Genomic DNA, 461,373 nt, shown 5'->3' with positions numbered 1-461,373 from the left:
TAAATTCTTTAGGAACGTTACCACCTTTAATTTCAGAAACGAATTCTAAACCAACTTTTCCTTCTTCAGCAGGTTCTAATGTAAATACAATATCTGCGAATTTACCACGTCCACCAGATTGTTTTTTGTAAACTTCTCTGTGTTCTGCACGTTGTGTAATTGCTTCTTTGTACTCTACTTGTGGCTGACCTTGATTTACTTCAACCTTAAACTCACGCTTAAGACGATCTACAATAATATCTAAGTGAAGCTCACCCATACCAGATATAATTGTCTGTCCAGAAGCCTCATCTGTTCTTGCTGTGAATGTTGGATCTTCTTCAGATAACTTAGCTAATGCCATACCTAATTTATCAACATCTGCTTTAGTTTTAGGCTCAACAGCAATACCAATTACTGGATCTGGGAAATCCATAGATTCTAAAACTATTGGATGCTTTTCGTCAGACATCGTATCTCCAGTCTTAATATCTTTAAATCCTACTGCTGCTCCAATATCTCCTGCTTCAATAAAATCGATAGCATTTTGCTTATTAGAGTGCATTTGGTAAATACGAGAAATACGCTCTTTTTTACCTGAACGGTTATTTAAGATGTAAGAACCCGCATCTAATCGTCCTGAATACGCTCTAAAAAATGCTAAACGCCCTACAAAAGGATCTGTTGCAATTTTAAATGCTAAAGCAGCAAATGGCTCCTTTACATCAGGCTTACGTAGCTCTTCTTTTTCTGTATCTGGATTAATTCCTCTAATACCTTCTTTATCTGTTGGAGACGGTAAATAACGACATACTGCATCTAACAAGAACTGTACACCTTTATTTTTAAATGCTGAACCACAAATCATTGGAATAATAGCCATATCCATTACAGCAGCTCTAAGTGCAGCGTGCACTTCTTCTTCTGTAATAGAATCTTCATCTTCCATGAATTTTTCTAATAAGTTCTCATCGTAAGTTGCAACTTCTTCAATTAAAAGAGCACGGTACTTACGAGCTTCAGCTTTCATATCCTCAGGAATATCGATAACATCGAAAGTTGCTCCTTGAGTTTCATCGTGCCATACAATAGCACGGTTTTTTACTAAATCTATAATACCTTTAAAATCTGCTTCGTCTCCAATGTTTAAAACGATTGGCACCGCGTTAGATTTTAACATATCTTTTACTTGTTGACAAACACCTAAAAAGTTAGATCCTTGACGGTCCATTTTATTAACGAAACCAATTCTTGGAACTTTATAGTTATCTGCTAATCTCCAGTTAGTTTCAGATTGCGGTTCAACACCATCAACTGCACTAAATAAAAATACTAAACCATCTAATACACGTAAAGATCTATTTACTTCAACTGTAAAATCTACGTGACCAGGAGTATCAATAATATTAAAGTGATACCCTTTTGTTTCTGGAGTAGGCTGTGCGTTTTCTAAAGGAAACTGCCATGTACAAGTTGTAGCCGCAGAGGTAATAGTAATACCACGCTCCTGCTCTTGCTCCATCCAGTCCATTGTTGCAGCACCATCATGTACTTCACCAATTTTATGTGAAACTCCAGTATAATATAGAATACGCTCTGTTGTTGTTGTTTTACCAGCATCAATATGAGCTGCAATTCCTATGTTTCTTGTGAATTTTAAATCTCTTGCCATTTTTTCTTAAAATCTAAAGTGAGAGAATGCTTTATTTGCTTCAGCCATTTTATGAGTATCTACTCTTTTCTTAACCGCTGCACCTTCTTCTTTAGCCGCTGCTAAAACTTCTGCTGCTAAACGTTGTGCCATAGATTTTTCGTTTCTTTTTCTAGAAAAGCTAATAAGCCATTTCATAGCTGTAGAAACCTTACGGTCTGCACGTATTGGGTTAGGAATTTGAAATGTAGCCCCACCAACTCTACGACTACGTACTTCTACGTGAGGCATAACGTTAGATAAAGCATCCTTCCATACTTCTAATGCTGTTTTTTCTTCGTCTGTTTTCTTAGACTCTACAATGTCAATCGCATCGTAAAATACCTTAAAAGCTACTGACTTCTTTCCATCCCACATCATCATGTTAACAAAACGAGTTACTAACTGATCGTTAAAACGCGGATCTGGTAAAAGCGGTCTTTTTTTCGCTGCTCTTTTTCTCATGTCTTCTTCTTAAAGTTTTAAAATTACTTCTTAGGGCGTTTTGCACCATACTTAGATCTACGTTGCGTACGACCATCAACACCTGCGGTATCTAATGCTCCACGTACAATGTGGTATCTAACTCCTGGTAAATCTTTTACCCTTCCACCTCTAACCAATACTATCGAGTGCTCTTGTAGATTATGACCTTCTCCACCGATGTATGCGTTTACTTCGTTACCATTTGTTAAACGAACCCTTGCTACCTTACGCATTGCTGAGTTTGGTTTTTTAGGTGTCGTTGTATACACACGAGTACACACACCACGTCTCTGTGGACAAGAATCTAAAGCAGCCGATTTACTCTTCTTGGTTATTTTGGCTCTTCCTTTTCTTACTAATTGTGAAATTGTTGGCATATATATTTATATATAAATTTAATTGACCTCTTCTAAGAGGGCTGCAAAGGTAGAAATTAATTTTTGAAATTCAAACCTTAAAAGATTAATTTTCAATACTTTTTTAAATTTCCATTTCACTCTATATTATATCCAATGTTTTTCCGTTAGATTTACAACCATATATAATAAATTAATTCTGTGTCAAAACACACCTGCATAATACTAACCTTTTTTTTATTCTCTCTCTCGAATCTACTTGCTCAAGACTTAAGCTTAATTATTTCTGGATCGAACAATCAAGAGAACACCATAATTAATAGTTTAGAGTATAAAAAAAAACATCCCAACTACAACTCTATTATAAATGAAGTAGACACTGTTGCTCAAAAATTGATTAAAACAGGTTATATTGATTACGAACAATCACCAATAAAAAAACTTAATGACACTGTATTTAAAATTAAACTTAAACTAAACACAAAATACAATCTCATAAAAATTAATTACAACAACTCTGTTATAGACAAAAAAATAATAGACGAAATCTCAAAGAATAGTTTCGAACATTATTTTATTATTCCATTTAAAAATATTGAAAAAACATTAGAAACAATAAATAATAAAATTTCAAACAATGGATTTCCTTTTTCAAAAATCAAACTTTCAAACCTAAAAAAAGAGAGTAAAAATTCTCTAACCGCAAATTTAATTATTCTAAAAGGTGGCAATAAAAGAAGTTTAGATAAGATTACAATTAAAGGATATGAAAAATTCCCAAAATCATACCTAAAAAGATTCCTTAAAATTAAAACTCAAAAAAAATTCAATATAGAAGAGATAAACAGAAAAATGACAACATTAAAGAGCTTAGGTTTTGCTGAACAAACGAAAAATCCTGAAGCTTTATTTACAAAAGATTCCACAACGTTATACATATATCTTAAAAAAATACAAAATAATGCTTTTGATGGCTTCTTAGGTTTTAACACTAATGAAGAAACAAATAAAATAGACTTTAACGGATATATTAATTTAAAGCTAAATAACAATCTTAACTATGGAGAGTCTTTTAATTTAATTTACAAAAGTGACGAAAGTCAACAAAAGAATTTTGAAATAAATTTAAATTTACCATATTTATTCTCAACTCCTATTGGCACAGAATTATCTTTACAAATCTTAAAGAGAGATTCCTCTTTTACATCTGTAAGTCAAAAAGCAAATTTATTTTATCAGCTAACACCTAAAAGCAAAATATTTTTAGGTGTTGAAGGTGTAGAGTCTAACAATTTATTAAATAACGAATTAAATTTAGACATAGAGGATTACAATAGCAACAATATTAATCTCAAATATATTTTTGAAAACGCAAACAACACCAGTAATCTTTTTAGATTAAACAGCAAAATAAACCTAGAATTGAGTTTTGGAAAACGAAAAACAGAAAATCTAACTGAAGAACAGGAAAAATATAGTATTGACGCGTTTTATACATTTAAAATTAACAAAAAAAACAGTTTTTACACAAGAATACAAGCTGCTACAAAAAACTCTGAAACTTATTTTGAAAACGAATTATTTAGGTTTGGAGGAATAAATTCCATAAGAGGTTTTCAAGAAAATAGTATTTTAGCAAATAAGTTCTATGTTTTTAACACAGAATACAGATACGAACTAAACAAAAACTTATACAGCTACACAATAATTGACTTTTCAAACTACGAAAATAAAATTTCAAATACGAAAGAAAACCTATATGGTTTTGGACTAGGATTTGGACTTTTAACAAGGGCAGGATTGTTAAAATTTAACTTTGCAAACGGAAAATCTGAAAATCAAAACTTCGTGTTTTCAAATAGTAAGATTCACATAAGTTTAGTCTCATTTTTTTAAACTTCTTTAACTAAAAAAATTTTTTTTTTGAAAAAAAATCAAAAATTTAACCAATAAATATTGTTTTATTAACTTTTTATTATGATTTTTGGCACAGACTAATTCAAATAAAATATAAAATGAAAACAAAGTTTAGTGGAATTTTAACGCTATTGCTAGCGTTTGTTGTGCAACTCACGTTCGCACAGGGAAAAACAATTTCAGGTACCATCTCCGATGGAGATAATTTACCGTTACCTGGAGTAAATGTTCTTGTTAAAGGTACTAGTAATGGTACTACAACAGATTTTGACGGTAAGTATTCAATTTCAGCAAACACAGGAGATGTTCTTGTATTCTCTTATGTTGGTAATACAGTAGAAAAAACTGTAGGAGCAAGTAACGACATAAGTTTTATTATGAATGAAAATGCTTTAGAAGAAGTTGTAATTACTGTTTTAGGTGTTGAAAGAAAGGCGGATGAGCTTACATCTTCTACACAAATAGTAAAAGCTGAAACTTTAACACAAGCATCTAACCCTAACGTAATACAGAGTTTAGCTGGTAAAGTTTCTGGTTTAAAAATTAATACAACTAACAACGGAGTTAATCAATCAACTCGTATTGTATTAAGAGGTAACAGATCTTTAACAGGAAGCAACGAGGCTTTAATAGTTATTGATGGAGCTATTTCATCTGCTAACACTTTAGCAAATTTAGCACCAGAAATTATTGAGTCTACAAATGTAATTAAAGGAGCTGGTGGTAGTGCACTATATGGTTCTCAAGGAGCAAACGGTGTAATTATCGTTACTACAAAAAGAGGTACTGCTGATGAAAAAATTAACATTGCTGTTAATACATCAATCTCTTTTGAAGACATATCTTTTCTTCCACAACGTCAAACTAAGTACGGTCAAGGTTGGAACGGAGGTCATGTAACTTATGAAAATGGTGGATGGGGACCAGAATTTGATGGTTCTATTCAGCCTGTAGGTTTAGCTCAAGCAGATGGTTCATACATTATGGCACCATACTCTCCTATTGAAGATAACATTGAGCAATTTTTCCAAACTGGTACTATTGCACAAACAGGTGTATCTATCTCTGGAGGTGATACAAATTCTTATGCATTATTATCTGTTAACCGCCAAAACACAGAGTTTGTGGTGCAAGATGATAAATTAGGTAGAACAAACGTTTTATTTAAGGCTGGTAAGAAAATTGGAAAATGGGATATCGGTGGAAACATTAACTATGTAAATTCAAAAACAGAAACTACAACTTCTAGTTTATTTACAGAGTTATTACAGACAGCTACAAACGTTCCAGTTGAGCAATTTGCTAATTCTGGAAACGAAGGACACTGGACATCTTATTACAGAAGTCCATATTGGATGAGAGATAATATTAGAAATACTACAGAGTCTGACCGTTTTAACGGTATCATAAACTTAAAATATGAAATAAACGATAATATTAGTTTAAGCTCATTAACAAGTTTAAGAACTTTTAGCAGTAATTTTGTTGGGTATACTAATGAATACACTGATACTTCAGGTGTTGGTGGAGGAGATCACTCTACTGTTTCTCAATTCTCTACTAACAATCAAGAGTCTAAGAATTTTTATAACGATATTTTCGTGAACTTTAACTACATGTTAACTGATGATTTATCATTCAAAGCAACATTAGGAAACAACGTTCAAGATAACTGGTCTTCTTTAACTTCTGTAAATGGTAGTAATGTAACAATTCCTAACTTTTACAACATTAGTAACATAACTGGTATACCAGGTGTTAGCAATAGTTCTTTTAGAAGTAGAAGTTATGCATTATTTGGAAGTTTCGATTTTGGATTTAAAGATTATTTATTTTTAACTTTAACAGGAAGAAACGATTGGACTTCAAGATTAGCTGCAGATAGAAACTCATTCTTCTATCCAAGTGTAGGTGTATCTTTTGTACCAACAACTGCTTTTCCTAGTTTAAAAGATGGTGGTGTTTTAAATTATGCTAAAATATCTGCTAACTTAGCACGTGTAGGTAACGACAGAGTTGGAACTTACGAAACAAATAGTACACTTAATCAAGTTGCTGGATATCCTTATGGAGGTTTAAATTCATTTGCAATAGATGCAACAGTTGCAGATCCTTTATTAGTAAACGAGTTTATTGACTCTAAAGAAGTTTCTTTAAACTTAGCATTTTTCAAAGGAGATAGAATTACTTTAGGAGCGTCTTACTATATTACTAACAACAAAGACTTAGTAACTAATGTAAGTACTTCTACAGCTTCTGGTTTAACAAACTCAACAATTAATATTGGTGAAACAGAAACTAAAGGATATGAAATTGATTTAGGAATTACTCCTATTAGAACTGCAGATTTCAGATGGGATATTAACATGAGTTTATCTTCTGATGAAACAATTGTTAAAAAAGTATCTGATAACACAGACGAAGTTTCATTAGGAAATGGTAATGCAGATGTTGGAATTTTTGCAACAGTAGGTGAGCCATTCCCATTAATTAAAGGTACAGGATACCAAAGAGATCCTCAAGGAAGAGTATTAATTGACCCAAGTACAGGAAACCCATTAAAAACATCAGAGTTTATTAATTTAGGTGTTGCTAACCCTGATTACATTGTTGGTCTTAATACAAGCTTAACATATAAAGGTTTTAGATTAGCTGGTGTTTTTGATTACAGAACTGGTCACCAATTTTGGGCTGGAACTAAAGATTGGTTATCATGGAGTGGACACTTAGTAGAGTCTGCAGAAAACGGTAGACGTGGATTTATTTTCCCTAACTCTGCTATAGAAACTTCTCCAGGTGTATACCAAGCTAACACAAATGTTGTAACAGCTGGTACAACTTATGCTAACTACTTAGATTATTTCTCTAATGAGTATAGAGATGTTTCTGAAAACTTTGTACTTGATGCTACAGCTTTTAAAGTAAGAGAACTTTCTTTAAGCTATGCTTTCAATAAAGATGTACTTAATGCTCTAGGGTTTAGTGATTTTAGAATCGGTATTAACGCAAGAAATCCATTTGTTGTTCTTCCAAAAGAAAACAGAGGTTATGCAGATCCAGAATTTTCAAACACTACAGGTAATGCACAAGGTTTAAGTGTTACAGGACAATATCCTGCAACAAGAACTTACGGTATGACTGTTAATTTAACTTTTTAATTAATAAATATGAAAACGAAATATAAATTTTTACTACTAGTAATTCTCGCAATTACTACATCATGTAGCGACTACTTAGATATCAACGAAAGTCCAAATAGTCCTTCTTCAGAACTTGTTTCTCCAGATTTAATCTTGGCAGGAGCTTTAACTCAAACGTATAGAACTCAATCGAGAACTATGAATATTTTGGGTAATGTTATGATGAATAGATGGGGAGCCAACGTAAATGCTTTTACAGGTGGTTTTTCAGAAGAATTCTCATTAGCAATAGATAACAATTTTTATTCTGGTATTTTTACAGGATTATATTTATCAACAGCAAATTTCCAAGAGATTATTGATAATCCAGGTGATGAATATGCTAACCATAAGGCAATTGCTAAAATCATGAAATCATTCTATTTTCAATATTTAGTTGATTTATATGGAGACATTCCTTATTCTCAAGCACACCAAGGAATAGAGAATTTAACTCCTGCTTATGATGATGATAAAGCAGTTTACAGACAGTTAGTTGCAGAAATCGATGAGGCTATTAGTCTTATTCAAAATCAAGGTACTTCAGCAGTAGCTGTTGGTGCTGAAGATGTTGTTTACAACGGAAGTATGACAAATTGGATTGCATTAGCAAATACAATTAAATTAAGAATCTTATTAAGAGAGTCTACAAAAGCTTACGATTTAAATGATGCTGAATCTGCAACCTATTTAGATGCCCAATTTGCAGCTTTAGATGGTGCTACATTTATCGGATCAGACGCAACAATAAACCCTGGTTATTCTGATGGTGAAGTTGCTCAGCAAAATCCTTTTTACGCAATAATGTTTTCTAATGATGAGTCAACATCTGTTAACTATAACTTTTACAGAGGTTCTGATTACGCAATAGAATACTTAAAAGGTAATGCTTCAGGAGCTGTACCAGATGCAAGATTAACTGCTATTTATGGAGAAGACGATGACGGTGGATATACTGGACACGTTCAAGGTGCTGATGGAGATAACTCTCCAGCAACTTTATCTCCAATAGGTCCTGGTTTAGTAATTAACTCTGCACAAGATGGTTACATTATGTTAGCTGCAGAAAGTTTATTATTACAAGCTGAAGCTCAATTAAGAGGAAAAATCTCAGGAGATCCTCAAGCAAGTTTCCAAGCTGCTATCGATGCTTCATTTAATCTTTACGGATTATCATCTGCATCATACAACCCAACAGCTCCAGGAATTGCATGGGCTGGTAGTGATGATGATAAGTTAGAAGCAATAATGAGACAAAAGTGGACTGCTCTTAACGGTATAAATGGTATTGAATCTTATATTGAGTTTACTAGAACTGGATATCCTACAGGAATTCCATTAGCTTTAACAGCACAGTCTACTACAAGACCTAAGAGATTATTATACCCTTCTTCTGAGCTTACGTCTAATGCATCAAATGTACCAAATGTAACAAGTACAGATGCATTTGCAACAGGTCCATTTTGGGCACAATAAAAAAAAACTATAAAAAGAGAAAATTATGAAAAATTTAAAAATTTATTTTGCAGCTGCAATCTGCTGCTTATTATCTGTTTCTTGTCTAGTTGACGATGAAATAGATCAAAATGATCAAACATACAACGGACCTCTAGTTGTTGGTTTTAAAGGAGCTGAAACTTTAGGTAATTTTGTTGAAGAGCCTGGAGCTGTATTTCCATTCGATATTCCTGTTCACCTAATTGGTGGTGCTTCAGGGCAACCTTCGAATGCTACTATTACTATGTCTTATGAAATCGGTGATTTCTCAGACTTAAAAATAGATAGTGAGGAATTAGCTGAACTTAACACAATGTTAGATGTTAATAATACACCTAATGATCCTTCTGATGATGAAAGAAAATATCCTATCGCAGAAGAAGGAACTCATTTTGATTGGGTAGATACAACTTTAGAAACTACAATTCCTGCAAATTCAACTTTTGATTTAATTCCAATTGCAGTAAACAATGATGCTTTAGATAATGCAAAAACAACTGTATTTGTTGTAAATTTAAAGACGTTAGTAACAGTTGATAATGTTGTTATTTCTGAGCAATTAGAGTCTACATTAGTTAAATTACAATTATGTCGTACTGACTTAGCAGGAACTTACACTTTATCATCAGATGTATTAGGACCTGGAACTTACACAATTTCACACTTAGGTGCAGGAAATTATGAGTTAAGTAGTATGTTTGGATGGTCAACTAGTGGTTACACATCTTACTTCTATGCTTGTGCTGGTCAGTTAATATTTACAGAATGGGTATTCTCTAACGAAATCATTCAAGGTTCTCCTGGTTTTGTTAACGCTTCTGGTCAATTAGTTTTCCCTGAATTTGGAATAGGTGGTTCAGCTGGACCAATATATTCAGGAGCTACAATTACATTAACATTACAATAAAAACTTATAAAAAATGAAATTTAACTATATAAAAAGTATTCTACTTTCTTTTTCACTTGTAGCTTTAAGCTCTTGTGTAGATGATGATGCAAATTATACAACATCTGTAAAGCCAGTAGTTTCAAAAACTAGTCAATCTGCCACTTCTGTTATGGAAGGTGAAACAATAACTGTTTCTTTAGAAACGAATATGACTTATAAAGAAAGAATGGATTTTAAACTAGAGCTTGTATCTGGTGGACAAAATGCAGATTATTTTGTTAGTGATGCCGATGGTGCAGAAGTTGGAGCAACATCTGTAGATGATGGTTTTGGAGCTTTTGGTTATAAAATTGAATTCCCAGCTTACGCTACTACACACTCATTTAACATTACAGCTACAAGAGACGTACTTGCTGAAGCAACTGAGAATTTAGTTTTTAAATTAACAAGTACAGATAATGGTAATGGATTACCTGCTAACGGTGCTATAATGATTAATCTTGAAGTTACTAACCTTGTTAGTGATGAAGTAGTTGTAGTTCTTGATTTTGATAAAACTGTAACTTATAATACTATCGAAAGAAATATTATAGAAACAGATTTAGATGATGAAACTGTAGGTCATACTACTAGCTTATGTAATTTAGCTGATTTTGATTTATATGTTGGAAGTTTCTATTCTTGGGCTAGTTGTCCTGAAGAAGTTAGTGCAGAAAACGCTGCTGCTAACCCTGGAAATACAACTGCTCCTTCTGGTCCTTTAGCTGATGGTGATTATCCAATTGTAGCTGATTTATGGGGATTTGATTTAGGTTTAGATGCTGATACTAACGAAGTATTAGATGGTGACTTTGCTTTACCTTTTACTCTTTATGTTAACCATTTTGGTACATTTAATGCTAGTCTTGATTTCCCATCTACTTATTTTAGTAATAACACACCTTCAGATAGTGGAGGAAATGGTGAAACTTTATTAGGATTCTTAAGAGTTGTTGGTGGAGATTATTCATTATTAAACGCTAATGGAGAAGTTGTTGCTGCTGAGTAATAACTCCTAAATAATTAAATTTATAAAAGAGTCTGATTTATATCAGACTCTTTTTTTATACCTTTACACCAATGAAAGAAAACACTCAAATATTTGGTTTAAGAGCAGTAATAGAAGCTATAAACGCAAATGAAACAATAGATAAAGTATTTTTACAAAAAGGTCTTAAAGGAGAATTATTTGTTGAATTAGAAAGTTTAATAAAACAAAATGGTATAAATTCTTCTTATGTACCTGTGGAAAAGTTAAACCGTCTTACTAAAAATAATCACCAAGGCGCAGTTGCACAAATATCTCCTATCGAGTTTCATGATTTAGATACTTTAGTAGAAAAAACATTAGAAAGTGGTGCTACTCCTCTATTCCTTTTATTAGATCAATTAAGTGATGTTAGAAATTTCGGTGCTATTATAAGAACCGCAGAATGTACAGGTGTTCATGGAATAATAGTACAAAAGAAAGGTGGTGCCCCAGTTAATGGTGATACTATAAAAACAAGTGCTGGAGCTGTATTTAAAGTTCCTATATGTAAAGTAGACCATATTAAAGATGCTATGTTTCATATGCAGGCTTGTGGTATAAAAGTAATAGCAGCTACCGAAAAAACAGAAAACACAATTTTTGATGTTTCTTTTAAAGAACCTTGTGCAATAATAATGGGTAGTGAGGGACGTGGAATAAATCCTTCTGTATTAAAACTAGTAGATGCAAAAGCTAAGTTACCTTTACTTGGTGAAATAGAATCGTTAAATGTTTCTGTTGCTTGTGGTGCCTTTTTATATGAAGCGGTAAGACAACGTTTGTAATTTTACTCTTTATTTTCTTTAAAAATATAATTGATTTTTGATATTTCTGAAGAAATTTCATCTGTTTCAGCGAACCATTCGGTTTCTGGAGGCAATTCTATAAAGTTTCCATTTTCATCAAAATATTTTAAAAATTCATCATCCTCTTCATTGTAATCTGGTTGTTCCCAAACGTAACGTTTTGGTTTTGCTATTTCTTTTCTAAATATTAAAGCGAATATAAAACCGACTAATAAACCTGCACTATGTCCTTCCCAAGAAATTTTCTCATCTATTGGAAAAGCGTACATAAACATACTACCATAAATAAAAACAACCACTAAGGATAATGCAATTAACCTATAGTTTTTGGCAAAAATTCCTTTAAAAAAATTAAAGCTAAATAACACATAAATTAAACCACTAGCTCCTATATGATAGGATGGTCTTCCTATTATCCAAGTAAGCAATCCAGAAAATAATATACCGAAAACAACTACTTTAAATGCAATTGGTCTATAAAAATAGAATAACGCAGAAGACAATACAAATAATGGAATAGTATTAGAATATAAATGTTTTATTCCAGAGTGAATAAATGGACTAAATATTATACCTCGTAAACCTTTTAAAGTTTGTGGATAAACACCATATTTATTAAAACGTAAACCAAAACGAATTTCTACAGCAAAAACTAACCAAATTAATAGCACAAATAGTATTGGATACAAAATGGTATCTATACTAAAAGTAAAAGGCTGTATTTGTTTTTTCATATAAAATTAAATATAGCAATTTGCAATCCAAATTTTAAAAAATGTTACAATGTCAGTCCTACTTAAATAAAACCTTTATTTATTTTTTAAAATACTAAATAGACACTAGCTCGTTTCTTTATTTATGAATTACATAACATTATTTTAAATCAAAAAAGTTTAATTTTACTATATGAATACTCCTCTTGCCGAAAGATTAAGACCAAAAACACTAGCAGATTATGTTAGTCAAGCTCATTTAGTGGGTGAAAATGGAACATTAACTAAGCAAATAAATTTAGGCATGATTGCTTCCATGATTTTTTGGGGACCGCCTGGTATTGGCAAAACAACATTAGCCAATATAATTGCAGAAACTTCAGGAAGGCCTTTTTATACTTTAAGCGCTATTAGCTCTGGAGTAAAAGATGTACGTGACGTTATTGAAAAAGCAAAACAAAGTGGTGGTTTATTTACAACAAAAAATCCTATTTTGTTTATAGATGAAATTCACAGATTTAGTAAGTCTCAACAAGATTCTCTATTACAAGCAGTAGAAAAAGGTTGGGTTACATTAATTGGAGCAACTACTGAAAACCCGAGTTTTGAAGTTATTCCAGCATTATTGTCACGCTGTCAGGTTTATATTCTTAAACCTTTTGAAAAAAAAGATTTAGAGGTGCTTTTAAAGCGGGCAATAGAAACTGATGAGGAAATATCTAAAAAAAAGATAAACCTTAAAGAAACTGAAGCGCTTTTGCGTCTTTCTGGAGGTGATGCTAGAAAATTACTTAACATTTTTGAACTTATTGTAAATTCTGAAGATTCTAATGATATAACAATAACAAATGATTTAGTATTAGAAAAGGTACAAAACAATACAGTGCGATATGATAAAACTGGCGAACAGCATTATGATATTGTTTCGGCTTTTATAAAATCTATACGTGGTAGCGATCCTAATGCTGCAGTATACTATCTAGCTAGAATGGTTGAAGGTGGCGAAGATGTAAAATTTATTGCACGTCGTCTTCTTATTTTAGCTAGCGAAGATATTGGTAACGCAAACCCAACTGCTTTAGTAATAGCAAATACAACTTTTCAAGCTGTATCTACTATAGGTTATCCAGAATCTAGAATTATTTTAAGTCAATGCGCAACATATTTAGCTTGCTCTCCAAAAAGTAACGCCGCTTATATGGCCATAGGTAATGCTCAACAATTAGTTAAACAAACAGGAGATTTATCTGTACCATTAAATATCCGTAATGCACCTACAAAATTAATGAAAGAAATAGGTTATGGTGAAAATTATAAATATTCACATAATTACGAAAACAACTTTGCTTCGCAAGAATTCTTACCAAAAGAAATAGCCAACACTAAACTTTATGAGCCAGGAAATAATAGTAGAGAAAAAGCACAACGCGATTTTTTAAAAGCACGTTGGAAAGAAAAATATGGATACTAAAATTTAATATCTATAGATTTAACTTGTAAATCTTTGCCTTTAGCTTCTGCTATTACCCACTTATTATTTAGCTTATAAATTACGGCATCTCTATTTTTAACTATATACAAATCTTCTTTCCCTGAAAAGAAAATTGTGTATACCTTATCGTTATTACTATTCACAAGATTATAGCCCATAAATCCACCATCAATAGCTTCGGCTTTAAACTTAGTGTTTTCTACTAGCGGCTTTTCTATTAATTCTAATTTTTCTGTTATAGTTTCTTTGGCTTTAGCTTCTTTTAAAACCTTTATTTCTTCTTTTAATTTTACTATTTCATCTTGCTGCTCTCCTACTTCTTCAACAGTATTATTAACTAATGCATTATCTGGGTTATACTTATAGTTTGCCGCTTCAATACTTTTAAAAGCATTTCTTAATGCTTGGTTATGAGCTACATTATATTTTTTCTCTCTAGATTCTCCTTGCGTACTGGTAAATATAATTTGATCTTGACAGTTTTTTAATTGTACTGTTAGTTTAGTTTTAAAAATAGTAGACTCTTTTAAAACATCTGCTTTTAAAGCTAAACAGTTATTTTTCCCATAATCACTTGGAAATGTTTCACCTTCCATTAAAGCATCAAAATTGTACTTTTCAAAAAGAAATTTTGTTAACGAATTAAGCATATACTCATCCGGCTTATTTGCAAAATCATAATGTTTTGGTACAATAACATATTTATAATCGTTTAAACTGGTTTGCGCTGAAACTGAAGTTAGTGCAATAAAAGCAAGTAAAATTAAAATTGTTCTTTTCATAATAATATTTATAAGTATTTTTTTAAATCTAGTAAATGTTTAATTTCTTTTATTTCTTTTTCTAAAATTACATTATGGTAATTGTAACATATAGCATCTAAACCTATGTTTAATGCTCCAAGAATATCGGCTTCATAATTATCACCAATCATTATACCATTTTCTTTTGTAATATTAGCTATTTTTAAAGCGTGATTAAACACTTTAGGATTAGGTTTTTTTACACCAACAGCTTCAGAACTTGTAACTGTGCTAAAATAGTGTGCAATATTAGATTTTTCTAATTTTGTTTGCTGTACTTCTTTAAAACCATTAGTAATTATGTGTAATTTATATTTTGGTTTTAAATATTCTAAAATTTCAATAGTACCTTCAAAAACATAATTGTATTCTGTTAAATAATTTATATAATCTATTGATAACTGATTAATTACACGGTCTTCAACCTTAATTTTTAAAGCATCAAAAGTTTCTTTTAACCTTCCATATCTTAATTTACTTTTAGATACTTTCTCATCTCTATATAATTTCCAGTACTTAAGGTTTATAGGTTTATATATTTCTGAAAAACGTTCTAAATCCAAGTCGACGTTATTCTTTTTAAAAATTATGTCGAAGGTCAAAGCAGAGTTTTTATCAAAATCCCATAGTGTATGATCTAGATCAAAAAATATATCGGTTATTTTATTTTTTATTTGCGGCATCTAAAATAATATTAAAAAGCTCTTTGTAATTTTTCCAAGTTTCTGAAGCACTAAATGTATAGTTATGAAAAACTGAAACAAATTCTCCATTTACATTTTTTACTGCGCTAATAATTTGATTTAGGTGCATTTTTTTATCTAATAACGATTGGTATTTTAATAACGCATAATCTAAAACGTGATAAGTATTAATACGAAGTGGTGTTTGTACTTCGTAATCTAAATCGTAAAAGAAAAAAGGAGTACACGTTCCGGCTCGAAATCCTATATGGTTTATATAGCCCATAGTATAATCTTCGGTTATTTCTAATTCCACAAGATTTCTATAAGATTCTGGTAAATTTAATTTAGAATAAGATTGCCTTGATGCTTTTAAATCTTGATTAATAATAGATTCCATTCTTAGTTTTTCGGTTTTAAGAATTGAAATATTATTTAAAGCAAAAAAAGAGGCTTTCAAACCAATTTTAGAGTAGTCTCCTACTTGCTTTATTAACGATACAAATTTACTTTTTTGTACATTAATATTTTTGTCGTAAGTAGAAAAATCACCTACTAAAAAAAAGAAAATAAATTTAAATTTAACTTGCTTTTGTTTGTTTATAATATACTTAAAAGTATCAAAAGGATCATGTTTTAAACCAAATAGAACAGAGTACCGTTTGTAAACGTTTTTTAACCTTAATCGAAAAAGATCACTTAATGTACCACCAATAGTTCTCATTATTCCATTTAATTTATAACTATAAGCTTTTGGAACATCTATAATAGGTGTTACTTTAAAATCTCTTTCTTCAAATATAAAATCTGGATATTGTTCTTGTAAAGCTTTTTTAAATTTATAAGCCCAAATATCTACAACTGGCTGTCTTAAAAATCCATTGTTAAAAGCTAAACTTTCTTCGGCAGTAAATCGTCCAAATTCATCTTTAACGTGTGGTAAATATTCTTCGTAGCGGCTTAATAAATAAAAAGAAGCTGCAAAAATATCGAAAGGTAAAGCGCTTTGCTCTCCATTAGAAAAAAAACATTTTGTGTCTTCCCAATCGCTTACTTTTGTTTCTATATCGCTTAAGCCTTGTTCGAAAAGTAACTCGTTAGAACGTATAAAAAACTCTTTTCCTAAAGGCTGTCTTGTATAAGACATTTTCAAGCTATCGTGTGCAATAAACTCTTCGATTGTAGTAGTAAAACTAACTGGTATATCTAAAATTCGGGTACAAACCTGCTTAAAGATATAACGCAATCTAGGTGTAATTTTATGTGTATAAACTAATAGCATATTTAATTGCAATATTCTAGAGCGGTTAGCTTTTTTAAAACAATAGTCTCAAAAGTAATAAAAGCATCTTAATTGTTACTTATATTTATAATATAGTCGTAATAACTACACTATATCTTTAAAGAATATTCTCATCGGCAAAACTAAAATATGCGTTTTCTGTAACTATTAAATGGTCTAAAACTTTAATATCTAAACTTTCTGCTGCTGTTTTTAATTTTTGGGTAAGTTGTTTATCGGCTTCACTTGGTTTTAAGTTTCCAGAAGGATGATTATGAGCCAATACAAGACCTACTGCTCCAACCTCTAAAGCTGTTTTTAAAACCAAACGCACATCTACCAAAGTGCCAGTTATACCACCTTTACTTAATTGGTTTTTTTGTATTACTTTATTAGAATTGTTTAAGTAAACAATCCAAAATTCCTCGTGTGGCAACTCACCAATTACCGGTTGTAAGAATTCAAAAACCGATTTACTAGACGTAATTTTTTTACGTTCTAAAGCCTCTACGCCTCTTCTACGTCTACCTAATTCTAATGCTGCGATTATAGAAATGGCTTTCGCTTCACCAATACCTTTAAATTGCGTAAGCTGTTTTATAGATAGCTTACCAAGTTCACTTAAGTTATTTTCTGTACTTGCTAAAATACGTTTGCATAATGCTACTGCACTCTCCTCTCTATTTCCAGAACCTATTAATATAGCAACCAACTCGGCATCGCTTAAACTTGCTTTACCTTTATCTCGAAGTTTTTCTCGAGGCTGATCGTCTTGCGACCAGTTTTTTATAGAAAACGAAGCGTCTTTTTCTGTCATGTAGTAAATATAATTATTGTAAATTTAAGTCCATTAAAATTTTATAATTAATTAAAAGGTAACTGCCTTTACAATAATAAAACTAGTATTGAAATATCCACCGAAACATCATCAAGACAACGATAGAACTCACATAGTAGAAGTGATTAAAACCTATCCTTTAGCAACTATTATTTCGGTAAAAGATAACGAGCCTTTAATCACACATTTACCTTTAATTTTTAAAGACGATAAATTAGTTGGACATATTGATATTTACAATCCACAAACCAAGTTACTAAAAGACAATAATGATATTACAGTGCTCTTTAATGGTCCGCAATGTTATATATCACCAAGTATTTATACTACTACGCAATTACCAACATGGAATTACATAAGAGTACACTTAAAAGGAAAAGTTAATGCTATTGAAAACACTAACGCTTTAAAAGAATCCTTAATTACAATGACAGAGTTTCTTGAAGCTCCCGACCATAAATATGTGTTAGAACCAGAAAACCCAAGATTAGATGCTAACCTAAAATACATACAATTATTCGAAATTGAAATTGAAAACTGGGAAGGTAAATTTAAACTTTCTCAAGATAAACTTCCTAAAGATATAGAAAATGCTAGAGCAGAATTACTTCGTACTAACCAAGAAAGTATTAAGCATTTTTTAGATACAGTATTTTAATAATAGAAACTAGCTTAATCTTGGTATTTGACTTTATTAAATAAAACTGCTAACTTCGATTAACGTTTGATATAAAACATTGAAGAGCTTTTATATCAACTAAAAATTGGCAGTAATACACCCCAAACTACTCTAAGAAATATGAATTGCAAGAAATGTAACGAAGAAATACCTCTTGTCGTAAATTACGAAAATGGATTTGCTAAATTATGGTACTGCTCGAAATGCGACTTTGAAGAACGAGAAATAACTGAATGTGAACATGAATTTGTAACATTAAAATATGAATACAGTTCTACTTTAATTAACGTCATGACAAAATGCACAAAATGTGATAAATTTTTAAAAGCACATAAACATCGAGATGTTGATTTAAGTAATCTGAATTCAAAAAATTTAGAAGAAGGATTTGAATATCAAGACAGATTAAAAGAAATAAGAATCCTATTTGCAAAGAAAATAAATGAATTAAGACTCGAACAAAAAAAACTGACAAACGAATGGTCTATCCAACAATGGTATTATGGATATCTGCAAAGTAATATTTGGAAGAAAAAGCGCGAATGGGTTTTAAAAAATGTCGATTATAAATGTGAGAGATGTGGAAAAAAAGCATTACTCGTTCATCACAAAACTTATGACAGAGTAGGATATGAAAATCCAGAAGATTTAATGGCTGTTTGTAAAAGTTGCCACGGAAAAGAACACAGCGAAAATAGAGATTTAGATATTGTATCTCAATTTAAACTTGACAACAATATATAAAAATAATTGCTTGGTCATTACTTACTCGGAAAATCCTGCGGATTTTCCTCTGGTTCGTTTTCTTTCGCTAACTTAGTTCCAATCAACGCAACTACTCATAGCCGAGACCTTTAAACAAACCTTTCAAAAAACTTACCTAACCAACGCCTTCAAAGCCTCAAAATCTAATCCTCCATAATTACCTGAACTCATTAATAATAATGCTTTCTCATTAAAATTTTGAGAAAATAAAAAGTCTTTAAACTCCTCTGGATTGGTATAAATAATTAAATCGTCGCGCTCGAAAGCACTAGCTATTTGCTCGTGTGTTACCTCTTCTAGCTTTTTTATTTCTACCGCATGCGGTGAGTAGAAAACAACAGCAACATCTGCTGCATCTAGTGCACCTTTATACTCTTTTAAAAATTCGGCATTTAAGCTACTATAAGTATGTAACTCTAAACAAGCTACTAGAGTTCTATTTTGGTATTGCTCTTTAACAGCATTAGTAGTCGCTTGAACCTTACTTGGCGAGTGTGCAAAATCTTTATAAGCTACACTGTTTTTGCTTTCTGCTATTTTTTCTAAACGTTTACTTGCACCTTTAAAGGTTGAAATGGCTTCGTAAAAATCGTCTTCGTCAATGCCCATGTGTTGGCATATCCATTTTGCGCCAGCAAGGTTGTTTAAATTATGTTTTCCAAAAACTTCTATTGGCAAAGGTCCTTCTGGTGTTTCTAATAATGTTTCACCATTTTCAACTGTATATTCTGGTGTTTGGTAAGCTATTTTTCTAATTGGGTTTTCGCTAGCTTCTACTACTCTTTTAACCTCAGCATCTTCTTCGTTATAATTTATACTACCGCCTTGTACAATAGAGTCTACAAAAATACTAAACTGTTCTACGTAGTTTTGGTATGTAGGAAACACATTAATATGGTCCCAAGCAATACCGCTTAGCAATGCAATATTGGGTTTGTAGAGATGGAATTTTGGTCGTCTGTCTATTGGTGAGCTTAAATACTCATCGCCTTCAAGTACAATAAAATCGTTGTCTTCGGTTAATTTTACCATAACATCGAAACCTTCTAATTGTGCACCAACCATGTAATCGACATCGCGATCGTGGTAGTGCATTACATGCAAAATCATAGAGGTTATGGTTGTTTTACCATGACTTCCTCCAATTACTACTCGGGTTTTATGTTTAGATTGCTCGTATAAAAACTCTGGGTAACTGTATATTTTTAAGCCTAATTCTTGTGCTTTTAATAGTTCAGGATTATCTTCTTTTGCATGCATACCTAAAACAATAGCATCTAAAGTAGGTGTTATTTTTTCTGGAAACCAACCAAAAGTTTCTGGTAATAAACCTTTACTTTTTAATCGAGATTTTGATGGTTCGAAAATAGTATCGTCGCTTCCTGTTACTTGGTATCCTTTGTTATGTAATGCTAATGCAAGGTTATGCATAGCACTGCCTCCTATGGCTATAAAATGTACGTTCATAGAGTTTTTTAATGGACTGTAAAGATATGAATTGTAATACTAAATTTTAATAAAGTACAAGGATTTCTGCGTTAGGGATTGAACGGTATGTTTGAGCTCTTTTTTGTTTTTCTCAAAAAAAGCGAGTAGTAAAAGCCCGACCTTTAGGTAACGCCCAAATTTTAAAAATTATTAAATAGAGGCTTTAAATGTTTTAAAAACTTCAATTTTTGGAAGGTCTGTAATTGCTTTATCAATCCATTTAAGTGCTTCGCTTTTATCGTTTTTATGCTTATTAATTTGTGCCAACCTGTAATAAGCCCATGCTTTTGGCACACCGTCTTTAGCAGTATAATTTTCGATATAAACTTTAAGGCAAAATTCTCCTTTTTCTAATTGTACGTTATAATCTGCGCACACTTTGCCTATTTGGTAGTGCATAGCGTTGCGTTTGTGTTTTACATGTGCTGCTTCAAGGTTAGAAATGGCTTCGGTAGATTTGCCTTCCTTTTCGTAGAGTTTTGTTAGCTTATCGTAACAGGTAATAGAACCTCCTTCTTTTATTGCTTTTTTATAGAATTCTTCGGCTAGTTCTGGTTCATTATCATACTCATAAATATAACCTTTGGCTAAATAACCATCGACTTTAGAAAGGTTTTCAAGCTCATTCGCATATTTTAAACTTTTATTTTTACTACCACCAACAATGCCTGGTAATTGCATATACAATTCTACTAAAGCCCAACGTGTGTCTATATGTTGTGAATCTAACTCTGCTGCTTTTAAGAAAGAACTTTTTACATCTCCTATAATACCTAAAGCTCTAATTTTACTAACGCTTAAAGCTTTCATACCTAAAGCGCCTCCATATTTATAATGAAAATTGGCTTCACTAGGTTTAGCTTCAACTAACTGCTTATAATATATTATGGCATCATCCCATTTTTTTTGGTGACCGTAAGCATCTCCTAGTAATTCGGTAGCTTTTAAATTAGTAGGATTCGTGTTTAAATAATTAATTAAAACGGTTTCTGCTTTAGAGAAGTTTTTATCTTTAATAAATGCTTCTGCATCGGTTAAACTTGATTGTCCTATTAACAATAAGGGACTTAATATTAAAATAAATAGTATTTTTTTCATAGTTTATAAATCAAAGCTAAAATAATCATCTATTGGTATTGTTTTTGATTTTTAGAAAGAAAATAAAAGCTTTACTTTTAAAATCGCTTAGTTTACTCATTCAAACGCTTGTGTTACACATTTAGTGTTTTATAAATTTAGCTTTCCAATTATATTGCTTCAAAAATGTATAAAATGAACAAAATAGTTTCCATATTAATGATTATTCTTTTTGCTAATACGTCCTTCTCTCAAGACAACAACTATTCCAAATTATGGAATGATGTTGAAAATTTTGAAATTGAAGGCTTGCCTAAATCGGCATTAAAGGCTTTAGAAGTTATTGAAGACAAAGCGAAAGCCGAAAACAATGCGTCGCAGCTTGTTAAAATTATGTTGTTTAAAAGTAAATTCATGCTTACGCTTGAAGAAGATGCACAACTTAATATTATTGAAGCTTTTAAAGCTGAAATTAAAAAAAGCAATGCGCCAACTAAAAACGTTCTAGAGAATATTTTAGCAACATTATATTGGCAATATTTCCAGCAAAACCGTTGGAAATTTTATAACAGAACAAAAACAAATGACAAAGTCGATTCTAACGATTTTAGAACTTGGGATTTAGAGACACTTTTTGCAGAAGTACACTTGCACTATAAAAACTCGCTTAATAATGGTTTAATTTTACAACAAACCAATTTAGATAATTTTGATGCCATAATATATAAGCAAAAAGATTCCAGAATTTACAGACCAACATTATTCGATTTTTTAGCGCACAATGCACTTATTTTCTATAAACATCAAGAAACACATATTACAAAACCTGCTTATAAATTTATAATAGATAATCCACAATATTTATCTGCTTCAAATGCGTTTGCTGCCTCAAAAATTGAGACTAAAGACACCAGCTCTTTAGAGTTTAATGCACTAAAATTATATCAGGAACTTATAAAATTTCATTTAAAAGATAAAGAGCCTTATGCTTTAGCAACTGTTAATATAGAACGCTTAAATTTTGTAAAACAGTATGCTACATTTAATAATAAAGATGCTATTTATATAAGCGCGCTTAAAGCTGAAATTGAAAAACATAAAACACACGAGGTTTCTGCTTTATATAGTTTTCAATTAGCTTCAATTTATAATGCTCAAGGTTTAGCTTATAATGCCAAAACCAATCCAGATGCACGTTGGAAAATTAAGGAAGCAATTGCCATTTGCGATGCTACTATTTCAAAATTTCCAAAAAGCAAAGGTGCAGAACAGTGTAATGTTTTAAAACAAAACATGCAAAATCCAAGTTTACAAATACTAACAGAAACAATACTTCCTATTCAAACCGAAGCAAAACTTTTAGTCACTTATAAAGCACTGGACGCCATTAACCTTAAAGCTCACAAACTAACAGAAAAACAGTATAACACTTTTTCTAAAATTTATAGAAACGATGAAAAAGAAGAGTTTATAGCTGGACTAAACACTTATAAAACATGGGATGCTTCACTTAAAAATGAAAAAGATTACCTGGTACATTCTACAGAAATTTTAATGCCTAAGTTAGATAATGGCCGCTACCTTATAACTGCTAACACTTCAGCATTAAAAGAAAATTTCTCAGCACATACTTTAGTACAAGTTACTAATATTGCAATGTTAGAGTACGACGATTCTACAAAAAAACACTTGCAATTTATAGATAGAAATAATGGAATTCCTATTGCAAATGCAAAAGTTAAATTAGATTATACTTATGGAAACGAAAAAGTAGAAACTATAAATAAAACTACAGATTCTAATGGAAAATTAAGTATTAGCAAATCGAAAAAAAATCGAAATAACATACAAGTAAAAATTTCGACTTCTAGTGATGTTGCCTATTACTCTAACCTATATATCAACAATTATTACAGAGACAGAAACAGAGACGAAAAACCAAGATATAACACCTTTGTATTTACAGACAGAAGTATTTACAGACCAGGACAAACAGTTTATTTTAAAGGTATTTCTATAAAAACTCATGATAATAAATCTGAAGTTATTACCAATCAAAACATAACAGCAAAGCTATTTAATGTAAATGGTGAAATGGTAAAAGAACTCGATTTAAAAACTAACGATTATGGTTCTGTTACTGGAGAGTTTATTTTACCAGAAGGCGGATTAACTGGTAATTTTTCTATTCGCTTACAAGGTAATAACTACAATAGTGGTTACGCTAATATTTCGGTTGAAGAATATAAACGACCAAAATTCGAAACCAATTTTAAACCTATTACCGAGACTATAAAAGTTAACGACAGTGTAAAAGTTATAGGTGAAGCTTTAGCTTTTGCTGGCTCAACTATTAGCAATGCAAAAGTAGTGTATCGTGTAAAACGAAATGTACAATTTCCACGTTGGTATTATTGGAGAGGACCAAAAAATACTGTAGATCAAGGTCAAGAAATTACACAAGGTGAAACCACGACTGATGCTTCTGGAAATTATGAGATTACTTTTAAAGCCATTCCAGATGAAAGTGTAGACAAAGAAAGCTTACCAATTTTTAATTACGAGATTACCGCTGATGTTACAGATATTAATGGTGAAACAAGAAGCACAACAACTATTGTAAATGTTGGCTACCATGCTTTAACCGCAACTATTTCAATTAATAATACTTTAGACAAAACTAATAAAGACCATAAAGTAGAAATAGATACACGTAACTTAAATGGAGAATTTGTACCTGCAAAAGGAACATTAAAAATTTATAAACTAAAAGCTCCAGAACATGTGCTACGTCCAAGACCTTGGAATGCTCCAGACTATCAAAATTTTACCGAAACCGAATTTAAAAAACATTTTCCTCACGAGGCTTATACAAACGAGCACCAAACTGAAAACTGGAAAAAAGGTGAGTTAGTTTACGAGAAAAAATTTGACACCGAAAAATCTAAAGAATTAGAATTAGGAAACATTAAAAAATGGCAATCTGGAGAATATATTCTTATTCTGGAAACTAAAGATAAATTTGGTCAAGATGTAAAAGATGAAGCTAAAACAAGAGTATTTAGCGAGAAAGATGAACTATTGGCAGATAATCAGTTGTTTCAACTAACAACAGATAAAGAACAATACGCAATTAACGATACTGTAGAATTGTCTTTAGCTACTGCTGCAGAAAATATTTGGATAACAGTTGACATTGAAAAAGACCATGAAATTATTAAAACTGAAATTATAAAATTAAACAGAAACACAAAAACCATAAAAATTCCTGTTACTCCAAAAGATGTTGGTGGCTTTGTTGTGCATTATAGTTTTGCCGCCTTTAATAGTTTTCACAGCAATTCGGTTAAAATAAATGTGCCTTATCCTAAAACCGATTTAGAAATTGAAACATTAACCTTTAGAGACAAACTTCAACCAGGAACTGACGAGACTTGGAAATTTAAAATTAAAGGACCAAAAGGCGATAAAGTTGCAGCCGAGTTATTAGCAAGCATGTACGATGCCTCTCTAGATGAGTTTAAACCACATAACTGGTATTTTAATCGTATCTATCGTTATAACTACTACTCTAGCTTTAGACGTCATGCTTATAAAAGTTTTGGTAATACAAATTTTAATGTACTTAGAAACGCATCCTTTAAAAGCTATGCACAACCTCAACAATATGACCAGTTAAATTGGTATGGTTTTAATTTAAATAATAGATGGCAGTACCAACAATATTTAAAATCACTTCAAAAAACTGTTTCTACTTACGATAAGGATTTAAAAGCAGGAACAGTAACAGGTTTAGTTTTCGATGGTGGAAATCAACCAATTGCTGGAGTTAATGTTATTGTTAATGAAAAAAGAAAAGGAACAACAACAGACAGTAATGGTGCATTCACTATTAATGCAAAAACTGGCGACAAATTAACATTAAGCTACGTTGGCAACCAGAAAACAATAACAATAGGTAAAGAAAATACTTTTAAAATCTATTTTAATGATAATTCTTTAGGTCAAGTGGTTGTTACTTTGGGATTAGAAAAAAAAGAAGCAGAACTAACATCATCAACAAAAAGGATAACTGCTGATGAATTAACACAAGCATCTAATCCATCAGTCATGGAGCAGGAAGAAGATTTTGCTTATTATAGAGGGAACAAAGTAACTCTTCGTGGTAATAGCTCTATTTCAGGAAATGAAAAAGCCTTAGTTGTAATTGACGGAGAAATTTCTACAAATGAAATTCTTCAGTCTTTAAACCCAAAAAATATTGTTTCAATAAATGTATTAAAAGGAGCAGAAGGCACCGCTTTGTATGGATCTGAAGCAGCAAATGGTGTTATTATAGTTACTACAAACGGTAACGATTCTTTAGAAGATTTCAGTCAAGTAAAAATTCGTAAAAATCTTCAAGAAACGGCATTTTTCTTTCCGCAATTACAAACTAACGAAAAAGGCGAAGTGTCTTTCAGTTTTACAACACCAGAAGCATTAACTAAATGGAAATTACAATTATTAGCACACACCAAAACTTTAGAACACGCTACAACATCACTTACAACAGTTACCCAAAAAGAATTAATGGTGTTACCAAATGTACCACGTTTTTTACGAGAAGGCGATCAAATTAGTATATCTACTAAAATATCTAATCTTACTAAAAAGGAATTAAATGGTGTTGCTGTGCTTCAGCTGTTTAATGCTTTAACAGGTGAATCAATAGATAATGATTTATCAAATTCTAACAATAATAAAAGTTTTACTGTAGATGCTAAAGGCAATACAAGTGTGACTTGGAATTTAAATGTATCAGATAATGTACAAGCTATTCAATATAAAATAATAGCAAAATCTGGTAACTATAGCGATGGCGAACAAAATGCATTACCTGTTTTAACAAACAGAATGTTAGTAACAGAGAGTTTACCAATGTGGATTCGTAGTAATCAAACAAAAACATTCACTTTAGATAAATTAAAAAACAATACCTCAACTACACTTAAAAACCATAAGTTAACGTTGGAAATGACAAGTAATCCTGCATGGTACGCAGTGCAAGCTCTACCTTATTTAATGGAATATCCTTATGAGTGTAACGAGCAAACGTTCTCACGTTATTATGCAAATGCGTTGGCTAGCCATATTGCAAACTCGAATCCTAGAATTCAGGAAGTGTTTAACCAATGGAAAAATACAGATGCTTTATTAAGTAACTTAGAGAAAAATCAAGAATTAAAATCAATATTAATTCAGGAAACACCTTGGTTACGCGATGCACAAAGTGAAACCGAACAGAAAAAACGCATCGCGTTGTTATTCGATTTAAATAAAATGAATAACGAACTATCTAAAGCAAAAAACAAATTAAAACAAAACCAAATGTCTTCTGGTGCTTGGTCTTGGTTTGGAGATTATCGCGAAAACAGATATATAACACAACACATTATTACCGGTTTTGGACATCTTGATAAATTAAATGTCATGTCGAGCGCAGGCGACACGTCTCAAATGATTGATAAAGCGCTAAATTATCTTGATTCAGAATTTGTGCAAGAATATAAAGACATTAGAAAATACGATAAAGATGCCGATTTAAATATCGATAGATTAAGCTACACGCAATTACATTACCTATACATGCGAAGCTTCTTTAAAGATAATAAACCAAGTAAAGAAGTTAGTGAGATTATGGAATATTACCATTCTCAAATTAAAAACTATTGGTTAAAAAGACCTTTATATGCAAAAGGTATGATGGCTTTAATCACTTATAGAATGAAAGATGAAGTAACTTCTGCTAAAATTTTAAACTCACTAAAAGAAACAAGTATTACTAGCGAAGAATTAGGTATGTATTGGAAAGAAAACACCAACTCATGGCATTGGTATCAAGCACCTATTGAAACACAAGCGTTAATGATTGAAGCATTCTCTGAAGCAGGAACTATTATTCAGAGCGAAGCTAAGAATCTCGCAACTATAGACGAACTTAAAATTTGGTTACTTAAAAACAAGCAAACCAACCGTTGGAAAACTACCAAAGCCACAACCGAAGCGGTTTATGCTCTATTGCTTCAAGGTAGTGATTGGTTAAGTGTTACAGATATGGTAGAGGTTGTTATTGGTGGACAAAGTATTAATCCTTCAAAATTAGAAGCTGTAAAAATAGAAGCAGGAACTGGTTATTATAAAACGTCTTGGAATGGCGAAGAAATTAAACCAGAAATGGCCGAAGTAAAAATTACTAAAAAAGGAAATGGTATTGCTTGGGGAAGTATGTACTGGCAATATTTCGAAGATTTAGACAAAATTACCTCAGCTGAAACACCTTTAAAACTGAAGAAAAAACTCTTTAAAAAAACGAATACGGATAAAGGTGAAGTAATAACAGATATTACAAAAGACACCAAACTTGAAGTTGGAGATTTAGTTCGTGTTCGTATAGAATTACGTAGCGATCGTGCCATGGAATTTGTACACATGAAAGATATGCGAGCTGCAGGTTTAGAACCTGTAAATGTGTTATCTCAATACAAATACCAAGATGGTTTAGGTTATTATGAAGCTACAAAAGACGCATCAACAAATTTCTTTTTCGATTATTTACCAAAAGGCATTTATGTTTTTGAATACGATTTACGAGTAAGTAATGCTGGAAATATGAGTAATGGTATTACAACCATACAAAGTATGTATGCTCCTGAATTTAGTAGCCATAGTGAAGGCAGTAGAATTACGGTTGAATAATTTCATAAACATTATTATTTTTATAAAAAATAGCCCAATAAAAAAACCTCGCAAATGCGAGGTTTTTTGTGTTAAACTAATATAGATAATTATTATTTTTTATCGTCTGCTACTTCGTTTAGTTTGTTGATTTCCTTATTATATTTTTCTCTAGCATTATCAACATTTTTATTTAGCTTCTCATTAGCCTTACGGTTTATTTTCACGTAAGTATCAAATGTTTCGTTTATTTCTTCTACCAAATCATCATACGCTTCATTAACCTCTTCTAGATCTCTTTTATACTTTTTCTCATTAGTATTATCTGAACTCATAAGAGCTTTATATTCCTTTTGCAAATCTTCAATATCTTCACTTATCTCTTCGGTCATCATCCATTCTGGTCTAGTTGTACTTAAAGACGCAATGGTACTTTCAAAATTTGGTAATGCAGTTTGCATTGTATTTAAATCTGCATCCTCTAATTTCTTCATCTCGATAGATAATTTATTAAATCCGTCCCAACCACTAATTTGTAAAGCCTTTACATCATTATTTATTGAACGTTCTACAATTTCTCCATCTACAGATGTTACTTTATTATAAGCCATCATTTGTTCTGTATCAGAATTAGAAGTATTCTCTTTAAGCATATCTTCTTTCTCAGAATTCATTTCAACCTTATTTTCTTCGTCCATATCTTTCATGTCTTTAGATTTATTTTCGTCCATACAAGACGTAAAAATTAATCCGGACATTGCTAATACCGATATTGATGTTTTTAAATTTTTCATAATATTTAGTTTTTTGGTTCGGTACAAAGTTAAAACCATGACATGCTTTAATAAAGAAAAGAATAATAAAATCGTCTTAAATTTTTGATAATAATTAACAAAATCACAATTTTATTTAACAAATATTAAAATAAAACATAATATTTTATTAAAAAAATAAGATTTACTCAAGAATATAAACAAAAAAAGCCTTTTCAAAATGAAAAGGCTTTAAGGTTTTAATATGTCTGTTCTATTTTAAACTGGCTAAACTTGTATTTAATGTTTCAATTTTAGCTAAAGCATCTGCTTCTTTTTTCTTCTCTGCTGCAACTACTTGTTCTGGTGCGCCTGCAACAAAACGTTCGTTTGATAATTTCTTTTGTACAGATTTAAGGAATCCTTCGGTGTATTTTAATTCTTCCGTTAATTTAATAATTTCTGCTTCAACGTCTATTGCACCTTCCATAGGTATAAAATACTCGTTAGATTTTACTCTAAAGGTTAATGCTCCTTCTACGGCTTCATTAACGTAATCTATACTTTCAAGATTTCCTAATTTAGAAATAACCTCGTCGAAAACAGTATTTGCTTTTTCATTATTTATTACAGAAAAACCAATAGCATCTTTAAAAGCTATATTTTTTTCTTTTCTAACGGTTCTTATTCCTGAAATAACTTCTGAGGCAAAATCGAATTGAGATATAAGTTCTTTATTAATAGGTTTTGCTTCTGGCCATTTTGCAATTATTAAAGCTTCTTCTGGTGTACGTTCTGAAATATATTGCCAAATATCTTCGGTTAAAAATGGCATAAAAGGATGAAGTATTTTTAAGTTGTCCTCAAAAATAGCCATTACATTATCGTAAGTTTTAGCATCTATAGGTTGTTGGTAAGCAGGTTTTACAATCTCTAATAACCAACCACAAAAATCATCGTAAATTAATTTATATGTTGCCATTAAAGCATCGCTTAAACGGTATTTACTAAAATGGTCTTCTATTTCTACTAATGCTGTTTGAAACTTAGCTTCGTACCATTCTAAAGCTATTTCACTAGATTTTGGTTGTGCAATTGCATCACTAACTTCCCATAAGTTTGTTAAATTAAAGGCATTCCATATTTTATTTCCAAACTTTTTACCTTGGTCGCAAAGTGCTTCGTCAAACATTAAATCGTTTCCTGCTGCACTACTTAACAGTAAACCAACACGAACTCCACCAGCTCCATAATCGTCAATTAACTTTAATGCATCTGGAGAATTCCCTAAAGATTTAGACATTTTACGACGTTGTTTATCGCGAACTAAACCTGTTAAATATACATTATTAAAAGGTTTTTGGTCTTTATATTCGTAACCAGCAATTATCATACGTGCTACCCAAAAGAATAAAATATCTGGACCTGTTACTAAATCGTTAGTTGGGTAATAGTATTTTATTTCTTCGTTTTCTGGATTACGAATACCATCGAAAACACTCATTGGCCATAACCAAGAGCTAAACCAAGTGTCTAAGGCATCGGTATCTTGTTTTAAATCTTCCGCTTTTAAATCTGTTTTACCAGTTACTTTTTGCGCTTTTTCAACTGCTTTTTCTATATTCTCTGCAACTACAAAATCTTCTTTTCCTTCACCATAGAAATAGGCAGGAATTTGTTGTCCCCAAAGTAATTGTCTAGAAATATTCCAATCGCGAATGTTCTCCATCCAATGACGGTAGGTGTTTTCGAATTTCTTTGGAAATAATTTAATTTCAGGATCTTCGCCTAAAACGGCTTCTATAGCTGGTTTTACTAGTTCTTCCATTTTTAAGAACCACTGGTCGCTTAATCTTGGCTCGATTACAGCTTTTGTTCTTTCACTAGTTCCAACTTTGTTAATATGTGTTTCGGTTTTAACTAAAGCACCTGTTTCTTCTAATAATTTTGAAACGGCTTTTCTAGCAACAAAACGATCTTGGCCTTCAAATTGTAAGCCAAAACTATTTAATGTAGCATCTTCATTAAAAATATCTATTACTTCTAAATTGTGTTTGTCTCCTAAAACTTTATCGTTTTCATCATGAGCAGGTGTTACTTTTAAACAACCTGTACCAAATTCTAAATCTACGTATTCGTCTTCTATAATAGGAATAACTCTTCCGCAAATAGGAACAATAGCTTTTTTTCCTTTTAAATGAGTAAAACGCTCATCTTCTGGATTTATACAAATAGCAGTGTCTCCAAAAATAGTTTCAGGACGTGTTGTAGCAATGGTTAAAGTATTATCACTTCCTTCAATTTTATAATTGATATAGTATAAGTTACCTTGGCGTTCTTCGTGTATTACCTCTTCATCAGACAAAGTAGTTTTGGCTTCAGGATCCCAGTTTACCATACGGTAACCTCTATAAATAAGACCTTTTTCGTGTAAATCTACAAAGACTTTAATTACAGCTTCAGACATGTCGTCGTCCATTGTAAATTTTGTGCGTTCCCAATCGCAAGAACATCCTAATTTTTTAAGTTGCTCTAAAATAACGCCACCATATTCTTCGGTCCAATCCCAAGCATGTTTTAAAAACTCGTCTCTTGTAAGGTTATTTTTATCTATACCTTGCTCTTTTAAACGTGCTACAACTTTTGCTTCTGTTGCAATAGAGGCATGATCTGTTCCTGGTACCCAACAAGCATTTTTTCCTTGTAATCGTGCGCGACGTATTAAAACATCTTGAATTGTATTATTTAGCATGTGTCCCATATGCAATACACCTGTAACATTAGGAGGCGGAATTACAATGGTGTAAGGTTCTCTCTCGTCTGGTGTAGAATGAAAATAATTATGTTTCATCCAGTAGTTATACCACTTGTTTTCTACGGTTTTTGCATCATATTTAGATGGAATGCTCATACTTTGGAATAGTTTTTGAATATTGATTAGCAAAAATACTTATATTTCTGTTTCTGCGAAATATTAAAGAGTATTAATGTATAGTTAAATAAGTTGAATGTACTTGTGAGATTGCATTACATCTAATATTTTTGCAGATAGAGGAAAAAGGAGTTAAATTTACAAAACCATTATAAATCAAAATAAAATGAAAAATTTAATAACATTATTATTTGTCGGATTAATTACATTTTCAATTAATGCTCAAGAAAAAGTAGCAAAAATTGAATTTAAAGAGACTACAATTGATTACGGAACTATTGAAAAAGGCGCAGATGGCGTAAGAACATTTGAATTTACAAACACTGGAGACGCTCCATTAATTGTATCTAAAGTTAGTTCTAGTTGCGGTTGTACTGTACCTAAAAAACCTAAAGCACCTATTATGCCAGGAAAAACTGGTGAAATTGAAGTTAAATATGACACAAAACGTGTAATGCCAATTAGAAAAACAATTACTGTTTTATCTAATGCAGAAACTCCAACTGTATCTTTAAAAATAAAAGGAGAAGTTATAGATCCTTCTAAAACAAGTGTACTTGAAAAGTCTAGAAGTAAAAGCGTAATGGAAAAGTAAATCTATACTCCATAAAATTTATAAAAGCCGAAATTTTTTTTCGGCTTTTTTATTTTATTAAAGATTCTAATCTAAATATAGCGTTAAATTTAATTCCATAACGCTCTAATTCCATCGTTATTTTTTTTCCTTCTTTACCATAAAAGTGAAATATTAATTCCTGTAAACTGTATTTTAAAGTATCATGGCCGTTAATTTTGGTAATTATATCTCCTTTTCTTATTCCCACCCTAGCGGCTGGAGAATTAGCTCTTACCGAAGAAACAGTATATGCTTTTTTAGCTACATACTTTCCCGTATTTACATATACGGCCTGAACGTTTATAATATCGCCATCCATTGAAAATTCGTTTTTTGAAATAGTATTTTTATCATACTCTGTAATTAATCTAACACCTTCATTTTCTACTTCAATACCACTTTTATTATAACTAAACTCTTTATTAAAATTAAAATTTCGCTTTAACACCATACGTTGCTTACTATAGTCTAAAGTAATATTAAAACGCTTTAAAATTTCTCCGCCAACGCTACCTCTTCGACCTTTTATCTCCCTTAAAACAGAAGTGTAACTTTTATCTGGGAAAGCTACTAATGGATTATATAAAGTATAGGTGTTTAATTTTAAAGCATTAATTTTTGAACGCTTACCATGAACACTACCGCTTAAGCCGTAACCTAAAAAATCGTCGAAATAATTATCTTTAATAGATATACCTAAAGTATCATTCTCAAAAAGCCATAATGCATCACTACTTCCAGAATCTATCAATAATTTTACGGGAATAGTTTTACTCCCTATATCTACAGCAATATTAACATATGGTTTATTATTATAAAACTCTAAATCAAAGCTTTCGCACCTACTACATGATTTGTATTTATACCCATCTAAAGCAGTTAATTTAAGTTGCTTTTTACTATAGTTTATATCTACAACAAAATCTTTTAATAAATCGTAACCAATAATGCCATGTATTGCCACACCTAGTTTAGGTGCAAAATTTATTGAAGAATCATAAATCACATAAAAATCTTGATTATTATTTACTGCATCTCCAATTTTAAAAGTGTTACCAGAAGATTTTAAAGCTTCAATTTCACCGTTATTCCCTAAACCTTTAAGGTAAATTTTTTCGGCATTTAAAATTTCTAAAGAGTCTGATGATTTTAAAAAATTAAATATAATTGGCTTACTAACTCCAGTGTCTAACAAAAAAGAAAGTTTAACTCCATTTACTTCAACAGGAATAATTATAACATTATTAATAATTTCGAAATTAATTTTATCTATTCCTTTTTTATTATTAATTACATAACTTCCTTGTGTAAAGCAAAGTATTGGAAACCATAAGAATATAAAAAGCAATCTCAATTTAATTATCATAGTGATTGAAGTTAAGAAATTTATTAACATAGATTAGACTTTTTTTTTGCAACTTTGTTTTTTAAAATTAATTCTATGCCATCGATTTCTAAAAAAGGGCAATTAATGCCACAATCTCCTATAAGAAAACTTGTTCCATTTGCTGAAAAAGCATACAAACAAGGCAAAACAGTATACCATTTAAATATAGGACAGCCAGATATTAAAACACCTCAAGTAGCTTTAGACGCAGTTAAAATACACTCTTTAGATATTTTAGCCTATACAAGATCTGAAGGTTCTGAACAATACAGACAAAAAATAGCAAAATATTATGCTAACAATGACATTCATGTAAATCACGATGATATTATTGTAACCACAGGAGGAAGTGAAGCGCTTTTATTTGCTTTTGGAAGTATTATGGACGTAGATGATGAAATTATTATTCCAGAACCTTTTTATGCCAATTACAATGGATTTTCAACAGCCTCTGGTGTAAAAGTAGTACCTGTTATTTCTAAAATAGAAAACAATTTTGCACTGCCTCCTATCGAGGAATTTGAAAAATTAATAACACCAAAAACAAAAGGTATATTAATTTGTAACCCAGGAAATCCAACCGGTTACTTATATTCTAAAGAAGAAATAAAAAAATTAGCAGATATAGTAAAAAAACACGACCTATTTTTAATAGCAGATGAGGTTTATAGAGAGTTTGCCTATGATGGAGCAACACACTACTCTATATTACAAGAAGAAAGCCTGAATGATTATGCCATAGTTATAGATTCTGTTTCTAAGCGTTATAGCATGTGTGGTGCAAGAATAGGATGTTTAGTTTCAAAAAACAAACAAGTTATACAAACAGCATTAAAATTTGCTCAGGCGAGATTAAGTCCGCCAACATTAGCACAAATTGCTAGTGAAGCAGCTTTAGAGACACCGCAAAGTTATTTTGACGATGTTATTGAAGAATATGTAGATAGAAGAAACACTTTAATTTCTGAATTAAATAAAGTAGAAGGTCTAAAAGTTGCCAATCCAAAAGGTGCATTTTATTGTATAGCAGAGCTTCCAGTAAAAAATAGTGATGCTTTTGCTCAATGGCTTTTAGAAGATTTCGACGTTAATGGAGAAACAATTATGGTTGCTCCTGCAGCAGGTTTTTATTCTACTCCTGGTGTTGGTTTAAATCAAATTAGAATTGCATATGTTTTAAACAAAGAAAGTTTAATTAAAGCAGTAAACATTCTAAAAGAAGCTTTAAAAGTATATAAAGACTAGTGCAAATACAGCATAACATATCATTAAAAAAATTTAATACTTTTGGAATAGAGGTTAATGCAAGGTATTTTATCTCTGTTAACACATTAGCTGAATTAATTGAAGTTTTAAAAGTTAAAGACTATCCTAAAAAATTAATTCTTGGTGGTGGGAGCAATATGCTTTTAACTAAAGATGTAGAAGCCTTAGTAATCCACATTAACTTAAAAGGTATTACTATTGTTAAAGAAGATACTAATCACGCAATAATTACAGCTAATGCAGGAGAAAATTGGCATGAATTTGTACTTTGGTGTTTAAGTAATAATTTTGGCGGCTTAGAAAACATGTCTTTAATACCAGGAAATGTTGGCACATCTCCTATTCAAAACATTGGTGCTTATGGCATAGAATTAAAAGATAATTTTATATCCTGCGAAGCATTAAACTTAGAAAACTTAAAAATCGAATCTTTTAATAATAAAGATTGTAATTTTGGTTACAGAAACTCAATTTTTAAAAATGAGGTTAAAGGTAAATACATTATTACTAGTGTTACTTTTAAACTTACAAAAACTAACCACCAATTACACACTAATTACGGAGCCATAACTTCTCAATTAGAGAATATGGGTATTACTACGCCAACTATTCAAGATGTTTCTAATGCAGTAATAGCAATTAGACAAAGTAAACTTCCCGATCCAAAAGAAATTGGAAATAGCGGTAGTTTTTTTAAAAACCCAATAATATCCACAAAAGCATTTAACCAATTAAAAACTAATTTTCCAGAAGCTCCTAGCTATCCTATTTCTAAAACAGAGGTTAAAGTTCCTGCAGGTTGGCTTATTGAAACAGCAGGTTTCAAAGGTAAAACTTTTGGAAATTATGGTGTGCACAAAAAACAAGCATTAGTTTTAGTAAATTATGGAGGAGCAAAAGGGCAAGAAATACTTGAACTTTCTAAATTAATACAAAAAACAATTTATCGTATCTTTAATATTTCTATTGAAGCAGAAGTAAATATTTTATAAACAATAAGTTTGCAATCTTAAAGTTAAAATAATAAACAAAAGACACCTACAAAGTTTGAGCACTGTAATTGAACAAGATATAATAATTTTATTAAAAAATGGAGACAAAAAAGCCATTTCACTTCTATATGAAAACTATTCTGGTGCATTGCTAGGTGTAGTAAAAAAAGTTATTTCTGATGATGACATTGCTCACGATGTACTACAAGAAAGTTTTATAAAAGTTTGGAAAAAAGGAAAAACTTACGACCCAGATAAAGCTAAGTTATTTACATGGTTATACCGTATTTTCTATAATTCGGCAATAGATAAAGTACGCTCTTTAAACAATAAGATAAAAAAAGAAGTCCAAATTGAAGATTCTAACGTATATAAGCTGACGACCAAGAGTTTAAATCAAGACACGCTAGATATACAAAAGCATTTAAGCAGTTTAGATTTAAAATATCAGGTAGTGCTAAACGCGCTTTTTTTTGAAGGTATGACACAACAAGAAGCAAGCGAAGAATTAGATATTCCATTAGGAACAATTAAATCCAGATTAAAAATAGGATTAAGAGAATTAAAAAAAATTTACAACCCTTAATTGTAAAAACACTAAAGTGATGACTGTTGATAAAGACGCATTTTTAAAAACAGATTTGTTAGAAAGATACCTAACAGGTTTAACAAACTCTCAAGAAAATCTTGAGGTTGAACGCTATATAAATACTTTTCCAGAAGTAAAAGAAGCATACAATAAACTTGAAAACAAATTAGAACTAGTAGCCTTTGCTAATGCTGAAGAAGCTCCTAATTATTTATTGGATAACATTTTAGAATCTTTAGACGAGAAACCTGTTATTGCATTAAAACAAAAACCTAAAAAATCTTGGTTTAATTTTGGAATTGCAGCCAGTGTTGCTGCTTTAATTTTTGCAGGCAGCTCTGTTTATTTTTACTTTCAAAATCAAGATTTATTAAATGAAAACCAAACTATTGTTGAAGAATTATACGATTTAAGAGGTGACATAAACGAAAATAATTTAAAGTTAAATGCGTTAGCAGAACAATTTTCACAACTTAATAATCCTGAAACCGAAAAATATATTTTAAAAGGAAATCGTCGTGCAAAAAACTTAAAAACTGTTGCGTATATTAATCCTAAAGAAAAAACATCCATGATAGATGTTGTTTCTCTCCCTACATTACCAGAAAACCAAGAATATCAAATTTGGGCAGAGTTACAAGATAAGCAAGTAAATTTAGGTATTTTAAGCGTTAGAGATAGACAATTACAACAAATTCCTTATACTAAAGACGCATTAGGTTTAAGTATTACTATTGAAGAAAAAGGAGTTAAAACAAACAGCAATAATAACGATACTCCTGTTGCAGAAATAGAATTAAAATTAGAAGACTAATACTCTAAAATATTCATAAAACAAAAACGCCTTGCAATTGCAAGGCGTTTTTTGTTTCTACTAATTTTAATACTAGTCTTTATTAAAAAAAGCTTTATGTATAAAACCTGCTACAATTGCTCCTGCTATTGGTGCTAACCAAAACAACCATAATTGAGAAGTAAAATCACCGCCTGCAAATAAAGCTTGACTAGTTGATCTAGCAGGATTTACAGATGTATTTGTAATAGGAATACTTATTAAATGTATTAGTGACAACGCTAAACCTATAGCTATACCGGCAAAACCTTTAGGTGCTTTGGGATAAGTACTACCAAGAATAATTAATAAGAAAAATAAGGTTAATAAAAATTCGGCTACAAGTGCAGAAGTCATAGAGTAACCTCCTGGAGAAAGCGCTCCATATCCATTAGCAGCAAAACTACCAATATCCGTAAAGCCATCTTTACCAGAAACAATTAAATACAAAGCTCCTGCCGCTACTATAGCTCCTACAAGTTGCGCTAAAATATAGCCTAATAATTCTTTTGCGGGAAACTTTCCACCAGCCCATAGCCCTATAGATACAGCTGGATTAAAATGAGCTCCAGACACATGACCTACAGCATAAGCCATAGTTAATACGGTTAAACCAAATGCTAGCGAAACACCTACAAATCCAATTCCTAATTCTGGGTATCCAGCTGCAAAAATTGCACTACCACAACCTCCAAATACAAGCCAAAAAGTTCCAAAAAATTCTGCTAAAAGTTTTTTCATAATGTTGATTAATTTTAAAATTATGATTTTAAATTAGTTACATAAAATAATTTAGTAGAGATTGACAACTACATTTTTTGCCAAATACGTTAAAATGCAAAAAACATGGTTTAAAAAAGCAAATACATAACTTCTTTTAAATCATATAAAACTATTACCTTTGCAGTATTATAATTTCAAACATATATTTACGTGAAACTTTTACTACTTACGTTATCATTATTAGGAATTGCATTTGCAGGAATTGCTATTAAAATTTGGGCAAAAAAAGATGGTAAATTTGCAGGAACTTGTGCTAGCCAAAATCCAATGCTTAATAAAGAAGGTGATGCTTGTGGATTCTGCGGAAAAACTCCAGACCAATTCGAAAATTGTAACGAACCACAACACTCTTAATTTTTAATGAGTTTACTTGACGTTGCTTTCTACAGCTTTGTTGTTGTAGCACTTATTCAAGTAGTATACTATGGTGTTCTTTTTGGTAGTTTTTCATTTAAAAAGAAAGAACCTTCAAAACCGCAAAGCGTTCCAATTTCTATATTAATATGCGCTAAAAATGAAGCTAAAAATTTAAAACAATTTTTGCCTTCTATTATTGAGCAAGACTATTATAATTTTGAAATTGTATTAATAAACGATGCTTCTACAGATAAAACTTTAGAAGTCATGGAGCATTATTCAGAAAAACATAATAATATTAAAATTGTTAATGTTAGAAATAATGAAACCTTTTGGGCTAATAAAAAATATGCTTTAACACTTGGTATAAAAGCTGCTCAACATGACCATCTATTATTTACAGACGCAGATTGCAAACCCATTTCAAAACAATGGATTAGTGAAATGGCGTCTCATTTCACCAATAAAAAAACAATTGTTTTAGGATATGGTGCATATCACAAAATACCAAAATCGTTTCTAAATAAATTAATAAGATACGAAACACTTTTAACTGCTATTCAGTATTTTTCTTTTGCAAAACTAAATATGCCATACATGGGAGTTGGCAGAAATTTAGCATATCATCGTGATGAATTTTATAAAACAAATGGCTTTATAAAACATATAAAAATTCGTTCGGGAGACGATGATTTATTTATAAACGAAGCTGCAAATTCAAAAAACACAACTATTTGCTATACAGATATAAGTTTTACAAGTTCCATTCCTAAAAAATCATTTAAAGAGTGGTTTAGGCAAAAACGCCGCCATGTTTCAACAGCAAATAACTATAAGTTTAAGCACAAAGCATTGCTAGCATTATTTTATATATCTCAAATACTATTTTGGTTATTATTAATAATAACATTTACACTTCAAATTTATTGGGAACTGGCTATTGCTATATTAGTTATTAGATTATTAATTCAATACTTATCAATTGGTTTTTCTGCAAAAAAACTAAACGAAATAGATATTCTTTATTTACTTCCATTACTTGAAATATTCTTAATTGGTTTTCAATTAACTATATTTATCACAAATATTATTTCAAAACCAAAATATTGGAAATAAACGAAGCCATAGCTAAAGCAAAAGAAAATAACCAAAAAGCATTTAATTTTTTATTAGATGAGTTTTGGGACTATGTTTATGGTTACCAATTAAAACGAGTATCTAGCGAGCATGATGCAGAAGATATAACTATACAAACTTTTTCGAAAGCTTTTGATAAAATCGATACTTTTAATGAGAAATATAAGTTTAAAACGTGGCTAATTACTATTTCAAAAAACATTCAAATAGATTTACAACGTAAAGAAAAAAGCTCTATAAACTCTAAAATTACAGATCATGAAAATGATACAGTTTATCGCGTTATGGACGATTCTCCAACTGTTGAAGACAAACTTATTACAGAACAAAATCTAGCCAAATTACTTCGTGATATCAAAAAATTAAAACCTCATTATCAAGAAGTAATAAACCTAAGGTATTTTCAAGAATTAACCTATGCCGAAATAAGCCAACAACTTAATGAGCCAATGAATAATGTAAAAGTAAAATTACTTCGTGCAAAAAAATTATTGGCAGAAATAATTACCAAATAAAGGTTAAACTAAAACAACTGCTAAAGGTTTAATAGAATACTTTGTATCTTTGTAAACCGAAAGAAAAATTCTATGAGTACAGAAACAGCATCAGTAATTCTTCCTAAAGAAAGACAGCCTAAACCAAAATGGTTACGTGTAAAATTACCAACTGGAAAAAAATACACAGAGCTTCGTGGATTAGTAGATAAATACAAATTAAATACTATTTGCGCGTCTGGAAGTTGCCCAAATATGGGAGAATGTTGGGGAGAAGGCACTGCAACTTTTATGATATTAGGAAATGTTTGTACACGATCTTGTGGTTTTTGCGGTGTAAAAACTGGAAGACCAGAAACGGTAGATTGGGATGAACCAGAAAAAGTGGCACGCTCAATAAAAATAATGAAAATTAAACATGCCGTTTTAACTAGTGTAGATAGAGACGATTTAAAAGATATGGGAAGCATAATGTGGGCAGAAACTGTAAAATCTGTACGTAGAATGAATCCAGAAACCACCTTAGAAACTTTAATTCCAGATTTTCAAGGTATAGAAAAACACATCGATAGAATTGTTGATGTTGCACCAGAAGTAGTGTCGCATAATATAGAAACTGTAAAACGTCTTACCAGAGAAGTTAGAATACAAGCAAAATACGAACGTAGTTTAGGTGTTTTAAAATATTTAAAACAACAAGGACAACGCAGAACAAAATCTGGTATTATGTTAGGTTTAGGCGAAACTCGCGAAGAAGTAATTGAAACATTACACGATTTACGAAATAATGATGTAGATGTTGTAACTATTGGGCAATACCTTCAACCAAGTAAAAAACACTTACCTGTTAAGCAATTTATTACACCAGATCAATTTAAAGAATACGAAACTATTGGCTTAGACCTAGGTTTTCGACATGTAGAAAGTAGCGCATTAGTACGTTCATCTTACAAAGCTCAAAAACACATTAACTAAATGGTTACTGTTGCTATAAATGGTTTTGGGCGCATAGGCCGCCGTGTTTTTAGATTACTTGAAGAAAAAAACAATATAAAAGTTGTTGCAATTAACGACTTGGCAGATGCAAAAACATTAAGTCATTTATTAAAATATGATAGTATTCATGGTGTTTTTAATGCCGAAATAGCACATACCAAAGACTCTATTATTGTAAATAAAAATAAAGTTGCGCTTTTAAATGAAGCTCATCCAAAAAATATTAACTGGCATTCATATAGCCCTGATTTTGTTATTGAAGCAACAGGAAAATTTAAAACTAAAAAAGAGTTAGATTTTCATATAAAAAATGGAGGAAAACGTGTAATATTAAGCGTTCCTCCTATTGATGATGAAATAAAAACAATTGTTTTAGGTGTTAATGAAACTATTTTAAATGGTAACGAGAGCATAATTTCTAACGCATCTTGCACAACGAATAATGCTGCTCCAATGATTGATGTTATTAATGAGCTTTGCGGTATTAACCAAGCTTATATTACAACAATTCACTCTTATACAACAGACCAAAGTTTACACGATCAACCTCACCGCGATTTACGTCGTGCACGCGCAGCCGGACAATCTATTGTACCAACTACTACTGGAGCTGCAAAAGCACTTACCAAAATTTTCCCAGAATTAGCTAATGTTATTGGCGGTTGTGGTATACGTGTTCCTGTTGCAAATGGTTCGCTTACAGATATTACTTTTAATGTAAAAAACACAGCATCGATAGAAGCTATTAATAATGCCTTTAAAAAAGCATCAGAAAAAAAATATAAAAATATTTTAGAATATACAGAAGATCCAATAGTTTCTATTGATATTGTTGGCAATTCGCACTCGTGTATCTTCGATTCTCAAATGACATCTGTAATTGGTAATATGGTAAAAATTATTGGTTGGTACGATAATGAAACTGGTTACTCAAATCGTATTATAGACTTGATTACCAATTTATCGCAAAAAAAAAAATGCATTTAACGGTTAAATAAGTATATTTGTTGTTAGTAAATATCCTAAAATGTCCCACTTTTATAAAACCTTTTTTATACTATTCTTACTCTTTGGAGCTCTTGTAAATGCGCAAGAACTTTCTTTAGAGGAGTTAGATATACTTCAGGCAAAAGTAAATACGGATCTTTCTTTTGCTCAAAAAAACATAGAGAACTCTTTTTATTTTCAAGCGAAAACAAACATAGACAGTGCTTTAGAAAATGCTAAAAAACTTGATAATAAAAAAAGCTTAGGTTTAGTTTATTCTAAATTAGGTAAAATTCAACATTTATTAGAAGAAGATAGCGAAGCTACAAATACACTTATTAAAGCTATAGAAATACAACGCTTTGCAAAAGATAATATAAATATTGCCGAAACATACAAAACACTTGCAGATGTTTATATGGCAACAAAAAAATATGAAAAAGCCTTAGATTATTATAAATCTGCAGAAACACTTTTTAATCAAGAAGATTTACCTAATTACGAAGCAGAAACATTATTAAAAAAAGGACAAGCCTACCTTGCTTTAAAGAATTTTAAAAAAGCTGAAAGCACTTTAAGTAAAGCGGTTTCTCTATCTCAACGATATAAGTTAAACAAACTATTAAGTAGTAGTTTAATTTATTTAGGCGAAGCACAAGCAGAATTAGGCAGACTAGGTATCGCGTTAAAAATAGCTCAGGAAGGTTTTACAATTGCTAAAGAAGATAAAAATTTAGATGTTTTAAGTGCTGGCTATTTAACCTTAAGTAACCTATACGAAGCTGATGGTAATTACAAACTAGCCAATAAATATTTAAGATCTCATTTAAAACTATCAGATTCTTTATTAAATATTAAAAGAGCATTAGTTTCTCCAGAAAAAAGAAACGAATACTTAATAGCTAATCAAATTCAGTATCAAAAAAATAGTAAAGCAGATTTAGAAGAGGAAACTAGTGCAAATATCATTACACAATTAATTACAATTTTAAGTATTGCCTTAATTACAATACTTTCTCTGTTAACTTTATCTCTTTACAAAAACAATAATATTAGATTAAAATCTAACAATATATTACATAAAAAAAATAGCGAACTTATTATTAGTAAGGAAAAAGCAGAACTAGCCTCTAAGACTAAAGCTAATTTTTTATCTACCGTAACTCACGAATTACGTACACCTTTATACGCAGTAACAGGCTTAACAAATATGCTTTTGGACGAGAATCCAAAACCAGAACAAATACCACATTTAAAATCTTTAAAATTTTCTGGAGATTACTTACTAACTTTTATAAATGATATTCTTCAAATTAATAAAATTGAGGCTAATAAAGTAGAAATTGAAAAAGAAGTATTTAATTTAAAAAAGAAAATAGCTAATGTAATTTCTGCTTTAAACAACTCTGCAGCAGGAAACAATGTAAATTTACATTTTGAATACGACGAAAATTTACCTCATAATTACAATGCAGACCAACTTAAAATTTCTCAAATTTTAATTAACTTAATTGGTAACTCTATCAAGTTTACAAAAGATGGAGATATTTGGGTTCGCGCCACAAAAATTAATGAGAAAAACGAAATATATAATATTAGGTTTGAAGTTCAAGACAATGGAATTGGGATAAGCAAAGAAAAACAAGAACACATGTTCGAAAGTTTCTCTCAAGGCTCTATACAAATTAATAGAAAGTATGGAGGAACTGGTTTAGGACTTTCTATTGTTAAAGGATTAATAGATATTTTAAATGGTAAAATCTACCTTAAAAGTGTATTAGGTCAAGGCTCTAGCTTTTATTTTGAACTTCCCTTAGAATATGCAGAAGAAGCGGTTAAAAAAGAACAATTAAATTACTTTAAAGATATTAACGAATTAGAATTAAGTAACATTAAGATTTTGGTAGTTGAAGACAACAAAATTAACCAAATGATTACCAAAAAGATCTTAAATAAAATGAAGCTTAATTGCGAAGTTGTTGAAAACGGTGAGCATGCTGTTGAAAAAGTAAAAGAAAACCAATACGATGTTGTGCTAATGGATATTCACATGCCTGGAATAAGTGGTATTGAAGCAACAAAAATTATACGAACATTCAATAAAGACCTTACTATTTTTGCACTTACTGCCGTAACTATAGAAGATAAAATGGCAGAATTTGATGATGCTGGATTTACAGACATTATTAGCAAACCATTTAAGCAAGAAGATTTCGAAAAGAAACTTTTTGAAGCTTTAATTCTTAAAGAAAAAGCCTAACATTTAATAGCAGCCTTAACAAGGTTATTAAAATCGATCTGTCTATCTATAGCAATCTTTATAGGCAAATAAAAAAGTTTATTACTTAAAGTCGGTTCTGCAATTAACCTAACATAATCTTTTTCGGTAGTTATAATTAAATTATTTTTAGCAATAGACTCAATCTCTTTTTTAGAAAAATTATGATGATCGCTAAACTCTAAATGATTAAAATTTAAACCACTATTTTTTAAAAATACAACTAAAGGTTTTGCATTTGCAATTCCAGTAACAAGTGTAAATTCTTTTAAATTATTTAAAGCTACTACACCACTATTTCCTATCACTTCTTTCGCGTAACTAATAGAGCTAAAAAATACATGTTGATAATCTTTAGGTCTCAATTCAGCTATTATACTAACTTTCTTTTCTTCAGATAAATTATCAGGACATTTAGTAACCACAATTATTTGTGCTCGTTTTGCTCCTTCTCTAGGTTCTCGCAAATTACCTGTTGGCAAAACAATGTCTTTAGCATACAAATTAGAGTAAGTAGTTAATAATATATTAAGTTTTGCCTCTACTTTTCTATGCTGATAAGCATCATCCAAAATAATTAACTCTGGTTTATTGTTTAATGCTCTTAAATTTAAAATACCACGTTGTCTATTTTCATCTACTGAAACGCGAATACTATTTTTAAATTTATTGTAAAACTGAAAAGGCTCATCGCCTAAAGTATTAGCTGTAGAATTTTCTGAAGCCAAAACAAAACCCTTTGTTTTTCTTCCGTAGCCGCGACTTAAAGTAGCTAAATTATAATTTTCATTTAATAACTTTATTAAATACTCTACCATAGGAGTTTTTCCTGTTCCACCGGCACTTAAATTTCCAACACATATAATAGGAAAATTATAATTCTTAGATTTTTTCATACCTAAATCGTATAATTTATTTCGGCACCAAGTAACTATAAAATAAATAGGTACAATAGGTAATAATAAAAGTCTAATAAATTTCATCAATCAAGTTTCAACATAACGAAAGTAAAAATTTTATATTTGTTATTCTTAAAAACTGTAAATCAATTCCTGAAACTTATGATAATTCAAGATGTTATTAATCACCTAGAAGACTTTGCACCTTTAGCTTATGCTGAAGATTTTGATAATGTAGGTTTACTTGTAGGCGACAAAAATGCTAATTTAACAGGAGTTTTAGTAACTTTAGACACCTTGGAGGCAGTTGTGGACGAAGCCATAGAAAACAATTGTAATTTAATTGTTAGCTTTCATCCTATTATTTTTAAAGGTCTAAAAAAGCTTACAGGAAAAACTTATGTAGAACGTACAGTGCTTAAAGCTATAAAAAATGATATTGCCATATATGCAATACATACTGCATTAGACAACCACATACACGGTGTAAACGATATTATTTGCGAACAATTAAAACTTGAAAATCGAAAAATTTTAATACCGCAAGCGCAAACTATAAAAAAACTAACCACATATGTTCCCAAAGCAGAAGCCAACAATTTAAGGCAAGCAATATTTAATATTGGTGCAGGAAATATTGGAAATTATAGTAATTGTAGTTTTAATGTAGAAGGCATTGGAACATTTAATGGCAACGAGAACTCTAATCCTGTAATTGGAAAAAAAGGAGAAACTGCTTTTGAAGAAGAAACTAAAATAACTATAACTTTTGCAAAACATTTAGAAGCTAAAGTATTAAAAACACTTTTTGAAACTCATTCTTACGAAGAAGTTGCATACGAAATAACTACTTTAGAAAACACTAATCAAAATATAGGTATGGGAATGGTTGGTACTCTACAAAAACCAATGACAGAAACTGATTTTTTAGTTTATTTAAAAACAAAAATGAATGTTCAAGCCATCCGCCATTCAAAATTTCTAAATAAACCTGTACAAAAAATTGCAGTATTAGGAGGCTCGGGAAGTTTTGCAATTGCAGCCGCAAAGGCAGTAAAAGCTGATGTTTTTATTACTGCAGATTTAAAATACCATGACTTTTTTTCAGCAGAAAATAGTATTCTTCTAGCAGATATTGGACATTATGAAAGTGAACAATACACAAAAAACGGTTTAGTTGCACATCTTACAAAAAAAATTAGTAATTTTGCAATCGTTTTATCGAAGACAAACACCAATCCTGTTAAGTATTTTTAAAATATGGCAAAGAGTAAAGAAATAAGTGTAGAACAACGTTTAAGAGCTTTATACGATTTACAATTAATCGATTCTAGAATCGATGAGATAAGAAACGTTCGTGGAGAACTACCTTTAGAAGTTAGCGACCTTGAAGACGAAGTTACTGGATTAAAAACTAGATTAGAAAAACTTGAAGATAATTTAACATCTATCGATGCACAAATTAGCGACAAGAAAAACCTAATTGAAGAAGCAAAAACTTTAATAAAAAAGTATAGCGAGCAACAACAAAATGTTAGAAATAACAGAGAGTTTAACTCACTTACTAAAGAAGTAGAATATCAAGAACTTGAAATTGAATTAGCTGAAAAACACATTAGAGAATTCAAAGCTCAAATAGAGCAAAAGAAAGAAGTTATTGAAAAAACTAAAGAGCACACAAAAGAACGTGAAACTCACCTTAAACATAAAAAAGGTGAATTAGATGCTATTTTAGCAGAAACTGAAAAAGAAGAAGAAGCATTACTTAAAAAATCTGACGACTACAAAAAGAAGATTGAAGATCGTTTAGTAAAAGCTTACAACCGTATTCGTACTAATGTAAAAAATGGTTTAGCTGTTGTACCAATCGAAAGAGGTGCATCTGGAGGTTCTTACTTTACAATTCCACCACAAGTACAAATGGAAATTGCTTCTCGTAAAAAAATTATTACAGATGAGCATTCAGGACGTATTTTAGTTGATGAAGCTTTAGCTGAAGAACAAAAAGAGAAAATGGAAAAATTGTTTAAAAAACTATAATCCATTTCTAAATAATACAATCAAAGCCTTCATAAATTATGAAGGCTTTTTTTATAGCTTGTATTAAAGTTATAACAATCCTTTTTTATGAAAATTTTAATACAAATGCTATTTAGTATTTATATATTATTACGACTATTTTAAAAAAAATTCTATGAAAAAGACACTTTTATTATTAGCTATTGCAACATTATTTAGTTGTAAAAACACAGCTCAAAGCTCAGAAAACAATAAAACACAAGAATCTATAAAAACGGCAACACCAATAGAAGTTCCTTTAAAAAACGGCATGGCTAAAGCTTATTTTGCAAGCGGTTGTTTTTGGTGCGTAGAAGCTATTTACGAAAGTGTAAAAGGTGTAGAAGAATCTATTTCTGGTTATGCTGGAGGGCATACAAAAAATCCAACATACGAAGCTAGTAATACTGGAAGAACTGGGCATGCAGAAGCTGTAGAAATTATTTATAATCCAGACATTGTAAGTTTTAGTACATTAGTCGATGTTTATTTTGCTTCGCAAAATCCAACTCAAGTAAATGGCCAAGGTCCAGATAGAGGCTCTCAATATCGTTCAATAATTTTTTACCAAAACCAAGAACAAAAACAAATTATTGAAACTAAAAAAGCTGCATTATCAAAAAAATTAGGAACAACAATTGCTGCCGAAGTATATCCGTTTCAAAAATTTTGGATAGCCGAAGATTATCATCAAAATTACGAAAAATTACATCCAAACAATTCTTACATAAAAAATGTTTCTATACCTAGATTAAAACGTTTTCAAGCTAAAATGCCAGAGGTTTTAAAAGCTAATCATTAATACAAAACAGTTAAATATTTACTCTTTATAAAACAGTACTCTTTTAAAACCACCACAATTATATTACATTTACAAAGTAAATCTACCAACGTATAAAAATTACTACAATTGATATCAAAATCAACCATAGACCAAGTATATGAAACCGCTCGATTAGAGGAGGTTATAGGCGATTTTGTTCAATTAAAAAAAGCAGGTAGCAATTTTAAAGGATTAAGTCCTTTTAGCGAGGAACGATCGCCAAGTTTTATGGTATCTCCTGTTAAACAAATTTGGAAAGATTTCTCTAGCGGAAAAGGAGGAAATGTCGTTGCATTTTTAATGGAACACGAACATTTTACCTATCCAGAAGCCATAAAGTATTTGGCCAAAAAATATAATATTGAAATTGAGGAAACAGAACAGTCTAACGAGCAAAAAGAAGCCCAAGACAAACGCGAAAGTTTATATCTAGTAAGCGAATATGCAAACACATATTTTAAACACATTTTGCATAAAACAGATAAAGGCAAATCTATTGGTTTAAGCTATTTTAAAGAGCGTGGTTTTACAGAGGAAACTATAAAAAAATTCGATTTAGGTTATTGTACAGATTCTTGGAGCGCATTTACAGACGAAGCTTTAAAAAAAGGTTATAAACTAGAGTTTTTAGCCGAAACTGGTTTAACTATAGACAAAGGAGACAAACAGTTTGATAGATTTAAAGGACGTGTTATGTTTCCTATACAAAGCATGAGCGGACGTGTTTTAGGCTTTGGAGGACGTATTTTAACTAATGATAAAAAAGCTGCTAAATATTTAAATTCTCCAGAAAGCGATATTTACCATAAAAGTAAAGTTTTATATGGTATTTATCATGCAAAGCAAAGTATTGCAAAAGAAGACAATTGTTATTTAGTAGAAGGCTATACAGATGTTATTCAGTTTCATCAAACCGGAGTTAAAAATGTTGTTTCTTCTTCTGGAACAGCATTAACAAGCGATCAAATTCGTTTAATAAACAGACTAACAAAAAATATTACTGTACTTTTTGATGGTGATGCTGCTGGAATGCGTGCATCATTACGTGGTATCGATCTTATTTTAGAGCAAGGCATGAACGTTAAAGTTTGTACTTTTCCAGAAGGTGAAGATCCAGATAGTTTTGCAAAAACAAATACTTTAGAAGAGTTAGAACACTACTTAAATGAAAACGCTAAAGATTTCATTCAATTTAAGGCTTCAGTTTTGTATGAAGATTCTAAAAACGATCCTATAAAAAAAGCTGAAACTATAAGCGATATAATTAATAGTATTGCTAAAATTCCAGATCGCATTAAACGAGAGGTTTACATTCAAGAATGTTCAAGAATTATGGATATAAGTGAAGGTGTTTTGTTTAGTACCTTAGCTCAGTTAACTCAAAAAGAAAATAAAAACCAAGCCAAACAACAACAAAAACCGCAGCAAGCTTTTGAAGTTATCAAGCAAGAGCCAGTAAAAAAATTAGATGTACAATTTATTTTAGAAAGAAAAATTATAGAAATTCTTTTACTTTATGGCAATAAAACCGAAGATTTTGAAGATTTGGTTTTAAAGGAAAACGATAATGGTGATTTAGTTTTAGAGCCTGTTATTCATCAAGCAAAAGTTTTTGAAAAAGTATTTTTAGACCTGCAAGACGATGAAATGGAATTCTCTAATGAGCAATTTAAAAATTTATATTATAAGATAATTGAAACATTAAATCAGAATCCAGAATTTTCATCAGAAAACTTAATTAATACGGTAGATGCAGAGGTTGGCAATGCTATTACCACTATATTAATGGAAGACGAACGTTATTTCCTGTCTGATTGGGAACGCAAAAATATTTTCCCAAAATCTAAAAACGACACTGTTGCACAATTGGTTAGCGAAACTATTTTATGCTTACGTTGCCATTTAATAGACAGAAAAGTACTTGGTTTTCAACAACAAACTTTAGAAAACAAAAACGAGGTTAACAAAAATATTTTAGAAGAAGTAAAAGATTATTCAGGGCTAAAAATGTTATTATCAAGAAAATTAAACCGAGTATTATAACTCCATGGTTTTAGATTGATTAACTAAATCTACTAAATTATCTACATTTAATTTTTTCATTAATCTTGCTCTATAAGTACTTACCGTTTTCTCATTAATTTTAAGTTCCGAAGCAATATCCTTATTACGTTTTCCAGATGCAAGTAATTTTAACACCTCGACTTCTCTAGTAGAAAGTTTTTTGTAATAAGAACTACCTTTAAAGTCTTTAGAGTTTTTATTTAAGCGCTGCATTAAATTATTGCTCAAATACATGCCATTATTATATACTTTTAATATAGCTTCTCTAAGCGTTATAATACCGGCAGTTTTTGGCACAAATCCATTAGCACCAGCTTTTATAGAGCTTACAGCGTAAACATCTTCAGACTGCGCACTAAACATTATAATTTTCGTGTCTGGAAAATCTTTTTTTATGCGTCTAATAGCTGTTAAACCGTTAAGTTTAGGCAAATCAATTTCTGTTAATATAACATCAACAGGCGTGCTTTTAAGAAATTCGAAGATAGCTTCGCCATTATCAACACTGCCCATGAACTTAATATCACGTGATACATTAAATACAAGCTCCAGACCTTTGCTTACAATAGGATGCTGATCAACCACTAATAGCTTGACCATAGTTTACAAGTTTTACTTTTAATTTAAGTAGTTAACTCAAAAAAAAAATTATATAGATAAATAATAATAGCAAAACAAAGGTAGGAAATATTATTACAAATTTAACAACTACTTGAATTCCTTAGGAATTTCGCAAACAGGAATTTGTACCATCTTGTGTTTGTTGGCATTATTGTATCTTTTATAAATATTAAAAACCTCTTTTTCTCTTCCTTTGAAATCTTTTTCCGTCATCCCATTCTCACATTTTTCCATTGCCCATTCTAATTCTGGATAAGAAGCACCTATTTGTTGCTCATCACTTCTCGCATCGCCAAAAAGACCATCACTTGGTGCTGCAACCATTATGGAGTTAGAAACTTCTAAATATTCTCCAACAGCATAAACTTCGCTTTTTAATAAATCTGCTATAGGACTTAAATCTACACCTCCATCGCCATACTTAGTATAAAAACCAACACCAAAATCCTCTACTTTATTTCCAGTACCGGCTACTAGCAAACCTAATAATCCAGCATGATAATATAAAGTAGTCATCCTTAAACGAGCTCTTGTATTAGCTAAAGCCATATCTACAACCTCCTGTTTACCTTCTAAAGAAACTTCGGTTTTAAACTCCTCAAAAACTGGAGTTAAATCCGTTCTTGTAGCACTTACATTTGGAAATTTAGCTTTTAATTTTTTAATATGCTCTTGCGCACGAGACACATGGCTTTCTGCTTGGTGAATAGGCATTTCAATACACAAAACATCTAATCCTGTTTTTGCACATAATGTTGATGTTACAGCAGAATCTATTCCACCTGAAATTCCAACAACAAAACCATTAACTTTCGCGTTAACAGCATACTCTTTTAACCATTTTACAATATGATTTACAACTTTTTCTGTTTGCATTTTTTGAAGTATTTTAAACAAAGAATAGTACCTTTGCCTAACAAAAATAAAGCAAACACACTAGTTATAAAAATGAAAAGCCTTTTGAAACCTATTTATCTTCTATTAATTTTATTTTTAACTATATTTTCTTGTAAAAAAGATGATAAAATTGAAACTGAAATTTCGAAAATAAATATCGATTTTTCTATCGAAAGATTCGACAAAGCTTTTGCACAAGCTAAAGAAAAAGACCTAACTGCTTTAAAAGAAACTTTTCCTTTTATGTTTCCCAAAAAATATAATGATGCTTTTTGGGTTGAAAAAATGAAAGATACGCTACAAGTTGAATTACAAAATGAAGCCATTAAAAAATTTGAAAACTTAAGCAAAGAAACAAACGAGATAAAATCTTTATTTAAACATTTAAAATATTATTTTCCTCAATTTAATACACCAAGAATAATTACTGTAGCATCTGATGTAGATTATAGAAATAAAGTAATTGTAACAGATTCTATTGTTGTTTTACCGCTAACTAATTACTTAGGTAAAACACATTATTTTTATCAAGGAATTCAAGAATATATTGCGCAGGATTTAGAACCAAATTTTATAATTGTAGATTTAGCAGATAAGTATGCTAAGCACTATACTCCTCTTCAAGAAAGAAAAACTTTTTTAGAAGATTTAATTTACGAAGGAAAGCTGCTATATTTTAAAGACAAAGTCATTCCTTTTAAAACAAATGCAGAAAAATTAAATTACACAAAAGACCAATATAATTGGGCTCAAAATAACGAAGAATATATATGGCGTTATTTTGTAGATAAAGAACTATTATTTAGCACAGACAATAAATTAGCTAGTCGTTTTATTAATCCTGCTCCTTTTTCAAAATTTTATTTAGAACAAATAGACAGTGAATCGCCAGGAGAAATTGGTAAATATATAGGATGGCAAATAGTACGTGCTTATATGGAAAACAATACAATCTCTTTCAAACAAATGCTTACTAAAAGCGCAGAAGAAATATTTGATAACGCAAAATACAAACCTAGAAAATAATGGCAAATTTAAAATCTAAAATCACCTTAAACGTAGAGTTAGACGAAAATAGAGTTCCAGAAAAATTAAATTGGACAGCACAAGATGGAGGTATAACAAATGCTGAAGCAAAAGCAATGATGCTATCTGTATGGGATAGCGCCGCTCAAGAATCTTTAAGAATAGATTTATGGACAAAAGATATGCCTGTAGATGAAATGAAAGTTTTTTTCCATCAAACCTTAGTTGCAATGAGTAATACTTTTAATCGAGCAACACAAGATGAAAAAATGACCGCTACAATGAAAGATTTCTGCGATTATTTTGCAGAAAAATTAGAATTAAAAAAATAACCTATCACAAATAATATAATTAAATTAAGATTTTTTTAATAATTATATTTTTAGCTCTCTTTATATATTTTATATCTTGGTGAGAATTAATTTAAACGTACTATTTATGAAAAAAATTACTTTATTTTTTATTTTACTCACTGCTTCATTTTCTTTCGGACAAGTTGTTCTTTCTGAAGATTTTAACTCTAGTTTAACTATCCCAGCAGGATGGTCTAACAATGATATTGCTGCTGCTGGAGACACTTGGACTATTGAAGATAGTGGAGAGGCTGCTTTAGCTGGAGCAGGAAACACATTAATATTCACTACTGGTGGTGCAGATGGTAATTATGCCGCTTTTGATAGTGATGGTACAAGTGACAACAGTTTACCAGAAAATGTAGCGTTAGAAAGCCCTATATTTAGTTGTGCAGCTTTAACACAAGTAACTTTAGAATATAATCATTTATTTGCTGGTAACTTTGGAGGAGAAGGCCTTGTTGAAGTTTCTGCTGATGGTGGAACAACTTGGAATAATGTAGCTACTTACAATGCCGATAATTATGCTGGAGGCTTAATTACTGCGGATGTAACTACAGAACTTGCTGGAGCTTCTAGTGCGCAAGTTCGTTTTAGATGGACTGGAGATTTCTCTGTTGCTTGGTATGTGGATAACGTTAGCGTTTACCAATGTGCTGAAACTGCTGCACCTAGTTGTGTTACTCCTATTACTCCAATAGACGGAGAAACATCTGCTGGTACTGGAAATGGGACTGATATTGATGTAACTTTTTCTTGGACTACAGATCCAAACGCAAGTAGTTATGAGTTATTTATAAATAATTTTTCTCAAGGTATACGTACATCTGGTGTTACCTTTTCTGGTTTCACACCATCTACAGCTTATACTTGGAGCGTAGTACCATCAAATTGCTTTGGAGAAGCTACAGGATGTGCTACATGGAATTTTACCACAAACAGTGACATATCATTATCTACTGAAGATTTTGAATTAAATAATTCTATTTCTCACTTCTATAATACAGATACAAACAATTTAACATTAACATCATCAACGTTACCTTTTTCAAGCGTAGAACTTTACAGCATATTAGGTCAACAAGTGTTAAGTAAAAAATTATCTCAAACTAATGAGTCTCTAAATTTATCTCATTTAAATGATGGTATTTACATTGCTAAAGTTAGTATTGAAGGTAAAACTGAAACTATAAAATTTGTAAAGAAATAAATACTAAGTATTTATTTTAATAATTAAAAAAAGCCTCATTTTATAACTAAAATGAGGCTTTTTTATGTTAATTAAGCTAATACAGTTTTATGTTTTGTTCGCTAACTGTCCGCAAGCAGCATCAATATCTTTCCCTCTACTCCTACGCACGTTTACAACTATTCTATTACGCTCTAATTCTTGTATATAATTATCTATAGCCTTACTAGATGCCTGCTGAAATTCACCATCATCTATAGGATTGTATTCAATAATGTTAACCTTGCAAGGCACATATTTACAAAATTTAATTAAAGCTTGAATATCTTCCATTCTATCATTAATGCCATCCCAAACCACATATTCGTACGTTATTTTTCGTTCTGTTTTTTTATACCAATACTCTAAAGCTTCTTTTAAATCTTTAAGCGGAAATGTTTTATTAAACGGCATAATTTTAGTTCTCACCTCGTCTATTGCAGAATGAAGTGATACCGCTAAATTAAATTTAACCTCATCATCTGCCATTTTTTTTATAATCTTAGGCACACCAGAAGTAGAAACTACAATTCTTTTTGGAGACATCCCTAATCCTTCTGGAGAAGTAATTTTTTCTATAGACTTAATTACATTATTATAATTCATGAGTGGCTCTCCCATTCCCATAAACACAATATTACTTAAAGGTCTATTAAAATATAATTTACTTTCCCTATCTATAGCTACTACTTGATCATAAATTTCATCTGGATTAAGATTACGCATACGTTTTAAACGTGAAGTCGCACAAAATTTACAATCTAAACTACAACCTACCTGACTAGAAACACAGGCAGTAGTTCGTGTTTCTGTTGGAATAAGAACAGATTCCACAATTAACCCATCGTGCAACTTTACAGCATTTTTTACTGTACCATCGCTACTACGCTGCATAGTATCTACTTCTATATGGTTTATAACAAAATTATCCTCAAGCATTTGGCGAGTTTCTTTAGAGATATTTGTCATATCCTCAAAAGTATGAGCACTTTTATTCCACAACCATTCGTAAACTTGGTTCCCACGAAAGGCTTTATCTCCTTCTTTTACAAAAAAATCTCGAAGTTGCTCTTTTGTTAATGCACGTATGTCTTTTTTCTTATCTGTCATTTGTTTTGCAAAAATAGAATATTTTAAAATACTATCTCTTTAGTATAACAAAACTATAAGACAAAAACTTATAATTAATACATATCCTTTGTAATACTGCATAAAAAAAGCAACTTTTTTCAAAGTTGCTTTTTTTATTTAACATTATTAAGGTTTATTTATCGTCTACTTTAATCTTTGTTTCTCCGTCTTCAGATTTAATTTTAACTTCTTTTTCTTCAGATTCCATCTTGATTTTAGTTTCATCACCATCAACCTTTTTTTCAATTTCTGCTCCATCAGCTTCCATCTCCTCAATTAGTTCTTCAGCTTTTGTTTGGTTTTCTTCTCTACAAGACGTAAATGATATAGTCATTAGCGCTAATGCTATTAGTGGTAAAAATATTCTTTTCATTTTTATTGTTTTAATAATTAGTTATATCTAAATGTAAAAATATATTTAATATTATCAAACCAAATGTTAAATAATAGCATTTAATTTAACAAAAATGTTAATAATCAAGTAACCTTTCAATTTTAGTCTTCACTTTTTCTGTTGAAGGAATCATAGTTTGCTCTAAAGTTGAATTTAAAGGTATAGCTGGCATATTCTCACTACCAATAGTCATTACTGGTGCATCTAAATATTTAAAGCATTCTTCTTGAATTTTACCAGATAATGCTCTAGCAAAACTATTATTTGAAGGCTCTTCGGTCACCACTAAACATTTTCCTGTTTTCTTGACCGATTTCATAATCGTGTCTTCATCTAAAGGAAATAACGTACGTAAATCAATCACTTCAATTTGGTCTTGCATGCCTAATTGTTCTGATGCGTTCATTGCCCAATGCACTCCCATTCCGTAAGTAACAATAGTTAACGTTTCTACATTTTCTTGTTTCCAGATTTCTTGTAAAACCCAAGCTTTACCGAAAGGTAAAACATAATCTTCACTTGGCTCTACAGATGTTGCACCTTGTGTTCCTGGTACTTTAGACCAATACAAACCTTTGTGTTCTAAAATAACCACTGGATTTGGATCGTAGTAAGCCGCTTTCATCAACCCTTTTAAATCTGCTCCATTACTTGGATAGGCTATTTTTATACCACGAATATTTGTTATTACAGATTCTACCGAAGATGAATGATAAGGTCCACCACTTCCATAAGCTCCAATTGGTACACGTAGAATCATACTAACCGGCCATTTTCCGTTAGATAAATAACAACTTCTACTAACTTCTGTAAATAATTGGTTTAAACCTGGCCAAATATAATCGGCAAACTGAACCTCAACAATAGGTTTTAATCCAACTGCGCTCATACCAACGGTTGAACCTACAATAAACGCTTCTTGTATTGGTGTATTAAACACGCGGTCGTCTCCAAATTTTTGAGCTAATGTTGCTGCTTCTCTAAAAACACCACCTAATCGCCCACCAACATCTTGACCGTAAAGCAAGCATTCTTTATGCTTTTTCATTAGTTCTTCTACGGCAAAAAGTGCACAATCTACCATAACCACTTTATCTGCGCCTTCTGGTGAACGCGTTCCTTTTTCTTCAGTAATTGGTGTTGGTACAAAATCGTTTGTAAATAAATCTTCCGGTTTTGGATCTTTGGCTTGTAACGCCTTTTCAAAGTCTGATTGTACTTTCGCTTTCGCGGAATTTTCTATCTCTTCGACTTCTTTTTCTGAAAAACCGGCATCTAATAATTGTTGTTTGATTACTGGATAAGGATCACGAGAACGTGCCTCGTCTAAATCGTCGCGATACCATTCCATTCTTACACCAGATGTGTGGTGATTTAGTAACGGCACTTTTGCATGTACTAAAAATGGTCTGCGTTCTGTACGAATGGTTTCTATTACTTTTTCTAATGCTTCGTAGCTTTCTGTAAAGTTTGCACCATCTATTGAAATGGCTTCTAATCCTTTAAAACCTTGAGCATATTCAAAAGCATTTTGCGCTCTAGTTTCTGCTGCATTTGCAGAAATATCCCAACCATTATCTTGTACTAAATATAAAATTGGCATTTGTTTTAGCGCTGCCATTTGAAAGGCTTCGGCTATTTCACCTTCAGTTACAGAGGCATCGCCTAAACTACAAACGGTGATTGGTTTTAAAGCCGTATCTACTGTGTTTGAATTAACAGGATCTGATTCTAAACTATAATCAGCCAAACCTTGTAATTCTTTATACTGCATTCCCATAGCAACGCCTGTTGCTGGTATGGTTTGCATTCCTGTTGCAGAAGATTGATGTGGAATTTTTGGCTTATCGTCATCTTTTAAACTTGGATGTGAGTAGTATGTTCTTCCGCCAGAAAATGGATCGTCTTTTTTTGCTAATAATTGCAACATTAAATCGTAAGGTTCTAAACCAAATGATAATAACATAGCATCATCTCTATAGTATGGAAATGCATAATCTTGCGGTAATAGTTGCATACCTAAAGCTATCTGGATAGCTTCGTGACCACGAGATGTAGCATGCACATATTTAGAGACTTGTTTAAAATTAGCTTCGTATAATTCTGCCATAGCTTTTGCTGTGCAGAGTTTTGAAAATCCTTTTTTTAGTGTTTCTTTTTTCATATTTATGCCTGCGAAAGCAGTATCTATTTTGTTATAATCTCAAAATCAATCTTTTTTTATTAGTCTAAAAGATTTTTTTGTTAGCGTTAGTTTGCGTTAGCGATTGATGTGGCATCCTTTTTTGCCATTAAAAGCAAAAAAGATATAACGGAAAGCGCGACCCTTGTGGTAAAGCCCAAATTATTTTAAGCTAATTGCTTTTCTACTTTAAACATCCAACCAAATTTGTCTTCTACACGTCCTGTTTTTATATCATTTAATGTATTATTTACTTCTAAACCAACTGGACTTTCGTTAGATACGTGTATAAGCTCATCGCCTACGCCAATGTCTTGAATGTAAGCAATACCAACGGCTGTACCTGTACCGAAAGCTTCTTCTAAACTCTTGTTTTTTGCTGCTTCTTGAATTTCGTCTATGGTGATTGCACGTTCTGTAACCTCGTAACCTTTATCGCGAAGCACATCTATTACACTCATACGCGTGATGCCATCTAAAATAGAACCGTCGCGTTTTGGTGTGATGAATTTTCCGTCGATTTTAAAGAAAATATTCATGGTTCCAACTTCTTGAATGTATTTGTGCTCGATTGCATCTAGCCATAAAACTTGATCGAAACCTTTAGCTTTTGCCAACTCTGTTGGACGAATAGCTGCGGCGTAATTTCCGGCTGCTTTTGCTTCTCCTGTTCCACCATTTACGGCACGTATGTAATGTTTTTCGGCCCAAAGTTTAATTCGCTTACTAAAAAATGGTCCTGCTGGCGAAGCCATGATTATAAATTTATAATGTGTTGCTGCACGCATACCAATAAAGGCTTCGTCTGCATACATAAATGGTCTTAAATAAAGTGCGCTACCATCGGTTGGTGGAATCCAGTTACGCTCTAAATCGACTAATTGTTTTAATCCTTCTACAAATAAATCTTCTGGAAAATGTGGCATTCCCATACGGTCTGCACTGGTGTTTAATCGTGCTGCATTTCTATCTGCTCTAAATAACATTGGGTTTCCATCTGCATCTACTGTTGCTTTCATGCCTTCAAAAATAGCTTGACCGTAATGTAATGCCATTGCTGCTGGATGTGTAGGAATCATTCCCATTGGCTCTATTCTTGGGTTTTCCCAAACGCCGTTATTATAATCACAAATAAACATGTGATCTGTGAATGTTGTACCTAATGGAATGTTGTTAAAATCTATGCCTTTGACTTTAGATTCGGTTACCTTATTTATAGAAATGTTGTGTTTCATAATTTTATGCCCACGATAGTGGGTATCTCATTAATTAAACTTTATTTTTTTTTGGATTCCGCATCAAGTGCGGAATGACAATATTATTTATATACTTTTCCTTTTATTAAGGAATTACTGTCTACATAGGAATTAGTTAAATTTTTCGGTTAACATCAAACTGCTCGAAATAATCGGCTACGCGACGTACGAAGCTTCCGCCAAGGAAACCATCGACAACTCTATGATCGAATGATAATGATAGATACATCATGCTTCGAATAGCGATTTCATCTCCGTTTTCGGTTTCGATAACTTCTGGTCTTTTCTTTATGATTCCTAAGGCTAAAATGGCTACTTCTGGTTGGTTTATTATTGGTGTTCCCATAACGCTACCAAAAGTTCCTACGTTAGAAATGGTGAATGTGCTGCCTTTAATATCGTCTCCTGCTAGTTTGTTTTCTCTTGCTTTTCCTGCAAGTTCGTTTACGTTAGTTGCGAGTTCTTTTAAATCTTTTGTATCTGCATTTTTTACCACAGGAACTATTAAATTTCCACTTGGTAATGCGGTTGCCATACCAATGTTTATATCTTCTTTTACGATGATATTATTACCATCTACTGAAGCGTTAATGTTTGGAAAATCTTTCACAGCTTTGGCTACTGCTTCTACAAATAATGGTGTGAATGTTAAACGCTCACCATACTTTTCTTGAAACGCGACTTTATTTGCATTTCGCCAGTTTACCATATTGGTTAAATCGGCCTCAACATAAGCTGTAACGTGTGGCGACGTGTGTTTTGAATACACCATATGATCTGCAATCATTTGGCGCATGCGATCCATTTCAATCACTTTTCCTTTGCCTTTATCGAATTGCAATTGTGGAATACGATATGCTGTTGGATCTTTTTCGGCTACTGGTTGTGCAAATTTGTATGGTCTGCCATCTTCTATGTATTGAAATACATCACTTTTACGCAATCTGCCTTCGTGACCAGTTGCTGGAATTCTGGCTAATTCTTCAAAACTGATATGCTGTTTTTTTGCTATTTCTAATACTAATGGTGAAAAGAATGTATTTGTATTTGAAACCGAAAAAGCATTTGAAGTTGAAGCTGATGCTTGCTGAACTGGTTTTGGTCTTTTTGGTGCCTTTTCTTTCTTTTGAGGCGTCTCGACAGCACTCGACGATGCTTTTGTTTTATTAGAAGATTTTACTTCTTCTGAAACTTCTAGAATAGCTATTACTTCTCCAACTGGCACAACGTCTTTGGCTTGAAATAAAGTTTTAACCAATGTTCCTGATGCTGGTGCAGGCACTTCGTTATCAACTTTATCTGTAGCAACTTCGAGTATAATTTCTCCTTCATCAAAACTATCTCCTTCAGAAATTAACCAATTAATTATGGTGCCTTCTGTTATACTTTCGCCCATTTTGGGCATTTTTAATTCAAAATTTTTCAACATTTTCAATTTAAATATCAGAAATAAAAATAAGTATATTCAATATTTTATTTAGTTAAAATCTTGCTTTAAAAACTATAACAGAATATAATTCTATAATTTTAAATTATAAAAGAATAAAAAACTTTTTATTAATATATTTGCCTTATCTAATGAAATAAAATTCTATGGCTTTTACAATGGATAAAATAGATGCAGAAATTCTTTCTCTTCTTCAAAAAAACAGCAATCGAACAACAAAAAGTATTGCTAACGAATTAGGCATGACAACCACTCCTATTTTTGAACGTATTAAAAAATTAGAAAAAGAAGGTTATATAAAAAAATATGTTGCTATTTTAAACAATAAGAAAATAGGTTTAAAACAGACTGTTTTTATAGGAATTACTCTACAAGGACACACTAGAAGTTATCTTGAAAAATTTGTAACTCAAATAAATAGTTTTCCTGAAGTTATTGAATGTCACAGAGTGAGTGGGAATTTTGACTATCTTTTAAAACTTGTTGTTGAAGATATTGAAGCTTATGAAACTTTTATTATTTCGAAATTAACGTTATTACCTTATTTAGGAAATGTACAGAGTTTAATTACACTCTCAACTGGCAAGGAGACTAACGAGATTGATTTGAGTGCTATTTTATAGCTTAAAAAACTAATCTATTTAAATCTATTTTTTGAAGGTTTCACGAAGCGTTTTATAAACATCTTCTTGCTTTTTCATGTTTTCTGGCACTTTTCTTAAAGGCTCAACAGCTTTTAAACTTTCATGACAATCTGCTGGTAATTGTTGATATAATTGCGTGCCTTTTGTTTTCCATGCTATCATTTCATCACTTACTTGCTTAATTACTTTTGCTGGATTACCAACAACTAAGCTACGTTTTGGAATTATAGTTTCCGCCTTTACAAATGCCATTGCTCCAACTATAGATTCATCACCAATTTCGGCATCGTCCATAATTACAGTATTCATTCCAATTAAACAATTACGCCCTAAATTTGCACCATGAATAATTGCGCCATGTCCAACGTGAGCGCTTTCTTTTAACGTAATAGATTTACCTGGAAACATGTGTACTGTACAATTTTCTTGTACGTTTACTCCATCTTCTAAAATAATTTGTCCCCAATCACCACGAATTGCAGCTCCAGGACCAATGTAACAGTTTTTACCAATAATAACATTTCCTGTTACTGCAGCCAATGGATGCACAAAACTTGACTCGTGAACAACTGGAACAAACCCATTAAAACTATAAACCATAGCAATATAAAATTTTTAAAAAATGTTAAATACTTATAAAAATGACAATAAAATGTAAGGTTTTGTATATTTAAACATACTATTTAATAACAAATAATTTAAATATATGAATCACACATCATCATCATTCGATATAAAAAAAGAAGATATACCTCAACTTAAGTTTTCTAAAAATGAAACGTTATTAAGCTTAAAGAAAAGAAAATTAAGAGCACATTATTTAGAACGTGCTACCCAATTAGGTAATTTACTAAAAACAAAAGTTAAAATTTATTTTATAGATAACTCTAATAAGCTAATGAGCGTAAATACTACTATTTGGGCAGTTACTTCTAATTTTGTTGTGTTAAAGCAAGGTATAACCATACCTAAACACAGTATAATTTATGTTGAATAATTAAAAGCTTATTTAAAACCTTTTAGTTTTTCCTTTGTAAATTCTGAAAGCACAAGTTTTCCGCTAGTTGCAGCACGTTCTGCCAACAACTCATCCCAATGATCTGTACCTTGCCAGAATACTTTTTTCATTTCGCGCATAGCATCTGTATTGTAAGTGCATAAATGTTCTGCTGTTGTTTTAACAGCCTCATCTAGTTCTTCGTTACTTTCAAAGACATGCGTGAATAATCCTTTTTGTTTAGCCCATTCTGCAGAATAAAACGTATTCGCGTCTATTGCTATTTGCGACATACCGCTTAAACCAATTTTGCGCTCTATTGCTGGTCCAACTACAAATGGTCCAATACCAATATTCAACTCACTTAATTTTATAGCTGCATATTTTGAAGCCATACAATAATCGGTTGAAGCTGCTAGTCCAACACCTCCACCAACGGTTTTACCTTGTATGCGACCAATGATAAATTTTGGACATTTACGCATAGCGTTAATTACATTTGCAAATCCAGAAAAGAATACTTTTCCAGTTGCTGCATCGTCGATGTTTATGAGTTCGGTAAAACTTGCTCCCGCGCAAAAGGTTCTGTTTCCTCCACTTTTAAGCACAATTACTTTTATAGCATCGTTAGTTCCTGCATCTGTGATGGTTTGCGCTAATTCCGCTAAAACATCTCCAGGAAGAGAGTTATGTGCTGGGTGGAAGAATTCTATGTATCCTACTTCGTTTTCTATGGTTTGTTTAACGTATGGTTTTGTCATGATTTTTCTAAAATTAACTTCTCAATTTTATTAATATATTTTTTAGCGTTTTCGTTTTCAGGGTCTAAAACTAAAGATTTTTTATAGCTATTTAATGCATTATTATAATCTTCAGTTATAAAATAGGCTTCAGCTAAACTATCATAAAAATTAGCATTTTCAGGATACTCTTTTGTAAGATGAATAAAAAAATCAACCGCTTTTTTTTGTTTATTTTCATTCAGTAATTGATATCCAAAATTATTCAAGCTTCTTAAATTTATGAAATACTTTGCAGTATCTGTTTTCAACTCTCTAAATTCTTTAAAAGTATTTTCAGAATTTCTTAAAAAAGAATGTTTCAATTTTGAAGCTAAATTAAGTTTGGGATATTTTATTAAATCTGCTTCAATTTCGGTAAAAAACAAATTTGCCCAATCATTAAAAGCAGATTCTGATACATTGTTTATAATTACTACAATTCCATAATCGGAATCAGGACAAATTAACAATCCACTTTGTATTCCTTTACTTGTACCAGTTTTTGAATAATAGTAACCTTCTTCTTCGCCAACGCCAATATTTTGCCACAAGTAACCAATATTTTCATCGTCTTCTTTGTCTTCAAATAATGAACGTGACGCTTCCTTTACCCAAGGTTTATTTTTACTTTCAATAAGATATTGCATGTATTTTGCCATATCTGGCAAAGTTGAAATTGCACCACCAGCTGCACCATATATTGGACAATAATCAGTCATTGCTGGTTTACCATCTCGATTTCCTTTAACTAAATTAGCTTTAAATTTTTCTGATTCGTTTAAAAATGTGTTGTTCATTCCAATCTCAGAAAACAATTCTTTTATTTGAGTCTTAAAAGACTTTTTATTTACCTTTTCTAAAATAGAAGCCAAAATCTCAGGCCCAATATTATTATACATAAACTTAGTTCCTGGCTTGTTTACGACCTCAACATTTTTTAAATCTTCTAATAAATCTTGAATCGTATATTCCGCATTTTCATCACCGTTTTTTAATCGGTTGTAATAAGTTTGCAAACCTTTTGTTGTTTTACTTTTTAGACCTAAACTGTGAGTTAGTAAATGCTTGATTGTTATTGGTTGACCTTCAAATTCTAAATTTTTATAGTCGTCACCCAAATACTTGCGAATGTCATCGTCTAAACTAATTACACCAGACAGCACAGCTTTAGAAATTAATGCACCAGTGAAAGTTTTGGTAATAGATGCTATTTCATAAAGCGAACTATCATTAGGTGTATTTTTTTTTCCATTTTCTATTTCGCCATAATAATTCTGATATGTTTTACCATCTTTATAAACCGCTAATGCAATTGAATTTATGTTACCTTTTTGCAACGTGTTTTTAGCGTATCCATCTATTAAAAAAGTTAATTCGCCAAAAGTTTTATCTTCGGAAATTTCAATCTTTTCTGCTGTTTCTTTTAAATTGTTACAGCGGAAAACTAAAACACAAATGATAATGAATTGAATTAGTTTCATGTTTCTGAATGATTGTTTTTTATATTAATCCGAATTGCTCGAAATGATGGTTAAGGTGTTTTCTTTCTAATAAATACGCTTCGTATTTATTCAACTCACCAAAAACCAAATTTTTCAATTTTGCCTCAGGATTTTCTTTAAAAAACTCTATATATTTTTCTCTTTGCGCTTTAAATTTTTCAATAGCAGTTTCTAAATCTGGATGTTTTAAATCGTCGAGCGTTTCTTTTTCTAAATGTGGAAATTGAGAGTTTTTAGGAAACTTTCTGTAATCATATAAACTATGGTGCACTTTTTCTAATATCTTTTCTGGTGTTGCAATTTCGAAATCTTGAATTTCTCCAGAAGCAATTTTGTAAGTATATTCTAAATGCTCAATCATGTGTTGTGGTGTCATGATTCCCCATTTAGGTTTCGCATCTGCTTTTAAATTAGAAAGACATTCGTCAATTTTTTCCAAAGTCATTTCAACAAATGTTTCTTGCTTTTTTTCTACCATTGTTAAAATGGTTGCAACAGCAACTAACGGACTATCTTTTTCGGTTTTCTGACTTTCTGGACGGTTTTCAAAATTAGCATCAAAAACCTCAACGTGCCATTTTACGATTCCGCTTGGATGTTCAGCAGAAGCAACATCTCTATCTACTTTTTCTTTACAAGTTAAACGTACATAAATAGTATCGTTATGATATAGTGGTCGTAAAAAACGAATACTATCTAAACCATAATTAGCTGCTACAGGCCCTTTATTTGGGTACACAAACAATCCTGCAGCTGCAGAAATAATAAAATATCCATGCGCTGTTCTCTTTTCAAAAATACTTCCATCTAACGACGTAATATCGGTATGCGCATAAAAATGATCCCAAGTTAAATTGGCAAAATTCTGAATGTCATTATCGGTTAAAGTTCGCTTGTGCGTTTTTAAGGACATTCCTGGTTGAATATCTTCCCAATGGTATTGAAATGGATGCTGCTCTGCTTCCTTGTATTTTGCATTTTGCTGGTAAATTCCAGTAATTTCTGTAATGGTTGTTGGCGAACCTTGAATGGCTGTACGCTGTAAATAGTGTTTAATACCACGCATTCCTCCCATTTCCTCACCTCCACCAGCACGTCCTGGACCACCATGAACTAAATATGGTAATGGTGAACCATGACCTGTACTTTGCTTCGCGCTTTCTCTGTTTAAAACTAAAATTCTTCCATGATGACTTGCTGCATTTACCACATAATCTTTTGCAATTTTATCATCGTTGGTTGCAATGGAAGACACTAGAGATCCTTTTCCCATTTGCGCTAAAGTAATAGCTTCGTCTAAATTTTTATAAGGCATTATGGTACTTACAGGACCAAAAGCCTCACGTTCGTGAATAACTGTATTTTGAAATGGATGGTCTGCTCGTAATACAATCGGACTAATAAATGCGCCTTTTTTGGCATCTGCTCCAATGGTACTAATTTCGTCTAAATCACCATACACAATTTGTGCTTCTTTGGCTAAATCGTTAACCGAATCTCGAACAGCTTGTACTTGTTGACGACTAACTAAAGAACCCATTCTAACTTCTTTTAATCTTGGGTCTCCAATAGTTACTTTGTCTAATTGTTTTGCTAATGCAGTTTGCACATCGTCTACTAATTTCTCAGGAACAATGATGCGTCTAATTGCTGTACATTTTTGTCCAGCTTTTACGGTCATTTCTTTTCTAACTTCTTTTATAAACAAGTCAAATTCTGGCGTCCCAGGAACTGCATCTTCTCCTAAAATAGACGCATTTAAAGAATCGGCTTCCATAGTAAAAGGTACCGATTCTTGAATTAATCTTGGATGCGCTTTTAGTAATCGTCCGGTTTGTGCAGAACCTGTAAAGGTTACTACATCTTGAGATTCGACTGTGTCTAGAATATTTTTAACCGTTCCGTTTATAATTTGCAAAGCGCCTTCTGGTAAAATTCCAGAATCTATAATGGTTCTTGCAACTGCTTCTGCTAAATACGATGACGAAGGCGCAGGCAACACCACAGCAGGAACTCCTGCCATCCAGTTTACTGCGCATTTTTCTAACATTCCCCAAACTGGGAAGTTGAATGCATTTATATGTACTGCAACGCCTTTTTTAGGCACCATAATATGATGTGCCATAAAGCGTCCGCCACGAGACAAATCGATAGCATCGCCTTCTACATGATACGGTTGATTAGGAAATAATTTTCGTAATGATGCGTTGGCGAATAGGTTACCAAAACCTCCTTCAATATCTATCCAACTGTCTACTTTGGTTGCTCCAGTTCTGTAACTTAAATCGTAAAACGCATCTTTTCTTTTGGTAAGATACAATGCTAGTTTTTTAAGCATGTTTCCACGCTCTTGGAAGGTCATTTTTCTAAGTACTTCACCTCCTTTTGTTCGTCCATAATTAAGAATTTCAGGAACGTCTAATCCTTCTATGGCAACACTTGTAAAGGCTTCGCCTGTTACTGCATCTAAGATTGGTGTTCCTTCTTCTTTTCCTGTTGTCCAAGAACCTTGAACGTAGTGTTGTATTTTTTTCATATCAAATGCCTGCGAAGGCAGGTATCTTTTATTTATTAATTCTATTTTGGCGTTACCTAAAGGTCGGGCTTTCCGTTATATCTTTTTCTCATACTTCAAAAAAGGATGCCACTACAATCCCTAACGCACTTATTTGCTATGTTTTTTTCTTAACCAAATTTTATTATCCATTTGCTAAGAGATTCCTACCTAGGCAAGAATGGTAAATCTTTAATTAATCACTAACCTTAGTTGATATGTGCGTTAGTGATTGAGGCTTTGTTGAAACTCTTTTTTGTTTTTCTCAAAAAAAGCGACTGCCGAAAGCGCGACCCTTGTGGTAACGCCCAAATTATTGTTATATTAAGCGAGAATCCTTAAAATTCTGCCTGTAATTTTTCCTTCGATAGATTTTACATAACCATCTACAATTTTGTCCATAGACACTGGTGTATTTCCCGGAAAATAATCTTTGTATTTTTCGTAAGCATCTTCAACCAAATCTGAAGAAACTGCATTTATTCTTATACCGTTTTCTAACTCTAAAGCGACTGCTTTTACAAAACTGTGAATTCCTCCATTTACCATTGCAGCACTAGTTGTCATATCAACTGGATCATCTGCCAAAATTCCTGTTGATAATGTAATTGAACCATTATGATTTAAAAATTCTTTACCAATACGAACGACATTAACTTGTCCCATTAGTTTACTTTTTATACCAATATAAAAATCTTCTTCTGATAAATTATTGAACTTATCCCACTTTGCATCACCAGCAATGGCAACAATAGCATCAAGTTTACCAATAGTTTCAAACATAGATTTAATAGATTTAGATTCTGAAAAATCTACATTTACATCACCTGAATTTCGTCCAGCAACTATAACTTCATGTTTTACTGATACTCTTTCAGTTACTTTTTTACCTATGGTTCCGTTTCCTCCTATAATTAGTATTTTCATATTAAACGCGTTCTATAATTGCTGCATAACCTTGTCCAACACCAATACACATGGTTACCAATGCATATTTTTTATTTTGTTCGTGTAATTCTAAAGCTGCTGAATATGCAACTCTAGCACCTGTTACGCCAAGTGGATGACCAATTGCTATTGCACCTCCGTTTGGGTTAATTCTTGGGTCGTTATCTTTTAATCCCCAAGCACGAATGCACGCTAAAGCTTGTGCTGCAAAGGCTTCGTTAAGCTCGATAATGTCTATATCATCCATGGTTAAACCTGCTTTTTCTAACGCTTTATTTGAGGCTTGTACAGGTCCAATTCCCATGATTCTTGGTTCGACACCAACCACTGCAGAACTTACAATTCTTGCTAATGGTTTTAAATTGTACTTTTTTACTGCATCTTCACTTGCAATAATAGTTGCTGCAGCACCATCGTTTAATCCAGAAGAATTTCCTGCGGTTACGCTTCCACCTTCTTTTTTGAATGCTGCTCTTAGTTTTCCCAAAACCTCTAAGGATGTTGTTGGTTTTATAAACTCATCTTTTGAAAATTGAATAGGATCTTTTTTACGTTGCGGAATATGGACTGTTACAATTTCTTTTGCTAGCCTTCCGTTTTCTTGTGCTTTGCTCGCCTTTTGCTGACTCCAAAGCGCGAATTTATCTTGGTCTTCGCGAGAGATATTATATTTTTCGACTAGGTTTTCTGCAGTCATTCCCATACCATCAGTACCATACATTTCGTGCATTTTCGGATTTACAAATCGCCATCCGAAAGTAGAGTCGTACATTTTAGAATCGCCTCCAAATGCTGATGATGGTTTTGCCATGACGTATGGTCCACGTGTCATATTTTCTACTCCTCCGGAAATAAACACATCGCCATCTCCAGCTTTTATAGCTCTGTTTGCGTGAATGATTGCGGATAGACCAGAACTACATAATCGGTTTACAGTTTCGCCAGGAACTGTAAATGGCAATCCCGCTAAAAGTGAAGACATACGCGCTACATTACGGTTGTCTTCTCCTGCTTGGTTTGCACAACCCATTATCACATCGTCATATGATTCTTTTGGAATGTTTGGGTTACGTTTTACAATTTCTTGAATTACTAATGCGCCTAAATCGTCTGTACGAACAGCAGATAAAGTTCCTTTGTAGTTTCCTATTGGTGTTCTTATTCCGTCTATTATGTATGCTTCTTTCATAATTATTATTTTATGGATTCCGCATCAAGTGCGGAATGACAAACCGTTTCTATTTTATTCTTCCCAAGATTTACTTGTTCTATAAACTACACCTTTAAAAAGTGCGACTAATTCTTCTCCTCTTTTGACTTCAATGATATTAAAGCCTAATTTATTTTTTACGTTTTCTATTACAGATTCAGCTGTTAAATAATCACCTTCTTCTAAAGCCTCAATGTGATTAATACTTGTTTCTATAGAAACTGCATATTTACCATGTGTGTTTGCTGCAAATCCAAATGCTGTATCTGCTAAGGAATAACTGATACCTCCATGCGCTTTACCCATACTGTTTAGCATTTCTTTTCTTACAGTCATTGCTACTTTGCAGCGACCAATTTCGCATTCTAGGATTTCTATTCCTAGCCAGGTGCTATATGCATCTTGAGATAGCATTTTATGTGGAATGGCTTCGCCTTTCATTTAAAAAAAAGTTTTATTTCCTCTGTTCATTTTTCGTAATAACGGACTACAACGGTATCTATCTTCATGGTATTCGTTATATAATTCATCTAATTTAGACACACACCAATCGATACCTTTTTCGTCTGCCCAAGCCAATAATCCTTTAGGATAATTTACTCCTTTGGTCATGGCATTATCTATATCTTCAGCTGAAGCAATATTTAAGAATAGTGCATCTGCTGCTTCGTTGATTAGCATGACTAAAACTCTGTTGAAAATAGCTTCAGATAATACTGCATCTTTTGTTGGTTCTGGTTTTACTGCTCCTTCAGAATAATCGTAATAACCTTTTCCAGATTTTCGTCCTAAATATCCTGCTTCAGCAAAGCGTTTTTGTGTGAATGCTGGCTTATATCTTGGGTCGAAATAAAATGCTGTAAATACGGTTTCGGTTACTGTGTAATTGACATCGTTTCCTATAAAGTCCATCAACTCAAATGGTCCCATTCTGAAACCACCTAAACTTTTCAAACTGTAATCTATGGTTGCGAAATCTGCTAATCCTTCTTCGTAAATTCTTAGTGATTCGCCATAAAAAGGTCTTGCTACTCTGTTTACTATAAATCCTGGAGTGTCTTTAGCTACTGCTACTACTTTTTTCCAATCGGAAATCGTTTGTATTGACTTATTAAGAACCTCATTAGACGTTTGAATAGCAGGAATGACCTCAACCAATTTCATTAAAGGTGCTGGATTAAAAAAATGAATTCCAACACATCGCTCCGGCTTCTCTAACGAAGCTGCAATAGAAGCTATGGATAAACTTGATGTGTTTGATGCGATAATACAATCTTCAGAAACATAGCTTTCTAGCTCTGAAAACACTTTTTTCTTGATGTCAAGGTTTTCAATAATTGCTTCGATAGTTAGATTAGAATCTGCTAAATCTTTTAGGCTATCTACATAAGAAATGTTAGATTGAATTCTATTTTTTTCTTCAGTATCTATTCGACCTTTTTCAATTAAACGATTTAATATTTTCTCCAAACTCGCTTTTGCTTTATCTAAAGCTGCTTGGTTAGTATCGTATAATTTAACTGTACAACCAGAAGTTGCTGCGACTTGCGCAATACCACTTCCCATAGTTCCTGAACCTATAATTCCTACGTTCATTTAGTTTCCTTTAAAATTTGGTTTTCTTTTTTCTATAAAGGCTGCAACTCCTTCCGCATAATCGTTAGTACTTGCTGCTTCTATCTGTAATTTAGACTCTAAAGCCAATTGCGCTTCTAAATCGTTTGTCATGGACTTGTTATATAACTCTTTTATTAACCCTAATGCTTTGGTTGGCATATTTGCTAATTTCACAGCTAGCTTATTAATTGTTTCTTCGAATTCTTCCGTAGAAACACATTTATAAATCATTCCCATTTTTTCAGCTTCCTCAGCACCAATTTTATCACCTAACATTGCTAAAGCTAAAGCCTTTTGAAAACCAATTAATCTTGGTAAAAAGAACGTTCCTGCACTATCTGGGACTAAACCAATTAAACTAAATGCCTGAATAAAACTTACTTTTTCGTGAGCTACAACAATATCACAAGCTAAAGCAATATTGGCTCCTGCTCCTGCTGCTACACCATTTACTGCTGCAATAATTGGTTTTTTAATAGCGCGAATTCTTGTAATAATTGGGTTGTAGTGCTCATCTAATATTTTTTTAAATCCTGGATTTAAATCTGGATCTGTAACTTCTTTTAAATCTTGGCCAGCACAAAATGCTTTACCGTTTCCTGTAAGTACAATCGCTCTTACATTTTCGTTTTTTTCGCACGCATCTAAAGTGTCGTGGAGACTAAATGCCATTTCACGGTTGAAGCTGTTGAATACTTCTGGTCTGTTTAGCGTGATATATGCTACTTTATTTTCAATTTTAAGCTCAATACTTTTGCTCATATTTATTTTTTATTATGGATTCCGCATCAAGTGCGGAATGACAAATCGTTTTATTTAATAATCTATCATTTGAGACATTTAAAATAATCAAATGGTTCTTGGCAATCGTCACACTGAAATTGTGCTTTGCATGCTGTAGACCCAAACTGACTTATTAATCTTGTATTAGTGGAACCACAATTGGTACATTTTACCAATCGTTTTCTATTTAATAATACATCTTTATCTGCTTCGGCGTTTAAAGGTGCTGCTATACCGTAATCCTCTAATGCTTTTCGACCTCTTGGTGTAATCCAATCGGTTGTCCAAGCTGGAGCAAGAATTAATTCGATTTCGGAATCGTATCCTGCAATTTTTAATGCTGCTTTTATATCGTCTCCAATTACATCCATTGCTGGACAACCACTATAGGTTGGTGTAATTTCAACTTTTACGATGTTATTTTCGATAACGGCAGAACGTACAACTCCCATATCCATAATGGATAATACTGGAATTTCGGGATCTGAAACCTTTTCCAGAATTGGAATTAAAATTTCGTCTATGTTTTGTTCTGTTGTTGTCATGTTCACTTCCCATGAAAATGGGAATCTTTTATTTTGCTTCTCGATACAATTTGTTCCTTCTTCACAAATCACTCGAAGTGACTTTTATTTTATGAGATTCCTGCCTTCGCAGGAATTTTACCATTCCATATTTGGATAGGTACGTTGCATATATTGTAAATCGCTTAATAAATATCCTAAATGCTCTGTATGAATACCTTGTTTACCTCCTTTTTGAAACCATTTAGATTCTGGTGTTTCTAAGGTTGCTTCGCTTAAAACAGCATCTACTTTCTCGTAGTATGCTTCTTTTAAGGCGGTAACATCTACTCCAATTCCTTCTGCAACCATTGCTTTATCTGCTTTTGTTTGATGAAATAATTCATCTGTGTACGTCCACAAATCATTTATAGCTTCCTGCATTTTGGCTTTACTTTCTTCTGTACCATCTCCAAGACGCTTTAACCAATCGGTAGAAAAGCGTTGATGATAGCTTACTTCTTTAATTGATTTTGTTGCAATTGCTGACAGTGTTAAATCTTTACTTTTTTCTAATTGAGTTAAAAACAGAAAGTGATACACATCAAATAAAAACTGACGTGCGATTGTATATGCAAAATTGGTATTTGGTTGTTCAACCAATAATACGTTTACATATTCTCTTTCTTTACGAAGCATTGCAATATCATCTTCCGTTCGCTTATCTCCTGCAATTTTTGCTGCATATTGATAATAGCTTCTTACTTGACCGAATAAATCTAGAGAAATATTAGTACAGGCAATATCTGTTTCAAGACTTGGTCCGTGACCTGTAAGTTCTCCTAGTCTTTGACCGAGGATAAGACTGTTGTCTGCTATGCCTAATATATAATTGTATAAATTCTGATTCATAGTTTCCTAAATGAGATTCCTGCCTACGCAGGAATTTGTTACATATGTTTTACTTCGTCTGGTAAATCGTAAAATGTTGGATGTCGATATACTTTATCGTGAGCTGGTTCGAACATTTCTCCATTGTTTTCTGGATTGGATGCTGTAATGTGTTTAGATTCTACAACCCAAATACTAACACCTTCGCTTCTTCTTGTGTATACATCGCGTGCATTTTCTAAAGCCATATCTTCGTCTGCTGCGTGTAAACTTCCGCAGTGTCTGTGTTCTAATCCGTTTTTACTTCTTACGAAGACTTCCCATAAGGGCCAATTTTTTTTATCAGACATAATTTATATGTATTAATTTAAAATTGAATTCGAAATAGATAAATCTATAATTTCAATTTCAAGTTTTTTTATCCTACTTGTTTTTGTTTTCTCTCTTGTTTCTTTTCGGCATGCGCCATTGCTGCATCTCTAACCCATGCTCCATTTTCCCATGCATCAACTCTTGCTTTCATACGTACTTTATTCATTGGTCCATGCCCTTTTACAACTTGCCAAAACTCATCCCAATCGATTTCACCAAAGTCGTAACTACCACGCTCTTCGTTCCATTTTAAATCTGGATCTGGAATTTTTAGTCCGATTAAATCTGCTTGCGGTACGGTTTGATCTATAAATTGCTGACGTAAATCGTCGTTAGACTTACGTTTTAGTTTCCATTTCATAGATTGTTCTGTATGAATTGACTCTGCATCTGTTGGACCTAACATCATTAAACTTGGCCACCACCAACGGTTTAATGCATCTTGTGCCATTTCTTTTTGCTCTGGTGTTCCGTTTGCTAGCTTTATCATGATTTCGTAACCTTGACGTTGGTGGAAACTTTCTTCTTTACAAACACGAATCATTGCTCTTGCATATGGTCCATAAGAAGTATTACACAATGGCACTTGATTGATTATTGCTGCACCATCTACTAACCAACCTATGGCTCCCATATCTGCCCATGTTACTGTTGGGTAGTTAAAAATAGACGAATATTTTGCTTTACCTGTATGTAACTGTTCGTACATTTCTTCTCTAGAGATACCTAAAGTTTCGGTTGCTGAATAAAGGTATAAACCATGTCCGGCTTCGTCTTGTACCTTTGCTAATAGAGCCACTTTTCTTCTTAATGAAGGTGCTCTTGTGATCCAGTTTCCTTCTGGAAGCATACCAACAATTTCGGAATGTGCGTGTTGCGACATTTGCCTAATATGTGTTTTACGGTATTTTTCTGGCATCCAGTCTTTTGGTTCGATTTTCTCGTCTCTTGCGATACGTGCTTCGAATTGTTCTTCTAAACTTTTTATTTGTTCTTCACTCATCTTTCTAAGCTTTTAACTATTAGCTTTTGGCTTTTAGCTTGTTGAACTTCTTTTTTATTAGCTGTTGGCTGTTGGCCTTTTGCTGTTGGCGCGTTAAGGATGGAGCAATTGTTGGAGCTCATCTTTGATAGCGACTTGCGAGAGCCTGACCCTTTGGGTAACGCCAAAATTATTATTTGAGATTCCTGCTTTCGCAGGAATTTGTTAGACGTCGAAATCGACGACTACTTTATCTGTTGTTGGTACTGCTTGACAGCTTAGCACCAGGTTTTGCGCGACTTCTTTATCGTCTAGCGCGTAATTTATTTTCATTTCTACTGTTCCTTCTACGACTTCGCATTTACAGGTGCTGCAAACGCCACCTTTGCAGGCGAATGGCAAATCGGCTCCTGCGCCTAAGGCTGCATCGAGAATGTTATCGTACTCTTTGGTCATAGTGAAAGCGAATTCTTTTCCGCCATCGACTATGGTTACTTGTGTTCCTTCTACGTTTTGTTGTGCTAGACGCTCGGCTCTTTTAATATCTTCGTCTGAAAGACCTGTTACGAATAGCTCGAAATGCACGAGTTCTTTTGGTAAACCTGCGTTTATTAAATAGTCGCTTACGTAGTGTACCATTTTTTCTGGTCCGCAAAGGAAAACTTCGCTGGTGTCTGGAATATCGATGAATGTTTTGGTAAGGATTTGCATTTTTTCATCATCAAATCTACCATTAAACAACTCGATATCGCGACGCTCTTTAGTTAAGAAATAATAGATTTCTAGTCTGCCAAAGTATTTGTTACGAAGTTGCTCTAAGGCTTCTTTAAAGATAATTGATTTTGCAGTTTTATTTACATAAAACAATTTACATGTTGCATTAGGCTCTGCTTGCAAATGTGCTTTTAACATGGAAAGCACTGGTGTTATACCACTTCCTGCTGCAAAAAACAGATAGTTTTTTGAGGCTTCCGGCTGTACTTCTACTCCAAATGTACCGCTTGGCACCATAACTTCAAGCTCGTCTCCTGCTTTCAAATTTTCGTTTACATATGTTGAAAATTTACCTCCCGAAATTAGCTTTACTGCAACTTGCCACTGGTTATCGTTTGGTGAAGAGCATAACGAATAGGAACGACGAACATCTTCGCCATTTATGTCTGCTTTTAGTGTTAAATGCTGACCTTGACGGAATTTAAATTCGCTTTTTAAATCATCTGGAACAGCGAAAGAAACAACCGAAGTATCGTCTGTTTCCTTATATATATCTTGTATTTTAAGTGTATAGAATTGTGCCATTATTATTTTTTAACCCTCAAACTAACACTTGTTAGTTAGCGTTACAAAGTTAAGAAATAATTTGATACCTAAATGTTAATTCCGTGAATGAGTACTTTATTTAAATTATTTGCTAAATCGTTTGCGTTAAGTTCTTCTTTTTTAGGAATCCAAATGTAAAGTGATCGTAATGTGGTAAGCATTGAAAACATTATTATTTCTGGATTTACTTCTTTAAGCTCTGACGATTCTATGCCTTGCTGTATAATAGAAAGAAAATCTTTTTCGTAATTGTTTCTTAAGCTTAAATAATAATTTAATTGGGTTTCTAAGTGCATCCAATCGTTATTTAAGGATGCCATACCATAAATGTTTTCGCTCGCGATTTTAACGTGTAAAGCGACTATTTGCTTTAGCTTCTCTATACATGATAGTTTAGAATCTTGTACTAACTTCATGCCTTGCGTAAACTCTTCGGCAATTGATATTATAATAGTATTTAAAATATCTTGTTTAGAATTAATATGATTGTAAAGACTTGCCGCTTTTATTCCCATAGCTGTTGCCAAATCCCTCATAGTAACCGCACTGTATCCTTTTTCTTTAAACAGTTTTGCTGCTACCCTAATAATTTCTTCTTTACGCGTTTCTTGTTTCAAGTCTTTATTGTATTTAATTATTGTAAATTTATACAAAAAGAAAGACTATGGGATTTTTAGATTTTATTTTTGGAGCAAAAAAACGACAAGTTGAAACATATTTAAATAATGGCGCAGTAATTTTAGATGTAAGAACACAACGCGAATGGAATAAAGGCCATATCGAAAATGCTGTACACATACCAATAGACGAGTTAAACAATCGTGTTGATGAAGTTAAAGCTTTAAACAAACCAGTTATTACTTGTTGTGAAAGTGGAGTTCGCTCTGCTAAAGCCGCTAAATTTCTAAACTTAAATAATATTAGTGCTATAAATGGTGGTGGCTGGATTGGCTTAAAAAAGAAACTATAATTTTAAACCTTGAAGCTCTTCAACTGCTTCTATTGTATTTTGATTATACTGTAATGTCCAACCTAAAGAATTGGTAAGAATATAAAATTTAGCCAACTCACTTATTAATCTATTTTTGGCGTTAGATTTTAAATCTGAAGCTTCAATTTTTTGCATTAATTGTTGGTTTACCGTTTTTTTAATAGCATTATAATCTTTGGCTTCAAACGGATTTAAAAAATCGGCCTGAATATCATAATATTCAAAATCTGGACTAATTTTTATTTCTTCTTCTGGAATATTTAAAATAGTTAGTGTCTTTGTGCTTTCATCTATTTTATATTCAATTTTACTTAAATCGTAAGCTATAGTTACATCTGCATTAACCACAACTAGTGCTTTTTTATCTACAGAAATTAAATTCCCAAATAAATTTTTTGAATTATTATAATTAAAAACCTGACTAAAATGACCTTCGGTCACTACAAGTTTACCTACATTTTTAAGCGACTCTTGAATTAAAGCAGAATGCTCTTGAAGTATAATTTTATCATCTTTTTTATCACTACAGTACTTAAAACTAAAAAGTATTATTAAGGTTATAACTACTCCAAAAAGTATTTTTCTCATATATCTAATTTAGTAAAAAATTAATTTACAAGTAATAAATCGATATTAAAAAAAACATCAGTACACAAGTTTTTAATACTTGAATACTGATGCTTGGGAATAGAGTTGATTAATAGCAAAACCAATTTAAGCTTAATTATTCTAAGTTCTTTTTTTATTCGATAAAATTAACAAAAAACTGTTTAAATGTATATTTGACAGAAAATTCATCAAAAAAATACTAACATCACAAAGAATGAAGCTCAAAGTTGAATTCTGTTTAAAATAAAATATGAGAGAATCGAGTTGTTAAAGATTCTTTTTTAATATCTAAGTTTAATAAAAACTCTTTATGAGCTTGAGAATTACTATTAAATGGTTTATGCTGAAGTCCTTTTTGCACAACATCAACTTCCTTCATGATTTGAAGTGCATCCAAATTTAACCAAACTTCTATAAATTTTTGCCATATATATTTAATAGCAGTAGTATTAGGATGCAACATATCGTCTTTATAAAAACGGTAATCGCGAAGCTCATCCATCATAATTTCATAAGATGGAAAATATAAAGTTTCTGTATTTAAAACTTGATGTATAGCAGAAATTAAGTGCGATTTACTTTGCATATTTTCTACAAAACCATCCTTTATATGCCTAACAGGAGAAACCGTAAAAATTACTTTTGCTGTTTTATTAACCGCTCTAATTTTAGTTATGCAATTTTGAAGACTTTTCTTTATACTCTCAATCGATAATAAGTTTTTTTTGAATGCTTTTTGAGGTACTTTATGGCAATTAGCAACAATTTTATTTTCTTCTACTAAATTATAAACCCAAGCTGTACCTAAGGTAATTATGATATGTGTTGACTCTAAAATACTTTTTTGAAGAAATTGAAGTTGTGTATTTAAATCTTTAAGCAAATCTTCTTTTGAAGCATTACTTAATACCGAATGTGCATCGAAACAATGCCATTGTTCGTTGTGATAAAAAACGTCGCTATCTAAATATTTTTTTTGCTGAAGCGCTCTTGATATTACTGTTTCTATAGCTTTAGGATGAAACAAAATACCAAAAGGATTTGAAATACTTTGAAATTTAAAATACTCTAATTTATTACCTATATTTTCTGAAAAACAAGAACCCAAAAGCAAGAGTTTTGAATTATAATCTATAAGATTATGCTCTTGCTTTTTTAGTTTTATGTTTGTTTGTAATTTCATTTATAAGCTAATTCTCAAATACAAAATGTATTATTGAATATATTTTTTCGCTTCATTTAAAGCGTCTGGAATACCAGCAGGATTTTTTCCGCCAGCGGTTGCAAAAAATGGTTGTCCGCCGCCGCCGCCATGAATTAGTTTTCCTAATTCTCTAACTACAGTTCCTGCGTTTAAACCTTTTTCGGCTACTAATTCTTTAGAAATATAACATGTTAACATAGCTTTTCCGCCAGCATCAGAACCAAATAATAAAAATAAATTCTTATGTTTTTGTCCCAACTCGAAAGCAACATCTTTAATACCTGAGGCATCTAAATCTACCTTTTCAGCTAAAAATTGAACTCCATTAATTTCAGTTAAATTGTTTGCTAATTCGCCTTTTAAATTTTTGGCTTTATCTTTTAGTAAACTTTCAATTTGCTTTTTTAAATCGCTATTTTCAGTTTGTAGTTTTACTAAAGCTTCTTTAGGATCTTTTGCATTGTTTAATAGAGATTTCATTTCTGAAAACACCTTACTATTTTCTGCATAAAAATCTTTAACAGCATCACTAGTAATAGCTTCAATTCTTCTAATTCCTGAAGCAACTGCACCTTCTGAAACTATTTTAAAATGCCAAATGTCACCTGTGTTTTTTACGTGAGTTCCACCACATAATTCTATAGACTGGCCAAAACGAATTGTTCTTACAGTATCGCCATACTTCTCACCAAATAATGCCATTGCTCCATCTTCAATCGCTTGATCCATTGGCACATTTCTATTTTCTTCTAAGGCTAGTTTTCCGTCAATTCTTCGGTTTACAAAATCTTCAACCTCTTGTAATTGTTCGTTTGTAACTTTAGAAAAATGAGAAAAATCGAAACGTAAGTATTTTGAGTGTACCGCACTACCTTTTTGCTCTACGTGAGTTCCTAAAATCTCACGCAATCCTTGGTGCAATAAGTGTGTTGCTGTATGGTTACATTCTGTTCTATAACGCTGTTTAGCATCTACAACAGCTTTAAACGTTTCGTTAATGTGCTTTGGTAGATTTTTAGTAAAGTGAATGATTACGTTATTTTCCTTTTTAGTATCTAAAATATAAACGACATCGCCATGAGCATCTTCTAAATACCCTTTATCACCTACTTGTCCGCCACCTTCTGCATAAAAAGGTGTTAAGTTGAATACTAGCTGATACATTTCACCATCTTTTTTAGAGGTTACTTTTCTATATCTTGTTAATTTTACATTAGCCTCTAAAGCATCGTAACCAATAAATTCTTGTTCAACATCATCAATTAAAGTTGTCCAATCATCAGATTTTAAAGAAGACGATTCACGACCGCGACTTTTTTGTTTTTCAAGTTCTGCGTTAAATTCTTCTACATTATAAGTGTAACCTTTTTCACGTAAAATTAAATCGGTTAAATCTTCAGGAAACCCATAAGTATCTTTTAACTCAAAAACTTTAGCGCCTAAAACTTCTTCTCCTTTTGTAGTTTCTATAATACGGTCTAGTAATAACAAACCTTGATCTAATGTTCTTAAAAACGACGTTTCTTCTTCTTTAATTACATTTTCAATAAGTTGTTTTTGTATTTTTAATTCTGGGAATGCTTCACCCATTTTATCACTTAAAACATCTACTAAACGGTAAATAAATGGTTCTTTTTTATCTAAAAATGTAAAACCATAACGTACTGCACGACGTAAAATGCGACGTATTACATATCCCGCACCTGTATTACTTGGTAATTGTCCATCTGCAATAGAGAATGCTACTGCACGCACGTGATCTGATATTACACGAATGGCAATATCGGTTTTTTCATCTTTATTATATTCTTTATCTGTAATGGTTTCTATTTCACGTATAATTGGTGTAAAAACATCTGTATCGTAGTTAGATTGTACGTTTTGCAGAACCATACATAAACGCTCAAATCCCATTCCTGTATCTATGTGTTTGTTTGGCAAACCTTCAAGCGATCCATTTGCTTTACGGTTGTATTGCATAAATACCAAGTTCCAAATCTCGACTACTTGCGGATGGTCCATATTCACTAAAGACTTACCGTCTACTTTTGCTTTTTCTTCGGCAGAACGAATATCTACATGTATCTCACTACAAGGTCCGCAAGGTCCTTGCTCACCCATTTCCCAAAAGTTATCTTTTTTATTTCCTTTTAAAATACGGTCTTCGCTAATGTATTGTTTCCAGATATCGAAAGCTTCGGTATCCATTTCAAGTTTATCGGTATCTTCGCTACCTTCAAAAACAGTTACATATAAAATGTCTTTATCTATTTTATAAACTTCGGTCAACAACTCCCAAGCCCAAGCTATTGCTTCTTTTTTAAAGTAATCTCCAAAGGACCAATTTCCTAACATTTCGAATAAAGTATGGTGGTACGTATCGTAACCAACTTCTTCTAAATCGTTATGTTTACCAGAAACACGCAAACATTTTTGAGAATCTGCTATACGTGTGTTTTTAGGCTCAGAGTTTCCTAAAAAATATTCTTTAAAAGGCACCATTCCTGCATTTACAAACATTAACGTTGGATCATCCTTTAAAACCATAGGAGCAGAAGGCACAATACCGTGTTTCTTTTTTTCGAAAAAATTTAAAAATGTAGAGCGAATATCTTGAGATTTCATCTGTTTACTTGTTGCTTTTATATTAATAAATGAAACTCACTTTACAATTTAGATTCTGTTAAACCTAATATTTATAGCTTATTTCAAATAGTATTGTTAATAATCTTGCTTTAACTAATCGCGAACGTTAGAAAACAATTTATATATTTGTTTTGCGTTTTTTAATAGTGTAACTTGATTTTGAGTTACATTTAACTGCAAAAATAGTATAATTTACACAATGAGTAAGGTAAAATATTATTATGATTCTGATACACTATCGTATCGTAAAATTGAACGTAAAAAACGTCGTACTTTAAAGTACTTTTTGGCCTTTTTATTTTCTTCTGCTTTATTTGGATTACTTTTTGTTTTTTTAGCAAGTCAGTTTTTTAAATCTCCTAATGAAAAAGCACTTGAAAGAGAATTAAGTAATATGCAGTTACAATTTGAGTTATTAAACAAAAAAATGACTGAAGCTGAAGCTGTACTTGCCAACGTAGAAGAAAGAGATAATAATATTTATAGATTGTATTTTGAATCTAATCCTATTCCAGAAGAACAACGAAAAGCAGGATTTGGAGGCGTAAACAGATACAAAGCTTTTGAAGGTTTTGATAATTCTAAACTAATTAAAGAAAGTAATAAACGTTTAGACATACTACAAAAACGAATTGTTGTACAGTCTAAATCTTTAGACGAAATTGCCATTTTAGCTGCAGAAAAAGAAAAGCTTTTAGCATCCATTCCAGCAATTCAACCTGTAAACAATGAAGATTTAACACGAATGGCTTCTGGCTATGGTATGCGTACAGATCCTTTTAATAAGACAAGGAAAATGCATTGGGGAATGGACTTTACTGCTCCTCGAGGCACGCCTATTTATGCTGCTGGAGATGGCGTTGTAGAACGAGCAGACAGTAACAGTTCTGGCTATGGTAAACACATACGTATAGATCATGGTTATGGTTATGTATCGCTATATGCACATTTATACAAATACAATGTTGGTAAAAACCAAAAAGTAAAACGTGGTGATTTAATTGGTTTTGTTGGAAGTACAGGCAGAAGTGAAGCTCCACATTTACATTACGAAATATTTAAAGATGGAGAACGTATTAACCCTATTAATTTCTATTACGGTAGTTTAACAGCAGAAGAATATAGTAAACTACTCGATCGTTCTTCTATAGAAAACCAATCTTTAGATTAATGCAAATAAACCTTCCAGAAAAAAGATATTATGCCATTGGCGAAGTAGCTAATGCCTTTAACGTAAACACGTCTTTAATTAGATTTTGGGAGAAAGAATTTGATGTTTTAAAACCTAAAAAAAACGCAAAAGGCAACCGTAAATTTACACCCGAAGATATTAAAAACCTTCAATTTATTTACCACTTAGTAAAAGAGCGTGGCTTCACATTAGAAGGTGCAAAAATTCATATTAAAGAAGAAAAGCAGAAAAGCCTTACTAATTTTGAAATAATTAGTAAATTAGAAGGCATTAAAGCACAATTAATAAAATTAAAAAATGAATTATAAAGAACTACCTGAACACTCAACTAAAAAACCAAACACCATGAAAAAATTTCTTATACCACTTGTAGTTATTGGAGTTATTATTTTTGCTATCTACTCTTGGGGAGTTGGCATTAACAATACAGCTGTAGAACTTGAAGCTAATGCAAAAACAGCTTGGTCTAATGTAGAAAGTAGCTACCAAAGAAGAAGCGACCTTTATAATTCTATTATAAAAACTGTACAAGGATCTGCAGATTTTGAAAGAAAAACTTTAAATGAAGTTATTGAAGCAAGATCTAAAGCCACTTCTGTTAATATAGACGCTAATAATTTATCACCAGAAAATGTAGCAAAATTTCAACAAGCACAAAGCCAATTAAGTGGTTCTTTTAGTAGACTTATTGCATCGTTTGAGCGTTACCCAGAATTAAGAACTACGGAGCAGTTTAAAGAATTTCAGTCTCAACAAGAAGGAACAGAAAACCGTATTAATGTTGCAAGAGATAGATATAATGATGCCGTAAACAAATACGATATTTATACTACAAAATTCCCAAACAAAATACTTGCAGGTATGTTTGGCTTTAAAGAAATGGCAAGATATAAAGCAGACCCAGGTTCTGAAAAAGTTCCAGATGTAGAATTTAAATTCGATTAATTTATTTAAATACATGCAAAATCCTGTTGAAGCATTTTTAACCACTATTGAAGAACAAGAGATTGTTGCTGCCATTCGTGAGGCAGAACAACAAACTTCTGGTGAAATTAGAGTACACATCGAAAACACTTGCAAAGGCAATATAGAAGATCGCGCTTTGGAGGTGTTTTCTATTTTAAAAATGCAAAATACAGAGTTACATAATGCTGTTTTAATTTATTTAGCAGTAAATGATAAAGCATTTGCTATCTATGGAGATAGAGGAATAAACGCTGTAGTCGCCGATAATTTTTGGGATGACACAAAAAATGTAATTCAAAATCACCTTAAAAAAGGCAATAGAAAGCAAGCTTTAGTTGATGGTATTTTACTTGCTGGAAAGCAACTAAAAGAATTCTTTCCTATTTCTAAAAATGATAGAAATGAATTAAGTAACACTATTTCTAAAGGATGAGTTTTTACAAACAATTTTCTGTGAGCAACTATCAGCCATTTGTAAGCCTATACAAAAACAATTTTGTACTTTTTTTAGGTCTTTTACTTTTAAGTAATTTATCTTTTGCTCAATACGATATTCCAGATACTCCAAAATTTCAAACTAGTGTTTACGATTATTATGGTTTGCTTCAATCTGGACAAAAAACAGCTTTAGAAAACAAACTTGTAAAATATTCTGATACAACCTCAACTCAAATTGTGATAGCAATTATATCTTCAACCAATGGAGAATACATAAATTATCTTGGTACGCAATGGGCACAAAAATGGGGCATTGGAGATCAAGAAAAAGACAATGGTATTTTTATATTATTAGCACGAGATGATAGAAAAATAAGTATTAGCACTGGTTACGGTACAGAACATTTAATGACAGATGCCATATCACGACGTATTATAGAACGAGATATTATCCCTTATTTTAAACGTAACGATTACTATGGCGGTTTAAATCGTGGTGCAGATGCTATTTTTGAAGTAATGCAAGGCGAATACCAAGGAACAAGACAAACCAGTAGCGAAGCCTTTCCTTTTGCTGTAGTATTTTTTATGTTTATTGTTTTTGTAATTATACTTATATCTATTTCTAAAAACCGACGTGGTGGCGGGAATGGAGGCGATAGGTTTGACGGCAGAAATACCACACGAGACATCCTTGAAGCTATAATATTAAGCAACTCTGGGCGCGGAGGTTACAGAAGTGGATCTGGAGGTTTTGGAGGTGGTTTTGGCAGTGGAGGATCTTCAGGTGGTTTTGGAGGTGGCTTTGGCGGCGGCGGTTTCGGCGGAGGTGGAGCTTCTGGCGGATGGTAATTTACGTTTTTAACACTTACCATCTAAACATATTAACACTGCTAATATATTTCAATTTTAAAAATGAAAAAACTTGCCATTATTTCAATAATTTTATTGCTTATATCTTGCAAACAAAATAATCCCAAGACAATTGTTGCAATTGATGTTGTGCAAGATTATAGCCAATTATTTTCAGCTGAAGAAAAACAAACACTTTCAGAAAAAATAATTAATTACGAAAAGAAAACAACCAATCAAATTTGTGTTTACACTATCGATTCTCTTCCACAAAACACAAATTCACTTTATTATGCTACAAATCTAGCTATGGAACTTGGTGTAGGTACTAAGGATAAAAATAATGGTCTTTTGCTTTTAATATCGAAATATGATAGAAAAATAGCCATTGCTACAGGTACCGAAACAGAAAAAACAATTACAGATCTTATAGCAAATGAGATAATTACCACTACTATTGTTCCAAAATTTAAAGAAAATCTTTATTTTAAGGGAGTGAGCAATAGTTTAGACTCTATTATAAAAAAATGGAATTAATCGAAAAAATAAATATCATTATCCTTACTTTCTCCTTTAGAACCTAAGCTATTAAATTTCCAACTAAAACTTAACATAAAGTATTGCTGTAATACTGTACTCTGTGAATCTTGAATATAATCCTGTGTTGCAATACGTCTAGCGTTTGTATTTTGATTTAACAAATCGTAAACTTTAAGAGTTAAAGCTCCTTGATCTTTTAAAACAGAATAAGCTAAAGTTGAGTTCCAAAACCATGCTGTTTTTTGAAATCCGTCTGCAATATTAGGATTATAATTAAAACTTACATCGTTTCTCCATTCAAAGTTTTTTGGTAGAAAAGTTGCTGTTCTAACTCCGGCATCATGACTAGTAAAGTTTCTATCTTCAAAAGCCTCTATATCATAAGTATTTTTAGTGTATGTAATTCTATAGTAAGGCTTAAACTCCAGAACCTTATCCCAAATAAAATCGACTCCTATATTTGGCGTTAATGAATTTACTTTACTGTCGTATTGCACATCGTTATTAAAATTTACATTTTTTGTAAAGTTAGTCCAGGCTCCTAATCTAAATTTTATTTTTCTAATAGAATCTAACTTAAAATCTTTACTATACCTTCCATAAATACCCATATTATAATTACCATCTACGTTTTCGTAAGTTGTTACTCTTTTTAAAGTTTCAGGATCTACTGTGGTTTTAGATATAACTTGATTATTAGAAATTTCTGCATTAGCATTTAAATACAAACCTGTTTTTTTCTGCCAATCGAAACCATTATAACCAATATAAACACGATGACTTTTTTCTGGTTCTAAATTTGGGTTACCTACAACAGTGTTTAATGGATTTGAAACATCAGTAAATGCTTGTAACTGTCTTAAAGCTGGCGGATTATTACTTAGTCTATAATTTGCGTAAATTGATGCTTTTGGACTAAAGCGATAATTAAGATAAGAGTTTATTTCTGCATTATTAAAATCGCGCTCTACGTTAAATTGAGGCCTTAAAAGATCATTATTTTTAAGTGTTCTCATATTATAACTAATATTAAAACGTCCTGACAATTTCTCTCCTCGGTAACTTAAAGCAACTCCAGGAATACTTCTAGAATCTACATACTCGAAATCTGTACTTAACTCTGTATTAAAATCTGCATAATCTTGTAATACCTCATTAAAATCGAAAGTACTCTCTCTATTTTCATCTTTATCCCTTGCGTATTGATATTCAAAATTTAAAAATAATTTTTTAGCTACCAAAGGCAATCTATACGTTAATTCTGCACTTATACCGTTACTGTTTTTTTCTCCATCGGTAAATTGATTTCTATTAATAGTTTCTGGATCGGTACCAAAAACTTCGGTATTCGAGTTTATAAAGTCGTCGTTTTCAGTTTCATTTATTCTATTTTCTAATTCAAAACGCAAAAATGAACCTTTGCTACCAAAGCGTTTAGTTAAACTTAACTCATTAGAGAAATCTTTTCCAAAACTTTCGACATTAGAATTTACGGTAGATTGATTTGTTAATACACGATCTTCGTCTAAAGTCTCATCGTTACTACTATAAAGTGTTCTACTTTTAGAGTAGTTAAATGATGGTGCTATATTAATTTGAAATGTTGAATCTGTTTCAATTTCAAATTCTAGGTTTGCTGTATGGCTATCTGTATCGTTTTCGGATTTAGAATTAGTATTATTAAAAAATCTAGAGTCTGACAATATAGTTTCTCGTTGAGAAGACGACTCGTTTTCCGAACTACTTGAAGAGAAAAAATAATCTCCAGAAGCCTCTGTTTTTTCGCCAATTTTATCGGCATAATTTACTCCTGCATTTTGAGAAGTTGTAATACCTACTCCGCCTCCAAAAGAACGACCACCAATAGAAAAAGACCCATTACTACTCCACGATGTGCTTCCTCCACGCCCAAACATTTTAGAAATTTCACCAAAACTAAATCCTGGAGAATTTGTATTATTTCCTCCCGCTAAAACACTTACTCTTTGATCGTTATCAAAATAATTAAGCATTCCTGCAAACTCATAACGCTCATCGGTTCCTCCACCTGCAGAAACGCGTCCAAAAACACCTTTATTATTTTCTTCTTTAATTGTAAGATTTATGGTTTTGTTTTCTTTATCTCCAGCTTCTCCAGAAAATGCTTCTGCTTTAGTTTTTGTATCAACAATCTGGATTTTTTCAATAATATCTTTGGTTAAATTTTTAGTAGTTATAGACGGATCGTTTCCAAAAAAAGGCTTCCCATTTACTAAAATTTTATTTACTTCTTTTCCATTTACTTTAATTTTTCCTTCTTCATCTATTTCTACACCTGGCAATTCTTTAAGCAAATCTTCTACATTAGCATCTTTTTTTGTCTTAAAAGAACTAACATTAAACTCTAAAGTATCTTTTTTAATGGTTACTGGAGCTGTAGATTTAAGTACAACTTCGTCTAAGGCATTAGACATTTCAAGTGGAATTATACCAATATCTTGAACATCTTTATCCATTTTTATTTTTTTATGATAGGTTTTAAAACCTACATAAGAAACATAAAAATTCAAGTACTCATCTGAGGTTGAGTTTTCTAAAGAAAATAACCCATCTTTATCTGAAATTGTATAAGTAACTAAAGCACTGTCTTTAACACGCTGTAGAAAAACAGTAGCTGCTTCCATAGGATATTGATCCTCGGCATCGACTAGCTTACCTGTTACTTTAAAATCTTTAGATTGAGAAAACGAAAATGACACACATAATAGTGCTGCGAAAAAAAATAATTTGCGCATGGTTTGGTTGGTTTTTTAGTGATTGATGATAGAGTTTAGCGTAAAATAAAAACGAAAATACTATAGATAAAGTATGAAACTCTTAAAAAAAATATAAAAAACCAGCCTAATATGTTATTTTTTACGCATATACACACTTACTGGAACACCAGTAAAATCGAACAATTCACGTAGTTTATTTTCTAAAAAACGCTTATATGGTTCTCGAACATATTGTGGTAAATTACAGAAAAAAGCAAATTGCGGTTGTGGTGTTGGCAATTGCATAACATATTTAATTTTTACAAATTTACCTTTGTATGCTGGTGGTGGATAATTTTCAATAATTGGTAAAAATGTATCGTTTAAAACACTTGTTTTTATTTTTTTAGTTCGGTTTTTATAAACCTCAACAGCAGTTTCTATAGCTTTATAGATACGTTGTTTTGTTAAAGCTGACATAAATACAATAGGCACATCTGTAAATGGCTCGCATTGTTGACGTATGTGCTTCTCGAATGCAATTGTTGTTTTATGGTCTTTTTCTACTAAATCCCATTTATTAACTAAAATTACAATTCCTTTTCTATTTCTTTGTGCTAACCAAAAGATGTTTTGCACTTGTCCGTCAAAGCCTCTATTAGCATCTACAACTATTAGACATACATCTGCATGCTCAATAGCACGAACAGATCGCATAACAGAATAAAACTCTAAGTCTTCTTTTACTTTGGATTTTTTTCTAATTCCTGCAGTATCTACTAAGTTAAAATCGAAACCAAAACGATTATATTTGGTATCTATTGCATCTCTTGTTGTGCCTGCAATATCTGTTACTATATATCTATCTTCTCCTATTAAAGCATTAATAAATGAAGATTTTCCAGCGTTAGGACGACCTACAACTGCAAATCTTGGGAGCTCGTCTTTTTCAACATTCTGCTCTTTTTCTGGAAGCGCTTCAACCAAAGCATCTAACAAATCTCCTGTTCCACTTCCATTGATACTAGCTATGGTAAAATAATTTCCTAAACCTAAACTATAGAATTCTACGGCATCTTCTGCACGCTTATTGTTATCTACTTTATTTACAACTAAAAATACAGGTTTAGTAACTCTACGTAATAATTTAGCAACATCTTCATCCATTCCTGTAACACCATCTTCTACATCTACCATAAATATAATAGCATCTGCTTCATCGATAGCTAACTCTACTTGCTTATCTATTTCAGCTTCAAAAATATCATCACTTCCTTTTACATAACCTCCTGTGTCTATTAATGAAAATTCTTTACCATTCCAATCGCTTTTTCCATAATGGCGATCTCTTGTAACACCACTTACGGCATCTACAATGGCCTCGCGACGCTGAATTAAACGATTAAAGAATGTTGATTTTCCAACATTTGGTCTTCCTACAATAGCTACTATATTACTCATAATTTACGTTTTAGTCTGCATTACATATCCTGTAAGCGGCTGCAAAGGTAATGTTTAGTTTAAGATAAAATACACATTTTTTAATTCTTTATAAGTATTTAAAGCAAAAAATGCTTTGTCTAAACATTTAAGACAAAGCATTTTATTATTTTAATTAGTTATTTTATTGTTGGTTTTCGTAGAATGTAACTGTTCCACTATCTTCATTAGATACTATTAATAAATCTCTTCCGTTAGGACTATCTTCTGCAGAAACTACTAATAAACCTTCTGGCGCCTCATCTCCTGTATGAGATAATATTGTTAAGAATGTTGGTGCTGTTGGATTTGTAATATCATAAACCATAATTTGATCTGTTCTTTCTAACCCTACAAAAAGTAAGTAACGCTGGTTACTCATATTTAAAACAGCAACACTTTCTGGCTCTGCTCCTTTATCATCACTTCTCCCATCTTCATCATTAAATTGGTTTGGTGTTAAAGCAAGTGTTTGTGCTGCAATGCTATTACCACTATCGTAAGCTAGTGTTCCGTTTGCATTCCACACACTAAAAGAACGCGCTCCATAACTGTAAATCTCATCTAAATCGCCATCATTATCAATGTCACCTAGAGTTGTTGTTGTTTTTAATCTTCCTAAATTCTCGTCGTTTAAATACTCTAAGGAAGCTGGAAAAACAGTTTCATCTAAAGTTAAGTCTTTAAGTCTTTCTTCTTCACTAAATCCATCATAATCTCTAGCATCACCTTCGTTTGCAGAAATTACATATTCTGTTCCTGCGATATTTACATATACTATTGCGTCTGGCTGGTAGATACCTTTAATTGGCCAATTTTTTAATTCTGTTACAGAATCATCGTCACTAGCATCTAATGAATTTTGTGGTAAACTATGATCTTTAAAACCTAATGGATAAATAGCCTCTATAGTCTTAGATGTTAAATTAACTTTTGCTATACCATTATTCTCTTGTAACGAAACCCACGCGTATTGAGAATCGTCTGAAATAGCAATATATTCTGGTTCAACATCTGTTGCTAAATTAGCATTTGGTCCAAAAACTCTAAATCCTTGTGTTTTTAATGAAGCTTCTTGACTGTTAAATGCTGAAAAATCTAAAGTCGTTACAGAATCGTCGTTTAAGTCTATAATACTAACTGTTCCTAATGGATCTACAGTATAATCATCGTTTGGCTCTCCTTCGTTTGCAGAAACTATTACGTTTCCACTATTTGTAAAAGTTACCATATCTGGTAATGCTCCAACCGTGTACTGGTTAATTAGTGTAGCATCTGCCGTATTGTATACTAATATTTTACCAGGATTTTGCTTAACATCTGCTTCTACTGCAATAGCTAATTTTCCATTTGAAACTGCCACACTATTTGGCGCTCCAAAGGCATTTAAATTTATTGAAGTTTCTTGTACAGGAGCATTTAAATCTGAAATGTTATAAATAGAAATCTCGTTAGATTCTGCATTAGTAATAAATATTTTTTTTGTAATTGCATCGTAGGCAGAGATTTCTGCAGATGCTGCTCCTCCAACATTTATTGTTGCCTTATGTTGAAAATTAACATCGGTATTAACAATTTCTTCTGGAATATTTGTATTGTCATCATCATTTTGACATGCAAATGTTAAAAGCGCTAAACACGCTATCGTACTCTTGTTTAAAAATTTCATTTTTTTGGTTTTTTGTTGACATCAAAAATGAAATTTTACCATTAACTAAACATTAATGCTAATTGAAGAAATAATTAGCATTTATTTAAAAAAACGACTAAAATTTAAGTAAACGTTACCTAAACTTTAATTATTGGTTATAACCAAAACGTTTTAATTGACGTTGATCGCTTCTCCAATTCTTATTTACTTTTACATAAAGTTCTAAATGAATTTGCTTGCCAAAGAATTTTTCTAAATCTTTTCTTGCCTCTACTCCTACACGTTTTAAAGCAGAACCTTTGTGACCTATAATAATTCCTTTTTGTGTTTCGCGTTCCACCATAATTACAGAACGAATTCTAATAATATTTTCTTCTTCAAAAAACTCTTCGGTATCAATTTCTACAGCATAAGGTATTTCCTTTTTGTAGTGCATTAATATTTTTTCGCGAATAGTTTCGTTTATAAAAAAGCGTTCTGGTTTATCTGTTAATTGATCTTTTGGGTAGTATGGTGGAGATTCTGGAAGTAACTCTATAATTTTATCGAAAACCTCTTTTACATTAAAACCTTCTAATGCAGAAATGGCAATAATTTCGGCATTTGGGACTTTTTTTGCCCAAAGTTGTACTTGCTCTTCAAGTTGCTCTTGATTAGATTTATCTATTTTATTTAATAATAATAAAACAGGAATTTTAGCATTGGTAATTTTATTAAAAAAAGCTTCGTCTTTTAATTCCTTTTCACCAATTTCTACCATGTAAATAAGCAAATCTGCATCATCAAATGCCGATTTTACAAAATCCATCATAGAGGCTTGCAACTCGTAAGCCGGTTTTATAATTCCTGGTGTATCACTTAATACAACCTGAAAATTTTCACCATTTACAATACCTAATATTCTATGTCTTGTTGTTTGCGCCTTAGACGTGATAATAGATAATTTTTCACCTACAAAGGCATTCATTAATGTTGATTTGCCAACGTTTGGATTACCTATAATATTTACAAAACCTGCTTTATGACTCATAATAATCTTATTTAGTACACTGCAAAGTTACGACCTTGGTTTATTTATTCCTCTATCGTAAAGCACAATACTTCCTGCAACCGATACATTTAAACTTAATTCACTCTTAAATTTAACTAAATGGTGTGATTTCTCTATAGCTTGTTTAGATAAACCATGATCTTCTGCTCCCAATAAATATACACAACGCCTTGGATGATTAAAAATTTCTAAATCTACAGCTTCATCTGTTAATTCCACACCTACTAATCTTGCGCCTTTTGGTAAGTGGCTATAAAACTCATCAAAATTTTCGTAATGAAAGTAAGGCATAGATTTTACTGCATTATGCGTATCGCAAGCTTGTTTTGCATAACGATTTCCAATAGTAAATATAAAACTTGCTCCTAAATTTTGAGCTGATCTCCATAATACACCAAGATTTTCTGGTGTTTTACCGTTTTGTATTCCAATACCAAAAAACTCATTTTTGAAGTTATCTATCATATTGCAAAAATAATAAAGTTAGATAATGTAAATTATAATTCCTTTAGTTTTGTTAAAATACCCTCATAGTTTATTGGTTCAATTTATCTTTACTTTTTTATAAAATAATTGAAAGCTATTTATTTTAAGTTCGACCAAGATTAGAAGTTTTCAATTAAAAAAACAAAAACTATAATGTCATCACTTAAAATTGTTTTAATCTCTTGCTGTATATTACTATTTTTTTCTTGTAAGCAAAACAAATCAAATGCTATAAAAGACAACAATAATAGTACTGATACTGTAAGCACTGTTACTCTTTCAAAATCTCAAAAAATATTAAATAAAACAATTGCCGCTCATGGTGGTGATTTATACACCACAGCACACTATTCTTTCATTTTTAGAGGCAATACTTATAGTTTTAAAAACACTGTTAATGGTTATGAGTATTGGAAAGAAACTAAAACTGATAGTAATTTAATTCAAGATTACTTAAAAAATGATAAATTTTCTAGAACTACATTTAACGAGAGTAATAAAGGAGAATGGGTAGATTTATCTGAAAAGGAAATTAAAAGCGCCAAAGGTGCAATAAATTCGGTTATTTATTTTGCAACATTACCACATAAATTAAATGACGAAGCTGTAAATTCTAAATACGTTGAAAGCACATCTATTAAAAATAAAAATTACGATGTTATTGAAATAACATTTAACAAAGAAGGTGGTGGCGAAGACCATGATGATGAGTTTTATTACTGGATAAATAAAGACACAAATAAAATTGATTATTTAGCTTATAACTATACGGTAAACAAAGGCGGCGTTCGTTTTAGAAGCGCATACAACCGTAGCGTTGTAGACGGTATAACTTTTCAAGATTACATAAATTATAAAGCAGAAACAGGAACACCATTAAAAGATTTACCAACACTTTATGAAGCTGAAGAATTAAAAGAACTTTCAAAAATTAAAACTGAAAATATTATTAACTTAAACAAAAACTAAAATGAAAAAATTACTATTTATTATTGCAATTGCACTTATAGGAACAACTGCAAACGCACAAAAATTCTCGAAAATGGACAAGAGCCCAATGGATCGTGCTTATTTTCCAGCTGGCGCTCCACATAGAACTTTTGAAAAAGATGTTGCTAAACAAAAAGCTTTAACACCACAAATTAGAGTAACTTATTCTCGTCCTGAAAAAAAAGGAAGAGATATTTTTGGAGGCCTATTAAAATATGGTGAAGCATGGAGAGTTGGTGCAAACGAATCTACCGAAATATTATTTGAAAATGATGTTGTTTTTGGAGGAAAAGATATTAAAGCTGGGCGTTACACTATAATTATTATTCCTACAGAAAAAGAATGGACATTAAATTTAAATACAGATTTAGATGGTTGGGGAAATTATGGTTATGATGCTACAAAAAACATTGCAAGCGTTACAGCACCTGTAAGTAAAAGCGACAAAGAGATTGAAAATTTATCTATTGCGTTATACGAGGCAGCACCTAAAACTGTACATTTAAAAATTGGTTGGGATAACACAGTTGCCGAATTTCCAATTACATTAAAATAAATAATAAACTTTTTATAAAAAAGGCTTCCTAAACAGGAAGCCTTTTTTTTTATTTTATATCTGGAGGATAACCTTCCAAAACTTTATTAACTATAGCTTTAAATCGTGCCTCACGTTTTTCTGGACTTTGGTTTTGTTTAAAAGAACTCTCACTTGTAGCTTGCCAAAATAAACCAGTTTTATTTTCATCTACAAACTCAATTGTAATTTGCCTGTTAATACTAGATTGACCTACAGGAATACCAACCGAAATACCTCCACCAAAACCACGATTACCTCCACCAACTCCTACTCCAACATTATTTCTCGATGCTTCTTGAAACTCATTACTTTTAATATCTATATAAAAACTTGCGTTTTGCGTTTTAACCAATCCCATTTCGTTTAATTTATAATCTAACGCAGCTATTAATCTTTTTTCATCTAATTCATTTAAACCAGATTCTATATTACTAAAAAAATTATACGTTTTATATTCATTAAAATTTGTAGTTTTCTCGTAATCGTAATTAACGTAAATTGGCGCACAAGAAGCTAAACAAAGTATTAATGCAAAATATTTAAATATCTTCATAATTATTTTTTTTGTTTAAAGTTAATTAAAAAAAGACCATTTTTTAAATCTTGAAATCAATTCTTATTTTGATAATTAAAATAATATTTAGATATTTGTCTAAATACCTAAATAATGAATCTTTTATTTAAAGCTTTAAACGATGATACCAGAAGACAAATTTTGGAATTATTAAAAGAAAAAGACAGAACTGCTGGCGAAATTGCAGATGCCTTTAACATCTCTAAACCTAGTATTTCGCATCATTTAGATATTTTAAAAAGAGCCGATTTAGTAAGCAGCGAAAAAAAAGGGCAATTTGTTGAATACTCTATTAACACAAGTATTTTAGAAGATGTTTTGCAATGGATAATTACTTTAAAAAAATAAAATTATGTCTCTAAAAAAAGAACTACCAATAATATTAATTATTTTAATTCCTTTTATCTATTTAGCATTTATATGGAATGTTTTACCAGAACAAGTTCCAATACACTGGAATGCAAATGGAGAAATTGATGGTTGGGGAAGCAAAGCTACTTTACTCATTATTCCTTTTATACTACCTGTTTTAATTTATGTAATATTAAGCCTTGTTCCTAAAATAGATCCAAAGCAAAAAATAGAAGCAACTAGTAAAAAATTCTATAACATTAAACTTCTTCTTACGCTTTTCATGTCGGTACTTGCGCTATTTATTTTATACAGTTCCAAAAGCCAATCTTTTACAAACCCAAACATTATAATAATGTTAATAGGTTTACTTTACGTTATTTTAGGAAATTACATGAAAACTATTAAGACCAATTACTTTATTGGTATACGCACACCATGGACTTTAGAAAACGATATTGTTTGGAAAAAGACACATAAACTAGCTGGTAAATATTGGTTTATTGGCGGCCTATTAGTTATACTTCTTGGTTTTATTTTAGAACCAAAACCAAACATGGTAAGCTTTATAATTATAACAACAATTATAACCATAATACCTGTTGTATATTCTTATGTTATTTTTAAACAGTTAAAACAAACTAGTTATTAAGTGCTTGCCAAAGCAAATCTTTAAGTTCCATTAATCCTTGTTGTGCTACACTAGAAATAAACACATAAGGAATTGGTAAATTGTTATCTAATTCTACTTTTAATTCGGCTTGCAATTCATCATCTAGCATATCAGACTTCGAGATAGCAATAAACCTATCTTTATCTAACATTTCTGGATTATAACGACGTAACTCATCTAATAAAATATCATATTGCTTTTTAATATCTGGCGCATCTGCAGGAATTAAAAATAATAAAATAGAGTTACGCTCTATATGGCGTAAAAAGTAATAACCAAGACCTTTTCCTTCGGCTGCACCTTCAATAATACCAGGAATATCTGCCATTATAAAACTTTGGAAATCACGATGTTTTACAATACCTAAATTAGGTTTTAATGTAGTAAACTCGTAATCTGCAATTTTAGGTTTAGCAGAAGTTATTACAGATAGTAATGTAGATTTTCCTGCATTTGGAAACCCAACTAGTCCAACATCTGCAAGCAACTTAAGTTCTAAAGTAATATCCTTTTGCTCCATAGGAATCCCAGGTTGCGCGTAACGTGGTGTTTGGTTTGTAGAACTTTTAAAATGCCAATTTCCACGGCCTCCTTTTCCTCCTTGAGCTACAATTTTCTCTTCTCCATCTTTTGTAATTTCAAAAAGAACTTCATTTGTTTCGGTATCACGAACAACTGTTCCAAGAGGCACTTCTACATACATATCTTCTCCATCGGCTCCTGTACTTCTTCCACTACTTCCATTACCTCCGTGTCCAGCACGAATGTGCCTTTTAAATTTTAAATGTATTAATGTCCAAAGATTAGAGTTTCCTCTTAAAATTACGTGTCCTCCACGTCCTCCATCTCCACCATCTGGTCCGCCTTTTGCTAAATATTTTTCGCGATGCAAGTGCGTAGAACCTTGACCTCCCTTTCCAGAGGTAACATGCATTTTAACGTAGTCTACAAAATTTCCTTCAGTCATTTTTTCTTTTCGCTAAAGCGAAAATATTTTTTAATTAAAATATATTTTTTTTAAAGAATTAAAGTGCATCAATTGTATTACATAAACGTTTAGTAATATCTTTAATATCACCAAAACCATCTACTCCAAAATATTTATCTTGAGCTGTGTAATAATCTTTTAAGATGGCTGTTTTTTTATAATATTCTTTAATTCTATTTCTAATTACAGTTTCGTTAGCATCATCTTTTCTTCCGCTAGATTTTCCGCGTTCAAGAAGTCTTTCTACTAATACCTCATCTTCAACTTCTAAAGCAATCATGGCATTAATTTGCGAGTCTTTGCTTTCCATTAATTTATCTAAAGCTTCGGCTTGTGCATTAGTTCTAGGAAAACCATCAAAAATAAATCCATTAGCTCCGGCATTTTTTTCTACCTCAGCATTTAACATATCTATAGTTACTTGATCTGGCACTAATTCTCCTTTATCCATAAAAGATTTTGCTAAAGTACCTAAAGCTGTTTCGTTTTTAATATTAAATCTAAATACATCTCCTGTAGAAATGTGTACTAAATTATATTTCTCTTTTAAAAAATTAGCTTGTGTGCCTTTACCTGCTCCAGGAGGACCAAATAATACTAAATTAGTCATGTGTTGTGTTATTTTTAATTGATATACTTCTGGTAAATCTCTTCCTAATCCATCATAATCTAAGCCATAGCCAACAATAAATTTATTAGGAATTTCTATACCAACGTAATGTAGTTTAAAGTCTTTTTTATAAGCTTCTGGTTTATAGAACAGTGTCGCAATTAATAACTGCTTTACATTTTCATTCTTAAAAATACGATGTATCTCGTGTAGCGTTTTACCTGAATCTATTATATCTTCAAGTATTACTACGGTTCTATTTGTTAAATCTTGAGTTAAACCAATAAGACGTTGGATATCGTCTGAAGATTTTACTCCCTCATAAGAAGCCAATTTAATAAAAGTGACTTCACAAGCTTTTGGATATTTTTTCACAAAATCGCTAACTAACATAAAAGAACCGTTTAAAACTCCAACAAAAACAGGAATCTCATCACCTAAATCTTTCGCAAGTTCACTAGCCATTTTAGCAACAGCCGCATCTATCTGCTTAGCAGAAATAAAAGGCTTAAAATATTTATCGTGTAACTTAATCATTATATTAGTTTTGTAAAAGTGGCAAAGATACGTATTTGTTACATGAAATACGATTATTGCTCCAAAATATTAGAGGTCTTTTGCATTATAAAATGTATTTTTGTGATATTATTTTTAACTAAAAAGATTACCACTTTTGTAACAACACAATGAACTATTTTTCTTCAGAATTTAAATTAGGCATCCTTGGCGGTGGACAGCTAGGGAAAATGATGCTTTATAATACCAGAAAATTTGATATTCAAACCTATGTTTTAGACCCAAGTGATGAAGCGCCTTCTAAAATGGCATGTAATGCTTTTTCTAAAGGAGATTTAATGGATTTTGATACTGTTTATAACTTTGGAAAACAAGTAGATGTTTTAACTTTTGAGATTGAAAACGTTAATGTAGATGCGCTAGAAAAACTTGAAAGTGAAGGTGTTAAAGTATATCCTAGCTCTAAAAATTTAAGAACTATTCAAAATAAGGCAAAACAAAAATTATTTTATTTAGACCGTAATTTACCAACTTCAGAATTTTCTAGGTTTGCTTATGCTTCAGAAATTGAAGATGCTATTTTAAATGGCGGAATAAAATTTCCTTTTGTATGGAAAAGTGCACAATTTGGCTACGATGGTACTGGCGTAAAAGTTGTACGCAGTATGGACGATTTAAAAGGCCTACCTAAAGGTGAGTGTATTGCAGAAGAACTTATAGATTTTAAAAACGAATTAGCGGTAATTGTTGCAAGAAATCCAGACGGAGAAATTAAAACCTATCCTGTTGTAGAAATGGAATTTCATCCAGAAGCAAATCAAGTTGAATATGTAATTTGCCCAGCCAGAATTCCTGAAGATATTGCAAAGAAAGCTCAAGAAGTTGCTTTAAAAGTCTCTAAAGCATTTAATCATGTTGGTTTATTAGCTGTTGAAATGTTTCAAACTCAAGATGATGAAATTTTAATAAACGAAGTTGCACCAAGACCTCACAACTCTGGACACCAAACTATTGAAGCTAGCTATACCTCTCAATTTGAGCAACATATTCGTGCTATTTTAAATCTTCCATTAGGAAAAACAGATAGTAAAGTTGGTGGTATAATGGTAAACTTAGTTGGAGCCGAAAATTATACTGGCGATGTTGTATATAAAAATATTGCCAAAATTATGAAAATGGAAGGCGTTACACCACATATCTATGGGAAGAAACAAACAAGACCGTTTCGTAAAATGGGACATGTAACCATTGTAAATAAAGACTTAAATGTTGCAAGACAAATTGCTGAAAAAGTAAAAAACACAATTAAAGTAATAAGTAAATAATTATGAGTAAAGTAGGCGTAATTATGGGAAGTGATAGTGATCTTCCAATAATGCAAGAAGCAATAGACATATTAAAAGATTTTAATATTGAAGTAGAAGTTGATATTGTTTCTGCACATAGAACACCAGAAAAATTATTCGACTATAGTAAAAATGCACATACACGTGGCATTAAAGCTATTGTAGCTGGAGCTGGAGGAGCAGCACATTTACCAGGAATGGTCGCTTCATTATCTCCATTACCAGTTATTGGAGTTCCTGTAAAGAGTAGAAACTCTATAGATGGTTGGGATTCAATTCTATCAATACTACAAATGCCTGGTGGCGTTCCTGTTGCAACAGTAGCTTTAAATGGAGCAAAAAATGCTGGAATATTAGCAGCTCAAATTATTGGAGCTAGTGACCAAAGCATATTAAATAAAATTATAGCCTATAAAGAAGAATTAAAACTTAAGGTAGAAATTGCCAGTAAAAAAGTAAGAAAATAAAAAAGCCCAGTCTCCTGGGCTTTTATCGCTATTAATCTTTCTATATGCTGAGTATAAGTACTCACATCAAAAAAACTTATAGCAAAACTCCTAATTTTGTATATTATTCAATTATATAAGATTAGAAACATTTGTAAATTCGATTAAAAGCAAAAATATCCGACAAAAAGCATTGCGATCTAATCTATTTTGTAGGCATAAAAAAAAGCCTCAAAATAATTTGAGGCTTTTCATCGCTATTAATCAATAATTTTAATGAGAGTAACCAGCTCTCTAGAAAAAATATGGTGCAAATTTATAACTAATTTCGATTTTTTACATGTTTTTTTTACAAAAAAAATAACAGATTTAAACTATTACATTACAAATGAACACATTAACAACATATTTTTCGACAAAATACAACTCTGCTCCATTCACAAAAATTAAAAATGAAGACTACAAACCTTCAATTTTAAAGCTTATTAAAGACACTCAAAAAGAAATCGAGGCTATAGTAAGTAATACCGAAGCTCCAACTTTTAAAAACACAATAGAAGCTCTAGAGTTTTCAGGACAGCAATTAGATCGTGTTACTAGCATTTTTTTTAATTTAAATTCTGCCGAAACAAATGATGAAATTCAAAAAATAGCACAAGAAATTTCTCCAATACTTACAGAGTTTGGAAATGATATAACTTTAAATGAAGATTTATTTAAACGCGTAAAAGCTGTTTATGAGCAAAAAGAAAGTTTAAACCTAACAACAGAACAACTCACGCTATTAGATAAAAAATACAAAAGCTTCTCTAGAAATGGTGCCAATTTAAACGAAGACGATAAAATTAAACTTCGAGATATAGACAAAAAATTAGCACAATTAAAACTTAAGTTTGGAGAAAATGTACTTGCCGAAACCAACAAATACGAGCTTCATTTAACTAACGAGAGCGATGTTTCTGGGCTACCAGATGGCGCTAAAGAAGCTGCAAAACAACTTGCAGAAAGCAAAAACAAAGAAGGCTATATTATTACACTAGATTACCCAAGTTATATACCTTTTATGACCTATGCAGACAATCGTGAACTTAGAGAAAAGCTATCTAAAGCAGCTGGAAGCAAAGCATTTAAAGGCGATGATTTAGATAACCAAAATATTGTTTTAGAAATTGCAAACCTACGCTATAAACGCGCAAACATTTTGGGTTATAAAACGCATGCCAATTTTGTTCTAGAAGAGCGCATGGCACAAACACCAGAAAAAGTACTTGCTTTTTTAAACGATTTACTTTCTAAAGCTAAACCTGCTGCAGAAAACGAATTTAAGAGTTTAGAAAATTTTGCAAAAGAAATAGACAATATAGAGCAGTTACAAAAATGGGATGCTGCTTATTATGCCGAAAAACTAAAACAAAAACTATTTAATTTAGATGACGAGCAACTTAAACCATATTTTAAATTAGAAAATGTTATTGATGGTGCATTTACAGTTGCCAAAAAATTATTCGGACTTCATTTTCAAATTATAAATGATGTAGACAAATACCATGAAGATGTATTAACATACAAAGTAACAAATGCTAATGGCGAATTAGTGTCTCTATTTTATGCCGATTTCTTTCCAAGAAAAGGAAAAAGAAATGGTGCCTGGATGACAAGTTACAAACCACAATTTGTTAAAGATGGTAATGAAGAAAGGCCTCATGTATCTATAGTTTGTAATTTTACTAAACCAACAAAAAGCAAACCTTCATTACTAACTTTTAACGAAGTCACTACTCTATTTCATGAATTTGGTCACGCGCTACATGGCATGTTAGCCAATACAGTTTACCCAAGTTTATCTGGAACTAGTGTCTATTGGGATTTTGTAGAGTTACCAAGCCAAGTTATGGAAAATTGGTGTTACGAAAAAGAAGCTTTAGAGTTGTTTGCTAAACATTATGAAACTGGAGAAGTTATACCAATGGATTTAGTAAACAAAATTAAAGAGTCAGCGACTTTCCATGAAGGCATGCAAACACTAAGACAAATTAGTTTTGGATTATTAGACATGGCATGGCATGGTAGCGAATCTTTAGAAAAAGTTAAAAATGTAAAAACTTTTGAAAACAAAGCTTTTGAAGACACAAAATTATATCCAGATGTAGCAGAAAACTGTATGAGTACAGCTTTTGCCCACATTTTTCAAGGAGGTTATAGCTCAGGTTATTACAGTTATAAATGGGCAGAAGTATTAGACGCAGACGCTTTCGACTATTTTAAACAAAACGGTATTTTTAACAAAGACATTGCAACCAAATTTAAAGACAACGTATTATCTCAAGGCGGAACAGAAAACCCAATGACTTTATACAAACGCTTTAGAGGCCAAGAACCAAAGCCAGAAGCTTTATTAAAAAGAGCTGGTTTAATTAAATAATTTAAAATAAAAAAAGACCAACTACTCTAGCTGGTCTTTTTTTTAAAAGATAAACTTTCAAAAATTATTGAAAGTTTAAAAATTATTATATATTTGTGCTATGCAATATCAAGAAGCAAAAGACAAATTTATTAGCACTTGGGGAAGTTTAGGCTCTCTTTGGGGAATTAACAAAGCCATGGCACAAATTCAAGCCTTGTTGTTTATCTCTACCAAACCATTATCTATGGAAGAGATTATGGACGAACTTAAAATTTCTCGTGGAAATACATCTATGAACTTACGCCAATTAATTGATTGGGGAATTGTAAGTAAAACAATTGTTGCAGGAGAACGCAAAGAGTTTTTTACTACCGAAAAAGATGTACAAGAATTAGCCAGAATTGTTGCTAAAGAAAGAAGCAGACGCGAAATACAACCAGTCATTAAAATTTTAGACGAAGTTTCCTCTATTAAAGATGATGGAAATGAAAAAACCAAAGAACTTATTAAACAAACAAAAGCATTACATGAGCTAACAGAAACTATGGATGCCGTAATAAACAAGCTAGTAAACCAAAAGCAAAACTGGATTACTAAGTCGGTTATAAAATTCTTTAAATAAAAAAATTTAAATATAACTTTCAATTTTTTCTGAAAGTTTAATATGTATGAAAAACAAAAAACTAAATAATACAATTACATTTTTTATAGCATTAGTTTGGCTCGTTAACGGTTTGTACTGCAAAATTTTAAATCAAGTACCAAGACATGAAGCTATAGTTGCAAAGGTTTTAAACACTGCACACTCTAGAGCATTAATTATAATCATTGGAGTTTTAGAAGTTTTTATGGCAGTTTGGATTTTAAGTCGCTACAAGCAAAAGTGTAATGCAATAACTCAAATTGTAATAATATTAACCATGAATAGCCTAGAACTACTTAAAGCTTCAAATTTACTTTTATGGCACAATTTTAATATTGTATTTGCCTTACTATTTTGCTCATTAATCTATTACAATAGCTTTCATTTTAATTTAATAAAAGACAATGTTTAAATCACTAAAAAATCATCCATTTGCTGTAGAAGCATTTTTTGAAAGCTCAACAGTATTAACTTTTGCTGTACCAAAAGAGCAATTAGAAAATTTAATCCCAAAATGTTTATCATTAGATACTTTTAATAACAAATGGGCTTTTGTTGCTGCTGCAATGGTGCAAACTAAAGATTTAAGACCAAAAGGATTTCCTAAATCTTTAGGTAACGATTTTTTCTTAATCGGTTATCGCATATTTGTTCGTTACACCAATAAAAAAGGAAAACGCTTACGTGGTTTATACATTTTAAAATCTGAAACAGACAAAACTAAAATGGCTTTTATGGGTAATATTTTTACACATTATAACTATACTACTACAGATATAAAACAAATTATTTCAAAAAATAAAACTGAAATAAAATCGAATAAGTCAAAATTCAACATCTCTATAAATAAAACTGTTGAAACTGTTTCACTTCCAAACAATTCACCTTTTCTAAACTGGAAAGAAGCCAGACGTTTTGCCGGACCATTACCGTTTACTTTCACTTATAACAAACAAACAAAAGAAGTATTAATTATTGAAGGCGTAAGACAAAACTGGAAGCCTAAACCAATTAAAATAGACCATTATAATATAGACTTTTTAAAAAGTTTAAACTTAAAAAATCATGTATTAGCAAATGCTTTTATTATAGAAAACATACCATATTACTGGAAAAAAGGAAAAATAGAATTATGGAACTAAAAAGAAAAAAATTTCAAGGCGTATTAAACATTTTAAGCTTTAATAGACATTTCTACATTTATGGCTTATTAGCTTTAACTTTAATAACCACATTATTTTTATACTTTAACTGGCCGTTGCTAATTTTAAAAATTATAATGCTAGCATTTTTATATGGTTTATTAATGCCACTTATAATATCGGCTTACGTTTACGACTATTCTGGATATTATAATTTTAATTGGTTAAAAAAATATAATTTAAAAGACAGTAAAAATCAATTGATATTAAATATTAATGCTGGTTTTGACGAAACAAGTTTTTCAATAAAAGAAAAATTTCCACTTTCAAAGCTTCAGGTTTATGATTTTTATAATTCTAACAATCACACAGAACCTGCTATCGTAAGAGCCCGAAAAGTTACAAACCAATACCCAAACACAAAACAAATAAGCACTACTAAAATTCCACTAAAAGATAATTGTGTAGATGTTATATTTTTACTTTCTGCCGCTCATGAAATTAGAAGTAATCTAGAAAAAATTCAATTTTTAAAAGAATGTGATCGTGTTTGCAAAACAAACGGAAAAATTATAATTGTCGAGCATTTAAGAGACATACCTAACTTTTTTGCATTCTCTATTGGCTTTACCCATTTCTTCTCAAAAAAAACATGGATTAACGTAATTAAAAAAGCCGGTTTTAATACTATTTTAGAACATAAGTTTACACCATTTATGTCTGTTTTTTCTTTTAATAATTAATTTTATGGTACTTCATTTAAAAATAATAGGTTTAATTTTAATTGCACTAGCGCTAGTTCATATCATATTTCCAAGATATTTTAATTGGAAAGTAGAACTAAAACCACTAAGTCTAATAAATAGACAAATGGTAACAGTCCATACATTTTTTATAGCACTAACCGTTTTTTTAATGGGATTACTATGCTTCACATCTGGAGTAGAAATAATTGAAACAAAACTAGGCAACAAGCTTGCTTTAGGTTTTGGAGTTTTTTGGAGCATTAGAGCTTTTATTCAATTTTTTGTGTATTCTGTTAAATTATGGAAAAGCAAAACGTTCGAAACCATAGTACATATAATATTCTCTATTCTTTGGCTTTATTTTAGTACAATATTTTTAATGATATTTTTTAAATAGTTAATTAAAATTATTTTTATTTACTTTTGAAAAAAATTCTAACTAATGCCAAATCACAAAATAGATCCAAATCAATGGATTACTTTATATAGTGATTACTTATTTAACTATACAGTTTCTCGAGTAAGCGATAGAGATATGGCTCAAGATTTAGTATCCGAAACATTTTTGGCCGGATTAAAATCTATGAAAAATTTTAAAGGCGAAGCAAGTGAGCGTACTTGGCTAATTTCAATTTTAAAAAGAAAAATTATAGATTACTATCGTAAAATAAATTCTAATAAAGGCAAAGCCGAAGTTAGAATGACCTACAATAACGATACAGAGACTGAAGGTGATTGGTTACAAGAACGCGTAGCAGATCCTTTTGATAAAACAGCCGAAGACTCTATCGAAAATACAGAATTAGGTGTTGCTATAAATAACTGTTTAGAAAAATTACCAACAAAACAAGCTCAAGTTTTCGAAATGAAAACGATATTAAATTATGATACCGAAGCTATTTGTAATGAATTAAATATTACTGCGTCTAATCTATGGGTAATCATCCATAGAGCAAGAACTGCAATGGCTGGTTGTCTTGAAAAAAATTGGTTTTAAAATGAGTAATAAATTATTTTTAAGTTGTGAAGAAGCAAACCATACTTGCGATAAGTCGCAGTATAAAGAAGCTACTTTTTTAGAAAAAATAAAATTAAATCTTCACTTAATTTTTTGTGCAGCTTGTAGAAAATATTCAAGAAATAACGCCAAACTAACAAAACTTGTGCGTCAAAAACCTGTAAAATTAAACACAAACGAAAAATCTAAACTACAATCTACTTTTGAAAAAGAGTTAATGAAGCATAATAATTAGTAACCATATAATTGGAATACTTTCAACCCAAAAAGAGCTATAATAATAGCTCTTTTTTTTATTTGTTAATATTAAAAAAAACGCAGTTATAACTGCTACTAATAGAGTAGAAATAATTTCATTTTGAGACAATTCATCTTTAAAAAATTCAGTAAAAAAAAATATTATCAACAATACTAAACCTATTATTTTTGTTTGCTTGACTCCTATTTTTTGAGGGATTGTAGCTAACTTTAAGCTGTCAAATTTTAAATCCCTAATCTCAAAAGGTAACATTAAAACAATTACAAAAATAAAATGCTGAAATGCTAAAAAATAAACATCTGCATTAAAACTAATATTAGCTTCAATCAATGGCAAAAACACTGTTACTCCAGCCCAAACCAAAGCTATAACATAAACTTTTAAACCACTTACATCTCTTAAATTTTGCTGGTGATCTAAATACATTTTTTTTGGTATAAACGGAATGGCGTATAAAAAAGTTATAATCCCAAAAACAACAATAAAAATTAATGTTTTTATCTGCAATTGCAAAGCATAATAACACAATAACAGAAAGCAAAAAAATGAGAATATTTGAATAACTTTTAAAGCATTAGTTAAACTACGATGGTGAAATTTTGCAATACCAAAATACTTTACAAAGTTATAACCTGTAATGGTTGCAAAAAATGTAAAAAGCAAGACCTTTTCGTTATAGAAAACATCATGCTTTATTAACACAATCCAGCTTAACGAACACACAGCTAAAGCAACGTGAATGCTACTATTTAAGTAAAAATCGAAAAACTGTTTTAGTATTCGCATTATACAAAGTTAATCAAACTGTTCATAACCATAGAATTTGGTTAAAAACTTTCAATTTTTAGAGAAAAATTACTTTAAGTTTTCAGTATTTTTGCAAAACAAAATTTACACACAACTACATGAACACACATTCTTTCGCATTGCGCCACATTGGACCAAGAGAAGACGATCAAAAACTAATGCTTGATGCCATTGGTGTTGATAGTTTAGAGCAGCTTATTTACGAAACTATTCCAGACGATATTCGTTTAAAAGAAGATTTAGATTTAGATGCTGCAATGGGCGAATTTGATTATTCATCACATATAAATGAACTTTCTAAACTTAATAAAATTTACAAAACTTATATTGGTTTAGGTTATCATCCAACTATTTTACCTGCTGTAATACAGCGTAACATTTTAGAAAATCCAGGTTGGTATACAGCTTATACACCTTATCAAGCAGAGATTGCTCAAGGTCGTTTAGAGGCCTTATTAAATTTCCAAACCATGGTTATTGATTTAACAGGTATGGAAATTGCTAACGCATCACTTTTAGACGAAAGTACAGCCGCAGCAGAAGCAATGAGCATGCTATTTGCAGTTAGAGACCGTTCTCAAAAAAAGAATAAGGTTAATAAGTTTTTTGTATCAGACCTAGTATTACCTCAAACCATAGATTTACTAGAAACTAGAGCAAAACCTATAGGTATAGAATTAATTATAGGTAACGAGGCAGAATATAATTTATCTAATGAATATTTTGGTGCATTATTACAATACCCAGGTAAAAACGGACAAATAACAGATATAAAATCTTTTATTGAAAAAGCTAATGCCGAAAATATAAAAGTTGCAGTAGCGGCAGATATTTTAAGTCTTGTAAAACTAGAAGCTCCAGGAAAATTTGGCGCAGATGTTGTAGTTGGTACAACACAACGTTTTGGAATCCCTATGGGTTACGGCGGGCCTCACGCAGCATATTTTGCAACAAAAGAAGCGTACAAACGTGATGTTCCTGGTCGTATTATTGGTGTAACAAAAGATGTTAACAACAATAGAGCCTTACGTATGGCTTTACAAACTCGCGAGCAACACATAAAACGCGACAAAGCAACTTCTAATATTTGTACAGCACAAGTACTTTTAGCCGTTATGGCAGGAATGTATGCTGTTTATCATGGACCAAAAGGACTAACTTTTATAGCAGATAATATTAAAAACTCTGCTTCTACTTTAGTTAATGCTTTAGAAAAATTAGAATTAGAACAAGTAAATTCTCATTATTTCGATACTATCCAGATAAAAGCAGACGCGGTTAAAACAAAGTATGAAGCCGAAAAAAGAGAAGTAAATTTTCATTATCCAGATACCAATACAGTTACAATTTCTATAAACGAAACAACCTCTATTTCAGATTTAAATGAAATTATTGAGATTTTTGAAAGCGTTACAGAAAACACAACAGATAGAATAGAAACTATCTCAACTAACACAACAATACCTAAGCATTTAAAGCGTCAATCAGAATTTTTAACAGCAGAAGTGTTTAACACTTACCATTCTGAAACCGAAATAATGCGCTACATAAAAACTTTAGAACGTAAAGATTTAGCATTAAATCACTCTATGATTTCTTTAGGATCTTGTACAATGAAATTAAATGCAGCTGCAGAAATGCTACCTTTAAGTTCTACAAATTGGGGAAGCATACATCCATTTGTACCTGTAAACCAACCAATTGGTTACAAATTAGTATTAAATGCTTTAGAAAACCAATTAACTGAAATTACTGGTTTTGCCGCTACATCTTTACAACCAAACTCTGGTGCTCAAGGTGAATTTGCTGGTTTAATGGTTATTAAAGCATATCACGAATCTCGTGGAGATCATCATAGAAATATTTGCTTAATTCCATCATCTGCACACGGAACAAATCCTGCTAGTGCTGTTATGGCAGGAATGAAAGTGGTTGTTACAAAATCTACAGAAGAAGGTAATATTGATGTTGACGATTTACGTGAAAAAGCAGAATTACATAAAGATAATTTATCTGCATTAATGGTAACTTATCCTTCAACACATGGTGTTTACGAATCTGCAATAAAAGATATCACTAAAATTATTCACGATAATGGTGGACAAGTTTATATGGATGGTGCCAATATGAATGCTCAAGTTGGTTTAACAAATCCTGGAAATATTGGTGCAGATGTTTGTCATTTAAATTTACACAAAACATTCGCCATTCCTCATGGAGGTGGTGGACCTGGAGTTGGACCAATTTGTGTTGCAGAGCAATTAGTACCATTTTTACCAGGAAATCCAATTATAAAAACTGGTGGACACCAATCTATTTCTGCTATTTCTGCAGCGCCTTACGGTTCTGCTTTAGCTTGTTTAATTTCTTATGGCTACATTAAAATGTTAGGCTATAGAGGTCTTAAAAAAGCTACTGAAATAGCAATTTTAAATGCTAACTACATAAAGGAACGATTAAAAGACCACTACCCAACATTATATTCTGGTGAAAAAGGTAGAGCTGCGCATGAGATGATTATTGATTGTCGTGATTTTAAAGCTAAAGGCATTGAAGTTGTAGACATAGCAAAACGTTTGATGGATTATGGATTTCATGCACCAACAGTTTCTTTTCCTGTAGCAGGAACCATGATGATTGAGCCTACAGAAAGTGAAAGTAAAGCAGAAATGGATCGTTTTTGCGACGCGATGATTTCTATTAGAAAAGAAATTGATGAAGCAAATAAAGATGACCATAATAATCCATTAAAAAATGCACCACACACTATGGCAATGGTAACTAGCGACGAATGGACTTTACCTTATTCTCGTGAAAAAGCTGCTTTTCCTCTAGACTACGTTAAAGACACAAAGTTTTGGCCAAGTGTTCGTAGAGTAGATGACGCCTTTGGAGACAGAAATTTAATATGCTCTTGTGCACCTATTGAGGATTATATGGATTCATAATATCGATCTGAACATCGTAAAATATTATAACAAATAAATTGCCTTTAGTTTTCGTTGCTTATATTAGCAAAGTAACTTAACTAAAGGCAATTTCCTTTTTATATGAATATTAAAATTACTGGAACTGGCAGTTTTATTCCTAGCACTGTTGAAAAAAACGAAGATTTTTACAATCATGAATTTTTAAATGCAGATGGCTCTAAAATAAATAGCTCTAATGAAATTATTGTAGACAAGTTTAAAGCCATAACAGGAATACAAGAAAGACGATATATAAAAAACGAATTATTAAATTCTGATATTGCTTTTTATGCTGCCGAACTTGCTATTGCCGATGCAAAAATCGACAAAGAAACTTTAGATTATATTATTGTAGCTCATAATTATGGTGATGTAAAATATAATACAGAACAAAGCGACACCGTACCAAGTATAGCTTCTCGAGTTAAACATTTACTTCAAATTAAAAACCCAAAATGCGTTGGATACGATTTGCTTTTTGGTTGTCCCGGTTGGATTGAAGGTGTTATTCAAGCTAATGCTTTTATAAAAGCAGGAATTGCAAAAAGATGTCTAGTAATTGGAGCCGAAACACTATCTCGTGTTGTAGATAAACACGATAGAGATTCTATGATATATAGTGATGGTGCAGGTGCAGTAATTGTTGAAGAAACAAATGAAGATGGTGGCATTGTAACACATGAAACCGCAACTTTTGCTTTAGACGAAGCTCATTTTATATATTTTGGAGAAACTAACAATCCAGAAAACACAAGCCAAAGACGATATATTAAAATGTATGGTCGAAAAATTTATGAGTTTGCACTAACAAACGTACCTTTAGCTTTAAAAGCATGTTTAGACAAAAGTGGGTATTCAATAAGCGATGTAAAAAAAATATTAATACATCAAGCCAACGAAAAAATGGACGAAGCCATTGTTAAACGTTTTTATAAGCTTTATAAAACCGAAATGCCCGAAGGTATCATGCCAATGATTATTAATACTCTTGGAAATTCTAGCGTTGCAACTGTACCTACTTTGTATGATTTAATTTTAAAAGGTGAATTAGAAAACCAAGAAATTAATAAAGGTGATATTATTTTATTTGCTAGTGTTGGAGCTGGAATGAATATTAACGCTATAGTATACAAGTATTAAATAAAACTCTCATTTTTAGAAAGCAATAATGTACGAAGGTAAATTTCCACACAAAAGATATAAACTCACCTATAAATTTTTAGAAAAACATATTTCTAAAAATGAAAGTATATTAGATTTAGGCGTTGAAAATCCATTTACTAAAGTCATGAAAAACGGCGGTTTTTCAGTAAAAAATACTTCTGGCGAAGATTTAGACGAAAACACAGAAGCTATAGAAAACTCTGAAGCTACAGTTGTAACAGCTTTTGAAATTTTTGAACATTTATTATCGCCTTATACTATTTTAAAATCTATTAAAGCAGATAAATTAGTGGCAAGTATTCCTATGCGCTTATGGTTTTCTTCAGCATACAGAAGTAAAACCGATAAATGGGACAGACATTACCACGAGTTTGAAGATTGGCAATTTGATTGGCTTTTAGAAAAAACAGGTTGGAAAATTGTAGATAGTCAAAAATGGACTAACCCAACCAAAAAAATAGGTTTTAGACCTTTATTACGCTACTTTACTAATCGCTATTATATTGTTTATGCAGAAAAGGTAAAGCATTAACTATTATTGCTATAAACAACAATCCTATAAATTCGTTTTACACAAAATTTATTGTATTAAAATATGCAAAATTGAGTAGTCTCATTAAATTTTCGCAAATTTGAATTTAGAATAATTTAATTATACTTAAAGTTGAATATTTACATTGTTATTCCTGCACATAATGAAGGAGACTATATTTCCTTAATGCTTAACTCTTTAACACAGCAAACACTTTTACCCAAAAAAGTAGTTGTTGTGAACGACAATTCTACAGACAATACTCAACAAGAAATTAATAAATTTTCGAAAAACTATAATTGGATAGAAAGCCTATCTATTCTATCTTCAAAAGCACATATTCCTGGCAGTAAAGTGGTGCAAGCTTTTTATAAAGGTTATAATACTTTAGATGAGGATTATGATATTATTTGCAAATTTGATGCAGATATTATTCTTCCTAAAAACTATTTAGAAACTATAGTTAAAATATTTAAAAAAAATCCCAAAGTAGGTATTGCTGGAGGTTTAGCATATATTAAAAACAATAAAGAATGGGTTTACGAAAATATTGCTTCAAAGCATCATGTTCGTGGTCCATTTAAAGCTTATAGAAAAAAATGCTTTAAGGATATTGGCGGTTTAAAATCAAGTATCGGCTGGGATACAGTAGATATTTTATTAGCTAAATATTATGGATGGGATATTAAAACAGACCAAACTTTACATGTAAAACATTTAAAACCAACTGGACAATCTTATTCTAAAAAAAGCGCATTACTACAAGGTGAAGCCTTTTACAAAATGAGATATGGTATTGTAATTACAGTTATTGCTTCCTTAAAGAAAAGCATAAAACAAAGTAATATTTTGATATTGCAAAATGATTTAAAAGGCTATTTTAAAGCTAAAAAAGAAAAAAAAGAACCTTTAGTTACAATTGAAGAAGGTCGATTTATTAGAAAATTACGCTGGAAAGGTATTAAACACGCTATTTTTAATTAATTTCATTTTTTAAATACTTAATTTGAATTTCTACATCGTCATACCTGCTCACAATGAAGCCAATTTTATTGCTAAAACTTTACAATCTATAGCATCACAAACCTTAGCACCTAAAGCAGTAGTTGTAGTAAATGACAACTCTTTAGACAACACTCAAACTATTGTTGAGGCCTTTACTAAACAATATCATTTTATAAAATTAGTAAACATTAAATCTGCCAATACACATTTACCTGGCACTAAGATTATTAATGCTTTTTATAAAGGTTTTGAAACTTTAGATAAAGATTATGATGTGATTTGTAAATTTGATGCCGACTTAATTTTTCCTGAAAATTATCTCGAAACATTAGCTCATCACTTTAAATCTAACAAAAACCTTGGTATGGTTTCTGGACACTGTTACGTTAAACAAAAAAACACTTGGCAGAGAGAGCAAATAACAGGAAAAAAACATATTAGAGGAGCTTTAAAAGCTTACAAAAAACAATGCTTTCTAGATATTGGAATGTTGAAAAAAGACATGGGTTGGGATACTATAGACGAAATTTTAGCTAAATATTATAAATGGAACATCTTATTAGACGATAACTTAAAAGTAAAACATTTAAAACCAACAGGAGCAAACTACAGTAAACAAGCAAATTTACTACAAGGGCAAGCTATGTACAAAATGCGCTATGGTTTTATATTAACTTTTATCTTAGGTACTTATAATGCTATTAAAAGAAATGATTTTGCCACATTTAACAATTACATTTTAGGGTATTTAAAAGCCCAAAGAGAAAACGCAAAACCTTTTATTACAAAAGAGCAAGGCAAATTTGTGAGGCAACAACGCTGGATTGATTTTAAAAATAAAATAAGTATTTAAAGTATCTCAATTGTTACTACTTTTCCTTCGTTACCGCGAATATTACAAACAGTATCATCTTCAAAAATTAAATACTGTCCTTTTATACCTTTTAAAACACCTTCATAGGTACCAGTTTTTTCTATATTTAAACTTTTAGGTTTTGTTGGGTATTGTAATACTGGAAAATCTATCTGGGTTTCACTATTGTTTTTAATATAATATTCCATAGCTTCTGCAGGAATATACTGTTTTAATTTTTCTCTCCACTCTACAAGATTCTCATCTTTAACTTCGTTTTTTAGCATGGTACGCCAATTTGTTTTATCTGCTACAAAATCTTTTAAAGCAACTTCTGTTATACCTGCAAGATATCTATTAGGAACCTCAACAATTTCTATTGCCTCATGCGCTCCTTGGTCTATCCATCTTGTGGGTACTTGTGTTTTTCTAGTAACACCAACCTTAACATTACTAGAGTTAGCTAAATAAACAATATGCGATTGTAATTGCACTTTCTTTTCGTATTCTAAATCTCTATCTTCTTTTCCTAAATGCGCAGTACTTAATTCTGGACGCATAATCCAATCTGCTGCTTGTGGTATATCAAAAAAACAACTTTTACAAAATCCTTGTCTATAAATAGATTTGTTTAATCCGCAGTTTAAACACTGGTGCTTAACAAATTGAAATTTCAATGTTTTATTTAGTAATTGATTCATATTAATAAAATCGTTTTCAAAAACTAAATAGTATTGAATTGGGCTAGAATATTCTGTTGCCATTTTTGTTAGCACGCCTTGGTAAATCATAAAAAAAAGTATTATTTTTAGTGTCTAAATATACTATAAATATATGCCAATTCCTTTAGTAAATTCCATCGCTTCATGGTTTTTAAAGAAAAGATTTCATCAAATCGATTTGTTTTTAAAATACCCAAACGAAGTACAACAAGAATTACTATTTAACTTAATAGATACAGCTAGAGGTACCGAAATTGGAAAACAATATGAGTTTTCTTCTATAAAAACTTATAAAGAATTTGCCAATAGAGTTCCAATTAAAAATTATGAAGGTTATCAAGATTTATTTGAACGCTCTAGGTTAGGCGAACATAATATTTTTTGGCCTTCACCTATAAAATGGTTTGCAAAATCTAGTGGTACTACAAGTGCTAAAAGTAAATTTATTCCTGTAAGTCAAGACTCACTAGAAAATTGCCATTATGCTGCAAGTAAAGATTTATTATGTATGTATTTAAATAATAATGAAGACTCACAACTCTTTACAGGAAAAGGCTTAAGGCTTGGCGGCAGCAAAGAACTTTATAAAGAAAATGGCACTGTTTATGGAGATTTAAGTGCTATTTTAATTGACAACATGCCTTTTTGGGCAGAGTTTAGTAGCACACCAAGTAACAAAGTGTCTTTAATGAGCGATTGGGAAACTAAAATGGCTGCTATTGTAAACGAAACTATAAATGAAAATGTTACTAGTTTAGCCGGTGTTCCTTCTTGGATGCTTGTTTTACTTAATAACGTTTTAGATAAAAGTGAAAAGGACTCGTTATTTGATATTTGGCCAAATTTAGAAGTTTACTTTCATGGTGGTGTAAGTTTTAATCCATATAAACAACAATACAAAAACATTTTACCTAAAAAAGATTTTAAGTATTATGAAATTTATAATGCATCTGAAGGTTTTTTTGCTATCCAAGATTTAAATTATTCTAGTGAATTGTTATTAATGTTAGATTATGGAATTTTCTACGAATTTATCCCAATGGAAACTCATGGTACGGCTAACGAACGTGTTATACCTTTAAGCGAGGTTGAAAAAGGTAAAAATTATGCTGTAATTATTACTACTAATGCTGGATTATGGCGTTATAAAATTGGAGATACTGTTAGATTCACTTCGGTTTCTCCTTATAGAATTAAAGTTTCTGGAAGAACAAAACACCATATTAATGTTTTTGGAGAAGAGCTTATAATTGAAAATGCTGAAGATGCACTAAAAAAAGTTTGCAAAAAAACAAGTTGCGAAATTGTAGATTATACTGCTGCTCCAATATTTATGGAAGGTAAAGAAAAAGGAGCACATGAATGGTTAATTGAATTTAAAACACCTCCTAAAGACATTAATTATTTTAACGAATTATTTGACAATGCTTTAAAATCTCTAAATTCTGATTACGAAGCAAAGCGTTATAATAACATGACTTTAAATAAGCCTAAAATTAATATTGCTAGAGAGAAACTATTCTACGATTGGCTAAAAGAAAACAACAAACTTGGCGGACAACACAAAGTCCCAAGATTATCGAATACAAGAAATTACATGGAAGAATTATTAAAATTAAACTTTTAATCTTGCTTTGTTTTAATATTAAAGATAACGTTTAAAAAAAATAAAACAAGTTAATAATTTGAAAATCAAATTATTATCATTAAATTTATCAAGCTATTAATCAACTAATTCCTTATTGAAGATAATTTAATTAGTTAATCCATATTCAAAAAAAACCACTCATACTTCTTAATGAGTGGTTTTTTATTTCTTTAAGGTAAAAATAATATTTTTAGGAAAATCTAGATCTTTTCGCTTAGAATCTTGAGTAAAACCATTTGCTAATAGTAATTTTTTTGAAGCTTTGTTTTTGGTATGTGTAAAGGCTTCTATAGCATTTAAACGAAGCTTATTAAAACCAAAAGATATAACTTCTTGAAGCGCTTCCGACATGTATCCTTTTTTAAAATACTCTGGAAGCAAATCGTAACCAACCTCAGCTGTTTTTCTATCTTCAGATAAATTCCACAAACAAATACTACCTAGTTTTTGATTTGTTTTTTTGTTTATTATAGTCCAACTTATCGATTTATTTTCTTTTAAATAAGTTAGCAAGTTTTTTATATGTATTGCTGCTTCCTCTTGTGTTTTATACAATGGTTGCATTATATACTTTCTTACAATAGCATTAGAGCGTAAAGCATAAACAAGCTCAACATCATCCATGTTCGTACTTCTTAAAATAAGTCTTTTGCTTTCTAGGTTTTTAGAATTTATTAGTTTCATATTAAATAAAAAAAAGTCTACTTTCTTTACAAAAGTAGACTTAAATTTAAGTTATTATTTTCTTTTTAAGAAACTGCTTTTAACTGCTTTAACTTAGTTTTTGATAGCTTTTGTTCTGCATATGTTTTAGTAACACTAATCTTTTTAGTATCGCTTCCTGGTAATTCAAACATAGCATCTGTTAAAATTTCTTCGCATAACGAGCGTAATCCTCTTGCTCCTAATTTATACTCTATCGCTTTACCCACAATAAACTCTAACGCGCCATCTGTTATACTAAATTCAATTTCGTCCATAGCAAACAGTTTTTTATATTGTTTGATAATGGCATTTTTAGGTTCTGTTAAAATAGCTCTAAGTGTATTAGCATCTAAAGGATCCATATGTGTTAAAACTGGAAGACGCCCGATAATTTCTGGTATTAATCCAAAATCTTTTAAGTCTTTTGGAATAATATATTGTAATAAATTATCGTTATCTACAATTTCATCGCTCATAGAAGCGCTATAACCAACGGCTTGCATGTTTAATCTTTTTGAGATTACACGATTAATACCATCGAATGCTCCACCTGCAATAAATAAAATATTTTCTGTATTAACTTCTATAAATTTCTGGTCTGGATGTTTTCTTCCTCCTTTTGGCGGAACATTTACAACTGTTCCTTCTAATAGCTTTAAAAGCGCTTGTTGTACTCCTTCTCCAGAAACATCTCTAGTTATTGATGGATTATCACTCTTACGTGCAATTTTATCTATCTCATCTATAAAAACAATTCCTTTTTCTGCTTTTTCTAAACTATAATCTGCAGCCTGCAATAAACGTGTTAAAATACTTTCTACATCTTCTCCCACATAACCGGCTTCTGTTAAAACTGTTGCGTCTACAATTGCCAAAGGTACGTTAAGCATTTTCGCTACGGTTTTTGCCATTAACGTTTTTCCTGTTCCAGTTTCTCCAACCATAATAATATTAGATTTTTGAATCTCTATATCATCGTTGGTAGGTGGCTGTAATAAACGTTTGTAGTGATTATATACAGCTACAGACATTACTTTTTTTGTATACTCTTGACCTATAATGTATTCGTCTAAAAAAGATTTTATTTGTTGAGGCTTACGTAACATAAGCTCTGCAGATAGCTCTGTATTGTCGCTTTGTTTAGACTCTTCTACTACAATACCATGTGCTTGTTCTATACAACGGTCACATATATGCGCATCTAAACCAGCTATTAATAAACTTGTTTCTGGCTTTTTCCTACCACAAAACGAACATTCTAATTCTTCCTTTGCCATTCTCTTTAAGTTAAAAGTTATTAGTTAAAAGTTAAAAGTTTTCACTCTTATATTTCTAACTTAACTTAATTCTTATATAGTATTAATTACGAGCTAAAATCTCGTCTATCATTCCGTATTCTTTAGCTTTATCTGCTTTCATCCAATAGTCACGATCACTGTCTTCATAAACCTTTTCGTAATCTTGTCCTGAGTGCTTACTTATTATTTTATAAAGCTCTTCTTTTAAAATTAAAATTTCGCGTGCAGTAATTTCTATATCACTTGCTTGACCTTGCGCACCTCCTAAAGGTTGGTGAATCATAACTCGAGAGTGTGTTAAACCACTACGTTTTCCTTTTTCTCCCGCACATAATAAAACAGCTCCCATTGATGCTGCCATACCTGTACAAATTGTTGCTACATCTGGTTTAATAAATTGCATTGTATCATAAATTCCTAATCCTGCATAAACACTTCCTCCTGGAGAGTTTATGTACATTTGGATATCTTTATTAGCATCTACGCTTTCTAAAAATAATAGCTGTGCTTGTATAATGTTTGCAATATTATCGTTAATTCCTGTTCCTAAAAAAAGGATACGATCCATCATTAATCTTGAAAAAACATCTAATTGAGAAATGTTTAATTGACGTTCTTCTATAATATAAGGTGTCATACTTTGTGGCATCATACTACTTACAATTTTGTTATAGTATGTACTGCTTATTCCTTGATCTTTTATAGCAAATTTTTCGAATTCTTTTCCGTAATCCATATCTGTTTGTTGAATTTGATAATTTAGTTTAGCCTCTAAATTTCTTTAAAAGGGCCATAAATGTATTGTTAAATCAGCAGTTTTCAAACTTTTTAAGTTGAATTTAACGCTAATAAAATAGGCATTGAATTACAAATAATTCAATGCCTAAATATAATGATTTTATAATTAAATTATTTGTCTCCGTAAACCTCCTTAACAAACTTATCGTAAGTTAATTCTTTTGTTTTTACGTTTGCCTTTTCTTTATAAAGTGCTAATAATTTTTGGCTAACTACTTGCTCGCTTATACGCTTAACTTCTTCTTGATTAGATAGTACTCTTGCTGCAATGTCATCTAACTCTTTATCGCTAGGATTTGTTTGACCAAATTGTGCCATTTGTACTTTAATCATCGCTTTTGCGCTTTCTTTAACGTCTTCGAAATCAACTTTTATTCCGTTTGCTTCCATTAACTTTGCCTCAATAAGTTGGTAACGTAAACTCTTTTCAGACTTTTCGTATTCTTCTTTTGCTGTTGCATCGTCCATTGGATTTTCGCCTGCAGTTTGCATCCATTTTGTTAAAAATTCTGCTGGTAAATCAAACTTTGTATTTGCTACTAAATGCTCTGTAACATCATTTAAGAATTTTTGATCCGATTGTTGTACAAATTGCTTTTCGGCATCTTCTTTAATCTTTTCTTTTAATTCTGAAACCGATTTTACATTATCTTTTCCAAATAACTTATCAAACAATTCTTGATCTAAATCTGCAAGTTCACGTTTGTTTACTTCTGTAATCTCAAAAGTTACTTCTATATCTAAACCATGAGCCTTATCATGATCTACTTTTAATGCATGCATTAATTCGTGATCATCTTCGTAAAGACCTTTTGTTTTAAGTGTAATTACATCGCCAACTTTAGCTCCTACAAATTTCTTTTCGGTAGCTTTTCCTTTAAATTTATCTAAAGTTAGTGTTACTGTGTTTTCTATTTCTTCAGCTTCATTTTTATAAACTCCAGTTATTTCACTGTCTTTAGCTACTTCTTGTAATGCAACTAATTTACCGTATTGCTTCTGGATATTTACTACTTGATCATCAATTAATTTATCGTCTGCAACAATATTGTAATGCGTGATTCCTTTTTTTCCTTCTAAATCTACTTCGAATTCTGGTGCTAAACCTAATTCGAACTCAAAAGAAAAATTATCTGAATCCCAATCGATATCGTCTTGTGGTTTTGGTAATGGCTGACCTAAAACATCTAATTTTTCTTCAGTTAAATATTTATTTAGTCCTTCTTGAATTAATTTATTAACCTCATCGATTAATACAGCTTTACCGTATTGCTTTTTTACCATTCCCATTGGTACATGACCTTTTCTAAATCCAGGAATGTTTGCTGTTTTTCTATAATCTGTTAAGATTTTTTCAACTTTAGTTGCGTAATCATCTTTTTCGATTGCTACTGTTACTACAGCATTTAATGCATCTTTATTTTCTCTTGTAATATTCATTTTGAATAAAATTTTTAATGTAACCAAAAACGGAGTGCAAAAATACTACTTTTTTTACACTCCATCAAAGTTTTTAATTAGTTGTGTTTCAATCTATCTTTTAAATTTTATAGGAATCGAATTTATAGAAATTAAAGGCTTTGAATAAAATACATAATTGTTAGATTCAAAAGTAGCTTTCTGAGTATCAGTTAAATAATTTGTAACGCTATCAATACTTGAATAAAACTCAAGTTTAGCACTGTAATTTTTATTGTATTCAATATTAACTTCTTCTTCACCACGACCTATTTGATTAGAATTCTTAGGAAGGATTATATATGAAGTGAAGAAAAGTGTTTCATTTGGATGAATAACAATCATTTTATTTGTTAACGCTACATTTATAGTTTGCCATCTTCCCGATTTATTTTTTTCTCCAATCTTTCTGTAAAAATCATAATTCAAACTATCTTTTACAAAATTATATATATCATTTTCATTCGAAACAGGTTGAAAAAGAGGATATGTTACTTCGACAGCGTTATTTGAATCATCATAAACTATTAAGTTTTTAAATTCTAAAGACTCATTTTTACTAGGAAAAGCATTACCTGATGAGCAATTAACGTCTTTATAATCATCGCAAACAGAAGCAACAACATAGATGTTACTTGAGTAATTTGTCATTTTAAATTTAACTACATTAAATCCTATTTTTTTTGCTTTTTCAGAATGCACAAATGTTTTAGAACAATCTCCATCTTTGCAGTAAGCGGTTAAATATTCTGTTAGAATCTCCAATTCCAACTCTCCTTTTTGAGAACAACTAAATAGAAAAACACATAAGAATAGAAAAAAAATAAAATCATATTTCATTACTTAATTCTTTTTATCTTTTTTTACAAATGAATGCAGCAGCGATTGTAATATTGATAAAAGCACGCTAAATAAAATTGCCCACCAAATATTATTTACTGCAAAACCATCTATTAATTTATCTGCTAACAAAATAATTAATGCATTAACTACAAGCATGAATAAGCCTAAGGTTACTATGGTAATTGGTAATGTTAGGATAACTAATAAAGGTTTTACCAATAGATTTAAAATTGATAATACTACTGCAACAATAATTGCAGAAACATAACCATCAAGTTGTACGCCATTTAAAATATTTGCAAGCGCAAATACTGCTAAAGCATTTAAAAGAAGTCTTATAATTAAGTTCATATTTTTAGGTTTTAGAATTTCAATTTACAAAATTAATAACTGCGTTATAGAAATCTTTAGGGTTTTCGGCATGTAACCAATGTCCAGCATTTGAAATAGTTTGTATGTTTGCTTTACTAAAATGAGATTTTATTAAAGCTTCATCTTGATTGGCTATATATTCGCTCTTGTCTCCTTTTAAAAACAAAGTATTACCATCGAAATTAGAACCAAGAGGTAAGGCTTCGCCAACTTCGCTTACATTTTCTGTTAAAGACTCTAAATTTATTCTAAGACCCAAAACTCCTTTTTCTACCCAATATAAGTTTTTTAACAAAAATAGTCTAGTACCATAATCGCTAACATAATTTGCTAACTCTTCCTCTGCTTCTCCTCTACTTTTTATAGATGAAAAGTCTAAACTTGCCAATCCTTGCAAGATAGCATCATGATGAATAGGATAAAAACGTGGCGAAATATCTGCTACAATTAATTTATTTACATAATCTGGATACTGAGACGCAAAAAGCATTGCTGTTTTTCCTCCCATAGAATGCCCTAATAAAACGACGTCTTTTAAATTATAATTGTCACAATATAATTTTAAATCTTGAGATAGAACATCGTAATTAAAATCTTCGCTATGGAAACTTCTTCCATGGTTTCTTTGGTCTATTAAATGTACTTGAAATCCTGCTTCGGCAAATTGTTTACCTAATGTTTTCCAATTATCACTCATACCTAAAAAACCATGTAAAATTATAAATGGTTTTCCTTCTCCTATTATATTTGAATTTAGTTGCATTATTTTAATTTATTTAAGTACATATTTACTACATTTTCTATACCTAAATACAAGCTTTCAGATATTAAAGCATGCCCAATTGAAACTTCTAATAGACCTGGAATATTATCTTTAAAAAACTTTATATTTTCTAAAGACAAATCGTGACCTGCATTAACTCCTAAACCTATTTTGTTTGCTAGTTCAGCACAAGTTGCATAAGGTTTTATAGCCTCGTTATTACCTAAACTATATTGGTGTGCAAAACCTTCAGTATACAACTCTATTCTATCTGTTCCTGTTAATTTTGCTCCTTCAATTTGTTTTGTGTCTGGATCTACAAATATGGATGTACGAATGTTATTACGTTTAAATTCTGAAATCACTTCGGTTAAAAAATCTTTATTTTTTATTGCATCCCATCCTGCATTACTTGTTAAAGCATTAATACCATCTGGCACTAGTGTAACTTGAGTTGGTTTAATTTCAAGTACCATATCCATAAATTTTGTAATAGGATTACCCTCAATATTATACTCTGTATGTACAACTGGTTTTAAATCGTAAGCATCTTGATAGCGAATATGCCTTTCGTCTGGCCTTGGATGTATAGTTACACCTTCTGCTCCAAAACGCTGTACATCTTTTGCAAACTGAATTACATTTGGCACATCTCCTCCTCTAGAGTTTCTTAAAGTTGCTATTTTATTTATGTTTACGCTAAGTTTTGTCATTTCTTAATATGTGTTAATTAGTACAAAAATACAAAGTAGATGCACGAGATTGTTCTTATTTTTAATTAATTTGCATAAAATTGAAATGCAGCATGAATCTTTTAGATTACATAATAAACGATATAAAACCATTACTTAATACCGATAAGGTTAAAGAGATTCAATTACTTTTTAACCAATTAACCTATTCTCATATTCCTATTAAAAATGCAGAAGGTGTTTATTTAGGTTGTATTTCAGAAAACGATGCACATTGTTTTGATAGCGAAAAACCTATTCAAGATTACAGATATTCTGGCGAAGGTTTTTTTGTTAGGGAAGACACAAACTGGTTAGATATACTTGAAGCTTTTGCACAAAACTCGGCTAATATTATGCCTGTTTTGAGCAAGAAAAATGTATATTTAGGGTACTACGAGTTAAATGACATTATTAGTCTATTTAATGAAACGCCTTTCTTTTCTGAGGCAGGAGCTGTATTAATAATAGAAAAAGGTAGCGCAGATTATTCTTTTAGTGAAATTAGCCAAATTGTAGAATCTAATAATGGAAAATTATTAGGCTCGTTTATTTCAAAATTTGAAAATGATGTTACTCAAATAACATTAAAAATAGGGAATGCAAACCTTAATGAGATTATGCAAACCTTTAGGCGTTATAGCTATAATGTATTATCTGGACATGAAGATGATAATTATTTAATTGGACTTAAGGAACGTTCTGATTATTTAAACAAATACCTAAACATATAAATTATGAAGGTTGCTATTTACAGTCAGTATCCAAAAAAACAGTCTAAAGATTCTTTAAAAGCACTTACAAAAGAGCTATTAAAACTAAACGCCACATTATTTCTTGAACAAGATTTTTTTAATGATATAAAAACAGAACTTTCAAACCCATCAAATTACAAAACCTTTACAGTTTTAGATAAAAGTTTCGATTTATTTGTTAGTATTGGAGGAGACGGAACAATTTTAAGAGCCATAACTTTTGTTAAAGATTTAAATATCCCAATAATTGGAATTAATACCGGAAGACTAGGTTTTTTAGCAACAATACAACCTGAAGGCATTAAAGAAGCAATTCAGCAAATACAAAATAAAGAATATACTTTAAGTAAACGCACCTTATTATCTATTGAAACTTCTCCAGAGAATAACGATATAAAAGATTTAAATTTTGCTTTAAATGAAATAGCAATTAGTAGAAAAAATACAACTTCTATGATTACTGTTGAAACAAAATTAAATAACGAGTTTTTAACTTCTTATTGGAGCGACGGTTTAATAATTTCAACACCTACAGGCTCTACAGGCTACTCTTTAAGTTGTGCAGGACCAGTAATTACACCAGACACAACTAGTTTTGTATTAACACCTATTGCACCTCACAACTTAAGTGCAAGACCTTTAGTTATTGAAGACTCCACAACTATACAATTAAAAGTTAGTGGTAGGGAAGATAATTATTTAGTTTCTTTAGATTCTAGAATAGCGACTTTATCTAACGACACTATTATAACTATAAAAAAATCTCCTTTTACTATTAATATGATAGAATTAAACTCTGAAAGCTTCCTTACAACCTTAAGAAAAAAGTTGCTTTGGGGAGAAGACAAGAGAAATTAATCGCTTTTTTTAATAAAAAAACTATTCGAACTTTCAATTTTACAATAAATTCATGCTAATACTGTTTTAAACTGTAACTATTTGGCTTAAATTATTATAGGCTAATCTTATTTATTATATTTGCAAACTTTGAAGATTTATGAGGTATTTAACGCTTTTATTAATTACATTTTTAAGCTTACAACTTAGTAATGCTCAAATTAACGAATTTGGTATTTTTGTTGGTGGCAGTAACTTTATTGGAGATGTAGGCGCAACAAATTATATAGCACCAAAACAATTAGCTTTTGGAGCATTATATAAATGGAATAGAAGCAAAAGACACTCTTATAGAATCTCTTTAACCTTTACAGAACTTGAAGGTATCGATTTAGACTCTGATGACCCAAGTAGACAAATTAGAGGTTTAGAGTTCAACAATAATATTCTTGAACTTTCTGCAGGAATGGAATTCACTTTTTTTGATTTCGATTTACACAATGGTGGCAAAGTTTCTACTCCTTATTTATATTCAGGAATTAGTGTTGCTAAACATGATAATTTCTATTACAATTCAGACGGTAGTATTTACGACGAAGACACTTCTAGTTTAGCATTTGGAATACCAATGGTATTAGGTTATAAAGCTGCAATTTCTTCAGAATTTATTTTAGCTTTAGAAATTGGTGCGCGTTATACCTTTAGTGATGAGTTAGATGGTAGTATGCCAGACTCAGAATTAGCAGCTAGTAGAGCCTTTGGAAATTTAAATAATAACGATTGGTACACCTTTACCGGTATTACTTTAACATATACATTTGGTAGAAACCCATGTTTTTGCCCAGGACAATAATTTGGATACAAGTAAAATAAATAAAGATAAGTTACCTAATCATCTTGCCATAATTATGGATGGTAATGGTCGTTGGGCTAAACAAAAAGGACTTATTCGTGCTGTAGGTCATGAAAACGGAACAAAATCTGTTAGAGAAACTGTAGAAGCCTCTGCTAAACTAGGCATAAAAAACCTAACACTATATGCTTTTTCTACAGAAAACTGGAATAGACCAAAGCTAGAAGTAGATACTTTAATGAGGTTATTAGTTGCATCCTTAAAAAAGGAAATAAAAACACTTCAAAAAAATAACATTAAACTTAATGCTATTGGAAACCTAAATAACTTACCAAAAAAGGTTCTAAAAGAACTTAATGAGGTAATAGAATGCACTAAAAACAACACACACATGACCTTGACCTTAGCATTAAGCTACGGTTCTAGAGACGAACTGTTAAATGCCGTTAAGGAAATTAGCCATAAAGTTAAAAATAATATAATTTCTTCAGAAAATATTGACGAATCAATTATTAATGAGCATCTTTACACGCAAAATTTACCAGATGTGGACTTACTTATAAGAACAAGTGGAGAACAACGTATTAGTAATTTTTTACTATGGCAAATAGCGTATGCCGAATTATATTTTACATCAGTATTATGGCCAGATTTTACACAGCAACACTTATGTGATGCTATTATAGAATATCAAAATAGAGAAAGACGCTTTGGAAAAACAAGTGAACAAATTAGTTAAAAACAGACCTTTGAAAACAATTTTACAATACGCATTAATAATAGTATTCGCACTATTTAGTTTTTTTACACAAGCACAAGAACTTTCTTACGAGAATAGTAAAGAATATACTATCGCCGACATAAAAGTAGTTGGTAACACAAGTTTTAGCGAACAAACCATTATTACATTTTCTAAATTAAAAAAGGGAGATGAAATATTAATTCCTGGAGAAGAGATTAGTAATGCCATAAAAAAATTATGGAAAACAAATCTATTTAGTGATATTGAAGTTTACATTTCTAAAACTGAAGGAGATGCTGCTTACCTTGAAATTAGACTATCAGATTTACCTACACTAAACGAATTAAAAATTGTTGGTGTAAAAAAAGGAAAACAAGAAGCATTAATTAAAGAAAACAAGCTTCAAGAAGGTGTTAAAATCACAGAAAACCTAATTACTACAACAAAAAATTACATTCAAAATAAAAATAGAAAAGCTGGTTTTTTAAATACGAAAGTTAATATCAATACCATTCCTGTTGTAGATTCTTTAGACAATGCTAAAGTAAACATGGTGCTTACTGTAGATAGAGGTGAAAAAGTAAAAATTGACGAAATTAATTTTGAAGGCAACACTGTTTTAAGCGACAAAAAGCTTAGAAAAGCCATGAAAAATACGAAACAAAAAAATATTATTCGTATTCTAAAACGATCTAAATACATCGAAGCCAACTTTAAAGAAGATTTAGTTAGCGTTATAGACAAATATAAAGAAAACGGATATAGAGATGCTCGTATTATTTCAGACACTTTAATTAAAAAAAATGCAAAAACAATAAGCCTAAACATTAAAGTTGAAGAAGGAGATAAATACACCTTTGGCGATATTGAATTTATTGGAAATACTGTATACACAGACGATTATTTAAGACGTAAGTTACGTATAGAAAAAGGAGACACTTACAACGGTGTTTTATTAGAAAAACGCATAGCAGACAATACAAGTCCAGATGCAGACGATATTACAAACCTTTACCAAGATCACGGTTATTTATTCTCTACAATAAATCCAGTTGAAGTAAGTGCAGACGAAAATGTAATTGATATGGAAATTAGAATTTCGGAAGGTAAACCTACATATTTCAACAAAATTAGTGTTGTAGGAAACGAAAAAACTAACGACCATGTTATTTACAGAGAAATAAGAACAAGACCAGGAGAATTATATAGTAAATCTAACGTGGTACGTACAGTTCGAGAGTTAAGCCAATTAGGTTTCTTTGATGCAGAACAAATTGACCCACAATTTAAAAACGCAAATCCAGACGAAGGAACTATAGACATAGAATATGGTGTAGTAGAATCTGGATCAAGCCAAATAGAACTACAAGGTGGTTATGGTGGCGGTGGCTTTATTGGTACACTTGGTTTATCATTTAACAATTTCTCTTTAAAAGACATCTTTAAAAAAGATGCTTACAGACCAATACCAACTGGAGACGGGCAAAAACTTGCATTACGTTTACAAGCAAGTCGTTTCTACCAAACGTATAGTTTTCAATTTACAGAACCTTGGATGGGAGGTAAAAAACCAGTACAATTTTCTACATCTCTATCTCATACAAAACAATTTTTGTATGATGCAACAACTGGAAATGCAGACAAAGATAGAAGGTTTAACATTACAGGTTTAACATTAGGTTTAGCAAAACGTTTATCTGTACCAGACGATTATTTTACATTATCTCAAGCATTAAGTTTCCAACACTACGATTTAAAAAATTATAACACAGGACTTTTTACATTTGGAGATGGATCATCTAATAACTTAGCCTATACTATTGGTTTAAGTAGAAACAATACTTTTAACGATCCAGTATTCCCAACAGGAGGATCAAACTTCTCTATTACAGCAAAATTATCTCTACCATACTCTTTATTTAATGGAACAGATTACGAAGCGTTAGCAGAAGAAAGAGATGCAAACGAAGCTCTTTATGCCGACACAACAAACGATTCTGACGTTAGAGCTGCTGCTTCAAACAGAATTTCAGAAATAGATCAAGAACGTTTTAAGTGGTTAGAATTTTATAAAATAAAATTTAAAGGAGATTGGTACACAAAATTAGTAGATAAATTCGTTTTTAAATCTAGTTTAGAATTAGGTTACTTAGGTGCCTATAACCAAGATAGAGGTGTTATTCCTTTCGAGCGTTTCTTTTTAGGAGGAGATGGTTTAGGAACTTACAGTTTAGATGGTAGAGAAGCTATTGCCTTAAGAGGTTATCCAAATCAAGCCTTATCAGATAACGATGGTGGAACTATATTTAATAAGTTTTCATTAGAGCTTCGTTACCCAATTACCTTAAAACAATCTGCAAAAATTTATGCTTTAGGGTTTTTAGAAGGAGGAGCATCGTACAATAGTTTTAAAGATTATAACCCATTTAATTTAAAAAGATCTGCAGGTTTAGGTGTTAGAATATTTATGCCAGCCTTTGGTTTATTAGGTATAGACTTTGGACATGGTTTCGACCCATTACCAGGAGGTACCGTAAAGAACGGTTGGGAAACACACTTTATAATAGGTCAACAATTTTAATTCATAAAAGGTCTTTTTTAGTTAAAAAAAAGACCTTTACTTAACTATTAACTTTAGCAATTTTTTATTTTTGGCACGATATTTTCAATAACCACTTTGAGGATTTGATTAAAGAAATAAAATTTTTACAATTAAAATTCGTTATTTTGAAAACTAAGTGATTCAAAATAAGACAAAATCAAAAACTAGACTCTCTGTTTTTTTTGAATTTATGTTATTAAATATAAAAATATAACCAGATGAAATTTAAAGTTCTTTTTTTATTGACCATAGTATCAATACTATCTTTTCAAGCAAACGCGCAGCGCGGTGTAAGAATTGGATATATAGATACAGAATATATATTACAAAATGTTCCAGAATATTCTGCAGCAACAACGCAGTTAGAATCTAAAGTACAAAAATGGAAAAGTGAAATAGATCAAAAATTAAAAACTGTAGAACAGAAGCGTACCGATTTAAATAACGAAAAAGCGCTTTTAACTAAAGAGTTAATTGAAGAACGTGAAGAAGATATTGCTTTTGAAGAAAAAGAAATTTTAGATTATCAGCAAAAACGTTTTGGACCAAATGGAGATTTAATGATCCAAAAGAGACAATTAATGCAACCAGTTCAAGACCAAATTTTTCAAGCAGTACAAGATATTGCTAAAAATAAAAAGTATGATTTTGTTTTTGATAAATCTGCAGATGTAGTAATGTTGTATTCTGCTGAACGTTTTGATATAAGCGAACAAGTATTAAGAACCATTACACGCTCATCTAAAAGACAGCAATTAAAGTCTAAAAAAGACAAAAAAGCTGCAGAAGAAGAAGATGTAACTGTTGAAATAGACCATAGTAAAGACGCAAGACAAGAAGCTTTAGATAAGAAAAAAGCAGAAAGAGAAGCTTTAGTTGAAGCTAGAAAAAAACAAATTGCAGAAAAAAGAGCCGCTGCAATAGCTGCTAGAGAAAAAGCAAAACAAGAAAAATTAGACGCTAGAAACAAAGCGAAACAAGATAATGAAGGTGAAGAAGAAGAAGAAGGTGCTATAGAAAACAATGTTGAAGAAAAACAAGAAAACAGTGCTAGTGCGCCTAAAACTAGAGAAGAAATTTTAGAAGAACGCAGACAAAAAAAATTAGCAGATAGAGCTGCTAGAAAAAAATTACTTGAGGAAAAAAGACAAAAAATCTTAGAGGATCGTAGAAAAGCAAAAGAAGAAAAAGAAAGTGCTAAAGAAGACGAAAATCAAGACGATTAATATTAATAATTATAACACACACAAATACTAATTTAAAAATGAAACAATTTAAAACATTACTAATTGCAGCAGCATTATTTATTGGAGCAACAAGTTTAACAAATGCACAATCTAAAATCGCTCACATTAATACACAAGAGTTAATACAGTCTATGCCTGCAACAAAAGCTGCTCAAGCAGATATTGAAAGCGTTAGAGCAACTTATCAAGCAGATATTAAAGCAATGAAGCAAGAATTAGACACCAAAACAAAACGTTTTGATGCTGAAGCTTCAACAAAAACTCAAGAAGAGAACGAAAAGCGTTATTTCGAACTTCAGTCTGATACTCAAGCTATGCAAGAATATGCAGCAGACGCTCAGCAAAAATTACAAAAAAAGGAATTCGATTTATTAAAACCTATTACAGAAAAAGCTGAGGCTGCAATATTAAAAGTTGCAAAGGCTCAAGGTTTTAACTACGTAGTAGATTCTACTCCAGGAAGAGGTATTATTATGGCTGAAGGAAAAGATTTACTTGCAGATGTAAAAAAAGAATTAGGTTTCTAAGAAAATCTAAAACAAATAATATTTAAAGCCGACTTATTTAGTCGGCTTTTGTATTTTTATAAGCGAATACTTAAACAACTATGAGTAAACAGCCTATTGGCATATTCGATTCTGGTGTTGGTGGCACTTCTATTTTTAAGGAAATACATACATTATTACCTTATGAAAATTCTATTTATTTAGCCGATAGTATTAATGCGCCTTATGGACCAAAAGGAAAAGATAAAATTTTAGAGCTTAGCATTAAAAACACAGAGTTTCTTTTAGAAAAAAATTGTAAACTTATTGTAGTTGCTTGCAATACTGCTACCACAAATGCTATTAGTGTTTTAAGAGAAAAATATAGTGTTCCATTTATTGGTATTGAGCCTGCTATAAAACCTGCGGCTTTAAACACTAAAACAAAAGCTATTGGTATTTTGGCTACAAAAGGTACATTGTCTAGTGCTTTGTTTCATAATACATCTAACTTATACTCTAACGGGATTACTATTGTTGAGCAAAATGGAGAAGGTATTGTGCAGCTTATTGAAAATGGCAATCTAACATCTATTGAGATGGAAACATTGCTAAAAACCTATTTAAAACCAATGTTAGAGGCTAATATAGATTATCTTGTTTTAGGTTGCACGCATTATCCTTATTTAATACCTATACTTACTAAACTGCTTCCTAAGCATATTAAAATTATAGATTCTGGTTTGGCAGTTGCTAAACAAACTAAAGCTGTTTTAGAATTAAATAAATTATTAAATACTGAGATTCTAAATTCTAAAAATGAATTTTATATTAATTTGAAAAACACAGAAGTGATGCAAGCTTTATTAGGCAATAAATTTAAGGTTGATTTTTTAGCGTTTTAATGACACAGTGTCTTTAGACTTTACAATAACTTTTATTTAAAAACTATAGTTTGATTTAAAACCGCATTAGCGATTGCAGCATTGTTGGAGCTCCTCGATAGAGAGCGACTGCGGAAAGCGCGACCTGAAAGGTAATGCCCAAAATTTATTGTTTATACCAACTTGAATATTTTACATAATTATCTGCAATTCTATTTATTTCGTCATTAATTAGGTCTGGACTAATAGCTTTTACTTTTTTTGCAGGTACTCCTGCATAAATACTTCCGGATTCTACAACGGTGTTTTGTGTAACAACTGCTCCTGCTGCAACAATACTATTACTTTCTATTACGCAATTATCCATTACAATACTTCCCATACCTATTAATACGTTGTCATGAATGGTGCAACCGTGAACTATTGCATTGTGCCCAATAGATACGTTGTTGCCTATATTTGTTGGGTGTTTTTGATAGGTACAGTGTACTACTGCTCCATCTTGTACATTTACTTTATTACCAAGTTTTATGTAATGTACATCGCCTCGCAAAACGGCATTAAACCATATACTGCATTGGTTTCCTACTTGTACATTGCCAATTATGGTTGCATTTTCTGCTATGTAACAATCTTTTGGTAGTTGTGGCGATTTGTCTTGTATTGCTTTTATTATTGGCATAATTAGTTTTTTAATGTTTTTAATTAAGGTTGGTGTTTTATTTAAAATAAGATAGCAATTCTGATTTTTTTGATGGTGATACCATAACTTCTTGTCCGTTACTTAAAACAACGCTTCCTCCTTTTCCTTTTACATATTTTACTACTTCGTTTACGTTTACTAAATAACTTTTGTGCACACGTGCAAAATTGGAGTCTTTTAAGGCTTCTTGAAAATATTTAAGTGTTTTGCTTACTACTTTCTTTTTGTTTGTGTTTAGGTATATTTCGGTGTAGTTATCATCGGCTTTACAAAAAAGGATATCTGTTGTGCTTATTACTTCAAATCCGTCTTGTTGTGGTATGGTTATTTTACCGTTTACATTATTAGTGGTTTTTGGTACTAAAACTTGATCTTGAAGTGCGTTTTCTTTTGTTTTGATTTCTACTACGTAATCTACAGCTTTTATTAAATCGTCTATTGCTATAGGTTTCATTAAATAATAACTTGCATGTGCGTTTAAGGCTTCTATTGCATAATTGTTATAGGCTGTTACAAAAATGGTTTCGAAGTCTCTATCTCCTACTTTGTCTAACAAATCGAAGGCATTACCATAAGGCATTTCTACATCTAAAAACACCAAGTCCAGTGTGTTGTTTCTTATTAACTCTAAACCTTCGTTTATGTTTGATGCTTCTCCAACAACATTTACATTTGGGCAGTATTTTTTGAGATAGTTTTTAAGAATCTCTCTGCTTGCTTGCTCGTCTTCTACTATAATTGAGTTTAGTTTCATATTAATCTCTTTTTAAAGTTACAATAACTTTAGTTCCTCTATCTCCTTCTTCTTGGTAATTATCTATAAAAACATCTACTTTATCTTTATACATTTCGTTTAAAATGGCTACTCGTTTTTTAATATTACCCATACCTTTTGAGTTTTGCTTTTGCTGATTTTCGGTTTTTAATGCTTTAGATTTTTCACGACCTATACCGTTATCTGTAATGGTAATTGCTATTTCATTGTCGCTTTTTTTAGAAATTGAAATATCTAGTTTTCCTTTTTCTTTTTTATAACGCAAGCCATGCCAAACGGCATTTTCTATATATGGTTGTAAAAGCATTGGCGGTATTTGGTAACTGGCAACGTCTATTTTTTTATCTACAGTTATATTATAATCGAACTTATCTTGAAACCTAAAATGCTCGAGTTTGGTATATAACTCTAGTAATTCTATTTCTTTTTCTAAAGGAATAAAATCTTGTTCGCTGTTTTCTAAAACGGCTCGCATTAGTTTTGAAAAATCGCTTAAATATTTGTTTGCTGTGCGCTCATCGTTTGTTGCTATAAAACTATTTACAGAGTTTAATGCATTAAATATAAAATGAGGATTCATTTGGCTACGTAAAGACTTTAAAGCTAATAGATTATTTGCTAAACGTTGCTGCTTTATGTATTTATACATTAAATATGCAACAATAAGTAATAGTAATAAGCCTCCAATTAAAGAGTATATTATTATTTTTTGGTTTTTATTTTGTACTTGGTTTAGGTTGTATCTACTTTCTGATAATTCTCGATCATTCTCTAATGATGTTATACGGTTTTGCTGCTCTGCTATATTTTTATTAAAACGTGCTGCCTGTGCTATTTGCTGTTCTTTTTTAATGTATAATGCTTCTACAGATTTAGTATATTCTTCGTAAGTTTTTAAAGCTTTTTCGTAATCTCCAGATTCTTTATAAACTTCGGATAGTTTTCTAGTTGCATCTTTTTCTACAACTAAATCTTCACGTTCACTGGCTTTTGCTCTACTTTTTTCTAAATATGAAATGGCTTCATCGTAATTTTTTTGCATAAATAAAGCATTACCAATTTTATAGTTTTGCTTTTGTGTTGTAAAATCACTTTCGTTTTCTATTACAGAATCTGTTTCTATATCTTCAATATCTAAAATGGCTTCTTCTCTTAAGCGAATTTCATCATCAAAATTACGATTGGCATTATTAAAGTCTGCTACTTTTACTTTTTCCTTTACTGCTCTTTTTTTATTTTCTTGAGATGCAAGGTTAAGAGAGTTGGTATAATATTTTTCTGCTTTATCTATACTTCCGCTAGCATCAAAAGTTTGGGCTATTTTGGAATTTAAATCGGTAATTTTTGGTGTTATAAAATACTTTTTCGCAGTACTTAGTGCTTTTTCAAAAGAGGCTATAGATTTTGTGTAGTCTTTCATTTTATAGAAAACATCGCCAAGTCCTTCATTTAACTCTACTAATTGATAATTGGATAGTTGGCTTTGATTTAATGACTTTAAAATAGAAACACTTTCTTGATAATTATTATTCATCATATAAGCCTTAGCTAATTTTAGTCTAACATCATTAGAACTATAACTATTTAAGCTTATTCTATAATTAGAAACAGCCAAATCGTACTGTTTCCAATACATGTAAATATCTGCAAGAACTTCAAAAGCTTCAGAATTTTGTTTTGCCGAATTACTTTTTTTTAAGCTTTCGGTTACAAATTGTATACTTTTCTCGGCAGATTTCTTCTTATAAACTAATGCAGAATCTATTAAGTTGTTAAAAGAATTGTCTTGCGTTCTTTTGTGTAATTTATTATTCGAGTAGCCTTCTTTTGCTAAAACATTTATAGTAATACGCTCATCACTTTTTATAGTATAATAAATAGTTTCAAAATCTTTATGACTAATAACAAGCTCGTCTCCTATTTTTGCGCGTACTCTAAACTCTCCTGCTCCGTTAGACGAAGTGTAATCGCCACCATTTACCTGCACATTAACATTTTTAATGGCTTTACTAGTTTCTTCATCCTTAACCCAACCTCTTACATAAAAAAAAGCATCACTAGCTTTTTTGGCATCTGTCTCAATAGTATTGTTTTGTTGACTATATGCTGCAAAAGAGAAAAAAATAAGAAGATTTAAACAAATATATATTTTGATATGTTTCATTTTTATAAATACTAAAACATAAACTTACACACTTTAATTTGTATAATAAAATGGCAAAAGTTTAAAGTGAGTAGATTTTTTTTCAAAATTACCTTGTTTACTCATTTAAATAATTCATTCACTCATTATAAAACACCACTTACTCATTATAGTTTTTATTTCATTAATGCTAAACATAAGTTTACAATGTTATTTAAGAGCATTAAAATTTAAAACATAAAATTATGACCACAACAATTAAAATTAGTTTATTAACATTAACAACGTTATGTTTCTTAGCATGCAATGCCAAGAACAATAAACACACAGAAAATTTAGCATTTAACAACTCTAATAAAGTTACCAATACTATTACAGCATCAAAACCAGAAAAAAGATATATAAAAGTGGCTTTGTTATTAGATACTAGTAATAGTATGGATGGTCTTATAGACCAAGCAAAAGCACAACTATGGGAAATTGTAAACGAATTATCTTATGCTAAATGTAAAGACGACAAACCAAATTTAGAAATAGCTCTTTACGAATATGGTAATGATAATTTAAATGCCGAAGAAGGTTATATTAGGCAAGTTTTAGCTTTTAGTGATGACTTAGACGAAATCTCTAAAGAACTATTTTCTTTAACAACTAAAGGAGGTAACGAATATTGTGGTTATGTTATAGATACAGCATTAAACCAGCTAGAATGGAATGATAGTAAAGATGATTTAAAATTTATTTTTATAGCAGGAAACGAGCCTTTTACACAAGGTAAAGTTAACTATAAAGATGCTTCAAAGCGAGCACATAATAAAGACATAACTGTAAACACCATTTTTTGTGGTGACTATAATCAAGGTATTTCTGGCTCTTGGAAAGATGGTGCAGATTTGGCACATGGAGATTATATGTCTATTAACCATAATAAGGAAACTGTTTATATAGCCACTCCTTATGATGATGCTATATTAAAACAAAATAGTAAGTTAAATAAAACTTATATAGCTTATGGTAATCAAGGCAGACAAAAAATTCAATTACAAGCAGAGCAAGATGATAATGCACAAGGCTACAGCAATGCTAATGCTGTAAGTAGAACTGTAAGTAAAAGTTCGCATTTGTACAAAAATTCATCTTGGGATTTGGTAGATGCCTCAAAAGATAAAGAGTTTAAATATGAAAAATTAAACAAAAACGAATTACCTCAAGAACTTAAACATAAAACCACGTTAGAGATTAAAACTTACGTTGCAAATAAAAAAGCAGAACGAGAAGCTATTCAGAATGAAATTCAAGAATTAAACAATAAAAGAAAAGAGTATATTTTAAAAGCTAATAAAGAAAATAGTAATGGACTAGAAAACGCTATGATTAAAGCTATAAAATCTCAAGCAAAAGCAAAAAACTATACATGGAAATAGTTTTTCTATAATAACATAAAAAAAGCCTCGTGATTTTACGAGGCTTTTTTTATATTATTTTTTATTGTGCTTAGTTAATTGCTGGACAATTACAACTGTAACGTTCCTTAGAGCAACCAAAATTATATCCTAAAGTAATTTGGTGAAAGCCACCATTATTAAATACTACCGAATTTGCTTGATAGCTATATGTGTAAGCAAACACAAAATTATTTAAATCAACACCTAAAAGTGGTGTTATGTATTGTAATTTTTGGTTACTTACTCCAGAACCATCAACAAATTCTGCACCATCTAAACTTCTTCTATAAGATATTCCTCCCCAAACTTTACCAAAATCCATTGTTTTGTATGCTTTAAGGTTAACATCAAAAGAAGCTTCTTCTGTTGCATCTCTATACATAAACATAACTGAAGGTTCAAAACTCCAATCGTTATTATAACTACTAAAAGTATTACCTACAGAAAATAAATAAGTTCTTAAGTTTTCATAACTTAAACCTTGTTCATTAAAGTTTATTCCATCATTTTCTAATAAATTCTTAACCGTTGCATGCGCATAAAAGTTATACAAATGGTAAGAAAAACCAAAATCAACATTAAAATTTGTAGCCGATTGTTCTATTCCTGCTATAATTGGATCTGGACCATCAAATAAAAACGATGTTTCATCTAATTTGTATTGAATAGCACCAACACTTAAACCAAAAGATAACATGTTTAAATCTATTTCATTTCTCGAAAACATTATGTGATGAGCATATGTAAAATAAGCACCTGTTTGAGAGTGAAAACCATTTTTATCAGAATATAATATTCCTCCAATTCCAGAAGGAGAATCACCAATTCTACCGTTAATACTTGCTGTTAATAAAGCAGGAGCGTTATCATCTCCAAACCATTGTTGACGACCAGTTAATCTAATTTTAGAACAATTAGCAACTCCAGCCATAGATGGGTGAATAAGGTAATAGTTATCTGTTAAGTAATCTGAATATACAGGAAGTCCTTCTTGTGCCTTTGCAATTTGGCTAGTAAAAAAAACTATTACTGCTAATGTTAATAACCTTTGTAATCTCATAATCTCTGTTTTCAAGGTAGATGTTGGTATTAAATCTAAAGCTAATGCTATTATAACTCTTAATTTGCGATAAAATTATATCGTTGCCAAATATATAAATTTACTTTGAATATTTAGACTATCAAAAGTTAAAGCCTCCAATATAAAAAGGATTTAACAAAAAAGCTAAATTTTTAGATATATTGAACTTATTTTTAAATATCAAATATATCGATATCTGTACATACTTTTAGTATTTTTGCAAAAAAAAATTGTAAAATGGACTCTTTTAAAGTTACTACACAAGAAACTTCAAATCCGGCAATACTAAAATTTGAAGTCAATAAATTTATTACTCAACATCAAAGTTTTGAATTTAACAATATAGACGAAGCTAAAGCCTCACCTTTAGCACAACAATTATTCTATTTACCTTTTGTAAAAAAAGTATATATAACAAGTAGTTTTGTTGCTATTGAGCGTTTTAATATTGTTGAATGGAAAGATGTTCAAAACGAAGTGTCTGAGCAAGTTGAAAATTATTTAAACGAAGGCAAACCAGTAATAAATCAAGACATTGCACCTAAAAAAACACCTGTTACTGTATATGCAGAAAGCACTCCAAATCCTAGTGTAATTAAATTTGTTGCTAATAAAAAAATTGCTAATGCTGCTTTTGAATTTACTTCTATTGATACAGCAAAATCATCTCCTTTAGCTACAGAACTATTTCATTTTCCTTTTGTGAAAAGTGTTTTTATTGATGAAAATTATGTCTCAATAACAAAATACGATATTGCCGATTGGAATGATATTACAAATCAACTTCGTGAATTTATTAGAGGCTATATAGAAAATGGAAAGGAAATTATTTCATCATCTGCTCCAGAAGCAATAGAAAAAAGTACAGAGAAAATTGAAGCTCATTTTGAAACATTAGACGACACCTCTAAAGAAATTGTAAATATTTTAGAAGAGTACGTAAAACCTGCTGTTGCTAGCGACGGTGGTAACATACAGTTTGAATCTTACGATGAGAACACAAAAACAGTAAAAGTAATTTTACAAGGAGCTTGTAGTGGCTGTCCATCTTCAACATTCACTCTAAAAAATGGTATTGAGAATATGCTAAAAGAAATGCTAAAAGGTAAGGTAAACACTGTTGAAGCTATAAACGGATAAATTTTAATGCCTAGGTTTAAAACATTAACATTCATTTAGTTCCACTTATTTTACATTTTTAATGAAAATATGTATTTTTAGATTAATATTAATTTAAAAACTAAAACTTATGGCAGTATTAAAAGTTATCGAAGTATTATCAAATTCTGATAAAAGCTGGGAAGATGCAACAAAAAAAGCGGTAAAACACGCCTCTAAAAGTGTTAAAAACATACGTTCTGTATACATAAAAGATCAAAGTGCAAGTGTTAAAGATGGAGAAGTATCAGATTTTAGAGTAAACTTAAAAATTACTTTTGAAGTAGATTAAACAATCACTTTTATAAAAAATAAATCAAACGCCTAAACATAAGTTTAGGCGTTTATTTTTTTAACGAACTAACACTATTAAATATGAGCTAAGTTATTTTATTTAATGCATCCAAAAAAATAGCGCTGCTATCCTCAACATAAGCGCACTCATACATTTCATTCAATATTGCAATACCTAATATAACATATAATAAAAAACGCCCAAACTTATGTTTGGGCGTTTTAGTTTTTAATAGTTTATACGTTTATCGTTTTAAAGTAAAGTGTGCTTTAAACTGTTTCTTAACCGTAGGATTATTAGGTTCTCTATATTCTACAGTAAACCAGTAATCGCTAGTTGGCATTGGGTTACCATTGTAAGTGCCATCCCAACCTTCGCCTAATGGACTTAACTGTTTTAAGAGTTTACCATAACGATCAAAAATATAGATTACAGCATCTGCTTGACGGCCTATATCGTAAATATTCCACGTGTCATGGTAACCATCGTCATTTGGTGTAAAGTATAATGGATAGTCCATAACTGTTATTGTTGTTGTGCTTTCTCCACAACCTTGTGTGTCTCTTACCGTTATAGTATGTTCTCCTGCTGCAACATCAGAGAAGGTGTACACATAAGCACCCGCAGTGTTTTGTGTGCCTAATTCCCAATCTCCTCCATCTAAACTAAATTCGTATTCAGCTATAGATGTGCTAGTGGTACCTGTTGCTGTTACTAAAATATCATGCTGCTCTGCAAAGGCTAATGTTGTTACCTCTGCTTCTAATACTGGTGGCTCGCTTACGGTAACTAAAGTGGTTACTTCGTCGTTTGAGCATCCTGTAGCATTATCTGTCGCCACTACACCATAAGTTCCGCCTTGTGTTGGTTCTATAAATTCTGAGGTCTCGTTTGGTAATACTGCACCATCTAAAGTCCACTCAAAAGTATATTGTGAAGGATCTAAACCGGTATCTATTACTGGTGAGTTTATAACCTCGCTGCCATTAGTGTTAATACATAATAAGTATGCACTGTCTAACATAAACGATGGCATTGGATTAACCTGTAAGGTAATTTCTGCAGTCTCATAACATGATGAGCTGTCTATCATCGTTCCTGGATTAGCAGGATCGTTTATCATTAAATCATTATCTACTCTTACAATAATAACTTGTGGATTAACCGTGTTAGTGTAAGTAAATGGTAATGGATTGATACCTGCATCTGCATCGGCTTGTGTTTCGTAATACGTTACAGTATAATCTGCTGGATCTTGACCGTCTAATACATCTGCATTTTGAGTGGTTAAATCGAAAACAGTCGTGTCGTTTGTCGTGTCTCCATCAAACTCCATTGTGTCATCACAGGCTTCGTATACAATTGGACCTCCAACTGGATTGGCTTGTGCGGCTTCGTCTACTACTAAATTAAAGGTAAGTGCTGTGGTATCGCATCCGGTTACGGTATTGGTAATATTAACGTAAATGGTTTGTGGATCACTAGTGTTAGTATAATCGCCACTTATTGCTAAATCATTAATACCTGCATCGGCTTCAGCTTGTGTTTCATGGTAGGTTACCGTGAAGATGGCTGGATCTTGACCGTTTAATATGGCTGCTGTCATTGTTGTTAAATCAAAGTCTGCAACGTTATCTGTATTTAATTCACAAATCACATAGTCTTCTACTGGTGTTACTACTGGTAATGGGTTTACAATAATATCGAAACTCACTAAACTGTAACATCCTGTACCGCCTAATCCTGTTGGGTCTGTACCGTTGGTTAAACGCACATAAATGGTTTGTGGTGTAACAGCAACTCCTGGATTTGCTGGATCTTCGTTAATATGCATGCTTGGGTCTGCTATAGCATTGTTACCCATAATAGCATCGTCTTGTGATAGGTAATAACTTGCTGTTACTCCTAATTCTCCATTAATAATAGTGGCTTCGTTTTGTGTTAAATCGAAAGTCTCTAGCATATCGTTTGGCCCTACAATATCAACATCGTCACACAGTTCTAAATCTTCTGGATCTGGTGTTGGTGATGGATTGTTTAAGACACGGATGGTTACGGTTGTAAAACTGAAACAACCGGTATCATTATCGGTCACTCTTACGTATAAGGTTTGTGGACCTGTCATGGTATTCTCGTACGCTGTTGGATCTGGAATGGCATTCGTATCGGCTTGCGCATCGGCCATGGTTTCGTAATAGGTAACTATCCAACTTACATTCATTGGTCCGGTGATTTCTATATCTTCTACCGTTAAATCGAAGAAAGTGAAACCATCATTAGCTTCCATATAATCGGCATCTAAATCATCACATTGTGATAATAAATTGTCATAATTAGCATCGATTACTGGTGGGAATTCCACGCGAATAACAAAACTTCTTGTGGTAACACAGCCATTAGCATTGCTTACTAAGCGAATGTAAATGGTTTGTGGATTAGTAACATTGGTATAGTTACTCGTGTTTACTATTGGGTTGTTACCACTATCGGCTCCTGCTTGTGTGGTGTGGTATGTTAAGGTGAAATCTGCTGGTGTTTGTCCGTTTGCAAAAATTTGTGGATTGATAACGGCATCAAAATCAAATTGAGCAGTACCATCATTATCGGCATCACAAATTACATAATCTTCAATTGCTATTGGTACTACTGGAGATGGTATTACCGATAATGGTAATTCTACTATAGTGTAACAGCTGGTTAAATCGTTTTGTACAAAGGCATAAACCGTTTGGTTAAACTGTACAATATTGGCATACGGGCTACTTAATGGATTGATTCCATTCATAGCATCGTCTTGCGTTTCGTAATAGGTTGTGGTAACGTCTGGTTCTCCGTTTTCTATTATTACTGTTTGTGCGTCTAAATCGAACAGTGCAAATCCATCGTTATCATCATCACATTCTTCTACTACCGCTGGCATTGCTACTGGCGATGGTAGTGGGTTTACTCTAATATCAAAAGTAGTGATGCTACTACAGCCTGTTACATTATTTGTTCCTAATACATAAATGGTTTGTGCATTTGCAGTGTTTGTATATGGACTAAATATTTGGTCGGCTGGATCGTTGGTTTCTGCGCCTATTTGTGTGCTAAAATAGGTTAAGGTAATACCGGTTTGTCCTGCTAAAATATCGGCATTAGCATCTTCTAATGTAAAGGCTTCTACCTCGTCTCCTGGATTATTAACGTCACATAAATTTAATGATGCGGCTTGTGCTAATACTGGTAATGGATTAACGATAAGTTCTAGCTCTATAGTTTTATAGCAACCTGTAGCATTGTCTTCTACACGTATCCATACACTGTCCATATCGGCAGTGGTGTTTACATAAGCGTTTGGTGTAGCTATGGCATTGTTTGGTGCCTCGGCATTGGCTTGTGTTTGGTAGTAAGTAATGGTGTATAATGTTGGGTCTAAATCGTTAGTGGCATCACCATCTAAAAGATTTAGTACTTCTGGCTCTTTAACAGTTAAATCGAAACTTGCAAATCCATCGGCATCATCATCACAAACTTCTAATGGTGTTAAATTTGCTGGTGTAATGATTTGTGGTTCTGGGTTAACGATTAATACTAGTTCTACAAAGGTAGCACAGTCGGTTGCTATTGTTGCGCTTTCTACACGTACATATATGGTTTGTGTGTTGGCTACAATATTATTATAATCGCCTGTTATTGGGTTTACACTATTGTCTGCATCGGCCATGGTTTCATGGTAAGTTACATCTAATCCTGTAGCGCCTCCTGTAATTTCTGCTTCGGCATCGGTTAGTGTAAAGACTCCAAACCCATCACTATCTGGATCGCAATGCTCTAGAGGTGTTGGTGTAAAGGCTACTGGTGCTTGTTCTACTGCTAACTCTAAAGTTGTGGTTGTGTAACAGTTGGTGTTTACATTTAAAACACCGGCTACAATGGTTTGTGGGTTACTAATGTTTGTGTATTGGCTTGGTAACGGATTGCTTTGTGCATCGGCATCGGCTTGATCAAAATAATAGGTTACGGCATAGGCTGGATTGCCTCCGGTAATTTCATTATTTTTTATGGTTAAATCAATCTCTGTTAAACCGTCTGGTGTACCATCGTCACAAACTTCTAAAGTGGTTGGTGCTATGGCTGTTGGTAGTGGATACGCTGTTACAGATTCTGTACTTGAATCTGGACATATTCCATTTGTTAAATAATCTACTACATAAGTATTTCCTGGAGTTCCTCCTGTTATTTCTCCTGTTGTAGCATCTAAAATTGCTAAATCTCCTGGTGGCGTATTAAAACTAAAAATTCCTCCTGGTGTAGCTACTGTATCTATTACTGCTCCATCACAAGTTGGTGTATAAGTAAAAGATGGGTTATCTGTTGTTAAAGTTGTTAATGTAAATATTGTAGATGATGGACATGTACCTCCAATCGTGTACTCTACAAAATAAGTAGTTGCTGAGGCTCCTCCTGTAACAGTTCCCGTAGCTACATCCACAGATGCTCCATCTGTTGGCATAGGATTGAAGCTAAATAAACCTCCTAATGTAGTTTGTGTATCTACTATTCCTCCATCACAAGTAGGAGTCATTGTAAATGAGGCATCAAATGTTTCGTCTACTGTTACGGTAAAAGAACTTGTTGTAGGACAATCACCGTTAGTTGTATAATCTACATTATAACTTGCTGTAGAAACACCGTTTGTAATTGTTCCTGTATTTGTATCTATTATTGCTCCATCAGTTGGCACTGGATTGAAAGCATAAGTTCCTCCTGGTGTAACCACAGAATCTACAATTGCTCCATCACATGTTGGTTGCATTGTAAACGTAGAATCTTCGTTAAGATTTACAGTAATAGTAAAACTTGTTTCACCATAGCATGTTGGATTAGCATTATCATCTACTCTAACATAAATAGTTTGTGGACTAGGCATATTAGTATATGTTGCTGGATTAGGTATAGCATTTGTAGAAGTTGCTATATCTGTTTGATTCTCATAAAAACTAACAGTAAAATTAGCAGGATCCTGACCGTTTAAAATATCGGATTCCAGAGCTGTTAAATCAAAAACTTCTACTCCATCATTACTTGGATCATCGCAAACTACAATGTCTGCTGGCGCAGTTGCATTTGCATTAGGATTAACAATTAAATTAAACACTTCTGTTGGAGATGCAATGTAACAAGCACTATCTTGTACACTTTCAATTCTCACATAAATAGGTTGCGGACTCGATGTATTTGTATACGGACTCGTTAATGCATTAGTACCAGCATCTGCATTTGCAAAATCTAAATGGTAAGTTACGTTAAAATCTGCTGCTGCTTGTGTTCCTAAAATTGAAGCATCCTGAGTTGTTAAATCGAAAGACTCTACTCCATCATTTGTAATATCATCACAAACTTCCATGTCTAAAGTAGGGTTTAAAACGATATTAAGATATTCTAGCAAAAATTCTTCAGTATCATAACACAATCCAGATTGCGTATCATCTATTCTAATATATACTGTTTCTCCATCTGTTCCTGCATAAGCTGCTGGATTTGCTATAGGATTTATATCTGCCTCTGCATCCGCAAGAGAATTATGGAATGTGGTAGTTATTGTTGTTGGGTCTTGAGTTCCAATTGCAGAAGTTTCGTTTGAAGTTAAATCGAATAAAACTGTTCCTCCATTATCACATTCTGTAATATCTGAAACGGATTGTATAGTTGGACCAGGAATAAATTCTACAAAAATGGAATCTGAAGTTTGACACGTTGCCGAAAAAACAATATCTACAGAATAATTACCTTCTTGAGTTGCATTAAGAATTGAACCTGTTTCTCCAGGAATTACATTCCCATCTAGGTACCACGTATGTATAGCCGTAGGTAAATCTGTATCTAATTGTACAGATGTACCTTGACATTCTGCTGTACCGGCAGAAATAGTAATATCATCTCCTAAATCTCCTCCTAAACTAAAAGAACCTGCTCCTAAAAATACGGCTGCATCGTAAGCTGTATCTAAAGCATCTGCTATCACCAATTTAATGGTGTATGGGTTATTAGGTATTACATTAGAAAAAGCTGTCATTGGCACAGTATAACCTAGAAAGTTTATTGGACTGTTTGCACCAGGCTCTCCACCTGCTCCATAATAAGAATCGAAAAATTGAGGATTAGAAGATGGACAACTACCATTCCACATATTATCTCTTACTGAAAAAACAGTAACAACATCTGTAGTTCCTGGCACTAAAGCTAAGTTTGTTGTAACTCCTGTAACTTGATCTGTTAATAAGAATGCAAAAGCATCTGTATAACTACATTGAAATGTTCCATATTCTTCAGACGCAAATATAAAATCGAAACTAATTGAACTTGCAATTGGCACGAAATCGAACTGCAAATAAGATGCATTATTAGTGTTTGTTCCTCCAATTTCAGCCTCTAAATCTGCATCTCCTGGCCATCCGCCACCACCTGCACTTTGGTTTCCATCTTCCGGACCTTCTGCTGCAATAGCACTTCCTGAGGATAATATAATTCCTGCTTCAAAACCAAATGCTCCTGGCAGAGCTGTAAAAGAACCTATACCATCAACAGTACCAAAATCAACTCCTGAACTAGAAATAATATTAGATACTGAAGCACATGGACTATCTATAAGAACATCTTCTACTAATTGCTGGGCATTATAAGTTGTTACATCTACATCTATATATGGAGTTAAAACCTCTACCGTTACTGTAGCTGTTTCTGAACACCCAGTAGGATTAGTATCTGTTACAGTAAATGTTGTTGTAAAAGTTCCTATATTATTAAATTCATGAGTTACAACTTGACCATTTACAGGAATAGAACCATCACCAAAATTCCATGAATAAGTTGCTCCTGTTCCATCATCTGCAAACACAGCACTACCTTCGAAATCTACAGTTGCACCAACAGGTATTTGTATAACACCTGCTCCATTTGCTACAGGATTTGTACTATCTATTGTTGGTGTAATAATTTGGCATGCTTGTAAACACGAAATATCTGCTGCCCAACCTGTAGTATTACCACCTCCATCACTAGTAAAAGCTAATGTAAGACAACCCGTAGGACTAGTAGGTGACGCTGTTATTGTTTGAGGATTATTTGCTGCACCTGCTCCTGAAAAAACACCTATTACAGCTGCTGTTGTATCATCTCCATCATAAATAGTTAATTCGTCTATACCTATTTGAGTTCCAAAAAAAGTAAAATCAAGCTCTATAAATTGATCTGGACCGTCTGGACATAGTGTTAACACAAAATTTTCATCGTTTGAATAATTTGATGATGCTCCACCAGAATCATAAAGTGTTCCTGAACATTGATTAAAGGTTCCATTTTGCATTAAAAGATCTTGAGCAAAAAGAGCCGAGGAACAAAAAAGCAAAACTAAAATTAGCGTAAAATTCTTCATTATGAATGGTTTTTATTTTTGATATAGGAATATGTACAATTATACTAATAAATACTTAAAATACATTGCATTTAATGAGTAATACAACCCAAAAAATGGACTTTCATCTATATGTGTTACTATTACAGTAACTTGATTGTTATATGCATATAACAATCATATTTAATAAACTCCTACCTTTTTTAGAATTATAGCTTAATATTTTTTTTAAATTAAATAAGCTTGATTTTAATTATAAATAAAATTAGGCCTTACATTTTAACGCATTTATTATACTATATAAAGATTTTAAGATTTTTTAAACATAATTAGGGATAACGAATAGATGAATTCTAATTAATTTAGTAATTATTAATAAAAACAAAATAATGGATTTACAAAATTGGATTGACAAAGGTTACGAACTTATGCTAGAGTATACTCCTAAAGTACTATTGGCGATAGTTATATGGATTATTGGAGCATACGTTATTAAATATCTTAAGAAAGGTATTTCTAAAACAATGGATAAAGCTAATTATGATATTAGTCTTAAAAAATTCTTATCAGATTTAATTAGTTGGGTATTAAAAATTATTTTAATAGTAATTATTTTAGGCACATTAGGTATTGAAACAGCTTCTTTTGCTGCCATAATTGCTGCTGCTGGTTTAGCTGTAGGTTTAGCTCTACAAGGGTCTTTAGGTAATTTTGCCGGTGGTGTTTTAATAATGATTTTTAAACCTTTTAAAATTGGCGACTTTATAGAAGCCCAAGGTGAAAGTGGAACTGTAAAAGAAATTGAAATTTTTACTACTAAACTTACAACTCCAGATAATAAAGAAATTATTTTACCAAATGGAAGTTTAAGTAATGGCAATATAACCAATTATTCTACTGAAGATACTCGTCGTGTAGATGTAACATTTGGTGTAGGTTACGATTCTGATATAAAAACTACAAAAGAAGTTATCATGAGTGTAATTAACGCTAATGAACTTATTTTAAAAGATCCGGCTCCAGCAATTAATGTTAACGAACTAGCAGATAGTTCTATTAACTTTTTTACTAGAGTTTGGGTTAAAAAAGAAGATTACTGGACAATTAATTTTTACCTAATTGAACAAACAAAAGAAGCCTTAGACGCTGCCGGAATTGATATTCCTTACCCACATAGTGTAGAAATACAGAAAAACGAGTAATTACTTTTTAGGTTTTGGCTTTAATGCTATAAAATCTTTTAAGTAATAAGGTTCAAAATAAGCGACATCTTCGGTGTCGCTTTTTTTGTATTTTGAAAAAGCTAAAGCACTCATTTCTTTTGCAGATGGTAACTTACCTTCAACAAAAATAGCATTTTCATTATTAATTATTTCTTTTGTTTTCTCTACACCGTTACCAATAAAAGAAACTTTACCTTTTAACAATTCAGCTTTAAAAGATGTTTCATCTAAAATTTGCGCTTCAATCTTTCTTATTTCTTTTAATTCTGAAGAAAAAATAGCAGAATATACTTCCATACGTCTTGCATCAAGCATAGGTATAATTAAACCACTTTCTGCTTTTACCTGATGTGCTAAAGCCTCTAAGGTAGAAACTGAAATTAATGGAATATCTAAGGCATAACATAATCCTTTTGCTGCCGATACTCCAATACGTAATCCAGTGTATGAGCCTGGACCTTTGCTAACTGCAATTGCATCTAATTGATGACGCTCTATATTAGCTTCGCGAAGCGTTTCATCTATAAAAACATGCAAACGCTCTGCATGAGAATAATTACTACTATAATCTTCTTTTAAAAGCAAAGTCTCACCATTTTTAGATAGTGAGACAGAGCAATTAGTTGTTGCTGTTTCTATGCTTAATATTATTGCCAAAATTTATTTATTGTGTTATTGGTTTTCCAAGGTAGAAATCTAACACTTTTGTTTTAAATACAAAATCGTATTTAGCATTAATTAATGAAGATTCTGCATTTACCAATCTTAATCTAGACTGTTCTAAATCGAAAGCATTCATTACTCCAATGTTATATCTCTCTTCTGCATTACCAAAAGCTAATTGTTGAGACTCTAAAGAAACTTTTGCTGCTTCGTATGCTCTTAATGCTGATTTAGCATCTGTAAAGGCACGCTGTATATTAGCTTCTAAATTTAGTTTTGCTTGTTCTAAATTTAACAGTGCGTTTTCTTCTTGTATTTGTGACTTTGCAACTGCAGTTTTATTTTGGTATTGAGAAAAAATTGGTACATTAACATTTAACCTAAAACTGTGTCCTTTGTTTATATCTAATTCGCTAAAAAACGATTGCTTAAAAAACTCGCTATCACGCTCACTCCAAACAGAACTTAAACCATAACTAGCAGTAACACTTGGATAGTAACCACTTTTAGAAATTTCTGTACCTAATTTAGAATTTTCTATGTTTTTTTCTGCTACTTTAATTTCATTTCTATTTGCTAATGCATAATCTAAAATTGGTTCTACATCTGCATACAATAATTCGGCAGAAGGATTTTCTACATCTATAACCTCTACTTGAAATCCTTTGAATGGGACTTGTAAAATTTGAGATAATGTTAATATTGAAAGTTCGTAGTTATTTTCGGCAACGGTAACACTCTGTAAGTCTCTACTTAATGTTGCTTCTGCATCGTAAATATTAGCTTTAGGTTGTACTCCAGCATTAACCAATTCTTTTACTTGGTTTAATTGTTTTTTAGAAAATTCGTATTGCGCTTTAGCTGTTTCTAAGTTTTCCTTATTAAACAAAATATTTAAATAAGAGTTTACAACATTTAAAGAAATGTCATCTTGAATTCTTGCTAATTCCAGCTCATTAGTTTCTAGGTTAAGTTGAGACTGTTTGTATAAATTTGTTCTTCTAAATCCATTAAAAACAGTATAACTAGCACCAATACTATAATTTGCAGAATAAGTTACTTCATTATTAATACGCTGGTTTGATACTGGATCGAAACCAGAACCAATACTTACTCCTGTTCCTATTCCTGCATTTGCTGATGGTAAAAACTGGCCTTTGGCTGCTATAATATCTTGCTCGTTTGTAAGTAATGTGTTTTTAATTTGTAGTATAGAAATATTATTTTCTAATGCATGATTTACACATTCTTGTAACGACCATATTTTTTCTTGAGCATTAATCGATACACTAAATAATAGTGTAATTAAAAAAACTATTCCTTTATAATTAATCTTCATCATTATCTTCTTTAGAGGCTTTGTTCCAAACTTTAATTTTATCTCCTTCTTTAACTCCTTCTGTTATTTCTACATTTATTCCATCAGAAAGTCCTAACTCTACATTCTTTTTCTCAAATTTTCCTTCACCTACTTCTATTTCTACAAAAGGTTTTTCGGTAATTCTATTAAATTGAAGTAAAGATTCTTTAATAACCATTACACTGTCTTTACTTTCCATTTCAATTTCTGCATTAGCACTGTAACCTGCTCTAATTTTAGTAGAACGTTCTACTTCTACATCTGCTTTAATTGTAAACTGTACTGCTCCATTTTCTTCACTTCCTTTTGGTGCTACAAAAGTTAGTTTTGCTGGAAATTCTTTTTCACCAATGGCGCCTAAAATAACTTTAATATCTTTTCCTTCTTCTAGTTTTCCAACTTCGGCTTCATCAACTTTTCCTTCAAAAATCATTTTGCTCATATCTGCAATAAAAGCAATTGTTGTTCCTGCATTAAAGTTATTACTTTCAATAACTTGATCTCCTTCTCGAACAGGAATTTCTAATATTGTTCCGGCAATAAGCGCTGTAATGTTTGTGTTTGCAGATCCTCCTCCAGATATAGAACCTCTTTTTATAATTTGATAATTGTTTTGAGCTTGACGTAAGGTTTCGCTTGCTTGATTTAATGCTAACTCACTATTTTCAAAATCTTGTCTTGAAATAACGCCTTTATCGAATAGAGCTTTATTTCTATCGTAAACAGTTTTAGAGTTATTGTATGCTAATTTTGCAGATGCTATTTGTCCATTTGCTCCAACTAAACTTTGCTCGTTTGGCACTACTCTAATTTTTGCAATTACATCTCCTTTTTCAACTATATCTCCTTCTTCCACCATTATTTTATCTATAATCCCAGTGATTTGTGGTTTAAGTTCAATTTCTTCTTCAGGATTTAATTTACCTGTTGCTACCGTTTTTGTATTAATTGAGGTATAAAATGGTTGTGCTGTTTTAAAATCTTCTACAGATTTTGAGTTAGAATCCTTAAAGTACTTAAGTACCCATAGTAACGCTACAACTAGTGCAAAAATTACGATGACTTTTAATGCTTTTTTCATTTTTAATTTAATTTTTGTACTGAAAAAAAATTCAGTGTACATTGGTTTTAAGCTACGCTTTTATTATTTATTTTGATTGATTATTCTTCTCTTAACGCTTCAATTGGCTTTATACTTGTGGCTTTAAATGCTGGTATTAATCCTATTAAAGTACCTAATATTATTAGTATTATTAATGCTACAAAAACTACAGATATGGATACAGATGCGTTTACAATAACAGCTTCATCACCATGACCAAATGCAGCATCTAAAGCAATTAAAATCCAGCCTCCACTTATTATTCCAAATAAGCCTGCTAAAATTGTTATAAATACTGCTTCAACAACTATTTGTCTTTTTATCTCGAAAGGTGTTGCACCAAGTGCACGGCGCACTCCTATTTCTTTTGTTCTTTCTTTTACTGTAATTAATAAAATATTTCCAATTGCAAATACTCCGGCTATTAATGTTGCAATACCCACAAACCAAGTTAAAAACTGCATACCTGTTAAAAATCCAGTTACTTTAGCAAATTCTTTTCCTAGGTTAAAGCTACCAAAGGCACGATTATCTTCAGGATGTACTTTATTTAAGTTTCTTAATATTAGTTTAGCATCGGCTTCAATTTGAGAGATATCGTATTCTGGTTTTCCTGTAATCATCATCCAACCAATATTTTCTCCCATATTATAGATTTGCTGAAAGGTAGTAAATGGAATGTGCATATCGCTTGTTGGTCCCATATTCTGGTTTCCATTTTCAAACATACCAACGACTTTAAAATTCATTCCGTTTAACTGAATGTATTCTCCAATCATTTCTGCATCTTTATCGAATAGTTGTTTATATATTTCTTCGGATATAACTACAACTTTTCGTTTTTCATCAATATCGGTTTGATTAATAAATCGACCTTGAATCATCTTCTTTTTCTGAACTTTATCTAATAACGGATAGTCTCCATTAACACCAAAAGTTCCTGACAAAAACTTGTGTACAACCAAAGCTTGACTTTGATTTCTTGGCACAACAAATTCTATTCCATCAACATTTTCTTCAATTTTTTTAGCGTCGCTAATTTTAAGTTGTACAAGTCTTCCTTCTTGAAAACCTTTAAATGGTTTACTTGTACTTTGCGCCCAAACAAATACACTGTTTGTTGCAAAACTTCCAAATAATCTATTAAATGAGTTTTCTAAACCACGAGCAGAACCTAACAATCCTATAAGTAATAAAATTCCCCACCAAACACCAACCATTGTTAATGCCGAACGTAGTTTGTTTTTGGTTAAACTATCGTAGACTTCTTGCCATGTATCTCTTTCAAATAAAAATCGCATAATTAATCGTCTCTTAGTGCTACAATAGGTTTAATTCTTGAGGCTTTTTTTGCAGGTAAATAGCCTGCAATTGCTCCTGCTATTATTAAAACAATAGTTGCTCCAATAATTATAGATGTTTCAACACCTGCTTCTTTTATAAAATAGGTTTCTAAAGAAGGAGCTGCTAATTCAACTACTCCCATTCCAATTACCAAACCTACAAAACCTGCTATTACAGTTATTAAAACAGATTCTAATAAAATAATAGATACTATAGATTTTGGAGATGCACCTAAGGCTTTACGTATACCTATTTCTTTTGTGCGTTCTTTTACTATAAATATCATCATGTTACTAATACCTACAACTCCGGCTATAAGTGTTCCAAAACCAATAACTAAAATCATTATATTAATACCAAGCGTCATTTGTCCAATTGCTTTAGAATCGTTTGCTAAGTTTCTTACCCTAATAGCGCGTTGGTCGTTTTGCGAAACTAAAAAACGATCTTTAAGTTTTCTTGTAAGCATATTGCTAAAACTTATTGCCGCATCGAAGTTTAAGTCTGGATTGTAGGTTAAATTTATTTGGTCTATATGTTGATTGTTACCATAAATTTGTTGTGCTGTAGTTACTGGCATATAAATTAGTCTTTCTTCTCTATCTCCACCATCGTCACTAAAAACACCAACTACTTTATATTGAATGCCATTTAAATTTATGTATTTGCCAATAGCTGTAGTTTTTAGAAACAAATCCTCTTCTACTAAGCGACCTATAACAACAACTTTAGTTTTATTTTTTATATCAGATTCATTAATATAACGCCCATAATTAACTTTTGTATTTTCAAGGTATTGATGATCTGGGTTAACAGCTCTAACGCTATAACTACTTTTTTCGTTTCTAAAGGTAGCTGTTACATTTAAATATATTCTAGAGGTTATATACTGTACTTTATCTCCAAATTCCTCTTCAATCCATTCTTGGTCCTTGTTTTCGAATTGTATTTGTCTTCCTGCTTGTAAACCGTTACTAGCTTTAGAAGTTTGACCAGAGTTTATAAAAATAGAATTTGCTGCGTCATCTACAAATGCAGTGTCGAAAGTATTTAACAAACCATTTCCTAAGCCAAAAAGAATAGTAAATAAAAGAATAGCAAAAGCTACAGTAAAGCCAGAAAGTAGACTTCTGGTTTTATTCATATTTATACTTTGGAAGATTTCTCTCCAGAGATCTCTATCAAACATATTGCGACGCTCTTACTTGTTCTACAAATACGTCTTCTATAATTACACCATCTTTTAAACGTACAATACGTTTACACATTTGTGCAATGTCTTCTTCGTGAGTTACCATTAAAATGGTTTTTCCTTCATCGTTAAGAGATTGAATAAAATCCATAATCTCATGAGATGTTTTAGTATCTAAAGCTCCTGTTGGCTCATCTGCCAATAATAATTTTGGATTTGCAGCTAGTGCCCTTGCAATGGCTACACGTTGTTTTTGGCCTCCAGATAACTCATTAGGTAAATGGTGCGCCCAATTTTTTAAACCTACTTTTTCTAAATGATACAATCCTTTTTCTATACGTTCTTTACGTTTTAAACCTTGGTAGTATAGTGGCAATGCAACATTATCTAATGCATTTTTGTAGTTTATAAGATTGAAAGACTGAAAAATAAATCCTAAAAATTTATTTCTATAAATGGCTGCTTTTTTTTCGGTAAGATTTTTAATAGGAACATTATCTAAAATGTAATCGCCTTCATCTGCTTCGTCTAGCATTCCTATAATATTTAGCAAAGTAGATTTTCCTGATCCTGAAGAACCCATAATTGCTACCATTTCTCCTGCTTCCACAGAAAGGTCGATACCTTTTAATACATGTAAACTAGAATCTCCAATAGGATAAGATTTATGTATCTTATTAATTTTGAGCATAATGGTTGGTTTTTTGATTGATGTATTACTACATTATATCCATTAGACTACAAAGAACTTTATTTGTTACAGGAATAATTTAAAAAAAATGTTAAAACTCTATTATGCAAAAAAATGCTTATGTGATTTTTAAAGAAATTAAATATATATTTTACTTTTTTATTTCTGAAATATATCCAGACATAGACAGTACAGCAACTCCTTTCTCAATGTTACATTCAATTAACATTAAATTATTTATACTTCCAATTTTATCTTTAGTTGCAATAAATTTTGTTGAAATATCTAAAATTTGATTTTTTTGAAGTGACTGTTTATCAAAGTTGATTTCTATACAATCACAATTTGAAATAATTCTAGTAATCTTTAATGGTTCTTCTGAAATATTTTTAATGTGATAAGTATATAAGACAGTATCATTAACAGATATTAATCCAAAATCATAATCTTGGTTTTCAATAGATAGTTCCGAATATATTTGTTCTTTAAATTCTTCTTCAATTTCTTTTGTTTCTTTTTTACATGAATGAATAGTGCTAAAAATAATTACCAAAAATGTAACCTTAAAAATTAACTTTGCCATCCTTTTATTCTTTTGGCATTAAAACATCTACTCCTATCATAACATTACCTTTTTTACTTCTGTCACCAAAGTTTCCTCTTTTAAATTCAACAAAACCTAGTCTCCAAGATTTTCCTCTATATTTAGACCAAGTTAATACTTCTTCATTAGAAAATTTAAATCCGTATGCTGGACCTATTCTATCATACTTCTTAGATTCATTTTTAGGGTCAATAAATTCAACACCAATACACATACCTTCTTCTGGTAAATAAATATCGAAGTCCTCTACTTTAATGTTAAGAGTGTAATTTTTGTTTTTTGTTTTAACAACTATATTTTTAGTGTACAATTCGTAACCCGGTTTTTTATTTGCAGCATCATAACTATAAAATTTAATATTTAATGATGCAACAAAATTTACGTCTTTTCTTTTTTTAAGTTTTATGTATACCTTTTTTAATTTACCTTCTTTTCTAAATGGATTCTCTATCAATACACCTGTTTCATAACCAATTAAAGAACTTACCGAAGTAATGCCATTTCTTTTTTCTCCTAATGTGTGTTTTTCTTTATATTCTATCTTTTTTGAATTAATTACAACTTCGTTTAATTCTGTGATTTTTTCTTTTAATAAAACATCTACTTTAACATCTTTTTTGGTTCTAAAACCATCAAGTACAATAGATTTAGAATGATAACCAATCGAGCTAATTCTTAAAGTATCATAAAGATGTTTTGTTATATCAAAATTAAAAACACCTTTACTATCAGTATAAACACCTTTGTTTTTTGTCATTAAAGTAACGTTAGCATACTCTAAAGGTTTTTTAGTAAGTGAATCTATAACTTTTCCTGTTATGTTTTGGGAAAAAGAAAAATTAAAGATTAATAATAAAAGTATTTTAATAAGTAAATTCATAGTATTGAATGTAATAAAAAACTCCAAGCAAAAATATTACTTGGAGCTTAAAAATGACAATTATTTTCAAGGACATTCGAAAACTTCATAGTCATGATCAATAACTTCTCCCGAACTTGAATATGTTACTGTATGTGTACCTACACAACCATTTGTAAATATATGTGCAAATGTTACTTTTCTTTTTTTAGGAAGCGCATCTACAGTTGGTGAATACAACATTGAACCTTCAAAAACTGCTAATAAAGCTAAACTTTTTAATTTTTATAAATTGATATTGGTTAATAATGCTCTTAATTTCGTAAAAAAAATAAAATAAAAAGGCGATTTTTTTATAAAAACTTAAAACTCTATGTTTTGTTTTTCTTCTTTCTAAAATACTTCCAATAAATAGCAAAACCAACCATAAACACAAGAATGTACGGTATCGACATTAAGTAAATAATACCATCGTTAATGCCTTTTGCTGCACCTTGTCCTTCTTCATTTTCCAATACTGCACGACACATAGCGCATTGCGCATTAGTCTCAAAAAATGCGAGAATAGAAAAAATAAAAAATAAGACTTTAGTTTTCATAAATATTAGAGTATTAGTCTTGTTTTAGCTGAAGTTAGATAGCACTATACATAATAAGGTGCAATCATTAAATACACAATAACACCAGTTACTGCAACGTATAACCATAAAGGATATGTAATACGCGCTATTTTTTTATGTCTTTGAAAATTATTAGAAATTGCTCTTACATAAGTTATTAAAACAAAAGGAATAACTGCAATAGACAAAATTATGTGTGTAATTAAAATAAAATAATATACATAAGATATTACACCTTCTCCACCAAACTTAGTAGAATCGCTAGTCATGTGATACGCGATATATAATAATAAGAATAAAACTGATAATGTAATTGCAAATTTCATTAATTTCTCGTGCAGAGCTCTATTCCCTTTTTTAATTTGTATTACCGCAACAATTAAAACTATTGCTGTAATACCATTTATAAAGGCATAAATTGGAGGTAAAAAAGTTAATGGTTCTATATTTAAACCAAAATCTTTTAATTTAATACCAAATAATGCTGCTACTGCTAACGGTATTACAATGGATAGAATTACAATCCATTTATTATATTTTTTTTCGTTTTGTAGGTTCTCTTGAGAATTCATATTTTTAAAGTAATGTGATTTTGAAACAGGATCTAAATAATTTTATAGTGTATTAATAAATTATTCGTTTAAAAGCTTTTTAATATCTTCTTTTAGCATAGTAATTTCCTGCTCATTACCATCTTCGTCCATTTTTTCTTGTTCGCTAATTACACCTTTATAGAAAATTTTAGGGTTTCCAAAACCATCTAATCGAGAGCGAATAAAACCGTTTTTATCTATTAATGCAAAATCTCCAGAGTGCTCAAATCCAATTTCATCGTCTTCAACTTTACCAACAAATATATTAAAACCAACGTTTGCTAATTTGTAAATCTCTGTTTCATCACCAGTCATTAAATTCCAATTAGGATTGGTAATTCCATATCTTTCTGCGTAAGATTTTAAAACTTCTGGTGTATCTAATTCTGGTGTTATTGAAAAAGATGCTACTCCAAAATTATTTTCATTTTTAAATACATTTTGAATATCTACCAAGTTTCTATTCATTCTTGGACAAATTGTAGGACATGTTGTAAAAAAGAATTCTACTACGTATACTTTTCCTTTATAATCATCTTGAGTAATTATTTCTCCGTCTTGATTTATAAAGCTAAAATTTGGTACTTTTTTTGGTTTACCGTTAATTTCTATAAAAGCTAATTCTTCTTTATTTTCAAAATTATTGTCCTGTCCAACACTCATTCTGTTGTTTCGGGTAATATCTTTATCTTTTATGCGATTTATAATTTTTGGAATAAAAATAATTCCGAATAGTAAAATTATAAAAGCAATACCTATGTATGAGTAGTTATTCTTTTTCATCTGTTTTGTTATCTGGATTTAGGTCTTTAGCTCTCCTGTTTGATGAATCTATCTTGTTTCTACCAGATTTTCTATATTCTTCTAATAGCACACGCATATCTTCGGCAGCTAATTTATTTTTAATTATTGACACTTTAGAACAATCGTAAGCTGTAAGTGGATATACTTGTGTTTCCTTTTCCTTCTCTTTCTTTGTTCTATCGTCTAAACGACCACGTTGGTTTAATTCTTTATCTATAACAAAAACACTATTTGTTGCTAAAGTATTATCTAACTGTAAACTTGTTCTTAAACTATTAAACAGCTTATTAATATCACTATCTGTTGCTGCTACAAAGTGCCAATATTTATGTTCACTATATTTATTAAGTTCTTGAATTAATCTGCTAGTACGATCGTGAGAATCTAATGTCACCATCATTACAATTTGAAAATTTTTAAACCCTTTAAATTTATTATAAATAAGTTCCTTTAGGTTTGAAGCTTCTATAATTTTAGATTCTGGATCGCTTCCTAAAAAACCTAAAACGGTAATGTGGTCTTTTAATACAACATCTGAATTAGCAACTGATGATAAATTAGATATGTCTAACACATCTTCCTTTACTACATCAAGCACATTGTAATTATTTGTAGATGGATAAAGCAAGAGTAAAAATGCTACAGGTAGAAAAAACAATATGCCTAAAATTAGGTATTTTACTACTGGTTTATTACTCATAATTAGATCTTGTTATTTTTTTACAAAAATAAAAAAGGTGGTTTAAAAAAACCACCTTTTACTATCTTTTAACTTATATAAGTTTATTAAAAATCACGTTTAATAAATCCGTTTCTATAAACACTTTCTACATAACCTCCTTCTTGTAATAGAATAAATACTAAGTAGCAAATTAAAAATACTGCAGTCCATACAACAGCACGTCTTAATCCTTTAGTTTCATCTCTCATGTGCATAAAGTCCCAAGTAATATAATATGCTTTTACAATGGTTAATATTATGAAAATCCAGTTTAAACCTTTCATTCCTAATACATTTCCCATTAAAACTTCAGGTTTATAGATACCCAATACTACTTCTATTGCTGTTACAAATGTTAAGAAAGCTAGTACTCCCCAAATTTTTTGAGTGTTAGACTTAAACTTCCATAATCCTCTAAATATTTCTAATTTATGTTCGTGTGCCATTTTATATGTTTTTAGATTTCCTTTAACTTTTTTTTACCAAGCTTAGAAAATGAAAAATAAATTTATTTATTAAACTAAGTAGAAGAATGTGAAAACAAATACCCAAACTAAATCTACAAAGTGCCAGTATAATCCTACCTTCTCTACCATTTCATAGTTTTTACGTCTTTCGTAAGTACCTATAACAACGTTAAAGAAAATAATAATATTAATTACAACTCCTGATAATACGTGGAAACCGTGGAATCCAGTAATAAAGAAAAAGAAATCTGCAAATAACGGAGAGCCATATTCATTAACTTTTAAATTAGCACCATGTACTACAAGTTTTCCGTTTGCTTTTAACTGCTTTAAAGACTCTTCTCTAGATAGTACAGTTTTATGTCCTTCCTCATTAATAATTTGATTTCTAATTAAAATATTCTCATTAGAAACTAAACCATTGTATACTTCATCTACAGTATATTCTGGAAGCGCACCTTCATCTACAAACCATAACCCAGATTTTCTTTCGTGTTGCGTTCTTTCTCCATGTGTTGCTTTTGCAAAATCTGCTATAGCTACACGTTCAAATTTTTGCTCTCCATCTACAGTTTTATATTCTCCAAATTGCAAAATATTACCACCTTTAGTTTGTACAGCTCCAAATTCTCCTTTAATAAAAGTATTCCACTCCCATGCTTGAGAACCTACGAATATAATACCACCAATAATGGTTAAGAACATATACCATGTTACTTTTTTCTGGTTCATGTGGTGTCCAGCATCTACTGCTAATACCATTGTAACTGAAGACATGATTAATATAAACGTCATAAACGCCACATAAATCATTGGATAATTACCATGAAAAAAAGGTATGTGAGTAAAAACTTCATCTGCTATTGGCCAAGAGTCAATAAATTTGAATCTTGAAAAACCATAAGCAGCTAAAAATCCTGAAAATGTTAAGGCATCTGATACGATAAAAAACCACATCATCATTTTTCCATAACTGGCCTTTAGAGGATTGCTTCCTCCGCCCCAAGTTTTACCTTCTGTTCCAGTAGTTGCAACTGTAGTATTCATATAGTTGAGTTCGTTAATTTTAAATATTGCACAAAAATAATCATTTTCTTCTACTAAAGAAATGTTAAACTGTAATTTTTGAGCCTTGTTTTATTTGATTAGTAAATTCTCTTTTTCTTCCTTGATATTATTATAAAAATCTAGCCTACAAAATACATGAGTAAATATAAGAATACCCACAGTATATCAATAAAATGCCAAAATGTTCCTGCTAATTCCATACCTAGCATATTATTAGCTGTGTACTTTTGTTTAAAATGATTATAAATTACAACCAACAAACAAATTAATCCGACGGCGACGTGTAATAAATGAAAAAATGCAATTAAAAATATAAAAGACGCTTTAGGATCGCTTGTTTGCCCAGTAAAATAGTATCCAGAATCTATTAATGCTTTAAAACCTTGAAATTGAAGGAAAATAAATATTACACCTAATATAAAGCTAAGTAATAAAAAAGAAGTTGTTAACTTTCTATTATTATTTTTTAAAGCACGTTGTGCTAAAATATACGCAACACTACTTGCTAATATTACAAAAACACTAATTAAAAATACTTGTGGCAACTCTAATTCTTGAGACCAGTCTGGACGTTTTCTACTAATAATAACTGCACTTGTTAAACCAGCAAACGACATAAATAATGCAATTAGTCCAAACCAAAGCATCATTTTTTTAGCTCTGCTATTTTTTTCTTTTAAAGTACCTTGTGTTAAATCCATGATTATCTAATAAATTTATCTACTACGTAAATAATTTGTATTAATGTGATGTAAGATACGCTAGCTAACATAAGTTGTTTAGCTGCTTTTTCTGTCATTTTTTTAAATAACTGAAATGCATAATACAGCATAAATAAACCTAAACCAAAAACAATAGTTGCAGCTATATAAGACAACTCTAACTTTCCTGTTACACCAAAAACTGGTACAATTGAAACTAGAATAGTCCATATGGTATACATAATTGTTTGTACAGCTGTACCTTTATCTTGTTTACCTGTTGGCAGCATAAAAAAGCCTCCCTTTTTATAGTCGTTATATAAAAACCAACCTATAGCCCAAAAGTGAGGAAATTGCCAAAAAAATTGTAAGGCAAATAGTGTTCCTGGCTCTATACCAAAATCATTAGTAGCCGCTACCCAACCTAACATAAATGGTATGGCTCCGGGAATAGCACCAACAAACACTGCCAAAGGTGTTTTTGTTTTTAATGGTGTGTATGCGCAAGTGTATAAAAAAATAGAAATTGCACCAAACATTGCTGTTTGCGGATTTATATAATATAAAATAGCAATACCAAGAATAGTAAAAATAGTAGCGATAACAAAAGCAGTACGCACAGTCATACGGCCAGAAGGAATAGGACGATTTTTAGTTCTGTCCATTAAAGCATCTAAATCTTTTTCTATAATTTGATTATACGCGTTAGATGCGCCAACCATAAAATAGCCTCCTAAAGCCAATAGTAAAAGTGTAGTAAAATCTACAGTATCTGCACCTAATAAATAACCTGCAACGGATGAGAATACCACACTTAATGCTAATCGCATTTTTGTGATTTCTTTAAAATCTGAAATCAAGGAATGTTTTACAACTGTAGTGCTCAAAGTATTTCTTTATTTAAAGCTTTTATAAGCTTTTAAAAATTTGATGCAAAGATACGTTGTAAAGTCTATTCTACAAATCAAAATACCAATTAAATAAGTCTGTTCTAATTCCAAAATTAAACCAAACCGTACTATTGTTTAGTACCGACATTGTTTCTGCTTCAGGATTAAAATTACGGTAACTTACATTTGCAAACACCTTTAAATTTGATGCTGGATTTATTAAGTAACCGCCTTGAATACTAGCATTAATTGTATTAGTTTTAATGCCTTGCCCAATTTCTACTCCAGAATCGAAAGGTCTATTTACTTCACTTTCAAATATATTACCTCCGTAATTAAAATTATCGGCACTATTATTAACATCAAAACCGCGAATACCTGCAATTAATTTTGCCTCTCCAAAAACTCTTCCTTTTCTATAACGCCCAATTAATACCAACTCTCTAAAGTTTGCTCCCCAAAGGTGCGCCATTGGTTGATTGTTATGTGCATAATTTAAAGTTATAGTATTATGTGAATAAGTATAAGGTCTCACCGCATTATATTCGGCTTGAAGTATTAAATCTCTAATTTTAAATGCATTGTAATATTTAGCACCTAATTGTAAACCGAATTTATTTTTCCAACTCTTATTTCCACCTGTAACATCATCAAGAGAAAATTCATCTAAAACAAATTGAGAATACATATTAAAATTATCTGTAAACTTATATTTTGCTGATGCTCCAACAATTGCATTTCCTGCATCTTGTCCTGTTTCAAACTCTATTGCCCGGTAGAAGATTATAGGATTTAAATAATTAATATCGAAACCTCTATTGTTGGTGTTTGCCCAGATTACAGATTCAAACAGCCCTAAATTTAGTCTTTTATTTACATTCCAACTTAAATAATGGTTGGCAATATATTTTGTTAAAAAGGCTCCATCTTCTGTAACTTCTGGTCTAACATCTTTTAACCAAGTATATGTATTTGTATACTTTATTTTCCAAAACTTAGTATTTAGTTTTAAATAAGGATAAGGGCTTGCGACGTCGCTTTGTAGTAAAGAACGGTAACCATCACCTATAAAATTTTTACCATGCCCAAATTGAACATTTATAAATTTTGAAGGCGTGTAAGAAAGATATGCTTCGGCCACCGGATAATCGTATGCATCATCCTTAAATCGCTTTGCAATACCACGACCAGGAATTATTGCTGGATCTCCACCTTCTGGTCTAATACTTTCGGCATAGTTGTTAAAATATTGTGCAAATCGTCCTTGGTTTTCGTAAACTGAAGCAGAGAAATTAAATTTCTTTCCTAATCCTCCTTGTATATATACACCTCTTGTATTATTATAAGTATAACTAAAATCGGCATCTGTATCTTTTCCTAATTGCAAATCAAAAATAGGATCTACCGTAAACCAATAATCTTTTCCTTGTAATTGAACTAAATGCTCATTCCAAAGCTTTTTACCTGCCCAAGTTTTTTTATCTTTTAATAATGCATCATTTTCTGCCTTAAAATCGTGATAAGTAGCTACATCTTCGTAAATAAATGGTTTAGAAGCCGTATGGCTATTGGTACCAATTAAATTTGTAGCACGATCGAACTTAGCATAATTTTCATGTGAAAATGGAATGTTTAATTGGCTACTATATTCACTATAATCGTACTTTTTATAATTAGCATTTATTTTATCGATTTCATTTTTTGCAGCAATTTCTAAAGCATTTAACTCCAAAACTTCGGTTTCTTTATTTTGAAGTGCTAAATCCTCAGTTACAACTGTTTGGTTTTCTAAAGGTATTTTTAAAGTAATTGAATACTGCTTATAGGTTGCATTACCATTATATTTTGCTGGTTCCACTTTTGGAAATTCGCTTATTACACGAGTAGCTTCAGTTTTTAATTCTGGATAAACAGCATCTATATACATTACTCTAAAACCGCCTTCTTTATCTACTTCAAACAAAATAACAACTTCACCTTTATAATTAGAATCACTTATGCTTTTTGGTACTTTAAAGTTTGCAAACAACAAATTAAAGACTTGATTATCAAAACATTTTTGTAAACTAGTTAAAGGCTCATCTTTACAAGAATCAAAAACTGGTGGTATTTCGTTAAAATCTTGAGCGTAAGAAAAAGATTGAAAACATAGTATTAAAATGAAAGTGTAAAACCTCATAGTATATTTTGCATTTAATTTTGCCGAAAGATAACATTTTTAAAATTTTCAAATCTGAAGTTTTAAGTTTTACTTAAAAACAAAAAACCGTTATTACTAAAGATAATAACGGTTTATAATAATTTGTGATTGTATGCTATTGAATATTAAATTGTATTGGCAGCATGTAAGAAACCTCTACTGGGTTATTATTATTTTTTCCTGGCTGCATAGTTGGTATTTTACCAACTACTCTATTGGCTTCTTTTTCTAAATCTTTATGATTGGCTTTAGTTTTAATAATTTCTACTTCACCTAATTTGTTTATTTTAAATGAAACATAAATTCTCTGCTTTCCTGTTATACCCAAATTTGAAGCAACATCTATATCAAACTTACGTTGCACTAATTTTGATAATTTTTCTGATAAACATTGTCTTCTACCATCATTAGTTGTTTCTCCTTCACAACCAGGAAAAATTGGAACTTTTTGTACAGCCATAATATTTACTGGTTCTTCATCTGGTTGCTCAATATTTAAACTAGAGTCATCTGGTGTTAAAATAACTTTTTTATCATCTGGGACAACTACATCAATAATTTTATCTTCTGCTTCTTCAATTTCTTTTTTATCGTCTACAATTTCAAAATCAGGATTTTTACTTTTTGGTTTTGCTACTTCTTTTTTCTTTTCTAAATTTTCTTTTTTTACAATTTTATAAATTTCAGGATCTACTTCATAAATAGTGTTATCTTCTTCTGGAATAACATAAGCAAAATCCTTACTTGTTTTAAAAGACATTTCTAAAGCTGCGTAAGTTGCCAAGAGGCATAGAATTAATCCTACTTGAAAGTAAAGCGTTGAGTTTTTTTGTAAATTCGCATCATGCTTTTGTGATTTTTTCACGTTTTTCTCGTTTTGCAGAACGGAATCGTGATTTTTGTTTAAATTGTTCATAATAATTAAAGTTTACATGTTAATATTATGATAAAATCACAATAAGCATACCAAAAACAAAAAACCCGATACAATTTGTATCGGGTTTTTAATTTTATATAGTAAAAACTAAATTATTAGTCTTGTACGTTAAATGTTATTGGCAAATCGAAAGTTACTTTTACAGGCTTTCCTCTTTGTTTACCAGGCTTCATTTTAGGTATTAAACCTACAACTCTTCTAGCTTCTTTCTCTAATCCAGGATGTGGACCACGAGTTTTAACGTTAACAATGTTTCCAGTTTTGTCAATTGTAAATCTTGCATAGATACGTTGCTTACCACTTAATCCTAATTCTTGTCCTAAATCTAAGTCAAATTTTCTACCAACTAATTTGTTGATTTTATCTGACATACATTTACGCTTAGCATCGTTATTTCCTTTCTCACAACCAGGATATTCCGGTACACTTTCAATTACTGCAAAAGATACTTCTACATCTTCTTCGATTTCTTCTACAACAATTTCTTCAACCTCTACAATCTCTTCTTCTTGATTAGTTTCTGTAGATTCGATAACCGTTTCCTCTATCTCCGCTTCATCTTCAACAACATCAATAACTTCTGGTGCTGGTGGTGGTGGCGGTGGTGGCGGTGGTGGCGGTGGTGGTGCTTGATTTGTAATTGGAATTTCTTCGTCCAATTCATCATCAACATCAATAGACCTATCTTCTACAACACGATCATCGTAGGTTTTATAGTTGATTGCTGTATATGTTAAACCTAACATTAACAACATACCAACTGCAAAGTAAAGAGAGCTATTTCTGCCTACGTTTGCTTTAGGATTTTTCTTTGTTTCCATTAATTAAATTATTTATGCTTTGCTAAAATAACTATTTATTTATCAAAAAAGCAAGCTATTATTATTTTTTAACAAGTGTTTCTTTATTGTTATTAAAAGTATAGATGCAAATACCATACCTAAAACATTAGCAAACACATCGTTATAGTCACTTTGCCTACTTACAGTTATCCAACTTTGAAAACATTCTATTAATATTCCATACACTACAGAAGATAATGCTGCTAATAAAATAGCTTTATTGTAGTGTTTATTTAGTGTATAACGAAATACAATAAACCAAAGAATTACAAAAATAAAATGAACTAAAGCGTGTAATACTTTATCGTTAAATGATGGTATATTTTTTACAACATCATTTATGTTTATTAAGCTTAAAGCTGTTAAAGATATAGTATAAAGAACACTTGCTAAAAGGCTAATTTTTTTAAGCACTTATTAATGCTTTGTAATCTTCGGCTGATAAAAGTAAATCTAATTCTGATGCATTAGCAACCTTTACTTTAACCATCCAACCTTCTCCATAAGGATCTGTGTTTACCTTTTCTGGTTCATCTTCTAGAGACTCATTAAACTCTATAATCTCTCCCGATACTGGCAAAAATAAATCTGAAACAGTTTTTACAGCTTCAACAGTACCAAATACATCTTCGGCATCTAAAGTTTCGTCTACAGTTTCTACTTCTACATAAACAATATCTCCTAATTCACTTTGGGCGAAATCTGTAATTCCTATAGTAATAGTATCACCATCAACTTTTACCCACTCATGGTCTTTTGTGTATTTTAATTCTGCTGGTATATTCATTATATATTTTTTAAAATTTTTACAAATGTATTTAATTGCTTTGGCTTTTCAAACAGAAAAATGGTATGTTATTTAGTTACCAAAATTATACCTTAAGGTTATCCCTGAGCGTATAGTTGTTTGTGGAAAAGCAGTAGATATTGCATATTCTGAAAAAGTATAATCGAAGTAAAAAATACCTGTTAGGTTTTTACTAAAAGAGTAATTGGCATTATACTTTAAACCATAAATTGTTTGTCCGTTTGTTATTTGATTATTTTCTAAATCTAAATATCTTACAATTGTTTTGTTATCTCTTACTGAAAGGTTTGCTTCCATTATAAGATCACTTACAATAGACTTTTTAGGCCCAGCTAATTTAGTTTTAATTCTTACATCTTTAAATCTATATCCTAATTTAATAGCATATTCATTACCTTGAATTTCTGTCATTAAATTATTATCGAAACTTAAAGATAATAGTCTATCTTTTCTAATTTCTGTTCCAACAATTACAGAGTTTTTCATTTCCATGTCTATTTTAATTAATGGACTAAATAATTCTGTTAAATTAATATTGCTGTATAGTTCTGCATTTTTAAAATTACCTGCCTGATCAATATCATCTGCTGGTTGTGATGCATAAGGTAAACTATAATCTACACCGTTAAAATCTAGGTTTGTTCTAAATTGATTAATTGTATAACTTGAGCGATAACCATGAGATAATGATAAACGTTTAAATCGTTTTTTAAACCAATTAAACTTCATTAATCCTGTGTATTTTATATCCCAATTTGGAATTGGAATATTTCTAAAAGCACCTAATTTAGTTTTCTCGGCATTTTGTCCTGTGTAGGCACTTAAAAAAGCTGGCAACAATACCGCTTGACTAGTTTTCCCGTAACCTAATGGAAAACCATCTGCATCAACATCGTTAACATTAGCTCCATTTTGCGCTGCTAACCTTCTAGCTATTGTTAATCTATTTTCTCTAAAAGCATCAAAAGCCTCCGAACTAATATCGTCGCTCTTTCCAAAAGCTGTAGGTAATGTAAATGTTGAAATATTAAAGTTCCCGAATACATTTGGTGTTAAAGAAATGTATTGATTGTCTTCTATTCTATAATTTTCGGTATAATTTTCAGCATAAGTTCTTGAAGCTACTAAATCAATTTTTAAGTCGTTAATAGGTTCTAAATTTGCTGATAAATCAAGTTGCTTGGTATGATTTTTTGTGTATTGCTGATTAAAGTCTGGGAATACTGTTAACCAACCATTTCTTGCTGCTATATCTCTAATATCGCTTTGGCTTCCTAATGTGTAACCAAATGTTGGCTTAGAAGTACTTATGAAACCTGGCGTATCTAAGAAACCTGGTAAAAAGGTTCCATTGTTTTCAGAGTAATTTGCTTGAATTCGTTTTATAGATGTTAAAAGACCTATTCCAAAATTTGCTATTTCTGTTCCTACACCACTGCTCTTTTTAGCCTCTGGTTTTTTAGCTTCTTCTTTTTTAACTGTTCCTGGAGGTGTAGCACCAGAAACTCTACTAACTTTGTTACTGTTTTTTACTACTCTTTTCTTTTTAATACCTAGATATTTATAAAATTTACGCATATCTAATGTTGAATTTATATTATGCGTGTTACCATTAGATATTGAATTTCCTAAATCGTAGGTTAAACCATCATCTGCTACTAAATCTCCAAATAAATCTGATCCTTTTTGCCATTGATAAAGACCTTGGTAAGAATAGGTTGCGCTAACAAAGTCTAGTGCTGGAAATTTATTAAAAGGAATTTCGTAATTTATTCCTAATGTTTGCGAACGTCTATTGGCGTCTCCAACATCAAAATAGCCATCCCAAACATCTCTACTTGGATCCTGCTCTCCATTAATAATATTATCTTTAAAATAGTTTCTTACAATATTATTATTGGCTACTGCAAAATTAAGAGACAGTGATTTAGTTAAATTCCAATTAACTGTAGATTGAAAATCGAAATTATAATTACGTCTCACCAACTCTTCCAATCCAATATTATTGCCTCCTAATTCTACGTCTCTAAAGCGTTGTCTATTAAATTGCCTATTAATATCTGTATTTACAGTAAAGCTTGCTGGTAATAAATTAAGGTTAAAGTCTTTTAACAATTTCCAGTATTTATTGGTAAAAATAGAGTCGTTCTTTTTAAAAGGCTCGAATATTTTAGGCTCAAAGTTATATGCATAACTAGCTCCTGTTCTTGCTTGCTTATCTATAGAACGTTCAATTTCAAAATCACGATGTTCTACTTTGTTATAAGAATGGTTAAATGTTAGGTTTTCTACATCATAAAATCGAGGTTTTGACTCTCCAGTTCGAACCTTTCTAACACCTATAAAATTAATACTTCTTCTTTTAGTATATTCTTCTGATTGTTCTCTTATTGCATCTTTTTCCTCTGTAGTTTCGGCAGCGTCAATTCTATTTTGAAGTTTTAAATCCTTGTATTGTTGGTCGTATTCTGGTGTAATTAATTCTACACCTTGCCCATAATTAAATGGCAACTGAATTCCCCATTTTTTAGGCAGAAGCTGTCCTATGTTTACATTAGTAACTACATCATATTGTTTAACTTCTTCTCTACTTCTTTCTTGTGGACCTTGATCTACAGAACCAAATCCAGCTGTACTCATCCTACCTGTTGCACTAACATTTGCAAAGTCTGCAAAATTTGAATCTACACTCATTATTGCTGCCCAACCACCTTCGTTGTCCATATCAGACAAACGTAACTCGTTAAACCAAACTTCTCCACATTGCTCTATAGTAGAACCGTTTTTTACACCAACCATTAAAGTTCTTACATCTCCAAAATTAGGATTTCCTTTTATTGCTAATCTTGTTTGACCTAACTCATAACCATCGAATTGTGATGAAAATGGTATTTCTACTGGCGCTCCATTAATAACGTCGTAAAATGTAGGATTATCGTTTGCTAGTGTTCCATTTGCAATTCCTAAAGATTTTATTTGCTCTAAAAGTTCTAATGGTAGATTTATTTCGTTTTCTGTTGGCCATAAAGCAGCACTAGTGGTTCCTGTTGATACTTTTAATGGAACTTCTATTTGGTAATAGTTTTGTGTTAAATCATTACCCATTCTTATAAAACCAATAAGATCTTTATCTCCTAATAATCCTGGAATTTCACCTTCTTCTGCATGCATAAACATTCTTAAACGTTTATACTGCCTCATGTCTACACTTATATTTTTATATACAGCTCTTGCATCTTTAGGTTTTAATTCGCAAACATTTACAACTAAAGATTGCTCATTTTGATCTATAATAGTATTATTATTATTTAAACGTTCTGGTACAATACCTGGTGGAGACTCATAACTTCCTTCATTTTCTTGAGTACTTACTACTCCTACTGTAAATTCTGTATCGTCAAAATCTGAAGGTGTTGCTCCTCCATCTAATGCTAATTGATAGCGTCTCCAATCGCTACGAACTAAATCTAAAGTTCCAAAACGAAATGTTGTTTGTTCTGAAAAACCATTTAAATATATACGAGCAAAACGTATAGAACGTAAATCTGTTATACCATTTCTAGCTACTACATGCTCTCCTTCGACTGGTACTCTAAATTGATACCACCTTACCTGTTCTGTTTCTCCATTTGGTAATGATCTATTTCTAATTTTTACATCTTTAATAAATTCTCCTATTGGATTTGCTGCAGTAATTTCGTTAGTGCTATTTAAAGGTAAGTTTTGACGAGTTATTTCTAATTCGTATTCAAAATAACTATCAATGGTATTCATTGTGTTATCTCTATTTATATCTTCTACATCAGGTTGTGTTGTAGAACCTCTATTAGTATCACTAAATGTATCTGGAGAGTTTCCTTGTACATTATTATATTTTTTATAGCGTTGTAAAATATCTCCTTCTGCACTTAAGTAGTATTGGTAATTATCCGCAGATGGATCTGGTAACGCCGAAATATTTGATGGAATTGGTGTTGGGTTATTAGGGTTTATTGTTGGGTCTGTAATGTTTTTTTCTTCTAAATCATCATAACCATCATAACCAACATCTTGATTAGTACGTTCTCCTCCTGTAGAATCGAATGCATATATTAAAGCTTGATTTTGTGGTATTGCCCATGGTGTTATATCACTTTGAAGTAAACTAACATTGCCATCTGTTGGTAATCCATTTTCATATTGCTTTTTACCATCTTTTAAAACATCTTCTGAAATACTCCCCAAATTAAAAAATAGTTTTCCTCCAGGATTTGTTGGGTTATCTTGAAATGGATCTTGCATCCAAAATTCAATATATTCTACATTAGATTGTTCGAAATCTGTAGAAGTTAATTGTCTTGTAATTCCAGCCCAAGCATTTGTTGGTGTAGATATAGTATTACCATCTGGTTCTATATTTGTATCACTAAAATTATATGGTCCTCTTTCGGTTGGATAATATGTTAAATCTAAAGTATTTAAAACAGTTGTTTGTCCTTGTGCAATATCTTGTTGAGGAAATAATTCTTGAACAAAAACACGCGAAGTATATAAATTAGAAATATCGTCGTCGTCTATACCTGAAGGTCTTTGACCACTGTAAAATATAGGATCGATAGTGTACCAGTTTAATAATGCTCTATCATAACCATTTCTAATACCACTAAATGCATCGGCTGCGGTTGTTCCGTTTATTTCTAAAGGACGACTTGATAAAAACCAAGATTGAGCAGATTTTAAATCGATACCGTTTTGACTTCCTTCAAAATCATCAATGTAAGCAGTTGCTTCTCCATTAAGATCTGTACCTTTTGGCGCTCCAGGTAATAAATAAGCAAATTCTCCACGAACAGATAAATTAGATGGAGCATCTGTATCGACATTTGGTAACTTGTTTACTAATCTAGTAAAAAAAGGAACTTCTGTAGAATAGTTACCATTAAAGCCTAATATTGTATTATTAATTGGTTCGCTATTGTAGTTTGCTTTTTGAGTTATTGGTCTTTCGTTTAAATTAATATATGTAGCACCAATTAAAAAATTCTCATTAAACTGATGTTCTACATTTAAACCTGTATAACGTTTTGTTTGCTGGCCAAATATTGAATTGTTTTCGGTAGTAACTTGTATAGGTGTGTTTGATGCTTTTAAAGCTTCGTCTAAAATTTGTACACGCCCTAATTGATAATTTACAGTATAATCTACACCTTCCACAAGCACTCGGCCACCAGCTGTTACTTTAACAGATCCTCTTGGCACATTAAAACCTCCTATTGCTATTCCATCTCCTCCAGAGGATTTATAACGTCCTTTAAGTTGAAATTTATTTTTCTCAACTTCGTCTAAAGCAGCTGTTTTTGTTCCTTTATATAATAAATCGTAAACGTATTTTTCTTGATTTAAGTTAGTATAAGTATCTGCTTCGTAATCTGTAACATTGTTGCCTGGATTACCATCATTATCTAAAACATCGAATAAATAGCGTCCAAAAGGCTCTACTTTAGTAAAAACAATTTTTCCGTTTTCTGGTATTACCGTAATTCCAGAAACAAAGTCAAAAAAACCATCTCCATTAGTTTGTGGATCGTTGTTATAATTTAATCTGTCTAAATTAAATAAGCGTAATAATGTTGTTTGATCTATTGGTTCGCCTTCAAAATCTGTTCCAAATCCACCACTTCCTTCTGCAGCCGTAATAAAGTTTAATGGTGCAGATTCGTTATAAAAAATGTTTAATTTAAAATCTTCTTGACTTAATTGGTAAGCTCCAGTATCGTAAATATTTTTCATCATTAAATCCCAAATAGGCTGAGATACAGATGTAATACTACTTTTAAGAAGTTTTAGTATTAAATTGTTATTTGTAACACTTGTTACGTCTCCATTACTGTTAGTTTCTACATCGGTTGCACCTATTCCATCGTTTGCAAATTCACCAACTTGGTAAACCTGACCTCCAACTGTATATTGGAACGCTACAGCTAAAACTTCGTCATTATTTAAACGCTGATTTAAAGAAATGTAACCTAACTGTGTATTTATAGTATATTCTTGACCCTCTACAAGTTTTCTTGTATTTTCTAATTTAGCATAATCAAAACCTTCATTGAAACCCGGTATTAAAATACCAGCTTGTACTGTTGCAATATCTCTAATTGCATTTGTTATTTGGGAACCTGGTCCACCAATATTTGTTGGATCTAAACGGTTATTTGCATTATCTGGAAAAGCTCCTGGACCTGCTGTTACAACAACTCCTGCATTTCCTATTATTTCTGACTCCCCAATATCTTGAAGTGCTACAATATTTCTTACGTTTTCTGTACGATTACTTCTATTAGTTATCCAAACTTCTGCTCTTGTAATTTGAACATTTGTATTTATAAATGGATAATTTGCTAAAGCTTTATCGTAATTATTTCTAAAGTACTGAGCTAAGAAAAAGTGCCTATTCTCATCGTAATCGCGAATAAAAAAATCGAATTCATCTAGAGTTCCTCCACCTTGGGCAACTACTGACCTTGTATCTGATTTTTGTTCTGAAAAAACAGCAGTAACAGATGTTTTCCCGAATTGTAATTTTGTTTTTACACCAAATAAGCTTTGTGCTCCAGAGATAAGAGAACTATTTAATGGCATACTAACATTTCCTATTTCTAATTTTTGAAGAATAGAATCTTCACCACCTCCAAAAGTTGGATCATATTCTAATTTCACTAATTGCTGGAAATCGAAACTTGCTTCGGTATCGTAATTTGCCGTAACCTGAAGCCTTTCTCCCACTTTACCTAATAAACTTAAGCTTATACGTTGGTCGAAATCAAAAGTAAAATTACTCCTATTTCTTGGAGAAAACGAAGGATTATCTTGCTTAGTAAACAACACCCCTAAATCCATTTCTAAAGAACCTTGTGGTACGACTTCTATAGTATTACCTCCAAAAATTGTTTCAAAAAAGCCTGAGTTTACATAAAATTCTGGTAGTAAATTCTTTTTTGCTTCTTCGGATGTATCTTTTTTACCATCTGTTGCATCAATTTTTTCCTGATAGTAATTTTTTAAATTCTCTTTAAATATTAAATCTTGATATTCTTTAGGCGTTAGAATAATTGGATAGTTTATATTAAAATTCCCAACTGATTCTGTATACACGTAACGATCTGTTTCTGGATCGTATGTATACATTGAAGTTATACTATTAGGATTAGGCATTTCTATATTTGAGAAACTAAATCCTGTTTTTACACTATCATTTTCTACTGTTGGGTCTGGAGTAATTTGTGCAAAAACACTAAAAGATAGTAATAAGGTTATTACTAAAAGTAAATTGTGCTTAATTGATTTATGAAAGTATAGGTTAGTTGTATTCAAAATCTACTATAAATTTTTTAAAGCTTGTTTAATTATGGCTTCTACTGTAGCGTCTGGCTGGGCAGCAACTATTTTATCTACCACACGTTCGGCTTGTTTTTTTGCAAAACCAAGAACTTCTAAAGCAGATAACGCTTCTTCTTTACTTGTATTGTTTTTATTAACAGAAACTTCGTCTATATCGTAAATTTTAATAATCTTATCTTTTAAATCTATAATAACACGTTGTGCTGTTTTTGCTCCTATACCTTTAATTGATTGAATAAGTGCAACATCTTCGGTTGCAATGCCTTCGCGAATTTGCTTTGGTGTTAAAGAAGATAACATTGTTCTTGCTGTATTGGCACCAATACCACTTACCGAAATAAGTAATCTAAACACTTCACGTTCTCCTTTTGTATAAAAACCATAAAGACTATGAGAATCTTCTTTTACTTGAAGATGAGTAAATAATTGTACATTTTCTTGATTTGGGATTTGAGAAAATGTATTCATAGAAATATTGAGTAAATAACCAACACCATTGCAATCTATAACAACATCAGTTGGATTTTTTTCCACTAATTTCCCCTTAATATGTGTAATCATTTACAATTATTTGTTAAGCCCTCAAATGTAATAAAATTCTACGACTATAAACTATTGGTTTTTTTGGCTCATTAATGCTTGTTTTCCTTTTTGTTGCGCATCTATAACTGCAATAGCTGTCATGTTCACAATCTCATCTACACTAGCATCTAATTGAAGAATATGTACTGGCTTACGTAATCCCATCATAATAGGTCCTATAGATTCTGCTTTATTTAATTCTTTTAATAATTTATAAGTAATGTTTGCAGATTCTAAATTTGGGAAAATAAGTGTATTTACTTTATGTCCAGATAGTTTTGAAAATGGAAATATATCTTGAAGCATTTTACTATTTAGAGCAAAATCTGTTTGCAATTCACCATCGACTAACAAATCTGGATGTCTTCTATGTAAATAAGATACTGCTTCGCGAACTTTTGTTGCTGTTTGGTCTTTTGAAGATCCAAAATTTGAAAAACTCGTCATGGCCATTACTGGCGTTAAGCCAAACATTTTTACTACACCAGATGTCATTTGCGCAATCTTAATTAAATCTTTAGCTGTTGGATTTATGTTTATAGATGTATCACTTAAAAACATTGGTCCACGCTCTGTCATCATAACATTAGTTGTTGCAATTCTAGTAGAACCAGGTGCTAAACCTATAAGTTCTAACATAGGTTTTACAACTTGTGGATAACTACGAGAATATCCAGAAATTAAAGCATCTGCATCTCCTTCATTAACCATCATTGCAGCATAATAATTACGTTCACGCATTAACTTTTGAGCTTCTAACAACGTGACTCCTCTACGTTTACGTTGCTTCCAGTATACTTCGGCATATTTATTTTTCTGCTCTACTTGTTCATCTGTTTTTGGATCGATAATTAAAACATCGGCATCAAATTCAATTTCTTCTTTAAGCCTTTCTATTTCTTCTTTTCTTCCTAATAAAATAGGTACTGCAATTCCTTCATCATGAACTATTTGAGCTGCTTTTAAAACATCTATATGATCTGCTTCTGCATATACAACACGTTTAGGCTGAGATTTTGCTCTACTTAAGAGTAATCTAATTATTTTGTTATCGTTACCTAAACGTTCTAATAATGTATCTTTATACTTTTCCCAATCTAAAATTGGCTCTAAAGCAACACCACTATCTATTGCTGCTTTGGCAACAGCTGGTGGAACTTCTCCAATTAATCTTGGATCAAATGGCTTAGGTATTATATATTCTCTTCCAAAAGTTAATCTGGTTTCATTATATGCAATATTAACTTGTTCTGGAACTGGCTCTTTAGCTAAGTTTGCTAATGCTTTAACTGCTGCCATTTTCATGGCTTCGTTAATTTTTGTTGCACGAACATCTAAAGCTCCTCTAAAAATAAATGGAAAACCAAGTACATTATTTACTTGATTAGGATGGTCGCTACGGCCTGTAGCCATAATTATATCGTCTCTAGTATCTATTGCTAATTGGTAGTTTATTTCTGGATCTGGATTAGCCATCGCAAAAACAATAGGATTTTTAGCCATAGATAATAACATTTCTGGAGATACTATATCTGAAGTTGAAAGACCAATAAACACATCGGCATCTTTCATGGCTTCATCAAGCGTGTCTATTTTTCTATGTGTTGCAAATTCTTCTTTTTGTGCTGTTAAATTATCTCTATCATTTCTAATTACTCCTTTACTATCTAACATTACAACATTTTCACGCTTTGCACCAAAGGCTAAATATAAACGTGTACATGAAATAGCTGCTGCTCCTGCTCCACTAACTACAATTTTTACATCTCCAATGTTTTTGTCTGCAAGTTCTAATGCATTTAATAATGCTGCTGCAGATATTATTGCAGTACCATGTTGATCGTCATGCATTACAGGAATGTCTAATTCTTCCTTTAAACGTCTTTCTATTTCAAAAGCTTCTGGAGCTTTAATATCTTCAAGATTTATTCCTCCAAAAGTTGGTGCTATATTTTTAACTGTGGCTATAAAGGCTTCAACATCCTCAGTATCAACTTCAATATCAAAAACATCTATATCTGCAAAAATTTTAAACAGCAAGCCTTTTCCTTCCATTACTGGTTTTGAGGCTTCAGGACCAATATTTCCTAAGCCTAATACTGCTGTTCCATTTGAGATTACAGCTACTAAATTACCTTTAGCTGTATATTTATATGCGTTGTTTACATCTTTTTCAATTTCTAAACATGGTTCTGCTACACCTGGAGAATAGGCTAACGCCAAATCTCTTTGCGATGCATATTTTTTAGTTGGAACAACTTTTATCTTTCCTGGAGTTGGTTTAGCATGGTATACTAAGGCTTCTCTTCTTTTGCTTTGTTTGCTCATATTTTAGCTTTTACTCTGACTTACAAATGTAATCTTTTTGAAAGAAAAGGAATGATGAAAAAAAATATCTTTATAGCAATTAAACTTTTTATATTAAAAATTACTTTTCTTATTAAAAAACAAATAGGCTTAACAATTTTATTGTTAAGCCTATTCTAATTATAATTTATTTGATATGAATTTAATCTAAACTTACTGCTCCGTCTGGTTTAGAAAAAAACCCTTCTTCTACAGTAGGAGAAAAACTTATATCACTAACATCTATTTTTGTTATATACTCTCCTAACTCATTTTGTTTTTCTGTAGACCAATATGTTTTAAAGCCTGTTGCAAAAACAATTCCATCTACCTCTGTTCTTCCCTGAATAACTGTGGTTTTTTCTGGTGCATGACCTCCTTCTGGAAAATATTTTGGATAGGAAACAATATATTTTATGGCGTCAACTTGATTTGTCTTCGCATTTATAAATAGAATATAATAGTCGTCTGGTGCAGAACCAGTACCTGCATTATATGTTGCTTTTATTACTTTTTGTTTTTCTTCTTGAAACACTGTTTCTGGTAATAATTCGAGATTTACACCTTCTCCATCTAAAACAAAAGGATGACCTGAGAAATACAATGGTGTTAATGCCCAAAATGCTGTATCATATGCAAAAGAAGTACTGTCTTTTGCTTTAATCCACGATTCTTTTCCATCCCAACCAAAAATAGATGTAGGATCTGTTATACTATTATGCCTTGCTTTATTACTCCAAGTATCTATAGTTTGATAAGAATCTCTAATACCTTTTCCATTTACAGGTTGATAATTAAAACGTAAAGAAAAATAACCATTTCCATACCATTTATCTAAACCTCCGTGAGCTTCCATTGCGTCCCATAAAACTTTACCCGCTTCTGTTGCGTTTAATCTTTTATTAGCATTAGCAACTCTTGTCTCAATCCAAGATTTTGGTATTTTATATTCATTTTCTACACTTTGTGCTGTTTCTGTTTCCTCGTTAATATTTAATTCTTTTTTGCTTGTTTGTTTACAAGCAGAAATGTTTAACACAAAAAGTAGGCTTAATAGTTTAATTGATGTTTTCATTTAAAGTTTATCTTTTTTAATTAATTTTATTTAGTCGAAAAAAAATGTAAATCATATCAATAATATATAAATTTATTTTAAAAAATTTATATTTCGCTGTAAACCAGAATACTTAGTTCTTTTTACTGCCGACTTTTGAAACACTTTTTTAAATACATCCTCGGTAATTTCTTCCCAATCTTTTTTAGACATACCTAAAAGTTCTGGATGCGGATTAAATAATGGTTCATTATGCGCTTTTGAAAATCTATTCCATGGACACACATCTTGGCAAACATCGCAACCAAACATCCAATTATCAAACTTACCTTTCATCTCGTTTGGCAATTCATTTTTGAGTTCTATTGTAAAATAACTTATGCATTTGCTTCCATCTACCACATAAGGTTCTACAATTGCTTGGGTTGGACAAGCGTCTATACATGCTGTACAAGTACCACAATGGTCTGAAACTATTGTGTCATACTCTAAATCTAAGTCGATAATTAATTCTGCAATAAAATAAAATGATCCTACTTGCTGTGTTAGTAAATTACTATGTTTACCTATCCAGCCTAATCCAGATTTTGCCGCCCAAGCTTTATCTAAAACTGGTGCAGAATCAACAAAAGCTCTTCCGCTTACTTCTCCAATTGTATCTTGTATAAAGTGCGTAAGCGTTTTTAGTTTTGATTTTATTACATGATGATAGTCATTACCATAAGCATACTTCGAAAGTTTTGGTGCTTTATTATCTTTTTGAGTTTCTTCTGGGTAATAATTAAGCAATAGAGAAATAACACTTTTAGAATCTTCAACTAGTTTTGTTGGGTCTAAACGCTTATCGAAATGGTTTTCCATATACCGCATTTCACCATTCATGTTTTTATTAAGCCAATTTTCTAATCGTGGTGCTTCATCTTCTAAAAACTCTGCTTTGCTTATACCACAAGATAAAAAACCGAGGCGTTTGGCTTCGGTTTTAATAAGACTTGTGTATTTAGCTTTGTTATTTATCATTAAAACAAACCTCCTTGTGTTGGTCCTTTAATTTTTCCTAAATGTTTATAAGCTAATTCTGTAACTTCTCTTCCTCGTGGTGTCCTCATAATAAAGCCTTGTTGAATTAAAAAAGGCTCGTAAACTTCTTCAATTGTTTCAGAACTTTCACTTACTGCTGTTGCAATAGTAGAAACACCAACTGGTCCTCCTTTAAACTTATCTATTATAGTTGAAAGAATTTTATTATCCATTTCATCTAGACCATATGCATCTACATTTAATGCTTCTAGACTAAATTTTGCTATCTTAATATCTATATTTCCGTTTCCTTTTATTTGCGCAAAATCTCTAACACGTCTTAACAATGCATTTGCTATTCTTGGTGTCCCTCTACTTCTACCTGCTATTTCTATAGCTGCTTCCATAGATATTGGTACATTTAATATTTGTGCGCTTCGTTGTATAATAGTACTCAATAATTCGGTAGAGTAATATTGTAAACGACTTTGTATACCAAAACGCGCTCTCATAGGTGCTGTTAGCAATCCTGATCGAGTTGTCGCGCCAACAAGTGTAAATGGGTTTAAATTTATTTGAACAGTTCTTGCATTTGGCCCAGATTCTATCATTATATCTATCTTATAATCTTCCATAGCGGAATAAAGATATTCTTCTACAATTGGACTTAATCTATGAATTTCGTCTATAAATAATACATCTCTATCATCAAGGTTTGTTAATAATCCAGCTAAATCTCCTGGCTTATCTAAAACAGGACCCGATGTTACTTTAATGCCTACATTAAGTTCGTTTGCTAATATATTTGCTAACGTAGTTTTACCTAAACCTGGAGGACCATGAAATAAAGTATGATCTAAAGCTTCGTTTCTTTGATTTGCTGCTTCTACAAAAACTTTTAAGTTTTCCAACACTTGATCTTGACCAGAAAAATCTTGGAAGGATAATGGTCTTAACGTTTTTTCAATATCAAATTCCTCAGGTGAAAAGTTATCGTTTGTTGGATTTAAGTTTTCGTTCATATTTATATTCGGCAAAAGCGGTAAAATTTTTAATATAATTCTGAAATACAGAGGCTGTTAAATTTACTTGCTTGTAATTTGTATAAACAAATATAAAGAAAAAGCCTATCGATTAACGATAGGCTATTATATAAAATTTATAAGACTTCTTATTTTTAAAGGAATTTAATGTTGTAATTCCTCTTCACCTTCTTTAAGTGGTACAATTTGAGATACCCAATCTTCATCTTGACCAGGCTTACTATAATCGTATGCCCAACGGTGTACACTTGGTATTTCTCCAGGCCAATTACCATGAACGTGTTCCACTGGTGTAGTCCATTCCATTGTGTTAGATTTCCATGGGTTTTGAGTTGCTTTCTTTCCAAAGAAAATACTACTAAATAAGTTGTATAAAAATACTAATTGAAAAACACCTCCTACTAAAGCAAACACAGTAATTACAACGTTTACATCTTGTAAATCATCAAATAAAGGGAAGTTACTGTTTGTATAATAACGTCTTGGTAAACCTGCCATTCCGATAAAGTGCATTGGGAAAAATACTCCGTAAGCACATATTGCTGTTACCCAAAAGTGAATATATCCTAAGTTTTTATTTAACATACGGCCATACATTTTTGGGAACCAGTGGTATATACCTGCAAACATTCCATAAAGAGCTGATATTCCCATTACTAGATGGAAGTGAGCTACTACAAAATATGTATCGTGAACATTAATATCTAAAGCACTATCTCCAAGAATTATTCCTGTTAAACCACCTGTAATGAAAGTAGAAACTAAACCAATTGAAAACAACATAGCTGGATTCATTTGAAGATTACCTTTCCAAAGTGTTGTAATATAGTTAAATGCTTTTACAGCCGATGGAATAGCAATTAATAGAGTTGTAAATGTAAATACAGAACCTAAGAATGGATTCATACCTGAAATAAACATATGGTGACCCCAAACAATTGTTGATAAGAAAGCAATTGCTAAAATTGAGGCAATCATAGCACGGTAACCAAAAATAGGTTTACGAGAATTAGTTGCAATAATTTCAGATGTAATACCTAATGCCGGTAATAATACAATGTATACTTCAGGGTGACCTAAGAACCAAAATAAGTGTTCAAATAATACTGGAGATCCACCTTGATAGTGTAAAACTTCACCTTGTATAAAAATATCTGATAAGAAGAAAGAAGTTCCAAAACTTCTATCCATTATTAAAAGTAAAGCTGCAGATAATAAAACAGGGAAAGATATTATACCTATTATAGCCGTAACAAAGAATGCCCATATAGTTAATGGTAACCTCGTCATTGACATACCTTTAGTACGTAAATTAATTACTGTAACAACATAATTTAGTGATCCTAATAATGAAGATGCAATAAATATAGCCATAGCAACTAACCACATCGTCATACCCGCTCCAGAACCTCCTTGAGCCATTGGTAAAGCACTTAACGGTGGATAAATTGTCCAACCTGCTGCTGCTGGACCGGCTTCCACAAAGAAAGATAATACCATGATTACACTAGAAATAAAGAATAACCAATAAGAAACCATATTAAGGAATCCAGAAGCCATATCTCGCGCTCCAATTTGTAATGGGATTAATAAATTACTAAAAGTACCACTTAATCCTGCTGTTAGTACAAAAAATACCATTATTGTACCATGAATTGTTACCAATGCTAGGTAAATATCTGCATCCATAACACCTTCTGGTGCCCATTTTCCTAATAATGTTTGAAAAATTACATTAGGCTCTTCTGGCCATGCAATTTGCATACGCATCATTAATGACATTATTACACCTATAACTCCCATAATAGTACCAGTAATTAGGTACTGCTTGGCAATCATCTTGTGATCTTGACTAAATATATATTTAGTTATAAATGTTTCTTTATGATGGTGATCGTCGTGAGCGTCGTGAGTATCTGCGTGTGCTGACATAATCTATATATCTTTATAATCTTTAAATTAATTATTTACTAGAGAATTTTTAAATGCTTTTTGTGTTTTAATCCAAGCATCATATTCTTCTTGAGTTTCTACAATTATTTTCATTTGCATATTGTAGTGAGATGTACCACAAATTTTATTACATAATAATAAATAATCGAATGTGTAAGGTTCTAAAGCTTCTTCACCATTGGCTACTAATTCTTTAGATTTTTCAACTCTAATATTATTAATGTTAGCTACTTTGTCTTTCATCTCTGGTGTATCACGCATTTCTGCAGTAGTTACAGTTGGAGTGAAACCAAATTGAGTAATCATACCTGGAACACAGTTCATTTGAGCTCTAAAATGTGGCATATAAGCAGAGTGTAATACATCTTGAGAACGCATTTTAAATAAGACTGGACGTCCAACTGGTAAGTGCAACTCTGTAGTAATAATATCATCTTGTGCATTTGGATCTGATTCATCAACACCTAATATATTAGCGCGATCAATATCAATTAATCTAACATTTGCCTTACCTAAAGTATTATCTTCACCTCCATAACGTGCTTTCCAGTTAAACTGTTGTGCATATAATTCAATAATTAATGGATCTTCTTCTTCATTAACATTCATTATTGTTGTCCATGTAAATAAACCTTGAATAATTAATATTGCTAAAACTATTACAGGTATTATTGTCCAAATAGCTTCTAATTTATTATTATCAGCATAAAATAATGCCTTTTTACCTTTTTCACCTCTATATTTAAAAGCAAAGTAGTGTAATAAAAATTGAGTTAATGTTTGTACTATGAAAATAATAATCATAGAAATAATCATTAAACTATCTATATCTGGGCCATGCTCTGAAGCAGAATTAGACATTAATGGTAAGTCTCCCCATTTAACAAAACATACAATAGTTATTACGTAGATAAAGATTAAAAATCCTATCATTAAGTAACCATTAATCTTGTTATCCTTATCGTTTGCGACCTGATCATTAGGTGCTGTTGAACTAAGTTGGGTTAAATCGAAAATTTTAACCATTTGCCAAATGGCAACTAAAATAAATACTAATACTAAAATTGATAATAAAGCCGTCATTGTTGTCGTTCTTCTTTATTGAATTTATTAATAATGAAAATGTTCACTTTCTTTAACAAATGGATTTCTTGATGGTGTTAATGGTGCTTTTGTAAGCGCTGTAAACACAATAAAGATAAATAATCCTGCAAAGAATAACATTGATGCAATTTCTGGAACTCCTATGTACCATTGGTCTCCAACTGTTGCTGGCATAATCATGTTGAATACATCAATATAGTGACCTGCTAATATTACAACACCTGCCATAACAATAAACCAAGGAACACGTTTGTAATCGCTATTCATTAATAATAATAATGGAAAGATAAAGTTCATAGCTAACATACCAAAGAATGGTAATTTATAGTCTTCGATTCTTGTTACAAAATATGTTACCTCTTCTGGGATATTTGAATACCAAATTAACATAAATTGAGAGAACCATAAATAAGTCCAAAAGATACTAAAAGCAAACATAAATTTTGCTAAATCATGCAAATGACTGTCGTTTACGTGTGGTAGTAAACCTTTTCCTTTTAAGTACATTGTAATAAAAGCAATTACAGTTACACCACAAACCATCATACCTGCAAATACATACCACCCGAATAATGTTGAGAACCAGTGTGGATCAACACTCATTATCCAGTCCCAAGACATCATAGATTCTGTATAGATAAAAAATACTAAAAAGGCTGCCGATATACGAAATGTCTTTTTAAAGTTTTTATTATCATCTGCTTTATCTTGTGCTATAGAGAACTTTCTAGAAAAATGTCTGTATAATGCCCATCCAGCAATAAAAACTAAACCTCTAATAATAAAGCCCCAGACATTTAACCAACCTGTTTTACCTTGTATTAACTTATCATGAGCTACTACATCTGGATCCATCCAAACAAATATACTGTTATGCCCAATAAAGTGAGATAATGCAGCAATTAATAATACAATTAAAGCTCCTGGTAATAAGTAAGCTGTTATTCCTTCCATTACTCTAAGTAATAATGGAGACCAACCAGCTTGAGATGCATATTGAATAGCATAAAAAGCTAATACTCCTAAAGAAATCATCATGAAAAAGAATGCTGCTACATAAAATGCAGACCATGGTCTATTATGCATTGCATGCATTACATGATTTACATGTTTAGTATGTTCATCTACTACTTCATGTCCACTATCATGTGAGTTATCTTGTTTAGTAGCGTGATCTGCTTTACTTGCTCCATGCGCAGTTGCTTCAACATGATGTACACCGTGTTCTTGAGTTGCTGCTTCTCCATGCCCACCTCCATGGTGAGATTCATTAGCTAACATTGTTTCTACTTCTTCAAATGATTTATTTGAATTTATAAAACCAAAGCCAACACCTAATGCTCCAACGACCATTAAAATGATTGCAGTTAATCTTAGTCTATTTGAAATTTTGTATTCCATTATATAATCTTTAACTAAATCTTATTTTTCTAAATCTGATTTCAATTTCATAACATATGAAACTACTTGCCAACGCTCTTCATTATTTAATTGATTTGCGTAAGAACCCATTGCATTTTTACCATAATATATTGTATGATAAACACTACCTTCGGTAATGGCTCTACCAGCATCATCGTAGCTTGGTATTCCAAGAATTTTTTCTCTTTTTACAAGATTACCTTGTCCATCTCCTTTTGTTCCATGACAAATACCACAATATATGTCGTATAAAACCTTTCCTCTAGCATGGTCTACTTGAGTAGAATCTAAAATACTTTTAAAGTTTGCTTTAGCTTCTTCGTATCCTTCTGTTGAATTTTCAATATCAAAAGGAGTATAACCTCTAGAAATTGTTCCTTCTGGTGGTAACTGTGCTTCTACTCCATTAGCAAAAGCATCAGATTCTTGATATGTATCGTATGGAACTGATTCGTACATGTTAGGCATGTATTCGTAATTAGGTCTCGAATCTTTTTTACAAGCCACAGTAGATATTAATATCAGCGCTAATAATGTTATGTTAAAAATACTCTTCATTGTTTAAAATTAATGCGTATTATTTACTACGTTTATTTCAACTGCACCTGTTTTAGATAATAAATCGTGCAATTCTCTTTCATTTCCATGATTAACTGGAATTTCCATTAAGAAATGGTCATCTGTAGTTCTTGGATCTGGGTTTTCAGCTTTTTTAAATGGCCACATTCTACTACGTAAGTAAAAAGTAATTACCATTAAATGCGCTGCAAAAAATACCGTTAATTCGAACATAATTGGTACAAATGCTGGCATGTTTTCTAAATAGCTAAAACTTGGTTTTCCACCAATATTTTGTGGCCAATCTTCTATCATAATGAAATTCATCATAATAGTAGCTACTGTTAATCCTACACAACCATACATAAATGCTGCGATTGCAATTCTCGTTGGCGCTAATCCCATTGCCTTGTCCAGTCCGTGAACAGGAAATGGTGTATATATTTCTTCAATGTGAAATCTTTTAGCTTTTACCGTTTTAACAGCTGCCATTAAGACATCATCGTCGTTATAAATAGCGTGAATTACTTTGTCTGAAGTTTCCATATGCTACTTTTAGTTTATTAATTTTTTAGCTTGTCCAGACCAATCATCACGTTCTGCTCTTCCTGGAAAAGAACCTGTAATTTCGTCTAACAATGTATATTCTCTATTTGTCATTTTACTAACCTGTGCGAAAGTAAATATTCCAATACTATTTAATGTTTGCTCCATTTTTGGACCAATTCCATTAATTACTTTTAAATCATCAGCAGTTTGTGTTGCTGGATCAAAGCTTCCTACGCCATCTAATAGGTTACTAACTTTAACATCATCTTTTGCAAAAGTTGGTGTTAACGTTGTTTCTTCTTTTAAAGAATAAACAGAAGTTCTTTCGTCTGCTCCTGTTCCCATTAAGCTTTGACCTGAATCTCTAAGATTTTTATATTTATCTCCAGAAGATTTTAATATTGTTTTTACTTCGGCTTGAGCTATTACTGGGAATGTTCTTGAGTACAATAAGAATAATACAAAGAAGAATCCAATTGTTCCAATAAAAATCCCAATATCAACAAAGGTTGGAGAGAACATTGTCCAAGATGATGGTAAATAATCTCTGTGTAATGATGTTACAATAATTACAAAACGTTCAAACCACATTCCAATATTTACAACAATTGAAATTACGAAAGAGAACATAATACTTGTACGTAACTTTTTAAACCACATAAACTGAGGAGAAAATACATTACAAGACATCATTGCCCAATATGCCCAAGCATATGGTCCAGTTGCTCTATTTAAAAACGCATATTGTTCGTATTCTACACCAGAATACCAAGCTACAAATAACTCTGTAATATAAGCTACACCAACTATAGAACCAGTAAGCATAATTACAATATTCATTAATTCAATATGCTGAACAGTAATATAATCTTCAAGGTTACACACTTTTCTCATAATGATAAGAAGTGTATTTACCATTGCAAATCCAGAGAAAATTGCACCTGCAACGAAGTATGGTGGGAATATAGTTGTATGCCAACCTGGTATTACAGATGTTGCGAAATCAAACGATACAATAGTGTGTACAGAAAGTACTAATGGTGTTGCTAAACCTGCAAGTACTAAAGATACTTCTTCAAAACGTTGCCAATCTTTAGCTCTTCCTGTCCATCCAAAGCTTAATAAGCTATATATTTTCTTTTGAAAGGGTTTAATTGCTCTATCTCTTAACATTGCAAAATCTGGAAGTAAACCTGTCCACCAGAATACTAATGATACAGATAAGTACGTTGAAATTGCAAATACATCCCAAAGTAAAGGAGAATTAAAGTTTACCCAAAGAGAACCAAATTGGTTTGGTATTGGTAATACCCAGTAAGCTAACCATGGACGTCCCATGTGAATAACTGGAAATAATCCTGCTTGGACAACAGAGAAAATTGTCATTGCTTCTGCAGAACGGTTAATTGCCATTCTCCATTTTTGACGGAAAAGTAATAGTACTGCAGAAATTAATGTTCCTGCGTGACCAATACCTACCCACCAAACAAAGTTAGTAATATCCCAAGCCCAACCAACGGTCTTGTTTAATCCCCAAGTTCCAATTCCTGTAGATATTGTGTAAACCATACAGCCAACTCCCCAAAGGAAAGCTACTAATGCAATTGAAAATACAATCCACCAGTGTTTATTGGCTTTTCCTTCTACAGGTGCCGCAATATCTACGGTAACATCGTGATACGATTTATTGCCTGTAACTAAAGGTCTTCTAATAGGTGCTTCGTAATGAGACGCCATAATCCTTTTATAATTGTTCGTTAATTAATTTTTTTTATCCTTTCGTATTTCTCACTTTAGTATGATACTGAACATTAGGTTTAGTACCAACACTTTCTAATAAGTGATACATACGATCGTCTTTTAAAAGTTTTGCAACTTTACTTTCTTTATCGTTTATATCTCCAAATACCATTGCTCCGCTTCCACAAGCTGCAGAACATGCTGTTTGGAATTCACCATCCTTAATAACACGTCCATCACGTTTTGCGTCAAGAATTGTTTTTTGTGTTTTTTGAATACACATAGAACATTTTTCCATTACACCACGAGAACGTACTGTTACATCTGGATTAAGAACCATACGCCCTAAATCATCATTCATATGATAATCAAACTCATCGTTACCAGCATATAAGAACCAGTTGAAACGACGTACCTTATAAGGACAGTTGTTTGCACAATATCTTGTACCTACACAACGGTTATACGCCATATGGTTTTGACCTTGACGGCCATGTGATGTTGCTGCTACTGGACAAACAGTCTCACAAGGAGCATGATTACAGTGCTGACACATTACTGGTTGAAAGGCTACCTGCGGATTATCTGCAGCAACTTCTAATTCACCAAATCCACCTAAAGAACCATTATCTCCAAATAAACCACTAAATCCTTCTTTTTTAGCATCATCTGCTTCAAAAGATTCTTCAGAAGAATAATATCTATCAATACGTAACCAATGCATATCACGACTACGGCGAATTTCTTCTTTACCTACAACAGGAACGTTGTTTTCTGCATGACAAGCAATAACACAAGCTCCACAACCTGTACAGGCATTTAAATCTATAGATAAATTAAAGTGATGTCCTATTGAACGATCAAATTCATCCCATAAATCTACGTCAGGAGAAGTAACTGGAGTTTCTTCATGATTTAAAGAAACCATAGGAACTGCATTCCAATGCGATTTATCTTTAGTATTAAAAATCTCTAATGTAGTTTCTTTAACAATGTCTCCACGACCCATTAAAGTATTTTGTAATTGAACACAAGCGAACTCATGTAGTCCAGCTGCTTTTGTTACAGTTACATTTTGTATATTATTGAAACCGTTATATAATGCATAAGCATTTACTCCAGTTTGCATTTCTTCTTTTAAACCAGCTTTTTTACCATAACCTAATGCTAAACCAACTGAACCTTTAGCTTGACCTGGTTGAATAATTACAGGAACAGTAATGGTCTTTCCATTTACAGTAATATCTGCATAACTACCATTTAATGCACCTGTAGCTTCGTGTTCGTTTATTAATTCTAACGCTTTTGCATCTGCTGCAGATACTGTTAAATAATTATCCCAAGAGGTTCTAGTAATTGGATCCGGAAATTCTTGTAACCAAGGATTGTTAGCCTGCTGTCCATCTCCCATTCCTACTTTAGTATATAAAGTAAGTTCCATTCCTTTTGAAGTAGCACTAGCGGCTAAAGCTCTAGCAGCATTTCCAGAAGGTGATACCATTTCATCTTCAGAAACTTCTGTTGTATCTTCAATTAGATCTCCAGAACTTTTAGATATAAATGAACCATCATGCAATGCTTGATTAAACGATGCTCCTCCTAAAATTGAAGTATTCCAAACGTTTTTAACGTAATCGCTATATTTAACATCACTACCTATCCAAAGTAGTAGAGCTTCTTGAAACTGCTTAGTATCAAATAGAGGACGAATAGTTGGTTGAATTAAACCATAATGACCTTTTTTAAACTCTACATCTCCCCAACTTTCTAAATAATGAGGAGCAGCAGCAACGTATTGTGTTGCAGAAGCTGTTTCATCTACCTTCATTGAAAAAGTAATAGATAAATCAGTGTTTTTTAATCCTTCAGCAAATTCTGAAGCATTTGGTAATGTATATAATGGATTTACTCCACTCATAATAATAGCACCAACTCTACCTGCTTTCATATCTGCAACTAAAGCTGTAACTGCTTTATCATTTCCTTGTCTTGTTCTAATTGGTTTTTTAGGATTGAATGCTTTACTACTTAAAGCTTCATTAATTTCTAAAACAACCGTTTGTGCATTTACATCTTGAATACCTGTAACTACAACTCCTGCACTTCCAGCTTTTCTTAACTCTGAAGCTGCATCTTGAACTGCCTTTTCTATTGCTGGCGATAGGCTTCCTGAAAAAGCTCCACCAACTATTAAACTGTGTAATTTCGCTAAAGCTAATTTTTGCTGAGTTGGTGTTAAAGGCACACGCTTATCTGCATTTGCTCCAGCAAGAGACATATTAGATTCGAACTGAATATGACGAGACATTTTTCCATTTGTTGGAACACGTCCTTGAGAATACCCAGAATCGAAACCTCCTCCTTGCCAATCACCTAAAAAATCTGCACCAAAACCAACAATAGTTGCTGCCAATGAAAAATCATAATCTGCTAAACCTCTCTCGTTGTATTTTGCTTGAAAGGCATCTAATGCAGCAGACTCTGAAACAGCATCATAAATCACATGGTTTACATTGCCATATTTTTCTTTAAATTCTGAAATTAGCTTAGATGTAGATGGACTTGCAAAAGTTTGTGTTAATAAAACAATTTGCTTTCCACTACCTTTTAATGCATTTAATTTTTGAGTGGTTTCTGAAGTTAAAGTTGACCATGAAATAGCGCTTTCACCTTTCATTGGACTTTGCACCCTTAAACTATCATATAATCCTAAAACAGAAGCATTAACTCTTGCATTTGCACCACCATCGGTAGCTGCAAGATTATTGTTTTCAATTTTAATTGGACGACCTTCTCTAGTTTTCACTAAAACACTTGCAAAATCAAAACCATCTGCAATTGAAGTTGCATAATAATTTGCAACACCAGGAATAATAGAATCTGGCTGAACTACGTAAGGAATTGATTTAATTACTGGCCCTTCACAAGCAGCTAGAGAAGCTGCAGCTGTACTAAAGCCGACGTATTTTAAGAAATCACGACGCGTTGTAGAAGAACCTTCTAATGTCTCCTTGTTACCAAGAAACTCATCTGTAGGAATTTCATTTACAAACTCGTTTTGTTTTAGCGTCTCAACAATAGAGCTATCTTTTAGCTCCTCAACACTTTTCCAGTATTTCTTGTTTGATGACATATTATATAATTGAATTACTTCTTAATTTATTTTTTATTAACCTCTTTAAGAGATTCTTTTTTTAGATCTTATTAAAATTATTATTTTTAATAATGACACTTACCACACTCTAAACCTCCCATTTGAGCTGCTGTCAACTTCTCAACACCATACTTCTTAGATAGTTCTTCGTGTATTTTAGTATAGTAATTGTTATCTTTTACGTTAACATTTGTCTCTCTATGACAGTTAATACACCAACCCATAGTTAAAGGAGCATATTGATACATAACTTCCATTTCTTCAACTGGACCATGACAAGTTTGACATGCTACTCCTGCAACTGAAACGTGCTGAGAGTGGTTAAAATATGCAAAATCTGGCAGGTTATGGATTCTTGTCCATTTTACTGGACTAGTTTCTCCTGTATACTTCTGTTCTGCATCACTCCAACCAACTGCTTTATAAAGTTTTTGAATTTCAGCATTATAATCTACACCATATTCAGCCATTCCTTCAGATTGTGTTTCTGGAGCAACTTCATAAATTGACTTATGACAATTCATACAAACATTTAAAGAAGGAATACCAGATGTTTTACTAACTCTTGCTGAAGAGTGACAATATTTACAATCGATACCATTATCTCCTGCATGAATTCTATGAGAATAGTGAATTTCTTGAACCGGCTCATAACCTTGGTTTACGCCAACTTGCATAAAGTAACCGTAAACAAAATAACCTGATGCTAATAAAAACAATATAGCCGTTACTAATACTAAAAATTGATTATCAACAAACGCTTTCCATAATGGCTTAGATTTTTCTTTTGCCGAAACCTCAATTCCTTTTGCTTCTGCAAAATTACGCAGCGTTCTGTTTACTAAAAATAAAGCTCCTGCTAATATTGCAAACAATAAAGCTAACGCTCCTAAAATTAATCCGTTTGAGTTAGTATCATTTTGAGGATTAGCATTTACTCCTTGACCATCAACTGGAACTTCAGGAGCCGGTGGCGCAGCAGCTGTATAAGCTAAAATATTATCTATCTCAGCATTTGTTAATTGTGGAAAAGCCGTCATCGCAGTACCATTGTACTCTTCAAATATCTTATTCGCATAAGCATCTCCAGACTTAACCATGCCTGCACTATTTTTTATCCAAGAGTACAACCATTCTCTATCAAGACCCTCATCATCAGCTAAACGCGTTTCAACGTTTGCTAAAGCTGGACCTGTCATTTTTTTATTTAATTTATGACAAGAAGCACAATTAGCATTAAACAATGCTTTACCTGCTACTGCATCTCCATTTTGAGCGGAAAGACTAGTAGAAAAGGCTAGTAAAAAAATTAAGCAGAAATGAAGAATATTAAAACCTAATTTGCGGTGAATCACCTGTTTCATATTATTGATTGAATTTACTTCTAAACTTTGGTATGATTTTTTCATCTATATCTAAAAATACAGTTATAAAAAACTTTAGCAAAAGTAATATATAAAGTCCATTTTAGAAATCTTAAAGAACTCTTAATTTCTAATTTAGAGAAATTCTAAATAAGAAAAAGAGCTTTTCTTTCGTTTAATACTTTTACATTTGCATTAAATTTATTTTAAATATGAATACTAAATCTCTAAAAATCCTATGTTTATCTTTAGGATTAACACTTTCAAGTAGTATTATTTTTGCTCAACAAGGAACTGTTACAATAAATCAAAATCCAGAAATTTCTACTTTATTAGAGTTAAAAAAACAAATAAATGCAGAAGATGAAGACAGCAATCGTTACAAAATTCAGATATATTCTGGTTCTAGAACTCGTGCAGAAAGCATAGAAAATAGTTTTGATAGCTCTTTTAATTCTTGGTCTTCAAAATTAGTTTACGAAACACCAAACTATAAGATTTGGGTGGGTAGTTTTAGAACACGATTGGAAGCAGATAAAGCATTAATGAAAATAAAGAAAAAGTTTCCTAGTGCATTTATTTTTAAACCTAAGAAAAAAGATTAAACATCTTACTTATTAAATTAAGATAAAAGTAAAAGCCGTTTTCAATTATTGAAAACGGCTTTTTTAATTTATAGAGTTAAACACTCTTATTTATGGGTTTTAAAAGAAATTATTTTAATTTCTTCTTAACTTCAACTTCGTGGAATGCTTCAATTACATCGCCTTCTTTAATATCGTTGTAATTTTTAATTTGCATACCACAGTCGTAACCTTTACCAACTTCTTTAACATCATCTTTAAAACGTTTTAACGATGCTAATTCACCTGTATAAACTACAACTCCATCACGTATTAAACGTATTTGTGAATTTCTATATATTTTACCATTCATCACCATACATCCTGCAATAGTTCCAACTTTAGAAACTTTAAACATTTCTCTAATCTCTGCTGTACCAGTAACTTCTTCTTTTACTTCTGGAGATAACATACCTTCCATAGCATCTTTAAGATCGTTAATAGCATCGTAGATAATAGAATATGTTCTGATATCGATTTCTTCAGTATCTGCTACTTGTCTTGCATTACCTACTGGACGTACATTAAATCCAATAATAATCGCATCTGATGCGGTTGCTAACAACACATCACTCTCTGTAATTGCTCCTACTCCTTTATGAATGATATTTACATGAATTTCTTCAGTAGATAGTTTCTGGAAAGAATCTGTTAAAGCCTCTACAGAACCATCAACATCACCTTTAAGTATAATATTAAGCTCTTGGAAATCTCCTAACGCTATACGACGACCAATCTCGTCTAATGTAATATGACGTTGTGTTCTAACCGATTGCTCACGTTGCAGTTGCGCACGCTTTGTTGCAATTTGTTTTGCTTCACGCTCATCTGCAAAGACATTAAACTTATCACCTGCTTGAGGTGCTCCATCTAATCCTAATATTGAGACAGGTGTTGATGGTCCGGCTTCGGCAACATCATTTCCACGCTCATCGTGCATTGCTTTAATTTTACCACTATTTTTTCCAGCTAAAACGTAGTCACCTATTCTTAAGGTACCTGCTTGTACTAATATTGTTGACACATATCCACGACCTTTATCAAGGAAAGCTTCTACAACTGTACCAACTGCTGGTTTATTTGGGTTTGCTTTAAGCTCTAATAATTCTGCTTCTAGCAATACTTTTTCTAATAATTCTTGAACTCCCGTTCCTACTTTTGCTGAAATATCATGAGATTGAATTTTACCTCCCCAATCTTCTACTAATAAATTCATTTGTGCTAATCCACTTTTAATATTTTCTGGATTTGCATCTGGCTTATCTATTTTATTTATAGCAAATACTATTGGAACTCCCGCAGCTTGTGCATGAGATATAGCTTCTTTTGTTTGCGGCATGATATCATCGTCTGCAGCGGCTACAATAATAGCAATATCTGTTACTTGAGCACCACGTGCACGCATGGCAGTAAAGGCTTCGTGACCCGGTGTATCTAAAAATGCTATTTTTTGACCATTTTCTAATTGTACTCCATAAGCTCCAATGTGCTGAGTAATTCCACCTGATTCTCCTGCAATTACATTTTCTTTACGAATATAATCTAGAAGTGATGTTTTACCATGATCTACGTGACCCATTACAGTTACAATTGGCGCACGTTCTATTAAGTCTTCTGGCTTATCTTCTACTTCAACAATAGATTCTTCTATGTCTGCAGTTACAAATTCTACTTTATATCCAAATTCTTCTGCTACGATTGATAATGTTTCTGCATCTAAACGCTGATTCATTGTAACCATCATACCTAAAGACATACAAGCTGAGATAATTTGTGTTACACTAACATCCATCATAGTTGCAACCTCACTTGCTGTAACAAACTCTGTTACTTTAAGGATTTTGCTTTCTGCTGCTTCGATTTGCTCATCGATTTCAGTCTGTTCTCTATGCTGATCTCTTTTATCTCTTCTATATTTAGCGCCTTTTCCTTTACTAGATTTTCCTTGAAGTTTTTCAAGAGTTTCTCTAATTTGTTTTTTTACATCTTCTTCGCTAGGCTCTGCTTTTACAATATTTCTACGGCCTTGTCCTTTTTTACCTTTAAATCTATCATTTCCGCCACGATTATTTCCTCCTGATCCAGGTTTATTGTCTCCTGGTTTTGATATACGACGGCGTTTTTTCTTATTAGAATCGTCAGATTTTTTTACAGGTTCTTTCTTTTTCTTTGGTTTATTAAATTGAGATAAATCTATTTTTTTACCTGCAATTTTAGGACCTGTAAGTTTTTTATACTGAGTTTCAACAGTTTCTGGCTCTGGAGTTGTAGTTTCTGTAGAGGTTGTCTCTTTTGGAGTGACTTTTTCCACTGTTTTAGGCTCTACAACTTTTGGCTCTGATTTTTTAGGCTCAACCTTTTTAGGTTCTTCCTTCTTAGAAATTGTTTCTTTTTTAGCTTCTACTTTAGCTGAAGGTTTAGTTTCTGCTTTTTCTTCTTTTTTAGAAGTTTCTGCTTTTACTTCAGGTTTTTCAACTTTAATTTCCTTCTTTTTAGAATCTAAATCGATTTTACCAACCTTTTTAGGGCCAGAAAGCGTTTTTGTTGCTTTTACAACTTCTTCCTCTTTGGCTTTGGCAGCTGCTTTTGCTTCTTCTTCTTTTTGCTTCGCTTCTATGGCTTTTTCACGTTTAATACGTAAATCTTCCTTTTCTTTCTGCTTAGCTTCACTAACCGCTTGAGATTTCATCTTTTTACTTGCGTCTGTCTCGAATTCGTCTGAAAGAATTTTATATGTTTCTTCAGAAATTTTCGTGGTTGGACGCTTCTCTACTTCGACACCTTTGGAATCTAAAAATTCCACAGCACGATCTAAAGAGATGTTAAGCTCACGTAGTACTTTATTTAATCTAATCGTTTCAGCCATAAATTGCCTTTACCTTAATTTTACTCAAATATATGTTAATCTTCGAATTCTTCCTTAAGAATTCTTATAACATCTAATATTGTTTCTTCTTCTAAGTCTGTTCTTTTTACTAAATCTGCAACATCTTGCTCTAATACACTTTTTGCTGTATCTAAACCTGCTTTGCTAAATTCTTTTATAACCCATGCTTCAATCTCATCAGAGAATTCTCTTAATTCCACATCTTCTTCTGCTCCTTCTCTAAACACATCTATCTCATAACCTGTTAGTTGTCCTGCTAAGCGAATATTATGTCCTCCACGACCAATTGCTTTACTAACTTCTTCTGGTTTTAATATAGCTTCTGCACGTTTATTTTCTTCATCTATTTTAATTGATGTAACACGTGCTGGACTTAATGCTCTTGTTATATATAGTTGTAAATTATTAGTATAGTTTATAACGTCTATATTTTCGTTTCCTAATTCACGTACAATACCGTGTATTCTAGAACCTTTCATACCTACACAAGCTCCAACAGGATCTATTCTATCATCATAAGAATCTACAGCTACTTTTGCTTTTTCTCCAGGTATTCTTACAACGTTTTTAATTGTAATTAAACCATCGAATACTTCTGGTATTTCAGATTCAAATAATTTCTCTAAGAATTTAGGAGATGTACGCGACATAATAATTGCCGGCTTATTTCCTTTTAACTCTACACTATCAATAATTCCTCTTACATTATCTCCTTTTCGGAAAAAATCTGAAGGTATTTGTTTGTCTTTTGGTAAAATAATTTCGTTACCTTCATCATCTAACAAGATTACAGCTCTGTGACGAATATGGTGCACTTCTGCAGTATATAAATCGCCTTCTAATTCTTTAAATTGCTTAAAGATATTTGTATTATCGTGTTCGTGAATTTTAGAAATTAAATTTTGGCGTAATGCTAAAATAGCACGACGTCCAAGATCTATTAGCTTAACTTCTTGAGATACATCTTCACCTACTTCAAAATCTGGTTCAATTTTTCTAGCTGCTGATAAAGAAATTTCTTGATTAGGTTCTTCTACTTCTCCATCTGCTACTACAACTCTATTTCTCCAAATTTCTAAATCTCCTTTATCAGGATTTATAATAATATCAAAATTATCATCATCTCCAAACTTCTTCTTTAAGGCATTTCTAAATACATCTTCTAAAATCGCCATAAGCGTAACACGATCGATTAATTTATCGTCTTTAAACTCTGAAAATGATTCAATTAACGCTATATTTTCCATTATTCTACTAAATTAAAATTTTATCATAACTTTTGCCTCTACAATATCACTGTAAGCTATTGTTTTTTCTTTTTGAACGGTTACTTTACCTTTTCCTACTGGTTTTGGCTCTCTAGCTTTCCATTTCAAATCTATACTATCTTCTGAAGCACTAATTAGTTCTGCTTCAATATTTTCTGTTTTTGTTTTAACCTCTAGTGTTCTACCTACATTTTTTTTAAATTGTCTTGGTAAAGTTAAAGGCGCTGCTGCTCCTGCCGAAGCAACATCTAAAGAAAAATCATGCTCTTCTCTATCAATATTATTTTCTATGGCTCTACTTATAAAGATACAATCTTCTACTCTTACTCCGTTATCTCCATCAATTATAATATTAATTGATTGATCGTTAGAAATAGTAAAATCGATTAAAAATAAATCGGTTCTTTCTGCTAAAGCTTCTTGCAATAAATCTTTTACTGTAGTGTTAAACATTTTTAAGTATAAAAAGAGCGGACTTTTCGTCCGCTCACATTCATTTTTCTTACAACGATGCAAATATACATAGTTTTTATTTATTTTCATAACAATATAAAGCAGACTTTGACTTTTATTTATTAAAAGGCAACAAATTATGCTTTTTTTATACATAGAAAAAAGCTAGATAAACAAAAAACGTATTTACTTACAACCTAAAAGATTAGCTTTTTAGTCATTTTAAACAACTATTATGCGATTGATTTTTTAAAGTCCGTTTTTATTATTAAATTTAAATACCACATAAATAATAAACACTACTAATTATGAAAAAAATTCTTGTACCAACAGATTTCTCTATAGAAGCAGAAAATGCAATAAAAGTAGCTGCACAACTCTCGAAAAAACATAATTGCGAGCTTATTTTATTACATGTACTAGACCTACCTTTGTCTAGTATTGGCGAAGGTGTTCCAACAGATTTACCTGAAGCTGTTTATTTTATGAAACTAGCACACAAACAATTTGAAGATGTTATGTCTAAAGAATACCTAAGAGATGTTGCTGTTACAGAAATGGTAGATTTTCATGATATTTCTACGGGTATTTTAGAAACATGTAAAACTCATGATATAGACTTAATAGTTATGGGTTCTCATGGTGCAAGTGGACTTAAAGAAATGTTTATTGGATCGAATGCCGAAAAAATTGTTCGCACATCGGAAAGACCTGTTTTAGTAATTAAAAATGAGCATAAAGATTTTAATATTGAAGAATTTGTTTTTGCTTCTGATTTTGAAAATGACAATAGAGAAACTTTTAAACAAGCTGTTAAATTAGCTGAAGCTTTTGATGCTAAAATTCATTTATTGATGGTTAACACTGCCTCAAATTTTAAAACAACTGCTCGTGCAAAAGTTAAAATTCAAGAATTTATTGCTGGTACAACATTTACAAATTACACAACAAATATTTATAATGATGAAACTGTAGAAAAAGGTATTTTAAACTTTTCTCACATAATAAATGCAGATCTTATAGGTATAAGCACACACGGAAGACAAGGTATTGCTCATTTTTTAAACGGTAGTTTGAGTGAAGATTTAGTTAACCATGCAAAAAGACCAGTTATCACTTTTAAAATATAACCAATAAAACTTTTTTTTTAATAGGCTTTCAACACTAAATAATTAAAAGCAAAAAATCCTAATACAATACGTATTAGGATTTTTTTTGTTGGCCCACTAGGTTTCGAACCTAGACTCTTCGGTACCAAAAACCGATGTGTTAGCCAGTTACACCATGGGCCAATCTCGTTAAGAGGTTGCAAATTTAAAACAAAGTTTTATTTGCGCAAACATTTTTCTATAAAAAATATATTTTTTTTTAAATTTTTATAAAAATTAAGGATATCACTATAAAAAAGAGCTATTTAACTTAAAGGCTGTTATGAAAATTTTATCATTTCTATTTAATAATTATTAGTAAATTCGCCATTAAATAAACAATTTACGTGTATGACGTCTTCAAACTTTAAAAAATGGAACAATATTTTAGGATGGTTCGCTTTTTTAATTGCTTTAATAACTTATAGTCTAACGGTAGAACCAACAGTAAGCTACTGGGATGCTGGTGAATATATACTAACCTCAGCAAAACTTCAAGTTGGTCATCCACCTGGAGCTCCATTATTTCAAATGTTAGGTGCCTTTTTCTCTACCTTTGCCATGTCTCCAGAAAATATTGGGCTTATGCTTAATATGTTAAGCGCTGTTTCTAGTGCATTTACTATTCTATTTATGTTTTGGAGTATTTCATTATTGCTACAAAAAATAACAAAGTCTGAAGAGCTTACAAACGCTAAAGCTTATGCCATTTTAGGAAGTGCATTAGTAGGTAGTTTAACTTTTACCTTTACAGATTCTTTTTGGTTTAATGCTGTAGAAACCGAAGTTTATGCTATGGCCACATTATTAATGGCTATTTTATTTTACTGTGCTTTGCGTTGGGATTTTGATATGCATAATCCAAGAGGAAACCGATGGTTAATTCTTATTGCTTTTATTATTGGTTTATCTTTTGGAGTTCACTTTATGGGACTACTAACTATTCCTGCAATTGCACTTATTTACTATTTTAAAAACTACAAAACAGTTACTATTAAAAATTTTATAGTTGCAAATATTGTTGCCGTTGCAATTCTATTATTCATTTTTAAATTATTAGCTCCTAACATATTAAGATTCTTTAGTGTTTTAGAAATTTTCTTTGTAAACACAGTTGGTTTACCTTTTAATTCTGGATCTATAATAGCTGGTATTTTATTAATAGCTGCTATTTACTTTAGTTTAAAATACACTAGAGACAAAGGTTACAAACATATTAATACAGGTATTTTATGCGTTACATTTGTTGTTATTGGTTTTTCATCATGGCTAATGTTACCTATAAGAGCCAATGCTAATGTTGTAATTAATGAAAACAATCCTTCTAGTGCAAGAGAGCTTTTAGCATATTATAACTTAGAACAATACCCAAAAACACATTTGTTTTATGGACCTCTTTTTACAGACCAATACGCACCTTTAAATGCGAATAAAGAAGATGCCTATAAAGACGACAAACCTAAATATGAAAAAGATTTAGAACAAGGAAAATATGTAATTGTTAACGATTATAAAGATGCCTTGCAAAATTACAATTATGATCATGCAGCTATTTTACCAAGAATGTGGAGTGGTGAAAATGCTGAAAACTACATGCTTTTTTCAGGTTTTTTAGATTTTAGAATAAAGGATGATTTTAATATAGATTTATTTACCCAGAAAAAAATAGCAGCTTTTATTGAAAAATATCAGCAAGACCAACTTACAGAACGAGAATACGATGAATTTATGGAACTCTATGGTGATAAGTTAAATATTGCTATGAGTCCAAGAATTCAAAAAGATGTTGCTTTTATTAACCAATTTAAAAGCGAAGTTGCAAAAGGTAATGTAGATTACGAAGGCTACCATAGGTTTTTAAAACAATATGGTGCAGAATATTTAGATATTGAAAAACCTTCGTTTATTGATAATACAATCTATTTAATACAATATCAATTAGGCTATATGTATTGGCGTTATTTTATGTGGAATTTTACTGGACGTCAAGATGATATACAAGGCGAATATAACAACCACGGAAATTGGATTAGCGGTATAGATTTTATAGACGAAATACATTTAGGACAATCTCAAGACAACCTACCTAGTGACGTTAAAAACAACAAAGCAAGAAACACTTACTTTTTCTTACCACTAATTTTAGGTATTATTGGTCTATTCTTCCTATTTAATAAAGACAAGAAAACCTTTTGGGTATTGCTTGTGTTTTTCCTTTTTACAGGTATTGCCATACAAGTTTATACTAACGTTAGACCTTTTGAGCCTCGTGAACGTGATTACTCTGTAGTGGGATCCTTTTACGTATTTGCAATATGGATAGGCTTTAGTGTATATGCTATTTTTGATTTTCTTAAAAACAAAATAAAAACATCCGCTTTTCCATTAGCTATTACTGGCGTTTGCTTATTAATTGCGCCTCTTATATTAGCCGTTAACAATTGGGACGACCATGACCGATCTGGAAAATACACCGCATTATCCATGGCAAAAAAATATCTAGATTCTTGTGGTGAAAATGCTATTTTATTTTCTATTGGAGATAATGATACATTCGCATTATGGTATGCTCAAGAAATTGAAAATTATAGAACCGATGTTCGTGTAGTTAATACAAGCTTATTTCAAACCGATTGGTATATAGACCAAATGAAACGTAAAGCTTATGAAAGTGATCCAATACCATCTCAATTAACACACGACCAATACAAATTTGGTACAAGAGATTACATAAGAAAAGCAATTTATTATAGAGATCCTAAAACAGACGAAGTAAAACCAACCTTTAGTCGAGATACTTTAATGATTAAAGAGTTTATGGAGTTTATCTCTAGTGACAACCCGAAAACAAAATTTAAACGCATTTTACAATTACAAGACGAAGATCTATCTCAATATCCAACACAAGTATTAAGCACAAACTACTTTCCTGTTGAAAATGTACGAGTTCCTGTAAATAAAGAAAACGCTATAAAATATGGAATTGTAAAACCAAAAGATGCAGATGAAATTGTAGATTTTATAGATATTAAAATTGAAGACGGTGCCATTTATAGAAACCGTTTATTAATGTTAGACATTGTTGCTAATAACGATTGGAAGCGTCCAATCTATTTTACCGGTGGTGCTTTTGGAGAAGACGATTATATTTGGATGAAAGATTACTTGCAGCTAGATGGTATGGTTTACAAGCTTGTTCCTATAAAAACACCTACAGATCGTGCCAATCCTTTTGATATGGGACGTGTAGATAGCGAGTTTATGTACAATAAAGTGAAAGCTTGGGATTGGGGAAATAGTGGTAGCGACGACATATACCATGACCCAGAAACACGTAAAAACTCTATTACATATAGAGGAAATCTTGCACGTTTAATAGAAAAACTAATACAAGAAGAAAAACTTGATAAAGCAGAAAACATTGCAGATATAGCAATGCAAAATATGCCTGTAGATAAATTTGGTTATTACACCTTATTAGAACCTTACATTAGTGCATACTATGAAGTTGGAGCAAAAGATAAAGCCAGACAATTATTTCAAGACGTAGCTGTTAAATATCAAGAAAATTTAACTTATTATAGTGAACTTACATTAGAAAACCAGATAAAAAATGGTCAAGAAATTATAACAGACTTAGAGCGTTATAGAGCATTGGTTATTGTACTATTAGAATACGACGAAGATTTTGCTAAAAAAGAATTTATGAATTTTAGTAATTACGAAAAACTTTTTAGTAGACTTTTTCCTGATGACAGACCAGAACCAGAACCAAGAGAAGAAACTGATATAATAAGAGATAGTAGCATTCCAAATATTGAGCCTATAGATATAGAAACTCAAGAATAATTATGAGATTTGTTCCTGCTAAAATACCTTATTTAATAAAACGAATTTTCCCAAACTATGTTTGGGATTTTTCTTCTAATAAGAAAATTCTTTATCTTACTTTTGATGATGGTCCAACACCAGAGATAACGCAATGGACATTAAATACATTAAAAAAACACAATGCGAAAGCTACTTTTTTTTGCATAGGAAATAATGTTACAAAGTATCCAGACATTATAAAAAATATTTTAGAAGAAGGACATAGTATTGGAAATCATACTCAAGACCATGTAAAGGGATGGAAAACATCAACTAAAAATTATTTAGAAAATGTTTTAAAAGCCGAAACCATAATAAAAAATGAGCTTAAAGAGAAACAACAACTTAAGCTTTATAGGCCTCCTTTTGGACAATTAAAAAACAGTCAAGGCAAGGCTATAATACAACTAGGATATAAAATAATAATGTGGAGTGTTATATCTTTTGATTGGGAACATAAAATTAGCAAAGCGCAATGTTTAGAAAATGTAATAAGTAAAGCTTCTAAAAAAAATAATATTATTGTATTTCACGATAGTGTAAAAGCTTCACGAAATATGATGTATGCGCTTCCAAAAGTATTAGAACATTTTAGTAAAGAAGGCTATGTTTTTAAAGCAATTCCTTCTTATTAAATAAAGTCTTTTAATATAGTGATTAAAGTATTTGCATCTTGCTTTCCGCTTTGTCTCCATTTCATTTCTCCATCTTTATAAACAATTAAAGTTGGTAAATTTTTAACTCGCAAAGCCTCAGATAACTCTTTATTTTTATCAACATCAATCTTAATTACTTTTACTTTATCTCCAAGCGCAGCTGCAACTTCACGCAAAACCGAATGCATAGCTGTAGATTGTTCATTCCACTCTGTAAAAAAATCTAGTAAAACTGGAATGTTTACATCGATTAACTCTCCAAATTTTGACATTTTAAATGTATTTGATATATCTGTTATTGTAAATCTACAATATTTTAATTACTTAAAGTTTTTCTAATATAGAATTTAGGCAGTTTTAGAGCCTTTTCTAAGTTCTATAACGGTTATTTCTGGCCAAATCCCAATTCTACCAGGAAATGCTAAGTATCCAAAACCTCTATTTACGTTTAAAAATTTTCCTGCAACTTCATACATTCCTGCCCATTTTGGGTATCTATATTTTACTGGACTCCATTTTATACCTAACGATGGAACCTCGATACCAAATTGCATACCATGTGTGTGCCCAGATAGAGTTAAATGAATATGTTTATTAAAATTAACTACATTGGTTTCATCTGTAACAATATCGTGGTTATTTAAATCTGTTTTATTTAACTCCATTTCTTCAAAATCAAAATGAGAAGGATCGTGAGACATTAAAATATTAAATTCATTTTCACCTATAGATTTTGATGCTTCTTTTAAACTTCCACGCTTTGGAAAATGTCTTGAAGCTCCCCAATTTTCCACACCAAGAATATTAATTTTTTGTCCATTTTTTTCAATTTGCCTATTATCATTCAACAACAAATCAAAACCAATACTTTTATGCACAGCTTCAATTTGACGTTGATTTTCTGCATTTAAATCTACATCTCCACCATAAGCGTAGTAACCATAATCATGATTACCTAAAACAGAATATTTACCATCTTTAGCTTTAAGCTTCCCAAAGACGTCTATCCATTTATTCATCTCTTCGGCCTTTGTATTAACAATATCACCTGTAAATAATATTGCATCACTGTTTTGCTCATTAATTAAATCTATACCATAAGATATTTTTTCTTTACTTTCTAAACTACCCGAATGAATATCACTAATTTGTGTTATTGTGTAGCCATTAAAAGCTTCTGGTAAATCTTCAAAATGTAACACATGCTTAATAACTTTGTAGTTATATTTACCTTGATAAATACCATATAAAATAGATGCCAAAGGAATTGCAGCAATACCTAACGCTATTTTTGAAACAAAGCCACGTCTACTTGTAGAATAAGCTACATTATTAGGATTAGACTTAGACATTTTATTTATAAGGCTTAGTACACCTCTAACTATATCCTCTCCAAACATAAATAGAATTAAAATTAGTTTTGGAACAAAAAGAGCAAATAAAAATGCTATAGCATATCCATGACCCGATGTAAAACTTTCACCACGAACAAAATTAGAATAGTAATAAATAAAATTACCAATAACTAAAGCACTTGCTAACCAATAAACACCATATATTATATAATTTTTAGTAAGTGTTCTAATGGCTTGAAAGGCATAATAATCTATTACTAAAATAATTATAATAAGAATAATCCAACGCAACATAAAATCAATTTTTTAATGCAAATATATTAATTGTAAATGCTAGTTATCTTAGTTATTTGTTAAACGTTAACATTTAAAAAAATAGAGTAAAAGTAATTTGCATTAAAATATTTAGGTTTTACATTTATTAAATATTAATTATATTATCATTCTAACATAAACACACTATTTTGGATCGAAGAAAGTTTTTAAAGAATGCTACATTATCTACTGCTGGCTTTGCTGTTACAAACACATTAATTAGTTGTAATGACGAAACAAAAAATACAAAACCTATTTCTTCTACACAAAAACCTATTCCTGTTTTGCCATTAGTTATTGCCACCTGGAATGTACCAAATGCAACAAAAGCAGCATACAAAATTCTTGAAAATAATGGAAATGCATTAGATGCAGTTGAAGCTGGTTGTAAAGTTGAAGAAGCAGATATTACAAATCAATCTGTTGGAAAAGGAGGTTTACCAGACCGTGATGGTAACGTAACTTTAGATGCCTGTATTATGGATAAAAATGGAAACTGTGGAGCTGTTGTTTACCTAAAAAACATAACTCACGCAGTTTCTGTTGCAAGACACGTTATGGAAAATACACCACATGTCATGCTTGCTGGAAAAGGTGCAGAAGAATATGCTTATAAAATTGGACTTAAAAAGGAAAATTTATTAACAGAAAGTTCTAAAAAAGCTTGGAAAAAATGGAAAGTTGAATCTAAATACAAACCCATAATTAATATAGAAAATCACGATACTATTGGTATGCTTGCCATAGATAAAAATGGTGATATTTCTGGTGCTTGTACTACAAGTGGATTGGCTTATAAAATGGGAGGTCGTGTTGGAGATTCTCCTATTATTGGCGCTGGTCTTTTTATAGATAATGAAATTGGTGGTTGCGTAGCAACTGGATTAGGAGAAGAAGTTGTAAAAACTGTAGGTAGCTTTTTAGTTGTCGAGCTAATGAGGCAAGGCAAAACACCACAAGAGGCTTGCGAAGAAGCTATTAAAAGAATTATTAAAAAACCTAATAGCGATTATAAAAATTTTCAAGTTGGATATATAGCTGTTAATAAAGCCGGAGAAACTGGAAGTTTTGCAATACACCAATGGTTTAGCTCTACTAAATATCAAGATGGTAAAAATGAAAATATTCAAGCAGATTTTATTGTTAAGGCTAAATAAACTATAATTTTATAACCCTAAACTAATACGTGCTTTTTTAGATAATCCATTTACAACCATAGCATAAGAATGATCTATTAACTCCATAATTAAATTAGCATCTAATTCTCCTTTATACAAATAAATAGAATTCCAATGTTTTTTATTCATATGGAAACCAGGCTCAATACTTTTATAAATTGCCCTTAGTTTAATAGAATATTCTGGATTTGCTTTTAAATTTATAGATGCTTCACCTTTATCCCATTTATCTAACGGTGTTAAAGCAAACATTTTTCCTGCAACTTTAAACACTAATGTATTTTCATCAAAAGGAAAATGCTCTGTAGTATGTGGTTTACTTAAACAATAGTTCCTAACTTGATCGATATTCATTAAAAAATATAATAAAGATTATTTCTTTTCTAAATATTTTTCTTTAGAAGTATTTTTAAAAGGTCTTTTAGTATTTTCAACCTTTACATTTGACTTTTTACTAATATGTATGTCTAAACTTTCTAATACATCATTTATATAAAATAAAAATTTGCCCATAGTTTTAGTTTTTAAAGTAATCTATAATATAAACAATCAAAGATTAGTTTTTCATACTTCTAATTCCAAAAAACCGACAAAATGCAAATAATAACGACAAAATGCTTATTTGCTATCAATATAATTTAATCGTTTTTTAGCTCTTTTACAGAATTTTCCTCTATTTCTAAAGCAGAATAATCAAGCTTCCAGCCAATAGTTTCTACAATACCTTCGATTAACAATATAGAGTCCAGTGCTTCTTTTTGGGCTATTTGAAACAATCCACTTTGTGGTACTTTTTCTCTTATATGCAACTTAGCTTCGTTATGTAATGTTGTTAAATCGTTTGCTTGAAATTTGTTAAACATACCATCTCGTTTATCGTAGTATTTAAGATTAGTTTCTATAGATAATATTTCTGGTTGTGGAAAATGCTTTAAAGTTACCAATTTTGTTTCGGCATTGGCATTAATTTGGATTTTAGATAAATCGAATCCAACGTGTGCTTTAGCGTCAATAATAACCAAAGCTTTTTTTCGACTTGAAACCAATTTTAAAAATCTTTCTTTTACATTTTCGTAATGATAGATTTCTGCAAAGTCACCTTCTACACTAATAATTTTACATACTTTTTTAATTTTATCTAATAGTACAACAGATTGTGTTTGTGCTAATTTTTTGCTTTGTATATGCTTAACATAGGTAGAAACACCTAAAGCAGATAAAACTCCAAATATAATTGCAAATACTATTTCCATATTATTCTATCTTGTATAAAACTGGTTTACTAGGTGTGGCATCATTATCGAAAGGTGCAATTTGTAAATTTAATATGTAGCTTCCATCTTCTACTTTATTTGGTACATAAATAAACTCAGTAATAGTGGCATCTTTTCTAATTTCTCCATTAACATTCCAAAAGGCTTTATGTGCTAATAATTGACCATCGTCTTTTTCTTTATCTACACTTGGCAAATCTATTAATAAATGTTTTATACCTTTTTCACGAATAAATACTGCGGCTTCTTCTGTTAAATATGGCCAATTTGTATGCGAGTATTGTTTCGATTTTTTATCTTTTGTATTTGGCATAGTTCTAATAACTAATGCTTCAGGATTTTTTCGTTTTAATAAATATTGTATTTGTGTTTTAGATATTATTTTATCTTCTCCAGCAACTTCGGCAGCCACAGTAATTACTTGAGCTGTAAACATAAAACGCTTTAAACATTTATTAATGCTATAAGTTTTTTCGGTAATATGGCCTACACACTCTGTGTGTGTTCCATGTGCATGCGGATTAAACTGTATATTATTAAAGTTAATTGCTGCTCCTTGTTTTACACTCGCTACCCAACCATCTAATTCTACAGCAGTTATTTTTGGCTCATCTATATACCATGCATTTACATTACTTTTTAAAGCGCGTAATGGCATTGAAATATCTAATGGTTTAGATAAATCTATCTTTATTCTTTTACTTTTAATTTGTATTGTTGTAAGCATATTTTAGTTTAACATAAACAAGTCACTAGCGATCCCATCGCTTAAAAACTTGCCTTTTTGGGTTATTTTTAGTTTTCCATTATCAATATACAATAAATGTTCCTTAATGTGTTTTTGTGCTTGTTCTAACATATAATTTTCAAAAGTAACGCCAAAATCTTGCTGTACTTTTTTTATTGAAACTCCCCAAACAGTGCGCAAACCAGTCATAACATATTCGTTATATTGATCTGTTTTGGTTAAGGTTTCTATTTCAATTGGCAAATCTCCTATTTGTAACGATTTAATGTATTTAGTATTATTTCTAACGTTCCAACCACGCTGCTTTCCTTTAAAAGAATGTGCCGATGGACCTATACCAATATAAGGTTTACCTTGCCAATATGCTGAATTATTTCTGCTAAAGAAACCTTCTTTTCCAAAATTAGACAACTCATAATGCACAAAATTATTAGTTTCTAATTTATCTATTAATATGTTAAATTGTTCTTGAGCTAAAGCATCATCTACATTATCTATAATTCCTTTTTCTATAAATGAAGCTAAAGCTGTTTTAGGTTCTACAGTTAGTGCATAACTTGAAATGTGTTTTACACCAAAATTTAAAGCTATATTTATATTTTCTTCCCATTCTTGGTTTGTAGTGTTTGGTATACCATATATTAGATCGAGAGAAATATTATTAAAATGTTTAGTAGCTTCTTCTAAACATTGTTTTGCTTCTTGAGTATTATGTGCACGATTCATGAGTTTTAAATCTTTTTCATGAAACGATTGTATACCAATAGACAGTCTATTAATTGGACTCTTAGAAATCTCTAATATTCGATTATTACTTAAATCATCTGGATTCGCTTCTAAGGTTATTTCTGGATTATTAGAGACTTTATAATTTTTATAAATAGAGTCTATTATTCTTTTTATTTCCAAAGAAGATAATAATGAAGGTGTTCCGCCTCCAAAATAAATGGTTTCTACAGTAATCTCTTTAAACTCTTTTTTTCTGAGTTCAATTTCAAGAATTAATGCATCAATTAAATCGTCTTTCTTTTTTAATGAAGTCGAAAAATGAAAATCGCAATAATGGCAAGCTTGCTTGCAAAATGGTATGTGAATGTATATTCCGCTCAAATTAGTTTTCAGTTTTCAGTAGCTATTTTTAAGTTAAAACTTGACTTAAATTTATTTTTTTTTATTTCTAATAGAATCTTGTAAAGGTTTGAACTCTTCTTCATTTATCAAAACATTTACATTGCTCCAATCAGTACTTTCTAACATTATCAATCCATATTCACTTGTAAAATAATAATCTGATTCTTCATCTTCTTGTCCAACTATTTTATAATGATATTTATTAACTTTAATCAGTTTATTATTAAATTGAATATTTTGAAAATCAATAAATTTTAAATCAATACCATATAAATTTAAAGTTCTGTCATTGTTGTTTTTTTGTTCAAATCGAAAAAAATAAGAACTATCTCCATCAATGGATCTATACTCATATACTTTTTTATCATTTTCAATGAAAGTATAATAACACATAGTATCAATTGTTCTGTAATTTAAAGGCCCTGATTTTTTTGGACATAATTTGATAGTCTTTTTCTTTTTTACATCCCAAAAAGAATAGTACTATTAATAAATATGTAAGTGATTTCATTTTTTCATAAAAACTTATTCAATTGCAAACTGAGACATCTCATTTCTTTACCCGTTTCTCATTCTGCTTCACAAAACTTGCCCAACCAGAATAACTTTTACCTATTTCTACTCGACCTTGATTATAGAAATGGCAAACTGCTGCTCCTAAACCATCCATAGCATCTAAGTTTTTAGGCAATGTTTTAATACCCAACATACCTTGCAACATTTTTGCTACTTGTTCTTTACTTGCATTTCCATTTCCAGTAATAGCCATTTTAATTTTTTTTGGAGCATATTCTGTAATTGGAACTTCTCGAGATAAACCTGCCGCCATAGCAACACCTTGAGCACGCCCAAGTTTAAGCATACTCTGAACATTTTTACCAAAAAAAGGAGCCTCTATAGCTATTTCATCTGGATGATGTGTATCTATAAGCTCTATAGTACGCTCGAAAATAAGTTTTAGCTTTAGGTAATGATCATCGTACTTTTTTAAATCCAGTTCATTAAGTTGTAAAAACTGCATCTTTTTGTTAACCACTTTTATAAGTCCAAAACCCATAATTGTAGTTCCAGGATCGATACCTAAAATTATTTTTTCTTCTGCCATTTAATTACAGGTTCTACAATTTATTAATGAAACCGAAGCTCCAAAAGTTATAGTAAGCATGTCGCCATTAAAACTTCCTAAACCATCTGTAACCGGATTAAAATTCTTTGCAAATCCTTTAATATAAGAGGCGTCAATAAATAAAGAAACTGTTCTAGAAATATTATAATTAAACTCTATTCCTGCCATTGCATTTAAATATGAATTTTCATTTTCTCTATAAATACCTAAAGGTTTTATCATGGTGAAACCAGGTCCAGCGTGCAACATCATGCCCATTTCTGGCGATAAAGAAGACACAAGTCTTGAAGCATTGTACACAAACTGAGCATTTATTCTAGAGTAATTAGTTTTAAATTCTGTTGTATTATCTTCATTAGAAAAACGATTATAACCAAAATCTAACCGTGCTCCAAATTGAGGTTTAAACATATGCTGGAGGCCTATATTTATGGTTGGAAAATTAATGCTTTTTGCTTGAAAAGGTGATATTAATCCATCTTGAGAAGGGCTATTTACACCAACAGAAAATAAAGCTCTCCATGTATCGGTTTCTTTTTGTGAGAATCCTAAAGTACTCACTAAAAAAAGGACGAAAAAACAATAGTAATTAAATTTAGACATGATTGTATAATATTTGGTTATTTTGCAAGCACTATTCTATAAAACTTTGCACAACGGTTTATCATACAAAACTAAACAATTCTTTTTTGTACTTATTAAATTAAGCATTGTAGTTGGTGCTTTTTATTTTATTTACAACAAATTAGTAAATAATAACAAATTAGATTTTTATGAATTTGCTACATATTTAAATAGTAATAACGTTTTAACAGCTAAAAATGTTATTTTATTAATGTTTTTAAGTTTTTTAAATTGGTATTTAGAAATTTTAAAATGGCAATCACTTGTTTCCTTTATAAAAAAAATATCTTTCTTTGAAGCCTTAAAGCAAAGTCTTGGTGCTCTTACTGCTTCCCTTTTTACACCAAATAGAATTGGAGAATATGGAGCAAAAGCTATCTATTTTGCAAAGCAATACAGAAAAAAAATTTTACTTTTAAACTTAACAGGAAATACAATACAAATGGTTATTACCGTTATTTTTGGAGGTATTGGTTTCTACTTATTTTCACTACGCTATCCAATAGAGATAGATAGTTATCGTGTTCTACGATTTGCCATATTGCTTTTAGTTATTTTTAGTTTATCAATTTTTGGATTACAACAAAAAAAATATAAATCAAACTTTTTTTCAATAAGTAAGTTAAAGCATTTTTTTAGAAAAATACCTTTTAGAATTAGTGTCAACACCTTTTTACTTTCGCTATTTCGTTATTTCGTATTCTCTTATCAGTTTTATTTCCTATTATCTCTCTTTGGTGTAGGATTAAGCTATTTTGAAGCGATGATTATTATAACAAGTATGTATCTCTTGTCCTCGATAATTCCATCGGTTTTTATATTTGATGTGGTTATAAAAGGTAGTGTTGCTGTATATTTATTTTCGTTTGCTGGTATAGATGAATTTACTGTATTATGTGCTATTACACTAATGTGGATATTAAATTTTGTGTTTCCGAGTATTTTTGGGAGTTATTTTGTTTTAAATTTTAATTTTAATAAACAAAACAAATCAGCATGATTACAGTTTTTACATGTATAACCATTTTATATTTAGCATTAATTTTATGGTTAGTTTATGGTTTTAAAAAAGTAAAACATTTTAATGCTGAAAACCTGAAACCTGAAACTAAATTTTCAGTAATTATTCCATTTAGAAACGAAGCCAAAAACTTACCAAAATTGCTAGCTTCTATTAAAACTTTAAATTATTCAAAAAAACATTATGAATTTATTTTTGTAGATGATGATTCTAATGATAATTCTAGCCAAATAATTTTAAACACGCTTAGTTTAAAAGACACCCAAATAAAAGAAAGCAATATAAAGGTTATACAAAACGTAAGAATTTCAAATTCACCAAAAAAAGATGCTATTGTCTCTGCTATAAAAGTAGCTAAACACAATTGGATAGTTACTACAGATGCAGATTGTGTATTACCCAAATTCTGGCTCGACACTTTAAATAGTTTTATCAATAAAAAACCATGTAAAATGATTGTTGCTCCTGTTACATACCATTATACAAACTCATTTTTAAAACGTTTTCAGTTATTAGATTTTTTAAGCTTAATTGGAGCTACAATAGGTGGTTTTGGTATTGGTAAACCGTTTTTATGTAATGGTGCAAACTTAGCTTATAAAAAAGATTTGTTTTTAGAACTTAATGGTTTTAATGGTAATAGTAATATTGCTAGTGGCGATGATATTTTTCTGCTTCAAAAGGCAATTAAACATAATAAAAACGATGTTCAGTTTTTAAAATCTACAACTGCCATTGTAAAAACTAAAGCCCAACCAACACTTAAATCCTTAATATCCCAACGTAAAAGATGGGCTGCAAAGACTTCGAGTTACAATTCTATATTTGGAAAATTAGTAGGTTTAATTGTTTTTTTAATGAATGCTATTTTAGTTTGTTATTTTTTATTATTTCTATTTGGGTGGCTTCAATTTAGTCCATTACTTTATGTCTTTATAATAAAGAGTCTTACCGATTTTCTTCTTATTTTTAAAACAGCTCATTTTTTTAAACAAGAAAACGAGTTATCAAGTTTTATCTTTTCGGCATTTATATATCCTTTTTTTAGCGTCTATATTGCGTGTATTTCGATGTTTACTAAATACAAATGGAAAGGTAGAACTTTTAGTAAATAAACCATAATTGACTTAAAATATTTACTTTTACAATTAAAACCAAATCTATTTCTATTATGAAAAAATTTATTTTATTATTCAGTTTACTAGCATATAGCAGTTATACTTTTGCACAACAAACCTACACTATTGGTAATGAAACCTTAGAATTAAAAACTGAAACTGAAGGTTCTTTAGATTTGCTTTGGAATGTTATTAATGAGCAATATCGCTATTTTATAAGAACAGAAGATGGTAAAATTACAGAGCTTAAAAACACAAAAAACTCGGAGAATAAATATCAAGAAGAATATAAAACGGTATTAACAGATTTAACATCTATAGATGCCTCGAAGGTAAATTTAACTACGTATAGTCTTAAATCTTTTATTGATGAGTTTAATAATACTAAAGATTCTAATTACGTTATAACAGATTCTAGTTCTAAATTAAAATTTAGACTAGGTCTTTTTGGAGGTTTAACCAACAGTCCATTTAACCAAAATATTAATAATGAAAAAACAGCTTTTTTTGGAACAGAAATAGAGGCTGTTTCAGACAATTTAGATTCTAGACATTCAGGTTTTTTAAACGTGAGACATACTACAGATAATGATGACTTTCAATATTCTGCAACACAAATTGCTTTAGGATATAGATTTAGATTTATAAATAAGAATAATATAAATATTTACGCTCAAACCAAATTTGCAACCTATACAAGTGCAACAATAAAAACTACAATCACAAATCCCGAAGATGCAGCTTCTTTAATTACAATAGAAAATACTTCTTCTGGTTTTGATGCTCCTTTTATTTTTGGTTTAGGCGCAGATTTAAGAATTGGAAATGGTTACTTAACTCTTATTTACGATTCGCTTTTTGCTGTTTTTATAGATAACCAAGATAATTTTCCTGTAGATTTTGCTATTGGTTATAAATTTAATTTATAATGTCTTTTTTAAAAACTAATAATCCTGCATTTGCGCCATATTTTTGGGAACAAAAAAATGTTTCTCAAAAAAAAATGACAGTTTCTGGCATTATAACAAAAACCTTTTTAATGCTATTTATTACAACAGGAATTACAGTTTTTGTGTGGAAATTATATAGTAATGGTGTAAATATAAAATGGTTTGCTACAGGTGGTGTACTTGCTGCTATAGTTATTAGTATTGTATTATCTGTTAGGCAAAATTGGGCACACATTTTAGTACCTTTATATGCTATTGCTAAAGGTTTTTTTCTTGGTGGCTTTACAAGCTATATTAAAGCTCAATATCCAGAAATGCCTTATCAAGCTGTAGGTGTAACATTAGTTACTTTTTTTACTATTTTAATGCTTTATCAAACTCGAATTATTGTTGTAACTAAAAAACTTAGAAGTGTAATAATTACAGTATGTTCTACAATATTTCTTGTCTATTTAATTTCTTGGATTTTAAGTTTTTTTGGCATTCGTTCTTTTATATGGGGAACGAGCTGGCTTGCTATATCTTTTAATATAGTTGCTGCTACGTTTGCTGCCTTATCTTTTTTATTAGATTTCGATTTTATAGAACGTTACAAAAACAAAGCGCCTAAATACAAAGAATGGATGGCTTGTTACGGTCTTTTAGTAACAATAATCTGGTTATATGTAGAGGTTTTAAGACTAATGAAAAAGTTAGCAATTAAATTCTAGTTTTAAGTAAAAAATTAATCTACTTTAATAATAATTGGTAATTTAAACTCTGCTTTAACAGGCTGATCTCTTTTAAGTGCTGGATAAATTTGCGGCAAACTATTTAGACTATTACTTATCATGTTTTTAATTTCTGGTATTTCTACCTCTATAGTTTCGCTTAAATTAATGTGTTTTATAGATATTTTACCTGTTTTAGAAACTTGAAATTCTAAAAGAATTGTATCCTCAATATCTTGAGAAACAATTATGGTTTCATTTTGAAGACTATTAGTTATATGTTGCGATAATGTATTTTCAAAACAGCTTTTCCTATCTGTTTTTACTTGTAAAGAATCGCAGGAAGAAAACGTTGGATAATTATCAACATCATTCCAATTAATAGCACTTATTTCTTCTTTAAAAATATCTTCTGAAGCTATTTTTTTTGCATTAAAATACTCGCAAGATGATGCGCATATAATTAACAATAAAACAAATACTCTTTGCATAGTGTAAATTGAAACTGAAAAGTACAATATATTATCTTAAAAATAAAAAAACCGAAGACTTTGCTTCGGTTTTAAAACTTATACATCTTTTAAAAGTATAATTATTCTTCAATTTTAAAAGCTATAGGTAAATCGAAAGTAACTTTAACAGCTTTACCATCTTGTTTCCCTGGTACAAGTTGTGGTATTAAAGAAACAACTCTTTTTGCTTCTTTTTCTAATTCTGGATGCGGTGCTCTAGTTTTTATATTTATAATATTACCTTCTTTATCTATTGTAAAACGAGTATAAATTTTTTGTAAACCTACTAGTCCAAGAGATTTACCTAACTTAACATTCCAATTCTGGCCAACTAATTTATTTATATTTTGGCTAAAACATTTTTTTTGAGCCTCGTTAGAAACTGAAGTGTCGCATCCTGGAAACACAGGAACTTGATCTATTTCAGCGAAAAGAACATTTTCTTCATCCTCAGAAAAATTTGGATATTGTGCACTTACAACATTCATTGATTTTAAGTTTTCCGTAATCATTTTTTCTCTTGAAGAATTGTAAGAAGGATATTGCATAAATGAAGTATAAGATGTACCATCGTTAAACTCAAATTCTATCTCTCTAAATTTCTTTGGTGGTGTTTCATTTAATTTATGTATTGAATATACCATAACATCTTTTTGTTCATCGTAGATTTCCCAGCTAACAAAATTTTTATTTTCTTTTAAAAAGTTCACGTATTTATTATGAATCTCTTTTTTCTCTTCAGACATTTCTTCTGTTTTACCAAGAGTGTAAGAATATTCTTTTAAGTCTAACTCTTCTACATTTTGGGTGTCTGTTTGCTTTTCATTAGAACAGGATGTGTAAAACAACATGCCTATTACCATTGGAATTAAAAGTAAATACTTTACTAAATTAATTTGTTTTGATTTTGATTTGCTTAACATAATGATTCGTTTTTTGATTAATGATTGTTTAAAAAATGGATTGATGAATGATACCTTTTGGGTATCGAATACTTGCGATAACAAGTTTTGATAATAGTTTGTTTTACTACTAGATTTTACGGCTTTAGCATCTGCCACAAATTCATGTAAGTCTGCAATTCTATTTTGGTATAAATAAATTAAAGGATTGAACCAGAATACAATTTTTAAAATCTCGAAGAACAATAAATCTATACTGTGCCTCTCTTTTACATGTTCTAATTCGTGTGCTAAAATGGTTTGTTTATCTTCTGTATTTATGTCTTTCCCAATAAATATGTAATTGAAAAATGAAAAAGCGTGTTTGCTATTAGACAATTCTATTAATAAAGCTTTTTCAAATTTTACTTTTGGATTTTTATAAGCAATTATGGCTATTTTATATAACTTTATTAAAAATAATATTATTGCAATACAGGATCCTAAATACAAAATATAACTCCAATTAAAACTAAAATATAAAGTTGCTTTTTGGGTATTTAAAAACACTTCATTTAACGTTATTACATTACTAGTATTATTACCTATAATAACTTCTGGCAAACTAAAAATGTACTTTTGAGGTATAATGGTTTTAAAACCTTCTATTTTTACAAATGGTAATATAACAGATAATAATGCTGAAGTTAATAAGTAAAACCTATTCCAATTAAAAAAGGTTTCGTTTTTTAAAAACACATCGTAAACCATTAAAAATAGTAATTGAAAAATGATAGTTTGCAATATATAGTGTAACATAATTTTACTTTTTTGTATCCTTTTCTATTTCTTTTAAAACAGATTCTAGGTCGTTTAAATTAACATCGTTTTTTTTAACAAAAAAAGAGACCATACTTTTAAAAGAACCTTGAAAATAATTATCTACAAGCTTATTTATTGATTGGTTACTGTAGTCTTGCTTTTTTAATAACGGAAAATAAATGTGTCCTTTTCCTTTCTTTTTATAATCTACAAAGCCTTTACTTTCTAAAATTCTAACTATTGTAGAAACTGTATTATATGCTGGTTTTGGTTCTGGCAACTCATCGATTATTTGTTTTACATTGGCCATTTTTAAAAGCCAAAGTACTTGCATAATATCTTCTTCTGCTTTTGTAAGTTGTTTCATTTTTTAACTCTTATTTTTAGTAGATTGTTTTTTTAAACTAAATTATTAGTTCAAATATAACTATTTTTTTAGTTAAAACTAATTATTTAGTTACAAATGTAACTTTTAATGGTTTTAAACGTCTTATAAAAAAATACTTTATGGATATATTTTTAGTTTTTGTAGGATTATTATTTATAATTCTTGGACTTATAGGTAGCTTTTTACCTATTTTACCTGGCCCTCCATTAAGTTGGATTGGCTTATTATTACTTTATTTAACAAATGCAGTTCCAAATAACTGGATGTTTTTAAGCATTACATTAATTATTGCCTTATTAGTTTTTACTTTAGATTATATTATTCCGGCGATGGGAGCTAAAAAATTTGGAGGCACAAAAGCTGGTATGATTGGCACAACTATTGGCCTTTTTGTTGGTATTCTTGCTCCAATTCCTGGAGGCATAATCATTGGTCCTTTTTTAGGAGCTTTTTTGGGAGAATTAAGTAATAAAACAGATTCTCAAACCGCATTAAAAGCAGCGTTTGGATCTTTTATAGGTTTTATTACTGGAACATTTATAAAATTTATAGTTTCTGTAGTTTACCTTGGTTTCTTTATTAAAATATTTTGGGATTATAAAGAGATACTATTTTAAAAAAAACCTTGTAATTTCAGAAGAGAAATTACAAGGTTCGTGTAAATTTGCTATTACCAACTAAATTCTAAATCCTACCTAAAATTTAGTGTGTGATTGTTGATAGGACAAATTTAATACATTTAATAATAGCCAATTACGGTTTTTACCGTAATGAAAATTTTAAAATTCTTGAAAGTGCTTAAATAATGGGTATGTTTGGCTAATTTAAAAAAAATGTGTTTTTTGTAAATTTTAACATTTCAGAGAAAAATCCTACTAATTATTTAAAAAACCATAGCCTTTAGCTTTTTCAATTAATGTTTTTTCATCTCCTTCTTCAACCTTAAATATTTCCTTTAATAATTTCTTTTTCTTTTCTATACTGCTTAATGAAAGATTTAATTCTTTAGCAATATCTTTATTCTTCATGCTTTTAGATATTAGATAAAGAATATGATGGTTTACTTCATCTACTTCTAAATTACTAAATCGTGTCCTTTTTATTATTTGATTTACTGTACCACTATAAAATGGAGGATTATGTAAAACTGCTTGAAAAGCACTTGCTAATTCTCTGGATGTAATGTCGCTTTTTATTAAAAAACCTTCTGGATCTATATTATTTATTATGCTGTGTATACGGTAAGATTCGTCGAACATTGTTAGCATTACAATTTTAGTTCGTCTTGTTTTTTTTCTAACATATAAAGCTAAATCTTCACCAGATTTAAATTCTCCATCACTTGAAGGCGGCATGCTAATATCAAAAAAACACACAGTGTAATGCTCGCCAAGAGATATAGATTTATTAATAAGTTCTAAAGATTCGTCACAGTTTGTAGCTATATCTATAATTAATTTTTGAGATTCTTTTTTTGTTGCTAATAAAGTGTTTTGATAACCTTCAATAATCATTGGGTGATCGTCTGTCATCAATATTTTAATAATTTCTTGTGCCATTTTAATTTGGTTCATTATTAATCGGTAACTCTATAAAAATAGTTGTACCAATATTAATTTTAGTCTTTATGTTTAATTTTCCTCCAATAGCTTCAACTCTAGATTTTATATTTTTTAAACCAATTCCATCTTTTTGTTTCGATTTATCGTAACCCACACCATCATCAATTATCAATAAAGATATTAAATTTTCTTGTTGGTGTATTTTCACATTAATAATTTTTGCTTGGGCGTGCTTGTATATATTTTGAAGAGATTCTTGTATTATTCTATAAATATGAATTTTAGTTTTATTTACTAAATCTTCCCATTTTATATCATTATCTATAGAAATATTATAGTCTAATTTGTATGCTAAACATTGTGTTTCTACTAAGGTGCTTACTAAATCTGGGAATCTTGTATTAGAAATAAAGTCTGTATTTAAATCGTGAGAAATTTTACGAATATCTTTTTCTATTTCCATTAAGTCCTTAATATAATTTTCTCGACTAATAATTGCCTCTTGAGAGTTATCCATATTAAGACTATCTAAACTTAATCGCGTACCAAATAATCTTCCTAAAATACCATCGTGCATTTCTTGAGATATTCGTTTTTTTTCAACAGCTCTAGCTTCGTCCATTTTCTCTTGCTGAGAAAGCATTAGGTTATAAATTTCTTCGTTAGCTTCTTGTTGTTGTTTAGCAAGTTGTAGTTCTTTATTTTTTTCTCGTTGCGTTTTAATAATGTATAGAAGTAGTATAGAAAACAAAAGACCTATAGAAATAATAATTAACCATAAATTTTGTTTAGAAATTGCTTCTTTCTCTTGTATAATTACATCTGTTTCGTAATCTATTCTTGCAAATTTATTGCGCCTTGAACGCTCGGCAGTAACCAAACTATCGCTTAGCTTAATGTATTCTCCTAAAAAGATATTAGAAGAATCTTTTTCTAATTGAGATTTTGTTTTTAAAGTTCTAAAAACAAAACTATTAGACTTCGTGTTTTTAGCAATTTTATATGCTAAATCCACATATTTTTTAGCTGAATCTTTTTCTCCTATTTCGCTTAAAAATTCTGAGTAATAAGCACTAGTACCCATAATACTAATTTCATCTTCTAATGCTTTAGAAATTTTAATAGATTCCTTAAATAGAGAATTAACCTCTTGTGTTTCAAAATCTTTATTTAAATATTTTGAATAAGCTAAATTGGCTTTAACAGCAGCATAAGATAAAGAGTCGTTATCTAATAAGGTTTTGTCTTCGAGTATTTCGTTAAAAATTTCAATAGCTTTTTTATAATCTCCTTTTCTTCTATAAATGGATCCTATATTATTATTTGAAAACACATTATAATAATAAGCTTGCGAGTAATTTTTTACTGTTTTTTTTGTTAGGTTATAATATTCAAGAGCTTTATCAAAATTTTTAAGTTCACCGGAAATAATGCCTAAAACATTATATCTTTCCCATTTAACAATAATATTATCTTCGGTTTCGGGTAAGGTTTCTAAAATTTTTAATGCTCTAATTATATTAATTTCTGCTCCTACATAGTCACGTTCATAATATTGTATATCACTCATATTAGAGAGAACATTTATGTAATCCTTTTTATCTCCTATTACATCGTATTGTTTTACAGCTCTTGAGTAATAAAAATAAGCACTATCTGGTTTCGACTCTACATCGTAAGTATAACCTAGTATATAGTTTGCATTTGCTAATGCCGCTGTATCTTTTGCTTTATTAGCTAAATCGACAATTTTAAAATTTACAGATTTTAGTTTTGAAGTATTTAATTGATTTAAATAAATTGAAGATAAAGCTTTATAGCTTTTAATTAATGTAGAATCTTCACTATAACTGGAGGATAAAGTTATTGCTCTATTTGCGTATAATATGCGTTGCTTAAATGTTAGATTACTATTTTTAGAATATTCTCTATATAGTATAATTGAATCTAAAGTAGAGTTAATTCTCTCTTTTTGTGCAAAAGAAAAAAAGACAAAAAAACTACAAAATAATAATAAAAAAGCCCTCAATATAAATTTTGAATTTTATCAAATTTAAACTAAATAAAATAAAAATTTAGTTGAATAAAAACTCAAATTTTTATCTATCCTTGAGTTGGTACTTTTCTTTTATTTTTCAGCTCTATAAATGCAGTTAAGTCTAAATCTGGTTTAGAAAGGTCTTGGTTAGTAGTTTTAACTGTTGCTTCTACTTCGTTTGATGGTAAAACGGCTGTTAATAATCCTATTGAAAAAAGTGCTACTAAAGTTAATTTAAGGGATTTCATAAGTGTATTTTTTATTGTTGCTATTACTATTTATATGTATTCTTTTAAAAAGTCTATCCTTCTGTTGGTACTTTTCTTTTATTCTTCAGCTCTATAAATGCAGTTAAATCTAAATTTGGTTTAGAAATATCTTGCTTAGTGGTTTTAACTGTTACCTCTATTTCGTTTGAAGGTAAGACGGCTGTTAATAATCCTATTGAAAAAAGTGCTACTAAAGTTAATTTAAGGGATTTCATAAGTGTATTTTTTATTGTTGCTATTACTATTTATATGTATTCTTTTAAAAGTCTATCCTTCTGTTGGTACTTTTCTTTTATTCTTAAGCTCTATAAATGCAGTTAAATCTAAATTTGGTTTAGAAAGGTCTTGCTTAGTGGTTTTAACTGTTACTTCTACTTCGTTTGATGGTAAAACGGCTGTTAATAATCCTATTGAAAAAAGTGCTATTAAAGTTAATTTAAGGGATTTCATAAGTGTATTTTTTATTGTTGCTATTACTAGTTATATGTGTTTTTTAAAAAGTCTATCCTTCTGTTGGTACTTTTCTTTTATTCTTAAGCTCTATAAATGCAGTTAAGTCTAAATTTGGTTTAGAAAGGTCTTGGTTAGTGGTTTTAACAGTTACCTCTACTTCGTTTGATGGTAAAACGGCTGTTAATAATCCTATTGAAAAAAGTGCTACTAAAGTTAATTTAAGGGATTTCATAAGTGTATTTTTTATTGTTGCTATTACTAGTTATATGTGTTCTTTTAAAAAGTCTATCCTTCTGTTGGTACTTTTCTTTTATTCTTAAGCTCTATAAATGCAGTTAAATCTAAATTTGGTTTAGAAAGGTCTTGCTTAGTGGTTTTAACTGTTACTTCTACTTCATTTGATGGTAAAACGGCTGTTAATAATCCTATTGAAAAAAGTGCTACTAAAGTTAATTTAAGGGATTTCATAAGTGTATTTTTTATTGTTATTATTTGTATTGAAAATTGTTTTATTAGAAAAGTCTATCCTTGAGTTGGTACTTTTCTTTTATTCTTAAGCTCTATAAATGCAGTTAAGTCTAAATCTGGCTTAGAAAGGTCATGGTTAGTGGTTTCAACTGTTGGTTCTACTTTGTTTGAAGGTAAAACAGCTGTTAATAATCCTATTGAAAAAAGTGCTACTAAAGTTAATTTAAGGGATTTCATAAGTGTATTTTTTATTGTTATTATTTGTATTGAAAATTGTTTTATTAGAAAAGTCTATCCTTGAGTTGGTACTTTTCTTTTATTCTTAAGCTCTATAAATGCAGTTAAGTCTAAATCTGGCTTAGAAAGGTCATGGTTAGTGGTTTTAACTGTTGGTTCTACTTTGTTTGAAGGTAAAACAGCTGTTAATAATCCAATTGAAAAAAGTGCTACTAAAGTTAATTTAAGGAATTTCATAATTATTTATTTATTTAATGTTGCTATTAATTTAATATTAATGTAGAGGTATTGCTACCACTTTGAATAGTACTTAAAAACAAATAAATAGTAAACTATAGACAGAAAGTCTATACAATGGAGTCATTATTGAAGCATGTTAATGCTAAGGGAATCAATAATGTACGGCTAATATAAAAAATATATAATGTTAATTTTTAAAAAAATCGATAAAGAGATCCAAATTACTGCTCAAACGTGAATTGTAGCTGTTTTTTTATTAAAAAAACGTTAAAGAGCAATAAAAATTCTATAAAAACAAAAAAGCTTCACAATTTTCAATAAAGAAAAAAGGAAAGCTTCTCATTGGTTTAAGCTATTTAACTAGCTTTCTACCAGTTTGATGGACTACTACACCCATCAAAACAACACAACTAAATTTTTTGCCAAAAAAAGCTTCAACAAAGTTGAAGCTTTTAGCAATTTTGCGGTCTGGACGGGACTCGAACCCGCGACCTTCGCCGTGACAGGGCGACATTCTAACCAACTGAACTACCAGACCGTTGCATATTGCGAGGGCAAATATACACCGCTATTTTAATACTGCAAACATTTTTTCGATTTTTTTTAAAAAAAAGTTTAAATAAATTTCTGACGCTCTAACATATAGCTAGTTAGGATAGCATCAAAATTTTTATTTATATCTGCTTCAACGTACTTTATTCGGTTTTGACCACATTTTACACGCAAATCTTTAAAATAATCACCTACCAATTTTTCGTAATTATCTTTTACTTGATCACTATATAAATTAATATGTTCTCCAGTTTCTACATCAATAAACCGTTTTGGCTTATTATCAAAATTAAAAATAAGCTCTTTACTTCTATCGAATACATGAAACAATACTACTTCATGCTTATTATGTTTTAAGTGACGTAGTGCTTCAAAAAGCTTAACCTCATCTGTAGAAGTTTGAAACATATCTGTAAATACAAATATTAGTGAACGTCTATGAATTTTCTCTGCTATTTGATGCAAATATTGGTATGTTTCGGTTTGCTTATTTTTAGGTTTACTTAAAACCGCATTACTTAATTGCGCTAAAAGCATTTGATGATGGCGCTCACTTCCTTTTTCGTTAGCGTAAAAATCGTAAGCATCACTATAAATACTTAATCCTACCGCATCACGTTGCTTTTTAAGAATATGCATTAATGATGCTGATGCTAATGCCGAAAATGCAATTTTATTTAGATTATCTATGTCAAAATTTGTTTTTTCAGGATAATGCATAGAACTACTATTGTCTAAAATAATATGACAACGTAAATTAGTTTCATCATCGTAACGTTTTGTATAAAGCTTATCGGTTTTCGCAAAAAGCTTCCAATCTATATGACGTGTACTTTCTCCTTGATTATAAATTTTATGCTCTGCAAATTCTGCAGAGAAACCATGAAACGGACTTTTATGCATACCGGAAATAAAACCTTCAACTACTTGTTTTGCCAAGTGTTCTAAGTTTTTAAATCCGCCTGCTTTATTTAATTCGTCTTGTAAATTCATTTTGTTTCTGTAAAAGCAGAACTCTATTTAAATTATTTAATAAAAAAAAAGAGAATAGAATTAAAACTCTATTCTCTTTTTATAATCTATATTTTATTCTAAAATTCCGTCAACAATTCCATAATCTTTAGACTCTTCAGCTCCCATCCAATGGTCACGATTAAAGTCTTTCATTACCTTTTCGAAATCCTGTCCACAGTTTTCTGCTAATATTTTAGCACTTAACTCTTTAGTTTTTAAAATTTCTTGTGCTGTAATTTCTATATCACTTGCTTGCCCACGAGCACCACCACTAGGTTGATGAATCATTACACGTGCGTGAGGTTGTATAAAACGTTTTCCTTTTGCACCTACAGATAATAAAATAGATCCCATAGAAGCTGCTAAACCAGTACATACTGTAGACACATCACTTTTTAAAGATTTAATCGTGTCGTACATTGCAAAACCAGAAGTAACATAACCTCCTGGACTATTTATATACAATGTAATATCCTTAGTTTCTAAGCTATCTAAATAAAGAAGCCTATCGATAACATGCTTTGCGCTTTTATCGTCTACCATTCCCCAAAGAAACACCTTTCTTTCGTCTAATAATTTACTATCTATTGCGTCTTGCGCTTTTGTTATTTTGCTCATTATAATTTACTTTTTTACTAAAATAAAAAAAGGTTTGCCATTATAGCAAACCTTTATCAATTCTTTATGAAATATATTTCTATAATAAAGCGTCGATAGCTTCAGCATATGCTGTTTTAGGAGCTACTCCAACTTGTCTTCCTACTACTTCTCCATTTTGAAAAACTAAAACTGTAGGTATGTTTCTTACTCCGTATTTTGCTGCAAATTCTTGATTTGCATCTACGTCTAATTTACCAACAACAGCTTTCCCATCATATTCCTCACTAATTTGGTCTATAATTGGTCCAACCATTCTACAAGGTCCACACCAAGCAGCCCAAAAATCTACCATTACTGGCTTATCGCTGTTTAATACTGTTTCTTCAAAATTTGCATCTGTGATTTCTAATGCCATGATATTTATTTTTTAAAATTGAATTTTACTTCTTGTTAATATACAAACTTAGTCAAAATTTTCTCTAAAGCTTACAAACTTATAATTTGTTTAACTTATAGCTGCATTGATTAGGCTTATTTATTTAACAATACACTTAAATTTATATTATATTTTTACTAAGAGTTTAATTTATAATAAATTTGATCTTCATCTAGCGCACTCAATAGCTCTTGTGTTACTTTTACTTTTTGTCTACGACTAGGCATTTCTAATTTAATTTGCTCTCTATTATCGTAAATTACAAAATCGAGCAAATGGCTACCAGGATGCATAGCAATTAATGATTTTAAATTATTAATCCTATCCGGCTCTAATTCTTTAATATTTAATTGAATGGATAATTTTCTAACATATTTATCCATAACATCATGTAACAATTGAAAGCTATTAAACTGTAATCTTGGATCACTCTTTTTACCTGTATCTCTATTTACCCAACCTTCTCGAACAAAGGTCTTTACATGTACAAACGTATTTTTTAATAAAAATGGTCGATGTTTTAAGTAATCTTCTCCAAAAATTCTAAACTCAAAAGAATCTGTATAATCTTCAATTGTAAATAATGCCCAACCTTTCCCTTGCTTACTTACACGATGTTGCACATCTGTAACAACACCTCCAAAAGTAATTTCTTTATTAACGTGTGGTGCCAAATCATTAAAATAAGCTATGGTTCCTGTACAGAAATTTTTCATTTCGGTTCTAAAATCATCTAATGGATGACCCGAAATATAAACACCAACTACTTCACGCTCTTGTGCTAATTTCTCCATAGTTCCCCAAGTTTCACATGGTGGTACTTGTGGCTCGGCTATTTGAACTTCGCTTCCTCCTCCAAATAAACTTACTTGAGCAGAGTTTTCATTTTCTTGATGTTTTGCACCATATTTAATTGCCTTTTCTAAAAAAGTTAAATCACCACCTTCTTTATGGAAATACTGCGCTCGATGCGTATCTGTAAAACAATCAAAACCGCCTGCAAGAGCTAAATTTTCAAAGGCTTTTTTATTAGCTGCACGCAAATCTATTCGTTTAGCAATATCGAATATAGATTTGTACGGACCGTCTTTTTTACGGTTATCTACAATAGTCATTACTGCTCCATGACCAACTCCTTTAATGGCTCCCATTCCAAATCGTACCGCATTATCTTTATTTACAGAGAATTTATAATAACTTTCGTTAACATCTGGGCCAAGTACAGGTAATTTCATACGTTTACATTCTTCCATAAAAAATGTAACCTGCTTGATATCATTCATGTTATTAGACAAAACCGCTGCCATATATTCTGCAGGATAATGTGCTTTTAAATAAGCAGTTTGGTAGGCAATCCAAGCATAACACGTTGAGTGCGATTTATTAAAGGCGTAACTTGCAAAGGCTTCCCAATCTTTCCAAATTTTCTCAAGCTTTTTAGCATCGTGACCTTTTGCACTTGCTTGCTCGATAAATTTTGGTTTCATTTTATCTAGTACCGCAATTTGTTTTTTACCCATTGCTTTACGTAAAACATCGGCTTCACCTTTAGTAAAATCTGCCAGTTTTTGCGATAGTAGCATTACTTGCTCTTGGTATACTGTAATACCGTATGTTTCTTTTAAGTACTCTTCCATTGCTGGCAAATCGTACTCAATATCTTCATCACCATGTTTTCTTCTAACAAAACTTGGTATGTATTCCATTGGTCCTGGACGATAGAGTGCGTTCATGGCAATTAAATCGTCAAAAACCGTAGGTTTTAAATCTTTAAGGTGTTTTTGCATTCCAGGAGATTCGTATTGGAATACACCAACCGTTTCACCTCGCTGGAATAAAGCATAGGTTTCTTCATCATCTAAAGGAAAGTTTTCTGGATCTAACGTAATACCATGCTTTGCCTTTACAATTTTAACCGTATCTTTTATTAAGGTTAAGGTTTTTAACCCTAAAAAATCCATTTTTAATAAACCTGCATCTTCTACAACAGAGTTATCAAATTGGGTTACATATAAATCTGAATCTTTAGCTACTGAAACAGGAACGAATTTAGTAATATCATCTGGTGTAATAATTACTCCACAGGCGTGAATACCTGTGTTTCTTACAGAACCTTCAAGTGATCTTGCAATGTTTACGGTTTCGGCTTGCAAATCTTCACCTTCAGAAATATTTAAAAGTTCGTTTATTTTTTCTAAATCTTCAGCTCTAAATTTACTTCCTAATTCTTTTTCCGATAGTCCAAATATCTTACCTAATTTAGACATTGTTGGTATTAGCTTCGCAATTCTATCGGCATCAAAAAGTGGTAAATCTAAAACTCTGGCAGTATCTCTAATTGATGACTTTGCTGCCATTGTACCATAGGTAATAATTTGTGCTACTTGATTACTACCATATTTTTCTATTACGTAATCCATGACGCGACTTCGACCCTCGTCATCAAAATCGATATCAATATCCGGCATACTTACACGGTCTGGATTCAAAAAACGCTCAAAAAGTAAGTTATACTTCATTGGGTCTATGTTGGTAATCCAAAGACAGTAAGCTACTACAGATCCTGCAGCAGAACCACGTCCTGGACCAACAGAAACATCCATTTTTCTAGCTTCGCGAATAAAATCTTCTACAATTAAGAAATAACCAGGATATCCTGTTTTTTCAATAACGCTTAGCTCGAAATCTAAACGTTCTATTACTTCTTCTGATAGTTCTTCGCCGTATCTTTTTTTAGCGCCTTCGTAAGTTAAATGTCTTAAAAATGCATTTTCACCACGTTTACCGCCATCTTCTAAATCTTCTTTATGCTGAAATTCCTCTGGTATATCAAAAGCTGGTAACAATACATCACGAGCTAATTGAAAACCTTCTATTTTATCTACAACTTCTTGTATGTTAGTAATAGCATCTGGTACATCTTTAAAGATGTTTTTCATGGCTTCTGCCGACTTGAAGTAGTATTCTTGGTTAGGTAAACCGTATCGATAGCCACGACCACGACCTATTGGCGTTGCTTGTTTTTCACCATCTTTTACACACAGTAAAATATCGTGCGCGTTAGCATCTTCTTGCTTTGCATAATAAGTGTTATTTGTAGCAACAACTTTTACATCATGCTTTTTTGCTAAACTTATTAAAGTGGGATTTACACGATTTTCATCTTCTTGATTGTGACGCATAAGCTCCACATACAAGTCATCTTGAAACGTTTCTTTCCACCAAATTAATGATTCTTCGGCTTGATTTTCTCCTACATTTAAAACTTTACTTGGCACCTCGCCATACAAGTTTCCTGTTAAACAAATTAAATCTTCTTTATATTGCTCAATAAGTTTTTTATCTATTCTTGGCACATAATAAAAACCATCTGTAAAAGCATGAGATGAAAGCTTCGCAAGATTATGGTAACCATTTTTATTTTTAGCAATTAATACAATTTGATAACCGTTATCTTTTCTGGATTTATCTAAATGGTTTTCGCACACAAAAAACTCGCAACCTACAATTGGTTTTATTTTTTTTATCTGTGTTGTTTTACCTTCCGCCTCTGCCTCTTTTATTTTATCTTCTGCAAACTTGTTATGCTTATTTACTGCATTTACAAAGTGAAATGCGCCCATCATGTTAGCATGATCGGTTAATGCAACTGCCGGCATATTATGTTCTGCTGCGACAGCTACAATATCTGCCACACTCATGGTTGATTGTAATACCGAAAACTGAGAGTGATTATGTAAATGCACAAAATCTACAGCTTGTAAATCGGCAATATTTTCTTTTATTTCTTCGGAAGAAATACCGCTTGATTGTTCCTTTTGTAGCCTTGCATTAATTTTAGCACTTTCCTTTTTTAAGTTGATGTGCTTTAAACCAATTAATTGTATTGGCTGCGGATTAGCTTCTGAAAACCTCTCGAAATAATCTGGTTGAACATCAAGTTCTTCTTTGGTATATTGTTGTCTTCTTATTAACTCTAAAAAACAACGTGTTGTAGCTTCAACATCGGCAGTGGCATTGTGAGCTTCTGCAAATGGTTGATTAAATAGATATTGATGTAACTCTGTTAAGGTTGGTAATTTAAATTTACCTCCACGACCACCAGGAATTTGGCACAAACTTGCTGTATGCTCTGTACAGGTATCTAAAACAGGTAATTCTTGTAATTGGTTTGCAATGTCTTCACGTACAAACTCTGCTCCCATTATGTTAAGGTCGAACTTTACGTTTTGACCAACAACAAACTTTGTTTTATTTAAAGCTATATTAAATTTCTCTAAAACCTCTAATAACTCAACACCTTGTTCTTGGGCTAATTCTGTAGAAATGCCGTGAATTTTTTCAGCATCATAAGGTATATTAAAACCTTCTGGTTTTACTAAATAATCTTCACTCTCAATACAGTTTCCCATAGCGTCATGCAATTGCCATGCAATCTGGATACATCTTGGCCAATTATCTGTATCTGTAATTGGTGCATCCCAACGTTTTGGTAAACCGGTTGTTTCTGTATCGAAAATTAAATACATAAATAGCTATTATTAAGGTGTTTTGCTAAAAAAGCTGTGAGAAAATATAGGCCTATAAAAATACATAAAAAAGATAGTTTAAAAAGTTAAAGTTATTAAGAGTTATAAAGACTCTATTTTTTAAAATACTTACACCTTTTTAGAACAAAAAAAATCAGCCTTTTAGGCTGATTTTTTTTATAGCAATTTTTTGTTTTTGTTTATGAAACCAATTCTAATTTGGCTTTTTCTGTATTAATTGCAGATTGTATTGCATCTCTATGCTTAGCTATTAATTTATCTATTGTTGGCGGTAAATTTTTTTCGGTAATCATTGTATTATATTCTTCAAGACTTGATTCCTCACCTCTAATAGCTTCTTCTAAAATAGCTTCTTCATTGTTAGATGAAAATGTGTTTTTTAAATTCATCCAGTTTCTGTGCATTGCGCCTTTAAATGTTCCAGAATCTTCAGGTATTTGACCATATTGTAAGATTTCTGTTCTTAACTCTTTTGCAAACGCACTTCTTTCTGAAGCTCTGCGCTTAAAGAACATTTTTAAGTCGTTACTTTCAACGTTTTGATAAGCATCTATATACCCTTTTTCGGCATCATAGTTTTTTACCAATAATTCATTTAATTTGTTTGAAATTTCTTCTGTATACTTCATAATATCTTTTATCATTTTAAATTCCAATACTTTTTTTAATGATGCGTATTGTTTCACATCAACATTCTCAATATAATAGAAACGTAAGGCGATGTCAAGCGATTTAACAGACTTTGTGAGTGTTATAGGGCTTTTTTAAGAGTAATTAACAAAAAAAGAGCGCAGTCTTACGACTGCGCTCTTTTTTAATATTTTTTATCTTGTATTATATACAACTTAAACCATCTATAATATCTTGTATTAATCCATCATCATCACCACAAGCAACTTGCTGTGTTGTTAATGCAGTTTTATAAGCATTACAAACATTAGCATAGTTTGCATCTCCAGGTGATGCAGCATTAAAATTAATTAATGTTGCTGCTACTACTGCAGAAGCTGTAGCACAATTTACATCTGCTCCTCCAGTACTTCCTACTGCAACACTTAATAAAGGTACTTTAAAAAAGAATCCTTTATTAACATTTATAGATGTTAATCCAGAATCGTTAAAAGCATTAAAGTAAAACTCTCCCGACACATAACCTTCTAAAACATTAACTTCTTTTAAATCTATTTGACCCGAAGCAGGATACACTTGCACACTAGGATCTGGTGCATTATTTGAAGAATATAAAACATCCTCAATATCTCTTAAAGAACCAAATGAAGTAGTTTCCACCACATCATGAATTCCTAATTCTGTAGAGTTAACCTCCAAAGTAATTGTTTCAAAGTTGTCCGAACCAACAATAGTTAATACTCCAGAATTACTAATATTAGCTCGATATGATGTAGCTTCCCATAAATTACCATCTTTTTCTCCTAAAAAAGCTGGTGTATTAAATTCTAATTCTTCTCCACATCCAAATAATGTAAAGATTGACAAGAATAAAACAATAATTTTTTTCATAATTTTTATATTTCGAAGACTCAAAAATAAAATAAAAAATAACAATGTGATACAATTACATTAAAAACTTGGTATTTAAATAAATATTGTATCTTTGCACACTTATTAATAATCGAGGTCGCGTACCTCACAAATTAATTTTTATGCCTGTAAAAATCAGATTACAAAGACACGGTAAAAAAGGAAAACCTTATTACTGGATCGTAGCAGCAGATGCTCGCGCGAAAAGAGATGGTAAATACCTAGAAAAAATAGGTTCTTACAATCCAAACACTAATCCTGCAACTATTGACTTAGATGTTGATGGAGCAGTAAAATGGCTACAGAATGGTGCACAACCAACTGATACTGCCAAAGCATTATTATCTTACAAAGGAGCTTTATTGAAAAATCACCTTGCTGGTGGAGTTCGTAAAGGTGCTTTAACTGAAGAGCAAGCTGAGAAGAAATTCGCTGCTTGGTTAGAAGAAAAAGCTGGTAAAGTTGATGCTAAAAAAGAAGGCTTATCTAAAGCGGAAGCTGAAGCTAAAGCTAAAGCGTTTGAAGCTGAAAAAGCAGCTAATGAAGCAAGAATTGCAGCTAATGCTCCAGTTGTTGAAGAAGAAGCTCCTGCTGAAGAAGCAGAAGCAACAAACGAAGAAGAATAGAAAATTAATTTTTTATACTTTTAAACTCCGATAAATTTTTTATCGGAGTTTTTTATTACAAAAAACTAAAAACTATTTTTGGTTAAGCGCAAACAGCACTTATGTAATTATTAATATATTTTCGCAATTGCGAAAACGAAACATAAATTATTAGATGACTAAAGACGAATGCTTTTTTCTTGGGAAAATTGTAAAAAAATACAGTTTTAAAGGTGAATTACTAATAAAGTTAGATACAGACGAACCAGATTTATACGAAAATCTAGATGCCGTATTTATAGATGTTCGTGGTAATTTAATACCTTTTTTTACAGAAAGCTCTCAATTACACAAAAGCGAATTACTTCGTGTAAAATTTGAAGATGTAGATACAGAAGCAGATGCCGATGCTTTAATTAAAAGCGCATGTTATTTACCACTTACTGCATTACCAGAATTAGACGATGATAAGTTTTACTTTCATGAAATTATAGGCTTTACAGTAGAAGACAAAAACTTTGGAACTGTTGGTACAATTAAAGGTGTTAATGATAGTACAGCTCAATCTTTATTTGAAATAGATAGAAATGGTATTGAAATACTAATACCAATGAATGATGAATTTATTGCTAAAGTAGATAAACAAAACAAAACCATTTTTGTTAATACTCCCGAAGGTTTAATTGATTTGTATCTTGAAGAATAATGAGCAAGCCTTTTAATTTTAAACAATTTACAGTAAAACAAGACCAATGCGCCATGAAAATTGGAACCGATAGTGTTATACTTGGTGCTTGGGCAAACCTTACAAAACAACCTTTTGCAACGTTAGATATAGGTGCAGGCACAGGAATTTTATCTTTAATGTTAGCACAACGTAGTCATGCCGAAGTTATTGACGCATTAGAAATTGATGAAAATGCATACGAACAATGTGTTGAAAATTTTGAAGCCTCACCATGGCGTGACAGACTGTTTTGTTACCATGCAGACTTAGCTGAGTTTACCGAGGAGATTGAAGATAAATACGATTTAATTATTTGTAATCCTCCTTTTTATAGTGAAGATTATAAAACTGAAAACAGACAACGCGACTTAGCACGCTTTCAAGACGCCATGCCATTTGAGCACTTAGTAGATAGTGTATCAAAATTACTTATAGAAGACGGCACATTTTGTACCATTATTCCTTTTAAAGAGGAAGATAAATTTATTGCATTAGCTTCGGCTGTAAACTTAAAGCCTAACAAAGTTACTCGTGTTCGAGGCACATTAAATTCTGAAATCAAACGTTCATTAATAGAAATGTCTTTCCGCGAAAGCGATATAAAAATTAACGAACTAATTATAGAAAATGCTCGACATGACTACACTAAAGCGTATATAGATTTAACAAAAGAATTTTATCTTAAAATGTGAAATTTAAATTGGGCAATGTAAGCTTTTTAGTTATTTTTGATAAACTAATAAAATAACGCCTTCTATTTTGAGAATTCCTCACATTTAGAGCAATAAAACTTATATATGAAACCAGATTTATTTGAAGCTCCAGATTATTACAATCTTGATGAACTTTTAACAGATGAACATAAATTAGTACGTGATGCTGCCAGAGAATGGGTTAAGCGTGATGTTTCGCCTATTATTGAAGAAGCTGCGCAAAAAGCAGAATTTCCAAAATCTATTATTAATGGATTAGCAGAAATTGGTGCCTTTGGACCTTACATTCCAGAAGAATATGGCGGTGCTGGTTTAGACCAGATTTCTTACGGTTTAATTATGCAAGAAATTGAGCGCGGCGACTCTGGTGTGCGTAGTACTGCTTCTGTACAAAGTTCGTTAGTTATGTATCCTATTTGGAAATATGGTAATGAGGAGCAACGTAATAAATACTTACCAAAATTAGCTAGTGGCGAATGGATTGGTAGTTTTGGTTTAACAGAGCCAGATCACGGTTCTAATCCTGGTGCCATGGTTACTAATTTTAAAGATATGGGAGATCATTATCTTTTAAATGGTGCAAAAATGTGGATTAGTAATGCACCATTTTGTAACGTAGCCGTTGTTTGGGCAAAAAATGAAGAAGGTAGAATTCATGGTCTTATTGTAGAGCGTGGTATGGAAGGTTTTACAACTCCCGAAACACACAACAAATGGTCGTTAAGAGCAAGTGCTACTGGTGAGCTTATTTTTGACAATGTAAAAGTTCCTAAAGAAAACTTATTACCAAACAAGTCTGGCTTAGGCGCACCATTAGGTTGTTTAGACTCTGCTCGTTTTGGTATTGCTTGGGGAGCAATAGGTGCCGCAATGGATTGTTACGATACTGCTTTACGTTACAGTAAAGAGCGTATGCAATTTGGAAAACCTATTGGCCAATTCCAACTACAACAAAAAAAGTTGGCCGAGATGATTACAGAAATCACTAAAGCACAATTGTTAGCATGGCGCTTAGGTGTTATGCGCGAAAACGGTACGGCAACCTCTGCCCAAATTTCTATGGCAAAACGTAATAATGTAGAAATGGCTATAAATATTGCTAGAGAAGCTAGGCAAATGCTTGGTGGTATGGGAATTAGTGGCGAATACTCAATTATGCGTCACTCTATGAACCTTGAAAGTGTAATTACTTATGAAGGTACACACGATATACATTTACTAATTACTGGTTTAGATGTTACAGGTCTTAATGCCTTTAAATAATATTAAATGACATATACCATTGTAAATAGATATTTGTAATAGTAAAAAAACCAAAAAGTATTAAAATGCGTTTCTATATAGAAACGCATTTTTTAATTTTGTTAAAAAGAAATTAATGAACATAGATCAAGTAAACAAAGAACTCTCTACACTTAGACAGCAATTAATTAACCATAGTTTATATAAAAACATTGAAACGACTGAAGATTTGTCGGTGTTTTTAAAATCTCATGTCTTTGCCGTTTGGGATTTTATGTCGTTATTAAAAGCTTTACAGCAAAAACTAACCTGTACTACAACACCTTGGATGCCAACTGGGAATCCAGAAACTCGTTATTTAATAAATGAAATTGTGTTAGCCGAAGAGACTGATATTACTTTAAAAGCCGAACGCAAAAGTCATTTTGAAATGTACTTAGACGCCATGAAAGAAAGTAATACATCTACAAATGATATAGATACTTTTTTGTTAGATGTAATAGAATCTAAAAATGTAATTATTGCAATAAAAAATAGTAATTTAAATACTGCTTTAAAGAGCTTTTTAGAGTTTACATTTAAAACTATAAACCAAAAAGAAGCTCATGAAATTGCTGCTGCTTTTACCTTTGGAAGAGAAGAATTAATACCAAATATGTTTACTGAGATTTTAAGCAAGTTGCAAGCTAATTTTCCTGAAACAAATTTAGAAGAACTTATTTACTATTTTAAAAGACATATTGAATTAGATGAAGATGAGCACGGACCAATGGCTATGAAAATGATAGAAGAGCTTTGCGGTGAAGATGCTAAAAAATGGGAGGAAGTTATTGCAACAGCTAAAGAAGCTTTAACCGTAAGAATTAATTTATGGAATAGTATTGAGACGGAAATAGCCTCAACAAAGGTTACAGCATAAACACTATAAGTAAAGAATTTTATTTATTTTCGTTTAAACTACCTATTTTATGTTTTCAGCTAAAAAGAGATTAGACCGTGCTTACAAAGGTGCCAAAATTGTGGACTTTGATAACTCTAGTAAAATTGTACTTTTTAGCGATTGCCATCGTGGTGACAATAGTTTTGCAGATGATTTTGCAAACAACAGAAACATTTATTTTCATGCCTTAAAACATTATTACGCAGAAGGTTTCACCTATTGCGAATTAGGTGATGGAGATGAACTTTGGGAAAACCTCTCTTTCGAATCTATATTACATGCTCATAAAAATGTTTTTCTTTTATTAAAAGAATTCCATAAGCGCAATCGTTTACATATGATTTGGGGAAACCACGATATGGTTTATAGAGATCCTAAATATGTTAAAAAACATTTATCTTCTTATTTTGATAAGGTAACAGGACAAGATGTTGAGTTATTTGGAGACATTAAATACGAAGAAGGTATTGTTTTAAAACACTGCCAAACCGGGCAAGAATTATTTTTAACACATGGTCATCAAGCCGATTGGTGGAATTTTCTTTTTTGGAAATGGAGTCGCTTTATGGTTAGAGTTCTTTGGAAACCTTTAAATGTTATGGGCATTGCAGACCCAACGAGTCCTGCAAAAAATTATACAGAGCTTATAAAAATTGAAAAGCGAACAAAGAGATGGATAATAGAAAATAATAACTTAATTACTATTGTTGGCCATACACACAGACCGCGCTTTCCAGAACCTGGAGACATTGCTTATTTTAACGATGGTAGTTGTGTACACCCAAGAAGTATTACTGGTTTAGAAATTGAAAATGGCGCTATCTCTTTAATTAAATGGCAAATTTCTACTAGTGATAATGGAAATTTACAAATTGTTAGAGTACTTTTAGAAGGACCAATTGCTTTAGATAAATATAAAACTAATTAATAGCCAACGCTTCACTTTTTAACTTTGCCTTGGGTGCTAAAGCTTTCATTTCTAAAATGTTTTTTGAGACAATAGATTCTTCTAAATAAGTAGAACTTCGTCCTAAGCTTGTTTTATTATATGGTTCTAAAAGCTCAAAACACCAACTTCCACATTCTAATCTAATTTTTCTATAAGAAGACAAACAGTTACTATAATTTATAAGATCTCTTATAGCCTGGAGACTTTGTACTTTAGAAGCGTATGCTTGACTTACAAATATAATTTCATTATTAATTTTTAGTAATACTCTAAACTCTCCACGTTTAGGTATATAAATTTCATAAACTGCCATAAATAACTAAATCTCTTACGAGAGTATTTACGTACAAAAAAGTGTTTTGGTTTTTTAGTTTTTAACTTTCTGGAGCTAATTCTACTTCTAGTCCTTCTAATTCTGGAGTAATATGAATTTGACAACCTAGTCGAGAATTATCTTTAACATAAAATGCTTCAGATAGCATCGCTTCTTCATCGTCTTGCATTTCTGGAAGTTGGGTATCACTTAACACGTAACATTGGCATGATGCACACATAGCCATACCTCCGCACACACCAATGGTACCTTCTTCGGCAAGCTCGAAAGAACGTACAACTTCCATTAAATTCATTGCCATATCTGTTGGCGCTTGAATGTTATGGGTATTGCCTTCTCGGTCTGTAATTTTTATGTTTATATCTTGTTCCAACCTTATTTTTTTATCTGGCTAATTACTCTATTTTTTTTACAACCGCCTTTGGTGCTTCTTTTCTAGTACCATCAAAACCATCTACTCCTGCTACTGTTGTATATTTCATTACGTAGCGCTTTCCTGGATTTATAATTTTATAAGCAGATTGACACATTAATGTTGCTTCGTGAAAACCACAAAGTATTAATTTTAGTTTTCCTGGATATGTATTTACATCTCCAATAGCAAATACTCCTGGAATATTGGTTTGGTAATCTAAACTATTATTTACTTTAATTGCATTTTTTTCTATTTCTAATCCCCAATTAGCTATTGGACCTAGTTTTGGAGATAAACCAAATAGCGGTATAAAGTAATCGCACTCTATTTCAAATTCTTTTTCTATATGTTCGGCTTGTTTTACAACAACTCCAGAAACTTCTTTATCACCAAGTATACCAACAACTTCGGCTGGTGTTACTAAGTTTATTTTACCTGCATTTTTAAGTTCTTGAACTTTTTCTACAGAATCTAAATGACCTCTAAATTCGTTACGTCTGTGAATTAAAGTTACTTCTTTTGCAACATCACTTAAAAATATACTCCAGTCTAGAGCAGAGTCTCCTCCACCGGCAATTACTACTTTTTTGTCTCTATATACTTCTGGGTCTTTTATAATGTATTCTACGCCTTTATCTTCAAAACTTGCAATGTTATGAATTAATGGTTTTCTAGGTTCAAAGCTTCCTAAACCTCCTGCTATTGCTACAACTGGTGCTTGGTGTTTTGTGCCTTTGTTTGTTGTTACTATAAAGCTACCGTCTTCTTGTTTTTCTATAGTATCTGCTCGTTCTCCTAAGGTAAAACCTGGTTCGAACTGCTTACATTGCTCCATTAACTTGTGCGTTAAATCGCCAGCAAGAATTTCGGGATAAGCAGGAATATCGTAAATAGGTTTTTTTGGGTATATTTCTGAACATTGTCCACCTGCTTGAGGTAATGCATCTATTAAATGGCATTTTAATTTTAATAAACCTGCTTCGAAAACTGTAAATAATCCAGTTGGACCTGCTCCAATAATTAGGATATCTGTTTTAATCATGAATTGTAAATTTCAGGTAACTAAGTTATAGCTTCTTCTATTAAATTAATGTGACAAAAGTCACACTATACTTCAATGTTAATAACTTGTTCTATTTGAGGCGCGTATTTTTTTATAGTCATTTCTACACCAGATTTTAAAGTCATCTGGTTAACACTACAGCCAACACAAGCACCTAGTAATTGTACTTTTACTAACTTATTATCTTCAATAGATAATAAAGAAATATCGCCACCATCGCTCTGTAAGAAAGGACGAATTTCATCAAGCGCTTTTTCTACATTTAATCTTAGTTCTTCTGTAGTCATTTATTATTTTTTTACTGCTGAACAACCTGCCATAGTTGTTATTTTTATTGCTTCAGTTTCAGGTAAATTTTCGTTTCTATTTACCACTTCTTGCACAACATTTTGTGTTAAAAACTCGAACGCTTTTTCTAAAGGCGTCGCTGTTTGTAAAGCTGCCGGTCTACCAACATCTCCTGCTTCACGAATACTTTGCACTAAAGGTATTTCGCCTAAAAGTGGAACCTTTAAATCTTCAGCTAAATGTTTAGCTCCTTCTTTTCCAAAGATATAGTATTTATTATCTGGCAACTCTTCTGGTGTAAAATATGCCATATTTTCAATAATTCCTAAAACAGGAACGTTTATACTATCTTGCTGAAACATTGCTACACCTTTTTTAGCATCTGCTAATGCAACATTTTGTGGTGTACTTACTACAACTGCTCCAGTAATTGGAAGCGATTGCATAATACTTAAATGAATATCTCCTGTTCCTGGTGGTAAATCGATTAAAAGAAAATCTAGTTCTCCCCAAGCAGCATCAAAAATCATTTGGTTTAATGCTTTTGCTGCCATTGGTCCTCGCCATACTACGGCTTGATCTGGCTTTGTAAAGAAACCTATTGATAATATTTTTACACCGTAATTTTCTACAGGTTTCATTTTAGATTTACCATCTACAGTAACTGAGAGTGGTCTTTCGGCCTCAACATCAAACATAATTGGCATTGATGGCCCGTAAATATCGGCATCTAAAACTCCTACTTTAAAACCCATTTTTGCTAATGTTACCGCTAAATTTGCTGTAACTGTAGATTTCCCTACTCCTCCTTTTCCTGAAGCTACGGCAACTATATTTTGAATTCCTGGTATGTTTTTACCTTTAATCTCGTTTGAGCTTGCCTTAGTTGGCGCCTCTACTTTGATATTTACTTTTACTTGTGCCTTATTGTAAACTTGCTCGTGGATTGCCTTAAGTATTTCTACTTCGGTTTTTTTACGTGCTTGTAATGCAGGATTTGCAATTGTTATATCTACAATAACCTCATCTGCAAAAGTGACTACGTTTTTAACTGCTCCACTATCTACCATGTTTTGTCCCTCTCCAGGTACAGTTATGGTTTTAAGCGCATTTAATATATCTTGTTTTGTAATTTTCATAAATCTAATTCAGAATCATTCTAAGCACAAATATACTATTTAAAGCTTGAAGAATAAAGCAGTTAGTTTGAAGATTTTCTATTACTGCATCTATAAATTTTATAGTTCCTTTGTAGGGTCCCAATAAACCTTATCTAAATCTTGAATTTGATTATCTATAACTGTAATACCTTCACTTTCTAGCAATTGCTGCATTAAGTTTGTACCTTTAAAATGCTGTTTTCCTGTTAAAAGACCTTTTTTATTAACTACACGGTGAGCCGGAACGTTTTTAGAAACCGATCCGTTCATGGCATAACCAACCATTCTTGCACTTCTTGGTGCTCCCAAATAATTACCAATAGCTCCATAACTTGTAACTCTTCCATAAGGAATTTGTTTTGCCACTTGATACACTTTTTCAAAAAAATTAAGTGTTTCTGGTTTCATTATATTACCATTCTTTAACAATATTAATAAAAGTGATTATTGAAATTATTCCTGTTATAATTCCAATAATAAAATTCATCCCTTTTTGTGATTTTATTTTTTTACTGTTTATTCTTTCAAAAAAGAAAACGTATATATAAAGCATAACAAAAGTCCCAGTAGCAGCTCCTGCAACATAGGCTGCTATTCCAGTTGGATTTAATTTTATCCATTTAAAAGATGTAAAAGTTATAGCCATATATGCCTGATATGGTATTGGAAAAACATTTAATGCAGACAATAATAAACCTTGAAAAAAACGGCTCTTTTTACTTGTTACATTAGAGTCTACGTTAGGTTTATCTGTCTTTTTAGCAATTACTAAAAAATAAATTGTTATTAAAACAAACAATACAAAAGCTACACGTTGTAAAATATCTACAACATTTGGATGACTACTTAAATATCTTGCAAACACTAAAGCTATTAAAGTTTGTACAATAACAACAATACAAACACCAACAGAGAAAACTAAACCTCTTGTGTGTCCATCTTTAATACTTATTTTAGCTGCAGTCATGTTTAATAATCCTGGAGGAATTACACCTACCAAAGCTACTATTAACGCAATACCAAATGTTAGTGTTATTTCCAAGTATTATTTAATTTTGAACCTAATATACGTAATTGGTTTGTTTTGCTCCAAATATATATTTTCGTAGTGTGTTTGTATACTTGTAACCTCTTCAGGGCTTCCTTCTTGCTTATAAACATTATGGTTAGCATAAAGAACTTCGTGCCCTTCTCCATGGAGTAAGCCTAAAGTATAACCATGCATGAATTCGCTATCCGTTTTCAAATTCATTATACCATCTGGTTTTAATACTTTCTTGTAACGTTTTAAAAACTCAGAATTTGTCATTCTATGTTTAGTTCTCTTATATTTTATTTGTGGATCTGGGAAAGTAATCCATATTTCATCCACTTCATTTTCTGCAAAAGCTTTATCTAAAAGCTCTATTTGGGTTCTTAAAAAAGCTACATTAGGTATATTTTCTTCAATCCCAGTTTTTGCTCCTCTCCAAAAACGAGCTCCTTTAATATCAATACCTATAAAATTTTTATTCGGGTATTTTTTTGCAAGATTTACAGAGTATTCTCCTTTTCCGCATCCTAATTCTAAGACTAAAGGATTATTATTTTTAAAATGCTTTGCATTCCAATGGCCTTTCATTTCGTAATCTGAATCTACCAAATCTTCTCGTTTTGGCTGATATACGTTAGCAAACGTTTCGTTTTCGTTAAATCTTTTAAGCTTATTCTTACTTCCCACTACTTTAATTTAAATTTTTGGTAAAATTAAGGAAATATAAGCGAGTGTGATAATGATTATCTTTGTTATTTATTATGAAGAAAAAAATTCTTGTTGCACCATTAAATTGGGGAATTGGCCATGCCACTAGATGCATCCCTATTATACATTGGCTTTTAGACTGCCATTTTGAACCAATTATAGCAAGTGATGGTGATGCTTTACAACTTTTAAAAAAAGAGTTTAAAGATTTAACTTTTGAAACACTTCCTTCTTACAATATTGAATATTCAAAAAAAAGAAAAGATCTTAAATGGAAGTTAATAGCACAAACACCAAAAATGCTTAAGGCTAAAAAAGCCGAAAAAAAAATTACAGATATTTTAGTTGACAAATATAATTTATCAGGAATAATTTCGGATAATAGATTAGGAGTTAGAAGTGCTAAAATTCCTTCTGTGTTTATTACCCATCAACTTAATGTTTTAAGTGGCAACACTTCTAAAATTAGTACTAAAATTCATGAAATAATCATGAATAAATTTGATGCCATTTGGGTTCCAGACTTTAAAGACGAACCTAGTTTAAGTGGCAAACTTGGACACTTAACAAATAAAAACAATTTAAAAGTTAATTATTTAGGGCCTTTAAGCAGACTTAACAAAATTAAAACTGAAGTTTTATACGATGTTATGGTTTTATTATCTGGACCAGAACCACAACGAAGTATTTTAGAAAAAAAACTTATTGAAGATTTAACAAACTTTACTGGTAAAATACTTTTTGTAAAAGGAAAGATAAAAGGTAAACAAACATGTACACAAATTAAACAATTTACTATATACAACTACATGACTTCTCAAGAGCTTGAAAAAGCTATTAATGGTAGTAAAATTGTAATTTGCCGTTCTGGTTATACTACAGTTATGGATTTAGCTAAATTGAGTAAAAATGCTTTTTTTATTCCAACTCCTGGGCAGTTTGAGCAAGAATATCTTGCAGAGCGTTTTAATACTTTAAAAATTGTTCCATCATGTAGTCAAGAAAATTTTAATATTGATGAATTAAAAAGAGTTATGAATTATAAGGGTTTAAATATGGAATATAAAACACCTAATACATCAAATTTATTTAGACTTTTCTAAGGTAAAAGAAAACTCACTACCAACTCCAAATTCGCTTTCAACATAAATATTTTCGTCGTGTGCTTCAATTATATGTTTAACTATAGACAAACCTAAACCAGATCCTCCAACTTTTCTAGATCCTGTTTTATCTACTCTATAAAAACGTTCAAACAATCTTGGTATATTTTCTTTTTCAATACCTTCTCCATTATCTGTCACTCTTACAATAACTTTATTTTTTATAAGGTTTTCTACGCTAATTTCTGTTGTTCCTTTTTCTGTTCCATATTTAATTGAGTTTACAACTAAATTGGTAAGTACTTGCTGTATTTTTTCTTTTTCAGCTTTTACTAAAATAGGCTGAGAATATCTTTTATCTAATGTAAGTGTTATCCTTTTTTTAGCAGCCTTCATTTCTAGCAAATCGAACACACTTTCTATAAGCTCTAAAATATTAAAGGTTTCTATTTCTATTCTAACATCTCCAGCTTCTAATTTTGTAATCATATCTAGATCTCTTACAATATAAATAAGCCTTTCTACTCCTTTATTTGCACGATCTAAATATTTTTCTCGTATTTTCTTATCGTTTGCTGCTCCATCTATTAACGTTTCTATATAGCCTTGAACAGTAAATAAAGGTGTTTTTAATTCGTGAGAAACATTACCTAAAAATTCTTTTCTATATTCTTCTCGAACTTTCAAGGTTTCTATTTCTATTTTTTTATCTCTAGCATACTTATCTATTTCTTGAGTTAAAGTAGCCATATCTGTAGTAATTCTTTTTTTTCTAAAAGTTGTAGACTCTAAAAGAGTAAGGTCTGCATATATTTTTTTAACACGTTTATATATAAAATTTTGTACACGATATTGAATAACTCCAAAAGACAAAGCATAACAAAACAAAGTAAACAAAAGCATATTTACCCAACTAATAGTATAAAAAACGTATAAAAAAACGCTCATTGCGAGCGTTAATACGATAGTTATATATAGTGCTGTTTTAAAAGCAAACTTATAAGTTTTCCTAATCTCCATATATTTTATCTAATGGTTACTCTACAAATTTATAACCAACACCTTTTACAGTTTTAAAAGATTTATTTCCAATTTTCTCTCTCAGTTTTCTAATATGAACATCTATTGTTCTACCTCCAACAACAACTTCATTTCCCCAAACTTCATCAAGAATATCTTCTCTTTTAAAAACTTTACCTGGTTTTGATGCCAATAAAGATAATAATTCAAATTCTTTTCTAGGCAAAATTACCTCTTTTCCTTTTACAGAAATTTTATACTCTTCTCTATTAATTACAATATCTCCAATGGTAACAACAGGCGCACTTTCTTCTTCAGTTTTTAAACGTCTAAGTAATGCTTTTACTTTACTTACTAGCACTTTTGGCTTAATAGGTTTTGTAATATAATCGTCTGCACCAGCATCGAAACCGGCTACTTGAGAATAATCTTCTCCTCTAGCTGTTAAAAAAGTAATTAATGAATTTTTTAATTCTGGCAACTTCCTTATTTGCTCGCAAGTTTCAATCCCATCCATTTTTGGCATCATTACATCTAGAATAATAAGTTGTGGTTTTTCGCTTTTTGCTAAAGCTACACCTTCTATTCCATTACTTGCCGTAGTTACCTGATAACCTTCTTGAGATAAATTATAACCAACAATTTCTAAAATATCTGGCTCATCGTCTACTAGAAGTATTTTAATGTCTTTTTTATTCATTTTAATTTTACATTTCTATGTGGTAAAGATAAGATTAATCAAATAAGTTAACTTTAAAACAAAAATAATAACGATAAGTTAATATTAAAAATTTAAACACTTGTTACCCAAACAAAACAACACCATATAATAAGTTAAAATGTTATCTTATAGTTAAATAACCTTTTAAAGCTAAATAGAAATTAGAAATGGATGCTTTAAAATTAGTATATTTGTTTTCTAAATTTAATAAAACAATTATGAAAAAAATTTACTTTTTATTATTAACTATTTTAATGACTTCTGTTTCTTTTGGACAAGGAACTGAAACATTTGACAACTTTGCCGAAACAGGAAGTTCTTATGCAAATGGAACTTTTACTGGAAACGATGGCTCTACATGGACTTACGTACAATCAAGAGGAGACCAAAGTATTACAGGAAAATCTTTAATGTTAGGTAGAAACAGAACACCTCAAGCAGAACTTACTTCTGGAGTAATCACTGGTGGTATTGGAACAATTAGCTTTAACTATCAAAGAGCATTTAGTACAGCAGTAAACCTTAATATTCTTGTTAATGATGTTGTTGTCGGGAATGTAACTTCTTCAGATGCAAACGTATATAACTCTGGAAGTATTACAGTAAACGAGCCTAATAATGCTGTTATAAAATTTATTAGTGTAAATAATAGTGATGGTCAAGTTACTATTGATGATATTACTTGGACTGGATTCTCTACAGCATGTGGAGTAGCATTAAATGCTGCAACATACACTTGTAATACTAATACTGGTGGCGATAATAACGACTCTGTAACTATTGAAATTCCTTATACAGGATCTGATGCAGCAATAACTAGTGTAACTACAACCTCTACAGGAACTATTGGAGGAGATAATCCTGCAACTGTTGCTAATGGAATTATTACAATAACTGGTTTATCTGAAGGTGATGCTTGGGATGTTGCTTTAGTTGGAGGTGATTGTGGTGCAATTTCTACATCTGGAACTGTTGACGCTGCATTATGTGACCCAGTACCAACTACTTGTTTTGATATAAGCAATGGTGCTGAAACTTTTGAAATTGTTACTGTTGTACCAAATACAGCTGGAGACCAATGGGAACTTAACGCTGGAACTTACAGTTTAAATGCATATTGCGGTAGCGGATGTGCAGAAGCTATTGAAGCTTGGATGGTATTTGGTCCTTTAGACATGACTGGTGTTACAGACCTAGCTTTAGCATTTGATGCTACTGAAGCTTTTGGAGTTACAGATTTAAATATTAAATATACAAGCAATTACACTGGATGTCCTTCTTCTACAACATGGACAACTGCACAAACTATTACAGATGCAGGAACTTATAGTATAGACTTATCTGCTGCCACTGGTACAGATGTGTTTGTAAGTATAGAATATAATGACGATGGAGCAGACGGTTACTCTGGATGGGATTTAAGCAATGTAGCTTTAAATGCTTTTGGAGCATGCCCAACATTAGGAACTAGACCAACATCTAACTGTGCAGTTTGCGATGTTATTTTACAAACTGAAACTTATACATGTGCAACTAACACTGCTGGAGATAATAACGATGGTGTTACTGTTGAAATTCCTTATACTGGAACAGATGCTACAATTACCTCTTTATCTACAACATCTACAGGAACTATAGCTGGAGATGATCCTGCTACTGTTGCAGATGGTGTTATTACAATTACTGGATTAAATGAAGGTGATGCTTGGGACTTAACCATTAACGGTGGCGATTGCGATGCTACAACTGTTTCTGGTACAATTGCTGCTTCAAACTGTGATCCAGTATTTTTAGTAATTAACGAAATAAATGCAGATCCAGACGCTACAGCAGGAGATGCAAATGGAGACGGTGTAGTAGACACATCTGATGATGAATTTATTGAAATTTACAATACAGGAGTAACACCTATAGATTTAAGCGATTATACTATTGCCGATGGAGCATCAGACAGACACGTATTCCCTACAGGTACAATTTTAGCACCAAACAGCTTTATAGTTGTATTTGGAGGTGGAATACCAACAGGAATCCAATCTACTGCTCAAGTAGCTTCTACAGGTGGTTTAGGACTTAACAATGGTGGCGATACTATTACAATTACTAATAATAACGGTGTTGATGTATTAGTAGAAGTTTATACTGCAGCAGGAAACAACCAATCTATTGGTAGAAGTCCAGACTTTACTGGTGCTTTTGTAGACCATAGTACAATTTCTGCTAATCCTGTTTTATTTTCACCTGGTGTAAATAACGACGGTACTTTATCTGTAGATACTTTTAATAATGCTAACTTCTCAATCTATCCAAATCCTACAAACACAGGATTTGTAAACATTACAACAACTTCTAACGAAGCTATTACTGTAACTGTTTTCGATATTTTAGGTAAACAAGTATTATCTCAAAACGTAAACAACAATACTTTAAACGTTTCTAGTTTAAACACTGGAGTTTACATTTTAAAATTAAACCAAAACGGTGCAACAATGACTAAAAAATTAGTTGTTAAATAACACCCAATATTAACTTATTGTTAAAAGGCTGATAATTATTTATCGGCCTTTTTTTTTTATTTAAATTCGCTGCCTAACTTAAAATAACAATTATGAAAAAAATTTACTTTTTAGCTTTAACACTAATCCCTTTCTTTGGCATTAGCCAAAGTATCGTTGTAAACGGCGATTTTGAATCTTTTACTGGAAGTACTCCTGATAGCTGGACTCTAATAGATTCTGGAATTACAACAGAAGAAGAAACAGTTATTATTAATGAAGGTACAAAGTCTTTAAAAATAACAGTAAACACTGCAGCTCAAGCTAATACTGATTTCAGACAAAGTATAAATGTAACAGGAGGTGTTGAATACACATATTCTGTAGACATTTACCATCCATCTGGTGATAATGATGCTAGAGCAAGATTATACATTGATGACTACGAAAACTATTCTGACCCAACAATAACAGATTCTTGGCAAACTATAACTACAATGATAACTCCTTCTTCAGATGGAGTTATAGAAGTTGGTTTGCGTTTTTATGATGTTTCAGGTTTTGATGGATCATCAGTAATATACATAGACAACTTACAAGTTACAGATCCTACTCTTTCAACTCAAGACGTTGAAAAAGCAACTTTTTCTATGTTTCCAAACCCAACAACTAATGGTTTTGTAAACATTAAAACAAGTAATAACGAAACAACACAAGTTGCTGTTTACGATATTTTAGGAAAGCAAGTTATTAATACTACTTTAACTGCAGAGCGTTTAAACGTATCTTCTCTTAAAGCTGGTGTTTATGCTGTAAGATTATCTCAAGGTAATACAGTAACAACAAAAAAATTAGTAATTAAATAATTACAGTTTTTATACTTTTTAAAAGAGCGTTACCAATGGTAACGCTCTTTTTATTTACTTTTGTTTTTCAATTTGAATAATGATAGACACAAACCAAATTTTTAATATTAAAACCGAAGCACAGTTTAACACTTTAGCTTTGCAAGTGTTTAAATTTCAGTTTGAAAACAATCCTGTTTATCGTTCGTTTTGTGATTTATTGTACAAAAACCCAAGCGATATAAAAACAGTTGAAGAGATCCCGTTTCTTCCTATTCAATTTTTTAAATCGCATCAAGTAATAAGTTCCCAAAAAACTATAAAAAAAACATTTAGCAGTAGCGGAACCACTGGAAGCGTAACTAGTAAGCATTACATTACAGATTTAAAGGTTTACGAGGATAGTTTTAACAAAGCATTTGAAACCTTTTATGGTCCTATAGAAAACTATGTTGTACTAGCATTACTACCTAGTTATTTAGAGCGCGAAGGTTCTTCTTTAATTTACATGGTAGACAGCTTAATTAAAGACTCTAAACATACCGAAAGTGGTTTTTACTTAGATAATCTTTCTGCTTTAAGTACAACCTTAAAACGCTTAGATGCAGCAGGCAAAAAGGTACTACTTATTGGCGTATCGTTTGCTTTATTAGATTTAATTGAAAGCAATACATTTAACCTCAACAATACCATTATTATGGAAACCGGAGGTATGAAGGGCAGAAGAAAAGAACTTATTAGAGAGGAGTTACATAGCATTTTAAAACAAGGCTTTGGTGTAAACGCAATACATAGTGAATATGGTATGACCGAGCTTTTAAGCCAAGCTTATTCTAAAGGGCATGGTGTTTTTAATTGCCCTAATTGGATGCGAATTATTACTCGCGACACAGAAGATGCATTAACCATACAAAACACTGGAAAGACAGGAGGTATTAATGTTATAGATTTAGCAAATATTAATTCTTGTTCTTTTATTGCTACTCAAGATTTAGGACGTGTAAATAATAATGGTAGTTTTGAAATTATTGGACGATTTGATTCTAGCGATATTAGAGGTTGTAATCTTATGGTCTTGTAATAGATAACTTTAACAAAACCACACTTGTAAAGTTTTCGTATATATTTCGACAAACAGATTATGAAATATATGCTTTATCTTTTTTTATTTGGAATAATAACAGCACAGGCTCAAACCGATTACAATACTAAAAACGGTTTTGTTGCTGAAGGTTACGACGTTGTTTCTTATTTTAATAACAATCCAAAAGAAGGTAATAATAGTTTTACTACTAACTACGACGGCGCACAATTTAAATTTGAATCTCAAGCCCATTTAGACACTTTTAAAGCAAACCCAGATAAATACATTCCGCAATATGGTGGTTATTGTGCTTATGCTATTGCAGAAAAAGGAGAGAAAGTATCAATAGATCCAGAAACCTTTGAAATTAGGGATGGTAAACTTTATTTATTCTACAATTCGGTCTTTGTAAACACCTTAAAAAAGTGGCAAAAAAAAGATGTGAAAGGTTTAATAAAAAAAGCCGACCAAAGTTGGAGAACTATTGGTTATAAAAAAGATTAATAGTTATGAAAAAGAGAAATTAGTTTTAGTTGGTTGACTAATTTTTAGGAGTCCGTTTGCAGCTTTGCAATCGGGCTTCTTTTATTTTAAGTGTTATAAAAAAACCTCATTACTAGATAGATAATGAGGTTTTAACTTTTTAATTAAATAAATACAACTATACTACTTTAATAATATAAGTGTTTTTCTTTCCTTTATTTAACACTACATACTTACCATTAATTAAATCTTTATTGGTAATTAAATAAGTATCGTTTACTTTTTCTTTATTTACAGAAATAGAGTTCTCTTTTAATGCGCGTCTTGCTTCACCATTACTTGCTAAAAAATTAGTTTTTGCAGCTAATGCAGCAATCATATCTAATCCTTCTTCTAAATCTGCTTTAGATACTTCGGCTTGAGAGACACCTTCAAAAACATCTAAAAACAAGCTTTCGTCCAGCGTTCTAATATCTTCGTTAAAAGTTTTACTAAATAATATTCCAGAAGCTTTTTCAGCATTTAAAAAATCGTTTTCAGAGTGTACAAATATAGTTACCTCTTTTGCTAAACGTTTTTGCAATAAACGTAAGTGTGGTGTTTCTTTATGTTCTTTTATTAAATCTTCAATTTCATTTTTTGATAAAAAAGTAAAGATTTTTATATACTTTTCGGCATCAACATCTGTAGTGTTTAACCAAAATTGGTAAAATTTATAAACCGATGTTTTGTCTTTATCTAACCAAATGTTTCCACCTTCACTTTTTCCAAATTTAGAGCCATCTGCTTTAGTTATTAATGGACACGTCATTGCATATGCTTTTGCTTGGTCTTCACCTTCATGCATACGTCTTACAAGTTCTGTTCCCGTAGTAATGTTTCCCCATTGGTCGCTACCTCCCATTTGTAATTTACAATCCATGGTTTTGTATAAATGGTGAAAATCATAACCTTGAATTAACTGGTATGTAAACTCTGTAAAGCTCATACCAACACTTCCTTCTTCTCCAGAAAAACGTTTTTTAACTGAGTCTTTAGCCATCATATAATTTACTGTAATACGTTTTCCAACATCACGTGCAAAATCTATAAAACTAAAGTCTTTCATCCAGTCGTAGTTATTAACTAAAACCGGTGCATTTTTATTAGAAGATTCAAAGTCTAAAAAACGAGATAAAACACTTTTTATTCCTGCAACATTGTGAGCTAATGCGACTTCATCTAATAAGTTACGTTCGTCACTTTTTCCAGAAGGATCTCCAATCATTCCAGTTGCACCTCCTACTAAAGCCACAGGCTTATGTCCTGCTTTTTCTAAGTGAACTAATAAAATAATTGGCACTAAACTACCAATATGTAGAGAGTCGCTTGTAGGATCGAAACCAATATATGCAGTGGTCATTTCCTTATTTAATTGCTCTTCTGTTCCTGGCATGATGTCGTGCAACATACCTCTCCAACGTAATTCTTCTACAAATGTATTAGCCATTTTTTAATTAATTATAAATATTAAGTCGCAAAGATAAAAATAGCTATATAATTAACTTACAATATTGAATATTTATTACCTTCGAAGTATGATTTTAGTTACTGGAGGAACTGGTTTTGTAGGCGCACATTTGCTTTTTAAATTGTTAAATGAAAAGCATAGTGTTCGTGCTATTTATAGAAATGAAAAAAAGTTTGAAACTGTAAAACGTATTTTTTCTTATTATTCTAATAATGTTGAAGCTCTTTTTAATAGTATAGATTGGGTAAAGGCAGATTTAAACGACATTCCTTTATTAACCGATGCGTTTAAAGATATTACACATGTTTACCATTGTGCTGCATTTGTATCGTTTGAACCCGATAAATTTAATTTACTTAAAAAAACAAATATTGAAGGCACTGCTAATATTGTTAATTTTTGCATTGCAAATAACATAACTAAACTATGTTATATAAGTTCTATTGCTGCTATTGGTGAAGCTAAACCTAATGAGATTATTAACGAAGATACAGAATGGAATCCAGAAGCAGACAATAGTGTTTATGCTATAACAAAATATGGCGCAGAACTAGAAGTTTGGCGTGGTACACAAGAAGGTATAGATGCTGTAATTGTAAATCCTGGTGTTATTATTGGTCCTGGAATTTGGAAATATGGCAGTGGCTCTATTATTAAAACTATACATAAAGGTTTAAAATATTACACAAAAGGTAGTGTAGGTTATGTTGCTGTAAACGATGTGGTAAATGCTATTTTTTTATTAATGCAAAGCAAAGTTAAAAACGAACGTTTTATTTTAGTCTCTAACAACTGGAGTTATAAAAAATTCTTGACTATTTGTGCTAATACTTTAAATGTTAAACCTCCTAAAAAGGAAGCTAAAAAGTGGCTGCTACAAATAGGTTGGAGATTAGATTGGTTAAAACATAAAATTACTGGCAAACGCAGAATACTCACTAAACAACTAGTAGATTCTTTACTTTCAGATTCCCAATTTAGTGGTAATAAAATTAAAGAGTTTGTAGATTTTGAATATTCTAATTTGGAAGATGAAATAGAAAGGACTTGTGAGTTGTATTTGGAAGATAAAAGCCTCAAAAACTTAAATTAAGGTTTGAGACTAAATTGGTTATCAAATTTCTAATCTTTTGGGCTTAAAGTATCAGATTTAACTTTAATTATATTTTCTCCACTAAACCCATTATCAATTTTCTTTAAAACCATTTCTAATTCATCATAAGAATCAATTTTTAAAAGTTTACTTTCACTTGCATTACGATCAAGTTCAAAAACCCAGCCATTACCTACCCTATCCAGTTTTAACATATGTAAAAACTCTTTTTTACTATAACTATTTAATAGAAAAGAATCTAAACGTCTTTCTATTAATTTTGGATCTATTTCTTTTTCTATAGATAAGGACATTTCATAGAGAATAGAGTCGTTGTTTTTGATACTATTAAATTCATTCTTATTAAAATGAATATAATCCTTAATGTTTTTAATAGACTCTCTTTTACTTTTTGCACTAGAAAAGGGCAGATGTGTTACGCAAGAAAATGCAAACCAAAAAGTTATAAATATAAAAAGAGATTTAATTTTCATTTAATTTGTGTTTAATTTACATATTGACAACACCTATAATTAGATAGAAAAAACATGTGAAGTTTATTTAAATAGAAATTAATCTGTAATTTTTTTAGGTATTAATTTAGTAGCGTTTAAAGACTTTAATTGCTTATTATTTAAGTTCTTTCCTTTTTCTATTTTAGCTTTAGCATTTTTAATAGAATCTTTAATCTTTTTTTCTGCTTTTTCTTTTTCAAGAATTTCTTTATAGCCTTCCCTTATTGCTGTTAAACTATCTTTTACACGATTATAAATAATATCGTATTTCTTTATATCGTATGCATAATAGGCATTGCTCTCTGCAAATGTTAGACTATCGGTATTATTTTTATCGTAAATGTATTGGTCTGGAACAATGCCATTTTTTTCAATTTTACTCTTATTTACTCCTTTTGCCGAAGACATAATTGCCATATCTACCAAGATATTTACCATATTATCTTCTGTGATAAGGTTTTTTGGCTTTTCGGGTTTTTCAACATTAAAACAAGAGCTCAACGTTAAAAATACTAGCAAAAATAACAAGTGATTTATTTTCATAACCGTTATTTTACCTATTAAAAGTTAGTTGTTTTGCATATTTAGCATCGTAAAACTTAAAGTTTTTGTATGCTAAACCTCCATTTACAAAGGTATGTGTTATACGAGATTTAAATGTTGTACCTTCAAAAGGAGACCAACCACATTTATATAAAATATTGTCTTTTTTAACTGTCCAAGGATTGTTTAAATCTACTACTACTAAATCTGCATAATAGCCTTCTTTTACATAGCCACGTTTTTCAACTTCAAATAAAATAGCAGGATTATGAGCCGTTTTTTCTACAATCTTTTCTATAGAAATTTGGCCACGATGGTGCATTTCTAACAAAGCAGGTAAAGCGTGTTGTACTAATGGTCCTCCAGAAGGTGCTTTTGTATACACATTATTTTTTTCTTCAATAGTGTGTGGTGCATGGTCTGTTGCTATTACATCTATTCTGTCGTCTAACAATGCTTTTAATAATTGTTCTTTATCTTTTTCTGTTTTTACCGCTGGATTCCACTTTATTAAAGTGCCTTTTTCATCGTAATCTTTATCGCTAAACCATAAATGATGGATACAAACTTCGGCAGTAATTTTTTTATCTTTTAAAGGTATTTTATTTGTAAAAAGAGCCGTTTCTTTTCCTGTTGAAAGATGAAAAACGTGTAATCTTGCTCCTGTTTTTTTAGCCAGTTCAATAGCTTTAGAAGATGATAAATAACAAGCTTCTTCGCTCCTAATAATTGGATGTAAATTTACTGGTATATCGTCACCGTAACGTTCTTTATAAATCTCGGTATTAGCTTTAATTGTTGCTTCGTCTTCACAGTGTACAGAGATTAACAAATTTGTGCTAGAAAATATTTTTTCTATCACTTCTGGATTATCTACTAACATATTTCCTGTAGAAGAACCTAAAAATAATTTTAGTCCTGCAACTTGCTTAGGATCTACTTTTAAAATTTCGTCTAAATTATCGTTTGTGCCACCAAACATAAAAGAATAGTTAGCATAAGCTGTTTCTTTTGCAATAGCGAATTTATCGTTAAGTTTCTCTATAGTTGTGGTTTGCGGATTGGTATTTGGCATTTCTATAAACGAAGTAATACCACCTGCAATGGCTGCACGAGACTCTGTTTCTATATTTGCTTTATGTGTTAAACCTGGTTCTCTAAAATGAACTTGATCGTCTATCATTCCTGGAAGTACATATTTGCCTTCTGCATCAAACACATTTACATCTGCCGACTTAGCACTTATAGAGGTATCTATTTGGGTAATAAACTCACCTTCTATTAGTATATCTCCATTAAAAATGGTGCCTTCGTTTACAATCTTGGCGTTTTTAATAAGTGTTATTTTATTGCTCATTTTATTATTTATTGAATAAACTTTTTAACTTCATTGATATTACTCCAAATATGGCCTCTGAAATAATACCGGTACTTAATTTAGACTGCCCTTTTGTTCTATCTGTAAAAATAACTGGTACTTCAACAATTTTAAAATGTTTTAAATAGGCTTTAAATTTCATTTCAATTTGAAATGCATAACCTATAAATTTAATATCGTCTAAATTTATATTTTCTAACACTTCTCTTTGGTAACATATAAATCCAGCGGTGCTATCTTTAATTCGCATTCCTGTAATTAGTCTAACATACATTGATGCTCCATAAGATAAGATAATTCTACTTAAAGGCCAGTTTACAACATTAACTCCTTTTACATATCGTGAACCAATGCTTATATCTGCTCCGTTAGTATAACAAGCGTTGTACAACCTTATTAAATCCTTTGGGTTATGAGAGAAATCGGCATCCATTTCAAAAATGTATTGATAGTCTCTTTGTAAACACCATTTAAAACCATGAATATATGCAGTACCTAAACCAGATTTTTTATTTCTAACCTCTAAGAATAAAGAATTAGAATATTTTTGCTGGAGTTCCTTTACTTTTTTAGCTGTGCCATCTGGAGAATTATCGTCTACAACCAAAACATGAAATGCTTTTTCTTGCTTAAACACAGCCTCTATAATAGATTCTATATTTTCAATTTCATTATAAGTTGGTATAATTACAACAGCGTCTTGCATTTCCTGCTTTTAATTTGAGACAAATGTACATATTTGGGAGTTAGTTTTTTATAAATATTTCTTAATAAATGATGTGACTCCTTAAGAATTTTATAATAATTTTACAGCATGTTAAGAGAAGTCCTTTCTACTGAATTATATACAATACTATTAGTAATTTGCTTAATTATAGTTGCTATAGCTAAATTTTTGTTTCCTAAAAGATTTTACGATTTTTTATCGTTATTAGTAAACTTTCGCTATTTAAAAGTGTATTCTAGAGAACAAAAGTTTTTTGATTTGTTTGAAGGACTCCTTTTTATTAATCTTATACTTGGCCTGTCTATATTTTGTTTACTATGTTTTAACTTAAACGTAAACATAGTAGAATCTAATTATTTATTACCTCCAAAATTAGCTTTTGGTATTGGCGCTTTATTACTTATTAAAATTTTATTAGAGCGTTTAATAGGCAGTATTCTTAGTATAGATACTATAATAGAAAGCTATATTTTTCAAAAAGTAAGTTATAAAAATTTTATAGGATTACTATTAATTGCTATAAATGCTATTTTAATTTATTCGTGGCAACCAACGTATTTTAACACCACTTTATTTGTTATAATTTTATTAATAATAAACAGCTATGGCATATTATTATTTATAAAAAATAATCTAAAAAAAATAAAAAGGAATTGGTTCTATTTTATTTTGTACCTTTGCGCACTCGAAATTTCACCTTATCTAGTTTTGTATAAGTTATATACGCTACAATAAGGCCTAAAAAAGCTATTAAAAATATGAAAGTGAAAACCATTTTAGTATCGCAACCGGAACCTAAAATTGAAAATTCGCCATATTTCGACTTGTCTGAAAGACAGAAAGTTAAAATAGATTTTCGTCCGTTTATTCATGTTGAAGGTGTCCCATCTAAAGAAATAAGACAACAAAAAATTGATCTTAGTAAGTTTACTGCTATTATTTTAACAAGTAGAAATGCCGTGGATCACTTTTTTAGAGTGGCCGAAGAAATGCGTTTTAAAGTTCCAGACAGCATGAAATACTTTTGTCAATCTGAAGCTGTCGCATACTATCTACAAAAATATGTGGTATATAGAAAGCGTAAAATATATGTTGGTAAACGTACATTTACAGAGCTTTCGCCATTAATTAAAAAGTATAAAGACGAATCATTTTTATTACCTGCAGCAGATAAATTAAAAGCAGAAGTACCTGAAGTTTTAAACAAGCTAGGTGTAAACTGGAAAGAAGCTGTATTTTATAGAACGGTAATTAGTGACTTATCTGATTTAGAAAATGTAACTTATGATATATTAGTGTTTTTTAGCCCAAGTGGTATAGATTCATTATTTCATAACTTCCCAGATTTTAAACAAAACGACACACGTATAGCAGTATTTGGTAACACAACAATTAAAGCTGTAGAAGCAAAAGGATTAAGAGTAGATATTGCTGCTCCAACTCCAGAAACACCTTCTATGACAATGGCTTTAAAAAAATATATAACTGCTGCTAATAAAAAATAATATTCTATAATTATAAATAGATTAAAAAAAAGGCTTCTCTATTAATAGAGAAGCCTTTTTTAGTTTAGCAGATAATTATTTATTTTAGTAACCGTAGCGTTGCGGTCCACCACGTCTTATTTCTTCGCTTGCATTATCTTCAAACTGTTTAAAGTTTTTTCTAAATGCATTGGCTAATTTAAATGCTGTATCATAATAAGCTTTATCGTCATTCCAAGTTGCTCTCGGGCTCAATACTTCGGTTGGTACTCCAGGACATGTTCTAGGTTGTGCCACACCAAATACAGAATGAATGTGATAATCATCGTAATTATACAAGCCTAAATCACCATTTAAAACAGCATTAATCATGGCACGAGTGTATTTTAATTTCATACGTTTTCCAACACCATATGCACCACCAGACCATCCTGTATTAACTAACCAAACATTTACATTTGCCTCAAGCATTTTTTTACTTAACATCTCGGCATATTTAGTTGGATGTAATGGCATAAACGGCGCTCCAAAACAAGCAGAAAAAGAAGGTTGTGGTTCTTTTACTCCTGCTTCTGTTCCTGCTACTTTTGCAGTATATCCAGAAATAAAATGGTATGCTGCTTGAGCTGGTGTTAATTTAGATATTGGAGGCAATACACCAAAAGCATCTGCTGTTAAAAAGAAAATGTTTTTTGGGTTTTTACCTATAGATGGTTTTTTTATGTTTTCGATATGATATATTGGGTAACTTACACGGGTATTTTGTGTAATAGAAGTATCTTCAAAATCTACTTCTCCTTCTGCATTCATTTTTACATTTTCAAGAATAGCACCTTCTTTTATTGCTGCAAATATTTCTGGTTCTTGTTCTTGAGAAAGGTTAATTACTTTAGCATAACAACCGCCTTCAAAGTTAAACACAGTGTTTTCTGCTGTCCAACCATGCTCATCATCACCTATTAAGCTTCTTTCTGGATCTGTAGATAATGTAGTTTTTCCTGTACCCGATAATCCAAAGAAAATTGCTGTATCTCCATCTTTACCTACATTAGCACTACAGTGCATTGGTAAAGTGTTTTTAAATACTGGAAGTATAAAATTTAAAGCAGAAAATATTCCTTTTTTAATCTCTCCTGTATAACCAGTACCACCAATTAAAGCTATTTTCTTTTCAAAATTTAAAATTGCAAAATTATGTTGTCTAGTACCATCTTCTTCTGCAACTGCCATAAATCCTGGAGCATTTACTATGGTCCACTCTGGACTAAAGTTTTCTAACTCTGCTTCTGTAGGACGTAAAAACATATTATACGCAAACATGTTGCTCCAAGGATACTCGTTTATAACACGAATATTTAGTTTATAATCTTCGTCTGCACAAGCATAACTATCTCTTACAAACACCTCTTTTTCAGATAAATAATCTACAACCTTGTTATAGAGTTTATCAAACTTATCAGCATCAAAAGGGATATTAATATCTCCCCACCAAACGCGGTCTTTTGTAATATTGTCTTTTACAATAAAACGATCCATTGGAGATCGCCCAGTAAATTCACCTGTATTTACAGCAAGTGTTCCATTGGCTGTTTCTACACCTTGATCTTTCTCGATTGTAATTCCTTGTAATTCTTTAGGACTTAATTGATATCGAACAGTAGCATTCTTAATACCGTACTTTTCTAACGAAATCGTTTTCATAGATTGTGTATGCGTTACCATAGTTTATATTATAATTTATATGCAAAATTACACATAAATATGAGATTTTGATAAAATTATATATTATTTATCAGTCTTTTTTACAAATTCAATAAATAAAAGCAGCCAAGACAAGATAAGTAATAACCCGCCAATTGGCGTAATAAAACCTATTGAGCTAAAATTAATTGCAGTTAATCCATTTGTTGCTAAACAATAAATTGATCCAGAAAAAAATAAAACACCAAAGCCTATTAAGTAAAAAATATATTTTTTTGTTTTTTCTGAAATACTATTAAATCCTCCTATAAATAACAAAAAAAGAGCATGATACATTTGATAACGCACTCCAGTTTCAAAAGATTGAAAGGATGAAGGCGATATTTTAGGTTTTAAACCATGAGCTGCAAAAGCTCCAATTATAACTGCTAAAAGACCAAAAACAGAACCAAGAATTAACACCTTTTTATTCATATATATTTATATTTTAAGATTAAATAACACTTCAATTTATTACATTCGCATTAAAACTCAAAAATACTTAACAATCCATAATATGAGAAATATTTTAGTTATTGGTTCTGGAAAATCTGCTTCCTATTTAATAAAATACCTTTTAGATAAATCTGAAACCGAGAATCTTTATATTACAGTTGGAGATTTAAATATTGGAAATGCTTCCAAACTTATAAGAAATCATAAAAATGCAACTGCTATTGCCTTGGATGTTTTTAATCAAAAATCTAGAGTAGAAGCCGTTAAAGCTGCAGATATTGTTATTTCTATGCTACCAGCTCGTTACCACATTGAAGTAGCTAAAGATTGTATTACTTATAATAAAAATATGGTTACTGCATCTTATGTTAGCGATGAGATGCAAGCATTAAATACACAAGCAATAAATAAAGGCTTGATATTTATGAACGAAATTGGAGTAGATCCTGGTATTGACCACATGAGCGCTATGCATGTTATAGACCGTATAGAAGAGCAAGGCGGAAAATTAATTTTATTTGAATCTTTTACAGGTGGATTAGTTGCTCCAGAAAGTGATAATAATTTATGGAATTACAAATTTACTTGGAATCCAAGAAATGTGGTACTTGCAGGACAAGGAAGTGCTGCTAAATTTTTACAAGAAGGAACTTACAAATATATTCCTTACAATAGATTGTTTAGAAGAACAGAGTTTTTAGATGTTGATGGTTTTGGTCGTTTTGAAGCTTATGCAAATAGAGACTCTTTAAAGTATCAAGATATTTATGGTCTTGAAGATGTTAAAACATTATATAGAGGAACAATAAGACGAGTAGGCTTTAGTCGTGCTTGGAATGTATTTGCTGCTTTAGGCATGACTGATGATAGTTATACTATAGATGATAGTAAGAATATGACTTACCGAGATTTTGTAAATTCGTTTTTACCTTATAGCCCAACAGACTCTGTAGAGTTAAAATTTAGACATGCATTAAAAATTGATCAAGACGATATTATATGGGATAAATTTGTTGAGTTGGATATTTTCAGCGCAAAAAAAATGGTTGAACTAGATAAGGCTACTCCTGCTCAAATTTTACAAAAAATACTAATGGATAGTTGGACACTTGAGCCTACAGATAAAGATATGATTGTAATGTACCATAAATTCGGGTACGAATTAAACGGTAAAAAACACCAAATTGATGCAACAATGGTAGCTCTTGGCGAAGACCAAACCTATACGGCTATGTCTAAAACAGTTGGCTTACCAGTTGCCATTGCAACATTGGCAATACTAAATAATAAAATAACTACTCCTGGAGTTTTAAGACCAATAAACAAAGAAGTTTACGAACCTATCTTAAAAGAACTTGAAGAATACGGCATAATTTTTAATGAAAAAGAAGTGCCATATTTAGGATATAATCCTTTACATGTTTAATAAATTAATTCACACCTAAAAAAAGCTCTATTATATATATTTACATAAAATTAAATAACAATTTTAGTTTAGTACTATTTTAGTACTTTTATGTTTTAATTTGAAAACACAAACAAGCCTTGAAAGTTATAAATCAAAACATACACATAGATGGTATCGATAAGAAGATACTTCGTGCTTTAATGACAGATGCAAGAACTTCTGTTTTAGAAATTGCTAGACAGGTTGGTATTTCTGGTGCGGCAATACATCAACGCTTAAGAAAACTTGAAAAATCTGGCTTAATAGCTGGATCAAAATTTATAATAAACCCTAAAGTTTTAGGTTACACTACAATGGCTTTTGTTGGCGTATACTTAGATAAAGCTGTTAGCAATCCAGATGCTGTTAAACAATTAAAAAAAATACCAGAAGTTTTAGAATGCCATTACACTACAGGAAATTGGAGTATTTTTATTAAAATACTTTGTAAAGATAATGAGCATTTAATGCATCTATTAAATAGCGATATTCAATCTATCTCTGGTGTTTCGAGAACAGAAACATTTATCTCATTAGACCAGCAAATTGAAAGACAAATTAAAATATAAAAAAAGCTCCTTTAAAAGGAGCTTTTTTTATATTCATTATACTACTGAATAATAAGTTTTTTTACTATTGACGCACTTTCTGTAGAAATATTAATTAAATATAAACCAGAAGATAGCTTAGAACTTAAATCTAAATTTTTACCTGTAGTTATTCCATTTAAATTTTGAGAAGTAATAATACGACCGTTAATATCTGTAACAGTTACATTTTTTAAAGATATACTAGAGTTTTTAATTGTAATATTTCCGTTAGATGGATTTGGAAAAATAGAAATGGCATTTTCTAACATTGCAAACGCTTCTATATTTAAAGTTTCTCCAATTGTTACATTAATATTATGAAAACCAAAATCGGTATTATCACTTATATCTGGTTGTATAATTTTAAATTCAGAAATATTCATTGCATTGGTTGTGTTAGTTATATTAATTGCTCCACTACCAAATAAATACTCTTGATTTGCTGAAATTTCTGCATCATCTTGATTAACAATAGATATAAAACCATCCTCTAAAGTATCGTAATCAATACCATTTAATGTAAAAGCTACTGGGCTACCGTTTTTAGTAATTGTTATAAAAAAAGTATTAATAGATGCGCCACTACCAAAGTAAAATATTAAATCATTTCCACCCAAATTATCTAAAGTTTCAGCACCAGAACCAGGAACATCGGCTGTTAATATATAAGTGTCTGTACCATCTGTTAATGTTTCGGTAATAGAAGTATTATTATCAACAGCATTATCGATAGTGAAATTTAAAGTTTGAGCATTACCATTAAAATAAAACAATAGCAAAAAGCAACTAAATGTTAATAAGGTTTTTGTTGTAAAAGAGTAATTTTTCATCATATATATTTATTTAAAATTAAATTGAAATTCAGGAAAAATAAAGGCAAGAAAATACATTACTTGCCCTTAATTAATATTAATTTCGAGGTGGAAAAATACCCACCAAAGCAATAATATAGTTTACAGATTGATAAGGCTGGATATTATTTACAGGTAGGTTTCCTCCAGTTTTTCCAATTGTAACACTATCTGCAGCCATTGTTGCATTTTTTCCCATAGCAAATACACCACCTTCAGCTATATATGCATTTTCTGGATTAGGTCCAGTATTCTCTCCTCTAGGAATTGGGCTTACAGCTTGCACTGCTCCTGTATGATTATGTTCTGGTAATTGATTTACTGATAGTTGATTTGTTTCAGAACCACCTTTTTGACCCAATCTAACAGTAGTTAAACCTGGACCAGTACCTGCGTGAATAGGCACTCTACCTCTAAGATCTGGCAATCCAAAAGTTGTCCTACCATCACCTCCATATGTTGTACCTAAAAGAGAAAATAGTGCTTGGTTTTGTGCTATTGATAATAATTGGCCGTCACATAATGCCCAACCTCGTGGTGCAAAATTACCTGCAAACATAATAATTTGTGCGATGTACTGTTCCATAATATTAAGTTTTTGTTGATTAATAACATCCTCAAATATACTGACTATCAACACTTTAAAATAGAGAGAAAACACTCGAAGCATAAAGCAAGTATAAATACCTGATTTTTATATCGATCTATTTATTTAAACTTAATTTCAGTAACTTTAAATTCTATTAATCGAAAAAAACCTAATATTATGAGTACAAGACCAGTTGATATTGATAAAGCAATAATATATGCTAGGAAATGGCAACACGAAAATACAACGCATGCCAAAGCCTTTTTAATTCCAGCAGGCGATCTTATTGCTTGTTTAGAAGAAATGGAAGTATTAGTAAACGATGGAGATGGAAATTATACACTTAATAATGTAGAGAATTCTGGAGTACGCACTTATATGGCTATTAAAAGACCAGAAGGAACACCAGCAAGTCCAGAAACTGAAAAATTACTAATTGTAGGCACAAAGGTAGATTGCACTGGTAAGCACAGAGATATAATAGAAGGCGAAAGGCCATCAGGATGTAAAGATAAGGCTGTAGAAACAGCTGTTTCTGCACTAAAAGGAAGCGGTGTTTACGATTTTACTGCTCCATGTCCAAGTGAGTGTGACCCTAATAGTCCTTTATACAACCCATAAAAATTTGAAAAAAATATTTGATGACGTATTTGAAAATTTAGGTGTTATTCTGCTATTTATAAATGCATTACTTTACTCCTATAGTTATTTTAAAAATAAAAAAGATAAAGCTCTTAGATATTTTTCAATATACTTAAACCTTACTTTTTTAGTGTTAAGTTTAAGTATAGTAATAATTGAATATTTCAATAAGACTAATAATTTATTTTTATCTCATTTTTATTTTATTTTTCAGTTTATCTTTTTATCCCTTTTTTACAAAAAGTTTTTTACTAAAACACAAAAAAATTGGGTTAACATTAATTTTGTTATAATAACCGTAATTTTAGTTATTCAATATTACTCTAACGTATCATTATTTTATAAGTTTAACTTATTAGAAATTTTAATAACGTCATTACCTTTAGTAATTTATTCAATCATTCATTTATATAATTCTTTAGGAAAACCTGGAAAATACATGTATATAAATTCAGCAATATTAATTTACTTATCTGTAAGCACACTTATATTTATCTTAGGAAATTTAATTAATTCTATAGATAGGTCTTTAGCAAATAATGTATGGGTTTTAAACAAGGTATTTTATATTGGTTATCTTTTATTAATATTATTTGAGTGGAGAATTAGTTTATGGAAAACGAAAAATTAATTATACAGGCGCTAGTGTATAGCATTATATTTTTAGTTTTAATAACTACTGGACTAATTTTATTTTTTCATTACTCAAGACGAAAAATTTTACAAAAAGAGCTAGAAAAAGTAGACTTAAAACTTGAAAACCAACAAAAAATATTACAAACATCTATTGCTATTCAAGAAACAGAACGTAAAAGAATTTCGCAAGATCTACATGATGCAATAAGCTCTAAACTTAATATTGTTAGCCTCTCTACCAATATGCTTTTAGACGATTCTTCTATTACCGATAAGCAAAGAGCATCGTTAAATCAAATACTAGAAATCACCTCAACAACATTAGAAAGTTCACGTAAAATTGCACACGATTTAATGCCTCCAATTTTAGATAAATTTGGACTTAAAGTAGCTTTAGAAGAACTTTTTGAGAATGTTTCGACACATACTACTATTGATATTGAACATAATATAGATGAGTTAACAAGGCTTTCAGAAACAAATCATCTTCATGTATTTAGAATTGTTCAAGAACTTATTAATAATTCTATTAGACACGGTAAGGCTAATGAGCTTGCTATTTTTATAGAAGATAACCAAAAAGGTTTTATAATTCATTTTCAAGATAATGGTATTGGTTTTAACGTTAAAAATATTTGCAAAAAAAATGGTATTGGCTTGCAAAATATAAATAGCCGAGTTAAAATTTTAAACGGAACACTTAAAATTGAAAGCACAAAAAACAAGGGAAGTCTTTTTAAAATACAATGTAAATATCATGAGCAAAATTAACATAGCATTAGCAGATGATGAATTGCTATTTCTGCAAGGCTTAAAAGCTATTATTGCAAACGAAGAAGATATAAATATTTTGTTTGATGCAGAAAGTGGAGACCAATTAATCGAAAAGTTAAGAGCATCTAAAACACATCCAGAAATAATAGTTACAGACTTGAAAATGCCAGGAATTAATGGCATTGAGGTTACAAAAATTATTAAAAAGGAATTTCCTGAAATAAAAGTAATAGCGCTAACAAGCTATTTCAGCAAGCCTTTTATTTTAAACATGATTTCTATTGGAGCTGTTGCTTATTTAGCCAAAAATAGTACTCCTAAATTAATGATTAAAACAATTAAAGAAGTTTACAAAAAAGGCTTTTATTACGATGAACAAGTTCTAAAATACATTCATGAAAGCATTACAAATCCAAAAGACCAAAAGATAAAATCTACATTTGATTCTAATTATTTTACTAAGCGAGAAATTGAAGTTTTAGAGTTAATTTGTAAACAATACACAACTAATGATATTTCTGAAAAACTTTTTATAAGCCCAAGAACTGTTGAAGGACATCGCAATAATTTACTTGCAAAAACAGAAGTAAAAAATGTTGCCGGATTGGTTATATATGCACTGAAAAACAAAATAATTTCTTTAGAAAATGATTTATTTTAAAAAACAAAAAAGCTCCTTAATTAAGGAGCTTTTTATATTATATTAACTTGTTATTAAAGCTCTAATGCTTTTTTAACATCATTATTCATTAATATTTCTACTGGGTTCTCTAAAGCCTCTTTAACAGCGACTAAGAAACCTACACTCTCTTTACCATCAATAATTCTATGGTCGTAAGATAATGCAACATACATCATTGGATGAATAACCACCTGACCATCTACTGCAATTGGTCGCTCGATAATGTTATGCATTCCTAAAATTCCACTTTGTGGTGGATTAATAATAGGTGTAGATAACATACTTCCAAATACACCTCCATTAGTAATGGTAAATGTACCTCCTGTCATTTCATCTACAGTAATTTGTCCATCTCGAGCTCTTAAAGCCAAACGTTTTACTTCAGATTCTATACCTCTAAAAGTTAAGTTTTCTGCATTTCTAATTACAGGAACCATTAATCCTTTAGGTCCAGAAACGGCGATACTAATATCTACAAAATCAAAACTTTTCATTTCTTTTCCATCAATCATAGAATTAACTGCTGGATACATTTGTAAAGCACGTACAACTGCTAAAGAAAAGAACGACATAAAACCTAAGCTAACACCATGTTTAGCCTTAAAGCTTTCTTTATATTCTTTTCTAAGTGCAAAAATTGGAGCCATATCTACTTCGTTAAAAGTAGTTAACATCGCTGTAGTATTTTTAGCCTCAACTAAACGCTCTGCTACTTTACGACGTAACATAGACATTTTAGTGTTTGATGAGCCACGGTTTCCACCGGTTGGTGTTCCCATAGATGGCACTGCTTTTACAGCATCGTCTTTAGTTACACGTCCATCCTTTCCTGTACCCGAAATTGTTTTAGCATCCATACCTTTTTCGGCTAAAATCTTTTTTGCAGCAGGACTTGCAACTCCTGATGCATAGGTTTCTTTAGCTGGATTTGGTGCTTTATTGTGGTTCTCTTTATTTGGTTCGGCCTTTTGATCTTTTGCAACATCTTTTTCGGCATTAGAGTTGCCTCCTTCATCACCACCTTCATAAGTTGAAGATTCTGGTGCTTTTGCTTCAGTATCAATTAAACATACCACTTGCCCAACAGCAACGGCGTCTCCTTCCTCGGCTTTTAAAGTAATAGTTCCACTTGCTTCGGCAGGAAGCTCTAAAGTGGCTTTGTCACTATCTACTTCTGCGATAGCTTGATCTTTTTCTACATAATCACCATCTTCTACTAACCATTCTGCTATTTCAACTTCTGTAATAGATTCGCCTGGCGAAGGTACTTTCATTTCTAAAATCATTGTACTGTATTTTGTTTTAGTGTCTTGTTTTGACTTTTGTTATGTTATTCTTGTATTGGATACATTTGTAATCCACTTATTTTATTATTATCGTCTAAAAGAAAATAAGCTTCTCCTGCTCCATTTTCGAAAGTGAATTTATAATTATGTCCTGTTCTTATAATCTCTTTTAAATCTACTGCAGTTATATTACCTAAAGCTTCTGCTTTAACATTAGTTTTAAAAAATGATTTTGTTTTTTCTAAAGTTAATGTTTTCTGAAGGTTAGCATTAAACATATTATAAATTTCTTGGTAATTACCTTCATTATAATTGGTTTGGAATTCTGAAACTACAGTTTTATAGTTTGCTTTTTCTGTTTGAGCAAAACCTAAAGAAAAGGTTAGTATTGCCACTATTAATAATAGCTTTTTCATAATTATTTAGTTTATGCGCTTAGCGCTGATTATTTTTTGTTTTATCAAATACGTAATCTATTACTTCTTGATGACGCTTTTTTGATCTTGTGCTACTTCCAGCTGCTGGTGCTCCATATGCTCTTCTTGATGCTAACCTAAATGTTTTTGCTTCATCTAAATGCATTAACATATGGCTGTAAGCTCCCATATTTCTTGGTTCTTCTTGCGCCCAAACAATTTCGTCTACGCCATTGTATTTTTCTATTACCTTTTTAATATCTTCAACTGGTAGAGGGAATAGTTGCTCTATTCTAACAAAGGCAATATCATCTCTTCCTAGTTTTTCACGTTCTTCGTCTAAATCGTAATAAAATTTTCCTGTTAAAAATACTAAAGATTTTACTTTATTTACGTTTACCGCTTCATCATCAATTACCATTTTAAAGCTTCCATTTGCAAAAGAATCTACTGTAGATACACATTTTGGATGACGTAATAAACTTTTTGGTGTGAAAACTATCAATGGTTTTCTAAAATTAGATTTCATTTGCCTTCTCAACAAGTGAAACATGTTTTCTGGAGTTGTACAATCTGCTACATACATATTGTCTTTAGCACAAAGTTGTAAATAACGTTCCATTCTTGCAGAAGAATGCTCTGCTCCTTGCCCTTCGTAACCGTGCGGCAGCAACATTACTAAACCGTTTTGTGTTTTCCATTTATCTTCTCCAGCCGAAATATACTGGTCTAACATTATTTGTGCACCATTACTAAAGTCTCCAAACTGTGCTTCCCAAATGGTTAATGTTTTTGGGCTTGCCATGGCATAACCATAATCGAAACCTACTACACCATATTCTGATAATAATGAGTTATATATGTAAAAATTACCTTGTTTGTCGCTTATATTATTATGTAAAATAATTTCTTCTTCGCTATCTTCTACCTTAACAACAGCGTGTCTATGTGAAAACGTTCCACGTTCTACATCTTGCCCAGAAATTCTAACACTATAACCTTCTGTTAATAATGATCCATATGCTAAATGCTCTGCCATTGCCCAATCTAATTGATTGTCGTCAAACATTTTTTGGCGTGATTGCACTAGTCTTTCAATTTTACGAATGAACTTTTTATCTTCTGGTAAGTTAGATAAAACTTTAGTTATTTTAGCTAATTCATCTTTAGACACTTTTGTATCTACAGGTTTCATCATTTCCACCTCATCTACCGATGCAAATTGCTCCCAAGTAGATGCCATGAATTCTGTAATAATTGTTTTATCTTCTTTTCTTGATGCGTCTAGTTTTTCTTCTAAACTATCTTTATATGCTTTTTCTAATTCTTTTACATGATCTTTATTAATAACACCTTCTGCTATTAATTTGTCTGCATATATATTTCTTGGATTGGCGTGTTTTGCAATCGCTTTATATAATTTTGGTTGTGTAAAACGAGGTTCATCTCCTTCGTTATGACCATATTTTCTATAACCCAACATATCTATAAATACATCACGCTTAAATTGCATTCTAAAATCTAATGCAAATAAAGCGGCGTGTACTACAGCTTCGGCATCATCGGCATTAACATGTAATACTGGTGATAAAGTAACTTTACCAACATCTGTACAATACGTACTTGATCTAGCATCTAAATAGTTTGTTGTAAAACCAACTTGGTTGTTTACAACTATGTGTATTGTACCGTTGGTTTTATAACCATCTAATTGTGCCATTTGCACAACCTCGTACACTAAACCTTGTCCTGCTATTGCGGCATCTCCATGAACTACTATTGGCAATACTTTACTAAGGTTGTCTTTATAAAAACGATCTTGTTTTGCTCTTACAATTCCTTCTACAACCGCACCAACAGTTTCTAAATGTGATGGGTTTGGAGCAATACTTAATCTTATTTCCTTTCCTGAATCGGATTGTCTTTTACTAGTCCAACCTAGGTGGTATTTTACATCTCCATCAAAAACCTCTTCTTCATAATCTTTACCATCAAACTCGCTAAAAATGTCTTTTGCACTTTTACCAAAAATATTTGTTAATGTACTTAAACGACCTCTATGTGCCATTCCCATAACAAATTCTTCTACACCTAAGTCTGATGCTTTTTCAATCATAGCATCTAAAGCCGGAATTAAAGCTTCTCCTCCTTCTAGAGAAAAACGCTTTTGCCCTACATATTTTGTATGTAAAAAACTCTCGAAAGACACTGCTTCATTAAGTTTTTTTAATATGTGCTTTTTTTGATCTGAAGAAAATTTTGGCTGATTATCATTAATATTCAGCTTATTTTGAATCCATTGAATTTCTTCAGGTTTTCTAATATACATATATTCAACACCTATAGAATCGCAATAAATACTTTCTAAGTGTTTAATAATTTCTTGTAATGTTTGAGAGCCAATACCTAAAATTTCTCCTGCATTAAAAACTGTAGATAAATCATTTTGAGTTAATCCAAAATTTTCAATTTCTAAAGTAGGCGCGTATTTTCTACGCTCTCTTACAGGATTGGTTTTTGTAAATAAGTGACCTCTATTACGGTAACCATCTATAAGTTTAACAACCTGAAATTCTTTTTGAACATGTTCTGGAATTTGTGTAGAAACGCCTTCGGCAATTTCTCCATCCATACCATAATTTTCAGTACCAAAGTCGTAACCTTGAAAAAAGGCTCTCCAACTTGGCTCTACAGAATCAGGGTTTAATTGGTATTGTTCATATAAATCAGCAAAATATGCTGTGTGTGCTGCGTTTAAAAAGGAATATTTATCCATATTAAGTATAAGACGTGTTCGCTTTAACAAATTTAATCAAAAATACAACTTTCTATAAAAATAGAGATGCTTTTATTATATTTATAACATTCTAATTTAACTAAATCAATTTTTATGAAAATTTCTAAGAATAATTCTCTTAAAATTATTGTATTTACATTACTAAGCATTTTTTTTACAACATCTGTAATTGCGCAAAGCAACAATGCAAAAAATAATTTTTGGGAGCATGTTCGTTTTGGAGGAGGCTTAGGATTAAGTACAGGTAATAATATTTTTAGTGCTACGGTAGCTCCAAGCGCTATTTATGATTTTGATTCTCAATTTTCTTTAGGTGTTGGACTAAACTACACTTATTTTAGTAGAAAAAATATTGCAAAATCTACTATTTTGGGAGGTAGTATTATTGGATTATTTAATCCAATTCAAGAAATACAACTTTCTGGTGAATTTGAACAAAATCACGTGAGTAGAAATTTTGATAATCCTGCCATTGTTGATGATGAATATTGGGTTTCTTCATTCTTTATTGGTGCTGGATATCGAACAAACAATATCACTATAGGTGTAAGATACGATGTTCTTTACGATGAAGATAAAAGTATTTATGCAAACGCTTGGGCTCCTTTTGTTAGAGTATATTTTTAATTACTGTTGCTACACTTAAACGCTTATTATACTTTTGTTTGGAATTGAAAAAAGTTTAGATAAAAATGAAATTTAAAATTACTATAGTTTTACTTTTAACTCTTTTAGTAAGTTGTGGAGGAGATAAAAACGATAAGAAAAAAGAAAAATTTTCTTATCAAAAAAATTCGACTACAGAACAAACATCTAAAACAAAAACAGAAAAAATTCCTGCTTCAAAAAAAATAGATTTAACAAACAAAGGTGTTGGCCCGATACAATCTATAACTTTAACAGAAAATATAAATAAAAAAATGGCAGCTAGTGGCGCAGAAGTATATAAAAAAATGTGCACTGCTTGCCATAGGGTTGATAAAAAATTTATTGGACCTGCTCCAAAAGGAATTTTAAAACGTCGAACTCCAGAGTGGATTATGAATATGATTTTAGATCCTGAAAAAATGGTAAAAGAAGATGCTTTAGCAAAAGAATTATTATGGGAATTTAATGGCTCACCAATGATAAATCAAGGCGTAACAGAAAAAGAAGCCAGAGCTATTTTAGAATATTTTAGAACTTTAGAATAAAACTATTTAGAATATTTATTTTTAAACCAAACCTTTTGCCATTCTCTTTTTAAAATTAAAAAAGACACTTGCGCAGCCAACTCAATTGTATCGTCTCCACTTAAAGCTTTTATGTTTTTTTCTGGTACATCTATTATATAAAGCAAATTTAAGTACTCAGCAAATTTTTCTTGAATAAGCTTATAAACTGTTTCGTGAAGTAATAGTTTTAAACTTGACGGTAAAATTTCTTCATCAAAATCTAAATCTATATTAGCAAATAAAAAGTCTTTATTTAGTTGGTGAATTAACTTACTATATAAGTCTAATTGTTTAGCTTCCTCTATTAAGTCTTGAAATGTTGCTGGTAGTTGCATAAGTGTTTTAGCAAGGCTAAATTAATTAAACTTTACGGGTCATTAAATTAGTACCAAAACTTTTTAAAAGTAATTTTTTATCATCAGAAATATTTAATGTTTCTAAAACTAAAAAAGCTTTTTTGGTATAATTTTCAATTTCTTGCTGTGTAGCTTCTGCAGATCCACTTTCAATAAAAAATTGTTTTACAGTTTCTATTTTTTCAAAATTATCTTCTAAATTAACTGTAAATAATTGTTCTAATTGATTTTTTTTCGAACCATCTAAAAACTGTAAAGCCTTTAAATATAGAAACGTCTTTTTATTTTCAATTATATCTCCCCCTACTTGTTTTCCAAAAGTTTCTGGATTTCCAAAAGCATCTAAATAATCATCTTGTAATTGAAACGCAATACCTAACAATCTTCCAAATTCATAAATACCATTTTGATCTTGTTCTGAGGCTTTTGCTATTATAGCTCCCATTTGCATAGCAGCACCTACTAGAACTGCTGTTTTGTACTCAATCATTTTTAAATACTCTGGTATAGTAACATCGTCTCTAGTTTCAAAATCAACATCATACTGTTGTCCTTCACAAACTTCTAAAGCTGTTTTACTAAATAATTTTGCTAATGCTTGAAAAACTTGTGGATCGTAATTCTCAAACAATTGATACGCCATAATTAGCATTGCATCTCCAGATAATATTCCTGTATTTACATCCCATTTTTCATGAACTGTAAGTTGCCCTCTTCTTAAAGGAGCCGCATCCATAATATCGTCGTGCACTAAAGAAAAATTATGAAATATCTCTATACTTAAAGCAGCGTCTAATGCTTTTTTGTAATCGCAATTAAAAATATCTGCGCTCATTAAAGTTAAAACAGGACGTAAACGTTTACCTCCTAATTTAAGGATATAATTAATAGGCTGGTATAAATTTTTAGGCTCTCTGTTTTTAGAAAAATTTTCTAAATAACTTAAAAATTCACTTTGGTAGTCTTGAGTATTTTGCATCGTACAAAAATAATGTAATTGAGTTTATTTAAAGAAATAAATCTGTCAATGTTAAAAAAAGATTAAAACTCTAGAAACTTTTTGGGTTTTTAAAGTTTCCATAACTATATTTGCACAAAAATAAATATGACATCTACCTATTTGGATTAGGAACTTATGAAAGAGAAAATTATATTAAAATCTTCACATCTATTTTTAAACTTAGGTTTTAAAAGTGTGACTATGGATGATATTGCTAATGAAATGGGTATTAGCAAAAAAACCATATATCAGCATTTTAAAAACAAAACAAAATTAGTAGAAGCTACTGCCATGAGTGTTTTTGAACAGATTTCGTGTGGCATTGATAGTATTTGTGAATTAAACAAAAATCCTATTGAGGAAGTATATGAAATTAAACAATTTATTATGCATCATTTAAAAGATGAAAAATCTTCTCCTCAATTTCAACTTCAAAAATACTACCCTAAAATTTATGCAAATTTAAAAAACAAGCAATTCGAGAAAATGCTAAGCTGTGTTACTCAAAATTTAGAACGTGGTGTAGCTCAAGGTATTTATAGAGATACAATTAATACAGATTTTGTTGCAAGACTTTACTTTAACAACATGATATCTTTAAAAGACCAAACACTTTTTCCTGCAGAAAAATTCTCGATATCTATGTTAATGGATAATTATTTAGAATATCACCTAGGTGGTATTTGCTCTATAAAAGGATTAGAAAAATTAAATCAAATAAAAATAAATCAAAATAAATAATGAAAAATACACTAACATTATTAATCGTATTCTTTATTTACCAAATAGGTTTTTCTCAAGAACAACCTAAAAGTCTCTCGCTGCAAGAAGCAATTGACTTTGCTTTAGAAAATAATAGAACAGCAATTAATGCGACTAAAGATATTGAAGCCGCAAAACAACAAAAATGGGAAACAACAGCATCAGGTTTACCACAAATAAGCGCAGGAATAAATTATCAAAATGCTATTAAGCAACAGGTTACTCCTGTAGATTTAAATGGAGATGGAATTGACGAAGATTTTGTTTTGGGAGACCCTCAAAATATTACTGCAACTGCCACATTAAATCAGAAAATTTTTGACGGCTCATACCTAGTGGGATTACAGTCTGCAAAAGTTTTTTTAGAAATTTCTAAAAATGCAAAAACAAAAACAGATTTAGAGGTTAGAAAATCTGTAATTGATGCTTATGGCAATGTATTACTAGCCGAAGAAAGTATTGAAATTTTAAACAGAAACATTGAAGTTTTAGAAAAAAACTTGTTTGAAACCAATAAAATTTACGAAAACGGTCTTGAAGAAGAAGAAAGTGTAGAACAACTTAAAATTACATTATCAAGTGTCGAGAGTCAATTAAACAACACAAATAGATTAAAAACTTTAGCATATCAAATGTTAAATATTACCATTGGTCTAGATCTTAATTCACCAATAGTATTAACTGATGATTTAGAAAACTTAACAACTCAAAATGTAAACTTAAACCTGCTAACAGTAGAAGAAAATGTTGAAAACACTATCGACTTTTTAATTGCAGAAAACGATAAAGTATCAAAAGAGTTATTAGTAAAGTTAGAAAAAAGTAAAGCCTTACCTACTTTAAACGCATTTATAAATGGAGGTTACGCTGCATATAGCGACACATTTAGTTTTGCTAACAGTTCTCAAAGATGGATTGGATCTTCGGTATTTGGAGTAAGTTTAGACATTCCAATTTTTAGCTCTGGTATGAGAAATGCAGCAACACAACGTGCTAAAATTAATTTAGAAAAAGCAGAAACAGAGCTTACAGAAACCGAACAACGTATAAAACTCCAAATAGCATCTGCTAAAAGTGACTATCAATTTGCTATTGAAGATTATCAAAACAAAAAAGAAAATTTAGCCTTAGCAGAACGTATTGAAACAAAAAACCAAACTAAATTTTTTGAAGGAATTGGTTCTAGTTTTGAGCTTAGACAAGCACAAACTCAACTTTACTCTGCACAACAAGAATTGCTTCAAGCAATGTTAGATGTTATTAATACCAAAGCAACTTTAGAAACAGCATTAAATACAATTATACTAAACTAATCAATCATGAAAAATATATATTCAATATTAATTATCACTATACTTTTAGCCTCTTGCGGGAAAGGACAAAAAAACTCTACTGAAAAAGTTTTAGAAAGCAACAATCTAGAAACTATACGCACAAAAAGAGGAGAGTTAGTAAACCAGCAACAAGCTATTAACGATGAAATTAAACTTTTAGACAATAAAATTAAAGAATTAGACACAACTAAACACGTTCCATTAATAACAACTTTTTCTGCACAAACAGAAAAATTTGAACACGTATTAGAACTTCAAGGAAATGTTACTACAAAAAATCTTCTTACTATAACACCAGAATACAATGGTATTTTAACAAATGTATACGTAAAAGAAGGACAACAAGTAAGTAAAGGTCAAGTTTTAGCAAAAATTGATGATGGTGGATTAAGCCAACAATTAGCTCAATTAAATATTCAAACAGATTTAGCAAAAACCACTTACGAACGTCAAAAGCGACTATGGAACCAAAACATAGGAAGTGAAATTCAATATCTACAAGCAAAATCTAGTTACGAATCTCAACAAGAAGCAATAAACCAATTAAAACAACAAATTTCTAAAACTACTGTAAGAGCACCTTTTTCTGGAACCATAGACGATGTTATTACAGAACAAGGTAGTGTTGTTGCCGCAGGACAAACACCTATATTACGCATTGTAAATCTTAACAATATGTATATTGAAACTGAGGTTCCAGAACGTTACGTTTCAGATGTTGTAAAAGGTAAAAATGTAACGGTTAACATTCCTGTATTAAACAAAACAATAGAAACAAAAGTTAGACAAGCAGGAGACTTTATAAATCCTGCAAACCGAACATTTAAAGTTGAAGTAGAAATCCCTAATAAAGATAAATCTATTAAACCAAACTTAACTGCACGATTAAAAATTAATGATTATACTAATGAAAACGCCATACTAATTCCACAAAGTGTAATTTCTGAAAACGCAGATGGAGAGCAATATGTTTACGTCGTAGAAAGTAAAAATGAAAAAGGAATTGGTACTGCAAAAAGAGTAATTATTGAAACAGGAAAAACCCAAGGCGATGTTATTGAAGTCTTAAAAAATCTTGAAAAAGGTACAGAGATTATTAAAGAAGGTGCTCGTAGTGTAAAAGATGGGCAATCTGTAGAAGTAATTAACTATAAAGAAGAAAACAATGACTAATAATAATAAAAAAAATACTGAAAAAGAGTTTAGTTGGTCATCGTGGGCAATAAACAACAAAACCACAATGTATGTGCTTATTGCTGTTTTTTTCTACCTAGGGATATCTGCCTTTTTTAGTATGCCAAGAGAAAATTTTCCTGAAGTAAATGAAACAAAAATTTACGTAAGCACAGTTTACCCAGGAAATACAGCCGAGGATATAGAAAAACTAATTATAGATCCTCTAGAAGACAAACTAAAAACAGTAAGTAATGTTGTAGAAACAACCTCAACATCTCAAGAAGACTATGGGATGTTAATTGTAGAGTTTGATGAAAACATTACAGTAGAAAGAGCCTTACAAAAAGTAAAAGACGAGATAGACACAGAAACATCTAACGAAGATTGGCCAACATTTAACGGCGCAAAAGTAGAACCAGATGTTTTTGAATTAAGTCTATCTGAAGAAATGCCAATTCTTAACATTAACATTTCTGGAGATTACACCATCGAAAAGTTAAAAGATTTTGCCGAGTATCTTCAAGATGAAATTGAAAATTTACAAGAAATAAAGAAAGCAGACATTAGAGGTGCTCAAGAAAAAGAAGTAGAAGTTGCCGTTGATATTTATAAAATGATGGCAGCAAAAGTAACTTTTAGCGATATCCTTGGAGCTATTGGTAATGGTAATGTAACACAATCTGCCGGAAACTTAAAAACAAGTGGCCAGAGAAGAACTATTAGAATAATTGGAGAAATTGAAAAACCTTCAGAATTAGAAAATTTTGTTGTAAAATCTGAAAACGGAGATGCCATTTACCTAAAAGACGTTGCTACTGTTTCTTTTAAAGAAGAAGACAAAACAACTTATGCAAGAAAGTCTGGAAAGCCAGTTGTAATGCTAGATGTTAAAAAACGAGCTGGAAAAAACATGGTGGCAGCTGCAGAGCAAATTCAAGTTATTGTAAAAGAAGCTAAAGAAAATGTATTCCCTCAAGATTTAGAAGTATCTATTACTAATGATCAATCTCCTGTAACAATAGGTCAGGTTGATGATTTAGTTAATAATATTATTTTTGGTGTTATACTTGTTGTAACCGTTTTAATGTTCTTTTTAGGATTTAAAAATGCACTTTTTGTTGGTTTTGCTATACCAATGTCTATGTTCATGTCTCTAATGATATTAGGCCTTATTGGTTACAGTTTAAATACAATGGTACTTTTTGGACTAATTATGGGACTCGGTATGCTTGTAGACAACGGTATTGTTGTTGTTGAAAATGTCTACAGATTGATGGAAGAAGAAGGCATGAGTAGAATTGAAGCTGCCAAAAAAGGAATTGGAGAAATTGCTTTTCCTATTATAATTTCTACAGCAACAACCGTAGCTGCCTTTGTACCATTAGGACTTTGGCCTGGTATAATGGGAGAATTTATGAAAATTTTACCTATAACACTTTCCATTGTTTTAGGTTCCTCTTTATTTGTTGCTATATTCTTCAATTCGGTTTTAGTATCTCGATATATGACTATTGAAGATAAAGATATGCCACTAAGTCAAATTATTAAAATAACAATTATTATTGGCGTTACAGGCATACTTATTCTACTATTTGGAGGTACTTACAGAGGTTTAGGAACAATAATGGTATTTACCGCTATAATGCTTTGGGTGTACCGCTTCTTTATTAGAAAATGGGCAAATAACTTTCAAAATAAATCTTTAGTAAAACTTGAGTCTTGGTACGAAAGACAGTTGCGTTGGGCTCTATCAAAAAGAAAACCTTATTTTTTAAGTGTGGGTACCTTTTTGTTACTTATTGCAGCGTTTATAGCTTTCGGCATTTCATTAGCTACACAACGTACTAATGTAGAATTCTTTCCAGACAATAAGCCTAATCAAATTATTGTATACATAGAATATCCTGAAGGAACAGCTATTGAAAAAACAAATGCTATTACCAAGCAAATAGAAAAACGTGTTTATAACGTAATTAACCAAAACCAATATATGGATGGCAACAGAAACTTTATGGTAGAAAGTGCTGTATCTCAAGTTGGTGAAGGAGCAGGAAATCCTAATACAGATTCGGGTTCTTCAGCAGAAATGCCACACAAAGCAAAAATTACTGCTTCTATGCGTGAATACAAATATCGTCGTGGTGAAGATAGTGAGTTGTTACGTCAAAAAGTACAAGAAGCATTAGTTGGTATATATCCAGGTGTATTAATTTCTGTAGAGAAAGATGTAAATGGGCCACCTGCTGGTTCTCCAATTAATATTGAGATTGAAGGTGACGATTATGTTGAACTTATATCTACAGCAGAAAAAATGCGTGAGTTTATAAATTCTAAAAATGTTGCTGGTATTGATGAGTTAAAGATAGATGTTAATAAAGATAAGCCAACAATGCTTGTTGAAATAGACAGACAAAAAGCAGGTGAATTAGGAGTTACCGCTAACCAAATTGGTAGTCAACTTAGAAATTCGATATTTGGATCTAAAGCTGGTATTTATAAAGAAGACGGTGATGATTTCGATATTTACGTTCGTTTTAACGAAGAAAATAGATACAATACAAGCGCTTTATTCAATCAGAACATAACATTTAGAGACAACACAGGACAGTTAAAAGAAATACCATTATCTGCAGTTGCAAAACAAAAAAACAACTCTGGATTTAATGCCATTAAACACAAAGATGGTAAACGTGTAGTTACTGTATATTCTGCATTAGCTCCAGGTTTTACAGATGCTGGTGCTATTGTTACTCAAATTCAAAATGAAATGAAAAGTTTTGAAGGTTTACCTGAAGATATTCATATTGATTACACAGGACAAATTGAAGAACAAAATAAACAAATGGCGTTCTTAATGGGTGCATTTTTTACTGGTCTTGGTTTAATTTTCTTCATCTTAATATTTCAATTTAACTCAGTTTCTAAACCTACTATTATTATGATAGCTATTTTCTTGAGTTTTATTGGTGTATTTGGAGGAATAGTAATTTCTGGTAGCGCATTCGTTATCATGATGACTATGGTAGGAATTATATCGTTAGCAGGAATTGTAGTAAACAATGGTGTGGTACTCTTAGATTATGCACAATTATTAATAGATAGAAAGAAAAATAAACTAAACCTAGAGGAAACAGATTATCTTAAAAACGAAGACCTTTTTAATAGTATTGTTAAAGCTGGAAAAGCACGTTTAAGACCCGTATTACTTACAGCTATTACAACAATCTTAGGATTAATTCCATTAGCTATAGGTTTAAACATTAATTTCTTTACACTGTTTGCAGACTTTAATCCTAACATTTATATGGGAGGAGATAACGTAGTATTTTGGGGACCACTAGCATGGACCGTTATTTACGGATTAATTGTAGCCACGTTTTTAACCCTAATAGTTGTACCAATTTTATTCTTTTTAAGTATAAAACTTAAAATGTGGATGCGCATTAAATTTACCTCTCAACCTTTAAGAGCCAACGAAGGTGAAGCTTTTAAAGAAATTGAAATAGCTGCACAACCTAAAATTGAGAATTAATTATAATATATAAATAAAAAAAATCCGAAGTAAATGCTTCGGATTTTTTATTTTTGCACCTTATAAAAACACACTATGTACAGAAGTCATAATTGCGGTGAATTAACTGCAAAACATATAAATACAGAAGTTACCTTATCTGGTTGGGTGCAAAAGTCAAGAGATAAAGGTTTTATTGTTTGGGTAGACTTACGCGACCGTTACGGTATTACTCAACTTGTTTTTGATGAAGAACGCACAAGTAAAGACTTACTTAAAAAAGCTCAAGAACTTGGGCGTGAGTTTGTAATACAAGTAAAAGGAAAAGTAATAGAACGTGCTTCTAAAAACCCAAATATTCCAACAGGAGAAATAGAGATTTTAGTTTCAGAATTAAATATCTTAAACGAAGCTCTTTTACCACCTTTTACAATTGAAGACAAAACCGATGGTGGTGAAGATATTAGAATGAAATATCGTTACCTAGATATTAGACGTAATCCTGTAAAAAACAGTTTAATATTTAGAGCTAAAGTAACACAAGCTGTTAGAAACTATCTTTCTAACGATGGTTTTATAGAAGTAGAAACACCTTACTTAATTAAATCTACACCAGAAGGCGCACGTGATTTTGTGGTACCTTCTCGTATGAATGAAGGTGAGTTTTACGCACTTCCACAATCGCCTCAAACATTTAAGCAATTGCTTATGGTTGGTGGTATGGATAAATATTTTCAAATTGTTAAATGCTTTAGAGACGAAGATTTACGTGCAGACAGACAACCAGAATTCACACAAATTGATTGTGAAATGGCATTTGTAGAGCAAGAAGATATTTTAAATGTTTTTGAAGGTTTAACAAGACATTTACTAAAAGAAGTAAACGGTGTTGAAATCGACAAATTTCCACGCATGCTTTATGATGATGCAATGCGTTTATATGGTAACGACAAACCAGACATTAGATTTGGAATGGAGTTTGGCGAGCTTAATGCAGTAGCACAACACAAAGATTTTGGTGTTTTTAATAATGCTGAATTAGTAGTTGGTATTGCCGTTCCTGGAGGAAATAGTTATACACGTAAAGAAATAGATAAATTAATAGATTGGGTAAAACGTCCACAAGTTGGTGCTTTAGGTATGGTTTATTCTCGTTGTAATGAAGATGGAACATTTAAATCTTCTGTAGATAAATTTTACGATCAAGACGATTTAGCTAAATGGGCAGAAGTTACAGGTGCTAAAGCAGGTGATTTAGTTTGTATACTTTCTGGAGAGACAAATAAAGTACGAGCACAACTTAGTGCCTTACGTATGGAATTAGCAGAACGTTTAGGTTTAAGAGACCCAAAAGTATTTGCTCCACTTTGGGTAATAGATTTCCCATTATTAGAGTTAGATGAAGAAACTGGGCATTACCACGCTATGCACCATCCATTTACATCTCCAAAACCAGGTCAAATAGAATTATTAGACACTAAACCAGGAGAAGTAAAAGCCAATGCTTACGATTTAGTTTTAAATGGTAACGAAATAGGTGGTGGTTCTATTAGAATACATGACAAAGCAACACAAGCCATTATGCTTAAACATTTAGGCTTTAGTGAAGAAGAAGCCAGAGCTCAATTTGGTTTCTTAATGGATGCTTTTGAATATGGAGCACCGCCACATGGAGGTTTAGCTTTTGGTTTAGATAGATTGGTGGCTATTTTAGGCGGACAAGAAACCATTAGAGATTTTATTGCATTCCCTAAAAACAATTCTGGTCGCGATGTCATGATTGATGCTCCTGCTCCTATTGACGAAGAGCAACTTAAAGAATTAAATTTAAAACTAGACTTACAATCATAAAAATAAAAAATCCTGCAAATTGCAGGATTTTTTATTACATTTAATTGATGCCTAAAAAAACACTTTTAAAACGTTTTCTTATTTGGAGATATAAAAATATTTCCGAGAAAAACTTTACTTTTATTTTAAGTGCTTTAGTTGGTTTATTAGCTGGATTAGCAGCAGTAACTCTTAAAAACATAACATTTACAATTGAAGCACTTTTAGCAAAAGGTATTGTATTTTCTCAAAATCAGTTGTATTTTATTTTACCTGTTATAGGCTTATTATTAGTGTATTTATTTGTAAAATATATTAGTAAAAAACCTATTGAACATGCTATACCTTCGGTATTATTTTCACTTACACGTAAAAGCGGATTTTTAAAACGTTCCAAAATATATTTTCCATTAATTGCTGCTCCTTTAACGGTTGGTTTTGGTGGATCTGTAGGATTACTTGGTCCAGCAGTTTCTTCAGGATCTGCAATAAGTTCTAATTTAGGCAGGTTATTTCATATTAATAGGAAAACTAGAACTTTATTAATTGGTTGCGCCGCGGCAGGAGCAATATCTTCTATTTTTAAATCGCCAATTGCAGCCATAATTTTTGCTGTAGAAGTTTTTGCTTTAGATTTAACTTTTGCTTCTTTACTACCATTACTAATAGCATCAGTTTCTTCTGTAATTACATCATACTTTTTTTTAGGAGACGATTTACTTTTTAATTTTAATTTTTCAGATAAATTCCAAATAAATGATATCCTTTTTTATGCCGTTTTAGGAATTGGAACTGGCTTTGCATCTGTATATTTTACAAAAATGTATTTTGCAATTTTAAAATTTTTCGAACGCTTTAAAACAGCATTTCAAAAATTAATTATTGGCGGTTTAGCCATTGGTATTATGTTGTATTTCATTCCGCCTTTATACGGTGAAGGTTTTGGATTTATAAACAATTTACTTGCAGGAAACCACATTCTAGCTTTAGGAAAAACACCTTTTGATGCTTTTAATCAAAATATATGGGTAGTAATAGCACTACTTATTGGTATTACTATTTTTAAAGCGGTTGCCATGACTACAACATTTGCTGCTGGTGGTGTTGGTGGTATATTTATTCCAACAATGGTTATGGGTAGTGCTCTTGGTAATGCTGTTGCAAAAGTGATAAACAATATTGGTTTAGGTTTTAATGTTAGCGAAACAAATTTTACATTAATTGGTATGGCTGGTTTAATTGCAGGTGTTTTACACGCACCTTTAACTGCTATATTTTTAATTGCTGAAATTACTGGTGGATATGAGTTATTTATACCCTTAATGATTGCAGTTGGCATATCTTTTAGCATAAAAAAAAGCACTATAGATTATACTATTTACACAAGAGAACTTGCCGAAAAAGGACAGCTTTTAACACATAATAAAGATCAAAATGTATTAACATTAATGACTTTAGACTCTATAATTGAGAGTGACTTTGCTCTATTAAATCCTAAAATGACTTTAGGAGAAATGCTGCACGAAGGTGTTGCAAAATCAACACGAAATTTATTTCCTGTTGTTTCGGAAAACGGAAACTTATCTGGTATAATTTTACTGGATGACGTTCGCGATATAATGTTTGACCAATCTTTATACGAATGTACTTTAGTTGAATCTTTAATGCATAATCCGCCAGATAAAATAGATTATGGTAAAGATTCTATGCAGGCTGTTATGCAAAAATTTCAAGACTCTGGCGCATGGAATTTACCAGTTATTAAAGATGAAAAATATATAGGTTTTGTATCAAAATCTAAATTATTAACTGCCTACAGAAGACAATTAATTAATGTTTCTTCTTAATATTAAATTGTAATTTTGCATTTATGAAATATATAATTTGGTTTTTCTTTATTATCACTCTTATTAGTGTAATTTGTGGTTTTGCTTTTAATTTAGCGTACTCTAAAAAACTTATAGGTTATGGTGTTTTAGGCTTCTTTTTTATTGTTATACCACTATTTTCTTGGTATAGGTGGAAAGATAAAAATCCTAAAGATTATATGCTTAACAAAGAGAATTTAGACAAAATGCGTAAGCGTGAAGGCGACAAACGACGTTAATTTAAATTTCGTTTTTCTATAAAAAAGCGTTTCATTAAGCTAGATGCTTCTTCGGCTAATATTCCACCTTCTAACTTTGTTTTAGGATGCAGCTTAGTTTGTAAATTTATACAACCTCTTTCTTCATCTCTTGCGCCATAAACTATTTTAGATATTTGACTCCAATATAAAGCTCCTGCACACATTTGGCAAGGCTCTAAAGTAACATACAATGTACAATTTTGTAAATATTTACCTCCTAAAAAATTAGCCGCCGCAGTTATTGCTTGCATTTCGGCATGAGCAGTTACGTCGTTTAAAAGCTCGGTTAAATTATGCGCTCTGGCAATTATTTTATCATCTATAACTATTACAGCACCAACAGGAATTTCGCCTTTTGCATAAGCTTCCTCGGCTTCTTGTAATGCTTTTTGCATAAAATACTTATCGTCGTATGGTTTTATCATATTATAAAAATAAAAAAGGCAACCGTAAAACGATTGCCTTTTGAGTATTTATTTAAAAATTATTTCTAATTTTTAAGAATCTTATCATTCGTATTAATACCTTCTCCTTTAATAGTTAAAATATACATTCCAGATTGTAATGAACTAATATTTAACTGAGATTCGCTAGATAAATTAGTGTTTTTAGTTAACACCACTCTTCCATTAATATCTGTTAATGTCATTGTTACCTCTCCAAAATTCTTTTTAACCTTAATATTAACTACATTATTTGCAGGATTTGGGTATATAGAATATTGACTACTCACATTAAACTCATCAACACTTAAGCTTGTACAGTTCTGTAAAGATGGATCTGTAGAAGGTGGCATAGTAAAATCTTCTACTTGATCTTCCATATTACTTGAAGTACCTTGCGATGCATTAAACCCTAATCCTCTTGCTGCAAAAACCTCCCAAATTAAACATTGGTCTTCTCCTCCTGTTAAAGCCATATCTGCGGCAAGTAATGCATCTCTTCCATCTACCATTCCTGGATTACAAGTTTGTAATTTTAATCCGTCTATAACTAGTTGCATAACTTTATTATTACCTCCAGTACCATTATAAAAATCTGCATCAAAACCATATTTATTTTGGTAAGCCCAATTTAAATCCCATAAAACTGTTCCCCAAACAAAACCAATATTATGGACAACTCTATTCCAATAAACTGGATTTCCATTTTGATCGTTACCTAAAAAAGTATTATCGTTTGTAGCATTATACGTATAATTATTTACTGCAAAATCTGTACTATATTGTGCTGGTCTAATACCATTACCATCAACCGCTTGACCAACTGCATAAGTTGCAATACCTCTACCAGTTTCTGGCAAGTCTGTAGCTTTCATTGTTAACATTAAAGCAAACCAATCTGACCAACCTTCTCCCATTTGTTCTGGATTAGTTAAACAACTAGAATTAGAAGGTCCGCCAGATAATCTTGTTGAAATCCCATGACCATATTCATGAGCAACAATACCATTATCTAAACTACCATCTTTTTGGTATGGACCAACTGAAACTAAAGATGCGTTAATTGTTTCTCCATTTAAAAGTGCTGCAATAATTGCTTCTCCTTCTGCTTGACTAACCAAAACCGAAGGAATAGTTACTTGGTTTCCTACTGCTCCGTCTGCCATATTAGTTAATAAAGGATCTGAAACATTATTTACTACTATAACACCTACTGCTCCTTCGTTTTCTGCTGCTAAAACTTTACTTGCAAACTCACACACTCCTCTTCTTACAATAGCAATTTTTCCATTAATTGCTGCTCCATTAATAATTGTGTTACAAGCATCATTAACATCTGTTGAAGCTGGTTGCCCAAAATTATTATCTACTACTAAAGCTACATCTGCTGTAAGTGGTGCTGGAGGCAAAGGTGCTCCAAAACTAGCTGTACCACAATTATAACCTCCTGCTAATGTTCCATTATTAACTGTTAATGGGAATCCTGTAGCTGCTCCAGATGCAGACCATAAAAACATAGTCATGCTTGGGTTAGAACCATCTGGTGGAGTACCAAAAGTGGCATTATTTATACCACTTCCGTCATGTGCATCTGCATTTACACTATCTCCATCAAAACCACCATTTCCATAGTTGTTTTCTTGAAAATTACCTGAAACTTCGTTAAAACCATATTGGTACCACACATCATGCATATAATTATTCATATAGAATAAATTAGTAATAGATGTATCTATATATCCACTCGGGTCTTGATTACTATTAAAAGGAAAATTAAACGTTAAAGTAGCTGTACCATTTGGTGAAGCGCCTAAATTATTATTGTTCCCAGAAATATCTTCTTGCGCCCAAACATTATTACCTCTTGTTGTAGTAAACTCTGCTCCAGAAGCGCCATCTGTATCATGCCACCCAAAAGGAGAAGCTACATCATCTGCAGGATCTGTAATTAATTGAATTGATCCATGATTTGGACTCTCAACAGGTATAGGAAAAACATTATAACTAGAACCATCTGCCATTATCGTAGCCGAAGATTTAAATAAATTTAAAGCATGGTTATTATTAGTTGTATGTAAATGGTTTTTGTGATTTTCATCTTCAAAATTACATTTTACAATCCAATCGTTAGTATCTAAAACTTCACCTGTTACAGCATCTACCCTTACACTATACCAGTTATTACCGTTTAATGCATGAATACTTAAATCCCAAGCAAGTTTTATAGAATTATCATTAGTTTTTTGGAAAACCAATGATACTGGAATATCTGTTTGAGAAATATTACCATTATTAAAAACATAATTATTATCTCTATTACTAATTAAAGTTAAATTAGAAACAGTCCCTAAATTATAAAAATCGACAACTATATTTATTGCTGATTCTGCATTTACAACTGGAACTAGAGTATTAACTTTAGAAGAAATATTATTAATTAATCCATTAGTATAATGAAAAACATAATTATCTTTTATTGCAACATTTGAAATTGCATTATGAATTTTTACACCTTGATATGCCTGATTTATATAAATGTGATTAATTTTAGTTTTTTCTGAAAAATAACTATCATTTACTATCAGACTTGACAAATCACTTTCAACTAAATTATATTTTTCTTTATTTTGGTTTAACCAATTTTGAATAAGTGATCCAAACTGGTTATTATTTAAAGTGTTTTGTGCCTGTACTAATTGAATTGTAAATAAAAATACAATTGTTAGTATTCCTGCAATGTAATTTTTCTTCATAATATTGTATAATTTATAGATATCTTATAGGGAGGTCGCAAATATAGCAAGTAGCTTACAATTATTACATTAATACTAGTGTTTTATTGTTAATTTATACAGTTTTAATAGGTCTTTTTAATAATTTTACACTCTTTTTACACAACAAATGCAAAATCAACTTTTAAATACTATTAATTCTATAGCTTCTTTAAAGAAGTTAAACCAAAAAGAACTAAGTATTTTAACTTTAGAACTTCGGGAATTCATTATCGAAGCAGTTGCTGCTAAAGCTGGCCACTTAGGTGCTAGTTTAGGTGTTGTAGAGTTAACTATTGCCTTGCATTATGTATTTAACACTCCTAAAGATGAATTAATTTGGGATGTAGGGCACCAAGCATATGGACATAAAATTTTAACTGGCAGAAAAAACGAGTTTCATACTAATAGACAAAAAAATGGCATTAGTGGTTTTCCTAAGCGTACCGAAAGTATGTTTGATAGTTTTGGCGTAGGCCACTCTTCTACTTCTATTTCTGCAGCTTTAGGTATGGCTATTGCCTCTAAACTAAAAGGCGATTTAAAGAAGCAACATATTGCTATTATTGGAGATGCATCTATTGCTAGCGGCATGGCTTTTGAAGGCTTAAATCATGCTGGTGTTACAGATTGTAATTTATTAGTTATACTAAATGATAATGCCATAGGTATTGACCCAAGTGTTGGAGCACTTAAGCAATATTTAACAAATGTTAAAAAAGGCACTCAAAAACAAGATAACATTTTTGAAGCTTTAAATTTTAATTATTCTGGTCCCATTGATGGGCATAACTTACCTCTTTTAATTTCTGAACTCGAACGTCTAAAAACTATAAAAGGCCCAAAATTTTTACATGTTATAACAACTAAAGGTAAAGGTTTAAGGCAAGCTGAAGAAAATCAAGTTGTATATCATGCTCCCGGAAGATTTGATGCTAAAACAGGTGATTTATATAGCAAAGAAATAACTGTACAACCTCCTAAATTTCAAGACGTTTTTGGGCATACTATTGTAGAATTAGCTAAGCAAAATAATAAAATTGTAGGTATAACACCTGCAATGCCCACTGGTAGTTCTTTAAAATTTATGATGGATGAAATTCCAGAGCGTGCTTTTGATGTTGGTATTGCAGAACAACATGCTGTTACACTTGCTGCAGGAATGGCTACACAAAATTTGATTCCTTTTTGTAATGTATATTCTACTTTTTTACAACGCGCTTACGATCAAGTTATTCATGATGTTGCTATTCAAAATTTACCTGTAGTTTTTTGTTTAGATCGGGCTGGTTTAGTTGGCGAGGATGGAGCAACACATCATGGTGTTTTTGATTTAGCTTATTTAAGGTGTATTCCAAATCTTCACATTTTTGCGCCTAGAAATGAAATAGAATTACGAAACATTATGTACACGGCACAGTTAGGGTTACAGCATCCTATTGCTATTCGTTATCCTAGAGGTCGCGGCAGTATTATTGATTGGAAACAACCATTTACTAAAATTAATATTGGTAAAGGCACCTGTATTAAATTAGGAACTAAAACAGCTATCCTTTCTATTGGAAGTATTGCTAATAATATAACTAATGCACTAGAATTATTAGAAAACAGCTCTTCTTTTTCTCACTACGATATGCGTTTTGTTAAGCCTTTAGATAAAAATTTACTTCATTCTATATTTAAAAAATATAATACTATTATTACCATTGAAGACGGCTGTATAAAAGGAGGATTTGGAAGTTCTATTTTAGAATTCGCTTCAGATGAAAATTACGATAATAAGGTACATGTTAAAGGAATTCCAGATAATTTTATAGAACATGGTACAATTTTAGAGTTACAAAAATCTATAGAATTAGATCCTAAAAGCTTAAGTCTTTTTTTAAAAAAAATGGCAGACTAAAAATTATAGCCTGCCAAATATTTTTAGTTTATATAGTCTTTTAATTTGTACTAAAAGACCATTCTTGACCTATTGTTTTTACACCATTTCCATCTTTAGTATCTACTCTCCAAAAGTAAGTAGTAGCCGCTACGGTTGTAACATTAAATGTAGAAGTTGACACATCTGTTTGTGTTATAGATGGATTTGTTGTTTCTCCAAAATATAAATCGTACGTTAACGTATCGGTAGTATCAACATCACTTCCAGTCCAATCTAAAGTAACGGTTCCAGCGTCTATAGAGGCTTCCAACTCTGGAGCATTTAAAGAAGCTGCAAATGGAGCGTAATTAGACTGCCCTTCACTTTCTGTATAAAAAGCATAAGTAGGAGATGCTGTAGCTTCATCTTGACTATCAAAAGCTATTACATTCCAATAATAAGCAATACCTGGCTGTAATGATACAGTTTGATTTGTACTAGTCGTTGTTAGTTGCTCTACAATATTTGTTTGATTTCTATCTAATGCTATAGTTAATCTATAATTTATAGTATCTCCGTCGGCATCTGTTGCTGCAGCCCATTGAAAATTAACATTGCTGTCTATACAAAGTAAATCTGCCGTAGGATAATTTAGAGTATTTACTGCTGTAGGAGCTGTATTAGGAATTGGTGTTGGCAATACAGCACCAGCGCCATCATCGCTACTACTACAAGATGTAATTATAACAAAAAGTACAATAGGTAATAATTTTATTTTCTTAATCATATCCTTTATTTTTTAATTATTTTAATAACTTCTTTAGTTTCTAAATTCAGATTAATAAAATACATTCCTGAATTTAAGTTAGCAAAAGGAATCTCTATGAAATTAGATTTATTAATTTTATAGCTATTATTTAAAACTAACTTACCGTTTACATTAAAAACCTGAACATTAATTTCTGATTGATTTATAGTATTTGGTAATGTTATTTTAAGATCATTAATTACAGGATTTGGGCTTGCAATAATATCTAAAACATGCTCTATTTTTGTTTTAAATGTCCCTTCACAAGCTTTAGCTGTTTTAATTTCTAAGTCTCCAGTTCCTAATACCTCGATATCGAATATTGGATTACTTGTTATTTTAATAACTTCGTTTTTAAACAATACTGTGTATGGTGCTGTACCTCTACTTACATCTACATTTATAACATTAGAATCTAACGTATTATTTACTATTTCTAATTCAATAACCTCTGCTGCTTCAATATTAATTTCAAAACACTGTTCGTAATCAACACCTACCTCATCTACAGAAACACAAACAGAATAAGTTCCTACTGGAAGCTCTGAAAAAGTATAACTATTATCAGTAAAAGATTGTGTTAGACTTAAGCCATTACCAACTAAAGTTGCAATATAACTAACATAAGTTTCGTTTACATTAACTACAACTTTACCATTGTTTTCACCAACACATGTTTCTGATATTATTTCTAAAGAAATATTATCTGCGTTTGTGTAACTAGTATCACATACATCTCCTATTCCGTTACCATTTGTATCGGTTTGATTTGTATTAGGAATGTTTACGCAATTATCAACATCGTCAAAAATAGTATCGTTATCTGTGTCTTGACATGCATCACCAACACCATCTCCATCTGTGTCTGCTTGGTCTGGATTAGCAATTGTTGGACAATTATCGTTAATATCTATAATTCCATCTTGATCTGTATCTTGACATGCATCACCAATTCCATTTCCATCTGTATCTAACTGATCTGCATTTGCTGTATTTAAACAATTATCTACACCATTTAACACACCATCACCATCCTCGTCTCCATTAGCATCTAATGTAAATTGCCCAGAAAAAACTCCTCTACCATAAGTTGCCGCAAATACCATATTGTCATCTCTTAAATCTAAATCTAAAACTTTTACATTAGACATGCCATTAAAAGCCTGATTCCATGTTGGATTAGCATCAGAAAAATTATTTGTAAACCAAACGCCTAATTCTGTTCCAATAATTACTTCGTTTAAACTTAATGGATTTTGAAGTATTGTTTTAACCGGCATATCTGGCAAATCTCCTTCTTTTGCTTGCCATGAAGCTCCTCCATTATTTGTATACCAAATACTTTGCACACCATAATTATGCACAGTTACAAAAATTTCGTTTTCAGATTGACCAAATTCTATGTCTGAAATACTACCCACTATTACATTGTTTAATTCTATTTCGGTGAAAACTGGGTTAGATTCATTTGCATTTTCTATCTTAAATACATCGCCTAAAATTGTTCCAACTAAAAGTGTTGAAGAATCTGTTGTATAAGGAGAAACTGTTAAAGCTGTTGGCGCAGAATCCATTTCTGCATTTGTTAAGTTTGTTGCCGAAACTGTTGATTGAGATTTTATACCAGAATAGCGTCTTATTATACTATTACCATTTGCAGAATAATTAGAATATAAAATATCTAAATTGGAATCTAAAGCTTGTGGGTTTACAAAAGACCCATTACTTTCATTTTCACTATTAATGGTTATGCTAGCATTTGTATCTAAATTATAAAGATTAATACCAATATTATATACAAAGTTTCTTATTACGTATCTATCTGTTCCATCTTGATCGAAAAACGTATGTGCTCCATCTCCTCCATAAATTTCGGTTGCTGCATCTGGTTGATTTGGGTTTGCATTTGCAAATAATTGCGTTCCATTATCCTGCAATCCTCCTGCAAAATAATCTCCAGTAAAGGCTGTAGTTGGTCCAACTCCTACGGTATAGAATTGCGCTGTATTAAATTCGTTATTTCTAGAACTGGATGTTGTACCAGCATCTGAAGAAAAATACACACCTCCATCATTACCAAAAGCTACTATAGATGATGAGCCATTTGCAAAAGACATTGCGTGTTGATCGGCATGAACAAGAGGTATATTTAATGCCGAAAGATTATTATTATTAGACCATTTAGATATTTGCGCCCAGCTTATTCCTGCGTTTGCCGATTTAAACAAATCTATTCCTCCAGTAAATATAACATTATCATTATTAGGATCTACTTCTAACATTAAGTTATAAAAGGCTTGACTTCTAGTAAAGTCGTTAGCATCTATTCCTGTATCTGCATCATTAGGCAATGTTAAATTTGAGCTTGTAGAAAAACCGTTTTCTGTTTTTTCCATAATTACAGGACTTGCATCAGTGCTTCCTTGAGCTAAAACAAAAACTTTTTCTGAGTTAGTAGAAGATACTGCTATTTGAGTTCTAATAGCATTTGGTACTGTTCTCTCTAATGTAAAACTTGAGCCATCTGCCGAACGAAATATTTTTCCTCCACCATTATTAAAAACAGTACTATTTGTTGTTGAAACCCATACATTATTATCTGCTCCTATTTCTATATCGTTAGGACAATGTTTATTCCCTTCTGTAGTTAAAGGCAAAGCTATTTCTGTCCAGTTTATTCCATTATCTACAGATTTATATAAGCCAAATTCTGTACCTGTTAAATAATTTGGAACGTTAGCTTCTCCATAAAAACTATCTCCAGCAGCAACATAAACTTCTGAAACACCAGCATTATCTCTAACTTTAACATCATTTATAAATTGTATTCCAGGAACCAAGAGACCGTTAAACTCTCCCATTTGTGGATTTAAAGAACCTGTAACAACACCAGCATTAACTGCAGCTTCAATAATATCTCCGTCTGTTTGAGAGATTATAACCGCAGGAATTGTTATAGTATTATCATCTCCAGACATGTTTATTAATGGTTCGTCAACATTATTCATTATAATTACTCCTATAGCTCCAGCATTTTGTGCTGCTTTTACTTTTTCTATAAATGTACAAGTACCTCTACGTATTAAAGCTATTTTTCCTGTCATGTCAATGGTTGAAGGTCCACAACCTTCTAAAGCATTTGTAGAAGTTTCTCCATTAGTACCTGTAAAAGGAACTGTTCCATTAGCTAAAATTAACTCTGCAGAAATAACAGAAGTAATTTCTGGGCCAAAAAAACTTGTAGGATTAGACAAATAATCGCCTGCTATTCCACTTGGTGAATTAATAGTTATATTATTAACAATTGCCTCTTGTGTACTCGGTCCAGAAATACCACCTAGAACTTTTGCCCAAGTATCGCCTCCATCTATAGACTTCCAAAGACCATCACCATTAACATCTCCTCCAACATAAGACTCTCCAGTTCCAACATAAAAAATATTTGTATTGTTAGGATCGTAAGTAATACAGCTTACTGCTAAATTTTCTGGAATATCGACTCTTGTCCAAGCTGTATTTGGATCGGATATTTTAGTATTTTTCCATAAACCACCGCTTACACCTCCCGCAAAAAGTGTTTCATTAGTTGTATCATTAGGATCAAACATAATAGCTCTTGTTCTTCCTCCAACGTTATTTGGACCTCTTTCTATCCAACTATTATCTATTGCATCACCAGGAACTCTAGCAGAAGCTAAAAAGGCTTCTCTTTTTGCAATTTGGTTTTCTTTTATTTGTTTTAAGTTTTCAAAGGTTGGCCTTCCTAAAACAGGATTCATTGTTAGCTCCCATTCTTGCTCATAAAATTTATTTGGCGGTAATCCTGCTGCCTTTCTTTGAGGTTTTGTAAGTTTCATTACCTCTTTAAAAGGACTGTTATCTAGATTTTTTTTGTGAGTTTTTTTAACAAGATTGTTTTCTTTATAATCTTGATTTTTAACATTATTTAATGTAAAAAACGCAACTAAAACTAAAACGCAAGATGTTAAAATAATAATTTTCTTTTTCATAGTATATTTCTTAATTTCTAAAAACTAAATCCTTTTATTTTTTTATATTGAATAATTGCCTGACTATCACTTAGTAAAGATATATAATGACAAACACTTAATAATCTCTCGTATAAATTTTTATGATCTGTTTTTATAGTCTTTGGTAATCCTTTTAAAATAAGTTTATCGTAGTTTGAAGCTGTGTTATTAAAACAATTATTTACTGCAACAGTATAAGTTTCTAACAATGTATTTAGCACACCATAACCAGCAACTTCTTTATCTACAACCTCTGTAGATTGGTATATTTTTTCGACACTTAGTTTTATTATATCATTAATTTGTGCTTCGTATTTACTTTTATCTAATAATGCCTCGCTAAAAGTTCCTGCTAATATTGCCTCTTCGTTTTTCATGAACATTTCAATAGCTTCATCTATTAAAGCTCCAATTGCTAATGCTCTTAAATAGCTTATACGGTCTTCAGTATTAGATAGAGAATGGTATTTTTCTGTTTTAATTTTATCTCTAACTAAATTAATTAAATACTCTAACGCAAATGCTTCTGGAATCAAACCTAAATTAATACCATCTTCAAAATCTATTATTGTATAGCAAATATCATCGGCAGCTTCTACTAAAAAAGCAAGAGGATGACGCGCAAAACTAATATTTGTATCGCTTCTTTTTTCTAAACCTAACTCTTTTGCAACGTCTAAAAAAGCTTCTTTTTCATTTTGAAAAAAACCATATTTTTTATCTGCAATATGTTTGCTTGGTTTTTTAGGAAGTGATTCTTTTGGATATTTAGTAAAAGCACCCAAAGTTGCATAACTTAATCTTAAACCTCCTTCTCTACCAACTCTACTTTGTGTAACAATTTTAAAACCATTTGCATTTCCTTCAAAATCACACAAGTCTTGATATTCTTTTTCGTTTAAATTTTCTTTATGAATCTTTCCTTTTCCAGATCTAAAAAATTCTCCAATAGCTTTTTCTCCAGAGTGACCAAATGGTGGATTTCCTATGTCATGTGCTAAAGCTGCCGCTGCAACAATAGCTCCAAAATCATGTGCTTGGTAACCATGAATATTTTGCAAATGTGGATGTTTTTCTAAAAGTTTTTGTCCAACACGTCTTCCTAAAGAACGTCCAACAACACTAACCTCTAAGCTATGGGTTAAACGTGTGTGGACAAAATCGGTTTTAGATAGTGGTATAACTTGAGTTTTATCTTGAAGGCTTCTAAATTCTGACGAAAAGATAATACGATCATAATCTACTTCGAAACCTAAGCGTGTCTCATCTTGTTCTTTTCGCAACCTTTTATTAGTATCTCCAAAACGTTTTAACGAAAGTAATTGCTCCCAATTCATAATATATTATTAAGTGTCTGCAAGATATATAAACTCATGTTAATTTAATGTTTCCTCTTTAAAAAATTAGTAACCTTTATATAACATTAATCTAACCTTTTAATTATGTACCTGTAACCTTTTCTTAACCTAAACTTTTGAAGTTGTTTGTTTCTTTGCATCGAAAATCAAAAACTAAAACTATAAACAAACAATACAATGAAAAATCTATTATTATCTGCTTTAGCAATTAGCGCATTAGCCTTAACAGGATGTATTCAAGATGACGACACGCCTATTATTGTAGAAGAAACAACTATAATAAATAATAACAACTCTGGATCTGAAGGTAATGCAGATTGTATTACAAAAACAGGAGGAATTGCCTTAGACGAAACTTGGACAGCAGACAATTGCTATATATTAGATAGAAAGGTTGTTGTACAAGAAGGAGTAACTTTAACTATAGAGCCTGGAACAATAATTAAAGGAACAGCTGGTACAGGATCTTTATCTTCTGCTTTAATTGTTGCTAGAGGAGGAAAACTTATTGCAGAAGGTACTGCTACACAACCAATTATTTTCACTTCAGTATCAGATAATATTGAAATTGGTTCTACTTCTGGAACTAATTTAAATGAAAATAACATTGGTCTTTGGGGAGGTGTTATTGTATTAGGTAGAGCTTCTGGTTCTTTTGCTGGTAACGTTACAGAAAGACAAATAGAAGGAATTCCTGCAAGTGATTCTTTTGGATTATATGGTCCTGGAGATAGTCCTGCAGTTGATGATGATAACTCTGGAATTTTAAAATATGTTTCTATCCGTCATGGAGGTTCTTTATTAGGAGCAGAAAACGAAATCAACGGTTTAACTCTTGGTTCTGTAGGATCTGGAACAACTATTGACAATGTAGAAGTTATTGGAAATAAAGATGATGGAATCGAATTTTTTGGAGGAACAGTAAACGCTTCTAACTTATTAGTTTGGGCTGTTGGAGATGATGCTCTTGATGTTGATGAAGCTTACTCTGGAACTATTGACAACGCAGTTGTTGTATTAGGTGCTAACTCTGATCATGGATTAGAAATTGATGGACCTGAAGGAACATTAAATGGAGCTTGTACAATAAACAACTTAACAATGATTGGTAACGGTGATGTAGGATCTGAATATGCTGATTATAGAAGTAATGCTCAAGCAGCAACAAACAATGTTTATGCTTATGGTTTTGGACCATCTGCAGATGTTGAATTAGATAACGATGGTGTAGCAACTAACTACAACAATGGTTTAGTATCATTTAGCAACTGGCAAGTGGTATTACCAACAGGTGTTAATGCTGCTGGAGATATATTTGTAAATAATGGATCTGTAGCTACTCCTGGATATGGAACTGAAGCTACAGCTGTTGCTCAAGGTTCTCAAACTACCGGAGCTAACACAGCTAACCTTAGCTGGACTTATGCTAATACAGCAGGTGGATTAGGATTCTAATAAAAACCTATAATCAAAAATACTGCTCATAACCTACTAAGTATGGGTATGAGCAGTATTTTTTTAAAATATATTTCAAAAATGAAAAATATAAAAAACATACTTTCTCTTTTTTTATTTCTTATAACAGCTGTCGCTTTTTCTCAATCTGGACAAGTAGCTGGAAAAGTAATGGATGGAGAATTTAATGATGTTTTGCCTTTTGCAAATATTTTGGTAAAAGGAACTGCTAATGGAACCACTTCAGATTTTGATGGTAAATACAATCTAGATCTTGAAGTTGGAACCTACACTATAGTTTTTTCTTTTGTTGGTTATCAAACCCAAGAAATTACTGATGTAAAAGTTACTAGTAACAACGTTACAGATTTAGAAGTAACATTAAATCCTTCTGAAAACGCATTAGAAGAAGTTGTATTAACTGCATCTTCAAAACGTAATACAGAAGCGGCTGTTTTAAGTCTTCAAAAAAAATCTGTTGTTATGTTAGACGGTCTTTCGTCTCAAGGCATTAAAAAAACTGGAGCTGGAGATATAGCAGCTGCTGTTAAAAGTGTACCTGGAGTTTCTGTACAAGGAGGAAAATATGTCTATGTTCGTGGATTAGGAGACCGTTATACAAAATCTATATTAAACGGTGTTGATATTCCTGGTTTAGATCCAGATAGAAATACAATACCAATGGATATTTTTCCAACAAATATTATAGATAATGTTATTGTATTAAAATCTGCTTCTGCAGAATATCCAGCAGATTTTACTGGTGGTATTGTAAATATAGTTACTAAAGATTTTCCTACTAAAGCAGAATATTCTGTTTCTGTTGGAACTGCATATAATCCAGATATGCACCTAAAAGACAATTATCTAACTTACGAAGGAAGTAAAACAGATTTTTTAGGTTTTGATAACGGAAAAAGAAACCGTAAAATAAATAGATACCAACCTATTCCTGGTACTTTTGATAACAAAATCTTGTTAACATCACTTACAAAACGTTTCGACTCTCAATTAGGAGCAGACACAGAAACAAGTAATCCAAATTATAATTTTGGTTTTACATTAGGTAACCAATACGAGGTTAGCGACACTAATAAACTAGGATACCAAGCCTCTTTTTCTTACAAAAACAACACTACGTTTTACGAAGATAGAGAAGACGGTACTTACATTAAAAACCGTTTCGATCCTTCTGTAAACGAGTTAGGTTTAGATAGATCTGTTAAAGGATCTTCTGGGCATAACGAAGTTACAATGAATGGACTTTTAGGTTTAACTTTTAAAACACAAAACTCTAAGTTTAAGTTAACAGGTTTACATATTCAAAATGGAGAATCTTCTGCTGGTGTTTACGATTTAAAAGTTAGTGAGGATAATGCAGGTGGAGCATTTATTACAGGTACTGGAGATGAGCTATTATATACACAACGCTCTATTACTAATTTCTCTTTTGTTGGAGACCATATATTAGATGCTAATTCTGGATGGAATATGGACTGGGTATTTTCTCCTTCATTTACCTCTGTACAAGATAAAGACCATAGAGTAACACCATTAAGAATTGTTGATATTGGTGCAGACATTCAATATCAAATAGATCCTAGTGCTATTGGTAACCCTACACGTATTTGGAGAAACCTTTCTGAAGAAAGTTGGGTAGCAAATGCTAAAGCCGAGAAAAAATACGAACTGTTTAGTAAACCAGCTAAATTAAAATTTGGTGGTGGTTACACATTTAAATATCGTGATTTTAACTCAGATCAATATATATTTGAAACAACATCTCCTATTGTAGAAAATGGAGACGTAAATACTTTATTAACCGAAGAGAACATTTGGACTCCATCTACTGGAGAAGGAACATACTTAGATGTTAATAATATTTTTCAACCTAAAAACTCTTATGAAGGAGAATATAACGTAGCCTCTATGTTTATTTCTAATGAGTTTAATGCTACAGAAGCTCTTAAAGTAATTTTAGGATTAAGAACTGAGCAATTTAATTTATATTATACTGGAATTGTAGATGAGGAAGCTGTAACTGGTTTAAAAACTATAGATGAATTTGATTTTTTCCCTTCTGCAAATTTAATTTATGCACTTTCAGAGCAATCTAATTTAAGAACATCTTACTCACGTACAACTGCAAGACCTTCTTTTAAAGAAGCATCTACTGCAGAAATTTTTGATCCTATTACTAATAGATTTTTTATTGGTGGTTTAGATAACAAAACTTTCGATCCAATTGTTCCAACTTACATTAACAACTTTGATGTTAGGTATGAGTTATTTAGAGAAAAAGGTCAAATGTTTGCGATTAGTGGTTTTTACAAAAGCTTTACAGATCCTATAGAATTAACTTTCTTTCCACAAGATCCAAGCCAACTTACTGTTGCTAATTTAGGTGATGCAGAAGTTATTGGTGGTGAAATTGAATTTAGACAGAATTTAGGATTCATTTCTAATGGTTTCGAAAATTTTAAATTTAATGCAAATGTTTCGGTAATTAGTTCTAAATCACAAATGACTGAGCAAGAATATAACCGTAGACTTGGTAATGCTAGAACTGGAGAAACTATAGACGATACTCGTGATTTACAAGGTCAATCTCCATACCTTATTAACGCTGGATTAGATTATAACAATAGCGACAAAGGTTTTAGAGCTGGTTTATTTTACAATGTTCAAGGAAGCACTTTAGAGGTTGTTGGTACAGGAGACATACCAGATGTTTACACAAAACCTTTTAACAGCTTTAACTTTACATTAAACAAAACGTTTGGTAAAGATGGAAGGTCTGCAATAGATTTTAAAGTAAATAATATTTTAGGAGACGAAAGAGAAAGCCTTTACGAATCTTTTGGTGCAGAAGATCAGATTTTTTCTTTAAGAAATCCTGGAAGAGAATTATCTTTAAGTTATAGTTATAAGTTTTAAACACTTATAGATTTTATAATAAAAAAGCTCCAAGAATATTCTTGGAGCTTTTTTAATTGTATAAGTTATAACTTAATCACGTATAGCAACTGTAGATTTATTTTCCCACTCGCTTACACTTGCAATATTATTATTTAAATAATCTACTTCTTTTAATGTTTCTTTATTCCAAAAAAACCATTTTCCAACTTTAATGCCATTATCATATTTTCCAACTGCTACTTTGTTACCTTCGGCATCAAAACTTGTCCAAGTTCCTTCAAGTTTATTGTCTTTATTAAAAAAACCTGTTTGTGCAACTTCTCCATTATCATGGTAAAAAGTAGCTTCAGTTTGATTTCCTTTTTTTTCAAATTTTGGTTTAACATCTTGCGCAAAAGTAAAACTTACGGCAAACATTAATATAAGTGCTAATATATTTTTCATTTGTTTAAATTTTAAAGTATTAATTAATAATTACTTAACAAATATACATTTAATTTTACATTTAAGCAACATTTACATAACATTAAATTAACATTGGATCGTATTTTATTGATTGTCAGTGTTTTAAATTTGGTCGCTTTAATTAAATAGAGTTATTCATCAGTTAATATCATATTTATAAAGGCTATATAGCACTATTTATTTCTATAAAAAAGGAATAGAACATAACATTAAATTAACATAGCATTCAATTTAAAATGTGAAATTTGTTTAAAAAATTGAAGACAATTAATGGATAATTTATACTTATTTATAGTTATAGCTTTGGCCCTTTTAGCTATTGCAGATTTAGTAGTTGGAGTTAGTAATGACGCTGTTAATTTCTTAAATTCGGCTATAGGTTCTAAAGCTGTTTCCTTTAAAACAATAATGATAGTTGCTAGTGTTGGTGTTGCTGTAGGAGCAATATTTTCTAGCGGATTAATGGAGGTTGCCCGAAAAGGTATATTTAATCCTGGGCAGTTTATGTTTGATGAAATCATGATTATATTTCTAGCAGTCATGATTACAGACATTCTATTGTTAGACTTCTTTAACTCTGTAGGAATGCCTACCTCAACAACTGTTTCTATAGTTTTCGAATTACTTGGTGCATCTGTAGCAATGGCATTACTAAAAGTATATAGTGAAAATGGAGAGTTTTTTGATATTGTTAACTATATAAACACTTCTAAAGCCACAGAAATTATAATTGGTATCCTACTTTCTGTAGTAGTTGCATTTTCAATAGGAGCTTTAATACAATGGGTTTCAAGATTATTACTTTCTTACAATTTTGAACAAAAAGCACATTGGATTGGTGCTGTATTTGGAGGCATAGCTTTAACTTCTATAACTTATTTCATTTTTATAAAAGGAATTAAAGGTACTCCTTTTGCAGATGAAACATACTCTTTCACTGAAGGCTTAACTATAAAAGATTATTTAGAGTCGCATGTTTTAAATATTGTTGTAATAAGTTTACTTTTTTGGTCTATTGTTTCTTATATTTTTACTGCTTTATTAAAAATAAACATCTATAAATTAATTATACTAGTTGGTACATTTGCACTTGCATTAGCCTTTGCAGGAAACGATTTAGTAAACTTTATTGGAGTACCAATTACTGCTTTAAAATCTTACGAAGTTTGGTCTGCTTCTGGTATTGCAGCAGATGCTTTTAGTATGGAGTTTTTACGTGGAAAAGTTGAAACACCATGGTATTTATTACTAATTGCAGGAATGATTATGGTAGGTACATTATGGTTTTCTAGTAAAGCAAAGGATGTTGTTAAAACATCTATAGATTTATCTAGCCAGTCTAGTACTAAAGAGCGTTTTCAACCAAATTTTTTATCTCGATATTTTGTAAGATTTGCAGTTTTAACCTCTCAAGCAACATCTTATATTCTACCAAATTCTTGGCAAAAGGTTATAGAAAAACAATTTACTCAGCCAGAGATACCACTATCTACAAAGGAAGAAGATCGTCCTGCATTCGATTTGGTTCGTGCTGCAGTTAACTTAATGGTTGCTGCTGTACTTATATCTATAGCAACTTCTATGAAATTGCCATTATCAACTACTTATGTAACCTTTATGGTTGCCATGGGAACATCTCTTGCAGATCGTGCTTGGGGAGCAGAAAGTGCTGTGTATCGTGTTGCTGGTGTAATAAATGTAATTGGAGGTTGGTTTTTTACTGCTTTTATAGCTTTTTCTGCCGCTGCAATTATTGCTTTTTTATTGAATTTAAATATTAAAGTAATGTTTCCTATCTTACTATTAACAGCAATTGCGCTATTAGTAAGAAACTATTTTGCACATAACAAAAAAGCTAAAATGTCTAAAGCTGAAGACCAATTGGTTAAAGCCGAAAGCAGCTCTGTTCAAGGTGTTATACATGAAAGTGCAAACAATATCGCTAATGTTGTAAAAAGAGGTAATCGTATTTATACAAATGCTATTGATGGTTTAGCTAAGCAAAATTTAGCGATGCTAAAAAAGAATAAAAAGCAAGTTTCAAAACTTTCTGACGAAGTGGACGATTTGCGCGACAATATATTCTATTTCATTAAAAACTTAGACGATAACAGTGTTATAGCAAGTAATTTTTACATTAATATTCTTGGTCATTTACAAGACATTACGCAATCTCTAGAATACATTTCTAGAGTAAGCCATAAGCATATTAACAACAACCATAAAAAGCTTAAATTTAGCCAAGTAAAAGAGCTAAAGGAAATAGACAAAACTTTAGAATCGCTTTTTACCGATACTAAAAAGGCGTTCAACTCTCGTTCGTTTGAAGAAATTGGAAGTATTATAGACCGTAAGAATGAATTTTTTGGTTTAGTTAAAGACAAAATCTCGATGCAAGTTTCTAGAACTAGAACAGAAGAATCTAGTCCAAAAAACACTACATTATACTTTAGTTTATTATTGGAGACTAAAGATCTATTAACTGCAACAATGAATCTTTTAGAAGAGTATCACGATGCACACGATAGTTCTGTTCCTCCAGCAAGATTAAGCGAAGAAGAATAGAACAAACATAAATAACTATACAAAAACCTCGAATATTCGAGGTTTTTGCATTTAAACGTTAAAATAATTATAAAACACTAAAGTGTAAAGTCCATATAAATTGTTTCCTCGTATTTGTTATTAGTTAAACTTAAAACTTAAATATGAAAAACATTGCAATTACACTAATCACTTTTATTACATTATCAAGTTGTGTTTCTAAAAAGAAATACGTTGCCTTGGAACAAGAAAAAGGTGAGGTTGTAAACCAACTAACTAAAACACAAGTAGAGAAAGAAGAACTTGAAGCTAAATTTGCTAAAATTGAAGCACGAGTTAGCGAGTATAATTCTAAGATTAACACTCTTACAGACGAAGTAGGAAGCTTAACAGAAGAAAATTACACAAAATTTGATGCCGTAGGTAATAAAGCTGTTGTTTCTGAAGAAGCAAAAGTTGGCATGCGCAAAACCTTAAGTAAAGTTAGCCCAGATGTACTTAAATATTATAATACACTGGAAGACTCTATGAACCTTGCTTTATCATTAAATTTAAAACGTTTTGTTGACACTACAGATTTAGATGAAAGTGACGATATAGCTATAAGCATAGACCAAACTGTTGTTATGATTTCAATTTCTGATAAAATGTTATTTAATAGCGGAAGTTACCGCATTAGCAATAAAGCAGATAAAATTTTACAAAAACTTGCCGATGTTATAAACTCTGAGCCTAGCTTAGATGTAATGATTGAAGGTCATACAGACTCTAGATCTATTAATACTGCTAAGGTTACAGACAATTGGGATTTAAGTGTTTTAAGAGCCACTTCTGTAGTTAGAAAATTACAAAACGACTTTGGTGTAGCTCCAGAAAAACTTATTGCTTCTGGTAGAAGTAGCTACCAACCATTAACCGATAATGATACTAGAGAAGGACGTTCAAGAAACCGTAGAACAAGAATTGTTTTACTTCCTAATATCGATAAGTTTTTTGCTATGATGGCATCGAATTAATTGATGTATTAAGTAAATAAAAAAAGCCTAAAATTAAATTTTAGGCTTTTTTTTATTTATAGAAATTACTAATTAACCTTCGCAACTAGTACATTCTTTCTTTTGCTTAAATTTTTGTGCAGCATTCATACTGTGTTGGTAGTATAAAGATTTTACACCTAATTTCCACGCATTAATATAAAGCTTATTAATGTCTTTCACTGGCATATCTGGGTGTACCATAATATTTAAAGACTGTGCTTGATCTATATGGTTTTGTCTATTTGCTGCTTGATAAATAATACTCATCTGGTCTATTTCAGAATACGTTTTAAAGACATCTTTTTCGTGGTCTGTAAGTTCTTCTAAATGTTGTACCGAACCATCGTAATCACGAATACTTTTCCAGATTTCTGTTGTATTTAATCCTTTCTCTTCTAATAAATCTACTAAAAATGGATTTTTAATAGTTGTTTTAATTTTAGCAATATCTTTTACATAACTGTTAGACCAAATTGGTTCGATACCTTGCGATACTTGTCCTAAAATAAATGCAGAAGATGTTGTTGGTGCTACAGCATTTAAGGTAGTATTACGTCTACCATAACCTTTTAATACTTCTGGCTCACCAAATAATTTTGCTAACTCTTGGGATGCTTTTTTAGATTTATCTTCAATAGTTTTAAATATTTCGCTATTTAAATTAAATGCTTCTTGACTATCGAAAGCAACCATTTTAGATTGTAATAATGAGTGCCATCCTAAAGCTCCCATTCCTAAAGCTCTATTTTCTTTTGCAAAATTATAAGCTTTTTCCATAAACAAGAATGTTTGCTGGTCGTCTCTGCTTGAAGAATCTCTATATACTTCTAATTTTGTAATAAACTCTTCTAAAACAGCATCTAAGAAGTACACCATTGTTTCTACAGCATCTGTATCTTTCCACTTATCGTAGTGTAATAAGTTAATAGAAGATAATACGCAAACAAACGACCATCTATCGTTAGTTGGCAACATAATCTCAGAACATAAATTACTTGCGTAAATTTCATGGTTCTTATCTTTATACACATCTGGTGCAGCATTATTAGCATTATCTTTAAAGAAAATATAAGGGTAACCTATTTCTCCTCTACGTTGTAATACTTTTGCCCAAATAGCTCTTTTCTCTTGGTCACCATCAATCATCTCTTCCATCCATTTATTACCAACAGTTACACCGTGTGTTAATTCTTGGATTGGGTTTCCTTCTGTTCCTATTTCTAAAAACTCGTCAATATCACCATGTTCTATAGGTAAGTAAGGAGAAAAACGACCTCTTCTTACAGAACCTTGACTTACAACATCTACCATTTTTTCGAACAACTGCATAATATGTACTGCTCCAGAAGATTCTCCATTGTTTTTAACAGGAGCTCCTCTATGGCGTAACTTACCAAAGTAACCAGAAGTACCACCTCCTAGTTTAGACATCATTCCAACTTCAGATTGGGTGTATAAAATGTCTCCCATATCGTCTGATATATGCGAACCAAAACAACTAATTGGCAAACCTCTTCTTTTACCAAAGTTAGACCATACTGGTGATGCTAATGAATAATAGCCTTCTGCCATATACCCATAAAATTTATCTGCAAAACCATCAATTTTTAAAATTGCTTCTGCTCTTTCTGCTATTTCTCTAATACGCTCTTCTGGTGTTGTACCTTCTGTTAGGTAACCTGAAGACAAGAACTTACGACTATTTTCTGTTAACCATTTTATTTCTGGTTGTTTACCAGCTTCTTTAATGGTTTCTTTTCTAGCGTTAATTAATTCTTCGTAATTTGAAGCTTTTGCTTCCTGGCTTACGTTTGCCTCGATGTTTTGTTGTGTTTCGTTTTTCATTTTAAAATAAATCGTCGCTAGTTATACTTTTTGTTCTTTTGCTGTAGTTTATAGATCGTTTCACAAAGAAATCTCCGTGTTTTGTTCCTATAATTTCGTCGTCAAACCATTCGGTTTGTTCAACTAATTTTTCGTCTATTTCGAATACTTTTTCAATACCTATACTTTGTAAAGAATTATTAAAACGGTTTTTAATAAATTCATTTATAACAGCTTTAGGTAAGAAATCTAATTCTCCTGCTTCAAAAATCCAGTCTATAATTTTACTTTCAGATTCGAAAGCTTCTTTACATAATTCTTGAACTTGAGCAGCATGAGTCTCATCGAACCAAGTTGGATTTTCGTTTTTAATTATTCTAATAATATCGATTCCAAAATCTCCATGAATTTGCTCTTCTTTAGAAGTCGCTTCTACTACATTTGACACTCCTTTAAGCATATTTTTATGCTTATTAAACGCCATTATTATTAAAAACTGAGAGAATAAAGACACATGTTCTATAAATAATGAGAATAATAAAACAGCTTCTGCGTATTCTTTATTATCATCACTTTTAGAGTTTTTTAAAGCCGTTTCTAAATAATGCACACGGCGCATAATTACAGGCTTTTTCTTTATATTTTTAAACTCGTTATTAAGTCCTAATATTTCTAACAAATGAGAATATGCATCTTGATGGCGCACTTCACTTTCGGCAAAAGTAGCACCTACAGAACCTATTTCTGGTTTTGGCATTTTATTGTAAATCTCTCCCCAAAAATTCTTTACTGCAACTTCTATTTGAGAAATTGCAAGCATTGTATTTTTAATTGCGTTTTGCTCTACAATGGTTAACCTTGTTTTAAAATCTTGAATATCACTAGTGAAGTTAAACTCTGAATGAATCCAGTAGGAATGCCTAATAGCATCTACATATTCGTTAAGTTCTGGATACTCATAAGGTTTAAGATTAATACGTTTTTCAAAAATATTTGTTTTTCTATTTCTTGCTTGCTCGTCTCTATATAAAATATAGGCTTTTGCAACATCATGAAACGCACTTTCCATTAGTTTTTCTTCTACAAGATCTTGCACTTGCTCTACCGTTGGAATGTATTTATAATCTTTTTCCTTTCTTTCTAAAAGTGTTTGTAAAACATTTACTGAAATAGTGTTTGCATCTTCTTTCCCTCCGCTTCCTACAGACAGCATTGCTTTTTCAATAGCATTAGAAATTTTATTTAAAACAAATGGGCTTGTTTCGTAATCTCTTTTAATAATTTGTGTAATCTCCATATTCTTTGATATTAATAGCTAAAGTGACACAAGAATGATTGGCATCATTCAATCTTTAATGGTTAATCCGTAAATTGTTTTAAAATTTCCTTTTTAAAAAAAAGGAGTATAATGGTGCGTTATCTTAAAAAAAGTGCATTTTCTATTTCTATATCAACAATAAGATTTGTAGAAATTATACTCTTTTTTTCCTTCAACAAAGATTGAGAATTGTACCATAAAAAGAAAGGGCATTCGGTAAACGTTTTCAACAAGTTTTTAACAAAACGGCACAGCCCTTTGTTTTAGGGTGTTTTTAAGATTTTTTGTTAAAACACTGATTATTAGTGTTTTAAAATTATAATATTTTGTTAACAGCAGTAAAATAAGCATTCTTACTTTTTTTAAAAAAAAGGGATTTACTCTTAAAAAAAGTAATAAAAAACTAATTGAAATAAAATTGAAGACTAAGATTTTTAGTTTTTAATATTAATAGCTTCCAATTTTAAATCTTTAAATAGAAAAAGACAATTATTAAATTCTAGTTTAAGAATGTTTTTAAAATAAAAAAACCAGGATAAACCTGGTTTTCTATAAGAACTAATAGCATAATTTATTAAAGTGAATCCCTTAACTTTCACTTATATTTAGTTAAATAATTAAAACTAATATTTTATAAAGATAATTTCTAAGCACAACAAAATACATGATAATGTATAATTGGCTTAATATTTTGTATAATTGGTTTGTAACACTATAATTACAATAAAAACAATCGCCTAAAAAGCATTAAATTACACTATTTACACATCTATATTTACCACTTACACATTAAATAAAGACCATGTCTATTTTATGTTTTATATTTATAATATAATTTTTTTTAAATGCTTACAGCTGTTATTGTAGATGATGAACCAAAAGCCATACAAGGTTTAAGTTGGGAACTCAAGAATTTTAGAGATGAAATAGAAATTGTTAAAACTTTTTCTATACCAGAAGATGCCTTACTTTATTTAAGTAAACACACTCCCGATTGTCTTTTTCTAGATATACAAATGCCAACCATGGATGGTTTTCAGTTTTTAGAACAGCTTAATCAAAAAAATATTGCTGTTGTTTTTACTACAGCTTATGATGAGTATGCTATAAAAGCTCTTAAAAACGAAGCACTAGATTATTTATTAAAACCTATAGATTTTGACGATTTAAAAGAAACCATCTCTAAAATTAAAAAGTTTAGATCCAGGATTGTAAATTCTAATAAAATTGAAGACATACTAATTAATTTTACCAATACAAAAAACAAGAAAAAAATAACCATTAACACAGATGGTAAACTTCTATTTTTAAATATTGAAGATATTCTTTTTGCAGAGTCCGATGGAAACTACAGCACCATATTTTTAAATGATGGGCAAAAGGTTTTAGTAACAAAAAAATTAAAAGAAGTTAATGCACTATTACCTGAAGGAGATTTTTTTAGAATCCACAATTCATACGTAATTAACCTTTCAAAAATTAAAGAATTCCTAAAAACTGACGGTTATGTTATTATGGAATCTAACCATAAAATACCTGTTGCTAGACAAAGGAAATCTAGCTTTTTAGAAAAACTATAATATTAATGATGGTTAAAATTTTTCTTCATAAAAAAAACTACATAACACTACTTCTACTGTTGTGTTTTATTACATTTTCTCATGCACAAAAAGACAAAGTAGATTTTAAAATATTTGCAGATAGTATTATTAAAGTAAACCATAAAAACTATGGAGATTTAGAATATGCTATCTATAAAAACAAATACGACACCACTAAAATGAAAACACTTTTGCAAAAAAGTGTTACCGCAAATTATAAACAAGGTGAAGCATTTGCCAATATTGCTTTAGGTATACAATTCCGAAATAAATCGTTATTTGAAAAAGCAAATCAAGTTTTAAATAACGCTTTAACTACTTCTAGACAAAACAACTTAATAGAATTTGAAATTGTAAGTTTAAATATGCTAGGAGTTGTTGCAAGAAGACAAGACAAAATTAGGCCAGCTCTAGACTACCATCAAGAAGCTTTATCTATTGCAGAGTCTCAAAAAAACAAATCTAAAAGCATACAAAAGAGCATAGCAGTTAGCCACAACAGCATGGGAAACATTTACTTAAGTATTAGACAATACGACCATGCTTTACAAGAATTTAATAAATCTCTTGCTATAGAAATTGCAAATAAAAACAATCTTGGTTTAGCCATAAACCATCATAATATTGGTGCTGTTTACGAAGCTCACAACAAACTTGATTATGCCTTAAATAGTTATTTTAAATCTTTAAAATATAACGAAAAAATAGATTCAGACATTGGTAGAATAATTTGCAATAACAGTATTGGCGCTATCTATGTGAAGCAAAATAAGCCAGAAGCAGCCCTAGCAATAATAGAACCTACAATTGCTTTAGCCGAAGAAAAAGGAGATAAATTCTATATCGCTTCTGCTTACACAACACTTGGTTGGGCACAAAGTCAATTAGGTAAAAACACTTTAGCGAAAAAAAACTTAGAAAAAGGATTAGCCGTTGCAGAAGCATATAATTTAACTTCGGCTATTGCAAATGCCAATAAAGAATTATCCTCTTTAAATGAAAAACTTGGAAACACAGCTTTAGCTTTAAAACAATATAGAACAGCCGTTAAAGTAGAACAAAGCATTATTAATAAAGAAAATGCACAATACGTTAGCAGTGTTCGTTCGGAATACGAAACCGAAAAGAAAAACGACCAAATAAAGTTTTTAGCAAAACAAAACGAAGTTGCAAATTTAAAATTAGAAGAAAATAGAAACATGGCTATTGCTGCTTTTATTGTAATATTACTATTATCTTTAGGAGCATTTTTTTTAAACAGACACAAGCGTCTAAAACATGAAAAGAAAATTCTTACCTTAGAGCAAGACATGTTAAGAAACCAAATGAATCCTCATTTTATTTTTAACTCTTTAAACTCTATTAAATTATATATTATTAACAACGAAAAGGAAAACGCTGTTTATTACCTTAATAAATTTTCTAAGCTTATTCGTAAAATTTTAATTGCCTCTACCGAAAAAGAAATCTCTTTGTATGAAGAATTAGAAACTATGGATTTGTATATGAATATTGAAAATATTCGATTTTCAAACACAATAAATTACAGCCGCTCTGTAGAAGAAGGTATTGATACAAAAAATATAAAAGTACCTTCTTTAGTATTACAACCTTTTTTAGAAAATGCTTTATGGCACGGTTTATCGTCTAAAAAAGAAGATAAAACTATGACTATTTACATATCAAAAGAGTCTTTAGATTACATTACTATAACTATTACAGATAATGGTATTGGAAGAAAAGCTGCCGCAGAAATTAAAAAGAATAAATTATTAAAAAGAAAATCTGTAGGTATAGAGTTAACCAAGCAACGTTTAGAAAATTTTTCTAAAAACTACACTAATTCATATAAACTATATATAGAAGACTTGCACGAAAATAACATTCCTTCTGGAACTAAAGTTGTTATAAAAATACCAACTAGAGAAATTCATGGTTTAAAAACAGCATAATAACTATTTCATATTATCTGCAACTTTTTCAAGTTCAGCATACCAATCTTCTCCAAATTTTCTAATCAAAGCCTCTTTAACAAACTTATAAACAGGAACCTGTAATTCTTTCCCTAAACTACAAGCATCATCACAAATTTCCCATTTATCATAATTAACAGCAGAAAACTCTGTATAATCTTTTATTCTAATTGGATATAAATGACAAGAAACAGGCTTTTTCCAAGATACTTCTCCTTGATTATAAGCTTCCTCTATAGCACATAATGCTGTGTTTTTTTCATCAAAAATAACGTAAGCACAATCTGCTCCATCTATTAATGGTGTTTCAAGCTCTCCAAAGTCTGCTATAATAGAAGTGCCTTGAGCCTCAATAGCATCTATACCTTCCTGCCTTAAAAAAGGCTTTACTTTTGGATATATATCATCCAAAATCTTAGCTTCTTCTTCTGTTAAAGGAGCTCCGGCATCACCATCTATACAACAAGCGCCTTTGCATGCCGATAAGTTACACACAAAATCGTTATCTATAATAGATTCAGACACTATTGTTTTACCTAATTGGAACATAATTATTATAATCTAGAATAATAGCACAAAGATAATGCGAAATTATTCAACTTTTAAACAATAAACTTTAGCAATAAATTAATGTTAATTTAATATTGGAAATCTCCTTTTAAGAAGTACTTTTGCCGAAAATTTGAGAATAACAGTTTTTAACTGTTAATAAAGCATTTACGAAAAAATTTGAAGAATATATAAAACGTTTCGAGTCTTCAAAAAGAAAAAAACAAATTATGAATTTTAATTTTGACCTTAAAGAAATATTTACCGTTTTTATGGTACTATTTGCAGTAATAGATATTATTGGTAACATTCCAATTATTATAGACTTACGCAAAAAAGCAGGACATATACAAAGTGAAAAAGCATCAATTATTGCTGGAATAATTTTAATTGCCTTTTTATTTTTAGGAAAAAGTATCTTAAATCTTATTGGTATAGATGTAAGTTCTTTTGCGGTTGCTGGTTCTTTTATCTTATTTTTTATTGCTTTAGAAATGATTTTAGGAATAACACTATATAAAGAGGAAGATACAAACCCAATGACTGCGTCTGTATTTCCATTAGCGTTTCCATTAATTGCTGGTCCAGGTAGTTTAACAACTTTATTATCGCTTAGAGCAGAATTTGAAACTGGTAATATTATTATTGCCGTTCTTCTTAACGTACTTTTAATTTTTATTGTTTTAAAAACATCTAGCAGAATAGAACGTCTTATAGGACAAAATGGAATTAGTATTATTAGAAAAGTTTTTGGCGTTATACTTTTAGCCATTGCAATTAAACTGTTTGCAACGAACGTTAAAATTCTTTTTACGTAACTTTACATTATATAACGGGCCCATAAAAATTATAAATACTTTTTAATAGCGCCCTGCTCATAATAATTTAAAAACAAAAAATATAAATATGAAAATATTTACATTAATACTTAACATTATAGCTATTGCCTTAATAGTTTACAATGCAACAAAATTAGATTTTAATGCTCTTTTTAAAGGAGAAAGTATGATAGCTTTAATTACAATTATTGCTGCGCTTTGTGCTATTTTATTACTTCAAATTTTAAGAATTTCTAAAAAAATTGAAACTAAAAGCAGAGGATAAATGTTAGATACTTTAATTATTGGTGGTGGCGCTGCAGGCTTATCTTGCGCCTTAATTTTAGGTTCAGGTTTAAAAAAACCATTTGCAGAAGGCAAAGAAGTAGCCATTATTACTCACCAAAAAACATCTCATTTACAAAATGCTTTATTTAATAATGTTTTAGGCTTAAAACCTGGCACCTTAGGAAAAGATATTTTAACTGAAGGAACTCAGCATTTAAAAAATTTGTATCCTGAAGTTTCACAAATTGACAATGAAAAAGTAACGGAAATTTCTAAAACATCTAGAGGTTTTGTAGTAACCACAAACAAAAACAACTATAACACAAAACGAGTTGTTGTAGCTGTTGGGTATACTAGCTTAATCTCTATAAAAGGCCTAGAAGATTTTATTGAACCGCATCCAAAAGCTGCTATAGAAAAAGATAGAGTTTGGCTTAAAAATACCGATCATTTAATTGAAGAAAATCTATATGTTGCTGGAACTTTAGCTGGATGGCGCAGTCAATTTGCAATAGCATCTGGAAGTGGAGCTCATGTTGCAACAGATATTTTAACACTTTGGAACAATGGAAAGCAAACTAAAATACACGATAAAATTTAATTTAACGAATCTTTATTTAAGCTTAAATTAATTACTTCGTTTACCATATTATCTCCCAAGTTTAAGACTTCTTCAAAAGCACCATTACCGTATAATTGGTCTGCAATTGCAGCCTTAATATAAAGCTTTGCTTCTTCTTTATAAGCAACAAAAACAATATTAGTTTTTCGTTTTACGTTTAAAAAGTCTTGAAATTCTTCAATCACCTCATCTGTTATTTCGTAATTTACTAAATAATCTTCTTTTGTTATATCTTTAAAAGCATCTCTGTCTTTTTCTAATAATTCAAAAGCGAAGTTATTTATAAAACCTCGACGATATAAAAAGGTTATAGTCTCATTTTGCATACCTTCATCTAAAGGCACAAAAACATCTGGAATTATACCACCTCCACCATAAACCACCTTTCCTTTAGGCGTTGTGAACTTTAGCGAATCTGCAATTTCTATTTTTTCTTCATCTAACAATTCTCCGCTAACTTTTCTGGAGTAATAATCATCAAAATAGCTGCTATTTCCATTTTCGTAAGAGCGTTGTATCGAGCGACCTGTTGGTGTATAATATCTTGAAACGGTTAATCTTACAGCACTACCATCTCCCAACTGCATTTCTCGTTGCACCAAACCTTTACCGTAAGATCGACGTCCTACAATAGTACCTTTATCATTATCTTGTAAAGCGCCAGCAACTATTTCGCTTGCAGAAGCAGAGTTCTCATCTATTAAAACAAAAATTTTACCATCCTCAAAAGAGCCTTTACTTGTAGCAAAACTTTTTTCAACTTTACCTCTTTTATTTTTTGTGAATAAAATAAGTTTATCGTCTTCCAAAAACTCATCTACTATTTTTTCTGCAACTCCTAAAAAACCACCTGGATTATCTCTTAAGTCTAAAGCAATCTCTGTAGCACCAGCTTTTTCTAACTTTGTTAATGCCGCTTTAAACTCTTTATAAGTAGATTCTGCAAAACGATTAATTTTTATATAACCTAAATTATTGGTTAACATGTATGCAGCATCAACACTCACAATAGGAATAACTCCACGTTTAACTTTAAATTTTAGTGGTTTATCAAAACCTTTTCTAACTACTTCTAAAGTAACGTCTGTTCCTTTTAAACCTTTAAGTTTTTTAACTAAATCTCCATTACTTAAGTCTCTGCCAAAAAGGGAGTCGCCATCTGCAGTAATTATTCTATCTCCGCCTTTAAGTCCTGCACGTTCGCTTGGTCCATTTTCTATAGTTCTAATTACTGTAATAGTATCTTTAAATGTATAAAAACTAATACCAATACCTACAAAGTCGCCTTTCATGTTTTCTGCTACGCTTTGCATATCTTCTTTAGGAATATATACAGAATGAGGATCTAAATTCTCTAAAATTCCATTAACAGTAACATCTACAATACTATCTGTATTTACGTCTTCTACATAATCATGATCTATATAATCTATAAGTCTATTAAGCTTATCTTTTTTACTATTAGAAGTAAATAAACTATCGGATTTATCGTTAAAATCTAATGAACCACCAATAAAAATACCTATTGCAATTGCTGCACCTAAAAGTAAAGGCAGGTATTTTCTTTTTAAATTCATACTATTTAAATGTTATTTTATTAAGCAGTTAAATCTTCAATTTTAACAATTTCAATACCTGCTTTTTCTAAAAATTGTAATCCAGAGTCGTCTTTATAACCTTCTTTATAAACTACACGAACTATGCCAGCTTGATGAATTAATTTACTACATTCCTTACAAGGTGATAATGTAATATATAAAGTTGCGCCTTTACAAGATTGTGTAGACGATGCAACTTTTAATATAGCATTAGCTTCTGCATGTAATACGTACCATTTTGTATAACCTTCGTCATCTTCACAATAATTTTCAAAACCTGTAGGTGTTCCATTAAACCCATCACTAATTATCATACGTCCTTTAACAATTAATGCACCTACTTGTTTTCGTTTACAGTGCGATAGCTTTCCCCACTCTTTAGCGATTCTTAAATAAGCTTTATCGTATTTGTGTTGTTTAATTTTAGACATATATTTAGCTAGGTATTTTATTTAAAACGGTTAAAATAGATTTTAAATTTGCAAAAATATAAAATATCTACCGTGTTAATTATACTACCCGACACGAATATAGTGTGTTAGTATTTTAATTACAATGCTATTAATAAGATTTAAGAAAAATTTATCGTATCTATTGTAAAAGAGGGCTGTTTAATAACATAGGGATAACTAATCCTACAACTATTGCAGAAACTACCATAACCCAATCTCGTTTAGAGAATCTAAACACTGTTTGCGTTATGTAACCTAAAAATAAAATTATAAATACAATAATTACTTGTGCTATTTCTATACCTAAAGCAAACTCTAAAAGAGTTATTAATTTATTATCTTCTCCTCCTACAAGAAGTTTAAATTCTCTAGCAAAACCTAAACCATGTACTAAACCTAAAAATAATGTTGAAATAAAAAGCACTCCTACTTTTTCTTTTTGCGCTCCTTTTCCAGAAGTAAAAACATTAAAAAGCGCTACTATTAAAATAGTAATTGGTATTAAAAACTCAACTAAATTTCCAGATACTTTTACAGCTCCATAAGTTGATAATATAAGTGATAAAGTATGACCTATGGTAAACATAGTAACTAGTAAAAAAACACGTTTCCAATCTTTAAACAAGTATGGAACTGTTAAAACAATTAAAAATAATACGTGATCGTAAGCATTAATGTCTAATACGTGATTAATACCATACTGTACGTTAAACCAAAGTTCTTGTAGCATTTTATTTTATTTTGGGAGTTGTAAATATATAATAAAAAAGAGAAAATTATCAAGTTAAATTAATTGACTTTATAATAAGAAAACAAAAATTAGGATTTAAATCACTCTATTAATCTAAAGCTCAAAATATTTAGATTTTTATAGCTCAAAACAAACACTCTTAAATTTAAATAAAAACAACTCAAAAACTTATACCAGAAAAAATGTATTAGATTTTTTAGGCAATACCTATATTTGTTTTAAAGCTTAAATATAATTAATGAAAAGTATAAATTTCCTTACCTACATTTTACCAACTCTAATAATATTAGTACTCACCTCATGTAGAGAAGAGAAAAAGCAAGACAAAATATTACAATCGCCTTTTGAAACAGCAATAAAACAAAAAGCACTAATTATTGATAAGCCAGAAAATATTAACACACCCAAAGGTATGGTTTGGGTAAAAGGAAAAACATTTACACAAGGCGCAAAAGCAGGAGATAAATTTGCAATGATGAGAGAAAAACCAGCACATCAAGTTTCTGTTGATGGTTTTTTTATTGATATAACCGAAGTCACTAACAAGCAATTTACTGCTTTTGTAAACGCAACAAAATACATAACTGTTGCAGAAAGACCAATAGATTGGGAAGTAATGAAAGTTGAACTTCCGGAAGACACACCTAAACCTCATGATTCTATTCTTAAACCCGGCAGTTTGGTATTTAATAAAAATGTAAAAACAGTTGCAAACATGGAAAATTATGGCCAATGGTGGACATGGAAAATTGGTGCAAATTGGAAACATCCTGAAGGTCCTAATAGCTCAATTGAAGGTAAAGATGACTATCCAGTTGTTCATATTGCTTTAGAAGATGCTCAAGCCTATTGTAAATGGGCAAACAAAAGACTACCTACTGAAGCCGAATGGGAATCTGCCGCTCAAGGCAATAATAAAAATGCCATTTACACTTGGGGAAACGACAGCTCTATTGTAAATAAAAATGCAAATACCTGGCAAGGGCAATTTCCTATTAAAAATGAAAATAAAGATGGTTTTAAATCTATAGCACCTGTAAAATCTTATCCTGCAAATAGTATTGGCATTCACGACATGCTAGGTAATGTATGGGAATGGACTAACGATTTATACAACAGTAATTATTATAACAAACTAAAAACACTAAAATCTAATATAAATCCTCAGGGAGCAGATAGTTATTATAATTCACAAAATCCATATCAAGTAGAGATGATTATTAAAGGAGGCTCTTACCTATGTCATGAGTCCTATTGTGCAAGTTTTAGAATTTCAGCAAGAATGTCTACAAGTAAAGATTCTGGTTCAGACCATTTAGGTTTTAGAACAGTTAAAAGTTTACCTCTACTTAAAAAAGAATAATTTATTATCGAATAAGAAATATTTGTTAGCTTTTAGCAAAACAATCAACAAAAAAACCGTAAAAACACTAATTATTAGTTATTTACGGTTTCACAAAGTACTCAAGGTGGGAATCGAACCCACACTCCCGAAAGAACTGGATTTTGAATCCAGCGCGTCTACCAATTCCGCCACTTGAGCAATTACACTTTCACAAAAATATATCTTTTTTTAAATAAACACCTTAAAAATAGTAGTGATTATGCTCTAGACAAGAAAAAAAATTATAAATTTGCACCTCATTAAAAATAACGTGGTGTTTATCACCACTTTAATACATTTTTACGATGCCAAATACTAAGCCAGACGCAAAAATTTTTTCAATTACGCAAAGTAGAACTTTAGCTGAAAAAATAGCTACTGCTTATGGTGCTAAATTAGGTAATGTAATCACATCTACTTATAGTGATGGTGAATTTCAACCATCTTATGAAGAGTCTATTCGTGGTACAAGAATTTTTATTATTGGATCTACAAATCCAAGTTCTGAAAATTTAATGGAAATGTTATTAATGATAGATGCTGCAAAACGTGCCTCGGCAAGACACATTACTGCAGTATTACCATATTTTGGTTGGGCAAGACAAGACCGTAAAGATAAACCTAGAGTACCAATTGCTGCAAAATTAGTAGCAAAAATGTTGGAAACAGCAGGTGCAACAAGAATTATCACTATGGATTTGCATGCAGATCAGATACAAGGATTTTTTGAAAAACCAGTAGATCACCTATTTGCTTCAACTGTGTTTTTACCATATTTAAAAGAGTTAAATCTAGACAATTTAACTATTGCCTCTCCAGACATGGGAGGAAGCAAAAGAGCTTATGCTTATTCTAAAGCGCTTGAGAGCGACGTAGTAATTTGTTATAAGCAACGCGCAAAAGCCAATGTGATTTCACACATGGAACTTATTGGAGATGTAACTGGTAAAAATGTAGTATTAGTAGATGATATGGTAGATACTGCCGGGACATTAACAAAAGCCGCAGATTTAATGATGGAACGTGGCGCTTTAAGTGTAAGAGCCATTTGTACTCATCCTATTTTATCTGGAAGTGCTTATGAAAGATTAGAAAATTCAAAATTAGAAGAATTAATTGTAACAGATTCTATTCCTCTAAAGCAAGAAAGTAAAAAAATTAGAGTGATTAGTTGTGCAGATTTATTTGCAGGAGTTATGCATAATGTACACTATAATAAATCTATTAGCTCTAAATTTTTAATGTAAAACTATTGAGCTAGTTTTAAACAAGTTAATTAATAATTAAATATAAATAAAAAATGAAATCAATTACAATCAACGGATCTCAAAGAGAAAGCGTGGGCAAAAAGTCAACAAAAGCCTTACGTAATGCTGGTCAGGTTCCTTGCGTATTATACGGAGGAGACAAAGCAGTTCATTTCTCAGCAGCTGAATTAGCATTCTCTAAATTGGTGTACACACCTAATGCGCATACAGTTGTAATCGAATTAGAAGGTGGAGAAACTTTTAACGCAATTTTACAAGATATCCAATTTCATCCAGTAACAGATAGAATTTTACACGTAGATTTCTATCAAGTATTCGAAGACAAAGAAATTACTATGGATATTCCAGTAAACTACATTGGTAACCCAAGAGGTGTTAGAAGTGGTGGTGTTTTACGTAAAAACAAACGTAGCTTAAGAGTTAAGGCTTTACCAGGAAATTTACCAGATTTCATAGATGCTGATATTGAAAACCTTAAAATTGGAAACAAACTTTACATAACTGCTTTAGAGAACGAAGCTTATACTTTCATGCACCCAGACAACACTGTTGTATGTTTAGTAAGACGTTCTAGAGCTGCTGTCGTAGAAGATGATGACGATGAAGATGCAGATGACGTACCAGCAACTGAAACTGATGATGTAGCTGCAGTAAAAGAATAAATTACTTATTCTAAAAAATAAAAAAAGCATTCTGAAATATTCAGGATGCTTTTTTATTTTTACAAAAAAAGTAACTTCAATATGTTTGATTGGTTATACAAAATATTAAAAGCTAAAAACAATTCAAATACAATTGAAAAAACAAATCCTATGAAAAAATTCTTAATTGTTGGTTTAGGAAATATTGGTGAAAAGTATGAAAACACACGCCATAATATTGGTTTTAAAATTCTTGACCACTTTGCAAAAGAAGAATCTCTAACTTTTGAAACACAAAAACTTGGAGACGTTTCCACTTACAAACTAAAGGGAAGAACTTTTATTTTTCTTAAACCTAATACCTATATGAATTTGAGCGGAAAAGCTATTTTATACTGGTTAACAAAAGAAAAAATACCATTAGAAAACTTGCTAGTTATAACAGATGATTTAAATCTTCCTTTTGGAAGTATTCGTGTAAAAACCAAAGGAAGCGATGGAGGTCACAACGGCTTAAAAGACACTCAAGATAAACTAAACACTTCAAAATATAACCGTTTTAGATTTGGAATAAGTGATGCCTTTAGCAAAGGCAAACAAGTTGATTACGTTTTAGGCGAATGGACAGAAGAAGAAAACACTAAATTAAACGAGCGCTTAAAAAAAAGTGTTGAACTTATTAAATCTTTTGGTTTAGCCGGAATAAATAATACCATGAATACTTTTAATGGTAAATAAAAAAGGAAGCTTTTTAGCTTCCTTTTTTATTTATAATATTTAATTAATAATTACTTTTCTAGCTTCCAAGTTTACACCATCACTAACTTGCAACATATACATTCCAGATTGAACATTATCCAAATTAATAACTTCGTTAAATTCTGTACTCGCTTTATAATTATTAGAAAAAACTTGCCTTCCACTAATATCAAACACCGAAATTAGAACATTTCTATTAGCAACACTATTTAACTTGACATTAAACGAACCATTATTAGGGTTTGGATATATATTAAAATTAGTTAAAAACGGATTAACCTCATCAACAGATAGACTTCCTTGAACACAAAACTCTAAAGTAAACTCTAAAATAGTTCCTCCATCTGCTGGGCCAAAATCATCATCTACAGAAAGTGTCCAATCTCCAACTGTTGTTTCTCCATATAATGTAGACAAATCTCCTTCTGGAATAAATGAACCTGTAAATGGAGATGTTCCTGCTACTATAGAGGTAGTGGCTTCTTGATCAAAAACAGTATTTATATAATCATCGTCACCTGAAACACCATTATCTGTAGATAGTTCTATTATTGTACCACTTGGACTAATTAAAAAGATATCTAAATCATTATTCCAATCGTGTTCTATATTAATTTTAACATTAACATCTGTTATAGGAAGATCTTCTGCAATCGTAATTACAGAAAGGTAATTAGCATTTGAACCTGAAGCAGCAATAGTTATTGGCGTATCTGTAGCTGTAAAAACATTATTACAAGAAATATTAGCTGTTGTAAAATTAAATACAGAAGAAGGACTCGATATACCACATTGATTAGAAGCTGTTACCCTCCAAAAATATTGTGTATTGGTGTTTAAATTTGTTGCTGTATAAGATGCAGATTGTACTGAAGCAGTTTCTACAATTGTTGCAAATCCAGCGTCTGTAGCTATTTCTACTAAATAATCCTCTGTATTTACATCTATATCCCACGTTAATAAAGCATCTGAAGCAACATCCACTGCTCCATCTACAGGAGACACTAAAGTTACATTATTTACAGTACTATTAAAAACATTAAGTGTTACATCTGTACTTTTAATAATTGTACCAGATTGACCTTGAATAGTAAATACATAAGAACCTGTAGCTAAACTTCCAGTATTAGAAACTGTAACTGTACCTGTAGCACCATCGCTTGTTACCGTAGTAGGATTTACCACTGCTATTGCTCCTGTAGGTAAATTTACTACTGATATAATTGTTGGATCACTAAATCCTAAAAAGGTATTATAAGTAAAGTTATAAACAGCATCACTTGGTTGACAAACATCAACGTTAGAATTAGAAACCGATATAACAAATTCAGATTCTTGAATTGAGAAATCCGTAGAATTAACTGCATAGAAAATATTATTATTCCCTTCTACAATAACTCTTGCCATTGTAGTATCACCTCCAGTAATTGGCACAGTAACATCATGAGTACCATCATTTGGCACATTACTAGCCATAGTAAAAGGAAATGTTAAACCTCCATCTATTGATAATAAAATATTTACAGTTGGAGTATTAACTGCGCCTACATCTGTTCCTGCTACATCCCAAGTTATGGTTTGCGTAGAACCAGCATCCCAAGTTACATTTGTACTTTGAGAGGTTACAGCAAAAGGACCACTTGTTCCATCTACCGTTACTTGCATAGTATCAAAAGAGCTTTGTGGCATTTGCCCAACTCCATTTGCTGCTGCTCGATCCCTTACAGTAAGTGCAAAATTTAAACTTCTACTAATATTAGAAACTGTTTCCCACGAGGAATTATCTGTTGTAATACTAGGATTTGTTTCTGTTAATTCTCCATTCAAAACTCTACTTAAAATAGGCATATATCTGTTAGGAGAATCATTTGGAGGTCTAGATCTCCATACCGGTCCTGTATGTGTTGGCCCAAATTGAGCACTTGTAGTTTGTTGACTATCTATTTGTTCCCAACTATATGATAATGTGTCACCACCATCTGCATCTGTTGCAGCTCCTTTAAGAATAAAAGCTGTTCCCATTGGTATAACATAATCTATTCCTGCATTTGCAACTGGAGGATTATTTGTTATTGAGGTTGTTACAGCACAATCATTAGGAGAAGTATCTACATTATTTAATATTTGATTTATACTATGATAATGGAAATAGGCATCACTATGTTGTTGCACATTATTAGCTCCTGTAATACCAGCATAACCCATGATAGTTGTTCCACTTCCTGGTTCTGAATTTACACCTGTTCCTTCTGTGTTATGAGAAAAAGTATGATTTGCACCCATTTGGTGACCTATTTCATGAGCCACATAATCGATATCAAAATTATCTCCTTGTGGAATACCATCTGCGGGCGATGTTTTTCCACTTCCTTTACTTCCGTCTTCACAAACACAACCTATACATCCAGCACTTCCTCCTCCTCCAGAAGCTCCAAACATATGTCCAATATCATAGTTAGCTTCACCAAGATTAGCTGTTAATTCAGCTTGCAACTCTGCATTCCAGTTTCCTAAATTATTAGAATAAGGATCTGTAGCAGGATCTGTAAAAATAAGTTGATTAGCACTAACTATTTGAAAATTAATAGCCATGTCAACCTCAAAAACTGCATTCACTCTAGTAATTGTAGCGTTAATAGCTGCTAAAGCATCTGCCACACTACCTCCATGGTATTGGGTATATTCGCCATTTACAGAAACTGCAAGTCTATAAGTACGTAAAAGTTGATCGTCTGCATCTCTATTTAAATTACTACTGGAAAGTATTCTATTCCCTGCATCAAAATCTTCTACAGTAGAACACACAAAATCACTTACATAATCTCCACGAGAACTTTTGGTATATAGAATATACTCATTAGAGCCATGAGATTCTGGCATCATAAAATTTGCTTCTTGATTTTTATAAGTTATCATTGTTTGTACACCTTGGTGACTAACACTCATTCTTAACTGTGTACTATTATCATTATTAGCATAACCTACATAAGATTTTATATTTGGATAAAGGACTGAAAGTTCTGGAGAAAAAACAGGTGCTTCGTAAATAGTAAACATTTTTATTTCACCATTTTTAGCAGGCAAAGCAACCTGTGTGTTATTTAACAATGAGTTACTACCTCTTAAGGGAGCATTTAAAATATTTTGTTTAAAAGTATTAAAATCTAGTTCAAAAAAATGAACTTTATCCATTTCCAAATGTTGCTTAATAATACCTTCTGTTTTATTAAGGCTAGTTTTCTTTTGCCAAACATTTTGAGATGAAACTGTAAACGAATACAGAAACCCTATAAGGAAGAAGTAAAGTAATTTTGTTTTCATTGTTTTAAGTTTTTTGTTGTTCTATTCTCAAATTTAACTAAAAACAAATTAACAACAAGCACGCAAACAATTAAATATCAGAATATTAAAATAATACTATCTAAAAAATAAAAACGAAAAAAACATTGACAATTAACTGTTAACATTTTCTTAATATTATGTATTTTTTACTATTTTTGAGGAAATTTTACATTAAAATAATATAATCCATAGTTGAAATGAAAAAAATTACTTTAAAACTATTGCTTTTTGCATTGTTTTGTATTCCCACTTTAGTATTGGCTCAAAACAAAATACAGGCGCCAATAGAAAAATGTTATACCGATGCTTATAATGCTAAGTTATTAGAAACAAACCCAAATATGATGGGTAGCGAATCTTTTCGTTTAGCGCTTGCAGAACGTATTGAAAACGCAAGAAACAATGGTAATATGGTTGTTATAGATATTCCTCTTGTTGTACATGTATTACACAATGGAGAACCTATAGGAACTGGACCAAATATTACAGATGCTCAAGTGCTTTCTCAAGTTACTGTAATGAATCAAGATTTTAGAATGATGATGGGCACACCTGGCCAAAGTACAGCTGGTGGTGTTGATGTCGAGGTAAATTTTGTAATGGCACAACAAACTCCAGATGGTTGTCCTACTAATGGTATTAATCGTGTTAATATTTGTCAAGATGGAACCGATCAAGCAGCTGTAAATAGCTGGAAAGCTCAAACTATTTGGGATCGTGATTTATATATGAACATGTGGTCTTCTAAGTATGTAGGAGATTTAGCAGGTATATTAGGTTTTGCTCAATTTCCTGGAGGACCAGCAAATACAGATGGTGTTAGTGCTGGACACACTTATTTTGGAAGTTCGGATTACGATGATGGAACTTTTAACACAAGTCCTCCTTATGATAAAGGTCGTACTATGACTCACGAAGTTGGACACTATTTAGGTTTATACCACACTTTTCAAGGTGGTTGTGGAGGTACTGGTGATGGTATTGCTGATACTCCAGAAGTAGATGCACCAAACTATGGTTGCCCAACAGGACACACTTCTTGTGGTACTGTAGATATGATTGAAAATTATATGGATTACACCGATGATACTTGTATGAACACATTTACTGCTGGTCAAAAAGCAGTAGTTCAAGCTGTTTTAGCAAGTACAAGAAGTGGCTTAACAACATCTAATGGAGCAACGCCTCCTGCAGCTGTAGCTACAGATGTTGAAATTGCTTTCGAAAGTGCAAATGTTGCATGTGGTACAGATTTAATTGCTACTGTATTAATTACAAATTGGGGAACTGCACCATTAACTACAGCTAACATAACTTATGATATAGATAACGGTACACCTGCAAGTTACACTTGGACAGGAGTATTAGCTTATGGAGAATCTGAAGCTGTTACATTACCAACACTTACATCTACTGCAGGTGATCATGATCTTAATATAGCAGCATCTGCTACTGGTGACGGTCGTGCTTGTAATGATACAGACTCTACATGTTTTACTATAACTACAACTGCTGGAGCTTGTACTTCTGTTGCAAATACATCTTATGCAACAAGTACTACAGATGTTATTATTAATGATGGGACAATAGATATTTTAAGTAACTTGAATACAGGAAAACCTTCTGGTTATACAAATTATTCTGGAACAGTAGCTGCTCCAGACTTAGAGCAAAATGGACTTTACTCTATAAGCACTAGTATGAATACGGATGGAAATTACACATGTGTAACTACTGCTTGGATAGATTGGAACCAAAACTGTACTTTTGAAAGTAACGAATTATTAGATTTAGGAGCTGCTACAAATGTAGCAGATGGATTAAGTGCTAATTCTCCTTTATCTTTCACTGTACCTTCTGATGCTGTAATTGGTAATACTACATTAAGAGTTGTAACAAAATTCAATATCGCTTCAGGTCCTTGTGAAAATAACCATGATGCAGAAGTTGAAGATTACGATATTAATGTTGTAGCTTCATTAAGTGTAGATGAGTTTGGTTTATCTTCAATCTCTATTTTCCCTAATCCAACAAATAGTATTTTAAATATTAAAGGAGTAGAAATCGCTTTAGAAAACGCTGAAATTTATAGCATTACTGGTCAAAAGGTTATGACTGTAAATACAAATTTAGAAACAATAAACGTTAGTACAATTGCTAACGGTGTTTACTTTTTAAAGTTAAATACAGCTACTGCTTCTAAAACATATAAGTTTATTAAAAACTAATTTTATATAAATAAATATTTAAAAGCGGATTGAAGTCATTTCAATCCGCTTTTTCTATTTTTGCATTTAAAATGTTAAGCGTTGGAAGTAGATAGAATAAATAACAAGGATACTGTAATAACAATTGGTACGTTTGATGGTGTACATATTGGACATCAAAAAATTATTCAACGACTTATAGAAGTTGGTAAGACAAAAGATCTTACTCCAACTATACTTAGCTTTTTTCCACATCCAAGAATGGTTTTACAAAAAGATGCCAATATTAAACTGTTAAATACTTTAGAAGAAAAGAAAAACATTTTAAAGCAATTTGGGTTAGATAATTTAATTATAAAAAAATTTACACAAGAGTTTTCAAGACTAACCGCAGAAGAATTTGTAGAAACAGTATTAGTAAAACAGTTAAATGCTAAATACATAATTATAGGTTACGACCACCAATTTGGGAGAAACCGAACAGCCAACATAAACGATTTAAAAAACTTTGGTAACCAATATGGTTTTGAAGTTGAAGAAATAACAGCTCAGGATATCGACGATGTTTCAGTTAGCTCTACAAAAATTAGAAAAGCACTTACAGAAGGAGATATAACTACAGCAAACAATTTTTTAGGTTATCCTTTTATAATTTCTGGAACAGTAGAAAAAGGTAAAGGATTAGGTAGAACAATAAATTTTCCAACTGCTAATATTGCAGTTAGTGAGGACTACAAACTTATACCAAAACAAGGCGTTTATATTGTTAAAACTAATATTAATAATGAAATTATATACGGTATGATGAATATAGGAACAAATCCAACCGTTAATGGTAAGACACAAACCATAGAAGTTCATTTTTTTAATTTTAAAAACAATATTTACAACCAAGAAATTAAAATAGAATTATTACAAAGACTTCGCGATGAGCAAAAATTTGAATCTATTAATGCGTTAACAGAACAATTAGTTAGAGATAAAAACAACGCATTACGTTATATAAACACGAATGATTAACAAATTTTTATTTAAACATATTGACAATAGCGCCTTAGTAGTTTTCAGAATTATTTTTGGGCTACTATGCTTTTTAGAATCTGTTGGAGCAATCTTCACAGGATGGATAAAAAGAACGCTTATAGAGCCAGAATTTACATTTACATTTATAGGCTTTGAGTGGTTACAACCATTACCAGGAAACTGGATGTATGTTTACTATGCTGTAATGGGAGGTTTTGGTATATTAATTATGCTAGGCTATAGATATCGCATTAGTGCTTTTATGTTCTTTATTATGTGGTGTGGCGTTTATTTTATGCAAAAAACGTCTTATAATAATCACTATTACTTATTAGTCCTGCTTAGTGGCATTATGGTAATTTTACCTTCTCACAAATATGCTTCTTTAGATGTTAAAAGGCATCCAAAACTTAAAAGTATTTCTATGCCTGCTTGGTGTAAATGGATTTTTGTTATTCAATTATTAATACTTTACACTTACGCCTCTAAAGCAAAATTATACCCTGATTGGTTAGATTTAACAATGCCTACATTACTTATGAAAGGTAAAATTAACTACCCTATTATTGGAGAATTTTTGCAAAACAGTGCTATGCCATATCTTGTAGGATATGGAGGAATTTTATTTGATGGATTAATAATTCCTTTATTACTAATTAAGGCTACTAGAAAATATGCTTTTTTCGCTTCTATTTTCTTTCATTTATTTAACTCTATTGTTTTTCAAGTTGGTGTTTTCCCATATTTATCGTTAGCTTTTTCACTATTCTTTTTTAATCCTGAAACTATTAAAAATATATTTTTAAAAAGGAAAGAATACTATAACAAAGCTGAGGTTATTATCCCAAATTATAAACCAGTATTACTTACTTTAGGAAGCATTTATTTTATAATACAAATTATATTACCAATTCGCCATCATTTTATTCAAGACAATGTTTTATGGACCGAGGAAGGCCATAGACTATCTTGGCGAATGATGCTTAGATCTAAGTCCGGACAAACAAACTACAAGATAGTAAACATTAAAACCAAGAAAAGCTCTATTGTTAATATGAGCGAATTTCTTACTAAAAAGCAAACACGTTTAGCAAGTTCTAAACCAGATATTATATGGCAATTTTCTAGACATTTAAAAAAAGTGTACAAAGAGAAAGGTGAAGATATTCAGGTTTTTGTAGATGCCAAAGTTAGTGTAAATGGAAGACCTTACAAGAGACTTATTGACCCTAAAGTAGATATTGCAAATGCTAAATGGAACTACTTTACACATAACAATTGGATTTTACCATCAAAATAGCATTATAAACTATTTTTTAGCACATAAAATCTTACTACTTTTACCACATTAAAATTGAGTTCCAATTTCGCGTTAGGGATTAAAAGGTATGTTTGAGCTCCTCGCAGAGAGCGAGCCTTGAAAGCCCGACCTTTAGGTAACGCCAAAAACAAAAAATATGTTACAAGTACCATTTATTAGAGACAACAAAGAAGCTGTAATTACAGGTTTAGCCAAGAGAAATTTTGATGCCAAAGAACTTGTAGAGGAGGTAATTAATTTAGATGAAGAACGACGTGCTTTACAAACTAAATTAGACAATACTTTAGCTGAATCTAATTCCATTTCAAAAGAAATTGGTAACTTGTACAAAACTGGTAAAGCTGCTGAAGCAAACGTTTTAAAAGAAAAAACTACTGCTTTAAAAGAAGATTCTAAAGCAGTTACGGAGCAGTTAAATTCTGTTGAAGAAAACTTAAAAACATTATTATACAAACTACCAAACGTACCTCATGCATCTGTTTCGGCTGGAAAATCTGAAGAGGATAACGAAGAGATTTTTAACGAAGGTAACATACCTAAATTACACGACAATGCCCAACCACATTGGGAATTAGCTAAAAAATACGATATTATAGATTTTGAATTAGGTAATAAAATATCTGGTGCTGGATTTCCTGTTTACAAAGGTAAAGGCGCAAGATTACAACGTGCTTTAATAGCTTATTTTTTAGATAAAAATACCGCTGCTGGTTATACAGAATATCAATTACCGCACTTAGTTAACGAAGCGTCTTGTTATGGCACAGGTCAATTACCTGATAAAGAAGGACAAATGTACCATGACTCTAGAGACGATTTGTATTTAATACCTACCGCAGAAGTACCAGGTACAAATGTATTTAGAGATGTATTATTAAACGAAAACGAGTTACCTATTGGTATAACTGGTTATACACCTTGTTTTAGACGTGAAGCTGGTAGTTATGGTGCGCATGTGCGTGGTTTAAATAGATTACACCAATTTGACAAAGTAGAAATTATTAGAGTTGAGCATCCAGACAATTCGTATAAAGCTTTCGAAGGGATGATAGAACATGTAAAAGATATTTTACGCGAATTAAAATTACCATTTAGAATTTTAAGATTATGCGGTGGTGATACAGGATTTCCTGCTGCAATGACTTACGATTTTGAAGTTTTCTCTACAGCTCAAGACCGTTGGTTAGAAATTTCTAGTGTCTCTAATTTTGAAACATATCAAGCTAACCGTTTAAAACTAAGGTTTAAAAACAGTGATGGTAAAAATGAATTAGCACATACTTTAAACGGAAGTGCTTTAGCTTTACCAAGGGTTTTAGCGGGTATTTTAGAAAATTACCAAACAGAAAAAGGAATTATTATTCCAGATGTTTTAATACCTTATACTGGTTTTTCTATTATCGACTAACGATTTAAATCGTTAAAGTGTTAAAAAAACACGTTGTTTAACGAATAATGAGGCAATTATTTCTTTTTTAGATATAATTGCCTCATTTTTATTACTCCCAAATCAACAACAACAAAAAATGAAAAATATTAAGCGCTTGTTTTTACTTGTAGCATTAATTATTTTAACTGTAAAAGTGTTTTCATCGGAATTTAGTAAAATTACTAAACATAAAACCAGCACACTTTTAGTATTAAACAATTAATAATTTAAAAATATAAAGATCCCCAGTCCAGTATTTGAATCATTTTAAATTATAATGGTTAATAGCACATTTATTAAGATTGGTTAATGCCTGATTAATTTCAGGCATTTTTTTATACTGTTTTTTACCAAGTATCCATTAACTTTAGGCATAACATTTGCTATATTTACACAAATAGTTTTTATGCGCTTAATTTATATTTTATGCTTTTTAATTAGCTTCAATGCGTTTTCTCAAGACGATATTGTAGCTCAGGAATATTTTAAAAACGGTGAATTTGAAAAAGCTTTAATTTCTTACAAAAAGCTATACTCCAAAAACACAAAAAATAGACGCTATTTAATTGCTTTAGTAAAAACTCACCAACAGTTAGAGCAATATAAGGATGCAGAAAAATTATTAACAAACTATTTAAGTCTTGTAAACTATCCTCCAGCATTTGTAGAATTAGGTTATAATTACAAATTACAAAACGATACTATAAATGCTAATTACAACTTTAAAAAAGCTATTGACGAAGTAGACTTAAAGCCTAATTACGCCGGCATAATCGGCCGTACTTTTCAAGACCTTTCTCTTTTAGAACAAGCAATTGAAACGTATGAAAAAGCTATGGCTTTAAAGCCAGAATTAAATTTTAATATGCAATTGGCACGTATTTATGGCGAGCAAGGTAATATTGAGAAAATGTTTAATAGCTATATTAATTTTTCAGAAATTAATGACACTTACATTAATACCATTAAAAGAGAGTTTAGCACCTTTATAAGTGAAAACAAAGACAATGAAAATAATATTATTTTAAGAAAAATTCTTTTAAAAAAAATACAAAACGCGCCTAACTTAATGTGGAACGACATGTTAAGTTGGCTTTTTATACAGCAAAAAGATTATAATAAAGCCTTTACCCAAGAAAAAGCAATTTATAAAAGGCAAATGGAATCTTTAGATCGAATTAAAGATTTAGCAAAGATTGCATATACTCAAAATCAACCAGAGGCTGCTAAAAATATATTTCAATTTATTGTAGATAATACACAAGATATTGATATTAAAATAGAAGCACATTACAATTTACTTAAAATTAAAACTGAACAGGCAACAAAAAAAGATTATAAAATTATAAATCAAAACTATTTAAACCTATTAGAAACATTTGGTATATCTGGTAGAACTATAGATTTACAAATTGCTTATGGACACTTTTTGGCTTTTTATCTTAACAAACCAAACGATGCCATTAATTTTTTAAAAGATAGTTTAAAACTTGGTGTTAGTAATTATTATTTATCGCGAATAAAAATGGAGTTAGCCGATATTCTTGTATTAGAAGAAAAATTTAACGAAGCTTTAATTTATTATACCCAAATACAACGTGCTTTAAAAAATAGCCCACTTTCTCAAGAAGCTCGATTTAAAGTTGCAAAAACAAGTTATTATAAAGGAGATTTTAAATGGGCAGAATCTCAGCTAAAAATTTTAAAGGCATCAACATCTCAATTAACCGCAAACGATGCTTTAGATTTAAAATTACTAATTAGCGACAACAAAGGCGAAGATTCTTTACAAACAGCTTTAAAGCATTATGCAAAAGCAGATTTATTAGCTTTTCAAAATAAAAAGGAACAATCAATTTCACTTTTAAATACTATTTTACAAGAACACAAAACCGAAACTATAATTCCACAAACGCTTTTAAAGCAAGCTCAATTATTCGAAGAAAAATCGCAATTTGAAAAAGCAAAAGCCAACTACGAGCAAATAATTTCAGGATATAGAGAAGGCATATTAATTGACGATGCTATTTATGCTCTGGCAGAGATTTATGCAAATAAACTAGCTCAACCAGAAAAAGCAAAAGCGCTTTACGAGAGAATAATTTTTGAACATGCCGATAGTATATATTTTGTTCAAGCACGAAAAAAATATAGAGCCTTAAGAGGAGATGCTATAAATTAAGTAATAGTAATCTAAACAATATTTTTATAACATTTCAACAATAAAAACAACTTTGATTGTAGCCAAAACCAACAGACTTATAATTTCTAAATTTACTATTGAAGACGCTCCTTTTTTCATGAACCTAGTTAATACTCCAAATTGGATAAAATACATAGGAGATAGAAATATTAAAACCATCAAGCAAGCAGAAGAAAGCATAAAAAATGGGCATTTAAAAAGCTATAAAACACATGGTTTTGGGTTTTATATTTTGCGTTTAAAAGAAAATTTAAAACCAATAGGCACATGTGGTTTAATAAAAAGAGAGACCTTAGAAGATATTGATTTTGGCTTTGCTATGTTGCCGCAATACGAAAAATTAGGCTTTGGGTTTGAATCATCTCAAGCCATTTTAGACTTAGCAAGAAATAAATTTAAATTAAACAGAATTACAGCAATAACTTTAGAAACTAATAAAAACTCTATAAAACTGTTACAAAAATTAGGTTTCTTATATGAAAAACAAGTAAAACCTTTTGACGATGACAAAGAACTTCTGTTATTTGCAAAAAATCTATTATAATGATTATATATAACGTTACAGTAAACATAGACGATAGTGCTCACGACCAATGGCTAAAATGGATAAAAAATCATATCCCACAGGTATTAGCAACAGGAAAATTTAAAGAAGCAAAACTCACTAAAGTTTTAGTGGAAGAAGAAATGGGAGGTCAAACCTACTCTATTCAATACAGAGCACATTCTAGAGAAGCTTTAGATGCGTATTACAAAGAAGATGCAGATCGTTTACGTGTAGATGGCACAAAACTATTTGCAGATAAAATGTTATCCTTTAGAACCGAATTACAAGTTGTAGATGAGTATTCTGTAGATATTAAATAGAAAAATATTTACTAAAAAACTCGAAATCTATCTAGAAACAATATAAAACTATGACAAAAAAACAAAAAAATCCACACCAAGTAAAAGCTAAAAAGTTTTTAGGTCAGCATTTTCTAGAAGACGAGTCTATTGCAGAAAAAATTGCAGATGCACTATCATTAGAAGGCTATAATAAAGTTTTAGAAATAGGTCCTGGAATGGGCGTTTTAACTAAATACTTATTAAAAAAGCCAATTACAACCTTTGTAATTGAAATTGATACCGAAAGTGTAGAATATCTTAAAAACAACTATTTAAATCTTGCACCAAGAATTATAGAAAAAGATTTTTTAAAATACGATGTTGCCGAAACTTTTGGAGAAGAACCTTTTGCTATTAGCGGAAACTTTCCTTACAATATATCTACACAAATTGTATTTAAAACATTAGAGTTAAGACATCAAATTCCAGAATTTTCTGGAATGTTTCAAAAAGAAGTAGCCCAACGTATTTGCTCTAAAGAAGGCAGTAAAATTTATGGCATTTTATCTGTACTAACTCAAGCTTTTTATGATGCCGAATATCTATTTACAGTACCACCAAACGTTTTTAACCCACCTCCAAAAGTAGACTCTGGAGTGTTAAAACTAACTCGAAAAAAAAATCACAGCTTACCATGCGATGAAAAATTATTTTTTAGAGTTGTAAAACAAGCATTTCAACAACGTAGAAAAACATTACGTAACAGTTTAAAAACATTCGAATTGAGTGATAATTTAAAAGCAAATGTTATATTTGGCAAACGTCCAGAGCAACTAGATGTTCAAGCATTTATTGAGTTAACAACTTTAATTCAAAACGATAGTAAAGACTAAGATTTTGGTAGAAGAACAAGATGAAAATATAAAATTTACAATAAGTAACGAACTTATTGAGAAGGTAGAGCAATTAGTACAGTCTAAAAACGATGAAGCCATTTTAGATTTATTAAATGAGTACCATCATGCAGATATTGCAGAAATTCTTGAAGATCTAAATACAGAACAAGCATCTTATATTATAAAACTTTTAGATAGTGAGAAAACATCCGAAATCCTTATGGAGATGGATGAGGGCGATAGAGAGAAAATTTTAGCCACACTATCTACTAAAGAAATTGCCGAAGAAATAGAAGAACTCGACACAGATGACGCAGCAGATATGATTGCCGAACTTTCTGAAGAGAGACAAATTGAGGTTATTGCGCAAATTGAAGACGAAGAGCACAAAGCTGAAATTAGAGAATTACTTACCTACGATGAGGATACTGCCGGTGGATTAATGGCAAAAGAATTAGTACGAGTAAATGAAAATTGGACAGTTACAGAGTGCGTTAGAGAAATGCGTGCACAAGCAGAAAATGTTACAAGAGTTCACTCTATATATGTAGTTGATGGAAACGAAAAACTAATCGGGCGTCTATCTTTAAAAGATTTATTAATGGCTTCTCCACGAGCTCACATCTCTACTGTTTATATTCCAAAAGTAGATTTTGTAGATGTTAATGAGGATGCTGAAGAAGTGGCTAGAATAATGCAAAAATACGACTTAGAAGCCATTCCTGTTGTTGACGAAAATAAAGTACTACTTGGTAGAATTACTATTGATGACATTGTAGATGTTATAAAAGAAGAAGCCGAAAAAGATTACCAAATGGCTGCAGGTATCACACAAGACGTAGAAGCAGACGATAGTATATTACAGCTTACCAGAGCCCGTTTACCATGGCTTTTTCTTGGTTTAGTTGGCGGCATTGGAGCCTTTTTAATTATGGAAGGTTTTAAAGGTACCTTCGAAAAATACGCTGTTTTATTCTTTTTTACGCCATTAATTGCAGCCATGGCAGGAAATGTGGGCGTACAGTCAAGCGCTATTATAGTTCAAGGTTTAGCTAACGACGATGTAAAAGGTAGTATTAATAAACGTTTAATTAAAGAAATGTTTTTAGCCGCTTTAAACGGTTTTATATTAGCACTATTTTTATTTGCCTTTGTATGGATAACTAAAGGAAGTTTTCTTACCGCACTTGCAATTTCTGTTTCACTTGTAGCTGTTATAATTATAGCTGGTTTAATTGGGACCTTTGTACCATTATTTTTAGATAAAAAAGGTATTGATCCAGCAATTGCAACGGGCCCATTTATTACTACAAGTAATGATATTTTTGGAATATTAATATATTTTTGGATTGCTAAACTTATATTAGGTATCTAAAATATTTCATCTTTTATAATATGAAAATACTTCATTTAGACACTAATCACTCACTTTTAATTAATCAACTAACCAATTTAGGCTTTACAAACCATGAAAATTATATAGACTCTAAAGAAGTCATTCAAAAAATTATTCATGAATACGATGGATTTATTATAAGAAGTCGTTTTAGTATAGATAAAACATTTATAGATGCAGCTAAAAATTTAAAATTTATTGGTCGCGTTGGTGCAGGATTAGAAAACATAGATTGCAATTATGCAGAAAAAAAAGGAATTACCTTAATTGCTGCTCCAGAAGGAAACCGCAATGCAGTAGGCGAACATACTTTAGCTATGCTACTCTCTTTATTTAATAAATTAAACAAAGCAGATAAAGAGGTTAGAGATGGCAAATGGCTTCGAGAAAACAACCGAGGTTTAGAGTTAGATGGTAAAACCGTAGGTTTAATAGGTTACGGTAATATGGGAAAAGCCTTTGCAAAAAAACTACGTGGTTTCGATGTTAAAGTTCTCTTTTACGATATAAAACCAAATATTGAAGATGAAAATGCAACACAAGTTTCTTTAAAAACACTACAACAAGAGGCAGATGTTTTAAGCTTGCACACTCCAGAAAATGCTTCAACTATTGCAATGGTAGACCAATCGTTTATTAATTCATTTAAAAAATCATTTTGGTTAATAAATACTGCTCGTGGCAAAAGTGTAGTAACTAAAGATTTGGTTTCAGCATTAAAAAACAATAAAATTTTGGGTGCCGGATTAGATGTTTTGGAATACGAAAAATCGTCTTTCGAAAATTTATTTAATGAAAACAATATGCCTGAACCTTTTCAATATTTAATAGAAGCAGAAAACGTTTTACTATCACCTCACGTTGCTGGTTGGACTATAGAAAGTAAAGAAAAATTAGCACAAACAATAGTAAATAAAATTAAAGCAAATTTTTGCTAACTTTAAACCTTAACTAACTCAAGGAAAATGACATACAAAGCAGAAACATCTGAAGAATATATAGCACAATTACCAGAAGACAGAAAAGAACCTATTACAAAACTAGATGAGCTTATTAAAAAAAATATGCCTAAAGGCTTAGAAGCCGGAATAGGTTATGGCATGTTAGCTTATTATGTACCAAAATCTATATATCCAGATGGTTACCATTGTAAACCATTTCCTCCTTTACCATTTATTAATTTAGCCTCTCAGAAAAATTTTATTGCATTATATCATTCTGGTTTATATGCAAAAAAAGAATTGTATGATTGGTTTGTAAATGAATATCCTAAACATTGTAAATACAAATTAGATATGGGAAAAAGTTGCATTCGTTTTAAAAAAATGGACGATATTCCATATGCATTAATTGAAGAGCTTTTAGGAAAAATGTCTGTGGAAGAATGGATAAAGATATATGAAAGCTCAATAAAAAAGTAATTTACAAAGTAAATGTTTAAGGTTTTATTTAATGAGATTATAAAATAAATTCAGAATAAAATGAAAAAAAGAGTTACAGGAATTGGAGGTGTATTTTTTAAAACAAAAGATCCAAAAGCATCAAAAGATTGGTATAAAAAACATTTAGGTTTTAATACCGATGATTACGGTTCTACTTTTTGGTGGAAAGATAAAGAAGGAAAAGATTGTTCTACACAATGGTCTCCTTTTAAAGAGGATACAAAATACTTTGAGCCATCGAAAAAAGATTTTATGTTCAACTACCGTGTAGAGAATTTAAGCGAATTATTAAAAACATTAAAGGATGAAGGCGTTACAATTGTAGGAGAAATGCAAGAGTACGAATACGGTAAATTTGGCTGGATTTTGGATAACGAAGGCAATAAAATTGAACTTTGGGAACCTATAGATAAAGCATTTTTGTAGGTAAATGTTTTTTTAGTAAATTTAAAAAATTATTCAACTAATAAATATTATAATGTCTGACGAAAAAAATTTAAAAAGCGACCTTGACGATATGTTAGGAGACGCAAAAGAAGGAGCAAAAAAAGCTTCTGATAAAGCAAATGAATTTGCTGAAGATGCTAAAGAAACAATAAACGAATTTTCTAATAATGCAAAAGAAGCATTTGGAGGAGATACTGAAAACAAAAAAATGATTGCTGGAATTTTAGCTATTGTTATAGGTTCTTTAGGAGTACATAAATTTATTTTAGGTTATAATAAAGAAGGAATCATTCAAATAATTGCAACTATTGTTACCTGTGGAATCGCAGGAATAATTCCTTTTATTGAAGGTATTATTTATTTAACAAAAACAGACGAAGAATTCTACAACACTTACCAAGTTGGTAAAAAAGGTTGGTTCTAAAAAACTTTTAAAAAACCAAATACTAATTGTATTTGGTTTTTTTAATTAAATAATAATCGTGATATTGCAATATCACATTTTTATATTATGGGATTTACAAAAAAACATATTTTCGACGAGCAACAAAACAAAATTGCCAATTACACAAAAATGATTGCTCATCCTGCTAGAGTATCTATTATACAATATATAAGTAAAAACGAAGACTGTAATTGTAATAGTCTTGTACAAGCTATTGGTTTAGCACAACCAACCATCTCTCAGCATTTATCAGAAATACGTAAGGTTGGTTTATTAAAACAAACTGTTAAAGGTAAAAACCTATTTTATAGTATTAACCAAGATAAGTTAAACGAGTGTAGACGTGTTTTAAATGATTTTTTTGTAAAAACGCAGGTTAACTGCTCTAAAAAATAAAAAGACTATTCTTCAGGGTTTGCTCCTGAAAATTTACTTTCCAACTCTGCTTGAAATTCTTCCATTACTGGTCTAACTGTACTTTCTGGAAGATCTGCAATTTTAATATACATTAAACCATCTACAGCATTATTAAATAATGGGTCGACATTAAAGGCTACAAGCCTTGCATTTTGTTTAATATACTTTTTTAATAACACAGGTAACCTTAATGCTCCTGGTTCTATTTCATCTATTATTTTATCAAACTTATTCAAATCTGCCTCTGTAGCATCGAAAACAAAGTCTTTATCGGCATCTTTTAATTTCACCTTAAACTCTTTTTTAGGATGGACGTATTGTGCCACATATGGATCGTAATAATGAGATTTCATGAACTCAATCATTAAAGATTTAGAGAAGTTTGAAAATTGATTACTTATACTTACACCTCCAATTAAAAATTGATGCTCTGGGAAACGTAACGTTGTATGCACAATACCTTTCCAAAGCAAAAATAAAGGCATAGGTTTTTGCTGATATTCTTTAATTATAAATGCACGACCTAACTCTATAGATTCACTCATCATTTTGTGTAGCTCTGGCTCAAAACGAAATAAATCTTGAAGATAAAAACCGTCAATACCATGTGCCTTATATATTTTAGAACCCAATCCCATTCTATAGGCTCCAACTAAAACGTTAGCTTCATTATCCCATAAAAACATGTGGTGGTAATAGGTGTCGAAATGGTCTAAATCTATAGCTTCGTTAGTTCCTTCTCCTACTTCTCTAAAAGTAATTTCTCTTAGTCTACCAATTTCTCTTAAAATATTTGGAATGTCTTTAGCTGGAGCTAAATAAACTTCGTAATTTTTACTAACAAGTAAACGCTTATCACTTTTTTTAAGTTTTTCAACCTCCTTAATCATGATTTCCGAGGCTATGGGAGTAACTATTTTTTTAGGAATTTTATATCCTTTTAAACTTGAAGAAATTGTATTTATTATCTTCTCCTTTGGTTCGAAGGTATTAGATAACATATACGTTTTACGTCTTATAAAATCTGTAAATTCCTTTAAAGTTTTATGCTCCTCTTGAGATGTTACAGAAATAGGTTTACCAACACGAACTTTAATTATTCTATTTTTTTGTGTTAGTAATTCTGAAGGGAGTTTTGCTGTTCTAAAAATGTCACTTATTTTAGATAGCTTATAAAATAACTTACTATTTTTTGCATGAAAATATATAGGAACAATAGGCACATTAGCTTTCTGGGCTAATTTCATAGCTGCTTCTTCCCAAGGTTTATCTACCATTAACTTTCCATCTTTGTAGGTAGAAACTTCTCCTGCAGGAAATAGACCAAGTGGATGCCCATCTCTTAAATGTTTAATTGCATTTTTAAAACCTGCAAGACTTGACTTTATGTCTTTACGATCTTCAAAAGGATTAACAGGCATTATATATGGCTTCATTGGCTCAATACGATGCAAAAGAAAGTTAGCAATTATTTTAAAATCTTCGCGTTCTTCAAGCATTAATTTTAATAATAAAATACCATCTATACCTCCTAATGGATGATTAGAAACTGTTATATAAGCACCATCTTTAGGAAGCCTCTTTAAATCTTCTTCAGGTATTTCAAATTTAATTTGAAATTCATTTAAAATAGCATCTAAAAACTTTATTTCGCTTAAATGCTTATTTCGGTTGTAAATTTTATTAAGTGTAGAAATTTTTAAAACTTTCATTAATATCCAGCCTATAAACGTGCCAAATACACCGTACTTGTCGAGATTTATAGCTTTTGAAACTTCTTTTGCAGATACTAAAGACATTGTTGGTTTTAATAGTTTTAAGCTTACAAATGTAAGCAATAGATTATTGAGTTACAATTTGAACAGTTTTTTGAAATAACTGCTTCAATAACACTGTTTTATCTTTTTCTAAATTTTTAATTGATGTTTCATCGTAATGTCTAATTGTATATAATGAAACGTTTTCAAAGCATTCTACTTTAAATTTAGCTTTTAAATGTAATAACAATTTTTCTAAATTATTATATGTGTTTTCAAAACAAACCGAAAAACTAATTGCGGAATTCTGGATAACATCTACTTTCATTTTATATAAAGCTAAGAGGTTAAAAATTTCACTAATATTTTCTTCGACTATGTAAGAAAAATCTAAAGTTGAGAGCGAAAGTAAAACCTGCTTCTGTTTTAATATAAAACAAGGTATATTAGGTTCTATTCCTTGAGATTTATTAACTGTAGTACCTTTATTTTCTGGTTTTAAAAACGATTTTACGTGTAAAGGTATTTCTTTTCTTTGTAATGGTTGTAATGTTTTTGGATGTATAACAGAAGCACCATAAAACGCAAGCTCTATAGCCTCTGTATAAGAAATGGTATTTAGTAGTTGTGTATTTTTAAAATGTCTTGGATCTCCATTAAGTACTCCTGGAACATCTTTCCATATTGTTACACTTTCTGCGTTTAAACAATATCCAAATATTGCTGCTGTATAGTCACTACCTTCTCGCCCTAAAGTTGTTGTAAAATTATTATTATCGCTACCTAAAAAACCTTGAGTAATATATAATGTTTCTTTATCTATTTTATTAATAATATTATTTTGTGTTATATCCCAATTTACATTTGCTCGTCTATAATAACTATCTGTTTTAATACAATTTCTAACATCAAGCCACGTATTTTTAAGGTGCAATTCATTTAAATAAAAACTAATAATTGTTGTAGAAACTAACTCGCCATAACCAATTACTTGATCGTATATAAAATTATAATTTGGTGATTTATTACTTTTAAAAAATTGTATTAATTCATTAAAAAGATCATGTATTACATTAAAAACTTGATGTTGTTTATTTAAAAATAAATCTATCATAATCTCTTCATGATAGTTTATTACATGGTCTAACTCTGTCTTATAATTGTTATTATCTTGTAAATATTTCTCTATTACAACCTCTAAAGCATTTGTAGTTTTTCCCATTGCAGAAACTACAATAAGAGTGTTTTTATATCCTACTTTTTCTAATACTTTAACAACGTTTTTTACGCCGTTGGCATCTTTTACAGAGGCTCCACCAAATTTAAATACTTGCACTATATATTATTTAAATAATTTTCAATTCCGTTTTCGTCTAAGTGTACAACATCCCAATCTCTCATTACATTGGCACCTTTTTTCTGGTAGAATTTAATTGCAGGTTCATTCCAGTCTAAAACTTCCCAACTTATGCGTTTTACACCTATGGTTCTTCCATGTTTAACAACTTCATCTAATAAGGCAGAACCTAAGCCACTACCTCTCATACTTTCTTTTACAATTAAATCTTCAAGATGAAGTACTTCTCCTTTCCAAGTAGAATATCGTTTATAAACTAACGCAGCACCTACAATTTCATTATTTTTTTCGGCAACAAAACATGTAAATTTAGGCTGTTTGCCATAACCATCTTCTTCAAGATCTTTTACTGTTACTTCTACGGCATTGGGCTCTTTTTCAAATATAGCAAGTTCTAAAATTAAATCATGGACACTTTTCATGTCGTTTTTAGTTGCTAGTCTTATAGCATGCTTCATAATAAAGGAATTGAAAACCAAATATAGTTTAAAGTTAAACAACCTTATTAAATTACTTTTACTATAACGTTGTAGTTTCTTAAAAAAACCGATATTTGCAAAAGCCAAAATTATAAAGCATGTCAAGAAAAAACCAAACGTTAGGAGAATTTATTATTGAAAATCAGTCGTCTTTTAAATATACTTCTGGAGAATTATCAAGATTAATAAATTCTATAAGGCTTGCTGCAAAAGTAGTAAACCATGAAGTAAATAAAGCCGGTTTAGTAGATATAATTGGAGCTGCTGGCGATACTAATATTCAAGGTGAAGACCAACAAAAATTAGACGTTTATGCAAACGAAAAATTTATACAAACATTAACAAATAGAAATATTGTTTGTGGTATTGCTAGTGAAGAAGAGGACGATTTTATTTCAATAAATAGCCAAGACGAAAACAACCAAAATAAATATGTTGTTTTAATAGACCCATTAGATGGTTCTAGTAATATAGACGTCAATGTTTCTGTTGGTACTATTTTTTCAATTTATAGGCGTGTTACACCTGTTGGTACTCCTGTAACTTTAGAAGATTTTCTTCAAAAAGGGAGTCAACAAGTTGCTGCTGGCTATGTAGTTTACGGTACTTCGACCATGTTAGTTTATACTACCGGAGATGGTGTAAATGGCTTTACACTAAATCCAGCATTAGGTACTTTGTATTTATCTCACCCAAACATGCAATTTCCGTTAGATGGCAATATCTACTCTGTAAACGAAGGTAACTATACACATTTTCCACAAGGAGTAAAAGATTATATAAAATATTGCCAAAAAGAAGAAGGAGATAGACCTTACACCTCTAGGTACATTGGTTCTTTAGTTTCAGATTTTCATAGAAACATGATAAAAGGCGGTATATATTTATACCCTAAAAGCGACAAAAACTCTGCTGGAAAACTACGTTTATTGTACGAGTGTAACCCAATGGCTTTTTTAGCAGAACAAGCTAATGGTAAAGCTAGTGATGGTTTTAATAGAATATTAGATATTGAACCAACAGAACTGCACCAACGAGTTCCGTTTATTTGCGGAAGTAAAAATATGGTAGAAAAAGCAGAAGAGTTTATGCAAAAAGCAAAATAAAGATTATGTTTTAATTAATTTTGCTATTTTTACCATAGTTTATTAAACTAAATAATATGGCAAAAAACGATAATAGCGCAATTAATGCTAATGATCCTACTTCAAAAATAGATGCAATTAAACAGCTTATTTTTGGTGAAAATATGGTTGAATACAACCATGAATTTGAAGCTGTTAAAAAAGATATCCTTAAAAAGAAAAAAGAGCTCGAAAACTTAGTAGATGAAGTTAAGACAGAGTTACTTCAAAATATTGATAATTTAAGTACTGATATTAATATTAGAATAACAGAATTAGAAAATTCGCTAGAAGACAAGGCAGATGCTTTAGAAGAAAAAAAATTAGATCGCAAACTCTTAGGCGACTTATTAATTAAACTTGGCGAGAAAATAAGTAACTAATTTGATTCTCACGCCATGAATCAAGACGAAAGACTTAGTATTTTAAAAGACATCTTACTTACAGATGAGCGTGAGTATGCAAAAAAAGTAGAGGAAAAGCTTAAGATTGTTGAAGACATTGTAAACAAACAAAATGAACTTTCTGAGCGTGTAAATCCTATTATAGACGAAAAACTAAATGATTTTGTAGTAGAAATCCCTAAAACATTAGGGCCAACAATTACAGAAACTTTAAAGTCTGAAATTAGAAACTCTCAAGATGCTGTTGTAGAAGCATTGTTTCCTATTATTGGAAAAATGATAAAAAAATACATACAACAGGAAATGCAAATACTATCAGAACAAATTAACTCTAAAGTAAATAGCACATTCTCTTTTGAAAGTTTAAAACGTAAATTTAAGTCTAAAAGAAGCGGTGTTAGCGAAGCAGACTTAATTTTACAAGAATTAGCACAACCTATTTTAGAACAAATAATGGTAATAGAGAAAGGTTCTGGAATAATAATTTCAGAATATTCTAAAACACAATCCATAGACCAAGATATGGTTTCTGGAATGTTAACTGCTATTAAAAGTTTTGCCGAAGATGCTTTCGAAAAAGAAAACCAAGAATTAAGCTATATAGAATACGATAATTTTCATATTCATTTACAAAATTTTTCTTCCTACTACATCGCTGTAATTATTTCTGGACCGTATAATGTAGTGTACAAGAGCAAGTTAGAAGATAAATTGTTAGATTTTGCTAAAAACTATATTAATGAATATGATATAAAAGACACAAAGTCCTTTACTAAAAAATTAGAACAGTACTTTAAAAACAATGTTTTATAAAAGATTATTATAGAACATACAATTTGCTTACATTCGCATATATAATAGTTATTATTCTTTTTCAATAAAAATCAAGATTTTAGTTTATAAATGAAAATCTCAAAAAAAATAGTTTTATTAGGTCATTTTGGTGTTGGTAAATCTTCATTAATTCGACGATTTGTAGAAAACACATTTTCCGAAGATTATAAAGTAACCATTGGTGTACACATATTTAAAAAAAATGTATCTATTCCAGAAAAAGGCACAGATGTGTCTTTAGTCTTGTGGGATTTAGAAGGAAATGATGACATTAGCAACACTAGGCTATCTTACCTTATAGGAACACACGCATTTATTTATGTTTACGATGTTAGTAGACCTGCTACTTATAAAAATTTAGAAAGCGAATTAGAATTCCTTAAAGAGAAACAAAAAAACACACCAATTACTGTTGTTGGAAATAAAGAAGATCTTGTTACAAAAACATATTTAAAACAAAACGTCGATGATTTTGGCAGTTTAACAGATTTATATGTTAGTGCCAAAACAGGACATAAAGTTGATTTTCTTTTTTCTAAATTAGCTGAAGCGCTTATTTAAAAAAGCTAAAAAGCTAAATAATGTTAGAAGATTACAAGAAAAAATATACCAAACCTGTTTTACAACATGCCATTTTAGACTTTAATGGAAATGTTGTTGAATCTGATAATACACTCTTTCAAGATTTAAAAGACAAATATATTGGAGATATCCATCCTTTTTTCGAAACTTTTAGTGCACTTTTAATAAGTGAAGATAATGAGACTGTATTTTCATGTGTCCATCTTGAAATAGAAAATAGAAATATTACAGCCGATATTATTTTACAAACTTTTAAAGATGGTAAAAATCCTTTATTAATAATTCATGATTTAACTTCGCATTACCTAAACTATCAATCTACTGCGCAAGTAAGAAATGAATCTGTAATTAATTCTCAAATTTTAGAGCTTAAAAATATATATTTAAAAGAAAAAGAAGTTTTCAAAAATAGATTTATTGCAAATTTTAGTCATGAACTTCGCGATCCTTTAACTGGAATATTAACGTTTACAGATATTTTAAGCAAAACAAACTTAGACTTACAACAAAAGGATTATATTAAAATATTACACTCATCGTCGAATTTTTTAAAAAAAATGATAGATGATATTCTTGACATATCTAAAATTGAATCTGGAAATTTAGAGTTGTCCATAGAACCTTTTAACCTTCTTGATTTACTTAATGAAATTAAATTTAATTATAAACTTAAAGCAGAACATAAAGGTTTAAAATTTCTCCATAGTTTTGATGAAAAATTACCTGAAATTATTGGAGGTGATGCTAAAAGACTAAGACAAGTTTTAACAAACTTATTAGACAACGCAATAAAATTTACATCCAATGGTAGTGTTACTTTTAATGTTTCTTTAAATCAAATTAGAGCTCAAAAAGCAAGTATTCATTTTGAAATAATAGACACAGGAATTGGTATAGAAGAAGAAAAATTAGAAGAAATTTTTACGAGTTTCTCGCAAGTAAGTGGAGACGATTCTATTAAAGGAACTGGTTTAGGTCTTGCTATTGTAAAACATTTAGTAGAGCATACAAAAAGTAAAATAAGTGTTTCTTCAACACCAGGAAAAGGATCTACATTTTCAACAAATATTAATTTTGTTTCAAAGCCTTCTTTAAAAATTAAAAAGGATAAGAAAAAACAATCACAACTAACTACTTCTAAAAAATATAATATTTTATTAGTAGAAGACTCTGAAATTACACAACTTTCTGTATTAAAAATTCTGGCTTCTCAAGGTCAATTCTTTTTAGATATTGCAACTAAACCAGATGAAGTTCTTGCAAGAATTTCTAACATCGACAATGAGGTTGATTTAGTATTAATGGATATAAAACTAAAAGAGTTTAGAGGAGATGAAATTGCAAAAAAAATTAGAAAACTTCCAGAACGTCATCAAAAAAAGGTACCTATTGTTGCTATGACAGCTAAAGTGTTTAAAGAAGATTTAAGTCTTTATAAAAAAGCGGGAATAAACGATGTTTTAACAAAACCTTTTAATGAATCGCAATTATTAGATATAATTTCTAAAAATTTGAAATAAACAAAACATAACTTTTTAAGTGGTATTGAAAAAAAATGTATCTTTAAGTCTATTAAAATTTGCCTCTATGTAAAATGCTTGAAAACTACCAACTTCCACTTAAAGAAACTACTAACCAACTCCTTCTAATAAGTAAAGATGGTATTATTTTAGACGCGAAAACTAATATGTTTAAAAATTGTATTGGAAAATCAATTATAGACTTACATCCTTTTTTTTATAGTTTAATAGACTTATTAACTCTAAAAGAAAACACATTTAATTTTGATTGTATTAATCTAGAAATAGAAGGCAAAAATTATACTTTAGATGCTATTTTACATACAAATATAGAAAAAGAACACTCTATCTTCGTATTTCAAGACCTTACAAAGCAGTATACTTTATATCAAAAAATGGCACAAAGAAAAAATGTGTCGGAAATTAAAAAGCAACTACTAGACTATAACAATACAATTCTTCAAGAAAAAGAAACTTTTAAAAATACATTTATAGCAAATTTTAGTCATGAAATTAAAATGCCTATTAGCACTATAAATGGTTTTACAAGACTTTTAGAGAACACAAATCTAGAACAAAGTCAACGCTATAATTTAAAAGTTATAAAAAATACAAACGATAAATTAAACACAATGATTAGCGATATTATTGATATCTCTAAAATTGAAACCAATCGTTTTTCTATATTACCAATACGCTATAATTTAATAGAAGAATTAAACACTATAGCAACAATTTATACCGCTAAGTCTAAAGAAAAAGGCCTAGAATTACATTACACACTCGATCCAAATTGTCCTAAATATGTTGTGGGAGACAAATATAGATTAGTACAAATATTAAATAATCTTGTAGGTAATGCAATAAAATTTACACAAGCAGGAACTGTTGCACTAAAAATAAATTGTGTTAGCACCAATAACAACACAGCACAAATAGAATTTAGTATTGAAGACACAGGAATAGGTATAGAGAAAAACCAAATAGAATCTATTTTTAATGGGTTTTACCAAATAAACAACAACTTAATAAATAATAATGGTGCCGGATTAGGACTCTCCATCACAAAAAAATTAATCCATCAATTAGGAGGAAAAATACAAGTAAATAGTGAAATTGATAAAGGTTCAATATTTAAGGTGTTTTTAGATTTTGAAATATCTCAAAATCAAAAAGAAGATGAAGAAATTACTAAAATAGTTAAAGCCACATCAAAAAATGATTTTAAAATTTTACTTGCAGAGCCCTTACCTATCAATCAGAAAAAATTATTAAAAATTATAAGTCAAATAAAAAATTGCGATATTGTAATTGTAGATAATGGCGATAAAGTAATTGAAGAGCTATATAAATCTAATTTTAGCCTAGTTATATTAAATCTTAAACTACCTACAATGGATGGCCTTGACACTGCTCGATTTATTAGACACTCAGATTATAAAGAAATTAGCAAAACACCTATAATTATACTAAGCGAAAAACCATCTAAAAAAGAAGAAGCTTACTGTAAAGAAAGACGAGTTAACAGCTATATTGGAAAACCTTTTGACAAGTCTGAAATCATTAGAAAAATAAAATATATACTAAAGAAAAAGCAAGCTAAATAGCTTGCTTTTTCTTTAGTATATTATTAAGAATAACTTATTTATTCATCATTTTAATTTCCTCAATAAAAGTATCAAGATCAACACCATCACTAACTAAAGTAAGTGCTTTATCTACAACGTATTTTACATTCTCTGGATTAAAACCTAAACCAACAGCAATTTTACGTAATAAAATTTCTTCATGATCTCCTTTAATATGATCTACATAAACCATACGAGCTAAATCGTATAAACGCTCTAAACGTCTATCGTAAGATGTTGGAGGATTAATTGGGTGAGACTGGTAGTCTTTTAAAATAGTTTTATAATCGCTTTCTCCAATATCTAAATTGCGTGCCAAACGATCTAAAAATGTTTTTTCTTCATCAGAAATAATCCCATCATCCATCGCTACTCTTACAATTGCTGCAAAATGGTCTTCGTTACGTTTTTTAAATCCGCTATCAAATAAATCTGAAAATGACATATATTTTATTGTTTTAGAGCGGCAAAGATAGTTAATAATAAAATCTTTTTAAAGACTCATTTAATCTTTTTTTTAGACATTTATTTATCATTTTAAATCAATATAAAACATCTCTGTTTAACCATTAGTTAATAGAAAATAATAAAATCTAACTTTCCAATTCTTCAATCTATCCCTTATATTTGCAACTCAATACTAAGTAAGTGAGCAAAACATTAATCTCGCAAACCTATTTAAAGTCTTTGCAACTGCAAAAACTTCAGGATTCTATTACCCAAAAACAACAATTTGACAAAGCGCAACACAACACAAAAACTCATATAAAAGGTTTAGTTGGCTCTGCATTATCATTTGTTATTAGTGAAAGTTTTAAAAACGCTCAAAAACCTTTTTTATTAATTTTTAACGATAAAGAAGAAGCAGCATTTTATCTTAACGATTTTGAACAAATGCTAAATGGCAAAGATGTTCTTTTTTATCCTGGAAGTTATCGTAGACCATATCAAATAGAAGAAACAGACAATGCAAACATATTACTTCGTGCCGAAGTTTTAAACCGCATAAACTCTCAAAAAAAACCAGCTTTAATAGTTACCTATCCAGATGCTTTATTCGAAAAAGTAGTTACCAGAAAAGAACTAGAACGTAATACTCTTAAAATAAATGTTGGAGACGATTTAAATATAGATTTTGTAAACGAAGTTCTTTTTGAATACAAGTTTAAACGCGTAGATTTTGTTACCGAACCTGGAGAGTTTTCTGTAAGAGGTGGTATTGTAGATGTGTTTTCTTTTTCTCACGACGAACCTTATAGAATAGAATTTTTTGGAGATGAAGTCGATAGTATTAGAACATTTGATGTAGAAACTCAACTTTCTAGCGAACAAATAAAAAAGATAGGCATTATACCAAATGTCGAAAATAAATTTTTAGAAGAGTCTCGTGCAAGTTTTCTAAAATACATTGCACAAAAAACTGTTGTTTATACTAAAAATATAGATTTTTTATTTTCTAGAATCGATGAGTTTTTTGGGAAAGCAGAAGATGCTTTTAAAAATTTATCTTCAGACTTAAAACACGCAGAGCCTGAAGAGTTATTTTGCAATTCGGCCTTATTAAAACGCCAATTACTAGATTTTAACGTTGTAGAATTTGGTAGCGAATCCTGGTTAAAAACAGAACAAGCAATCACATTTAACACAACACCACAACCTACTTTTAACAAACAATTTAACCTATTAATAGATAATTTAAACAGTAACCACAATAACGGTTACAAAAATTATATTGCTTGTATTAGCGAACAACAAGCCAAACGTTTTCATGATATTTTTGATGATGTCGAGAGAGATGTACATTACGAAACTATAATAGTTTCATTATATCAAGGTTTTGTAGACCACGATAATAAAATAGTCTGTTACACAGATCATCAAATTTTTGAACGATACCATAAGTTTCATCTTAAAAATGGTTACGCAAAAAAGCAAGCTATTACCCTAAAAGAACTTACAAATCTTGATATTGGAGATTACGTTACACATATAGATCATGGAATTGGTAAATTTGGTGGACTTAAAAAAATTGACGTAGAAGGTAAAAAACAAGAAGCCATTAAATTAGTTTATGGTGAACGCGATATTTTATATTTAAGCATTCATTCGTTACACAAAATCACAAAATTTAATGGTAAAGATGGCAAGCCACCAAAAGTATATAAATTAGGTAGCAAAGCATGGAAAGTACTTAAAGAGAAAACTAAATCTAGGGTTAAACATGTTGCTTTTAATTTAATAAAACTATATGCTAAACGTAAACTAGAAAAAGGTTACCAATACAAACCAGACAGTTATTTACAACACGAATTAGAAGCCTCTTTTATTTACGAAGACACGCCAGATCAAATTACAGCAACTGCAGATATTAAAGCAGATATGGAAAGTGAAAGACCAATGGATCGCTTAATTTGTGGAGATGTTGGTTTTGGAAAAACCGAAGTTGCCATTCGTGCAGCTTTTAAAGCAGTAGATAACGGAAAACAAGTTGCCGTTTTAGTACCAACAACTATATTAGCTTTTCAGCACCATAAAACATTTAGCGAACGTTTAAAAGAATTTCCAGTAACAGTAGATTATGTTAATCGTTTTCGTACAGCAAAGCAAAAGCGAGAAACTTTAGAAAAACTAGAAAAAGGTCACGTAGACATTATTGTAGGCACACATCAACTGGTAAATAAAAATGTAAAATTTAAAAACTTAGGATTACTAATTGTAGACGAAGAACAAAAATTTGGTGTTGCCGTAAAAGAGAAATTAAAAACTCTAAAAGACAATGTAGATGTACTTACCCTAACTGCTACACCTATACCAAGAACACTTCAGTTTAGTTTAATGGCTGCAAGAGATTTATCAGTTATAACCACTCCTCCACCAAACCGATATCCTATTGAGAGTAATGTTATTCGTTTTAACGAAGAAGCTATTAGAGATGCCGTAAGTTATGAGATTCAACGTGGCGGACAGATTTTCTTTATTCATAATCGTATAGAAAACATAAAAGAAGTCGCAGGCATGATACAACGCTTAGTACCAGACGCTAAAATAGGTATTGGTCATGGCCAAATGGATGGTAAAAAATTAGAAGAATTAATGCTCTCTTTTATGGAAGGTGCTTTTGATGTTTTAGTAAGTACTACCATTATAGAAAGTGGTCTCGATGTACCAAATGCAAATACCATTTTTATTAATAACGCCAATAATTTTGGATTAAGCGACTTGCACCAAATGCGTGGTCGTGTGGGACGAAGTAATAAAAAAGCATTTTGCTATTTTATAACTCCAGGTTACGATGCCATGACTCCAGATGCTAGAAAACGTATTCAAGCATTAGAACAATTTACAGCATTAGGTAGTGGTTTTAATATTGCAATGAAAGATTTAGAAATTCGTGGAGCTGGAGATTTACTTGGTGGCGAGCAAAGTGGTTTTATAAACGAAATAGGCTTTGATACATACCAAAAAATATTAAATGAAGCTATTGAAGAATTAAAAGAAAATGAATTTAAAGATTTATATGATGAAGATCTTGAAAACAAAGAATATGTAAAAGATATAACCATAGATAGTGATTTAGAATTACTATTCCCAGACGATTATGTTAATAATATTACCGAAAGACTAAATCTATATACACAACTAAACAACTTTAAAACAGAAGAAGAATTAAATAAATTTGAAACAGAACTAATAGATAGATTTGGTGAGTTACCAACACAAGTTGTAGATTTATTAAATAGCGTTAGGCTAAAATGGATTGCAATAAAATTAGGAATTGAAAAAGTAATAATGAAAAAAGGAAAACTAATTGGTTATTTTATAAACGACCAACAAAGTAATTTCTACCAAAGCCCTAATTTTACAAAACTTTTAAAGTATGTACAACACAATCCACATGCTGGTAAAATGAAAGAAAAACAAACCAGAAACGGTTTACGATTATTACTTACCTTTGATAATATTAAAACTGTAGAACAAGCATTATCCGTACTTAAACCTATTTTAAAATAAAATTCTTTTTGGCAAAGTTTTTGCCTTATTTGATATAAAACAATTAAAAATGATTAGAAAATTACTTTTTTTATTCGCATTACTACCTTCAATGCTATTTGCACAGCATACAATAAAAGGAACTTTTACTCCAGCTGAAAAGTTTAAATTTGCATTTTTATACCGTGTTACTGCAGAAACATCTTTATTTGTCGCTAATGCAGATGTAGCAGAAGATGGTACTTTTGAAATCCCTTTAGATTCTAATACCATTCCAGGAACTTATCGTTTGGTATACGCACAACCGCAGGATCAATTTAATTTTGACTTTTTTGTAAATAATAAAGAAGATATTGTATTAAACTTTGACATAGAAAAAGGTTTAACTTTCGACAAATCTTCAGAAAACAAACTATATACTTCTTATAACAGAAGTATGGCTTTAGTAAACAAAAGCATTCGTAATTATTATAGTTCTGGCAAAGAAGACAAAGCTGGATACACCAAAATTTTTACCATTTTAAAAAATACGCAAGATGAATTTGAAAAAGCTTCGGAAGGCATGATTGCAAACAACTTTATAAAAGCTTGCAAACCATATATTCCAAGTAGTTTAGAAGATGTTTCTACTTTTTCTAAAAATATAAAATCTAATTATTTTTCGAATATAGATTTTGGAAACAAAACATTACAAAACTCTAACTTTTTAATAAAAACAACAATAGATTATGTTATAGGTTTTATAGACCGAAATAATCCTGATGCTTCTTACATGGAAAATATAGATACTGTTGTAAAAGCCATTGGTGATAACCCAAAAATTAAAGCCATTCTATTAGAAATTTTATGGAATCAATTCTCGGTAGAAAATAATGAAGTAGTTGCCAATTATATTGGGTCTAAATATTTATTAAACATTGCAAAAGCTAACAACAATAAAGAATTAGCCAACTCAATTACGCTTTTTAAAAATGCATCTATTGGTAATATTGGACCAGATTTTAATATCGAGGTAAAAGATGAAAACGATAAAATAAAAGTTTCTAAATTAAGTAAATTAGAAGGCTCTAATAACTATTTATTGTTCTTTTGGAGCACGACATGTTCTCATTGTTTAGACGAAATACCACAATTAAAAGAATATATTAAAACAAAGAAAAAGGAAAATATACAAGTTGTTGCTATTGCTTTAGATAACGATTTATACCGTTGGAAAGACATGACTTACGACTATCCAGATTTTCTACATGTTTTTGGAGAAGGTAAATGGGACAACCCAATTGGAGATCAATACAATGTAACAGGAACACCAAGTTATTTTGTGCTAGATAAAGACAAAAAAATTATTGGAAAACCAGAAAACATTAATGAGTTTAAAGCATATTATGAAGCTTTAGAAAAAGCTAACATTAATGCCTCTACAGAAGAAACTAAAAACTAGGTTTTAAAACAAAAGAGCGAAGTATAACACTTCGCTCTTTTATTTTACTATATAAAAATTCATTATTAAATAAGAATTAAAACTTTAATTCTTCCACTCTAAACTCTCCATAATTCTTCTAATATCTTTTTGCAGGTAATTTGCAGCTGGTAAAATAGAATCGTAATTAGGTTTTGCATAAAAATAAAGTGAACCTGTTATAAAATGGTTAATACTATCGGTTACATAAAACTGAGATTGAGATGCTGCATTACCACCAACATCGTAAAACATGCCATAAACTCTTCGTTCTGGATTTTCGTAAACAAATTCTTCAATAACATCTGCTTTTAAAGTATGCTCTTGCGTAAAGTTTTGAGCGTTTTTTAAATAAAGCCTTAATAAATCTTCATTATTTTCTATCGCTTTATACGTAATATAAATAGTTCCTTTAAGTTTTGGGTATTCTATATTAATACCATAACTAGTAGTTTCTCCTTTAAGTGTTTTTGTTTTTAAATTTTGGCCTAAAGCATTTCTATCAAAAGTAAAAGGCATTTTAGTTATATCTTCTGTCTTGTAAATAGCCTCAGGATATTCTAAAGCTAAAAAAGCTTTAGGTTTAGGAGTAGGATCATCTGCGCAGCTTACAAAAAATCCTATAGTTACTATTAGTATAACAATAAATTTATTTATTTCTTTCATATAGTATATAATTGTAGACGTAACACTTTGCGTACTTACAGTCTCAATTTTTGTTAATTAGGGCAATGTAATTTTTACTCGCTTAATTCTTTTTTTATCTAAAGCTTCTATTGTAAAAACGTAATTTTCAAAATTTATTTTACTAGCTTGCCTTGGAAAGCTACCAGAAATTTCAAGAATAAAACCAGCTAATGTTTCGGCTTCTCCCTTATTATCTTCAAAAACAGTTTCCTCTTCAAGTTTTAAAATTTTGTAAAAATCTTTTAAAGCGGTTTTACCTTCAAAAACGTAATTATTATCATCTAATTTAGAATAATGAACATCTTCATCGTCAAACTCATCGCTTAAATCTCCAACTATTTCTTCAATAATATCTTCTAAAGAAACTAAACCAGAAGTACCACCATACTCATCTACAACAACTGCTAAGTGTACTTTCTTTTCTTGAAATTCAGACATTAAATCATCTAATTTCTTATTCTCTGGCACAAAAAATGGATCTCTAAGTAATGTAGTCCAATCAAAATTTTTATTATCTATATGTGGAAGTAAATCTTTTACATATAAAATGCCTTCAATTTTATCTACATTATCTTTATAAACTGGTATTCTAGAATAGCCATTTGCTGTAATTTCGGCTATAACCTCACTATAATCTTGTTCTATATTTAAAGCAAAAATATCTAGTCTTGGTCGCATTACTTGCTTGGTATCTGTATTACCAAAAGATACAATACCTTTTAATATTTTATGTTCTTCTTGCGTAGTATCTTCTTCGCTAGTAAGTTCTAATGCTTGAGATAATTGATCTACACTTAAATTAGATTTTTGTTTTCCAAGTTTGTTATGAATACCAAGCGTTATCGCTCGCATTGGCAAACTTATAGGTGAAAAAATAAAATCTAAAACTTTTAGCGGGTAAGCCATAAAAGTGGCAAACTTTAAATTATTTCTACTTGCATAAACCTTAGGTAAAATTTCTCCAAAGAGTAATATTAAAAATGTTACAACTACAACTTCTAGTATAAATTTTACAATAGGATTGTTAATGCCTTGAAACATAAAATTGCCAAGAAATGCAAAGAGAATTACAATAGCTATATTTATAAAATTATTGGCTACCAAAATGGTTGCTAATAATTTTTTTGGTCGTTCTAAAAGCCTATTTATTATCTGTATGGCTTTACTAGACTGTAACTCTTCTTGATCTAAATCTGTTCTAGTTAAAGAGAATAGAGCAACTTCGGCTCCAGAAATTAATGCCGAGCAAAAAAGCAGTACAAATAGCAATATAAAGCCCGATATGGCAGAAAAATCTATTTCTAAAAAGAGTATTAATAAACGCGTGGGTTCAGGATCCAATGTTATAGGTTTAGTTTAAAATGGTAAATCGTCATCACTAGCAGCTTTTCCAGTTGATTCTATATTATTTTCTACTTGCTGTGTCGGTTGAGCCTGAGCTGTGTTTTGACTATCTTTTTTAGTGCTTAAAAAAGTAAATTCGTTAGCTTGAATTTCTGTACTATATCGATCATTACCTGTATCATCTTGCCATTTTCTAGTCTTTATTCTGCCTTCGATATAAACTTTATCTCCTTTAGTGAGATATTTTTCACAAATTTCGGCCGCTTTATTTCTTACAACAATATTATGCCACTCTACATTTGTTACGCGTTCGTTTGTGCTTTTATTGGTATACGTTTCGTTTGTAGCCAATGGAAAACGACCAACACAACCTCCACCTTCAAAATAGTGCATTTTTACTTCATCTCCCAAATGCCCAATTAGCATAACCTTATTTAACGTTCCCGACATACTTTTTTAATTTATAATGCAAAATTACATATTTACTAAATGATAAAGTTAAATTTAAAAAAAAAGAAAGACTATTAAAACTTAAAATGCTAAAAATTAAATCTTTCTATAAAGTTACCTATTAATATAGGTACTGGAAATTCTATTAGTTTATTTATTGATATTCCTGTAGGCAACACATCGTCTAAAGTTACAACCCAAAACTTAGTATGTAAGTGTTGGTGTGAAAGCTTGTGTACAATTTCTACATCGTTATATAATGACAAGCTAAAACTTTTATCTTTTAAAACTGAAAAATCTTTAAGCCTTTCTTCTATCTCTAAAAAATTAGCGGTCTTTTTTGTTTCAACTAAAGGAAACTGATATAAGTTTTGCCAAATCCCTTTACCTTCACGTTTTTCTAAAACTGTTTTTTTATCTGAAGATAAAATTACAATAAAATTGAAATACTTTTTTTTAACCTTCAAACTTTTTAGCTTGACTGGAAATTCTAATATTTTATTTTTTTGAAGCGCAACACATTTAGTATTAAAAGGACAAATATTACAATCTGGATTTTTTGGTTTGCATTGCCTAGCACCAAACTCCATTATAGCTTGATTAAAAGTTGCAGGCTCTCTTTTATCAATTAGCGTTTCGGCTAAAGCTTTAAACTCTTTAAATCCCTTACTTGTATTAATAGGAGTACTAATGCCATAAATTCTAGACAATGCTCTAAACACATTCCCATCGACTACTGGTGTAATTTCATTAAAACATATAGAAGCTATTGCACTTGCTGTATAATCACCAACTCCTTTTAGTTTTATAATCTCATTATATGTATTAGGAAACTCTCCATTTAATTCATTTACTATATATTTTGCAGATGCATGTAAATTACGTGCTCTAGAATAATAACCTAAACCTTGCCAAAGTTTTAAAACTTGAGATTCTCTTGCTTTAGCTAAATCAAAAACTGTTGGAAATTTAGAGGTAAATTTGACGTAATAAGGAAGACCTTGAGCAACTTGTGTTTGTTGTAAAATAATTTCTGAGAGCCAAATAAAATATGGATTAACAGTATTTCTCCAAGGTAAATCTCTCTTATTTACTGAGTACCAGTTAATTAAATTTTTTGTTATATTCATTTATAGTGCTAGATTCGCAAACAAAAGTAATTCTTTATACCATTAAATTTTAATGAATTAGGTTTGAAATATTGAATATTTAATTCCTATATTTGCCAACCCTTAAGAATTTTAATAACACAAACAAGAAAAGAAAATGACTAAAGCTGATTTAGTAGCAAAAATTTCTGAGAAATTAGGAATAGAGAAAGGAGACGTTCAGGCAACAGTAGAAACATTTATGGAAGAAGTCAAAACATCTTTAGAAGGTGGAGACAATGTTTACTTACGTGGTTTTGGAAGTTTTATCATAAAAACAAGAGCTGAGAAAACAGGTAGAAATATTTCAAAAAATACGACTATTAAAATTCCAGCACATAATATACCAGCATTTAAACCTGCAAAAGTTTTTGTAGAAGGTGTAAAAACTAATGTTGACGTAAAGTAATTTACAACATAAAACGAATTATTAATTTAAAACCAGACATCTTATGCCAAGTGGTAAAAAAAGAAAGAGACACAAGGTTGCAACGCATAAGCGTAAAAAAAGAAGACGCGCTAACCGTCACAAGAAGAAAAAATAATTCAAAAAAGTAGTTTTTATAGCTACTTTTTTGGTTTGTTAAAAACAATGTTCTTTGAAAACGAACTTAACTTAAAACACGTAAAACCTTGCGTGTAGTATAAGTTCTTCGGATTTTTATTAAAATCCTGTGTATGTTTTATTAATTTAAAACATGCTGTTTAGTAAATTTTACTAAACAAAATAATGTATAATCCATCTGTTATGCACCAAGTGTATAATGGATTAAAATTAACAGAATGAATAAAGAATTGATTATCAGATCTAATTCTGACGGTGTTGATTTTGCCTTATTAAAAGATGGAAAACTTATTGAATTACATAAGGAAGAGGATAGTAACAACTTTGCTGTTGGCGATGTGTTTATCGCCAAAATTCGCAAAGCTGTTCCTGGACTAAATGCTGCATTTGTAAATGTAGGTTACGAGAAAGATGCTTTTTTGCATTATCACGATTTAGGCCCAAAAATATCTTCTCTCTTAAAATTCACAAAACGTGTAAGCACAGGTAAATTAAATGACTTTTCATTAAAAGATTTCCCATTTGAAAAAGATATTGACAAAGACGGCAAAATAAACAATGTCATCAAGTCAAATCAATCAATGTTAGTACAAATAGTAAAAGAACCTATATCTACAAAAGGTCCAAGAATAAGCTCAGAGCTTTCTATTGCCGGTAGATATATTGTTTTAGTACCTTTTAGCGATCGTATTTCTATTTCTCAAAAAATAGAAGATAAAGCAGAAAAGGACAGATTAAAACGTTTGGTAAAAAGTATTACACCAAAAGGTTTTGGAGTTATTGTACGAACAGTAGCCGAAGGCAAAAAAGTAGCCGAATTAGACAAAGATTTACAAAACTTGTTAGGTCGTTGGACCGCAATGTGTAAAAAGCTACATAAAGCAAATCATCCTTCTAAAGTACATGGTGAGTTAAATAAAGCCTCTTCAATATTAAGAGATATTTTTAACGACTCCTTTACAGGTATTCAAGTAGACGATGAAGCGCTTTACATTCAAATTAAAGATTATGTGCAAGAAATTGCACCAAAAAAAGAATCAATAGTCAAGTTACATCAATCTAATATTCCAATTTTTGAAAAATTTGGAGTAGATAGACAAATAAAAACCGCATTTGGAAAAACGGTTTCTATGGCTAAAGGTGCCTATTTAGTTATAGAGCATACAGAAGCATTACATGTTATTGATGTAAACAGTGGAAATAGGTCTAACAAAGCCAATTCCCAAGAGGAAACAGCCTTAGAGGTTAATTTAATTTCTGCCACAGAAGTTGCAAGACAACTTCGCCTTCGAGATATGGGAGGCATAATAGTAGTAGATTTTATAGACCAAAACAAAGCTGAAAACAGAAAAAAACTCTACAATCATCTTCGTGATGAAATGAAAGACGACAGAGCCAAACACAAAATATTACCTCCAAGTAAGTTTGGTTTGATTCAAATTACAAGACAAAGAGTTCGACCAGAAATGAACATTAAAACCAGAGAAGAAAACCCTAATGGTAATAATGGTGAAGAAGTTGAAGCACCAATAGTATTGGTACAAAAAATTTCTCAAGATGTAGAACGCTTATTCAAAAAAGACTATAAAAAGTTAACTTTAAACACACATCCTTTTATAGCAGCCTTTTTAACAAAAGGCTTTCCATCTATTCGTTCAAAATGGTTTTTTGAACACAAAAAATGGGTAAAAATACAACCTAGAGATGCTTACACATATTTAGAATATCATTTTTTAGATAAAAATGGTAAAGAAATTAAATAAAAAAAAGCCACAACGTTTGTTGTGGCTTTTTTAGTTTAAAACAATTCTTTAAAAAAATATTAAAACATCATATTTTGAGTCTTAAAATATAAACAACTAACTTTATAGCCTCTAAACAAAGTTTATATTTATTAAAACTTCTTAATCTATTTTAGTAAAATTTAAGAATGGTTATTACAGATACACACACACATTTATATAGCGAAGCATTTGATGAAGACAGAGCAGAAATGATGCAACGCACATTAGAAGCAAACATCTCTAGGTTATTTATTCCTGCAATAGACTCTACTTACACTGCGTCTATGCTAAAATTGGAAAAAGACTATCCAGAAAATATTTTTTTAATGATGGGTTTACACCCAACACATGTAAAAGAAAATTATAAAGAAGAATTAGAGCATGTAGAACAAATGCTAAAACAACATAAATTTTATGCTGTAGGTGAAATTGGGATAGATTTATATTGGGATAAAAGCACTCTGCCCATTCAACAAGAAGCCTTTAGACACCAAATAAAATTAGCAAAAAAACATAAATTACCAATTGTTATTCATTGTCGTGAAGCTTTCGATGAAATTTTTGAAATTTTAGAAGATGAAAAAAGCGATGATCTTTTTGGAATTTTCCATTGTTTTACCGGTACAATAGAGCAGGCACAACAAGCAATATCTTACAACATGAAATTGGGAATTGGTGGTGTTGCAACCTTTAAGAACGGGAAAATAGATAAATTTTTAAATAAAATAGATTTAAAACATATTGTTTTAGAAACCGATTCTCCATATTTAGCACCAAAACCTTTTCGTGGAAAACGCAATGAAAGCAGCTACATTATTAAAATAATAGAAAAGCTATCTGAAATCTATAACATTTCGGAAGAGAAAATCGCCGAAATTACAACAGAAAACTCTAAAGCTATTTTTGGTATTTAGCAAAAACAACAATCCTAAAAATAAAACAATTGACAAAATCAATTCCAAACATACTCCTTATATATACTGGTGGAACAATTGGTATGATAAAAGATCCAGAAACTGGAGCTTTACGAGCTTTTGATTTCGACAATTTATTAATTCGTATTCCAGAATTAAAACTTTTAGACTGTAATATTGAAACATTTTCTTTTAAAACTCCAATAGATTCTAGCAATATGGAGCCAAAGTATTGGATAGAAATTGCAGAAATAATTGAAAATAATTATGATAATTTTGATGGATTTGTTGTCCTACACGGAAGCGATACCATGAGTTATACAGCATCTGCGCTAAGTTTTATGCTAGAGCATTTAGCAAAACCAGTAGTCTTTACGGGATCTCAACTGCCAATTGGAGACTTACGCACCGATGCAAAAGAAAACCTAATCACCTCTATACAAGTAGCCTCTTTACAGCATTACAATAAACCAATAATTAAAGAGGTATGTTTATATTTTGAATACAAATTATATAGAGCTAATAGAACAACTAAAATAAACGCAGAGCATTTTGAGGCTTTTGCAAGTTTAAACTATCCAGATTTAGCAGAGTCAGGAGTACATTTAAAAGTAAATAACGAAGCATTATTTAAACCTAATCCTAGAAAAAAACTAGTTGTCCATAAAAATTTAGATAAAAATATCGCTTTAATAAAATTATTTCCAGGCATATCAGAGCAACTATTAAATTGTATTTTCAATACACCTAACCTTAAAGGTGTAATTTTAGAAACATACGGAGCTGGAAATTGCACTACAGAAGATTGGTTTATTTCCCTAATAAAGGAAACTGTAAAAAAAGGAATTCATATTATTAACATAACCCAATGCTCTGGTGGAAGTGTTATGATGGGACAATATGAAACAAGCGAAAAATTAAAAAGAATAGGGATAATTTCTGGAAAAGACATTACAACAGAAGCCGCAGTAAGTAAATTAATGTATTTATTAGGACAAGATATTTCTCATAACTTGTTTAAAACCATATACGAAACTGCTTTAAGAGGAGAAATGGCTTAAAATTAACGGTCAAAATTTGAGTCTTAATTTTTTTTTCTTTTAATTTGAAACCAGGAAATTAAAATAAAGTAGATGTGCGCTAGGAATAAAATTCTAAAAGCACTGTAAATATTTTAGTTTTTAATTCCTTTTTTTTTATATCTTTAACACTTTAACTAATTAATAAAATTAAGATCAAAAACATGAAAAGATTATTTTCTATCCTAGCCATAGTATTTTTAATGGCATTTGGCACAGCTAATGCAACTACAAACGCAGCTACAGTTGCTGCAGCAGTTGCAACTACTCAAGATGCAGCACAAGACGATGCGGCAGAACCAGAATTAACATTCCACCAAGAGCTTAAAAAGCGTTTTATTGAAGGTGGTCCAGGTTTCATGGGTATTGTATTATTATGTTTAATTCTAGGTTTAGCAATAGCTATCGAGAGAATTATCTTTTTAAACTTATCGTCTACAAATACTAAAAAACTAACTCAAAATGTTGAAGACGCACTACAATCTGGTGGTATTGAAGCAGCAAAAGAAGTTTGTAGAAATACAAAAGGTCCTGTAGCATCTATTTTCTATCAAGGTTTAGATAGAGCAGATGACAGCTTAGAATCTGCTGAAAAAGCTGTTGTAGCTTACGGTGGAGTACAAATGGGACAATTAGAGAAAAACGTATCATGGATATCTTTATTCATCGCATTAGCACCAATGCTTGGATTCATGGGAACAGTAATCGGGATGATTCAAGCCTTTGATAAAATTCAATCTGCAGGTGGAATGGATGCAACGTTAGTAGCAGGTGGTATTAAAGTAGCCTTATTAACAACTGTATTTGGTCTTATTGTAGCAATTATATTACAGATTTTTTACAATTATATCGTAGCAAAAATTGATAGTATTGTTAATGACATGGAAGATTCTTCTATCACTTTAATGGATATGTTATCGAGATACAAGAAATAGAGTATTAACTAATTTTAAAACTAAAACAGATTATGCACAAGATTTTAAAAATAGTTGTAGCCGTATTAAGTTTAATTGGTATTATATCATTATTCAGAATTATTGCTAAAGGTGAAGAAGAAGTAAAAGGCCTAGCTGCGGCAGGAGATACTTCTTTACTTGAGCCAATGGCATGGATTGCTTATATTATACTAGCATTAACATTAGCATTAGTAATTTTCTTTGTTATCACAAATTTATTTGGTGGTGGTAGCAACATTAAAAACACTTTAATAGGTGTTGGTGCTTTTGCTCTTGTATTAATTATAGGATACGCAGTTTCTGGAGGAGATCCTTTAGTAGGCGAAGTATACGCTTATGATGGTGTTATGGCTACAGAAACCGAATCAAGATTTGTAGGAGCTGGCTTAATGGCTTTTTATATATTAAGTATTGTTGCTATTTTAGCAATGATATTCTCAGGAGTTAAAAAAATAACTAAATAATTATGGCAAAAAGATCAGCACCAGAAGTTAATGCAGGCTCTATGGCTGACATTGCCTTCTTATTACTTATATTCTTTCTAGTAACAACAGACATCGCAACAGATTCTGGTTTAAGTAGAAAGTTACCACCTTGGGAAGAAGACACTCAAGAACCTGTTATTATTAAGGAAAAAAATATTTTTGCTTTAACATTAAACAGTAATAATGAAATTTTACTAACCTCTGGAGGAGATTCAGAAGTTGTTGCACTTAAAGATTTAAGAGCTGCTACAGTAAAATTTTTAGATAATGGTGGAGGTGAAGGAAAAGATGCTTGTAAAAGATGTAAAGGAGCTGGTGACCCAGCATCTTCAGATAATTTACAAAAAGCAGTAATTTCTTTAGCTAACGATAGATTAACAGATTATAAAACTTATATAGCTGTACAAAATGAAATTTTAGCAGCTTATAACGAAATAAGAAATCGTGAGTTTAAAAGAGATTATCCTAATTTAGAAATGAATTTTGTTGAAGCTACAGCAATGTACCAAGATCCAGTTACTGAGCCTAAAGTAAGAGAGAATTTAAAAGAGAAATTAGAAGCAATTAAATTAATTGTTCCTCAAAAATTCTCTGAGGCTGAAGCAAAACGAGATTAACAAAATAACATAAACACTATGTCTAAATTTAAAAAGAAAAAAGATGGAGGTTTACCTCCAATTTCAACAGCATCTTTACCAGATATTGTATTTATGCTTCTGTTTTTCTTTATGGTTGCTACAGTAATTAAAGAGGATAATTTAAAAATCCAGAATCAATTACCAAAGGCTAATCAAATTGAAAAATTAGATAAAAAGAAACCTATAAGTTATATATATATTGGAAAACCAAGTCCTAATTATGTAGATACTTATGGAACTGAAGATAGAATACAATTAAACGATAAACTGCAAAGCGTTAAGGAAGTTCAAGCATTTATTGCTGCTGAACGAGCTGCCTTAGCAGAAGAATTAGTGCCTACACTTACTGTATCTCTAAAAGTAGATAAAGATGCAAAAATGGGAGTGTTAACAGATGTTAAGCAAGAATTACGTAAAACTAATGCGCTTAAAATAAATTATACTACCAAAAAAGGTGATGCACTTACTAATTAGTAAAAATTATTCTTAATTTTATAAAAAGGCGTTTTGAAATTTTCAAAACGCCTTTTATTTGTCTTAAACCTTCCTATTTTATTATCTTGTAAATATGAAACCATTATTACTATTCTTATGTTTATGTTTTGCTTCTTCCTATGCACAAGAAGAGTTAAGCGATAATACAGAAATAATAGATTCTCTATATAAAGAAGATCAGTTTTATTTTGGATTAACATATAACTTAATTGGAAAAATACCATCAGGATTATCTCAAAGTGGTTTTTCTGGAGGATTTCACTTTGGTTATACTAAAGACATGCCAATTAATAAAAGACGAAACAAAGCTTTTGGTATTGGTTTAGGTTTATCTATTAACTCGTTTAATCAAAACCTTCAAATATTGGAAGACAATAAAGGAGACAATACATTTACAATTATTAATAAAGATGAAATTTCCTTTACAAAAAATAAGTTTTCAACCTATATGGTTGAAATGCCAATAGAATATAGATGGAGAACATCTACCGCTACAGAATATAAATTTTGGCGTATCTACACAGGTTTTAAATTAGGATATGTACTTATTAATAGCAGTAAATATGAAGGTGCACCTAATGATATTAAATTAAATAACATAGATGCTATAAACGACTTACAGTATGGTTTAACTTTAGCTGCAGGATATAATACATGGAACTTTTATTTATATTATGCATTAAATCCTATTTTTAATGATAAAGCTAAAATAGATGGTAATGTTATTGATGCTAATGCCATAAAAATTGGCTTAATGTTTTACATATTATAACCAATATTGAAAAACCATTAACTGTGGAACTAAACCAATAAAAAAACCAAAAATTAGTTCTGTATTACTATGTGCTTTTAAATGTAATCTAGAAGTTGCTATAGCTCCAGCAATTAAACAAAATAAAGCTAAAGAACCATTTAAATTTTTGCCAAAATGTACAGAAATACCAATGGCGAACATTATAACTCCTGCAATAGCAATCATGTGAATACTTGCTTTAAATTTTAATATAGCTAATACCAAACAAATAATATTAGAAATTAAAATACCAATAAAGAAAAAGTATAACTCAATTATTTGATTGGAAGGTAAAACACGCAATAATATCAAAATACATATAATTACATTCAATATTAAAGGAATTATTCGCTCCTTAGTTGTTTCAAGATAAATAGACTTAGTTTTTCCTATTGTTTTAAGTAAAAAATAAAGTAAAATTGGTAATATTATAGTAAGTATGCTAAGAGAAATAAGTTTTGCTTCTATAATATCTCTTGGCAAAAACCTAGGAGATTTAGAAAAATAGAAAACAACACCTAAAACAGGCATTATAATAGGATGAAAGATAAAAGATATACTTTTTATAAGCCAATTCATTAAACTTGTTGCTTTTTAATCAAAGATAAAAAATATAGTAGCTCTTTTATAATAGCCAACTCAATATCTTTAAATTATAAAAAAGCAACTAAATCTTCTATAACATTTTGACCTTTATCTTTATTATACCAATGTTGTAATTCTTCTTTAAATTCTGGTGTTAATGTACCATGCTCTTTTTTATAATCATTAACTAACTTAGTAGCTTTACTAGGTCTAGGACCAAAAGAACTTATTACTTTATTTGTTAAGTTATCAATCATAACTAATTTTGGGATAGATTGTCCGCCATTAGTTAAAAACTGATTCATTAAAGCCTTATTTTCATCTCTTAACACTACTTTATAATCAATATTATCGTTTAATTCTGCAACCTTATTTATTACAGGCATAATATGGGCAGCATCTCCACACCAACTCTCGGTTAAAACTAACCATGTTTGATTTAATGTTGAATTAGATATTTTTTCTTTATCAGCTTCAGAAACTTTTACGGTTTTATCCCAACGTTTCATACGCTTATTATTTAACATAGTATAGTTTACCAAATTATCTGCTTGGTTGAGACCTGTAGTGGCATTATTTTCTACAAGGTTTTTAACTAAATCTCTATATTCTTGATAGGTTATAGATTTTTCTAAACTATCTTTTATTATCGCTTTTAAATCTGTATTTTGTAGTGTTTCCATAGTGTAAAATTACTATTACATTTGTAATTATTTAGTAACAGTTGTTACATTAGTGGTGTAAATTTAAAATCCTTACAATGTCAGAGCATAAATGTGGTTGGTGTATTGGAGATAAGTTATATGAATCTTATCATGATAATGAATGGGGAGTCCCGGTTTATAATGACCATCAATTATTCGAGTTTTTAATTCTTGAAACTTTTCAAGCTGGATTAAGCTGGATTACTATTTTACGCAAACGTGAAAATTTTCGTGAAGCTTTCGATTTTTTCGATTATAAAAAAATAGCCAATTATAACGAAGATAAAAAAGCAAGTTTATTACAAAACGCTGGTATAATTAGAAACAAATTAAAAATAAATGCAACCATTACAAATGCTCAATTATATATAGAAATTCAAAAAGAGTTTGGAAGTTTTAGCAAATATATATGGGCTTTTGTAGATGGAAAACCAATAAAAGGTAAAGTAATAAATTACAAAAAAGCTCCTGCCAATACACCTTTAAGCGACGCCATAAGTAAAGACCTAAAAAAAAGAGGTTTTAAGTTTGTTGGCAGTACTGTTGTATATGCTTTTATGCAAGCCATAGGAATGGTTAATGATCATGAAATTAACTGTTTTAGATATGATGAAGTCTAAAAACATACTTGTATTGCTTTTATTGCTTTCCTCTTTTTGTTTTTCTCAAACAAAAAATGAAAAAGAAGAAAGAATACTGCAAAAAAACTTTCCAGAAAAAACAAGTTTAAGTGTTGCTCTTATTAAACTTAAATCCAAGCGCATTTTATTTTATAAAGAAACCAACAACACAAAAATAAGTTTCGAAACAAAATTCAAATTTAATAAACACCATTATAGTATAGAGTTTTCTGAAAACGGGACTTTAGAAGATGTAGAAAAAACATTAAAAAAGAAAGAGATAAAAAAATTATTAAAAAATGATTTAAACAAAATTGAAACATTTTTCAATAAAAATTATGATAAATGGAGTTTAAAAAAAGTCCAAAAACAATACATTTTTTATGCCAAAACAAAGCAACATATATTTATTAATAACATACTAAAAAACGAAGAAGATAGTGCGTTTAATTTTGAAATTATTGCCGAAGTAAAAGAAAAAAAATCCTATAGCTTAAAGGAGTTTTTATTTGATAATAAAGGAAATCATTTATCAACAAAAAATATTGCAACCTCTTCTTATGGGCATGTATTATATTAAATTAAATATAACTATTGTACTTTTTCTTTTGGGCTGTACAACTACTAAAGCTCAAAATTATTTTTCTTCTTTAGGAGAACATGAAATTAGTGTTAACCATAAAGTTTCAGGTTTATATAATTATAATTTTAGTATTTCCACACGACATTATATTTATAATGATGCACAGTTTATAAATAATGTCAGACAACTTGATTTTAAACATTTCTCTACTTACAATTTAAGCTTAAATAATAGTATTAGTTTTGGTTTTCAATACCGAAATAGAGACTGGTTTGAAACTTCTGAAAATGAAATAAGATTAACACAACAATTTAATACTAAAAGAAAAATACGGGCTTTAAGATTGGGCCACAGAATTAGAGCAGAACAACGCATTCAAAAATCTAAAACAGTTCATAGATTTAGGTACCGTTGTGCTTTAGATTTCCCTTTAAACGGAGAAAAAATAGATATAGGCGAAACGTATATTGTTGCTTCAAACGAAGCACTGTACAGCATATCTAAAAGTACAAAACCTGAATTAGATTATAGAATAACATCACAAATTGGCTGGTTATTTTCTGCAAAACTAAAATTGCAATTTGGTTTAGAATATAGGTTTGAAGCGTTAAATGTAAAAAAAGATCAAAAGTTACATGTTTTAACTTCGGCTGTTTTCAAGATTTAAAATAGATAAAAATTCTTGTCTAGAGATGTCCTTAGCACCCAAACTTTCTAAATGGCTTGTATAAACCTGGCAGTCTATTAAATTATAATCTGTGTTTTTAATAAATGTTATAAATGCTGCTTTACTAGCATTACTCTCTTTTGCAAACATACTTTCTCCGCAAAAAACTCCATTGTTTAAATCTACACCATAAAAACCTCCTACAAGTTTATTATCTCTCCAAACCTCAACAGACTTTGCAAATCCATGTTCATGCAAATTACAATAAGCTTCTAGCATATTATTAGTAATCCAAGTTCCAGCTTGCCCACTACGCTTGGCATTTGCACATTCTGTAATAACAGATCTAAAATCTTTATTTATAGTAATTTCAAAATCACAATTTCTAAGAAATTGCTTCATACTTTTTGAAACTTTTAACTCTTTTGGAAAAAGTACAAATCTAGGATTTGGCGACCACCATAAAATAACTTCATCTTTATTAAACCAAGGAAAAATACCGCTTCTATATGCTAATAATAATCGTTCTAAAGACAAATCACCACCAATTGCAAGCAAACCTTCTTCGTCTGCTTTTTGTACATCTGGGAATAATATATTTTGGTTTAAAACGTGCATATGATGCTAAAATAAAAAAACCTCAATGAAATTAAACATTGAGGTTAAATTGATAAGATTTCTGCATGTGCAGGAATATATTAAAAAGGTAAATCGTCGTGATCTTCTTCTTTTAAATCTGTAGCTGGCTCAAAAGCTGCAGCTGGAGGAGTTTCTGGCATTCCAGCAGGTGCTCCCGATTGTACTCCTTCTATTCTCCATCCTTGAATTGAGTTAAAATATTTAACTTCTCCTTGAGGATTTGTCCATTCTCTTCCACGTAAATTAATGTTTACTTTCACATCTTGCCCAACATTGTAGTTGTTTAATAAGTCTGTTTTATCTTGAACAAACTCAATCATTATGTGTTGTGGGTATTGCTCTTCTGTTGTAACAACTAATTCTCTTTTTCTAAAACCGTTGCTTCCAAAAGTTTGTGTTTCTCCAATTAATTTTACTTTACCTTGTACTTCCATTGTCTATATAATTATTAAATATTCGTCTAATTTAATCGTGTTATTACGATAACAGCACTTTCCAAGCGCTTTCTACATCTCCAAAACTAAGCAAATTCTGTGCCTTTTTATGTTTTTCGATTTCATTTAATGTAATATTGTCATGCATATTTACATATGCTTTAATCTCTGCTTTAGTTGGTAGTGTTTCAACATTACCTAATAAACCTAAATCGTTTCCTGTTAAAATATTACTATTTCTAATATTTTCTGGTAATGCATCTACTCCAATTCCTAAAGTTGAAAGTGGTTTTGGAATTTCAAAAAAACCAGCTTTTGCTCTACTGTAATAACTTCCGCCAGCACGAGAGACTAAATCTAATTTTTCTTGATCTATACTACCATTTTCATTTAAAACTTCATCATTAATATGAAGCTTTACAACTTCACAAATAATTAAATTACCTGCTCCACCTTCTGTTCCTAACTTTACAATATTATTAACCTTGCACTCAAATTGAACAGGTGACTCCGCAACACGAAATGGTTTTACAATATCACTTTTTAACATTGTTAAACCTGCTTTTTCAAACTCGTTTACACCTGCAGCATATTCTGTACTACTTAGTGACATTTGTTGTACTATATCGTAATTCACAACATTTATTACCACTTCTTTTGTGTTTTCTGCATTTTCCAATGTATGTTTTGTTGTATTATCTCTAACACGACGTGCTGGAGAAAAAATCATTATTGGTGGATTTGCACTAAACACGTTAAAAAAACTAAATGGCGACAAATTTGGGTTCCCATTAGCGTCTATAGTACTAGCAAACGCTATTGGTCTAGGCGCTACAGCACTTAATAAATAACCATGTAGTTTTGCTGTAGATATGTCTTTAGGTTTAAAAGATGTCATTAACACTTAAATTTTTAACAAATGTAGACATAATGTGTTTTAACTAAAAACACATTTGTACTCTTATTATACAATATTATTAACAACTTTGCATTATATACTTTTTAAGTATCTTTCGCTTCTAATAAGTAATATACTTATTTTTAAAACTTTTAAAATATTATATGTTTCTCGAAAAAAACAGACAACTTGTTCGTTGGATAATGATTATAGCTTCGTTTGCTATTATCTCTCTAATTCTATGGAATACTTATACTTTTTTTCAAAAGTTTAAAAATGAAGAACGTGCTAAAATGGCTATTTGGAGTGCAGCACAGGTTGAGTTTCAAAGAAGTCTTTTAACAGATGATGTTAATCCATTGGTTGATAAAATCATTTTATCGGATAGTTTAACACCAAAAATTGTAATTAATAATGATGGCGATATAAATACCGTAAATATTAATGAAAGAAAATTAAAAGATTCAATTTATATTAAAAATTTAATTCTTCAGTTTGAAAAACAAAACAAACCAATTGAGCTTACTTATATAGATCCACAAACAAACAAAAAAATTAATGTTGGTAATTTGTATTATGGAGATTCTGAAATTTTAAACAAATTAAAATACTATCCATTAGCTTTATTATTAATTATTTTTTTATTTGGAGCTGTTGTTTATTTCTTTTACCGTAGTTCTAAAATTGCAACACAGAACAAATTGTGGTCTGGTATGGCTAAGGAAACAGCACACCAAATAGGTACACCGTTATCTTCTTTAATTGGTTGGACTGAAATTTTAAAAACCGAAAACACTAATCCGGACTATATTAAAGAAATTGAAAAAGACATAGATAGACTCCAAACAATAACAGAACGTTTTAGTAAAATTGGATCAATTCCAACTTTGGAGAAGGTTGATATTGTTAAAGAAACATTAGAGACTTATAATTATTTAAAATCTAGATCTTCTAAACTTATAAACTTTACTTTAAAGTTGCCAAAAGATCCAATTTACGTAAATTTGAATCCGCAATTATACAGTTGGACCATCGAAAATTTAGTTAAAAATGCTATAGATGCCATGAAAGGTAAAGGCGATTTAACCATTGTTATGACTCAGTTAGAAAATAAGGTAAAAATTAATATTATAGACACAGGTAAAGGATTAACTAAAAGCCAGTTTAAAACTGTTTTCGAGCCTGGATATACTACAAAAAAACGTGGTTGGGGATTAGGCTTATCTCTAGCAAGACGTATTGTTGAAGACTTTCATGATGGAAAAATTAAAGTTGCACAATCTCAAATTGGTAAAGGAACAATAATGCAAATTGCGTTTAAAACCATTTAATTATGAGTGAAAAGTTAATAACCGTTAAATCTGTTTCTTTAAACAATAATTGTCCAGAATGTTTTAATAAAGAAGGTTTAGAGCTTACTTTTAAACAACGTTTTATTGAAACTAAGCTTTACAAATCTATCACTCAAGATATTTCTACCCAAATGTTTTGTAATACTTGTAATACAGAAATTTATCCTGTACGTTGGACCGAGGATATTGAGCGTGTTTATAATTACCAAATGAAAGCTTTTAAACCCAAAAAAGCATCTAAAAAGTATAAGTCCTTATTTTGGATTATCTTAGGAATAGTAGCCGTATTGTTACTAGCTGCAGGAGTTTTAGCTTTTATAAATTTGCCTGAATAGCTTTTGCTAAAGCTTCAAATTCTTGTTTTTCTAAAGCTACTTTTTTAGTAAAACGAGCATCGTCCATAGAGTTTAAAGGTATTAAATGTACATGAACATGTGGCACTTCTAAACCAATTACAGACATACCAACACGTAAACAAGGTACTGTTTTTTCTAAAGCGATAGCAACTTGCCTAGAAAATTCCATTAATTTACCATATTCTATTTTTTCTAAATCGAAAATCTTATTTGTTTCCTTTTTAGGGATACATAAAGTATGTCCAATAGCATTTGGATTTATATCTAAAAAAGCTAAAAACTCTTCGGTTTCTGCTACTTTATAACATGGTATTTCTCCGTTTACAATTTTTGTGAATAATGTTGGCATAACTTTATATTTAAGAATTAAAGATAAAAAAAGATTCCTGCTAAACTGAAATTTATTTCAGAATAAACAGGAATATTATGTATTACAGATTTTTTTCGCGAAAGCGAAATAATTATTATCTGCTTATTTCTACAATATCAAATTTTATAATACCACTTGGCACACTAATTTCTGCAACATCTCCAACCGATTTTCCAAGTAATCCTTGACCAATAGGTGAATTTACGGAAATTTTACCAGCAGCTAAATCTGCTTCTCCATCTGCAACTAAAGTATAATTCATTTCTATACCATTGTTTTGGTTTTTAATTTTTACTTTAGATAATACTAATATTTTAGAGGTATCCATTTGGCTTTCGTCTATAACACGAGCACCAGCAAGTTGGTCTTCTAATTTACTAATACGCATTTCTAGCATACCTTGGGCTTCTTTTGCTGCATCGTATTCGGCATTTTCACTTAAATCACCTTTATCTCGTGCTTCTGCAATAGCATTACTAGCCTTTACACGCTCGACATCTTTTAACTGTTTTAGCTCTTCTCTTAACTTTTTTAAGCCTTCGGCTGTATAATATGATACTTTACTCATAACTTTTTCGTTTAAAACATACATTCGTTAATTACTAAACTCAAAATATCCCGAAACAATTTCGGGATTTAACGAAAAAATCTCGCTTACACGAGATTACATTACAAATATACAAAATATTTAATTCGCAAATTACTTTTGTTGTAAATTGCAAAGCCTTAAAAAAATTAAAAAATGAAATTAAAATCCTTAACATTATTACTCGTATTTGGTGTTTTACTTAACTCTTGTAATAAAGATGATGATAATAACCAAAATACAAATCCATATATTCCAAATGCAGTGTTTGACACTGGAAACCTAATAAATACTAGTTTACCACAATATAACCAAATGCAGTTTCCAGGAAACCATATTGTTTTAAACAGTAATTATGGTATTAAAGGTGTGGTGGTTTACTTCTCTGGTAGTGCTTATAGCGCTTTCGAACTAAGCGACCCTAATCATGCAATAAGTTCTTGTTCAAATTTAACTGTCGATGGCATTATTGCTACTTGTGGTTGTGAAGATGAAAATGCTTACGAAATTTTAAATGGCACAAAACAAGATGGAGGACAATATGCAATGGTTCGCTATCAAGTAGAAGTTATTGGAGACGTTATCCGGGTGTATAACAATTAGGGCAAATCTCGATAATAATCGAGACCAGGCTCTCACTACTCGCTCTCTTTGAGGAGCTCAAACATACCGTTCCATCCTTTTTGCAATAAAAAAAAGCGGCATCGAGCCGCTTTTTTTTATATAAGTATTTTCCTGTTTAGAATTTTAAAGTTGCACCAACAAGAAAGTTTGTAGTTGCTTGCGGGTAATAACCTACACCTTCAATAGTTGTTGTCTCTCCAGCAACAGACCATGTATCATCGTAAGTGTAATAAAAACCGTTAGAAATATATTCTTCACCAAAAATATTATTAACTAAACCAGATAAAAGGATAGACTTGAATATTTTATTGGTTTTAATCTCGTAAGTTACATTAAAATCATTTACAAAGTAGCTTTCTAATTTAGATAATTCGGCTTCTGTATTACTCATAAATTGCTCTCCAACATATTTACTTAAAAACGATAATTGTAAATTTTCCATTGGTTTAAATACTAAAGCGTTAGAAGCCACAACATCTGGAGAAAAAGAAATATCTGTTCTACCTAAATTTACTAAAGCACCGTCTATAGAAGCAATAGTTTCATCATTTTTATTAGAGCTTAAAGTTACATTAGGCTGTATAGAAAATTGATCTGTAATTTTAACAACAGCTTCTAATTCTAAACCTAAGCGAGAACTTTTACCAGAGTTATCTCTTAGTGGTGAAGCTACATCGTCTAATTCACCAGTTAATACTAATTGCTCGTTATATAACATATAATAAACATTTGCATTAAAAATTAAGTTTGAGTTTTTAAATCTCCATCCCAATTCAAAATCATTTAACTGTTCTGGTTTAACGTCTTCATTATTTTTGAAATCGTCTCTATTTGGTTCTCTATTTGCTCTAGCATAAGAGAAATAAAAATTATTTTTGTTGTTTAAGTTGTAAGATAATCCTGCTTTTGGATTAAAGAAACTAAAACTTTTATCAATTTCAAAAAGCTCTAAATCTGAATTTATACCACTAGTATCGTAGTTTACGCTTCTATATTGTAAATCTCCAAAAAGACTTAATTTATTGTTTAATTGGTATGTTGCTTTTGCAAATACACTAAAATCATATTTATCGCCATTACCATCGTAATAACGATCTCTAATTTCACTATTACTAGCAAATTGAGACCATATTACCTCTCCAAAATGCTCACCATGGTAAGAGCTATAAAATACACCTGTATTCATATTTAATTTTTCATCCTTATAATTTACACTAGCATTTAATGCATAAAAATCGTTATCTAACCAGCGTCTTCTAATAACATCGGTTTCGTTTATTGTTTCTCCTCCAATAGTTATTTCATCAAAACCATAAGTTTCAAAATCTTCATCTTCTTTATATTGCTCAAAATAACCGCGTCCATAAGTGTAGTTTAAACCTAAATTTGTAGACCAATTATTATTAAACTTTTGGTTCCAATGTAATTGGTAATGGTCTTGCTTGTAATTATCAACTTCATTATCGTAAAATTGAAGTTCTCCATTTTCATTAAAATAAGCACCAGATACATTAAAAGTTCTATTTTCATCAATATTTGGATTTTCTCCAAGAGATTCTATTTGATCTGGATCAAAACCATTCCAAGCTTGGTATGTTACTTCGTGCCCACCAAAAGTAATGGCTTTAATAAGTGTATTATCATCTATATAAGATCCTTGTAAATAATAAGATTTTAAATCGGATTCTGCTCTATCAATATAACCATCGGAATTTATTTGAGATAAACGACCAGAAATTTCAATATGGTTATCTATTAATCCTGTGCTGTATTTTACGGTATGTTTTCTTGTATTATAGCTACCAAAACTGTTAGCTATTTCACCATTAGCTTCTTTTGAAGCTGCATCTGTTAATACATTAATACTTGCACCAAAAGCACCAGAACCGTTTGTAGATGTACCGACACCACGTTGTAACTGTAAGCTTTCTACAGAAGAAGAAAAATCTCCTAAATTTACCCAAAAGGTTCCTAAACTTTCAGAATCGTTATATGGTATTCCATTAATAGTAATATTTGTAGATTGTGCACTTACACCACGCACTCTAATTCCAGTATAACCAACTCCTGCACCAGCATCACTAGTGGTTACTACAGATGGTAAATAATTAAGTAGAATTGGAATATCTTGACCTAGGTTTCGTTTTTCTAATTCTTCTTTTGTAACGTTAGAATGTGTAATTGGTGAGTTTGCATCTACTCTAAGAGATTTAATTAAAACTTCATCTAAAGTTTCAATTTTTGTAGAGTCTTGCTTAATTTCTTGAGCAAAAGCATTAAAAGTTAGTCCTGCAAAGGCTAAAAATAAAGTTGTGTTTTTTACAATTGATTTCATTCGAAATACATTTAAATCACGAATAAAAAGAGGTAATTATTCTATTATAATAATTAGTTTTTTTTGAAATACATTAATTATCATTTTGTAAACCTACTCACCTGCAGATAAGTAAACACACAATAATTAAAATATTTCTTCAAATTCCTAAACAGCATTACCTGTTCTAGGTTCAATGGGTATGATCTCAGCCGATATTTAGGCACCCCTTTTTTGAGAACGCTGCAAAGGTAGGTCTCTTTTTTTAATTTCCTAAAATATAATTACTAATTTTTTAATCTAAGTTAGGTTTCTGCCTATTTGCTTTACGCTCTTTATTAGCACGTTTATTTTTTAACCTTTTAATAATTACGGCTTTAGGAATTTTTGTTGGAATACGTTTTTTTTCTTTATACAGAGCTAATTTAAGTAGTTCTATAGCTCTTATTGTAGCAATGTTTTTATTTCTATGTTGACTACGGATTTCGCCACATTGTAATATTAAGAGGCCTTCTTTTGTTATTCGGTTTGATAATTTATATTGAATACTCTGCTTTTGTATATTGGTTAATACTAAAGAGTCTTTAACATTAAAAGACAGTTCTATTTTAGAGGATACTTTATTTACATGCTGTCCTCCAGCTCCAGAACTTCTAACACCTTTAAAATTAAATTCTTTAATTATTGCCTCTTCATTAAACATTATACTTGGTGTCTAGGTTTTAATAAATCTGTTACTGTTTTTACTGGATTAAAAGTGACTAAAGGCACTTCTACAAAAATTGTATTCCAATTTGCCATACTACCGTTCCAAAGTCCAGGAGACTCAAGTGCTTTAATGTTTTTTCCTGTTTTAGTTTTCATTGTAACAAATGCTGTTTTTGGGTCTACAAATTTAGAGAGATCAAAAGTTTTTCCTTTATAGTCTTTTATACCACACACTAAATCTACAGGATTAAAATGTGTTGCATTTTTTAAAATATTTTTTTGCTGCTTATTTTTTTTATCTACTTGAGCAGATTCTACAATTTGTAATGAAACAGTGCCACTTTCGCTTTTAACCCAAAATGGTCCTCCACCAGGTTCGCCTTCGTTTTTAACCATTCCGCAAACACGAAAAGGTCTATTAAGCTTATTTTTTAAGTATTCTATTTGATATTTAGTTGAAAATTTTTCGAATTCTAAAGAGATAATAACATTTAAGTTCTTTCTTAAAAAACGTGCTATTTCTAATAGTTTACTTTCTGATATTTCATTATTTTCTAATTGTTTTAAAAACTTAAATGCCTGTTTTTGTTCTTTTAATAAAATACCAGCTAACACTTTTTTATAGTATGCAACTTCAGCCTCATATTTATAAACCACCACATTATCTATATTTTTTATAAAAAGAATATCTCCTTCAAAATCATTTAAATTAGATAATAATGCGCCATGACCAGATGGTCTAAAATGCAGTGTTCCATCTGTGTTTACTATTGGTTCATTTTTAGTTGACACAGCAATGGTATCTGTTTCTTCCTTTTGATAAGAATATGTTATATTAAATGTTGTTTTGGTTTTTTTCTCTACGATAGCTTGTATACGCTTAAATTCATTTTTAAATACATCCTTATAAATTTCTGAAATGGTAAAGTGAATACTAGTTTTATTTTGTGTACACACATATATTGCTGCCTCAAATAAATGCTCTTCAAAAGCAGTTGCAATATGATCTTTATACTTATGAAATGGCAATAGTCCTTTTGGTGAAAAGCTATAATTTAAACGGTCTTCATTTAACATTGTTTTTATAAACTCAACAGCTTTTAAATCTGACGAAAGTGTATCAAAATTGGGAACAAATTTTTTAGTTTCTGTAATAACTATTTCGTAAAAAGGTAATTTTTCTAAACCTACTCCAAAAGCAAATAATTCATTTGCTTTATGTTTGTTAATATAACGGTTTATAGTCTCTTTTTTAGGGTTGAAATTGTCAAGAAATTCAAATAAGAATTTAAACATTCTTGTTGCTGCACCAGAAGCTGGCACAAATTTTACAATATTTAAATCTTCTTTCTGCTCATCGTAATATGCAGCATATTCATTTTTTTCTTCTTCCGAAAAACGAAAAATACCATCACCTACTATAGCTGCAGATTCTAAATTAATATTAGGTAATCCTGTTTTAAAAACTTCAATTTGTTGTAGAACTTTATCAACAGTTAAACCTTTATCTTCAATTTGTTTTATTTGTTTTGAGGTAAAATTCATTTTCTGTTTTTAATCAAATTATCTATATGTTTTATTGCAATTTCAAGACGTTCTTTTTTGTCTCCTTTTAACAAAACATATGGTCTATTATATTTTTTTAAAGCTTTCTCAAAAAAGTTAAACATTGTTTGTCTTTCTTCTGGCTTATCTCTTAAATCGTCGGCCTCCCAAGGCGTATCAATATACGCTAAAAAGTATAAATCGTAAGTGTTTTGTAGTGCATATTTTTCTAATACTGGATCACAAGTTCCAGAATAATATGCTTCGGAATATACTTTGGTTTCGAGTAAATCTGTATCACAAATAAGTACAGAATCTGTTAATTGAGCTAATTCATTTTCTAATGCCATTTGTCCTTCAGCAATTGGCAATAAATCTTTTGGTTCACAAATTTTTTGTTCCTCATCCCATTTACGTTGAAGGTATTCGCGAGCATATTCGCGAACCCAAACCGTATTATAGTGTTTAGCTAATTGCTTAGACAATGTTGTCTTACCAGTAGATTCTGGCCCAAATAAAACTACTTTTAGGCAATTTGCTCTTTCTTGTTTAAACTTTTCTTCCATTGTTTATAAGCTTGTATTGCTAAAATGGTAAATATTAAATATTGTAAAGACAACATGCCTAATCCTCTATAAGCGTAGAGCGGTATTGTAATAAGGTCTCCAATAATCCACAAGGTCCAATTTTCTATTTTCTTTGTCGCCATATACCACATTGCTGTAAAGAAAATACCCGAGGTAATAATATCTATATAATTAGGGATTTCTAATTTGTAACCATAAACATTATATACTAAATACGTTACATACATGGTAATAAAAAACAAAGCAATACCAATTATTTTTTCTTGAGTATTCGTTCTAGAAATTGGTACAATGTACTCATTCTCTTTTTTTCTAGCCCAATTCCACCAACCGTAAATACTCATTACAGAATAATAAAAATTCATCATCATATCTCCAAAATATTCTGCTTTATATAAAAGATAAACTGTAATTATTGTAGCTATTAATCCTGTTGGATAAACAAGTATATTTTCGCGTTTAGCATAAATTACACTTACAATACCAAAAACAAAAGCAATAGCTTCTAGAATAACATCTAAGGTGGATGCATTTTTATAGGCATCAAGAAAAAAATCAAAAATCTGGTTCATAATCGTGCCTATCGGTTTTTACCACTTTCATTGTTAATACTGAAATATCTACATTCTCAAAAGATCGTTTTATTTCTTGGTTAAGAAAAGGCATAAGCGTATCAAAATCACCATAGATTTGAGTACTTAATGGGTTTTCTAAAACTGTAAATTCTGAGTCACGGAGTGCTTTTATAAATTCTATTACATGCTTTTCATAATCATCTTGTAAAGGTGATAATGTTAAATCTACTGATATATTCATAATTATTTTTTTAATTCTTCAAAAAAAGTTTCATCCTCTTCAAAAGCTGTACCTATAACAACCATATTTGCTCCAGATTTAAATGCATTCTCAATAGCTAATTTACTTCTTATACCTCCACCAACTATTAATGGTATATTAATATTATTTTTTACTGCTTCTATAATTTTAGTCGAAACTTCTTTCTTTGCTCCACTTCCAGCTTCCAAATAAACCAATTGCATTCCTAATAATTCCGAAGCTTTTGCAGTATCTACAATTTCTAAAACATTAGTTAATGGTTTAGTATTTGTTACTTTTTGAGTTGAAGTTTCCTTACCTCCATCAATTAAAATATAAGCTGTAGGAATCACCTCTAATTTAGAATCTCTTAATTTTGAAACAGCTTTTACTTGTTGACCAATTAAGTATTCTGGGTTTCTACCAGAAACTAAAGACAAAAACAATATTGCATCTGCCTCTTCCGATACCTGCAAAATGTCTCCTGGAAATAAAACAATTGGCAATGTGGTTAAAGGCTTTATAATTTTTAGCAATTTTTCTGTTGCATAATCTTTAACTGTACTACCTCCAACAAATATATGAGTGGCTATAGATTTATTTACTTTATCTATAAATTGCGATGTATTATTTAAGTTGAATTTATCTGGATCTATTAAAACTGCAAGGTTTTGTTTTTGGGAAACTTTTATGTGATGTAAAATAGATTCCATAATTAAACTAATACATAAGCACATGTAAATCCTTCAAACTCTAGAAAATATGAATTGTACTTATATTTCTTCATTTTATAATCTATCCAAGATACTGTTTCATAATCTTCTAACATAAATGGAATCACCAAAAAGTGCTCTCTAAACAACATACCTGGAGTTGCAAATAATTTGTAGAGCGATTCTTTTATTCCCCAAATAACCGTTAGTTTTCTAATATATTCTAAGTCGTCTTTATTTAAATACTCAAACTCATAATCCACAAACTTGTGAGCTATAATTCCTATCTTTTCGCGCTGTTTTTCAATATCAATACCAACTTTAGTATCACTAATAATCACTCCTGAAAAAGTAAAACTATGCGTTATAGAAATATGTTTACCATCTTTTAAATGCGGCTTGCCATTAGCATCATAATATAAATCTTGATCTGTGTAACCAAACTCCCTAAGTAAATGTCTTACACTTAAAAATCCACGTTGATGTAATTCGCTTTTCATACCTAAAACACGCTCTAAACTTTCAGGTCTTAGGTTTAATGGTGATAACAAAGCATTATAAGATTCTTCAATCTTCCAGATTTTAACAGTAGTTTGTGAGTTTACACTAATGGATTTATAAAGAGGCATTTAATATTTTAAATGTTATTGATTATCTTTGCAGCGCCTAAGGTAGGTATGCCATTTTATTAAGCGAATTTAACTAATAATGTGCGAATCCCAAAGGCGTTTCATTTTAAAAAACAAAGAGAAAAAAGATATGAGTACAAAAACAGTTGCTTACGTACCTAATAAGGTAAAAGATATGTCGCTTGCGGCTTGGGGAAGAAAAGAAATTAATTTAGCCGAAGCAGAAATGCCAGGTTTAATGAGTTTACGTGAAGAATATAAAGACGAGCAACCTTTAAAAGGTGCCCGTATTGCAGGATGTTTACACATGACGATTCAAACAGCCGTTTTAATTGAAACTTTACAAGCTTTAGGAGCAGAAGTTACTTGGAGTTCTTGTAACATTTTCTCTACACAAGATCAAGCTGCTGCTGCTATTGCAGATGCAGGAACTGCTGTATACGCATGGAAAGACATGACAGAAGAAGAATTTGACTGGTGTATAGAACAAACACTTTTCTTTGGAGAGGAAAGAAAACCATTAAACATGATTTTAGATGATGGTGGAGATTTAACTAATATGGTTTTAGATAAATACCCAGAATTAGCAGATGGTATTAACGGTTTATCAGAAGAAACTACAACTGGTGTTCACAGACTTTACGAGCGTGTAAAAAATGGAACACTACCAATGCCAGCAATTAATGTAAACGACTCTGTTACGAAATCGAAATTCGACAACAAATATGGTTGTAAAGAATCTGCAGTAGACGCTATTCGTCGTGCAACAGATATTATGTTAGCTGGTAAACGTGTTACTGTTTGTGGTTATGGTGATGTTGGTAAAGGAACAGCAGCTTCTTTTAAAGGTGCAGGTTCTATTGTAACAGTTACTGAAATTGACCCAATTTGTGCTTTACAAGCTGCAATGGATGGTTTTGAGGTGAAGAAATTAGAAACTGTAGTTGGAAATAGCGACATCGTTATTACAACAACAGGAAATAAAGACATTGTTAGAGCAGAGCATTTTAAAGCAATGAAAGACAAAACTATTGTTTGTAACATTGGGCACTTTGATAATGAAATTCAAATGGCTTGGTTAAATGAAAACTTTGGTGATACTAAAGATACTATTAAGCCACAAGTAGATAAATATACAGTTAACGGAAAAGAAATTATTATTCTTGCTGAAGGTCGTTTAGTAAACTTAGGTTGTGCAACTGGTCACCCAAGTTTTGTAATGAGTAACTCATTTACAAACCAAACTTTAGCACAAATAGAACTTTGGAACAACAAAGAAGCTTATGGAAACGATGTGTACATGTTACCAAAACACTTAGATGAAAAAGTTGCTAAATTACACCTAGAAAAAATAGGTGTTGAGTTAACAGAACTTAAAGATTACCAGGCAGATTATATTGGTGTTAAAGTAGAAGGTCCTTACAAGCCAGAACACTACAGATACTAAATAATTGTAGATATAAAATAAAAAAATCCAAACATTAATGTTTGGATTTTTTTGTGTTTTTATTTAAATAAACTCAAAAAGAGTTTTAAAAAATAAAAATTGTTAATTAGTTAATTTATAAATCCAGTCTCTAAATTTTCTATTAACTTTAATGCTATGAAAAAGCCTCAAGCACATTTAATAGAAAAATCTAAAAAAAATTATCGCGTTCAGCGACCTGTACAAACAGGTTTTTCGAGTCCTGCGACACATTACCATGAACCAAGAATAGACTTAAACAATGTGCTAGTAAAAAACAGTTCATCTACTTTTTATATAAGAGTTGTAGACGATAGTTTTAAAGATTTTAAGGTTAACAAAAACGATGTACTAATAATAGATAAATCTTTAACACCTAAAAACAACCAACTCGTTGTAGCTATACAAGAAGATGCTTTTAGTATTATTAGAATTAACAAAAATATAGATAAACAAATTCAAATTTGGGGAGTTATTACCTATATTATAAAATCGGTTTTATAAATGATTGCGCTTATAGATTGTAATAGTTTTTATGCTTCTTGTGAACAAGTCTTTAGACCCGATTTACAAAACAAACCTGTTGTTGTTTTAAGTAATAATGACGGATGTATAATTGCTGCAAATAAACAAGCTAAAGCATTAACAAACATTCCAATGTTTCAGCCAATATTTAAAATAAAAAAAATATTGGATGCCAATAATGTAGTTTGTTTTTCTTCTAACTACACACTGTACAGCGATATGTCTCGCAGAGTTATGGATACCTTAAAAAATTTCTCGCACATTGTAGAAGAATATAGTATAGATGAAAGCTTTATAGATTTATCACTCTATAACGAAAAAGATTTAGAAACCGTTGCCATAAATATAAAAGAGACAGTTTATAAAAACACTGGAATTCCTGTTGGTGTTGGTATAGCAAAAACAAAATCACTTGCTAAAATGGCTAATAAATTTGCCAAAAAGCATATAGAAAATGACAATGTTTATGTTGTTAATACAGAAGAAAAACGAAAACACCTTTTACAAAACTCTAAAGTAAAAGATATTTGGGGTGTTGGGAAAAAACACGCCGTTCGTATTGAAAATACAGGATGTAAAACAGCATTAGACTTTGCAAACATGGAAGTTGCTTGGGTTAGAAAACAAATGACCGTTATAGGCGAACGACTTTGGAGAGAGCTTAACGGTCTGCCATGTTTAGAGATGATTACCATACCAAAACCTAAAAAAGCAATAGGTACAGCCAAATCATTTGGTTATAAATTAACAGACTATAGACTAATAGAAGAAGCATGTAGTTATTATGTTGCCGAAGTTGCCGATTTATTAAGACAGCAAAAAAGCGTCGCTACTCAAATTCAAGTATTTTTAACCACAAATTACCATAGTGAATACGATAAGCAATATCAGCAAAGTATAACTATTACTTTAAGCAGTCCAACTAATAGTACTATTAAATTAACACAACAAGCATTAACCGGACTAAAGAAAATTTACAAAACTGGTTTTAGATACAAAAAAGTAGGTGTTAATTTGCTTCATTTAGTTTCCGAAGATCAAGTTCAACTTAATTTATTTAATGTAGACCATAAGATTACAAGTAAAAAAATTACAGACACAATAGATATTTTAAATAGTAAATTTGGAAAAAACAAAGTAAAACTAGCAACCGTTGGCAATCGAGAAAAACAATGGGCTTTAATTAAAGAACAGCGAAGCCCTCGATTTACAACACAATGGGACGAATTAATGACCATTGGTAAAAAATAAAAATGAATTACAAAAAAGTAAAAAAAACTTTAGATAAGCTAAACAGTAACATTAACAACCATACTATTTCTAATCCACAGGTTTCAAAAAGCAGCATAGGTTGGCATATAGATCACAGTTTAAAAGTTATAAATAATGTTATTATTGCTCTTCATAAATCTAATCCAGAGCTCTATAAGAAAAATTTTAGCTTTTTAGGAAAAGTGTTTTTTATGCTTGGTTTTTTTCCAAGAGGAAAAGCAAAAGCTCCAAAGCAAGTAAAACCGCCTGAAATTATTTTAAAAGAAGATATAATCTCGCAAATGCAACTTGCCAAGACTAATGTTGAAACTATTTCTAAATTGCACAAAAATGCATTTTTTAAACACCCTTTTTTTGGAGATATAAATAGTAAGAGAATTTATAGATTTTTAGAACTTCACACAAATCATCATTTAAAAATTATTGATGATATTTTAAAAAAATAAAAAAACGCCTTTCAAAAATGAAAGGCGTTTTTTAATATCTAAAAAGAAATTATTTCTAAGCTTCAAAAGGCTCTATAGAAACGTAAGATTTGTTATCTTTTTTCTTCGTAAATTTTACTAAACCATCTACTTTAGCGTGTAAAGTGTGATCTTTTCCTTGGTATACGTTTTCACCTGGGTGATGCGTATTCCCTCTTTGTCTTATGATAATGTTACCAGCAATAGCAGCTTGACCACCAAATATCTTAACGCCTAAACGTTTTGATTCTGATTCTCTACCATTCTTCGAACTACCAACTCCTTTTTTGTGAGCCATGATCTTAAGGTTTTATATTGTTAATAATAAAGTGGTCGCAATTAAGCTTTTCCACCATCTAATTCGTCTTGCCATTTCTTTAATTCATCCCACTTACCTTCAGCAGCTAATTTAGCTTGTGCTGGCCAAGTATCTGTTACGTGGTTTCCACGAACATCTGCGATAATTTCAGAAATTTTTGCTGCATCTGTTTTTGCTAACTCAGCAAAAGTTGAGATTCCTGCTTCCACTAATGTTGAAGCAATTTTAGGTCCAATACCTTCAACTTTCTTTAAATCGTCTGCTTTTCCTGTTGCTTTTTTTGCAGCAGTCTTTTTTGGTGCAGCAGCTTTTGCTTCTTCTTTTTTAGTTTCTTTTTTTGGAGCAGCTTTTTCAGCTTTTTTAGCTGGCTTAGCTCCAGAAGCTACGATGCTTTCAATTACGATTTCAGATAAAGCTTGTCTGTGTCCATTTTTTACACGGTAACCTTTTCTTCTTTTCTTTTTGAAAACAATAACTTTTTCACCTTGAAGGTGTCTTAAGACTTTTGCACTTACTTGTGCTCCGCCTATAGCTGGGGCGCCTAAAGTAACATTGTCACCATCACCAATTAAAAGAACGTTATCGAAATCTACTTTCTTACCTTCTTCTGTTGTTAAACGGTTAACAAAAACTTTTTGGTCTTTTTCAACTTTAAATTGATGCCCTGCTATCTCTACAATTGCGTACATAGCGTAACGTTTTTATTAATTTGTTATTAAAATAATCTGCCTTCTTCTGAGAAAGCGGATGCAAATATACTTCTAATAAATTAATTTGCAAACGTTTTTATTACTTACATGTATTATTTTTAAGCATTTACTTAACTTTAAAATATATTTTTTAGAGAAAAACAACTACGAAACTTTCTTCATTGTTATCTCTCCGTCTTTTTCATTATTTCTGTTTGGTATATTTCTGCTATCTTTAAATAATTGCATACATGTTAAAGTTAGCACTACTGTTGTAGAGAATCCCATAATAGCGACAACAAAACAAACAACTCCAATACCAACACTATAATCACCACTAAAGACCTCTAATAAATTAGATAAAAAAGCAGGATTAATTTCTGTTGCGTAAAGTAAAAAGAATGCTGTAAATATTATAGTTGCAACAAATCCAGCAACTATACCGGAGGTAAAACCACTTGAATAACTAAAGTTTTTGCCAACTTTTAATTTATGGTATTTTATTACTTCGTAAATACCAAATCCTGTAATTAATCCATTACCTAAACTAAACATTGGGTTTGTATGCAAGTTAAATAACGCTAAAAATAAAAAGAATGCAATTAATGTTGCACTTATAATAAAACCGAAACGGATTGGAAGTGTGAATTTTTTCATATTTAACTGATTTTAAAAATATTATAATTTTAAAGTTCGAAAAAAAAACATCAAAAAAAGAGTAGTTCGTGTTAATTTTTATCTAAAAAATTAATTATTGGTTTTATCAATCCTTATTTTTGTTACTTAATTATGTAACATATTTTGTATGTTATAGACTTATATCACAATTAACCTTAAATATCTCACAATGAAAAAAAATTTATTCTCATTAGCTGCACTGCTTTTGGCTGGATTTGCAGCTAATGCGCAAGAAGTTAAATTTGAAGAGTACGATTTAAGTAACGGTATGCACGTTATTTTACATCAAGACAGAACTGCTCCAGTTATTACAACAGCTGTAATGTACCACGTTGGTGCAAAGGACGAGCAACCAGACCGAACAGGTATGGCTCACTTTTTTGAGCACTTATTATTTGAAGGAACAGAAAACATAGAACGTGGTGACTGGTTTAAAATTGTAGCTGCAAATGGAGGTAGTAACAATGCCAATACTACAGATGATAGAACTTATTATTATGAGGTTTTCCCATCTAATAATTTAGAATTAGGATTATGGATGGAATCTGAGCGTTTAATGCACCCGATAATTAATCAAATTGGTGTAGACACTCAAAATGAAGTAGTAAAAGAGGAAAAACGTTTACGTGTAGATAATGCGCCTTACGGTAAATTTATTGAGAACATAAAATTACATATTTTTAAAAAACACCCTTACAAAGGAACTACAATTGGTAAAATGGAGCATTTAGACGCTGCTTCATTAGAGGAGTTTCAAGAATTTAATAAAAAATTCTACGTGCCAAATAATGCCGTTTTAGTTGTAGCTGGTGATTTTGATGTGCCTTCAACAAAAAAAATGATTGAAGATTATTTTGGACCTATACCAAGAGGTGAAGATATTGTAAGAAACTTTCCAAAAGAAGATCCTATTACAGAAACTATTAAAGCTAAAGCTTACGATTCTAACATACAAATACCTGCAATTATGGCTGCTTATAGAACTCCAGCCATGACAGAGAGAGATGCGTATGTTTTAGATATGTTGTCTACATATTTAAGTTCTGGAAAGACTTCAAAATTATACAAGAAACTTGTTGATGATGAAAAGAAAGCTTTACAAGTTGGAGCATTTAATCAAAGTCAAGAAGATTATGGTACTTATATTTTATTTGGATTACCATTAGGAGACAATACTTTAGAAAGCATATTAGCAGGTATTGATGAAGAGTTAGTAAAAGTTCAAAGCGAATTAATTTCTGAAAGAGACTACCAAAAACTTCAAAATAAATTTGAAAACGATTTTGTAAATTCAAACTCTAGTATTTCTGGTATAGCAAATTCTTTAGCGCGTTATTACATGTTATACGATGATGTTAATTTAATTAATAACGAAATTGATATTTACAGATCAATTACAAGAGAAGAAATTCAAGCAGTAGCTAAAAAATACTTAAATCCAAACCAAAGAGTAGTTTTAGAGTATTTACCAGAAGCTAAAGACGAAAACTAATAAATTTAAAAAGACACAAATAGCCTTTAAAATGTTTTTAAAACTATAAAGAACTATTTGACAACTTTTAAAAAATAAATACAAATGAAAACAAAAATAACAGCATTTATAGCACTATTTTTATTATCAATTTCGGTTACCGCTCAAATTGATAGGTCTGTGCAGCCAAAACCAGCAGCTGCTCCAGCAATAACTTTAGAAGTTCCTGGAGAGTTTGAATTAAAAAACGGACTTAAAGTCTTAGTTGTAGAAAACCACAAATTACCTAGAGTATCTTACACTTTAACCATAGACAATCAACCTCGTGTAGAAGGTGAAATTGCTGGAGTTTCAGGTATATTAGGTGCAATGATGGGAAATGGAACAACATCTATTTCTAAAGATGAGTTTAATGAAGAAATAGATTTTCTTGGAGCAAGATTAAGCTTTGGATCTAGTAACGCCTACGGAGGTTCTTTAACAAAATACTCTGAAAGAATTTTAGAATTAATGGCAGATGCTACTATTAACCCATTATTTACAGAAGAAGAATTTCAAAAAGAAAAAGAAAAAGCAATTGAAGGTATTAAATCTAGTTCAAAAAGTGTAAGTGCAATTGCAAGTCGTGTAGGTGGCGCTTTATCTTTTGGAAAAGGTCATCCTTACGGTGAGTTTGTTACAGAAGAAAGCTTAAACAACATCACTTTAGATAATGTTCGTGCTTACTACCAAAAAAACTTCAACCCTAATAACGCTTATTTAGTAGTTGTAGGTGATGTAGATTTTAAAACTGTAGAAAAGCAAGTAAAAAAATACTTTAAAAAATGGGAAAAAGGTTTAGATGTAACCTCATCTGTACCTGCTCCATATAAAAATGTTGGGCAAACAGAAATTAACTTTGTCGATATGCCAAATGCAGTACAATCTAACATTGTTGTTACAAACAATGTAGATTTAAAAATGAATCATCCAGATTATTTTGCTGCTAAATTAGCCAACTACATTTTAGGTGGTGGTGGAGAAGGTTATTTATTTTTAAACCTTCGTGAAGACAAAGCTTACACATATGGTTCTTATTCTAATATTGGAACAGATAAATATGGAGCTGCTAGATTTAGCGCTAGTGCAGAAGTAAGAAATATGGTTACAGATAGTTCTATTGTAGAAATACTTAAAGAAATTGATAGAATTAAAACCGAACCAATTTCTGCAGAGGCACTTAAAAATGCAAAAGCAAAATACGTTGGTAGCTTTGTAATGGCTTTAGAGCAGCCTCAAACTATTGCTAGATATGCTTTAAACATTAAATTAAACGATTTACCTAAAGACTTCTACAAAACATACCTTAAAAAGGTAAATGCTGTAACAGTTGAAGATATACAAGCTGCAGCAAACAAGTATTTTTCAAGTAAAAATGCAAGAGTTGTAGTAGTAGGAAAAGGAAGCGAAGTTATTTCTAATTTAGAAAAAACAAAATTCCCAATTAAATACTACGATACTTATGCAAATGCTATAGAAAAACCAGTGTTTTCTAAGCCTGTTCCTGCTGGAGTTACAGCACAAACTGTACTAGAAGATTACTTAAAAGCAATTGGAGGTAAAACAGCTGTGCAAAACATAACTACTCTAGTTCAAGAAATGAGTGCTTCTTTTCAAGGACAAAATATGGTTATGACTATTAAACAAAAAAATCCAAACTTATTTGCTAACGATGTAAGTATTGTAGGAATGGGATCTGTATTTAAACAAGCTTTTAATGGAGAAACTGGCTACATGGCACAAATGGGAAATAAACAACCTATGTCAGAAGAAATGGTTTCTAAAATGAAAGATAAGACAGGTTTAATTGACGAGTTAAACTTATTAAACGATAGCTCTAAAAAAATATCAGTTTCTGGTATTGAAGCAGTAGATGGTAATGATGCATACGTTATTGCTATTGAAGATAGTAAAGGAGAAACATCTAAAAATTATTACGATGTTACTACAGGTCTTAAAATTAAGTCTGTTTCAACTGCTAAAACTCCTACTGGACAAGAAGTTTCTCAAGAGTCTACTTTTGGTGATTACAAAGTAGTAGATGGCATTAAGTTTCCACATACTACATCTTTACCTATGGCAGGACAAAAAGTAGAACTTAAAACAACATCTATAAAAGTTAACTCACCATTAACAGATGCTGATTTTAATTAATTAGTAAAACTATATAATTTATTAAAACCTGAAGTCGAAAGGCTTCAGGTTTTTTGTTTTTTATTAGCTAAATATACGCCAAGTAAAATAATTAAGGATGCTAAAATTTGTAAAACACTAAAAGTTTCGCCGTCTAGCAATCCCCACATTAATGCTACAATTGGCATAATATAAGTTACTGAAGAAGCAAAGACCGGTGTAGATATTTGAACCAATTTAAAAAACAAAACCTTAGCCATTGCTGTACCAAATAAAGATAAAATAGCAATATATAAAACCGACAATCCTAAATCTGGATTATTAAAGTTTTCTACAGTAAAGAAATTAGTAAAAAATAAAACTAAAACAGCAGGAATAAAAATAGTTACATAGTTCCCAACGGCAATTGCAAGCGGTTTTACATTTTGTAAATAACGCTTAATTATATTCACGTTTGCAGCATACATTAATGTTGATGCAATTATAAAACCAGCAAATAAGTAATTTTGGTCAGGATTAAGTTCTGCTCCTTTTAAAATTAATAATGCTGTACCAATAAAGCCAATAATAACACCTAAAATTTGTCTTTTAGTAGATGTTATTTTAAAAACAGCTAATCCCATTAAAACTGTATTTAAAGGTACTAAAGAATTTAAAACAGAGACTACAGCGCTATCTATTTCGGTTTCTGCAATTGCAAAAAAGAAAGCTGGAATAAACGAACCTAAAAAACCAGAAATAGCAATCCATTTCCACTCTTTTTTTTCTATTGTTTTTATAGTTTTAAAACCTGCTAAAAACAAAAAGAAACCGGTAATAACGGTTCTTAAAGCTCCCAATTGATACGGCGTTAAACCTACCAATCCTTTTTTTATAAGTATAAAACTAGTTCCCCAAATAATAGACAATATAATCAGGTAAGCCCATTTGGATAATTTCATGTAAATAATGCATTTGTTAGATAGTGCAAAAATGAAAATTTTAACGCAATAAATAGATATAATTCTTAATTTTGTAATCTATTATTAAATAATAAAAATTGATACTCATGAAAAATTTAAAAAACATACTAGTAATAGTTATTTTAACTATTACGGCCTTTAATTGCAAAAATGAAACGCAACCAGAAATTAAAACTGTAGAAACAGCAACAGAGGTTAAAAAAGTAGAATTAGATCCTAATGCAACATACGCAAAAGCCGAATTTAAAATTGAAGGAATGACTTGTGCTATGGGATGTGCAAAAACTATAGAGAAAAAAATGGCAAAAATGGAAGGTGTTAAATCTGCAACTGTAGATTTTGAACGTGAATTAGCTATGGTAGAATATGACGAAGCTAAAGTAACACACGAAAGTTTAAAAAACACAGTTACTGGTGTTTCGGACACTTACAGTGTAAAAAACATGAACACCGTTGAACACTTCTCTAAAGCAGAAAAACAATAGAGTATTATAATTTAAATTGTTATAATTAAACTATTTAAGTAGATATTAAACCAGGACTTTTGTTCTGGTTTTTTTTAATTAAAAAAACCAACTCAGATGAGTTGGTTTTTTTCGCTATTAATCAATTATAACAAATAATACCTAAAAATTATTTGCTATGGGAAACTTTTAATGATTTCAAAAATTATAATCATTAAAGTATACTTTTTTTATTTGAACTAATCTATAAAATAAAGGGATAAATAGTAGATTGCTGTCAAATTCTAAATCAAAATTAGAACAAAGAAACAATGCTTACAAAACTATTTTTTTACATTTTGTGCATTTCATCGAAAAAATGAGTATTTCTTAGTTTTGCTTTACGGTAAAAACCGTAATTTTTTCGTTTTGTGAGAATTAACTTTCAATTTGTGCGACTTTTTAACCTAACCATTTATTTAAAGTAGCAAATAACTCGTCTTTAATAATTGGTTTAGACAAGAAATCTACGCATCCCATTTTATAACATCTTTCTTTTTCGTCTGGCATGGTATAAGCTGTTTGCATAATAATTTTAGCCTCAGGATTAATTTTTAATATTCTCTCTAAAACTTCAATTCCACTCATTTCTGGCATTCTAATATCTAATAAAACAACATCTATATCTTTAGTTTTTTTGTACGTTTTAATGGCTTCCTTTCCTGTTTTAGCAAAAAGAATGGTTGCTCCACTATCTCCAAGGACTATTTTAAATAATAAACGAATTAAAGAATCGTCTTCTGCAATTAATATTGTTTTATTTTTTAAAAATGCTTTATTTATAGTTGTTACTATTTTTTCGTTTGCAGTATTATGGTTTAATTCCTTTAAAGGAATTGTAAACTCGAATAATGTACCTTTACCTTCTTCAGATTTTACAAATATTTCTCCGCCTAAAAGCGTTACAATACCTTTACAAATAGACAATCCTAAACCAGTTCCTCCATATTTTGCATTACTCTCGTAATTAAGTTGTTTAAAACGCTCGAAAATTTCAATTTGTTTACTTTTTTTAATTCCCATTCCTTGATCTTTTACAAAGAATTTTAAAAAATTATTTTCTACAGTAAAACCAAATGATATTTCTCCTTTTTCTGAAAACTTTAAAGCATTGTTTAATAAGTTTGAAAGCACTTGTTCTAACCTTTGACTATCGGTTATAATTTCAAGATTATTGTATTTTTTAGGAATATGTGTTTTAAACACAATATCTTTTTTAAGCTTTATTGTTTTTAATTGCTTGTAAGTAATATCTAAGTTTTTTATAAGCTTAGGTACATTACACACTTTTGAAGTTATTTTTAACTCATTGGCTTCTATTTTTGCAACGTCTATTATATCGTCTATTAAATTTAATAATTGTTTCGAGTTGCTATCTATTATATCAAGATATTTTAATCTATCGGTTTTAGATAGGCTATCGTTTTTTAGTAATTCTGAGAAGCCTAAAACACCATTCATAGGTGTTCTAATTTCATGGCTCATATTTGCTAAGAAATAGTTTTTATGAAGGTTTGCAGACTCTGCAGCTTTTTTAGCTCTAATTATTTCTTCTTCAATTAGTTTTTGCTTAGTAATATCCTGTGCTGCACCTCTTAAACCTATAATTTCTCCATCTGCATTTTTTACTGCTTCTCCTTGTGCACGCAACCAACCTTTTTCTCCGTTAGTTTTTATAAGGTTTAATTCTATTACATAAGGGATTCCCAATGTTCTTGTTCTTTCTACAGCTTTATTTAACTTTAGCCAGCTTTCTTTTGTAAACAATTTCTTTTGCTTAGAATAATCTGGAGGTGATGATTTTGGGTCTAACCCATACATTAAATAAAGTTGCTCAGTCCAATATACTTTGTCGGTTTTTAAATTTAAATACCAACCACCAACTAGTGTTAAAGCTTGAATTCTATTAAGCTCTGCTTGGTTTCGTTTTAGCGCCCTTTCTTTATTTTTAAGCTCTGTAAAATCTGTAATTATACCTGCAAATTCTCCCTTTTTAGGAGAAAAACTATTTATTAAAAAGTGTTGTTTTAAAGATTCTATATGGCTTTCTATTGTAAAATCTTTTCCTGTTAAAGCTGTTTCTCCAAATTTTTGAAGCAATTTATTAGGTTTCTCTAATAAGCCAGGTGAAATTTCTGATACTTTTTTACCAATAATATCCTCTGCTTTTAAATTAAATAACTTTTCATAAGTTGGGTTTACATCTATAAATTCCCAATCGATTGGATTATTAGATTTATCTACAATAATTCTAGCATGAATAAAGGCTTCGTTTAAACTTTCAAATAACTTTTTATATTTTAAATCGGTTATTTCAAGTTCATTTTCTATCTCCTTGAGTTTATTAATATTATTTAAAGTAATTACTACTCCATTTATAACTTTATCTGCTGTTATAAATGGACTTATTCGTTTTAAATAAAAATTATTGTCTTTATCCTTTACTTGTTTTTCTACTACTACTAATTTTTCTAAAACTGTTTTAGAATCTTTAAGTATCATCTTTCTTACATCCTCATCAAAATTAGATGTAAATATTGATAGCGGCCTACCAAGATCTATTTCATTTAAATTAAAAACTTCTTTAAGTGCAGGTGTAAATTTTCTAATTCTTAAATCTGTATCTAAAAATAATGTAGCAATATCTGTATTGTCTAATAGGTTTGTTATATCATTATTTAGGTTGGTAAGCTCTTTATTTTTTTCCTGCATTTCTGTGTTTACAGTATAAAGCTCTTCGTTTACAGATTGTAATTCTTCGTTTGTACTTTGTAATTCTTCATTAGAAGCCATTAATTCTTCATTAGAAGATTGCAACTCCTCGTTACTTGTTTCTAGCTCTTCAATTACATTTTGTAATTCTGTTTTAGCAATTTTTAAGTCGTTTTCTAAATCTTCTAATCTTTGATTTGAAGCTTCATCTACATCTATATTATCTACAACTAATGGCGTATCGTATTGTATTACTTTATCATTACTAAATTCAATTAAGTAGCAATCACTTAAATTTTCGAAATCTTTTGGTTTATGAAAATTTAAGTCGAACAAAAAGTTTTGTCCTTCTGTTTTATTTAATATTCCTTTAATTACTACATCTTGCTTATTTGCTTCAAGCCTTCTAATACCGCTTCTAATTACAACAGCAATATCTGCACTAACCATTTTTAACAAGTTAGTTTGAAAAATTCCAGAGTTATGAGAGAGTCTTTTACCTGCATCTCCATTAATAAATAAAATATTAAAATCTTTATCTATAAAAATAGAGGCTGGACTAAATTTTAAGTTTAAATATTTATGAAATAATAATTCTGGTGTTTCTTTAATTTTATATTGCGGAACATGTTTTATTTCTTTAGGATAATTATAAGCTAATGTTGCCACTCTTTCCATACTAGAGTTAGCTATTGGAGTTTGTTTAGAAGATGATATATTTTGGAAAATTTTCCACTTAACATCTAATGTTTTAAAATTCTTAGATACCTCTCCTAAAGACTCACTATTACCTAAAAACAAGTAAGAGTATTGGTTTAATGCAAAATGAAAATTATACATTACCTTTTTTTGAATTTTATTATCAAAATAAATAAGTAAATTTCTGCATGAAATTAGATCCATTTTTATAAATGGCGGATCTTTTATTAAGTTGTGATAAGAGAAAACAATCTTCTCCCTAATACGTTTTATTATTTGAATTTGGTCTCCTATTTTAACAAAATACTGATCTAAATAAACCTTTTCAATTTCGTTAATTATATTAATATGATAAGCTCCTGCTCCTGCAATAGCTAATGCACTTGGATCTATATCTGTTGCAAATATTTTAAAATCAAGGTTTAATTGATGTGTTTTTATATAATTATCTATTAATATTGCTAGCGAATACACCTCTTCTCCAGTAGAACAACCTGCTATCCAAACACGTATAACCTCAGAACTTTTTTTATTTTGGCATATTTGCGGAATAACCTTTTCTTTTAAACTTTTAAAAGCTTCGGTGTCACGAAAAAAACGTGTTACTCCTATTAAAAAATCTTCTTGTAATGTTTGTTTTTCTTCAAGGTTGCTTGATACAAAGGTTGCATAATCGTATAAATGCTGTATGTTGGTAACATTCATACGTTTTTCTATACGCCTTAAAAGTGTGTTTTTTTTATACTCCCTAAAGTCGATACCAGAGTGTTTGTAAACTACTGTTAGTATATCGTTAATCAAGCTTTCATTGGATGGGTTTTTATCAAAGTCGTTTAAAAGTAAAGGTCCACTTACAGGATTTTTATGCAAAATTTCTGCTATTTTACTTGGTTCTAATATGTAATCTGCCGTATTGGTTGATATTGCAGAATTTGGCATACCATCAAATTGTGCCGATAGTGGATCTTGAACAATTATAGTTCCTCCTCCTTCTTTTATGGTTTTTATTCCTCTAGAACCATCGGGTCCTGTTCCAGATAAAATAACGCCTATAGATTTCTCTTTATACTCTTCGCCTAACGTGTGAAAAAAGATATCTATTGGTAAATTAAGATTATGTTTAGGTCCTTTATCAAGTAAATATAATTCTGAGCCTTTTACATGTAAATTTTTACTTCTTTGGTTTAAGTAAATACAATTAGGCTTTATTGTTTGCTTATCTTCTGCAGTAAAAATTTGCATTTTTGTATGCTTACTAAGAAGCTCTGGCATTAAACTTTTAAAATCAGGAGAAAGATGTTGAATAATAATAAATGCCATTCCTGTATCGTTAGGAATATGGTCAAACAAAGTTTGTATAGCATCTAAACCTCCTGCAGAGGCTCCAATGCCAACTACATAAGTTTTTGCTTTTTTACTTTTCATTTTAATTATTTAAAAATTAATATCCTGTTTTAAATTTGTAAAACTTTAGATTCTAACTTAAAATAATTGATTTATAGCGTAAATAATTAGATTTCTATATTGGTTAAGTATAGGGATAGCAATTTATTTATAAAAATTCATTTCATCTACATATTCCCAAACTTTTTTAGGTAATAATGGCTTTACATTTTTACCATTTTTTATAGCATTTCTAATCATGGTTGAAGAAATTTCCATAATTGGAGCCTTAACTCTATGTATTTTTTCGTGATTTGTAAATTGAGTTTCTACAATACCTTCTGAAATTCTAGGATACACGTAAATGTTATGGTTTTCTAAGATAACTTCATAATTTTTCCATTTATGGAAACTCTTTAAATTATCTTCTCCCATAATTAAAGCAAAATCATGTATTGGGTACTTTTCCTGTAAATAGGTAAGTGTATTTATAGTATAGTTTGGTTGTGGTAAATTAAATTCTATATTACTCTCTTTTAATTTATCGTAATCTTTAGTGGCGAGATACACCATTTCTAAACGCTGGTGATTATCCAGTAAAGTACTTTTCTTTTTAAAAGGATTGTGTGGTGTTACTACAAACCAAATTTGGTCTAAATCACTATTCTCCACTAATTGGTTTGCGATAATTAAATGCCCAATATGAATTGGGTTAAATGAACCAAAATATAGGCCAATTTTCATTTTTAAACTTTTGTTTCGGTTATTAAAAAATGTCCCACAATATTTTCTGCTTGCTGTAATGCTTTATCTAAATTATCGTTTTCAATAATTACATCAAAAAGCGGTGCTGTTGCTAATTCTGCACTTGCTTTTGCTACACGCATATTTATTTTATCGTCACTTTCTGTTTTTCTTTTTTTAAGCCTAATTTTAAGCTCGTCTATACTTGGTGGTTTTACAAAAACGGCTAAGGTTTGCTCTGGGAATTTACGCTTTATACGTAGTCCTCCAGAGACATCTATATCGAAAATTACATTTTTACCCAAAGCCCATAAACGTTCTACTTCTGTTTTTAAAGTACCGTAAAAATTATCTCTATAAACTTCTTCCCATTCAAGAAAATCGTCGTTTTTTATGTGTTGTTTAAATTCGCTTGCAGATAAAAAGTAGTAATCTTCAGCATGCACTTCGGCACCACGTTTTTCACGAGAGGTTGCTGAAATAGAAAATGCTAAATTAAGTGCTTCTTTTTTTAATAAATGCCTAACAATAGTTGTTTTTCCAGAGCCTGATGGTGCAGAGAATACTATTAATTTTCCTTGCTTCATTTTTATAAAACGTTAAGTAGTTGTTCCTTAATTTTCTCTAGCTCGTCTTTCATTTGTACAACCAATTGCTGCATTGGCGCATAATTACTTTTAGATCCAATAGTATTGATTTCTCTACCCATTTCTTGACCTATAAATCCTAATTTTTTTCCGTTAGAATCTTTAGAATTTAAGGTTTCTATAAAATATTCTAAATGGTTTTTTAAACGCACTTTTTCTTCGGTGATATCAAATTTTTCAATATAATATACTAATTCCTGCTCAAAACGGTTTTCATCGTATTTCTCCTTTAACTCTTCTACACCTTTCTTTAAACGTTCACGTACGCCTTCTACACGCTCAGGATCCATAGTAATTACTTGCTCTAGCAAATTTGCTATAATAGCAACACGGTCTTTAAAATCTGCTTCTAAAACTTTACCTTCATTTAAACGATACTCGTTAATAGCTGCAATAGCTACTTTAATTTCACTTTCTATTTGTTCCCACTCGTTATTATCTATCTCTTCGCGCTCTGTATTTAAAGCATCTGGAAAACGAACAGCCATTTTTAACAAATCTAATTCATTACCATCTACAACATTTTTAAGTTGTTGTATATATTGTTTAACAACTGGAGTATTAATTTTTGTTGAAGTATCTTCTGCAGTTGCTTCTACGTAAATCGAGAAATCTATTTTTCCTCGAGTTAACTCTTTTGCCATTAATTTACGTAAGTGTAATTCTTTTTCTCTATAAATTGAAGGCATTCTAGCATTCAAGTCTAAGTTCTTGCTATTAAGCGATTTTAGCTCAATTGTTATTTTTTTTGTTGGTAATTGTAAAACAGATTTACCATAACCTGTCATTGAATGTATCATAAAATAATTTGTAAAGTTGAGCAAAGATAAGCAAAACAGAATCCTTAAAAAACTGTAACTTTGCTTATTAAAAACCAAAATATGTACAAAAAACAGTTCGAAATACGTTGGAGTGACGTTGACGCCAACAGACATTTAGCCAATTCTGCCTACACTAATTTTATGAGCCATACCAGAATGGCATTTTTAATAGAACATGGTTTCACCATGAAAGAATTAGCTATGCACAATATTGGACCTGTTGTTTTTTATGAGCATATGCACTATTTTAAAGAGGCTTTTATGGGACAACCAATAACGGTATCTTTAGAGGTTTCTGGACTAAGTGAAGATGGAACTTTTTTTAAATTCGACCATAACTTTTACAACCATAAAGGTGAAAATATAGCATTTTGCGAAATGCTTGGTGCCTGGATAGATTTAAAAGCAAGGAAAATGACTAATTTACCACAGCAACTTATGGACTTAGCAGATTCTTTTCCAAAATCTGAAGACTTTAAAATACTTACTAAAGAAGATACTCGTGCTAATGGTCGTACACCTAAAAATTTAAACCTCTAGTTTAACTTTAGGTTTTTTAGTTACTAAATATACTCCTGAAAATATTAAAGCTGAAGCTATTAGTTTTACAGATGTAACACTATCGCTACCCATAATTATTGCAAAAATTCCAGCTATTACTGGCTGCAAATATATAAAGGTTGTTACTGTAGATGCTCTTAAATATTTTAATGCAAGTGGATTTAGTAAATATGTTCCAAAAGTGGCACCTATAACCACAAATCCTATAGAAAAGAAAATATATGGTGTAAATGTAGAAAGCTGAGCAGATATTAATTCTTTATAACCAAATGGAATAACTAAAATTAACCCAAACAAAAACAACCATCTTATAAAAGTAAATGGATGGTATTTATTAGTTAGTTTTTTAATAATTATAATGTATATACTGTAAGACACAGCGTTTATTAGCACAAACAAATTGCCAAGTAAAACATTATCTCCTTCTAAATTAGATTTACCGTATAGACTTAGTACCAAAGCTCCAGCAAAACCTAAAATTACACCTAAAACCTTATAATTTGTAATACGCTCTTTTAAAAAAATGGATGATAGTACTAACACAATTATAGGTGTAGTAATCATAATTACAGAAGCATGAATTGGTGTTGTAAACTCTAAACCTTTAAAAAAGGTTAGCATATTTAAAGCTACTCCAAAAATAGCAGCATAAAATATAATTAAATAATCTTTTTTATCTATTTTTTCTTTAGGTCCTAAAAAACTAAATATCCAAAATAATAAAGTTGCTCCTGCAACTCTAACTAATATAAAACCAAACGGTTTCATAAAACCACCAGACATAACATCTTTAGCAAATGTAAAATTTAAACCGTAAAGCAATTGCACTATAAAGGCAGCTATTAATGCCCAATATCTAGTTTTCATTCAATTCATTTTTAACAGCCTCAACATTAGCCTTAGAGTTACCTATAAATATTTTATTGTTTAAAATAAAAACTGGTCGGCTTAAAAAAGTATAATGCTCTAATATTAAGTTTTTATAATCGGTTTCTGTTAAATTTTTATTTTTTAAATCGCGTTGTTTGTAAAGTGTTGCTCTTTTACTAAAAAGAGCTTCATAACTACCTGCAAGATCTTTCATTTGTCTAATTTGCTCTTCGGTTATAGCTTCAGTTTTAATATTTTGAAGCTCTACATTTTCTGGCAGATTTAACTCTTTTAAAATACGAATACACGTACTACAAGATTTCAAATAATATACTTTATCAATCATCATAATAGTTTTAACACTACAAATTAAATTCATTTAAATGAGATTCTACTATATTTATAAAAAATTTGAATTATGGATTTTACATTTGATGTTTTTGCAAAAACAAGAGGCTTTTTTAAAGCGTATTTAGAAGAATTGTCTTTAGCTCAGCTTAATGCTATTCCTAATGGATTTAACAATAACATTATCTGGAATATTGGGCACAGTATAGTTACAGAACAAATATTAGTTTATAAACTTTCTGGATTAAAACCAAATGTTAGCGATGCACTTATTGCTAAATACAAAAAAGGAACAAAACCAGACGGAAAAGCTACTCAAGAAGAAGTAGACGAATTAAAAGCTTTGGCGTTTTCAACAATAGAACATACAGAGGCAGACTTTGGTTCGAAAGTATTTAAAACATTTAATGAATATACTTTATCTACCACAGGAAATACGCTTACAAACGTAAACCAGGCAATACAATTTGCTTTAATACATGAAGGAATGCATGCTGGTTATATTTTAGCATTGTTACGTGCTTTAAAAGTTTAAGTAATCGTTTACTACTGTATATGGGATGGTAAATTCTATGACATTATTTACCGCAGAGTTGTAAGTATCATAAAATACTATTACACCATCCTCGCTAAACCCAAGGTTTTCAGGTAATTTAAATGTATCGTTTTTAAAAGCTTCTATACGATTGTTATTTGCAGACAATAGTTCTTTATTATAATATTTTTGAGCTATAGCTGTAAAAGACGGAATATCGTTTATTAAGTCTTTTGTTTCTAATTTTAAACCTGTTTTAACATCAAAATTAAAAAACCTAAAAATTAAGTTACCATGAGCACCACCAGTATTAATACTAGAATTCATTGCAATAGAAGCTAACGTTTCATTTGTATAAATAACTTCTCCATCAATTAAAACCTCCCAAGTTGGTAAATTTGTATATAACGTTTTACCTATTTGAGTTTTAAAGTCTTTATAAGATTTTTTAAAATTAATAATACTCTCTTCTGTGCTCTCTTTTGTTTCAGAAACCGAATCAATATTTAATGCATTGTTTACAAAATAATTAAGTGTTGTGTTAATTTGTTTTGCTGCTTCTGTTTGTCCTTTAGCTACAGGAATATTTATCTCAATAATTACTTCATCTTCATCTATAATTGAAATCTCATCAAAAACAACTACCGTATCTTCTTTACAAGAAAAAACAAAAGTTATAATAATAATGACGCTAAAAAATTTTATTAATTTTAAATAATAACTGTTAAACATTAACTAAAGGTTTTATTACAATTTACATACAACGAATTAAAGGCTATTTTTGTTGTAATCAAAAAAAACTAAAAATTGTTTTTAGCTTTAAAATATTAATAAAAATAAGCATATGAAATTCAATACAAAAACCATTCATGGTAAACAACATCCTGATGTAGCTTATGGAGCTGTAATGCCTCCTATTTACCAAACCTCAACATATGCTCAAACTACTCCTGGAGGAAATAAAGGTTACGAATATTCTAGAACCCACAATCCTACTAGACATGCTTTAGAAAATGCCTTTGCTAGTATAGAAAATGGAACGTTTGGTTTAGCGTTTGGTTCTGGACTAGCTGCTATTGATGCTGTTTTAAAGCTTTTAAAACCTGGTGACGAGGTAATTTCTACTAACGATTTGTATGGCGGAACCTATAGATTATTCACATCTATTTTTGAAGACTTTGGTATTAAATTTCACTTTGTAGGCATGAGTAATGCCTCTAATATCGAAAATTATATAAATAATAATACAAAACTTATTTGGGTAGAAACACCTACAAACCCAATGCTAAATATAATAGATATAAAAGCAACAGCAAGTATTGCAAAAAAACACAATATATTGCTTGCAGTAGACAACACATTTGCCACGCCTTATTTACAACAACCTCTAGATTTAGGCGCAGATATTATTATGCACTCTGCAACTAAGTATATTGGTGGACATAGTGATTTAGTAATGGGAGCTTTAGTTGTAAATGACAAAGAACTTGCAGATAAGCTTTATTTTATACAGAACGCGAGTGGTGCCATTTGCGGCCCACAAGATTCTTTTTTAGCACTACGCGGCATAAAAACTTTACATGTTAGAATGCAACGTCATTGTGAAAATGGCAAAGCAATTGCCAAATATCTTGCAACGCATCCAAAAGTAGAAAACGTATATTGGCCAGGTTTTAAAAACCATCCAAATCATGATATAGCAAAATCTCAAATGAAAGATTTTGGAGGCATGTTGTCTTTTACTACTAAAGGAAATAATTACGAAGAAGCTATAAAACTTGTAGAAAATTTAAAAATTTTCACTTTAGCAGAATCACTTGGTGGTGTAGAATCTTTAGCTGGGCATCCTGCTAGTATGACACATGCAAGCATCCCAAAAGAAGAGCGAGAAAAAACAGGTGTAGTAGATTCTTTAATTAGACTAAGTGTTGGTATTGAAGATGAAGAAGATTTAATAAACGATTTAAAACAAGCCTTAGGATAAGTTAAAGACTTTTATAAAACAAAAATGCTCAAGTATAAACTTGAGCATTTTTGTTTTATATTAAAAGTTTAATCTAAATAATAAATGTATCCAAAATTTAGCCAAACCATCCAATCGTTATATTTATTATATTTTAATTCATGATTTAAACCATCTATATAGTCGTTAAAATAATACTGACCTCTTAAATCAATCATTAAATCGGCAGATGTACTTAATTTATAACGTGCACCAATACTAGATACAACAGACCAAGTACTGCCTCCACTAACATCTATAGGTGTAGAATCTGGAGTTACATACCACGGATCGTAATAAGTATTTCCTGGACCAGTAAAAGTAGAACTCACTTCTGGATTATAAGAAACATAATGCGCACCTAAACTTACAAATGGTGCAAATTTATAAGCAAAAGCTTGAAAAGAACGAATACTTAGTGGAAAATATTCAATTTGCATTCCTATGTCAAAATTATTAGCCTCTCCTTTTTGACCTCTTAATTGTTGAGCACCTCTTCCTGTTCTATCTGGCTCCACATATTCTCCAAAATGCTCAAGTTTTGTTGTATTATAAGATATTTCTGTTCTTAATTTAAAGTGATCGTTAAAATAATTGTCGGTAGTATAACAATTACAATCTGCTTGATAAGCAAAATTAATATAGTGTACTAAACCAATGCCAAATCCACTATTTCCTGCATTTGTTTCAAATTCATTTCTTAAACCATAATCAGATTTAAAAGCAACAGGTCCAGTAATTATTCCTATTTCGTGAGAAAAACCTAATTGCGCAAAAGAGACTTGAATAGTAAGCAGTATAATTACAAACTTGGTTAGAATTTTTAAATTAAGCATGGTTATTTCTATAATTTAGAGGCATTAAACAGACAAATATATATAAAAAGCCGATAAACAAACAAAATATATAGGCAAAACGCAACATAATATTTTTTTATTGATATTAAAATAAAAAATAATGATTGCGAAATAGAAAAAAAAGAAGCGTTTTTTTTAAAGATAATGTATCTTTGCTCCACAAAACAAGTAATTCAATTATTAAAAACATAAAATCGTCTGTTAAATGGAAGATAAAATTCAAGCATTTTTAGATTTAGTAAAGGAAAAAAATAGTCATGAACCAGAGTTTTTACAAGCTGTTCATGAAGTTGCAGAAACTGTAATTCCATTTATTGAAGAAAATCCTCAGTACCAAAATAAAATGTTATTAGAACGTATGGTCGAGCCAGAACGCACAATAATTTTTAGAGTACCTTGGATAGATGATAAAGGAAATACACAAGTAAATAGAGCATTTAGAGTAGAATTTAATTCTGCTATAGGACCATATAAAGGAGGTTTACGTTTTCATCCATCTGTAAACTTAAGTATTTTAAAATTTTTAGGTTTCGAACAAGTATTTAAAAACTCTTTAACAACATTACCTATGGGTGGTGGTAAAGGAGGAAGTGACTTTAATCCAAAAGGAAAAAGCGATAACGAAGTTATGCGTTTTTGCCAATCTTTTATGACAGAACTTTATAGACACATTGGTGCTAATACAGATGTTCCTGCAGGAGATATAGGTGTTGGTGGACGTGAAATTGGTTATATGTTTGGTCAATACAAGAGACTTGCTAACGAATTTACAGGAGTCTTAACTGGAAAAGGAATTAGCTATGGTGGTTCTTTAATAAGACCAGAAGCAACAGGTTATGGTTGTGTATATTTTGCAAAAAATATGTTAGCAACAAAAAACGACTCTTTAGAAGGTAAAACTGTGGTTATATCTGGTTCTGGAAATGTAGCTCAATTTGCATGTGAAAAAGTAACTCAACTTGGAGGAAAAGTAGTTACATTATCAGACTCTTCTGGATACATTTATGATGAAGATGGTATAGATGCTGAAAAATTAGCATTTGTTATGGAAATTAAAAATGTTAACCGTGGAAGAATTAGTGAATATGTAGATAAATATACTTCGGCTAAATTCTTTAAAGGAGAAAGACCATGGAGTGTTAATTGTGATGTAGCTATGCCATGTGCAACACAAAACGAATTAAACAAAGAAGAAGCAGAAGTTTTAGTTAAAAACAATGTTATGGCAGTTGCAGAAGGTGCAAACATGCCAACAACACCAGAAGCCATAGAGGTTTTACAAAAAGCAAAAGTTTTATTCTCTCCTGGAAAAGCTTCTAATGCTGGAGGTGTAGCAACATCTGGATTAGAAATGAGCCAAAACTCTTTAAGATACAACTGGACAAGAGAAGAGGTTGATACTAAACTTAAACAGATTATGAATGACATTCATGAATCTTGCGTAAAATACGGAACACAAAAAGATGGCAGTATCGATTACGTAAAAGGAGCAAATATTGCTGGCTTTGTTAAAGTAGCAGACGCTATGTTAGCACAAGGTGTTGTGTAACAAAGAGATAATTTATTTAAAAAAGCTTCCTAAATGGAAGCTTTTTTAGTTTTTGTATATATTTTTGCAATATTATACGTTATCTAAACGTAATTATATGCTATGAAAATAAAAAATATACTTCTAATATTATTTTTCCCTTTAACAATATACTCTCAAGATTACTCAAGAGATTGGAAAGGCTATTTTTCTTATTTAGATATAAACGATATTTCTCAAGGTAATTCTAAAGTTTTTGGTGCCGCAGAAAATGCTGTTTTTATTTTCGACACCCAAACAAACGAAATAAAAGAACTTACCACAATTAATGGACTCTCGGGAGAAACAATTTCAAGTATTCAATATGTTGAAGAAAATGGATTACTACTAATTGGTTTTGAAAACGGATTAATGCAGGTTTATCTAGAATCTAGCCAAGACATAAGAACTGTTGTAGATATTTTAAACAAACCCACAATACCACCAATAGACAAAAGGATTAATAATTTTACAGTATATAATGGCTTAGCATATATATCTACAGACTATGGTATTTCAGTTTACGATATTAACGCTTTAGAGTTTGGCGATACTTTTTTTATAGGACCTAACGGCTCTCAATTAACTGTTAACGATATTGCTGTTTTTCAAGAAGAAATTTTTGTTGCTACAGAAAATGGTCTTTTTAAAGCAGATGTAAACAACTCTAATTTAATAGATTTCCAGCAATGGCAACAATTAGATAATGCTAACTGGTTAGAAATTGAATTTGTAGGAGATAAACTTTTTATTGCTAGAGATAACACAATTTTATATGAACTTGTTGGGAATTCTTTTGTTCAAAGAGTAGATTATACCGGCCAGATAAATCACTTAAGTAAAAACAACAATCAGCTTATAGTAACATTGTTAAATGCTGTATATGTATATAATACAGAGCCATTTACCGAAAACTCTGTTATAAATACATTAGAAGATTATCCAACAAATTTTACCTCTGCAATAATTAATGAAGAAAATGATGTTTTTATAGGCACACAAGGTGTTTTTGTAACTAATAAAACTGGTTTTGGTATTCTAAAAATTAATCTTTCAGATTTAGAACAAATAGACGAAATTCATCCAGATTGTCCTCTTTCAAATAATGCCTTTTCAATACAGGCAACAGATAATAATTTATGGGCAACATATGGAGATTATACTGTTTCTTATAACGCGTTTCCTTTAAGAGAAAGAGGTTACAGCCATTTAATTGGAGAAAATTGGAAAAACATTCCTTACGATAGTTTATTAGGAGCAAGAAATCTAACAAAAATAAATGTAAATCCTCTAAAGCCTTCGCAAGTATTTATTTGCTCTTTTTACGATGGCTTATTAGAGGTTAATAACGATGTTCCTACTAATATTTTTAATGCAACAAATAGTACATTCGAGTCTTCGTCAACTAATCCAAACGTTTCAGATATAAGAAACGAAGGTTCTAAAATAGATAAAAACGGTATTTTATGGTGTACAAATGCCAAGCTATTAGACCCACTTAAATCTTATAATATTACTACTGGAGAATGGAAAACTTATGATTTTAGCGAAATTATAATTGATAGAAACACAGAAATAGGATATAGTAGTATAGATATAGATCAAAATGAAGTACTTTGGATTGGTGGCCACAGAAAAGGAATTTTTGGATACAAACCAAACACCGGAGAATTAAAAAACATAGAATCTGAAGAAGAAAACCTACCTTCACCTTCAGTTAAAACTTTAAAAGTTGATAAACAAAACCAAGTATGGCTTGGTACTGACAAAGGTTTAAGAGTTATTTATAATACAGAAGCCTTTTTTAGCGATCCAAATTTCGAGCCTTCAGAAATTATTATTTTAGATGATGGCGTAGCTAGCGAACTATTATTTCAGCAATATGTAAAAGATATAGAAGTAGATGGTGCAAATAACAAATGGATAGGAACATTAGATACTGGTGTTTATTACTTGTCTTCAGATGGTCAAGAAACCATATACCATTTTACAAAGGACAATTCTCCTTTACCAACAAATCAAGTTATAGATATAAGTTTAGACGAGACAAATGGAATTGTTTACATAGCCACAAGTAAAGGATTAGTATCTTTTAATAGTGAAACCTCGGCACCAGATATTACACTCCAAGAAGCTTATGTATACCCAAATCCTGTAAGACCAAACTTTAATATTAACGACGAAAAAATTAAAATAAAAGGCATTACCGAAAACGTTAATATAAAAATATTAGATATTGAAGGAAACCTTGTTACCGAAGCAGAATCAAGAACAAATACTAAGTTTAGTGGGTATAATTTAGAAATAGACGGAGGAACAGCACTTTGGAATGGTAAAAACATGTCTGGTAAAACTGTAGCAAGTGGTGTTTATATGGTAATGATAGCAGATTTAGATTCTTTTGAAACAAAAGTTCTTAAACTAATGGTAGTTAGATAATGTTACTAACCACAAATGCAATTGTTCTTTCTAAACTAAAATATCGTGACAACGATTTAATTATTAAATGCTATACACAAAAAGAAGGAATAGTTAGTTACCTCTTAAAAGGTATTTTAAAATCTAAAAAAGGTTCAAAAGTTGCCTATTATCAATTACTAACACAACTTCAAATTGTAACAGATTTTAAACCATCAAGATCACTTCAATATATAAAAGAAGTAAAAATTAATCACCTCTACTCTAGTCTTCATACCAGTGTACTAAAAAGTGCAATAGTTATGTTTTTAGCCGAAGTTTTGTCAAGTTCACTTCAAGAAGAAGAGCAAAATGACACTTTATTTAATTACTTAGAAGCAACTTTACAATGGTTAGATACCCAAGATAGTTATGCCAATTTTCATTTATTATTTCTATTAAACTTAACTAAACATTTAGGGTTTTATCCAGACACTTCTAAAATAGAATTACCTTATTTTAATTTAGAAGCTGGTGAATTTCAAGATAAAAAATACAGTAAGTATTCCATATCAAACGAAAATTTAACACTCCTTAAAAAGCTATTAGGCACAACATTTGATGCTTTAGATTTAGTTAAAATTAACGCCAAACAAAGACAATCTTTTTTAGGTCTCATTTTAGTTTATTTTGAACTACATTTGGGAACCTTTAAAAAACCAAAATCACTACAAATATTTAATGAAGTATTTAATTAAAAATAAAAAATACACTTTAATTTCTCTGTTTTTTCTCTGCCTAAGTTTACACACCAAAGCTCAAGATGTTTTAGTTTTAAATAATAGCACGCAAGAGCCAATTGCTGGTACTGCCATATATAATAAAAACAAGTCTAAAAGTGTTGTTACAGATTTTTATGGTAAAGCTAATCTAAATATATTCGACACAGAAGAAAACATCTATTTTAAGCATATTTCATTTAAACTATATATTATTAAAAAAGCACTAATTGAAAATAATAAAGTACTACTTATCTCCAAATCACAAGGTTTAGACGAAATTGTAATATCAGCTTCAAAATTTAAAGAAAATAAAAGAGAGGTTCCTAAAAAAATAGCGAGTGTAAGTGCTTCAGAAATTGCTTTTGAAAACCCACAAACAAGTGCAGATCTCTTAAAATCTACAGGTCAAGTTTATATTCAAAAAAGCCAATTAGGTGGCGGAAGCCCAATGATTAGAGGTTTTTCTACCAATAGATTATTAATAACTGTAGATGGCGTAAGGATGAACAATGCTATTTTTAGAGGCGGAAATATTCAAAACGTTATCTCTATAGATCCTTTTTCTATACAATCTACAGAAGTTTCTTTAGGAGCAGGAAATGTAATTTATGGTAGTGATGCTATTGGAGGCGTTATGAGTTTTTATACAAAAACACCAAAAGTATCTTTTACAGATTCTACTTTTATTAAAACTAATGCCGTATTAAGGTACGCTACTGCAAATCAAGAAAAAACAGCACATTTAGATATTAATTATGGTTTTAAAAAATGGGCTTTTATCACCAATGCAAGTTATACCGATTTTGGAGACTTAAGAATGGGCAATAATGGTCCAGAAGATTACACTAGACCAGAATTTGTAATCACTAATAATAATGAAGACATAATTGTAGAAAATAACAATCCAAATATTCAAAAAACTTCTGGTTACAACCAGTTTAATATCATGCAAAAAGCACGATATGAAGCTAAAAATAATTTAAGTTTCGATTTAGGTCTATTTTATACAGCAACATCTAATACTCCAAGATACGATAGATTAATACGTTATAGAGGTGAAAATTTACGCTCTGCAGAATGGTATTATGGGCCACAAAAATGGTTTATGTCTAATTTAAATGTTACAAAATTAAGTAGTAAAGCTAATCTTTACGATAAAATTAAAGCAACAGTAGCCTACCAAAATTTCCAAGAAAGTAGAATTGATCGCGATTTTCAGTCAGAATTTAAAAATATTAGAGAAGAAGCTGTAGATGCTATTTCATTTAATTTAGACTTAGAAAAAAAAATAACAAATAAAACAGAACTATTTTATGGTATAGAATATGTTCATAATACTATAAATTCTGTAGGTTCTCAAGAAAATATTATAACAAACATAAGCGAACCAACTGTTACACGCTATCCTAATGGATCCACTTGGCAATCTGCAGCAGTATACACAAGCTTAAAATACAAGCCAAATACAACTTTGGTTTTTCAAACTGGATTGCGTTATAACAATGTAACCTCTAAAGCAGATTTTACAGAAAACAACACCTACCTTAATTTACCTTTTACAACAGCAAATAATAACTCGAGCGCTTTAACTGGCACAGCAGGTATAAGCTGGAATCCTAACGATTTATTACAATGGAAACTTAATTTCTCTTCTGCTTTTAGAGCTCCAAATATAGATGATATTGGTAAAGTATTCGACTCCGAACCTGGTTCGGTTGTTGTACCAAACAATAATTTAAATCCGGAATATGCATATGGTGGAGAATTAGGTTTAGCTTTAAATTTTAATAACACTTTTATTTTAGATACAGCAACTTATTACACCTATTTAGATAATGCTTTAGTTCGAAGAGATGGTGAATTAAATGGTGAAAACGAAATATTTTACGACGGCGAATTAAGCAATGTACAATCCATACAAAACGCATCTAAATCTTGGATATATGGTTTTGAGGTTGGAGCAAAAATTAATTTTAGTGAGAAATTAAAACTAACATCGCAATATAATATTATTGGTGGAACCGAGGAGACCGATGGTATAGAAGTGCCTGTTAGGCATGTATCACCAAGTTTTGGAAACACACATTTTGTATGGCAAAATAAAACACTAAAAGCCGATATATTTTTAAATTATAACGACCAATTATCTTTTAATCAAATTGCTCCTTCAGAACAAGAAAAAGATTATTTATACGCATTAGATAAGAATGGAAACCCATATTCTCCATCATGGTACACTTTAAATTTTAGAACCCAATATCAGCTTAATAAAGAAACTTCAATTACTGCAAGTTTAGAGAATATTACAGACCAACGCTACAGACCATACTCATCAGGAATTTCGGCAGCAGGAAGAAATTTAATTGTTGCTTTAAAATATACACTATAAAAAAAGCTCCTTTTTAAGGAGCTTTTTTGTTTTTAACACTTATTTTTTAATTGCTTTTTTAACAATTAACTTTCCGTTAGACAATTCAATTTTAGCAATATAAACCGAACTGTTTAGGTTTGATAAATTATAAACCTCTTTATTTTCGCTTCCGCGGAATTGATAAATACTACGACCTAAAAGGTCTAATATTTCAATATTTTTAATTGTTAACTCTTTAGAATTAATTGAAAACTGTACGTTGTTATCTTGAAGTTCAACAATTGATAGGTTTTGAGAACTAGCATCAAAATCTTCGGTTGATAATGTATTTGCCTGAAATACAATTTTAAAACGATTGTTAAATTCACCAACTTGAGATGTAAAACTATAATCGCTACTAGATAAATCATGAATTCCATTTGTTAAAGCATCTTCCAAATAAATGGTATTATTATTTAAAAAATCGCCTTCCATTTGAGCAATTGAAATAGTATAAATAGTAGGCACATCTACATTAGTATTTATACCAAGAGGAATTTCCTCGTTAATATTTAAATCGTTAGTAGCTTTACCTTGAATAGAGAATTTTTTATCATTACCAGGAATAATTGAATATAAAATAGCGTGCAAACCTACCGGCGTTATTTTTGATGAATCGTAAAAAGAACCATCATAACCTGCAGTAGCAGTATCTAAATAACCAATAGCAATTTGATTTCTTACACCATTATCTGATGTTAAATTAAGCCACAGTGTGTTTTGAACAGCATTATCTTGGTTATTTGATGCTCTAAAAAACTGATCGTTATTTCCTGTAACTCGCATACTGTTATTAAAAATAACATCTCCAGATGTGCTTCCATAACTATCTGAATAATTTACAAAAAAGCCTTGCCCAGATGGAATAAATAAACTTGGTATAACTCCATCTCCACCAGCAATTCCGGTTGTTCCATTAATTACTGCATAATCTGAAGTATCAAAATTTAAATCAGAATTTCCATTAATGTTTGAAGCTGGAGCAGTGTTTTGTGACCACAAATATATTTCACCATCTAAAATACCAGAAGATGTTACATTTTCTGCAAAGAAAGCGTTTACAGATATTGCAGAAGGATATGGATTACCAATAAAGTTATAATTCATATCAGCCGTCGAAGCATCATTTCTAACAACTGGGACATTAATTGTTCCATTATTAAAAGGGCCTTCAAAAATATGCGCATAACTATTTGGAAAAGTAGCTAGTTGAGAAAGCGTAGTTGCATAACCAACACCTGGTAAAAGCACATCTGTTCCTGCTGTAAGTTGCCAGTCGTCTCCATTATCATCTACATTATCTTGCCCAGGAACAGCCGAACCGTCGTTAGCTGTTTCCATTGTTAAGTCTGCATAATTAGCAGCATTATACCAAAATCTTCTATCGGTAGGAGATTGAAAAAACACATCTTGTACTTGTTCTCCAATTACAGGAGAACTCCAGTAAGTATATTCATACCAATTATTTGCTATTGCAGTTTCTTTTGTTACAGTAATTACTCCATTTGCAGGATCTAAAATAGCAGCTTTAGCTTTTGAAATATTTTGTACAACAGAACCATTTTTTTGCACATTAATTACTCCATTTCCATTTACTACAATATTACTTTCAATATCAATAAAAGAATTATCTGCTACAGTTAAAATTATTCCATTATTAACTGTTAATGAGCAAGCTGTAATATTTCCATCTGTTAATGTATTGTAAGGTGCATTAATTATAACTGCAGTTGAAGCAGTTGGAGTTATTGGATTCCAACCTGTTGTTTCCCAAGTTGTGCTCGATGTACATAAACATTCATTATTATGCCAACCTAATGTAGCAGTGTTGTTATTGCTAGTAGCTGTTGATGTAGATGTCCATTGCGATGCATTATATACTACAGTTGGTATTTTAACATCCGAGTTTCTTTTTAAATTTACATTTTGTGCAAAATTAGAATTATCTCCTATTAAACCAATAACATCAATATTTTCTCCATTAATAGTTTGTAAAGCCATAACATCATTACCACTAAAATTCATAGAGGCATTAGTTACACAACGATCTGCAACACCACTTGCACATAATGTAGAGCCAGATCTTGAGATTAAGTATGTTGAATAAGCATTTACAATACCTGTTAAATTAGCAACATTATTTGGACTTATACTTCCATTTGTATAATTAGCAATCCTATAATTTGATAAATCTATATCAACATTCGTAGGATTATACAATTCTATGTATTTTTCGTCAGCAGCACTAGTTGGCTCAAAGTATTCAGATATAATTATTTCAGAGCAATCTGCAATTGGTGTTGTAACCTCTCCTTCTGCATCAACAAATCTATCTGTAGCTCCTAAACTAGTCGCACTAATAGATCCATTATATGTGTTAGCTGTTAAGCCAGCTACTAATCTTATGTATATTGTAGTTAAACCAACTTCATTTGAAGCATTTGGTGTTAATGAAATTGTATTACCAAAACCAGTTCCAGAAGTTGTAGAAATTTCAAAATTGGTGGATGTGGCATCAATAAGAATATCTGTTGTTAAATTATAACCTTGAACAGTAAAACTATCTTCTACAACAGAAGCTTCTCCTTCTACATAACCCATACCTGTAACAACGCTTGGGTTTGCAGTTATTGTTGGCACAACTGGATTTGTACCTATAACTTGAACATCGTCAAACTCCATACGTTCTGTATTACGGTTATTATTCATTATAACCTGTATTTGCAAAGTACTACCTGTTAATCCTGTTTGCGATACTGTTGCAATATTAAACGTGTTAAATAAAAGCCCATTCATTTCGGTTACTGTTATCCAAGCTCCACCATCGATACTATATAAGGTTTCTAAAGTATCATTATCTGCATTGTTATTATATTCACGTGCATTTAATGATAAACTAACATTTGTAAAGCCATTAATATCTATTACAGGAGAAAACCAACTTGCAAAACCATCTAAATCACGACCTTGAAAACGTCCATTGGCATTAGATCCTTGAACACGAAATCTATCGTTAGTTTGAAAAGTAGTTGCAGAAACATCAATACTCCAATCTACTCCAGAAAGGTCTATATCTGTAGTATTTGTTGTATTATTAAATACAGCTCCTTTATGAATTTGATTATTAAAATTTTCGGAATAAAGTACAGTAGTCTGACTAATTCCAATACTACAGACAAATAGAAGTATTAAAAGAATTGTATTTTTTTTCATAACTGAGGGAGTTTTAGGTTAATTAATTAATAGCTTATTTTTGGTGCATGCATCAAAAACAAAAATCTTACACAGTAGAAGAAGCTAAAAAAAAGCTAGAACATTACTGTGCTTATCAAGAACGTTGTCATAAAGAAGTTAAACAAAAATTAAGAGACTTAAATATTATACCTGAAGCAGCAGATATAATAATAGTACACCTTATACAGCATAACTTTTTAAATGAAGAACGTTTTGCCAAAATCTTTGTTCGAGGAAAGTTTAACATTAAAAAATGGGGACGCTTTCGTATAACTCAAGAACTTAAGAAAAAGGACATTTCCAAAATTAATATAAATGCTGCGCTTAGAGAAATTTCCGACGATGAGTATATCGAGGTTTTTAATGCTTTAGCCGAAAAAAAAGCCAATACCATATTGGAAACCAATATACTGAAGAAAAAAAAGAAACTTACCGCGTATTTATTGTATAGAGGTTGGGAATCGCATTTAGTGTATAGTAAAGTAAATGAACTTATTAACTAGAACATAAAAAAGCCTTTCAACTTTATAAAGTTGAAAGGCTTTTTTATTTAAGATTGCTTTTATTTTACAAATTAAACACAGCTCCTACACTTGCTGTAAATTGATTATGTATATAATCTGCTCCAAAATTATTTTCTTTATATTTTGCTAAAGGTGTATTAAATTCTGAATATAAACCAAATCCATTTGTAAAGAAATAACGCATTCCTAAATGGCCTCCAAAGTTTTTTGTACTTAAACTTAAACCTGGATATACATCAAAATTATCGTCTATATTAATAACGTTTCCTAAATTAGCATTAAAACGTGCTTTAATATCGAAGCGATCTCCAAAATCTGCATTTAAGATGTTGTTGTTTTTAACATTTAGAGCATAGGTTGAAGAAACACCTATAGAAATGTTTTCTCCAATTCCATAATCGTAACTAACATTTAGCCCTGAAGCTAAATCTTGAAAATTTCCTCCAATTTGAAATTTTTCATCACCTTTTCCTTCAAAAGCTTGCGCATTTATTAGCGATACACTTAATATTGCTAATACAAAAAATACTTTTTTCATTATTTAATTTATTTAGTGTTTTTAATTGCTTGTTCGTTTTTCCAGTCTATCCAATCTTGACCTTTTAAACGTCGCATTAAGTTGTCAAAATTACGCATTACAATTATATTATAAATAGCTTTTCCTAAGTTTTTTGGATGTCTTGCTATTGCTCGCAAACTCATTGAAAAACCAGGCGTAATATAACGCATATAATGCCAATAACCTTCTGGCATATATAATACTTCTCCGTGATTAAGCTCACACTCCCAACCTTTTGCCTTTTGCAAAGCTGGCCATTTTTTAAAGTCTGGATTGGAAAAATCGATATCTTCTCTAACAATTAAAGAATGTGGTATTTTATACAAATGCTTATTTTGCTTTTGGTCGAATAAAATAACTTGTTTTTTACCTTCAAAATGAAAATGAAATATATTAGCTAAGTCAATGTCATAATGCATAAAGGTATGCGAGTTTGTTCCTCCAAAAAACAGCATTGGCAAACCCTTCATTAAACGTAGCCCAAAGTCTGGATATTTAAAATCGTTTTGAAGTTGTGGTACTTCTTTTAAAATATTCCAAAGAAAAATTCTAAACTTTGTTGGCTCTCGCTTTAACAAATTAACATACTCACTCATCTTCATTTTAGCGTGTGGCTCGTTAAAACCATCTTTATAATCCACTGGTCTATCGTCATAAAGAGGTACAGTTTTATCTCCTGCAATCTCTTTAATATAATCAAGATTCCATTTTTTATAAGCTGGCCAATCTGTTATAAACTGCTCAATAACCACAGGTTTTTGTGGTTTAAAATAATGCTTAATAAAATCCTCTTTTGTAATTGTTTTTACTCGAGGTATTTGTTTTAGATTTAGTTCCAATAATATTAATTTAAAGGCATAAAGTTAATAAAACGTTATGACTCTGTAAATATTGGACTATTTAAAATTATATTTTAAGCCAAATAATAAGTTTCCTTTTGGCATTGGCACAAAATTAGTCTCGCTATATTCTGCATTAAAAATATTGTTTGCAACCATAGAAAGCTCTACTGTTTTTAATTTTAAATTTACACTAGCATCTAAAACTATATAATGCTCTCCAGAGGTTCTTTCGGCATATTTATAAATAATATTTTGAGATAGATTTTTAAAAAATTGTGTCTCTAAATTAGCTGTTATTTGGTGCCTTAAAGAGTTTATTGAGTACCTTGAGAAATTACTTGGCACAGCTTTTAAATCGTCTTCTAAAAAAGTATAACCTGTTTTAATAAACTGATTAAAACCTGCAAAATTTAAACCATAAGATGCGTTTAACTCTATACCTTTTGTATTTAAATCTCTTATATTAGTTGCTTGCCACAAATCTGTTTCATTTTCTTTTACAAAGTCAATTAATTTTTTAGAATCTCTATTAAAAGCTGCTACAGAAGCATTAAAGTTTCCTTTTTTAAATTTTAAACCTAATTCTTGAGCAATAGCTTCTTCTGGTTCTAAATTCTCATCTCCTAATGTTGTTGGATCGTTATAAAACAAATCTGTATAAGTAGGTATTCTATATGTATAACCAACGTTTCCGTAAATTTTAAAATTATTATTTATTTTATAACCAAGATCTATTCCTGGAAATGCATGGTATTTAAAATCTGTAAAATAATTAACAGCTACACCTGGAGTAATATCCAATTTATTATTTAATAATTTAAATCTGTGCTCTAAAAATGCTGTAGTCATGTATCTATCTCTTTCTCCTAAATTATTACTAGATAAAAATACTTTTGCTACATCTACTCCAAAACCAGTAACACCAATTTTTGAGGTATAAGAGGCGTCTATTGAAGCTCCTACCTTATTAGTTTGATGGAAGTTTCTATAAACTTCTGGATTTTTTCTTACAAAAACATATAGATCTTGATTTCGTTTCCAATACAATTTTGGTTTTAGAGTAAGTTTTCCTTTTTTAATATTGGTTGTTATTCCTACCAAGCTTGCCTGAGTTTCTTCGTATTGGTTTTTTGCTGTAGGACTTGCATAAAATCCATTTGCTCCAAATTTTCTTTCTTGAAAGGAAGCTATAAGATTTATTGGTGTTTTATTGGTATTAAACGCTGCTTTTAAAAAGTAATTTTGGTTATTATAATCTGTATTAAATCTATAACCATCTGATGAATTTACAGATGCATGTGCAATAACAGAAGTATTTTTAAAATTCTGCCCTAATGTTGCAGCTACATTTTGCTGATTGTAAGAACCTAATTGATAACCTACAGAACCTATTTTTTCTGCATTTTTTTTAGTTACAATATTAATTGCTCCTGTAAATGCATTTTGTCCAAATACTCTAGCTGCAGGACCTTTTATAATTTCTACACGTTCTATTACTTCTAATGGTAAAGCCATATTCATGGTATGGTGTCCCGTTTGAGCATCTTCAACCTTTATTCCATCTATAAGTAATAATGTTTGGTCAAAACCACCACCACGAATGTATAAATCTGCTTGCATTCCAGAGGTTCCACGACGCCTTACATCTACTCCTGCCACTTGTTGTAATAAATCTGCAACATTAGTTGTTGCACTTTTTTTAATATCTTCTTGAGAAATTACAGATATGGTTCTTGAGTTTTCAGAAAATGGTAAATCTATTCTTGTAGAAGAGATTAAAATAGTGTCTAATTGTTGCTGCTTAAATTCTTGAGCTTGTATTGTTATGGAAATTGCAACAAGTAAAATTGAAAATATTATACGTTTCATAATAAAATTTATAGGTGTTTTTTAACGCCGCAAAATTCGTAACTTTCCGGATCACTAAAGTAGTCCAGTTTTAAAACAATGAGTAGTCCGGATAATAATATATTAAAATCTTTAATTCATTTTGATAAATCAACAAGTACTGCAATTTATATTCAAATTGCACAACAGATTATTAATGCAATACAACGTGGCTACTTAGCCGAAGGTGTAAAGTTACCTGGAACAAGAAAATTTAGCGAGCTATTTGCTATAAATAGAAATACTGCAGTTGCTGTTTTCGATGAGTTAGCCTCACAAGGTTGGGTAGACATAGTCGCTAACAAAGGAACTTTTGTTTTAAAACCCGAAAAAAAAACAGCCGCTATTAAAGGAAAATTACAAGGTTTTGAAAAGTTAAATGCGCACCCAGAAGCAGCAAGTTTTTCTTTTCAGTCATCTTTTAATTTAGCTTCAACCGAAGAATTTTTAATAACTAAATATGTAATTAACGACGGACAACCAGATTTAAGACTGCATCCCACACATCAATTTTCGAGATGGTACAGTGCTTCTATGAAACGTGCTTCGTTAATTTCGAAATGGAATCAAACTCAAGACCAATCTTACACCACATTTAGCAAACAACTTTGTAATTATTTAAATGCTACAAGAGGTTTTCATATAAAACCACAAAATATTGTAAGTACACGAAGTACAGAAATGAGTTTATACATTGTATCTCAACTTTTAATAGAAAAAAATGATATTGTATTAGTTGGTAATTTAAGCCATTATAAATCTAATATGATTTTTCAGCAAGCAGGAGCCAATATAAAAACCATTCCTGTAGATGCACATGGTATTGATGTAGATTTTATTGAAAAGAATTTTACTAAAAAAAGTATTCGTTGCGTTTATGTTTGCGCTCATCGCCAATATCCTACAACTGTAAAGCTAACAGCAGAGCGAAGATTAAAATTATTGCAATTAGCAAAAGTGTATAAATTTGCAATAATTGAAGACGATTTTGACTACGATTTTCAATTTAATGGTTCTGCTATGCTACCAATGGCAAGTGCAGATAGCGAAGGTTTTGTTATTTATTTAGGCCGCTTGGGTCAATCGTTTTTTCCAAGTTTTCAAATAGGATTTGTTGTTGCTCCAGAAAATATAATTAATGAAGCTAAAAACTATTTGCAAATTCTAGATAAACAAGGCGATTTAATACAAAAGCAAATACTTACAGAGCTTATTGAGGAAGGAGAAATACATAGACTAATTAAAAAAAATATTACTGTTTATAAACAAAGACGCGATTTTTTATGCGAATGTTTAAATGTTTACTTTAAAAACCATGCTACTTGGCATGTGCCTACTGGAGGTTTAGCTATTTGGTTAAATTTCAAACCTATGATATCTCTTGTTCAATTAGCTCAAAAAACTAAAAAAAACAATTTACTTTTACCTAAAACAATACTTTACCAAAATAAAGATATATGTGCCATACGGTTAGGTTTTGGGCATTTAAATAATGAAGAAATAGAAAATGTTATTAAAATTTTAAAACAATCTTTTGATGAATTATAGAAATGTTCTCTTTCTTTATTCTATAAACGAACTAAAAATAGTATAAAATTTATCTGGCTCTTCAAGATAAGGGTTATGCCCACTATTCTCAAACATTTCAAATTGTGCTTGCGGCATAAATGTTTTATATTGTACTGCAAATTCTGGTGTAGAAACACCGTCATAACGTCCTGCGATAATAAGTGTCTTTGCTTTTATATTTTTTAAATCTTTTCTGTAGTCTTGATTTATCATGCTACCAGAAACATCAAAATCTCCATCTTTACCTATTATAGAAACATAGACATCGTTTGCCCAACCTCTATACTTTTCTTTAGGCGAATTTTGCTTTAATTTAGTATTGTGGTAATAAATATATTTTGTTGGAAAACTAGCATAAACATCTGCCAATTCTTTGTCGCTAGACACGTAGCCTAATGCACGTAAAGAATCTACTCTTTTCCATTTTTCTGGAAAATGTGTTTTAGCATAATGGTTGTAACTATCGCAATTAGCTTGCCACATGGCTCCGCTATGAAAACCATTAATTAACACCATTTTATCTACATTATCCATATATTTTATAGCATAAGCTTGTGCTGGTACAGTTCCATACGAATGACCAACCAGCGAAATTTTATTAAATTTTAAAAGAATGCGTAGTTTTTCAATTAATTCCACATCATGCTCTACACTATATTCTTTTGGATCTTTAGCATCATCACTTTTTCCACGTCCTAACCAATCGAAAAATACAACAGTATTGGTTTTATAATACTGCCCAAAATTTCCTTGCATGTAATCATGAGAATTTCCTGGTCCACCTGGTAAAAAGAATATAGGATCGCCAGAACCTTTTTTTTCTACATTAATTTTATAACCATCTATTTCGTAGAATTTAGACTCAAATTTATTGAATATATCGGCATCTTGTTGTGCACAACTGCCTACTGAAATTAAAAAAAGAGAACAACAAAATAACTTAAGAAATGGTTTCATAAAATTGACTGATTTACTGTAAATATAATATTTTAACTCAAAAAAAGCTTTTACTTAATATGTTTAAGTGTAATGTATTATTTAAATTAGATACTTATATTAATAATTATATTTATAATAATTAATTAGAATAGTAAATATGGAAAACGTAAAACAAAAAAGTTGGTTTAGCAGAAATTGGGGATGGCTACTTGGCGGTGGTTGTTTATCTTTAATTGTTATAGTTATTTTAGTAGGTGTTGGTTTATTTTATAAAGTTTCCGATTCTATTTCTGGATCAGAACCTTATATATATGCGCTTTCTAAAGCATCCGAAAATGAAAAAGTTATAGATTTTTTAGGCGAACCAATAACAAGTAATGGTTTTGGTAACACAAGCTACAAATCTAAAAACGGTTCTAGTACCGCTACTTTAAATATTCCTATTAAAGGCCCAAAAGATGAAGCTATTATTTTTGTGTCTGCCGAAAAAATAAATGATGAATGGACTTACAATTCGCTTTACGTTAAAGTAGATGGTGAAAATGAAATTATTTACTTAAACGATAATACAAATAGTGAAACTGAAGAATCTTTTGACGATTTTTAAAAAACTATTGTATTTCAAATTCTGTTTTACAAATTTCGCATTTATATTTGTGCTTCGCAGTTATTGGTAAAGTTCCAAATAACACTCCAAAAATAAAACCGAAAAAGGATTTAAAGTCTTTAATAGTAGAAAATAAGTCTATTTTTTCGCTATTACAGTTAGGACAATGTATTGCATTACCATTATCATCTATAGAATATTTATGGATAGAATTTAAAATATGCTGTGCCTTCATTGCATCTTTACTAAGTACTTTCATTTTTATTCCTCCAATTGCATTACTTACCAAAGGATCTGTTTCTATAGTAAAATTGTCGCTTAAAAATACTTGAACTCCTTCTGCTTCCAGACGGCCTTTAATAATTTGAGCTTCGGTAGAATACTGGAATCTTGCTATAGTTTTAAAAGTATCGCTCATAGTAATTTGTTTTTGCTAATCTACGTAAACTATTTCTCCAGTAGAGATATAATGATCTCTATCCATCCATTTAAAATTTTTATTTTCTGTAGCGTCTAGTAAATGTGCATTTAAAGCAAAAGCAACATGAGCACCGGTTTTAAACGCACGGTCTTTAGAATAAAGATTACAAACCTCAATTTTTTTATTGGTGTTATAAAAAATATTAATTATGTAAACAGCATCTTTAACATTCATTGTTGCCGAGCTTGCCCACACTGTAGTACTTTCGGTTGTAGCAAATATAGAAACATATTCTACTTCTGGTAAAGGTTGCCACTTTCCAAAGTTTAAACCTAAAATAGAGTAGATTTTTCTGTATGTTTTATTTTCTAGGTTAATTTCTGTGCCATTGGTTTGCAAAAGCAAAACACTAAATGCTATTGGAACAATGTATTTAATAGAACCAAAAATCACTAAATACAAACATAAAACAGCTATTATTATACCAAGTATTGTTTTCCAAACAGGTACATTTTTTACATATTTTAGTGTTGATTTCATGCAATAAATATAACTAAAAAACTGACAGCCCTTATAAAGCTACTTAACTTAAAAGTTGATTTTTAACTGCACACTAACGCTTTTCTGCTCCACCTTTTTAGTCTTTTTCTCGGTATTTAAATTTGATAAAGAAATACCTAAAAGACGTACAGAATTACTTAGCTTTTCTTGATAGAGGAGTTCTTTAGCTGTCTCTAAAACTACACTTTTATCGCTTATAAAGTAAGGCAATGTTTTACTTCGTGTTTGGAGTGTAAAATCGCTATACTTAATTTTTAAAGTTACAGTTTTTCCTGCCACTTTACTTCGGTTTAATCGCTTAGAAACCTCTTCGGAAATATGCTTTAGTTTTTCGAGCATAAATACTTCTGACGATAAATTTTTACTAAAAGTACGCTCTGCGGCTAGACTCTTTCTTATTCTATTTGGTTTTACTTCGCTATTGTGTATCCCTCTAACTATGTAATAGTAGTATTTACCAGATTTTCCGAAATTTTGCTCTAAAAACTCTAAAGATTTAGACTTTAAATCGTGTCCTGTATAAATACCTTTTTGGTACATTTTTTCTGCAGTTACCTTGCCAATACCATAAAATTTTCTAATATCAAGCGCTTCTAAAAACTCTAAAACCTCTTCTGGATTTACTGTTTTTTGTCCGTTAGGTTTGTTGTAATCGCTAGCAATTTTTGCAACAAATTTATTTACAGAAATTCCTGCAGATGCAGTTAAACCAACCTCATTAAAAATACGAGTTCTTATCTCTTCAGCAATAAGCGATGCACTAGGATTTCCTTTTTTGTTTTCTGTAACATCTAAATAAGCTTCATCTAAAGACAATGGCTCTACCAAATCTGTATAGTCTAAAAAAATTGCTCTAATTTTTTGAGAAATTTCTTTGTAACGGTCAAAACGAGGTTTAACAAATATTAAATCGGGACATAAACGTCTTGCTTTTACACCACTAATAGCACTGCGTACTCCAAACTTACGTGCCTCGTAACTTGCTGCACTTACAACACCTCTATCTCCACCTCCACCAACTGCTAAAGGTTTACCAATAAGTTCTGGATTATCCATTTGCTCTACAGAAGCATAAAATGCATCCATATCTACATGAATAATTTTTCTTATTGGTAAATTGTTTAACATGCTGTAAATTTACTAATTATTGAGTACGCAATAATCTATAATAAATTTTAAAATGATTGAAATAGAACGCAAATTTTTAGTAAAAAATAATGCTTTTAAAAGTGATGCTTTTAAGCAAACTAGAATTGTTCAAGGTTTTTTAAGCACAAATAAAAAGCGTACTGTTCGTGTTAGACTAAAAGGTAATACTGGGTTTCTAACAGTAAAAGGAGCGTCTTCTAAAAATGGATTATCGCGTTTTGAATGGGAAAAAGAAATTACTAAAAATGAAGCTGAATCGCTCTTAAAACTTTGCAAAAAAGGTATAATTGATAAAATTCGTTATGAAATAAAAGTTGACAACCATATTTTTGAAGTCGATGAGTTTTTTGAAGATAATGCAGGCCTAATTGTTGCAGAGGTAGAATTATCAACAGAAAAAGAAAGCTTCACAAAACCAAATTGGTTAGGTAAAGAAGTTACAGGAGAGACTAAATATTATAACTCACAGTTAAGTAAAACACCATACTGTAAATGGTGATTAACAATAAAAAAGCATCAACCTTATAATAAAATTGATGCTTTTTTTAGTAACTATTTAAATATTAAGATGCTTTTTTTAAATCCATATTAATATTACTATTAATTAACTTATGCCACTTTTTAATTCTTTGTAATTCGTAATTTTCCATAAAGGCTTCTTGATTATTAAAAAATGACAAGACTTTATCTTCATCTTGCATAGAAAAAAATGTTATTCTCAATTCTAAATACTGTAATCTTGTTACTTTATCTTTTCCTTTTTTATAGTCTGAAATCAATGCGCAAGATTTAACTTTAGAAAGATTTATATTAAATATCTTATCGTCTTCTTTATTAAATTGAATATAAGTTAACATATTGTTTTCTTCTGCTAAACCAATATATTTATTATTCCAAACTTCTTTTAATTTATAATTAAAGCCATTGGCTTTAGTTATTTTTTCGGCTTTATTTTTTGTTTTTGATGTGCTATTGAGTCCTTTATAGATAAATATAAAAAAAGGTACAAAAACACAAGATACTACTAGTATCTCTAATACTGTAAGTGATAATTTCATTGTTTATTTAGATTTAATGTATAGTAAATCAACACTAAACTCATTAAAAAGTATAGTGATGCAATAGTTTTTAAGTAACTAATGCTTTTATGTAAACCAATGAAATGGAAAAATAATTTTTTTTGTAGTTAGAGCAACGTTAATAAGATTACTTGTTTTTTGATAAAACAAATAATTTTCTTGTTCCTCTTTAAAAACTACATTTATTAAACCTAATAGTTTAAAAAATGTAATATTTTCTTCTTGAGACAGATTAATTGAAAAATCTATTTGAGAGTTTTCAATTACACCTTGATTATTAAATAAAGAACTTGATTGTATTGTACTTTTTGGCGTACTATTTTTTTTTACAATAGCAGTATCACTTTCTGTAAAAAAGAAAGAAGATATAGCTAATAAAAGCGTTATAACTATATAGTTAAACTTTGCCATTGTAACACAACATTTAAAGCACAAAGGTATGCGATTATTTGTTAAGTATATACTAATTTTTTATAAGTATAAATATATATGTTTTAAATAAACCTAAGATGGTAATTTATATGGATTGTAGTAATAGTAAGCCCATAGCAATACATATAAAAGGAAGTGCTATAAGTAAAGAAAAATTATATTTTGGGGACTTTTTTTTATTGAATTTAGCATTCATTACTTTTCTAGTATTACCATTATAAGTTATCCAGTTCTTAAAATGAATACCTATGGATAACATTACAAACAATATCCAAGCTTTATCACTAGACATTGCATCTACATGCATGTTACTAAAAAAAGCTGCAAAAAAACAGCCTAATAAAAAGGCTATTGTTATTTGTAAAAGAGAAGTATAATATAAGGCTATATTATTTGCTTTTTGTTTGTATTGTTTTTTATACTTAGAAAATACGAAGTAAAAAATTTGATCGAAAATAGTCATGCTATAAAAGTAAAAAACCTGATAGAATGTTCTATCAGGTTTTTTTATTAATTTAAAATATATTTTAATTACTTAATACTCTTACGTTATCAATATGGTATCTAGTTGTTGCACTTGGGTCTGAACCTTCATAAAAGAAACCAATATGTACGTCTCCACTGTAAGCAGAAATATCAATAGCACTAATTGGCTCTAAACCACCAAATGTATTAGTTACTCCATAAGGAATTGCAGCATTTAATGGTTCCCATGTTGCTGTTTCTGGATCTCCTGTAAAATCTTCTGAGATGTATGCAGATAATATAATACCGTTTGAATATGCAATTTCAAGGTCGAAAGTTAATATAGCGTCTGAATCTGCATCTAAAGTAATTGCTGGTGTAACTAACCACACATTAGCCTCTGAATTGTTTGAAGAGAAAGCAGAAATTCTAGCATAATCATTGTTATCGAAACCACTAATAAACCAATCTGTACTTGTTCCACTAATGTTTACATTTGTCCAACCTTCGTTTGTTAATCCTCCAAAATTCTCGAAATCTTCTTCAAAAGTTACTGTAAAATCATCGATATTAAATAATGAACAACGTGCATTATCTAACATTACATCGTCAGTAGTGTTTAATGCTAATACATGTGTACTACCATCGAAAGTTTTACTTACTACTGCTCTTAAAGAACCATTTCCTGTTGGTAAAAGTTCTTCTTTAAAAGTAGAAAAACTACTTGTTTCTAAACTAATTTCTGAGTAGTCAAAACCTCCACAAGCTTGTAATGTACGTTGTGTATCAAAAACCTCAACAGCATCAAAATAACGTTCACCATTTAAATCGTCTGCAAATTCTACATTATCTACCTGTACAAAAACACCTACTATAGCATCTGTAATATCAGCAAAAGCAACTGTTAAAGGTGTAAGCTCTACTGTTGTTTCTGAACGTAAAATATTAGTTTTAATTTGATTTTGATTTACTCTATCTACTGTACCACCAAAACTATCAAATTCTGTAGTACCACCAATAGTAATAACTCCACTTCCTGTTCTTTCTTCTCCAATATAAAGTCCTTTTAAGTTTATATAAACTTCACGTCCTTTATTAAATTGGTTGTAAGTATCTGTTTGGTCGATAGCTACTTTAAAAGCGCTTGTAGGATTTTCAGCTTTATTTTGAATGTAAAATTCTTTAAAGAAGTTTCCTGTAGCATCAGAAGAACTAATGTATCCTTTTATATAAATATCATTTTCTACTTCAAAAGGAATTGCATCATCATTATCTCCATCGTTATTAGGATCTGAATTATACAAGTTTTTTGCATATTCAAAATCAACCTCTGTAGAAGTTGCTAACATATTAGCTAAGGCTTTATTTTCTTCAGTTCCAAGAATATTTGGTACTGCGTAATCATCGTCTTCTACACAAGAAGTTATAGCTATTAAAGCCATAAAACTTAATGCTAATGTTATTAATTTATTCGTTTTCATAATCGTAATGTTAATAATTATTAATTTTTCTTTTTTTTTAAAATCTAAGATACACATTTACAAAGTAATTAGCACCTCTACCGTACCAATATTTAGCTCCAAAGACTCTTTTCTCTAAATTAACATCGTCTCTTAATGCTCTATAATCTGCACGTCTACCTTGCTCGTAACCACCTGTTTTATATTCCTTATCTAATAGGTTTCCTACACTTGCAAAGAACCCAATATATTTGTCTCCAATTTTCCATGATTTTCCTCCTACAAGATTAACAACCATATAGTTATCAAATTTTTCTTGTTTTAATAGCTCTTTTGCTACTTCTGGATCATAATCGTTATACGGTAATCCATCTGCATCTGTATAAAATGCATTAGATCTTGCTAATGGACTAATGTCTACATATGCATTATCAAAAAAGTTTGCTGTTGCTCCAAACCACCAGTAATCTGGGTCTCTATATTCAAAACCTACAGAGTATGCTGTTTGTGGTCCACCAGCTACTTTATAATCTTTTAAGTTTGATGTAGTAACATCTGTTACAAGGTTAACATCTTCTCCATTTTGTGTATCTACAAAATCTTCTGATGTTGAGTTAATATATAAATTAGGGTTGTTATCGTAAGTATATTGTCCTACAGAAGCAGCACCTTTTAACTTAATAGTTGGTGTTATTTGTGCTTCTATACCTAATTCTCCTCCAATATGCTTTTTTTCTACTCCAGTTAATACTTCTTGAATAAATCCTGTATTACTTCCTTGAGTAAAGAAAAATGAGATTTCGTTAGCATCTTCTATTTTAGTATAAAAACCTGTTAATTTTGCTTTTATTATAGGAGATCTAAAAATATAACTTGCATCAAAAGATGTTACTTTTTCTTCAGTAATATCGATTCCTTCTTCTTTTTCACCAAATCTTACACCAACATAATCGTGGCTTTCTCTTGAGTTTGTATAAGTGTTTCTAATAGATGGTGCTTTTGTAATATAACCTCCATTAAAATCTAATAAATGCTTACCAGTAATTTTATATGTAAATCCTGCTTTTGCTCCAACTCCAGTAAATTCTAATTTATCTCCTTTTCCAAAAGAGTTACCAACGTTATTTCCGTTTTCAAATAAACCTTCTCTTTGGTAATCTGTTTTTGTTAAACTTCCAGCTAAGTAAAAATCTACTTTATTGTATTTAAACTGTGCTTGTGCAAAACCAGATAATTCGTTTACATAAATATTATAGTTGTATCTAAACTTATCTCCTTCGTAAGCCACATAACCTGGATTGTTTTCATCAAAGTTATTCTGGCTAAAGTTATCTACATTAGAAACTCCTGTTGTACTTCCTAATAAATCAATTATTTCTGCGAAATTTTCAGAATCTAATTTTCTATAGTTTGCACCAGCATGAAATAAGATGTTTTCATTTAATTCTGTATTAAAAATAGTGTTAACTGTTAATTGCTTATCGTCATTTCTATCTTCATACAAAGTGTATGCTGCATTTGTTCCAGATATATTGTTTGTTAAATTGGCATCAATAATTCTTTCCCAATCAATTTGTCCATCATTTAAAAACTCTTGTTCTGCTAAATAAGCTCCAGCTAAATCTCCGTCTTCTAAATAATCACTTGGTAAATCTTGGTAATAAGCTGGACTTGGATTTGCACCACCAGCATAATCTAAACGGCTGTTACCAACTTTTCCAAATTGGTATCCAATGTTTGTATTTAATGCTGTTTTAGATGACATATCCCAAGTATGATTTAACATTATAATTGGCTCTTCTACCTCTTTAATACGTGAGTTCTTTTTCTCTCCGTCTAGGTATCCCCAATATTCGTTATACTTAATACCTTTTAAATCGTAAACTTCTTGTGTATTTGCTGAAGATTTTCCTCTTCTATTAGGTGCATAAATTGAAGTAAAGTTTATACTATGCTTATCGTTAATTACTTTCTCTACAGATGCAAAAAACGAGTTAGAGTCGTAAAGTGAAGCATCTTGGTAACCTTCGTCTCCCCAACGGCGTCCAAGCATAATTGTATATGCCCATCCATCTTCCATTAAACCAGAAGAGTAGCTAGCCATTAAACGGTTTGTATAACTTCTGTTAGAAGATGAGTATGTTACACGTCCACCTTCTCTATAAGAAGATGCTTTAGTGTTTATATTTGTAGCTCCTAAAACACCACCAAATGTATATGCTGAAGGCGATAGACCTTGAGAAAACTCTTGGTTTCTTACAACATCGTTTAGTCCTCCCCAATTACTCCATTGTGGTCTTCCAGTATCAAATTTATTCATTTTAATACCGTTAATTAAAACAGTACCATTATCTGAATCTAATCCTCTTACTCTAAAGAAAGATGAGCTAAATTCGAAAGCCGCTGTACGTTGAAAAATGTCTAAAGAAGATGATAATAATCCTGAAATATTATCAGAACCGCTTGTATCATCATTTAATTCATCATCAGAAAGTGTAATTGTAAATAAATCTACTTGACTGCCTTTGTCTACCTCAAGAGTCATGTCTTGAATATCAACAGTTTGACCTTCATTTACAATAATAGGATATCTTTTTGGCAGAAATCCTGGTTTAGTAATTTTTAGCATTTGCTCTCCAAAAGGAATTGGCTGGCTAAATTGAAACTGACCAAGACCATCTGTCTTTTCAGCTTGTCCTGTTTCCTCAACAGTAATTGTTACATCTGGAAGTGGTTCATCTGTAACAGCGTCCTTAACGCTACCTTTTACAATAGTGTCTTGAGCGAAAGCTGTTAGGACAGAAAACATTCCGAATAAAAAAATAAAAATAATTTTTTTCATGTTAGAAATAGATAGTTAAAAATAATTTACACATTAAATAATAGTTATTTAAGGCGTGCAAAGTTACATTATTTATTAGAAACATTTACCTTTGGCAGGAAATTTGAACGTACGCATAACATAAACATAACATTATAACTAATGAAGAATTTAAATCTATGGCTTACAATCGCGCTTATTACTGCTTTTATAAGCGTTAATGCTCAAGAAGAAAAGAAGTATAAAATTCACACTGTGGCTTTTTATAATCTTGAGAACTTGTTTGATACCGTAAATGATCCTGAAAAAAACGATGAAGCAAGTCCTATGATGGAAATTAAAGCAAATCGTGAAGAAATTTACAAAAAGAAAGTACATAACATGGCTCGCGTTATTTCTGATATTGGAGCAGAAACAACAGGAAATGCTCCTGCCATTATTGGAATTTGTGAGGTTGAAAACGTTAATGTAGTTGAAGATGTTGCTAATGATCCATTATTATTAGCCAAAGACTACGGTATTGTACATTTTGAATCTCCAGATAGACGTGGAATTGATGTGGGTTTAATGTACCAAAAAGAATTATTCCAGCCAGTATCTAAAAGCTCTCATACGTTAAAAATATACGATGATAACACAAAAAAACGTGTTTACACTAGAGATCAATTATTAGTTTCTGGAAAACTTGATGGAGACCTTATACATGTTATAGTAAACCACTGGCCATCTAGAAGTGGAGGTGAAGCAAGAAGTCGCCCTAAGCGTATTGCTGCTGCAAAATTAAACAAACACATTATAGACTCTTTACAAGCAATAGATCCTTACGCTAAAATAATTACAATGGGAGATTTAAACGATGATCCTACAAATGAAAGTGTAAAAGGAATACTTAAAGCTCAAGCAAAGAAAAAAAATGTAAAAATTAAAGGTATCTACAACCCATACATTAATATGTTTAAAAAGCAAGGTTTAGGAACAACTGCCTATAGAGATGCATGGAGTTTATTTGATCAAATAATGGTTACAAAGCCTTTAATAGAAACAGACTATTCTTCTTTTAGATATTACAAAGCTGGTATTTATAATAAAAACTATTTAAGTAATAAAAAAGGACGTTACAAAGGCTACCCATTAAGAAGTTTTGCTGATGGAGGATTTACAGATGGCTTTAGTGACCACTTTCCTGTATACATGTATTTAATTAAGGAAACAAAATAATATTTACAATTAACCTATATACAAGCGCCAACTTTATGTTGGCGTTTTTTTATACATTAGTTAAACGTGAAAAATTACATCTCTATAATATTAATATTTACATTTTTTTGGTTAAACGCACAAAAGACCGAAGAAAAAACAATAACAAACAATGCAATACAATATATTACTATTGAAGGTGATGCTTTTTTTAAAATTGATGTTAAAACAACAACAAATAAAACTATAAAAATAAATTCTAGAACAGAAGGAGAAGATGCATTAGATACTATTATTTTAAAAGAAATAAAAAATGACTCTTTAATAATATCAAGTATTTACAAACCATTAGTTAAAAATTATAACGATAAATTAAGCGTACATAAAGTAACTTCAATTGAGCTTCTATTAGAAATTCCAGAGAATTTAAATCTATATTTTAAAAGCAAAATTGGTTCTGCAAAAATATATGGGCGCTACAAATCATTGTTTTTAGAATTACATCAAGGCAATGCGAATATTTTTAATTTTTTAGGAAATGCAATAATCAACACTTTTAATGGAGATATTAATTTAGAAACTGCTAATGCAACAGTAAAAGCTAAAAGCAAAACAGGAAGTATTAACTATAACAAAATAACTTCCGGAAAAAACCAAGTACAAATTAACACTATTAATGGAAATATTAATATCTATAAAACTAAAAAATAGTCTTATTTTAGCTTTAAATCATATAAACACCTTTGAAAAAAGCTTCCATTTTAATTATTATAATTTTACTCATCGACCAGATTAGTAAAATATACATAAAAACACATTTTCAGTTACACGAATCTGAAACAGTTTTTAGCTGGTTTAAAATATATTTTGTTGAAAATGATGGTATGGCTTGGGGAACCAAATTAAGCGACATTTTACCTTTTATTGGAGATAGAACTGCAAAATTATGTTTAACTACTTTTAGAATCTTTGCCATTTTAGGCATTGGTTATTGGTTAGTTAACGCCATTAAAAAGAAGCACTCTAAAACCTTAATTTTTGCTCTAATATTTATTTTTTCTGGAGCTTTAGGAAATATTATAGACTCTGTTTTTTATGGTGTAATTTTTAATGATAGCTTTGGACAGGTAGCTACTTTTTTACCAATAGATGGAGGTTACGACAAAGCTCTATTTGGCAATGTAGTAGATATGCTATATTTCCCAATGTGGCAAGGTAATTTACCTGAATGGATACCATATTTGGGAGGAGAAAATTTTATATTTTTTGAGCCTGTATTTAATATAGCAGATGTTGCTATTGCAATTGGTTTTGGTATCTTATTATTTTTCAATAACAAGGCGTTTCCTAAAAAAATATTATAATTTAAATGTATATATTTTTTCTGGTGTTACACAATAATCAATAGCAATATCCGAATCTAAAACAGGAAAATCTTCTTCTTCTACATTAAAAAAAGACAAACCTATTTTAATAGTTTCTGGTTTACAACTTGCTAAAAAATTATCATAAAAACCTTTACCATAACCAATACGATTCCCTTTTTTATCAAAAGCCAAAAGAGGTAAAAACACCACGTCAATTTTAGAATTATTAATCTCTATTCCGTTAACTGGTTCTGGTATGTTATAATTATTTATTTTTATTTTAGTAGCGTCTGTAAGCAAGAAGTTTTTAAGTGTTCTTGTTTTAAAATCACTTTTTGAGATAACAATATTCTTATCTTTACCAGATAGAATATTAAGAATAAAATCTGTATTAACTTCTTTTAAACTTTCTATAGTTAGAAAAACATGGTAGAATTCATGATCCCAAATATTTAAAGTTAAAAGTTTATTTGCAATCTCAATACTTAAATCATCAATAGTTTCTTGAGATAACTTACTTCTAATGGCTTTATATTTTTTTCTAAGTTCTTGTTTAGAAACCATGTTTAGTTTTATACTAATTTTGTTGAAATATGAAAAAGTGCATCTCCTTGATAAACAATTGGAGATTCGTTTACATTAATAATGTAACCTCCGTTAGAGGTTTTTACAAAATGATTAAACTTACCATAAGGATCTGTAATATTTCCAATAACATCTCCTTTTTTTACTTTAGCTCCAATAGCTATTGAAGCTTTAAACATACCCGAATAACTAGCACGTATCCAACGGCTTTCTTTAATAAAAACACAATCTTTTTTAGGTGTTGAAACTTTAAACTTTTTATGAAGCATTCCATAATGACTCATAATACGTTTAGCGCCATTAACTCCAGTGTTTGTTACTGTATTATCTATATGAAAAGACTTTCCTCCTTCAAAAAGTAAAATTGGCTTTTTTAAACGTTTACAGGTATTTCTAAAAGATTTATTTAAATTTTTAGAATATAAAACAAACGGTGCTCCAAATATTTCTGCGGCTATATCAATATCTTTATTTCCCTCAGCTATTCTTATTTGAGGCGCATTAAACCTCATTGCTCCACCGGTATGAAAATCCATAATAAAATCTGCGTGCGGTACAATTTCAGAAACTAAAGAATATGCTACTCTACTTGCTAAAGATCCAGACTTACTTCCTGGAAAGACACGATTTAAATCGCGTCCATCTGGAAATTCACGCTCCATATTAATAAAGCCAAAAATATTAAGAACTGGAATACAAATTGTAGTTCCTATTCTAGGTTTATTTATACCTTTTGCAATAATTTGCCTTACTATTTCTACGCCATTAATTTCATCACCATGAATACCTGCTGTAAATAAAATAACAGGTCCAGGTTTTTTAGAACGTTCAATTATAATAGGAACATCTACAGGAGTTCTAGTATGAAGTTTTGCTAGATTAAAAGCAACTTCTTTACTTTCTCCTAATCCAATTTTTTCACCTAATATTTCTAAAATGTCGTTTGTTTTATTAATCATTTATTTAAACACTTTTTTCAATAAATGCAATAATATTTTTTGCAATATTTCTTCCTGTTGCAGATTCTATACCTTCTAATCCTGGAGTTGAGTTCACCTCAAGCAACAATGGTCCACGAGCAGACTGCAACATATCTACACCACAAACTGGTAGTTTTAATGCTTTAGCAGCATTTATTGCTACTTTTAATTCGTCGTGACTAAGTTTTATAATGTTAGCACTACCACCTCTATGCAAATTAGACCTAAACTCTCCTTCTTTTCCTTGGCGCTTCATTGCTCCAACCACTTGCCCATCTACAATAAGCGCACGTAGGTCTGCTCCTTTTGCTTCTTTTATAAATTCTTGCACTATAACTCTTGCTTGTAACCCATTAAATGCTTCAAGAACAGATTCTGCTGCACTTTTAGTTTCAGCCAAAACAACTCCTAAACCTTGAGTTCCTTCTAATAATTTAATAATTACAGGTGCTCCACCTACATGCTCGATAACTTCTCTAGCATCACGAGAATAGTTTGTAAATACTGTTTTTGGCATTCCAATACCTGCTTTACTAAGACGTTGCAGACTTTTTAATTTATCTCGAGAACGTAAAATAGCATCACTAGTTACAGTTGTAAACACATTCATCATTTCAAATTGTCTTACTACAGCACAACCATAAAATGTAACGGATGCTCCAATTCTTGGAATAACAGCATCTACGTAATCTAAATAACGATCTTTATAGTAAATTGAAGGTTTTTCTTTTTCAATAATAATATCACATTTTAAAGGATCTATAACCTCTACTTTATGACCTCTTTTTTCACCTTCTTCTACTATTCTTTCTGTAGAATATAGATATGCATTTCTAGATAATATAACTATGTTCATTCTTTTATTTTACTTAGTGTTAAAAGATAGATTAAATACATCTACATCTACCATAAATTTATTTTTTAAAAATTGTCTTCCAATTAAAACAGGAAACTTCATTTCTGCTCTTGTGCTTAGCGTTAGGTTTATTTTATATGTTTTACCAAAAAAAACAACATCTGTTTTAACTTTATACCTATTTTCTACAAAACCATTACTGCTTTTTACATCTGTAAAGGTATAATTTTCAAAAACAACTTCTTTTCCATTAAAATTTGGATGCCCTTTACTGTAAAAAGTACAACGCAAAGTGTTGTTTTCTTCTACTATTTTAGAACAATGGATTGCAGAAGTATAAGCTCCTGTATCTATTTTAGCATCAATTTCAAATAAATTAAGTTTTGGAAAATCGATTTTATCTGTTCTTCCTATAATTTTTTTATTCATTTTTTTCTTTAAAAAGTGGCGCAATGTACTGAATTAGTTTTTTAAAAAAATATAAATTTTAAATGATAAAATTAAGCGTTGTTTTTTAATACAACTTATAAATAATTACCTTTGGGATATGGCAAATCCTTCGTTAGATATTCAATTAAAAACACTTCCAAATGCTCCGGGAGTTTATCAATATTTTGATGCTGAAGGTACTATTATCTACGTTGGTAAAGCAAAAAATTTAAAAAAACGTGTTTCTTCATATTTTACCAAAACACATGACAGTGGTAAAACTAGAGTGTTAGTTAGAAAAATTGCAAACATTAAACATATTGTTGTTGAAACAGAAAATGATGCACTTTTACTAGAAAACAATCTAATTAAAAAACACAAACCAAGATACAACGTTTTATTAAAAGACGACAAATCTTATCCTTGGATTTGTATTAAAAAAGAACGATTTCCAAGAATTTTTCCAACTAGACGCGTTATAAAAGACGGTAGCGAGTATTTTGGACCTTACACAAGTATGAAAACAGTAAAAACTTTACTGGATTTAATTAAAGGTTTATACAAACTTAGAACGTGCAACTATAAACTATCTCAAGACAACATAGCATCTGGAAAATTTAAAGTGTGCCTAGAATACCACTTAGGAAATTGCAAAGGTCCATGCGAAGCTCTTGAAACAGAAGCAAGTTACCAAGAAAACATTACTGCAATTCGAGAAATTTTAAAAGGAAATTTTAAAGATTCTTTAGACCAATTTAAAGAGCAAATGCTAATTTTTGCAGAGAATATGCATTTTGAAGAAGCTCAAAAAATTAAAGAAAAAATCGAAGTTTTAGAAAACTATCAAGCAAAATCTACCATAATAAATCCTAAAATTAGTAATGTAGATGTGTTTTCTATTGTAAGCGACGAGAGTTATGGTTATATAAATTTTCTTCAAATCTCCTATGGTTCTATTATAAGGTCTCACACATTAGAAATTAAAAAGAAACTAGATGAGTCTGATAAAGAATTACTAGAACTTTCAATAGTAGAACTTCGGGCTCGTTTTAATTCGAACTCAAAAGAAATTTATGTTCCTTTTAAAGTAAATGTTGGAGAAAATATTAAGGTATCTTTACCACAACTTGGCGATAAACGTAAAATTTTAGACCTCTCTATTCGTAACGCTAAATATTATAGAATGGAACGTTTTAAACAAGTTAAAATAACAGATCCAGATCGCCATGTTAAAAGAATAATGGCACAGATGCAAAAAGATTTACGTTTAAGTGAAGAACCTAGACATATAGAATGTTTTGATAACTCAAACATACAAGGTACAAATCCTGTAGCTGCTTGTGTTGTTTTTAAAAATGGAAAACCAAGTAAAAAAGATTATAGGCATTTTAATATAAAAACGGTTGTTGGTCCAGATGATTTTGCTTCTATGGAAGAGGTAGTTTACAGACGCTACAAACGATTATTAGATGAAAACGAACCATTACCACAATTAATAATTATAGATGGTGGAAAAGGACAACTATCTTCTGCATTAAAAAGTTTAGATGCTTTAAACTTACGTGGTACAATTGCCATTATAGGAATTGCCAAACGTTTAGAAGAATTATTTTATCCAAATGATCCAATTCCCTTATATTTAGATAAAAAAAGTGAAACATTAAAAATTATTCAACAACTTAGAAATGAAGCACACCGTTTTGGCATAGAACACCATAGAAATAAAAGAAGTAAACAAGCGCTAAATACTGAAATGGAAACAATTCCTGGGATTGGAGAAAAAACTATTGTAGATTTATTAAAGAAGTTTAAATCTGCAAAACGAATTGCTAATGCTAAACTAGACGAACTTGAGGATGTCATTGGAGTCTCAAGAGCAGAAAAAATTTACAGTTACTACCATAAAACCGAAAAAGAATAAATGAAAACATTTATCATCGCTATTTTACTATTAACAATTGCAAATACTAACCTATTTGCTCAAGAAAAAACTGAAAAAGAACCTAAAGTAGGATTAGTTTTAAGTGGTGGTGGTGCAAAAGGTTTGGCACACATTGGTGCCTTAAAAGTAATAGACAGTCTTGGCCTAAGAGTAGATTACATTGCAGGAACAAGTATGGGAGCAATTGTAGGTGCGCTTTATGCTTCTGGATATTCTGGAAACCAATTAGATTCCATATTTAGAAGTGTAGATTTCGATAAAATATTAAACGACGAAGTACCAAGAGCAGCAAAAACTTTTTACGAACGCGAAAATCAAGAAAAATATGCTGTTATATTACCTTTTGATAATTTTAAAGCACAATTGCCTTCTGCTTTATCTCGCGGCCAAAATACATTTAACCTATTATCTAAATTAACTTTACATGTTAATAATGTTACAGATTTTAGCAAACTCCCAATTCCCTTCTTTTGTATCGCTACAGATATTGAAACTGGACAACCTGTAATGTTAGAAAAAGGAAATTTAGCACAATCTGTAAAAGCCAGCGGAGCATTTCCGTCACTTTTTCAACCTGTAAAAATAGGCGAACAACTATTAATAGATGGAGGTGTAACAAATAACTATCCAATAGATGAGTTAAGAGCTAAAGGAGCCAACATTATTATAGGTGTAGACGTACAAGATGGTCTTGCCAATAGAGCCGATTTATCTTCCGCTCCTGCTATTTTATTTCAGATAAATAATTTTCGTACCATAAATGATATGAAAATTAAAGCGCCAAAAACAGACATCTACATTAAACCAGACATAACAAAATTTACTGTAGTTTCTTTTGATGATGGTCCACAAATTATTGAAAATGGAGAAATTGCAGCAAAACTAAAAGCTAATGAATTAAAGGAACTTGCAAAAAAACAATTAAAAAAAAGAGACAGTTTTTTTAAACCTAAAAAATCTGATAGCATTTATATAAACCACATCGTTATTAATGGCTTAGAAAACTACACAAAATCTTATGTGGTTGGTAAATTAAAATTAAAATCTAAAGAAAAAATTAGTTACAATAAATTTATTAGCGGTTCAAACAATCTTGTTAGCACCAATAATTTCGATAGTTTTACTTATAAATTAGTTCCATCTGTAGAGAATAATATTTCTGGATATAATTTACATGCAGACCTCGATGAAACAGATAAAACCATGTTTTTAAAGTTTGGTTTACATTACGATGGTTTATATAAAAGTGCATTTTTATCTAACGTAACAAAAAACCAAGTATTATTTAAAAGCGACGCATTATCGTTAGATTTAATTGTAGGCGATAACGTTAGATATAACTTTAATTATTATATAGATAAAGGTTTTTATTGGAGCTTTGGTATAAGTTCTAATTATAACGAATTTGAAAAAGGTGTTGCGGCAGGAGCAATATTAGCTGAAGAAGATATAACATTTAATAGACTCAATAAACTAAACGTTAAAATTACAGATTTAACAAATAAAATATTTGTTCAAACACAATATCAAAACGATTTAAAACTAACACTTGGCGCAGAGCTTAAACATTTAAAAATTAAATCTGAAACGTTAAGATCAGATATAAACCAAAGAGAAACTGTATTTGACAATAGTGACTATTTTAATGCTTTTGGAAATTTACGTTTTGACTCATACGACAACAAATACTTCCCAAATGAAGGCTTGTATTTTAATGCAGATTTTAAATATTTTTTATTTTCGTCAGACTACACCAATAGCTTCAGCCCTTTTTCATTAATCAATGCTAAAATAGGTTACGCCTATTCCTTATCTCCCAAATTAAGTGCCACTATTTCTAGTGAAGCAGGAGCTAAAATTAACGGCAAAAACACTAGCTATTTTGATTATGTTCTTGGTGGTTATGCAAATAATTTTATTAATGGTTTTAGATCGTTTTATGGTTACGATTACTTATCACTACCTGGCGGTAGCTTTATTAAAGGAACTATAAATTTAGATTATGAAATTTTTGACAAAAACCATATAACAGCAGCTGCAAACTATGCTAATATAGAGGACGATTTATTTAGTTCTGAAGATATTAATTGGTTTTCGCTTCCAGATTATTCTGGTTATGCTTTAGGTTATGGATTAGAAACATTTTTAGGCCCAATAGAAGCTAAATACACTTTCTCTCCAGAAACAAAAGAAAGTTATTGGTTTTTTAATTTAGGTTTTTGGTTTTAGAGCTTATATTTTTTAAACTCCAAAAAAATCACGATATTTGTTATAAATGAAGTATCGCTGGCAGGACATATTAACCTTTTTAAAATTTCTTATAAAAAGAAATCCAGAGTGATTTTACACTTTCCTTATTTCGCATTTAGTATAAGTTGAAAACACAACTTTAATCTTTAACAAAAAAACTAAAAAATGCCATTCTATCATAAATTAGGAAACATCCCACATAAAAGACACACACAATTTAGAAAAAAAGATGGGTCTTTATATTACGAGCAACTTTTTGGAACCATAGGTTTCGATGGTATGAGTACAAATTCGTATCACGAACAAAGACCAACACAAGTAAAAGAAATAAAAGGACAATACAGTGTTGCGCCAAAAATTGCTAAAAAAAATCACATACAATCGTATCGATTTAGAGGGTTTCAAGTAAAACCAGAAAACGATTATTTAAAAAGTCGTAAAGCCGTTTTAACCAATAGCGATTGTACAATAATTCTATCTGCACCAAAACAATCTACAACAGATTATTTTTATAAAAATGCTGATGCAGACGAGATGATTTTTATCCACAAAGGCTCTGGAAAACTACGCACACACCTTGGTAATCTAGATTTTAAATACGGAGACTATTTAATTATACCTCGAGGTATAATTTATAAAATAGACTTCGATACAGAAGATAACAGACTATTTATAGTGGAGTCTCGCAGGCCAATTTACACGCCAAAACGCTATAGAAATTGGTTTGGGCAACTGCTAGAACATTCACCATATTGCGAACGCGATTTACGCAGGCCATACGAACTAGAAACCAATAACGAATCTGGAGATTTTTTAATGAAAGTTAAAAAACAAGACGAAATTTTCGATATGGTTTACGCGTCACACCCATTCGATGTTGTAGGTTACGATGGCTACAATTATCCATACGCATTTTCAATACACGATTTCGAGCCTATTACAGGTCGCGTGCATCAACCGCCACCAGTACATCAAACATTCGAAACAGATGCCTTTGTAATATGTAGCTTCGTACCACGTTTATACGATTATCATCCACAAAGCATACCAGCACCATACAACCATAGTAACATAGACAGTGACGAAGTGTTGTATTACGTAGATGGCGATTTTATGAGCCGTAACGATATAGACCAAGGTCACATTTCACTGCATCCAGCAGGAATACCACATGGTCCGCATCCAGGAACAACCGAAAAAAGCATAGGTAAAACCAAAACCGAAGAACTTGCGGTTATGGTGGACACCTTTAAACCACTAATGGTAACAGAAGAAGCTATGAAAATAGCAGACGAAGATTATTACAAATCTTGGTTAGAACATTAAAATAATTATCATTCCTGCGAAGACAGGAATCTATATAAAAAACATCATGAGTAAAAAAGAAATAAAATCAGTAAACTACGGTTTAGAAAAAATATTTGAAGGCGCACAAGATTTCCTTCCACTTTTAGGAACAGACTACGTAGAATTTTACGTAGGTAATGCCAAGCAAGCAGCGCACTTTTATAAAACAGCATTTGGTTTTCAATCGCACGCATACAAAGGTTTAGAAACAGGCTCAACAGATTCTGTAAGTTATGTATTAACACAAGACAAAATTAAGTTAATGCTAACAACGCCATTAAACAGTAAGTCACCAATAAACGACCATATTGTAAAACATGGCGATGGCGTAAAAATAGTAGCACTTTGGGTAGAAGACGCTAGAAAAGCTTATGAAGAAACAACGTCAAGAGGCGCAAAATCTTACATGGAACCAACAGTTGAAAAAGACGAGCATGGCGAAGTAGTAAGAGCAGGAATTTACACATATGGAGAAACAGTACATATGTTTGTAGAGCGTAAAAACTATAATGGCGCATTTTTACCAGGATTTGTAAAATGGGAGTCAGATTATAATCCGCCAACAGCAGGATTAAAATACATAGATCACATGGTTGGTAATGTAGGTTGGAACCAAATGGATGTTTGGGTAAAATGGTATGAAGATGTAATGGGCTTTGAAAACTTTTTATCTTTCGACGACAAGCAAATACATACAGAATACTCAGCATTAATGAGTAAAGTAATGTCTAATGGTAACGGACGCATAAAATTTCCAATCAACGAGCCAGCCGAAGGTAAAAAACGTTCTCAAATAGAAGAATATTTAGACTTTTATGAAGGTGCAGGTGTACAACATATAGCCGTAGCAACAGACGATATTTTAAAAACAGTATCGCAATTACGCGCAAATGGTGTAGAATTTTTATCAACACCACCAGACGAATATTACAAATCTGTACCAGGAAGATTAGAAGAATTTAGTCACGAATTAAAAGAAGATATCGAAAAGCTGAAAGCATTAGGTATTATGATAGATGCAGACGAAGAAGGCTACTTACTTCAAATTTTTACAAAACCAGTAGAAGACAGACCAACACTCTTTTTCGAAATTATACAACGTATGGGAGCAAAAGGTTTTGGAGCAGGAAACTTTAAAGCTTTGTTCGAGTCTATAGAACGTGAGCAAGAAAAACGCGGCACACTATAATTAATGCTTCTTGTTAATAATTCATTAAAAATGCCATCAAATTATTAGATGGCATTTTTTTGTTTTATATTTTTGGAATAGTAATTGTAATCTAACTTAATAAGGCAATATATGCTTTATAATTTTGTTGAATACATTATATAACATTATGAAAAAATTACTACTTATACTAATCGCAATAGCCTCTATAAACCTAACATCTGCTCAAGAAACTGCTTTTCAAGACGGTGAATGGTTTAAATTTAAAATGAGCTATAGCAACTTTCTTAAAGCAGGAAATGCTACACTATCTGTTAATAAAACAAAATTAGATGGAAAACCTGTGTTTCATGTTGTTGGAAAAGGCTGGACTACCGGAATGATTAAATGGTTTTTTAAAGTTACAGACCGTTATGAAAGTTATTTTGACACAGAAAAATTAATTCCATATAGATTTATAAGAAATATTGATGAAGGAGGACACAAAAAAAATATTGAAATAAATTTCGACCATAATGCAAATACAGCCTTAGTTCACAATAAAAAACATAACACTAAAAAAACAATAACTACAAAACCAAATGTTCAAGACATGGTTTCCATGTACTATTATTTAAGAAATAATATTGATGCTTCTACATTAAAAATAGGAGACGAAATAAAAACCGATATGTTTTTCGACGAAGAAAATTATGGCTTTAAGTTAAAATATTTAGGCGAAGAAATAATTAAAACAGAATTTGGTAAAGTAGCAACTCTAAAATTTAGGCCTTACGTTATGGCTGGTCGAGTATTTAAAGAAGAAGAAAGTTTAACACTATGGGTTTCAAAAGATAAAAATAAAGTACCTTTACGAATCAAAGCAGATTTAGCAGTTGGCTCTTTAAGAGCTGATCTTGAAGCTTTTAAAGGATTAAAACATCCATTTAAAATTATTTTTGATAATTAAAATGAATTTAGACAACAAAATAACCGACCAACTAAACGATAAATACAGAGCATTAGACCAAAATGTAAACACACATTTAGAAGGCTTACTACATAGCAAACCAATAGATTATTGGGATTACATTCAAACCGATGCACTTTTAAACCTTCAAGTACAACGTACAACGTTGCCAGATGAAATGGTATTTTTAATGTACCATCAAGTCAACGAATTGTTGTTTAAAATGATTCTTTGGGAAATTGACCAAGTTGCTAAAAAAGAAGATATTACAGCTGCTTTTTTCGAAACTAAAATTATGCGTATTAGTCGTTATTTCGATGTACTTACTTCATCATTCACCGTGATGAAGGACGGTATGGATGTAGAACAATACAATAAGTTTAGAAACACGTTAACTCCTGCAAGTGGTTTTCAAAGTGCACAATATCGAAAAATCGAATTTGCCTCTACCGAACTAATAAATTTAATAGACAATCGCTTTAGAGAAACAATAGACCGTAACACATCTTTCGAGCACGCATTCGAACATTTATATTGGCAAGCAGCAGGAAAAGACTACAAAACAGGAAAAAAATCCTATACATTAACAGTTTTCGAAGAGAAATACAAAGACGAATTTATTAGATTTGCAGAGTTCTATAACACGCATAATTTGTGGACCATCTTTAAAAGATTACCACAAGAGGTTAGAGAGGATCAAGATTTAATTAAAGCAATGCGTCATTACGACTATACTGTAAATATTACATGGGTAATGGCACATTATAACACAGCTAACCATTATCTTAATATTGGTGGTAAAACAGCAGAAGCGACAGGAGGAAGCGAATGGGTAAAATATATGCATCCAAAATATCAAAGAAGAATATTCTTTCCAGATTTATGGAGCCAAAAGGAATTAGAAGATTGGGGAAAAAATATTTAATAATATTAATATGTTTAATATCTTTTTTTGGTTGTAAAGAAGATACTGAAAATAACGAATCTTTAGATACTGTATTAGTTGAACAACCCGAAGAAATTTATGAATTTGGGTTTAACTTAAACGAATATATTGTAAAAAAAGACACCATAAGAAAAGGAGATACTTTTGGTGATATTCTTCAAAAAAACAATTTAAGCTACTCTAAAATATATCAAATAGCAGAGCAAACTAAAGATAGTTTTGATATTACAAAACTTCATTTAGGTAAACCTTATACTTTACTGTGTGATAATGATTCATTACAAACACCAAAATGTTTCATTTATCAACCCACAAAAGAACGCTATGTAGTTGTAGATTTTCAAGATTCTATTAAAGCATATACAAGCTACAAACCTATTAAATACGTTGAAAAAACAGCTTCAGGAATAATAACATCAAACATATCACAATCTATGGACGATGAAGGTAAACCATTTGTTTTAGCCCTAAAAATGAGTGATATTTATGCCTGGACCATAGACTTTTCTAGACTTCAAAAAAACGATAAGTTTAAAGTTATTTATACCGAAAAATATATAGACGATTCTATTTACGCTGGTATTCACGAAGTAAAAGCTGCCTATTTCGAACACAACAAAGAACCATTTTATGCTTTTGAATTTGAAACAGATTCTGTTTTAGGCATTAGAGATTATTTTAGTGATGAAGCAAAAAATTTACGTCGTGCCTTTTTAAAATCGCCTGTTAGCTTTAGTCGTATATCATCTCGATATAATTTAAAAAGACGAATAGCCTTATACGGAAACAGAGTAAGACCACATAAAGGAACAGATTTTGCTGCCAAAGTAGGAACTCCAATTATGTCTACAGCAAATGGTACAGTTATAGAATCTGCAAGACGTGGTGGTAATGGTAATTATGTAAAAGTTAAACATAATGCTACCTATACTACACAGTACCTACATATGTCTAAACGTAAAGCTAAAGTTGGAGATTTTGTAAAACAAGGTGAAGTTATAGGTTATGTTGGCATGACTGGTAATACCTCTGGTCCTCATGTATGTTATCGTTTCTGGAAAAATGGAAAACAAGTCGATCCTTTTAAAGAAAAACTACCTGAAGCAAAACCAATTTCAGACAGCTTAAAAGTAAAGTTTTTAGAATATATAAAACCTTTAAAAAAACAATTAGAATTACTCGATTACCCACAAAAATCTAATAAATCTGATAGTTTAAAAAACAACCTCCAAGAACAAAAATTAATCACTTAGAGAAAACAAATATGGCACTACCTTCTATAAATCCAACAACTACAGACGCATGGAAAGCGCTTCAAAATCATTTTGAAAAAGTAAAAGAAATAGAAATTAAAGACCTATTCTCTAAAAACAAAGATAGAGCAAACAACTTCACAATTAATTGGGAAGACTTTTATGTAGATTTTTCTAAAAATCGAATTACAGAAGAGACGTTTAAACTACTTTTAGACCTCGTAGACCAAGTAAAATTAAAAGAAGCTATTGCATCATATTATTCTGGAGATAGTATTAACAAAACAGAAAATAGAGCTGTTTTACATACTGCTTTAAGAGGCAAAGAAACAGATACTGTTTTGGTAGATGGCAAAAATGTAATGCCGGAAATTTTTAAAGTAAAAACTAAAATTGAAGCATTTACTAACGAAATTGTAAACGGAAACAAAAAAGGATACACCAATAAGCCATTTACAGATATTGTAAACATAGGTATTGGCGGTAGTGATTTAGGACCAGCAATGGTTGTAGATTCTCTTCAATTTTATAAAAATCATTTAACCACTCATTTTGTAAGTAACGTAGATGGAGATCACGTAAACGAAGTGTTAAAAAAACTTGATCCAGAAACTACTTTATTTGTAATTGTATCTAAAACATTTACAACACAAGAAACATTATCTAATGCCACAACAATACGACAATGGTTTCTTGAACATGCAACACAAAATGATGTTGCTAAACATTTTGTAGCGGTTTCTACAAATATTGAAAAAGTAAAAGATTTTGGCATAGACGAAAACAATATATTTCCAATGTGGAATTGGGTTGGTGGACGTTTTTCTTTATGGAGTGCCGTAGGTTTAACAATAAGCTTAGCTGTTGGTTTCGATAATTTTAATAAATTATTAAAAGGAGCTAACGCAATGGATATTCATTTTAAAAACGAAGAATTCAGCAATAATATTCCAGTTGTTTTAGCTTTAATAAGCGTTTGGTATAATAACTTTTTTAAAGCAGAGAGCGAAGCAGTAATTGCTTATTCTCAATACTTAAATCAGTTTGCAACTTATTTGCAGCAAGGCATTATGGAAAGTAATGGAAAATCTATAGACAGAAATGGAAATAGAGTAAATTACGAAACAGGAACATTAATTTGGGGAGAACCAGGTACAAATTCACAACATGCCTTTTTTCAACTTATACACCAAGGCACAAAGTTAATTCCTGCAGATTTTATTGGTTTTGCTCAAAGTCTTCATGGCAACAAAGACCATAACGATAAGTTAATTTCAAACTACATTGCTCAAACCGAAGCTCTTTTAAACGGTAAAACAAAAGAAGAGGTGTTAGAAGAACTTAAAGAAAAAAACTTATCAGAAGCTGAAATTAATGAGCTATTACCTTTTAAAGTATTTGAAGGAAACAAACCTACAAATACAATTTTTATAAAGAAATTAACTCCGGAGAGTTTAGGAAAACTAATAGCAATGTACGAACATAAAATATTTGTACAAGGTATAATTTGGAATATATATAGCTATGACCAATTTGGTGTAGAATTAGGCAAGCAACTTGCTAGCACCATTTTAAAAGACATTAAGTTTAACACTTCTGTTAATCATGACGCTTCTACTCAAAATATTTTAGAATATTTTAAAAATTTTAGATAAATATTGTTGAATATTTGTTAAAAAAACAACTTCTTAATATTTAATTTTCAGTGAATTATATAATATTTTAGCTGTAAACCAAATATGTTAACATTAAGTTAATATAAAAGCTATAATTATGCCTAATTTTGCAAAAAAATTATACAATATAACTTTAATCCCACACAATGAAAAACACAATTAAAATTTTGTTTTTTGCAGTCGCTATTTTAAGCTCTGCTTTTACTATGGCTCAAAGTACAGTTACAGGTACTGTATTAGAACCAGAAAATAACATGCCTTTACCAGGTGTAAATATCCTTGAAGCTGGAACTTCTAATGGGATTTCTACAGATTTCGATGGTAATTTTAGTATTGTAACTCAATCTACAGATACTAAAATAATTATATCTTATGTAGGTTACCTATCTCAAGAATTTACAATTACAGGTAATAAAGACCTTGGGCAAATTAAATTAACACCTAGCGAATTTGGATTACAAGAAGTTAACATTATAGCTTCTGTAGCAGTAGACAGAAAAACACCTGTTGCTGTATCTACTATTAGAGCTAGTGAAATTTCTTTAAAATTAGGAACACAAGAATTTCCAGAAATTTTAAAGTCTACTCCAGGAGTTTACGCTACTAAAAGTGGTGGTGGTTATGGAGATGGACGTATTAACTTACGTGGTTTCGATTCTGAAAACGTAGCCGTTATGATTAATGGTGTACCAGTAAACGACATGGAAAATGGTAGAGTATACTGGTCTAACTGGGCTGGTTTAGGAGATGTTACAAGCTCTATGCAAGTACAAAGAGGTTTAGGAGCATCTAAAGTAGCTGTACCTTCTGTTGGTGGTACTATTAACATTATCTCTAAAACTACAGATGTTGAAACTGGAGGAAATGTGTACACAACTTTAGGTAATGACGGTTTTGAAAAATATGGATTAACATATTCTACAGGACTTATGGACAATGGTTTTGCTGCAACTATTTCTGCTGCAAAAACAGATGGAGATGGTTACGTGGATGGTACAGAGTTTAATGCTGTATCTTACTTTATAAACTTATCTAAAGAAATTAACGATAAGCATAAAATATCTTTTACTGCTTTTGGTGCTAAACAACGTCACGGTCAAAGACAAAGTAGCCATTCTATAGACACTTATAGAGCTAGCGAAAGAGGTATTAAATATAACTCAGATTGGGGATACAAAAATGGTCAAGTAACTCACTCAGAAGATAACTTTTACCACAAACCTCAAATATCTTTAAACCACTATTGGGATATTTCTGAAAAAACATCATTATCTACAGCGGCATACGTATCGTTTGGTTCTGGTGGTGGAGGTGGAACCGGAGGAGATGGTAGTAAATTCTCTTTTGATAATGCCGATTACAGAATTGGAAATTTAGGAACTATCAATTTTGATAAAATTGTAGCAGAAAACCAAGCAGCTGGTGTTAATGGATCAGAATCTTTTTTAAGAGCGTCTAGAAACGATCACAAATGGTATGGAGTATTAACTACTTTAAAAACAGATTTATCAGATAATATCGTTCTTTTAAGTGGTTTAGATTACAGAAACTATAAAGGTATTCACTTTACAGAAGTTACAGACTTACTTGGAGGTCAATATGCATTAGATGATAGTGACGTAAACAACCCAAATAACCAAGCACAAGTTGGAGATAAAATATTTTATGATAACGATGGTAAAGTAAACTGGATAGGTGCTTTTACTCAAGCAGAATACTCTAAAGATAAATTATCTGCATTCGTATCATTATCAGCTTCTAATACTGGATATAAAAGAATTGACCGTTTTCAATACTTAGATAGTGACCCATTAAGAGAAACAGATGTTTACAACTTCTTTGGTTATGGAGCTAAAGGTGGTGCTAACTATAATATCGATGAAAACCACAATGTTTTTGCAAACCTTGGTTATTTTGAAAAAGCACCATATTTCAATGCAGTTTTTGCTAGTAACAACAATGTTGATATTAATGACAATGCAGAAAACCAAAAAATTACAAGTTTTGAATTAGGATATGGTTTTAGAGGAGAAAAATTATCAGCTAATATTAACCTTTACCACACAACTTGGAAAGACAGAACAGAGGTTGCTAGATTCCAATTACAAGACGGTTCTAACGCCTTTGCAAACATCTTAGGAGTAAATGCATTACACAAAGGTATTGAAGTAGATGTAAGATATAAAGCAACAGATAACTTAACACTTACAGGTATGGCATCTATTGGAGATTGGAGATGGCAAAACAATATTGAAGGTGTTGAAATTCGTGACGAAGCAAATGAATTAGTGGACACTGTAGATATTATTATTGAAGACCTTCACGTAGGTGATGCAGCACAAACAACTTTAGCTCTTGGAGGAAACTATAAGTTAACACCAAAAACAACATTTACATTAGATTACAATTATTTCGCTAACTTATATGCTCAATTCGACCCTAGTGATAGAGGAGAAGTTGGACCAGACGCTTGGGAAGTACCAGCATACGGTATCTTTGATACAGCTATAAGACACAGCTTTAGTTTTGGAAGTTTTGATGCTACTTTAACAGGAAGAATTAACAATATATTTGATACAGAATATATTGCAGATGCACAAGATGGTTCTGAACAAGGATCTATTGGAGATGCAGACTATATCGCACCTTCTTCTGCAAGAGCAGCAAATGTATATTACGGTTTTGGAAGAACATTTAGTGTTGGGATGAAACTTAATTTTTAAAAAAAAGAAAAATGAAAAAAGCAATTTATTTATTAGCATTAGTTGGAGCAGTCCTTACAGGTTGTGATCCACTAGACGACATCAATAACGAGATTGATGCCTTACCAGCAGCAGCAAATGTTGGTGAATTTGAATACACATTAACAGATGAAGATTACGAAAACTTTAATTTAGGTTTTGGAAATTTTGATTCTGAAGAGCAAGCAAAAGATTCTATTCCAAGTTTATTATCAGAATTATATCCATTATACGGACAAAATTCTTCAGTTTTAGTAAACTACAATCTTTATATTGGTAATGCAGAAGGTGTAAGCGATTATACAAATTCAGATATTTATGAGCTTACTAATTCAGATTATGCTTCTACAGGGAGTGATGCTTTTGGATTTTATCCAAATGTAAATGCTACATCTGAAATCCCAGATGTTTTAGCAACACAAATTTCTGCTCCAACAGAAGGACAAATTGTATTAGCAAAATACGACCAATACACAGAAACACCTACAGTAGGTTTAGCAAGTATAGTAGAATATAATTTTGTTGGAAGTTTTGAAGGTTGGACTTCAGTTGAAGAGTCTGGAGCAGATGCTGTTTGGACTTCAGAAAGTGGTTATGTTCAAGGTAACGGTTTTTTTAATGGAACTCAAAACTCTAACGTAGAGTGGTTAGTTTCTCCTACAGTAGATTTAGCTGGAGAAGATAACTTAAAGTTTCAAATAACTCAAGAATTAGACTTCGCTGGAGATACATCTTTAATTAAAATCTTAGTATCTACAGATTATTCTGGAGACGTTTTAACTGCAACTTGGGATGAGATTACACTTGCTAATCCAGCAACTGGAGATATGGCTTCATCTGAAGATTATGATTTTTCAGCTTACGATGGACAACAAATCAATATTGCTTTTAAATACACTTCTATAGCTGATGATCCTCTTACTCCTACTGAAGATGAAGGAGACGCAGCACGTTGGAGAATTCAAGACTTAGCAATTAAAACACTTGGTGCTACAGGAGAAACAAACTCTAAAGGAGAATACTTTATCTATACATCAGGTAGTTGGGAAGCAGTAGAAAATATATACTACTTAAGCTCTGCAGATTTCGATTCAATGGGAACAGGTTCTGGACAGCCAGGTCAATATGATAACTTTAGTAGCTCTGTGTCACCAGACAACTATTTACCAACGTTCTTAGAGTTAAACTTCCCTTACGGTCAAGAAGAAGAAGAACTTTTTGTAATTTATGATTACTACTCTAGTTCTACTGGAGCTCAAATAAGAGGTAATTTATACACGTTTACAAATGGCATGTGGAACGCACACGAATCTACAATCGAAACTTCTTTAAAATTTGGATTCGATAACGGAGCATGGGTTCCAGATAATACAATTAGAGTTACATTAACTGGTACAGAGTTTTCATATATTATTAGTGAATATGGAACTACGCCTGGATTTGAAGAGCCAGTTGCAAGTTTAAACCAATATTCTAATTTCGATAGACGTTCATCAGATCCTGCTTACTGGAGTGAAGATATGTTAAAGACTGTTTTTATCGATTTATTAGAAAACGTATTAGCTCCTGGAGCTGAAGATGAACAAAAATACGTTTTAAGCTATGCTATCTACGACGGTTCAAGCGGTGTAGAACAAATGGCATTTATTAAACTCAATGGAGAATGGGACATTAATCCTGAAGGTTAATAAAATATAACATAAAAATTAAAAACCGCTTCCTTTAAAGAAGCGGTTTTTTTATGCCTTTATTATTACTACATTTGTTTAAACAACTAAAAACACACTAACTATGATTAAAATGTTGCATTCGTACTGGGCATATCTGGTTTTTATAATGATGATAATTGCTACAGCAAACGCACTAATTAAGTATTTTGGAAAAAAAGAATATGAGGCTAAAGATTTTAGAATTGCTTTATTTACATTAATTGTATCCCATATTCAATTATTAATTGGAATAATATTATGGTTTACACAGGACTATTTTAGTGAAATGTCAATGAAAGATATTATGGGTAATTCAGTTTTAAGATCTAATGTTGTTGAGCATCCTGTTGCAATGATTTTAGCAGTTGCATTTATTACAATAGGTTACTCTAAACATAAAAAGAAATTAACCTCAGCCGGTAAATTAAAACCACTAGCTATATTTTATACTTTAGCTTTAATTTTAGTTCTAGCAAAAATTCCATGGAGCGTTTGGTTCTAAACAAAATAAAAAAACGCCAACTTTATTAGTTGGCGTTTTTCTATATAAATAAATATTTTAAATATTATTTCTGTATGTTTTTAGCTTCAATACTAAGTGTAGCATGAGGCACTAATTCTAAACGCTTAGGATTAATTAATTTACCTGTTACACGGCAAACACCATAAGTTTTATTTTCTATTCTAATAAGAGCGTTTTTAAGATCACGTATAAATTTCTCTTGTCTAATTGCTAAAGCAGAATTAGATTCCTTACTCATTACAGCACTACCCTCATCAAACGCTTTAAATTGCGGAGAAGTATCATCTGTACCATTGTTATGATCATTCATATAAGCACTTTTAATAAGTTCTAAATCATGTTTTGCATGATCTATTTTTTCAAGAATAAGTGCTCTAAACCTTTCTAATTCTTTATCAGAATATCTTACTGTATGTTCTTCTGTTGCCATAATATTAATTTTTTGTGATAAATAACTTTGTATTTATATTATCGAAAGCAATATCTATACCATTATCCATCTGTTCTACAACATCAAGGTTATCTGTTAATGTTTCTGCCTTGATATATTCTAAATTTGTTTTTACAGCTTGAGCAATTTGTTTATCGTCTTGCAATTGTACAGAAATTCTATCTGTTACTTCAAATCCTGAATCTTTACGTAAATTTTGAATACGGTTTACGAGCTCACGTGCAATACCTTCTTCGCGTAATTCATCAGTAATTGTAACGTCTAGAGCTACTGTTATTGCTCCTTCATTTGCTACAAGCCATCCTTCTATATCTTGCGATGTAATCTCTACATCACTTAGTTCCAAATTAATGATTTTTCCATTACAATCGACATCAAGACTACCATTTTGTTCTATTTTTTTTATGTCTTCTGATGTCATTTTGCTTATCTCACTGGCAATCAACTTCATATCTTTACCAAAACGTGGTCCTAATGCTTTAAAATTAGGCTTAATTTGTTTTACCAAGATATCTGATGCATCTTCTAAAAGCTCAACTTCTTTAATATTTACTTCACTTTTTATTAAATCTGCCACTGCTAAAATCTCTTCCTTTTGTTCTTGAGAATCTATAGGAATCATTATTTTTTGTAATGGTTGTCTTACTTTTATTTTCTCTTTAGCACGTAATGATAACACTAAAGATGAAATTGTTTGCGCAGCTTCCATTTTACGTTCTAAGGCTTTATCTATAAAGCTACTATCGCTCTCTGGAAACTTTGCCAAATGTATACTTTCAAATGATTCTGTATGTGTCGCTTTTGTTAAATCTAAGTAAAGTTTATCCATAAAAAATGGTGCAATTGGTGCGCCAAGTTTAGCTATGGTTAACATACAAGTGTATAATGTTTGGTAAGCAGAAATTTTATCTTGCTGGTAATCACCTTTCCAAAAACGTCTTCTACTTAAACGTACATACCAATTACTTAAATAATCTTGTGTAAAGTTTGAAATGGCACGCGCTGCTTTTGTAGGTTCATACTCTGCATAATACTCATCTACTTTTTGAATTAATGTGTGTAATTCTGATAGAATCCAACGGTCTAATTCTGGTCTTTCGTTTAAAGCGATGTCATCTTCAGCATAAGAAAACTTATCTAAGTTTGTATATAAACTAAAGAAAGAATAAGTGTTATACAGTGTACCAAAAAACTTACGTTTTACTTCTTCTATACCATCTAAATCGAATTTTAAATTATCCCACGGATTTGCGTTTGCAATCATGTACCAACGTGTGGCATCTGCTCCATAAGTATCTAAAGTTTCAAAAGGATCTGTAGCATTACCTAAACGCTTAGACATTTTCTGTCCGTTTTTATCTAAAACCAATCCGTTAGATACTACATTTTTATAGGCTACAGAATCGAAAACCATAGTTCCAATAGCATGAAGCGTATAGAACCAACCACGTGTTTGGTCTACACCTTCGGCAATAAAATCTGCTGGAAACGATTTGTTTTCGTCTATTTTCTCCTTATTTTCAAAAGGATAATGCCACTGTGCATAAGGCATAGAACCAGAGTCGAACCAAACATCTATTAAGTCTGCCTCACGTTTCATTGGTTGCCCACTTTTTGAAACTAATACAATATCATCAACTATATTTTTATGAAGATCTAACTTAGCGTAGTTTTCTTCAGAATTGTTTCCAACTTCAAAATCTTCAAAAATATCAGCTTTCATAATGCCAGCTTCAACGGCACGTTGCATTTCGGCTTTTAATTCTTCAACAGAACCAATACAAATTTCTTCTTTACCATCTTCTGTTCTCCATATTGGTAATGGAATTCCCCAATAACGCGATCGCGATAAATTCCAATCGTTTGCGTTTGCTATCCAGTTACCAAAACGGCCTTCTCCAGTAGATTTTGGCTTCCAGTTGATACCTGTATTAAGTTCGTGCATACGACCTTTTACGTCTGTAATTTTAATAAACCAAGAGTCTAATGGATAGTACAATATTGGTTTATCTGTACGCCAGCAATGTGGATAGTTGTGCTTGTATTTTTCTACCTTAAAGGCTTTGTTTTCTTCTTTTAATTTAATGGCTAGCTCAACATCTATAGAACGTTCTGGCGCTTCTCCATCTTTATAATATTCGTTTTTAACGTACTTACCACCAAACTCTGCCATTTCTGGTCTAAATTTACCTTGCAAATCTACAAGTGGTACTAAGTTATCGTTTTCATCTTTTACCAACATTGGTGGCACTTCTGGAGTTGCTTGTTTTGCAACTAAGGCATCATCTGCTCCAAAAGTTGGTGCTGTGTGTACAATACCTGTACCATCTTCGGTAGTAACAAAATCTCCAGAAATTACTCTAAATGCATTTTCTGGATTGTCGTTTGGTAAGGCATATGGTAAAAGCTGTTCGTATTTAATACCAACAAGGTCTTTTCCTTTAAACTCTTTTACTACAAAATATGGAATTTTTTTATCGCCATCTTTATATTCTAAAAGTGCTGCTTTTTCTTCAACTCTTTTAAATTTCCCATCAAACTGTTTATTAACTAAAGGTTTTGCCAAAATAACATTCATAGGTTTGAATGTGTATTGATTATAAGTTTCTACTAAAACATAATCAATTTTTGGTCCTACCGTTAATGCTGTATTACTTGGCAATGTCCAAGGTGTTGTTGTCCAAGCTATAAAATGAATATCGCCTTCGTTTTGTAAAAAATCTGGAAGCGTATTTTCTATGGCTTTAAATTGAGCAACTACTGTAGTGTCTGTAACATCTTGGTAAGCTCCAGGTTGGTTAACCTCATGCGAGCTTAAACCAGTTCCTGCTTTTGGTGAATAAGGCTGTATTGTATAGCCTTTATACATTAAGTTTTTAGAGTAAATTTCTTTTAACAACCACCAAACAGACTCCATATATTTTGGTTCGTAGGTAATGTATGGATCATCCATATCTACCCAATAACCCATTTTTTGAGTTAAGTTATTCCAAACGTCTGTGTAGCGCATTACGGCTTTACGGCAAGCTGCATTATAATCTTCTACAGAAATGGTTTTACCAATATCTTCTTTTGTAATACCTAATTCTTTTTCTACACCAAGTTCTATTGGTAATCCATGTGTATCCCAACCAGCTTTACGCTTTACTTGGTAACCTTTCATGGTTTTATATCGTGGGAAAATATCTTTTATAGCACGCGCCAATACGTGGTGTACTCCTGGTAAACCGTTTGCACTTGGTGGACCTTCGAAAAACACATAAGGTTCTGCGTTTTCTCTAGTTGTTATACTTTTTTCGAAGATATTATTTTCTTGCCAATACGTTAAAATTTCTTTTGCTACGTTTGGTAAGTTAAGTCCTTTATATTCAGGAAATCCTGTGCTCATTTCTTATAATTTCAATATGAAAAGCGAAATTAAGAAATTCTGTTTAAAAGAGTGGTTTTATGTATAAAAAAAGCTTCAGTATAAAATTACACTGAAGCTTTTATTTAAAAAGAATTTAAGTTATCTACATCTTGATAATCTTTTTTGTTACAATTGTTTTAGAATCACTATTAATATTTACAAAGTAAACTCCATTATTTAGTTTAGATAAACCTGAAAACTCTATTTGGCTGTTACCATTTTCTACATCAATAGTTTTAATAACTCTACCTTGTAAGTCTAAAAGTGTTATTGAAAGATTACTAGATTTATAGTTGTTTGGTAGTTTTATAGTAAAAATACTTGTTGTTGGATTTGGGTAAATTTTTACTTGATTTGCCACAAAATTAGTAGTTGATAAAGTAGGACTTGTAATATTTACAGTATAGTCTTCAAATTCACCTCCATTGTTCGAATCGAAATCCAAGTGGCAAGGATCACTTCCTGTATAATACGTTCTAGATGAAATACGCATTCTAGTATTACCTATTAATGCTGAACTTGGTACAACAAAGCTACCTTGAGCAACAGCATTATGAGGAAACAAATCGTCTCCTGCTGTAGTTCCCCAAACACGCTCTGTATTATCAAACGTACCGTCTTGATTATAATCTATCCAAACAGAGTGTCCTGTAGTTTTATTCCATGGATGCGTATTGGTTAGAGTTATGTCTATATCAAAATTCTCATCTGTCTCTAAATTAGGCACTGTAACATTTAATGTATGGTTTGAATAACCTTCTACATCATCGTTTTGATTTGATGAATGGTTTAATATTGTTACAGATGATCCATTTCTAATTTGAACATTGTTAATATAAAAATCATCGGCATAATAATCTACAATTGGTGTACAGTAGGTTACATTTGTAGTTGTAAAATTAACTGTTGCACTGTAAGATGATTGCGCATTTCCACAATCTGAATTGACTTGCACATCATAATTTGTTGATAGGTTTAAACCTGATAAAATAATTGAATTTGTATTAGTTGTTGTGTTGCTCCAAGTTGAAGTACCTGTTTCTCTATATCTTACTTGATATGCCGTAACACCTAATACTTCATCCCAAGTAATGTCCGCACTAGTACTTCCAGGAGTGACAACAATATTAGTAGGTGAGTTTAACGTGTTAACTGTAACATTTTGATTTGCTGTTACTATTGTACCATTATCATTAAAAGACCAAACAATAGTACCACTTTGACCTGCTGTGTAAGTAGTTTGGTCTGTTGTCGTGGCAGTTAAATCTACGCATCCATTTGTAGTAACTATTGGCGCATCTATAGTGATTTGACAATCACTTACAATGTCTTCTAATGTAGGTGCTGTTATTGGATTTGGATTTGAATTAGGCTGAACAGTTACTGTTGAAGTACATCTATCTTCATTACCATCATTATCTGTTACGGTTAACCAAACGGTTTGCGGACTTTCTGTATGTGAGCAATCAAAAGTATCTACATCTATAGTTAAAGAGGCAATACCAGCAGAACCGCCTGTAGATCCATTATCAACATCTGCTGCAACAATGGTTGCGTTTCCATCTGGATCTAAAGTTACAGTAATGTCTTGACAGTTTGCAACAGGAGGATTTGCAACTTGTGGTCCTACGTATTCTATTTTAACAATTGTTCCACCATTTTCAATAGAAACTCCTGATCCAGAAGAAGGTCCAGAAGTACCTCCACTGTTATCTGTAATAGCATATATTGTTAAACCATCTGGTGAAATAGCGATATCTCTATATCTATCATTAGAAGAGTGAAATTCTTCATAACCGCTAATAGAACCTTGGTCATCATCACCAACAATATCATTTCCTTCAGGCGTTAGTTTTGCTCTATATATTGTTCCTTTTTTTAAGGTAGATACTAAAAGTGAGCGTCCCCATCCAGGAATATTATTAGTTTCATGAATATCAATACTTGACGGTGCTACAGTTGGCCATGTAAACCATCCTCCTGGCGGATCTGTAGATACGGTGCCACCATAGGTTCCAATTGGTGGTTGAAAGTTAGCTGGCACATCTGCAGCTGTAGGATAAGATTCATACTCTGTAGCTGTATCTGCTCCAGATGGGCAGTTATGATCACTAAAATCTCCTGAATTACAAGCGCCTTCTAAAGAAGACCAATTACAATATGTATAGGCCATATTATCATAATATCCTGCAATTTGTGGCCAACCGTAATTACCTCCAGCAACAACAATATTTATTTCATCATCAACTTTTGCACCATGCTCTGAATTGTATAATGTGCCATCTTGAGCGAAAATAATTCCTTGAGCATTTCTATGTCCATAAGTATAAACATGACTTTGAACTCCTTCTAAAATTGGATTATCTGTTGGTATAGAACCATCAAGATTTATTCTTAATGTTTTACCTGGATAATTACTATAATCTGTAGAAGATGTTGGTAGTACTTGAGATAAGATTGGATTACAAGCATAGTCGAATTGATTGGCTCCTTGATCTCCAATAGTATAATATAATTTAAAATCTGGACCAATAATTAAACGTCCTGAATTATGATCTGCACTTCCAGGAAGTCCTTCTAATATTGTACCATTTGCATCTAAAGAAGTATCTTCTGTTAATGTTCCGGTTGCGTTATTATATACTAATCTAACGATTCTTAATTTTAAACCTCCATTTGTATACGTATATGCTGCATACACATAATTATTAGTAGTTGTTGCAATATTAGTATATAGCGCTGGATGAATAGCCATACCCATTAATCCACCTTGCTTTGAATTTGTAATTTTAGCATCCAAATCAATCATGGTTGTAATAGCTCCTCCAGAGGTACTAATTCTTACAATTTTTTCTCCTACACGCTCTGTAAGCCATAAATTATCATCTGGTCCATAAGTAATTTCCCATGGAAAATCAAAAGCAAAATCTGCAGTAAGATTAGTTGTATTCCAATCTGGTCCACTAGTAACTGAACTAGAAAGAGGAGTCATTGGTCCTTGTGCGCGAACTATATTAACACAAGATAGCAATAAAGCGATAAGTAGTATTTTTTTCATAAGTTTGGGTGTAGTAATTTATTATATATGGCTAACTGATTTGTTTTTTTGATATATTTTTTTAGAAAATAAATTATCGATAAAACGGCGCAAATATCGGCTACGATGTTTATGTTGCAAAATAAAACTCAAAAAAAACTTCAGTATAATAAATACAACTGAAGTTTTTTAGCATTCTATTTTTATTTTTTTATTCTACAATAATCTTTTTGTCTATTGTTTGATTATTTTCTGTTGTAATACTAACAATATATAAGCCTGAACTTAAATTAGAAATAGACATTCCATTTTCTAATACTTGCTTGTTTACGTTTAATTTTTGAAAAATATTTTGCCCTAATGTATTATACAGCGCCAACTGCTTAACATTTGATTCTAGATTTCTTACAAATAAAGTTTCTCGTTTATTGTTGTAATAAATTACTGCATTATTAATTGCTGTAAAATCTTCTGTGCTTAAACCTTCTTCTTGTGAAAAAACAACATCAAAACGATTATTAAATGTTCCTGCTTCCGATGTGAAGTTATATGCTTGATCACTTGTTAAATCGTGATAAACACCTAATAAATTGTCTCTTAAATAAATTTCTTGATTAGGATCTATATTTGTTATTTCGATACTTCTAATTGAATACATCTCTGTTCCTGATGCAGTAAACGTTAAATCGACAACTTTGTCTGGTGTTATTGGTGCCAATGCTTGTATTACATATTGATCTCCATTTAATAAACTTCCTAAATCATTTATTAATGGTGTATTAATAAAGCCTCCATCAAAACCATATTCTCTACCTTCATCTGTAAAAGTATCATGAAAGCCTAAAACCATTGTTCGGCTTGAGGTATCACTCATTAGTAATTCTAATCTTAATAATGAATAATCTGTGTTGTTTTCTTCATTACTATCTGCTTCTATAGATGTTTTACTACTATTTTTAAAGAACGTTGAGCCTACATTTGGGTCACTAGACGAAAAATCGCTTTCTTTTATAAATTCACGTTGTCCATTATTAAACTCTACAACGCCATCTCCTACTATTTCAACAAAGAAACCTTGTGCTACTGGAATATAAAAAGATGGTTTTCTTGTTCCTCCAGGCATAGAACTACTATCAAAACTATACGGATATTGTTCTGCTTTAACTGTTGTTAACCTGTTTATAAATGCATAGCCACCTTCGTAATAAACAAAATAATGATTTGTACCTCCCCAATGTTCCCATAAACGAATTGTACCATCTAGCACTTCGTTTCCTGGTTCTGTATTATCTTCAATAAATTTCCTTGCATCTATTGCAGATGGATATGGGTTACCAAATAAGGTTAAAGTTTCTGAAACATTTTCTACACTACCAGCACCTCCTGTATCTATAGCATTTATTAATACAGTACCATTATTTGGTTTTCCTTCGAAAATATATTGTTGGCTTGTTCCAACTCCTGTTCCTTTTTGAGAATAACCTAAGCCAGGTGCAATAGCTTCGGAAATATCTAAATGATTCCAATCTTCATAAACAACTCCGTTTTGAAATGCGTATAACCATGTTTTACTTATTTTACCTGTTTCGTTATAACTATCTGTAAATAAAACAGCATCTCCGTTGCCATCTTTTAGCATATCTATGCTATAAGATTCGTTATTAATATTATTTGTTGATGCATTATTATCTGTTAATAATGAAACAGATGTTGCTCCTATTGGAGAGCTCCAATAGTTATACCTGAAAACATTACTTTGTCCTTCTTGTCTTCTTAAGATTTTTCCAACTGCAGAAGTTACTAAATCACTATTTAGACCTTGTACTAATTGAGAATCGCCTTGTAAATCTATTGTTCCTTTTAAGTCTAAATACCAACTGTTACTAATTGCATTATCTCCATTCACAGTTAACGTATTATTAGTATCGACTAACATACCTAAACTTGTAATTGAAGAATTAGTTGTTAGATTATGTTTTACATCTATAATGCTCCAGTCTTTTAGGTTTGGAACATCTGTAATATCCCAAACATTTCCATGTAGCCATGTTAAAGCATCTGTAAAATTACCGTTTTGTGCTGTTCTATAAGGTAGTGGAGCTGTTTGAAAATAAATATTTTTAATATTATATAATTTAGCACCTGTTACTTGGTCTATTGCTGCTGTAACTTTATCGTCTGTTATATCTCCTTTATAGCCATCCATTTTATAGTAACGAACCAAATTAGAACCTATAGAATTCTCAGAGGTGTTTTTTGGAATTATTTTTCCTTGGTTAAAGCCTTGTCCTTCTTCTAACTCTTGATATACTGTTCTTTGTATTTCTGCTTCGGTTAAGCTAGTGTTAAAAACTCTAACCTCATCTATTTCACCATGGAAATAGTTTGCATCTGTATCTGCTAATCTTCCTATAGTAAAATTAGAAGTGTCTGAATTAATTCCTCCAAAACTTAAAGGAGCTCCTTGAGCCTCTCCATTTACATAAAGAATGGTTTCAGTTCCATTAGTTGTTGCTGCAACATGTGTCCAAATAGCATCTACAACTGTGTCTGTAGATGTTAAAACTGCACTTCCATTTAGCATTACAGAAATGGAATTATCAGAATCATTAACTACCAAATAAAAATTTGATTGTCCGGCTATAATTCTATTAGTATTTAATGTGTTATCTCCTTCAGATTTTATCCATGCCATAATAGAAGCATTTCCATTATTTAAAACATTACTATCTTCTACATAATCATTTCGCCCATCAAAGAAAAGAGCGTATGAATTATCTAAATCTAAAGGTGATCCATAGAAAAAATTATTTGTATCGAAATTGTCTAATACTCCATCATGATCTGCATCTAAAGTACCGTCTATTACTCCATTGTTGTCTGAGTCAAAACCATTGTAAATTGTTGTGCTAATATCTGTTCCATTGCTAGCATCGTTAGCATTATCATTACTATCAATATCTAAATAATCTGGTATACCATCGCCATCGGAATCCTGTGGAAATTCGTAACCATTAATACCTGCTCCGTGATCATTTGCATCTGCATCATTATCGTTACCATCTATTAAAGCTAACAGTCCATCATTATCAAAATCGTCATTATTGATACCTGTACCAGCATCTACACCATCTCCAACACCATCTCCATCTACATCTAAGTCTCCAAACCCATCATTTTCTACAACATCAAAAATGGAGTCGTTATCTGAGTCTAAGTCTAAATAATCTGGTGTTCCATCTCCATCTGTGTCTAATGCTGTTTGTCCTTCTAAATTATCATGCATTCCATTTCCATTAGCATCTACCCATGAAATATCTGACCAAACTAATCCATCTCTATCAAAATCATTTACACTTAAATAACCACCAAATTCGTATACATTTGGTATACCGTCGTTATCGTTATCTAAATCAAACACATCTGCCACACCATCTCTATCAAGGTCACAAAGCGTTTGTGTAATTCTAATATCATCTATAGCCAAATCGTTTCCTAATCCTCCTGGAGAATTATTAATAAATTGAATTATAAATTCTGTTTCATTAACAATTACTGAAGTTCCAAATTCTTTCCATAAAGAATCCACACAACTGTTTCCAGAGGCACATCTTGTTATATCTCCTGTATTATAAGATGCTAATTCTGTAGCATAGTCTGAAGTTAAAAACTTTACTGTTATATTAGGATTAATTCTTGGTAATTCTCCTGGGCTAAATCTATTATCTGCATTGTCTATATTTATAGCCCAAAAATTATAGTTTATTGGCACATTTGGTAAAACTCCCGAAATAGCTGTTTCATAAAATACGCCAGGATCTTCTGCTGCATTAAAAATAGCCATTCTACCATTGGTGTCTCCTGGTGTATGGTCTTCTCCTTTATACCAAGCGTAATATGCATAAGTTGCAATATTTTCTCCTGTTGCTGTTACTGTAGTATTTGCAGCATCTCCATTGGTTATAGAATAGTGTACTGTATATTCTCCATCATTTAAGTTAACATCTCCATCGCATTCGTCACTACTTTGACCGCTTACACCATCTTCGTAGCAGTATGATGTTGTTACACCTTCTGTATTACCATTAATTGAAGATCTATCTATTCCTGCTCCAAAGTCTTCATTTAAAAATTCTGTTTCTACAACTGAAGCATTACTATACATTAAACATTGTAACTGCTCTTCTCCATCTGCGATACCATCGTTATCGTCATCTATGTCAATATTATCTGAAACGCCATCTCCATCGGTATCTGGGTACAAAATATCACCTTCACCTTTAATAGAAAATGTAAACGGATTTTCGTCTGGATCGTCTGAGGTAATAACAACCACTGCTGTTATATTATTATCTAATGTACTTGGATCAAAACTTATAGTAAAGGTTTCGCTTGCACCAGAAGCTATACTTGTTCCTGAAGCTGGCTGTGCGGTTACTGTAAAATCTGGACTAGAACCTGCTTGCATTTGAACAGGTAATGTACCTAAAACTAATGGTAAAGATCCATTATTTGTTATAGTAAACACTCTTGATTTAGCACCTCCATTAATATCATAAGTACCAAAATCTGTAAAACTAGAATATGTTGTTTCTGTTTGCCCGTTTATTATTTCTGTATTATTTCCTGAAACTACAATATCTTGAGGAGCATAAGGATCTAAACTAATTTTAACTTTATAATCTTCGTAATCTAAAACATTACCTCCTGTTTCTCCACAAGCACTATTTGGAGACCAATATTGTCTTATTCCAATACGCATAGTAGTTATTCCTTGAGCAGCAGAAAATGGTATAGGTATTGATTGAGCAGCATAAGGAAATTGCGTATTAGGTTCTTCTCCTCCTCCTGGCCCACCAGAACGGTATACTCTTTCATTTCCATCATCAAAAATCCCATCTTGATTAAAATCTATATATGCAACCCAACCAGATCTATGGTTTCCTGCATTTAAAGTTGTATTTCCACCTACTAAAATAGAAAGGTCATAACTATTACCATAATATAAATCTGCAGCAGGCAGATGAGTAAAACTCTCATAACCGCCACCATCTCCAGAATTATTATTTATATCTACTGTCTCTCCTAATAAAGTAACATTAGATATATAACGTACTCCATTTGAAGTTGCGGTAGGTGTGCAATAATCGTATAAAACATCAACACTTACTGTAGCTGTTTCACATTGATTTATATTATTACATAAGTTATATGTAAAACTATCTGTACCTATATAATTATTATTTGGAATATACTCAAAAACACCATCCGATACTTCTGTTACAGTTCCATTAGTTGGTGATGTTAGCAAACTATAATCATCAACACCTGTACTTCCTGTAGTACCAATATAATCATTTGCTGCAACGTTTATTTGGTTATCTATTCCAGCAGTACTATTTCTAACAACACTCATTACATCATCTCGTGCTATTGGTGTTGCAGATACTGGATTTATATACAATGTGTAATCTTCAATTTCTGCTCTATCTACAAACGTACATGCATCTATAATTGACCCATTACTATATGAAGCTGCTATTCTTAAAATAGCAGCACCAGATACAGCAGCATTACTTACGGTAAATGATGCATTTGTAACTGCAGTATTATTATTATTATTTACATGATTTCCAGAATCGTAAACTTCTACATAAGTACCATCTCCTTGGTAATCTATCCACATTTTTACTTTTACTCCTCCCCAAGTTTCTTTTATATGATCTATAGTCACATTATAAGTACTCCCTATTACTACTACTGTAGATAATGAAGAATAGTCGCTATAGACAGCGTTATCACTACCTGTATAATTATTAATTTGGCTTGATCCTTCTCCTTGTATTAATACATTGCTAATATTAAAATTATTCCAAGGCTGCATACCTGTAGGGACACATTGACTTGAAGATAATTTAAACATAAAAAACAGTAATATAAAAAATACAGTTTTTACATACTTAGCTTCACTAAATATCGAATGCTTTACAATTTGAAATAATTTGCTTTTAGGAATTATTAAAATTGCGAAAAAAGGGTTAGTTTTCATTTAAGTAGGTTTTAATTTGGAGAATAGCTATAATAATTTAGTTACAAATATAATTATCAAACAATTACATTTATGCTAAAAAACACAAAAAAAAAGGCAAAAAGTCAATTTAACCCATAAAATGACAAAAAGTATCGACGAAAAACACTTTTTAATAGATGAATGTAGAAATAAATTTAGACAATAAAATCTACCAAATCTTCAATTTTAGAAATCAACTGAATTTTTATTGTAGTGTTTTGAAGAGATATTTTATTATATTTTGAAACAAAAATAGTAGAAAAACCAAGTTTTTCTGCCTCAAGAATACGTTGCTCTACACGTTGTACCGGTCTAATCTCACCAGATAAACCAACTTCGGCAGCAAAGCAATAATTTGACTGCAAGGCTTCATCTTCGTTTGAAGAAAGAATAGAAGCTACTACTGCTAAATCTATTGCCGGATCATCTACAGTAATGCCTCCTGTTATATTTAAGAAAACATCTTTTGCACCTAAACGAAAACCTGCTCTTTTTTCTAAAACAGCCAGTAACATATTTAATCTTTTTGCATTAAAACCTGTTGCACTACGTTGCGGAGTCCCATATACAGCAGTACTTACCAAGGCCTGAACCTCTATCATTAATGGTCGCATACCTTCTAAAGTTGCCGCAATTGCGTTACCAGAAAGTTCTTCGTCTTTTTTAGAAATTAAAATTTCGCTTGGGTTACTTACTTCTCGTAAACCTGATCCTTGCATTTCGTAAATACCAAGTTCATGCGTGGAACCAAAACGGTTTTTTTGTGCTCTTAAAATTCTAAATACATGATTACGATCGCCTTCAAATTGTAACACAGTATCTACCATGTGTTCTAAAATTTTTGGTCCAGCAATGTTGCCATCTTTTGTAATATGGCCAATTAAAACAACAGGTGTATTAGTTTCTTTAGCAAATTTAATAAGCTCCGTAGTGCATTCTTTTATTTGAGAAATACTTCCGCTTGACGACTCTATATAATCGCTATGCAGCGTTTGAATGGAATCTATGATAACAATATCTGGTTCTAAAGCTTCAATTTGCTTAAATATATTCTGTGTTTTTGTTTCTGTTAAAATGTAACAACTTTCGTTATCTGG

General features: G+C 30.8%; 414 protein-coding genes and 3 tRNA genes (2 of these 417 only partly in view). 190 read left to right on the top strand and 227 right to left on the bottom strand.

Going from position 1 to position 461,373, the window contains the following annotated elements:
* The 3 genes in view from fusA to rpsL are tightly spaced (at most 23 nt apart) and all read right to left on the bottom strand, a layout consistent with a single transcriptional unit that may run on beyond the window.
* Nucleotides 1-1,651 carry the 5' portion of an elongation factor G gene (gene fusA / locus BWR22_RS03850; protein ID WP_076732117.1) on the bottom strand. Its footprint begins 476 nt before the window's first position, so the window shows 1,651 of its 2,127 coding nt (coding positions 1-1,651); it begins with the start codon at nucleotides 1,649-1,651; its stop codon lies off the left edge, out of view.
* A gap of 6 nt (nucleotides 1,652-1,657) precedes the next feature.
* Nucleotides 1,658-2,134: a 30S ribosomal protein S7 gene (gene rpsG, locus BWR22_RS03845; RefSeq protein ID WP_013869046.1), complete on the bottom strand. Its 477-nt coding sequence runs from the start codon at nucleotides 2,132-2,134 to the stop codon at nucleotides 1,658-1,660.
* 23 nt (nucleotides 2,135-2,157) lie between these two features.
* Entirely contained in the window at nucleotides 2,158-2,532 is a 375-nt protein-coding gene (gene rpsL / locus BWR22_RS03840; RefSeq protein ID WP_013869047.1) for a 30S ribosomal protein S12, read from the bottom strand.
* A 180-nt stretch (nucleotides 2,533-2,712) separates the two neighbouring features.
* On the opposite strand from rpsL, the gene BWR22_RS03835 reads away from it, so the two are divergent.
* The 6 genes from BWR22_RS03835 (at nucleotide 2,713) to rlmB (ending at nucleotide 11,847) form a co-directional block, all read left to right on the top strand.
* Nucleotides 2,713-4,407 carry a POTRA domain-containing protein gene (locus BWR22_RS03835; protein WP_076732116.1) on the top strand — a complete coding sequence of 565 codons (1,695 nt, stop codon included), beginning with the start codon at nucleotides 2,713-2,715 and terminating at the stop codon, nucleotides 4,405-4,407.
* Nucleotides 4,408-4,526: 119 nt separating this feature from the next.
* Nucleotides 4,527-7,586: a SusC/RagA family TonB-linked outer membrane protein gene (locus BWR22_RS03830; protein ID WP_076732115.1), complete on the top strand. Its 3,060-nt coding sequence runs from the start codon at nucleotides 4,527-4,529 to the stop codon at nucleotides 7,584-7,586.
* A gap of 9 nt (nucleotides 7,587-7,595) precedes the next feature.
* On the top strand, nucleotides 7,596-9,083 hold the full coding sequence (locus BWR22_RS03825) for a SusD/RagB family nutrient-binding outer membrane lipoprotein (protein WP_076732114.1): 1,488 nt from the start codon (nucleotides 7,596-7,598) through the stop codon (nucleotides 9,081-9,083).
* A gap of 25 nt (nucleotides 9,084-9,108) precedes the next feature.
* Nucleotides 9,109-10,011: a hypothetical protein gene (locus BWR22_RS03820; protein WP_076732113.1), complete on the top strand. Its 903-nt coding sequence runs from the start codon at nucleotides 9,109-9,111 to the stop codon at nucleotides 10,009-10,011.
* A gap of 13 nt (nucleotides 10,012-10,024) precedes the next feature.
* Entirely contained in the window at nucleotides 10,025-11,041 is a 1,017-nt protein-coding gene (locus BWR22_RS03815) for a hypothetical protein (RefSeq protein WP_076732112.1), read from the top strand.
* Between the two features lie 71 nt (nucleotides 11,042-11,112).
* Complete coding sequence (rlmB, locus tag BWR22_RS03810; protein ID WP_076732111.1) at nucleotides 11,113-11,847, top strand: 23S rRNA (guanosine(2251)-2'-O)-methyltransferase RlmB; 735 nt, start codon at nucleotides 11,113-11,115, stop codon at nucleotides 11,845-11,847.
* 2 nt (nucleotides 11,848-11,849) lie between these two features.
* On the opposite strand, the gene BWR22_RS03805 is transcribed toward rlmB, so the two are convergent.
* Entirely contained in the window at nucleotides 11,850-12,602 is a 753-nt protein-coding gene (locus tag BWR22_RS03805) for a rhomboid family intramembrane serine protease (protein WP_076732110.1), read from the bottom strand.
* A gap of 172 nt (nucleotides 12,603-12,774) precedes the next feature.
* Here BWR22_RS03805 and BWR22_RS03800 point away from each other — a divergent pair, with 172 nt between their 5' ends.
* The gene (locus BWR22_RS03800) at nucleotides 12,775-14,052 is read left to right on the top strand and encodes a replication-associated recombination protein A (protein ID WP_076732109.1); all 1,278 of its coding nucleotides are present in this window, start codon (nucleotides 12,775-12,777) and stop codon (nucleotides 14,050-14,052) included.
* Here the strand turns inward: BWR22_RS03800 and BWR22_RS03795 are convergent.
* The 4 genes from BWR22_RS03795 to radC form a co-directional block, all read right to left on the bottom strand.
* Nucleotides 14,049-14,855, bottom strand: coding sequence for a hypothetical protein (locus tag BWR22_RS03795; protein ID WP_076732108.1), 807 nt, complete (start codon nucleotides 14,853-14,855; stop codon nucleotides 14,049-14,051). The two genes, BWR22_RS03800 and BWR22_RS03795, sit on opposite strands and share 4 nt — an antisense overlap.
* 8 nt (nucleotides 14,856-14,863) lie before the next feature.
* A complete protein-coding gene (locus BWR22_RS03790) occupies nucleotides 14,864-15,478 on the bottom strand; it encodes a YjjG family noncanonical pyrimidine nucleotidase (RefSeq protein ID WP_317042538.1) in 615 nt (204 codons plus the stop codon).
* Between the two features lie 61 nt (nucleotides 15,479-15,539).
* Nucleotides 15,540-16,841 (bottom strand): polysaccharide deacetylase family protein, encoded by a 1,302-nt coding sequence (locus tag BWR22_RS03785; protein ID WP_076732106.1) that lies wholly within the window; start codon nucleotides 16,839-16,841, stop codon nucleotides 15,540-15,542.
* A 118-nt stretch (nucleotides 16,842-16,959) separates the two neighbouring features.
* Complete coding sequence (radC, locus tag BWR22_RS03780; protein WP_076732105.1) at nucleotides 16,960-17,658, bottom strand: RadC family protein; 699 nt, start codon at nucleotides 17,656-17,658, stop codon at nucleotides 16,960-16,962.
* An 88-nt stretch (nucleotides 17,659-17,746) separates the two neighbouring features.
* Between radC and BWR22_RS03775 the strand changes: the two genes are divergently transcribed.
* Entirely contained in the window at nucleotides 17,747-18,337 is a 591-nt protein-coding gene (locus BWR22_RS03775) for an FMN-binding negative transcriptional regulator (RefSeq protein WP_076732104.1), read from the top strand.
* Between the two features lie 141 nt (nucleotides 18,338-18,478).
* Nucleotides 18,479-19,102, top strand: coding sequence for an HNH endonuclease (locus BWR22_RS03770; protein ID WP_076732103.1), 624 nt, complete (start codon nucleotides 18,479-18,481; stop codon nucleotides 19,100-19,102).
* A gap of 132 nt (nucleotides 19,103-19,234) precedes the next feature.
* Here the strand turns inward: BWR22_RS03770 and BWR22_RS03765 are convergent, their stop codons facing one another.
* Nucleotides 19,235-20,590, bottom strand: a complete 1,356-nt coding sequence (locus tag BWR22_RS03765) for a UDP-N-acetylmuramate--L-alanine ligase (protein WP_076732102.1) — start codon at nucleotides 20,588-20,590, stop codon at nucleotides 19,235-19,237.
* Nucleotides 20,591-20,761: 171 nt separating this feature from the next.
* Nucleotides 20,762-21,709 carry a tetratricopeptide repeat protein gene (locus BWR22_RS03760; protein WP_076732101.1) on the bottom strand — a complete coding sequence of 316 codons (948 nt, stop codon included), beginning with the start codon at nucleotides 21,707-21,709 and terminating at the stop codon, nucleotides 20,762-20,764.
* A 174-nt stretch (nucleotides 21,710-21,883) separates the two neighbouring features.
* Here BWR22_RS03760 and BWR22_RS03755 point away from each other — a divergent pair, with 174 nt between their 5' ends.
* Nucleotides 21,884-28,426 (top strand): alpha-2-macroglobulin family protein, encoded by a 6,543-nt coding sequence (locus BWR22_RS03755; protein ID WP_076732100.1) that lies wholly within the window; start codon nucleotides 21,884-21,886, stop codon nucleotides 28,424-28,426.
* A gap of 92 nt (nucleotides 28,427-28,518) precedes the next feature.
* Here the strand turns inward: BWR22_RS03755 and BWR22_RS03750 are convergent, their stop codons facing one another.
* Nucleotides 28,519-29,199: a hypothetical protein gene (locus BWR22_RS03750; RefSeq protein WP_076732099.1), complete on the bottom strand. Its 681-nt coding sequence runs from the start codon at nucleotides 29,197-29,199 to the stop codon at nucleotides 28,519-28,521.
* 232 nt (nucleotides 29,200-29,431) lie between these two features.
* Nucleotides 29,432-32,068 (bottom strand): valine--tRNA ligase, encoded by a 2,637-nt coding sequence (locus tag BWR22_RS03745; RefSeq protein WP_076732098.1) that lies wholly within the window; start codon nucleotides 32,066-32,068, stop codon nucleotides 29,432-29,434.
* A gap of 187 nt (nucleotides 32,069-32,255) precedes the next feature.
* Here BWR22_RS03745 and BWR22_RS03740 point away from each other — a divergent pair, with 187 nt between their 5' ends.
* Complete coding sequence (locus tag BWR22_RS03740; protein ID WP_076732097.1) at nucleotides 32,256-32,684, top strand: DUF1573 domain-containing protein; 429 nt, start codon at nucleotides 32,256-32,258, stop codon at nucleotides 32,682-32,684.
* Between the two features lie 49 nt (nucleotides 32,685-32,733).
* On the opposite strand, the gene BWR22_RS03735 is transcribed toward BWR22_RS03740, so the two are convergent.
* A complete protein-coding gene (locus BWR22_RS03735) occupies nucleotides 32,734-34,071 on the bottom strand; it encodes an aspartyl protease family protein (protein WP_076734357.1) in 1,338 nt (445 codons plus the stop codon).
* A 75-nt stretch (nucleotides 34,072-34,146) separates the two neighbouring features.
* Between BWR22_RS03735 and BWR22_RS03730 the strand changes: the two genes are divergently transcribed.
* Genes BWR22_RS03730 through BWR22_RS03715 form a run of 4 tightly spaced genes read left to right on the top strand, consistent with a single transcriptional unit; the run spans nucleotide 34,147 to nucleotide 37,753 of the window.
* Entirely contained in the window at nucleotides 34,147-35,337 is a 1,191-nt protein-coding gene (locus tag BWR22_RS03730; protein WP_076732096.1) for a pyridoxal phosphate-dependent aminotransferase, read from the top strand.
* Entirely contained in the window at nucleotides 35,337-36,350 is a 1,014-nt protein-coding gene (gene murB / locus BWR22_RS03725; RefSeq protein WP_076732095.1) for a UDP-N-acetylmuramate dehydrogenase, read from the top strand. The genes BWR22_RS03730 and murB overlap by 1 nt, the downstream gene beginning before the upstream one ends.
* A 55-nt stretch (nucleotides 36,351-36,405) precedes the next feature.
* On the top strand, nucleotides 36,406-36,936 hold the full coding sequence (locus tag BWR22_RS03720) for an RNA polymerase sigma factor (RefSeq protein ID WP_076732094.1): 531 nt from the start codon (nucleotides 36,406-36,408) through the stop codon (nucleotides 36,934-36,936).
* Nucleotides 36,937-36,955: 19 nt separating this feature from the next.
* Nucleotides 36,956-37,753: an anti-sigma factor domain-containing protein gene (locus BWR22_RS03715; RefSeq protein WP_076732093.1), complete on the top strand. Its 798-nt coding sequence runs from the start codon at nucleotides 36,956-36,958 to the stop codon at nucleotides 37,751-37,753.
* Between the two features lie 72 nt (nucleotides 37,754-37,825).
* Here BWR22_RS03715 and aqpZ read toward each other — a convergent pair whose 3' ends face one another.
* A complete protein-coding gene (gene aqpZ / locus BWR22_RS03710; protein WP_076732092.1) occupies nucleotides 37,826-38,512 on the bottom strand; it encodes an aquaporin Z in 687 nt (228 codons plus the stop codon).
* Between the two features lie 192 nt (nucleotides 38,513-38,704).
* Here aqpZ and BWR22_RS03705 point away from each other — a divergent pair, with 192 nt between their 5' ends.
* The 6 genes from BWR22_RS03705 to BWR22_RS03680 all read left to right on the top strand — a co-directional run bounded on the left by BWR22_RS03705 (nucleotide 38,705) and on the right by BWR22_RS03680 (nucleotide 44,785).
* The gene (locus BWR22_RS03705; RefSeq protein ID WP_076732091.1) at nucleotides 38,705-38,908 is read left to right on the top strand and encodes a membrane or secreted protein; all 204 of its coding nucleotides are present in this window, start codon (nucleotides 38,705-38,707) and stop codon (nucleotides 38,906-38,908) included.
* A gap of 6 nt (nucleotides 38,909-38,914) precedes the next feature.
* A complete protein-coding gene (locus BWR22_RS03700) occupies nucleotides 38,915-40,027 on the top strand; it encodes a glycosyltransferase (protein ID WP_076732090.1) in 1,113 nt (370 codons plus the stop codon).
* Nucleotides 40,018-40,563 carry an RNA polymerase sigma factor gene (locus BWR22_RS03695; RefSeq protein WP_076732089.1) on the top strand — a complete coding sequence of 182 codons (546 nt, stop codon included), beginning with the start codon at nucleotides 40,018-40,020 and terminating at the stop codon, nucleotides 40,561-40,563. The genes BWR22_RS03700 and BWR22_RS03695 overlap by 10 nt, the downstream gene beginning before the upstream one ends.
* Nucleotides 40,564-40,635: 72 nt before the next feature.
* Nucleotides 40,636-41,517 (top strand): lipoyl synthase, encoded by an 882-nt coding sequence (gene lipA / locus BWR22_RS03690; protein ID WP_076732088.1) that lies wholly within the window; start codon nucleotides 40,636-40,638, stop codon nucleotides 41,515-41,517.
* Nucleotides 41,518-42,525 carry a type I glyceraldehyde-3-phosphate dehydrogenase gene (gene gap, locus BWR22_RS03685; protein ID WP_076732087.1) on the top strand — a complete coding sequence of 336 codons (1,008 nt, stop codon included), beginning with the start codon at nucleotides 41,518-41,520 and terminating at the stop codon, nucleotides 42,523-42,525.
* A gap of 40 nt (nucleotides 42,526-42,565) precedes the next feature.
* A complete protein-coding gene (locus tag BWR22_RS03680; protein WP_076732086.1) occupies nucleotides 42,566-44,785 on the top strand; it encodes an ATP-binding protein in 2,220 nt (739 codons plus the stop codon).
* Here BWR22_RS03680 and lpxK read toward each other — a convergent pair.
* A complete protein-coding gene (gene lpxK, locus BWR22_RS03675) occupies nucleotides 44,782-45,786 on the bottom strand; it encodes a tetraacyldisaccharide 4'-kinase (protein ID WP_076732085.1) in 1,005 nt (334 codons plus the stop codon). The genes BWR22_RS03680 and lpxK overlap by 4 nt on opposite strands.
* Before the next feature lie 78 nt (nucleotides 45,787-45,864).
* Between lpxK and BWR22_RS03670 the strand changes: the two genes are divergently transcribed.
* From BWR22_RS03670 to dnaG, 4 genes are all read left to right on the top strand, one after another.
* Complete coding sequence (locus BWR22_RS03670) at nucleotides 45,865-46,959, top strand: Nif3-like dinuclear metal center hexameric protein (RefSeq protein WP_076732084.1); 1,095 nt, start codon at nucleotides 45,865-45,867, stop codon at nucleotides 46,957-46,959.
* Between the two features lie 3 nt (nucleotides 46,960-46,962).
* A complete protein-coding gene (locus BWR22_RS03665; protein WP_076732083.1) occupies nucleotides 46,963-47,742 on the top strand; it encodes a zinc ribbon domain-containing protein in 780 nt (259 codons plus the stop codon).
* A gap of 154 nt (nucleotides 47,743-47,896) precedes the next feature.
* The gene (gene msrA, locus BWR22_RS03660) at nucleotides 47,897-48,562 is read left to right on the top strand and encodes a peptide-methionine (S)-S-oxide reductase MsrA (protein WP_076732082.1); all 666 of its coding nucleotides are present in this window, start codon (nucleotides 47,897-47,899) and stop codon (nucleotides 48,560-48,562) included.
* A 108-nt stretch (nucleotides 48,563-48,670) separates the two neighbouring features.
* Complete coding sequence (gene dnaG / locus BWR22_RS03655) at nucleotides 48,671-50,626, top strand: DNA primase (RefSeq protein ID WP_076732081.1); 1,956 nt, start codon at nucleotides 48,671-48,673, stop codon at nucleotides 50,624-50,626.
* Here the strand turns inward: dnaG and BWR22_RS03650 are convergent.
* Both BWR22_RS03650 and nadE read right to left on the bottom strand, forming a co-directional pair.
* Nucleotides 50,621-51,247 carry a response regulator gene (locus BWR22_RS03650; RefSeq protein WP_076732080.1) on the bottom strand — a complete coding sequence of 209 codons (627 nt, stop codon included), beginning with the start codon at nucleotides 51,245-51,247 and terminating at the stop codon, nucleotides 50,621-50,623. The two genes, dnaG and BWR22_RS03650, sit on opposite strands and share 6 nt — an antisense overlap.
* Before the next feature lie 108 nt (nucleotides 51,248-51,355).
* The gene (nadE, locus tag BWR22_RS03645) at nucleotides 51,356-52,144 is read right to left on the bottom strand and encodes an NAD(+) synthase (protein WP_076732079.1); all 789 of its coding nucleotides are present in this window, start codon (nucleotides 52,142-52,144) and stop codon (nucleotides 51,356-51,358) included.
* Nucleotides 52,145-52,228: 84 nt separating this feature from the next.
* On the opposite strand from nadE, the gene gldB reads away from it, so the two are divergent.
* The 3 genes from gldB to BWR22_RS03630 all read left to right on the top strand — a co-directional run bounded on the left by gldB (nucleotide 52,229) and on the right by BWR22_RS03630 (nucleotide 54,754).
* Entirely contained in the window at nucleotides 52,229-53,191 is a 963-nt protein-coding gene (gene gldB / locus BWR22_RS03640) for a gliding motility lipoprotein GldB (RefSeq protein WP_156875606.1), read from the top strand.
* A complete protein-coding gene (gene gldC / locus BWR22_RS03635; RefSeq protein WP_076732078.1) occupies nucleotides 53,191-53,523 on the top strand; it encodes a gliding motility protein GldC in 333 nt (110 codons plus the stop codon). The genes gldB and gldC overlap by 1 nt, the downstream gene beginning before the upstream one ends.
* Before the next feature lie 106 nt (nucleotides 53,524-53,629).
* Entirely contained in the window at nucleotides 53,630-54,754 is a 1,125-nt protein-coding gene (locus BWR22_RS03630) for a T9SS type A sorting domain-containing protein (RefSeq protein ID WP_076732077.1), read from the top strand.
* Nucleotides 54,755-54,841: 87 nt separating this feature from the next.
* Here the strand turns inward: BWR22_RS03630 and rlmN are convergent, their stop codons facing one another.
* The 5 genes from rlmN to BWR22_RS03605 form a co-directional block, all read right to left on the bottom strand.
* Nucleotides 54,842-55,882, bottom strand: coding sequence for a 23S rRNA (adenine(2503)-C(2))-methyltransferase RlmN (rlmN, locus tag BWR22_RS03625; protein ID WP_076732076.1), 1,041 nt, complete (start codon nucleotides 55,880-55,882; stop codon nucleotides 54,842-54,844).
* 154 nt (nucleotides 55,883-56,036) lie between these two features.
* Nucleotides 56,037-56,276: a hypothetical protein gene (locus BWR22_RS03620; RefSeq protein WP_076732075.1), complete on the bottom strand. Its 240-nt coding sequence runs from the start codon at nucleotides 56,274-56,276 to the stop codon at nucleotides 56,037-56,039.
* 97 nt (nucleotides 56,277-56,373) lie between these two features.
* Nucleotides 56,374-58,461, bottom strand: coding sequence for an alpha-ketoacid dehydrogenase subunit alpha/beta (locus tag BWR22_RS03615; RefSeq protein ID WP_198033391.1), 2,088 nt, complete (start codon nucleotides 58,459-58,461; stop codon nucleotides 56,374-56,376).
* A gap of 185 nt (nucleotides 58,462-58,646) precedes the next feature.
* The gene (locus tag BWR22_RS03610) at nucleotides 58,647-59,714 is read right to left on the bottom strand and encodes a branched-chain amino acid aminotransferase (RefSeq protein ID WP_076732073.1); all 1,068 of its coding nucleotides are present in this window, start codon (nucleotides 59,712-59,714) and stop codon (nucleotides 58,647-58,649) included.
* A 136-nt stretch (nucleotides 59,715-59,850) separates the two neighbouring features.
* Nucleotides 59,851-61,131, bottom strand: coding sequence for a dihydrolipoamide acetyltransferase family protein (locus tag BWR22_RS03605; RefSeq protein WP_241828228.1), 1,281 nt, complete (start codon nucleotides 61,129-61,131; stop codon nucleotides 59,851-59,853).
* A 209-nt stretch (nucleotides 61,132-61,340) separates the two neighbouring features.
* Between BWR22_RS03605 and BWR22_RS03600 the strand changes: the two genes are divergently transcribed.
* Nucleotides 61,341-61,805 (top strand): Lrp/AsnC family transcriptional regulator, encoded by a 465-nt coding sequence (locus tag BWR22_RS03600; protein WP_241828227.1) that lies wholly within the window; start codon nucleotides 61,341-61,343, stop codon nucleotides 61,803-61,805.
* A 24-nt stretch (nucleotides 61,806-61,829) separates the two neighbouring features.
* Here the strand turns inward: BWR22_RS03600 and BWR22_RS03595 are convergent, their stop codons facing one another.
* Entirely contained in the window at nucleotides 61,830-62,426 is a 597-nt protein-coding gene (locus BWR22_RS03595) for an acyltransferase (protein ID WP_076732070.1), read from the bottom strand.
* A 106-nt stretch (nucleotides 62,427-62,532) separates the two neighbouring features.
* On the opposite strand from BWR22_RS03595, the gene BWR22_RS03590 reads away from it, so the two are divergent.
* Nucleotides 62,533-62,823: a hypothetical protein gene (locus BWR22_RS03590; RefSeq protein WP_076732069.1), complete on the top strand. Its 291-nt coding sequence runs from the start codon at nucleotides 62,533-62,535 to the stop codon at nucleotides 62,821-62,823.
* An 8-nt stretch (nucleotides 62,824-62,831) separates the two neighbouring features.
* Here the strand turns inward: BWR22_RS03590 and BWR22_RS03585 are convergent, their stop codons facing one another.
* From BWR22_RS03585 to BWR22_RS03520, 14 genes are all read right to left on the bottom strand, one after another.
* Nucleotides 62,832-63,584: an enoyl-CoA hydratase/isomerase family protein gene (locus BWR22_RS03585; protein ID WP_076732068.1), complete on the bottom strand. Its 753-nt coding sequence runs from the start codon at nucleotides 63,582-63,584 to the stop codon at nucleotides 62,832-62,834.
* A complete protein-coding gene (locus BWR22_RS03580; protein WP_076732067.1) occupies nucleotides 63,581-65,086 on the bottom strand; it encodes a serine hydrolase in 1,506 nt (501 codons plus the stop codon). The genes BWR22_RS03585 and BWR22_RS03580 overlap by 4 nt, the downstream gene beginning before the upstream one ends.
* A gap of 19 nt (nucleotides 65,087-65,105) precedes the next feature.
* The gene (gene paaZ / locus BWR22_RS03575; protein ID WP_076732066.1) at nucleotides 65,106-67,643 is read right to left on the bottom strand and encodes a phenylacetic acid degradation bifunctional protein PaaZ; all 2,538 of its coding nucleotides are present in this window, start codon (nucleotides 67,641-67,643) and stop codon (nucleotides 65,106-65,108) included.
* A gap of 342 nt (nucleotides 67,644-67,985) precedes the next feature.
* Nucleotides 67,986-68,588 carry a short chain dehydrogenase gene (locus tag BWR22_RS03570; protein ID WP_076732065.1) on the bottom strand — a complete coding sequence of 201 codons (603 nt, stop codon included), beginning with the start codon at nucleotides 68,586-68,588 and terminating at the stop codon, nucleotides 67,986-67,988.
* 1 nt (nucleotide 68,589) lies between these two features.
* Complete coding sequence (gene pcaF, locus BWR22_RS03565) at nucleotides 68,590-69,798, bottom strand: 3-oxoadipyl-CoA thiolase (protein WP_076732064.1); 1,209 nt, start codon at nucleotides 69,796-69,798, stop codon at nucleotides 68,590-68,592.
* 54 nt (nucleotides 69,799-69,852) lie between these two features.
* The gene (locus BWR22_RS03560) at nucleotides 69,853-70,260 is read right to left on the bottom strand and encodes a PaaI family thioesterase (RefSeq protein ID WP_076732063.1); all 408 of its coding nucleotides are present in this window, start codon (nucleotides 70,258-70,260) and stop codon (nucleotides 69,853-69,855) included.
* On the bottom strand, nucleotides 70,261-71,415 hold the full coding sequence (locus BWR22_RS03555; RefSeq protein WP_076732062.1) for a 3-hydroxyacyl-CoA dehydrogenase NAD-binding domain-containing protein: 1,155 nt from the start codon (nucleotides 71,413-71,415) through the stop codon (nucleotides 70,261-70,263). It lies immediately after the preceding gene.
* The gene (locus tag BWR22_RS03550; RefSeq protein WP_076732061.1) at nucleotides 71,416-72,198 is read right to left on the bottom strand and encodes an enoyl-CoA hydratase-related protein; all 783 of its coding nucleotides are present in this window, start codon (nucleotides 72,196-72,198) and stop codon (nucleotides 71,416-71,418) included.
* A 65-nt stretch (nucleotides 72,199-72,263) separates the two neighbouring features.
* On the bottom strand, nucleotides 72,264-72,764 hold the full coding sequence (gene paaD, locus BWR22_RS03545) for a 1,2-phenylacetyl-CoA epoxidase subunit PaaD (RefSeq protein WP_076732060.1): 501 nt from the start codon (nucleotides 72,762-72,764) through the stop codon (nucleotides 72,264-72,266).
* Between the two features lie 117 nt (nucleotides 72,765-72,881).
* Nucleotides 72,882-73,634: a 1,2-phenylacetyl-CoA epoxidase subunit PaaC gene (gene paaC, locus BWR22_RS03540; protein ID WP_076732059.1), complete on the bottom strand. Its 753-nt coding sequence runs from the start codon at nucleotides 73,632-73,634 to the stop codon at nucleotides 72,882-72,884.
* A 38-nt stretch (nucleotides 73,635-73,672) separates the two neighbouring features.
* Nucleotides 73,673-73,963, bottom strand: a complete 291-nt coding sequence (paaB, locus tag BWR22_RS03535; protein WP_076732058.1) for a 1,2-phenylacetyl-CoA epoxidase subunit PaaB — start codon at nucleotides 73,961-73,963, stop codon at nucleotides 73,673-73,675.
* 68 nt (nucleotides 73,964-74,031) lie between these two features.
* Nucleotides 74,032-74,988 (bottom strand): 1,2-phenylacetyl-CoA epoxidase subunit PaaA, encoded by a 957-nt coding sequence (paaA, locus tag BWR22_RS03530; RefSeq protein WP_076732057.1) that lies wholly within the window; start codon nucleotides 74,986-74,988, stop codon nucleotides 74,032-74,034.
* Nucleotides 74,989-75,192: 204 nt separating this feature from the next.
* Nucleotides 75,193-76,266, bottom strand: a complete 1,074-nt coding sequence (locus BWR22_RS03525; RefSeq protein ID WP_076732056.1) for a 2Fe-2S iron-sulfur cluster-binding protein — start codon at nucleotides 76,264-76,266, stop codon at nucleotides 75,193-75,195.
* 68 nt (nucleotides 76,267-76,334) lie between these two features.
* Nucleotides 76,335-76,904 carry a TetR/AcrR family transcriptional regulator gene (locus BWR22_RS03520; RefSeq protein ID WP_076732055.1) on the bottom strand — a complete coding sequence of 190 codons (570 nt, stop codon included), beginning with the start codon at nucleotides 76,902-76,904 and terminating at the stop codon, nucleotides 76,335-76,337.
* Between the two features lie 47 nt (nucleotides 76,905-76,951).
* On the opposite strand from BWR22_RS03520, the gene BWR22_RS03515 reads away from it, so the two are divergent.
* Complete coding sequence (locus BWR22_RS03515) at nucleotides 76,952-77,257, top strand: rhodanese-like domain-containing protein (RefSeq protein ID WP_076732054.1); 306 nt, start codon at nucleotides 76,952-76,954, stop codon at nucleotides 77,255-77,257.
* Here BWR22_RS03515 and BWR22_RS03510 read toward each other — a convergent pair.
* From BWR22_RS03510 to alaS, 3 genes are all read right to left on the bottom strand, one after another.
* Nucleotides 77,252-77,866 carry a DUF4230 domain-containing protein gene (locus BWR22_RS03510; RefSeq protein WP_076732053.1) on the bottom strand — a complete coding sequence of 205 codons (615 nt, stop codon included), beginning with the start codon at nucleotides 77,864-77,866 and terminating at the stop codon, nucleotides 77,252-77,254. The genes BWR22_RS03515 and BWR22_RS03510 overlap by 6 nt on opposite strands.
* 259 nt (nucleotides 77,867-78,125) lie before the next feature.
* A complete protein-coding gene (locus BWR22_RS03505; RefSeq protein WP_076732052.1) occupies nucleotides 78,126-79,070 on the bottom strand; it encodes a GSCFA domain-containing protein in 945 nt (314 codons plus the stop codon).
* A gap of 30 nt (nucleotides 79,071-79,100) precedes the next feature.
* Nucleotides 79,101-81,716 carry an alanine--tRNA ligase gene (alaS, locus tag BWR22_RS03500; protein ID WP_076732051.1) on the bottom strand — a complete coding sequence of 872 codons (2,616 nt, stop codon included), beginning with the start codon at nucleotides 81,714-81,716 and terminating at the stop codon, nucleotides 79,101-79,103.
* A 220-nt stretch (nucleotides 81,717-81,936) separates the two neighbouring features.
* Here alaS and BWR22_RS03495 point away from each other — a divergent pair, with 220 nt between their 5' ends.
* The 6 genes from BWR22_RS03495 (at nucleotide 81,937) to BWR22_RS03470 (ending at nucleotide 85,722) form a co-directional block, all read left to right on the top strand.
* Entirely contained in the window at nucleotides 81,937-82,908 is a 972-nt protein-coding gene (locus BWR22_RS03495) for a M23 family metallopeptidase (protein ID WP_076732050.1), read from the top strand.
* A complete protein-coding gene (locus BWR22_RS03490; RefSeq protein WP_076732049.1) occupies nucleotides 82,908-83,237 on the top strand; it encodes a MerR family transcriptional regulator in 330 nt (109 codons plus the stop codon). The genes BWR22_RS03495 and BWR22_RS03490 overlap by 1 nt, the downstream gene beginning before the upstream one ends.
* Nucleotides 83,238-83,274: 37 nt before the next feature.
* On the top strand, nucleotides 83,275-83,874 hold the full coding sequence (locus BWR22_RS03485) for a LemA family protein (protein ID WP_076734355.1): 600 nt from the start codon (nucleotides 83,275-83,277) through the stop codon (nucleotides 83,872-83,874).
* Nucleotides 83,875-83,887: 13 nt separating this feature from the next.
* Nucleotides 83,888-84,328 (top strand): TPM domain-containing protein, encoded by a 441-nt coding sequence (locus BWR22_RS03480; protein ID WP_076732048.1) that lies wholly within the window; start codon nucleotides 83,888-83,890, stop codon nucleotides 84,326-84,328.
* Nucleotides 84,329-84,348: 20 nt separating this feature from the next.
* Nucleotides 84,349-85,185 carry a TPM domain-containing protein gene (locus tag BWR22_RS03475; protein ID WP_241828226.1) on the top strand — a complete coding sequence of 279 codons (837 nt, stop codon included), beginning with the start codon at nucleotides 84,349-84,351 and terminating at the stop codon, nucleotides 85,183-85,185.
* Between the two features lie 63 nt (nucleotides 85,186-85,248).
* A complete protein-coding gene (locus tag BWR22_RS03470) occupies nucleotides 85,249-85,722 on the top strand; it encodes a TPM domain-containing protein (RefSeq protein WP_076732046.1) in 474 nt (157 codons plus the stop codon).
* On the opposite strand, the gene BWR22_RS03465 is transcribed toward BWR22_RS03470, so the two are convergent.
* The 5 genes from BWR22_RS03465 to BWR22_RS03445 form a co-directional block, all read right to left on the bottom strand.
* Nucleotides 85,719-88,499 carry an outer membrane beta-barrel protein gene (locus tag BWR22_RS03465; RefSeq protein ID WP_076732045.1) on the bottom strand — a complete coding sequence of 927 codons (2,781 nt, stop codon included), beginning with the start codon at nucleotides 88,497-88,499 and terminating at the stop codon, nucleotides 85,719-85,721. The genes BWR22_RS03470 and BWR22_RS03465 overlap by 4 nt on opposite strands.
* 114 nt (nucleotides 88,500-88,613) lie before the next feature.
* Nucleotides 88,614-89,921 carry a ribosome biogenesis GTPase Der gene (gene der, locus BWR22_RS03460; protein ID WP_076732044.1) on the bottom strand — a complete coding sequence of 436 codons (1,308 nt, stop codon included), beginning with the start codon at nucleotides 89,919-89,921 and terminating at the stop codon, nucleotides 88,614-88,616.
* A 163-nt stretch (nucleotides 89,922-90,084) separates the two neighbouring features.
* The gene (locus tag BWR22_RS03455; RefSeq protein WP_076732043.1) at nucleotides 90,085-91,608 is read right to left on the bottom strand and encodes a choice-of-anchor I family protein; all 1,524 of its coding nucleotides are present in this window, start codon (nucleotides 91,606-91,608) and stop codon (nucleotides 90,085-90,087) included.
* A 130-nt stretch (nucleotides 91,609-91,738) separates the two neighbouring features.
* A complete protein-coding gene (gene era, locus BWR22_RS03450; protein ID WP_076732042.1) occupies nucleotides 91,739-92,620 on the bottom strand; it encodes a GTPase Era in 882 nt (293 codons plus the stop codon).
* Nucleotides 92,621-92,647: 27 nt separating this feature from the next.
* Nucleotides 92,648-93,106, bottom strand: coding sequence for an RNA methyltransferase (locus BWR22_RS03445; RefSeq protein WP_076732041.1), 459 nt, complete (start codon nucleotides 93,104-93,106; stop codon nucleotides 92,648-92,650).
* 174 nt (nucleotides 93,107-93,280) lie between these two features.
* On the opposite strand from BWR22_RS03445, the gene BWR22_RS03440 reads away from it, so the two are divergent.
* Both BWR22_RS03440 and BWR22_RS03435 read left to right on the top strand, forming a co-directional pair.
* On the top strand, nucleotides 93,281-94,096 hold the full coding sequence (locus BWR22_RS03440; protein ID WP_076732040.1) for a DUF6503 family protein: 816 nt from the start codon (nucleotides 93,281-93,283) through the stop codon (nucleotides 94,094-94,096).
* A gap of 1 nt (nucleotide 94,097) precedes the next feature.
* On the top strand, nucleotides 94,098-94,673 hold the full coding sequence (locus BWR22_RS03435; protein WP_076732039.1) for a DUF2911 domain-containing protein: 576 nt from the start codon (nucleotides 94,098-94,100) through the stop codon (nucleotides 94,671-94,673).
* 49 nt (nucleotides 94,674-94,722) lie between these two features.
* On the opposite strand, the gene BWR22_RS03430 is transcribed toward BWR22_RS03435, so the two are convergent.
* Nucleotides 94,723-95,247 (bottom strand): DUF4136 domain-containing protein, encoded by a 525-nt coding sequence (locus BWR22_RS03430; protein ID WP_076732038.1) that lies wholly within the window; start codon nucleotides 95,245-95,247, stop codon nucleotides 94,723-94,725.
* Nucleotides 95,248-95,361: 114 nt separating this feature from the next.
* Between BWR22_RS03430 and BWR22_RS03425 the strand changes: the two genes are divergently transcribed.
* Nucleotides 95,362-95,616 carry an autorepressor SdpR family transcription factor gene (locus BWR22_RS03425; protein WP_076732037.1) on the top strand — a complete coding sequence of 85 codons (255 nt, stop codon included), beginning with the start codon at nucleotides 95,362-95,364 and terminating at the stop codon, nucleotides 95,614-95,616.
* A 4-nt stretch (nucleotides 95,617-95,620) separates the two neighbouring features.
* Nucleotides 95,621-96,271, top strand: a complete 651-nt coding sequence (locus BWR22_RS03420) for an SdpI family protein (RefSeq protein ID WP_076732036.1) — start codon at nucleotides 95,621-95,623, stop codon at nucleotides 96,269-96,271.
* On the opposite strand, the gene obgE is transcribed toward BWR22_RS03420, so the two are convergent.
* Entirely contained in the window at nucleotides 96,261-97,259 is a 999-nt protein-coding gene (obgE, locus tag BWR22_RS03415; RefSeq protein ID WP_076732035.1) for a GTPase ObgE, read from the bottom strand. The genes BWR22_RS03420 and obgE overlap by 11 nt on opposite strands.
* A 58-nt stretch (nucleotides 97,260-97,317) precedes the next feature.
* Complete coding sequence (locus BWR22_RS03410; RefSeq protein ID WP_076732034.1) at nucleotides 97,318-98,427, bottom strand: adenylate kinase; 1,110 nt, start codon at nucleotides 98,425-98,427, stop codon at nucleotides 97,318-97,320.
* A 149-nt stretch (nucleotides 98,428-98,576) separates the two neighbouring features.
* Here BWR22_RS03410 and BWR22_RS03405 point away from each other — a divergent pair, with 149 nt between their 5' ends.
* The 10 genes from BWR22_RS03405 to BWR22_RS03360 all read left to right on the top strand — a co-directional run bounded on the left by BWR22_RS03405 (nucleotide 98,577) and on the right by BWR22_RS03360 (nucleotide 106,386).
* Complete coding sequence (locus BWR22_RS03405) at nucleotides 98,577-99,731, top strand: 5-(carboxyamino)imidazole ribonucleotide synthase (RefSeq protein WP_076732033.1); 1,155 nt, start codon at nucleotides 98,577-98,579, stop codon at nucleotides 99,729-99,731.
* A gap of 2 nt (nucleotides 99,732-99,733) precedes the next feature.
* Nucleotides 99,734-100,219 carry a 5-(carboxyamino)imidazole ribonucleotide mutase gene (gene purE, locus BWR22_RS03400; protein ID WP_076732032.1) on the top strand — a complete coding sequence of 162 codons (486 nt, stop codon included), beginning with the start codon at nucleotides 99,734-99,736 and terminating at the stop codon, nucleotides 100,217-100,219.
* A 367-nt stretch (nucleotides 100,220-100,586) separates the two neighbouring features.
* A complete protein-coding gene (locus tag BWR22_RS03395; RefSeq protein WP_076732031.1) occupies nucleotides 100,587-102,620 on the top strand; it encodes a M3 family metallopeptidase in 2,034 nt (677 codons plus the stop codon).
* A gap of 100 nt (nucleotides 102,621-102,720) precedes the next feature.
* Complete coding sequence (locus BWR22_RS03390) at nucleotides 102,721-103,224, top strand: GbsR/MarR family transcriptional regulator (protein WP_076732030.1); 504 nt, start codon at nucleotides 102,721-102,723, stop codon at nucleotides 103,222-103,224.
* Nucleotides 103,225-103,270: 46 nt separating this feature from the next.
* Nucleotides 103,271-103,657 carry a DoxX-like family protein gene (locus BWR22_RS03385; protein WP_076732029.1) on the top strand — a complete coding sequence of 129 codons (387 nt, stop codon included), beginning with the start codon at nucleotides 103,271-103,273 and terminating at the stop codon, nucleotides 103,655-103,657.
* Nucleotides 103,650-104,387: a DUF2071 domain-containing protein gene (locus BWR22_RS03380; RefSeq protein WP_076732028.1), complete on the top strand. Its 738-nt coding sequence runs from the start codon at nucleotides 103,650-103,652 to the stop codon at nucleotides 104,385-104,387. The genes BWR22_RS03385 and BWR22_RS03380 overlap by 8 nt, the downstream gene beginning before the upstream one ends.
* The gene (locus BWR22_RS03375; protein ID WP_076732027.1) at nucleotides 104,378-105,130 is read left to right on the top strand and encodes a methyltransferase domain-containing protein; all 753 of its coding nucleotides are present in this window, start codon (nucleotides 104,378-104,380) and stop codon (nucleotides 105,128-105,130) included. The genes BWR22_RS03380 and BWR22_RS03375 overlap by 10 nt, the downstream gene beginning before the upstream one ends.
* Nucleotides 105,131-105,134: 4 nt before the next feature.
* Complete coding sequence (locus BWR22_RS03370) at nucleotides 105,135-105,530, top strand: hypothetical protein (RefSeq protein WP_076732026.1); 396 nt, start codon at nucleotides 105,135-105,137, stop codon at nucleotides 105,528-105,530.
* Between the two features lie 45 nt (nucleotides 105,531-105,575).
* Nucleotides 105,576-106,130: a sigma-70 family RNA polymerase sigma factor gene (locus BWR22_RS03365; RefSeq protein WP_076732025.1), complete on the top strand. Its 555-nt coding sequence runs from the start codon at nucleotides 105,576-105,578 to the stop codon at nucleotides 106,128-106,130.
* 1 nt (nucleotide 106,131) lies between these two features.
* The gene (locus BWR22_RS03360; protein WP_076734354.1) at nucleotides 106,132-106,386 is read left to right on the top strand and encodes a glycine dehydrogenase; all 255 of its coding nucleotides are present in this window, start codon (nucleotides 106,132-106,134) and stop codon (nucleotides 106,384-106,386) included.
* Here the strand turns inward: BWR22_RS03360 and BWR22_RS03355 are convergent.
* On the bottom strand, nucleotides 106,366-107,196 hold the full coding sequence (locus BWR22_RS03355) for a UbiA prenyltransferase family protein (RefSeq protein WP_076732024.1): 831 nt from the start codon (nucleotides 107,194-107,196) through the stop codon (nucleotides 106,366-106,368). The genes BWR22_RS03360 and BWR22_RS03355 overlap by 21 nt on opposite strands.
* A gap of 119 nt (nucleotides 107,197-107,315) precedes the next feature.
* Here BWR22_RS03355 and gcvP point away from each other — a divergent pair, with 119 nt between their 5' ends.
* The 5 genes from gcvP (at nucleotide 107,316) to BWR22_RS03330 (ending at nucleotide 113,740) form a co-directional block, all read left to right on the top strand.
* Complete coding sequence (gene gcvP / locus BWR22_RS03350) at nucleotides 107,316-110,165, top strand: aminomethyl-transferring glycine dehydrogenase (protein ID WP_076732023.1); 2,850 nt, start codon at nucleotides 107,316-107,318, stop codon at nucleotides 110,163-110,165.
* Nucleotides 110,166-110,267: 102 nt separating this feature from the next.
* Nucleotides 110,268-111,326, top strand: a complete 1,059-nt coding sequence (locus tag BWR22_RS03345) for a 3-oxoacyl-ACP synthase III family protein (RefSeq protein WP_076732022.1) — start codon at nucleotides 110,268-110,270, stop codon at nucleotides 111,324-111,326.
* A gap of 28 nt (nucleotides 111,327-111,354) precedes the next feature.
* Complete coding sequence (locus tag BWR22_RS03340) at nucleotides 111,355-111,882, top strand: methyltransferase (protein WP_076732021.1); 528 nt, start codon at nucleotides 111,355-111,357, stop codon at nucleotides 111,880-111,882.
* A 132-nt stretch (nucleotides 111,883-112,014) separates the two neighbouring features.
* Nucleotides 112,015-112,866, top strand: a complete 852-nt coding sequence (locus BWR22_RS03335; protein WP_076732020.1) for a glycosyltransferase — start codon at nucleotides 112,015-112,017, stop codon at nucleotides 112,864-112,866.
* Nucleotides 112,867-112,888: 22 nt separating this feature from the next.
* A complete protein-coding gene (locus BWR22_RS03330; RefSeq protein ID WP_076732019.1) occupies nucleotides 112,889-113,740 on the top strand; it encodes a glycosyltransferase family 2 protein in 852 nt (283 codons plus the stop codon).
* Here BWR22_RS03330 and BWR22_RS03325 read toward each other — a convergent pair.
* A complete protein-coding gene (locus BWR22_RS03325; protein ID WP_076732018.1) occupies nucleotides 113,737-114,531 on the bottom strand; it encodes a DUF2797 domain-containing protein in 795 nt (264 codons plus the stop codon). The two genes, BWR22_RS03330 and BWR22_RS03325, sit on opposite strands and share 4 nt — an antisense overlap.
* 43 nt (nucleotides 114,532-114,574) lie before the next feature.
* Here BWR22_RS03325 and BWR22_RS03320 point away from each other — a divergent pair, with 43 nt between their 5' ends.
* Nucleotides 114,575-116,089: a GH3 auxin-responsive promoter family protein gene (locus tag BWR22_RS03320; RefSeq protein WP_076732017.1), complete on the top strand. Its 1,515-nt coding sequence runs from the start codon at nucleotides 114,575-114,577 to the stop codon at nucleotides 116,087-116,089.
* A gap of 183 nt (nucleotides 116,090-116,272) precedes the next feature.
* Here BWR22_RS03320 and BWR22_RS03315 read toward each other — a convergent pair whose 3' ends face one another.
* From BWR22_RS03315 to BWR22_RS03280, 8 genes are all read right to left on the bottom strand, one after another.
* Nucleotides 116,273-116,794, bottom strand: a complete 522-nt coding sequence (locus BWR22_RS03315) for a GNAT family N-acetyltransferase (RefSeq protein ID WP_076732016.1) — start codon at nucleotides 116,792-116,794, stop codon at nucleotides 116,273-116,275.
* A gap of 65 nt (nucleotides 116,795-116,859) precedes the next feature.
* Nucleotides 116,860-118,092: an ATP-dependent Clp protease ATP-binding subunit ClpX gene (clpX, locus tag BWR22_RS03310; RefSeq protein ID WP_076732015.1), complete on the bottom strand. Its 1,233-nt coding sequence runs from the start codon at nucleotides 118,090-118,092 to the stop codon at nucleotides 116,860-116,862.
* An 82-nt stretch (nucleotides 118,093-118,174) separates the two neighbouring features.
* Nucleotides 118,175-118,849: an ATP-dependent Clp endopeptidase proteolytic subunit ClpP gene (clpP, locus tag BWR22_RS03305; RefSeq protein WP_076732014.1), complete on the bottom strand. Its 675-nt coding sequence runs from the start codon at nucleotides 118,847-118,849 to the stop codon at nucleotides 118,175-118,177.
* 173 nt (nucleotides 118,850-119,022) lie between these two features.
* Nucleotides 119,023-120,351, bottom strand: a complete 1,329-nt coding sequence (gene tig, locus BWR22_RS03300; RefSeq protein ID WP_076732013.1) for a trigger factor — start codon at nucleotides 120,349-120,351, stop codon at nucleotides 119,023-119,025.
* 93 nt (nucleotides 120,352-120,444) lie between these two features.
* Nucleotides 120,445-121,134, bottom strand: coding sequence for a hypothetical protein (locus BWR22_RS03295; protein WP_156875564.1), 690 nt, complete (start codon nucleotides 121,132-121,134; stop codon nucleotides 120,445-120,447).
* Nucleotides 121,135-121,212: 78 nt separating this feature from the next.
* On the bottom strand, nucleotides 121,213-121,563 hold the full coding sequence (locus BWR22_RS03290; RefSeq protein WP_076732011.1) for a phage holin family protein: 351 nt from the start codon (nucleotides 121,561-121,563) through the stop codon (nucleotides 121,213-121,215).
* Between the two features lie 19 nt (nucleotides 121,564-121,582).
* Nucleotides 121,583-122,347, bottom strand: a complete 765-nt coding sequence (locus BWR22_RS03285; RefSeq protein WP_076732010.1) for an alpha/beta fold hydrolase — start codon at nucleotides 122,345-122,347, stop codon at nucleotides 121,583-121,585.
* Nucleotides 122,347-123,060, bottom strand: coding sequence for a pyridoxine 5'-phosphate synthase (locus BWR22_RS03280; protein WP_076732009.1), 714 nt, complete (start codon nucleotides 123,058-123,060; stop codon nucleotides 122,347-122,349). The genes BWR22_RS03285 and BWR22_RS03280 overlap by 1 nt, the downstream gene beginning before the upstream one ends.
* A gap of 92 nt (nucleotides 123,061-123,152) precedes the next feature.
* Here BWR22_RS03280 and BWR22_RS03275 point away from each other — a divergent pair, with 92 nt between their 5' ends.
* From BWR22_RS03275 to murI, 8 genes are all read left to right on the top strand, one after another.
* Nucleotides 123,153-123,812, top strand: a complete 660-nt coding sequence (locus BWR22_RS03275; RefSeq protein ID WP_076732008.1) for a CBS domain-containing protein — start codon at nucleotides 123,153-123,155, stop codon at nucleotides 123,810-123,812.
* A 3-nt stretch (nucleotides 123,813-123,815) separates the two neighbouring features.
* Nucleotides 123,816-124,691, top strand: a complete 876-nt coding sequence (locus tag BWR22_RS03270) for an NAD kinase (RefSeq protein WP_076732007.1) — start codon at nucleotides 123,816-123,818, stop codon at nucleotides 124,689-124,691.
* Between the two features lie 139 nt (nucleotides 124,692-124,830).
* Nucleotides 124,831-125,523 (top strand): type IX secretion system protein PorG, encoded by a 693-nt coding sequence (gene porG, locus BWR22_RS03265; protein ID WP_076732006.1) that lies wholly within the window; start codon nucleotides 124,831-124,833, stop codon nucleotides 125,521-125,523.
* A 1-nt stretch (nucleotide 125,524) separates the two neighbouring features.
* Nucleotides 125,525-126,262: an isoprenyl transferase gene (locus BWR22_RS03260; RefSeq protein WP_076732005.1), complete on the top strand. Its 738-nt coding sequence runs from the start codon at nucleotides 125,525-125,527 to the stop codon at nucleotides 126,260-126,262.
* Nucleotides 126,234-128,846: an outer membrane protein assembly factor BamA gene (gene bamA, locus BWR22_RS03255; protein ID WP_076732004.1), complete on the top strand. Its 2,613-nt coding sequence runs from the start codon at nucleotides 126,234-126,236 to the stop codon at nucleotides 128,844-128,846. Before BWR22_RS03260 ends, bamA begins: the two co-directional genes overlap by 29 nt.
* A gap of 239 nt (nucleotides 128,847-129,085) precedes the next feature.
* The gene (locus BWR22_RS03250) at nucleotides 129,086-130,093 is read left to right on the top strand and encodes an OmpH family outer membrane protein (RefSeq protein ID WP_076732003.1); all 1,008 of its coding nucleotides are present in this window, start codon (nucleotides 129,086-129,088) and stop codon (nucleotides 130,091-130,093) included.
* 38 nt (nucleotides 130,094-130,131) lie between these two features.
* Nucleotides 130,132-130,641, top strand: a complete 510-nt coding sequence (locus BWR22_RS03245; RefSeq protein WP_076732002.1) for an OmpH family outer membrane protein — start codon at nucleotides 130,132-130,134, stop codon at nucleotides 130,639-130,641.
* 80 nt (nucleotides 130,642-130,721) lie between these two features.
* The gene (gene murI, locus BWR22_RS03240) at nucleotides 130,722-131,504 is read left to right on the top strand and encodes a glutamate racemase (RefSeq protein WP_076732001.1); all 783 of its coding nucleotides are present in this window, start codon (nucleotides 130,722-130,724) and stop codon (nucleotides 131,502-131,504) included.
* A gap of 145 nt (nucleotides 131,505-131,649) precedes the next feature.
* On the opposite strand, the gene BWR22_RS03235 is transcribed toward murI, so the two are convergent.
* From BWR22_RS03235 to BWR22_RS03225, 3 genes are read right to left on the bottom strand one after another with little or no spacing between them, the layout of a single operon-like run.
* Nucleotides 131,650-132,165 (bottom strand): gamma carbonic anhydrase family protein, encoded by a 516-nt coding sequence (locus BWR22_RS03235; protein ID WP_076732000.1) that lies wholly within the window; start codon nucleotides 132,163-132,165, stop codon nucleotides 131,650-131,652.
* 37 nt (nucleotides 132,166-132,202) lie between these two features.
* The gene (locus BWR22_RS03230; RefSeq protein ID WP_076731999.1) at nucleotides 132,203-132,940 is read right to left on the bottom strand and encodes a LytR/AlgR family response regulator transcription factor; all 738 of its coding nucleotides are present in this window, start codon (nucleotides 132,938-132,940) and stop codon (nucleotides 132,203-132,205) included.
* Between the two features lies 1 nt (nucleotide 132,941).
* Nucleotides 132,942-135,125 (bottom strand): histidine kinase, encoded by a 2,184-nt coding sequence (locus BWR22_RS03225; RefSeq protein WP_076731998.1) that lies wholly within the window; start codon nucleotides 135,123-135,125, stop codon nucleotides 132,942-132,944.
* 224 nt (nucleotides 135,126-135,349) lie between these two features.
* Here BWR22_RS03225 and BWR22_RS03220 point away from each other — a divergent pair, with 224 nt between their 5' ends.
* The gene (locus BWR22_RS03220) at nucleotides 135,350-136,528 is read left to right on the top strand and encodes a vWA domain-containing protein (protein ID WP_076731997.1); all 1,179 of its coding nucleotides are present in this window, start codon (nucleotides 135,350-135,352) and stop codon (nucleotides 136,526-136,528) included.
* Nucleotides 136,529-136,598: 70 nt separating this feature from the next.
* On the opposite strand, the gene BWR22_RS03215 is transcribed toward BWR22_RS03220, so the two are convergent.
* Complete coding sequence (locus BWR22_RS03215; RefSeq protein WP_076731996.1) at nucleotides 136,599-137,609, bottom strand: PorP/SprF family type IX secretion system membrane protein; 1,011 nt, start codon at nucleotides 137,607-137,609, stop codon at nucleotides 136,599-136,601.
* Between the two features lie 258 nt (nucleotides 137,610-137,867).
* On the opposite strand from BWR22_RS03215, the gene BWR22_RS03210 reads away from it, so the two are divergent.
* Nucleotides 137,868-138,770 carry a NifU family protein gene (locus tag BWR22_RS03210; RefSeq protein WP_076731995.1) on the top strand — a complete coding sequence of 301 codons (903 nt, stop codon included), beginning with the start codon at nucleotides 137,868-137,870 and terminating at the stop codon, nucleotides 138,768-138,770.
* Between the two features lie 109 nt (nucleotides 138,771-138,879).
* Complete coding sequence (locus tag BWR22_RS03205; protein ID WP_076731994.1) at nucleotides 138,880-139,080, top strand: dodecin family protein; 201 nt, start codon at nucleotides 138,880-138,882, stop codon at nucleotides 139,078-139,080.
* 247 nt (nucleotides 139,081-139,327) lie between these two features.
* Here BWR22_RS03205 and BWR22_RS03200 read toward each other — a convergent pair whose 3' ends face one another.
* Entirely contained in the window at nucleotides 139,328-146,500 is a 7,173-nt protein-coding gene (locus tag BWR22_RS03200; protein WP_076731993.1) for a choice-of-anchor L domain-containing protein, read from the bottom strand.
* A 368-nt stretch (nucleotides 146,501-146,868) separates the two neighbouring features.
* Between BWR22_RS03200 and BWR22_RS03195 the strand changes: the two genes are divergently transcribed.
* Nucleotides 146,869-147,681, top strand: coding sequence for a mechanosensitive ion channel family protein (locus tag BWR22_RS03195; RefSeq protein ID WP_076731992.1), 813 nt, complete (start codon nucleotides 146,869-146,871; stop codon nucleotides 147,679-147,681).
* Here BWR22_RS03195 and tsaB read toward each other — a convergent pair whose 3' ends face one another.
* From tsaB to BWR22_RS03020, 36 genes are all read right to left on the bottom strand, one after another.
* Complete coding sequence (gene tsaB, locus BWR22_RS03190) at nucleotides 147,682-148,359, bottom strand: tRNA (adenosine(37)-N6)-threonylcarbamoyltransferase complex dimerization subunit type 1 TsaB (RefSeq protein ID WP_076731991.1); 678 nt, start codon at nucleotides 148,357-148,359, stop codon at nucleotides 147,682-147,684.
* 7 nt (nucleotides 148,360-148,366) lie between these two features.
* Entirely contained in the window at nucleotides 148,367-149,707 is a 1,341-nt protein-coding gene (locus tag BWR22_RS03185; protein WP_083678193.1) for a TolC family protein, read from the bottom strand.
* Nucleotides 149,694-150,806 (bottom strand): efflux RND transporter periplasmic adaptor subunit, encoded by a 1,113-nt coding sequence (locus BWR22_RS03180; protein ID WP_076731989.1) that lies wholly within the window; start codon nucleotides 150,804-150,806, stop codon nucleotides 149,694-149,696. Before BWR22_RS03180 ends, BWR22_RS03185 begins: the two co-directional genes overlap by 14 nt.
* A gap of 80 nt (nucleotides 150,807-150,886) precedes the next feature.
* Entirely contained in the window at nucleotides 150,887-152,128 is a 1,242-nt protein-coding gene (locus tag BWR22_RS03175; RefSeq protein WP_076731988.1) for an ABC transporter permease, read from the bottom strand.
* A 2-nt stretch (nucleotides 152,129-152,130) separates the two neighbouring features.
* Nucleotides 152,131-153,360 (bottom strand): ABC transporter permease, encoded by a 1,230-nt coding sequence (locus tag BWR22_RS03170; protein ID WP_076731987.1) that lies wholly within the window; start codon nucleotides 153,358-153,360, stop codon nucleotides 152,131-152,133.
* Entirely contained in the window at nucleotides 153,353-154,054 is a 702-nt protein-coding gene (locus BWR22_RS03165) for an ABC transporter ATP-binding protein (RefSeq protein ID WP_076731986.1), read from the bottom strand. The genes BWR22_RS03170 and BWR22_RS03165 overlap by 8 nt, the downstream gene beginning before the upstream one ends.
* Before the next feature lie 151 nt (nucleotides 154,055-154,205).
* Nucleotides 154,206-154,637 (bottom strand): DUF1573 domain-containing protein, encoded by a 432-nt coding sequence (locus BWR22_RS03160; protein ID WP_076731985.1) that lies wholly within the window; start codon nucleotides 154,635-154,637, stop codon nucleotides 154,206-154,208.
* Between the two features lie 4 nt (nucleotides 154,638-154,641).
* Nucleotides 154,642-155,538, bottom strand: a complete 897-nt coding sequence (locus tag BWR22_RS03155; RefSeq protein ID WP_076731984.1) for a carboxypeptidase-like regulatory domain-containing protein — start codon at nucleotides 155,536-155,538, stop codon at nucleotides 154,642-154,644.
* Between the two features lie 66 nt (nucleotides 155,539-155,604).
* On the bottom strand, nucleotides 155,605-155,760 hold the full coding sequence (locus BWR22_RS14330) for a hypothetical protein (RefSeq protein ID WP_156875563.1): 156 nt from the start codon (nucleotides 155,758-155,760) through the stop codon (nucleotides 155,605-155,607).
* 128 nt (nucleotides 155,761-155,888) lie between these two features.
* A complete protein-coding gene (locus tag BWR22_RS03150) occupies nucleotides 155,889-156,116 on the bottom strand; it encodes a hypothetical protein (RefSeq protein WP_076731983.1) in 228 nt (75 codons plus the stop codon).
* A 44-nt stretch (nucleotides 156,117-156,160) separates the two neighbouring features.
* Nucleotides 156,161-156,709 (bottom strand): DUF420 domain-containing protein, encoded by a 549-nt coding sequence (locus BWR22_RS03145; RefSeq protein ID WP_076731982.1) that lies wholly within the window; start codon nucleotides 156,707-156,709, stop codon nucleotides 156,161-156,163.
* A 60-nt stretch (nucleotides 156,710-156,769) separates the two neighbouring features.
* The gene (locus BWR22_RS03140) at nucleotides 156,770-157,513 is read right to left on the bottom strand and encodes an SCO family protein (protein ID WP_076731981.1); all 744 of its coding nucleotides are present in this window, start codon (nucleotides 157,511-157,513) and stop codon (nucleotides 156,770-156,772) included.
* The gene (locus BWR22_RS03135) at nucleotides 157,500-158,234 is read right to left on the bottom strand and encodes a hypothetical protein (RefSeq protein WP_076731980.1); all 735 of its coding nucleotides are present in this window, start codon (nucleotides 158,232-158,234) and stop codon (nucleotides 157,500-157,502) included. The genes BWR22_RS03140 and BWR22_RS03135 overlap by 14 nt, the downstream gene beginning before the upstream one ends.
* An 86-nt stretch (nucleotides 158,235-158,320) precedes the next feature.
* On the bottom strand, nucleotides 158,321-158,701 hold the full coding sequence (locus BWR22_RS03130) for a cytochrome C oxidase subunit IV family protein (protein WP_076731979.1): 381 nt from the start codon (nucleotides 158,699-158,701) through the stop codon (nucleotides 158,321-158,323).
* 69 nt (nucleotides 158,702-158,770) lie between these two features.
* Nucleotides 158,771-159,769 (bottom strand): cytochrome c oxidase subunit 3, encoded by a 999-nt coding sequence (locus BWR22_RS03125; RefSeq protein WP_076731978.1) that lies wholly within the window; start codon nucleotides 159,767-159,769, stop codon nucleotides 158,771-158,773.
* A gap of 140 nt (nucleotides 159,770-159,909) precedes the next feature.
* Nucleotides 159,910-160,491 (bottom strand): cytochrome c oxidase subunit 3, encoded by a 582-nt coding sequence (locus tag BWR22_RS03120; protein WP_076731977.1) that lies wholly within the window; start codon nucleotides 160,489-160,491, stop codon nucleotides 159,910-159,912.
* Nucleotides 160,492-160,493: 2 nt separating this feature from the next.
* A complete protein-coding gene (gene cyoE, locus BWR22_RS03115) occupies nucleotides 160,494-161,321 on the bottom strand; it encodes a heme o synthase (protein ID WP_156875605.1) in 828 nt (275 codons plus the stop codon).
* Nucleotides 161,322-161,448: 127 nt separating this feature from the next.
* Nucleotides 161,449-163,560, bottom strand: coding sequence for a gliding motility protein RemB (locus tag BWR22_RS03110; protein ID WP_076731975.1), 2,112 nt, complete (start codon nucleotides 163,558-163,560; stop codon nucleotides 161,449-161,451).
* 136 nt (nucleotides 163,561-163,696) lie between these two features.
* Complete coding sequence (locus BWR22_RS03105) at nucleotides 163,697-164,446, bottom strand: energy transducer TonB (protein ID WP_198033390.1); 750 nt, start codon at nucleotides 164,444-164,446, stop codon at nucleotides 163,697-163,699.
* 167 nt (nucleotides 164,447-164,613) lie between these two features.
* The gene (locus BWR22_RS03100; RefSeq protein WP_076731973.1) at nucleotides 164,614-165,339 is read right to left on the bottom strand and encodes an energy transducer TonB; all 726 of its coding nucleotides are present in this window, start codon (nucleotides 165,337-165,339) and stop codon (nucleotides 164,614-164,616) included.
* Between the two features lie 42 nt (nucleotides 165,340-165,381).
* Nucleotides 165,382-165,774, bottom strand: coding sequence for a VanZ family protein (locus tag BWR22_RS03095; protein ID WP_076731972.1), 393 nt, complete (start codon nucleotides 165,772-165,774; stop codon nucleotides 165,382-165,384).
* Nucleotides 165,767-166,147 (bottom strand): glycine cleavage system protein GcvH, encoded by a 381-nt coding sequence (gene gcvH, locus BWR22_RS03090; protein WP_076731971.1) that lies wholly within the window; start codon nucleotides 166,145-166,147, stop codon nucleotides 165,767-165,769. Before gcvH ends, BWR22_RS03095 begins: the two co-directional genes overlap by 8 nt.
* A 72-nt stretch (nucleotides 166,148-166,219) precedes the next feature.
* Nucleotides 166,220-173,518, bottom strand: coding sequence for a T9SS outer membrane translocon Sov/SprA (gene sov / locus BWR22_RS03085; protein ID WP_076731970.1), 7,299 nt, complete (start codon nucleotides 173,516-173,518; stop codon nucleotides 166,220-166,222).
* A gap of 6 nt (nucleotides 173,519-173,524) precedes the next feature.
* The gene (ruvA, locus tag BWR22_RS03080) at nucleotides 173,525-174,106 is read right to left on the bottom strand and encodes a Holliday junction branch migration protein RuvA (RefSeq protein WP_076731969.1); all 582 of its coding nucleotides are present in this window, start codon (nucleotides 174,104-174,106) and stop codon (nucleotides 173,525-173,527) included.
* A 51-nt stretch (nucleotides 174,107-174,157) separates the two neighbouring features.
* On the bottom strand, nucleotides 174,158-176,455 hold the full coding sequence (locus BWR22_RS03075) for an NADP-dependent malic enzyme (protein WP_076731968.1): 2,298 nt from the start codon (nucleotides 176,453-176,455) through the stop codon (nucleotides 174,158-174,160).
* 181 nt (nucleotides 176,456-176,636) lie between these two features.
* Nucleotides 176,637-177,548, bottom strand: a complete 912-nt coding sequence (locus BWR22_RS03070; RefSeq protein ID WP_076731967.1) for a hypothetical protein — start codon at nucleotides 177,546-177,548, stop codon at nucleotides 176,637-176,639.
* A 72-nt stretch (nucleotides 177,549-177,620) separates the two neighbouring features.
* Nucleotides 177,621-178,547 carry a tRNA epoxyqueuosine(34) reductase QueG gene (queG, locus tag BWR22_RS03065; RefSeq protein ID WP_083678191.1) on the bottom strand — a complete coding sequence of 309 codons (927 nt, stop codon included), beginning with the start codon at nucleotides 178,545-178,547 and terminating at the stop codon, nucleotides 177,621-177,623.
* Nucleotides 178,547-179,569, bottom strand: a complete 1,023-nt coding sequence (ruvB, locus tag BWR22_RS03060; RefSeq protein WP_076731966.1) for a Holliday junction branch migration DNA helicase RuvB — start codon at nucleotides 179,567-179,569, stop codon at nucleotides 178,547-178,549. Before ruvB ends, queG begins: the two co-directional genes overlap by 1 nt.
* Nucleotides 179,570-179,734: 165 nt before the next feature.
* On the bottom strand, nucleotides 179,735-181,522 hold the full coding sequence (locus BWR22_RS03055; protein ID WP_076731965.1) for a cytochrome c oxidase subunit I: 1,788 nt from the start codon (nucleotides 181,520-181,522) through the stop codon (nucleotides 179,735-179,737).
* Nucleotides 181,523-181,549: 27 nt separating this feature from the next.
* Entirely contained in the window at nucleotides 181,550-182,626 is a 1,077-nt protein-coding gene (locus BWR22_RS03050) for a cytochrome c oxidase subunit II (protein WP_076731964.1), read from the bottom strand.
* A gap of 27 nt (nucleotides 182,627-182,653) precedes the next feature.
* The gene (locus tag BWR22_RS03045; protein WP_076731963.1) at nucleotides 182,654-184,048 is read right to left on the bottom strand and encodes a quinol:cytochrome C oxidoreductase; all 1,395 of its coding nucleotides are present in this window, start codon (nucleotides 184,046-184,048) and stop codon (nucleotides 182,654-182,656) included.
* Nucleotides 184,049-184,069: 21 nt separating this feature from the next.
* Nucleotides 184,070-184,627, bottom strand: a complete 558-nt coding sequence (locus tag BWR22_RS03040; RefSeq protein ID WP_198033389.1) for a c-type cytochrome — start codon at nucleotides 184,625-184,627, stop codon at nucleotides 184,070-184,072.
* A 9-nt stretch (nucleotides 184,628-184,636) separates the two neighbouring features.
* Nucleotides 184,637-185,173 (bottom strand): DUF3341 domain-containing protein, encoded by a 537-nt coding sequence (locus BWR22_RS03035; RefSeq protein WP_076731962.1) that lies wholly within the window; start codon nucleotides 185,171-185,173, stop codon nucleotides 184,637-184,639.
* Nucleotides 185,174-185,182: 9 nt separating this feature from the next.
* Nucleotides 185,183-186,913: an NrfD/PsrC family molybdoenzyme membrane anchor subunit gene (gene nrfD, locus BWR22_RS03030; protein ID WP_076731961.1), complete on the bottom strand. Its 1,731-nt coding sequence runs from the start codon at nucleotides 186,911-186,913 to the stop codon at nucleotides 185,183-185,185.
* A gap of 34 nt (nucleotides 186,914-186,947) precedes the next feature.
* Nucleotides 186,948-190,049: a TAT-variant-translocated molybdopterin oxidoreductase gene (locus tag BWR22_RS03025; protein ID WP_076731960.1), complete on the bottom strand. Its 3,102-nt coding sequence runs from the start codon at nucleotides 190,047-190,049 to the stop codon at nucleotides 186,948-186,950.
* Nucleotides 190,050-190,135: 86 nt separating this feature from the next.
* Nucleotides 190,136-191,434: a cytochrome c3 family protein gene (locus BWR22_RS03020; RefSeq protein WP_076734351.1), complete on the bottom strand. Its 1,299-nt coding sequence runs from the start codon at nucleotides 191,432-191,434 to the stop codon at nucleotides 190,136-190,138.
* Between the two features lie 212 nt (nucleotides 191,435-191,646).
* Between BWR22_RS03020 and BWR22_RS03015 the strand changes: the two genes are divergently transcribed.
* Entirely contained in the window at nucleotides 191,647-192,039 is a 393-nt protein-coding gene (locus BWR22_RS03015; protein WP_076731959.1) for an SPOR domain-containing protein, read from the top strand.
* Between the two features lie 109 nt (nucleotides 192,040-192,148).
* Here BWR22_RS03015 and infB read toward each other — a convergent pair whose 3' ends face one another.
* The 3 genes from infB to rimP are packed head-to-tail and all read right to left on the bottom strand — an operon-like array spanning nucleotide 192,149 to nucleotide 196,665.
* The gene (gene infB, locus BWR22_RS03010; protein WP_076731958.1) at nucleotides 192,149-194,923 is read right to left on the bottom strand and encodes a translation initiation factor IF-2; all 2,775 of its coding nucleotides are present in this window, start codon (nucleotides 194,921-194,923) and stop codon (nucleotides 192,149-192,151) included.
* A 35-nt stretch (nucleotides 194,924-194,958) separates the two neighbouring features.
* Nucleotides 194,959-196,191 (bottom strand): transcription termination factor NusA, encoded by a 1,233-nt coding sequence (gene nusA / locus BWR22_RS03005; protein WP_076731957.1) that lies wholly within the window; start codon nucleotides 196,189-196,191, stop codon nucleotides 194,959-194,961.
* A 12-nt stretch (nucleotides 196,192-196,203) separates the two neighbouring features.
* Nucleotides 196,204-196,665 carry a ribosome assembly cofactor RimP gene (gene rimP / locus BWR22_RS03000; protein WP_076731956.1) on the bottom strand — a complete coding sequence of 154 codons (462 nt, stop codon included), beginning with the start codon at nucleotides 196,663-196,665 and terminating at the stop codon, nucleotides 196,204-196,206.
* A gap of 308 nt (nucleotides 196,666-196,973) precedes the next feature.
* On the opposite strand from rimP, the gene BWR22_RS02995 reads away from it, so the two are divergent.
* Nucleotides 196,974-197,795 (top strand): universal stress protein, encoded by an 822-nt coding sequence (locus tag BWR22_RS02995; RefSeq protein ID WP_076731955.1) that lies wholly within the window; start codon nucleotides 196,974-196,976, stop codon nucleotides 197,793-197,795.
* A gap of 88 nt (nucleotides 197,796-197,883) precedes the next feature.
* On the opposite strand, the gene BWR22_RS02990 is transcribed toward BWR22_RS02995, so the two are convergent.
* Nucleotides 197,884-197,957, bottom strand: a tRNA-Gln gene (locus tag BWR22_RS02990).
* Between the two features lie 207 nt (nucleotides 197,958-198,164).
* Here BWR22_RS02990 and BWR22_RS02985 point away from each other — a divergent pair.
* Nucleotides 198,165-201,662 (top strand): glycosyltransferase family 117 protein, encoded by a 3,498-nt coding sequence (locus tag BWR22_RS02985; protein ID WP_076731954.1) that lies wholly within the window; start codon nucleotides 198,165-198,167, stop codon nucleotides 201,660-201,662.
* A 2-nt stretch (nucleotides 201,663-201,664) separates the two neighbouring features.
* Nucleotides 201,665-202,318 (top strand): polysaccharide deacetylase family protein, encoded by a 654-nt coding sequence (locus BWR22_RS02980; RefSeq protein ID WP_076731953.1) that lies wholly within the window; start codon nucleotides 201,665-201,667, stop codon nucleotides 202,316-202,318.
* Here the strand turns inward: BWR22_RS02980 and BWR22_RS02975 are convergent.
* Entirely contained in the window at nucleotides 202,315-202,611 is a 297-nt protein-coding gene (locus BWR22_RS02975; protein ID WP_076731952.1) for a thioredoxin family protein, read from the bottom strand. The two genes, BWR22_RS02980 and BWR22_RS02975, sit on opposite strands and share 4 nt — an antisense overlap.
* Nucleotides 202,612-202,686: 75 nt before the next feature.
* Nucleotides 202,687-203,988 carry a metallophosphoesterase gene (locus BWR22_RS02970; RefSeq protein ID WP_076731951.1) on the bottom strand — a complete coding sequence of 434 codons (1,302 nt, stop codon included), beginning with the start codon at nucleotides 203,986-203,988 and terminating at the stop codon, nucleotides 202,687-202,689.
* 170 nt (nucleotides 203,989-204,158) lie between these two features.
* Between BWR22_RS02970 and BWR22_RS02965 the strand changes: the two genes are divergently transcribed.
* Nucleotides 204,159-205,166 carry a N(4)-(beta-N-acetylglucosaminyl)-L-asparaginase gene (locus tag BWR22_RS02965; protein WP_076731950.1) on the top strand — a complete coding sequence of 336 codons (1,008 nt, stop codon included), beginning with the start codon at nucleotides 204,159-204,161 and terminating at the stop codon, nucleotides 205,164-205,166.
* A gap of 9 nt (nucleotides 205,167-205,175) precedes the next feature.
* On the opposite strand, the gene BWR22_RS02960 is transcribed toward BWR22_RS02965, so the two are convergent.
* From BWR22_RS02960 to BWR22_RS02930, 8 genes are all read right to left on the bottom strand, one after another.
* Entirely contained in the window at nucleotides 205,176-205,541 is a 366-nt protein-coding gene (locus BWR22_RS02960) for an MmcQ/YjbR family DNA-binding protein (protein WP_076731949.1), read from the bottom strand.
* Nucleotides 205,542-205,559: 18 nt separating this feature from the next.
* Nucleotides 205,560-205,700: a hypothetical protein gene (locus BWR22_RS14325; protein WP_156875562.1), complete on the bottom strand. Its 141-nt coding sequence runs from the start codon at nucleotides 205,698-205,700 to the stop codon at nucleotides 205,560-205,562.
* A gap of 125 nt (nucleotides 205,701-205,825) precedes the next feature.
* A complete protein-coding gene (locus BWR22_RS02955; RefSeq protein ID WP_076731948.1) occupies nucleotides 205,826-206,440 on the bottom strand; it encodes a DUF4230 domain-containing protein in 615 nt (204 codons plus the stop codon).
* Between the two features lies 1 nt (nucleotide 206,441).
* A complete protein-coding gene (locus BWR22_RS02950) occupies nucleotides 206,442-207,188 on the bottom strand; it encodes a cyclase family protein (protein ID WP_076731947.1) in 747 nt (248 codons plus the stop codon).
* A gap of 3 nt (nucleotides 207,189-207,191) precedes the next feature.
* Complete coding sequence (gene hemW, locus BWR22_RS02945; protein ID WP_076731946.1) at nucleotides 207,192-208,319, bottom strand: radical SAM family heme chaperone HemW; 1,128 nt, start codon at nucleotides 208,317-208,319, stop codon at nucleotides 207,192-207,194.
* A 51-nt stretch (nucleotides 208,320-208,370) separates the two neighbouring features.
* Nucleotides 208,371-208,733, bottom strand: a complete 363-nt coding sequence (locus BWR22_RS02940) for a hypothetical protein (protein WP_076731945.1) — start codon at nucleotides 208,731-208,733, stop codon at nucleotides 208,371-208,373.
* Between the two features lie 157 nt (nucleotides 208,734-208,890).
* Entirely contained in the window at nucleotides 208,891-209,445 is a 555-nt protein-coding gene (gene ruvC, locus BWR22_RS02935; protein WP_076731944.1) for a crossover junction endodeoxyribonuclease RuvC, read from the bottom strand.
* Nucleotides 209,446-210,027, bottom strand: coding sequence for a cell envelope biogenesis protein OmpA (locus BWR22_RS02930; RefSeq protein ID WP_241828224.1), 582 nt, complete (start codon nucleotides 210,025-210,027; stop codon nucleotides 209,446-209,448).
* 88 nt (nucleotides 210,028-210,115) lie between these two features.
* Here BWR22_RS02930 and BWR22_RS02925 point away from each other — a divergent pair, with 88 nt between their 5' ends.
* The 4 genes from BWR22_RS02925 to BWR22_RS02910 are packed head-to-tail and all read left to right on the top strand — an operon-like array spanning nucleotide 210,116 to nucleotide 213,889.
* Nucleotides 210,116-211,090, top strand: coding sequence for a lysylphosphatidylglycerol synthase domain-containing protein (locus tag BWR22_RS02925; protein ID WP_076731942.1), 975 nt, complete (start codon nucleotides 210,116-210,118; stop codon nucleotides 211,088-211,090).
* On the top strand, nucleotides 211,087-212,226 hold the full coding sequence (locus BWR22_RS02920) for a glycosyltransferase family 2 protein (RefSeq protein WP_076731941.1): 1,140 nt from the start codon (nucleotides 211,087-211,089) through the stop codon (nucleotides 212,224-212,226). The genes BWR22_RS02925 and BWR22_RS02920 overlap by 4 nt, the downstream gene beginning before the upstream one ends.
* Before the next feature lie 56 nt (nucleotides 212,227-212,282).
* The gene (locus tag BWR22_RS02915) at nucleotides 212,283-213,158 is read left to right on the top strand and encodes a hypothetical protein (protein WP_076731940.1); all 876 of its coding nucleotides are present in this window, start codon (nucleotides 212,283-212,285) and stop codon (nucleotides 213,156-213,158) included.
* Nucleotides 213,158-213,889: a Bax inhibitor-1/YccA family protein gene (locus tag BWR22_RS02910; protein ID WP_076731939.1), complete on the top strand. Its 732-nt coding sequence runs from the start codon at nucleotides 213,158-213,160 to the stop codon at nucleotides 213,887-213,889. Before BWR22_RS02915 ends, BWR22_RS02910 begins: the two co-directional genes overlap by 1 nt.
* Before the next feature lie 14 nt (nucleotides 213,890-213,903).
* Here BWR22_RS02910 and BWR22_RS02905 read toward each other — a convergent pair whose 3' ends face one another.
* The 3 genes from BWR22_RS02905 to BWR22_RS02895 form a co-directional block, all read right to left on the bottom strand.
* Nucleotides 213,904-214,380, bottom strand: coding sequence for a hypothetical protein (locus BWR22_RS02905; protein WP_076731938.1), 477 nt, complete (start codon nucleotides 214,378-214,380; stop codon nucleotides 213,904-213,906).
* Nucleotides 214,381-214,481: 101 nt separating this feature from the next.
* A complete protein-coding gene (locus BWR22_RS02900; RefSeq protein ID WP_076731937.1) occupies nucleotides 214,482-216,101 on the bottom strand; it encodes a M56 family metallopeptidase in 1,620 nt (539 codons plus the stop codon).
* Between the two features lie 4 nt (nucleotides 216,102-216,105).
* On the bottom strand, nucleotides 216,106-216,471 hold the full coding sequence (locus BWR22_RS02895; RefSeq protein ID WP_076731936.1) for a BlaI/MecI/CopY family transcriptional regulator: 366 nt from the start codon (nucleotides 216,469-216,471) through the stop codon (nucleotides 216,106-216,108).
* A 140-nt stretch (nucleotides 216,472-216,611) separates the two neighbouring features.
* On the opposite strand from BWR22_RS02895, the gene BWR22_RS02890 reads away from it, so the two are divergent.
* A complete protein-coding gene (locus BWR22_RS02890; RefSeq protein ID WP_076731935.1) occupies nucleotides 216,612-217,109 on the top strand; it encodes a DUF456 domain-containing protein in 498 nt (165 codons plus the stop codon).
* 258 nt (nucleotides 217,110-217,367) lie between these two features.
* Here the strand turns inward: BWR22_RS02890 and BWR22_RS02885 are convergent, their stop codons facing one another.
* From BWR22_RS02885 to BWR22_RS02810, 16 genes are all read right to left on the bottom strand, one after another.
* Nucleotides 217,368-218,066 (bottom strand): response regulator, encoded by a 699-nt coding sequence (locus BWR22_RS02885; protein WP_241828223.1) that lies wholly within the window; start codon nucleotides 218,064-218,066, stop codon nucleotides 217,368-217,370.
* Nucleotides 218,053-220,083 (bottom strand): tetratricopeptide repeat-containing sensor histidine kinase, encoded by a 2,031-nt coding sequence (locus BWR22_RS02880; RefSeq protein ID WP_076731934.1) that lies wholly within the window; start codon nucleotides 220,081-220,083, stop codon nucleotides 218,053-218,055. The genes BWR22_RS02885 and BWR22_RS02880 overlap by 14 nt, the downstream gene beginning before the upstream one ends.
* Nucleotides 220,084-220,157: 74 nt before the next feature.
* Entirely contained in the window at nucleotides 220,158-220,340 is a 183-nt protein-coding gene (locus tag BWR22_RS02875; RefSeq protein ID WP_076731933.1) for a hypothetical protein, read from the bottom strand.
* A 53-nt stretch (nucleotides 220,341-220,393) separates the two neighbouring features.
* Nucleotides 220,394-220,576, bottom strand: coding sequence for a hypothetical protein (locus BWR22_RS02870; RefSeq protein ID WP_076731932.1), 183 nt, complete (start codon nucleotides 220,574-220,576; stop codon nucleotides 220,394-220,396).
* Between the two features lie 52 nt (nucleotides 220,577-220,628).
* The gene (locus tag BWR22_RS02865; RefSeq protein ID WP_076731931.1) at nucleotides 220,629-220,811 is read right to left on the bottom strand and encodes a hypothetical protein; all 183 of its coding nucleotides are present in this window, start codon (nucleotides 220,809-220,811) and stop codon (nucleotides 220,629-220,631) included.
* Between the two features lie 52 nt (nucleotides 220,812-220,863).
* Nucleotides 220,864-221,046 carry a hypothetical protein gene (locus tag BWR22_RS02860; protein WP_076731930.1) on the bottom strand — a complete coding sequence of 61 codons (183 nt, stop codon included), beginning with the start codon at nucleotides 221,044-221,046 and terminating at the stop codon, nucleotides 220,864-220,866.
* A gap of 53 nt (nucleotides 221,047-221,099) precedes the next feature.
* A complete protein-coding gene (locus tag BWR22_RS02855) occupies nucleotides 221,100-221,282 on the bottom strand; it encodes a hypothetical protein (protein WP_076731929.1) in 183 nt (60 codons plus the stop codon).
* A gap of 54 nt (nucleotides 221,283-221,336) precedes the next feature.
* Complete coding sequence (locus tag BWR22_RS02850) at nucleotides 221,337-221,519, bottom strand: hypothetical protein (protein ID WP_076731928.1); 183 nt, start codon at nucleotides 221,517-221,519, stop codon at nucleotides 221,337-221,339.
* 54 nt (nucleotides 221,520-221,573) lie between these two features.
* On the bottom strand, nucleotides 221,574-221,756 hold the full coding sequence (locus BWR22_RS02845; protein ID WP_076731927.1) for a hypothetical protein: 183 nt from the start codon (nucleotides 221,754-221,756) through the stop codon (nucleotides 221,574-221,576).
* A 467-nt stretch (nucleotides 221,757-222,223) separates the two neighbouring features.
* Nucleotides 222,224-222,297 (bottom strand) — tRNA-Asp (locus tag BWR22_RS02840).
* Nucleotides 222,298-222,374: 77 nt separating this feature from the next.
* Nucleotides 222,375-223,304 carry a DUF58 domain-containing protein gene (locus BWR22_RS02835; protein WP_076731926.1) on the bottom strand — a complete coding sequence of 310 codons (930 nt, stop codon included), beginning with the start codon at nucleotides 223,302-223,304 and terminating at the stop codon, nucleotides 222,375-222,377.
* A 93-nt stretch (nucleotides 223,305-223,397) separates the two neighbouring features.
* The gene (locus BWR22_RS02830; protein ID WP_198033388.1) at nucleotides 223,398-223,943 is read right to left on the bottom strand and encodes a ClpP family protease; all 546 of its coding nucleotides are present in this window, start codon (nucleotides 223,941-223,943) and stop codon (nucleotides 223,398-223,400) included.
* Nucleotides 223,944-224,022: 79 nt separating this feature from the next.
* A complete protein-coding gene (gene trxA, locus BWR22_RS02825) occupies nucleotides 224,023-224,340 on the bottom strand; it encodes a thioredoxin (protein WP_076731924.1) in 318 nt (105 codons plus the stop codon).
* 158 nt (nucleotides 224,341-224,498) lie between these two features.
* Complete coding sequence (gene dnaE, locus BWR22_RS02820) at nucleotides 224,499-228,890, bottom strand: DNA polymerase III subunit alpha (protein WP_076731923.1); 4,392 nt, start codon at nucleotides 228,888-228,890, stop codon at nucleotides 224,499-224,501.
* Between the two features lie 200 nt (nucleotides 228,891-229,090).
* Nucleotides 229,091-229,540 (bottom strand): ferritin-like domain-containing protein, encoded by a 450-nt coding sequence (locus tag BWR22_RS02815; protein ID WP_076734349.1) that lies wholly within the window; start codon nucleotides 229,538-229,540, stop codon nucleotides 229,091-229,093.
* Between the two features lie 205 nt (nucleotides 229,541-229,745).
* A complete protein-coding gene (locus BWR22_RS02810; protein ID WP_076731922.1) occupies nucleotides 229,746-230,432 on the bottom strand; it encodes a DUF6252 family protein in 687 nt (228 codons plus the stop codon).
* A 143-nt stretch (nucleotides 230,433-230,575) separates the two neighbouring features.
* On the opposite strand from BWR22_RS02810, the gene BWR22_RS02805 reads away from it, so the two are divergent.
* The 6 genes from BWR22_RS02805 to BWR22_RS02780 all read left to right on the top strand — a co-directional run bounded on the left by BWR22_RS02805 (nucleotide 230,576) and on the right by BWR22_RS02780 (nucleotide 235,608).
* Nucleotides 230,576-231,079 (top strand): 30S ribosomal protein S16, encoded by a 504-nt coding sequence (locus tag BWR22_RS02805; protein ID WP_076731921.1) that lies wholly within the window; start codon nucleotides 230,576-230,578, stop codon nucleotides 231,077-231,079.
* A 154-nt stretch (nucleotides 231,080-231,233) separates the two neighbouring features.
* The gene (rimM, locus tag BWR22_RS02800) at nucleotides 231,234-231,764 is read left to right on the top strand and encodes a ribosome maturation factor RimM (RefSeq protein WP_076731920.1); all 531 of its coding nucleotides are present in this window, start codon (nucleotides 231,234-231,236) and stop codon (nucleotides 231,762-231,764) included.
* Nucleotides 231,764-232,477: a tRNA1(Val) (adenine(37)-N6)-methyltransferase gene (locus BWR22_RS02795; RefSeq protein WP_076731919.1), complete on the top strand. Its 714-nt coding sequence runs from the start codon at nucleotides 231,764-231,766 to the stop codon at nucleotides 232,475-232,477. Before rimM ends, BWR22_RS02795 begins: the two co-directional genes overlap by 1 nt.
* Nucleotides 232,478-232,582: 105 nt before the next feature.
* A complete protein-coding gene (locus BWR22_RS02790; protein ID WP_076731918.1) occupies nucleotides 232,583-233,761 on the top strand; it encodes an acyl-CoA dehydrogenase family protein in 1,179 nt (392 codons plus the stop codon).
* Between the two features lie 115 nt (nucleotides 233,762-233,876).
* Nucleotides 233,877-234,659, top strand: coding sequence for a DUF3050 domain-containing protein (locus tag BWR22_RS02785; protein ID WP_076731917.1), 783 nt, complete (start codon nucleotides 233,877-233,879; stop codon nucleotides 234,657-234,659).
* A gap of 49 nt (nucleotides 234,660-234,708) precedes the next feature.
* Nucleotides 234,709-235,608: a metallophosphoesterase family protein gene (locus BWR22_RS02780; protein WP_076731916.1), complete on the top strand. Its 900-nt coding sequence runs from the start codon at nucleotides 234,709-234,711 to the stop codon at nucleotides 235,606-235,608.
* On the opposite strand, the gene BWR22_RS02775 is transcribed toward BWR22_RS02780, so the two are convergent.
* From BWR22_RS02775 to trmB, 8 genes are all read right to left on the bottom strand, one after another.
* Complete coding sequence (locus BWR22_RS02775; protein ID WP_076731915.1) at nucleotides 235,601-235,942, bottom strand: YegP family protein; 342 nt, start codon at nucleotides 235,940-235,942, stop codon at nucleotides 235,601-235,603. The two genes, BWR22_RS02780 and BWR22_RS02775, sit on opposite strands and share 8 nt — an antisense overlap.
* Nucleotides 235,943-236,003: 61 nt before the next feature.
* Complete coding sequence (locus BWR22_RS02770) at nucleotides 236,004-236,336, bottom strand: 2Fe-2S iron-sulfur cluster-binding family protein (protein ID WP_076731914.1); 333 nt, start codon at nucleotides 236,334-236,336, stop codon at nucleotides 236,004-236,006.
* 22 nt (nucleotides 236,337-236,358) lie between these two features.
* Nucleotides 236,359-237,420, bottom strand: coding sequence for an NAD(P)/FAD-dependent oxidoreductase (locus BWR22_RS02765; RefSeq protein ID WP_076731913.1), 1,062 nt, complete (start codon nucleotides 237,418-237,420; stop codon nucleotides 236,359-236,361).
* Between the two features lie 65 nt (nucleotides 237,421-237,485).
* The gene (locus BWR22_RS02760; RefSeq protein WP_076731912.1) at nucleotides 237,486-237,728 is read right to left on the bottom strand and encodes a NifU family protein; all 243 of its coding nucleotides are present in this window, start codon (nucleotides 237,726-237,728) and stop codon (nucleotides 237,486-237,488) included.
* A 3-nt stretch (nucleotides 237,729-237,731) separates the two neighbouring features.
* Nucleotides 237,732-238,868: an Mrp/NBP35 family ATP-binding protein gene (locus BWR22_RS02755; RefSeq protein ID WP_076731911.1), complete on the bottom strand. Its 1,137-nt coding sequence runs from the start codon at nucleotides 238,866-238,868 to the stop codon at nucleotides 237,732-237,734.
* Between the two features lie 99 nt (nucleotides 238,869-238,967).
* Complete coding sequence (locus BWR22_RS02750) at nucleotides 238,968-239,297, bottom strand: MGMT family protein (protein ID WP_076731910.1); 330 nt, start codon at nucleotides 239,295-239,297, stop codon at nucleotides 238,968-238,970.
* A gap of 4 nt (nucleotides 239,298-239,301) precedes the next feature.
* The gene (locus BWR22_RS02745; protein WP_076731909.1) at nucleotides 239,302-239,931 is read right to left on the bottom strand and encodes a LysE family transporter; all 630 of its coding nucleotides are present in this window, start codon (nucleotides 239,929-239,931) and stop codon (nucleotides 239,302-239,304) included.
* Between the two features lie 3 nt (nucleotides 239,932-239,934).
* Nucleotides 239,935-240,609, bottom strand: coding sequence for a tRNA (guanosine(46)-N7)-methyltransferase TrmB (gene trmB / locus BWR22_RS02740; RefSeq protein WP_076731908.1), 675 nt, complete (start codon nucleotides 240,607-240,609; stop codon nucleotides 239,935-239,937).
* Nucleotides 240,610-240,683: 74 nt separating this feature from the next.
* On the opposite strand from trmB, the gene BWR22_RS02735 reads away from it, so the two are divergent.
* The gene (locus BWR22_RS02735) at nucleotides 240,684-241,733 is read left to right on the top strand and encodes a glycosyltransferase (RefSeq protein WP_076731907.1); all 1,050 of its coding nucleotides are present in this window, start codon (nucleotides 240,684-240,686) and stop codon (nucleotides 241,731-241,733) included.
* Here BWR22_RS02735 and BWR22_RS02730 read toward each other — a convergent pair.
* Both BWR22_RS02730 and BWR22_RS02725 read right to left on the bottom strand, forming a co-directional pair.
* The gene (locus BWR22_RS02730) at nucleotides 241,716-242,753 is read right to left on the bottom strand and encodes a sensor histidine kinase (RefSeq protein WP_076731906.1); all 1,038 of its coding nucleotides are present in this window, start codon (nucleotides 242,751-242,753) and stop codon (nucleotides 241,716-241,718) included. The genes BWR22_RS02735 and BWR22_RS02730 overlap by 18 nt on opposite strands.
* Before the next feature lie 16 nt (nucleotides 242,754-242,769).
* On the bottom strand, nucleotides 242,770-243,453 hold the full coding sequence (locus tag BWR22_RS02725; protein ID WP_076731905.1) for a response regulator transcription factor: 684 nt from the start codon (nucleotides 243,451-243,453) through the stop codon (nucleotides 242,770-242,772).
* A 239-nt stretch (nucleotides 243,454-243,692) separates the two neighbouring features.
* On the opposite strand from BWR22_RS02725, the gene BWR22_RS02720 reads away from it, so the two are divergent.
* From BWR22_RS02720 to BWR22_RS02705, 4 genes are all read left to right on the top strand, one after another.
* A complete protein-coding gene (locus BWR22_RS02720) occupies nucleotides 243,693-245,990 on the top strand; it encodes a lamin tail domain-containing protein (RefSeq protein ID WP_198033387.1) in 2,298 nt (765 codons plus the stop codon).
* Nucleotides 245,991-246,082: 92 nt separating this feature from the next.
* A complete protein-coding gene (locus BWR22_RS02715) occupies nucleotides 246,083-246,835 on the top strand; it encodes a T9SS type A sorting domain-containing protein (protein WP_076731903.1) in 753 nt (250 codons plus the stop codon).
* Nucleotides 246,836-246,914: 79 nt separating this feature from the next.
* A complete protein-coding gene (locus tag BWR22_RS02710) occupies nucleotides 246,915-247,895 on the top strand; it encodes a LuxE/PaaK family acyltransferase (protein ID WP_076731902.1) in 981 nt (326 codons plus the stop codon).
* A gap of 69 nt (nucleotides 247,896-247,964) precedes the next feature.
* The gene (locus tag BWR22_RS02705) at nucleotides 247,965-248,402 is read left to right on the top strand and encodes a YHS domain-containing (seleno)protein (RefSeq protein ID WP_317042535.1); all 438 of its coding nucleotides are present in this window, start codon (nucleotides 247,965-247,967) and stop codon (nucleotides 248,400-248,402) included.
* 157 nt (nucleotides 248,403-248,559) lie between these two features.
* Here the strand turns inward: BWR22_RS02705 and tyrS are convergent, their stop codons facing one another.
* Entirely contained in the window at nucleotides 248,560-249,870 is a 1,311-nt protein-coding gene (tyrS, locus tag BWR22_RS02700; protein ID WP_076731900.1) for a tyrosine--tRNA ligase, read from the bottom strand.
* Between the two features lie 88 nt (nucleotides 249,871-249,958).
* On the opposite strand from tyrS, the gene BWR22_RS02695 reads away from it, so the two are divergent.
* Nucleotides 249,959-250,984 carry an NAD-dependent epimerase/dehydratase family protein gene (locus tag BWR22_RS02695; RefSeq protein WP_076731899.1) on the top strand — a complete coding sequence of 342 codons (1,026 nt, stop codon included), beginning with the start codon at nucleotides 249,959-249,961 and terminating at the stop codon, nucleotides 250,982-250,984.
* Nucleotides 250,985-251,013: 29 nt separating this feature from the next.
* Here the strand turns inward: BWR22_RS02695 and BWR22_RS02690 are convergent, their stop codons facing one another.
* The 4 genes from BWR22_RS02690 to BWR22_RS02675 form a co-directional block, all read right to left on the bottom strand.
* The gene (locus tag BWR22_RS02690) at nucleotides 251,014-251,478 is read right to left on the bottom strand and encodes a hypothetical protein (protein WP_076731898.1); all 465 of its coding nucleotides are present in this window, start codon (nucleotides 251,476-251,478) and stop codon (nucleotides 251,014-251,016) included.
* A 78-nt stretch (nucleotides 251,479-251,556) separates the two neighbouring features.
* Complete coding sequence (locus BWR22_RS02685) at nucleotides 251,557-252,042, bottom strand: DUF4296 domain-containing protein (protein ID WP_083678189.1); 486 nt, start codon at nucleotides 252,040-252,042, stop codon at nucleotides 251,557-251,559.
* A gap of 10 nt (nucleotides 252,043-252,052) precedes the next feature.
* Entirely contained in the window at nucleotides 252,053-253,399 is a 1,347-nt protein-coding gene (locus BWR22_RS02680; protein WP_076731896.1) for a dihydroorotase, read from the bottom strand.
* Nucleotides 253,400-253,403: 4 nt separating this feature from the next.
* Nucleotides 253,404-254,126, bottom strand: a complete 723-nt coding sequence (locus BWR22_RS02675; protein WP_076731895.1) for a polyprenol monophosphomannose synthase — start codon at nucleotides 254,124-254,126, stop codon at nucleotides 253,404-253,406.
* A gap of 108 nt (nucleotides 254,127-254,234) precedes the next feature.
* Here BWR22_RS02675 and BWR22_RS02670 point away from each other — a divergent pair, with 108 nt between their 5' ends.
* Together BWR22_RS02670 and BWR22_RS02665 are read left to right on the top strand one after the other, a co-directional pair.
* Nucleotides 254,235-254,882 carry a DUF4271 domain-containing protein gene (locus BWR22_RS02670; RefSeq protein ID WP_076731894.1) on the top strand — a complete coding sequence of 216 codons (648 nt, stop codon included), beginning with the start codon at nucleotides 254,235-254,237 and terminating at the stop codon, nucleotides 254,880-254,882.
* Nucleotides 254,883-254,905: 23 nt separating this feature from the next.
* A complete protein-coding gene (locus BWR22_RS02665; protein ID WP_076731893.1) occupies nucleotides 254,906-255,652 on the top strand; it encodes a uroporphyrinogen-III synthase in 747 nt (248 codons plus the stop codon).
* A gap of 84 nt (nucleotides 255,653-255,736) precedes the next feature.
* On the opposite strand, the gene pckA is transcribed toward BWR22_RS02665, so the two are convergent.
* Nucleotides 255,737-257,353, bottom strand: a complete 1,617-nt coding sequence (gene pckA, locus BWR22_RS02660) for a phosphoenolpyruvate carboxykinase (ATP) (protein ID WP_076731892.1) — start codon at nucleotides 257,351-257,353, stop codon at nucleotides 255,737-255,739.
* A 63-nt stretch (nucleotides 257,354-257,416) separates the two neighbouring features.
* The gene (locus tag BWR22_RS02655; RefSeq protein ID WP_076731891.1) at nucleotides 257,417-257,806 is read right to left on the bottom strand and encodes a DUF423 domain-containing protein; all 390 of its coding nucleotides are present in this window, start codon (nucleotides 257,804-257,806) and stop codon (nucleotides 257,417-257,419) included.
* 82 nt (nucleotides 257,807-257,888) lie between these two features.
* Here BWR22_RS02655 and BWR22_RS02650 point away from each other — a divergent pair, with 82 nt between their 5' ends.
* Together BWR22_RS02650 and BWR22_RS02645 are read left to right on the top strand one after the other, a co-directional pair.
* Nucleotides 257,889-259,253, top strand: a complete 1,365-nt coding sequence (locus tag BWR22_RS02650) for a saccharopine dehydrogenase family protein (protein ID WP_076731890.1) — start codon at nucleotides 257,889-257,891, stop codon at nucleotides 259,251-259,253.
* Between the two features lie 119 nt (nucleotides 259,254-259,372).
* A complete protein-coding gene (locus tag BWR22_RS02645) occupies nucleotides 259,373-259,843 on the top strand; it encodes an Lrp/AsnC family transcriptional regulator (protein WP_076731889.1) in 471 nt (156 codons plus the stop codon).
* Nucleotides 259,844-259,884: 41 nt separating this feature from the next.
* Here BWR22_RS02645 and BWR22_RS02640 read toward each other — a convergent pair whose 3' ends face one another.
* Together BWR22_RS02640 and BWR22_RS02635 are read right to left on the bottom strand one after the other, a co-directional pair.
* Nucleotides 259,885-260,697, bottom strand: a complete 813-nt coding sequence (locus BWR22_RS02640; RefSeq protein ID WP_083678187.1) for a T9SS type A sorting domain-containing protein — start codon at nucleotides 260,695-260,697, stop codon at nucleotides 259,885-259,887.
* A 76-nt stretch (nucleotides 260,698-260,773) separates the two neighbouring features.
* A complete protein-coding gene (locus tag BWR22_RS02635) occupies nucleotides 260,774-261,301 on the bottom strand; it encodes a phage tail protein (protein WP_076731887.1) in 528 nt (175 codons plus the stop codon).
* Nucleotides 261,302-261,481: 180 nt separating this feature from the next.
* Here BWR22_RS02635 and BWR22_RS02630 point away from each other — a divergent pair, with 180 nt between their 5' ends.
* The 3 genes from BWR22_RS02630 to BWR22_RS02615 all read left to right on the top strand — a co-directional run bounded on the left by BWR22_RS02630 (nucleotide 261,482) and on the right by BWR22_RS02615 (nucleotide 264,017).
* A complete protein-coding gene (locus BWR22_RS02630; protein WP_076731886.1) occupies nucleotides 261,482-261,925 on the top strand; it encodes a hypothetical protein in 444 nt (147 codons plus the stop codon).
* A 633-nt stretch (nucleotides 261,926-262,558) separates the two neighbouring features.
* Nucleotides 262,559-263,353 (top strand): sensor histidine kinase, encoded by a 795-nt coding sequence (locus BWR22_RS02620; protein WP_076731885.1) that lies wholly within the window; start codon nucleotides 262,559-262,561, stop codon nucleotides 263,351-263,353.
* The gene (locus BWR22_RS02615; protein WP_076731884.1) at nucleotides 263,340-264,017 is read left to right on the top strand and encodes a response regulator transcription factor; all 678 of its coding nucleotides are present in this window, start codon (nucleotides 263,340-263,342) and stop codon (nucleotides 264,015-264,017) included. The genes BWR22_RS02620 and BWR22_RS02615 overlap by 14 nt, the downstream gene beginning before the upstream one ends.
* Before the next feature lie 53 nt (nucleotides 264,018-264,070).
* Here the strand turns inward: BWR22_RS02615 and odhB are convergent, their stop codons facing one another.
* From odhB to BWR22_RS02600, 3 genes are read right to left on the bottom strand one after another with little or no spacing between them, the layout of a single operon-like run.
* Complete coding sequence (gene odhB / locus BWR22_RS02610; RefSeq protein WP_076731883.1) at nucleotides 264,071-265,324, bottom strand: 2-oxoglutarate dehydrogenase complex dihydrolipoyllysine-residue succinyltransferase; 1,254 nt, start codon at nucleotides 265,322-265,324, stop codon at nucleotides 264,071-264,073.
* Nucleotides 265,325-265,368: 44 nt separating this feature from the next.
* On the bottom strand, nucleotides 265,369-265,740 hold the full coding sequence (locus tag BWR22_RS02605) for a DUF3887 domain-containing protein (protein WP_076731882.1): 372 nt from the start codon (nucleotides 265,738-265,740) through the stop codon (nucleotides 265,369-265,371).
* A gap of 19 nt (nucleotides 265,741-265,759) precedes the next feature.
* Nucleotides 265,760-268,516, bottom strand: a complete 2,757-nt coding sequence (locus tag BWR22_RS02600) for a 2-oxoglutarate dehydrogenase E1 component (protein ID WP_076731881.1) — start codon at nucleotides 268,514-268,516, stop codon at nucleotides 265,760-265,762.
* Between the two features lie 114 nt (nucleotides 268,517-268,630).
* On the opposite strand from BWR22_RS02600, the gene BWR22_RS02595 reads away from it, so the two are divergent.
* Together BWR22_RS02595 and BWR22_RS02590 are read left to right on the top strand one after the other, a co-directional pair.
* A complete protein-coding gene (locus tag BWR22_RS02595) occupies nucleotides 268,631-269,164 on the top strand; it encodes an alpha-ketoglutarate decarboxylase (RefSeq protein WP_076731880.1) in 534 nt (177 codons plus the stop codon).
* Between the two features lie 59 nt (nucleotides 269,165-269,223).
* On the top strand, nucleotides 269,224-269,730 hold the full coding sequence (locus tag BWR22_RS02590; RefSeq protein ID WP_076731879.1) for a c-type cytochrome: 507 nt from the start codon (nucleotides 269,224-269,226) through the stop codon (nucleotides 269,728-269,730).
* Between the two features lie 2 nt (nucleotides 269,731-269,732).
* Here the strand turns inward: BWR22_RS02590 and BWR22_RS02585 are convergent, their stop codons facing one another.
* Entirely contained in the window at nucleotides 269,733-270,086 is a 354-nt protein-coding gene (locus BWR22_RS02585) for a hypothetical protein (protein WP_076731878.1), read from the bottom strand.
* A 25-nt stretch (nucleotides 270,087-270,111) separates the two neighbouring features.
* Nucleotides 270,112-271,086, bottom strand: a complete 975-nt coding sequence (locus BWR22_RS02580; protein ID WP_076731877.1) for a polyprenyl synthetase family protein — start codon at nucleotides 271,084-271,086, stop codon at nucleotides 270,112-270,114.
* Between the two features lie 156 nt (nucleotides 271,087-271,242).
* Here BWR22_RS02580 and BWR22_RS02575 point away from each other — a divergent pair, with 156 nt between their 5' ends.
* The 7 genes from BWR22_RS02575 (at nucleotide 271,243) to BWR22_RS02545 (ending at nucleotide 281,827) form a co-directional block, all read left to right on the top strand.
* A complete protein-coding gene (locus tag BWR22_RS02575; RefSeq protein ID WP_076731876.1) occupies nucleotides 271,243-271,848 on the top strand; it encodes a TetR/AcrR family transcriptional regulator in 606 nt (201 codons plus the stop codon).
* Nucleotides 271,848-273,182, top strand: coding sequence for a TolC family protein (locus BWR22_RS02570; RefSeq protein WP_076731875.1), 1,335 nt, complete (start codon nucleotides 271,848-271,850; stop codon nucleotides 273,180-273,182). The genes BWR22_RS02575 and BWR22_RS02570 overlap by 1 nt, the downstream gene beginning before the upstream one ends.
* 6 nt (nucleotides 273,183-273,188) lie before the next feature.
* On the top strand, nucleotides 273,189-274,376 hold the full coding sequence (locus BWR22_RS02565; RefSeq protein ID WP_076731874.1) for an efflux RND transporter periplasmic adaptor subunit: 1,188 nt from the start codon (nucleotides 273,189-273,191) through the stop codon (nucleotides 274,374-274,376).
* Nucleotides 274,369-277,911 (top strand): efflux RND transporter permease subunit, encoded by a 3,543-nt coding sequence (locus tag BWR22_RS02560; protein ID WP_076731873.1) that lies wholly within the window; start codon nucleotides 274,369-274,371, stop codon nucleotides 277,909-277,911. The genes BWR22_RS02565 and BWR22_RS02560 overlap by 8 nt, the downstream gene beginning before the upstream one ends.
* A gap of 75 nt (nucleotides 277,912-277,986) precedes the next feature.
* Nucleotides 277,987-279,741 (top strand): aspartate--tRNA ligase, encoded by a 1,755-nt coding sequence (aspS, locus tag BWR22_RS02555; RefSeq protein ID WP_076731872.1) that lies wholly within the window; start codon nucleotides 277,987-277,989, stop codon nucleotides 279,739-279,741.
* Between the two features lie 47 nt (nucleotides 279,742-279,788).
* Complete coding sequence (locus BWR22_RS02550; RefSeq protein WP_076731871.1) at nucleotides 279,789-281,567, top strand: chloride channel protein; 1,779 nt, start codon at nucleotides 279,789-279,791, stop codon at nucleotides 281,565-281,567.
* A gap of 23 nt (nucleotides 281,568-281,590) precedes the next feature.
* On the top strand, nucleotides 281,591-281,827 hold the full coding sequence (locus tag BWR22_RS02545) for a hypothetical protein (RefSeq protein WP_076731870.1): 237 nt from the start codon (nucleotides 281,591-281,593) through the stop codon (nucleotides 281,825-281,827).
* Here BWR22_RS02545 and BWR22_RS02540 read toward each other — a convergent pair.
* Both BWR22_RS02540 and BWR22_RS02535 read right to left on the bottom strand, forming a co-directional pair.
* Nucleotides 281,824-282,273 (bottom strand): nucleoside deaminase, encoded by a 450-nt coding sequence (locus BWR22_RS02540; protein WP_076731869.1) that lies wholly within the window; start codon nucleotides 282,271-282,273, stop codon nucleotides 281,824-281,826. The genes BWR22_RS02545 and BWR22_RS02540 overlap by 4 nt on opposite strands.
* Before the next feature lie 65 nt (nucleotides 282,274-282,338).
* On the bottom strand, nucleotides 282,339-285,044 hold the full coding sequence (locus tag BWR22_RS02535) for a T9SS-dependent M36 family metallopeptidase (protein WP_076731868.1): 2,706 nt from the start codon (nucleotides 285,042-285,044) through the stop codon (nucleotides 282,339-282,341).
* 148 nt (nucleotides 285,045-285,192) lie between these two features.
* On the opposite strand from BWR22_RS02535, the gene BWR22_RS02530 reads away from it, so the two are divergent.
* Nucleotides 285,193-286,965 carry a 1-deoxy-D-xylulose-5-phosphate synthase gene (locus BWR22_RS02530; protein WP_076731867.1) on the top strand — a complete coding sequence of 591 codons (1,773 nt, stop codon included), beginning with the start codon at nucleotides 285,193-285,195 and terminating at the stop codon, nucleotides 286,963-286,965.
* 40 nt (nucleotides 286,966-287,005) lie between these two features.
* On the opposite strand, the gene BWR22_RS02525 is transcribed toward BWR22_RS02530, so the two are convergent.
* Genes BWR22_RS02525 through BWR22_RS02515 form a run of 3 tightly spaced genes read right to left on the bottom strand, consistent with a single transcriptional unit; the run spans nucleotide 287,006 to nucleotide 293,102 of the window.
* Nucleotides 287,006-287,713, bottom strand: a complete 708-nt coding sequence (locus BWR22_RS02525) for a hypothetical protein (protein ID WP_076731866.1) — start codon at nucleotides 287,711-287,713, stop codon at nucleotides 287,006-287,008.
* A gap of 5 nt (nucleotides 287,714-287,718) precedes the next feature.
* On the bottom strand, nucleotides 287,719-291,744 hold the full coding sequence (locus tag BWR22_RS02520) for a thrombospondin type 3 repeat-containing protein (protein ID WP_076731865.1): 4,026 nt from the start codon (nucleotides 291,742-291,744) through the stop codon (nucleotides 287,719-287,721).
* 17 nt (nucleotides 291,745-291,761) lie between these two features.
* Nucleotides 291,762-293,102: a deoxyguanosinetriphosphate triphosphohydrolase gene (locus BWR22_RS02515; protein WP_076731864.1), complete on the bottom strand. Its 1,341-nt coding sequence runs from the start codon at nucleotides 293,100-293,102 to the stop codon at nucleotides 291,762-291,764.
* Between the two features lie 198 nt (nucleotides 293,103-293,300).
* On the opposite strand from BWR22_RS02515, the gene BWR22_RS02510 reads away from it, so the two are divergent.
* Both BWR22_RS02510 and BWR22_RS02505 read left to right on the top strand, forming a co-directional pair.
* A complete protein-coding gene (locus BWR22_RS02510; protein ID WP_076731863.1) occupies nucleotides 293,301-294,578 on the top strand; it encodes a hypothetical protein in 1,278 nt (425 codons plus the stop codon).
* Nucleotides 294,579-294,659: 81 nt separating this feature from the next.
* Nucleotides 294,660-297,515, top strand: coding sequence for a TonB-dependent receptor (locus BWR22_RS02505; RefSeq protein WP_076731862.1), 2,856 nt, complete (start codon nucleotides 294,660-294,662; stop codon nucleotides 297,513-297,515).
* 72 nt (nucleotides 297,516-297,587) lie between these two features.
* Here the strand turns inward: BWR22_RS02505 and BWR22_RS02500 are convergent, their stop codons facing one another.
* A complete protein-coding gene (locus BWR22_RS02500) occupies nucleotides 297,588-297,941 on the bottom strand; it encodes a toxin-antitoxin system YwqK family antitoxin (protein ID WP_076731861.1) in 354 nt (117 codons plus the stop codon).
* A 291-nt stretch (nucleotides 297,942-298,232) separates the two neighbouring features.
* On the opposite strand from BWR22_RS02500, the gene BWR22_RS02495 reads away from it, so the two are divergent.
* Both BWR22_RS02495 and BWR22_RS02490 read left to right on the top strand, forming a co-directional pair.
* Nucleotides 298,233-300,527 (top strand): inorganic phosphate transporter, encoded by a 2,295-nt coding sequence (locus tag BWR22_RS02495; protein WP_076731860.1) that lies wholly within the window; start codon nucleotides 298,233-298,235, stop codon nucleotides 300,525-300,527.
* 143 nt (nucleotides 300,528-300,670) lie between these two features.
* On the top strand, nucleotides 300,671-301,522 hold the full coding sequence (locus BWR22_RS02490) for an OmpA/MotB family protein (protein WP_076731859.1): 852 nt from the start codon (nucleotides 300,671-300,673) through the stop codon (nucleotides 301,520-301,522).
* A 72-nt stretch (nucleotides 301,523-301,594) separates the two neighbouring features.
* Here the strand turns inward: BWR22_RS02490 and BWR22_RS02485 are convergent, their stop codons facing one another.
* Complete coding sequence (locus BWR22_RS02485; RefSeq protein ID WP_076731858.1) at nucleotides 301,595-303,388, bottom strand: ribonucleoside-diphosphate reductase subunit alpha; 1,794 nt, start codon at nucleotides 303,386-303,388, stop codon at nucleotides 301,595-301,597.
* A gap of 1 nt (nucleotide 303,389) precedes the next feature.
* Entirely contained in the window at nucleotides 303,390-304,664 is a 1,275-nt protein-coding gene (locus tag BWR22_RS02480; protein WP_076731857.1) for a ribonucleotide-diphosphate reductase subunit beta, read from the bottom strand.
* Nucleotides 304,665-305,530: 866 nt separating this feature from the next.
* Here BWR22_RS02480 and BWR22_RS02475 point away from each other — a divergent pair.
* Together BWR22_RS02475 and BWR22_RS02470 are read left to right on the top strand one after the other, a co-directional pair.
* Complete coding sequence (locus BWR22_RS02475) at nucleotides 305,531-306,265, top strand: LytR/AlgR family response regulator transcription factor (RefSeq protein WP_076731856.1); 735 nt, start codon at nucleotides 305,531-305,533, stop codon at nucleotides 306,263-306,265.
* A 5-nt stretch (nucleotides 306,266-306,270) separates the two neighbouring features.
* Entirely contained in the window at nucleotides 306,271-308,238 is a 1,968-nt protein-coding gene (locus BWR22_RS02470) for a tetratricopeptide repeat-containing sensor histidine kinase (protein ID WP_156875560.1), read from the top strand.
* Nucleotides 308,239-308,241: 3 nt separating this feature from the next.
* Here the strand turns inward: BWR22_RS02470 and BWR22_RS02465 are convergent, their stop codons facing one another.
* Entirely contained in the window at nucleotides 308,242-308,808 is a 567-nt protein-coding gene (locus BWR22_RS02465) for a DUF3109 family protein (protein ID WP_076731855.1), read from the bottom strand.
* Between the two features lie 230 nt (nucleotides 308,809-309,038).
* On the opposite strand from BWR22_RS02465, the gene BWR22_RS02460 reads away from it, so the two are divergent.
* The 3 genes from BWR22_RS02460 to BWR22_RS02450 all read left to right on the top strand — a co-directional run bounded on the left by BWR22_RS02460 (nucleotide 309,039) and on the right by BWR22_RS02450 (nucleotide 310,515).
* Nucleotides 309,039-309,626: a MarC family protein gene (locus BWR22_RS02460; RefSeq protein WP_076731854.1), complete on the top strand. Its 588-nt coding sequence runs from the start codon at nucleotides 309,039-309,041 to the stop codon at nucleotides 309,624-309,626.
* An 88-nt stretch (nucleotides 309,627-309,714) separates the two neighbouring features.
* Nucleotides 309,715-309,912 carry a hypothetical protein gene (locus BWR22_RS02455; RefSeq protein ID WP_076731853.1) on the top strand — a complete coding sequence of 66 codons (198 nt, stop codon included), beginning with the start codon at nucleotides 309,715-309,717 and terminating at the stop codon, nucleotides 309,910-309,912.
* Entirely contained in the window at nucleotides 309,913-310,515 is a 603-nt protein-coding gene (locus BWR22_RS02450; protein ID WP_076731852.1) for an FAD-dependent oxidoreductase, read from the top strand. It begins immediately after the preceding gene.
* On the opposite strand, the gene BWR22_RS02445 is transcribed toward BWR22_RS02450, so the two are convergent.
* From BWR22_RS02445 to BWR22_RS02435, 3 genes are all read right to left on the bottom strand, one after another.
* Nucleotides 310,512-312,113, bottom strand: a complete 1,602-nt coding sequence (locus BWR22_RS02445; protein ID WP_076731851.1) for a S41 family peptidase — start codon at nucleotides 312,111-312,113, stop codon at nucleotides 310,512-310,514. The two genes, BWR22_RS02450 and BWR22_RS02445, sit on opposite strands and share 4 nt — an antisense overlap.
* A 20-nt stretch (nucleotides 312,114-312,133) precedes the next feature.
* On the bottom strand, nucleotides 312,134-312,565 hold the full coding sequence (locus tag BWR22_RS02440) for a deoxycytidylate deaminase (protein ID WP_076731850.1): 432 nt from the start codon (nucleotides 312,563-312,565) through the stop codon (nucleotides 312,134-312,136).
* A 160-nt stretch (nucleotides 312,566-312,725) separates the two neighbouring features.
* The gene (locus BWR22_RS02435) at nucleotides 312,726-313,316 is read right to left on the bottom strand and encodes a HupE/UreJ family protein (RefSeq protein ID WP_076731849.1); all 591 of its coding nucleotides are present in this window, start codon (nucleotides 313,314-313,316) and stop codon (nucleotides 312,726-312,728) included.
* Between the two features lie 259 nt (nucleotides 313,317-313,575).
* Here BWR22_RS02435 and BWR22_RS02430 point away from each other — a divergent pair, with 259 nt between their 5' ends.
* On the top strand, nucleotides 313,576-314,700 hold the full coding sequence (locus tag BWR22_RS02430) for a formylglycine-generating enzyme family protein (protein WP_076731848.1): 1,125 nt from the start codon (nucleotides 313,576-313,578) through the stop codon (nucleotides 314,698-314,700).
* 98 nt (nucleotides 314,701-314,798) lie between these two features.
* On the opposite strand, the gene BWR22_RS02425 is transcribed toward BWR22_RS02430, so the two are convergent.
* Nucleotides 314,799-314,880: transfer RNA gene (locus BWR22_RS02425), tRNA-Leu, on the bottom strand.
* A 146-nt stretch (nucleotides 314,881-315,026) separates the two neighbouring features.
* On the opposite strand from BWR22_RS02425, the gene BWR22_RS02420 reads away from it, so the two are divergent.
* From BWR22_RS02420 to pth, 3 genes are all read left to right on the top strand, one after another.
* On the top strand, nucleotides 315,027-315,968 hold the full coding sequence (locus BWR22_RS02420) for a ribose-phosphate pyrophosphokinase (RefSeq protein ID WP_076731847.1): 942 nt from the start codon (nucleotides 315,027-315,029) through the stop codon (nucleotides 315,966-315,968).
* Between the two features lie 53 nt (nucleotides 315,969-316,021).
* Entirely contained in the window at nucleotides 316,022-316,651 is a 630-nt protein-coding gene (locus BWR22_RS02415; RefSeq protein ID WP_076731846.1) for a 50S ribosomal protein L25/general stress protein Ctc, read from the top strand.
* 81 nt (nucleotides 316,652-316,732) lie between these two features.
* Nucleotides 316,733-317,368, top strand: coding sequence for an aminoacyl-tRNA hydrolase (pth, locus tag BWR22_RS02410; RefSeq protein WP_076731845.1), 636 nt, complete (start codon nucleotides 316,733-316,735; stop codon nucleotides 317,366-317,368).
* Between the two features lie 39 nt (nucleotides 317,369-317,407).
* Here pth and BWR22_RS02405 read toward each other — a convergent pair whose 3' ends face one another.
* Nucleotides 317,408-320,710 carry a zinc-dependent metalloprotease gene (locus tag BWR22_RS02405; RefSeq protein WP_076731844.1) on the bottom strand — a complete coding sequence of 1,101 codons (3,303 nt, stop codon included), beginning with the start codon at nucleotides 320,708-320,710 and terminating at the stop codon, nucleotides 317,408-317,410.
* A gap of 218 nt (nucleotides 320,711-320,928) precedes the next feature.
* Here BWR22_RS02405 and BWR22_RS02400 point away from each other — a divergent pair, with 218 nt between their 5' ends.
* The 14 genes from BWR22_RS02400 (at nucleotide 320,929) to BWR22_RS02335 (ending at nucleotide 334,764) form a co-directional block, all read left to right on the top strand.
* Nucleotides 320,929-322,959 (top strand): M43 family zinc metalloprotease, encoded by a 2,031-nt coding sequence (locus BWR22_RS02400; RefSeq protein ID WP_076731843.1) that lies wholly within the window; start codon nucleotides 320,929-320,931, stop codon nucleotides 322,957-322,959.
* Between the two features lie 81 nt (nucleotides 322,960-323,040).
* The gene (locus tag BWR22_RS02395; protein WP_076731842.1) at nucleotides 323,041-323,958 is read left to right on the top strand and encodes a bifunctional riboflavin kinase/FAD synthetase; all 918 of its coding nucleotides are present in this window, start codon (nucleotides 323,041-323,043) and stop codon (nucleotides 323,956-323,958) included.
* Entirely contained in the window at nucleotides 323,951-325,261 is a 1,311-nt protein-coding gene (locus tag BWR22_RS02390) for an HTTM domain-containing protein (RefSeq protein WP_076731841.1), read from the top strand. Before BWR22_RS02395 ends, BWR22_RS02390 begins: the two co-directional genes overlap by 8 nt.
* Nucleotides 325,262-325,418: 157 nt before the next feature.
* Nucleotides 325,419-326,690: a serine--tRNA ligase gene (gene serS, locus BWR22_RS02385; RefSeq protein WP_076731840.1), complete on the top strand. Its 1,272-nt coding sequence runs from the start codon at nucleotides 325,419-325,421 to the stop codon at nucleotides 326,688-326,690.
* A 427-nt stretch (nucleotides 326,691-327,117) separates the two neighbouring features.
* Nucleotides 327,118-328,893 carry a tetratricopeptide repeat protein gene (locus tag BWR22_RS02380; RefSeq protein ID WP_076731839.1) on the top strand — a complete coding sequence of 592 codons (1,776 nt, stop codon included), beginning with the start codon at nucleotides 327,118-327,120 and terminating at the stop codon, nucleotides 328,891-328,893.
* Between the two features lie 52 nt (nucleotides 328,894-328,945).
* Nucleotides 328,946-329,458, top strand: a complete 513-nt coding sequence (locus BWR22_RS02375) for a GNAT family N-acetyltransferase (RefSeq protein ID WP_076731838.1) — start codon at nucleotides 328,946-328,948, stop codon at nucleotides 329,456-329,458.
* On the top strand, nucleotides 329,458-329,781 hold the full coding sequence (locus BWR22_RS02370; protein WP_076731837.1) for a DUF4286 family protein: 324 nt from the start codon (nucleotides 329,458-329,460) through the stop codon (nucleotides 329,779-329,781). Before BWR22_RS02375 ends, BWR22_RS02370 begins: the two co-directional genes overlap by 1 nt.
* A gap of 50 nt (nucleotides 329,782-329,831) precedes the next feature.
* Nucleotides 329,832-330,635 carry a 16S rRNA (adenine(1518)-N(6)/adenine(1519)-N(6))-dimethyltransferase RsmA gene (gene rsmA, locus BWR22_RS02365; RefSeq protein ID WP_076731836.1) on the top strand — a complete coding sequence of 268 codons (804 nt, stop codon included), beginning with the start codon at nucleotides 329,832-329,834 and terminating at the stop codon, nucleotides 330,633-330,635.
* Between the two features lie 4 nt (nucleotides 330,636-330,639).
* On the top strand, nucleotides 330,640-332,013 hold the full coding sequence (mgtE, locus tag BWR22_RS02360) for a magnesium transporter (protein ID WP_241828219.1): 1,374 nt from the start codon (nucleotides 330,640-330,642) through the stop codon (nucleotides 332,011-332,013).
* Between the two features lie 20 nt (nucleotides 332,014-332,033).
* Nucleotides 332,034-332,972: a 2-hydroxyacid dehydrogenase gene (locus BWR22_RS02355; RefSeq protein ID WP_076731835.1), complete on the top strand. Its 939-nt coding sequence runs from the start codon at nucleotides 332,034-332,036 to the stop codon at nucleotides 332,970-332,972.
* A gap of 27 nt (nucleotides 332,973-332,999) precedes the next feature.
* On the top strand, nucleotides 333,000-333,455 hold the full coding sequence (locus BWR22_RS02350; RefSeq protein WP_076731834.1) for a DUF1801 domain-containing protein: 456 nt from the start codon (nucleotides 333,000-333,002) through the stop codon (nucleotides 333,453-333,455).
* 60 nt (nucleotides 333,456-333,515) lie between these two features.
* Nucleotides 333,516-333,902 carry a VOC family protein gene (locus BWR22_RS02345; protein ID WP_076731833.1) on the top strand — a complete coding sequence of 129 codons (387 nt, stop codon included), beginning with the start codon at nucleotides 333,516-333,518 and terminating at the stop codon, nucleotides 333,900-333,902.
* Between the two features lie 52 nt (nucleotides 333,903-333,954).
* A complete protein-coding gene (locus BWR22_RS02340) occupies nucleotides 333,955-334,347 on the top strand; it encodes a TM2 domain-containing protein (RefSeq protein ID WP_083678183.1) in 393 nt (130 codons plus the stop codon).
* Between the two features lie 87 nt (nucleotides 334,348-334,434).
* Nucleotides 334,435-334,764, top strand: a complete 330-nt coding sequence (locus BWR22_RS02335; protein ID WP_076731832.1) for an ArsR/SmtB family transcription factor — start codon at nucleotides 334,435-334,437, stop codon at nucleotides 334,762-334,764.
* A gap of 5 nt (nucleotides 334,765-334,769) precedes the next feature.
* On the opposite strand, the gene BWR22_RS02330 is transcribed toward BWR22_RS02335, so the two are convergent.
* From BWR22_RS02330 to BWR22_RS02320, 3 genes are read right to left on the bottom strand one after another with little or no spacing between them, the layout of a single operon-like run.
* A complete protein-coding gene (locus BWR22_RS02330; RefSeq protein ID WP_076731831.1) occupies nucleotides 334,770-336,584 on the bottom strand; it encodes a GNAT family N-acyltransferase in 1,815 nt (604 codons plus the stop codon).
* Between the two features lie 43 nt (nucleotides 336,585-336,627).
* Nucleotides 336,628-337,878 (bottom strand): aspartate kinase, encoded by a 1,251-nt coding sequence (locus BWR22_RS02325; RefSeq protein WP_076731830.1) that lies wholly within the window; start codon nucleotides 337,876-337,878, stop codon nucleotides 336,628-336,630.
* Complete coding sequence (locus BWR22_RS02320) at nucleotides 337,878-338,357, bottom strand: GNAT family N-acetyltransferase (protein WP_076731829.1); 480 nt, start codon at nucleotides 338,355-338,357, stop codon at nucleotides 337,878-337,880. Before BWR22_RS02320 ends, BWR22_RS02325 begins: the two co-directional genes overlap by 1 nt.
* Before the next feature lie 119 nt (nucleotides 338,358-338,476).
* Between BWR22_RS02320 and fbp the strand changes: the two genes are divergently transcribed.
* From fbp to BWR22_RS02290, 6 genes are all read left to right on the top strand, one after another.
* Nucleotides 338,477-339,484, top strand: a complete 1,008-nt coding sequence (gene fbp, locus BWR22_RS02315; protein WP_076731828.1) for a class 1 fructose-bisphosphatase — start codon at nucleotides 338,477-338,479, stop codon at nucleotides 339,482-339,484.
* Nucleotides 339,485-339,540: 56 nt separating this feature from the next.
* Nucleotides 339,541-339,885, top strand: a complete 345-nt coding sequence (locus tag BWR22_RS02310) for a fructose 1,6-bisphosphatase (RefSeq protein WP_076731827.1) — start codon at nucleotides 339,541-339,543, stop codon at nucleotides 339,883-339,885.
* Nucleotides 339,886-339,900: 15 nt separating this feature from the next.
* Nucleotides 339,901-340,719, top strand: a complete 819-nt coding sequence (locus BWR22_RS02305; protein WP_076731826.1) for a cell envelope biogenesis protein OmpA — start codon at nucleotides 339,901-339,903, stop codon at nucleotides 340,717-340,719.
* A 90-nt stretch (nucleotides 340,720-340,809) separates the two neighbouring features.
* Entirely contained in the window at nucleotides 340,810-341,301 is a 492-nt protein-coding gene (locus BWR22_RS02300; protein WP_076731825.1) for a Rab family GTPase, read from the top strand.
* A gap of 20 nt (nucleotides 341,302-341,321) precedes the next feature.
* The gene (locus BWR22_RS02295; RefSeq protein WP_076731824.1) at nucleotides 341,322-342,842 is read left to right on the top strand and encodes an ATP-binding protein; all 1,521 of its coding nucleotides are present in this window, start codon (nucleotides 341,322-341,324) and stop codon (nucleotides 342,840-342,842) included.
* A 74-nt stretch (nucleotides 342,843-342,916) separates the two neighbouring features.
* Nucleotides 342,917-344,449 carry an ATP-binding response regulator gene (locus BWR22_RS02290; RefSeq protein WP_076731823.1) on the top strand — a complete coding sequence of 511 codons (1,533 nt, stop codon included), beginning with the start codon at nucleotides 342,917-342,919 and terminating at the stop codon, nucleotides 344,447-344,449.
* Nucleotides 344,450-344,483: 34 nt separating this feature from the next.
* Here the strand turns inward: BWR22_RS02290 and BWR22_RS02285 are convergent, their stop codons facing one another.
* Entirely contained in the window at nucleotides 344,484-344,915 is a 432-nt protein-coding gene (locus tag BWR22_RS02285) for a TerB family tellurite resistance protein (protein WP_076731822.1), read from the bottom strand.
* Nucleotides 344,916-345,118: 203 nt separating this feature from the next.
* Here BWR22_RS02285 and mfd point away from each other — a divergent pair, with 203 nt between their 5' ends.
* Complete coding sequence (gene mfd / locus BWR22_RS02280; protein WP_076731821.1) at nucleotides 345,119-348,481, top strand: transcription-repair coupling factor; 3,363 nt, start codon at nucleotides 345,119-345,121, stop codon at nucleotides 348,479-348,481.
* A 49-nt stretch (nucleotides 348,482-348,530) separates the two neighbouring features.
* Complete coding sequence (locus tag BWR22_RS02275) at nucleotides 348,531-349,901, top strand: peroxiredoxin family protein (RefSeq protein ID WP_083678181.1); 1,371 nt, start codon at nucleotides 348,531-348,533, stop codon at nucleotides 349,899-349,901.
* Between the two features lie 84 nt (nucleotides 349,902-349,985).
* Here BWR22_RS02275 and gldD read toward each other — a convergent pair whose 3' ends face one another.
* The 4 genes from gldD to mutY form a co-directional block, all read right to left on the bottom strand.
* Entirely contained in the window at nucleotides 349,986-350,585 is a 600-nt protein-coding gene (gldD, locus tag BWR22_RS02270) for a gliding motility lipoprotein GldD (protein WP_076731820.1), read from the bottom strand.
* A 57-nt stretch (nucleotides 350,586-350,642) separates the two neighbouring features.
* Entirely contained in the window at nucleotides 350,643-351,947 is a 1,305-nt protein-coding gene (locus BWR22_RS02265; protein ID WP_076731819.1) for a gliding motility-associated protein GldE, read from the bottom strand.
* Nucleotides 351,948-351,962: 15 nt separating this feature from the next.
* Nucleotides 351,963-352,400, bottom strand: coding sequence for a single-stranded DNA-binding protein (locus BWR22_RS02260; RefSeq protein ID WP_076731818.1), 438 nt, complete (start codon nucleotides 352,398-352,400; stop codon nucleotides 351,963-351,965).
* An 89-nt stretch (nucleotides 352,401-352,489) separates the two neighbouring features.
* Nucleotides 352,490-353,530: an A/G-specific adenine glycosylase gene (gene mutY / locus BWR22_RS02255; RefSeq protein ID WP_076731817.1), complete on the bottom strand. Its 1,041-nt coding sequence runs from the start codon at nucleotides 353,528-353,530 to the stop codon at nucleotides 352,490-352,492.
* Nucleotides 353,531-353,666: 136 nt separating this feature from the next.
* Between mutY and BWR22_RS02250 the strand changes: the two genes are divergently transcribed.
* From BWR22_RS02250 to BWR22_RS02210, 9 genes are all read left to right on the top strand, one after another.
* Nucleotides 353,667-353,957, top strand: a complete 291-nt coding sequence (locus BWR22_RS02250) for an HU family DNA-binding protein (protein ID WP_055442767.1) — start codon at nucleotides 353,667-353,669, stop codon at nucleotides 353,955-353,957.
* Between the two features lie 374 nt (nucleotides 353,958-354,331).
* Nucleotides 354,332-355,876 carry an Rne/Rng family ribonuclease gene (locus tag BWR22_RS02245; protein ID WP_076731816.1) on the top strand — a complete coding sequence of 515 codons (1,545 nt, stop codon included), beginning with the start codon at nucleotides 354,332-354,334 and terminating at the stop codon, nucleotides 355,874-355,876.
* 167 nt (nucleotides 355,877-356,043) lie between these two features.
* Entirely contained in the window at nucleotides 356,044-356,811 is a 768-nt protein-coding gene (locus BWR22_RS02240) for a TatD family hydrolase (protein WP_076731815.1), read from the top strand.
* Nucleotides 356,812-356,840: 29 nt separating this feature from the next.
* On the top strand, nucleotides 356,841-357,872 hold the full coding sequence (locus tag BWR22_RS02235) for an asparaginase (RefSeq protein ID WP_076731814.1): 1,032 nt from the start codon (nucleotides 356,841-356,843) through the stop codon (nucleotides 357,870-357,872).
* Between the two features lie 182 nt (nucleotides 357,873-358,054).
* Entirely contained in the window at nucleotides 358,055-358,825 is a 771-nt protein-coding gene (locus BWR22_RS02230; RefSeq protein ID WP_076731813.1) for a MotA/TolQ/ExbB proton channel family protein, read from the top strand.
* A 32-nt stretch (nucleotides 358,826-358,857) separates the two neighbouring features.
* Complete coding sequence (locus BWR22_RS02225; RefSeq protein ID WP_076731812.1) at nucleotides 358,858-359,310, top strand: hypothetical protein; 453 nt, start codon at nucleotides 358,858-358,860, stop codon at nucleotides 359,308-359,310.
* Between the two features lie 2 nt (nucleotides 359,311-359,312).
* Complete coding sequence (locus tag BWR22_RS02220) at nucleotides 359,313-359,948, top strand: ExbD/TolR family protein (protein ID WP_076731811.1); 636 nt, start codon at nucleotides 359,313-359,315, stop codon at nucleotides 359,946-359,948.
* A gap of 18 nt (nucleotides 359,949-359,966) precedes the next feature.
* Nucleotides 359,967-360,443: an ExbD/TolR family protein gene (locus BWR22_RS02215; RefSeq protein WP_076731810.1), complete on the top strand. Its 477-nt coding sequence runs from the start codon at nucleotides 359,967-359,969 to the stop codon at nucleotides 360,441-360,443.
* A 94-nt stretch (nucleotides 360,444-360,537) separates the two neighbouring features.
* On the top strand, nucleotides 360,538-361,236 hold the full coding sequence (locus BWR22_RS02210) for a porin family protein (protein WP_076731809.1): 699 nt from the start codon (nucleotides 360,538-360,540) through the stop codon (nucleotides 361,234-361,236).
* Here BWR22_RS02210 and BWR22_RS02205 read toward each other — a convergent pair.
* Together BWR22_RS02205 and BWR22_RS02200 are read right to left on the bottom strand one after the other, a co-directional pair.
* Nucleotides 361,231-361,836 carry a hypothetical protein gene (locus BWR22_RS02205; RefSeq protein WP_076731808.1) on the bottom strand — a complete coding sequence of 202 codons (606 nt, stop codon included), beginning with the start codon at nucleotides 361,834-361,836 and terminating at the stop codon, nucleotides 361,231-361,233. The two genes, BWR22_RS02210 and BWR22_RS02205, sit on opposite strands and share 6 nt — an antisense overlap.
* A 74-nt stretch (nucleotides 361,837-361,910) precedes the next feature.
* Nucleotides 361,911-362,525 carry a thioredoxin family protein gene (locus BWR22_RS02200; RefSeq protein ID WP_076731807.1) on the bottom strand — a complete coding sequence of 205 codons (615 nt, stop codon included), beginning with the start codon at nucleotides 362,523-362,525 and terminating at the stop codon, nucleotides 361,911-361,913.
* Nucleotides 362,526-362,602: 77 nt separating this feature from the next.
* On the opposite strand from BWR22_RS02200, the gene BWR22_RS02195 reads away from it, so the two are divergent.
* From BWR22_RS02195 to BWR22_RS02185, 3 genes are read left to right on the top strand one after another with little or no spacing between them, the layout of a single operon-like run.
* Nucleotides 362,603-363,166, top strand: a complete 564-nt coding sequence (locus BWR22_RS02195; protein ID WP_076731806.1) for a DNA-3-methyladenine glycosylase I — start codon at nucleotides 362,603-362,605, stop codon at nucleotides 363,164-363,166.
* Nucleotides 363,132-363,746, top strand: a complete 615-nt coding sequence (locus tag BWR22_RS02190) for a hypothetical protein (RefSeq protein ID WP_076731805.1) — start codon at nucleotides 363,132-363,134, stop codon at nucleotides 363,744-363,746. Before BWR22_RS02195 ends, BWR22_RS02190 begins: the two co-directional genes overlap by 35 nt.
* Nucleotides 363,733-364,416, top strand: a complete 684-nt coding sequence (locus tag BWR22_RS02185; protein ID WP_083678179.1) for a DUF2490 domain-containing protein — start codon at nucleotides 363,733-363,735, stop codon at nucleotides 364,414-364,416. The genes BWR22_RS02190 and BWR22_RS02185 overlap by 14 nt, the downstream gene beginning before the upstream one ends.
* On the opposite strand, the gene aat is transcribed toward BWR22_RS02185, so the two are convergent.
* From aat to BWR22_RS02170, 3 genes are all read right to left on the bottom strand, one after another.
* Nucleotides 364,390-365,034, bottom strand: coding sequence for a leucyl/phenylalanyl-tRNA--protein transferase (aat, locus tag BWR22_RS02180; RefSeq protein WP_076731803.1), 645 nt, complete (start codon nucleotides 365,032-365,034; stop codon nucleotides 364,390-364,392). The two genes, BWR22_RS02185 and aat, sit on opposite strands and share 27 nt — an antisense overlap.
* A gap of 80 nt (nucleotides 365,035-365,114) precedes the next feature.
* Nucleotides 365,115-365,489 carry a DUF3127 domain-containing protein gene (locus tag BWR22_RS02175; protein WP_076731802.1) on the bottom strand — a complete coding sequence of 125 codons (375 nt, stop codon included), beginning with the start codon at nucleotides 365,487-365,489 and terminating at the stop codon, nucleotides 365,115-365,117.
* A 43-nt stretch (nucleotides 365,490-365,532) separates the two neighbouring features.
* A complete protein-coding gene (locus tag BWR22_RS02170) occupies nucleotides 365,533-366,387 on the bottom strand; it encodes a flavin reductase family protein (RefSeq protein ID WP_076731801.1) in 855 nt (284 codons plus the stop codon).
* Nucleotides 366,388-366,551: 164 nt separating this feature from the next.
* Between BWR22_RS02170 and BWR22_RS02165 the strand changes: the two genes are divergently transcribed.
* Together BWR22_RS02165 and BWR22_RS02160 are read left to right on the top strand one after the other, a co-directional pair.
* Nucleotides 366,552-367,718 carry a sensor histidine kinase gene (locus BWR22_RS02165; protein WP_076731800.1) on the top strand — a complete coding sequence of 389 codons (1,167 nt, stop codon included), beginning with the start codon at nucleotides 366,552-366,554 and terminating at the stop codon, nucleotides 367,716-367,718.
* Between the two features lie 2 nt (nucleotides 367,719-367,720).
* Nucleotides 367,721-368,074 carry a hypothetical protein gene (locus tag BWR22_RS02160; protein ID WP_076731799.1) on the top strand — a complete coding sequence of 118 codons (354 nt, stop codon included), beginning with the start codon at nucleotides 367,721-367,723 and terminating at the stop codon, nucleotides 368,072-368,074.
* On the opposite strand, the gene BWR22_RS02155 is transcribed toward BWR22_RS02160, so the two are convergent.
* Together BWR22_RS02155 and greA are read right to left on the bottom strand one after the other, a co-directional pair.
* Nucleotides 368,055-368,444, bottom strand: coding sequence for an HIT family protein (locus BWR22_RS02155; RefSeq protein ID WP_076731798.1), 390 nt, complete (start codon nucleotides 368,442-368,444; stop codon nucleotides 368,055-368,057). The two genes, BWR22_RS02160 and BWR22_RS02155, sit on opposite strands and share 20 nt — an antisense overlap.
* A gap of 115 nt (nucleotides 368,445-368,559) precedes the next feature.
* Nucleotides 368,560-369,033 (bottom strand): transcription elongation factor GreA, encoded by a 474-nt coding sequence (gene greA, locus BWR22_RS02150; protein WP_076734344.1) that lies wholly within the window; start codon nucleotides 369,031-369,033, stop codon nucleotides 368,560-368,562.
* A 174-nt stretch (nucleotides 369,034-369,207) separates the two neighbouring features.
* Here greA and BWR22_RS02145 point away from each other — a divergent pair, with 174 nt between their 5' ends.
* The gene (locus BWR22_RS02145; RefSeq protein ID WP_076731797.1) at nucleotides 369,208-369,654 is read left to right on the top strand and encodes a hypothetical protein; all 447 of its coding nucleotides are present in this window, start codon (nucleotides 369,208-369,210) and stop codon (nucleotides 369,652-369,654) included.
* Nucleotides 369,655-369,790: 136 nt separating this feature from the next.
* On the opposite strand, the gene BWR22_RS02140 is transcribed toward BWR22_RS02145, so the two are convergent.
* The 8 genes from BWR22_RS02140 to BWR22_RS02105 form a co-directional block, all read right to left on the bottom strand.
* Complete coding sequence (locus BWR22_RS02140) at nucleotides 369,791-372,010, bottom strand: TonB-dependent receptor (RefSeq protein ID WP_076731796.1); 2,220 nt, start codon at nucleotides 372,008-372,010, stop codon at nucleotides 369,791-369,793.
* A 274-nt stretch (nucleotides 372,011-372,284) separates the two neighbouring features.
* Nucleotides 372,285-372,692 (bottom strand): alternative ribosome rescue aminoacyl-tRNA hydrolase ArfB, encoded by a 408-nt coding sequence (arfB, locus tag BWR22_RS02135; protein ID WP_076731795.1) that lies wholly within the window; start codon nucleotides 372,690-372,692, stop codon nucleotides 372,285-372,287.
* Nucleotides 372,692-374,242: a DUF4301 family protein gene (locus tag BWR22_RS02130; protein WP_076731794.1), complete on the bottom strand. Its 1,551-nt coding sequence runs from the start codon at nucleotides 374,240-374,242 to the stop codon at nucleotides 372,692-372,694. Before BWR22_RS02130 ends, arfB begins: the two co-directional genes overlap by 1 nt.
* Nucleotides 374,239-374,808, bottom strand: coding sequence for an AAA family ATPase (locus tag BWR22_RS02125; protein WP_076731793.1), 570 nt, complete (start codon nucleotides 374,806-374,808; stop codon nucleotides 374,239-374,241). The genes BWR22_RS02130 and BWR22_RS02125 overlap by 4 nt, the downstream gene beginning before the upstream one ends.
* Nucleotides 374,769-375,401, bottom strand: coding sequence for a nicotinamide riboside transporter PnuC (pnuC, locus tag BWR22_RS02120; protein WP_076731792.1), 633 nt, complete (start codon nucleotides 375,399-375,401; stop codon nucleotides 374,769-374,771). Before pnuC ends, BWR22_RS02125 begins: the two co-directional genes overlap by 40 nt.
* Nucleotides 375,385-375,645, bottom strand: coding sequence for a hypothetical protein (locus BWR22_RS02115; protein ID WP_076731791.1), 261 nt, complete (start codon nucleotides 375,643-375,645; stop codon nucleotides 375,385-375,387). The genes pnuC and BWR22_RS02115 overlap by 17 nt, the downstream gene beginning before the upstream one ends.
* A gap of 2 nt (nucleotides 375,646-375,647) precedes the next feature.
* Nucleotides 375,648-376,358 (bottom strand): geranylgeranylglyceryl/heptaprenylglyceryl phosphate synthase, encoded by a 711-nt coding sequence (locus BWR22_RS02110; RefSeq protein WP_076731790.1) that lies wholly within the window; start codon nucleotides 376,356-376,358, stop codon nucleotides 375,648-375,650.
* A gap of 2 nt (nucleotides 376,359-376,360) precedes the next feature.
* Nucleotides 376,361-376,987: a 4'-phosphopantetheinyl transferase family protein gene (locus BWR22_RS02105; RefSeq protein ID WP_076731789.1), complete on the bottom strand. Its 627-nt coding sequence runs from the start codon at nucleotides 376,985-376,987 to the stop codon at nucleotides 376,361-376,363.
* Between the two features lie 130 nt (nucleotides 376,988-377,117).
* Between BWR22_RS02105 and ahcY the strand changes: the two genes are divergently transcribed.
* The 4 genes from ahcY (at nucleotide 377,118) to BWR22_RS02085 (ending at nucleotide 380,695) form a co-directional block, all read left to right on the top strand.
* Nucleotides 377,118-378,434 carry an adenosylhomocysteinase gene (gene ahcY / locus BWR22_RS02100; protein ID WP_076734343.1) on the top strand — a complete coding sequence of 439 codons (1,317 nt, stop codon included), beginning with the start codon at nucleotides 377,118-377,120 and terminating at the stop codon, nucleotides 378,432-378,434.
* A gap of 156 nt (nucleotides 378,435-378,590) precedes the next feature.
* Nucleotides 378,591-378,956 carry a S24 family peptidase gene (locus BWR22_RS02095; protein ID WP_076731788.1) on the top strand — a complete coding sequence of 122 codons (366 nt, stop codon included), beginning with the start codon at nucleotides 378,591-378,593 and terminating at the stop codon, nucleotides 378,954-378,956.
* Nucleotides 378,957-380,228, top strand: a complete 1,272-nt coding sequence (locus BWR22_RS02090; RefSeq protein ID WP_076731787.1) for a Y-family DNA polymerase — start codon at nucleotides 378,957-378,959, stop codon at nucleotides 380,226-380,228.
* Nucleotides 380,229-380,230: 2 nt separating this feature from the next.
* Entirely contained in the window at nucleotides 380,231-380,695 is a 465-nt protein-coding gene (locus tag BWR22_RS02085) for a DUF1569 domain-containing protein (RefSeq protein WP_076731786.1), read from the top strand.
* A gap of 55 nt (nucleotides 380,696-380,750) precedes the next feature.
* Here the strand turns inward: BWR22_RS02085 and rpmA are convergent, their stop codons facing one another.
* The 3 genes from rpmA to BWR22_RS02070 form a co-directional block, all read right to left on the bottom strand.
* A complete protein-coding gene (gene rpmA / locus BWR22_RS02080; RefSeq protein WP_013869859.1) occupies nucleotides 380,751-381,011 on the bottom strand; it encodes a 50S ribosomal protein L27 in 261 nt (86 codons plus the stop codon).
* A 41-nt stretch (nucleotides 381,012-381,052) separates the two neighbouring features.
* Nucleotides 381,053-381,721 (bottom strand): 50S ribosomal protein L21, encoded by a 669-nt coding sequence (gene rplU / locus BWR22_RS02075; RefSeq protein ID WP_076731785.1) that lies wholly within the window; start codon nucleotides 381,719-381,721, stop codon nucleotides 381,053-381,055.
* A 165-nt stretch (nucleotides 381,722-381,886) separates the two neighbouring features.
* Nucleotides 381,887-382,378 (bottom strand): DUF4199 domain-containing protein, encoded by a 492-nt coding sequence (locus BWR22_RS02070; protein ID WP_076731784.1) that lies wholly within the window; start codon nucleotides 382,376-382,378, stop codon nucleotides 381,887-381,889.
* Nucleotides 382,379-382,568: 190 nt separating this feature from the next.
* Here BWR22_RS02070 and BWR22_RS02065 point away from each other — a divergent pair, with 190 nt between their 5' ends.
* Nucleotides 382,569-383,891 (top strand): M16 family metallopeptidase, encoded by a 1,323-nt coding sequence (locus tag BWR22_RS02065; protein ID WP_076731783.1) that lies wholly within the window; start codon nucleotides 382,569-382,571, stop codon nucleotides 383,889-383,891.
* Nucleotides 383,892-383,975: 84 nt separating this feature from the next.
* Nucleotides 383,976-386,063, top strand: a complete 2,088-nt coding sequence (locus BWR22_RS02060; RefSeq protein ID WP_076731782.1) for a M16 family metallopeptidase — start codon at nucleotides 383,976-383,978, stop codon at nucleotides 386,061-386,063.
* A gap of 44 nt (nucleotides 386,064-386,107) precedes the next feature.
* Here the strand turns inward: BWR22_RS02060 and BWR22_RS02055 are convergent, their stop codons facing one another.
* Nucleotides 386,108-386,983 carry a DMT family transporter gene (locus tag BWR22_RS02055; protein ID WP_076731781.1) on the bottom strand — a complete coding sequence of 292 codons (876 nt, stop codon included), beginning with the start codon at nucleotides 386,981-386,983 and terminating at the stop codon, nucleotides 386,108-386,110.
* 107 nt (nucleotides 386,984-387,090) lie between these two features.
* Between BWR22_RS02055 and BWR22_RS02050 the strand changes: the two genes are divergently transcribed.
* Complete coding sequence (locus BWR22_RS02050) at nucleotides 387,091-387,489, top strand: heavy-metal-associated domain-containing protein (protein ID WP_076731780.1); 399 nt, start codon at nucleotides 387,091-387,093, stop codon at nucleotides 387,487-387,489.
* 420 nt (nucleotides 387,490-387,909) lie between these two features.
* Here BWR22_RS02050 and BWR22_RS02045 read toward each other — a convergent pair whose 3' ends face one another.
* The 4 genes from BWR22_RS02045 to BWR22_RS02030 all read right to left on the bottom strand — a co-directional run bounded on the left by BWR22_RS02045 (nucleotide 387,910) and on the right by BWR22_RS02030 (nucleotide 394,492).
* A complete protein-coding gene (locus BWR22_RS02045) occupies nucleotides 387,910-392,343 on the bottom strand; it encodes a CheR family methyltransferase (protein ID WP_076731779.1) in 4,434 nt (1,477 codons plus the stop codon).
* Nucleotides 392,344-392,466: 123 nt separating this feature from the next.
* Nucleotides 392,467-393,045, bottom strand: a complete 579-nt coding sequence (gene nadD / locus BWR22_RS02040; RefSeq protein ID WP_076731778.1) for a nicotinate (nicotinamide) nucleotide adenylyltransferase — start codon at nucleotides 393,043-393,045, stop codon at nucleotides 392,467-392,469.
* A 2-nt stretch (nucleotides 393,046-393,047) separates the two neighbouring features.
* Nucleotides 393,048-393,632, bottom strand: a complete 585-nt coding sequence (gmk, locus tag BWR22_RS02035; RefSeq protein ID WP_076731777.1) for a guanylate kinase — start codon at nucleotides 393,630-393,632, stop codon at nucleotides 393,048-393,050.
* A gap of 2 nt (nucleotides 393,633-393,634) precedes the next feature.
* Nucleotides 393,635-394,492 carry a YicC/YloC family endoribonuclease gene (locus BWR22_RS02030; RefSeq protein WP_076731776.1) on the bottom strand — a complete coding sequence of 286 codons (858 nt, stop codon included), beginning with the start codon at nucleotides 394,490-394,492 and terminating at the stop codon, nucleotides 393,635-393,637.
* Between the two features lie 81 nt (nucleotides 394,493-394,573).
* Here BWR22_RS02030 and BWR22_RS02025 point away from each other — a divergent pair, with 81 nt between their 5' ends.
* Entirely contained in the window at nucleotides 394,574-395,053 is a 480-nt protein-coding gene (locus tag BWR22_RS02025) for an acyl-CoA thioesterase (protein WP_076731775.1), read from the top strand.
* Here BWR22_RS02025 and BWR22_RS02020 read toward each other — a convergent pair.
* Both BWR22_RS02020 and BWR22_RS02015 read right to left on the bottom strand, forming a co-directional pair.
* Nucleotides 395,042-395,941, bottom strand: a complete 900-nt coding sequence (locus BWR22_RS02020) for a DMT family transporter (protein ID WP_076731774.1) — start codon at nucleotides 395,939-395,941, stop codon at nucleotides 395,042-395,044. The genes BWR22_RS02025 and BWR22_RS02020 overlap by 12 nt on opposite strands.
* On the bottom strand, nucleotides 395,931-396,323 hold the full coding sequence (locus BWR22_RS02015; protein ID WP_241828218.1) for an arsenate reductase family protein: 393 nt from the start codon (nucleotides 396,321-396,323) through the stop codon (nucleotides 395,931-395,933). The genes BWR22_RS02020 and BWR22_RS02015 overlap by 11 nt, the downstream gene beginning before the upstream one ends.
* 39 nt (nucleotides 396,324-396,362) lie before the next feature.
* Here BWR22_RS02015 and BWR22_RS02010 point away from each other — a divergent pair, with 39 nt between their 5' ends.
* A complete protein-coding gene (locus BWR22_RS02010) occupies nucleotides 396,363-396,827 on the top strand; it encodes a DinB family protein (RefSeq protein ID WP_076731773.1) in 465 nt (154 codons plus the stop codon).
* Here the strand turns inward: BWR22_RS02010 and BWR22_RS02005 are convergent.
* Nucleotides 396,816-397,559, bottom strand: coding sequence for a PdaC/SigV domain-containing protein (locus tag BWR22_RS02005; RefSeq protein WP_076731772.1), 744 nt, complete (start codon nucleotides 397,557-397,559; stop codon nucleotides 396,816-396,818). The genes BWR22_RS02010 and BWR22_RS02005 overlap by 12 nt on opposite strands.
* 112 nt (nucleotides 397,560-397,671) lie before the next feature.
* Between BWR22_RS02005 and BWR22_RS02000 the strand changes: the two genes are divergently transcribed.
* Entirely contained in the window at nucleotides 397,672-398,811 is a 1,140-nt protein-coding gene (locus BWR22_RS02000) for a cystathionine gamma-synthase (RefSeq protein WP_076731771.1), read from the top strand.
* 68 nt (nucleotides 398,812-398,879) lie between these two features.
* Here BWR22_RS02000 and BWR22_RS01995 read toward each other — a convergent pair whose 3' ends face one another.
* Nucleotides 398,880-399,665, bottom strand: a complete 786-nt coding sequence (locus BWR22_RS01995) for a THC0290_0291 family protein (RefSeq protein ID WP_076731770.1) — start codon at nucleotides 399,663-399,665, stop codon at nucleotides 398,880-398,882.
* Between the two features lie 226 nt (nucleotides 399,666-399,891).
* Between BWR22_RS01995 and gdhA the strand changes: the two genes are divergently transcribed.
* From gdhA to BWR22_RS01975, 4 genes are all read left to right on the top strand, one after another.
* Nucleotides 399,892-401,235 carry an NADP-specific glutamate dehydrogenase gene (gene gdhA, locus BWR22_RS01990; RefSeq protein WP_076731769.1) on the top strand — a complete coding sequence of 448 codons (1,344 nt, stop codon included), beginning with the start codon at nucleotides 399,892-399,894 and terminating at the stop codon, nucleotides 401,233-401,235.
* 102 nt (nucleotides 401,236-401,337) lie between these two features.
* Nucleotides 401,338-403,692, top strand: a complete 2,355-nt coding sequence (gene porZ / locus BWR22_RS01985; RefSeq protein ID WP_076731768.1) for a type IX secretion system anionic LPS delivery protein PorZ — start codon at nucleotides 401,338-401,340, stop codon at nucleotides 403,690-403,692.
* Nucleotides 403,692-404,408, top strand: a complete 717-nt coding sequence (gene recO / locus BWR22_RS01980) for a DNA repair protein RecO (RefSeq protein WP_076731767.1) — start codon at nucleotides 403,692-403,694, stop codon at nucleotides 404,406-404,408. Before porZ ends, recO begins: the two co-directional genes overlap by 1 nt.
* Nucleotides 404,392-406,821 carry a TonB-dependent receptor plug domain-containing protein gene (locus tag BWR22_RS01975; protein WP_076734341.1) on the top strand — a complete coding sequence of 810 codons (2,430 nt, stop codon included), beginning with the start codon at nucleotides 404,392-404,394 and terminating at the stop codon, nucleotides 406,819-406,821. Before recO ends, BWR22_RS01975 begins: the two co-directional genes overlap by 17 nt.
* A gap of 39 nt (nucleotides 406,822-406,860) precedes the next feature.
* Here the strand turns inward: BWR22_RS01975 and BWR22_RS01970 are convergent, their stop codons facing one another.
* Nucleotides 406,861-410,055, bottom strand: coding sequence for a lamin tail domain-containing protein (locus BWR22_RS01970; protein ID WP_076731766.1), 3,195 nt, complete (start codon nucleotides 410,053-410,055; stop codon nucleotides 406,861-406,863).
* Nucleotides 410,056-410,102: 47 nt separating this feature from the next.
* Between BWR22_RS01970 and BWR22_RS01965 the strand changes: the two genes are divergently transcribed.
* Nucleotides 410,103-410,579, top strand: coding sequence for a regulatory protein RecX (locus BWR22_RS01965; RefSeq protein ID WP_076731765.1), 477 nt, complete (start codon nucleotides 410,103-410,105; stop codon nucleotides 410,577-410,579).
* A 64-nt stretch (nucleotides 410,580-410,643) separates the two neighbouring features.
* Here BWR22_RS01965 and BWR22_RS01960 read toward each other — a convergent pair whose 3' ends face one another.
* Genes BWR22_RS01960 through BWR22_RS01950 form a run of 3 tightly spaced genes read right to left on the bottom strand, consistent with a single transcriptional unit; the run spans nucleotide 410,644 to nucleotide 413,870 of the window.
* The gene (locus BWR22_RS01960) at nucleotides 410,644-411,138 is read right to left on the bottom strand and encodes a DUF6646 family protein (protein ID WP_076731764.1); all 495 of its coding nucleotides are present in this window, start codon (nucleotides 411,136-411,138) and stop codon (nucleotides 410,644-410,646) included.
* Between the two features lie 8 nt (nucleotides 411,139-411,146).
* Nucleotides 411,147-411,998, bottom strand: coding sequence for a cupin-like domain-containing protein (locus BWR22_RS01955; RefSeq protein WP_076731763.1), 852 nt, complete (start codon nucleotides 411,996-411,998; stop codon nucleotides 411,147-411,149).
* A 57-nt stretch (nucleotides 411,999-412,055) separates the two neighbouring features.
* On the bottom strand, nucleotides 412,056-413,870 hold the full coding sequence (locus tag BWR22_RS01950; protein ID WP_156875559.1) for a TonB-dependent receptor plug domain-containing protein: 1,815 nt from the start codon (nucleotides 413,868-413,870) through the stop codon (nucleotides 412,056-412,058).
* A gap of 78 nt (nucleotides 413,871-413,948) precedes the next feature.
* Between BWR22_RS01950 and BWR22_RS01945 the strand changes: the two genes are divergently transcribed.
* The gene (locus BWR22_RS01945; RefSeq protein WP_076731761.1) at nucleotides 413,949-415,436 is read left to right on the top strand and encodes an aminotransferase-like domain-containing protein; all 1,488 of its coding nucleotides are present in this window, start codon (nucleotides 413,949-413,951) and stop codon (nucleotides 415,434-415,436) included.
* 15 nt (nucleotides 415,437-415,451) lie between these two features.
* Here the strand turns inward: BWR22_RS01945 and BWR22_RS01940 are convergent, their stop codons facing one another.
* The gene (locus BWR22_RS01940) at nucleotides 415,452-416,414 is read right to left on the bottom strand and encodes an alpha/beta fold hydrolase (protein WP_076731760.1); all 963 of its coding nucleotides are present in this window, start codon (nucleotides 416,412-416,414) and stop codon (nucleotides 415,452-415,454) included.
* Nucleotides 416,415-416,553: 139 nt separating this feature from the next.
* On the opposite strand from BWR22_RS01940, the gene BWR22_RS01935 reads away from it, so the two are divergent.
* Nucleotides 416,554-417,003, top strand: a complete 450-nt coding sequence (locus BWR22_RS01935) for a cytochrome c oxidase assembly factor Coa1 family protein (RefSeq protein ID WP_076731759.1) — start codon at nucleotides 416,554-416,556, stop codon at nucleotides 417,001-417,003.
* Nucleotides 417,004-417,007: 4 nt separating this feature from the next.
* On the opposite strand, the gene BWR22_RS01930 is transcribed toward BWR22_RS01935, so the two are convergent.
* The 3 genes from BWR22_RS01930 to dinB are packed head-to-tail and all read right to left on the bottom strand — an operon-like array spanning nucleotide 417,008 to nucleotide 419,113.
* Nucleotides 417,008-417,421, bottom strand: a complete 414-nt coding sequence (locus tag BWR22_RS01930) for a putative signal transducing protein (RefSeq protein WP_076731758.1) — start codon at nucleotides 417,419-417,421, stop codon at nucleotides 417,008-417,010.
* Between the two features lie 15 nt (nucleotides 417,422-417,436).
* Nucleotides 417,437-417,964: a hypothetical protein gene (locus tag BWR22_RS01925; RefSeq protein WP_076731757.1), complete on the bottom strand. Its 528-nt coding sequence runs from the start codon at nucleotides 417,962-417,964 to the stop codon at nucleotides 417,437-417,439.
* A gap of 48 nt (nucleotides 417,965-418,012) precedes the next feature.
* The gene (gene dinB / locus BWR22_RS01920) at nucleotides 418,013-419,113 is read right to left on the bottom strand and encodes a DNA polymerase IV (protein WP_076731756.1); all 1,101 of its coding nucleotides are present in this window, start codon (nucleotides 419,111-419,113) and stop codon (nucleotides 418,013-418,015) included.
* 52 nt (nucleotides 419,114-419,165) lie between these two features.
* On the opposite strand from dinB, the gene BWR22_RS01915 reads away from it, so the two are divergent.
* Nucleotides 419,166-419,633 (top strand): CYTH domain-containing protein, encoded by a 468-nt coding sequence (locus tag BWR22_RS01915; RefSeq protein ID WP_076731755.1) that lies wholly within the window; start codon nucleotides 419,166-419,168, stop codon nucleotides 419,631-419,633.
* A gap of 64 nt (nucleotides 419,634-419,697) precedes the next feature.
* Here BWR22_RS01915 and BWR22_RS01910 read toward each other — a convergent pair whose 3' ends face one another.
* The 5 genes from BWR22_RS01910 to BWR22_RS01890 all read right to left on the bottom strand — a co-directional run bounded on the left by BWR22_RS01910 (nucleotide 419,698) and on the right by BWR22_RS01890 (nucleotide 425,412).
* Nucleotides 419,698-420,192, bottom strand: a complete 495-nt coding sequence (locus BWR22_RS01910) for a hypothetical protein (RefSeq protein WP_076731754.1) — start codon at nucleotides 420,190-420,192, stop codon at nucleotides 419,698-419,700.
* Nucleotides 420,193-420,279: 87 nt separating this feature from the next.
* Complete coding sequence (locus BWR22_RS01905; protein WP_076731753.1) at nucleotides 420,280-420,624, bottom strand: hypothetical protein; 345 nt, start codon at nucleotides 420,622-420,624, stop codon at nucleotides 420,280-420,282.
* A gap of 106 nt (nucleotides 420,625-420,730) precedes the next feature.
* Entirely contained in the window at nucleotides 420,731-421,108 is a 378-nt protein-coding gene (locus BWR22_RS01900; protein WP_076731752.1) for a hypothetical protein, read from the bottom strand.
* 64 nt (nucleotides 421,109-421,172) lie between these two features.
* Nucleotides 421,173-422,591: a DUF5689 domain-containing protein gene (locus BWR22_RS01895; protein WP_076734340.1), complete on the bottom strand. Its 1,419-nt coding sequence runs from the start codon at nucleotides 422,589-422,591 to the stop codon at nucleotides 421,173-421,175.
* Nucleotides 422,592-422,628: 37 nt separating this feature from the next.
* Nucleotides 422,629-425,412, bottom strand: a complete 2,784-nt coding sequence (locus BWR22_RS01890; protein WP_076731751.1) for a TonB-dependent receptor — start codon at nucleotides 425,410-425,412, stop codon at nucleotides 422,629-422,631.
* Between the two features lie 141 nt (nucleotides 425,413-425,553).
* Here BWR22_RS01890 and BWR22_RS01885 point away from each other — a divergent pair, with 141 nt between their 5' ends.
* The 3 genes from BWR22_RS01885 (at nucleotide 425,554) to BWR22_RS01875 (ending at nucleotide 427,952) form a co-directional block, all read left to right on the top strand.
* Entirely contained in the window at nucleotides 425,554-426,609 is a 1,056-nt protein-coding gene (locus BWR22_RS01885; RefSeq protein WP_076731750.1) for an endonuclease/exonuclease/phosphatase family protein, read from the top strand.
* Between the two features lie 66 nt (nucleotides 426,610-426,675).
* On the top strand, nucleotides 426,676-427,299 hold the full coding sequence (locus tag BWR22_RS01880; protein ID WP_083678175.1) for a hypothetical protein: 624 nt from the start codon (nucleotides 426,676-426,678) through the stop codon (nucleotides 427,297-427,299).
* Between the two features lie 32 nt (nucleotides 427,300-427,331).
* Complete coding sequence (locus BWR22_RS01875) at nucleotides 427,332-427,952, top strand: lipoprotein signal peptidase (protein WP_076731749.1); 621 nt, start codon at nucleotides 427,332-427,334, stop codon at nucleotides 427,950-427,952.
* Here the strand turns inward: BWR22_RS01875 and BWR22_RS01870 are convergent.
* Genes BWR22_RS01870 through BWR22_RS01855 form a run of 4 tightly spaced genes read right to left on the bottom strand, consistent with a single transcriptional unit; the run spans nucleotide 427,947 to nucleotide 430,805 of the window.
* The gene (locus tag BWR22_RS01870) at nucleotides 427,947-428,519 is read right to left on the bottom strand and encodes a 5-formyltetrahydrofolate cyclo-ligase (RefSeq protein WP_076731748.1); all 573 of its coding nucleotides are present in this window, start codon (nucleotides 428,517-428,519) and stop codon (nucleotides 427,947-427,949) included. The genes BWR22_RS01875 and BWR22_RS01870 overlap by 6 nt on opposite strands.
* Nucleotides 428,520-428,527: 8 nt before the next feature.
* Nucleotides 428,528-429,499 (bottom strand): succinylglutamate desuccinylase/aspartoacylase family protein, encoded by a 972-nt coding sequence (locus BWR22_RS01865; RefSeq protein ID WP_076731747.1) that lies wholly within the window; start codon nucleotides 429,497-429,499, stop codon nucleotides 428,528-428,530.
* Nucleotides 429,500-429,503: 4 nt separating this feature from the next.
* Nucleotides 429,504-430,376 (bottom strand): 30S ribosomal protein S6--L-glutamate ligase, encoded by an 873-nt coding sequence (gene rimK / locus BWR22_RS01860; RefSeq protein ID WP_076731746.1) that lies wholly within the window; start codon nucleotides 430,374-430,376, stop codon nucleotides 429,504-429,506.
* Nucleotides 430,377-430,385: 9 nt separating this feature from the next.
* Entirely contained in the window at nucleotides 430,386-430,805 is a 420-nt protein-coding gene (locus tag BWR22_RS01855) for an ATP-dependent zinc protease family protein (protein WP_076731745.1), read from the bottom strand.
* Between the two features lie 118 nt (nucleotides 430,806-430,923).
* Here BWR22_RS01855 and uvrC point away from each other — a divergent pair, with 118 nt between their 5' ends.
* From uvrC to BWR22_RS01800, 11 genes are all read left to right on the top strand, one after another.
* A complete protein-coding gene (gene uvrC / locus BWR22_RS01850) occupies nucleotides 430,924-432,726 on the top strand; it encodes an excinuclease ABC subunit UvrC (RefSeq protein WP_076731744.1) in 1,803 nt (600 codons plus the stop codon).
* Nucleotides 432,727-434,976 carry a patatin-like phospholipase family protein gene (locus tag BWR22_RS01845; protein ID WP_076731743.1) on the top strand — a complete coding sequence of 750 codons (2,250 nt, stop codon included), beginning with the start codon at nucleotides 432,727-432,729 and terminating at the stop codon, nucleotides 434,974-434,976.
* Nucleotides 434,977-435,162: 186 nt separating this feature from the next.
* The gene (locus tag BWR22_RS01840) at nucleotides 435,163-436,323 is read left to right on the top strand and encodes a homogentisate 1,2-dioxygenase (RefSeq protein ID WP_076731742.1); all 1,161 of its coding nucleotides are present in this window, start codon (nucleotides 435,163-435,165) and stop codon (nucleotides 436,321-436,323) included.
* A 46-nt stretch (nucleotides 436,324-436,369) separates the two neighbouring features.
* Nucleotides 436,370-437,533 (top strand): 4-hydroxyphenylpyruvate dioxygenase, encoded by a 1,164-nt coding sequence (hppD, locus tag BWR22_RS01835; RefSeq protein ID WP_076731741.1) that lies wholly within the window; start codon nucleotides 436,370-436,372, stop codon nucleotides 437,531-437,533.
* A 148-nt stretch (nucleotides 437,534-437,681) separates the two neighbouring features.
* On the top strand, nucleotides 437,682-438,461 hold the full coding sequence (locus tag BWR22_RS01830; protein ID WP_076731740.1) for a DUF3108 domain-containing protein: 780 nt from the start codon (nucleotides 437,682-437,684) through the stop codon (nucleotides 438,459-438,461).
* 1 nt (nucleotide 438,462) lies between these two features.
* Nucleotides 438,463-439,386, top strand: coding sequence for a tryptophan 2,3-dioxygenase family protein (locus BWR22_RS01825; RefSeq protein ID WP_076731739.1), 924 nt, complete (start codon nucleotides 438,463-438,465; stop codon nucleotides 439,384-439,386).
* Nucleotides 439,344-440,660: a M23 family metallopeptidase gene (locus BWR22_RS01820; protein ID WP_076731738.1), complete on the top strand. Its 1,317-nt coding sequence runs from the start codon at nucleotides 439,344-439,346 to the stop codon at nucleotides 440,658-440,660. The genes BWR22_RS01825 and BWR22_RS01820 overlap by 43 nt, the downstream gene beginning before the upstream one ends.
* Before the next feature lie 11 nt (nucleotides 440,661-440,671).
* Nucleotides 440,672-442,315: a glucose-6-phosphate isomerase gene (gene pgi, locus BWR22_RS01815; RefSeq protein ID WP_076731737.1), complete on the top strand. Its 1,644-nt coding sequence runs from the start codon at nucleotides 440,672-440,674 to the stop codon at nucleotides 442,313-442,315.
* A gap of 167 nt (nucleotides 442,316-442,482) precedes the next feature.
* Nucleotides 442,483-445,059: a TonB-dependent receptor gene (locus BWR22_RS01810; RefSeq protein ID WP_076731736.1), complete on the top strand. Its 2,577-nt coding sequence runs from the start codon at nucleotides 442,483-442,485 to the stop codon at nucleotides 445,057-445,059.
* Nucleotides 445,060-445,070: 11 nt separating this feature from the next.
* Nucleotides 445,071-446,765 (top strand): choice-of-anchor J domain-containing protein, encoded by a 1,695-nt coding sequence (locus BWR22_RS01805; RefSeq protein WP_076731735.1) that lies wholly within the window; start codon nucleotides 445,071-445,073, stop codon nucleotides 446,763-446,765.
* A gap of 103 nt (nucleotides 446,766-446,868) precedes the next feature.
* A complete protein-coding gene (locus BWR22_RS01800) occupies nucleotides 446,869-447,288 on the top strand; it encodes a hypothetical protein (RefSeq protein WP_076731734.1) in 420 nt (139 codons plus the stop codon).
* A gap of 64 nt (nucleotides 447,289-447,352) precedes the next feature.
* Here the strand turns inward: BWR22_RS01800 and BWR22_RS01795 are convergent, their stop codons facing one another.
* From BWR22_RS01795 to radA, 5 genes are all read right to left on the bottom strand, one after another.
* Nucleotides 447,353-447,739, bottom strand: coding sequence for a TraR/DksA family transcriptional regulator (locus tag BWR22_RS01795; RefSeq protein WP_076731733.1), 387 nt, complete (start codon nucleotides 447,737-447,739; stop codon nucleotides 447,353-447,355).
* A gap of 4 nt (nucleotides 447,740-447,743) precedes the next feature.
* Nucleotides 447,744-451,148 carry an isoleucine--tRNA ligase gene (ileS, locus tag BWR22_RS01790; protein WP_076731732.1) on the bottom strand — a complete coding sequence of 1,135 codons (3,405 nt, stop codon included), beginning with the start codon at nucleotides 451,146-451,148 and terminating at the stop codon, nucleotides 447,744-447,746.
* Between the two features lie 124 nt (nucleotides 451,149-451,272).
* Entirely contained in the window at nucleotides 451,273-454,227 is a 2,955-nt protein-coding gene (locus BWR22_RS01785; protein ID WP_076731731.1) for a PQQ-dependent sugar dehydrogenase, read from the bottom strand.
* Nucleotides 454,228-454,417: 190 nt separating this feature from the next.
* Nucleotides 454,418-460,255 carry a LamG-like jellyroll fold domain-containing protein gene (locus BWR22_RS01780; protein ID WP_076731730.1) on the bottom strand — a complete coding sequence of 1,946 codons (5,838 nt, stop codon included), beginning with the start codon at nucleotides 460,253-460,255 and terminating at the stop codon, nucleotides 454,418-454,420.
* Between the two features lie 176 nt (nucleotides 460,256-460,431).
* On the bottom strand, nucleotides 460,432-461,373 hold the 3' portion of the coding sequence (gene radA / locus BWR22_RS01775; protein WP_076731729.1) for a DNA repair protein RadA. 417 nt of this gene lie beyond the right edge of the window; 942 of the gene's 1,359 nt are visible here — the last part of the coding sequence; the start codon falls outside the window, past its right edge; it ends in the stop codon at nucleotides 460,432-460,434.

It is taken from the genome of Lacinutrix venerupis (assembly GCF_001971745.1).
Classification (GTDB): Bacteria; Bacteroidota; Bacteroidia; order Flavobacteriales; family Flavobacteriaceae; genus Lacinutrix; species Lacinutrix venerupis.
The sequence above is the reverse complement of the archived record's forward strand: the minus strand, read 5'-3'. Positions and strand labels throughout refer to the sequence as shown.

Coding starts and splice junctions, on each gene's coding strand:
- BWR22_RS01870 (WP_076731748.1), bottom strand. CDS start 428,519: ATGGTTTCTAAACAAGAACTTAGAAAAAAATATAAAGCCATTAGAAGT.
- BWR22_RS03185 (WP_083678193.1), bottom strand. CDS start 149,707: ATGATGAAGATTAATTATAAAGGAATAGTTTTTTTAATTACACTATTA.
- BWR22_RS01960 (WP_076731764.1), bottom strand. CDS start 411,138: ATGAAAAAAGTATTTTTTGTATTAGCAATATTAAGTGTATCGCTAATA.
- BWR22_RS02070 (WP_076731784.1), bottom strand. CDS start 382,378: ATGAAAAAATTCACACTTCCAATCCGTTTCGGTTTTATTATAAGTGCA.
- BWR22_RS03205 (WP_076731994.1), top strand. CDS start 138,880: ATGGCAGTATTAAAAGTTATCGAAGTATTATCAAATTCTGATAAAAGC.
- BWR22_RS02125 (WP_076731793.1), bottom strand. CDS start 374,808: ATGGAAGAAAAGTTTAAACAAGAAAGAGCAAATTGCCTAAAAGTAGTT.
- BWR22_RS01950 (WP_156875559.1), bottom strand. CDS start 413,870: ATGAAACGTATAATATTTTCAATTTTACTTGTTGCAATTTCCATAACA.
- BWR22_RS03665 (WP_076732083.1), top strand. CDS start 46,963: ATGGCAAAGAGTAAAGAAATAAGTGTAGAACAACGTTTAAGAGCTTTA.
- BWR22_RS03285 (WP_076732010.1), bottom strand. CDS start 122,347: ATGCAACTAAATTCAAATATAATAGGAGAAGGAAAACCATTTATAATT.
- BWR22_RS02525 (WP_076731866.1), bottom strand. CDS start 287,713: ATGATTAAGAAAATAAAATTATTACCTATTGTACTTTTTGTTATAATT.
- gldD (WP_076731820.1), bottom strand. CDS start 350,585: ATGAAAGAAATAAATAAATTTATTGTTATACTAATAGTAACTATAGGA.
- BWR22_RS02750 (WP_076731910.1), bottom strand. CDS start 239,297: ATGAAACCAGAAACACTTAATTTTTTTGAAAAAGTGTATCAAGTGGCA.
- BWR22_RS02065 (WP_076731783.1), top strand. CDS start 382,569: ATGAAAAAAAATTTATTCTCATTAGCTGCACTGCTTTTGGCTGGATTT.
- BWR22_RS02810 (WP_076731922.1), bottom strand. CDS start 230,432: ATGAAAAAAATTATTGTTTTATTCTTGTCAATCTTTACATTATTTGGA.
- BWR22_RS02060 (WP_076731782.1), top strand. CDS start 383,976: ATGAAAACAAAAATAACAGCATTTATAGCACTATTTTTATTATCAATT.
- BWR22_RS02685 (WP_083678189.1), bottom strand. CDS start 252,042: ATGAAAATAAATCACTTGTTATTTTTGCTAGTATTTTTAACGTTGAGC.
- BWR22_RS03380 (WP_076732028.1), top strand. CDS start 103,650: ATGTTTAAATCACTAAAAAATCATCCATTTGCTGTAGAAGCATTTTTT.
- BWR22_RS03590 (WP_076732069.1), top strand. CDS start 62,533: ATGAATCACACATCATCATCATTCGATATAAAAAAAGAAGATATACCT.
- BWR22_RS02200 (WP_076731807.1), bottom strand. CDS start 362,525: ATGGAAACACTACAAAATACAGATTTAAAAGCGATAATAAAAGATAGT.
- BWR22_RS02295 (WP_076731824.1), top strand. CDS start 341,322: ATGTTAGAAGATTACAAGAAAAAATATACCAAACCTGTTTTACAACAT.
- BWR22_RS03210 (WP_076731995.1), top strand. CDS start 137,868: ATGGACTCTTTTAAAGTTACTACACAAGAAACTTCAAATCCGGCAATA.
- rlmN (WP_076732076.1), bottom strand. CDS start 55,882: ATGACAGATAAGAAAAAAGACATACGTGCATTAACAAAAGAGCAACTT.
- BWR22_RS01810 (WP_076731736.1), top strand. CDS start 442,483: ATGAAAAACACAATTAAAATTTTGTTTTTTGCAGTCGCTATTTTAAGC.
- BWR22_RS02220 (WP_076731811.1), top strand. CDS start 359,313: ATGGCAAAAAGATCAGCACCAGAAGTTAATGCAGGCTCTATGGCTGAC.
- BWR22_RS03420 (WP_076732036.1), top strand. CDS start 95,621: ATGTCTCTAAAAAAAGAACTACCAATAATATTAATTATTTTAATTCCT.
- BWR22_RS02440 (WP_076731850.1), bottom strand. CDS start 312,565: ATGTCTAAAATTAAACAACACAAATACGATAAAGCTTATTTAAGAATC.
- BWR22_RS02730 (WP_076731906.1), bottom strand. CDS start 242,753: ATGGAGATTAGGAAAACTTATAAGTTTGCTTTTAAAACAGCACTATAT.
- BWR22_RS14330 (WP_156875563.1), bottom strand. CDS start 155,760: ATGTTGTATTCACCAACTGTAGATGCGCTTCCTAAAAAAAGAAAAGTA.
- ahcY (WP_076734343.1), top strand. CDS start 377,118: ATGAGTACAAAAACAGTTGCTTACGTACCTAATAAGGTAAAAGATATG.
- BWR22_RS03120 (WP_076731977.1), bottom strand. CDS start 160,491: ATGGATTTAACACAAGGTACTTTAAAAGAAAAAAATAGCAGAGCTAAA.
- BWR22_RS02615 (WP_076731884.1), top strand. CDS start 263,340: ATGAGCAAAATTAACATAGCATTAGCAGATGATGAATTGCTATTTCTG.
- BWR22_RS03440 (WP_076732040.1), top strand. CDS start 93,281: ATGTCATCACTTAAAATTGTTTTAATCTCTTGCTGTATATTACTATTT.
- BWR22_RS02735 (WP_076731907.1), top strand. CDS start 240,684: ATGAAGAAAAAAATTCTTGTTGCACCATTAAATTGGGGAATTGGCCAT.
- BWR22_RS02455 (WP_076731853.1), top strand. CDS start 309,715: ATGAAAATATTTACATTAATACTTAACATTATAGCTATTGCCTTAATA.
- BWR22_RS02915 (WP_076731940.1), top strand. CDS start 212,283: ATGAAAAAATTTATTTTATTATTCAGTTTACTAGCATATAGCAGTTAT.
- BWR22_RS02630 (WP_076731886.1), top strand. CDS start 261,482: ATGAGTACAAGACCAGTTGATATTGATAAAGCAATAATATATGCTAGG.
- BWR22_RS03820 (WP_076732113.1), top strand. CDS start 9,109: ATGAAAAATTTAAAAATTTATTTTGCAGCTGCAATCTGCTGCTTATTA.
- BWR22_RS02045 (WP_076731779.1), bottom strand. CDS start 392,343: ATGAAAAGTAAAAAAGCAAAAACTTATGTAGTTGGCATTGGAGCCTCT.
- msrA (WP_076732082.1), top strand. CDS start 47,897: ATGAAAAAGACACTTTTATTATTAGCTATTGCAACATTATTTAGTTGT.
- odhB (WP_076731883.1), bottom strand. CDS start 265,324: ATGATTTTAGAAATGAAAGTACCTTCGCCAGGCGAATCTATTACAGAA.
- BWR22_RS03480 (WP_076732048.1), top strand. CDS start 83,888: ATGCAAAATCCTGTTGAAGCATTTTTAACCACTATTGAAGAACAAGAG.
- gap (WP_076732087.1), top strand. CDS start 41,518: ATGGTTACTGTTGCTATAAATGGTTTTGGGCGCATAGGCCGCCGTGTT.
- ruvC (WP_076731944.1), bottom strand. CDS start 209,445: ATGGCAGAAGAAAAAATAATTTTAGGTATCGATCCTGGAACTACAATT.
- BWR22_RS03365 (WP_076732025.1), top strand. CDS start 105,576: ATGCCAAATCACAAAATAGATCCAAATCAATGGATTACTTTATATAGT.
- BWR22_RS03275 (WP_076732008.1), top strand. CDS start 123,153: ATGAATCTTTTAGATTACATAATAAACGATATAAAACCATTACTTAAT.
- BWR22_RS02090 (WP_076731787.1), top strand. CDS start 378,957: ATGATTGCGCTTATAGATTGTAATAGTTTTTATGCTTCTTGTGAACAA.
- BWR22_RS02445 (WP_076731851.1), bottom strand. CDS start 312,113: ATGAATTTAAAAAGAAAATACCTGCCTTTACTTTTAGGTGCAGCAATT.
- BWR22_RS02995 (WP_076731955.1), top strand. CDS start 196,974: ATGAAAAAAATTCTTGTACCAACAGATTTCTCTATAGAAGCAGAAAAT.
- BWR22_RS03320 (WP_076732017.1), top strand. CDS start 114,575: ATGCCAATTCCTTTAGTAAATTCCATCGCTTCATGGTTTTTAAAGAAA.
- BWR22_RS02055 (WP_076731781.1), bottom strand. CDS start 386,983: ATGAAATTATCCAAATGGGCTTACCTGATTATATTGTCTATTATTTGG.
- BWR22_RS03165 (WP_076731986.1), bottom strand. CDS start 154,054: ATGCTCAAAATTAATAAGATACATAAATCTTATCCTATTGGAGATTCT.
- BWR22_RS02815 (WP_076734349.1), bottom strand. CDS start 229,540: ATGAAGTATACAGAAGAAATTTCAAACAAATTAAATGAATTATTGGTA.
- BWR22_RS02905 (WP_076731938.1), bottom strand. CDS start 214,380: ATGCAAAGAGTATTTGTTTTATTGTTAATTATATGCGCATCATCTTGC.
- BWR22_RS03455 (WP_076732043.1), bottom strand. CDS start 91,608: ATGAAATTTTTAAACAAGAGTACGATAGCGTGTTTAGCGCTTTTAACA.
- BWR22_RS03650 (WP_076732080.1), bottom strand. CDS start 51,247: ATGGTCAAGCTATTAGTGGTTGATCAGCATCCTATTGTAAGCAAAGGT.
- BWR22_RS02850 (WP_076731928.1), bottom strand. CDS start 221,519: ATGAAATCCCTTAAATTAACTTTAGTAGCACTTTTTTCAATAGGATTA.
- BWR22_RS03750 (WP_076732099.1), bottom strand. CDS start 29,199: ATGAAAAATTTAAAAACATCAATATCGGTATTAGCAATGTCCGGATTA.
- BWR22_RS03175 (WP_076731988.1), bottom strand. CDS start 152,128: ATGCGATTTTTATTTGAAAGAGATACATGGCAAGAAGTCTACGATAGT.
- BWR22_RS01945 (WP_076731761.1), top strand. CDS start 413,949: ATGAGTAGTCCGGATAATAATATATTAAAATCTTTAATTCATTTTGAT.
- BWR22_RS03405 (WP_076732033.1), top strand. CDS start 98,577: ATGAACTATTTTTCTTCAGAATTTAAATTAGGCATCCTTGGCGGTGGA.
- paaZ (WP_076732066.1), bottom strand. CDS start 67,643: ATGAAAAAAATACAACACTACGTTCAAGGTTCTTGGACAACAGGAAAA.
- era (WP_076732042.1), bottom strand. CDS start 92,620: ATGAGTCATAAAGCAGGTTTTGTAAATATTATAGGTAATCCAAACGTT.
- pnuC (WP_076731792.1), bottom strand. CDS start 375,401: ATGAACCAGATTTTTGATTTTTTTCTTGATGCCTATAAAAATGCATCC.
- BWR22_RS03075 (WP_076731968.1), bottom strand. CDS start 176,455: ATGAGCAAACAAAGCAAAAGAAGAGAAGCCTTAGTATACCATGCTAAA.
- pckA (WP_076731892.1), bottom strand. CDS start 257,353: ATGGTAACGCATACACAATCTATGAAAACGATTTCGTTAGAAAAGTAC.
- BWR22_RS01800 (WP_076731734.1), top strand. CDS start 446,869: ATGATTAAAATGTTGCATTCGTACTGGGCATATCTGGTTTTTATAATG.
- BWR22_RS03220 (WP_076731997.1), top strand. CDS start 135,350: ATGACCACAACAATTAAAATTAGTTTATTAACATTAACAACGTTATGT.
- BWR22_RS03195 (WP_076731992.1), top strand. CDS start 146,869: ATGGATTTACAAAATTGGATTGACAAAGGTTACGAACTTATGCTAGAG.
- BWR22_RS02675 (WP_076731895.1), bottom strand. CDS start 254,126: ATGCAAGACGCTGTTGTAATTATACCAACTTATAATGAAATTGAAAAT.
- dnaE (WP_076731923.1), bottom strand. CDS start 228,890: ATGTATTTAATTTTCGATACAGAAACAACCGGTTTACCAAAACGTTGG.
- BWR22_RS03815 (WP_076732112.1), top strand. CDS start 10,025: ATGAAATTTAACTATATAAAAAGTATTCTACTTTCTTTTTCACTTGTA.
- BWR22_RS03170 (WP_076731987.1), bottom strand. CDS start 153,360: ATGTTTGATAGAGATCTCTGGAGAGAAATCTTCCAAAGTATAAATATG.
- BWR22_RS01795 (WP_076731733.1), bottom strand. CDS start 447,739: ATGGCAACAGAAGAACATACAGTAAGATATTCTGATAAAGAATTAGAA.
- BWR22_RS03525 (WP_076732056.1), bottom strand. CDS start 76,266: ATGGCACAATTCTATACACTTAAAATACAAGATATATATAAGGAAACA.
- BWR22_RS02790 (WP_076731918.1), top strand. CDS start 232,583: ATGAAACCAGATTTATTTGAAGCTCCAGATTATTACAATCTTGATGAA.
- BWR22_RS02695 (WP_076731899.1), top strand. CDS start 249,959: ATGATTTTAGTTACTGGAGGAACTGGTTTTGTAGGCGCACATTTGCTT.
- BWR22_RS02085 (WP_076731786.1), top strand. CDS start 380,231: ATGAATTACAAAAAAGTAAAAAAAACTTTAGATAAGCTAAACAGTAAC.
- BWR22_RS03735 (WP_076734357.1), bottom strand. CDS start 34,071: ATGATAATTAAATTGAGATTGCTTTTTATATTCTTATGGTTTCCAATA.
- BWR22_RS02010 (WP_076731773.1), top strand. CDS start 396,363: ATGGATTTTACATTTGATGTTTTTGCAAAAACAAGAGGCTTTTTTAAA.
- BWR22_RS03180 (WP_076731989.1), bottom strand. CDS start 150,806: ATGAAAAAAGCATTAAAAGTCATCGTAATTTTTGCACTAGTTGTAGCG.
- BWR22_RS03610 (WP_076732073.1), bottom strand. CDS start 59,714: ATGAAACACAACATTTCTATAAATAAGGTAACCGAATCTAAAGTCAAA.
- BWR22_RS03040 (WP_198033389.1), bottom strand. CDS start 184,627: ATGAAGAGTATTTTTAACATAACATTATTAGCGCTGATATTAATATCT.
- BWR22_RS02830 (WP_198033388.1), bottom strand. CDS start 223,943: ATGAGCAAAATAACAAAAGCGCAAGACGCAATAGATAGTAAATTATTA.
- BWR22_RS03345 (WP_076732022.1), top strand. CDS start 110,268: ATGAATATTAAAATTACTGGAACTGGCAGTTTTATTCCTAGCACTGTT.
- alaS (WP_076732051.1), bottom strand. CDS start 81,716: ATGAAATCTCAAGATATTCGCTCTACATTTTTAAATTTTTTCGAAAAA.
- BWR22_RS03470 (WP_076732046.1), top strand. CDS start 85,249: ATGAAAAAACTTGCCATTATTTCAATAATTTTATTGCTTATATCTTGC.
- BWR22_RS02720 (WP_198033387.1), top strand. CDS start 243,693: ATGAAAAAAATTTACTTTTTATTATTAACTATTTTAATGACTTCTGTT.
- BWR22_RS02435 (WP_076731849.1), bottom strand. CDS start 313,316: ATGCTACAAGAACTTTGGTTTAACGTACAGTATGGTATTAATCACGTA.
- BWR22_RS03200 (WP_076731993.1), bottom strand. CDS start 146,500: ATGAAGAATTTTACGCTAATTTTAGTTTTGCTTTTTTGTTCCTCGGCT.
- BWR22_RS03145 (WP_076731982.1), bottom strand. CDS start 156,709: ATGAATTCTCAAGAGAACCTACAAAACGAAAAAAAATATAATAAATGG.
- BWR22_RS03755 (WP_076732100.1), top strand. CDS start 21,884: ATGAACAAAATAGTTTCCATATTAATGATTATTCTTTTTGCTAATACG.
- BWR22_RS02795 (WP_076731919.1), top strand. CDS start 231,764: ATGAGCAAGCCTTTTAATTTTAAACAATTTACAGTAAAACAAGACCAA.
- BWR22_RS02480 (WP_076731857.1), bottom strand. CDS start 304,664: ATGGAGATTACACAAATTATTAAAAGAGATTACGAAACAAGCCCATTT.
- clpP (WP_076732014.1), bottom strand. CDS start 118,849: ATGGATTACGGAAAAGAATTCGAAAAATTTGCTATAAAAGATCAAGGA.
- BWR22_RS03550 (WP_076732061.1), bottom strand. CDS start 72,198: ATGAGCAAAAGTATTGAGCTTAAAATTGAAAATAAAGTAGCATATATC.
- BWR22_RS03250 (WP_076732003.1), top strand. CDS start 129,086: ATGAAATTTAAAGTTCTTTTTTTATTGACCATAGTATCAATACTATCT.
- hppD (WP_076731741.1), top strand. CDS start 436,370: ATGAGTAAAAAAGAAATAAAATCAGTAAACTACGGTTTAGAAAAAATA.
- BWR22_RS02190 (WP_076731805.1), top strand. CDS start 363,132: ATGAAATTAACTGTTTTAGATATGATGAAGTCTAAAAACATACTTGTA.
- BWR22_RS03100 (WP_076731973.1), bottom strand. CDS start 165,339: ATGGAAACAAAGAAAAATCCTAAAGCAAACGTAGGCAGAAATAGCTCT.
- BWR22_RS01975 (WP_076734341.1), top strand. CDS start 404,392: ATGAAGTATTTAATTAAAAATAAAAAATACACTTTAATTTCTCTGTTT.
- BWR22_RS14325 (WP_156875562.1), bottom strand. CDS start 205,700: ATGGGCAAATTTTTATTTTATATAAATGATGTATTAGAAAGTTTAGAC.
- BWR22_RS02290 (WP_076731823.1), top strand. CDS start 342,917: ATGCTTGAAAACTACCAACTTCCACTTAAAGAAACTACTAACCAACTC.
- BWR22_RS03620 (WP_076732075.1), bottom strand. CDS start 56,276: ATGAAAAGAATATTTTTACCACTAATAGCATTAGCGCTAATGACTATA.
- BWR22_RS02475 (WP_076731856.1), top strand. CDS start 305,531: ATGCTTACAGCTGTTATTGTAGATGATGAACCAAAAGCCATACAAGGT.
- BWR22_RS03315 (WP_076732016.1), bottom strand. CDS start 116,794: ATGAAACTAATAAATTCTAAAAACCTAGAAAGCAAAAGACTTATTTTA.
- BWR22_RS03670 (WP_076732084.1), top strand. CDS start 45,865: ATGATAATTCAAGATGTTATTAATCACCTAGAAGACTTTGCACCTTTA.
- BWR22_RS02725 (WP_076731905.1), bottom strand. CDS start 243,453: ATGAATAAAAAAGACATTAAAATACTTCTAGTAGACGATGAGCCAGAT.
- BWR22_RS03560 (WP_076732063.1), bottom strand. CDS start 70,260: ATGAAAGGCGAAGCCATTCCACATAAAATGCTATCTCAAGATGCATAT.
- BWR22_RS02495 (WP_076731860.1), top strand. CDS start 298,233: ATGGATAATTTATACTTATTTATAGTTATAGCTTTGGCCCTTTTAGCT.
- BWR22_RS02960 (WP_076731949.1), bottom strand. CDS start 205,541: ATGAATATCGATCAAGTTAGGAACTATTGTTTAAGTAAACCACATACT.
- BWR22_RS02970 (WP_076731951.1), bottom strand. CDS start 203,988: ATGTTGCGTTGGATTATTCTTATTATAATTATTTTAGTAATAGATTAT.
- BWR22_RS02780 (WP_076731916.1), top strand. CDS start 234,709: ATGTTTTCAGCTAAAAAGAGATTAGACCGTGCTTACAAAGGTGCCAAA.
- BWR22_RS02870 (WP_076731932.1), bottom strand. CDS start 220,576: ATGAAATCCCTTAAATTAACTTTAGTAGCACTTTTTTCAATAGGATTA.
- BWR22_RS03435 (WP_076732039.1), top strand. CDS start 94,098: ATGAAAAAATTACTATTTATTATTGCAATTGCACTTATAGGAACAACT.
- BWR22_RS02890 (WP_076731935.1), top strand. CDS start 216,612: ATGGATATATTTTTAGTTTTTGTAGGATTATTATTTATAATTCTTGGA.
- BWR22_RS02665 (WP_076731893.1), top strand. CDS start 254,906: ATGAAAGTGAAAACCATTTTAGTATCGCAACCGGAACCTAAAATTGAA.
- murI (WP_076732001.1), top strand. CDS start 130,722: ATGAGTAAACAGCCTATTGGCATATTCGATTCTGGTGTTGGTGGCACT.
- BWR22_RS02195 (WP_076731806.1), top strand. CDS start 362,603: ATGTCAGAGCATAAATGTGGTTGGTGTATTGGAGATAAGTTATATGAA.
- BWR22_RS02600 (WP_076731881.1), bottom strand. CDS start 268,516: ATGGATAAATATTCCTTTTTAAACGCAGCACACACAGCATATTTTGCT.
- BWR22_RS03225 (WP_076731998.1), bottom strand. CDS start 135,125: ATGAAACATATCAAAATATATATTTGTTTAAATCTTCTTATTTTTTTC.
- BWR22_RS02975 (WP_076731952.1), bottom strand. CDS start 202,611: ATGTCAAAATTTGGAGAGTTAATCGATGTAAACATTCCAGTTTTACTA.
- paaD (WP_076732060.1), bottom strand. CDS start 72,764: ATGACAACAACAGAACAAAACATAGACGAAATTTTAATTCCAATTCTG.
- gdhA (WP_076731769.1), top strand. CDS start 399,892: ATGGAAGATAAAATTCAAGCATTTTTAGATTTAGTAAAGGAAAAAAAT.
- tyrS (WP_076731900.1), bottom strand. CDS start 249,870: ATGGCTAATACATTTGTAGAAGAATTACGTTGGAGAGGTATGTTGCAC.
- BWR22_RS03595 (WP_076732070.1), bottom strand. CDS start 62,426: ATGGTTTATAGTTTTAATGGGTTTGTTCCAGTTGTTCACGAGTCAAGT.
- BWR22_RS02985 (WP_076731954.1), top strand. CDS start 198,165: ATGACGTCTTCAAACTTTAAAAAATGGAACAATATTTTAGGATGGTTC.
- BWR22_RS02560 (WP_076731873.1), top strand. CDS start 274,369: ATGACTAATAATAATAAAAAAAATACTGAAAAAGAGTTTAGTTGGTCA.
- BWR22_RS02785 (WP_076731917.1), top strand. CDS start 233,877: ATGAACATAGATCAAGTAAACAAAGAACTCTCTACACTTAGACAGCAA.
- BWR22_RS03760 (WP_076732101.1), bottom strand. CDS start 21,709: ATGAAAAAAATACTATTTATTTTAATATTAAGTCCCTTATTGTTAATA.
- gcvH (WP_076731971.1), bottom strand. CDS start 166,147: ATGAATATACCAGCAGAATTAAAATACACAAAAGACCATGAGTGGGTA.
- BWR22_RS03325 (WP_076732018.1), bottom strand. CDS start 114,531: ATGATTTACCAAGGCGTGCTAACAAAAATGGCAACAGAATATTCTAGC.
- BWR22_RS02170 (WP_076731801.1), bottom strand. CDS start 366,387: ATGACATCTTTTAAACCTAAAGACATATCTACAGCAAAACTACATGGT.
- BWR22_RS02175 (WP_076731802.1), bottom strand. CDS start 365,489: ATGGAAGTACAAGGTAAAGTAAAATTAATTGGAGAAACACAAACTTTT.
- gldC (WP_076732078.1), top strand. CDS start 53,191: ATGGCAAATTTAAAATCTAAAATCACCTTAAACGTAGAGTTAGACGAA.
- BWR22_RS02155 (WP_076731798.1), bottom strand. CDS start 368,444: ATGCCAACATTATTCACAAAAATTGTAAACGGAGAAATACCATGTTAT.
- aspS (WP_076731872.1), top strand. CDS start 277,987: ATGTACAGAAGTCATAATTGCGGTGAATTAACTGCAAAACATATAAAT.
- BWR22_RS03280 (WP_076732009.1), bottom strand. CDS start 123,060: ATGACAAAACTTAGCGTAAACATAAATAAAATAGCAACTTTAAGAAAC.
- BWR22_RS02285 (WP_076731822.1), bottom strand. CDS start 344,915: ATGTCATTTTCAGATTTATTTGATAGCGGATTTAAAAAACGTAACGAA.
- uvrC (WP_076731744.1), top strand. CDS start 430,924: ATGGCAAATCCTTCGTTAGATATTCAATTAAAAACACTTCCAAATGCT.
- porZ (WP_076731768.1), top strand. CDS start 401,338: ATGAAAATAAAAAATATACTTCTAATATTATTTTTCCCTTTAACAATA.
- BWR22_RS02210 (WP_076731809.1), top strand. CDS start 360,538: ATGAAACCATTATTACTATTCTTATGTTTATGTTTTGCTTCTTCCTAT.
- BWR22_RS02570 (WP_076731875.1), top strand. CDS start 271,848: ATGAAAAATACACTAACATTATTAATCGTATTCTTTATTTACCAAATA.
- BWR22_RS03110 (WP_076731975.1), bottom strand. CDS start 163,560: ATGAGGTTTTACACTTTCATTTTAATACTATGTTTTCAATCTTTTTCT.
- BWR22_RS02940 (WP_076731945.1), bottom strand. CDS start 208,733: ATGTGTTATTATACTTTCATTGAAAATGATAAAAAAGTATATGAGTAT.
- BWR22_RS03410 (WP_076732034.1), bottom strand. CDS start 98,427: ATGATTAAGTTACACGATAAATATTTTAAGCCTTTTATTTCTGCTAAG.
- tig (WP_076732013.1), bottom strand. CDS start 120,351: ATGAATATTACAAGAGAAAATAAAGATGCATTAAATGCTGTAGTAACA.
- BWR22_RS02865 (WP_076731931.1), bottom strand. CDS start 220,811: ATGAAATCCCTTAAATTAACTTTAATAGCACTTTTTTCAATAGGATTA.
- BWR22_RS01900 (WP_076731752.1), bottom strand. CDS start 421,108: ATGACTATTTTCGATCAAATTTTTTACTTCGTATTTTCTAAGTATAAA.
- BWR22_RS03605 (WP_241828228.1), bottom strand. CDS start 61,131: ATGGGCGAAAGTATAACAGAAGGCACCATAATTAATTGGTTAATTTCT.
- BWR22_RS03150 (WP_076731983.1), bottom strand. CDS start 156,116: ATGAAAACTAAAGTCTTATTTTTTATTTTTTCTATTCTCGCATTTTTT.
- BWR22_RS02370 (WP_076731837.1), top strand. CDS start 329,458: ATGATTATATATAACGTTACAGTAAACATAGACGATAGTGCTCACGAC.
- BWR22_RS02340 (WP_083678183.1), top strand. CDS start 333,955: ATGTCTGACGAAAAAAATTTAAAAAGCGACCTTGACGATATGTTAGGA.
- BWR22_RS02635 (WP_076731887.1), bottom strand. CDS start 261,301: ATGGAACAGTACATCGCACAAATTATTATGTTTGCAGGTAATTTTGCA.
- BWR22_RS02585 (WP_076731878.1), bottom strand. CDS start 270,086: ATGCAACTACCAGCAACATTTCAAGACTTAATAGAGGAAGCTAAACAA.
- rplU (WP_076731785.1), bottom strand. CDS start 381,721: ATGTACGCAATTGTAGAGATAGCAGGGCATCAATTTAAAGTTGAAAAA.
- BWR22_RS03580 (WP_076732067.1), bottom strand. CDS start 65,086: ATGAAACTAATTCAATTCATTATCATTTGTGTTTTAGTTTTCCGCTGT.
- BWR22_RS02690 (WP_076731898.1), bottom strand. CDS start 251,478: ATGAAAATTAAATCTCTTTTTATATTTATAACTTTTTGGTTTGCATTT.
- BWR22_RS03630 (WP_076732077.1), top strand. CDS start 53,630: ATGAAAAAAATTACTTTATTTTTTATTTTACTCACTGCTTCATTTTCT.
- BWR22_RS03830 (WP_076732115.1), top strand. CDS start 4,527: ATGAAAACAAAGTTTAGTGGAATTTTAACGCTATTGCTAGCGTTTGTT.
- BWR22_RS02275 (WP_083678181.1), top strand. CDS start 348,531: ATGATTAGAAAATTACTTTTTTTATTCGCATTACTACCTTCAATGCTA.
- BWR22_RS03160 (WP_076731985.1), bottom strand. CDS start 154,637: ATGGCAAAGTTAATTTTTAAGGTTACATTTTTGGTAATTATTTTTAGC.
- cyoE (WP_156875605.1), bottom strand. CDS start 161,321: ATGCGATTAGCATTAAGTGTGGTATTCTCATCCGTTGCAGGTTATTTA.
- BWR22_RS01910 (WP_076731754.1), bottom strand. CDS start 420,192: ATGAAATTATCACTTACAGTATTAGAGATACTAGTAGTATCTTGTGTT.
- BWR22_RS03615 (WP_198033391.1), bottom strand. CDS start 58,461: ATGAAAAAAGAAACACTAAAAAAAGGATTTTCAAAACTCTGCACAGCA.
- BWR22_RS02710 (WP_076731902.1), top strand. CDS start 246,915: ATGATAGACACAAACCAAATTTTTAATATTAAAACCGAAGCACAGTTT.
- BWR22_RS03025 (WP_076731960.1), bottom strand. CDS start 190,049: ATGTCATCAAACAAGAAATACTGGAAAAGTGTTGAGGAGCTAAAAGAT.
- BWR22_RS02485 (WP_076731858.1), bottom strand. CDS start 303,388: ATGAAAAACGAAACACAACAAAACATCGAGGCAAACGTAAGCCAGGAA.
- rpmA (WP_013869859.1), bottom strand. CDS start 381,011: ATGGCTCACAAAAAAGGAGTTGGTAGTTCGAAGAATGGTAGAGAATCA.
- pth (WP_076731845.1), top strand. CDS start 316,733: ATGTTTGATTGGTTATACAAAATATTAAAAGCTAAAAACAATTCAAAT.
- gcvP (WP_076732023.1), top strand. CDS start 107,316: ATGAACACACATTCTTTCGCATTGCGCCACATTGGACCAAGAGAAGAC.
- serS (WP_076731840.1), top strand. CDS start 325,419: ATGTTACAAGTACCATTTATTAGAGACAACAAAGAAGCTGTAATTACA.
- BWR22_RS03395 (WP_076732031.1), top strand. CDS start 100,587: ATGAACACATTAACAACATATTTTTCGACAAAATACAACTCTGCTCCA.
- BWR22_RS02605 (WP_076731882.1), bottom strand. CDS start 265,740: ATGAAAAAGCTATTATTAATAGTGGCAATACTAACCTTTTCTTTAGGT.
- greA (WP_076734344.1), bottom strand. CDS start 369,033: ATGAGTAAAGTATCATATTATACAGCCGAAGGCTTAAAAAAGTTAAGA.
- obgE (WP_076732035.1), bottom strand. CDS start 97,259: ATGACTGAAGGAAATTTTGTAGACTACGTTAAAATGCATGTTACCTCT.
- BWR22_RS02350 (WP_076731834.1), top strand. CDS start 333,000: ATGACATACAAAGCAGAAACATCTGAAGAATATATAGCACAATTACCA.
- BWR22_RS02490 (WP_076731859.1), top strand. CDS start 300,671: ATGAAAAACATTGCAATTACACTAATCACTTTTATTACATTATCAAGT.
- BWR22_RS02460 (WP_076731854.1), top strand. CDS start 309,039: ATGAATTTTAATTTTGACCTTAAAGAAATATTTACCGTTTTTATGGTA.
- BWR22_RS02450 (WP_076731852.1), top strand. CDS start 309,913: ATGTTAGATACTTTAATTATTGGTGGTGGCGCTGCAGGCTTATCTTGC.
- rsmA (WP_076731836.1), top strand. CDS start 329,832: ATGACAAAAAAACAAAAAAATCCACACCAAGTAAAAGCTAAAAAGTTT.
- mutY (WP_076731817.1), bottom strand. CDS start 353,530: ATGAATATAACAAAAAATTTAATTAACTGGTACTCAGTAAATAAGAGA.
- BWR22_RS02025 (WP_076731775.1), top strand. CDS start 394,574: ATGTACAAAAAACAGTTCGAAATACGTTGGAGTGACGTTGACGCCAAC.
- BWR22_RS03230 (WP_076731999.1), bottom strand. CDS start 132,940: ATGAAACTAAACTCAATTATAGTAGAAGACGAGCAAGCAAGCAGAGAG.
- BWR22_RS03070 (WP_076731967.1), bottom strand. CDS start 177,548: ATGAAAACATCAATTAAACTATTAAGCCTACTTTTTGTGTTAAACATT.
- BWR22_RS02415 (WP_076731846.1), top strand. CDS start 316,022: ATGAAATCAATTACAATCAACGGATCTCAAAGAGAAAGCGTGGGCAAA.
- BWR22_RS02115 (WP_076731791.1), bottom strand. CDS start 375,645: ATGAATATATCAGTAGATTTAACATTATCACCTTTACAAGATGATTAT.
- BWR22_RS03745 (WP_076732098.1), bottom strand. CDS start 32,068: ATGAGCATTCCATCTAAATATGATGCAAAAACCGTAGAAAACAAGTGG.
- BWR22_RS03510 (WP_076732053.1), bottom strand. CDS start 77,866: ATGAGAAAAATACTTTTTGGAGTAGTTATAACCTTAATAATACTTTTT.
- infB (WP_076731958.1), bottom strand. CDS start 194,923: ATGGCTGAAACGATTAGATTAAATAAAGTACTACGTGAGCTTAACATC.
- trxA (WP_076731924.1), bottom strand. CDS start 224,340: ATGGCATTAGAAATCACAGATGCAAATTTTGAAGAAACAGTATTAAAC.
- BWR22_RS02005 (WP_076731772.1), bottom strand. CDS start 397,559: ATGTTTAACAGTTATTATTTAAAATTAATAAAATTTTTTAGCGTCATT.
- BWR22_RS03570 (WP_076732065.1), bottom strand. CDS start 68,588: ATGAAAATACTAATTATAGGAGGAAACGGAACCATAGGTAAAAAAGTA.
- BWR22_RS02390 (WP_076731841.1), top strand. CDS start 323,951: ATGATTAACAAATTTTTATTTAAACATATTGACAATAGCGCCTTAGTA.
- BWR22_RS03050 (WP_076731964.1), bottom strand. CDS start 182,626: ATGACGGCTTTATTATCAATTTTAGTATTAGTATTTATTTTAGTTGCC.
- ruvB (WP_076731966.1), bottom strand. CDS start 179,569: ATGAACGAAAACTTAAATCCAACAAACGATAACTTTTCACCTGAGGAA.
- BWR22_RS02105 (WP_076731789.1), bottom strand. CDS start 376,987: ATGCCTCTTTATAAATCCATTAGTGTAAACTCACAAACTACTGTTAAA.
- BWR22_RS02505 (WP_076731862.1), top strand. CDS start 294,660: ATGAAAAATATAAAAAACATACTTTCTCTTTTTTTATTTCTTATAACA.
- BWR22_RS03730 (WP_076732096.1), top strand. CDS start 34,147: ATGCCATCGATTTCTAAAAAAGGGCAATTAATGCCACAATCTCCTATA.
- BWR22_RS02345 (WP_076731833.1), top strand. CDS start 333,516: ATGAAAAAAAGAGTTACAGGAATTGGAGGTGTATTTTTTAAAACAAAA.
- BWR22_RS02650 (WP_076731890.1), top strand. CDS start 257,889: ATGAGAAATATTTTAGTTATTGGTTCTGGAAAATCTGCTTCCTATTTA.
- BWR22_RS02765 (WP_076731913.1), bottom strand. CDS start 237,420: ATGATTAAAACAGATATCCTAATTATTGGAGCAGGTCCAACTGGATTA.
- BWR22_RS03125 (WP_076731978.1), bottom strand. CDS start 159,769: ATGAATACTACAGTTGCAACTACTGGAACAGAAGGTAAAACTTGGGGC.
- BWR22_RS01805 (WP_076731735.1), top strand. CDS start 445,071: ATGAAAAAAGCAATTTATTTATTAGCATTAGTTGGAGCAGTCCTTACA.
- BWR22_RS02380 (WP_076731839.1), top strand. CDS start 327,118: ATGCGCTTAATTTATATTTTATGCTTTTTAATTAGCTTCAATGCGTTT.
- BWR22_RS03430 (WP_076732038.1), bottom strand. CDS start 95,247: ATGAAGATATTTAAATATTTTGCATTAATACTTTGTTTAGCTTCTTGT.
- rlmB (WP_076732111.1), top strand. CDS start 11,113: ATGAAAGAAAACACTCAAATATTTGGTTTAAGAGCAGTAATAGAAGCT.
- BWR22_RS03800 (WP_076732109.1), top strand. CDS start 12,775: ATGAATACTCCTCTTGCCGAAAGATTAAGACCAAAAACACTAGCAGAT.
- BWR22_RS01890 (WP_076731751.1), bottom strand. CDS start 425,412: ATGAAAAAAATTATTTTTATTTTTTTATTCGGAATGTTTTCTGTCCTA.
- BWR22_RS03045 (WP_076731963.1), bottom strand. CDS start 184,048: ATGGAATACAAAATTTCAAATAGACTAAGATTAACTGCAATCATTTTA.
- BWR22_RS02910 (WP_076731939.1), top strand. CDS start 213,158: ATGTCTTTTTTAAAAACTAATAATCCTGCATTTGCGCCATATTTTTGG.
- nadD (WP_076731778.1), bottom strand. CDS start 393,045: ATGAAAATTGGCCTATATTTTGGTTCATTTAACCCAATTCATATTGGG.
- porG (WP_076732006.1), top strand. CDS start 124,831: ATGAGGTATTTAACGCTTTTATTAATTACATTTTTAAGCTTACAACTT.
- BWR22_RS01895 (WP_076734340.1), bottom strand. CDS start 422,591: ATGAAAACGAATAAATTAATAACATTAGCATTAAGTTTTATGGCTTTA.
- BWR22_RS02520 (WP_076731865.1), bottom strand. CDS start 291,744: ATGAAAAAGAAAATTATTATTTTAACATCTTGCGTTTTAGTTTTAGTT.
- BWR22_RS02300 (WP_076731825.1), top strand. CDS start 340,810: ATGAAAATCTCAAAAAAAATAGTTTTATTAGGTCATTTTGGTGTTGGT.
- BWR22_RS03680 (WP_076732086.1), top strand. CDS start 42,566: ATGTCCCACTTTTATAAAACCTTTTTTATACTATTCTTACTCTTTGGA.
- BWR22_RS02575 (WP_076731876.1), top strand. CDS start 271,243: ATGAAAGAGAAAATTATATTAAAATCTTCACATCTATTTTTAAACTTA.
- BWR22_RS01970 (WP_076731766.1), bottom strand. CDS start 410,055: ATGAAAAAAAATACAATTCTTTTAATACTTCTATTTGTCTGTAGTATT.
- BWR22_RS02205 (WP_076731808.1), bottom strand. CDS start 361,836: ATGAATTGGCTTATAAAAAGTATATCTTTTATCTTTCATCCTATTATA.
- rimK (WP_076731746.1), bottom strand. CDS start 430,376: ATGAACATAGTTATATTATCTAGAAATGCATATCTATATTCTACAGAA.
- BWR22_RS02215 (WP_076731810.1), top strand. CDS start 359,967: ATGTCTAAATTTAAAAAGAAAAAAGATGGAGGTTTACCTCCAATTTCA.
- lipA (WP_076732088.1), top strand. CDS start 40,636: ATGAGTACAGAAACAGCATCAGTAATTCTTCCTAAAGAAAGACAGCCT.
- BWR22_RS03355 (WP_076732024.1), bottom strand. CDS start 107,196: ATGCGAATACTAAAACAGTTTTTCGATTTTTACTTAAATAGTAGCATT.
- BWR22_RS02775 (WP_076731915.1), bottom strand. CDS start 235,942: ATGGCAGTTTATGAAATTTATATACCTAAACGTGGAGAGTTTAGAGTA.
- BWR22_RS03515 (WP_076732054.1), top strand. CDS start 76,952: ATGGGATTTTTAGATTTTATTTTTGGAGCAAAAAAACGACAAGTTGAA.
- BWR22_RS03700 (WP_076732090.1), top strand. CDS start 38,915: ATGAGTTTACTTGACGTTGCTTTCTACAGCTTTGTTGTTGTAGCACTT.
- der (WP_076732044.1), bottom strand. CDS start 89,921: ATGAGTAATATAGTAGCTATTGTAGGAAGACCAAATGTTGGAAAATCA.
- BWR22_RS02640 (WP_083678187.1), bottom strand. CDS start 260,697: ATGATGAAAAATTACTCTTTTACAACAAAAACCTTATTAACATTTAGT.
- BWR22_RS03235 (WP_076732000.1), bottom strand. CDS start 132,165: ATGCCAATAATAAAAGCAATACAAGACAAATCGCCACAACTACCAAAA.
- ruvA (WP_076731969.1), bottom strand. CDS start 174,106: ATGATTACACATATTAAGGGGAAATTAGTGGAAAAAAATCCAACTGAT.
- gmk (WP_076731777.1), bottom strand. CDS start 393,632: ATGAAGCAAGGAAAATTAATAGTATTCTCTGCACCATCAGGCTCTGGA.
- BWR22_RS02530 (WP_076731867.1), top strand. CDS start 285,193: ATGCAAAATCAACTTTTAAATACTATTAATTCTATAGCTTCTTTAAAG.
- BWR22_RS02565 (WP_076731874.1), top strand. CDS start 273,189: ATGAAAAATATATATTCAATATTAATTATCACTATACTTTTAGCCTCT.
- BWR22_RS01930 (WP_076731758.1), bottom strand. CDS start 417,421: ATGAGCGATACTTTTAAAACTATAGCAAGATTCCAGTATTCTACCGAA.
- BWR22_RS02145 (WP_076731797.1), top strand. CDS start 369,208: ATGAAATTAAAATCCTTAACATTATTACTCGTATTTGGTGTTTTACTT.
- BWR22_RS01855 (WP_076731745.1), bottom strand. CDS start 430,805: ATGAATAAAAAAATTATAGGAAGAACAGATAAAATCGATTTTCCAAAA.
- BWR22_RS02245 (WP_076731816.1), top strand. CDS start 354,332: ATGAATAAAGAATTGATTATCAGATCTAATTCTGACGGTGTTGATTTT.
- BWR22_RS02955 (WP_076731948.1), bottom strand. CDS start 206,440: ATGGAAATAGTATTTGCAATTATATTTGGAGTTTTATCTGCTTTAGGT.
- aqpZ (WP_076732092.1), bottom strand. CDS start 38,512: ATGAAAAAACTTTTAGCAGAATTTTTTGGAACTTTTTGGCTTGTATTT.
- BWR22_RS02545 (WP_076731870.1), top strand. CDS start 281,591: ATGAAATATATAATTTGGTTTTTCTTTATTATCACTCTTATTAGTGTA.
- BWR22_RS03425 (WP_076732037.1), top strand. CDS start 95,362: ATGAATCTTTTATTTAAAGCTTTAAACGATGATACCAGAAGACAAATT.
- BWR22_RS02715 (WP_076731903.1), top strand. CDS start 246,083: ATGAAAAAAATTTACTTTTTAGCTTTAACACTAATCCCTTTCTTTGGC.
- BWR22_RS03130 (WP_076731979.1), bottom strand. CDS start 158,701: ATGGCACACGAACATAAATTAGAAATATTTAGAGGATTATGGAAGTTT.
- BWR22_RS03015 (WP_076731959.1), top strand. CDS start 191,647: ATGAATACTAAATCTCTAAAAATCCTATGTTTATCTTTAGGATTAACA.
- aat (WP_076731803.1), bottom strand. CDS start 365,034: ATGCACGTTTTAAACCAAAATATATTATTCCCAGATGTACAAAAAGCA.
- BWR22_RS01940 (WP_076731760.1), bottom strand. CDS start 416,414: ATGAAACCATTTCTTAAGTTATTTTGTTGTTCTCTTTTTTTAATTTCA.
- BWR22_RS02000 (WP_076731771.1), top strand. CDS start 397,672: ATGAAATTCAATACAAAAACCATTCATGGTAAACAACATCCTGATGTA.
- BWR22_RS01825 (WP_076731739.1), top strand. CDS start 438,463: ATGAATTTAGACAACAAAATAACCGACCAACTAAACGATAAATACAGA.
- clpX (WP_076732015.1), bottom strand. CDS start 118,092: ATGGCAAAGGAAGAATTAGAATGTTCGTTTTGTGGTAGGAAAAAGCCA.
- BWR22_RS03825 (WP_076732114.1), top strand. CDS start 7,596: ATGAAAACGAAATATAAATTTTTACTACTAGTAATTCTCGCAATTACT.
- BWR22_RS03140 (WP_076731981.1), bottom strand. CDS start 157,513: ATGAAAAAGAATAACTACTCATACATAGGTATTGCTTTTATAATTTTA.
- BWR22_RS02165 (WP_076731800.1), top strand. CDS start 366,552: ATGTTTCTCGAAAAAAACAGACAACTTGTTCGTTGGATAATGATTATA.
- BWR22_RS03385 (WP_076732029.1), top strand. CDS start 103,271: ATGAAAAACAAAAAACTAAATAATACAATTACATTTTTTATAGCATTA.
- BWR22_RS02420 (WP_076731847.1), top strand. CDS start 315,027: ATGCCAAATACTAAGCCAGACGCAAAAATTTTTTCAATTACGCAAAGT.
- BWR22_RS02705 (WP_317042535.1), top strand. CDS start 247,965: ATGCTTTATCTTTTTTTATTTGGAATAATAACAGCACAGGCTCAAACC.
- BWR22_RS03495 (WP_076732050.1), top strand. CDS start 81,937: ATGAGTAAGGTAAAATATTATTATGATTCTGATACACTATCGTATCGT.
- BWR22_RS03505 (WP_076732052.1), bottom strand. CDS start 79,070: ATGAAATTACAAACAAACATAAAACTAAAAAAGCAAGAGCATAATCTT.
- BWR22_RS02015 (WP_241828218.1), bottom strand. CDS start 396,323: ATGAATTTAATTTGTAGTGTTAAAACTATTATGATGATTGATAAAGTA.
- BWR22_RS03055 (WP_076731965.1), bottom strand. CDS start 181,522: ATGTCAGCACACGCAGATACTCACGACGCTCACGACGATCACCATCAT.
- BWR22_RS03445 (WP_076732041.1), bottom strand. CDS start 93,106: ATGATAGATAACTTCAAAAATGAGTTTTTTGGTATTGGAATACAAAAC.
- dinB (WP_076731756.1), bottom strand. CDS start 419,113: ATGTTAAACAATTTACCAATAAGAAAAATTATTCATGTAGATATGGAT.
- BWR22_RS02900 (WP_076731937.1), bottom strand. CDS start 216,101: ATGTTACACTATATATTGCAAACTATCATTTTTCAATTACTATTTTTA.
- BWR22_RS03390 (WP_076732030.1), top strand. CDS start 102,721: ATGCAATATCAAGAAGCAAAAGACAAATTTATTAGCACTTGGGGAAGT.
- BWR22_RS02500 (WP_076731861.1), bottom strand. CDS start 297,941: ATGAAAAATATATTAGCACTTATATTAATGTTTGCCGTAAGTTTTACT.
- BWR22_RS02185 (WP_083678179.1), top strand. CDS start 363,733: ATGTATTATATTAAATTAAATATAACTATTGTACTTTTTCTTTTGGGC.
- BWR22_RS02620 (WP_076731885.1), top strand. CDS start 262,559: ATGGAAAACGAAAAATTAATTATACAGGCGCTAGTGTATAGCATTATA.
- paaB (WP_076732058.1), bottom strand. CDS start 73,963: ATGTCTGATAAAAAAAATTGGCCCTTATGGGAAGTCTTCGTAAGAAGT.
- BWR22_RS02030 (WP_076731776.1), bottom strand. CDS start 394,492: ATGATACATTCAATGACAGGTTATGGTAAATCTGTTTTACAATTACCA.
- BWR22_RS03155 (WP_076731984.1), bottom strand. CDS start 155,538: ATGAATTTACTTATTAAAATACTTTTATTATTAATCTTTAATTTTTCT.
- purE (WP_076732032.1), top strand. CDS start 99,734: ATGAGTAAAGTAGGCGTAATTATGGGAAGTGATAGTGATCTTCCAATA.
- BWR22_RS03805 (WP_076732110.1), bottom strand. CDS start 12,602: ATGAAAAAACAAATACAGCCTTTTACTTTTAGTATAGATACCATTTTG.
- BWR22_RS03795 (WP_076732108.1), bottom strand. CDS start 14,855: ATGAAAAGAACAATTTTAATTTTACTTGCTTTTATTGCACTAACTTCA.
- BWR22_RS02885 (WP_241828223.1), bottom strand. CDS start 218,066: ATGAACCAAATTAAAATGGCACAAGAAATTATTAAAATATTGATGACA.
- BWR22_RS02855 (WP_076731929.1), bottom strand. CDS start 221,282: ATGAAATCCCTTAAATTAACTTTAGTAGCACTTTTTTCAATAGGATTA.
- BWR22_RS01905 (WP_076731753.1), bottom strand. CDS start 420,624: ATGGCAAAGTTTAACTATATAGTTATAACGCTTTTATTAGCTATATCT.
- BWR22_RS03370 (WP_076732026.1), top strand. CDS start 105,135: ATGGTACTTCATTTAAAAATAATAGGTTTAATTTTAATTGCACTAGCG.
- BWR22_RS01925 (WP_076731757.1), bottom strand. CDS start 417,964: ATGAAATCAACACTAAAATATGTAAAAAATGTACCTGTTTGGAAAACA.
- BWR22_RS02335 (WP_076731832.1), top strand. CDS start 334,435: ATGGGATTTACAAAAAAACATATTTTCGACGAGCAACAAAACAAAATT.
- BWR22_RS02535 (WP_076731868.1), bottom strand. CDS start 285,044: ATGAAGAAAAATTACATTGCAGGAATACTAACAATTGTATTTTTATTT.
- BWR22_RS01935 (WP_076731759.1), top strand. CDS start 416,554: ATGGAAAACGTAAAACAAAAAAGTTGGTTTAGCAGAAATTGGGGATGG.
- BWR22_RS02845 (WP_076731927.1), bottom strand. CDS start 221,756: ATGAAATTCCTTAAATTAACTTTAGTAGCACTTTTTTCAATTGGATTA.
- BWR22_RS02250 (WP_055442767.1), top strand. CDS start 353,667: ATGACTAAAGCTGATTTAGTAGCAAAAATTTCTGAGAAATTAGGAATA.
- BWR22_RS01915 (WP_076731755.1), top strand. CDS start 419,166: ATGATTGAAATAGAACGCAAATTTTTAGTAAAAAATAATGCTTTTAAA.
- BWR22_RS02130 (WP_076731794.1), bottom strand. CDS start 374,242: ATGAATTTTACCTCAAAACAAATAAAACAAATTGAAGATAAAGGTTTA.
- BWR22_RS03020 (WP_076734351.1), bottom strand. CDS start 191,434: ATGAAACAGGTGATTCACCGCAAATTAGGTTTTAATATTCTTCATTTC.
- BWR22_RS03555 (WP_076732062.1), bottom strand. CDS start 71,415: ATGAACGTAGGAATTATAGGTTCAGGAACTATGGGAAGTGGTATTGCG.
- BWR22_RS02140 (WP_076731796.1), bottom strand. CDS start 372,010: ATGAAATCAATTGTAAAAAACACAACTTTATTTTTAGCCTTTGCAGGA.
- BWR22_RS01780 (WP_076731730.1), bottom strand. CDS start 460,255: ATGAAAACTAACCCTTTTTTCGCAATTTTAATAATTCCTAAAAGCAAA.
- BWR22_RS03585 (WP_076732068.1), bottom strand. CDS start 63,584: ATGACAAAACCATACGTTAAACAAACCATAGAAAACGAAGTAGGATAC.
- BWR22_RS03465 (WP_076732045.1), bottom strand. CDS start 88,499: ATGCGCAAATTATTTTTTTTCGCAGCACTATTATGTGTGTCATTTTCG.
- BWR22_RS02980 (WP_076731953.1), top strand. CDS start 201,665: ATGAGATTTGTTCCTGCTAAAATACCTTATTTAATAAAACGAATTTTC.
- BWR22_RS03035 (WP_076731962.1), bottom strand. CDS start 185,173: ATGGAAACTTCAGACAAAGTAATTCACGCTATTTATAACGACGATGAT.
- pgi (WP_076731737.1), top strand. CDS start 440,672: ATGGCACTACCTTCTATAAATCCAACAACTACAGACGCATGGAAAGCG.
- BWR22_RS01865 (WP_076731747.1), bottom strand. CDS start 429,499: ATGATTAATAAAACAAACGACATTTTAGAAATATTAGGTGAAAAAATT.
- queG (WP_083678191.1), bottom strand. CDS start 178,547: ATGATAAATAACAAAGCTAAATACACAAGTCTTATTAAAACCGAAGCC.
- BWR22_RS02330 (WP_076731831.1), bottom strand. CDS start 336,584: ATGTCTTTAGTATCTGCAAAAGAAGTTTCAAAAGCTATAAATCTCGAC.
- BWR22_RS02550 (WP_076731871.1), top strand. CDS start 279,789: ATGCCTAAAAAAACACTTTTAAAACGTTTTCTTATTTGGAGATATAAA.
- BWR22_RS03290 (WP_076732011.1), bottom strand. CDS start 121,563: ATGAACTTAATTATAAGACTTCTTTTAAATGCTTTAGCAGTATTTGCG.
- BWR22_RS02310 (WP_076731827.1), top strand. CDS start 339,541: ATGGCAAAAAACGATAATAGCGCAATTAATGCTAATGATCCTACTTCA.
- BWR22_RS01820 (WP_076731738.1), top strand. CDS start 439,344: ATGGAGCCAAAAGGAATTAGAAGATTGGGGAAAAAATATTTAATAATA.
- BWR22_RS02755 (WP_076731911.1), bottom strand. CDS start 238,868: ATGAAAATTACAAAACAAGATATATTAAATGCGCTTAAAACCATAACT.
- recO (WP_076731767.1), top strand. CDS start 403,692: ATGTTACTAACCACAAATGCAATTGTTCTTTCTAAACTAAAATATCGT.
- lpxK (WP_076732085.1), bottom strand. CDS start 45,786: ATGAAATTTATTAGACTTTTATTATTACCTATTGTACCTATTTATTTT.
- BWR22_RS01965 (WP_076731765.1), top strand. CDS start 410,103: ATGCATCAAAAACAAAAATCTTACACAGTAGAAGAAGCTAAAAAAAAG.
- nusA (WP_076731957.1), bottom strand. CDS start 196,191: ATGGAAAATATAGCGTTAATTGAATCATTTTCAGAGTTTAAAGACGAT.
- BWR22_RS03785 (WP_076732106.1), bottom strand. CDS start 16,841: ATGCTATTAGTTTATACACATAAAATTACACCTAGATTGCGTTATATC.
- BWR22_RS02950 (WP_076731947.1), bottom strand. CDS start 207,188: ATGCTTACAACAATACAAATTAAAAGTAAAAGAATAAAGATAGATTTA.
- ileS (WP_076731732.1), bottom strand. CDS start 451,148: ATGAGCACAGGATTTCCTGAATATAAAGGACTTAACTTACCAAACGTA.
- BWR22_RS03490 (WP_076732049.1), top strand. CDS start 82,908: ATGCAAATAAACCTTCCAGAAAAAAGATATTATGCCATTGGCGAAGTA.
- BWR22_RS02160 (WP_076731799.1), top strand. CDS start 367,721: ATGAGTGAAAAGTTAATAACCGTTAAATCTGTTTCTTTAAACAATAAT.
- rpsG (WP_013869046.1), bottom strand. CDS start 2,134: ATGAGAAAAAGAGCAGCGAAAAAAAGACCGCTTTTACCAGATCCGCGT.
- pcaF (WP_076732064.1), bottom strand. CDS start 69,798: ATGAAAGAAGCATACATAATAGACGGAATAAGAACACCAATAGGAAAC.
- rpsL (WP_013869047.1), bottom strand. CDS start 2,532: ATGCCAACAATTTCACAATTAGTAAGAAAAGGAAGAGCCAAAATAACC.
- BWR22_RS01995 (WP_076731770.1), bottom strand. CDS start 399,665: ATGCTTAATTTAAAAATTCTAACCAAGTTTGTAATTATACTGCTTACT.
- nrfD (WP_076731961.1), bottom strand. CDS start 186,913: ATGGCGTCTCATTACGAAGCACCTATTAGAAGACCTTTAGTTACAGGC.
- BWR22_RS02875 (WP_076731933.1), bottom strand. CDS start 220,340: ATGAAATCCCTTAAATTAACTTTAGTAGCACTTTTTTCAATAGGATTA.
- BWR22_RS02805 (WP_076731921.1), top strand. CDS start 230,576: ATGCCTGTAAAAATCAGATTACAAAGACACGGTAAAAAAGGAAAACCT.
- BWR22_RS02510 (WP_076731863.1), top strand. CDS start 293,301: ATGAAAAATCTATTATTATCTGCTTTAGCAATTAGCGCATTAGCCTTA.
- BWR22_RS02230 (WP_076731813.1), top strand. CDS start 358,055: ATGAAAAGATTATTTTCTATCCTAGCCATAGTATTTTTAATGGCATTT.
- BWR22_RS02110 (WP_076731790.1), bottom strand. CDS start 376,358: ATGGAATCTATTTTACATCACATAAAAGTTTCCCAAAAACAAAACCTT.
- arfB (WP_076731795.1), bottom strand. CDS start 372,692: ATGTTTAATGAAGAGGCAATAATTAAAGAATTTAATTTTAAAGGTGTT.
- BWR22_RS02595 (WP_076731880.1), top strand. CDS start 268,631: ATGAAAATTTCTAAGAATAATTCTCTTAAAATTATTGTATTTACATTA.
- BWR22_RS02465 (WP_076731855.1), bottom strand. CDS start 308,808: ATGTTCCAATTAGGTAAAACAATAGTGTCTGAATCTATTATAGATAAC.
- BWR22_RS03215 (WP_076731996.1), bottom strand. CDS start 137,609: ATGAGATTACAAAGGTTATTAACATTAGCAGTAATAGTTTTTTTTACT.
- BWR22_RS02240 (WP_076731815.1), top strand. CDS start 356,044: ATGGTTATTACAGATACACACACACATTTATATAGCGAAGCATTTGAT.
- BWR22_RS03245 (WP_076732002.1), top strand. CDS start 130,132: ATGAAACAATTTAAAACATTACTAATTGCAGCAGCATTATTTATTGGA.
- BWR22_RS02260 (WP_076731818.1), bottom strand. CDS start 352,400: ATGTCGGGAACGTTAAATAAGGTTATGCTAATTGGGCATTTGGGAGAT.
- BWR22_RS02670 (WP_076731894.1), top strand. CDS start 254,235: ATGTTAAGAGAAGTCCTTTCTACTGAATTATATACAATACTATTAGTA.
- BWR22_RS02860 (WP_076731930.1), bottom strand. CDS start 221,046: ATGAAATCCCTTAAATTAACTTTAGTAGCACTTTTTTCAATAGGATTA.
- radC (WP_076732105.1), bottom strand. CDS start 17,658: ATGACAGAAAAAGACGCTTCGTTTTCTATAAAAAACTGGTCGCAAGAC.
- BWR22_RS02655 (WP_076731891.1), bottom strand. CDS start 257,806: ATGAATAAAAAGGTGTTAATTCTTGGTTCTGTTTTTGGTCTTTTAGCA.
- BWR22_RS02895 (WP_076731936.1), bottom strand. CDS start 216,471: ATGAAACAACTTACAAAAGCAGAAGAAGATATTATGCAAGTACTTTGG.
- BWR22_RS02760 (WP_076731912.1), bottom strand. CDS start 237,728: ATGACTACAGAAGAACTAAGATTAAATGTAGAAAAAGCGCTTGATGAA.
- BWR22_RS02470 (WP_156875560.1), top strand. CDS start 306,271: ATGATGGTTAAAATTTTTCTTCATAAAAAAAACTACATAACACTACTT.
- BWR22_RS02355 (WP_076731835.1), top strand. CDS start 332,034: ATGAAAATACTTCATTTAGACACTAATCACTCACTTTTAATTAATCAA.
- BWR22_RS02305 (WP_076731826.1), top strand. CDS start 339,901: ATGAATCAAGACGAAAGACTTAGTATTTTAAAAGACATCTTACTTACA.
- BWR22_RS02580 (WP_076731877.1), bottom strand. CDS start 271,086: ATGCAAAATACTCAAGACTACCAAAGTGAATTTTTAAGTTATTTAGAA.
- BWR22_RS02095 (WP_076731788.1), top strand. CDS start 378,591: ATGAAAAAGCCTCAAGCACATTTAATAGAAAAATCTAAAAAAAATTAT.
- BWR22_RS01785 (WP_076731731.1), bottom strand. CDS start 454,227: ATGAAAAAAATACTACTTATCGCTTTATTGCTATCTTGTGTTAATATA.
- BWR22_RS03375 (WP_076732027.1), top strand. CDS start 104,378: ATGGAACTAAAAAGAAAAAAATTTCAAGGCGTATTAAACATTTTAAGC.
- paaA (WP_076732057.1), bottom strand. CDS start 74,988: ATGAGTGAAGAACAAATAAAAAGTTTAGAAGAACAATTCGAAGCACGT.
- rimM (WP_076731920.1), top strand. CDS start 231,234: ATGACTAAAGACGAATGCTTTTTTCTTGGGAAAATTGTAAAAAAATAC.
- BWR22_RS03740 (WP_076732097.1), top strand. CDS start 32,256: ATGAAAAATTTAATAACATTATTATTTGTCGGATTAATTACATTTTCA.
- BWR22_RS02050 (WP_076731780.1), top strand. CDS start 387,091: ATGAAAAATTTAAAAAACATACTAGTAATAGTTATTTTAACTATTACG.
- fbp (WP_076731828.1), top strand. CDS start 338,477: ATGTCAAGAAAAAACCAAACGTTAGGAGAATTTATTATTGAAAATCAG.
- BWR22_RS02320 (WP_076731829.1), bottom strand. CDS start 338,357: ATGAAGCATGCTATAAGACTAGCAACTAAAAACGACATGAAAAGTGTC.
- BWR22_RS03770 (WP_076732103.1), top strand. CDS start 18,479: ATGAATTGCAAGAAATGTAACGAAGAAATACCTCTTGTCGTAAATTAC.
- BWR22_RS03765 (WP_076732102.1), bottom strand. CDS start 20,590: ATGAACGTACATTTTATAGCCATAGGAGGCAGTGCTATGCATAACCTT.
- BWR22_RS02540 (WP_076731869.1), bottom strand. CDS start 282,273: ATGATAAAACCATACGACGATAAGTATTTTATGCAAAAAGCATTACAA.
- BWR22_RS02430 (WP_076731848.1), top strand. CDS start 313,576: ATGAAAAGTATAAATTTCCTTACCTACATTTTACCAACTCTAATAATA.
- BWR22_RS02225 (WP_076731812.1), top strand. CDS start 358,858: ATGCACAAGATTTTAAAAATAGTTGTAGCCGTATTAAGTTTAATTGGT.
- BWR22_RS02920 (WP_076731941.1), top strand. CDS start 211,087: ATGATTACAGTTTTTACATGTATAACCATTTTATATTTAGCATTAATT.
- BWR22_RS03340 (WP_076732021.1), top strand. CDS start 111,355: ATGTACGAAGGTAAATTTCCACACAAAAGATATAAACTCACCTATAAA.
- BWR22_RS03485 (WP_076734355.1), top strand. CDS start 83,275: ATGAAAAAATTTCTTATACCACTTGTAGTTATTGGAGTTATTATTTTT.
- BWR22_RS02680 (WP_076731896.1), bottom strand. CDS start 253,399: ATGAGCAATAAAATAACACTTATTAAAAACGCCAAGATTGTAAACGAA.
- BWR22_RS01840 (WP_076731742.1), top strand. CDS start 435,163: ATGCCATTCTATCATAAATTAGGAAACATCCCACATAAAAGACACACA.
- BWR22_RS03715 (WP_076732093.1), top strand. CDS start 36,956: ATGACTGTTGATAAAGACGCATTTTTAAAAACAGATTTGTTAGAAAGA.
- BWR22_RS02835 (WP_076731926.1), bottom strand. CDS start 223,304: ATGAATTTACAAGACGAATTAAATAAAGCAGGCGGATTTAAAAACTTA.
- BWR22_RS03135 (WP_076731980.1), bottom strand. CDS start 158,234: ATGAGTAATAAACCAGTAGTAAAATACCTAATTTTAGGCATATTGTTT.
- BWR22_RS02515 (WP_076731864.1), bottom strand. CDS start 293,102: ATGAATTGGGAGCAATTACTTTCGTTAAAACGTTTTGGAGATACTAAT.
- BWR22_RS03270 (WP_076732007.1), top strand. CDS start 123,816: ATGAAGGTTGCTATTTACAGTCAGTATCCAAAAAAACAGTCTAAAGAT.
- paaC (WP_076732059.1), bottom strand. CDS start 73,634: ATGAATCAGAATTTATACAATTATATATTAGGCATAGCAGACAACAGT.
- BWR22_RS02020 (WP_076731774.1), bottom strand. CDS start 395,941: ATGAAAACTAGATATTGGGCATTAATAGCTGCCTTTATAGTGCAATTG.
- nadE (WP_076732079.1), bottom strand. CDS start 52,144: ATGCAAACAGAAAAAGTTGTAAATCATATTGTAAAATGGTTAAAAGAG.
- BWR22_RS03600 (WP_241828227.1), top strand. CDS start 61,341: ATGGATAAAATAGATGCAGAAATTCTTTCTCTTCTTCAAAAAAACAGC.
- rimP (WP_076731956.1), bottom strand. CDS start 196,665: ATGTTTAACACTACAGTAAAAGATTTATTGCAAGAAGCTTTAGCAGAA.
- BWR22_RS01845 (WP_076731743.1), top strand. CDS start 432,727: ATGAAAACATTTATCATCGCTATTTTACTATTAACAATTGCAAATACT.
- BWR22_RS01885 (WP_076731750.1), top strand. CDS start 425,554: ATGAAGAATTTAAATCTATGGCTTACAATCGCGCTTATTACTGCTTTT.
- BWR22_RS02400 (WP_076731843.1), top strand. CDS start 320,929: ATGAAAAAAATTACTTTAAAACTATTGCTTTTTGCATTGTTTTGTATT.
- BWR22_RS01830 (WP_076731740.1), top strand. CDS start 437,682: ATGAAAAAATTACTACTTATACTAATCGCAATAGCCTCTATAAACCTA.
- BWR22_RS03360 (WP_076734354.1), top strand. CDS start 106,132: ATGAGTAATAAATTATTTTTAAGTTGTGAAGAAGCAAACCATACTTGC.
- BWR22_RS02405 (WP_076731844.1), bottom strand. CDS start 320,710: ATGAAAACAAAATTACTTTACTTCTTCCTTATAGGGTTTCTGTATTCG.